The following is a 452428-nucleotide window of genomic DNA, read 5'->3' on the forward strand; positions in this document are numbered from 1 at the left end:
CACCGATGCCGAGCTGCGCAACCGCCTGGCGACGCTCTATTGGCGGGACGGGAAGAGCGCCCGGATGCTGCGCGTGCTGGAGGACGCCGTCAGCGAATTCGGCCCTCAGCCCGCCCTGATGATGAACCGCGCCCTGGCGCTGAACGCCGTCGGCCGGCAGGAGGAGGCGCTGGCCTCCGCCGACGCGGCGGTGCCGGAGGGCGGGGTGCTGGCGCTGGTCAACCGCATCGCCGTGCTGCCCTACCATCCGCGGGAAGGGCATGCCGCGTCGCTGCTGGCGTGTGGCCGGGCGATTGCGGCGAAGCTCGGCGGCCCAGCCCCCTTGGCCGCCCCCAGGGCCGCCCCCTTGGCGACGCCGCGCCCGGCGCGGAACCGCGACCCGGGCCGGCGGCTGCGTGTCGGGCTGCTCTCCGGCGGCTTCGGCCGGCATCCGGTGGGGTGGCTGACCATCGGCGGGGTGGAGAACCTGCCGCCCGAGGAATTCGCCCTTTACGGCTACGCGCTGAAGCCGCGGGAGGACATGCTCTCCGCCCGCTTCCGCGCCTGCTGCGCCGGCTGGCGGGATGTGCAGCATGCCGGCGATGCCGAGATCGCCGCCACCATCGCCGCCGATGCCATCGACATCCTGATCGATCTCGGCGGCTATGGCGAAAGCGGCCGCATCTTCGTGCTGAACCACCGTCCCGCGCCGGTGCAGGTGAAATGGGTGGGGGCGCAATTCTCCACCACCGGCCTGCCCTGCGTCGATTGGATGCTGACCGATCGCTGGGAGACGCCGGAAGGCTTCGAGCGCTTCTACTCCGAACGGTTGCTCCGCCTGCCGGATGGCTATGTCTGCTACGCCCCGCCGCCCTATGCGCCGGCGGTGACGCCCTTGCCGGCAGCCAGCGGGCAGGGGGTGACCTTCGGCTGCTTCAACAACCTGGCCAAGGTGACGCCGGCGGTGCTGCGCTGCTGGGCGCGCATCCTGGCGGCGCTGCCGGAGGCGCGGCTGGAATTGCGCACCCATGTGCTGGGCGATGCCGCGGCGCGGGAGGCGCTGTTCGCCCGCATGGCGGAAGCCGGGCTGCCGCCGGACCGCGTGCGGGCGGCGGGCGGCGTGCCGCATCGCGAGCTGCTCGCCGCCTATGGCGGCATCGACATCGCCCTGGACCCTTTCCCCTATACCGGCGGGCTGACGGCCTGCGAGGCGCTGTGGATGGGCGTGCCGGTGCTGACCCTGGTGGGGGACAGCTTCGCCGGCCGGCATGCCTTCAGCCACCTCTCCAATATCGGCCTGGAAGGCTGGGCGGCCTTTTCCGAGGAGGACTACGTGGCCCTGGCCATCGCCCGGGCGCGGGATGTGGCGGCGCTGGCGGCCCTGCGGGCGGGGCTGCGGGGGAAGGTGGCGGCCTCGCCGCTGGCGGATGCGCCGCGCTTCGGGCGCAGCCTGGGGCAGGGGCTGCGACGGGCCTGGGGAGAGTATTGCGCAAAGGGGTGATCGGGACTCGGCGCCGTTGGCGCAGTACCGCCAACCCCACCAGGGCACTGCCGTCGGACACGCCCCGCCGGGACCCCGCTAAGTCGGCCGGTTCAAAGACTCGGGCCGGGGCCAGGTCCTGGCCCCGGCGAGGTTGGCGGCACCGCCGCCAAGGAGGCAGCGCCCTCTGCCGGGGGCTGGCGGGCGGAGCCCTCCAAAAATGCCCGGCGCAATGCAACACTCTTCCCGCTCCCGGCCTTCCCCATCAAAGGCGTGGGAGGAGAAGCCCGGGTGGCAGGCGGCGCTTGGTCCGGCATGCGGGCCGATGGAGGGGAAGGCCGGGACGCCCTGCCGCGGCCCTTCCCATCCGCCTGCCGCGGCTGCGGTACGCCGATCCGGGCCGGGCTGCTCGATCTCGGCCTTCAGCCCCTTGCCACCGCCCCGCTGCCGGCCGCCGTCGCGGCCGGGCCTGTCGCCACCATCGGCCTGGAACTCCTGCAATGCGAGGCCTGCGGCCTGCTGCAGCCGGCGCATCGCCACGGCCTGCCCGCCGCCCCCGTCCCGGTCACGGAACGCGGCCTCGCCACGCTGATCTCCCGGCTGCAGCTCCATCCCAGCCTGCCGGTGACGGTGCTGGAGGAGGCCGGGCCGGGCTGGCTGCCCATGTTGCGCCGCTTCGGCTTCGACCCCAGCCTCGCCCCTTCCGGCGCCGCCGCGGCCCTGGCCTGGCGGGAGGCGCACCCGCCCCCCGTGCTGCTCCTCGCCGGGGAGGTTTTCGGCCAGCTTGCCTCCCGCCCGGACAGCCTGCGGGCGATCCGTGAGCTGCTGGCCCCCGGCGGCATCGCGGTGCTGGACCTGCCCGACCTGCTCGCCCTGGTGCAGGGGCTGCGCTTCGACCTGATGGAGCCGGAGCCGGAGGCCTGGCCCTCCCTGCTCGTCGCCGAATTGCTGCTCTACCGCCTTGGCCTGACCGTGTTCGGCCTGCAGCGCGGCTCGGGAAGGCTGCGGCTGCTGGCCTGCCACCAGGAGGATCGCGGCAAGCCGGAGGGGCCGGAAGTCGCGGCGCGGCGGGAGGCGGAGCGGGAGGCCGGCTTCGACTCCGGCCAGGCTTTCGCCGGCTTCGCGGCCGCGGCGCGGGAAGCCCGGGCGGCGCTGTTCGAGCTGCTGCTGGGAATGCGGCGGGAAGGACGGCTGGCGCTCGGCCTTGGCGCGGGGCCGGCGGCAGTGCGGCTGCTGGCGGCCGGCGGCATCGGGTCGGATTTGCTGCCGGCCATCCTGCAGCCCGGCCTGGCCGGGCCGGGGCAGGTGCTGCCCGGCAGCCGGGTGCCGCTGCTGCCCCTGGAGATGCTGGCCGAGGCCAGCCCCGACCTGGTGGTGGTGCTGGATGGCCGCCCCGCGGCGGAGGCGCGGGCGGCGCTCTGCGGTGGCGCGGCGCCAGGGGTGCGCCTGGCCCTGCCGCTGCCCCGGCTGCGCATCCTGCCGCTGGGGGGCTGAGCCTGATCGGGCGGACGCAGGTTGGGGGCTTCGTCTCCAAGCCTCGGCCGGCAATCGTCGCGGGCAGTGCCCGCAGCCCTGCATCTCCGCCGGGGCCGGGACCTGGCTCCGACCCCCGTCTGAAGCTTGTGTCTGAAGCTTGTGTCTGAGGCTTGGGCCGATGCTTCGACCGGCCCGGCCCGGCCCTCCATCCCGGGGCTTGGCATTTGCCGCGGCGCGCCGATTTTCCTCTCGACCGGTCGGGCCCGCCGTAACCTCCGCAGGTCGCGCGCCGTAGGCTGCAACCACCGGCACTGACCGGCTTTGCAGGCCAAACAATTCAGAAGGGGACAGGCCAGGCATGCAATGGAACGACCCAGCCGGGGCCGCCCCGGGCCCGGCCCTGGCCGCGCGCTACGCCTCGGTCCGCGACCGCACCGAGGCGCTGGCCGCGCCGCTTTCACCAGAGGATCAATGTATTCAGTCCATGCCGGATGCCAGCCCGGCGAAATGGCACCGGGCCCATACCACCTGGTTCTTCGAGACCTTCCTGCTGCTGCCCTACCTGCCAGGCCACCGGCGGCTGAAGGAGGATTACGCCTTCCTGTTCAACTCCTATTACGAGGCGGCCGGCCCCCGCCACGCCCGGCCGAAGCGGGGCATGCTGACCCGGCCCTCGGCCGCCGAGGTGGGCGAGTACCGCGCCCATGTGGATGCCGCCATGGCGCGGCTGCTGGCCGACCCGCCGGCGGAGGCCGTGCCGCTGGTGGAGCTCGGCCTGCAGCATGAGGAGCAGCACCAGGAGCTGCTGCTGACCGACATCCTGCACGCCCTGGCCCAGAACCCGCTGCGCCCGGCCTATGACCCCGCATGGCGGGAGCCGGCCGCGCCTTCCGGCCCGGCCCGGTTCCTGGTCGGCGCCGAGGGGCTGGTGGAGATCGGCCATGCCGGCCCTGGCTTCGCCTTCGACAGCGAGACCCCGCGGCATCGATGTTGGCTGGAGGGCTACCGCATCGCCGACCGGCTGGTGAGCAATGGCGAATGGCTCGCCTTCATGGAGGATGGCGGCTACCGCACCCCGACCCTCTGGATGAGCGCCGGCTGGGCCACCGCCAGCGCCGAGGGCTGGGAGGCGCCGCTCTATTGGGAGCGGCGCGACGGCGAGTGGCGGCAATTCACCCTGGGCGGGCTGCGCCCCGTCGACCCCGCCGCGCCGGTCCGCCACATCTCCTGGTATGAGGCGGAGGCCTATGCCCGCTGGGCCGGAAGCCGCCTGCCGACCGAGGCGGAATGGGAAGCGGCTGCGGTGCTGCCGGGCTTCGCCGCCGCCACCGGGATCGCCTGGCAATGGACCGGCAGCGCCTATCGCCCCTATCCCGGCTTCCGCCCCTGGGAGGGCGCGGTCGGCGAGTACAACGGCAAATTCATGGCGCAGCAGATGGTGCTGCGCGGCGGCTCCCTGGCGACGCCGCCCGGCCATGCCCGGCTGCCCTACCGCAATTTCTTCCCCCCTGAATCACGCTGGCAATTCAGCACGCTGCGCCTGGCGGAGGATCTGGCATGAGCACCGCCCTGGCCCGTGACGCCGCCGCCGCCCAGCGTGGCGCCCTGCTGGCCGATGCCCTGGCCGGGCTCTCCGCCCCGCGCAAGACCCTGCCCTGCAAATGGCTCTACGACGCCGAGGGGGCGCGGCTCTTCGAGGCCATCACCCGCCTGCCGGAATACTACCCGACCCGGACGGAGATGCAGATCCTGGCGGAGAGCGGCGCCGAGATGTCCCGCGCCATCGGCCCCGATGCGGCGGTGGTGGAATTCGGCCCGGGCGACGGGGTGAAGGCGGTGCAATTGCTGCGCGCCCTGGAACGGCCGGTGGCTTACCTGCCGGTGGACATCGCGCCGGAATGGCTGGAGGCGGCCGCCGCCCGCGTGGCCGCCGCCTTCCCCGGCCTGCCGGTGCGGCCGGTGGTGGCGGATTTCACCCGGGCCTTCGCGCTTGCCGGAAGGGCAGAGGGCAGCGCCACCCATCTCGGCTTCTTCCCCGGTTCCACCATCGGCAATTTCACCCCGGAGGAGGCGGTGACCTTCCTGCGGCGGGCCCGGGCGAGCCTGGGGGAGGGGGCGCTGATGCTGCTCGGCGCCGATCTGGTGAAGGAGAAATCGGTGCTGGAGGCGGCCTATGACGATGCCGCCGGGGTGACCGCCGCCTTCAACCTGAACCTTCTGGCCCGGCTGAACCGGGAGGCGGGGGCGGATTTCGCGCTGGACGGCTTCCGCCACCGCGCGGTGTGGAACCCGGCGGCGGAGCGGGTGGAGATGCACCTGGCTTCCCGGCGGGCGCAGAGCGTGCGGCTGGGCGGGCGGGTGTTCCGCTTCGCCGCGGGCGAGACCATCCATACCGAGAACAGCCACAAATACCGGCCGGAGCGGCTGCGCGAACTGGCGGCCGCCGGCGGCTGGCGGGAGAAGGCGATGTGGACGGATGCGGCGGGGCTGTTCTCCGTCTGGCTGCTGGCGGCGTGACGGGGCCGGCGGGGCGCCCCGGGGGCACGACCGCCTGAGCCGGGCGCGGCCGCGCAGCGGGTGACGCGGCCGGCCGGCGGGCCGGGGCGTGATGCGGGGCCGAAGCGGGGGCATCATGGCCCGGGGCGCCGCCGCGGCGTGCCGCTGCGGTGCGCCCGGGCCGGGGCATCCCGACCCCGCCGCCATCCGTTATAGGGACGCCATGCCCCAGACCCAGATCGCCAGCCATCGCGGCGGCGCCTTCCTCTGGCCGGAAAACAGCCTGCTGGCCTTCCGCCAGGCCCTGGCCCTGCCGGCCGAGCAGCTTGAGCTCGACGTGCATCTTTCGGCCGATGGCGTGCCGATGGTGCACCACGACGCGCTGCTGGACCGCACCACGGACCACCATGGCCGGCTGCATGCGCTGGACCGCGCGGCGCTGCGCCAGGTGCGGGTGAAGGGCACGGGGGGCGAAAGCCTGCCGAGCCTGGAGCAGGTGGTGGCGCTGCTGCGCGCCACCGACCGGGTGCTGCGGCTGGAGATCAAGCCGGATGCCGAGGGCCGGCCCTATCCCGGTGTGGTGCCCGCCTGCCTGCCGGTGCTGGACGCCGCCCTGCTGCGCCCGCGCACCGTGTTGATGAGCTTCCAGCCCCAGACCGTGGCGGAGGCCGCCGACGCCGGCGGCTTCGCCGGTCTGGTGCTGCTGATCGAGGCGCGGCCCTGGCGCGGCATGGGCGCGGCGGGCGCCATCGCCCTGGCGCGGCGCTGCGGCGCCACCGAGATCGGCCTGCCGATCGGCGAACTGGACGGGGTGGCGATGCGGGAATTCCGCGAGGCGGGGCTGGGCGTCGGCGCCTGGGCGGCGAATGACCGGGAGACGATCTGCGCCGGCTTTGCCCTGGGCCTGGACGTCATCGCCACCGATGACCCGGTGCTGGCGCTGCGCCTGCGGGAGGAGGTGGCGGAGGCGACGGGGTAGGGCTGGGGGCGCTGCCCCCGTTGGCGGCAGTGCCGCCAACCCCCGCCGGGGCCAGGATCTGGCGCCGCACCCCGGTGTGAGTTTCGGGCCCGCGCGTTGAGCCGTCAGGCTCGCCCCGGCCGGGATGGGCCAGCCCGTGGGCGCTACGCCTGGCCCAGCGTTGCCGGCAGGACCGTGGTGTCGCACTCGAACGCCGCGGCGGACACCCCGTTCAAGGCCAGCTCCAGATGCTGCGCCACGATCTCCTCAGGGCTCAGCCTGCCGCCGGGCCGGTACCAAGTGCATACGCCCGTCAGCATCGCCAGCAGCGCATAGGCGGCGATGCGCGTATCCGCCACCTGCAGCTTCCCCGCCCGCGCGCCTTCTTCCAGCAGCCCGATCAGCCGGTTCTCATAGGCGCGGCGCATGGCGAGGATGGGCTCGGCATTGGCCTTCTCCAGCGCCCGCAACTCGAAGTTGGCGATATAGACCTCCTGCTTCCGCTCCAGATGGTAGAGCACGTGCTGGGCGAGGAAGGCGCGGAGCTGCGCCATGGGCTCGGCCGGCGCCGCGGCCAGGGCCGCTTCCATGGCCGAGAGCAGGTCCTGCATATGCTCCTGCATCAGCTCGAAGAGCAGGCCCTGCTTGGTCTGGATATGGTTGTAGAGGGAGCCGGGCTGGATGCCGACCTCGGCCGCCAGCTCCCGCAGATTCATGGCGGCGAAGCCCTGGCGGTGGATCAGCCGGATGGCGGCCTGGCGGATGGCCTCCGCCGTGCGCTCGCCATTCGATCCGGTGATCCGTGCCATGGTCGCTCCGCAAAGCGCGATCGCTGGAGGTGGCCTCACCGGAGGCGTGAATCGCGCACCCAAACGAATGCCTGGAGCGCGGCCGGCAGGCCTTGGCGAACCGGCCGCGCTCCAGGCGGGAAACTGGCCGTGCTTGGTGCTTGCGGTCAACCGGAAAACAAACGTATGTTCGTTTAGCCGTGATGGCCGGAAAGGCCGCGCGGAAGGGGAGGGAAGGTGCAGGTCCGAGCGCCGCATGCCGACAATCCACGCCATGGCTGAGACCGCGCCCATCCTGGAAGCGCGGAACGTTTCCTTGCGCTTCGGCGGGGTGCGGGCGCTGACGGAGGTCTCCTTCGCCATCCGCCAGGGCGAGGTCTTCTCCATCATCGGCCCGAACGGCGCCGGCAAGACCTCCATGGTCAATTGCATCTCCGGCCGCTACCGCCCGACCGAGGGCGGCATCTGGTTCGACGGCAGCGAGATCACCCGGGTGCCGGTGCGCAGGCGCGCCGCCCTAGGGATTGGCCGGACGTTTCAGAACCTGGCGCTGTTCGGCCATATGAGCGTGCTCGACAACATCATGGTCGGCCGCCATCACCTGCTGCGGCGCGGCTTCCTGCCCGGCATGGTCTGGTGGCTGGGCGGCGCGCAGCGCGAGGAGATCGCGCATCGGCGCGAGGTCGAGGAGATCATCGACTTCCTCGAAATCCAGCATGTGCGGAAGGCCCCCGCCGGCACGCTGAGCTACGGGCTGCGCAAGCGGGTGGAGCTGGCCCGCGCCGTCGCGCTGCGCCCCAAGCTGATCCTGCTGGACGAGCCGATGGCCGGGATGAACCTCGAGGAAAAGGAGGACATGGCCCGCTTCATCCTCGACCTGAACGAGGAATGGGGCATGACCGTGCTGATGATCGAGCACGACATGGGCGTGGTGATGGACATCTCCCACCGCGTCATGGTGCTGGATTTCGGCCGCAAGATCGCCGAGGGGGCGCCGGATGCCGTCCTGGCGGACCCGCATGTGAAGCGCGCCTATCTGGGCGAGGCCGATGAGGTGGTGCGCGACGTGGATGAGCCGGTGACGGCATGACCCGGTCCGATGGTCGCAGCGCCGAAGGGCGCGGAGAGCTGAATCGGACCGGCAATGCTGCGCCCGACACCCTGCCGAAGTTGCTGCGGCGCAACGCCGCCGAGCATGGCGCGGAGATCGCCTATCGCGAGAAGGAATACGGCATCTGGCGCAGCCTCACCTGGGCCGAGGCGGAGGCGCGGACGCGGGCTATTGCGCTCGGGCTGCGCGGACTTGGCCTCGGCGCCGGCGATGTGGTGGGGCTGATCGGCGACAACCGGCCGGACTGGGTGATGGGCGAGATCGCGGCGCATGCCATCCGCGCCCGCAGCCTCGGCATCTACCGCGACGCGCTGGAGGAGGAGGTAGCCTATCTCCTCAGCTTCAGCGGCACGAAGGCGGTGATCGCCGAGGATGAGGAGCAGGTGGACAAGCTGCTGGCGATGGGCGAGCGCGCCCCGTCCCTGTCCCACATCATCTATTGCGACCCGCGCGGCATGCGCAAGCACGAGGACCCCCGCCTGCTGCCGCTGAGCGAGCTGCTGGCCCGCGGCGAGGCGGCGCAGGCGGCCGAGCCCGGCGCCTGGGCGACGATGGTGGCGGCGACGCGGGGCGAGGAGGTGGCGATCCTCTGCACCACCTCCGGCACCACGGCGCGGCCGAAGCTCGCCATGCTGACCGGCGGCGCGCTGATCCGGCATTGCGAGGCCTATCTGCTTGCCGACCCCAAGAGCGCGGCGGATGAATATGTCTCCGTCCTGCCGCTGCCCTGGATCATGGAGCAGATCTACGTCCTCGGCTGGGGCCTCATCGCCCGGATGAAGGTGAACTTCGTCGAGGAGCCGGAGACGATGATGGCCGATTTCCGCGAGATCGGCCCGAGCTTCGTGCTGTTTGCCCCGCGCGTCTGGGAGGCGATCGCCGCCGAGGTGCGCGCCAGGGTGATGGATGCCAGCCCGCTGAAGCGCCGCCTCTATGACCTCGGCATGCAGTGGGGGCTGGCGGCGCTGGAGAAGGGGCAGCGCTCCGCCCGCGCCGATGCGCTGCTGTTCCGCGCGCTGCGCGACCGGCTCGGCTTCACCAATCTCCGCTCCGCGGCCACTGGTGGCGCGGCGCTGGGGCCGGACACCTTCCGCTTCTTCCAGGCCATGGGCGTGCCGCTGCGGCAGATCTACGGCCAGACCGAGACGCTCGGCGCCTACACCGTGCATCGCGCCGATGACGTGAACCAGGACACGGTCGGCGTCGCCTTCACGGACGAGATCGAGACCCGCATCGACAACCCGGACCAGAACGGCCTCGGAGAGATCGTCACCCGCCACCCCAACATGTTCAGCGGCTATTTCGGCGTGTCGGAGACCGGCGACCTGCGCGATGGCTGGCTGCATACCGGCGATGCCGGCTATTTCGATGCGCGCGGCCATCTGGTGGTGATCGACCGCATCAAGGACATCGCCACCACCAGCGGCGGCGACCGCTTCAGCCCGCAATACATCGAGAACAAGCTGAAATTCAGCCCTTACGTCGCGGAAGCCGTGGTGCTGGGCGATGGCCGCCCGCACCTCGCCGCCATGCTCTGCATCCGCTTCCCCATCGTCAGCAAATGGGCGGAGCGCAACCGCATCGCCTTCACCACCTACACCGATCTTTCGGCGCGGGAGCAGGTGCTGGCCCTGCTGCGGGCGGAGGTGGAGAAGGTGAACGCCTCCCTGCCGCCCCCCCAGCGCATCCGCGACTTCCTGCTGCTGTACAAGGAGCTGGACGCGGATGACGAGGAGCTGACCCGCACCCGCAAGATCCGTCGCGGCGTCATCAACGCCAAGTACGGCGACATCATCGAGGCGATCTATCGCGGCGAGTCCGCCATCCCGGTGGACACCACCATCGCCTTCCAGGACGGCACGAAGCAGCGCATCCGGACCACGCTGCGGGTGGTCTCGCTGCGCGAACCCATGGCGATGGCGGCGGAGTAGATCGGATGGACAGCGCCCTGCTGCTGCAGCTCACCCTCAACGGCCTGATCGTCGGCGCCCTCTACGGCGTGGTCGCGATGAGCTTCGTGCTGATCTACAAGGCCAGCCAGGTGGTAAACTTCGCCCAAGGGGAGTTCCTGCTGGTCGGCGCCTGGGTCTGCTGGTGGCTGCTGACCGACTGGCAGCTTCCCTTCTGGCTCGGCTTCCTCGTCACCCTCGCCTTCATGACCGCCTTCGGCATGATCCTGCAGGTGGTGGTGCTGCGGCCACTGATCGGGGAGCCGGTGATCAGCGTCATCATGGCGACGATCGGCCTCGGCATCTTCTTCCAGGCGCTGATGAAGTGGATTTTTGGAGTTTTCGCCAAGCCCTTTCCGCCGATCTTCCATGCGGAGCAGGTGAGCGTCCTCGGGCTGCAGGTGCAGAGCGTCTATCTGCTCAGCCTCGGCATCTCCCTCCTCATCATGCTGGGCTTCGCCTGGTTCTTCACCCTGTCCAAGCACGGCCTCGCCATGCGGGCCACGGCCTTCGACCAGCAGGTCGCGCAATCGCTCGGCATTTCCGTCCCGCGTGTCTTCGCCATGTCCTGGGCGATTTCCGCCATGGTCTCGGCGCTGGCCGGCGTGGTGGTGGGGGTGGTGAACGGCGTCTCCTCCGCGCTCTCCTTCTACGGCATCAAGGTCTTCCCGGCGGTCATCCTCGGCGGGCTGGACAGCGTGGTGGGGGCGGTGCTGGGCGGCCTCATCGTCGGGCTGCTGGAGAATTGGGCGCAGTATCTCGACGCCAATTGGCTGAACTGGGGCAACATGTATGGCGTCGCGCCCTTCTACGCCCTCATCCTCATCCTGCTGATCAAGCCCTACGGGTTGTTCGGCACAAAAAATATCGAGCGCGTCTGATGGCCACGCTGACGCCCGCGGGGGATTTCCGTACCTCCTACCGTGCCGACATGACCATCTTCCCGACGCGGGGCAGCCGCCTCGCGCTCTGGCTCGGCCTGGCGCTGGTGGCGGCCGCGCCGCTTGCCCTCGGCCGCTATGAGCTCGGCCTGCTGATCAATATCGGCATCATGGGCATCGCCGCCTTGGGGCTGAACATCCTGGTCGGCTTCACCGGACAGATCAGCATCGGCCATGCCGCCTTCTTCGGCTTCGGCGCCTTCGCCAGCGCCTATGCGCATGAGGCCTGGCACATCCCCGTGGCTCTCTGCATTCCGTTGGCGGGCATCGCCACCGCGCTCATCGGCCTGGTCTTCGGCGCCCCGGCGGCACGGCTGAAGGGCCTCTACCTCGCCATCGCGACGCTCGCCGCGCAATTCATCCTGGAGGATTTCTTCGCCCGGGCGCAGTGGTTCACCGGCGGCGTCGCCGGCCGCATCACCGAGCCCTTCGCCCTCTTCGGCTGGGTCGCGGACCGCGAGGAGAGTTTTCTTTATGTCGTCCTCGCCTGGATCATCCTCATGTATCTCGGCGCCGCCAATTTGCTGCGCACGCGGGATGGCCGCGCGCTGATCGCCGTGCGAGACCACTACCTCAGCGCCGAGATGATGGGCATCAACCTCGCCTATTACCGCACCCTCTCCTTCGGCATTGCCAGCTTCTATGCTGGCATCGCCGGCGCCCTCTACGCCCACTACCTGCTCTTCGTCAGCGTCGAGGCGTTCAACATCCTCTTCTCCATCCAATTCCTCGGCATGGTCATCATCGGCGGCCTCGGCAGCGTGATGGGCAGTCTGATGGGTGCCGCCTTCATGGTGCTGCTGCCGGAGGTGGTGCAGGCCGGCGCCGATGCGCTGGCCGGTGGCGCCATCGACCGTGCGCTGAAGCTCGGCGCCTCCATCTCCTTTCTGCGGGAAATGGCGGTCGGCGCCGCCATCATCCTCTTCCTGATCTTCGAGCCGGACGGCCTCGCCCATCGCTGGCGGTTGATCAAGGCGTATTGGAAGCTCTATCCGTTCTCGCACTGAAACACCCCGGAGGAACCTAAGAATGTCGCTGCGTCGCATCCTCTACGGCCTGGCCGCCATGGCGGGCCTCGCGCTGCCGGCGGCGGCGCAGCCCATCCCGATGGGCCATCTCATGGATCTCTCCGGCGCCACCAGCGATGTCGGCACGCCCTTCGCCCAGGGCGTCAACGACACCTTCGCCTGGGTGAACCGCACCCGCAACGGCATCTCCGGCCGGCAGGTGAATGTCCTGGCTTTCGATTACGGCTACCAGGCGCCGCGCTCCGTCAGCCAGTACCAGGCCTGGAGCCGCGACCGCGTCGTCGGCATCATGGGCTGGGGCACGGCGGATACGGAAGCGCTGGTGCGCTTCGTGACGCGCGACCGCATCCCCTATGTGTCCGGCTCCTATTCCGCCGCGCTGACCGATGCCGCCGGCAAGTCCGGCCGCCCGGGCGTCGAGGCCACCGGCTACAATTTCTTCTACGGCCCATCCTATTCGGATGCGCTGCGCGCCATGCTGCAATGGGCCGCCGAGGACTGGAAGGCGAAGGGCCGCCCCGGCCGGCCGAAATACGTCCATATGGGCGGCAACCACCCCTATCCGAACTCGCCCAAGGCGGCCGGCGAGGCGCTGGCCGCCGAGCTGGGCTTCGAGGTGCTGCCGGCCATCGTCTTCGCCCTGACGCCGGGCGACTACACCGCGCAATGCCTGACCTTGAAGAATCAGGGCGCCAATTACGCCTATCTCGGCAACACCGCCGGCTCCAACATCTCCGTTCTGCGCGCCTGCCAGACGGCGGGCGTCGATGTGCAGTTCCTCGGCAATGTCTGGGGCATGGATGAGAATGCCATGAAGGCCGCCGGCGCCGCGGCGAATGGCGTGGTCTTCCCCGTGCGTACCGCCGCCGTCTGGGGCGCGAACGCGCCTGGCATGACGCTGGCGCAGGCGATCAGCCGCATCTCGGACAGCGCCGGCACCGCCTATCGCCCCGTGCACTACCTCGCCGGCATCTGCTCCGCCATGCTGATGGTGGAGGCGATGCAGACCGCCTCCGAAGGCGGGCAGATCACCGGCGAGCGCATCCGCAACGGCTTCTACGCCCGGAAGGACTGGGTGCCGCAGGGCTTCGACGGGCTCTGCTCCCCCTCCAACTTCACCGCGGAGGATCATCGTGGCCAGCTCAGCGTCGCGCTCTACCGCGCCCGCGTCACCGGCGACACCAGCCAGGGCAGCGTCACCGAGCTGATGCAGGCCGGCACGATGAAGCTGGAGCCGGTGACGACCATTACCCTGCCGCGCCGGCCGGACTGGCTCGGCTGGTGAGTGCGACCGAAGGCGCGTCCGATGGCTGGAGGGCCGAAGGGCCCGGAAGCCTGAATCGGCCGCGCCAGACATTGGAAAACGCGTCCGATGACCGGAGGAGCGATAGCCCCGAAGGTCTGCATCGGCCGCACGCGGGCGTCGGCCCGCCACTGCTTGAGGTGAAGAACATCGAGGTCGTCTACAACGACGTCATCCTGGTGCTGCGCGGCCTGTCGCTCGCCGTGCCGCAGGGCAAGATCGTCGCCCTGCTCGGCGCCAATGGCGCCGGCAAGTCCACCACGCTGAAAGCGATCTCCGGCCTCCTCAAGACCGAGGAAGGCGAGGTGACGCGCGGCGAGATCACCTTCGACGGCGAACGCATCGACGGCATCGACCCGCACCTCATCGTCCGCCGCGGCATCTTCCAGGTGATGGAGGGACGGCGGATCATCGCCGACATGACCTGCCTGGAGAATCTCCGCCTCGGCGCCTTCATCCGCCGCGACGCCGAGGTCAGGCGCGACATCGAGATGGTCTATGAGTATTTCCCACGGCTGAAGGAACGCACCGGCCTCGCCGGCTATCTCTCGGGCGGGGAGCAGCAGATGCTGGCGATCGGCCGCGCGCTGATGGCGCGGCCGAAGCTGATCCTGATGGACGAGCCCTCCATGGGCCTTTCGCCGCTGCTGGTGAAGGAGGTGTTCGGCATCATCCGCCGCCTCAACGAGGAACTCGGCATTACCATCCTGCTGGTGGAGCAGAATGCGCGCATGGCGCTCTCCGTGGCCTCCCATGCCTATGTGATGGAGCAGGGGAAGGTGGTGCTGGACGGCAGCGCGGCGGCGCTGGCGGAGAATGAGGATGTGAAGGAATTCTATCTCGGCGGGCACGGGACGGAGCGGAAGAGCTTCCGGAATTTAAAGAGCTATAAGCGGCGAAAGAGGTGGCTGTGATTGGGGAAGGGCTCTGCCCTTCCCCAAACCCCAACCCGCAAAGGGCCGAAAGGCCCTTTGAACCCTTGAGTCTGCTGTTCGAACCGTCGCGCCCAAACTCATGGTTTCCAAAGGCCCTTCGGCCTTTGGCGGGGTGAGCCCGAGAGGGGCAGAGCCCCTCTCGGAGGGAGGCTGTCATGGGTGAGTATTTCGACGCCCTGGAAACCCGTAGCGCCGACGAGCGCGACTCCGCCCTGGCCGCCGCGCTGCCGCGCCAGGTCGCGCATGCCAAGGCCCATGCCCCGCACTATGCACGCCTGCTGGCGGATGCCGATCCGACCACGCCGCTCGCCATGCTGCCGGTCACCCACAAATCCGCCCTCATCGCCCAGCAGGCCGAGCAGCCCCCCTTCGGCGGCGTCGTCGCCGCGCCCTTCGCCTCGCTCGCCCGCGTCTTCGCCTCCCCCGGCCCGCTGCACGAACCGGAAGGCGTCACGCCAGATTACTGGCGCTATGCCCGCGCCCTCTTCGCCACCGGCCTCCGCGCCGGAGAGCTGCTGCACAATTGCTTCGCCTATCACTTCACCCCCGCCGGCAGCATGCTGGAAGGCGGCGCCCGCGCCCTCGGCTGTCCCGTCTTCCCCGCCGGCACCGGCAACACGGAAGCCCAGGCCCGCGCCGCCGCCCAGCTTCGCCCGCGCTGCTACAGCGGCACGCCGGATTTCCTGAAGACCATCCTGGAAAAGGGCGAGGAGCTCGGCCTCGACCTCGCCTCCCTCAAGCTCGGCCATGTCACCGGCGGCGCCTACCTGCCCAGCCTCCGGGAATGGTACGCCGCCCGCGGCCTCACCGTCCTGCAAAGCTACGGCACCGCCGATCTCGGCCTCATCGCCTATGAGAGCGAGGCGCGCGAGGGCCTCATCCTCGACGAAGGAATCATCGTCGAGATCGTCCGTCCTGGCACCGGCGAGCCTTTGCCGGATGGCGAGGTGGGGGAGGTGCTCGTCACCACCCTCAACCCCGTCCATCCGCTGATCCGCTTCGCCACCGGCGACCTCTCCGCCATCCTGCCCGGCGTCTCGCCCTGCGGCCGCACCAACCGCCGCATCCGCGGCTGGATGGGCCGCGCCGACCAGGCGGCCAAGGTCCGCGGCATGTTCGTCCGCCCGGAACAGGTGGCGGAGCTGCTGCGCGCCGTCCCCGGCATCGCCAAGGCCCGCCTCGTCATCGCCCTGGAGGGCGAGCGCGACAGCATGACCCTCCGCGCCGAAACCGCCATGGCGGATGAGGCGCTGGTGGAACGCCTCGGCATCGCCCTGCAATCCGCCACCCGGCTCCGCGGGGTGGTGGAGCTGGTGCCGCCCGGCAGCCTGCCGAATGACGGCAAGGTCATCGACGACACCCGCCCGGTCTCCGCCTGATGCTGCCCCCCGGCGATACCTATGACGCGGTCCGCGCCGCCTTCCGCTGGCAGATCCCGCCGCGCTTCAACATCGGCGTGGCCTGCTGCGACGCCTGGGCGGATGGCAGCAACCGCCTCGCTTTGCTGCATCTCCGCACGGATGGCCGGACCGAGCATCTCAGCTTCGATGCGCTGAAAGCGGCCTCCAACCGCCTGGCCAATGCGCTCCGCGCCCAGGGCATCGCCCGCGGCGACCGCATCGGCGTGCTTCTGCCGCAGGTGCCGGAAGCCGCGATTGCGCATCTCGCCGCCTACAAGCTCGGCGCCATCGCCGTGCCGCTCTTCCAGCTCTTCGGCGAGGATGCGCTGGAATACCGGCTGCGGGATTGCGGCGCCGCGGCGCTCGTCACCGATGCTGTCGGCCTCGCCAAGCTGGCCGCCATCCGCGCCCGCCTGCCGGCGCTGCGCCGCATCCTTTCCGCCGATGGCGCGGCGGAGGGCGCGCTGGACCTGCACGATCAGATGGCCCGCGCCAGCGATGCCTTCACGCCCGTGGACACCACCGCCGACGACCTGGCGCTCATCATCTATACCTCCGGCACCACCGGCGCGCCGAAGGGCGCGCTGCATGCGCATCGCGTGCTGCTCGGCCACCTGCCCGGGGTGGAGATGCCGCAGGAGCTGTTTCCGAAGCCCGGCGACCTCTTCTGGACCCCCGCCGACTGGGCCTGGATCGGCGGGTTGCTGGATGTGCTGCTGCCCAGCCTCTTCCATGGCGTGCCGGTGCTCGCCCATCGCATGGCGAAATTCGACCCCGATTTCGCCTTCCACCTGATGGCGGCGCAGGGCGTGCGCAACGCCTTCCTGCCGCCCACCGCGCTGAAGCTGCTGCGCGGCGCCCGCCCCGCGCCAGGGCTGCGCCTCCGCAGCCTCGGCAGCGGCGGGGAGACGCTGGGGGCGGAGCTGCTGGACTGGGGGCGGGCGACCTTCGGCTGCGCCATCAACGAATTCTACGGCCAGACGGAATGCAACCTGGTCGTCAGCAATTGCTCCTCGCTGATGCCCATCCGTCCCGGCTGCATGGGCCGCCCCGTGCCGGGGCATGCGGTGGCGGTGCTGGACGCCGCCGGCCACCCCCTGCCGCCGGGCGAGGCCGGCACCATCGCCATCCGCCGCCCGGACCCGGTGATGTTCCTCGGCTACTGGAACAACGAGGCAGCCACCGCGGCGAAGTTCATCGGCGACTGGCTCCTCACCGGCGACCAGGCGGTGCAGGAGGAGGACGGGTATCTCCGCTTCCTCGGCCGCGACGATGATGTGATCACCTCTGCCGGCTACCGCATCGGCCCGGGCGAGATCGAGGATTGCCTGGCGGCCCACCCTGCCGTGGCGATGGCGGCCGTGATCGGCCTGCCGGATGCGCTGCGGACCGAGATCGTCACGGCGGTCATCGTGCCGAGGCCCGGCGTCACGGCCGATGCCGGCCTGGCGGCCGAATTGCAGGCGCATGTGCGGCAGCGCGTCGCCGCCCATGCCTATCCGCGACGGGTGGAATTCGTGGAGGCGCTGCCCCTGACCGCCACGGGCAAGATCATGCGGGGGGCGCTGCGGCGGCGCTTTTCAGGGGGCGCTGCCCCCTGAAACCCCCGCCGGGGACCGGACCGGTCCCCGGACCCCGGTCTGAGTCTGGACCCGACGGTTCAACCTGCCGACTCAGGGCGGGGTCCGGGGGGAAGCCTTCCCCCCGGCGGAGGTGCAGGAGGCAGCGCCTCCTGCCGGGGGTCCCCGGGGGCGGAGCCCCCGGATTCGCGCCGCCCGCCAATCGGTGCAGAATGCGGAAAACCACGGGAGGACGCAGCATGGCCGAGACGGAGTCATCTTCCCTGCTGGCCGCTGCCAGGCGCCTTTCCCCCCTGGCCCGCGCCGCCGCGCCCGAGGCCGAGCGCCTCCGCCGCTGCCCGCCCGCCTTGGCCGCGGCCCTGACCGAAGCCGGGCTTTTCCAGCTTTACCTCCCCCGCGCCCTGGGCGGCCCCGAACTCGCCCCGCTCGAGGCCTTCGAGGTGGTGGAGGAGATTTCCCGCGCCGATGGCTCGGTCGGCTGGTGCCTGATGCTCGCCGCGGCCATGTCCATGAATGTCGCCCGCCTGCCGCTGGAGGCCGGGCGCGAACTGGCCGGCACGCCCGCCGATTACCGCGCCGCCGGCTCCGCCCGCTCCGGCGGCCGCGCCGTGCCGGTGCCGGGTGGCTTCCGCGTCACCGGCCGCTGGAATTTCGCCAGCGGCATCGACCATGCGCGCTGGCTCTACGCCACCTGCACGGAGATGGCAGGCGACAAGCCCCGCCTGACCGCCGCCGGCAAGCCGCAGCTTCGCGCCTTCTGGATTCCGAAGGCGCAGGTCACGGTGATCGACACCTGGCAGGTGATGGGCATGCGCGGCACCGGCAGCCAGGATTTCGCGGTGGAGGATGTCTTCGTCCCGGCGCATCTCAGCGCCCCGTCGGATGCGCCGCCGGCGCTGCCGGGGCCGCTCTACCATCCGCGCGCCTGGCAATGCGTCACCTGGACCGTCTCCGCCGCCAATGCCCTCGGCATCGCCCGTGGCGCCATCGAGGCGCTGATGGAGCTGGCCAACAGCGAGGCCTCCACCATGAACACCCAGCTCCTGCGCGACCGACCGGCGGTGCAGGCGCGGCTGGGGGAGGCGGAGGCGATCGTGCAGGCGGCGCGCGCCTATGTCTTTGCCGCCATCGGCCGGCTCTGGGCGGTGGTGAGCGCCGGGCAGGACCCGGGCGATGCCGAGATCGCCCAGGCGCGGCTCGCCATCACCCATGCCATGCATGAGTCGGTGCGGGCGGTGGATAGGCTGTTCCACGCCGCCGGCACCAACGCCATCTATGCCAGCCTGCCGCTGGAGCGCGCCTTCCGCGACCTGCATGTGGTGGTGCAGCACGGCGCCGCGCTGCCGCAGTATTTCGAGAGTGCGGGCAAGGTGCTGCTCGGCCTCCGGCCCAGCGATCCGGGGTGGTAGGGCGTCCGGGCGTGGCGCTGCCTGAACCGGCTCGCCACTGGCGCGATTCAGTCGCGCCATTCGGCGGGGCATGGCGTGGCGCTTCCGCCTGCCGCGCCTGCGCAGCGCGGATGGTGGGCGTGATGCCGGATGCGCCGGCCCGCCGCCCGCCCGCGTCAGTCGCGCTGTTCGGTGGGGCATGGCGTGGCGCTTCCGCCTGCCGCGCCTGCGCAGCGCGGATGGTGGGCGTGATGCCGGATGCGCCGGCCCGCCGCCCGCCCGCGTCAGTCGCGCTGTTCGGTGGGTACGGCGCGGGCGCTCGCGCTTTCTGCCCCCGCCTGCCGTGCCCGCGCAGCGCGGGTGGCGGGCACGGTGCCGGGCGCGCCGGCCGGCCGTCCGGCCGCATCAGCCGCGCCGTTCAACGGGCACTCGCGCCTTACGCCCCCTTCTGCCACTCCAGCACGGCGCGGATCGGCCAGAGCAGCAGCAGCACGTTCAGCGTCAGATTGTCGCGGATCGCCGCCAGGGCCAGCAGCTCCAGCCCCAGGCCCAGCGCCACCGCGGCCCAGACCGGCAGCCGCGCCGCCAGGGCAAAGCCCAGCAGGGTGAAGAGCATGTCGAAGACGGAGTTCAGCACGCTGTCGCCCGTATAGCCCTGGGCCATGGTCGCCGTGCGGTAGCGCTCGATGACCCAGGGGCTGTTCTCCAGCACTTCCCAGGCGATCTCCACGCCGAGGGCGATCAGCGCTCTGGCGCCGAGGGAAAGCCGCGGCGCCAGCCAGGCCAGCGCGGCGTAGAAGAGCAGCCCATGGACGATGTGGGAGGGCGTGTACCAATCCGCGATGTGCTGGGAATTCTCCGGCCCCAGCGCATCGCCTTCCCACAGCTTCACCGTGCCGCAGCGGCAGATGGCCGGCCGCCCCATCGCCCGTTCCAGCCGCGCTGCGGCGCCCAGCAGCAGCAGGCCGAAGAAGAGGTAGCGCAGCCGGTGCCGCAGGACGGCCGCGGGGCCTCGCCAGCGCCTCACGCCGCGCGCAGCACCCGGCCGGCCACCGCATCCAGCTTGTGCAGCAGCGCCGGGTCGCGCTGCGCCGGCGCGGTGATGATGGCGTGGTCCAGCGCCCGGTCGCAGCCGGCGGGGCAGGGGCCGCGCGGCCTGCCGAGCGCCGGCACCACCGCCTTCACCAGCGCCTTCGCCTTGTCGGCATTGCCGAGCAGCACCTTCACCACCTGGTCCACCGTCACATGGTCATGGTCCGGGTGCCAGCAATCGAAATCCGTCACCATGGCGACCGTCGCGTAGCAAAGCTCCGCCTCCCGGGCGAGCTTCGCCTCCGGCATGTTGGTCATGCCGATGACGCTGCAGCCCCATTGCCGGTACAGCTCGCTCTCCGCCTTGGTGGAGAATTGCGGCCCTTCCATCACCAGATAGGTCCCGCCCCGCGTCACCGGCAGGCCGAGCTCCTTCGCCGCCCCCTCCAGCGCATCGCCGAGGCGCGGGCAGACCGGGTGCGCCACCGAGACATGCGCGACGCAGCCGGTGCCGAAGAAGCTCTTCTCCCGGGCGAAGGTGCGGTCGATGAACTGGTCCACGATGACGAAATGCCCCGGCGGCAGGTCCTCCCGCAGCGAGCCGACGGCGGAGAGGGAGAGGATTTCGGTGACGCCGGCGCGCTTCAGCGCGTCGATATTGGCGCGGTAGTTCAGGGCGGAGGGGGGCGTCGGGTGGCCGCGGCCATGGCGCGGCAGGAAGACGCAGCGCACCCCGGCAAGCCGGCCGAACAGCAGCTCGTCCGAGGGCTCGCCCCAGGGGGTGAAGACGCGGCGCCATTCCCGGTCCTCGAGGCCGTCGATGTCGTAGAGGCCGGAGCCGCCGATCAGGCCGATGACGGGTTCGATAAGCTCTGGCATGGCATGCTCCTGCGCAGGGTCGGCGGGCTTCCAGAGCAGCAGCCGGGCGGATGGGCCACGACGTGGTCCGTCTGCTCGGATATAAGCTGCTCTGGACGTTATATTTTCTAGAGCAAGAAAGCCGATCGGGCGATTCCGCGTGATCGGCCATTGCTCTAGAACGAATCCCCGCCGGGCGGAAACCGCCAGGGCCGGAATTCGGGTGACCGGCGCAACCGGAGGGGGTGCGGGTGCCGCCTGTCAGCGTGCTGATGACGAGTTGGAACGGCGCCGCCAGCATCGGCGCCAGCATCGCCAGCATCCTCGGCCAGAGTTTTTCCGGGTTCGAGCTGGTGGTGGTGGATGACGGGTCCACCGATGGCACGGCGGAAATCCTGGCGGGGATCGGCGATCCAAGGCTGCGCGTGCTGCGCCCGGGGTGGAATCTCGGCATCGTCGGGGCGCGGAATTACGGCTTCGCCGCCTGCCGGGGGGAGTACCTGGCGGTGCTGGACCATGACGACCTGGCGCATCCCGAGCGCCTGGCGCAGCAGGTGGCGGCGCTGGCGGCGCGGCCGGAGATGGCGTTCCTCGGCACCGGGGTCGCGATCGAGCAGTCGGGGCGGCGGCGCGGGACGGACCATCCGCCGGGGCTGACGCCCCTGCGGCTGCGCTGGGGGCTGCTGGTGGACAACCCCTTCACCTGGTCCTCGATGATGTTCCGCATGGCGGCGCTGCGGCGCCTGCCGGTCTTCCTGCGGCCGGAGGCGGAATATGCGGATGATTTCGACCTCTATCACCGGCTGCTGGCGGTGGGGGAGCCGGGGCGGCTGGAGGCGGTGCTGACCACCTATCGCTGGCACCAGGCGAACACCACCCATGCCGCTGCGGCCCTGCTGACGGCGCGGGCGGAGGCGGTGCTGGCCACGGCCTATCGGCCCTTCCTGGGGGAGGGGGCGGAGGCCGCGGCGAAGCTGGCGGTACGCCATCTCTCCGACCGGCAGCCAGTGCGGGAGGCGGCGGTGCTGCCGGCGCTGGGGGAGGTGCTGCGGCGGCTGCTCGCCGGCTTCTCCGCCGGGCTGGCGCCGGCCGAACGGGCGGTGGTGGCGGCCGATGCGGGGCGGTTGTGGTGGCGGGTGGCGCGGGCGGCGGCGCGGTCCGGCCAGCCTTGGCTGCTGCGCCACTGGCGGGCGGAGCCGGGGCTGGCGGCGGGGTTTCGGCCGGGGGTGGGGGATGTGGCGGCCTCGGCCGCCATCGGCCTGCTGCGGGCAGCGCGGCGCCTGGCCTGACCAGCCGCGGCCCTGGCGGCGGCCGCGCGAGGCAGGGGATGCCGGGACCTGGGAGGGCCGGGATGGGCCCGTCGAGGCCCCGCCTGACCGCAGCGCGCAGGCGCTGCACAGCGCCTTCGGCACCATCGAAGGCGACCTGCGCGAAGGCCGTGAGACTGTTTTCCGGTCAAGGACGAAGCCGCCCGAGGCGCGGTGCCGCTGCGTGGCGGCCTTCACCTGAAAACGGTCTCGTGGCTCGGGTCTGGGGTGCGCTCGACGGTGTCGAGCGCGCCTTTGCGCGCCCGGGCCGAACAGGTCCCCGGGACCGGTGCAGGGTGGCGGCAGCGGCGGCGGCGAGGCATGCTGGCGGCGAAGACGGAGTCGGGATGCCCCATGCGCCTTGCCCTCTGCCTGGTGCTTCTGGGCATCACCCTGGCCGGCTGCGGAGCCGGCGGCCCGGCCCCGGCCGGGGACCGCATCCAACGCGGCACCGCCCTGCCGCCACCCGGCTTGGACGCGTCGCCCCGCCCCTGAACCCTTCTCCCTCAAAATGAAACGGCCGCCCAAGGGGCGGCCGTTTCCAGGGGGTCCAAGGGGGGGTGATTGCCCCCCTTTCGCGCGGGCGAATAAGGCTGGTGTGGCGGCTATTCGCCCGCGCGACAAGAATCAATGCACATCGGCCCAGACCTTGCGCTTCACGCTGTAGGCGAGGAAGCCGAGGACGACCAGGAAGACGACGATCTTCACGCCCATCGCCTTGCGCTGCTCCATTTCCGGCTCGGCGGCCCAGGCGAGGAACTGCACCACGTCATTCACCATCTGCTCGACGGTGGCCTTGGTGCCGTCATGGAATTCGACCTGACCCTCGCTGTTCAGCGGCGGCGCCATGCCGATCTGATGGCCGGGGAAGTACTTGTTGTAGTTCATCCCCGGCATCAGGGTGACGCCGGCCGGCGGGTCCTCATAGCCGGTCAGCAGGGCGTGGATGTAGTCCGCGCCATTCTCCCGCGCCTTGACGATGACCGAGAGGTCCGGCGGCAGCGCGCCGTTATTCGCCGCCCGCGCTGCCTGCGCATTGGGGAAGGGGCTGCGGAAGCGGTCGGAGGGACGCCCCGCCCGCTCGAACATCTGGCCCTCGTCATTCGGGCCGTCCTGCACCTGCACCGTGGCCGCGATGGCCCGCACCTCGGCCTCGGACAGGCCGAGCTCCCGCAGGTGGCGGTAGGAGAGCAGATGCATGGAATGGCAGTTGGCGCAGACCTCCTTGTAGACCTGGAAGCCGCGCTGCGCCGAGGCACGGTCGAAATGGCCGAAGATCCCGTCGAAGGAGAAGCGGGTATTCGGCAGCTCCACCCCTTCCCCGGCGGCGAGCGCCGGGCCGGCGGCCAGCAGGCCGGCGGCGAGGAGGAGGCCCTTCAGGCTGGTCAGGCGGCGCATCTCAGGCCTTCTCCATCGGCTTGCTCACGGCCCCGGCCGGCAGCGGCCCGCCGCCGCGCAGCACGGGAAGGGCGATGCTCTCCGGCAGCGGCAGCGGCCGCTCCAGCCGCCCGAGCAGCGGCAGGATCACCAGGAAGTAGGCGAAGTAGTAGAGGGTGGCGATCCGGGCGATCGTCACATAGGGCTCGTCCGGCGGCTTGCCGCCGCAGTAGAGCAGCACCAGGAAGGAGACCAGCCAGACCAGCAGCGCGATGCGCGCCAGCGGCCGGAAGCGCATGGACCGCACCGGGGAGGTGTCGAGCCAGGGCAGGATGAACAGCACCGCGATGGAGCCGAACATCATCAGCACGCCGCCGAGCTTGCTCGGGACCGCGCGCAGGATGGCGTAGAAGGGCAGGAAGTACCATTCCGGCACGATGTGCGGCGGCGTCACCAGCGGGTCGGCCGGAATGTAATTGTCCGGGTGGCCCAGCAGGTTCGGGAAGAAGAACACCAGCACCGCGAAGACGATGAAATAGACCACCAGGCCGACGCTGTCCTTCGCCGTGTAGTAGGGGTGGAACGGCAGGGTGTCCTGCGGCCCCTTCGGGTCGATGCCGAGCGGGTTGTTGGAGCCGGTGATGTGCAGCGCGGCCACGTGCAGGAAGACCACGCCGAAGATCACGAAGGGCAGCAGGTAGTGCAGGCTGAAGAAGCGGTTCAGCGTGGGATTGTCGACGCTGAACCCGCCCCAGAGCCAGGTGACGATATGCTCGCCCACCAGCGGGAAGGCGCTGAAGAGGTTGGTGATGACCGTGGCGCCCCAGAAGGACATCTGGCCCCAGGGCAGCACGTAGCCCATGAAGGCGGTGGCCATCATCAGCAGGAAGATCACCACGCCGAGAATCCAGAGCAGCTCCCGCGGCGCCTTGTAGGAGCCGTAGTAGAGGCCGCGCCAGATATGGACATAGACCACGATGAAGAACATCGAGGCGCCGTTGGCGTGGACGTAGCGCAGCAGCCAGCCGAAATTCACGTCCCGCATGATGCGTTCCACGCTGTCGAAGGCGTAGTTCACATGCGGGGTGTAGCTCATGGCGAGGAAGATGCCGGTCGCGATCATGATCAGCAGATTGACCATCGCGAGGGCGCCGAAATTCCAGAAGTAGTTGAAATTCCGGGGAGTCGGGAAGGTCCCGTACTCCTTCTGCAGCATGGTGATGACGGGGAGGCGGGCGTCGATCCAGCGCAGGACCGGATTGGCGACGTCGCTCTTGTGCAGGCCGCTTGCCATGGGGTGCTCCTCAGCCGACCCGGATCTGGGTGTCGGAGGTGAAGGTGTAGTCGGGCACCAGCAGGTTGGCCGGCGCCGGCCCCCTCCGAATGCGGCCGGAGGTGTCGTAATGGCTGCCATGGCACGGGCAGAACCAGCCGCCGTAATCGCCGCGCGGATCGGTCGGCTTCTGGCCCAGCGGCACGCAGCCCAGATGGGTGCAGACGCCGACCAGGATCAGCCAATTGTCCTTCTTCACCCGGGACTGGTCGGTCGCCGGGTCGCGCAGCTCGGCGAGCGGGACCTCGCGGGCCTCCTTGATCTCCTCCGCGGTGCGGTTGCGGACGAAGACCGGCTTGCCGCGCCACATGACGGTGACGGCGGAGCCGGTGGCGATGGGCGTCAGATCGACCTCGGTGGTCGAGAGCGCCAGCACGTCCCGTGCCGGGTTCATCGAGCTGATGAAGGGCCAGACCACCGCGCCGACCCCGACGGCGGCGAAGGCGCCGGTCACCAGCTGCAGGAAATCCCTGCGGGTCTCGCCGTCCTGCGGCGCCGTTTGCGCCATACTTTCGGCCATGCCTCATCGTCCCTGGGTCGCGGCCGGCGCCTGGACCCTTGCGGGGGCCCGGGCAAGGCCGAAGGTGGTGCGGCGGCGGGATGGCAGGGGGCATGCGCTGCCCCGCGCCATCCCGCGGCGCCGCGGCGCATATAAAGCCACGCTCCGCGGGGTGGCAATCCGCCCACCGTGCAATCAGGATCGGCGGAGCAGGAGGATGGCGTGCCGGACACCATTGACGACCCCGCGGGCGCCGCTGGCGGCACCCCGCATGACGCCCCCCAGGGCACCCCCGAGGGCACTTCCCTGGGCACTCCCCTGGGCACTCCCGAGGGCACCTCCCAAGCCGCCCCGTGGGATCACCCCTTCGCCGCCCCCGCCCGGGCCTGGTTCGAGGCGCTGCGCGACCGCATCTGCGCCGCCTTCGAGGCGATCGAGGATGCGCTCGATTCGGGCCCGCATGCGGCGCTGCCGCCCGGGCGGTTCCAGCGCACGCCCTGGAGCCGGCCGCAAGGCGGCGGCGGCGTCATGGGGCTGATGCGCGGCCGGGTGTTCGAGAAGGTGGGGGTGAGCGTCTCCACCGTGCAGGGCGAATTCGCCCCGGATTTCCGCCGCCAGATCCCGGGGGCGGAGGCGGATCCGCGCTTCTTCGCCACCGGCATCTCGCTGGTGGCGCATCTGCGCAGCCCGCGCGTGCCGGCGGCGCATTTCAACACCCGCTTCCTGGCGACGACGCGGCCCTGGTTCGGCGGCGGCGGCGACATCACGCCGATGGCGCTGGAGGCCCCCGAGTCGCTGGAAGATGCCGCCCGCTTCCACGCCGCCTTCCAGGCCGCCTGCGACCGCCATGATCCCGGCTACTACCCGCGCTTCAAGGCCTGGTGCGACGAGTACTTCTTCCTGCCGCACCGGGGCGAGGCGCGCGGCCTTGGCGGCATCTTCTTCGACTGGCTGGGGGATCGCACGCCGGGGCAGGGGATCGCGCGGGATTTCGAGTTTGTAAAGGATGTCGGCCGGGCTTTCCTCGAGGTCTATCCGGCGATCATCCGCGATCGGATGCGGGAGCCCTGGACCGCGGCGGAGCGGGAGCACCAGCTCATCCGCCGCGGCCGCTATGTGGAGTTCAACCTGCTGCATGACCGCGGCACGCTGTTCGGCCTGAAGACCGGCGGCAATGTAGAGGCCATCCTGATGTCCATGCCGCCGGAGGCCAAATGGCCCTGATCTGATCCCCGCGAAGCCGCTGCGCGGCTTCGCGGGGGCCCCGAGGTCGCCGGATTCCGCGGGCTTCGCACAGCCTGCCCCGGCAAAGCCGTGGCAGGGCACCGGGCGGCGCGGGGTGCGGCCGGTGCGCCCGGGCACTGACAGCGCGCCCGCCCGCCGCTGCCGCTGAGGCTTCATTTGACCCGCTTGCCCCGTCCCGCCGAGGCTGCCGCCGCAAGGAGGCGCCCATGCCGGATTACCGCGCCAAGGCGCGCCAGCGCCTGGCCCAGGAGGCCCCGGAGCTCGACCGCGTCCGTCGGCTGATCGAGGCGGGGCGGTGGTGGGAGGCGGATCCGGACCTCGCCCGCCGCGCCGCCTATGCCGGCGCCAAGGTGGCGAAGCTCGGCCTGCGCGGGGCGGAATCCTTCGCCGGCGAGTTCCTCGACGCCATCGGCGCCACCTTCCTGGCGACGGGCGCGGCGCGCCGCCGTGCCGTCGCCATGGTGGAGGTGAGCCTGCCCTTCGGTGCCCGCACCGGCACCGGCTTCCTGGTCGGCGCCGGGCTGTTCCTCACCAACGCCCATGTCATCGGCGACGCGGAGGAAGCGCTCGCCGCCCAGGCCGTCTTCGACCGGGAGGCGGATGAGCGCGGCCGGCCCCGCCCCACCACCATCTTCCGCCTGGCGCCGGAGCGCTTCGCCCTGTTCTCCCCGCCGGAGGCGCTGGACTACGCGCTGGTCGCCCTCGGCGAAAGGCTGAGCGGCAGCGCGACCGAGGCGGAACTGGGTTTCTGCATTCTCTCCAACCGGCCGGACAAGCATCTGCTCGGCATGCCGGTGAACGTCATCCAGCATCCGCGCGGCCTGCCGAAGCTGATCGCGATGCGGAAGAACCATCTGCTCGGCCGCACCGAGACCGCGCTGCTCTATGAGACCGACACGGATGAGGGCTCCTCCGGCGCGCCGGTCTTCAACGACACCTGGGAGGTGGTGGCCCTGCACCATTGGGGCGAGCCGCATCTGGCAACCGCCGCAACGGAGGCGCCGCTGCCGGCGCAGGTGCCGGCGCAGATGAATGAGGGGGTGCGGATCAGCGCGATCTACACCGATCTGCAGCGCCGCCTGGGCGAGCTGGCGGAAGCGCCAGGAGCGCTGCTGGCGGCGGTGCTGGCCCTCGATGCCGGCAGCGCCGGCGCGCCGGGGGAGAAGCTGCTCTCGCCGCCCCGCCAGGTGGCCGCGCCGGCGCCCGGCCGGTCACCGCCTGGCCAGGCCGGGTCCGGCCGGTCGCCCGGCCAGGGCGGGCCCGGCCTGCGCGGCGCCCAGGCGGGGCTGTCTCCGGGGCTATCCCCGGCGCCGTCGCCAGGCGCCCCGACGCCCATCCCCCGAAGCGGAGCCGCCCCGATGCCGCAGGATCCCGACGCGACCCTTCCGAGCCACCCCGCCGCGCCGGCCGCCGCAGCGGCGCCTGCTCCGGCGGCGTCGGGCCTTGCCACGGCCGCGCCCGCCCCGGACCTGGCCGGTGGCGGCGTGGCCGCCAGCCCGCCGACCGCACCGGGCGAAATCCGGTTCAGCATCCCGCTGGAGATCACTCTCCGCCTCGGCGCCGCGCTGCCGGCTGCCGCCGCCCCGGTGCTGCCGGCGGCCCCGGCCTTGCCGCTGGCCGCCCCGCCGGCGCTGAAGACGCTGCGGCGGGGCGCCGAGGCGGCGAAAATCGACCCCGATTACAGTAACCGCAAGGGCTACAGCCCCAAATTCATCCCGGGCTTCAGCCTGCCCCTGCCCGGCCTCTCCGCCAGCCTGGCCGCCGCCGTCGCGCCGCTCCGCCTCGGCGAGAAGCGGCCGGAGGAGGGCGAGCTGCGCTACACCCATTTCAGCATCAAGCTGCACCGCACCCGGCGCCTGGCGATCTTCACCGCCACCAATATCGACGGCCCGACCTATCTGGCGGTCAACCGCGATACCGGCCGCGTCGTCAACACTGAAGAGGGCGACACCTGGTTCAACGACCCGCGCGTCACCGCCAGCCAGGTGCTGGGCCAGGAATTCTACAAGGAATGGTCGCACCTGTTCGACCGCGGCCATCTCACCCGCCGCTCCGATCCCACCTGGGGCGACAAGGCGGAGGCGGAGCGGGCCAATGCCGACACCTTCCACTTCACCAATTGCTCGCCGCAGCATTTCCGCTTCAACCAATCCGCCACCTACTGGCAGGGGGCGGAGCGCTACGTGCTGGAGAACGGGGTGCTGGCGGAGGAGAGCGGCAAGCGCATCTCGGTCTTCCAGGGACCGGTCTTCGACGACGCCCTCGACCTCTGGGCGGAGGACGTCCAGATCCCCTCCGCCTTCTTCAAGGTGGTGGTCTGGCCGGCCGCCCAGGGGCTGAAGGCGGTGGCGCTGGTGGTGGACCAGAAGCCGCTGCTGGGCGAGACCCGCCGCTTCCTCGGCACGCCGCAGGATCTGCCGCAGGTGGATGTGCAGCATTGGCGGGTGGCGGTGACGGCGATCGAGCGCAGCACCGGCCTCGATTTCGGGGACGAGATCCGCGCCGCCGACACCTTCAAGGCGAAGGCCCAGCCGGAGGTCGGCGCCGAGGCCGCCCGCCGCCTGCTGGTGCGGCGGATGGAGGATCTGCTCGCCGAATAGAGCATGACCGCCGGAGGCGTGAATCATGCTCTCAAATCAATGGGCTGGAGCATGACGCGTGAGCGAAGGCGAACGCTTCATGCTCCAGTCGGGCTTTGACAGGGGCCCGCAACCATGGCGCCATGCCGGCAACGGCATTGGGGCAGGCGGCATGGTGGACAGGCGGATCAATTGGCCGAATGGCGCGCGCTGCGCCGTCATGCTGACATTCGATTTCGATGCCGAGACGCTCTGGACCTCGCGCGATCCGGCCAATGCCCGTCGCCCCGGCGTGCTCAGCCAGGGCCGCTACGGCGCCAAGGTGGGCGTGCCGAAGATTCTGGAAACGCTGGAGGAAGCCGGCCTCAAGGCCACCTTCTTCATCCCCGGCTGGACCGCCGAGAACCACCCGGCGCCCTGCGAGGCGATCCTCAAGGCCGGGCATGAGATCGGTCACCACTCCTACTCGCATCGCTGGGTCTCGGACAGCCCGGAGCATGAGATCGAGGAGATGGAGAAGGGGCTGGCGGCGCTGCAGCGCTGCCTCGGCGTGAAGCCGAGGGGCTACCGGTCGCCCGCCGGCGAGGTCAGCGAGAACCTCTTCCGCCTGCTGACGCAGCACGGCTTCCTCTACGACAGCTCCCTGCTGGACGACGTCAACCCCTATCGCCACACCCTGGCGAACGGCGCGCGCGGCCCTATCGAGCTGCCCTGGCACTGGAGCCTGGACGACGCGCCCTACGCCCTTTTCTCCGTCGCCAGCCCGCGGCCGATCTTCCCCAATTCCCACCTGCTGGAGGTCTGGCAGGAGGAGTTCCGCGAGATCTATCGCTGGGGCGGGCTGTTCGACATCGTCTTCCACCCGCAGGTCTCCGGCCGGCCCAGCCGCATCGCCCTGCTGCGCCAATTGATCGCCTGGATCCGGACCTTCCCTGGCGTATGGTTCGCCACCGGGGCGGAGGTGGCCGAGGCCTGGTCCGCAGCGCATGAGGTGACGGCATGAGCGGCAGCTACGATCCCGCGGGCTTCCGCCCGCTGACCTTCCACGATGCGGTCCCCGGCTTCCGCGAGGGCACGGACACGCCGCGCGCCTATCTGGAACGCTGCCTTGGCGTCATCGAGGCACGCGAGCCCGTGGTCCGCGCCTGGGTGACGCTGAACATCGAGGGCGCGCGGCAGGCCGCCGACGCCGCCACCGCCCGTTACAAGGCCGGCCAGCCGCTCTCGCCCATCGACGGCATGCCGATCGGCATCAAGGATCTGATCCTGACGCGCGACATGCCGACGGAGATGGGCAGCCCGCTCTACAAGGGCTTCAACCCGAAGCAGGACAGCGCCGCCGTGCAAGCGCTGCGCGCGGCCGGCGCGATCATCCTGGGCAAGACGGTGACGACCGAATTCGGCATGTCCCACCCCGGCCCGACCACCAACCCCTTCAACCCGGCGCATACGCCGGGCGGCTCCTCCTCCGGCTCCGCCGCCGTCATCGGCGCGGGCATGGTGCCGGCGGCGATCGGCACCCAGGTGGTGGGCTCCGTCATCCGCCCGGCCGGCTTCTGCGCCAACCACGCCATCAAGCCGACCTATGGCGCGCTGAACCGCGGCGAGCGCCAGGGGTTCTCCCAGAGCCATTTCGGCGTCCATGCCGGCAGCCAGCGCGACATGTGGCAGGTGGCCTGGGAGATCGCCCAGCGCGCCGGCGGCGATCCCGGCCATCCCGGCCTCTATGGCGAGCCGGAGCCGCGGCCGGCGGTCAAGCCGCGGCGCCTGGTGGTGATGGAATCCGAAGGTTGGCCGCTGCTCGACGGCGCCACCCTTGACGGCTTCGAGGCGCTGCTGGGCCGGCTGCGCGATGCGGGAATAGACATCCTCCGCCGCAGCGACAGCCCGCTGATCGAGGCTTTCGAGGAGGGCATCGGCGACTCGCTGGAAATCTGCCGCGATGTCTGCGGCTTCGAACAGCGCTGGTCGCTGGAGAACATGGCGGCGCTGCACCGCGAGGGGCTGAGCGACAGCATCTATTCCCGCCTGGTCCTGGCCCGCGAGATGACGCTGGACGATTACCGCGCCGTGCTGCTGCGGCGGGAGGTAGCGCGGCGCAGCTTCGCCGCCATCGGCGGGCTGGCGGATGCGGTCATCAGCCTGTCCTCGGTCGGCCCCGCGCCGCGCGCCGACAACCAGGCGAAGGATAGCGGCATCACCCACACCACCGGCCTGCCGGCCTTCAACGCGCCCAGCTCGGTGCTCGGCGCGCCGGCCATCACCGTGCCGCTGATGGCGGTGGGCGGGCTGCCGGTGGGCGTGCAGGTGATGGGGCAGCAACACATGGACGCGCCCCTGCTCGCCATCGCCGCCTGGCTGGCGGAGAACATCCCCCCGGTGGTGGTGGCGTGAGCCGGCTGCTGGGCGGCGGCAATCGCCTCAAGCTCGGCATCTTCGGCACCAATGGCAAGGGCGGCGCCCAGACGCTGGTGCCGGAAGCCTATCGCCCCAACTGGCCGGCGGCGGTGGCGACGGCGCAGATGGCGGATGCCGCCGGCTTCGAGGCCATCGTCGCCTATGCCCGCTGGAAGGGTTACGGGAACCTGCCGCCGGACCATCCGAGCGGCGTGGTGCTGGACCCCTTCACCTTCGCCGCCGGCATCGCCCAGGCCACCCGCCACGCCGCCATCTTCGCCACCTCCCATGCGCCGACCATCCATCCCATCGTCGCGGCGAAGATGGGGGCGACCATCGACATCATCTCCGGCGGCCGCTTCGGGCTGAACGTCGTCGGCGGCTGGAACCGGCCGGAGCTGGAGATGTTCGGCGCCCCCCTGCGCGAGCATGACGAGCGCTACGACCATCTGGAGGAATGGCTGACCCTGGTGGAGCGGCTGTGGCGGGAGGAAGCCGAGTTCGACTTCGCCGGCCGCTTCTTCCAGGTGATCCGCGGCGCCTCCATGCCGAAGCCGCTGCAGCGGCCGCGCCCACCCATCATGAATGCCGGCGGCTCCGGCCGTGGCATGCGCTTCGCCGCGCAGCACGCCGATATGTGCTTCATCATCCTGAAGTCGGACCGCCCGGAGGAGAGCGCGCCGCAGATCGCCGAATACAAGCGCCTGGCGCGGGAGGAATACGGGCGGGAGGTGCAGGTCTGGACCTACGCCCCCGTGGTGCAGCGGGCGACGCGCGCCGAGGCCGAGGCCTATCTCCACCGCTACGCGGTGGAGTTCGAGGACACCGCCTGCCTCGACCAATGGACGGCGGGCCTGGCGGCCGAGACGCGCATCCTCGACCCCGAAAAGGCCAGGGAATTCCGCATGCGCTTCGCCGCCGGCGCCGGCGGCTCCATCCTGCTCGGCACGGCGGCGGAGATCGCAGCGCAGCTTCAGGGCTATGCCGAGGCGGGGCTGGACGGCGCGCTGCTGACCTGGGTGGATTTCGCGGACGGGCTGCGCCGTTTCACGGCGGAGGTGATGCCGCTGCTGGAAGCGCGCGGGCTGCGGCAGGCGTTCAAGGGGGGTTCATGATGGCGGGACGGGTGGCGATTCTCTCCGGCGCGGCCGGGGAGCTGGGACGGGCGCTGGTGGCGGAGCTGCTGCGCCAGAATTATTCGGTGCTGGCGACCGACACCAACGAGAAGGCGCTGGAGGCGCTGGAAACGGCGCATCCGGAGGCCGGCGCGCGGCTGGTGGTGCGGGTGACGGACGCCACCGACCAGGCGCAGGTGGAAGCGGCGGTGGCGGAGGCGCTCTCGCGCTTCGGCCGTATCGACGCCCTGGCCAATGTCGCCGGCGGCGCCGGCCCGGTGCGGGCACGACACGCGGACGAGATCGACCTGGAAGCCTGGACGCATGTCATCGACCTGAACCTGAAGAGCGCCTTCCTCTTCTCCCGCTCCGTGCTGCCGGCGATGCGGCGGCAGAAGCATGGGCGGATCGTGAACTTCTCCTCCAGCTCGGCGCGCGGCACCAAGGGGCCGCTGACCACGGTGACGGGGCGGCTGCCCTACGCCACCTCCAAGGCGGCGCTGATCGGCATGACGGCGCAGATGGCCAAGGACCTGGCGGAGGAGGGGATCACGGTGAATGCGGTGATGCCGGGCCTCATCCTCGGCGCCCAGGGCACCCGCATCCGCACGCGGTTCGAGGCGATGACCGAGCCGGAACAGCAGCGCATGATCGGCGGCATCCCGATGGGCCGCGCCGGCGTGCCGGAGGAGGTGGCGGCGGTGGTGGCGTTCCTGTTCTCGGAAGCAGCCAGCTATGTGTCGGGGGTGGCGTTGCCGATCGATGGGGCGGCGGCTTGAGAGGGGCTCTGCCCCTCTCAAACTCTCCCCGCCAAAGGCCGAAGGGCCTTTGGAAACCATAAGTCTTAGACGCGACGGTCGAGCCGCAAAACTCAAGGGTTCCAAGGGCCTTTCGGCCCTTGGCAGGGGGAGTTTGAGGAGGACAGCGTCCCCCTCAATTCACCTGACGGCGCCTGCGAACCCCGGCGCCTTCTTCAGCGCATCCGTCGTGTCGAAGTCCCGCAGCACGGCGTCATCGGCCATCTCCACCTCCGCCACCCGGTCGGCATGCTTGCCCACCAGGTGTCTGGCGCCGACATCGCCGGTGATCGTCATCATCTCCGGCAGGAATTCCCGTGCCCAGAGCATCGGGTTGCCCTGCTTGCCGCGGAAGGTCGGCATGACGATGGCGCGGCCTTCCTCCGGGTCGAAGGCGGCCAGCAGCCGGTCGACCATCGGCCCCGCCACCAGCGGCATGTCGCCGAGGCAGATCACCACCCCCTCCGCCTCCTTCGGCAGCGCCGCCAGCCCGGCCTTCAGGCTGGCGGAGAGCCCCTCCGCATAGTCATCCGCATGGGCGAAGATCACGCCGCGCCCGGTGAGCGCCTCCTCCACCCGCTCGCGCTCATAGCCGGTGACGACCACCACCGGCCGGGCGCGGGAGGCCAGCACGTTGTCCACCACCCGCGTCACCATCGGCACCCCGGTATCGTCCGTGACCAGCAGCTTGTTCAGCGGCGCCATGCGCCGGCTGCGCCCGGCCGCCAGCACCAGCGCCGCCACCTGCCGCCCGCGCCGTGGCGCGACGGCCGGTGCGGGCGCATTCGCCGCCTCGGCCCGGGGCAGGGGGCGCAGCTCGATCTCCTTCAGCAGCCCGCCGACGCCCATCCCCATCACATCCTGCGGCGTCACCGCCAGCCCGGCGAAGAGGCGCTGCAGCACCCAGTCGATGCCGTTCATCTTCGGCGATTTGGCGCAGCCCGGCAGCACCAGCGCCGGGATGTCCTCGATATGGCCGAGGCAGATCAGGTTCCCCGGATCCACCGGCATGCCGAAATGGTCGATCGCCCCGCCCGCCCGCACGATGGCGGCCGGCCCGACATCCCGCCGGTCCACCACGGCGGAGGCGCCGGCGACCAGCAGCACCTGCGCCCCCTGGCGGCGCAGCCGGGCCAGCGCATCGGCGATGGCGGGCGTCTCGTGCCGCACCCGCTCGGCGGGCAGCAGCGTGCCGCAGAGGGATTCCACGCGGCCGCGCGTCACCTCCACCGCGCCTTCCATGACGCTTTCCTTCACACCCGGCAGCTCGGTCAGCACCAGCCCGACCTTCAGCGGGCGGAAGGGGCGCACGGCGAGCACCGGCCCGCCGAGCTGCGCCGCCTGGCGCGCCTGGCCCTCCGCCACCTGCAGCACGGCACCGGGCACGGCGAAGGGGATGACCTTGATGGTCGCCACCATCTCCTTCGCCGTCACCGGCACGTAATTCGGCAGGGTGGCGATGGTCAGGCTTTCGTCCAGCGCGTTGATCCGGTCGATGGCCGCCGGGTTCACCACCAGCAGCCCGGCGGCATCCGCCAGCAGATTCACCCGCCCGGTCGAGGCGCGGCTGCGCGCCAGCAGCGGGCCCATCAGCGCATTGGCGAGGCGGTCGGCCGCCTCGTCCTCCGGCACGTCGCCCGGCTCCAGCCGCGCGGCGATGACGCTGCCATGGCCGCCGGCCTGCAGCGCCGCCACCGCGGCCTCGTCCAGCACCGTGCCCTTCTTCAGCACGCGGCCGGTGAGGCGCACGGTATGCGCCAGCACGGCGCCGCGCGCCTCCGCCAGCGGGGTGGGGCCGAAGATCATGCCGCCGCCGCCGCTGCCGGCGCCCGCCGGCCGAGCGCCGCACCGCGCCGCACCGCAACGATCTCCGCCATGATGGAGAGCGCGATCTCGGGGGCCGTCACCGCCTCGATATTCAGCCCGACCGGGGCGTGGATGCGGGCGATGGAATCGGCCGAATGCCCCATCTCCGTCAGCCGCGCCACGCGCTTCGCATGGGTCCGCCGGCTGCCCAGCGCGCCGATATAGAAGCAGTCCGACTTCAGCGCCGCATCCAGCCCGGGATCATCCAGCTTCGGGTCATGCGTCAGCGTCACCACCGCCGTCCGCACATCCGGCGCCAGGGCGGCCACGGCGTCGTCGGTCCATTCATGGATCAGGGTGATGCCCGGGAAGCGCTCGGCCGTCGCCCAGGCGCGGCGCGGATCCACCACCGTCACCGCATAGCCTGTCGCCTGGGCGATCGGCACCAGCGCCTGGGCGATGTGCACCGCGCCGACGATGACGATGCGCAGCGGCGGGTTGTGCGGGTGGATGAACCAGGCCTCGCCCTCCAGCGTCAGGTTCCCGGCTTCGTCCTCCCGCAGCGCCGCCGCTGCAGCCTCGGCCAGCGGTGCCGGCACCGCGCTGTCCGGCCACAGCAATTGATGCCCGTCGGAGAGCCGCGTCAGCAGCGCCACCGGCCGCTTCTCCGCCTGCGCCTCCTGCAGCGCGGCGAGCAGTTCCGGCGTCACGCCAGCTTCTCCACGAAAACCTTCAGCTTACCGCCGCAGGCGAGGCCGACTTCCCAGGCCCGCTCATCGGAAATGCCGAAATCCAGCAGCTGCGGCGTGCCGGAGGCCATCGTCTTCTTCGCGGCGTCGGCCACCGCCCCCTCGATGCAGCCGCCCGAGACGCTGCCGGCCAGCTTGCCGGAAGCGCTGACGGCCAGCCGCGACCCGGCCGGGCGGGGCGAGGAGCCCCAGGTCTCCACCACCGTCGCGAGCGCCACGTTTTCCCCGGCGGCCCGCCAGCCCGCGGCCGTCGCCAGCACGTCTTCGGAATCGCTCATGCGGCCATCCTCCTTGGCAGCGGGGGGGCGCCGCTCAGCGCCGCCACCAATTCCCGCAAGCTTGCCAGATTATGCACCGGGCGGAACTCGTCCACATGGGGCAACATCGCCCGGATGCCCTGGGATCTGGGTTCGAAGCCGGAAAACCGCAACAGCGGGTTCAGCCAGATCAGCCGGCGGCAGGAGCGGCGCAGCCGGTCCGTCGCCTCCGCCAAGCCCTTCGCCCCCTCCCGGTCCAGCCCATCGGTGATCAGCAGCACGACCGCGCCCTGGCCCAGCACCCGGCGGGACCACTGCTTGTTGAACAGCGCCAGGCTTTCCCCGATCCGGGTGCCGCCGGACCAGTCGGGGACGATGTGGCTCACCATCTCGAAGGCCACCTCGGCATCCCGGGCGCGGAGCTGCCGCGTGACGTTCGTCAGCCGCGTGCCGAAGAGGAAGGAATGCACCCGGTCGCGGTCATTGGTGACGGCGTGCAGGAAATGCAGCAGAACCTGGGCATAGCGCGCCATGCTGCCGGAAATGTCGCACAACGCGACCAGCGGCGGCGGCCGCTCCACCCGCCGCCGGCGCTCCAGGGTCAGCAGCTCGCCCCCCTGGTGCAGGCTGGCCCGGATCGTCGCCCGCAGATCAATCGAAGGCCCTTCCGGGTCCGGCCGGAAGCGCCGGGTCGGCCGCGCGTCCAGGGGCAGCACCAGCTTGCGGATCTCGGCCTTGGCGGCGGCGATCTCGGCCGCCGACATCGCCTCGAAATCCATGGTCTGCAGGCGCTCCCGCTCGCTGACCGTCATCGCCACCTCGACCGGCGGCCGCTCCTCCGGCGGCTCCAGGGGCGGGTTCGGCCGCTGCTGCGGCGCCAAAGCCTCCGAGACCCGCCGGCTGGCCGGGGGCGGCTTGGCCTGATCCTTGGCACCCTCCATCAGCGCCATGGCGGCGGCGTTCTTCCCGCCCTCCGGATCGCGCCAGAACAGCAGGAAGGCCTGGTCGAACACCTCGAAATGCTCGCGCCGATGCACCATCACGCCACGCAGCGCCGCATGCACCTGCCGCCGGTCGCCGATATCGACCTGCCCCAGCGCCTCCATGGCGGCCAGCCCCTCCGCCGGCCCCACCGGCACCCCCGCCCGCCGCAACAAGCGCCCGAACGCCAACACATTCGCCGCCAAGGCCCGCCCCGGCTCCGGCACGGAAACGAGCCCGGCCATGGCCGCGAAATCGTTCATGCCGGGCGGTCGCCGCAGGGGGCTCTGCCCCCTGCACCCCCGCCGGGGACCGGACCGGTCCCCGGACCCCGGTGTAAGTTTAATCGCCAGGAGAAGGCCCCCCGCCGGGGGGCCTTCTCCTGGCGATAACTCATGGGTTCCAAGGGCCCTTCGGCCCTTGGCGGGTGGGTGCAGGGAGGGCAGAGCCCTCCCTGCCACGCCGCCGGGCAGGACGACATCACGCCGGGGCCGGCTTGGTTTCGGCGACGAGGCGGGCTGCTTCGGCGCCGCGGAGCTTGGCGATGTCGTCCTGGTATTTCAGCAGCACGCCGAGGGTGTCGTCCACGGCGGTGGGTTCCAGTTCGCGGGCGTCGAGCGCCGTCAGGGCGGCGGCCCAGTCGATGGTTTCGGCGACGCCCGGCAGCTTGAAGTAGTCCCCGCCGCGCAGCTTCTGCACGAAGGCGACCACCTGGGCGGAGAGGGCTTCCGGCACCTGCGGCGCCCGGATCGCCAGGATGGCGCGTTCCCGCGCCGCGTCCGGGTAGTCCACCCAATGGTAGAGGCAGCGGCGGCGGATGGCGTCATGCACCTCGCGGGTGCGGTTGGAGGTGATGATCACCACGGGGGGCGTCGCCGCGCGCAGGGTGCCGAGCTCCGGGACGGTGAGCTGGAAATCTGCCAGCACTTCCAGCAGGAAGGCCTCGAAAGGCTCGTCCGCCCGGTCCAGCTCGTCGATCAGGAGCACCGCCGGGTCGCCGGTCAGCGCCTGCAGCAGCGGCCGCTCCTGCAGGAAGCTCCGGTCGTAGATGCCGCGTTCCAGCGCCGCGCGGTCCTGCGCCTCGCCGCTCGCCTCCGCCAGGCGGATGGCCATGAGCTGCTTGGCGTGGTTCCACTCATAGGCCGCGGCGGAGAGGTCCAGCCCGTCATAGCATTGCAGCCGCACCAGGCGGCGCGGGAGCTGCGCCGCCAGCACCTTGGCGATCTCCGTCTTGCCGGTGCCCGGCTCGCCTTCCAGGAAGAGCGGCCGGCCCATCTTCAGCGCCAGATGCACCGTGGTGGCCAGCGCCCGGTCGGCGACATAGCCGCCGGCCGCCAGCAGGCGCTGGGTCGCTTCGACGCTCTCGGGCAGGCTCACGGGGACAGGCTCACAGGGAGCAGGCTCACAGGAACATCAGCGCCAGGATGATCAGCAGGATGACGCTGCCGCCCCAGAATTGCAGCGGCAGGCCGAAGGGCTCGATCTGCAGCAGCAGCCGCATCGGCGTCAGCGCCTCCGGCGCCACGGGCCGCGGGTTGGGCCGGTAGACCGGCTTGCCGCCGCCGGCGCTCGGGCCTTCCGCGCCATGCTGGGTGAGGGGGCCCGGCCCGCCGGCATCCGCCAGGTATTCCGTATCCGTGCCGGCCGCGATGCCGCCCTGGCGCGCGGTCTCCACCCGGGCGGCGGTCGCCGCCGCATTGGCCGGGCTGCGCGTCGCCGCCATGGCGGCGGCGTTGGCGGCGTCCTCGGGCGCCGAGGCCGGCGTCTCGGTCAGCCCGGCATCGCCCCGCGCCGGCGTCGCGGCGCTCGCCTCGGCGGGGGCGGCCGCCGCCTCGGCCGTGGTCGGCACCGGCGTCAGGTTCGCCGCGAAGCGGTCGAAGAACTGGTCCGCCATCTGCTTCGCCGTGCTGTCGATCAGCCGGGCGCCGAGCTGCGCCATCTTGCCGCCGACCTGCGCCTTCACCTGGTATTTCAGCAGCGTCTCGGCGGCGGAGACCTCTTCCAGCGCCACATCGGCGCCGCCCTTGGCGAAGCCCATCGCGCCGCCATTGCCTTCGCCGGTGATGGTGTAGCTCACCGGGGCGTTGATGTTCTCCAGCTTCACCTTGCCGCCGAACTTGGCCGACATCGGCCCCAGCTTCACCGCCACGCGCGCCTGGAACTGGTCCTCCGCGGTGCGCTCGACGGATTCGCAGCCGGGGATGGCGGCGCGCAGCGCCTCGGGGTCGTTGAGGGCTTCCCAGACTTGCTGGCGCGGCGCGGGGATGCGCCGCTCGCCGGTCATTTCCATGCTCTGCTCCCGCGTTTGGCCCGGACCTTAGGCGCCGGCCCGCGGGAGGAAAACCCCCGGGACCGGCCGCCGGTTTTGCTTGCGCCGGGCCTCCGGCCAGGACATTTGGGGGCATGCTCGGGAATCTCCACCGCCTGGCCCTGCCGGCGGCGCCGCTCCTGCTCGTCCCCATGCCGGCGCTGGCGGCGCCGGAACAACCCATCGGCCTGGCCTGGGGCCTGCCCTTTGCCGGGCTGCTGCTGTCCATCGCGCTGTTCCCGCTGCTGGCGGACCGGCTGTGGCACCGGCGCATGGGGTTGATCGCGGCGCTCTGGGCGCTGGCGCTGCTGCTGCCCTGGGCGGCGCGCTTCGGCCCGGGCGACGCCCTTGGCCTCGCCTGGCACGCCATATTGCTGGAGTACCTGCCTTTCGTGGCGCTGATCTTCGCCCTGTTCACGGTCGGTGGCGGCATCGTGGTGCAGGGCGGGCCCTGGGGCACGCCCGCGGGGAATACCCTGCTGCTGGCGATCGGCACCCTGCTCGCCAGCCTGATGGGCACCACCGGCGCCGCCATGGTGCTGATCCACCCGCTGCTGCGGGCCAATGCGCACCGGGTGCGGAAGGTGCACCTGGCGGTCTTCTTCATCCTGCTGGTCGGCAATGTCGGCGGCAGCCTGACGCCGCTCGGCGATCCGCCGCTCTTCCTCGGCTTCCTGCGTGGCGTGCCCTTCTTCTGGCCGGCCCTGCATCTGCTGCCGCCGATGGCGGTGGTGGCCGGGCTGCTGCTGCTGGCCTTCTTCGTGCTGGACAGCGTTCTGGCGCGGCGGGACCCGCCGCCGCCGGAGACGCGGCCTCTTCGCCTCCGGGGCGCGGCCAACATCGCCCTGCTCGTCCTGGTGATCCTCGCCGTGCTCATGCAGGGCGTCTGGCGGCCCGGGGAGGTGGTGCTGTTCGGCGAGGCGATCGGCGGGGAGCGGCTGGCCGGCATGGTGCTGATGCTCGGCATCGGCCTGCTTTCGCTGCGGCTGACGCCGCTTTCCAGCCATGAGGCCAACATGTTCTCCTGGGCGCCCTTCGCGGAGGTGGCGAAGCTCTTCGCCGCCATCTTCATCTGCATGGCGCCGATGATCGCGATCCTGCATGCCGGCGAATCGGGCCCGCTGGGCGGGCTGCTGGCGCTGACCACGGGGGCGGCGGGGCAGCCCCTGCCGGCCGCCTATTTCTGGCTGACGGGCGGGCTTTCCGCCTTCCTCGACAACGCGCCGACCTATGTCGTCTTCTTCGAGCTGGCGGGCGGCGACCCGGCGCGGATGACCGGGGAGAGGGCGCCGGTGCTGCTGGCCATTTCCTGCGGCGCGGTCTTCATGGGGGCGCTCACCTATATCGGCAATGCGCCGAATTTCATGGTGCGGGCCATCGCCTCCCGCCGCGGGGTGCATATGCCGGGCTTCCTCGGCTTCATGGGCTGGAGCCTGGTGCTGATGCTGCCGCCGCTCGCTCTCGTGACCTGGCTGTTCTTCCTGTAGAGCGGGGGAAACGGCCGGGGGGCGGGGCGTTGCGGGGAATCTTGCCGGGGATTGGGATGCTGGTCCTGCTGCCAGGGCCGGCGGCGGCGGCGGTGGAGGGGGCGGCGATGGGCCTCGGCTGGGGCCTGCCCTTTGCCGGGCTGCTGCTCTCCATCGCCCTGCTGCCGCTGCTGGCCGGGCGGCTCTGGCATCATCACTATGGCAAGATCGCCGCCCTCTGGGTGCTGGCGCTCTTCCTGCCCTTCGCCATCCGCTTCGGGCCGGAGGCGACGCTGGCCACCTTCCGCCATGTGCTGCTGCAGGAGTACCTGCCCTTCATCGCCCTGCTGCTGGCGCTCTACACCACCGGGGGCGGGGTGCTGCTGCGCGGCCGGCTGGTCGGCACACCGGGGACCAACACCGCGCTGCTGGCCACCGGCACCGCCATCGCCTCGCTGATGGGCACCACCGGTGCGGCCATGCTGCTGGTCCGGCCGCTGCTCCGCGCCAATGCCTTCCGCCGGCGCAAGACCCACAGCTTCGTCTTCTTCATCTTCCTGGTCGCCAATATCGGCGGCGGGCTGACCCCGCTGGGCGATCCGCCGCTCTATCTCGGCTTCCTCAAGGGGGTGGGGTTCTTCTGGACGGCGGAGCATCTCTTCGCCGAGGTGCTGTTCTGCGCCCTGCTGCTGCTCGCGCTGTACTGGCTGCTGGACAGTTGGGCCTGGGCGCGGGAGAAGCCGGTGCCGCCCGCGCTGCCGCCCGGGGTGCCGCCCGAGAGGCTGGGGGTGGAGGGGCGGGTGAACCTCGCTTTGATCGGCGGTATCGTCGCCCTGGTGCTGCTGCAGGGCGTCTGGCAGCCGGGGGAGGTGGCGCTGCTCGGCGAGCCTGTCGGCCTCGAGCGGCTGCTGGCCATGGCCGGCTTCCTCGGCATCACCGCCCTTTCCCTGAAGCTGACGCCGGCGGCGCTGCGCGAGGCGAATGGCTTCGCCTGGGGGGCGATGGCGGAGGTGGCGAAGCTCTTCGCCGCCATCTTCCTCTGCATGGCGCCGGTGCTGGAGATCCTGAAGGCCGGGCCGGCGGGGGCGGCTTCCGGGCTGGTGGCGCTCACCTCCGATGCGGGTGGGGAGCCGATCCCCGCCGTCTATTTCTGGCTGACCGGGGGGCTCTCCTCTTTTCTCGATAACGCACCGACTTACCTGGTGTTCTTCAACCTGGCTGGCGGCAATGCGGCAGAGCTGATGGGGGAGGGGGCGCTGATCCTTGCGGCCATTTCCTGCGGCGCGGTCTTCATGGGGGCCAACAGCTATATCGGCAACGCGCCTAATTTCATGGTGAAAGCCATTGCCGAGGAAGGCGGCGTCCGGATGCCGAGCTTCTTCGGCTACTGCGCCTGGGCCGCCGCGGTGCTGCTGCCGCTCTTCCTGCTGGTAACCTGCATTTTCTTCCGCTGAGGCGGGGCGGAGGGGGCCGGGCGGGGCGTGCCCCTCTGGACAGGAAGAAGTTATGTTATAACATAACTAATCGATCTTGTCGGATTGCCTGCCATGTCGGGATTGGTGCTCGAATGCTTCAGCGCGGCCTCCCTCCTGCCGCCGCCCCACCCTGGCGCCCCCACCCGCTACCAGGGCGCCTGCGTCTCCGGCGCGTCGCCGGAGGTGCTGGCCGACATCCTGCGGCCGGAATGCAACCTCGCGATCTGGCACCGTACCCTGCCGCGCCGCCTCCGTACCGGGCTGCGGCCGCTGCTCGCCGCCGCGCCCTTCTCGGTCAGCGCGGAGGGCGAGCTGGAGGCGGCCCTGACCGTCCTGACCGAAGCCCTGCCGGCGCCCCCCGGCTTCGAACTGCTGCAGGACATCGCCCAGCTTGCCCTGTTCTTCGCCGCCCTGGCGGAGACCGGGGAGGCGGTCCGGCTCCGGCTGGAGGGCATCACCGGCCCGGCCTGCCATCGCTGGCATGCCGATGCGGTGGGGCTCCGGCTGCTCTGCACCTATTGCGGCCCGGGGACGGAATTTCTGCCCCTGGCCGGCGGCGCGGAAGCGGCGCGCGCCCTGGACCCCGCGGCGCTGCCCTGCCCGGCGGGCCGGGTCGCCACCGGCGCCGCCGCCCTGCTCAAGGGCGAGGCGTATCCCGGCAATGCCGGCTTCGGCTGCCTGCACCGCTCGCCCCCCGCCGGCGCCGGCCCCCGCGCCCGGCTGCTGCTCTGCCTCGATGAGCCTGGAAGGATCCCGCCCGAATGACGCCAGATCCCCGCCTGCCGGTTACCGTCCTTTCCGGCTTCCTCGGCGCCGGCAAGACGACGCTGCTGAACCACCTCCTCGCCAACCGCGAGGGCCGCCGCGTCGCGGTCATCGTGAACGACATGAGCGAGGTGAACATCGACGCCGCCCTGGTCGGCCATGCCGGCACCCTCTCCCGCACCGAGGAGAAGCTGGTCGAGCTCTCCAATGGCTGCATCTGCTGCACCCTGCGCGACGACCTGCTGCGGGAGGTGGCGCGGCTGGCGCGGGAGGGCCGCTTCGACGCCCTGCTGATCGAGAGCACCGGCATCAGCGAGCCGATGCCGGTCGCCGCCACCTTCGAGTTCCGCGCCGAGGACGGGTTCAGCCTCGCCGACCTGGCCCGGCTGGACACCATGGTGACGGTGGTGGATGCCAGGGCCTGGCTGGAGGATTACGCCTCCGCCGACAGCCTCGCCGCCCGTGGCGAGACGGCGGGGGAGGGGGATGGCCGGCTGCTCGTCGACCTGCTGGTCGAGCAGGTGGAGTTCGCCGACGTCATCCTGCTGAACAAGGCGGATCTGGTGAGCGAGGCGGAGCTCGGCCGCCTCGCCGGGCTGATCGCCACCTTCAACCCGGGGGCGGAAATCATCGCCTGCACGCGGGGCCAGGTGCCGCTGGGGCGGGTCCTCGGCACCGGGCGGTTCGACTTCGCCCGGGCGCAGCAGGCCGCCGGCTGGGCCCAGGCGCTGGCCGGGGGGCACCTGCCGGAGAGCGAGGAATTCGGCATCCGCTCCTTCGTCTGGCGGGCGCGGCGGCCGCTGCACCCGGCCCGGTTCAAGGCGCTGATCGAGGGCGAGCTGCCCGGCGTGGTCCGCGCCAAGGGTTTCTTCTGGCTGGCGACGCGCCTGCCCTGGGCCGGGTCCTGGCAGCTTGCCGGGCGCATCGGCCGGCATGAGGCGGCGGGGTTCTGGTGGGCCGCCCAGCCGGAGGGGCGCTGGCCGGAGGACCCGAAATGGCGCCAGGGGGTGCTGGCGAACTGGCAGGAGCCCTGGGGCGACCGGCGGCAGGAGATCGTCCTCATCGGCATCGGGATGGAGGAGGCGGCGCTGCGCCGGGCGCTCGACGCCTGCCTGCTGACCCCGGCGGAGATGCGCGGCGGCCCCCGCGCCTGGGCCCGGCTGCCCGACCCCTTCCCGGAGTGGCGCGCGGGGTGACGCGGGGCGGGGAGGGGGCTTCGCCCGTTGGCGGCAGCGCCGCCAACCGCCCCCCCCGACCCCGGTCCGAGTTTCAGACCCGACGGTTCAACCTGCCGACTCAGGGCGGGGTCCGGGGCCAAGCCTTGGCCCCGGCGGGGTCCAGGGGCAGAGCCCCTGGTGGAGGCTAGGGGGCGAAGCCCCCGTTCTTCCCGGCGATCCGCCCGGCCTATCGCCGCCTTCGCCTCTCCGGAATTGACAGCGCCCGCGTCCCGCCGCCTTCTGCCGCCACGCCAGAAGGAGATGCACCATGCCCTATGTGATCGGCGCCGACGTGCCGGACGAGCCCGCCGGCCTCCGCTTCCGCCGCCTGCTGGACCGGCCGGAGATCCTGCGCATGCCCGGCGCCCATCTCGGCATCTCCGCCCTGCTCGCCAAGCAGCAGGGGTTCGAGGCGCTCTACCTCTCCGGCGCCGCCATGACCGCCACCATGGGCCTGCCCGATCTCGGCATGATCACGGTGGACGAGGTCTGCTTCTACATCCGCCAGGTGGCCCGCGCCGCCGGCCTGCCCATGCTGGTGGATGGCGATACCGGCTATGGCGAGGCGCTGAACGTCATGCACATGGTCCGCGCCTTCGAGGAGGCGGGGGCCGGGGCGGTGCATCTGGAGGACCAGCTCCTGCCGAAGAAATGCGGCCATCTGAACGACAAGAAGCTGGCCGACGCCCATGACATGGCGGCCAAGATCGCCGCCGCCCGCAAGGCCCGCAAGCACCTCTATATCATCGCCCGCACCGATGCCGCCGCCAGCGAGGGCATGGACGGCGCCGTGGCCCGCGCCAGGCTCTACCTGGAGGCCGGGGCCGACGCGATCTTCCCCGAGGCGCTGAACACCGCCGAGATGTTCACCGAGTTTGCCAAGCGCATGCCTGGGGTGAAGCTGCTGGCCAACATGACCGAATTCGGTCGCACGCCCTTCTTCACCGCCGAGGAATTCCAGGCCATGGGCTATGCCATGGTGATCTGGCCGGTTTCCCATCTGCGGGTCGCGGCCAAGGCGATGGAGGAGCTCTACGTCTCCATCAAGGCCAATGGCGGCACCCATAAGATGGTGGACCGCATGCAGACCCGCGCCGAGCTCTACGCCACCATCGGCTATCACGACTATGAGGCGCTGGACGCGACCCTGGTGAAGACCGTCATCCCGACGGCCATGCCCCAGCGCGGCTGACCCGCGCCACGGCCGGGTCAGGCCCGGCGCCGCGGTTGCCCCCGCGCCGCCTGCCGCCCTGCCGCGGCAAGTCGCGCGCGTGCCGGACGTCGAGCGGTCCGGAGCCCCCAGGAAGGCGCGCCGCAAGGCGCGCAGCGGCTTCCCGGGGAGGAGCTATTGCTGCCCCGGCGAAGGCTGCTGCGACATCATGCCGACCCGGCCGATATTGCCGAACAGCGCCTGCATCAGCGTGCGCTCCGTGCCCGGGGTCGGGGTCTCGCGGGAGACCATGGTGACGTTCTGGCCATCCTCCGCCCCCAGCACCTTCACCTCCCGCACCACGCCGCTGGCGTCGAACAGCACGGCGACGGTGCGCTGGTCGCTCACCGCCAGCTCCCGCCCCGGCCGGGCCCGGGTATTGGAACTGATATAGTACCAGGCGCCGTCATTGAAGGTGCTGGACTGGGTGGGGGAGCCGAGCAGGGATTGCACGTCCCGCCGGGTCGCGACGCCCGGGGTGATCTGGGCAAGCTGCTCATCCGAGACCCGGTTGCCACGCATGATGACCGGCGAATCGAAGAAGCTGCAGCCGGCGAGCAGGAGCAGGGCAGCGGCCGCCATCGGGCGAAGCAGCTTGCCGGCCGGCCGGCGCACAGCCCGGCCCGGGGACTGGCCCCGGCCCCAGGCGGCACGTGCCGCGTTGACCGTTCGGGTGAGGCGATCCATCTCTCGTTCCAACTGGCCGGCCGGACTCCCCGGCTGCCGCCAGATGGCATCACGCCACGCCAGGGTCAACAGCGCCCTGGAACGAGGTGCACCTCCTCCGGTTGCGCATTCCGTTCCGGCGCCTTGCCTGATGGCGTGAGTCACGCTTTCGGTTGCGGCAACCTCAAGCGGTCACGCGCTGTTCGGATCGCGTGCAGCACGCTTTCGGTTGAGGCAATCTCCAGCGATCACGCCCTGCCTGAAGGACCGCCGCCCATGGGCCTCTTCGCCCTGTTCCGCCGCAAGCCGCATGAGCGGGCCGGCTTCGAGCTTTACGGCACCGCCGTCGCGGCCGCGCGCCAGCCCTGGTTCTTTGCCACGCTCGGCGTGCCGGACACGCTGGATGGCCGCTTCGACCTGGTCGGGCTGCATGTCGCCCTGCTCATCCGCCGGCTGCACCGGGACCCGGACCGGCGCGGCCCGGCCTTGGCCCAGGCGGTGTTCGACGCCATGTTCGCCGATATGGACCTGAATTTGCGGGAAATGGGGGTGGGGGACCTGGTCGTCGGCAAGCGGGTGAAGCGGATGTGGGAGGCGTTCCACGGCCGCGCCCAGGCCTATGAGGCGGCGATCGCCGCCGGGGATGCCGCCGCCATGGCCGCCGCGCTGCGCCGCAATGTCTGGCGGGCCGAGGATGCCGGCCCGCCCCCGGCGGCGGCGCTGGCGCTGGCCGGCTACGCCCTTGCCGCCGCCGCGGCGCTGGAAGGGCAGGGGATGCCGGCGCTGCTGGCCGGCGAGGCGCATTTTCCCCCGGCCGGGGCCGTCGCCGATGCCGCCTGAATTCTCCCGCCGCCTGCCGCTTGGTCTGGTGGGGCCGGGCGGCCGCCGCGAATCCCTGGTGGCGACGCCGGAGGAATGCGCCGCGCTGGCGGCCCGCTTCGACCTCCTCGGCATCGACTCGCTCAGTGCCGAGCTGCACCTCCGGCCGGATGCGGATGGCGCGGTGCTGGCGGCGGGGGAGCTGCGGGCCGAGGTGATCCAGGCCTGCGTGGTGACGCTGGAGTCGGTGCCGCAACGCGTTGAGGAGCGCCTGGCCTTTCGCCTGCTGCCGCCGGGGCAGGCGGAGTCGGACGGGCCGGAGGATCTGGACGAGATCGCCTGCCCCGATGGCGTGGCCGATCTGGGGGAGGCGGTGGCGGAGCAGCTTGCCCTGGCGCTGGACCCCTATCCGCGGGCGCCAGGGGCCGAATTGCCGCCGGAAGCGCAGGATGCTTCGGGGGGCGCCTTCGCGGCCCTCGACCGGCTGAAGAGATCGAATTAGGAATTTCGCGTAAATAACAGAAAATAAAAGAAGGACCGCGGCGCTGCCCCTGAGCCTCCGCCGGGGACCGGACCGCTCCCCCGGACCCCGGTCCGAGTTGCGAACCGGACGGTCGGACCTGCCGGCTCACGCCGGGGTCCGGGGCGCGGAGCCCCCGCAGCTTGCACGCCAGGGGCCCGGGTGCTACAGCCCCGCGCTCCCGACGAATCTCATTACGTCTGTATGAAGGAAGGCTCGGCGCCATGGCCGTTCCGAAGAAGAAGGTTTCGCCCTCCCGCCGCGGCATGCGCCGGTCGCACGAGGCCCTGTCCCGCGAGAACCACGCGGAATGCCCGAATTGCGGCGAGCTGAAGCGCCCGCACCATGTCTGCAGCTCCTGCGGCTATTATGATGGGCGTGAAGTCGTCCCGGCCGAATCAGTGAAGGGCGTGGTCCGCAGCTGACGGAACCGGGGCAGCTCGGCGGAGGTCCGGAACCCGTGCCGCACTCCTTCTCCCTGGCCATCGACGCCATGGGGGGCGACCATGCACCCGATATCGTGCTGGACGGGCTGGAGCTGGCGGCCGAACGCCACCCCGAAGCCCGGTTCCTGCTGGTCGGGGATGAGGCGCGGATCGGCGCCATGCTCGCCCGCCGGCCGCGCGCCGCGAAGCTCTGCCGGCTGCGCCACGCGCCGGGCGTGATCTCCGCCGAGATGAAGCCGACGGCGGCGCTGCGCCAGGGGCGGAACAGCTCCATGCGGCTCGCCATCGACGCCGTCGCATCCGGCGAGGCGGAGGGCGTCGTCTCCGCCGGCAATACCGGCGCGCTGATGGCGCTGGCGAAGATCGTGGTGAAGACCCTGCCGGAGATCGACCGGCCGGCGCTCGCCGCCATCGCGCCTTCCGCGCGCGGCGACGTGGTGATGCTCGACCTCGGCGCCAATGTGCAGTGCGACAGCCGCAACCTGGTCGAATTCGCCGTCATGGGCGATGCCTTCGCCCGCGCCGTGCTCGGCCTCACCGCGCCCTCCCTCGGCCTGCTCAATGTCGGCTCGGAGGAGCTGAAGGGCGATGACCGGGTGCGCCAGGCGGCGGAAGTGCTGCGGGAAAGCCATATCGCGCCGCATTTCCATGGCTTCGTCGAAGGCCATGACATCGCCGCCGGGACGGTGGATGTGGTGGTGACGGATGGCTTCACCGGCAATGTCGCGCTGAAGACGGCGGAGGGCACGCTGAAGCTGATGCGCGACCTGCTGCGCCAGGTCTTCACCAGCAGCGTTCCCGCCCGGCTGGGCTATCTGCTCGCCCGCCCGGCGCTCGACCGGTTGCGGGAGTGGATGGACCCGCGCAGCTACAACGGCGCCATCCTGCTCGGCCTCAACGGCGTCGTCGTGAAGTCGCATGGCGGCACGGATGCGACGGGCTTCGCCCATGCCATCGACGTGGCGATGGACATGGTGACGCATCGCTTCAATGATCGAATCCGCGAGGGGTTGACCCGGCTCGCCGCCCCCGCACCGGTGGCGGCGGCGACGCCCCGCTGAGGAATCGGGGAGACGGCATGACCCTGGGTTCGCTGATCGCCGGCTGCGGCGGCTACCTGCCGGAGAAGGTGCTGCGCAACGACGATCTCGCTGCCGAATACGGCATCGAAACCTCCGATGCCTGGATCGTCGAGCGCACTGGCATCCGCCAGCGGCATATCGCGGCGAAGGGGGAGACCGCCTCCTCCATGGGCGCGGCGGCGGCGCGGCGGGCGCTGGAGCGCGCGGGGCTGCCGGCCGAGGCGGTGGATTGCGTCATCGTCGCGACCTCGACGCCGGACAGCGCCTTCCCGGCGACCGCCGTGCGCATCCAGGCCGCGCTCGGCTGCGGCCCGGGCTTCGCCTTCGATCTCTCCGCGGCCTGCACCGGCTTCATCTACGCCCTCGGCATGGCGGATGCGCTGCTGCGCACCGGCCAGGCGCGCTGTGCCCTGGTGATCGGGACGGAGACCTATTCCCGCATCCTGGACTGGACGGATCGCGGCACCTGCGTGCTGTTCGGCGACGGCGCCGGCGCGGTGGTGCTGACGGCCACGGAAGGGCAGGGGCGCGCCGCGGATCGCGGCATCCTCTCCACCCATCTGCATTCCGATGGCCGTTACGCCGACATCCTGCATATCGAGGGCGGCGCCGGCAGCGATGGCGGCACCGGCCTGCTGCGCATGGCGGGGCGGGAGGTGTTCCGCCACGCCGTCGGCAAGCTCGCCGCGGTGGTGGACGAAGCCCTGGCGGCGCATGGGCTCGGCCATGGCGATGTGCGCTGGCTGGTGCCGCACCAGGCGAATCTGCGCATCATCGACGCCATGGGCAGGAAGCTGGGCCTGCCGCGGGAGCGGGTGGTGGTCACGGTGGATCGCCATGCCAACACCTCCGCCGCCTCCATCCCGCTGGCGCTGGCCGATGCCGATGGCCGCGGCGCCATCGAGCGCGGCGACCTGGTGCTGATGGAGGCGATCGGCGGCGGCCTCACCTGGGGCGCGGCGCTGGTCCGGTTCTGAGGGCTCCTCCCGTCAAAGGCCGAAGGGCCTTTGGAAACCATGAATTCGGTAGCGACGGTCGAGGCGCAAAACGCAAGGGTCCAAAGGGCCCTTCGGCCCTTTGCGGGTGGGAGGTCGAGGGAGGGCGACGCCGTAAGGCGCGCCTCATGTCAAGGCGCGACGCCTTCCCTCAACACGGTTGACGCCCGAGGCCGATACCGGTTTTCTAGCCCCCAGAACGGCTTGCAGGACCGGGCTCAGAGCATGAACACCTTGACGCGGGCCAATCTCGCGGAAGCGATCTACACCCAGGTCGGCCTCTCGCGGAACGAATCGGCTGCCCTGCTGGAGACGGTGCTGGAGCGGATCGCCGCGACGCTGGAAGCCGGCGAGGCGGTGAAGATTTCCGCCTTCGGCACTTTCCTCGTCCGCCAGAAGGGCCAGCGCGTCGGCCGCAACCCGAAGACGGGCGTGGAGGTGCCGATCCTGCCCCGCAAGGTTCTCTCCTTCCGTCCCTCCCAGGTGCTGAAGGCGCGCATCAACGGCCAGCCCCTGCCGCGCGGCGGCCAGGAGTGAGCGAGGCTGGCTCCGAGGGCCGCGGCCGCGGCCAGAAGGCGCCGACCGCCTTCCGCACCATTTCCGAAGTCGCCGACGACCTTCGCATTCCACAGCATGTGCTGCGCTTCTGGGAGACCAAATTCCCCCAGCTCAAGCCGCTGAAGCGCGGCGGCGGGCGGCGCTATTACCGGCCGGAGGATATCGCCCTGCTGCGGCGCATCTCCGACCTGCTCTACACCCAGGGCTACACCATCAAGGGCGTGCAGCGCCTGCTGCGGGAGGGTGGGCTGGAAGAGGCCGAACTGCCCTTGCCCGAGCCGCCCGAGACCGCCGCCGGCACCCTGCGCGAGGTGCTGGAGGAGCTGGAGGACATCGCCGGCGAGCTGCACGCTTTGGCAGGCCGCTGACGTTTCCCTCCCCCGCCTTGCGGGGGAGGGCTGGGGTGGGGGTGCCTGCGAGCTGGTGGGGGTGCCTGCGAGGTTGTGGGGGGTGCCCGCGAGCTGGCGGGGGTGCTGCGAGACCTCGCCGCCCACCACCCCCACCCTGACCCTCCCCCGCCAGCGGGGGAGGGAACGACCTATCCCATGCTGATCGGCGTCAGGTCCTGGATCCAATTCTGCGCCTGCACGAAGCCCTTCACCTTGGGCGACATGGCGCGCGGGTTCAGGTCGTGCACCACGAACAGCCAGGTCGCATCCTCGACCATCTTCGCATGCAGCTCGGCGATCAGCGCCGTCTGCTTCTCCGCGTCGAACTCCGCCCGGATCGCGGCGCAGAGCCGGTCGAATTCCGGCAGCTTCACATTGCACCAATTATTCCCCCGCGGCGCGATGCGGTCGCTCGCCAGCGTGCTGGTGAAGCCGAAATCCGGATCCACCCAGGACCAGGAATTGTTCAGCCCGCTGATTCCCGCCTGCTCCGGCGATTGCGCGCCCTGGGCGCGCCGCTGCGTCATGGTGGACCAGTCGATCACCTCGAAGCTGACCTCGACGTTCACCGCCCGCAGCATCTCCTGCATCGCCTCGTTCATGAGCTGCGGCTGCATCTGGCCGGAGCCGCTGGCGCTGATCGTCACCCGCAGCCTCAGCGGGTTGCGCGGCCCGTAGCCGGCCTCCGCCAGCAGCTTCTTCGCCTCCTCCGGATCGTAGCGGATGCGCCAGCTCGGGGTCCCGAACCAGGGATGCCCCGGCGGCACATTGCCCACCGCCGGCGCGCCGAAGCCCTGCAGCAGCCCCGCGATCCCCTCCCGGTCGATCGCCAGGTTCAGCGCCCGCCGCACCCTGAGATCGGTGGTCGGCGCCCCATCCACGCGGGAGAGGAACCAGGGCCAGATATGCTGGTAGGCATTGGTGACGATCTGCATCCCCGCCGCCTTCAGCCGCGCCGTCGCATCCGGCGGCGGCGCCTCGATGAAGTCGCACTGGCCGGAGAGCAGCGCCGCCGTCCGCGTATTCGCATCCGGGATCGGCAGCAACACCAGCCTGTCCGTCTTCGGCACCCGCGCCGGGTTCCAGTATTCCGTGTTCTTCACCAGCTCCAGCCGCTGCCGTGGCACCAGCCGGTCGAATTTCCACGGCCCGATGCCGGCCGGGTTGCGCAGATAGGCGTCCCAGCTCCGCCCCAGCTTCTCCCACTGGCCGGGGGAGGACATCATGATCCGCCCGAAATACCATGGCACCATCGCATCCGGCGCCTTGGTGACGATGCGGACGGCATGCGCCTCCGCCTTCTCCACCCGGTCGATCAGATTCATCCGCCCGTAGGTCTGGGCATTCTGTCGTGCGTCGTATTGCGGCGCCTGCGGGTCCATCAGCTTCCGCATGTTCCAGACGACGGCATCCGCGTCGAAGGGGCTGCCATCGTGGAAGCGCACCCCCTCCCGCAGCCGGAAGGTCCAGATGCGGCGGTCGCCCGGATCGGCCTCCCACCCCGTGGCGAGGCCGGGGATCAGCGTGCTCGGCTTGTCCCGCTGCGTCAGGTCCCAGCCGACCAGGCTGTCGTAGAGCGTCACGCCGACGAAGCGCCACCCCTCGCCGCCCTGGTCCGGCTGGCCGCCGAGATAGGGAATGTCGGAGAGCGTCATCGCGACGCGCAGCACCGTCTCGCCCTGGGCCTGGGCCGGGACGGCCGCAGCGGCGGCCAGCGCGCCGAGCGCACGACGGGTGAGACTCACCGCGCCGGCACCGCAAACGCTGCCGCGGGCTCAAGCCCCGCGGGCAAATCCCTGGGCTGGCGAGCCAGGCTGCCACGCATCGGGCCGGAGGCCGCCACCAGACGCGCCACCAGCGCCGGGTCCGGCATCTCGATGCCGGCGCGCAGGAGATGGCCGATCGCTTCGGCCTCGGTCATCGTGTCCATGTCCCACCTCCTCGCATTGAGGAGGGCTCTGCCCTCCTCGAACTCCTCCCGCCAAAGGCCGAAGGGCCTTTGGAAACCATGAGTCCGCCGCTCAGGCGCAGGGCAGCTTCCGCCAGAAGCCCGTCGCTTCCTCGAAGGCATGGGCGACGCGCAGCAGCGTCGCTTCCTCCAGATGCCGCGAGACCAATTGCAGCGAGAGCGGCAGGCCGGCGCTGTCGAAGCCGGCACAGATGCTGGACGCCGGATGGCCGGAGACATTCAGCACGCAGGTCGCGCTGGCCATCATGAACTCGCGGAAGCGGGCCTCGCCCTCCGCCCAGCGCGGCACCCGCGTCATCACGCAGGGCATCAGCACGGCATCGCAGGGACGCACGACCGCATCCATCGCTTCGGCCATCTGCCGGCGCCAGCGCTGCGCCGTGACGTACTCCGCGCCCGTCACCGCCATGGCGCCGAGGAACTTGCCCTGCAGCGCGCTGCCCATCAGCGCGAAGCGCTCCCGCACATCCGGCCCGTGGATGGACAGCGCCTCGGCCGAGGAGATCGGCCGCATGCAATCCCGCCACTCCTGCACGGCCCAGGGGACATCCACCTCCACCAGCCGGGCGCCGAGGTCGCGCAGCACCATCACCGCATTCTCGAAGGCGCCCACTACCTCCGGATCGGCGGCGTAGTCTCGCTCATGGAAGCGGCGCAGCACGCCGATGGTCAGGCCCACCACGCCGTCCTCGATCCTGGCGGCGAAATCCGGCACCGGCGCATCCAGGCTCGTCGGGTCCAGCGGATCGCGCCCCGCCAGCACATTCATCGCCAGCGCCGCGTCCTTCGCCCGCCGCGTCAGCGGCCCGGCCACGTCCAGCGTATAGGCGTTGGGCAGGATGCCGGCCCGCGAGAGCCTTCCATAGGTCGGCTTCAGCCCATGCAGCCCATGCACCGCCGCCGGCACCCGCACCGAGCCGCCAGTGTCCGAGCCCAGCCCCAGCGCGCAGAACCCCGCCGCCACCGCCACCCCCGTGCCGTTGGAGGAGCCCGCCGTGTAGTAGTCCGGGTTCCAGGCATTGCGCGGCGGCGGCACCGGCAAATCCTCCTGTAACTCGCCCATGCCGGTGCCGTATTCCCAGGTATTGTGCTTGCCGATGAGGATGCCGCCCGCCGCCTGCAGCCGCGCATGCAGGGTCGCATCCGTCGCCGGCACATGCGCCCACCGCGCGCGGGAGGCGGCGGTGGTCCGGATCCCCGCGGTCGCGTAATTATCCTTCAGCCCATAGGGGATGCCGTGCAGCGGGCTGCGCGGCCCCCCCGCCATGATCGCCGCCTCGGCCGCCCGGGCCGCCACCAGCGCCGGCTCTTCCAGCACCGTGATATGGGCGTGCAGCGCCCCGTCCCGCGCCGCGATGCGGGCCAGCACGGCCCGCACCAGCTCCACCGGCGAGAGGGCGCGCCGGGCGATCAGCGCGCTCGCCTCGGCCAGGCTCAGCGCGGCGGGGTCGGTGGCCCGGGTCATGGGCAGGGCCCGGGGCGGCGGGGAAGGGCGGTCGCGGAATCGGGCATGGGCACGGCGTCCAGGAAGGGCCGGCCATGTGCTTCGCGTTGCTCCCGCCGGGATGATCGGCTGGGGCGGGCCGAGGGGCAAGGGGGACGGGGGCTGCCGCTTGCCGCCGCGCCTTCCAGGGTGCAGAGAACCTCGATCCGCCAGCCGAGGGAGCGCCATGACCGCCAGCCGCACCGTGCTCAGCCTGATCGCCGCCGGCGAGCCCTCCCGCCCCGCCATCCGGGCCCCCGAGCGCCCCGCCTTGACCTATGCGGGCCTGCTGGGCCTCGCCGAGCGGACCATGGCGGCGCTGAACGGCATCGGCATCGGCCGCGGCGACCGGGTGGCGATCGTCCTGCCCAACGGGCCGGAGATGGCGGCGAGCTTCCTCGCCATCGCCTGCGCCGCCACCACCGCGCCGCTGAACCCCGCCTACAAGGATGAGGAGTTCGAATTCTACCTGACCGACCTCAAGGCCAGGGCGCTGGTGGTGCTGCAGGGGGCGGAGACCCCCGCCCGCGCCGTCGCCGCCCGCCTGGGCGTGCCGGTGCTGGAACTGATCCCGGGCGAGGCGGCCGGGGATTTCACCCTTTCCGGCGGCACGCCCGGCGCGGCGGCGCGGCCCGGGCCGGCGGAGGCCGAGGACGTTGCCCTGGTGCTGCACACCTCTGGCACCACGGCGCGGCCGAAGATCGTGCCGCTGACCCATACCAACGTCACCGCCTCGGCCGGCAACATCGCGCGCACCCTGCGGCTGACTGCCGAGGATGCCTGCCTCAACGTCATGCCGCTCTTCCACATCCATGGGCTGATCGCGGCGACCCTGGCCTCGCTGGCCGGCGGCGGCGCCGTCATCTGCACCCCGGGCTTCAACGCGCTGCGCTTCTTCGCCCTGCTCGATGCCGAGCGGCCGAGCTGGTACACCGCCGTGCCCACCATGCACCAGGCGATCCTGCAGCGCGCCGAGCGCAACAAGGAGATCATCGCCCGCGCCCCGCTGCGCTTCATCCGCAGCTCCTCGGCCTCCCTGCCGGCCCAGGCGATGAAGGACCTGGCCGCCGCCTTCTCCGCCCCGGTCATCGAGAGCTACGGCATGACCGAGGCCAGCCACCAGATGTGCAGCAACCCGCTGCCCCCCGGCGCGCAGAAGCCCGGCATCGTCGGCCTGCCGGCCGGGCCGGAGGTCGCCATCATGGATGATGACGGCAACCTCCTGCCCCAGGGCGCGATCGGCGAAGTGGTGATCCGCGGCCCCAACGTCACCAAGGGCTACGAAGCCAATCCGGAGGCCAATGCCAAGGCCTTCACCAAGGGCTGGTTCCGCACCGGCGACCAGGGGATGTTCGACAGGGACGGCTATCTGCTGCTGACCGGCCGCCTGAAGGAACTCATCAAGCGCGGCGGCGAGCAGGTCTCCCCGCTGGAGGTCGATGGCGTCCTCTCCGAGCATCCTGCCGTTGCCCAGGCCCTGACCTTCTCCATCCCGCATCCGATGCTGGGCGAGGAGGTGGGCTGCGCCGTGGTGCTGCGCGAGGGCATGGAATGCTCCGAGCGCGAGCTGCGCGACCACGCGGCGAAGCACCTGGCCGACTTCAAGGTGCCGCGGAAGGTGGTGTTCCTGCCGGAGATCCCGAAGGGCGCCACCGGCAAGCTGATGCGCATCGGCCTTGCCGAGAAGCTCGGCATCACGGCGTAACTCCCTCCCCCGCGGCGCGGGGGAGGGTTGGGGTGGGGGTACCCCCGCCAGCACATGATCGTCCCGCCGGGGCGGCGCCAGGGAGCAGGGGGCGCGCAGCCACCCCCACCCCGGCCCTCCCCCGTAAAGCGGGGGAGGGGTGAGATCCATGAAGCTCTGTATCTTCGGCGCCGGCGCGATCGGCGGCCTCATGGCGGCGAAGCTGGTCCAGAAGGGCGAGGTGGACGTCACCGTCATCGCCCGCGGCCCGCATCTCAAGGCGATGCAGGAGAAGGGCCTCGTGCTCCGCTCCGAGGGGCAGGAGACCGTCACCCGCCCCCGTTGCGTCGCCAGCGCCGCCGAGGCCGGGGTGCAGGACTACGTCCTCATCACCCTCAAGGCCCCCGCCCTGCCGGGCGCGGCGCAGCAGATGCAGCCGCTGATCGGCCCCGGCACCACCATCGTCGCCGCGGTGAACGGCATCCCCTGGTGGTACTTCCACAAGCTCGCCGGCCCGCATGAGGGCCGTCGCGTCGAGAGCGTCGATCCGGGCGGCGCCGTCTCCGCCCTGCTGCCACCCGAAAAAGTTCTCGGCTGCATCATCTACCCCGCCGCCGAGGTGCCGGAGCCTGGTGTCATCGAGCACACCTATGGCGACCGCTTCAGCCTGGGCGAGCCGGATGGCAGCCGCTCCGAGCGCGCCGAGGCGCTGTCCAAGGCGCTGGTCGCCGCCGGCTTCAAGGCGCCCGTCCGGCCGCGGATCCGCGACGAGCTCTGGGTGAAGCTCTGGGGTAACATGGCCTTCAACCCGCTCTCGGCGCTGACCACCGCGACGCTCGACGTCATCACCGGGGAGCCGGAGCTGCGCGCCGTCTGCCGCGCCATGATGCTGGAGGGCCAGGCGGTGGCGGAGAAGCTCGGCATCCGCTTCGCCATCGATGTCGACAAGCGCATCGCCGGCGGCGCCGAGGTCGGCGCGCACAAGACCTCCATGCTGCAGGATCTGGAGCGCGGCCGGCCGATGGAGATCGACGCCCTGCTCGGCAGCGTGGTGGAGCTGGCGGAGCTGGTGGAGGTGCCGGCCCCCACCTGCCGCACCGTCCTGGCCCTGCTGCGCGCGCGGGGGCGGCTGGCGGGGTGCTACTGACGCGCCGGCTCCTCGCCCGATGGCTGGCCCCTTGGGCAGCGCTGCTGCCCCTGGCCGCCTGCGACGAGGGCTGGCAGGCGGAGCCCCCGGTGCGCCTGCCCCCCGGCCTGCCGCCCGGCGCCACCGAGCCGCGGCGCTGGGCGCTGGAGGAGGTCGCCGCCCGCCTGCTGGACCGCCCCGCCGCGCTGCGCCAGGCGCCAGAGGAGCTGCCCCGGGTCGCGGCGCTGGTGGAATACCTCGCCACCGCCTTCCAGGACGGCTTCCTGCCGGAGGGTCGTCACCTGACGCGGCTGCTGCGCGAGGGCCGCACGGCCATGCGCCTCTGCCTCGGCATCGCCGCCGATGCGCCGCCCCAGGCGACGGCGGATGCGCTCTTCGCCGGGGCCCGGCCAGTGGCCGGCGTCGATCCCGAGGATGCGCGACTCGCGCCGCTACGGCGGGCGCTGCGGGCGACGCGGGAGGCGCTGGCGGCGCAGCTTCAGCCGCGGTGACCGGGCCTTGCCCGCCTCGCGCCCGACCGGCCCCGAAGGTCCCTGGAACCACGGGGCGCAGCATCGCCTTTCGGCCTCCGGCGGAAAGCCTCTCGCGGCATCACCAGCCAAGGTTACGTAACTCCGCATGACTCAGCGCTCATCCGCCAGGCAATTGCCGAAGCGTGATGCCGAGGTCATGCTGACCTCGACACGCCGCCTCGTCCGGGAGCCAATCATGCCTCGTGCCCTGCTGCCCCTCGCCGCCCTGCTCGCGCTCGGCGCCTGTGGTGCGCTGCCGCCCTCGCCGCCCTCGGCCCAGCTCCCCCATGACGCCACCGTCGGCGCCGGCGACCCGGTCCGCGCCGCCGCCGCCAACGCCTCCTACGCCTTCACCCATCAGGGGGAGCTGGCCGGCCAGCCGGCCAATGCGGCCCGGGCCCTGGCGCAGATGGAATTCCTCGCCGCCGACCTGCCCACCAACCCCCGCTTCACCGCCCTGCCGCCGGAGCTGCCGGCCCAGCTCGCCGGGGCGCGGGAGGAATGGCGTCAGGCCCTCAGCGTGCCGCGCGGCCTGCCGCCCCAGCGGGTGATCGATTCGCTCTACGCCGCGGCGCGCGCCCTGAATGCCGGCCAGACCGCCGCCGCCGCCGCTTCCCTGCCGCCGGACGTCTTCCCCCAGGGCGGGCAGGCGGCGCTGACCCGCCTCGCCGCCCTGCCGCCCCTGCCGCGGACGAGCCTCGCCGCCAACGGCACCGCCACCGTGCTGCAGCGCAGCCTGGATGGCGACCGCCGCGGCCGCTTCTGATGCGCCCGCCGGTGCCGCGCCGCGCGCTGCCGCTTGCCGCGCTGCTGCTCGGCCTCGGCGCCTGCGCGGAGATGCGCCGGCCCGCCACCCTGCCGCCCGCCGCGCCGCTCGGCACGGTGACGGTCGACCCGGTGCGGGTGGCGGTCGCCAATGCCGCCCGGGCCTTTGCCGACCGCGGCAGCGCGCTGGCCGGCCAGCCCGCCGCCGCGGCGGAGGCCCTGGCGCAGCTTGAATTCCTCACCGCCGAGCTCAGCCGCAACCCCCGCTATGCCAGCCTGCCGGAGGAGCTGCGGCGGGAGCTGGGCTTTGCCCGGGTGGAGACGCGCGACGCCGCCGGCATCGCCGAGGGTGCGACGGAGGCGGCGGTGACGCCCGCCTTGCTGGATGCCGCCCGGGCGCTGCGGGCCGGCGACCGGGCCCGTGCCGCCGCCGCCATGCCGGCGCCGCTCTTCCGCCCCGGCGGGGCGCGCTCCGTCGCCCGGCTGGCGGAGCTGGGGCCGTTGCCGCAGACCAATTTGGCGACCGGCCTGCTGGCGCAGGAGATGGCGCAGCGCGATGCCGCCGGCGCCTGGCTGCCCGCCGCGGCGACGGAGGCGCCCCTGGGCGGCGTCACCTTCGGCCAGGGCGGCGGCATCACGGCGGGCTATTGAACTCCCCCACGAAGCCGCTGCGCGGCTCCGCGGGGGCCTCGGATTCGCCGGCTTCCCGCGGCCTCGCACAGCCTGCCGCGGCGAAGCCACGGCAGGGCACCGGGCGGCGCTGGTCCGGCAGCGGGCCGGCGCGGTGGGATGCTTCGGCGCCCCCGGCCGGGGGCGCACCCCGCGCCGCCTGTCTCAATCGAGGCGGATATTGTTCTCCTCGATCACCTTGCGGAATTCCTCGCGATGGCTCGCCATGAAGGCGGCGAAGTCGGCGGCGCCTTTCGGCAGGGGCTGCATGCCGATGCCGGCCAGGCCGCGCTGCGCCTCGGGTGTCCCCAGGGCCTTCGCGGAGTCCGCTGCCAGCTTCTCGACCACCGGGGCCGGCGTGCCGGCCGGCACCATATAGCCGCCGAAGGCGCCGACATCGTAGCCCGCCATGCCGGGCAGCCGGGCCAGCGGCACCAGCTCCGGCGCCAACTCCGTGCCGCCTTCCAGCGTCACCCCCAGCGCCCGCACGCTGCCCTGGCGGAACAGCGGCCCGGTCGCCGCCAGGGTGTCGATGGCGAAATCCACCTGCCCGGCCATCACCGCCGTCAGCGCCGGGCCGCTGCCCTGGAAGGGCACATGCACCGTGTCCAGCTTCGCGCGGCTGAGGAACATGAGGGTGATGAGATGCGCCGCCGCCCCGGTGCCGGAGGTGGCATAGGTGTACTTGCCCGGCTCCGCCCGCACCTTGGCGAGGAACTCCTCCGCGCTCTGCGCCGGGAAGGAGTTGCCCACCACCAGCACATAGGGGGAGATGCCGATCATCGCGACCGGGATGAAGTCCTTCTGCGGGTCGTAGGGCGTGCGCTGCACCAGCGGCGCGGTGGTGATGGGCCCGGTCGAGGCGGCCAGCACCGTGTAGCCGTCGGCCGGCGCCTTGGCGACGAAATCCGTGCCGATCATCCCGCCCGCCCCGGCCCGGTTCTCCGGCACCATGGGCTGGCCCCAAAGCTCGCTGACCTTCTGCGCGACGACGCGGGCCATGAGGTCCGTCGCCTGGCCCGGCGGCCAGGGAATCACCAGCCGCACCGGCCGGTTGGGATAGGCCGGCTGCGCGCGGCCTGAGGACGGGGTGAGGGCAGGGGCGGCGAGCATCGCCGCCGCGGACAACAGCAGGGGCCTGCGGCGCATCAGGGGCTCTTTCTCGGACGGCGGTGGTTCGTGGTTGCCGCCCAGAGGTAGGCGAGGGCGAGACGATTGCCAAGCGCGCGCCGCGCGAGTGACGCGATCTCGACCTCCATCGGCCGGCGGGATCGCCCCTCGCCTCGCCATGCGGTGGCCTGCCCGCCCTGCCAGGCACCGGCCGGGCCCGTGATGGCGAGGGGCGGCACAGCCATCGCCGGTCAGCCCTGGCGCGGGATGTTGAGGCGCTGCAGCAGCGCCGCCTGCTCGTCGCGGAAGCGCCTGGCCCAGGCGGTGGCCTCGGCCGGGCCCAGATAGGCGGGGCGCTGGTTCATCCGGTCGAGCAGCGCCAGATGGTCCGGGTCGTCCATCGCGGCGCGGATGACGGCGGCGATCCGCTCGGTCAGCGCCGGGGCCATGCCGGCGGGGCCGGCGACGCCATAGGGCACCTCGCAGACGGAGGCCGTGCCCTGCTCGATCAGCGTCGGCACCTCGGGGTAGCCGGGCAGGCGGTCGGCGCTCATCAGCCCCAGCAGCCGCACCTCGCCGCGCTTCGCCAGCTCGCCGATCGCGGTGCTGGTCACGGCGAAGTCGAGATCGCCGGAGAGCAGCGTCGTCACCGCCTCCACATCGCCGCGGAAGGGGACGTTCTCCCAGGTCACGCCCTTCTCCTGGCCGACGCGGATCAGCTCCACATGCATCAGGCTGTACTGGCCCGGGGAGCCGAAGCGGATGCGGCCGGGACTGGCCCTGGCCTCCGCCAGCAGCGCCGGCCAGTCCTGCCACCGCGCATCCGGCCGCACCACGATGAAGTGGCGCAGCGCGGAGACCATGGAGATCCAGGTGAAATCCTGGATGCCGTCGAAATTCATCGGCTGCATCAGCGGCAGGCGGATGGCGCCGGTGGTGATGGTGGAGAGGGTATGGCCGTCCGGCGCAGCGAATTTCAGGCGGGTGGACAGCGCCACCGTGCCGTTGCCGCCCGGGCGGTTGTCCACGACGATCGGCTGGTCGATCCGCTTGCCCATGGCGGCGGCGAGGGCGCGGGTGACGATGTCGGTGGCGCCGCCGGCGCCGAAGGGCACCATCAGCGTCACCGGCCGGCCGGGCCAGGTTTCCGCGCGGCCGGCCTTCGCCAGGACCGTGCCCGCCAGCAGCCCCGCGCCGAGGGCCAGAAGCTCTCTCCGCCGCATCCGCCACCCCTGTGGGTTTTCGTGCGGCGCGACGATAGGGCAAAGGGGCCGGCTGTCCAGCATTGCGAAAGCGCGGTTCCCGGGGCAGCTTTCGCAGCGCAGCAAGGGATTTCCGACATGAAGTTGATCGACACCGCCCGCTTCCTGAAGGACCTGAACGAGCTGCGGCAGATCGGCCAGTACAAGACCGGCGTGCACCGCCCGACCTACTCGCCGCAGGACATGGAAAGCCGCCGCTGGCTGGTGGCGCGGCTGGAGGAATGCGGGCTGGAGGCGGAGATCGACGGCATCGGCAATGTCTTCGGCCGGCATAAGGGCAGCGGGCCGCATCTGCTGGCGGGCAGCCATATCGAGAGCCAGAATTACGCAGGCTGGCTGGATGGCGCGCTGGGGGTGATGGCGGGGGTGGCGCTGGCGCGGGCGGGGCTGCCGGTGGATGTCGCCGCCTTCGCCGATGAGGAGGGGCATTTCGAGGGCGGATTCCTCGGCTCGAAGTCGCTCATCGGCATCCTTTCCGAGGAGGAGATCGACCGCAGCCGCAGCCGCAATGACGGCCAGCCCCTGCGCGAGGCGCTGGCGGCGGCGGGGCTGGCGGGGAAGCCCCGGCTGCAGCTCGACCCCTCGCGCTACAAGGGGTTCTTCGAGATGCATATCGAGCAGGGCACGCAGCTTGAGAATGCCGGGCTGCGGGCGGGGGTGGTGACGGGGATCGTGGCGATCTGGCAGTGGCGCATCACCATCGAGGGCATGCAGGACCATGCCGGCGGCACCACCATGGCCGAGCGGCGCGACGCCGGGCTGACGGCGGTAAGGCTGCTGGCGATGATCGACCAGGAGATGCCCAAGGCCTGCGGCCCGCGCAGCGTGTGGACCACCGGGCGTATCGTGCTCGACCCGGGGGCGCCGAGCATCATCCCGGGCGGGGCCGACATCCTCTTCCAGTTCCGCGACATCGACGTGCCAACGCTGGAGCGGATGGAGGACTGCCTGCGCCGCTGCGTGCAGGAGATGAACCGGCGCGAACGCTGCACGGTGACGCTGCATAACGTGAGCAAGTCGCTGCCGGCGCTGTGCGAGCCGAAGATGATGGCGGCGCTGGACGCGGCGGCGGAGAAGCTGGCGCCGGGGAAGTGGCAAAGGATGCCAAGCGGGGCAGGGCACGACGCGCAGTACATCGCCAGGGTGATGCCCGTCGCGATGCTGTTCACGCCGAGCATCAAAGGGATCAGCCACCACTGGGCGGAGGACACCAAGGAAGAGGACCTGGCGCTGTGCTGCGAGATCCTGGGGGAGGCGGCGAAGAGCTACCTGGAAGGTTGAGGAAGGGCTCTGCCTTTCCTCAAACTCCATCCCGCCAAAGGCCGAAGGGCCTTTGGAAACCATGAGTTTCAGAACCGGGGGCGGCATCTTACGCGGGCTCCGCCCAGCGGGGGATGCGGGAACGGCCGCCGGCAATGCTGAGCATCTTGCGCATCAGGCGGAAGATCCAGGCGGGCGGGCGCCAGGGGCGTTCGACGATCGCCAACAAAATCCGCCGAATGACCTCCTGGTAGAGTTCGGACAAATCCACATCGGGGAGCCAGGTGGAGGGGCCAGGGAGCGCCGAGGGCATGCGCAGGCGCTTGGCGAGCATGATGCCGGCGAGGCCCAGCAGGCGAATGGCGCGGCGGAAGGCGCAGCAGATGCGATAGGCGAGGCCGTCCCAGACCGGGGCGCGATCCCGGCGCGCGACGGCAATCAGCAGCATGGCCCAGAGCCCGGCCTTGCCCCAGCGGCGGTGCGAGCGGGAGGCGGTGTCGGGCTTGCCGAATTCCGGCGGCAGGTCGGACCAGGGCGCGCGGAGGCCGCTGCGCTTCAGGGTGCAGGCGCGGAAGATGGCATCCAGCCGGGCACGCGGGCTGTCCCGCATCGGGCGGCCGGGGCCATCGGCCTGGGCGCATTTGGCCGCGGCGAAGATCGGGGCGATGGCGGCCCATTCCTCCTCAGTCAGCGGGGCCCAGGGGGTGGGTGGGGTGAGGCGCAGGATGGGGTCAAGTACCAGGCGGCGAGTGAGGAATTCGCGGGGGAGGAGGCTGGCGGGGAAGAGGTTCGAGGGGATGGGGCGGCGAGGGCGCATGGGATGAGGACCGCTGGGGAATTCTGAAACGTATCAGGAACTATGATCTGCTTTCAAGGAAAATAATCTTATCTACTGTGGTGGCCGCGACGGCGCTGGCGCGTCCGGATGGCGTGCCGGAGTTCGTGCGGTCGGCAGTGGCGAGCGGTGTCGTGGAGCGCGGTTGGTTCAACCCTCGGTCTAAAACTCAGACCGGGGTCCGGGGCCAGGTTCTGGCCCCGGCGGGGGTGCAGGGGGCAGAGCCCCCTGCCGGGGGTTTTCGGGGGCGGAGCCCCCGCCTTTCACTCCGGCATCAGCGAGACATGCGCCGCGACGATCCGCCACCCTTCCTCCGGAAACCGCACCCAGCTCTGGCTTTGCCGCCCGCGCCGTCCGCTGCGGAGGAATTCGGTGTTCGCCGTGGCGAAGTCGCGGCCGTAGGTGGTGATGATGGTGTTCTCCAGCGTCCGCGCCAGGCCGACCGGCGAGCGCCCGGCGCGGAAGGCGGCGATCGCGTCCCAGCCATAGAGGTTCTCGGCCGGGCCGTAGCGCAGGGTGCGGGGGTCCTTGCGGAACAGGCGTTGCAGCGTCTCGACGTCGTTGGCGATGAGGGCGCGTTCGTATTCGGCGAAGGCGGCGCGCATCTCCGTCATGGGTTCGGGGAGGTCGATCTCCATCAGGCCTGGTCCTTCGCTGCGAGATAGGCGCGCCAGCCGCCATGGGCGGAGATGTCCGGCGCATCGGAGAGGGAGGCGCCCTCGGCGAGGAAGCCGAGGGGCGTGCTGCCATCCGCGAGGGTGACGCGGCCGAAGCCGAGGGGTGGCGGGATTTCGGCCAGGAAGGGTCCGATGCTGGCGGCGGGCAGGGCCCAGAGCTCGGCGGCGATGGCGGTGCCGCCGGCGGCCACGCGCGCCATGCCGGGGCGGTTGCCGAGGTCGTGCAGCCGGTAGTGCGGGGCGGTGGTGGCGGCGCGGAGGAAGCGGCCGCCATGGCGGAGCATCTGCGGGTTCAGCGGCAGGCCGGACATGTGGGCGCCGATGGCGAGCAGGGGGAGTTCGTCGGCGGCGAGGTCCGGTGGCGTGGGCGGTGGCGGGGTGGGGGTGCCGAGGGCGCCGAGGGGGAGGCCCGCTGTCGCGTGCAGCGCGGCGCCTAATCCGGCGAGGCGGGGTTCGGAGAAGGCGGGGCCGATGAGGGTGAGGCCGGCGGGGAAGCCCTCGGCGGTGAAGCCCGCGGGGATGGCGAGGGCGGCCAGGTCGCAGATGTTGACGAAGTTGGTGTAGGTGCCGAGGCGGCTGTTGGCGGCGATGGGCTCGGCGGCGAGGGCGGCGAGGCTAGGCAGGCCGGGGGCGGTGGGCAGCAGCAGCGCGTCGGCGGTGGCGAAGAGGGCGCGGGCGAGGCGGCGGGCCTCGGCGGCTTCGTGGAAATCGTCCCAGGCGTCGGTGGTGCGCTTGGCGAGGCCGGCTTCGAGGATGGTGCGGGTGACGGGGTGGACGCTCTCCGGGTGGGTGGCGAGGAATGCGCGGAGGGCGGCGGTGCGCTCGGCGACCCAGGCGCCGTCATAGAGGCGGCGGGCGATGGCGAGGAAGGGGGCGATGTCGACGCGGGTGAGGGCGGCGCCGAGGGATTGGGCGCGGGCGAGGGCGGACTCGTAGAGGGCGGCGTCGGCCTGGGTGTCGAAGGTGAGCTGTTCGGGCAGGGGCGCGGCGAGGCGCCAGGCGGGCTGCGGCGCGGGGGTGGCGCGCCAGAAGGGCGGGGCGGGGCGGGAGTAGGGGTCGGCGGCGTCGGGGCCGGCGGCGACGGAGAGCACGGTGGCGGCGTCGGCGACCGTCAGGGCGAAGAGGGAAATGGTGTCGAGCGAGCGGCAGGCGGGGACCATGCCGCGGCTCGGGATCAGGCCGAGGCTCGGCTTGAGGCCGACGATGTTGTTGGCCATGGCGGGCACGCGGCCGGAGCCGGCGGTGTCCGTGCCGAGGGAAAACGCCGCGATGCCGGCGGCGACGGCGGTGGCGGAGCCGGAGGAGGAGCCGCCGGGGATATGCCCCGGCAGCAGGGCGTTGCGCGGCGTGCCGTAGGGGCTGCGGGTGCCGTTCAGCCCTGTGGCGAATTGGTCGAGATTGACCTTGCCGAGGAGGATGGCGCCGGCGGCGAGGAGGCGGGCGACGGCGGGGGCGTCCTCGGCGGGGGTGTAGGCGTAGTCGGGGCAGCCGGCGGTGGTGGGCAGGCCGGCGCAGTCGATGTTGTCCTTCACCACGAAGGGGACGCCGTAGAGGGGGCGGTTCTGCGGGCCCTCGGCGGCCAGCGTCGCGGCGCGGGCGCGCACGGCATGGGGATCGACGCGGGTGATGAAAAGGGCGGGGTCGGCCCAGGCGGCGATGCGGGCGAGCGCGGCATCGGCGACGGCGACGGGGCTGCCGCCGGCCGCGTGGAAGGCGGCCAGGGCGGGGAGGGTGAAGGTCTCGGGCGGCTGCATCAGGGGTGCAGCAGGTCCAGCGCGGCGCGCATCAGTTCGCCCTCAGGGGCTTCGAGCGATTGCAGGATGCGGAAATGGTCGGCGTTCACCACGGGAATGAGGTGGCCAGGGCAGTGCGCGGCGGCGCGGGCGGCGTGGAAGTCGCGGGAGTGGCGGATCAGCTCGCGGGTTTCCTTCGTGCCGTAGGCGATGGCGAGCGGCTTCGGCACCATGGGCAGGCGCATGGGGGAGAGGGCAGCGAGCTCCGTCTCCGTCAGGTGCAGCTTCTCGTTCAGATAGGTCTCGCGGATCGGGGCGAGCTCGTAGATGCCGGAGAGGGCGAGGCCGGCACTGACCAGCGGGTGGCCGAGCGCCATGGCGGCGAGATGGCCGCCGGCGGACCAGCCGGAGAGAACGACCTTGCCGGCGATGCCGTGATTCGGCCCGTTCTCCTGGAGCCAGTCGAGGGCGGCGGTGATCTCGGCGACGATCTGGGTCAGGGTGGCGTCGGGGGCGAGGGAATAGCCGGGCAGGGCGGTGGACCAGCCATGGGCGCGGGCGCCGGCCATGAAGGCGCAGAAATCCTCGCGCCGGTTGCGCTGCCAGTAGCCGCCATGGATGAAGACGAGGCAGGGGGCGTCGGCGCGCTCGGCGGGGAAGAGGTCCCAGGCGTTGCGTTCGTGCGGGCCGTAGGCGAGGTCGAGATGGTCGGCATGGGCGGCACGGAAGGTGGCGGCGGCGGCGTTGCGGGCCTCGATGAGGGCGGGGCTGTCGGGGACGGCGCGGTTGTTGTCGTAGCAGGCGTCGCGCTCATCCTGGGAGGCGGTGGCCCAGAAGCCGGGCAGGGGGGCGTAGGACATGGCGGTGTTCCGATGCGGTGGCGCGGTGCGTGAGGCTTGGCGGTCTATCTTACATGGCGCTGCCGGATGACCTATCGCGGCTTCGCGGCGGCCGGCCGCGCGGGGCGCCGCCACGCATGCGGCATGCGTCGCAGCGGACGGCCATCGCAACGGCGTTGTCGCCTCGAGGCGCCCTTTCGCGGGCGCTCGACGTCGCGCCGGAGGCGCGCCTCCGGCGCGACCGAGCGCCCCTCAAGCCTCGGCCATGGGGCGGTTTTCCTGTCAAGGACGAAGCCGCGCGAAGCGCGGTGCCGCTTCGCGGCATCCGTGACAGGAAAACCGCCCCATGGCGTTCGCGAAGGATCGCCTTCGACGGTGTCGAAGGCGCATGAAAGCGCCTTCGCTCGACGCTCTGAAGAGCCGCGTGGCAACGGCATCTAGTGATGCCCGCCGAGCATGGCGGCGAAGCGGCGGCGCAGCGCGTTGAACTCGAGCGAGGTCGGGTCGCGCGGGCGGGGCAGCGCCACGCGCTCATCGGCGATGATGCGGCCGGGGCCGGGGGACATCACCACGATGCGGTCGGAGAGGAAGATGGCCTCCTCGATGGCGTGGGTGACGAAGAGGACCGTCAGCTTCGCCCGGGCCCAGACCTCCAGCAGCTCCTCCTGCAAGCGCTCGCGGGTCATCGCATCCAGCGCGCCGAAGGGCTCGTCCATTAGCACCACTTCCGCATCATTCGCCAGCACGCGGGCGATGGCGACGCGCTGCTTCATGCCGCCGGACAATTGGTGCGGATAGGCGTCGGCGAAGCGCGTCAGGCCGACCAGGTCCACGAAGCGCTTCGCCGTCGCCGTGACCTCCGCCTTCGGGCGGCCGCGGGCGGCGGGGCCGAAGCCGACATTCTGCACCACCGTCAGCCAGGGGAAGAGGCCGTAATCCTGGAACACCATGCCGCGGTCCGGGCCAGGACCGGCAATCGGCTTGCCCCACATCAGCAGGCTGCCGGTGCTCGCCGTCTCGAAGCCGGCGACCATGCGGAGCAGGGTGGATTTGCCGCAGCCGGAGGGGCCGATGAGGCAGATGAACTCGCCCTTCGCGATGCGCAGGGAAGCGTCGGAGAGCGCGGTGATCTGCTCCGCGCCGAAGGCGAAGCGTTTGGTCACGCGCTGGATGTCGAGGATGGGGAGGGGCGCCGCGCCACCCCTACCCCTTCCCTCCGCCGCAGGGCGGGGGAGGGAGGTGGCGTCATCCATGCTGGGGGCTCCAGCGCAGCAGGCGGCGGCCAAGCCACTGCACGAGCTGGTCGGAGAGGAAGCCGAGCACGCCGATCGTCACCATGCCGCTGATGACGATCTCGGTGCGGGAAAGCTGCCGTGCCTCCATGATGATGGCGCCGAGGCCGGTCTGCACGCCGGTCATCTCGCCGACCACGATCACCACCCAGGCGAAGCCGAGGCCGAGGCGGAGCCCGGTGAAGATGGAGGGCAGGGAGGCGGGCAGCACCACCTTCCAGAACACCGCCTGCGGGCTGACGCCGAGCATCGCCGCGGCCTCGAACAGCCGGCCTTCCACGTTCTTCACGCCGAAGATGGTGTTCAGCAGGATCGGGTAGAAGGCGCCGAGGAAGACGAGGAAGAAGGCGCTGCGCGGGCCGATGCCGAAGACGATCATGGCGAGCGGCAGCCAGGCGGTGACGGGGATCGGCCGCAGGATCTGCAGCGTCGGGTCCAGCAGGTCGCGCACCACCGCGACGCGGCCGATCAGCATGCCCATCGGCAGCGCCACCAGCGCCGCCAGCGCGAAGCCGCCATAGACGCGGGAGAGGCTGGCGAAGGTGTGGGCCAGCAGCGTCCCGGAATAGAGGTCGTCCCAGATTCCGCCGAAGGCGAGGTCCCACCACTGCACCGCCACGTCGTAAGGCGAGGGGATGAGGCTGTAGGCCTGGCCCTGCGTCGCCAGGTGCCAGGCGAGCACGCCCAGCACCGGCGCCGCCAGGGCCAGCACCACCTGGCGCGTGGAGAGCCCCTGCGGGGTCATGGCTGGCGCGGCCGGATGCCGCCCGCGGGCAGGTGCCCCGCGGCGTGCGGGATGCGCGGCGGCCGCCTCGCCTCTCCGGATGCAGGCCCTCCGGCGATCGGGCGCATGCGCTAGGCCGCCGACTTGGCCAGCTCGTCGGAGAATTTCGTCTCGAAGAAGGTGGCGTAGTCGGGCAGGGCGCGGATCTGGCGCAGCGCCAGCATGTGGTCCGCATAGGTCTTCGACCGGGCCAGCATCTCCGGCGTCATCTGCCAGTTCAGCTCGACATTCGGCAGGCTCAGCTCCAGCGCATCCCGCCGCATGCCGAGGCGGGCGATCGCCGTCTCGATGGTCACGTCGCGGTTGGCCATGCCGAATTCGCTGGCCTGGCGATGCACCTTCAGCATCTGCCGCACCAGGTCCGGGCGCTGCGTCACCGTCTCCGCATGGCAGGCGAAGATCATGTTCAGCGAGCCCATGGGCGTGGAATAGGGGTACTCCACGACCTTGCCGATGCCGGCGGCGAGCGAGACGCCGGGGCCCGGCTCGGCGCCTACATAGGCGTCGATGTCGCCGCGGGCGAGGGCGATGGGCATTTCGCTGAAGGAGACGCGGATGGACTGGATGTCGCGCACCGTCATCCCCTCCATCTTCAGGCGTTCGAGGATGAAGACCTCCTGGGTCGAGCCGGGCCAGATGCCGACCTTGCGGCCACGGAGATCGGCGAGCTTCTCGATGGGCAGGTCCTTCCGCGCCACCACCGCCATGCCGCGGTCGCAGCAGGAGCCGATGACCGTCACCGGCTCCCGCGCCGCCGCGCCAAGGATGCCGGCGGCGATGCCGAAGGCGCCGAAATCGACGGACTTCGTGACCACGGCGTTCTTGCCCTCGGTCGGGCTCTCGAAGGGGATGACCTCGATCTTCAGGCCGGCAGGCTGGAAGCGCTCATAGAGAAAGGGGGCGATGGAGTGGATGAGGCGCAGCGCGCCCATCTTCACCGTCACGTCCTGGGCGCGCAGGGCAGGGGCGGCCAGCGGCAGGGCGGCGGCGGCAAGCAGGGCGCGGCGGGTGAGGGCCATGGCGGCGGAATCTCCCGAGGAATCGTTCGGGAGGGGCGATGCAACGAATGTGCCGGGGAGGGGACCCCTCCCCGGACCCCGGTGCGAGTCGGCAGGCTGAACCGTCGGGTCCGAAACTCGGACCGGGGTCCGGGGCCAGATCCTGGCCCCGGCGGGAGTGCAGAGGGCAGAGCCCTCTGCCGGGGGCATGGAGGCGGAGCCCCCATTCTTCCGCTCACCCCCGCGCCAGCCCTGCCTAGTCGGCGCGCAATTCGCGGATGGGCGCCCCGGCCAGGAAGGCCTCCACCGCCTCCACTGCGCCCTGGAAATAGGCGCGGTAATTCTCCTCCGTCACATAGCCCAGATGCGGCGTCAGCACGGTGTTCGGCGCCGAGAGGATGGGGTGGCCCGCCGGCAGCGGCTCCTGGTCATACACATCCAGCCCGGCGCCGGCGATCCGGCCCTCCTGCAGCGCGGCGATCAGCGCCGCCTGGTCGATCAGCGGCCCGCGGCTGGTGTTCACGATGATGGCGCTGCGCTTCATCAGCGCCAGCTCGGCAGCGCCGATCATGCCGCGGGAGCGGTCGGAGAGCACGACATGCAGCGTCACCACGTCGGACTGCTCCAGCAGCGCATCCTTCGTCGCCAGGCTGGCGCCGGCGGCCGCGGCCTTCTCCGCCGTCAGGTTCTGGCTCCAGCCCAGCACCTTCATGCCGAAGGCCGCCCCCACCTTGGCCACCCGGCTGCCGAGATTGCCGAGGCCGATGACGCCGAGCGTCTTGCCCTCGAGCCCGGTGCCGAGCTTCACCTGCCAGCGTCCGGCGCGCAGCGCGGCCTCCTGCTCCGGGATGTGGCGCAGCACGGAGAGGATCAGCCCCCAGGTGATGTCCACCGTCGAATTGCCCACCCCCGGCGTGCCGCAGACGGTAATGCCGCGCGCCGTGGCCGCCGCCAGATCGACGGAGCGGTTGCGGGCGCCGGTGGTGATCAGCAGCTTGAGGTTGGGCAGCCGGTCGAGCAGCGCCTTCGGGAAGGGCGTGCGTTCCCGCATGATCAGCAGCGCATCGAAGGGGGCGAGGCGGGCGACCAGCGCCTCCAGGTCGGTGATGGTGTCGCGGAACACCTCGATGGCGAGGCCCTTGGGCAGCCTGTCCCAGGGGCCGAGGGTCAGGGCGACGCCCTGGTAGTCGTCGAGGATCGCGAGGCGGCTGAGGCTTGGCATGGGGGTTTCCTCCGGTCGGGGCGCGTAGCGTTGGCGCAACCGCGCAGGCTGCGCAATCGGGGGCTCAGCCTGCCGGGGGCAGAAGCTTCCGCATGGCCGCCTCGCGCAGCTTCGCCGGCAGCGGCACGGTCCGCCCCTGCTCCGCCCTGGCGACATAGACATGGACGAAATGCGCCTCGGCGCTCGCCTGCTCCTCCGCATTGCGGAACAGGCCGATCTCGTAGCGGATGGAGGAGGTGCCGAGCCGGCCGCAGCGCAGCCCGCAGGTGAGGCGGTCCGGGAAGGTGATGGGCGCGAAGTAGCGGCACTGCGTCTCCACCACCAGCCCCACCTCCGTGCTGGTGGCGAGGTCCAGCACCCCGTTCTCCAGCAGGAAGAGCGCCACCGCGGTGTCGATGAAGCTGTAGTACTGCACGTTGTTCACATGGCCGTAGATGTCGTTGTCCATCCAGCGCGTCGGCATCTCGGTGAACCAGAGGAAATCCGCGCGGGTGGCGATGGGGGGGCGGCTCATGCGGACAGCGCCTCCCGGACGATGGCGTTGTCCACGCAGGCCTCGAAGGGCGGGACATGGCGCATGGCGCCGGCGGCGACCATGGCGCGACCGAGCCTTGCCAGCGCCTCCTCCGGGAAGAGCGGGCCGGCGCCCCAGAGGTCGAGGCCCTGGTAGCGGGCGATGCCGCGCCGGAGGTGGTCCGGCGGCATATCGGCGAAGCGGGGGGCGAGGAGGGCGGCCACCTCGGCCGCCGGGGCGGCGCGGAGGAAGCGCAGCGATTCGTCCATGGCGCGGATCATCGCCATGAGCTCGGGGCGGCGGGCGGCGATGCCGGCCTCGGTGGCGTAGAAGGCGGTGTAGGCGGTCAGGCCGCGGCTGGCCTGGGCGTGCAGCACCGCGCCGCCTTCATCCTCCACGCGGCAGGCGAAGGGCTCGAACATCTGGGCGACGTCCAGCCGGCCGGCGGCTAGGGCGGCGGCATTCTCCGCCATGGAAGGGCCGGCGGGCGGGGGCAGGGGGGGCAGCCCGGCCTCGGCCAGGTCGCCGGCCAGGCACCAGACCGGGGTCGGCACCTCGGACACCAGCCCGACCCGCAGGCCGGCGAGATCGGCCAGCGAAAAGCCGGGGCGCGGGGCGGGGCCGAGGAGCAGGAAAGGATCGCGCATCACCACGGCGCAGAAGCTGCGCAGGGTGCAGCCGGGGTCGCGGCTGCGCAGCAGCATGGGGCGCATGGGGCCGGACCAGGCCACATCCGCCTCGCCCGCCAGCAGCTTCGCGCAGGCGGCATCCGTGCCGCCGGCCTCCACCAGCCGCACCTCCACGCCCTGGCGGGCGAAGGCGCCGCGGAGCTCGGCCAGGTAGAAGGGGGCGTAGAACAGGGCCCGGAAGGGCTCCAGCAGGGTCATCGGCCGCATCAAAGGCTCCTCGGCTGTCGCCGCATTAGAGCGCCGATCGGAACCGGGCGCATCCCGGGGGCCTTGCCCTGGACCCCGCCGCGAAGGAGACCCTTCCCGGACCCCGCCTGAGTTTGCCGGCGCAACCGATTCGCCCCGGGGGCCTGGCCCGGGCATCCCTGCCGGCCGAAGCCCCGGCCGTGCCGAATCCCGTGGATAACCGCGCTCCGGGGCTTCGCCCGCGAAGATCGCATGGCTATAGACCGGAGCCTGCCCCGCCCTTCATGCTGCCCCGCACGCTTCCGCCCCAGCCGAGTCCCTGAATTGAGCCAGACGCTGCCCGAAACCTTCCGATTGCGCGCCGGCAATTTCAACCTGCTGGTGCTGCGGCTGCTGGACCCGCGGCCGGAGGCGGTGCTGCCCGCCCTGGGCGACCAATTCCGCCGGGCGCCCGGCTTCCTCCGCTTCGCCCCCATCGTCATCGGCCTCGGCGACCTCGAAGCCTCCCCGGAAGAGGTGGATTTCCGCGCCCTGATCGAAGGGCTGCACGCGCTGGAGATCGTGCCCATCGGCACCAGCGGCGGCCAGCCGGCGATGCGCCAGGCGGCCCAGGCCGCCGGCCTGCCCCCCCTGCGCGCCATGGGCGGGCGGGATGCCGAGGAGCTGCCGGGCCCCGCCGCGGCGCCGGAGCCCGCCGCCGCCCCCTTGCCGCCGCCCGCCGAGTCCGGCCGGCCGAGCCTGGTGGTGACGGAGCCGGTGCGCTCCGGCCAGCGGATCTATGCCGCCGGCGCCGACCTCGTCGTCACCGCCACGGTCAATCCGGGGGCGGAGGTGATCGCCGACGGGCATGTGCATGTCTATGGCGCGCTGCGCGGCCGGGCCGTCGCCGGCGCGCGGGACAATCCGGAAGCGCGGGTCTTCGCGCTGAATTTCGACCCCGAGCTGATCGCCATCGCCGGCTTCTATGCGGTGCGGGAACAGCTCGGGGATGCCGCCTCCGGCCGGCCGACCCAGGTCTGGCTGGAGGGCGAGGAATTGCGTTTCGGGCCGCTGGGCTGAGCGGCGGATGAACGGGGTGGGAGCAGGCGAGGGCGTTTTCCTGCCGGCAAGGCTTGCGGCGCCGCCGCAACCGGCGTGGAAAGGGCCCGCTGGACCCAGGGGATTCGAGAAGGGAATGCGTTCATGGCGCAGGTGATCGTCGTCACTTCGGGCAAGGGCGGTGTGGGCAAGACGACGACGAGCGCGGCCCTCGCGACCGGCCTCGCGCAGCGCGGCAAGAAGACCGTGGTGATCGACTTCGATGTCGGGCTGCGCAACCTGGATTTGATTATGGGTGTCGAACGCCGCGTGGTGTTCGACATCGTCAACGTCATCCAGGGCGAGGCGCGGCTGAGCCAGGCGCTGATCCGCGACAAGCGGGTGGAGAACCTCTCCATCCTCCCCGCCTCCCAGACCCGCGACAAGGACGCGCTGACCAAGGAAGGCGTCGCCGAGATCATCGAGGAGCTGGGCAAGGATTTCGACTACATCCTCTGCGACAGCCCGGCGGGGATCGAGAAGGGGGCGCTGCTGGCGCTCTACTTCGCCGACCAGGCGATCATCGTCACCAACCCGGAAGTCTCCTCGGTCCGCGACTCGGACCGCATCCTCGGCGTGCTGCAGAGCAAGTCGAAGCGGGCGGAGGAGAAAAGGGAGAAAGTGAAGGAACACCTCCTCGTCACCCGCTACGACGCCGGGCGGGTGGAGCGGGGGGAGATGCTGAAGCTCGAGGATGTGCGGGAGATCCTCGCCATCCCGCTGCTCGGCGTGATCCCGGAAAGCGAGAGCGTGCTGAAGGCCTCCAACACCGGCACGCCGGTGATCATGGATGCCGAGAGCGTGGCGGGGCAGGCCTACAAGGATGCGGTGGGGCGCTTCCTCGGGGATGAGCTGCCGCATCGCTTCCTCGACCCGGAGAAGAAGCCGGGCATCCTGAAGCGCCTGTTCGGGGGGAGGGCGGCCTGATGAGCTGGCTTGATTTCTTCCGCAGCACCCGCAAGCCGGAACCGGCCGCCGCCAGCGCCAGCGCGGCGAAGGAGCGGCTGCAGATCGTGCTGGCGCATGAGCGCATCGGCCGGACGCGGGAGGATTTCCTGCCGCGGCTGCAGCAGGAGCTGGTGGCGGTGGTGGCGCGCTACGTGGCGATCGACCCGGGGAAGGTGAACGTCAACCTCGACCGGGGCGGGGATCTGTCCACCCTGGCGATTGAGATCGAGCTGCCGGGGCCGAAGGCGGCGGTGCGGACGCCGGCCGCGGCGCGGTAGGCGCTGCCCGGTATCCTGCAGGGGCGCTGCCCCCATCGAATGCATGCGTTCGATCCCCGCCGGAGGGTGGACCATCCCCCGGACCCCGGTGGGAGTTTGGGATCCGACCGGCCGGAGCAAACTCCGATCAGGTGGAAGCACCTGATCGGAGCAATTTGCTCGCTTGAACAAAGATCTAGAGCATGATCGGTTGAGGTCGAGTCGACTGAAACCGTGAATCACGCGACCGAACAATGAGCTAAAGCGGGGCGGGTGAGCGCAGCTCAACCGATCACGCTCTAGGCCGCCGCGGCCGCCGGCTGCGACAGTTCCGGGGCGATCAGCCCCAGCAGCACCCAGGGCTGGGTTTCCGAATTGGTCTCCCCGGCCGTCGGGCTCGTCAGGTGCTCGATGCCGTCCGGGGTGGGGCGGGCGGTCATCGCCAGGCGCTCCTGGCATAGCCGGGTCAGCATCGCGAGCCGGTCCCATTCCTCGGGCAGCCAGGCCAGCACGCCCTCCGCCCGGCGGGCCCGCACCAGCTTCAGGGCGCGCAGCAGCAGCCCGGCCTTGTAGGTCCAGAAGGCGCCTTCCTCGTACCAGTCGCCATCCGGCTTGCGGCTGCGCAGGGTGATGGTGTCGAAGGGCAGGGTGACGCCGTCGCGCTGCATGGTGACGGTGCCGAGCCGCAGCGCATGCAGGGCGCGGCGCAGCGCCTGGGGCAGGCGGGGGTCGCCATCCCGCCGCGCCAGCCGGGCCAGGGCCAGGATGGCGGCGGCGTGGCAGTCCAGATGCGCGACGATGCCGCCGGAATCCACGAACAGCCCGTCATTCGCGCCGTCCTTCTGCGCCTGCAGCAGCATGTCGAGCGCCGCGTCCCGCGCCAGCCGATAGCGCGCCTCGCCGCTGGCCTGGAGCATGGTGTCGAGGGCGAGGAGGACGAAGGAGATGCCGCGGACGAACACCGCCGGGCCGGCATGCCCGGCCGGGGTGGCGAAGGCGAAGAACCCGTCCAGATGGCGGTCGAACCAGGATTTCAGCATCGCCAGCCGGGCCGGGGCGACCGGGTGCCGGTAGCTGCCGAGCGTCGCATGCGCCCAATAGGTGGCGACCGCGTTCAGCTCCGCGCCGTAATCATAGCTGGCGCTCGGGTCGATGCAGGCATGGCCGGCGGGGTCGCGCAGCGGCGCCTCCACCCCTGGCGTCGGCACCGGCGTGCCGCCGGTCACCAGCAGCCGGTTCTCGCTGATGGCGAATTCGCCGCCCGGCGGCACCGAGTCGGCGGCGTAACGGGTGAGGCACCAATGCAGCTGCCCCTCCCCGGCGACCGTCGCGCTGACGGTCTTCACCGCCTCCGGCTGCTGCGGCTGGATGTGCAGCGCATGGGCGTAATTGCCCAGCCCGGCTTCCTGCAGGACAAGCTGGCGGAAGGGGCCGGTATGGATATAGGCCTGCCCCTCGGCCGGCAGGCCGGGCGTGACATAGCCGGCCGCGGTGCCGATGCGGCAATGCCGGGTGCGTTCCGAGAGGTTGTCGCAGGCCGTGGTGATGCGCACCGCCTTCAGCGTCACCCCGGCTTCCGCCCGCAGCCGGACCTTGAGCTGGATCACCGGGCTGTCCGCCCGGATGATGTATTCGTAGCGCAGCGTGCCGACCCGTTCCGGGCGGTTGTTGAAGCGGCTGTTCGGCGCCATCAGCACGCTTTCATGGAACAGCACCACCGCTTCCGGCGTGCGGAGCATGCCATGCTCGGCGATGCTGTCCTCGACATCGATGCAATGCGTCCGGCCTTGCAGGCGGAACTCGACCAGGTTGCCGGTATGCGCCGCCGCCTCCCGGTCGCGGCCATCGTTGAACCGGCCGCCCTGCAGCACCATGCCGCGGGAGAGGTCGCCCCAGAAGCGGTGGAAGGGGTTGACGACCTCGAACACCTGCGGCGCCGGTTGCGAGGCCTGCAATTGCGGCTCCGCCAGCCGGCGCCAGATCAGGTCGCTGGCGGACATGCCGAGGACGAAGTCGAGGATCTGGTCGGTGAAGCCTGGATCGGCGTCGCGGATCGCCGGCTGGGCCAGCAGCTCCAGCGCCTTGGCGTTGTCGTCCGTCCAGTACCAGCGGCTGTTGTTGAAGGGCTGGGCGGTTTCCGCCAGCGCCAGGGTCCGGCCGCCCTGGAAGCTCACCGGCTTGGCCAATTGCGCCTTGAGGAAGGCGAGGCCGGCGGCGATGGGGTCGGCGGGCGGCGGCGGGGCGGAGATGCTCATTCTGGGCGATGCTTCCGTCTGGCGGGCAGGGTCTTCCGGCCGGGACGCAGCTAAGGCCGGGACGTCTGAAGGGAGTCTTACAGCAGGAGGCGGCCAGTTTGCCACGCGGCCGGGCAGGCCGCATCCTGGGCGGCATGACCTTGCCGCCGATTCCGGAGCCCGTACCGGGCTTCGACCCCGCCGCGCTGCAGGCTGCCGTGGAATTCGCGGCAGCGCATGAGACGCCCTGGCCGCGCGACCTGAAGGCCCATATCGAGGCCGGCTATTTCGAGGGGCCGCCGGACAACGCCATTCTCGGCCGCACCGCGCCACGCGGGGCGCCGAACGGGCTGGTGCTGCGGCATGGCCGGCTGGCGGCGCGCTGGGGCGATACGCGCCAGGTGGACATGACCTTCAGCGTGGCGAAGAGCTACCTGGCGATCCTGGCCGGGCTGGCGGTGGGGGACGGGCTGATCCCGGACCTCGATGCCCCGGTGCGGACGCTGGTGGCGGATGGCGGCTTCGAGGGGGCGCAGAACGGCGCCATCACCTGGCGGCATTTGCTGCAGAACACCTCGGAATGGGAGGGGGAGCTCTTCGGCAAGTCCGACGTGATCGACCGCGGGCGGAGCCTGGCGGTGGAGGGGCGGGGGCGGAAGGGCCTGCCACGGCCCTTGCAGCCGCCCGGAAGCTATTGGGAATACAATGACGTGCGGGTGAACCGGCTGTCCCTGGCGCTGCTCCGGGTATTCGGCCGGGCGCTGCCGGAGGTGTTCGCCGAGCGGATCATGCGGCCGATCGGGGCGTCCGATGACTGGCGGTGGGAGGGGTATGAGACCTCCTGGGTCGAGATCGGCGGGCGGCGCGTGCAGAGCGTGTCCGGCGGCGGGCATTGGGGCGGCGGCGTCTTCATCCATGCCGAGGACCAGGCGCGGATCGGCCAGCTCTGCCTGCAGGACGGGGTGTGGGAGAGGCGACGGCTGCTGCCGGCGGGCTGGGTGGCGCAATGCCGCACCCCGTGCGCCCTGAACCCGCATTACGGGCTGCTGTGGTGGCTGAACACCGGACGGACGCGCTGGCCGGCGGCGAGCGCGGCGAGCTTCTGCTTCTCCGGCGCAGGGGGGAACATCACCTGGGTGGAGCCGGAGGGCGGGGTGGTGGCGGTGCTGCGCTGGGTGGACCCCACGGCGCTGAACGGCTTCATGGAGAGGGTGGGGGCGGCCCTGGCCTGAGACTCAAGGGGTCCAGGGGCCTTTCGGCCCTTGGCGGGGTGGGTCAGGGAGGGGCGGCGCCCCTCGCTGGCTGGGTGGCGTCCAGCGCGGATTGCAGCATCCAGGCCGCCGCCGCCCGGTCCACCACTTCGGCGCGTTTGGCCCGGCTGAGATCGGCCTCCTGCACCAGCATCCGGTTCACCGCGGCGGAGGAGAGCCGTTCGTCCCAGAGGGCGACGGGAAGCTGGGTGGCCGTGGCGATGGCCATCCCCCAATCCTTCGCCGCCTGGGCGGCCGGGCCGAAGCTGCCATCCATGCCGAGCGGCAGGCCGACCACCAGCCCGCCCGCCCCTTCCTTGCGCGCAATGGCCGCCACCTCCGCCGCATTGGCCGCCAGCTTGCCCCGCTTCAGCACCGCATAGGGGCTGGCGAGTAGCAGCGAGACGTCGGACAGCGCCACGCCGATCTGCTTCGCCCCAGGGTCGAGGCCGATCAGCCTTTGTCCGCGCGGCAGGGCGGCCCGGAGGTCCCTCAGGTTGAAGAGCGCCATGCCGGGCCTTATAGCCCCCCTATCGCTTGCAACGGGAACCCCCATGTCGCTCGATACCGCCACCATCCGGCGCATCGCCTCGCTGGCCCGCATCCGGCTGGAAGACGAGGAGGTCGGCCGCATGCAGGCGGAGCTGAACGGCATCCTCGGCTGGATCGAGCAATTGCAGGCGGTGGACACCGAGGGGGTGGAGCCGATGGCGGGCGGCGGCGCCGTCGCCCTGCGCATGCGGGAGGATGTCGTCACCGATGGCGGCATTCCGGACCAGGTGCTGGCCAATGCGCCGGACCGCCAGGGCGAATATTTCGGCGTGCCGAAGGTGGTCGAGTAATGCATCCCACGGATTTCACCCTGCGCGGCGCCATCGAGGCGCTGAACGAGGGCCTCGTCACCAGCGTCGAGCTGACCGAGGCGCATCTGCGCGCCATCGAGGCGCTGAACCCGCGGATCAACGCCTTCACCACAGTGACGGGGGAGCAGGCGCTGGCCCAGGCGCGCGCCAGCGATGCGCGGCGGAAGGAGGGGATCGCCGGGCCGCTGGAAGGCGTGCCGCTGGCGATCAAGGATCTGTTCTGCACCGCCGGCGTGCGGACCACGGCGGGCAGCCGGATCCTGGGCAATTTCATCCCGCCCTATGAGAGCACGGTGAGTGCCAACCTGCTGCGGGACGGCGCGGTGTTCCTCGGCAAGGTGAACATGGACGAGTTCGCCATGGGCTCCTCCAACACCACCTCCGCCTTCGGGCCGGTGGAGAATCCCTGGAGCCGGGCGAACGACCCGGATACGCGGCTGGTGCCGGGCGGCTCCTCCGGCGGCTCGGCGGCGGCGGTCGCGGCGCGGCTGGCGCTGGGGGCGACGGCGACGGATACGGGCGGTTCCATCCGGCAGCCGGCGGCCTTCTGCGGCATCGCCGGCATCAAGCCGACCTACGGGCGGTGCAGCCGCTACGGCATCGTGGCCTTCGCCTCCTCACTGGACCAGGCGGGGCCGGTGGCGCGGACGGTGGAGGATTGCGCCATCCTGCTGCGGAGCATGGCCGGCTTCGACCCGAAGGACAGCACCAGCGCGGATGTGCCGGTGCCCGACTTCGCCGCCGCCTGCGCCCGCGGGGTGAAGGGCTTGCGCATCGGCGTGCCGCAGGAATACCGGCTGGACGGCATGGCGCCGGAGATCGAGGCGCTGTGGCAGCAGGGGCTGGACTGGCTGCGGGCCGAGGGTGCCGAGACGGTCGAGATCAGCCTGCCGCACACCAAATACGCGCTGCCGACCTACTACATCGTGGCGCCGGCCGAGGCGTCCTCGAACCTCGCCCGCTATGACGGCGTGCGCTTCGGGCTGCGGGTGGCGGAGAAGGGCAGCGACCTGAAGGACCTCTACGAACGCACCCGCGCGGCGGGGTTCGGGGCGGAGGTCAGGCGACGCATCATGATCGGCACCTATGTGCTGAGCGCCGGCTATTACGACGCCTACTACCTGAAGGCGCAGAAGGTCCGCACGCTGATCAAGCGGGACTTCGACGCAGCCTTCGCGGGGGTGGACGCCATCGTGACGCCGGCGACCCCGAGCGCTGCCTTCGGCATGGACGAGAAGCAGGACGACCCGGTGACGATGTACCTGAACGACGTCTTCACCGTGCCGGCGAACCTGGCAGGGCTGCCGGGGCTGGCGGTGCCGGCGGGGCTGGACGGGCAGGGGCTGCCGCTGGGGCTGCAGGTGATCGGGCGCGCCTTCGACGAGGAAACGGTGTTCGCGGTGGGTACTGCCATCGAAAAGGCGGCAGGGTTCGACGCGCTGCCCCGGCTGCGGGCGGGGGCGGTGTGAGCATCGCCTCCCCGGCACTGCGAGGATGGCAGGACGGCATCGCCGGCCTCAAGGACGCTGCGCGCCGGCTGCGCCGGTCGCCTGCGGCGATCCTTGACCCCGGCGATGCCGCCCCGCCCTACAAAACTGTGGCCGGGACGGAGGAGCAGGCGCTTCAACCGAACATAGGAACATTGGATCTGGCGCGGAGCTTCGCGGCGATCCGGGCGGCAGCGGAAGCGCGGCGGTTTTTGAGCTATGGCGATGTCGCTGAGGCATCCGGGGTGCCGTGGAACGCGGCGCGGCGGCGGATGGATCCGCATCTCTTCCATCTCTGCCGCCGGGCGACGGAACATGGGTGGCCGCTGCTCTCGGCCATCGTGGTGGACAAGCGCAGCGTGCCGCACGGCGCCATGCGCGGACGGCCGCTGATCGGCTTCGCCCGGGCCGCGGAGCGCTGCGGCCGCATCATCCCGGACGGCGACGCCGTCGCCTTCCTCGCGGCGGAACAGCGCCGCGTCTTCGAATGGGCCGAGAAGGAACGAGGCCATGTCCTACACGCTTGAAGGCCGCACCGGCCCCTGGGAAATCGTCGTGGGCCTGGAAGTCCACGCCCAGGTCACGTCGCTGGCAAAACTGTTCTCCGGCGCCGCCACCGAATTCGGCGCCGCGCCGAACAGCCAGGTGAGCCTGGTCGATGCCGGCTTCCCCGGCATGCTGCCGGTCATCAACCGCGAATGCGTGGCGCAGGCCGTCCGCACCGGCCTCGGGCTGAAGGCGCAGGTGAACCTCTGGTCGCGCTTCGACCGGAAGAACTACTTCTACGCCGACCTGCCGCAGGGCTACCAGATCAGCCAGTACGCCCACCCGATCATCGGCACCGGCGCCATCGAGATCGAACTCGGCGACGGCACGGTGAAGACCATCGGCATCACCCGCCTGCACCTGGAACAGGATGCGGGAAAGAGCCTGCACGACCAGCACCCGACCAAGAGCTTCATCGACCTCAACCGCTCCGGCGTCGCGCTGATGGAGATCGTCTCCGAGCCCGACATGCGCTCGCCGGAGGAGGCCGGGGCCTATCTCTCGAAGCTCAGGCAGATCCTCCGCTACCTCGGCACCTGCGACGGCAACATGGACGAGGGCTCGATGCGGGCCGACGTCAATGTCTCCGTCCGCAAGGCCGGGGAGGGCTACCGCACCCGCTGCGAGGTGAAGAACGTCAACTCCATCCGCTTCGTCATGCAGGCGGTGGAGGCCGAGGCGCGCCGCCAGATCGAGGTGTGGGAGGAGGGCGGCACGGTCGAGCAGGAAACCCGGCTGTTCGACACCGGCCGCGGCGTCACGCGCTCCATGCGCTCCAAGGAGGATGCGCATGACTACCGCTACTTCCCGGACCCTGATCTGCCGCCGCTGGTGATCGAGCAATCCTGGGTGGAGCGGCTCAAGGCCTCCCTGCCGGAGCTGCCGGATGAGCGGCGCGCGCGCTACGTCGCCATGGGGCTGACGCCCTATGACGCGCATGTGCTGACGCTGGAGAAGGAGACCGCTGCCTATTTCGAGACGGTAGCCAAGGGGCGCGATGCCAAGGTTGCGGCGAATTGGGTGACGGGCGACCTCTTCGCCGCCATCAACCGCCTCAAGACCAGCATCGCGGAGCCGCCGGTGCCGGCTGAGCATCTCGGCCAGTTGCTGGATCTGCTGGCGGACAAGACCCTGTCGGGCACCCTGGCCAAGGCGGTGTTCGAGGCGATGATCGAGACCGGCAAGTCGCCCGGCGCCATCGTGCAGGAGCGCGGACTGCGCCAGGTGACGGATACCGGCGCCATCGACCGCATGGTGGCGCAGGTGCTGGAGGCGAATGCCGACAAGGTCGCCGAGTACAAATCCGGCAAGGAGAAGCTGTTCGGCTTCTTCGTCGGCCAGGTGATGAAGGCGATGCAGGGCAAGGGCAACCCGGCCCTGGTGAATGAGGCGGTGAAGCGGGCGCTGGGCTGACCACCCGGCCCCACCCGCCCAGGAATTGCCGACCGCCCGGATAATTTACCGGCCGGAAAATCGCCTCTGCGTGACTATACTGGTGCCATGTCCAGATTGGACCCGATTCCTGCGCTCTCCCGCCTGACCCTCCAGCTCGCCGAGGCCGATCAGGTGGAGGCGGGCTACCTGGCCCTTGGCGCCGCGGCAGAGGAGATGTTCTCGCCCCTGCTCTTCTCCATCATGCTGCATGATGCCGAGGCCGGGTGGAATCTGCGGGTCCATTCCAGCCAGCCGGAGATCTACCCGCCCGGCGGGCGCAAGCCGGTGCAGGACACGCCCTGGACCCGGCGGCTGTTCCAGCAGGGCAAGCCCTGGCTGTCCGTGGATGTGGCGGCCATCCGCGCCACCTTCGCCGACCATGTGCTGATCGAGGCGCTGGGCTGCGGCTGTGCCATGAACCTGCCGGTGCGCTGGCGCGGCCGTACCCTCGGCACGCTGAACGTCCTGGCGGAGGAGGGGCGCTACACCCCGGGTGATCTCGCCCCCGGCCGGGTGCTGGCGGCCCTCGCCCTGCCGGTGCTGCAGGAGGCGCGGCGGCAGCACGGCTGAGCCCGGCCGCCCACCCCAGCCCGCGCGGCGCCCCAGCCCGCGCAGCGCTATGGAATTCCGGCGAGCGGAGCGGCAAGGCAGGCCACTGCCAGGGCTGGCATCACGGGCCGCTGCCCCGCGGAGCCGGGGCGCTGGCGGCCGGGCTTCCCGGCGCCGCACCGCCGTCGCCGGCTCAATCCACCCGGATATTCGCTGTCTGAGCGACGCGGCGCCACACCTCGGATTCCTGCAGGATGCGGGCGCGGAAGGCCTCCGGCGTGGTCCAGCTTGCCTGGGCGCCCTGGGCGGCCAGGCCGTCCTTCACCTCCGGCGCCTCGCTGGCGATCTTGGCCACCTCCGAGAGCTTCGCCAGGATCGGCGCCGGCAGCCGGGCGGGGCCGAGCAGGCTGTACCAATTATCCGCCAGCAGCTCCGGGTAGCCGTATTCGGCGGTGATGGGCAGGTCCGGCAGGCTGGGGCTGCGCTGGCGGCTGGCCAGGGCCAGGGGCAGCAGCGCCCCGCTGCGGAGATGCGGCATCACCACCGGCAGATCGGCGAAGAGGAGCTGGACGGAGCCGCCGAGCAGATCCGTCACGGCCGGCGCGGCGCCGCGATAGGGCACCACGGTGATGTCGGTCTCGGTCTGGATGCGCAGCAGCTCGGCGGCGAATTGGGAAATGCCGGCGGCGCCGGCGGTGCCGATATTGATCTTCCCCGGCTGGCGCTTCGCCAGGGCGATCAGCTCCGGCAGCGTCTTCACCCCCAGCGAGGGCGGCGCCACCAGCGCTTCCGGCACCAGGGTGACGATGCTGATGGGCGTCAGGTCGTCCGGCACCTTGTAGGGCAGGGTGCCGGTATGCGGGTTGATGACGAGGGAGCCGGAGGAGGTGATGACCAGCGTATAGCCATCCGGCGCTGCCTTGGCGGTGGCGTCCACGCCGATGCCGCCGCCGGCGCCGGCGCGGTTCTCGACGACGATGGGCTGCTTCAGCAGCGTCATCATGGGCTGGGCGTAGAGCCGGGCGATGATGTCGTTCGGCCCGCCGGGCGGGAAGGGGACGATGAGGCGGATGGGGCGGTTCGGCCAATCTCCCGTGCCCTGGGCGAGGGCCGGGGCGGGCAGGGCGAGGGCTGCGGCGGCAAGCAGGTGGCGGCGGCGCATGGCGTTTCCCGAAGGCTGGTTGGGCGGGATGATGCCTTCGTTCCGGCGTGGAGGCCAGGGGAGGAAGGGGCAGCATCCGCATGCCGGCCGGCCTGGAAAAGGAAGCCGAAGAATGGGCAAGAGCGGGCTTGCCGCCTGGCACCCGCCGGATGACGGGGCGCTGCCTGCGGAGTTCGATGAGCCGGCGGGTTCGCCCCTCGGCTCCGAAGCTCTCACCGGGGGTCCGGGGAGTGGTCCGCCCTCCGGCGGCGGCATGGGGCGGCGTCCCCATTTCCGCTTTATCCGATACGGCGGCCCTGCCTCAGTAGCCCTGTGCCCCGTATCCCGGGTAGGGCGCGCCGTAGCCATAGCCCTGCGGCGCATAGCCCGGCTGCGGCGGCTGGGTATAGGGCGGGGACGGGGCGTAGCCATAGCCCTGCGGCGGCGGCTCCACATAGGTCGGCGGCGCGGGCGGCGGCCGCTGCTCGGCCTCCGCCGCATGGCCCAGCAGCCCGCCCACCAGCGCCCCGGCCGCGGCGCCGCCGATGATGCCCGCCCCGCGGTCGTGGCGGCTGGAGAGCAGCCCGCCCAGCAGCCCGCCCGCCGCTGCGCCGGTGACGGCGCCCGCCGCGGTGGGGGAGCCGACGGCCGGCGCCGGCGCGGCGTAGTAGGGCGTGGGCTGCACCTGCACGCAGCCGGGCAGCAGCGCCAGCGCCGCGCCGGCGCAAAGCCATCGGGTCCCGATCATCGCCTGCCGGCGCTCCGCAACATGGGCCCGTAACCTGGCGCCAGGCTGTGGCCGCTTCAGGGCAGGCTCGACAGCCTGCCGGCTTTGCCGGACAACAGATGCGTGATCGGCGGGGGCGGCGTGGCGCAACAGGCAAGGCCCAATGAGGCGAGGCCCAATGAGGCAAAGCCCAGGGGGATGGCGGCCGGGGAGGCGGGGCTCGGCGAGATCCTGCGGGTCTTCGTCACCCTGGGCATGCTCAGCTTCGGCGGCGGCCTTTCCGGCTGGATCCATCGGGAAGTGGTGGTGAAGCGCCGCTGGATGGGCGACGAGGCCTTCCTCGCCGGCATCGCCCTCTGCCAGGTGCTGCCCGGGCCGAACGCGGTCAACCTCGCGCTCTATATCGGCCAGCAATTGCGCGGGCTGCCGGGCGCGGCCATGGCCTTTCTCGGCATTCTCGGCCCGCCCTTCCTGTTCATCCTGGGTCTTGCCCTGGCCTATGGCTGGGGCGCCGGCATGGCCGGCTTCGGCGTGGTGCTGGGCGGCCTGGCGGTGGCGGGGCTGGCGAATTCCCTCACCGTCGCGGCCCGGGCAGGGCGGCGGCTGCGCGGTGTGCGCGCCTGGGGCATCGTGGTGCTGGTCTGCGTCGCGGTCGGCGTGCTGCGCTGGCCCATGCTCCCGGTGGTGGCCGTGGCCATCCCGCTCTCCCTCGCTTTGTCCTGGCATGAGCATGTTTGAGCGGCTGCTGGCGCTGATCCTGGTCTTTGCGCCGCTGTCCCTCGTCTCGCTCGGCGGCGGCACCTCGATCTTCGCCGAGATGCAGCGCCAGGCGGTGGAGGTGCATGGCTGGATGACGGCGCGGACCTTCAATGAGCTCTTCGCCATCTCCCGCGCCGCGCCGGGGCCGGGCTCGCTGATCTCCGCCCTGGTGGGGTGGGAGGCGGCAGGGTTCCTCGGCGCCACGGCCGCGGCGCTGTCGCTCTACCTGCCCTCTTCCGCGCTGCTGCTGGCGGTGGGCGGCTGGTGGCGGCGGCGCGGGGACAGCCCGGTGCGGCGCCGGATCGAGCGCGGCCTGGCGCCGGTGGCGGTGGGGCTGATCCTGGCCGGCGTGCTGACATTGATGCGCGCGGATGGGGCAGGATGGCTGGACTATTTGCTGCTGCTTTCCTGCACCGCGGCGCTGCTGGGCGGGGCCAGCCCCTATCTGGTGATGCTGGCGGTGGCGTTGCTTTATATCGGGCTGCTGCGCGGCGGCTGGCCGTAGGGCGGCTTGCCGAAAAGCGTGAATCGCGCCGCAAGCTACGTAGAATGCGCGGCGCTGGCGAAGCTGGCGGCGTCGCGCCCAGGCCCCCGCCGCGGTTGACGCGCCTGTTTCACCGGCCGAAAATAGTTAGCTAGCTTGCTGACAAGAACCCCAAGGGATGGAGAGGACCGGCGCCATGGCCGAGGAGCCCCGATACGTCGAGCACGCCTTCGATGGCGATGTTCACATCCTGCGGATTGCCAATGCCCCGGTGAACACGCTGCGCACGGAAGTGCGGGCGGGGCTGCTGCAGGGGCTGCAGAACGCGGCGAAGCAGGGCGCGCGGGCCATCGTGCTGATCGGCACCGGCCGGGGCTTTTCCGCCGGCGCGGAGATGACGGAATTCGGCAAGCCGCGGAAGCCGCCTTCCCTCAACGAGGTGTTCGACGCCATCGAGAATTCCCGGGCGCCGGTGATCGCCGCCATCCATGGCAATGCGCTGGGCGGCGGGCTGGAGCTCGCCCTGGCCTGCCATGCGCGCGTCGCCGCGCCGGGCGCGCAGCTTGGCCTGCCGGAGGTGAAGCGGGGCTTCGTGCCGGGCGCCGGCGGCACCCAGCGCCTGCCGCGGCTGATCGGGCTGGAGGCGCTGCGGCTGATCGTCACCGGCGATCCGGTGAGCCCGGCGGAGGCGTTGAAGCTCGGCTTCATCGACGCGGTGCTGGAGGGCGAGCTGGAGCACGCGGCGGTGGCCTGGGCGCGGCAGCATGCGGGCGACAAATTCGTGCTGGCGAAGAACCGCACGGACAGGATCGCCGGCTATGACGCGGCGGCGTTCGACGAGGCGGCAAAGAAGCTGACGGCGCGGAGCCGCGGCCAGGAGAGCCCGAAGGGCTGCGTCACCGCCGTGCGGGCCGCCTTCACCATGCCCTTCGAGGACGGGCTGAATGTGGAGCGGGAGCAATTCCAGACGCTGGTCGCCGGCGAGCAGAGCCAGGCGCTGCGCCACATCTTCTTCGGCGAGCGCGAGGCGGTACGCATCCCGGACCTGCCGGCGGATGCGAAGCCGTTGCCGGTGAACAAGCTGGTCGTCATCGGCGGCGGCACCATGGGCGGCGGCATCGCGATGTCGGCGGCGAATTTCGGCCTGCCGGTGACCATCGTGGAGACCAGCGAGGAGGCGCTGCAGAAGGGCCTGAAGCGCTGCGAGGCGAATTGGGAGCGCACGGTGAAGAGCGGCCGGCTCTCCCAGGCGGAGTACGAGAAGCGCCGCGCCCTGCTCTCCGGCACCACCGCGTTCGAGAAGGCGGTGGGCGAGGCGGACCTCGTCATCGAGGCGGTGTTCGAGAACATGGAGGTGAAGAAGGAGGTCTTCGCGCGGCTCGACAAGGCGGCGCGGCCCGGCATCGTGCTGGCCTCCAACACCTCGACGCTCTCCATCGACGAGATCGCCAGCGCGACCAAGCGGCCGGAGCTGGTGATCGGGATGCATTTCTTCAGCCCGGCCAATGTCATGCGCCTGCTGGAGAATGTGAAGGGGACGAAGACCAGCCCGGTCGCGATCGCCACCGCGACCGAGGTGGGCAAGCGGATCGGCAAGCTGCCGGTGCTGGTGGGGAATTGCGACGGCTTCGTCGGCAACCGGATGACCGGCAAGCGCGGCCCGCAGATCGAGAAGCTGCTGCTGGAAGGCTGCCTGCCGCAGGATGTCGACCGGGTGATGGAAGGCTACGGCATGGCCATGGGGCCGCTCGCCACCGGCGACCTGGCGGGGCTCGATATCGGCGCCGCGGTGCGCAAGGCGCGCGGCACGGTGGCGCCGGTTGCCGATGCGGTGGTGGCGGCCGGGCGGCTCGGGCAGAAGACCTCCAAGGGCTATTACGACTACGACGAGAACCGCAAGCGCATGCCCTCCAAGGAGGTCGAGCGGATCATCCTCGACCTGGCGGAAAAGATGCAGGTGCGGCGGCGGAAGATCGAGGACCAGGAGATCCTGGAGCGGGTGCTGCTGCCGATGGTGAATGAGGGCGCGCGTATCCTGGAGGAAGGCATCGCCTACCGGCCGATCGATATCGACGTGATCTTCATCAACGGCTTCGGCTGGCCGGCCTTCCGCGGCGGGCCGATGTTCTTCGCCGACCGGCTGGGGCTGAAGGCGGTGCGGGACAAGCTGGCGCATTACGCCGAGGCGACGGGCGACCCCAATCTCAGGCCCGCCGCGCTGATCGAGAAGCTGGCCGCCGAGGGCGGCAGCTTCGCCACGCTGAAATCCGCCAAGGCCGCCTGAGGGAGAGGAACCATGGATCTCCGCTTCACCGAAGAGGAAATCGCCTTCCGCCGGGAGGTGCGCGATTTCATCGCCAGGGAGCTGCCGGCGGCGACGCGGGAGCGCATGATCGCCGGCAAATCCCCCACCAAGGAGATGGTGGTGGAATGGCAGCGCAAGCTGAACGCCCGCGGCTGGGCCGCGCCGGAATGGCCGAAGGAGGCCGGCGGCCCGGGCTGGAGCCTGGCGCAGCGCTACATCTTCCGCGAGGAGCTGCAGCAGGCGCCGGCGCCCTCGCCGCTCGGCTTCAACATCAACATGTGCGGGCCGGTCATCATCGAATTCGGCACCGAGGCGCAGAAGCAGCGCTTCCTGCCGCGCATGCTGAACCTCGACGATTGGTGGTGCCAGGGCTTCTCCGAGCCCGGGGCCGGCTCCGACCTCGCCAGCCTGAAGACGCGGGCGGTGCGGGAGGGCGACCACTACGTCGTCAACGGCCAGAAGACCTGGACCACCCTGGCGCAGCATGCCGACTGGATCTTCCTGCTGGTCCGCACCGATCCGACTGCGAAGAAGCAGGAGGGGATTTCCTTCCTGCTGGTGGACATGAAGACGCCGGGGATCACGGTGCGCCCGATCATCACCATTGAGGGCGGCCACGAGGTCAACGAGGTGTTCTTCGACGATGTGAAGGTGCCGGTCGAGAACCTGGTCGGCGAGGAGAACCGCGGCTGGGATTGCGCCAAGTTCCTGCTGGGCAATGAGCGCTTCGGCCAGGCCCGGGTCGGCGCCAGCCGGGAGCGGATCCGCCGGCTGAAGGTCATCGCCCAGGAAAGCATGGATGGCGGCCGGCCGCTGATGGAGGACCCGGATTTCCGCCGCAAGGTGACGGAGATCGAGGTCGAGCTGAAGGCCCTCGAGATGACCGTCATGCGCGTCATCGCCACCGAGACCAAGCGGAAGGACAAGAAGCCCGATCCCGCGACCTCCGTCCTCAAGATCAAGGGCACCGAGATCCAGCAGATGTGCGCCGAGCTGCTGATGAAGGCGGCCGGCCCCTATGCCTGGGTGGATGGCGACCCGGAGGGCGAGGATGACGGCAACGAGGTGGATGTGGCGCCGGACTGGGCGCTCGGCCTGGCCGGCATCTACTTCAACTGGCGCAAGCAGAGCATCTATGGCGGGTCCAACGAGATCCAGCGCAACATCATGGCCAAAGCGTTTCTGGGGTTGTAACGCATCATGGATTTCGACCTGAGCGAGGAGCAGCGGCTGCTCCAGGACAGCCTGGCCAAGCTGCTGGCGGACAAGTACGGCTTCGAGCAGCGCAAGGCCTATCTGAAGTCGAAGGCAGGCTGGAGCACGGAGGTCTGGGGGCAGTTCGCCGAGCTCGGCCTGCTCGGCCTGCCCTTTGCCGAGGATGAGGGCGGCTTCGGCGGCGGCGCGGTGGAGACCATGCTGGTGGCCGAGCAGCTCGGCCGCGCCATCGCGCTGGAGCCCTGGCTGACCACGGTGGTGATCGGCGGCAGCTTCCTGCGCAACGGCGCCTCCGCCGAGCTGCGCGGGGAGCTGGTGCCAAAGATCGCCGCCGGCGAGCTCAAGCTCGCCTTCGCCCAGGTGGAGCGGCAGTCGCGCTACGATCTGTTCGACGTGCTGACCAGCGCGCGGAAGGATGGCAGCGGCTACGTGCTGAATGGCCGCAAGGGGTATGTGGTGCATGGCGATTCGGCGGAGAAGCTGATCGTCACCGCCCGCACCGCCGGCGGGCAGCGCGACCTGAAGGGCATCGGCGTCTTCCTGGTGGATGCCAATGCGCCCGGCGTGCAGCGCCGCGGCTACCGCACCGTGGACGGCCAGCGGGCGGCGGAAATCGAGCTCTCCGACGTGCGGGCCGAGGCGGTGCTGGGCAACCCGGAGAACGGCCTGCCCCTGGTGGACCAGGTGGTGGATGAGGCGATCGCCGCCCTGGCGGGGGAGGCGGTGGGTGCCATGCAGGTCGCCCATGACATGACCGTGGACTACATGAAGACCCGCCAGCAATTCGGCCGCCCCATCGGCAGCTTCCAGGCGCTGCAGCACCGCGCCGCGGACATGCTGGTGGCGCTGGAGCAGGCGCGGTCCATGTCGCTCTTCGCCGCCATGGCGGTGGCGGAGCGGGACCCGGCGGAACGGCGCAAATCCATGGCGGCGGTGAAGGTGCAGATCGGCCGCTCCGCCCGCTTCGTCGGGCAGCAGAGCATCCAGCTCCATGGCGGCATCGCCATGACCATCGAGTATGCCTGCGGCCACTACTTCAAGCGGCTGACGGTGAATGACGCGATGTTCGGGGATGCGGACCACTATGTCCGCTACCTGTCGGACACCGGCGGGCTGGTGCAGGCGGCCTAGGGGTTGGCGCTGGGAACCGGCGGGTAAGGTTGGGGGCTCTGCCCATTGGCGGCAGCGCCCCCAAACCCCCCCCCCGGCCCTCGGTGTGAGTCGGCAGGTTCAACCCACGGGTCCGAAACTCGGACCGGGGTCCGGGGAGGAGTATCCTCCCCGGCGGGGGTTTGGGGGCGGAGCCCCCAACCTTGCTCGCCGCAGCATCCACCGTCGAAAACCGTTTGCACAATAACGGATGTTGCGGTTCCATAGCGGCGCTTCGCAGCTGCAGCGAAACCGGGGGCTGACATGGGTGAATGGTCTGTTGCGCGCCGCCTTCTCCTGGGGGGAGCCGCCGCGACCCTGGCGTTGCCGCGCCTCGGCCGCGCCCAGGGGGGGGGCGCCGGGGGGCCGATCCGCATCGGCGAGATCAACTCCTACTCCTCCCAGCCCGCCTTCCTGCAGCCCTACCGCAATGCCTGGACCCTGGCGGCGGAGCAGGTGAATGCCGCGGGCGGCATCAAGGGCCGGCCGCTGGAGACGCTGCACCGCGACGATGCCGGCAAGCCGGAGGACGCCGTGCGCCTGGCGGGCGAGCTGGTGAATGCCGAGCGGGTGGCGCTGCTCTCCGGCGGGTTCCTCTCCAATGTCGGCCTCGCCATCGCGGATTTCGCCAACCAGAACAAGCGGCTCTTCGTGGCGTCGGAGCCGCTGACGGATGCCATCGTCTGGGGTCGCGGCAACGCCTATACCTTCCGGCTGCGCGCCAGCACCTACATGCAATCCGCCATGCTGGTGGAGGAGGCGGCGAAGCTGCCGGCGAAGCGCTGGGCGACGGTCGCGCCGAATTACGAATACGGCCAATCCGCCGTGCGCTGGTTCAAGGAGCTGCTGACGCGGGCGAAGCCGGATGTGCAATTCGTCGCGGAGCAATTCCCGGCGCTCGGCCGCATCGATGCCGGTGCCACAGTGCAGGCGCTGGCGGCGGCGAATCCGGAAGCGATCTTCAACGTCACCTTCGGCGCCGACCTGACCAATTTCGTCCGCCAAGGCGCGACGCGCGGGCTGTTCGAGCGGCGGAGCGTCGTCTCCCTGCTGACCGGCGAGCCGGAATATCTCGACCCGCTGCAGGATGAGGCGCCGGAGGGCTGGATCGTCACCGGCTACCCCTGGGAGCAGATCAACACGCCGGAACACGCCGCCTTCCGCGAGGCCTATCGGCGCCGGTTCAACGACTACCCGCGGCTCGGCAGCGTGGTGGGCTACGACACGGTGATGGCGATCGCCGCCATGCTGAAGAAGGCGAGCGCGGTGGAGACCGAGCCGATGGTGGCGGCGATGAAGGGGCTGCAATTCCAATCGGTGTTCGGCCCGGTGGAATTCCGCGCCGTCGACCACCAATCCACCATGGGCGCCTTCGTCGGCCGCACCGTGCTGCGCAACGGCAAGGGCACCATGGCGGAGTGGCGCTACGCCGACGGCAAGAACTACCTACCGTCGGATGAGGTGGTGCGGACGCTGCGGCCCCAAGGCTGATCGAGGCCACTCTGCTCGAGAATCTGATCCTCCAGGCGCTGAGCGGCCTGGCAAGCGCGTCCTCGCTCTTCCTGGTGGCGTCGGGGCTGACGGTGATCTTCGGCGTCAGCCGGATCGTCAATTTCGCGCATGGCTCCTTCTACATGCTGGGCGCCTACCTGGCCTGGACGCTGGTGACCAGCCTGCCGCGCGGGCATCTCGGCTTCTGGGGCGGGGTGCTGGGTGCCGCGCTGCTGGTGGGCGTCATCGGGCTGGTGGTGGAGATGCTGCTGCTGCGACGCATCTACCGGGCGCCGGAGCTGTTCCAGCTGCTCGCCACCTTCGGGGTGGTGCTGGTGGTGCAGGATGTGGCGCTGCTCACCTGGGGGGCGCAGGATCTGCTGGGGCCGCGGGCACCGGGATTGCGGGGCAGCACGGAGATCCTGGGGCTGCGCTTCCCGCTCTATGAGCTGTTCCTGATCGTGGTCGGGCCGGTGGTGCTGGGGCTGCTGCTGCTGCTGTTCCACCGCACCCGCTGGGGCACGCTGGTGCGGGCGGCGACGCAAGACCGGGAAATGGTGGGGGCGCTGGGGGTGAACCAGCGGATGCTGTTCACCTCGGTGTTCTTCCTCGGCTCCGTGCTGGCGGGGCTGGGCGGGGCGCTGCAGCTGCCGCGGGAGAGCGTGAACCTGCACATGGACCTCGCCATCATCACCGAGGCCTTCGTGGTGGTGGTGGTGGGCGGGCTCGGCAGCCTTTCCGGCGCGGCGCTGGCGGCGCTGCTGATCGGGGAGCTGCATGCCTTCGGCATCCTGGTCTTCCCGAAGATCACCCTGGTGCTGGTCTTCCTGGTGATGGCGGTGGTGCTGGTGGTGCGGCCGCATGGGCTGCGCGGCAAGCCGCAGCCCGCGGCGCACGGGGTGGCGGCGGCGGAACCGATGATCGGCGCGGCGCCGCGCGCGCTGAAGCTGGCGGGGGCGGTGGGGCTGGCGCTGGCGGTGGCGCTGCCGCCCTTCCTCGGCGATTACGCGCTGACGGTGCTGACGGAGATCGCCATCTGCATCCTGTTCGCCGCCTCGCTGCACCTCATCATGGGGCCGGGGGGCATGGCGAGCTTCGGCCATGCCGCCTATTTCGGCCTCGGCGCCTATGGTGCTGCGCTGGCGGCGACCTGGCTGGGCGTGCCGATGCTGGGGGGGATGCTGCTGGCGCCGGTGCTGGCGGGCATCTTCGGCGTGGTGTTCGGCTGGTTCTGCGTGCGGCTCTCCGGCGTCTATTCCGCCATGCTGACCCTGGCCTTCGCGCAGATCGCCTGGTCCGTCGCCTTCCAATGGGTGGAGGTGACGGGGGGCGACAACGGCATTCTTGGAGTTTGGCCGGATGCCTGGGCGGCGGGGAAGCTGACCTATTACTACCTGGCGCTGGCGCTGTGCCTGGGTGGCACCTTGCTGCTGCGGCGGGTGGTACACGCGCCTTTCGGCTATGCGCTGCGGGCGCAAAGGGACAGTGCGCTGCGGGCGGAGGCGATCGGGATCGACGCCTTCCGCATCCGCTGGTGGGGATTCACTTTGGCGGCCGTCGCGGCGGGGGTGGCAGGCGGGCTGTTCGCCTATGGCAAGGGCAGCGTCTTTCCCACCTACCTCGCCATTCCGCGCAGCGTGGATGCCCTGCTGATGGTGCTGCTGGGCGGGGTGCAGACGCTGACGGGGCCGATCATCGGCGCCATCGCCTATACCGGGTTGCAGGAACAGCTCATGCGGCTGCTGGAGTATTGGCGGCTGGTGCTGGGGGCGGTGATCATCCTGCTGGTGCTGTTCTTCCCCCAGGGGCTGGCCGGCGCGGCGCGCGCGATGTGGGAGCGGCGCCATGGCGACGCTTGAGGTGGAGGGCATCCAGAAAAGCTTCGGCGGCGTGCAGGCGGTGCGGGGCGTCTCCTTCGCCGTCGAGCCCGGCGAGATGCTGGCGCTGATCGGGCCGAACGGCGCCGGCAAATCCACCTGCTTCAACATGCTGAACGGGCAACTGCAGCCGGATGCCGGGCGGGTGCGGCTGAAGGGGCGGGACATCACCGGGCTGAAGCCGCGGCAGGTCTGGCGCCTCGGCGTGGGGCGGACCTTCCAGGTCACCGCCACCTTCGGCTCCATGACGGTGCGGGAGAATGTGCAGATGGCGCTGCTCTCCCACCATCATCGCCTCGGCCAGCTCTGGCGGCCGGTGGCGCGGATGGATGCGGCGGAGGCGGAGGCGCTGCTGGCGCGGCTCGGCATGGCGGGGCAGGCGGGGCGGCCCTGCGGGATTCTCGCCTATGGCGATTTGAAGCGGGTGGAGCTGGCGATCGCGCTGGCCAACCAGCCCGCCCTGCTGCTGATGGATGAGCCGACGGCGGGGATGGCGCCGCAGGAGCGGGTCTCGCTGATGGCGCTGACGGCGGAGATCGCGCGGGAGAGGGGGATCGCCGTGCTGTTCACCGAGCACGACATGGATGTGGTGTTCAGCCATGCCGACCGCATCCTGGTGCTGGACCGCGGCGCGCTGATCGCCGAGGGCGCGCCGCAGGCGGTGCGCAACGATCCGCGGGTGCGGGAGGTCTATCTCGGCTCCGGCGCCACCTCGGGGCACTGACGATGCTGCGCGTTTCTGGCCTCTCCGCCCATTACGGCCGCGCCCATATCCTGGAGGATGTGGCGCTGGAAGTGGCGGCGGGAGAGGTGGTGGTGCTGCTCGGCCGCAACGGCGCGGGCAAGAGCACGACGATGAAGGCGATCATGGGTCTGGTGCCGTCCAGCGCCGGGCGGGTGGAATTCGACGGGGCGGAAATCACCGGGCGGGAGCCGTTCGAGATCGCGCGGCGCGGCCTGGGCTATGTGCCAGAGGAACGGCGCATCTTCACCGAGCTGACGGTGCTGGAGAATCTGGAGGTGGGACGACGGCCAGCGATGGCGGGCCAGGCGCCCTGGACGCCGGCGCGGCTGTTCGAGCTGTTCCCGAGCCTTGGCCGGATGCAGGACCGGGCCGGCGGGCGGATGAGCGGCGGCGAGCAGCAGATGCTGACCATCGCCCGCACCCTGATGGGCAACCCCCGCCTGATCCTGCTGGACGAGCCGAGCGAGGGGCTGGCGCCGGTGGTGGTGGAGCGGATGGCGGAGGCGATCGTCACGCTGAAGGCGAGCGGGCTGGGCATCCTGCTCTCGGAGCAGAACCTCCATTTCGCGCGCGGGGTAAGCGACCGGGCGACGATCATCGAAAAGGGACGGATCCGGTGGAGCGGAACGATCCCGGCGCTGCTGGAGGCGGAGGAGGTGCGGGAGCAATACCTTTCGGTGTGAGGGGCTTTGTTCCCCTCAAGCTCCCCCGTCGGGGTTCGCATCGACGATGCACGGCATCGTCGGTGGGTCGTCCGCCGCGTCCCTGGATCAGGCCGGTGCCTGGCAAGGCCCTGGCCGCACAAGGGCCAGGGAGGCCCGGCGCCGGGAGGCGAGTCCCATGCCCCTCGGGCATGCTCGATCTTCGGTCGATTGGCGACAGCGATTCAGCGGGCATCGGTCACCGGAGCATTCCCGGTTCGCCTGCGCTCACCGGAGATGTTCCAGGCTGCCGTTCATGCCGCCCGGGGCGATCCGCCCCAGCGCAGGATCGGTTGAGCTTCGCTCATCCACGCCGCTCCGGCATTGTCCGGTTGCGCGATCACGGTTGCGATCGATTCGCCCGCAACCGACCATGGTTCGGAAAATGTGACGTCTGGAGCAGCTTATCTCCGATAGGAGGCTGCTCTGGCGCGGTCTCGCGCTGGCTGTGCAGCGTGAAACCGCTCCAGCTCATTGGTTGCAGGGCAGATTGAGGCCTCCGGGGGTTCCGCCCTCCGGCGATCTGCTTTAGCGGCGGCGTGCCTTGCGGGCGGCGTAGCGAGCATCGCGGGCGGCCTTCTGCTCGGCCGCCAGGGCAAGGGCGCGTGCCTTCTTTTCGGCGTCCAGGATCTCCGCACGGGTGCGGTGTTCGGCTTCCAGGGCTGCCTGGCGCGCTGCTTCCTCGGCCTCGCGGGCCAGCTTGGCGGCCTGCTCGGCGGCGAGTCGTTCCGCTTCGGCGGCACGGGCGGCCTTGCGCTCGGCGGCGCGGGCCTCGCGGGCGATGGCGACCGCCTTGCGGGCCGCCTGCTGTTCGAGAACCGCAGGGTCATCGGCCGCCGGCCGGGCCCGGAACTTTTCCAATATCGCTTGCTTGGCGGCCGCCGCAGCCTTCAGGCGGGCGTTGAAATGGTCTTTTTCGTAAGAAAGCATGGGCGCTGCTTACCAGCAGATACGCCGGATGTACAGAGGCACAGCCAAACTCAAGGGTTCCAAGGGCCTTTCGGCCCTTGGCGGGGAGAGTTTGAGAGGGGCAGCGCCCCTCTCAAGACCTCGCCGACGACTCGCACCTCCTCCCCGATGGCGAGCATCGCCGCCACGATCAGCCCGCGCTGCACCAGGCGTTCGGCCATCGCCTCGCCGGAGTCCAGCGCCGCGGCCACGACGTCTTCGGGCAGCGCGCCGACCTCCACCGTCACCGGCAGCTCGCCCAAATCGCTGTCCGGGTCCAGGCTCACCGCCGGGGCGCGGCGGATGGCGGGGTGTTCGGCATTCACCGCGTTGGCGATCACCGTCGCCGCCGCATCGGCCTGCGCCGCCTGCGCCGCCAGCACCGCCACCGCATCGGCGATGCCGAGCGAGAAGCTCCGTCCCGGCCAGCCGCTGGTGGCGATGCCGCGCACCGGGTCCGCGGCGGTGAGGCGCACCAAGCCGCCCGGCACCGCCTCCTCCAGCCGGCGCACCAGGCCGACGCGCAGGGTCTCGCCGGGCGCGAGGAAGACCGCGATGTCGCCGCCATTGTTCACATGCGCGGTGGCGAGGCCCGGTACCGTGGTGATGGCGGCCAGCACCTCCTCCGCCACCGCGCCCGCCACCGCCGCCATGGGGGTGATGAAGCCGGTGCGGTAGGGCCAGCAGGCTTCCAGCATCCGTCGTGCCACGCGGCCACGCAGCGGCGGCGGATCGGCGCCGAGCGGTGTGCGGAGCAGGGGCAGCTCCGCCACCAGCCCGGCGAGCAACCCGTCGAAGGCCCGGGCGGCGCGGCGGTGCGCCTCGGCCATGGCGGCGCGGGTGCCTTCCACGCCGATCACCAGGTCGATCGGGCCCTCCTGCAGATGCAGGCGGCCATCGGGGAGGAAGGCGCTTACGGCACCGGCCACTGGTTCTCCGCCTGCCAGGGTTCGTGCCGGGCGGTGGCGCCATAGGCGGCCAGCACCTCGCGCAGCGGCAGCGCATGGGCGACATGGCCGCCGAGCCTGGCGTAGCGCTCGGCATCGAGGGTGAATTCGATGGGCGCGACCAGCGCCGGGGTCGGGACGTAGCCGAAGGCGCCTTCGGGCACCTTCAGGACATCCGCCATGATGGTGATGCCGCCGCCGGGCCAGAGCGTCGCGGGCGCGCCGCCGATGGTGACGCGGACCAGCGATTGCTGCACGGCGCGCGTCAGCAATATGGGGTTCTCGGTGACGCCGGCGCGGAGGCTGCCGCCGGCGCCGGCCATGAAGAGGATGGAGGTCAGCGCCGGCTCGCAATTCTCGCCGATGCGCTCGACGGTTTGCAGCACCTCGGGCGGGGTCGGCGCCGGCACCGGGCGGAGATTCTCGTCGAGTTCCAGGTACAGATGGTCCTCGCCCGTGGTGCTGGTGAGCAGGAGGCGGAGACCGGGCCAGGCAGTCTTCCGGTCGATGCTCTCGATGATGGCGAGCGGGTCGGTGATATCCGTCCCGCCCCAGCCGGTGCCGGGATGCGCCACCTGGAAGTAGCGGCCGGGCGTGGAGCGGCGGCCGCGCACGCGGATGCCGGCGGGCTGGATGTTCAGGCATTTGCCGGCCTGGTGCTCCGACAGCACGCCGGTGATGTGGTCGTCCACCACGATCACCTCATCCACATGGCCGTGCCATTGCTGGGCGAAGATGCCGATGGTGGCGCTGCCGCAGCCGACGCGCATCCGCGCCTCCGGCACGCCGTTCACGATGGGGGCGGCGCCGGCCTGCAGCACGAGTTTCGCGCCGCCGTCGATGGTGACCTCGACGGGCTGCTTCTCGCACAGCGCCAGCATGGCGGCGCAGGTGACGTTGCCTTCCTTCTTGCTGCCGCCGGTGAGGTGGCGGACGCCGCCGAGGGAGAGCATCTGGCTGCCATACTCGGCGGTGGTGACATGGCCGATCTGCTCGCCATCGACGCGCACGGCGGCGGTCTCGGCGCCGAGATGGCGGTCGGTGTCGATCTTCACCTTCAGCCCGCAATAGCTGAAGATGCCCTCGGTCACGACGGTGACGGTATCGACGCCGTCATGCCGGCTGCTGACGATGAAGGGCGCCGGCTTGTAGTCCGGATAGGTGGTGCCGGCGCCGATGGCGGTGACGAAGGTGTCGCGCTCGGCGAGGAAGGGGACGGTCTGGCCGCCTTCCTCCAGCGTGCGTTCCAGCAGCACCAGGGGATCGACGCGGATGAGCGCGCCCTCCTGGTTCGCGTAGCGGCTGCAGGCGCCGCTGCGGCCGGGGCGGATGCGGCAGAGGACGGGGCAGGCATCGCAGCGGACGATGCCCTCATTGCCCTCGCGGGCGCCGAAGATGGTCGTGCGGTCCTGTGCGGCGGAGGTGGCCATGCGGTTGCTGCTGGCGGCATCCGCCATGCGGTCCGGCGTCGTGGCCTCATCCATGGCGCGGGGTACGCCGGCATTCGACTCGCGGTCCATGCTCATCGCCGCGCCTCCCGGATCGCCGCCAGCACGCGGTGGGGCAGGGCAGGCGCCCGGGTGATCCAGGCGCCGGTCGCGTGGTTGATGGCGGAGAAGATGGCCGGCGCGGTCGGCACCAGGGCCGGCTCGCCGATGCCCTTGGCACCGAAGGGGCCGAGCGGCTCGCGGTCCTCGATCAGCAGGCACTCGATCGCCGGCACGTCGCCCACCGTCGGGATCAGGTAGTCGTGCAGATTCTCGGTGCGGCCGGGGAGGTATTCCTCCATCAGGGCAAGGCCGATGCCCTGGGCGATGCCGCCATGGATCTGCCCCTCCACCATGGTGGGGTTGATGGTGCGGCCGACATCATGGGCGGCGACAATGCGTTCCAGATGCACGGTGCCGAGCTCCATATCGACCGAGAGCGCGGCGAGTTGCGCGGCGAAGCCATAGGTGGCGTAGGGCACGCCCTGGCCATCGGCGTCGAGCGGCACGGTCGGCGGGTCGAAGCGGCCGATGCCTTCCAGCGGCGCCTCCAGCGGCAGGGGGCGGCCATCCACATGCAGGATGCCGTCGCGGAGGTCCAGCTTCGCATCCTCGCCGGCATTGGCGCGCAGCAGGATCTGCCGGCGCAGCGCCAGCGCGGCGTCCTGCGCGGCGCGGCCGCTGACGAAGGTCTGGCGGCTGGCGCTGGTCTTGCCGGCGTCGAAGGTCAGGTCGGTGTCGTAGAGGACGAGGTGGATGTCTCTGGGCGGCAGGCCCAGCGCCTCCGCCAAGATCTGCAGCAGGATGGTGGTGCTGCCCTGGCCGATATCGACGGCGCCATTGTGGAAGGTGACGCCCTCCGGACCCAGCGTGACCCGCATGGTGGAGGGGTTGGACATGCCGGTATTGCCGATGCCGTACCACATGCAGGCGATCCCGACGCCATGCCGGCGCGAGCCGCCACCGGCGTTGCGGGAAGCGGCCGCGTCGCGCAGGGCGTGCCAGCGGGGGCGCAGCGCCTCCAGGCAGGCGACCAGCCCGACCGAATGGGTCAGCACCTGGCCGCTCGCCGTGGCATCCCCGGCGCGCAGCGCGTTGCGGAGGCGGAATTCCAGCCGGTCGAGTCCGGCGGCATCGGCGAGGCGGTCCCAGAGCGCTTCCTGGGCGATGGCGGCCTGGGGCACGCCGAAGCCGCGGAAGGCGCCCGAGGGCGGCTGGTGGGTGAGGATGGCGCGCGCCCGGGTGGCGACGGCCGGCACGCGATAGGGGCCCATGGCCTGCACCGGCACGCGGCCGGCGACGGTCGGGCCCCAACTCGCATAGGCGCCGGTGTCGTAGAGCCCCTCGAAGGCGAAACCGGTCAGGCGCCCCTCGGCGTCGCAGCCGGCGCGGGCGGCGATGCGGGCGGGGTGGCGCTTGGTGCTGCTGGCCATGCTTTCCGGGCGCGACCAGACGGCGCGCACCGGCCGGCGCAACAGCCAGGCGGCCACCGCCAGCATGGGCTGCACCGAGACATCCAGCTTGCCGCCGAAGCCGCCGCCACAGGCGGAGGGGATGATGCGCACGCGGTCCTGCGGGATGCCCAGTACCCCGGCGACCTCGTCCAGGTCCATATAGGGGGCCTGGGTGGTGGCGAAGACCTCGATCCTGTCCGATGCCTCGGGCCCGCCGCCCTCCGGGCGGACCATCTGCGCCCAGCCGGCTTCCGGCTCGATATAGGCGTGCTCGACGAAGCTGGTCTCGTACTCGCCCGCGGCGGTGAAGGCGCTGGCGGCCAGCGCCGCCTCGGCATCCCCGGCGCGGAGGCGGCCGGTGGCGAGGACATTCTCCGCCCAGCGGTCATGCAGCAGCGGGCCGGCGAGGGCGGCCGAAGGGTCGGTGAGGGCGGGCAGCACCTCCCAGGTGAGGGGCAGCTCCTCGAACCGCACCGCCTCCACCGCTTCGCGGCTGCCGACCAGGGCGGCGATGCAGTCGCCGCGATAGCGGACCAGGCCGTCGCAGAAGACCGGCTGGTCCTTGATGTCCGGATAGACGCCGAAGCCGTTGCGGCCGGGGATGTCGGCGGCGGTCAGCACCCGCTCCAGCCCGGGGTGGCGGGCGAGCAGGGGGGCGCAATCGCCGAGGGTGAAGCGGGCATGGGCGTGCGGGCTGCGGATCGGCTTCAGCCAGAGCGCATCGGAAGGCGCCGCATCCGCGCCGAAGAGGGCGGTGCCGGTGACGCGGGCGGGGCCGTCCACCCGCGGCAGGCGCTCGCCCACCGCACCGGCGGAGGACGGCGCCTCGGCCTCGCGGAAGAGATGCGCGGCCTGGATCGCCTCCAGGATCTTGCGGTAGCCGGTGCAGCGGCAGAGCACGCCGCCGATGGCGTCCATGGCCGCGCCTTCATCGGGCTGCGGCGAGGCGCGCAGCAGGGGCAGGGCGGCCATCAGCATGCCGGGGGTGCAGATGCCGCATTGCGCCGCGCCATGCGCCAGGAAGGCGCGCTGCAGCGCGGCGCCCCAGGGGTCGGCGGCCAGGCCTTCCACCGTCTCCACCGCCTGGCCGGCGGCCTGGGCCAGCGGGACGAGGCAGGCGCAGGCGGGCGCCCCGGCGAGCAGCACGGTGCAGGCGCCGCAATCGCCGGCATCGCAGCCGACCTTGGTGCCGGTGAGGCCAAGCTCCTCCCGCAGCACGGCGGTGAGGCGCTGGTCCGGCGGCGCCACCACCGCATGGGGGGCGCCGTTGACCGTCAGGGCGAAGGGCGGGGCGCTCATGCCGCTTGGCTCCCCCCTTGGGCCTGCGGGGCGGCGAGGCCGGCCAGCAGCCGGCGCAGCAGCACCAGGGCGGCGTGGCGGCGGTACTCGGCGGTGGCGCGGACGTCGTCGATGGGGGAGAGGGGGGCGAGGTGCTCGGGGGCGGCCAGAGCGGCGGCCTCCTCCGGCCTGGCGCCGATGAGCGCGGCCTCCAGCTCCGGCAGGCGCTGCGCCACGGGCGAGCAGGCGCCGATGGCGAGGCGGGCGGCGGCGATGCGGCCCGAGTCGATCTCCAGCAGCCCGGCGACCATGGCGATGGAAATGACGAGGTAGGACCGCGCGCCAAGCTTGAGGAAGGCGCTGCGCGTCTCGCCTGCAGGTTTCGGCACCAGGATCGCGGTGGCGATCTCATCCGGCGCCAGGGCGGTGCGGCGGTTGCCGAGGATGAACGCCCCGAGCGGCAGGCGCCGCGTGCCGCGCCGGCTGGCCAGCTCCACCTCGGCCTCCAGGGTGAGCAGCGGCGGCACGCCATCCGCGGCCGGGGAGGCGTTGCAGAGATTGCCTAGCACTGTCCCCCGCGCCTGCACCTGCACCCCGCCGACCTGTCGCGCCGCCTGGCGCAGCCCGTCGAACCAGGGGGGCAGGGGGGCGTCGCGCAGCGCCGCCCAGGTCACGCCGGCGCCGATGCGGTGGTGGTCGCCCCGGTCCTCGATGCCGGCGAGGCCGAGGCCGGACAGGTCCAGCACCGGGCGCGGCGCGTAGCGTCCCCAGGCCTCCGCCACGGCGCGGGCGGGATAGACATCCGTTCCCCCGGCCAGCAGCAGCGGCGCTTCCGGCGCGCCGGCCAGCAGGGACAAGGCCTCAGCGAGACTTGCGGGTTTGCGGTCGCCGCTCATGGCTCCTGCCAATCGTTTGCAGGATAACGAGCTTAGCCAGCCCTGGTTTGCGGCTCAACCGAAATCAGGTGAGATCGCGCAACAAGCGTGCCAGCCGCGCCGCATCGGAAGGCGAGAGCGGCGCCAGGGTGGCGGCGGTGATGGCCTTGGCCTTGGCCACCCAGCCGGGCAGCGCCGCCTCCGCCGCCGGCGTCAGCGCCACCAGCAGCAGGCGGGCATCGCCGGGGTCCTTCTGCCGCACCACCAGGCCGCGGGCCATCAGCCGGGTGACCACCCCTTTCACGGTGGGCGGGTCCATGGCCAGCATGCGGCCGAGCAGATTCTGCGAGAGCGGGCCGCGCTGCGACAGGGTGACGAGGGTGGCGAATTGCATGGAGGTCGGCCCATCCTCCCCCATGATGCCCTGGAACAGCGCGAGATGCCGCTGATAGGCGCGGCGGAGCAGATGCCCCACCTGCGCCTCCAACGCGTAATCGCTCGGGTCCCCGTCGCTCATTCGCCATTTCTAGGCTTATGATCCGGGCTGGGCTAGGCTGGTGGTGATACCGGCGCCCGCAGGGCCGGCCGGTATCGCGCGCAGGCGCGCCCTCTGCCGTGGCTTCGCCTTGGATGGGCCGCGGAGTGGCGCGCGCGTGAGACCTGTATGGGGAGAGATGACGCGATGGCGTTGGAGGCGGCGACGGGGCCCGCGAAGGGCCGCACCCTGGTGCGCAATATCGGCCTGCTGCTCTCCGGCGACCTGGCCGCGCCGGTGCTGGCGGCGGAGGCGATCCTGGTCGAGGACGGGAAGATCGCCGCCCTCGGCAGCGTCGCGGAGCTGAAGGACCGCGGCCCCTTCACCGGGGAGATCGACGCGCATGGCTGCGCCGTCTCGCCCGGGCTGGTGGACAGCCATGTGCATCCGGTGGTGGGCGACTGGACGCCGCGGCAGAACCAGATCGGCTGGGTGGAGAGTTTTCTCAATGGCGGCGTGACCACCATGATCTCGGCCGGCGAGGTGCATTCGCCGGGGCGGCCGCGCGACATCACCGGGCTGAAGGCGCATGCCATCTTCGCCCAGCGCAGTTTTTTCAACATGCGCCCCGCGGGGGTGAAGGTGCTGGCGGGGGCGCCGGTGCTGGAGAAGGGCATGGTCGAATCGGACTTTTCCGAATTGGCCGCGGCCGGCGTGACCTTGCTGGGCGAGATCGGGCTCGGCTCGGTCAAGGCGGGCTACGAGGCGCGGGAGATGGTCGCCTGGGCCCGCAAGCATGGCATCCAGAGCACCATCCATACCGGCGGGCCCTCGGTGCCCGGCAGCGGCTATATCGACAAGGACACGGTGCTGGAGGCCGACGCCGACATCATCGGCCATATCAATGGCGGCCATACCAGCCTGCCGGAAGGCCATGTCTGCGAACTCTGCGAGCGGTCGAGCCGCGCCATCGAGATCGTCCATAACGGCAATGAGCGGGTGGCGATCGCGGCGGTGCAGGCGGCGCGGGACCTGGGCCAGCTTCACCGCGTCATCCTGGGCACGGACAGCCCGGCCGGCTCCGGCGTGCAGCCGCTGGGCATATTGCGGCTGATCTCGCTGCTTTCTGCGCTCGGCGGCATTCCGGCGGCGCAGGCCATCGCGCTGGCCACCGGCAACACCGCCCGCATCCGCAAGCTGGAGGCCGGGCTGATCGAGGTGGGACGGTCGGCGGACCTGGTCTTCCTCGACCGGGCGCAGCATACGGCGGGGCGCGACCTGTTGCAGAGCATCGAGCTGGGCGACATCCCGGGCATCGGCGGGGTGATGATCGACGGCGCCATGCGCTGCTTCCGCAGCCGCAACACGCCGCCGGCGGAGCGGGTGCCCGAGGTGCTGGGGCACTGAGTCTTCCCCACGACACCGCTGCGCGGCGTCGCGGGGACCCCGGGGAGATCGCAAGCCTGAAGTGGCGGCGCTGCTTCGGGCCACCAGGAGAGGGCAGGGTTTGACAGGCGCACCGAGCATCCCCGCCCCCATCGCCCGCGCCCCCTGGTGGCGCCGCGGCATCCGCAACGGGCTGCTGCTCGGCGCGCTGGTGCTGCTGGCGGCGCTGGCCCTCAATTACGATGATTTGCCGGCGCTGCGGCGCATGCTGGCGGAGGCGCCCTTCGGCATTGCCATCTCGCTCGCGGTGCATATTCCGCAGATCGGCATCACCGCCCTCGCCTGGCGGTCCCTGCTGCCGCCGGCGGAGCGGCCGCCCATCCTGGTCATGGCCAGGCTGCGCTGGTTCCGCGAATCGGCCAATGCGCTGCTGCCGGCCGGCGCCCTGGTGGGGCAGGCGGCGGCGGCCAGGCTGCTGGCGCGGCGGGGCATCGCCGGCGATAGGGCGGGGGCGACGGCGACGGTGGACCTCACCCTGGAGGCCGTCTCCCAGCTTTTCTTCACCCTGGCCGGGGTCGCCCTGCTGCTGGGGGGCGGGGAGGGGGAGGGGCTGCTGCGCTTCGCCCTGGCCGGCTTCGGCATCGCCCTGGGTGGTGCCGCCGCCATGGTGCTGCTGCAGCGCCGCCTGCCGCTGGCCCTGCTGGAACGCGGGCTGGCGCGCCTCGCCCGGCGCTGGCCGGCGATCCAGCCCGGGGCGATCCGCGACTTCCAGGCGGCGATCCTCGCCCTGCATGCCGATTGGCCGCGGCTGGTGGCCGCCTGCCTCTGGCACAGCCTGGCCTGGCTGCTGGGGGCGGTGGAGGTGGCCGGGCTGCTCTGGCTCATGGGGCAGGACGTCACCCTGGCGGAGGCGCTGGTGATCGAAAGCCTGGCCCAGGCGTTGCGCAATGCCGGCTTCATGCTGCCGGGGGCGCTGGCGGTGCAGGAAGGCGCCATCATCGGCGCCGCCGCCCTGGTGGGGGTGCCGCCGGGCGCCGCCCTGGCCGTAGCCCTCACCCGCCGGGCGCGGGAGGTGGTGCTGAGCCTGCCCGGGCTTCTGGCTTGGCAAAGGGCGGAAATCCGGGCTACAGCGGCGGCCGATCAGCCTGCCGCGCGGACGCCGCTATAGTTTTTCGTTGTGTCGCATTCCCCGCAATCGCCCGGCGCCGCCGGCGGGCCCGGGAATGCTCCGGGCGGTCGGGATTGGCAGGGGGCCGGTGATGGCGAGTTTCTCAGGCGCGATGGATCTGCTGCGGCTGGTGCCGAAGGGGGGACCCGCGATCTGCAACGTTTCCGTGACCAACCTGTGCAACGCGACCTGCGATTTCTGCAATTTCGCGCATGACAAGGGCTTCGTCACCGATCGCCGCAGCCTGGATGCCAGCCGCTTTGCCGCGGGGCTGGCGCGGCTGAAGGAGCAGGCGGGGGTCCGCTTCGTCACCTTCATGGGCGGCGAGCCGCTGCTGCACAAGAACATCGTGGACATGGTCCGCACCGCGACCGAGATGGGCGTGCAGCCCACCCTGGTGACCAATGGCTGGCTGCTGCCGCCCAAGGTGGACGCCCTGGCGGATGCGGGCATCACCACCCTCTTCATCTCCATCGACGCCCCGACCGCCGAGGTGCATGAGAAGAATCGCGGGCTGCGCGGCGTCTGCGAGCGCATCCGCGAGGCCAATGCGAGGCTGACGGCGCGGGGCGTCACCGTCATCGCCTCGGTTGCGATGACGCGCCTCGTCACGGATTACGCGGCGCTGGCGCGCTTCGTGAAGTCGCTCGGCTTCTCCGCCATCACCTTCTCCTATCCGCGCAAGGCGCAGCTCGGCTCCTCCTCCCTGGTCTGGTCGGAAGACAGCGACCTGGTGGACATGTCCCCGGCGGAGATCCTGGCGGCCTTCGACGCGGCGGAGGGCGCGCGAGAGATCATCCCGGTGCACAATCCGCGCGCCGGGCTGGCCGATATGCGCCGCCGGCTGACCGGCCAGGGCGAGCGCTTCGTCTGCCATGCCGGCTACAAGTATTTCTACCTGGACTGGAATTACGACCTGTGGCGTTGCGAGGACTGGGATAAGCCGCTCGCCTCGCTGTGGGATTTCACCGCCCGGGACATGGTGCGGGATGGCTGCCAGGCCTGCACCACGGACTGCTATCGCGATGCCAGCATCATGCTGCATTTCGCCATCGCCATCGGCGACGCCTTCGCCCGGGTGAAGGAAGGCCGGCCGGTGGCCGCCTTCAAGGCCCTGGCGGATCGCCGCAATGCCGGCTCCATCGGCGCCGTCATCGGCCATGGCACGCGGCTGAGCCGGCTGGCCGGCGCCGGCTGAGCGCGCCCAAAGGGGGGGAGAAAGAGAGACGATGCCCGCCGTCATCCGCAAGCTGGTGACCCTTCTGGACGAGACGCGGCGGGAGATGGGCCGCGACATCCCGCCCATCCGCCGCGCCATTGCCTGCGCCGTCATCGCGAACCCCTTCGCCGGCCGCTATGTCGAGGACCTCTCGGAGCTGATCGCCCAGGGCGAGGAGCTGGGGGCGCTACTCGCCGCCCGCGCCATCGCCGCCCTCGGCATCCCCGGCGAGCAGGTGCAGAGCTTCGGCAAGGCCGCGGTGGTGGGGGAGGCGGGGGAGCTGGAACACGCCGCCGCGCTGCTGCACCCGAAGATGGGCGCGCCGGTGCGCGCGGCGCTGGGCAGGGGGCCGGCGCTGATCCCCTCCGCCAAGAAATCCGGCGGGCCGGGCACGCCGGTGGATGTGCCGCTGGGGCACAAGGATGCCGCCTTCGTGCGCAGCCACTTCGACGCGATCGAGGCACGCGTGACGGATGCGCCGCGTGCCGGGGAGATCCTGCTCTGCCTGGCGCTGACCACGGGCGGGCGGCCATTGCCGCGCATCGGCGGCCTCACCGTCGCGGAGATCGAGGGCAAGGACGGGTTGCGCTGACGCGGCGCCACGGGGCAGGGCGCCGGGCAGTCGGCTTCGGCTAGGCCGGGCGCCGCGCCCTCGCGTCGCCGTGTTGGCTGCAGGCCGTCGCGGCGTGTCGCGGTTTCGCAAAGCGGCACCCGCTATCCACCGCGTGAAAAGCGTGGAATTCACCGCCAACACCCTTGCATCCCGTCCCCATCCCCGGCATACCTTGCTGAAATACATGGCCATTCAGGCTAGCTTCAGCGGGGAGTAGCGTCCGGGTGCAAGACACCATTCTGGAAACCGAAGGGCTGACCAAGGAGTTCCGGGGCTTCGTCGCGGTCAGCGACGTGTCCCTGAAGATCCGCCGCGGCAGCATCCATGGGCTGATCGGGCCGAACGGCGCCGGCAAGACCACCTGCTTCAACCTGCTGACGAAATTCCTGCAGCCGACGCGCGGCAGCATTCGCTATGACGGGCGCGACATCACCGGGATGAAGCCGGCGGAAGTCGCCCGGCTCGGCCTGGTGCGCAGCTTCCAGATCTCCGCCGTCTTCCCGCATCTCTCGGTGCTGGAGAATGTGCGCGTCGCGCTGCAGCGGGACCGCGGTGGCAGCTTCGATTTCTGGCGCTCCGATTCCCTGCTGCGGAAATATGACGACCGGGCGATGGCGCTGCTCGAGGATGTCGGCCTCACCGGCTATGCCGGCCTGACGGCGGGCGAGCTGCCCTATGGCCGCAAGCGGGCGCTGGAGATCGCGACGACGCTGGCCCTCGACCCCGTCATGCTGCTGCTGGACGAGCCGACGGCCGGCATGACGCATGAGGATGTGGACCGCATCGTGGCGCTGGTGAAGCGCGTTTCCTCCGGGCGTACCGTGCTGCTGGTGGAGCACAATTTGAAGGTGGTCTCCGGCCTCTGCGACACCATCACCGTGCTGGCGCGCGGCAGCGTGCTCGCGGAAGGCGATTATGCGAGCGTCGCCCGCAACCCGGATGTCATCGCCGCCTATCTCGGCTCCGAAGCCCATACCGCGACCGAGGGAGTGGCCGTCCATGGCTGAGACCACTGTGGCAGACACCCCGGCCATGGCGCGGCCGGCCGTTGCCGGCGAGGCGCTGCTCACCATCAACGGGCTCCAGGCCTGGTATGGCGAGAGCCATATCCTGCACGGCGTCTCGCTGGAGATCCGCGAGGGCGAGGTGGTCACCCTGCTCGGCCGCAACGGCGCGGGCAAGACCACCACGCTGCGCGCCATCATGGGGCTGGTCGGCCGCCGCGCCGGCAGCATCCGCTTCGCCGGGCGGGAGACGATCGGCGAGCGCTCCGACAAGATCGCGCGCGCCGGCATCGCCTATTGCCCGGAGGAGCGCGGCATCTTCGCCAGCCTGAGCGTGACGGAGAATTTGCTGCTGCCGCCGGTGGTGCAGCCGGGCGGGCTGGACATCCCGACCATCTACCAGCTCTTCCCGAACCTCAAGGAACGGGCAAGCAGCCAGGGCACCAAGCTCTCGGGCGGCGAGCAGCAGATGCTGGCCATCGCCCGCATCCTCCGCACCGGCGCCAAGCTGCTGCTGCTGGACGAGCCCTCGGAAGGCCTCGCCCCCGTCATCGTGCAGCAGATTGGCCGCACCATCCGGGAGCTGAAGGCGCGCGGCTTCACCGTGCTGCTGGTGGAGCAGAATTTCCGCTTCGCCCAGACCGTCGCGGACCGGCACTACGTCATGGAGCATGGCCGCGTGGTGGACATGGTGCCGAATGCCGAGCTTGCCGCATCCATGGGCCGGCTGCACGAATATCTGGGCGTCTGAGAAGAACGACCGACCGCGCGAAGACGCGGCGGCGATGGAGGGCTCTGGGATGACGATGATCGAGAGGAGGAGTCTGCTCGCCGGCGCCGCCGCGGCGCCGGTGCTGGCAGGCTGGACCAGGCGAAGGGCGAAGGCGCAGGCGGCGAACACCATCAGGGTGGCGCTGCTCTGCGACTTCTCCGGCACCTACCGCGACGTGACCGGGCCGACCGAGCTCGCCTGCATTCGCCAGGCGGCGGCGGAGTTCAACGCCACTGGCATGAATGTCGAGGTGGTTTTCGCCGACAACCAGAACCGGCCCGATGTCGGTTCCAACGTCACCCGCACCTGGATCGACCGGGACGGCGTGGATGCGGTGGTGGATGGCGGCGCCTCCTCCGTCGCCCTCGCCGTGAACGACATCGTGCGGGAGAAGAACAAGGTCTTCCTCAACACCTCCTCCGCCACCTCCGATCTCACCGGCCGCGCCTGCTCGCCCAACACGGTGCACTGGACCTACGACACCTGGATGCTGGCGCGCAGCACCGGCGGCGCGACGGTGAAGGCGGGCGGCGACGCCTGGTTCTTCATCACCGCCGACTACGCCTTCGGCCATGCGCTGGAACGCGACACCGCGAATTTCGTGAAGGCGCAGGGCGGCCGCGTGCTGGGCCAGGTGCGCACCCCCTTCCCCGGCACCACGGATTTCAGCAGCTTCCTGGTGCAGGCCGTGGCCGCCAGGCCGAAGGTGATCGGCCTGGCCAATGCCGGCTCCGACACCGTGAACTGCATCAAGCAGGCCTCGGAATTCGGCCTCGGGCGGCGCGGCATCCGCCTCGCCTCCCTGCTGATGTTCCTGCCGGACGTGCATGCCATCGGCCTCTCCACCGCGCAGGGGCTGATCTGCACCGAGACCTTCTACTGGGACCTGAATGACCGCACCCGCGCCTTCAAGGCGAAGATGCGGCCGCAGGTCAGCGTGCCGCTCTGCATGAACCATGCCGGCGGCTATGCCGCGGTGCTGCACTACCTGAAGGCCGCCGCCGATATGGGCGTGGCCGCGGCCAAGGCCAGCGGCGCCGAGACGGTGGCGCGGATGAAGGCCATGCCCTGCGACGATGACTGCTTCGGCCCGGGCCGCATCCGCGAGGATGGCCGCAAGCTGCACCCCGCCTATCTTTTCCAGGTGAAGTCGCCGGAGGAAAGCCGGGGCGAGTGGGATTACTACAAGCTGCTGCAGACCACGCCGGGGGAGGACGCCTTCCGGCCGATGAGCGAAGGCGGCTGCGCCTTCGTGCGGAGCTGAGGATGGAAGGGCCGGGCAGCAAGCACCGGCCCCCGATAATTGGGGGACAGTTCGAGATGACACCGACGAGACGCGGCCTGCTGGCCGCAGGGGCCGTGACGACATTGGCGCCTTCCCTGCCGCGCCTTTCGCGCGCGCAGGCGGCCAACACCTATCGCATCGGCGTGCTGACCGACATGTCCGGCACCTACCGCGACAATACCGGCCCCACCTCGGTCATCTGCGTCCGCCAGGCGGTCGCGGAATTCGCCGCCCAGGGCTTCAATGTCGAGGTGATCGAGGCAGACCACCAGAACCGGCCCGATCTCGGCGTCAGCCTGGCGCGGCAATGGTACGACCAGGGCATCGACCTGATCGCCGACGTGCCGACCAGCTCGGTCGGCCTCGCCGTGCAGCAGGTGGCGCGGGAGAAGAACAAGGCGGTGCTGCAGGTCGGCTCCGCCACCGCCGACCTCACCGGGGCGCAATGCAGCCCGAATTCCGTGCACTGGGCCTACGACACCTACATGCTGGCCAAATCCACCGGCGCCGCCATGGTGAAGGCGGGCGGCGACAGCTGGTACTTCATCACCGCGGACTATGCCTTCGGCCATGCGCTGGAGCGCGACACTTCCGCCCTGGTGCGGGCCAGCGGCGGCCGGGTGCTGGGCAGCGTGCGCACGCCCTTCCCGGGCACCACGGATTTCAGCAGCTTCCTGGTGCAGGCGGTGGCGACGCGGCCGAAGGTCATCGGCCTCGCCAATGCCGGCCTCGACACCATCAATTGCGTGAAGCAGGCGGCGGAATTCGGCGTCACGCGGCGGGGCGTGAAGCTGGCCTGCATGCTGCTCTTCATCACCGATGTCCATTCCATCGGGCTGGAGCAGGGCGCCGGGCTGGTGCTGACCGAAAGCTTCTACTGGGACCTGAACGATCGCAGCCGCGCCTTCCTCAACCGGGTGAAGCCGCGGCTGGCCAATGTCTACCCGAACTGCATCCATGCCGGGAATTACTCCGCCGTGCTGCATGCGCTGAAGGCGGTGGCCGATATGGGCGTGCCCGCCGCGCGGGCCAGCGGGACGGAGCTGGTCAACCGCATGAAGGCGATGCCCTGCGACGATGACTGCTTCGGCCCCGGCCAGATCCGCGCCGATGGCCGCAAGATCCACCCCTCCTTCCTGTTCGAGGTGAAGGCGCGGGCGGAGAGCAAAGCCCCCTGGGATTACCTGAAATTGCTGCAGACCACGCCGGCGGAGGAGGCCTTCCGGCCAATCACCGAAGGCGGCTGTCCGTTGGTCCGCAGCTGAGACTGCGAGAGGAAAGCCTCATGACCGCCACTCGACGTAGCCTGCTTGCCGCTTCCGTTGGTGCCACGCTGGTGCCCGCCCTGCCGCGCCTGACCCGCGCCCAGGCGGCCAACACCATCCGCATTGGCGTGCTGAACGACCAGTCCGGCACCTACCGGGATATCTCCGGCCCCTATGGCGTGGAATGCGCCCGCCAGGCGGTGCAGGAATTCGGCAACAAGGGCTTCGCCGTCGAGGTCACCTTCGCCGACCACCAGAACAAGCCCGATGTCGGCGCCAACATCGCCCGGCAATGGTACGACCAGGGCGTCGATCTCATCATCGACGTCCCCACCAGCTCGGTCGGCCTCGCGGTGAACCAGGTGGCGCGGGAAAAGAACAAGGCCTACATCAATTGCGGCGCCGCCACCTCGGACCTCACCGGCAGCCAGTGCAGCCCGAACACCGTGCACTGGATGTACGACACCTACATGCTGGCGAAATCCACCGGCGGCGCCATGGTGAAGGCGGGCGGCGACAGCTGGTACTTCATCACCGCCGACTACGCCTTCGGCCACGCGCTGGAACGCGACACCACCGCCTTCATCAACGCCGCCGGCGGCAAGGTGCTGGGCAGCGTGAAATACCCCTTCCCGGCGACCACCGATTTCTCCTCCTTCCTGTTGCAGGCGCAGTCCTCCCGCGCCAAGGTCATCGGCCTGGCCAATGCCGGCGCGGACACCATCAACAGCATCAAGCAGGCGGCGGAATTCGGGCTGATGCGGCGCGGGGTGAAGCTCGCGGCGCTGCTGATGTTCCTGCCGGACGTCCATGCCCTCGGCCTGCAGACCGCGCAGGGGCTGGTGCTGACCGAGAGCTTCTACTGGGACCTGAACGACCGCACCCGCGCCATCACCCAGCGCTTGCAGCCGCGGCTGAGGGACCAGAAGCCGAACATGTCCTCCATCGCCGATTATTCGGCGACGCTGCATTTCCTCAAGGCGGTGGCGGATATGGGCGTGCCGGCCGCCAAGGCCTCCGGCATCGAGCTGGTGAACCGCATGAAGGCGATGCCCTGCGATGACGACGCCTTCGGCCCCGGCCGCATCCGCGAGGATGGCCGCAAGCTCTGCCCCAGCTACCTGTTCGAGGTGAAGAAGCCGGAAGAAAGCCGTGCGCCCTGGGACTACTACAAGCTCGTCCAGACCACCCCGGCCGAGGAAGCCTACCGCCCGCTGAATGAAGGCGGCTGCCCGCTCGTCCGGAGCTGAGCCGGGAAGGGCCCCGGGGCGCGCCCCGGGGCCTGGCTCCCGGCCCCCAACAAAGAGGAAGGGAGAGAAACGGATGGTCCTGCAGAGAAGAGACTTGCTCGGCACCGCCGTAGCCGCGGCGGCCGGCACGGCCTGGCCCCGGCGGCGCGCCCGGGCTCAGGCGCAGACCATCCGCATCGGCGTGATGAACGACATGTCGGGTCCCTATCGCGACGGCTCCGGCCCGGGCAGCGTGGTGCTGACCCAGCAGGCGGTGCAGGATTTCGGCAGCCGCGGCTTCAACGTGGAAGTGCTGCAGGCCGATCACCAGAACAAGCCGGATGTCGGCGCCAATATCGCACGGCAGTGGCTCGACCAGGGCGTGGATGTGGTGGCGGATCTGCCCACCTCCTCCGTGGCCCTCGCGGTCAATCAGATCGCGCGGGAGAAGAACAAGGTCCATCTGAATTCCGGCGCCGCCACCAGCGACCTGACCGGCGCGATCTGCAGCCCGAACACGGTGCATTGGACCTACGACACCTACATGCTGGCGAAATCCACCGGCGCCGCCATCGTGAAGGCGGGCGGGGATAGCTGGTTCTTCATCACCGCCGACTACGCCTTCGGCCATGCGCTGGAACGCGACACGGGCAATTTCGTGAAGGCCCAGGGCGGCACGGTGCTGGGCAATGTCCGCTTCCCCTTCCCGGCGACGACGGATTTCTCCGCCTTCGTGGTGCAGGCCCGGGCCAGCCGCGCCAAGGTGCTGGGCCTTGCCACCGCCTCCACCGATACGGTGAACGCCATCAAGGGCGCGCGGGAATTCGGCCTGCAGCGCTCGATGAAGATCGCCGCCCTGCTGATCGGCCTGCCGGATGTGAAGGCGCTGGGCCTGGAGAGCGGCCAGGGGCTGCTGCTGACCGAGCCCTTCTACTGGGACATGAACGATCGCACCCGGGCGCTGACCCAGCGGGTGAAGGCGAAGAACCAGGACCGCCCGCCGGCCATGGAGCCGGCCGGCTGCTACGGCATGGTGCTGCATTACCTGAAGGCGGTGGCCGATATGGGCGTGGCCGCCGCCAAGGCCAGCGGCGCGGATGCCGTGGCGCGGATGAAGGCCATGCCCACGGATGACGACGCCTTCGGCCCCGGCCTGATCCGCGCCGATGGCCGCAAGATCCATCCCAGCTACCTGTTCCAGGTCAAGACGCCGGCGGAATCCCGCAACCCCTGGGACCTCTACAAGCTGGTGGCCACCACGCCGGCGGAGGAGGCCTTCCGCCCCCTCTCCGAGGGCAATTGCCCGCTGGTACGGAGCTAGGACCTCATGTTCACCGCGAAGGATCGGGACGACCTGCATGGATGACATCTTCGGCATACCCGCGCCGCTGCTCTTCGGGCAGTTGCTGCTCGGCCTGATCAACGGCGCTTTCTACGCCATGCTCTCGCTCGGCCTCGCGGTGATCTTCGGCCTGCTCAACATCGTCAACATGGCGCATGGCGCGCAGTTCATGATGGGCGCCTTCGCCGCCTGGATGCTGCTCGCCTGGTTCGGCATCGGCTATTGGTGGGCGCTGCTGCTCGCGCCCATCATCATCGCCATCACCGGCATCATCCTGGAGCGATTGCTCATCTCCAGGCTCTACAAGCTGGACCACCTGTATGGCCTGCTGCTGACCTTCGGCCTGGCGCTGATCATCGAGGGCGTGTTCCGCAACGAATTCGGCTCCTCCGGCCTGCCCTACCGGATTCCGGACGCGCTCAGCGGCGCCTGGGATCTCGGCTTCATGTTCATGCCGGTCTATCGCGGCTGGGTGGTGATCGCGGCCCTGGTGCTCTGCCTCGCCACCTGGCTGATCATCGAGAAGACGCGGCTCGGCGCCTATCTCCGCGCCGCGACGGAAAATGCCGCGCTGGTCCAGGCCTTCGGGGTGAACGTGCCGCGCATGGTCACGCTCACCTACGGCTTCGGCGTGGCGCTCGCCGCCGTCGGCGGCGTGCTGGCGGCGCCGATCTATTCGGTGAATCCGCAGATGGGCTCCAACCTCATCATCGTGGTCTTCGCCACCGTCGTCATCGGCGGGATGGGCTCGATCCTCGGCGCCATCCTCACCGGCTTCACCCTGGGCGTGGTGGAGGGGCTGACCAAGGTCTTCTGGCCCGAAGCCTCCGCCACCGTCATCTTCGTCATCATGGCGATCGTGCTGCTGGCACGTCCCGCCGGCCTGTTCGGGAGGGCCTGAGCCATGGCGTCCGATACCACCATCACCGCCGGCGCGCTGGCCGCCTCGGAAAAGCCGGGGGAGGGGGTGTGGGGCTTCTCCCGCGCCCAGATCATCGCGCTCGGGGCGCTGGTCGTCTTCCTCGCGGTGGCGCCCTTCGTGCTCTACCCGGTCTTCCTGATGAAGCTGCTCTGCTTCGCCTTGTTCGCCTGCGCCTTCAACCTGCTGATCGGCTATGTCGGGCTGCTGAGCTTCGGCCACGCCGCCTATTTCGGCATGGGCGGTTACCTGGCGGGCCATGCCGCGAAGGTCTGGGGGCTGACGCCGGAGCTCTCCATCATCGTCGGCGGGGCGACGGCGGCGGCGCTCGGCGCGGTGGCCGGGTGGATCGCCATCCGCCGCCAGGGCATCTACTTCGCCATGATCACCCTGGCGCTGGCGCAGATGGTCTATTTCTTCTGCGTCCAGGCCCCCTTCACCGGCGGCGAGGACGGCATCCAGGCCATCCCGCGCGGCAACCTCCTCGGCGTGCTGCCGCTGGACCGGGACATGAACATGTACTGGGTGGTGGTGGCGGTCTTCCTGGGCGGCTTCCTGCTGATCCACCGCATCATCCACTCGCCCTACGGCCAGGTGCTGAAGAGCATCCGGGAGAATGAGCCGCGCGCCACCTCCCTTGGCTACCGGACGGATGACTACAAGCTGATGGCCTTCATCCTTTCCGCGACGCTGGCCGGCGTGGCGGGGGCGACGAAGTCGCTGGTCTTCGGCATCGCGACGCTGACGGATGTGCACTGGGCGATGTCGGGCGAGGTGGTGCTGATGACGCTGGTCGGCGGGCTCGGCACGGTGTTCGGGCCGCTGGTCGGCGCCGCGGTCATCGTGACGATGCAGAATTACCTGGCGGAGATGGGTGCCTGGGTGACGGTCATCCAGGGCGTGATCTTCGTCGCCTGCGTGATCGCCTTCCGCCGCGGCATCGTAGGGGAGATCGCCAGGCTGCTGAAGGTGAAGCTCTGATGTATTCCTCATGGCGTTGCTGCGCAACGCCAAGGGGGGCCCAGGGCGGCGCCGGGCGATCGGCGCCGCGCACCGCCTGAAGCGGCAGGGCCGCTTCAGGGCAAGGGGCGGGGGCGCAGGGCGAGGAAGCCTGACGTGATCGCAATGCCGGCTTCGCGCCTCCCCGGCCGGTCTCCTACATTTTGATGCAAACCGCGGGGCGGGCCTTCACCTCTCCGTAGCTTCTTCCCGCCTAATCCTGCCTCAGCGCCGGCCGCCAGGATCGCGGGTGGCTTGCCGCCCTGTGCGCGCTGCCACGCCCATCTCCCGGCACCTATCGCCCTTGCCCGGACATTCCGGCGGGGCCGGCCGGGGGCGCAGCGCGCGCATGAGGATCATCCGCCATTTCCGTCCGGCCGGCCTTTGGCTCGGCCTGCTTCTGCTGCTGGGTGCCTGCGGCGGGCTGCCGCCCATGGAACCGCTGCCGCCTGCCGAGGGCGAGATCGGCGTCGAGCGCGACCTGCGCTATGGCGAGGGGGAGCGGCAGGTGCTGGACATCTACCGTCCGCTTGGCGCCGAGGGTCCGGCGCCGGTGGTGATGTATTTCCATCACGGCGCCTTCTACATCGGCGACAAGGCGGAGCTGTCCAACCGCACCCTGGCCCGTGCCCTGGCGCGCCGCGGCTTCCTGGTGGCGGTGCCGAACTACCGGCTGTACCCGGAGGGGCGCTTCCCCGCCTTCCTCGAGGATGCGGCCGCGGCCACCGCCTGGATGCGGCGGGAAGCGGCGCAGTTCGGCGGCGACCCGGAGAGGGTGGTGCTCACCGGGCATTCCGCCGGCGGCTATATGGCGGTGATGCTGACGCTGGACGGGCAATGGCTGCGCCAGGCGGGGGTGCCGGCGCGGGCGGTACGGGCGGGCATCGGCCTGGCCGGGCCCTATGTGGACCATTTCACCGCCAACCCCTTCCTGATGCAGGGCATCTTCGGCCGGGTGACGGACCAGGAGAGGCTGATGCCGGAGAATTTCGCCCGTCCCGGCGCGCCGCCCTTGCTGCTGCTGGCCGGCAGCTTCGACATTGTCGGCGGGCAGTACCACGCCTGGCAGCTCGGCCGGCGGGTGCGGGCGGCGGGGGGCGAGGCGGCGTGGAAGATCTATTTCGGCCTTGGCCATATCGGCCTGCTGATGTCGCTGCCCGGCCTGCCCAGCCTGGCGCCGGTGGCGGATGACATGGCGGGGTTCATCCGCCGGCATGCAGGGGAGGCGCAGCGCGTGGCGCTGCGGTGAGCCGGGGCTTCGGCGGGGCGCGCTGCCTCCTGCACCCCCCGGACCCCGTGTGAGTTTGCGGTTCGACCGTCGGGTCTGAAACTCAGACCGGGGTCCGGGGCTAGAGCGTGATCGGCTGAGGTCGAATCGACCGAAACGGTGAATCACGCGACCGAACAATGAGCTAGAGCGGGGCGGGTGAGCGTAGCTCAACCGATCCCGCTCTAGTGTCCCGATTCCGAAGCCCTGCGGACTTCGTTCTCGGGCCACCAGCTTGTGTTTTCGGTGGCCTGCTTGTCTGCTGCGTTCGCTGGAAGTCCAGCGACCTTCGCGGGCAGGACACCAGGTCCTGGCCCCGGCGGGCGGGGCCCGGGGGCAGAGCCCCTGGTGGGGCATGGGGGCGGAGCCCCCATTTCTTCCCCTTTCGATAGCCTGCTAACCTCCCGCCAAAGGCAGCGAGGACGCCCGCCATGGCGCAGCCAGGCTATGAGGCCATCATCATCGGCGCCGGCATTGCCGGCATGTACCAGCTCCACCGGCTGCGGGAGCTCGGCATGCGCGCGCGGGTCTTCGAGGCCGGCAGCGATGTCGGCGGCACCTGGTACTGGAACCGCTATCCCGGCGCCCGCTTCGATTCCGAAAGCTGGTCCTATGGCTATTCCTTCAGCCAGGAGCTGCTGCAGGAATGGGAATGGCCGGAGCATTTCGCCGCCCAGCCGGACACGCTCCGCTACCTGAACCATGTCGCCGACAAATTCGATTTGCGGCGGGACATGCAATTCCACAGCCGCGTCACCGCCGCCACCTGGGACGAGGCGGCGACGCGCTGGACCATCACGCTGGAAAGTGGCGAGGAGGCGAGCGCGCCCCTGCTCATCACCGCGCTCGGGCCGCTGTCCGCCTATACCCTGCCGAACATCCCGGGGCGCGACGATTTCGCCGGCCCCGCCTTCCACACCGCCCGCTGGCCGCGGGAGGGGGTGGATCTCCGGGGCAAGCGCGTCGGCATCATCGGCACTGGCGCGACGGCGATCCAGACCATCCAGACCATCGCCAAGGAAGTCGGGCACCTCACGGTGTTCCAGCGCACGCCGAATTGGGCAGCGCCGCTGCACAACCGGCGGATCACGCCGGAGGAGCAGGCGCAGATCAAGGCGAGCTATGCCGAGATCTTCGAGCGCTGCCGCCAGACCGATACCTGCTTCATCCATCAGGCCGATCCGCGCCGCGCGCTGGATGTCTCGCCCGAGGAGCGCGAGGCCTTCTGGGAGAAGCTCTATGCCGAGCCGGGCTTCGGCATCTGGGTCGGCAATTTCCGCGACGTGCTGGTGGACCCGGCGGCGAACGCCCTCATGACGGAATGGGCGAAGAAGAAGATCCGGGAACGGGTGAAGGACCCCGTCACGGCGGAGAAGCTGATCCCGAAGAATCACGGCTTCGGCACCCGCCGCCTGCCGCTGGAGAGCGGCTATTACGAGGTGTACAACCAGCCGAACGTCGCGCTGGTTGACATCAACGAGACGCCGATCGAGCGCATCACCCCGCGCGGCATCCTGACCAGCGCGCGGGAGCATGCATTCGACATCCTGATCTACGCCACCGGCTTCGACGGCGTGACCGGCCCCTATGACCGCATGGCCATCACCGGCCCGGGCGGGCGCAGCCTCAGGGAGGATTGGCAGGGCACGCCGCGTACCTTCCTCGGCATGCTGGCGGAGGGGTTCCCGAACATGCTGATGGTCCTCGGGCCCCACACCGCGCGCGGCAATATCCCGCGCAATATCGAGGAGATCGTCGATTGGCTGACCGGCCTCGTCCGCTACATGCGCGAGCATGGCCACCGGCGGGTGGAGGCGCGGGAGGACGCGGTGGAGTACTGGGCGCGGCATGTGGAGGCGGCGGCCTCCGGCCTGCTGTTCAGCCAGGTGGCCTCCTGGCAGACCGGGGTGAACCGCAATGTCGCGGGGCGGGAGGAGGTGCGGCGCACCCTCGGCTACTACGGCGGGGCGGTGAAATACCGGCGCATCGCCGAGCGCGTGGCGGCGGCGGGCTACCGGGAGCTGCGCTTCGCGTGATGGCCAGGGCGCGCGGGGCCGACTAGCCTGGGGGCCAGCGATTGCGGAGCAGAGTCTCGCCTCCGGCCCTGCGGCCCTCCGGCGAACTGCCCCGAGCAAAGGGAGGACAGGCCATGGCCCGCCGCTTCATCGACATCTCCGTGCCCCTGAAGGCCGGGATCAGATCCGACCCGCCGGGGATGGAGCCGAAGATCGAGTATATCGACCACCACCAATCCGCGCCGCGCATGGCGGACTATATGGGCGTGAAGGTCTCCGACCTGCCGGAGGGCGAGTATGCGGCGGTGGAGCGGGCGGATATCTCCACCCATAACGGCACCCATCTGGACGCGCCCTACCACTATTTCTCCCGCATGAACGAGCGTCTCAAGCCGGGGGGCGAGCCCTCCTGGCGGATCGACGAGGTGCCGCTGGAATGGTGCCACCAGCCGGGGGTGAAGCTGGATTTCCGGCATTTCGAGGATGGCTACGTGGTGCAGCCGGCGGATGTGGAGGCGGAGCTGCAGCGCATCGGCCATACGCTGAAGCCGCTGGAGATCGTGGTGGTGAACACCGCCGCCGGCGCGCGCTACGGCGAGGATGACTACATCGACCGCGGCTGCGGCATGGGCAAGGCGGCGACGCTCTGGCTGCTGGAGCGCGGGGTGCGGCTGGTGGGGACGGATGGCTGGTCCTGGGACGCGCCCTTCAGCCATACCCGCCGCCGCATCGCCGAAGGCGGCAGCCCGGACCTGATCTGGGAAGGGCACCGGGCGGGCAGGGATATCGGCTACTCGCATCTGGAGAAGCTGCACAATCTGGAAGTGCTGCCGGCGGATGGCTTTCAGGTGGTGTGCTTCCCGGTGAAGGTGCATCGGGGCTCGGCGGGGTGGACGCGGGCCGTCGCCATTATCGACGATTAGAGCGTGATCGGTTGAGGTCGAATCACCGAAACCGTGAATCACGCGATCGAACAATGAGCTAGAGCGGGGCGGGTGAGCGCAGCTCAACCGATCCCGCTCTAGAGCAGACCGCCGGAGGGCGGCATCGCCCGGAGGCGTGAAGCTGCTCTACCATCCATGAGCTAGAGCGGTTTCGCGCTGCACAGTCAGCGTGAAACCGCTCTAGCAGCGGCTCCGCCCCTCTCGAACTCTTCCCGCAAAGGGCCGGTCGGACGCAGTGCATCCAACCCCGTTCGAACCCTTGAGCTTGGCGTTCGCCAACGGGTCCGAGACTCATGGTTGCCAAAGGCCCTGCGGCCTTTGGCGGGATCGGACGCGCTGCGTCCGATGCCCGGAAGAGAGGGGCAGAGCCCCCTCTCGGCACCGTTGACCCAAGCCCTGCGCTACCGCATCGTCCCGGCAACGACATTCGGGGAAACTCCCATATGCTGCCCACCCGTCGCAGCCTACTGCTTGCTGCCCTCGCCACGCCCGCTTTGGCCCAGGCCCCCTGGCGCCCCAACCGCCCGGTGCGCGTCGTCGTGCCCTTCCCCCCGGGCGGCGCCACGGACATGCTGGCGCGCCTCATCTCCCAGCGCCTCGGCGACCGGCTGGGCCAGCCTTTGGTGGTGGAGAACCGGCCGGGCGGCGTCGGCGTCGTCGCCAGCCAGAACATCCTGGCCTCGCCGGCGGATGGCCATGCGCTGATCCTCGCCACCTGCGACACCCATACGGTGATGCCGGCCGCCAACCCCAGGCTGCCCTTCAGGGCGGCGGACTTCGTCCCCGTCACCGGCATCGCCAATGTGGTGATGGCGCTGATCGCGCGGCCCGGCCTCGGCACCACCAATCTTCAGCAATTCCTGGAAAAGGCGCGTGGCGCGCAGCCGGCGCTCACCTATGGCTCCTACGGCGTCGCGACCGTCTCCCATGCGGCAGGGGAGATGGTGAAGCAGGCGGCCGGGCTGGACCTGACGCACATCCCCTATGGCGGAGCGGGGCCGGCCATGCTCGCCGCCACGGCGGACCAGGTGGATGTCACCGTGGTGCCGGTCGCCGTGGGCCAGCCGCAGCGCGCCCGTTCCACCATGCTGGCCGTGCTCTCGGCCGAGCGCTTCCCGCTGGTGCCGGAAGTGCCGACCATGGCGGAGGCCGGCATGCCCGTGGTCGCCGATGCCTGGATCGGCCTGCTCGCCGCCCCCGGCACCCCGCGCCCGGTGGCGGAAGCGCTGCATGCCGCCGTGGCCGAGGTGCTGGCCACCGCCGATTTCGCCGAGACGCTGAAGACCAACGGCTTCAGCCAGCTCGGCTACGGCCCCGCCCGCTATGCGGACTACCTGAAGGCGGAAGCCGAGCGCTGGGGCAAGGTCGTCCACGACGCCCACATCACCCTGGAGGGTTAACTCAGGGCGGGGTCCGGGGGGCAGGAGCAGAGCCCCGGATCACGCCAAGGCCGGCCGCGCCGCCCTGGTCGCCCGCACCCCCAGCAGCACGAACCCCGCCAGCGCCGCAAGCTGCGCCACCGCGAAGGCCGGCTCGGAACCGGTCGGCGCCAGGGCGTGCAGCGCCGGGATCTTCTGGAAAGCCTGGGCGATCCCGACGAAGACCAGCAGATAGAGGCTCGCCACCATCCCCGCCGCGAAGACCCGCCTGGCCGGCGCGGAAGGCCCTGCGCTGCGCGCCGCGATCAGCGTCGCCGCCAGGATCAGCAGCGCCACCACGCCGGTGATGACCGCCGGCGTCACGCTGAGATCGGGAAACATGAACCCCGTCACGCTGGTCAGCCCGGCGGTCCAGAGGAAGGCGCTGCGCGCCGCCGGCGCCCCGCCCGGGCGGAACAGCCCGGCCACGGCCGGTACCCCGACCAGGATGGCGACCAGGCTCAGCGCCGTATGCACCAGAGTGATGGCAGACAGATAGGTCATGGCGGTGGCTCTCCCTCCGGCCCGGCCCGGGCCCGGGGATGCTACCTTTGCAGTCCCTCACCGTTGCGGTCTTGTAGAAAGTTGCCGCCCGCCCGGGGCGTGGCGATCGCGCCCCGGCCCCGCCGCCGCCCCGGGCCGGCAGCCTAGGGGTCCGCCCCGCGACAGGGCGCCCTTTCGCCGTCGGCACACGGCGATTTGGATAAGGCAGGAAGCTTCAATTCGTGCGAACATCCTGCAAGGCCGGATGCGGCCGAGGCCCGACCTTGCCCGGCGGGACACCAGCCCGCCGGCGGCCGCGCACCGCCGAGCCGGGGGAGCAGGCAGCAAGAACCGACCGGCCGGCGGGCCGCTTCCGGCCCGGCCTGGCACGGCACAGCCGGGGAACAGGGCATGACGACGAGCGTCGACCGCATATCGCCGCCCACCGCGTCGCCCAGGCAGGACAGCCTGGGCTGCACCCTGGCCGGCTTTGCCGAGAACCGGGAATTCGCCGTCCCCGGCCTTACCCTCTACCGCAAGCGGCATAGCGGGACGGAGCTCGGCCGGGTGGCGACGCCGCCCAGCGACCGCGGGCTGCTGATCGGCGTGGCGCTGGAAGGCGGGCACCGCCGGCGGATCTTCCGCGCCAGGGCCTCCACCCTGCACGGCTTCGCCGCGGACAGCATCTACATCCGCAGCTTCGGCGATTCCTATGCGGCCGATATGGAGAACGGCTTCGACTTCCTGCTGCTGGAGATCAGCGAAGCGGCGATGCAGCAGGGCTGTGCCGAGACCGGCCTGGCGCGCAGCGAGGGGCTTGCCTGCACCCCGGGCGAGCGCGACCCGGTGCTGCCGCATCTGGCCCGCGCGCTGCTGCCGGTGCTGGCGGCACCTGCCGAAGGCTGCGCGCTCTTCGTCGACCAGGTGGCGCTGGCGATCCAGAGCCATATCGCCAGGCGCTACCATGGCGGCACGCCGCGGCCCAGCCGGATTCGCGGCCTCTCCCGCGCCCAGGAAGCGCTGGCGAAGGAGCTGCTGGTGGCGCAGCTCGACGGCGGCGTGCTGATCGGCGACGTCGCCGCCGCCTGCCGCCTCTCCCGCAGCCATTTCATCCGCGCCTTCCGCCAGACCACGGGGCAGACGCCCTATCAATGGCTGCTGGCGCAGCGGGTGGAGCGGGCGCGGCAGTTGCTGCGCGACCCGCGCATGCCGTTGGCCGAGGTGGCGGTGGCCTGCGGCTTCGCCGACCAGAGCCACTTCACCCGCATCTTCAGCCGCCAGATGGGCATGGCCCCTGGAAGCTGGCGGCGCCGGCAATAGCGCGGCGCCGCGCGCCGGCGGCGGGGATGGCGCCGCCGGTGCACCACCTCTCCATCCTTCAACCACCGCGCCTTTCGAACAAGACGCGGCAGGGGCGATGCGGGGAAGGTCCCGCCGCCTGAGGCCACACACCGCCGGAGAGACAGCCATGCCGAAAGCATCCGCCAAGCCGGGCGCCAAGCTGCTGAAGCCCGATGACCACATCCTCGTCATGATCGATTTCCAGTCGCAGATGTCCTTCGCGACCAAGTCGATCGACGCCGTCACGCTGCGCAACAACGCCGCGCTGGTGGCGCATGCGGCCGCCGGCTTCGGCGTCTCCACCATCCTGACGACCGTAGCCGAGAAGAGCTTCTCCGGCCCGATGTTCACCGAGATCACGGCGGCCTTCCCGGAGGAGACGTTGCTCGACCGCACCTCCATGAACACCTGGGAGGACGAGGCGGTGATTGCTCGGGTGAACGAGATCGGCAAGGGGCGCATCGTGCTGTCCGGTCTCTGGACCTCGGTCTGCATCGTCGGGCCGGCGCTGTCGGCGCTGGACCAGGGCTTCGAGGTCTATGTCATCGCCGATGCCTGCGGCGATGTCTCGGAGGAAGCGCATGAGCGCGCCATGGAGCGCATGGTGCAGGCGGGGGCGCGGCCGATGACCTCGCTGCAATATCTGCTGGAGCTGCAGCGCGACTGGGCGCGCACCGGCACCTACGAGCTGACGACCGGGATCGCGAAGCTCTATGGCGGCGCCTATGGCCTCGGCATCATCTACGCCAAGACCATGTTCGGCGCTTCGGAAGCACACTAGATCCCCACGAAGTCGCTTCGCGCCTTCGCGGGGGCCCCGGGTTTCGCCCCAGGCGGGCGCTGGCGCGCCGCCATGGGGCCCATGCAAGCCCCGTGGCCCACGCCTCGCACAGCCTTCCGCGGCAAAGCCGCGGAAGGACAACAGGCAGCGCTGATGGCGGCATCCGTCCGGTGCCGGCGTGCAGTGCATGCCCGAGCTTTCAGGACATCCGGAATGCAGACCTATCTGACGGCCATCGGGGCCGGGGTGCTGGTGGGGGTGATCTACAGCCTGCTCGGCGTGCGCTCGCCGGCGCCGCCGGTGGTGGCGCTGCTCGGGCTGCTCGGCATGCTGGCCGGGGAGCAGATCGTGCCCATCGCGAAGCGCATGCTCGGTGGCGAGCAGCTCAGCCTCTCCTGGCTGAAGCGCGAATGCGGCGAGCATGTCTTCGGCGCCCTGCCGGGCCGGCCTGCCCCCGGCGCCGACAAGGACGCCACCTGATGCGCCCGGCGCGCCGCCAGGCCGCGCTCGGCGGCAGCGCCGCCGCCTTCGTCCGCCTCCTCGGCGGCCCCGCCGCCGCCCGGACCTCCGGCCAGGGAAACCGCCCATGCAAGCAGAACTCCTTCTGACCAATGGCCGCTTCACCACGCTGGACCGCGCCAACCCGGCGCCGGAAGCGGTGGCGATCGCCGGCGGCCGCATCCTCGGCGTCGGCACGGCGGCGGAGATGCAGGCGCTCGCCAGCCCGGCGACGCAGATCCTCGACCTCGGCGGGCGGCGGGTGATCCCGGGGCTGATCGACAGCCACATGCACATCATCCGCGGCGGGCTGAACTACAATATGGAGCTGCGCTGGGACGGGGTGCGCAGCCTGGCCCAGGCGATGGAGATGCTGAAGCGCCAGGTGGAAGTCACGCCGCCGCCGCAATGGGTGCGCGTGGTCGGCGGCTTCACCGAATACCAATTCGCGGAACGCCGCCTGCCGACGCTGGACGAGCTGAACGCGGTGGCGCCGGACACCCCGGTCTTCATCCTCCACCTCTATGACCGTGCCTTGCTGAACGCCGCCGCGCTGCGCGCCGTGGGCTACACCAGGGACACGCCGGAATTCCCCGGCGGCGAGATCCAGCGCGACGCCGCCGGCAACCCCACCGGCCTGCTGCTGGCCAAGCCCAACGCCACCATCCTCTATGCGACCCTGGCCAAGGGGCCGAAGCTGCCGCCGGAGTACCAGCTCAACTCCACCCGCCACTTCATGCGGGAGATGAATCGCCTCGGCGTCACCACCATCATCGATGCCGGCGGCGGCTACCAGAACTACCCGGACGACTACGCCATCATCGAGAAGCTGCACGAAGATGGCGAGATGACGCTGCGCATCGCCTACAACCTCTTCACCCAGAAGCCGAAGCAGGAGCTGGCGGACTTCGCCGGCTGGGTGAAGCAGGTGAAGCCGGGCCAGGGCGACGATCTCTACCGCCACAACGGCGCCGGCGAGATGCTGGTCTACACCGCCGCCGATTTCGAGGATTTCCGCGTGGAGCGGCCGGACATGCCGCCGGGCATGGAAGCCGACCTCGAACCCGTCGTGCGGCTGCTGGCGGAGAGTCGCTGGCCCTGGCGGCTGCACGCGACCTACAACGAGACCATCTCCCGCGCCCTCGACGTGTTCGAGAAGGTGCACCGCGACGTGCCGCTGACCGGCCTGCACTGGTTCTTCGACCATTGCGAGACCATCACCGACCGCAATATCGACCGCATCGCCGCGCTCGGCGGCGGCATCGCCGTGCAGCACCGCATGATGTACCAGGGCGAGGATTTCGTCGCCCGCTACGGCGCCCAGGCCGCGGAGCGCACGCCGCCCATCGCCCGGATGCTGTCCGCCGGGGTGCCGGTCGGTGCCGGCACGGATGCGACCCGTGTTGCCAGCTACAACCCCTGGGTCTCGCTCGCCTGGCTGGTGACGGGGCGGACGCTGGGCGGGTTCCGCCTCTATCCGCCGCAGAACCGGCTGGACAGGGAGACGGCGCTGCGGCTCTGGACCGAGGCGAATACCTGGTTCTCCACGGAGCAGGGCAAGAAGGGCCGCATCGCCGCCGGCGAGCTGGCCGATCTGGTGGTGCTGGACCGCGACTATTTCGCGGTGCCGGAGGCGGAGATCCAGGACATCGAAAGCGTGCTGACCCTGCTGGGCGGCAAGCCGGTGCATGGCGCGGGCGATTTCGCCGGGCTGGCGCCGCCTTTGCCGCCGGCCATGCCGGACTGGTCGCCGGTGCGCAGCTTCGGCGGCTACCAGCGGCGCGCGGCGGCGGCCAGCACGCAGCCCTTCAGCGTGGCCTGCGGCTGCGCCAGCCCCTGCGGGGTGCATGGCCATGCCCATGCGCGGGCCCTGGCGGCCGACATACCGGTGCGGGACGAGGCCGGGTTCTGGGGCGCCCTCGGCTGCTCCTGCTGGGCCTTCTGACCCATGGCCAGCCCAGCCGACCGCATCGCCGCCCTGCTGGACCAGCCCTGGTTCGGCTTCCTCGCCAGGCTGGCGGTGGCCTTGCCCTTCCTGCTCAGCGGCCTCGCCAAGCTGGCGGATTTCGCCGGCGCCATGGCGGAGGTGCGCGCCCTGGCGGGGCTGGAGCCGGCCTGGCTCTTCGCCGCCCTCGTCATCCTGACGCAGCTCGGCGGCGCCGCCCTGCTGCTCTTCGGCGGCCGCCGGGCCTGGCTCGGCGCCGCGCTGCTGGCGGGCTTCACCGCCGTCGCCACGCTGCTGGCGCATGCCTTCTGGACGAAGCCCGCGGCGGAGCGATTCCTGCACCAGAACATCTTCTTCGAGCATGTCTCGATCATCGGCGGGCTGCTGGCGGCGGCCATCCTGGCGCAGCGCGCCAGCGCCCGGGCGGCGGCCTGATGGCGGCGGAGCCCCAGGCGCACCGCCCGGCGGAGGGCGGCGGGCGCTCCGCCTTCTCGCCGCTGAAGCGGCCGGCCTTCGCCGTGCTCTGGGTGGCGACCATCCTCGGCAATACCGGCACCTTCATGCGGGACGTCGCCAGCGGCTGGCTGGTGACGGAGCTCTCCGCCGCCCCCTCCGCCGTCGCGATGATCCAGGTGGCGGGCACCCTGCCGGTCTTCCTGCTGGCCATCCCGGCCGGCGTGCTGACGGATATCGTCGATCGCCGCCGCCTGCTGGTCGGGGTGCAGATCCTGCTCGGCGGCGTCAGCGCCGCGCTCATGTTCTGCGCGCTGACCGGGGCGCTGACGGTCGGGCTGCTGATCGGCCTCACCTTCCTCGGCGGCATCGGCGCGGCGCTGATGGGGCCGGCCTGGCAATCCATCGTGCCGGAGCTCGTGCCGAAGCCGGATCTGCGCAATGCGGTGGCGCTGAACTCGCTGGGCTTCAACATCGCCCGCGCCATCGGCCCGGCGGTGGGCGGGGCACTGCTGGTGGCCTTCGGCGCCGCCACCACCTATGGCGCCGATGTGGCGAGCTATGCGGTGGTGATCGCCGCCCTGTTGTGGTGGCGCCGGCCGGCGGCGGCCGAGGACGGGCTGCGCGAGGAATTCGGCGGCGCCTTCCGCGCCGGCCTGCGCTATGCCCGGGCCAGCGCGGAGCTGCGGCTGGTGCTGCTGCGCGCGGCGCTGTTCTTCCTCTGCGCCAGCGTGGTCTGGGCGCTGCTGCCGCTGGTGGCGCGGCAGCTCCTCGGCGGCGATGCCGGCTTCTACGGGCTGCTGCTGGCGGCGGTCGGGGCAGGGGCCATCCTCGGCGCGGTGCTGCTGCCGCGGCTGCGCAAGAAGCTGGATACGGACGGGGTGATGCTCTGCGCCGCGCTCGGCGCCGCAGCCGTCACCGCGCTGCTGGCGGCGGGGCCGCCGCAGGCGCTGGCGGTGGTCCTGCTGCTGGCGCTCGGCGCCGCCTGGATCGCGGCGCTGACCACGCTGAACGGCACCGCCCAGGCCATCCTGCCCAATTGGGTGCGGGGGCGGGGGCTGGCGATCTACCTGATGGTGTTCAACGGCGCCTCCGCCCTGGGCAGCCTGGCCTGGGGGCTGGTGGCGGAGCTGGCAGGGCTGCGCGGCACGCTGCTGATCGGCGCGGCGATGCTGGCGGCGGTGGCGCTGCTGGCGCGGCGCCTGGCGCTGCCGGCAGGGGAGGCGGACCTCACCCCCTCCTCCCACTGGCCGGAGCCGGCGCTGGCGGAGCCGGTGGCGCATGACCGCGGGCCGGTGACCGTCACCATCGAATACCGGGTGCGGGCGGCGGACCGCGCCGCCTTCCTGGCGGCGATCGGCAGGCTGGCGCCGGAGCGGCGGCGGGACGGCGCCTTCTTCTGGGTGGTCAGCGAGGATGCGGCGGACCCGGAGCGGCTGGTGGAGATCTTCATGGTGGAAAGCTGGGCGGAGCATCTGCGCCAGCACCGCCGCGTCTCGCAGGCCGATGCCGATCTGCAGGCGGAGGTGGTGCGGTTCCATGCCGGGCCGGAGAAGCCGGTGGTGACGCATCTGCTGGGGGTGTGAGAAAGGGGGGCGCCGGGCCCAAACCCCCAGGCAGGGGGCGCTGCCCCCTGCACCCTCGCCGGGGAGGGGACCCCTCCCCGGACCCCGGTGGGAGTTTGCGGTTCAACCTGCCGACTTTGCCGGGGGGCGGGGGCGCGAAGCGCCCTACACCGGCAGCCGGAACCTGGCCCGCAGCCCGCCCAGCGGGCTCTCCTCCAGCGCAATCTCCCCCCCATGCGCCCGCACGATGTCCCGCGCGATGGCCAGGCCCAGCCCCGTCCCCCCCGGCGCGCCGGAGGCGAAGGGCCGGAACGCCGCCTCCCGCGCCTCCGCCGGAATGCCCGGCCCATCGTCATCCACCGTCACTTGCGCCCAGAGCGTGCCCTCCCCGCGCGCCGCGGTTTCCACCGTCACCCGGATCCGCGTCGCGTGCCGCCTGGCATTGTCCAGCAGATTGCCGAGGCAGCGCCGCACCGCATCGGCCCGCAGCTTCATCTCCAGCCGCTCCGGCGCCGTCACCTCCACCTCGGCGCCGGAGCGCCGGGCATTCGCCGCCACCTCCTGCACCAGCGCCACCAGATCGGCCGGCGCCGCCTGTTCCGTGCCCTCGCCGCGGGCGAAGGCCAGATAGGCGGCGACCATCCGCTCCATCTCCTCCACATCCGCGGTCAGGGCGGCGAGATCCTCCTCCACCTCGGCCGGCCGCGGCAGCATGGCCAGGGTCAGCCGCATGCGGGTCAGCGGGGTGCGGAGATCGTGGCTGATGCCCGCCAGCATGTCCGTGCGCTGGCCGACGAAGCGGCGGATGCGGTCCTGCATGCGGTTGAAGGCGAGCGCCGCCTGCCGCACCTCGGCCGCGCCCTCCGGCTTGATGCTGCCGATGTCGCGGCCGAGGCCGAAGGCCTCCGCCGCCACCGCCAGGCGGTGGATGGCGCGCACCTGGTTCTTCATGAACACCACCGCCACCGCCGAGAGTAGCAAGGCGGAGCCGACCAGCCAGATGACGAAAAGATAGAGCGTGGCGGTGAAGAGGCGCTTGCGCGGCGCCTCCACATGCAGGACGCCTTCCGGCGTCTGCACCCGGATGATGACGCTGCGCGGATCGCTCTGCCAATCCGTGTCGAAGGGACGCTGCACGCGTTCCATCAGCGCGTGGTTCAGGTCTTCCTCCAGCGGCAGCAGCGGCATGCTGGCGCGGCGCTCCACCGGCGCCAGCCGCGCGCCCGGCTCGAAGGCCAGGGAGAGGTCGAGGCGCCAGGCGGCCTCGCGGAAGATCCAGACGCGGTCCTCCGGCGGCTCGCGCCGCAGCAGCTCCACGATCATCGCCACGTCGCCGGCGACGCCGCCGGCGAGGCGGCGGGAGATGACGTCCAGATGCCCGCCGTAGAAGAGCTGCAGCGCGACGAGCTGCAGCACGATGATGGGGCCGAGAATGATGAGGACGGAGCGGCCGAGCAGGCCGCGCGGCATCAGCTCCCGCAGCCAGCGCGGCGGGCTGGCCCGCTTGGCCGGGGCGGCGGGCGCTTCGGCCGCATCGTCCGCCTGCCGTCCCTGGAGCCGGCCGCCCCACCAGGCCCAGACGCGGCCGCTCATGGTCCTGGCCTTGACATACATGCCGGGCGCGTGCCGGTCCCGTCGCCCGCCAGCGCCGCCGCCCTGGCACTGCGCGCCGTCGCATCCCGGGGCCGCGAAGCAGGGGCGGGGCGCCGGTGCTTGGCCGCGCCGCCGACACTTTGTGCCAGCGCCCTGGCACTGCGCGCCGTCGCATCCCGGGGCCGCGAAGCAGGGGCTGGGCGCCGGTGCCTGGCCGCGCCGCCGGCACCTTGTGCCAGCGCCGTGGCGCTGTGCGTCGTCGCGCCCCTGGGCCGCGAAGCAGGGGCTGGGCGCCGGCGCCTGGCCGCGCCGAAGACACTTTGTGCCAGGACTGTGGCGCTGTGCGTCGTCGCGCCCCTGGGCCGCCAAGCAGGGGCCGGGTGCCGGCGCGTGGCTGCGCCGCCGACACTTTGTGCCAGCACCGTGGCGCTGCGCGCCGTCGTGTCGCCGGGCCACGAAGCAGGGGCTGGGCGCCGGTGCGTGGCTGCGCCGCCGGCCCCGTGCGCCAGCACCGTGGCGATGCGCGCCGTCGCTGCCCATCGGGTCAGGCCTCGGCGCAGGGCCGCTCCGCCACTCCCCTGGGACGGCGCCCCGGCCAGGCGCGGCCTCACGGTCCTGGCCTCAGCACATAGCCGCGGTGGCGGACGGTATGGAGGAAGCGCGGCTCGCGCGGGTCGGGCTCGATCTTGCGGCGCAGCCGCGTCACCTGCACGTCCACCGCGCGTTCGCCGGCTTCCGGCGTGCCGAGGGCGGCGGCGATCTCCTCGCGGCTCAGCACCTCCCCGGCGCGGCGGGCGAGGGCGATGAGCAGCGCCGCCTCGCCGCCGGTCAGCCGCACCGTGCCCTCCGGGCCGCGCAGCTCGCTGCGCTCCGCGTCGAACCAGCGCATACCGAGCTGGACGGGGGCGGTGGGCAGGGCCTGCGGCGCCGGGGCGACGCGGCGCAGGATGGTGCGGATGCGCAGCGCCAGCTCGCGCGGGTCGAAGGGCTTCGGCAGGTAGTCATCGGCGCCGAGCTCGAAGCCGGCGACGCGGTCATCCGGCCCGCCGCGCGCAGTCAGCATCAGCACCGGCACGTCATTGCCCTCCCGCCGCAGGGATTCGACGAGCTGCAGGCCGCTTTCCCCCGGCATCATCACGTCCAGCACCACCAGGTCGAAGGCGACGGCGGCGAGGGCGGCGCGGGCGGCCGCGGCATCGGCGGCGGTGGTGACGCGGAAGCCCTGTTCCGCCAGGAAGCGTTGCAGCAGCGCGCGCAGCCTGGCGTCGTCATCGACGACGAGCAGATGCGCGCTGTCCACCAAGGTTTCGCCGGCCATGGCGCCGATACCCCCCAGAGAATGCGACCATTGCGCCAAGGCCGTACCGACTCGGCGCAGTTGGCGGGCGGCCCTCGGTCGCTCACAGGAAAGCTAGTGATCCTTGCCCGGGGGGCAAAGAGGCGACAGGCGCAACGGCAAACTCAGGGTGGGGTCCGGGGGGTCAAGGCACGGCCTTCGACGACCCCGCCCGGCGGGCTGGCGGCACTGCCGCCAATGGGCAGCGCCCCTGGCGGGGGCGCGGGGACGACGCCCCGCCTTACCCCTTCGGCCTCTCCAGCCATTCCAACTGCGCCCGCGCCTCCGGCCCCATCAGCCCGTGCATCACCCGGCGGAAGCCTTCCACCGCCGTCGGCCCGGCTTCCCGGTAGGCCCGCATCACCCATTCCCTTTGCCGCTCGAACAGCCGGCGCTCCAGCGCCTGGCCCTTCGGCGTCAGGGAGAGCAGGCGCTGGCGGCGGTCGCTGCGGCCTGTCGCCTGGTGGACGTACTCCTCCTCCACCAGCGGGGTCAGCACCCGGGCCAGCGACTGCTTGGTGATGCCGAGGATGCCGAGCAGCGCCCCCACCGTGATGCCCGGCCGCCTGCCGACGAAATGCAGCACCCGGTGATGCGCCCGCCCCATGCCGAGCTCCGCCAGGATCTGGTCCGCCCCGGCGGTGAAGTCGCGATAGCCGAAGAAGAGCAGGTCCTGCGCCAGACGCAGCTCCTCCTCGCGCAGGAAGAGCAGGTTGCGGCCGGCGGCGACGGGGGCGCCGGTGGCGGCGGGTTCGGCGGTGGGGGCGTCGGTGCGTTCAGGCATGGCTGGCATGCTGCCCTTTCAAGCCTGGTTTGGTCAGCGTCATTGACACATTTTTCCGATCCATTCTAGCTTACGGCTCAGGACGAAAGGAAATTGCGAGGAAGCGGATCAAGACGCTGCTTCATTGCATCTTCCCGGCCGGCCCGCTAGGCCAGAGGCGCGCGACCCTGCCGCCCCCGCGCCATGGCGCGGTCCGCCGCCGTCCCGCAGGTGTCCTGCCCCTTCCGGCCCCGGCCCGGCCCCGGCCCGGCTCGGAGCCGGAAGGGGCAGGACACCGAGACCAAAGATTGTTGCCCCGGGCCAGCGTCGGGAGGACGCTGGCACGGGGCACCGGATCACCCGAAGGACACGCCCAGATGGCCAGCTTCCCCACCACCCGCACCACCACGCCGAAACAGAAGCCGGCGGATGACGCCCTGGCCTTCGGCCGGGTGCTGACCGACCACATGTTCCTGATGGACTACACGGACGGGGAGGGCTGGCATTCGCCGCGCATCCTCCCCCATGGCCCGCTCAGCCTGGACCCGGCCACCACCGTGCTGCATTACGGCCAGGCGATCTTCGACGGGCTGAAGGCCTTCCGCGGCGCCGATGGCCAGATCCGGCTGTTCCGCGCCGACCGCCATGCGCAGCGCTTCAACCGCTCGGCAAAGCTGATGTGCATGCCGGAGCTGCCGGTGGACGTCATCCGCCAGAGCTTCGACGCGCTGGTCGGGCTGGATGCGGATTGGGTGCCGCGCAAGCCCGGCACCTCGCTCTATCTGCGGCCGACCATCATCGCCACGGATGTGATGCTCGGCGTGCATCCCTCGCACAGCTATCTCTACTTCCTGATCCTCTCGCCGGTGGGCAGCTACTACAGGGAGGGGGTGAAGCCGGTGCGGATCCTGGCGACCGACAGCCATGTGCGGGCGGTGAAGGGCGGCACGGGCGAGGCGAAGACGGCGGCGAATTACGCGCAATCCCTGGCCGGCCAGCGCGATGCGGAGGCGGCGGGCTACACCCAGGTGCTCTACCTGGACGGCGTGCACCGGAAATACCTGGATGAGGTCGGCACCATGAACATCATGGTGAAGATCGGCGATGAGGTGATCACCCCGCCGCTGGCCGGCACCATCCTGGATGGCGTGACGCGCGCCTCCGCGCTGGAACTGATGCGCGACTGGGGGCTGAAGGTGACGGAGCGGCCGATCACCATCGATGAGGTGATGCAGGCCGGCCGCGACGGCTCGCTGCAGGAGATGTGGGGCACGGGCACTGCGGCCGTGGTCTCCCCGGTGGGGACGCTGGGCTACCAGGGCGAGGACGTCACCATCAATGGCGGGCAGACGGGCGCGCTGACCCAGAAGCTCTACGACGCCATCACGGCCATCCAGTACGGGCGCAGCAACGACCCGCATGGCTGGACCAGCGTCGTGCCGGAGGTGCGCGGGTAGCTGGGTGCCGGTGGCGCGCGGGTGGCCTGGATGCCGGAAGTTCGTGGGTAGCTGGGTGCCGGCGGTGCGTGCGTGGCAGGTGCCGGTGGTGCACGGGTAGCTGGGTGCCGGCGGTGCGTGCGTGGCCAGGTGCCGGTGGTGCACGGGTAGCTGGGTACTGACGGTGCGTGCGTGGCCAGGTGCCGGTGGTGCACGGGTAGCTGGGTACTGGCGGTGCACGGGGAGCTGCGAGCCGACGGCGGGCCACTCGGTGCCAGCGGTGCGTGGTTACCGGTGCCGGCGGCGTGCGGCTGGCTGAACGCCGGCGGTGCGCGCGTCGCCGGGTGCCGGCGGCGCACCGGTAGCCGGGAGCCGCGGCGCATAAGGAGCCATGCCGGCGGCCGGCTGAACTCAAATTCCCCGGCCCGGGCGGCCCGCCCCGGCCGAGACAGATCTCCCTTCCCGCGGACCGGGCGCGCCACCCTCCCCGAGGCGGCGGCGGGCCGCGCCTGCCCTGCAAGGAGAACGCTCATGGACGCCGCCTGGGACGCCGCCTGGCTGGCTGCTGCCGCCGGCTTCGCCATCGCCATGTCGGCGACGCCGGGGCCGAACAACGCCATGGTCGCCGCCTCCGGCGCCCGCTTCGGGCTGCGCCGGACCTTGCCGCATATGCTCGGCGTCTCGCTGGGCTTTCCGGTGATGCTGGTGCTGGTGGCGCTGGGCGCGGCGGAGCTGCTGCAGCGCAGCACCGCGCTGCAGGCGGCGCTGCGCTGGGTGGGCGCGGCCTGGATGCTGTGGCTCGCCTGGGGCCTGTTCACCGCGGCCCCCGCCGCGCCGGAGGCAGCAGCGGCGCCGCCGGGTGGGGCGCGGCCGATGCGGCTGTGGCAGGCGGCGCTGTTCCAATGGGTGAACCCCAAGGCCTGGATCATCGCCGCCGGCGCCATCGCCACCTATACCGGCAGCAGCGCCGGCGTGCTGCCGGATGCGCTGGCCCTGGCGGCGATCTTCATCCCGGCCGCCTTCCTCTCCCTGCTGGTCTGGGCGGCGATGGGGCGCGGGGTGGCCCGGCTGCTCTCCCCTGCCGGGCTCCGCTGGTTCAACCGGGCGATGGCGGTGCTGCTGCTGCTTTCCCTGGTGCCGCTGCTGCGCGGGTGAGGCGAGGCGAGCCTCCGGGGCTTGCGGCCCGGCCCCTGCCATTCCCACCTCCTCCGGCGGACGGCGCGGGAGGTGGCGATGCGGATCCGGTTTTGCCTGGCGATGGGGGCGGCCCTGCCCCTGCTGGTGGCCTGCACGGCCGGCCCCACCACCTCCGCCCCCGTGGCGGCCGCCGCGGCCGGCACGCAATTCGACGGGCGCTATGCCGGCCCTGGCATGCTGACCGCGGCCCGCGGCCAGAGCTGCGGCCCGATGGCCTATAATTACCTCGTCACCGTGCAGAACGGCACGGCGGAGGTGATCTACGACCGGCCGCGGATCTTCGGCGCCAAGGGCCCGGTGCGGGGGGATGGCAGCTTCACCCTGCAGCCGACCATCGGCGACACCGACCTGGTCTTCAGCGGCCGCATCGCCGACGGGAAGATGACCGGCGAGGCGCGCGACCAGAATTGCTCCCGCAGCCTCACCCTGCAGAAGCAGGGCTGAGTTCCGCTATCGCCGCGATCCGCGCTTCGGATTGGACGCGGCGGGCGCCGGCGGGGCAGGGTGGTGGCATGACGACAACGCCAAGCCTTGCGCCGGACCGGATGCTGCTGCGGCAATTCCTCGCCTGGGTGGCGGCGGAGCCGCGGCCCTATGCGGTGGCGATGGAGGCTTGGTGCACCTCCTGCCCCCGGCTCTCGATCTGGGAGGATGCGCTGGCGGAAGGGCTGGTGCGGATCCGGCCGGGCGGGGAAGGCGGGATGGCGGCGGCCAGGATCGTGGTGACGGAGGCGGGGCGGGCGCTGCTTTGAACGTAGTGCCGAGAGGGGCTTTGCCCCCCTCGGGCTCCCCCCACCAAAGGCCGAAGGGCCTTTGGAAACCATGAGTCCTGGACCCGTCGGTCGAAGCGCCAAACTCAAGGGTTCTAAAGGGCCTTTCGGCCCTTTGCGGGTGGGGGTTTGGGGGAGGGCAGAGCCCTCCCTCAACGGTCCCCGTAGCCCTGCGGACGCGCGCTATGCCACGCCCAGGCGGTGCGCACGATGTCGTCCAGCGCCCCGAAGCGCGGCGCCCACCCGGTCTCCGCCTTCAGCCGTTCCGAGGACGCCACCAGCACCGCCGGGTCCCCCGCCCGCCGCGGCCCCAGGCTGTGCGGCACGGGCCGGCCGCCGATGCGCTCCACCGCCTCGATCACCTGCTTCACCGAATAGCCAGTGCCGCTGCCGACATTGTAGCGGACGCTGCCCTGCTCCAGCCGCTCCAGCACCCGCAGATGCGCATCGGCCAGGTCCGTCACATGCACATAGTCGCGGATGCAGGTGCCGTCCGGCGTCGGGTAATCGGTGCCGAACACCGTCAATGGCTGGCGGGTGCCGAGGGCGGCGCCGATGGCCAGCGGCACCAGATGCGTCTCCGGCTCATGGTCCTCGCCGATCCGCCCCTGCGGATCCGCCCCGGCGGCGTTGAAATAGCGCAGGCAGGCGAAGCGCAGCCCATGCACCCGGTCCGCCCAGGCCAGCCCCTTCTCCACCATCAGCTTGCTTTCGCCATAGGCGTTGGTGGGGGCCAGCTTCGCCTCCTCGGGGATCGGCACCGCCTCCGGGTCCCCGAACAGGGCGGCGGTGGAGGACAGGACGAAGCGCATCACCCCCGCCTTCACCGCGGCATCGGCAAGGCCGAGGCTGTTGGAGAGGTTCTCGATGCAGTAGCGCAGCGGGTCCCGCATGCTCTCCCCCACCAGGGAGAGGGCGGCGAAATGAAACACCGCCTCGAATTTCCAGCCGGCGAAGATCTCGGCCAGGCTCCGGCGGTCGGCGAGGTCGAGCTGGATCAGCTCCACCCCCGCCGGCACCGCGGCGCGATGCCCCTGGCGGAGATCATCCACCACCACGACCGTATCGCCGCGGTCGGCCAGCGCCCGGACCAGGTGGCTGCCGACATAGCCGGCGCCGCCAGTGACCAGAAAATTGCCCATGGACTCGAGACTCCTCTCCTCCGTCCCGGCCGGGGGGAAGGGGTCGCCGCCGCAGCGCCCACCCTGCCGCTCCGGCCCCGACCCGGCCTATCGCGGTGCAGCATGGCACGCAAGAACAACAGCGCCTGATGCACGGCTTGGTGCGCCGGCGGGCTCAACGGGCGGGTGAAATCCGCCCCATCCGCAAACAACGGCGTGATGCGCCGCCCGCGCAAGGAAACGCGAATGTGCGTCGGCGGCGCGCTCTGGCAGAGGGTAGGGGCACCGGCGCGGATGCGCCCACGGCCCGGAAAGGAACGCCATACGATGCTTCATCGCCGCCCCTTCTGCCTGCTGGGACTGGCCACGCTCGCCGCCTGCGCGACCCCTGGCAGCGACCTGCCCCCCCTGCCGGAGACGGCGGTCAGCGCCTACCGGCTGGGCCCGGAGGACCAGCTGCGCATCACCGTCTTCAACGACCCGCAGCTCAATGGCGAGTTCCGCGTCTCCGCCGGCGGCAACATCGCCGTGCCGCTGGTCGGCTCGGTGCGCGCCGCCGGGCGCACGACGGAGGAGCTGGAGCGGGCGATCGCCGCCGAGATGCGGCGGCAGAGCCTCTACCGCGACCCGTCCGTCTCTGTGCAGGTGCTGACCTACCGGCCGATCTTCGTCCTCGGCATGGTGGAGCGGGGCGGGCAATTCCCCTACCAGCCGGCGATGACGGCGCTGACCGCGGTGGCGCTGGCCGGCGGGTTCAATTACCGCGCCGTCCGCGACTACGTCTCCGTCACGCGGGTCGGGCCGGAAGGGCGGCCGATCGAGTATCGCGCGCCGCGCGAGGCGCTGCTGCAGCCCGGCGACACCGTCACCGTCTTCGAGCGCCGGTTCTGATTGTTCTCCTAGTGTCCTGCCCGCGAAGTTCGCTGGATTTCCAGCGAACGCAGCGGACAAGCAGGCCGCTGAAAACAAAAGCTGGTGGCCCGAGAACGAAGTCCGCAGGACTTCGGAATCGGGCCACTAGAGCAAACTCCGATCAGGTGGAATCACCTGCCCGGAGCAATTTGCTCGCTTGAACAATAACCTGGAGCATTCTCCATGCACCTTGGTGCATGGAGAATGCTCCAGGGCGTTGCGGCGCAAGGCCGTGGGGCGCCTTTTCTCCCGGGAAGCTGCTGGCGCAGCTTCGCGAAGGAGCCCTGGATGGCGCTGCGCAGGATCCAATGCCCGCGCGCCGGCGTCGCGCAGCGCAGGCTCGGCCGGCGATGGGCGACTCGCGCAGCCGGTCGTGGCAAAGCCGCGGCCGGCAACGGCGTCCGGTTCGCGGCCGGGAGGCAGGGGTCCCGCCGCTACAGCGTGATCGGTTGGGGTCGGGCCGACCGAAGCCGTACATCACGCGACCAGACAACATGCGACCAGACAAAGAGCTGGAGCAGGATCGGGTGAGCAAAGCTCGACCGATCCTGCTCCGGTGCGGCCCAGCGGGCGCCGCGGCTCAGCGGGTATTATGGCCCGGTTGGGCCTGCTAGGCTCGGGGCATGCTCCGTGCCCTGTCCGTCCTGGTCTGGCTGCTGGCGATGCCGGGGCCGGCGGCGGCGCAGCGCAGCGAGGCCGCCGCCTGGGCGGCCGTGCGGACACCCAGCGCCGGGCCGCCGCAGATCATCGGCAGCACCGGGCTGGGTTGCCTCGGCGGCGCAGTGGCCCTGCCGGCGGAGGGGCCGGGCTGGCAGGTGGTGCGGCTCTCCCGCAACCGTTTCTGGGGCCATCCGGCGCTGATCGACTGGGTGCGGGGCTTTGCCGCCGAGGCCCAGGCGCGAGGCTTCCAGCCCCTGTGGATCGGCGACCTCTCCCAGCCGCGGGGCGGGCCGATGCCCTGGGGCCATGCCAGCCACCAGGCGGGGCTGGATGCCGATATCTGGCTGGAACTGTCCCCCAAGCCCGCCACGCAAGCGGCGGCGCGGGAGCATATCGAGGTGCCCTCCCTGGTCCTGCCGGATGAAAGCGGGGTGGACCGGGCGCGCTGGCGCCCGCAGCACGCGGCGCTGATCCGGCTGGCGGCGGAACGCCCGGGGGTGGACCGGGTGCTGGTGAACCATGCCATCAAGCGAGAGCTCTGCCGCACGGATCGCGGCGGCGCCTGGCTGCGGCGCGTCCGGCCCTGGCGCGGGCATGACAGCCATATGCATGTCCGGCTGCGCTGCCCGCCGGACCAGCCGGGCTGCCAGGGCCTGCCGCCACCCCCGCCGGGGGATGGCTGCGACGCCACCCTGGATTGGTGGCTGAGCGAGGAGGCGCGGCACCCGCCACCGCGCCCGCGCGGGCCACCGCCCCGCCTGCCCGCCGCCTGCGCCGGGGTGCTGACGGCGCGTTAGGGCGTTCGCCATGCACCCTGGTGCATGGCGAACGCCCTAGTGTCCTGCCCGCGAAGTTCGCCCGATTCCGAAGTCCGCAGGACTTCGGAATCGGGACACTAGAGCGGTTTCACGCTGACTGTGCAGCGCGAAACCGCTCTAGCTTATGGATGGTAGAGCAGATTCACGCCTCCGGGCGATGCCGCCCTCCGGCGATCTGCTCTAGCTCTTTGTTCATGCGAGCGAATTACGCCGATCAGGTGCTTCCACCCGGTCGGCGTAATTTGTTCTAAGGGGCGCGACCGAGGAAGGGGCGGCGACCCTTCGGGACAGGGCGCGCCAGGCGACGCCCGCGAGCGCATAGGGTGCGCGCCCGGACGGGGCGGTGCCCTTGGCCGGGACAGCCGGAGCGTGATGCCCATGCCCCGCGGCCCATGCCTGCATCCGGCCGCGGGCGCCTACCCTTCCGGCGCTCACGCGCCGGCCCTTGCGGCCTATTTCCGCTCCACCCCCCAGAAGACCGGGAAGGCGAAGGGCACCACCCCCTGGAGATTGGCCCGCCACGCCGCCGGGCCGCCGAATTGCCCGGCAATGGCGAAGGTGACGTGCCGATGCGCCGCCGCCTGCAGCTTGTCCGCCAGCTCCCGCCGCGAATCGGGCGTCGCCGCCTCGGAATACTTCGCCAGCAGGTCGGTGATCTCCGGGTCGCAGTACCAGCCGGGCTGCACCGGCGAGCAATTGTAGGAAATCAGCGGGTTGTTCAGCGGATTCGCCAGGTCGATGCCGTTCAGCACGATGGGCGCCACGCTCCAGCCGCCCTGCGCCACCGGCGCGCGGCTGAGGCGGTGCTGCGCCACCGTCGCGTAATCCGTGCTGCGCAGATCCACGTTGAAGCCGGCGCGCCGCATCTGGTCGGAGACGACCAGGCCGATCGGGTTCAGCAGCGCCGAGGCCTGGGCGTGCAGGAACACCACCGGCTCATTGTTGTAGCCGCTGGCCCGCAGGAGCTGCCGCGCGCGTTCGGTGCCGGCCTGCTGCAGCGGCTCGCTGCCCGCCTCCGTGCTGCCGGGGGCGTTGCACATGTAAATGGAGGCGCAGGTGGAGACGATGAGGTCCTCCGGCAGGCCCATCGCCGCCATCACCTCCGGCTGCAGGATGGCGGCCTGCAGCGCCCGGCGGATCTCCGGCTTGTCGAAGGGCGGGACCGCGTGGTTGATGTTCACCACGGCCAGGAACTGGTCGATGCCGCGCGGCTTGCCGACGACGACGTTGCGGTTGCGGCGGAGCCGCTCGACGAAATCGAGCGGGGCGATCTCCAGGAAATCCAGCTCGCCGGCCATCAGCGCCGCGGCGCGGGTCGCCTGGTCGGTGATGCTGACCAGCTCGATCCGCTCCATCTTCGGCACCTTGCCGCCGGCCAGCGCCGAGGGCGGCTCGCTGCGCGGACGGTAGGCGGGGTTGCGGACGAAGCTGGCGCGCTCGCCCGGGCGCCATTCGGCGTGGCGGAACAGGTAGGGGCCGGAGCCGACGATCTCCGTCACCGCCTTGTGCGGATCGCCGGCGGCGAAGCGGGCCGGCATCATCACCGGGATGGTGTGGCCGGATTTGCCCAGCGCCTCGACGACGAAGGCGAAGGGGCGGTTCAGCACGATCTCGAAGCGCCTGGCGTCGAGCACGCGGATCTCCCGCGTTGCCGCCATGAGCTGGCCGCCCAGCGCCTCGCGCTGCGCCCAGCGGCGGATGGAGGCGACGCAATCCTCGGCGGTGACGGCGTTGCCGTCGCTCCAGGCGAGGCCGTCCCGCAGGGTGAAGGTCCAGGTCAGCCGGTCCTGGCTGACCTGCCAGCCTTCCAGCATCTGCGGCTGGTAATTGCCGTTCTCATCGGCGCCGACCAGCGTGTCGAACACCAGATAGGCGAAGACCCGCGTGGCGTTGATGGTGGTGACCAGCGGGTCGAGGATCTGCAGCTCGGTGTTCAGCGAAACGCGCAGGGTGTTGCGGTCCTGCGCCGCCGCCGGCTGGGCGGCGAGCGCAAGGCCGAGCATCCCGGCGGCGATGGTCTTCTTCATCGGTCCACTCCGTTTGTGGGTGGCCGTGCCCGGCGTTGCGAGGGGGGCGTCGCGCCACAAGGCGCGCCCTCCCGAGTGTCCCCCCTTCGCGCTCCCCCTGCCAAAGGCCGCAGGGCCTTTGGAACCATGAGTTAGAGCGCGTGCCCTTGAGGCGCGTCGCCCCGGACATGATGCCGGGAATGCGGCGCTTCCCGGACGGCCCGCAAAGCCGCGAAGCGGCCCTATGGGAGAGTTCTCACTCAGCGGCCGCTTGCGGCTGCTTGCGGAAGTGATCGTAATTCTGGCCGCGGAACCACGCCATGTACTCGCCCACGGTCTGCGCCGGGAAGCGCGGCGGGTTGTCCGCGCTGGTGCAGGTGGGCAGGCACTCCACCAGGGTCTCCTCCTTCGGATGGAAGAAGAAGGGAATCGCGTAGCGCGCCGTCTTCATGGTGTTGAAGGCGCGGTGCGGGGTGGAGATGAAGCGGCCATTGGTCCAGCGGTTCAGGATGTCGCCGGTGTTGACCACGAAGGCTTCCGGGATCACCGGCGCGTCGATCCACTCGCCCGCCTGGGTGCGGATCTGCAGCCCCGGCACCGGGTTCTGCGCCAGCAGGGTGATGAAGGTGGAATCGGTGTGCGGCGCGATGCCGTATTCGTCCGAGCCGTATTCCACCGGCGGGTAATGCGTCAGCCGCAGGGTGGAGAAGCTGTCCTCGCAGGGCTTGTCGAAATAGTCGGGCGGCAGGTCCAGCGCCACGGCGTAGAGCGGCAGCATGCGGTGGGCGAGGTCGTCCAGCGCGGCGAAGTAGCGCAGCGTCGCCTCGGCGAAGCCCGGCACGCCCTCCGGCCAGCGGTTCACCGGCGTCGGCCCGCGCTCCGGCTTCACGAAGAAGGCCTCGTTCTCGTTCGGCTTGCGCACGGCGACCAGGCCATTGGCGCGGGTGGTGCTGGATTTGTAGGGCAGGTAGCCCTGCATCCCGTCATCCAGCTTCACCTTCATCTTCTCTTCCATGGGCTGGGCGTGGAAGCGGGCGGCGAGGGCGAAGGTCTCCTCCACCATCTTCCAGTCCACGCCATGGTTGGTGATGTAGAGGAAGCCCACCGTCTCGTTGATGCGGCGCAGCTCGGCGGCGGTGCGCTCCAGCGCGCCGGGCTCGCCGGCCAGGAAGGGGCCGAGGTCGAGGAGGGGAAGGGCGGTGGGCTGGTCCATCGGGCGGGTCCCTGGCTGGGGCGTGCTCGCCGGGGGTGACCCCCGTTCAGCGCACGCGAGGAGATGATGGGCCGGGGCATGCGGCCGGCGCAGGCCCTGGCGGCGCGGCGCAGGATCGGCCGGGTCCGCCCTGGGGTCAAACGGGTTTTTGCGATCGGCATCCCGGAAAGACCCGCGGCGCTGGACCGCGCTGCCGGAGCCGCTTATTGCCGAAGGGGCGAGGAGGCTGCCCGGCATGTCCATGCAACCGCGCGAGCGCGTTCCCTATTCCGGCGGGTGAGGGCTGGGGCGGGGGTGGCGCGCCGGGCGTTTCGGGGTTGGGAGACACCCCCACCCCGACCCTCCCCCGCAAGGCGGGGGAGGGAGCGGCCTGTCAGGCCAGGATATCCGCCGGGGCGTCGCGGCGGAGGGCGAGGCCCAATTCGCGGCCCAGCGCCTCGCCATCCGTGGCCAGGCCCTCCGCCGAGCGCTGCAGCAGGAAGCTGCCATCCGGCCGGGCGATCAGCGCTGTCAGGGCCAGCCGTCCGCCCGGAAGCAGCGCCGCATGGGCGCCGATCGGGGTGCGACAGGACCCGTCCAGGGCCCCCAGCACGGCGCGTTCCGCCGTGGCGGTCAGGCGGGATGCGGCGTCCTCGATCGCCGCCAGCACCGCCGCCAGCGCCGTATCCCCGGCCCGGATGGTGATGCCGATGATACCCTGGCCGGCGGCAGGCAGCATCACCTCGGGCGGCAGCACGGCGGCCGCCTCGGCCTCCATCCCCATGCGCTTCAGCCCGGCGATTGCCAGGAAGGAGGCGGCGAAATCCCCCGCCCGCACCCGGCCCAGCCGGGTCTGCACATTGCCGCGGATCACCTCGCAGCGCAGATCCGGCCGCCGGTGCAGCAATTGCGCCTGGCGGCGGACGGAAGCGGTGCCGATGACCGCACCCGGCGGCAGGCAGGCGAGCGGGTCTTCCGGCGCCGGCACGCCGCAGGCGGCGTTCACCACCAGCGCGTCGCGGCAATCCTCGCGCGGCAGCAGGCAGGCCAGGGCGAGGCCGGGGGGCAGCTCCGTCTCGAGATCCTTCAGGCTGTGCACGGCGCAGTCGATCCGGCCGTCCAGCAGTGCCTCGTGGATTTCCTTGGCAAAGAGGCCCTTGCCGCCGATTTCCGCCAGGCGCCGGTCCTGCACCTTGTCCCCGGCAGTGGCGATGACGGTCTCCTCCGCCGCGATCCCCGGCGCCTGGGCCCGGAGGCGGGCGAGGAAATCCCGCGCCTGCCACAGCGCCAGGGGCGAGCCGCGAGTGCCGGCGCGGAGCGGCCGGGGCGGCCCGGCGCCGGGCGAGGGGGGAGCGGGGTCGGCCTGGCTCATCGGCCGGAGGCCGCCGGTGGGGGAGGGGGAGTCTGCTGCATGTCGCTGTCCGGGCCTGGGCATTCGCCGAATCGACGCATAGCAGAAATATGCGGCGGGCGCCGAGGCAGGCCGCAGGCGCCGGTGCGCCAGGGGCGGATGGCGAGGCGGTTCCGCCGCGGTTCTGCTGCGAGGTGCGCCGGGAGGGTACGCCGCGGGACGTGCCCCAGGGGGTGGCCAGGTATCGGCCTGGCCCCGCCGCAAGGTGCGGGGAGCCGCAATCAATTGGGCAGGCCGCGGCACGGCCCGCCGCCCCGCCAAAGGGTCCGGCGGCGCCTGAAGCCGCCGCCTCCCGGACCTACGCCACGCAGCTCCGGTACAGGTGCCAGGTGGCGTGGCCGAGCACCGGCATGACGATCGCCAGGCCGATGAAGGCCGGCAGGGTGCCGAGCAGCAGCAGCACCGCCACTGTCACGCCCCAGACCGCCATCGGGCCGGGGTTGGCGGCGCAGACGCGCAGCGAGGTGGACATCGCCTCGGCCATGGGGACGTTGCGGTCCAGCAGCATCGGCACCGACACCACGGTCAGCGCCAGGACGACAAGCGCGAACAGCGCGCCGACGCCATTGCCGAGCAGGATCAGCCGATGCCCTTCCGGCGTGGTGAAGGCGATGCGCAGCAGATCGCCCAGCCCCGCCGGCGCGGCGCCGATGGTCGAGGCATAGACCGCCCGGGCGGCGAAGAGCCAGGCGACGAAGACGATGGCAAGCAGCAGGCCGAGCCCGGCGATCGAGGGCAGGGCAGGGGAGCGCAGCACGTCGAAGGCGTTCAGCCAGCTTGCCGGCAGCCCCCGCTCCCGGCGGCGGCTGATCTCGTAAAGCCCGACCGCCGCGACCGGCCCGACCAGGGACAGCCCGGCGACCAGCGGCCAGAGCAGCGGCAGCAGCGCCCCGCCCGACATCGCCCGCGCCGCCACCAGGCCGACCAGCGGGTAGAGGATGCAGAGGAAGACGAGCTGGGTGGGGGTCGCCAGGAAATCCTCGATGCCGGCGGCGAGGGCGTCCCGCAATTCGCTCAGGCCGATCCGGCGGATCATGGGCGGTGCCGCCTCCTCGGCAGCGTCAAGGCGCAGGGCGTGGGCCATGGTCGCTTCTCCTCCGTGGCGGCCCTGATGCGGCCGGGCCGCTGGACCTTTCATCTGGGGATGGAGAGAGCCCGGAGCACGCTCACCTTGGCGCGAGGTCCGATGGGTCGGCACGCCCGAGGTTGGGGGACTGTGCCCCCCGGCGGCAACGGGGCCAAGCCAAGATTCCGTGGGCAGTCCCGCAGGCCGGGCGCCGCCCTCGTCCGGTCGGAGCCGGCCGATCGAGCCCGCGGGCCGAAACTCACGCGGGGGGCCGGGGGCCGGTCCGGTCGCCGGCGGCGGGGCACCCCCCGCCGGGGACCGGGGAACCCCGATCTACCGCCGCCGCCAGCGCTGCGTCGCCCGGTCCACCACCCCTGCCGTGGCAAGCTGCAGCAGCTTCGCCACCACCGTCACGCCGAGGATCGCCACCGCCATGGCGGCCGCCGCGCTGGCCTGCCCCGCCTCATCCATATGCACCACGGCGACGGAGGCCGGCCTGGTGTCCGGGCCGTAGAGGAAGATCACCGCGCTCACCGTCGTCATGGCGTTGACGAAGATATAGACGGCGAGGTCGAGGATGGCGGGCAGGCAGATCGGCACCGTCACGCGCCGGAAGGTCACCAGCGCCGGCACGCGCAGCGAGGCGCCGGCCGCCTCGATCTCCGGGTCGAGCTGGCGGATGGCGGTGACGGCGGCGAGGTGCGGCACGGTATAGAAATGCACCAGGCTGTTCAGCACCAGGATCGCCAGGGTGCCGTAGAGGAAACCCAGCGGATTGGCGGGGTGGTTGAAGAACAGGATATAGGCGAGGCCGAGCACCAGCCCCGGCACGGCCAGGGGCAGCGTGGCGAGGAGGCGTACCAGCGGGGCGATCCGCGCCTCCCGCGCGCCGCGTTCCAGCAGCCAGGCGGTGCCGAACACCATCGCCGTGCCGAACAGCGCCGCCAGCGCCGCCATGCGGATGGAATTGCCCAGCGCGGCCCAGCCCGTCGCGTCGAAGCGGGCGAAGGCGTAGTTGTCGAGGGTCAGCGAGAGGTCGTAGGGCCAGAAGCGGACCAGCGAGCTCCAGGCGGCGGTGCCGACCACGCCGAGCAGCGCGCCGGCGACCAGCAGGCAGAGCAGGAAGAGCGGCCAGTCCCGTGCCCGGCGAGGCCTCGGCCGGTAGGGCAGGGCACGGCCGGAGAGCATTCCGGCGCGCCGCCCGTCCAGCTCCCCCCGGGCCCGGCGGTCCAGCAGGAAGGCGCCGACCGCCGGCAGCAGCAGCACCAGCCCCACCACCGCGCCCATGTTGAAATTCTGCAGCCCGACGACCTGCTTGTAGACATCCGTCGCCAGCACCGGGAAGGACCCGCCGATCACTTTGGGAATGCCGAAATCCGTCAGCACCAGGGTGAAGGTGACGACGGCGGCGGAGACCAGCCCGTAGCGCGCCGCGGGCAGGGTGACGGTGGCGAAGATGCGGGCGTGGCCGGCCCGCAGCACCGTCGCGGCCTCGTACAGCCTTGCATCGGCGGTGCCGAGGGCGACGGCAAGGATCAGCGCCGCATGCGGGAAGCAGTAGAAGCTCTGCGCCGCGACGATGCCGGCCGGGCCGTAGATGCTGCCGCCGCCCAGCATGCCGCGCAGCAGGCCCTGATTGCCGAACAGGGTGATCAGCGCCAGGGCCGGCAGCAGGGAGGGGGCCAGCACCGGCAGCAGCATCACGGCGCGGAAGAAGGGCCTGGCCGGGATGCAGGCGCGGGTCAGCGCATAGGCGTAGAAGAAGGCCAGCGGCAGCATCAGCAGGGTGGTGAGGCCCGCCGTCCAGATACTGTTCCAGGCGGCGGCGAGCAGCGACGGCGTCGCCGCATAGGCGGCGAAGTTGGCGAGGCCGGCGAAGCCGCCCGCCGGCGTCTCGAAGGCGCGGAGCAGCAGGAGCAGCAGCGGCAGCGCCAGCAGCAGGGTGAGCAGCAGCAGCGAAAGACCGAGCAGCCCGCGCAGCAGCAGCGCATCGCCCGGTCCGCGCCGCCGTGGCACGGCGCCGAGCGCCGACTCACTCATCGGCGGGGAAGACCATCAGCCGCTCCGCCGGGAGGGCGCAGGGCAGGGCGGCGCCGGGCAGGGCGCCGAGCGCGGCCACGGCATCCGGCGGTGCATCCGCTTCCAGCCGCAGATGCCCGGCCTCGAGGGACAGGCGGCAGATGGGGCCGAGGAATTCCAGATGCGTCACCTCGGCCGGGAAATGCCCGGGCAGCGCTGCGGCGGCCGGGCCCAGCCGCACATCCTCCGGCCGGATGAAGACCGCGAGCCGGGTGCCATACAGCAGCTTCCGCGCCGCGGCGCAGGGCAGGCGGCGGCCATCGGCCAGGATCTCGCCCGGCACCGCCTCCACCAGCGCCGCGAAATGCGCGGAGCGGCCGACGAAGCCGGCGACGAAGGCGGAGGCGGGGCTCCGATAGATCTCCTCCGGCGTGCCGATCTGCTCGATCCGACCACGCGACATGACCACGACGCGGTCGGAGACGCTCATTGCCTCCTCCTGGTCATGAGTCACCATGATGGTGGTGACGCCGAGGCGGCGCTGCAGGTCGCGGATCTCCCCCCGCAGATGCTGGCGGACGATGGCGTCCAGCGCCGAGAGCGGCTCGTCCAGCAGCAGCAGGCCGGGCTCGTTCGCCAGGGCACGAGCCAGGGCGACGCGCTGCTGCTGGCCGCCGGAAAGCTGCGCCGGGTATTTCGCGGCGTGGTCCGTCAGGCCGACCAGCGCCAGCAGCTCCGCCACCCGCTCTACCCGGCGCGGCTTCGGCCAGGCGGGGCCGCGCAACCCGTAGCCGATGTTCTCGGTGACATTCAGATTGGGAAACAGCGCGTAGGATTGGAAGACGATGCCGAAATCCCGCGCCGCCGGCGGCAGATGGGTGATGTCCTGCCCCGCCTGGGTGATGCGGCCGCCGGTCGCGGGATCCAGCCCCGCGATCGCCCGCAGCAGCGTGGTCTTGCCGCAGCCGGAGGGGCCGAGGAAGGAGACGAATTCCCCCGCCGCGACCGCCAGGCTCACCCGTTCCAGCGCCCGGAAGGTGCCGAAGCTCTTCGAGACCTGGTCCACCACCAGATAGGGCGCCGTGTCCGGCTGCCGCTGGCCGGCGCTGGGGCGGGCGAGGGCGGTGCTCATCGCGGCGTCAATTCCGCGGCGCCGATTTGCCGTCGAAGCGGGTTGCCCAGTCGCGCAGGATGGCGTCGCGGCGCGCGGCCACGGCGCGGAAATCCTGCTTCACCAGGCGCTGCTCGAATTCCGGCGGGTAGCCGCGGATGGCGGGCTGCACACCGGGCATCGCGAGCACCGCGTACCAGCGGCCATAGAGTTCGTTGGCGGCGCGGGTCACGGCCCAGTCGGCCAGCTTCTTCGCCGCTTCCAGGTTGCGGGCACCGCGGTGGATGGCGGTGCCTTCCAGGTCGAAGCCGACGCCGTCCGTGGGGACGATGATCTCGATGGGCGCGCCCTGGTTCTTCAGGGTGACGGCGCGCATGTCGAGCGAGATGCCCAAGCCGTACTCGCCGCGCGCCGCGTTGCTGCAGGGGGCGCTGCCGGAATGGGTGTAGAGCTGCATGTTCGCATGCAGCTTCGCCATGTAGTCCCAGGCCGGGCCTTCGCCCATGGCCGCGATCCAGCCGGCGATGGTGAGGAAGCCGGTGCCGGAGGAAGCGGGGTTCGGCATCACCACCTGGCCGCGGAAGGCGGGGTTCAGCAGATCCGCCCAGGTGGCGGGCCGCGGCAGGCCACGCTGCTGGGCGATGATCGTGTTGTAGCAGATGGCGGCGACGAAGGCGTCCATGCCCGCCCAGGTCATGGGCGAGCGGTCGCTGCGGAAATTCGGCCGCAGCGCTTCGGCGCCCCGCGGGGTGTAGGGCTCCAGCATCTCCAGCCCTTCCATCTGCAGCAGGGAGAAGACGGAGACGCCCCAGACGATATCGGCGCGGGGGTTCTGCCGCTCGGCGATCAGCCGGGCGGTGATGATGCCGGTGGAATCGCGGACCCAGGCGATCTCGATGTCGCGGATCGCGGCCTCCGCCGCCTGCTTCAGGGGCTGGAGCTGCTCGTTCTCCAGCGCGGTGTAGACGGTGAGGCGGGTGCGGGGCTGGGCCTCCGCCGCGGGGGCCGCCGCGAGGACGGCAAGGGCACAAAGCGAGGCGAACGCGGCGGCAAGCGCGCGGCGGACCATGGGCGTCTCCTGCGTCCCTGGCGCGTGTGGTAGCCGGCTTCCCTCGGGCTTTATGTTACCATTTCGTGACAGGGCGGAACAAGCATGGCCTGTCTCCCTCCCCCGCTCGGCGGGGAAGGGCCGGGGTAGGGGCGTGGCCGGGCCAGTGTCCTGCCCGCTCCGCTCGCTGGACTTCCAGCGGAACGAAGCGGGCAGGCAGGCCGTTCCGAAGTCCTGCCGACTTCGGAATCAGGATACCGGCTGCGGTCGACGGGAGTGTGCACCCGCATTCTCCAACGCCCTTTGGGCGCGGGCCCTCTTCTCCCCCGCGACGCGGGGAGGGGTCAGCCGGGCTGCTGCCCCGCTGCCAGCCTTGCCTCGATCTCCGCCACCGCCTGCGGCAGTTCCGCAATGCTGTCGATGACGAGATGGGCGCCGGCTTCCTTCAGCTCCGCCGTGGCGCGGGCGCGGGCGGCGGCGCGCTCGGCCTCCGGCACCCGTGCCAGCTCCTCGGCGGACCAGCCGGCGATGTTGCCGGTCAGCGCCACGCCCACCGCCCAGCAGCCGGCGGCGCGGGCCTCGCCGATCCCCGGCGGCGTGTCGTCCAGCTTCGCCACCGCGGCGGCAGGCCAGATGCCCATCATCGCCATGGCGTACCACATCTGCAGCGGGGCGGGGCGGCCGGCGGCGAGATCGCCGGCGCAGACCATCACCTCCGGCGCGAACCCTTGCGCGGCGGCGAGCGGCGCCAGCGCCGCCATGATCGGCCTGGTATAGCCGGTGGTGCTGCCGAGGCGGAGGCCGCGCCCCCTCGCCCAGCCCAGCGCCGGCTTCGCGCCCGGGATCAGCGCCGCGTGGTCGCGGATGGCGGCGATGTTCATCGGCTCGAACACCTGGAAGATCGCCTGGACGTCCTGCTCCTCGAAGTCGCGGCCATGCCTGGCGCGCCAGGCGGCGTTGGCGGCGCGGCCGACCAGGCGGATATGGTCGGCCTTGGCCATGCCCATGGGGCCACGGGCATCGGCGATGGAGATGGCGATGCCGAATTCGGCGAAGGCGCGGACGAAGGCGCCCATGGGGGCGCGGCTGCCATGGTCCACCACCGTGCCGGCCCAATCCAGGATCACCGCCTTCAGGGGGCCGGCATAGGGCGTGCGCCGGTCCTCCTGGCGCGGCGGGCTCAGCTCTCCGCGCCCTTCGGCGCTCCGATCATCCGACGCGCTCATCTCGTGCTCTCCCAGGCGGCGAAGACATCCTCGGCGAGGCCGAAACCGGTGGAGGCGCCGGTGCCGCTGGTGACGGAGACCAGCATCACCCCGGGCAGGGGGCTTTCGAAGAAGGCGGTATCGGGGCCGGAGGGGTAAAGGCCGATCCAGCGCTCCGTGACCTCCGGCCGGGGCAGGTCCAGCACGGCGGAGAATTCGCGGAGGATGAGGTCGTCCACCGCGGCGGGCTGGAAGGGGTCTGGGCTGCCGCCGTAATGGTGGCTGTCCCCCACCACCAGGGAGCCATCCTCGCCCTGCACCACGATGAGGTGGATGCCATGGCCGAGCTCCGCCGCCTGTTCGGCGCGCAGCCGGGCGGCGAGGCGGGGAAGGGAGGGGCAATCCCGGTAGCCCAGATAGCGGACCAGGCCGAGATCGCTCATCACCGCGCCGGGCAGGCACCAGCCGGGGGCGGCGAGGCGTAGCATGTGCAGCTTGCAGAGGGTGACCTGGCGGCGGGCAAACACCGCCGGGAACAGGGTCCTGAGATCGGGGCCGGGGCAGACGAGGATGCGCCCGGCGGCGATCGGGCCGGCGGTGGTGTGCAGGCGGCCGGTCTCCACGCCGGTGACGGCGGTGAGGCGGCGGAATTCCACCCCCTGCGCCTCCAGCCAGGCCGCCAGGCGGGGGATGGCGTCGCGGCTTTCGACGCGCAGCTCATGCGGGCTCCAGAGCGCGCCCCGGAGGTCCGGGCGCAGGGCGCCGAGGGCGGCGGCCTCCGCCGCGCTCAGCATCCGGCAGCCCTCGCCCATGGGGGAGGCGGCGAATTCCTCCAGCACCGCCAGCGCCTCCGGCCGGCGGGCGGCGAAGGCGAGGCCGTGATGGTGGATGGCGATGCCGGCCCGGGGGGCGATCTCGGCCCAGACATCCCGGGACCGGCGGGCGCGGCGCCAGCAATCCCCCGCCTCCTGCCCCGTCACGGTGACGAAGCCGAAATTGCGGATGGAGGCGCCGATGGCCTGGGCTTCCCGTTCCACCACCAGGGTGCGCAGCCCGGCGCGATGGGCGGCCAGGGCGTGGGCCAGGCCAATGATGCCGGCGCCGATGATGGCGATGTCGTAGCTGCTCCCCAAGCCGGCCTCCCTGCCGGGGCCAGCTTAGAGCAGATCGTGGCCCGGCATGCACGCCTCCGCGCGGGCGGGGCGGGCGTGTCATCGAAGCGTCTTGCCGCAGCCCGCCGGCAAGGTATTCAGACGGGGAGGCTGACAGGACAGGGGCTGGGCGATGGGCAGCGAGCGCAAGATGGCGATGGCCGTGCTGGTGAACCCCACCGGCTATCACAGCGCCTCCTGGCTGCACCCCTCCACCGATGCGGACAGCTCCACCAGCATCGAGTGGTACCGTTCCGTGGCGCAGATGGCGGAGCGGGGCTGCTTCGACCTGTTCTTCATCGCCGACACGCCGGCGGCGCGTACCACCAACCTGGAAGCCTATAGCCGCTTCCCGATGTTCATGAACGTGTTCGAGCCGGTGACGCTGCTCTCGGCGCTGGCCGGCGCCACGCGGCATATCGGGTTGGGCGGCACGGTCAGCACCAGCTTCGCCGAGCCCTACAATGTGGCGCGGATGTTCGCCTCGCTGGATCATATCAGCCACGGGCGGGCGGCGTGGAACGTCGTCACCTCCGCCAATGATTTCGCCGCGCGGAATTTCGGGTTGGACAAGCTGCCGCCGCATGGCGAGCGCTACGACCGGGCCCACGAATTCGTACAGGTGGTGAAGCAGCTCTGGGACAGCTGGGAGGACGGCGCCTTCATCCGCGACCGGGAAGCCGGGCTGACCTTCGACCCGACGAAGCAGCACCCGGTGGAGCATGTCGGCAAATACTTCGCCGTGCGCGGCGCGCTGAACATTGAAAGGCCGCCGCAGGGCCATCCGGTGATCATCCAGGCCGGCGCCTCGGACACCGGCAAGGATTTCGCCGCGGAGACGGCGGAGGTGGTGTTCTCCTCCCACTCCTCCCTGGCAAGCTCCCGCGCTTTCACGGTGGAGCTGAAGGAGCGCATGGCGAAATTCGGCCGCCCGCCCGAGGCGCTGAAGGTGTGTGCCGGCAAGCCGGTGCTGATGGCCGGGAGCAAGCAGGAGGCGGAGGACATGTACCGCACCCTGCAGGAGATGATTCACCCGGTGGTCGGCCGCATGCGCCTCGGCATGGACCTGGAGACCGACCTCTCCGACCTGCCGCTGGACGAGCCGGTGCCGGAGGATCGGATCCCGCGGAACTCCAATTTCCACAAGGCCTATTTCGACCACATCATCGAGCTGATCCGGATGGAGAAGCTGACGCTGCGGCAGCTCTACCAACGCTATGAGCGCGGCAACAAGACCTTCTGCGGCACGCCGCTGCAGGTGGCGGACGAACTGGAGGAATGGTTCGCCGCCGGCGCCTGCGACGGCTTCATGATGCTGTTCAGCCTGCTGCCCACCGGCCTCGCCACCTTCGTCGAGAAGGTGGTGCCGGAGCTGCAAAGGCGCGGGCTGATGAAGCATGAATATGCCGGGCGCACGCTGCGGGAGAATCTCGGGCTGCAGCGGCCGGCGTTCCGTCTCTAGAGCGGTTTCAAACCCGGCGGAATCGCCGGACGACTCCGAAAATGCGACCAAACAAAGGGCTGGGGCGGGTTCGCCGAGCGCAGGCGAGGTGAAACCGCTCCAGTGTCCTGCCCGCGAAGTTCGCTGGATATCCAGCGAACTTCGCGGACAAGCAGGCCACCAGCGCGGGCCTCGACGGGCCGGCGCGTCTCCCTTATCGCTTTACCATACCGATGCGGGAGGGAGCGCCATGCGCCTCAAGGACAAGGTCGCGATCGTCACGGGCGCCGCCCATGGCATGGGGGAGGCGGAGGCCCGCCTCTTCGCCCGGGAAGGCGCCATCGTCATCCTGGCGGATGTGCAGGAGGAGATGGGCGAGGCCGTCGCCGCCGACATCGCCGCCGGCCAGGGCCGCGCCAGCTTCCGCCGCCTGGACGTGACGGCGGAGACGGAATGGCGCGCGCTGCTCGACTGGGTGCTGGCCACCCATGGCCGGCTGGACATAGTGGTGAACAATGCCGGCATCAGCGGCAGCAGCGTCGGCCCCGGCATGACGCTGGAGGGCTGGAACAAGCTGATGGCGGTGAACGCCACGGGCGTCTTCCTCGGCACCAGCCTGGGCGCGGAGGCGATGGCGGCGGCCGGGCGCGGCAGTATCGTCAACGTTTCCTCCATCATGGGGCTGGTCGGCAGCGGGGAGGGGCATCTCGGCTATTCCGCCTCCAAGGGCGCGGTGCGGCTGCTGACCAAATCCGCCGCGGTGCGTTGGGGGCCGCACGGGGTGCGGGTGAACTCCATCCACCCCGGCTACCTGCCGCCCATGCTGGGCGGCACCAATGCGGGAACGCGGGATGCGAAGATTCCGCTCACCCCGCTGCGGCGCATCGGCACGCCGATCGAGGTGGCGCATGGCGCGCTGTTCCTCGCCTCGGACGAGGCCTCCTTCATCACCGGGGCGGAACTTGCCATCGATGGCGGCTTCACCGCGCAATAAGCGACCGATGCGGCAGGCGGTCGCGCCCCGCCGCGCCGGCTGCCGCCTGCCATGCGCGGCCAGCAACCCCGCCTGCGATACCGGCGCCCCAGCGGGCCGCCGGTATCAGGCCGCCAGCATCCGCGCGCCGTTCCGCTCCGCCAGGATCGGCCGCACCCATCTGGCGAAGCGCGTCGCCTCCTCATCGTGCAGATAGCCGGAGAGGCAGAAGGAGTGGCAGCCGATATCGATGAAGCGCTGCAGCACCGCGGCGCATTGCGCCGGGTTGCCCACCACGGCGATGCCGGCGCCCTGGCGCGCCCGCGTCAGCCCGGTCCAGAGATTCGGCGCAATCCAGTCGCCATGCTCCCGCGCCAGCGCCTGCACGCGCTGGTTCGCCACGGAATTCGCCACATTCGCCCGCAGCGCCGCGGTGCGCTCCGCCGGCACGTCGCGCACCAGCTCCTGCGCCGCCGCCAAAGCTTCCGCCTCCGTCTCCCGGCAGAGGATCTGCAGCCGCATGCCGAAGCCGAGCTGGTCGGCGCGGCCATGCTTCGCCGCCATGGCGCGGATCTCCGCCATCTGCAGGGCGATCCCCTCCGGCGTATCGCCCCAGAAGAGATGCACATCGGCATGCTCTGCCGAGATCTCCCAGGCCTCGCGCGAGCCGCCGCCGAGATAGAAGCGCGGATGCGGCTGCTGGAAGGGCGGCGGGATGATGCGGGCGCTGCGCAGGGTGTGGAAGCGGCCCGCATGGTCGATCGGGCCGTCGGCGGTCCAGAGCCGCTTCATGATCCCGACCTCCTCCGCCATCAGGGCGTAGCGGTCCTCCTTCGCGTAGCGGATGCCGTCGGCCGCCGCCTCCTGCTCGCTCTGCCCCGCGATGAGGTTCACGCAGACCCGGCCGCCGGTGAGCTGGTCGAAGGTGGTCACCATCTTCGCCAGCATCACCGGGTTGATGTAGCCGGGCCGCGCCGCGACCAGCATGCGGATGCGGGAGGAGCGGCCGGCCATGAAGGCGGTGGTCACCCAGGCTTCCCAGCAGGGCAGGGCGACGGGGACCAGCATGTATTCGAAGCCCGCCGCCTCGGCCGCCTGCACCACCCGGTCGAACATCGCGGTGCCGGCGGGGATGGCGTCATGCCCCGCGGCATAGGAGGTGGTGTCGCCATTGCTCGGCAGGTACCAGCCGAATTCTAAAGGGCGCATCGCCGTCTCCATCCTGAATCGCCGCCATTCTGCGCCCGGGCGGCGGAGGCTGCCAATGCTTGCGCCGCGGGGGCGACGGCCGCCATGGCGACACCGATTTTGCAACGAGGATGCGACGACGCCAGACCAGGCGACGGGGCGGGGAGCGGCCCGGGTTGCGGCCTGTGCGCCGGTCCCCGGCATGATGTTCGCGGCGGCGAGGAGCGGCCGGGGCGGCGCCCGCCCGGCCCTGTCGGGACGCTTCCTCAGGCCAGCCAGTCCGGCGTCGGCAGGCGCAGATAGGCCTCCCGCAGCGCCGCCGACCAATTCTCCTGCACGTAGCGGAAATACCGGTCCTCCTCGGTGATGCGGCGCCGCAGCCCGACCGCCAGCGCATCCGTGCGATAGACCAGCAGGTCGATCGGCATGCCGACGGTGAGGTTGGAACGCAGCGTGCTGTCCATGCTGACCAGCACCAGCTTCACCCCATCCGGGATCGGCGTGTCGTAGCTCAGCACGCGGTCCAGGATGGGCTTGCCGTATTTGTGCTCGCCGATCTGCAGGAAGGGCGTGTCCACCGTCGCCTCGATGAAATTGCCGGCGGCGTAAACCAGGAACAGCCGCGGCGGCCCGCCGGCGATCTGGCCGCCGAGCAGCAGGGAGCAGTCGAAGCCGATGCCCTGGGCGGAGAGGGTAGGGCCGTCGTCGCGGTACACGTCGCGCACCGCCTGGCCCACCAGTTGCGCGGCATGGAACATGTTCGGCACGCTGCGCAGGGTGTGGCGCTCGCCATTCAGCCAGACGCCTTCCTGCAGCCGGTTCCAGACGGCCTGGGTGATGGCCAGGTTGCCGGCGGTGGCCAGCGCCAGCACGCGGTCGCCCGGCACTTCCTCCACCTGCATCTTGGAGAAGATGGAGATGTTGTCCACGCCGGCATTGGTGCGGGTGTCGGCAAGCAGGACGATGCCCTGGCGGAGATAGAGCCCGACGCAATAGGTCATGTGGCCTGCTTCCTCGGCTGTTGAGGAAGGGCTCTGCCCTTCCTCAAACTCCATGCCGCCACGGGCCGAAGGGCCCTTGGAACCCTCGAGTCCTGGACCCGTCGGTCGAGACGCTAAACTCAAGGTTTCCAGGGTCACGCCGCAAGGCGCGCCTTACGGCGCGACGCCCCCCCACCTACCCCCGGATATAGAACTCCTCGATCTCCCCGCCCAGCTCCGCCGCCCGCGCGATCATGCCGGTGAGGAATTCGTGCAGCCCCTGCGCGAAGATCGCCTCGATCCTGCCGTAGCGGAGCTGCGCATGCATCCCCCCTGCCAGCCTATGGCATTCCCCCCGCCGCCCGCCCTGGCCCACCGCGATCGCCTCCAGCGTGTCGGACACCTCGGCGAGGCAGGAGAGGAGGCTGCGCGGCAGTTCCGGCCGCAGGATCAGCAACTCCGCAATGCGCTGCGGCTGCAGCCGGTCCCGATAGATCCACTGATAGGAGCGCAGCGCGGAGACGGCGCGCAGCACCGCCTGCCACTGCACGTAATCCACCGCCCCCTCGGCTTCCGGCGTCAGCAGCTTGTGCCGCACATCCAGCAGCCGGGCGGAATTGTCGGCGCGCTCCAGCATGGTGCCCAGGCGGACGAAGTGCCAGGCCTCGTCGCGCAGCATGGTCTCATGCGCCGCGCCGTTGAACAGCGTCACCCTCTCCCGCACCCAGCCCAGCAGGTCGGGCAGGTTGTCGCCCTCCGCCGCCTCCGGCTGCAGCTTGCGCAGATGGTTCCAGCCATCGTTCAGCGCTTCCCACATATCCACGGTCAGCGCGGTGCGGACGGCCCGGGCATTGCGCCGCGCCGCCTCGAAGCAGGGGATGATGCCGGAGGGGTTGTCGGGGTCGAAGACCAGCCAGTGGATCACCGCCTCGGCGGTCGGCGCCTCGTATTTGCGGCGGAACCCCGCCTCCCCGCCGGAGGCGGTGAGCAGCGCCCGCCATTCCTCCACCTCGTCGCCCAGCCGGGCGGAGACGGCCGCCATGCGGGAGGCGACGGCGAGGCCGCGGGCGACATTGCCGGCCCGTTCGGTATAGCGCGCCAGCCAGAACAAGCTGTCGGCGGTGCGGCTGAGCATCAGCCCTGCGCCTGGGCTTGCGCCTGGCCCAGCAGCGCCGCCGCCGGCCCCTCATCGTCCAGCACCCAGGTATCCTTGGTGCCGCCGCCCTGGGAGGAGTTCACCACCAGCGAGCCTTCCTTCAGCGCCACCCGGGTCAGGCCGCCCGGGACGATGCGGATCTCCTTCCCCGAAAGGATGAAGGGCCGCAGATCGACATGTCGCGGCGCGATGCCCTGCTCCACCACGGTGGGGCAGGTGGAGAGCGCCAGGGTGGGCTGGGCGATGTAATCCCCCGGCCTGGCCAGGATGCGGGCGTGGAATTCCGCCCGCTGGTCGCGCGTGGCATGCGGGCCGATCAGCATGCCGTAGCCGCCGGAGCCCTTGGCCAGCTTCACCACCAGCTTGTCGAGATTGTCGAGGACGTATTTGCGGTCCTCCTCCCGCTCGCAGAGGAAGGTGGGGACATTGGCCAGCAGCGGCTCCTCGCCCAGGTAGAAGCGGACCATCTCCGGCACATAGGGGTAGATCGCCTTGTCGTCGGCGATGCCGGCGCCCGGGGCATTGGCCAGGGCGACATTGCCGGCGCGGTAGGCCGCCATCAGCCCCGGCACGCCCACCAGGCTGTCCGGCCGGAACACCTCCGGGTCGAGGAACTCGTCATCGATCCGGCGGTAGATCACATCCACCCGCTTCGGCCCGGCGGTGGTGCGCATGAACACCACCTTGTCCTGCACGAAGAGATCGGCGCCCTCCACCACCTCCACGCCCATCTCGTCGGCCAGGAAGCAATGCTCGTAATAGGCGCTGTTGTAAGGGCCGGGGGTGAGGATGACGACGGTGGGGCTGGCGCCGGCGCTGGCCGGGGCCACGGCCTTCAGCGTCTCCAGCAGCTCCTCCGGGTAGCGGCCCACCGGGCAGATCCGGTGCCGGGCGCAGAGGCGGGGGAAGAGGCGCAGCATCGCCTCCCGGTTCTCCAGCATGTAGGAGACGCCGGAGGGGGTGCGGCAATTATCCTCCAGCACGTAGAATTCCGCGGGCGCGGTGCGCACCATGTCGATGCCGGCGACATGGGTGTAGACACCGCCCGGCGGCACCATGCCGACCATCTCCTGCCGGTAGCCCTCATTCTCCAGCACCAGGGGCTTTGGGATCCTGCCGGCCCGCAGGATCTCCTGCCGGCCATAGACATCGGCGAGGAAGGCGTTCAGCGCCCGCACCCGCTGGCGCAGCCCGGCCGAAAGCTTTTCCCATTCGGAGCGGGCGATGATGCGGGGGATGATGTCGAAGGGGATGAGGCGCTCCGGGTCGCCGCCCTCGCCATAGACGGCGAAGGTGATGCCGATGCGGCGGAAGAGGAGCTCGGCCTCCTGCTTCTTGCGGTCCAGATGTTCGCGGGGGGTGGCGCGGAGCCAGCGTTCGATTTCGGCATAGGCGGCGCGGACACCATCCTCGCCGCGCATCTCGTCATAGGCGGAGGTCCTTGGCTGCGACACCGTTGCGCCGTCCCCGACAGAAGAGTGGTCCTGCCAGGCAGCGCAGCACGGAGGCAAGGCGCTTCGCAAGCGGTGACGGGATGATAAATCGGGCGAGCCGGGGCTGCTTGCCCAACAGGGCGCCAAAGCCGGGCGGGCCGGGCCAATTCGGCGGCAGCCCGGCGAGGTGCGTGGGCGGGAACTGCGTCGCGGGCCCGGCCGGGCTGTCGCCGCCGCGACGCGCCGGCCGGGCGCGCCGGGGCGGGCCGCCGCCCGTCTTCCGGCCCGCCCCCGTGCCCTCCCGCCCGCGCGCCGGCGCCGCTATCCTCCACCGCCGATGGAGGAGACGGGCGGATGAAGGGTGCGGACGCAGTCGCGGAGGCCTTGCGGGCGGCAGGGGTGGCACGGCTTTACGGGGTGCCGGGCGGCGGCTCCTCGCTGGACCTGGTGGAGGCGGCGGCGGCGCGCGGCATTCCCTTCATCCTGGCGCGGCAGGAGACCGCCGCCATCATCATGGCGGCGACCGAGGCCGAGCTTTCCCACCGCCCCGGCGCGGTGCTGGTCACCCGCGGCCCCGGGGTCGGCAATGCGGCGAACGGCATGGCGCAGGCGAGCCTGGATCGCGCCCCGGTGCTGCTGCTGGCCGATGGCTTCACCGGCGCGGAGCGGGCCTTCGCCAACCACCAGTATTTCGATCATGCGGCGATGCTGCGGCCGGTGACCAAGGCCGCCGCTCAGGCGGTGGAGCCGGGCGGGGCGCCGGGCGCGATCGCCGCGACGCTGCTGGAGACGGCGCTGGCCGCGCCGCGGGGACCGGTGCTGCTGGAGCTGTCCGGCGCGGTGGCGCGGGCGCCGGCGGCGGGGCTGCCGGTGGCAGCGGTGGCGCCGCCGGCCGCCGCGCCCGCGGGGCCGGCCCTGGCGGAAGCGAAGCGCCTGCTGGCCGAGGCGCGCCGCCCGGTGCTGGTGGCCGGGCTGGAGGCAACCTCGCCCGAGGCGACGGCCGCGCTGCGCGCCCTGGCGGCGGCGCTGGGCTGCCCCGCCCTCGTCACCTACAAGGCGAAGGGCGTGGTGCCGGATGCGGACCCGCTCTTCGCCGGCGTCTTCACCGGCGGCGAGGCGGAAGCGCCGCTCCTGCGCGAGGCCGATCTCATCCTGCTGGCCGGCGCCGACCCGGTGGAGTTCATCCCGCAGCCCTGGCGCTATGCGGCGAAGCTGGTGGATCTCGGCACCGCGCCGCGGCCGCTGCACTACCGGGCGCCGGAGGTGGGGCTGTACGGCGCCCTGGCCCCTTCGCTGGCGGCGCTGGCGGCAGGGGCGGCGCGCAGCGCCTGGGGGGCGGCGGAGATCGCGGCGCACCGCACCGCCTGGGCGGCGCGGCTGGCCAATATCCCGGGCGGCAACCAGGGGCTCTCGCCCCAGGCGGTGGTGGAGATCGCCCAGGCCGCCTGCCGCAAGGCGGGGCGGGACCCGCGGATTTCCGTGGATGCCGGGGCGCATATGTTCCCCTGCACCTCCTTCTGGCAGGCCGCGCGGCCGGGCGATCTGCTGATCTCCAACGGGCTGGCGACCATGGGCTTCGCCCTGCCTGCGGGCATCGCCGCCGCGCTGCACGACCCGGCACGGGGCGCGCTGGCCTTCACCGGGGATGGCGGGCTGCTGATGGCGCTGGGCGAGCTGGCGACGGCGGCGGCGCTCGGGGTGAAGCTGACCGTGGTGGTGTTCAACGACGCCGCCCTCTCGCTGATCGACATCAAGAAGGGCGGGCGGGCGCTGCCGGGCGGGGCGCTGGGCTGGCCGCAGGCGGATTTCGCCGGGGCGATGCGGGCGCTGGGCGGCATCGGCCTCTCGGCCCGGGACGAGGCGGGCTATGCCGCGGCGCTGGCCGAGGCGCTGGCGGCGCCCGGCCCGGCGCTGGTGGATGTGCTGGTGGACCCGGGCAGCTACCCGGCGCAGATCAAGGCGCTGCGCGGCTGAAGGACCGTTCCGCGAGGCTGCGGGGGGCTGGGACCTCGCGCGGCTAGGTAGTCGGCGCGGGCACTGACCTCGGCGGGTTATTGCTGCCCCGGCGGCCTCGGCAGGATCTGCCGCTGCATGCAGCGTCGGCGGCAGCGCGGCGGCCCGGCCGGGACGCAAGGGGCCTCGCCGCTCTGCCACGGGGATGGCGCCGAGCGGGCATGGCGCCAACCCTGCCAGACGGCCGGGGCAGGGGCGGGGGGAGCTGCGACAGGCAGCGGCGGGCGAGTGCTCCGCCTCTCCGCTGCCGGTGCGGAGCGCCGCCACCGGGCCTGGCCGGACCCTCGCCGCGCATCCCGAGGATGGGGCAGGGCCCCTGCCGGCACATCATCGCTTGCGGCAGCGCCCATGGCGGGCGTCAATCGTCCCATCCGGCCCCCGGGCCGCAGCGGCGGCCTCCGTTCCGGCACCGCAGCCAAGCGGGGCAGGCAGGGGAGGACACGAAGAATGGCGAACATCATGCTGATCCACGGCGCCTATCAGGGTGGCTGGATCTGGAAGCGGGTGGCGGCACCGCTGCGCGAAAAGGGGCATCTGGTGCTGGCGCCCAGCCTCGATGGCTGCGCCGAGCGCCAGGCGCAGCTCCGCCCCGGCATCACCACGGAAAGCCAGGCGGAGGAGCTGGCCGCCCTGCTGTTCCACGAGGATCTGACCGAGGTGGTGCTGGTCGGCACCAGCGCCGGCGGCATGGTGCTCTGCCGCCTGGCAGAGCTGGCGCGCGAACGGGTCGGGCGGCTGGTCTTCCTCGACGCGCTGGCGCTGCGCGATGGCGAGGCGCTGCCGGACATCGTCCAGCGCCGCAATGTCCGGCGCACCGAGCTGGCGACCGGGCCGACGCCGGAGGATGCGGCCTGGCGGCTCTTCGCCGATCTCGATCCGGCGACAAGGGACTGGGTGCTCGCGCGCTGCACCCTGCACCCGGTGGCGCCGATGGAGGCGCCGGTCCGGCTGGAGCGGTTCTGGGAGCTGCCCTGGGCGGCGAGCGTCATCTGGTGCCGGCAGAGCGCCAACCCGCCGGAGGCGCATCAGCGCCGCACGGCCGAGGCCCTGGGCGCGGCCTGGCATGAGCTGGAGACGGGGCATTACCCGATGCTGACGGAGGCCGAGGCGGTGGCCCGGCTGATCGAGAGCGGCTGAAGGGGGACGAGGGGCCGGGCCGGCGCTGCGCGGTCCCGGGCCGGGCCGGCGGTGCCGTCCGGCCGGGGCGGGCGGCGTTGTCCCGGGGCGGGAGCCATCCGGGCGGGCCGGCGGCGTCATCCGGGCGGGCGCAGGGCCGTGCCTTGGGGCCGTGCCTCGGGGCCGTGCCTCGGGGCCGCGGCGTTGGCGGCGCCAGGGCTGGCGATGGTGGCTGCCGGGGGGCTGTCCGGCGCAGATCAAGGGCCCTCGGGGTGGCCCATCCCCACCCGGGCCCCCTCGAAGGGTGATCCGGCATTGCCGGGCAAGACAACAAGGTGCTATCTGGACAACATGTTGCCCAACGACCCCCATGCCGTGACAACGCCGGAGGCGCTGGCCGCGCTGTACGAGGCGCCGCATCCCCGCTTCCTGGCCAAGGTGGCGGACCGGCTGGAGCCGCGCTCGCTGGAATTCATCGCCGCCTCGCCCTTCTGCATCCTGGCGACCAGCGGCCCGCAGGGCCCGCACGCCACGCCGCGCGGCGACGCGCCGGGCTTCGTCCGGGCGCTGGACGAGCGGACCCTCGCCTTGCCCGACCGCCGCGGCAACAACCGGCTGGACGGGCTGCGGGACATCCTCGCCGATCCGCAGGTGGCGCTGCTCTTCCTCATCCCCGGCGTGGGGGAGACGCTCAGGGTGCACGGCACTGCCCGCATCACCGCCGACCCCGGGCTGCGGGCGCAATTCGCCGAGCAGGGCAAGCTGCCCGCCACCGTGCTGCTGGTGACGGTGCGGGAGGTCTATGCGCATTGCGCCAAGGCGATCATCCGCTCGAAGCTCTGGGGCGAGCGGCGGCGGCCCCAGGGCGTGCCGACCAATGGCGAGCTGATCGCGGCGCATACCGCCGGCGGCGCCATCGACCCGCAGCAGTATGAGGCGGAGTACCAGGAGAGGCTGCGGACGCAGCTCTACTAGAGCAAACTCCGGCCAGGTGGAACCACCTGGTCGGAGTAATTTGCTCGCTTGAACAAAGACCTGGAGCATTCTCCCTGCACCTTGGTGCAAGGAGAATGCTCCAGTGTCCTGCCCGCGAAGTTCGCTGGATTTCCGGCGAGGGCAGCGGACAAGCAGGCCACTGAAAACAAAAGCCAGTGGCCCGAGAACGAAGTCCGCAGGACTTCGGAAGCGGGACACCAGGCAGCCTCCGGCGAGGGGAAGCGTCTTCATCGCTGTACGGCTTCCATGGCATGGGGCGCAGGATGAGCCGCCATGCCGGACCCCGCCATGACGGCGCGCAAGCCCCCGCAGCCGGACCACCGACTCACACCGGGGTCCGGGGAGGGGATTGCCGGCACGGCCGGCGATCCCCGGCGGGGCCCAGCGGCAGCGTCCCCTGTTCAGGGTCCGGGGGCGGAGCCCCTCAGCCCCGCGCCTCCTCCGGCACCGGCACGTCGAACCCGTTCAGCGTGACGGAGACCAGGGCATAGACCCCGACCAGATTCACCAGCTCCGTCGCCCCGTCCTGGCCGAAGCACTGCACCGCCATGCGCCAGTTCAGCTCCGAAAGCACCCCGCCGCGATTCAGCGCCGAGGCGACGTCATAAGCGCAGGCCTCCTCCAGCGTCAGGTCGCTCGGCCGCTGGCCGGCAACTAGCGTCGCCAGGGTCTCGTCCTTCAGCCCGCGCCGCTCCGCCGCGATCACATGCGCATAGATTTCATAGCTCGCCCGGAAATGCGCGCCGGTGACGAGGATCGCTACCTCCCGCACCCGCCGCGGCAGGGTGGGGTTCAGCGAGACCGCCTTCACCAGCTCCCAGATCGGGCCGCCGAAGCGGGGAGCGTGCAGCCAGGGATTCCAGGGGCCAAGCAGCCGGCCCTGCCCATCGACGGTGGCGAAGCCCTTGAAATTCTCCTCGATGCCCTGGCGCATATCGGCATAGAGGGGTTGCTGGCCCGGGGTGAGCTGGGCGGGGTCGAGCAAAGGGAGGCGCATCGCAGGCTCCTTCTCTGGCTGGTGCCGGGCGGCGGTGCCGGCCTCGCCCCCGGCCTGGCCAGGCGGCAGCGGCGCCGCCCGGCCCGGTGGCGGGAAGCTAGTGTCCTGCCCGCTGCGTTCGCTGGATTTCCAGCGAACGCAGCGGGCAAGCAGGCCACTGAAAACACAAGGCGGTGGCCCGAGAACGAAGTCCGCAGGACTGCGGAAGCGGGACACTAGCCCGTCCCACCCCGCCGGCCTTGTCTCGGCGTGTGAAAGTTTTTCCAGCCGGCTGCGCTGGGCCGCACCGCCGCGCGGGCGGATTGCGGCGCCGGGAACTGGCGCGGCCGGCGAAGCTGCCCCATCTCTCGGCCTGAGGAGGCACGCCATGCCCAAGACCCACACCGAGACCGCCCCCGCGTCCGGCACCCGCACGGAAACCGACAGCCTCGGCAGCATCGACATCCCGGCCGGCCGCTACTGGGGCCCGCAGACCGAACGCGCCCGAAGGCTGTTCCGCATCGGCCAGGAGCATTTCCCGCCGGGGCTGATCCGCGCCGTCGGCCTGCACAAATGGGCCTGCGCCGAGGCCAATGAGCGGCTGGGCGAGCTGGCGCCGGAGCTGGCCGCCGCCATCCGCCAGGCCGCCGAGGAGATCATCGCCGGCGACCGCGACGCGGATTTCCCGCTGCCGGTCTGGCAGACCGGCTCCGGCACCCAGACCAACATGAACGCGAACGAGGTGATCTCGAACCGCGCCAATGAGATCCTCGGCCAGCCTCTCGGCACGCGGAAGCCGGTGCATCCGAACGACCATGTCAATCGTGGCCAGTCCTCCAACGACAACTTTCCCACCATGATGCATATCGCCGCGGTGGAGGCGGTGGAGGGCCGGCTGCTGCCGGCGCTCGGCCGGCTGCATGCGGCGCTGTGGCAGCGGGCCGAGGAATGGTCGGGCATCATCAAGCTCGGCCGCACCCATATGATGGATGCGGTGCCGATGACGCTGGGCCAGGAAGCCGCCGCCTGGGCGCGGCAGGTGGAGCTGGGCCAGGAACGCCTGCGGGCGGTGATGCCGCGGCTGCTGAGCCTGCCGCAGGGCGGCACCGCGGTCGGCACCGGCCTCAACCGCCACCGCGATTTCGACCGGGTGTTCTGCGCCATCCTGGCCGAGCGCAGCGGCCTCGCCTTCACCGCCAACCCGAACAAATTCGAGGGCATGGGGGCGCATGACGCCTTCGTGGAATTGCAGGGGGCGATGAATGTCCTCGCCGTCTCGCTGAACAAGGTGGCGAACGATATCCGCCTGCTCGGCAGCGGCCCGCGCTCCGGCATCTCGGAGCTGGTGATCCCGGCGGATGGGCTTTCCAGCAGCATCATGCCGGGCAAGACCAACCCGACGCAGTCGGAGGCGCTGACCATGGTCTGCGCCCAGGTGATGGGGAACACCACCACCGTGAGCGTGGCCGGCGCCCAGGGGCATCTGGAGCTGAACGTCTTCAAGCCGGTCATCATCCAGGCGGTGCTGCAATCCGCGACCCTGCTGGCCGATGCGGCGGAAAGCTTCGCCGAGCACATGGTGCTGAAGCTGGAGCCGAACCGCGAGCGGATCGCCGAGAACCTGGCGCGGTCGCTGATGCTGGTGACGGCGCTGAACCCGCGCATCGGCTACGACAAGGCTGTCCAGATCGGCAAGAAGGCGCTGGCGGAGAATCTGACGCTGAAGGAGGCGGCGGAACGGCTGGGCCATGTGGCGCCGGCGGATTTCGACCGCTGGGTGCGGCCGGAGGAGATGGTGGAGCCGGGCGCGACGCTGGATGGCGGCGGGTGAGCGAGGCCGCTGAGCGGCACCTGCGGAAGCGCAGCTTTCAGCTCGCTGGCCACCGCACCTCGGTGGCGCTGGAGCCGGAATTCTGGGCGGCGCTGGAAGGGCTGGCGGCGGCGCGAGGGCAGAGCCTGGCGGGGCTGGTGACGGCGGTGGACCGGGAGCGGGCACAGCCTTTGGCGAGCGCGCTGCGGGTGTTTGCGCTGAACGGGGGCGCTGCCCGTTCGGCGCCGCGCGTCCAGCCCCCGCCGGGGATGGGCCACCCGCCGGACCCCGGCCTGTATCCTCAGGTCGAACCCACGGGTCCGAAGCCCGGACCGGGATCCGGCGAGAAATAGCCCTCGAAGGGAAAATGCCCCAGCTGACGGGCGCTGCCTCAGCGCGCCACCGTGGTGGCGCCGGCGCCGAGGCCGGCCCCCGCCGGCGTGCCGCCCCCGCTGCCGCCCGGCAGCAGGACGCCCAGCGCCACGGCCGCGACCGCCGGGGCGATGGCCACCAGCCGGTTCGCCCATTCCCCCACGCTGCGTCCTGCCATGGGCACCGGCCCGTCAGGCGCCTGCCGGGCACGGCCAGGCGAGGGCGCGGCCGCGCCCGGCCGGGCCGGCTGCTCCCCGCCGCGCGGCGCGATCACCACCTGATCCTCGGGACCCACCACCACGGCGCGTTGCGCCGCCGCCGGAAAGGCGAGGCCGCAGGCAAGGAGCAGGATGGGCGCCATGTGGAACATTCCGCCACGGTGCAGGCCCGCAGCCCCGAGTGGCAAGGCTCAACTTTTGGACTCGGTTGAGGGAGTTCGCCCGGACGCCCGACCCCGGTGGCCGCTCAGCCCCGCCGGCCCAGCATCTGCCGCGCGACGATCAGCCGCATCACCTCATTGGTGCCTTCCAGGATGCGGTGCACGCGCAGGTCGCGCACCAGCTTCTCGATCCCGTACTCCGCCAGATAGCCATAGCCGCCGAGCAATTGCAGCGCCTCATCCGCCACGCGGTGGCTGGTATCCGTGACGAAGCGCTTGGCCATGGCGCAGAAGGCGGTGGCGTCCGGCGCCTTGGCATCCAGCTTGGCGCAGGCGCGCCAGAGCAGGCTGCGCGAGGCCTCCAGCTCCGTCCGCATATCGGCGAGGCGGAATTGGGTGTTCTGGAAATCGGCGATCGCGCGGCCGAAGGCCTGCCGCTCCTGGACATAGGCCAGCGCCGTGTCCAGCGCCGCCTGCGCCCCGCCCAGCGCGCAGGCGGCGATGTTCAGCCGCCCGCCATCCAGCCCGGCCATGGCGAAGCGGAAGCCCTCGCCCTCCTCCCCCAGCCGGGCCGAGACGGGCACCCGGGCGCCCTCGAAGATCACCTGCCGGGTGGGCTGGGCGTTCCAGCCCATCTTCCGCTCATTCGGGCCGAAGGAGAGGCCGGGCGTCTCCTTCGGGATCAGCAGGGCCGAGACGCCGGACGGCCCCTCGCCACCGGTGCGCACCATGGTCAGATAGAGATCCGAGGCGCCGGCGCCGGAGATGAATTGCTTGGTCCCGTCCAGCACGTAGTGCTCGCCCTCCCGCCGCGCCCGCGTCCGCAGCGCGGCGGCGTCGGAGCCGGAGCCGGGCTCGGTGAGGGCGTAGCTGGCGATCTTCGCCATGGGGATCAGCGAGGGCAGCCACTCGGCGCGCTGCGCCGCGCTGCCGAAGCGGTCGATCATCCAGGCGACCATGTTGTGGATGGAGAGATAGGCGGCGATGGTCGGGCAGCCGGTGGACAGCGCCTCGAACACCACCGCGGCGTCGAGGCGGGTGAGGCCGGCGCCGCCGCTTTCCTCCCGCACATAGAGCCCGGCCATGCCGAGGGCGGCTGCCTCCCGCATGGCGTCCACCGGGAAATACCGTTCCGCGTCCCAGGCCAGGGCGTGCGGCGCCAGGTGTTCGGCGGCGAAGGCCAGCGCCGTCTCGCGCAGCGCCTCGGTGGCTTCGGGCAGGGCGAAGGCGGGATCGGCGGTCATGGGGTTCCTCCTGCCCGCAGCATATCAGGGGGGCAGGGGCTTGCCACCGGCTGCGCTCGGATGGCGGCGCTGCCGCCCGCCGGGTGGCGTGCCCTGCCCGCCGGCGCTGCGCCGGTGGGCAGGGCGGCTCGGGATGCCGGCCCTGGCCGGGCATCCCGGGCCATCCGATGGCGGCCTGCCGCCGCCGCGCCTGCGGCCCTGGCGGCGATCCGCGATGCCCTTGCCGCCGCGCCTTGCAGCCCGGCAGCGATCCGGCCCGCACCTCCGCGGCCACGGCCTTGGGCCGGCGCAGGGCCGCCCTTGGAGCGTGACCGGTCGAGGTCGAATCGACCGAAACCATGAGCCACGCCACCCAACGACGAGCTGGAGGGGGATGGCTGAGCGAAGCCCGACCGATCCCGCTCCGGCGGCCGGCGTCAGGCCACGTTCGGCGTGCTGCCGGTGGGGTCGTTGGCCGGGGTGCCGGTGAGCTGTTCCTGCTGCGCCCCGCCATCCGGGCGCGGCGGCGCCAGCATCGGCTCGCCGCCCAGCGGCTCGCTCAGCATCGGTTGGAACTGGCCCTTGCCGTCCAGCGAGGCCCCCTCCGTCCAGCGGCCCGCCGGGATCTGCTGGTCCGTCCGGTGGCCGAAATAGGCGTAGGAGAAGCGGGTCGCCTCCATCTCCTGCGGGAAGCTGTTGGGGATGGGCAGCACCTTCTCCATGCCGCCCAGCTCCTCGATCACCGCCAGCCATTGCTGCTGGTGCATGGTGTCCCGCGCGATGAGGAAGGAGAGCATGTCCTTCATGCCCGGGTCGTCCGTCATCCCGTGCAGCCGCACCGCCAGCGCCCGTCCGGTGGCTTCCGCCGTGACATTCGCCAGCATGTCGGCGGCGAGGTTGCCGCTGGCATAGACATGGCTGGCATTGAAGGGCACGCCGTTGCAGTCATCCGCCGTCGCGCCGAGGCCGGTGGAGAGGATGTGCCGCAGATTCATCCCGCCCAGCACGGCGCCGGCGATGCCGTCCTGCGCCATCTCCTCCTGCAGGGAGAGCGGCGCGCCTTCCAGGTTCAGCGCGATGGCGGTCGAGAGCATCTCGATATGGCCGATCTCCTCCGTGCCGGTGTTGATCAGCATGTCGCGGTATTTCTTCGGCCCCCGGCTGCCCCAGCCCTGGAAGAGGTATTGCAGCATGACGCGGATCTCGCCCTCCACGCCGCCCACCGCCTGTTGCAGGGCGCGGGCGAAGAGCGGGTTCGGCGTCTCGACGCGGACGGGGTATTGCAGCTTGCCGTCGGTGTAGAACATCAGAGCCTCCCGGTTGGCGGTGCAGCAGGCAGTTGGCGGTGCAGCAGGCAGTTGGCGGTGCAGCAGGAACCCGTCCGCCCGGGCCGGGTTCGGGTGCGAGGCGGCAACGAGGCGGCAGGCTCGCCGCCCCGTGACGCCGCTGCCGCTCAGGCCGCCGCGCCGCGCTTGCCGCCGCGGCGCTCGGGCGTCGGGTCGTTGGCCGGCTCCCCGCCGCGGCCTTCCTGGATCGCCGCCGGGTTCACCTCGCTCTCGGCGAGCTGGCTCAGCTTCTCATCCGTCTCCTTCTCCTCCGCCAGCGTCTCCGCCAGCAGATCCGCCAGCTCCTGCTGGCCGCAGGCCTTGGCCAAAGCGGTCATGGTGCCGTAGGCGGCGATCTCGTAATGCTCCACGCGCTGCAGCCCGGCGATGATGACCGTATCCATCAGCGGGCCCTTGTCGTGGTCCTCCAGCTCGCCCTGGGCTTCCTCGATGATGCCGCGCATGCCCTCGCAGACCTTGCGGCCCGGGCGGGCGCCGGTCATCTCCAGCGCCTTCTCCAGCCGCTCCACCTGGGTCTCGGTCTGGTCGATATGCATCTGCACGGCGTCGCGCAGGGATTGGCTGCTGGCCTTCTTCTGCAGCCGCGCCATGGCGCGCAGCGCCTGCTTCTCCGCGCTGTAGGCGTCGCGGAGCTGTTCGGTCATGAGCTTGGTGATCTCGTCCATGGGGGGCGTTCCTCGCCGGCGCGGCCGGGATGGCCGCGCGCTGCGCCCCTAAGCAACGGAACCGCCGCGGGTTGCTCGTTCCTGTCGCGGTTACGCGCTGGCGGCGTCCAGCGCCGCCACCTCGGCCGGCGCCAGCTTCAGCGTCACGGCCCTGACCAGCTCGTCGAGCTGGGCGTCGCTGGTGGCGCTGGCGATCGGCGCCGTCACCGCCGGCTTGGCGAGCAGCCAGGCGACGGCGACCTGGGCGGAGGTGGCGCCATGCGCCGCCGCCACCGCGGCCAGCGCGTCCAGCACCTTGTGGCCGCGCGGCGTCAGGTACTTGCCCATGTTGCCGCCGCGCTTGCTCTTGCCGAAATCCGCCTCGGACCGGTATTTGCCCGAAAGGAATCCCGCCGCCAGCGCGTAGTAGTTGATGACGCCGATCTGCTCCTGCTCGCAGAGCGGGCCGAGCCCGGCCTCGAATTCCGCGCGGTCCATCAGGTTATACAGGGGCTGCAGCGTCTCGTAGCGGGGCAGGCCGAGCCTCGCGCTGACCGCCAGGGCCTCGGCAAGGCGGGGGGCGGTGTAGTTGGAGGCGCCGATGGCGCGCACCTTGCCGGCCTTGATGAGCCGGGCGAAGGCGTCCAGCGTCTCCTCCAGCGGCGTGTCCGGGTCGTCCTTATGCGCCTGGTAGAGGTCGACGTAATCGGTCCTGAGGCGCTTCAGGGAGGCGTCGATCTCCTCCTCGATCCAGGCGCGGGAGAGGCCCATGCGGCCATTGCCCATCTTCATCCCGACCTTGGTGAGGATCTTCACCTTGTCGCGGTTGCCGCGGCTGGCGAGCCAGGAGCCGATGATGGTCTCGCTCTCGCCGCCCTGGTGGCCGGGCACCCAGTAGGAATAGACATCGGCCGTGTCGATGGCGTTGAAGCCGATCTCCACCAGCCGGTCGAGCAGGCGGTGGGAGGCGGCTTCGTCCACCGTCCAGCCGAAGATGTTGCCGCCGAAGATGATGGGCGGCACGGCGATGCCGGACCGGCCGAGCTGACGCTGTTCCATCTTGGCTCTCCCGTTCTGATCCGGGAAGCATGGCCGGTTGCGTCGGGGGCGTCGAGGGGCCGGTGTCCTGATTCCGCAGGCCGCAGGATGTCGGACGCAGCCATTGGAGCGTGATCGGTTGAGGTCGAATCGACCGAAACCGTGAATCACACGACCGAACAATGGGCTAGAGCGGGGGTGAGCGTAGCTCAACCGATCCCGCTCTAGAGCAGATCGCCGGAGGGCGGCATCGCCCGGAGGCGTGAATCTGCTCTACCATCCATAAGCTAGAGCGGTTTCGCGCTGCACAGTCAGCGTGAAGCCGCTCTAGCGTTTGAACGACTGCAGCACCTGCCGCAACAGCCCCGGCTCCGGCGCCGGCCGCGCCACCCCCGCCCGGTCCACCTGGAACACCGCCGGCCGCGCCGGCGCCGCCAGGCCGAAGAATTCCGCAATGCCCTGCGTCGCCGGCACGCCGGCATCGAGGATGAAGGGCCCTGCCGCGCCGATGCCGCTGGCGGCGTCGATGGGCGCGCCATGCGCCAGCCCGGCCAGCTCATGCACCTCCACCGCCACCTGGCCGCTGGCGTTCCGCCAGCGCCGCAGGCTGTGCCCCGGCGCCGGCTCCAGCGTCTCCGGCGCTCCGTCCAGCCCGTGCAGCGCCCGCCATTGCGCGGCGATCGCCTCGGCATTGGCCGGGCGCACGGTGGCATCCGCCATGCCCTGCCACACCGCCACCCGCGGCCAGGGCCCGCGATGCGGCGAGGCCGCGCGCACCAGCGCCGCCCATTCCCCGGCCGGGCGGGGCCGGCCGGTCTGCATTGCCTCCAGCGCCTCCGGCAGGGAGGCCGCCGCGCCGTAAGGCAGGCCGGCGAGGATGGCGCCGGCGGCGAAGAGCTCCGGCGCCGTCGCCAGCATCGCGCTCGCCATGGCGCCGCCGGCGGAAAGCCCGGTGACGAAGACGCGGGCGGGGTCCAGCTTCTGTCGCGCGACCAGATGGGCGACCGCCGCGCGGATGCTCTCCGCCTCGCCGCCGCCGCGGCTGGTATCTTCCGGCTCGAACCAGTTGAAGCAGCGATTGGCGTTGTTCGCCGGCCGCTGCTCCGGCAGCAGCAGGGCAAAGCCCAGCCGGGCGGCGAGCAGCGCCCAGCCGGTGCCGGCGGCGAAGCCCGCGGCGTCCTGCAGGCAGCCATGCAGCGCCACCACCAGCGGGGCGCCGGGGGGCAGGTCGTCGGGCAGCGCCAGCCACATCTCCAGCGCCCCGGGATTGGGGCCGAAATTCTGCAGCCGGCGGAGCGGCGCAGCGGCGGGGTGGGCAACCGGCGCCGGCCGCGCCCGGGCGGTGCGCTCCCGGACGAGGTCGGCGAGGCGGCGATGCAGCTTGGCCAAGGGAGGTCCTCTTCCTGCGGGATGGTCGGTGGACGTTCCCGGCGCGGCGCGCTGGCTGGATCCGGCTTCGCTGCACTGCAACATAAGGGTGTTCCCCGGCCCCGGCGCAACGGCAAGCGGTGATGAACGTTTGGCGAACTCACCTCAGGGAGCAGCCAGGCATGGCCAAGCGGCAGGACCACCACCCGGCGGAGAACCCGAAGCTCAACCCGGAGCCGGGCTCCAACACGATCAAGGACCCGGAGGATTGGACGACGGGGGAGGAGGCGATGACCGGCGCCCAGGCCAGCTATCTGAAGACCTTGTCGGAGGAGGCGGGGGAGGAATTCGACCCCGGGCTGACCAAGGCCGAGGCGTCCCGCCGGATCGACGAATTGCAGGCCAGGACGGGGCGGGGGCGTTAGTGTCCTGCCCGCTGCATTCGCCGGATTTCCAGCGAACGCAGCGGGCAAGCGGGCCACTGAAAACGCAAGCTGGTGGCCCGAGGACGAAGTCCGCAAGATTTCGGAATCGGGCCACTGGTGTCCTGCCTGCGAAGTTCGCCGGATTTCCAGCGAACGCAGCGGGCAAGCAGGCCACTGAAAACACGAGCTGGTGGCCCGAGGACGAATTCCGCAGGACTTCGGAAGCGGAACACTGGAGCGGCTTCGCCTCGCCTGCGCTCGGCGAACCCGCTCTGGCCCTTTGTCCGGTCGCATTTTCCGAGGCGTCCGGCGATTCCACGGACCGGAAAATGCTCTGGCTTCCACGAAGCCGCTGCGCGGCTCCGCCGGGCCCGCCGGGCTTTCACACAGCCCGAAGCGGCGAAGACGCTTTAGGGCAGAGGCAGGTCTTGTCGCCCGTCGCCGTCAGCGGGGGCGGCGATTTCGTTACGGTGGGGTGGAATCCGGCGCCAAGCCATGCGTAAGCCGCATGCCGTATCGTGCTTCACCTGCGGAGAATTCTCTTTGCCCGATTGCAAATGAGTGTTTGCATCCCCTCCTGACCGGGATGGAGGAGCCAACGCCATGAGCATCACCCTCGACCGCCCCATCGCTGACCGCACCGTGACCGCCGTGCTGAACTACCTGGCGCCCGTCCAGGGCCGCCCGCGCACCTACACCTTCCCGCCCCCCAACGGCGAGCCCCGCAGCAACGTGCTGCCGGAGCCGCATGAGGTGGTGATCCACGACGCCCGCCGCGCCGGCGAGGAATTCAGCCTGGACCGCCAGGGCTTCGCCTGGATCAACGCCCCCACGGCGGTGGTGGATTTCGGCAACGAGGCGGAGATCCGCGAGACCTACTACCCGGAAAGCGAGGAGATCATCCGCCGCGCCACCGGCGCCGACCGGGTGTTCATCTTCGACCACACGGTCCGCCGTCGCGTCCCGGGCCAGGAAGACTACCGCGATGGCGGGCCGCGCCAGCCGGCGACCCGCGTGCATGTGGACCACACCGCCCGCTCCGGCCCGCAGCGCGTCCGCGACCTGCTGCCGGAGGAGGCGGAGGAGCTGCTCAAGGGCCGCGTGCAGGTGGTCAATCTGTGGCGGCCGATCCGCGGCCCGGTGCTGGACAGCCCGCTGGCCTTCGCCGATGCCCGCAGCTTCCCCTTCGAGGATTACGTGCCGACCGACCTCGTCTACCCGCACCGGGTCGGCGAGACCTACAGCGTCCGCTACAACCCGGCGCATCGCTGGTTCTACGTGCCGGCGCTGCAGCGGGACGAGGCGCTGCTGATCAAATGCTATGACAGCGAGACGGATGGCCGCGCCCGCTTCGTCGCCCATACCGCCTTCGTGGACCCGACCACGCCCGCCGATGCCCCGCCGCGCGAGAGCATCGAGCTGCGCACCCTGGTCTTCCACAAGCCCCGGGCGTGAGGCCAGCCTCCGGCCTGGCGGAGCTGCTGCTCCGCCTGGCGCTGGCCGGCCTGGCGCTGGTCGCGCTGCTGCGGCTGAGCGGCCTGGCCATGCCGTGACTGCCTGGGTGAGTCGCGCGTGACCGCGATTGCGGTGGCGGAGGCAACCGGCTACCCAGCCGCGCCCTTACGCCCCGAGACCATGCCTGATCCCGCCGCCCCCCCGGCCGTCGCCCCTGCGGTCGCGCTGACCGGCCTCCGCAAGCGCTTCGCCGCGGGCGGGGCGGTGGCGCTGGACGAGGTCTCGCTGCGGGTCGAGACGGGGGAGATCTTCGGCATCGTCGGCCGTTCCGGCGCCGGCAAATCCACCCTGATCCGCTGCGTGAACCTGCTGGAACGGCCGGATGCCGGCCAGGTGCAGGTGCTGGGCCAGGATCTGCTGGCGCTGGGGGAGGCCGGGCTGCGCCAGGCGCGGCGCGGCATCGGCATGGTGTTCCAGCATTTCAACCTGCATCACCGCCGGACGGTGGCGGAGAACATCGCCTTCTCGCTGGAGATCGCCGGCGCCACCCGCGCCGAGCGGCGCGCCCGGGTCGCGGAATTGCTGCCCCTGGTCGGGCTGGAGGCGAAGCGGGATGCCTATCCGGCGCAGCTTTCCGGCGGGCAGAAGCAGCGGGTCGGCATTGCCCGGGCGCTGGCTTCCGCCCCGCGCCTGCTGCTCTGCGACGAGGCGACCAGCGCCCTCGATCCCGAGACCACCGCCGAGATCCTGGCGCTGATCCGCGACCTGCGCGACCGGCTGGCGCTGACCGTGCTGCTCATCACCCATGAGATGGGGGTGGTGCAGGCCATCTGCGACCGGGTCGCCGTGATGGAGGCGGGGCGGATCATCGAGCAGGGCCGGGTCTTCGACCTCTTCACCGCGCCGCGGGAGAAGGTGACGCGCCGCTTCGTCTCCGAGGTGATCGGCGATGCGGTGCCGCTGGCGGCGCTGGCCCGGCTGCCCGCGCCCCCGCCCGGACAGCGGCGCGTGCTGCTGCGCGTGCTGTTCCGCGGCCCGCATGCGACGCGGCCGGTGATCGGCGAGGCGGCGGCGCGCTACGGCATTGCGCTGAACATCCTCTCCGGCCGGATCGACGCCATCGCCGGCGAGCCCTTCGGCATCATGGTGCTGGCCGCCGAGGCGCCGCCCGAGGCGCTCGCCGCCTGCCTCGCCTGGATGCGCGGCCTCGGCCTTGCCGTGGAGGAGCTGGCGGCATGAGCTGGCTGACGCCCACCCTGCAGGATCTCCTGCTGGAAGCCTTCTGGGAGACGCTGGCGATGGTCGGCGTCAGCGCGGCGATCGCCGTCGCCATCGGGCTGCCCATCGCCCTGCTGCTGCATGTCACCGGCCGGGGCGGGCTCAGCCCGCTTCCCTGGCTGCACCGGCCGCTCGGCATCCTGGTGAATGCGGTGCGCTCCACCCCCTTCATCATCCTGATGGTGGCGATCATCCCCTTCACCCGGCTGGTCGCCGGCACCTCCATCGGCACGGCGGCGGCCATCGTGCCGCTGGCGCTGGCCGCCACTGCCTTCCTCGCCCGGCTCTTCGAGAATGCGCTGCGCGAGGTGGATGGCGGGGTGGTGGAAGCCGCCCGCGCCATGGGCGCCAGCCGCATGCAGATCGTGTGGAAGGTGCTGGTGCCGGAGGCGCTGCCGGGGCTGATCGCCGCCGTCACCGTCGCGCTGGTGTCGCTCGTCGGCTTCTCCGCCATGGCCGGCGCGGTGGGGGGCGGCGGGCTTGGCGATCTCGGGATCCGCTTCGGCTATCAGCGCTTCATGCCGGAGGTGATGGCGACCGTCGTCCTGCTGCTGATCCTGTTCGTGCAGGGGCTGCAATCCCTGGGGGACTGGCTGGTGCGCCGCCTGTCCCGCCGCTGACCCTCTGGAGACTGCCCATGATCACCCGCCGCCCCCTGCTTCTCCTGCCGGCCCTGCTGCCTGGCCTCGCCGCGGCCCAGGGCGCCGAGCTGGGCACTGCCGCCCGGCCGGTCCGCGTCGGCGTCACCCAGGGCGTGCATGCCGAGACCTTCGAGAAGGTGCGGGAGAGGCTGGGCGCCCAGGGCTTCGCCACCCGTGCCGTGGAATTCGGCGATTTCATCCAGCCCAATGCGGCGCTGCAGGCGGGCGACCTGGACGCCAACGCCTATCAGCATTTGCCCTTCCTGGAGGCGCAGATCGCCCAGCGCCGCTACGATTTCGTCGCGGTGGGCAAGACGGTGCTGACGCTGATGGGCGTCTTCTCCCGCAAGCATGCCAGCATCGCCGCGCTGCCGCAGAATGGCCGCATCGCCATCCCCAACGACCCGACCAATGGCGGCCGCGCCCTGCTGCTGCTGGCCGAGGCCGGCGCCTTCAGGCTGCGCCCCGGCGTCGATCACCGCGCGACCATCGCCGACATCACGGAGAACCCGAAGCGGCTGCGCATCGTGGAGCTGGAGGCGGCCTCCATCGTCCGCGCGCTGGAGGATGTGGACGCCGCCGCCATCACCGGCAATTTCGCCGTGCCGGCCGGGCTGAACCCGCTGCAGGACGCGCTGGCGCGGGAGAATGAGCAGAGCGTCTATACCTGCCTCGTCGTGGTGCGCCGGGCGGATGCGGAAACGCCCTGGGCGAAGCGGCTGGCGGCGGGGTATCGCGACCCGGCGGTGAAGGAATTCGTCATCGCCCGCTTCGGCGGCGCGGTGATTGCGGGGGGGTGAAGGGGCCCTGCCGATGGGGGCTCCGCCCCCAAACCCCCGGCAGAGGGCGCTGCCCTCCGCACGCCCGCCGGGGCCAGGACCTGGCCCCGGACCCCGGTCCGAGTCCTGCACCCGTGGGTCGAGCCTGCCGACCCTGGAGCGGGATCGCTCGCCGCCCTGGCTCATTGTCTGGTCGCGCGATCGACGGGTTCCGTCGCCTCGACCTCGACCGATCCCGCGTCAGGCCGGGCCTGCGGCGAGCTGTTCCGCATATTCGATCGCCTCGATCAGGCTCGTCTCGCTGGCGATGCCCTTGCCGGCGATGTCGAAGGCCGTGCCGTGATCGACCGAGGTGCGGATCACCGGCAGCCCCAGCGTGATGTTCACGCCGGACAGCGCATCCCACTTGCCCGTCTCGGGATTCACCTGGAAGCCGAGCAGCTTCACCGGGATATGCCCCTGGTCGTGATACATCGCCACCACCGCGTCGAACTGGCCGGCGCGCAGCTTGACGAAGACGGTGTCGCCCGGGACCGGACCCGTCACATGCAGGCCGTCCGCCACCGCCCGGGCGATGGTCGGCGCCACCACCTCGCTATCCTGCCGGCCGAACAGCCCGCCCTCGCCGGCATGCGGGTTCAGCGCCGCGACGGCGATATGCGGGCGGGCGATGCCGAGGCGCTTCAGCGCCTCCTGCGTCAAATCCAGCACCAGGCGGATACGCTCCGGCGTCACCCGCTTCGGCACATCCTCCAGCGCCACATGCGTCGTCACATGGCTGACGCGCATATTGCCATGCGCCAGCATCATCACGCTGCCGCGGCGGCCGGTCAGCTCGGCCAGCATCTCGGTATGGCCGGCGTAATGGTAGCCGGCATCGTTCAGCGCCTCCTTGTTCAGCGGCGCCGTCACCAGCGCGGCGACACGGCCGGCCTCGGCCAGGCGCACCCCGCGCTCGATGGCCAGGTAGGCGAAGCGGCCGGCCTCGGGCGAGAGCCGGCCGATGGCGATGGGGGCGCGCTCCTCCCCGGCGGGCAGGAAGGCGAGGCCGGGCCAGTCGCCCTCCGCCGTCACCGCGGGCAGCGCGACCTCGGGCGCGAAACCGGCGCGGGCCGCTTCCAGCGCGCTGCCATGGCCGATGACCAGCAGCTTCAGCGCGCCGCTTTCCAGCCGCGGCGCCAGGGCGCGGCAGGCCTTGACGATGATCTCGGGGCCGATCCCGGCGGGGTCGCCCATGGTGATGGCCAGGTGGCGGGTCATGCCTCGATGCTCCCGGGGAGGTTGGTGGCCAGCAGGTCGCGCCACAGCGCCGCCTCCCCGAAAGCGCCGGATTTGGCGACGACGTCAAGCCCGTCCCAGCGCCCGCCCTGCAGGCGGGAGCGGGGGACGCCCGGCTGCACCAGCCCATGCGCCAGCAGCCCGGCGGCGCCGAGGGCGGCGCAGACGGCCATGAGGGTTTCGCCGCCCGCCACCAGCAGCGTGCCGGGGCGGGGCAGGGCGGGCAGCAGGGCGGCGAAGTCTGTGGCGATGCGGGCGGCGGCGGCGGCCCGGCTTGTGCCGGCGGGCAGTTCCAGGCTGACCAGCGCGGCGCCGCGTCCGGCCAATTGCGCGGCGATGCGCGGGGCGTCTGCGGCGGCGCGGATCGGCGCCCAGGCCGGGCCGCAGGCGGCAAGCTGCCGGGCGGTGGCGGGCTGGTCGGAGCCGAAAAGGCCGAGCACGGGGGCCTGAAGCCGGGTGCAGGGGGCGACCCGCGCCGCCCCCGCCAGGGCCCGGGCCAGCCCGCCGCTGCCGCACCACAGCACCGGGCCGGGGGCGGCGCGGCCCAGCGCCACGATGCGGTCCAGCTCCGCCTCGCTCTCGGCATCGAACCAGAGGAGGCCGGGGGGCAGCGGGGCGTCCAGCCGGCCGGGGAGGAGATCCAGCCCCTCCGCCGCCCAGCCCGGCATGGGGATCGGCGCCCAGCCGCCGTCCGGCGTGCCGGCGAAGACCTGGCCGCTCCGGGCGATGCGGCGCTGCGCCGGGAAGGCGGGGGCGACGATGGCATGGCGCCAGGCGCCGATCGCCCAGCAGGCAGCCAGCTCCGCCGCCACCTGGCCGCGCAGCAGGCTGTCCAGCTTGCGATAGGCGATATCGGCGCCGGCGAGGGACGGGGCCAGGGCGCGCATGGCGGCGATCGCCGCCTCGCGGGAGGCTTCCCTGGTGGCGGAGGAAAGGGCGAGGCTGCCCGCCGGCGCCGCCCCGTCCCAGCGCACCGGCACCGGGCCGCACAGGGCGGAAAGCTCCGCCGCGGTGTCCAGCGCGCCGGTCAGGTCGTCGGCCAGCAGGCGCAGGACGGGGCGGGGAAGGCCGATGGCCGGGGCCGCGCCCTCGATCCCCGGCCCGGCCGGGGCGGATGGCCCGGCCGGCTGCCCGTTCCGCGGCGGCGCTGCGTTGGCCAAAGGCTGCCCCTGGCTCGGCGTGCATCCTCGGATGGCAGCCGGCGCCGCCCGGCCTGCGAGGGTTGCCAGTTGGCGGCCCGCAGCTTGGACCCGCTGGTCCGGAACTTCCATCCGGGGTCCGGGGACCGCGCCAATCCCCATCCTACCGCGCCGTCACCAGCAGCCCCAGCCGCTGCTGCACCGCCGCCGGCCCCTGGGCCGTGATCGCCTGCATCTCCGTCAGCGGCACCGGGCCCGGCGGCCGCAGCACCAGCTCCACCTCCTGCGCCTGGCCGCGCAGGAAGCGCTGCGCCGCCTCGAGCGACGGGGCCAGGGCGCCGCGCCCCTCCGGCCCCAGCGCCTGCGCCGCCATATTGGCGTATTGCTCCCGCAGCCTGGCCTCGGGCACGCGCTGGCGCCGCGCCTGGTCGGCCAGCAGCCTGGCGTAGAGGGACTGGTCCAGATAGCTCAGCCGCGCCCCGAGCAGGCGCAGGCGCTCGGCATTCTCCGCCATCCGCGCCGGATCCGGGTTCACCCCGTCCATCTGCACGGAAAGCCCGAGCCCGCCGATTCCCCGCGCCGCGATGGTGAAGGAGGTGAGGTCCAGCCGCTCCGCCGCCGGCTCCAGCCGCGCCTCCAGGACGATCTCGCCCTGGATCTCGGTGGCGCCGAAGCGGCGCATCCAGGGGGTCATGGCGGGGATCTCGCCCAGGGTGATGTCCCGCAGCGCCAGCCGCCCCGCCTGCACCCCGGCATCCGGCGCATCGGCCGAAAGCCGGAAGCTGCCGAGGCCGCCCAGGCGCTGCCCGCCAAGGGAGACGGCGAGGTCGTCCAGCTCCATCGCCACCGCATTGGCCGGCGTCGGCGGCGGGCGGCGGTCGATCGCCGCCTGCAGGATGGCCGGCAGGTCATAGCCGTCCAGCGCCAGCCGGCCGAGCCGCACCCGGTCCACCACCCCGGCGGTGGGGGTCAGCACGTCGAGGCCGGCAAGGCTGAACCGGCCGGGCCGGCCTTCTGCCCAGCCCTCCAGCCGCAGCTCCTCCAGCGAGACCGGGATTTCCCCCTGCACCGCCAGCGCTTCGAGCACCAGCCGGTCGAGGCCGAGATCGCCCGGGGCGAGGCTGACGCCCGGGGCCGGGCGGCGCAGCCGGAAGCCTTCCAGGGTCAGCCGGCCGAGCATGGCCGGCGGGCTGCCGGCCAGGGTGAGGCCGGTGGCGACCAGCCGGCCGACCCGGTCCTCTGCCACCCCTTCCAGCAGCATCTCCTCCACCTCGACGCGGGCATCGCCGCGGCTGAGGGTGACGCCGGCGAGGCGGGTGGGGCCGCCGGCCTCGGCCGGGGGGATGGCCTCGCGGTAGGTCAGGCTGACCTCCGCCCCGAGCATGGCGTGCAGCCGGCGCACGGCATCCGGCGCATCCGCCGGCAGGGGGGCGGCCGCCCGGGGCGCGGGGGGCTGGGACGCGTCGGGCTGGCGCTTGCCCGTCTGCGGGCCGCCCGGTGCGGTGCCGCCCGCCTGGGGGGCAGGGGGCTGGGACGCGTCGGGCCGAGGCTTGCCTGTCTGCGGCCCGCCCGGTGCGGCGCCGCCGGCCTGGGGGACAGGGGGCTGGGACGCGTCGGGCTGGGGCTTGCCCGTCTGCGGGCCGCCCGGTGTGGCGCCGCCGGCCTGGGGGGCAGGGGGCTGGGACGGGTCGGGCTGGGGCTTGCCCGTCTGCGGCACGCCCGGTGCGGCGCCGCCGGCCTGGGGCGCAGGGGGCTGGGACGCGTCGGGCTGGAGCTTGCCTGCCTCTGGCCCGCCCGGTGCGGTGCCGCCCGCCTGGGGCGCCGGGGCGCTGCCCGGCGGCGGAGCGGCGAATTTATCCGGAACGATGGCCGGCGGCGCCGGGGTAGCCGGCGGCGCGCCGGAGAATTTGTCGGGAAGCGGCGCCGGGGCCGGCGCGCTCGGGGCGGGCTTGCCGCTGCCCGGCGGGGCGGCGGGCGGCCCGACGAGCGGCGATTTGCCCTGCGCCAAAGCGAGGCCGGCGCCCAGGCCGGCCGCGACCAGCCCCGCCGCGGCCACGCCCATCGCCCTACGGGTTACGTCCCGGGTCACGCCTCGCCGCATGCCATCCTCCATGAGCCGGGCATCCTATCAACGAAAGGCGGCGGCCGCAGGCCCTCGATCCGCCCCGCGGCCGATCGCCGCGACGCCGGCCACGATCCGGCCGTGCCGGGCCACGCCGCGCGGTCGGCCGCGCCGAGGCCGCGCCGAGTTTGCTCTGGCGTGGCGGCGGGCGCTTGCCCATCTTGCGGCCATGAGCAACCTGCCCGACCGGCCCGGCCGCTCCGCCGCCGTCGCCGCCTTCCTGCAGCAGGTGGAACGGCTGCCGCAGGTCAAGCCTGCCAGCGGCCGGCGGGGGCGGCTGATCTTCGCCATCGACGCCACCGCCTCCCGCCAACCGAGCTGGGACCGCGCCTGCCAGCTCCAGGGGGAGATGTTCCAGGCGACGCGGGAGCTGGGCGGGCTGGAGGTGCAGCTCGCCTATTACCGCGGCTACCAGGAATTCGCCGCGACCCCCTTCCTCACCGATGCCGCGGAGCTGACGCGGCGGATGGCCGGGGTGCAATGCCTGGGCGGGCAGACCCAGATCCAGCGCGTGCTGGCGCATGCGCTGGCGGAGACGGGCAAGGCGCGGGTGAACGCCCTGGTTTTCGTCGGCGATGCGGTGGAGGAGCCGGTGGACCCGCTCTGCCACGCCGCCGGCCGGCTGGGGCTGAGCGGCACGCCGGTATTCTGCTTCCATGAGGGCGGGGATGCCCGGGCGGGGCAGGCGCTGCGGCAGATCGCCAAGGTCTCGGGCGGCGCCTATGCGGTGTTCGATGCCGGCAGCGCGGAGGCGCTGCGGGCGCTGCTCAGGGCCGTCGCGGTCTATGCCGCGGGCGGGCGGGCAGCGCTGGCGCGGCTGCCGGGGGGCGCGGCCTCCGGCATCGCGGGGCAGTTGCCGGCGCCGAAGGGCCAGGGGTAGGGCGGATGCTCTGGCTGGCCCTCGGGGCGGCGACGCTGCTGGTGCTGCTGCTGCTGGCGCAGGGCCTTGCCCGGGCGCGGGTGGAGACCATCCGGAACGTCGCGCTCGGGGCGGCGGCAGCGCTGGCGCTTGGCCTGGTGGTGCTGGTGCTGCTCAGCGGGCGGGCGACGAGCGTGCTCTGGAGCCTGCTGATGTTCGCCCCGGTGCTGTGGCCGCGGCTGCGCGGCTGGTGGGCGAATTGGCGCTTCCGCCAGCGCCCCGGCGCGGGGGAGGGCGAAAGCCGGGTGGAGACCGCGACGCTGGTGATGCGGGTGATGCTGGCGAGCGGGGAGATGAGCGGCCGGGTGGTCCGCGGGCCGCAGAAGGGGCGGGAGCTGGCGGAGCTGGGCCTGGCGGAGCTGCTGGCGCTGCTGGCCGATTGCCGTGCGGCGGATCCGGAAAGCGTGCCGCTGCTGGAGGCCTGGCTGGACCGGGTGGCGCCGGCGTGGCGGGAGGCGGAGGCCGGCGCGCCGCCGCCCCTGGGCGGGAAGATGACGCGGGCGGAGGCGCTGGAGGTGCTGGGGCTGGCGGAGGGCGCGGGCGAGGCGGAGATCCGCGCGGCGCACCGGCGGCTGATGCGCGGGGCGCATCCGGACCAGGGCGGCAGCGACTGGCTGGCCGCGCGAATCAACCAGGCGCGGGACGTGCTGCTGGGGTAGGGGAAGATCGGCGGCTTTGCCCGTTGCACGCAATGCCTCCAACCGCCGGGAAGATACTCCCCCCGACCCTGGTCTGAGTTCCGACACGATGGTTGAACCTGCCGACTCACACCGGGGTCCGGGGGGTGGTCCACCCCCCGGCGGGGGTGCAGGGGGCAGCGCCCCCTGCCGGGGGCTTACGGGGGGCGAAACCCCCGATCGCTTTCAGCCCAGCAACGCCATCAGCGTCCCGACCCCCGGCGCCGCTTCCAGCGCGCGGATCGCCGCGATCTGCGCCGGCGCCCGCTCGGCGAAGCCGCCGAGGGCGGCGTTGTCCAGGTATTTCGCGTCCAGCGCCGCCTCGCTCAGCGGGTTGGCCTCGCTGCCGCGCGGGTCGGTCACCAGCGTCTCCGCCAGGGTGCCGTCGGCGTAGCGCACCGTCACCCGCGCGGCGCCGCGGGGCAGCTCGGCATCCAGCTTCGCCGTCACCTTGCCGCGGAATTCGGCCAGCACCGGGTCGTCCACCGCCGGCTGCTCGAATTCCGGCACGCCGGCGCGGCCCCGCACCAGGCCGAGCGCCGCGGCGTGGTGGATGCTGACCCGGGCATCGCGGTTGTTGCGCACCACCCGGTCGCCACGCGCCAGCAGCAGCGCATCGCCCGCCACTTCCACCGCCTCGATCGCCTCGGGCGGCGCCGGGCGCGCCTCGCGCAGCGCCAGGCAGGCATCGACCACCGCGTGGAAGACGATGCCGGCGGGGTAGGGCTTGTAGGTGGTGCGGGCGATCTCCCAGCTTTCGCCGAGGCCCTCGGTGATGGAGGCCATGTCCGGCGCGTCGCCCATGGCGCGGGCCCAGCCGAGCGGGCCCTCGATGGCGGCCGGCGCCGCCTCGTACCCCGCCTCCGCCAGCAGGGCGGCGAAGAGGCCGAGCCGCGCCGCATTGCCCACCGAGACGTTCTTCGCCGCGCTCGGCAGGTTCTCCACATTGCCGGCCGATTGGCTGGAGGCGATGCCGAGGGCGTGCCAGCACTGGGTGGCGGAAAGCCCCAGCAGCTTCGCCGCTGCCGCCGCCGCGCCGAAGGCGCCGCAGGTGGAGGTGATGTGCCAGCCCCGCGCGTAATGCCCGGGCGAGACGGCGTTGCCGATGCGGCATTCCACCTCGCCGCCCAGCAGGAAGGCGTGCAGTACCTGGGCGCCGGAAAGGCCGCGCTGCTCGGCCAGCGCCAGGCAGACCGGGGCGACCGGCGCGGCGGGGTGGATGACGGTGTTCAGATGGGTGTCGTCATAGTCCAGCAGATTGCCGGCGATGGCGTTGACGAAGGCGGCGCCCATCGCATCCAGCTTCACTCCCTGGCCATAGACCGTGGCGGCCGGCCGGGCGGAGAGGCCGCGCATGACGCCGAGGGCGGTGAGCACCGCCGGGTCCTTGGCCACGCCCAGGGCGCAGCCGACATGGTTGAGGATGGAGCGCACCCCCTCCTGCCGCAGGGCGGGGGGGATGGCGGCCCAGTCCGAGCCGGCGATGAAGCGGCCGAGCAATTCCCCGGCATAAGGCTGAGCCATGCGAATCCTTCCCCTTGTCCCGGGGCCGCTGATGCCCCGCGCCATTGCTGTTCGGCCGGTTGCGTCCCGGCCGCCTGTCCGGCCGGCCGTGTCCCGCCGCCTGCGGGCCCGGGGGGCGGGCGGTCCCGCCGGTCCCGCCGCGGGAGACTACTGCGCCTTGACGATCAGGCCATCCTTTGCCGCCTGGGCCCAGCGGGCATCCTCGGCGCGCAGCAGGGCGGCGAAGTCGGCGGCGCCGAGCGGGGCGAGATCGGCGCCGGTGGCGGCGAGCTTCGCGCGGATGGCCGGGTCCCGCAGCACGGCGGCCACCGCGTCCTGCATGCGGGTGACGATGGCGGGGGCGATGCCGGCCGGCGCCAGCATGCCGTACCAGCCGGCGAATTCGTAGCCGGCGATGCCGGCCTCGGCCAGGGTCGGCACTTCCGGCAGCATGGCGCTGCGCGTCGCGGTGGTGACGCCGAGCGCCCGGATGCGCCCGGCCTGGAGATGCGGCAGGGCGGCGACGGTGCTGTTCCAGCTCGTCGGCAGATGGCCGGCGATCAGGTCGTTCATCATCGGCCCGGCGCCGCGATAGGCGATTTCCACCATCTCGATGGCCGCCAGCCGGCAGAACAAATTGCCGGCATAGGAGATGGCGGCGTCGGTGGTGCCGAAGCCGATGCTGCGCGGCTGCGCCCTGGCGGCCGCCACCAGCTCCCCGGCGGTCTTCCAGGGCGTGCCGCCATGCACCGCCAGCAGCATGGGGAAGCGGGAGAGGAGGGTGACGGGGGTGAAGTCGCGGTCCGTCCGGTAGGGCAGGGAGGGCATCACATAGGGGTTCAGGCTGTGGCTGCCGGTATCGACCAGGAAGACCTGGCCGTCCGGCTCCGACCGCGCCACGGCTTCCGAGCCGATGGAGCCATTGGCGCCGGCGCGGTTCTCCACCAGCACGGGCTGGCCGAGGAGGGGGCGGAGGCCCTCGGCCAGGGCGCGGGTGAAGACATCCGTGCCGCCGCCGGCGGCGTAGGGGACGAGGAGGCGGACCGGGCGCTGCGGCCAGGAGGGCTGCGCCTGGGATTGCGCGAGCGCCGGGGTCGCAAGGCTGGCGAGCAGCAGGGTACGGCGGGCGAGGGGCATGGGGCGTTTCCGGTTGGGCTTGGCGCGATCATCCGGGATCGGCGCCCCGTGTAAAGGCGGCCGCGGCGAACTCAGGGCGGGGTCCGGGGGAAGCCTTCCCCCCCGGCGGGGTGCAGGGGGCAGAGCCCCCTGCCGGGGGTTCCGGGGGGAAAGCCCCCGTTTGCGGCCCGGGTGGTCCAGGCTAGCCTGCGCGCCATGGATTCCTCCCAGGGCTTGCGCGGCCGCCTCGCGCTCATCACCGGCGCCACGGGCGGCATCGGCCTGGCCTGCGCCGAGGCGCTGGCCGCCGAAGGCTGCGGCATCGAGCTGCACGGGCTGGAGGAGAACGGCCCCGCCCTGGCCGCCGATCTCGCCGCGCGCTTCGGCGTGGCCTGCCGCTACCATCTGCTGGACCTCGCCACCCCGGCGGGGGTGGCGGCGCTGGCCGCGGCGGCGGGCGAGCCCGACATCCTGGTCAACAACGCCGTCACCCGCAGCTTCGGCCCGGTGGAGCGGACCAGCCGGGCTGAATGGGACCGCGACCTGGCGGTGAACCTTTCCGCCGGGTTCCAGCTCATCTCCCTCGCCTTGCCGGCGATGCGGCGGCGGGATTGGGGGCGGATCGTCAACATGTCCTCGATCTATGGCCGCATCGGCACGCCCAACCGGCTCAGCTACGTCACCAGCAAGACCGCGCTGCTCGGCCTGACCCGCGGCGTGGCGCTGGAGACGGCGGGCACCGGCATCACCTGCAACGCGATCATCCCGGGCACCACCCTGACGCCGAACATCGCCGGGCGGCTGCGCGCCGCCGCCGCGGCCTCCGGCCGGGACGAGGCGGAAGAGGCGCGGCATTTCCTCGGCACGCGGCAGCCGACGGGGCGGTTCATCGAGGCTTCGGCCATCGGCGCCATGGTCGCCTTCCTGTGCGGCCCGGCCGGCCGCGACATCACCGGGGCCGAGCTGCCGATGGATGGCGGCTGGTCCATCGCCTGAGGATTGCCTGAAGATGCGCCGCCGTCGCCTGCTTGCCGCCCTGCCCCTGCTGCCGCTGCCGGCCCTGGCGCAGGGATTCCCGTCGCGGCCGCTGCGGCTGATCGTCACCTGGCCGCCGGGCGGCACGGCGGACATCCTGGCGCGGCAGCTCCAGCCGCAGCTCATGGCGAGGCTGGGCCAGCCGGTGGTGGTGGAGAATCGCGGCGGGGCTTCCGGCGCCATCGGCGCGGTGGAGATGGCGCGCGCGCCGGCGGACGGCCACACCTTCGGCATGGTGACGAGCACCGTCATCTCGGCGGCGCTGCTGGGCCGCCAGGCCTATGACCCGGTGCGGGACCTGACGCCCATCCTGAACCTGGCGCGCGTCGCCAACATCCTGGCGGTGAACAAGTCGCTGCCGGTGCGCACGGTGCCGGAGCTGATCGCCTATGCCAGGGCGCGGCCGGGGCAGCTCAGCTTCGGTTCGCCGGGGATCGGCTCGGCGGTGCATATCTCGGGCGAGATGTTCAAGCTGGCCGCCGGGGTGGACATGGTGCACGTGCCCTATCGCGGCGGCGGGCCGGCGCTGGCGGATCTGGTCAGCGGGCATGTGCAGCTCATGTTCGGCAATGCCAGCTCCACCTTGCCGTTCGTGCGGGATGGCTCGCTGCGGGCGGTGGCGGTCACCTCCGCCAATCGCGCGCCCTATCTGCCGGAGCTGCCGACGATCGCGGAGGCGGCGCTGCCGGGCTTCGCGATCGACGAATGGTATGCGGTGCTGGGGCCGGCGGGGATGGCGGAAGGGCCGGTGAGCCGGCTGAACCAGGTGTTCCAGGAGATCATCACGGAGCCCGCCGAGCGTGCGCGGCTGCTGGAGATGGGGGCCGAGGTGGCGGGCGGCAGCGCGGCGGAATTCCGCGCCTTCTACCTGGCGGAGATGGAGAAGATCGGGGCGGTGGTGAAGGCGGCGAAGATCACGATGGAGTAGTTGGGGGAGGGCTCTGCCCTCCCCCAAGCCCCCACCCGCCAAGGGTCGAAAGGCCCTTGGAACCCTTGAGTCCGGCGCCTCGACCGTCGGGTCCAAATTCATGGTTTCCAAAGGCCCTTCGGCCTTTGGCGGAGGGAGTTTGAGGGAGGCAGAGCCTCCCTCAACACCTTCTTCACATTCTGCCCCCAAGCTCCGCCCTGGCTTGCCAGAACGGAGCCCGCCGTGACCTATCTCTCCGCCATCGCGCTGGACCCCGCCGACCGCACCGTCCGCACCGTGAAGCAGGTGCTGGCCGAGGCGATGCGGGCGGAGATCGACCGCAGCCAGGGCATCTACGCCGTGGAGGGCATGTCCGGCGGCCGCTACCGGCATTTCATCAACCACCTCATCCGCGCCCTGCCGCAGCCGCGCTACCTGGAAGTCGGCTCCTGGATGGGCTCCACCCTCTGCGCCGCCATCCACGGCAACAGCGTGCAGGCGCTGGCCATCGACAATTGGAGCCAGTTCGGCGGGCCGAAACAGGCCTTCCTGGCCAATGTCCAGGCCCACCTGACGCCCGAGGCCCAGGTGGGCTTCCTGGAAGGCGATTTCCGCCAGGTGCCCTTCGCCGCCCTGACCTCGCCCTACAATGTCTACCTGTTCGACGGCCCGCATGCGGAAGCCGACCAGTATGACGGGCTGGTCCGCGCCCTGCCGGCGCTGGCCGAGCTCTTCGTCTTCATCTGCGACGACTGGAATTGGGACCAGGTGCGCCGCGGCACCCATCGCGCCATCGTCGATTCCGGGCTGGAGATGCTCTTCGCCGCGGAGATCCGCACCTCGCTGGACAATTCCCATGGCGAGCCGCGCTTCAAGGAAAGCGACTGGCATAACGGCTACTTCATCTCCGTCCTGCGCAAGCCGCCCGCCTTCGCCCTGCCGGGCTGATCGTCACGCCCGCCTTCCAGGCCCGCTGGGGGAGAAGCCGCCGAAGGACTGATGCCGCCTGACCTCGCCCGGCCGGCGGATGCGGCGGCCCGGCCACGGAGGGGAGCCCCGGCCTGGCCGATGGTGGTGCCGGGGTCCGGCCGCTCGGCCTGGCCGGGATCGGGCCTGGGCAATGGTGTCTCGCCTTCGCCCTGCTGGTGGTCGGCGGCGGGGCGCTGTTCGGCAATGCCGGCGGCAGCGGCAGCGGCCTGGACCCGGATTGACATGCGCCAGAGGTGAAGCGGCAGGCGGCGCGCGGCCCCTTGCCGCCGGGCCGGGGGGCGTATAAGCGCGGGGCCTGGGGCGGCCGGCCGGCAGCCCCGGGGCCGGCCGCGCGCGGCTTGCGCCCCATCCCGATCCCCCGGCCCGCACCAGGCGCCGGGCCAGCCATGCCGGAGGCCGCATGTCCGCCATCGTCGACATCATCGCCCGCGAAGTCCTGGACAGCCGCGGCAACCCGACGGTGGAGGCGGAGGTGGTGCTGGAGAGCGGCGCCGTGGGCCATGCCATCGTCCCCTCCGGCGCCTCCACCGGCGCGCATGAGGCGGTGGAGCTGCGCGACGGCAACAAATCCCGCTACGGCGGCAAGGGCGTGCTGAAGGCGGTCGCCAATATCGAGGGCGAGATCTTCGACGCCCTCTCCGGCATGGACGCCACCGAGCAGCTCCGCATCGACGAGACGATGATCGCGCTGGACGGCACGCCGAACAAGGCGCGGCTCGGCGCCAATGCGCTGCTGGCGGTCTCGCTGGCGGTCGCCAAGGCGGCGGCCGCGCATCAGGACCTGCCGCTGTTCCGCTATGTCGGCGGCGCCTTCGCCCGCACCCTGCCGGTGCCTATGATGAACATCATCAATGGCGGCAAGCATGCGGACAACCCGATCGACATCCAGGAATTCATGATCATGCCGGTCGGCGCCGGCACCATGGCGGATGCGGTGCGGATCGGCTCCGAATGCTTCCAGGCCCTGAAGAAGGGGCTGCACGATGCCGGCCACAACACCAATGTCGGCGATGAGGGCGGCTTCGCCCCGAATATCGGCTCGGCCGACGAGGCGCTGGGCTTCATCGCCAAGGCCTGCGAGACGGCCGGGCACCGCGTCGGCGAGGATGTCCTCCTCGCCCTCGACTGCGCCTCCACCGAGTTCTTCCACGATGGCGTCTACAAGCTGGAAGGCGAGGGCAAGACGCTCGACCAGGCCGGGATGGTCGACTACCTCGCCGCGCTCTGCGCCAAATGGCCGATCATCTCCATCGAGGACGGCATGGCCGAGGATGACTGGGCCGGCTGGAAGCTGCTGACGGAGAAGCTCGGGGGGAAGATCCAGCTCGTCGGCGACGACCTCTTCGTGACCAACACGGCAAGGCTGCGGGAGGGGATCGAGAAGGCGACGGCCAATTCCATCCTGGTGAAGGTGAACCAGATCGGCACCCTGTCCGAGACGCTGGAGGCGGTGGAGACCGCGCATCGCGCCAGCTACACGGCGGTGATGAGCCATCGCTCCGGCGAGACGGAGGACGCGACCATCGCCGATCTCGCCGTCGCGACCAATTGCGGGCAGATCAAGACCGGCTCGCTCAGCCGCTCCGACCGGCTGGCGAAGTACAACCAGCTCATCCGCATCGAGCAGAAGCTGGGCACCGCGGCGCGCTATGCCGGGCGGACCATCCTGAAGCGGTAACCGGGCACGGTCGCCATATTATCCGCAGGAAGCATACGATCCCGCTTGCCAAAAACTGCCGCGCCTGATTCTCTGCGGATCAGGTTGGGGTTGGGGATTCAGGGGTTATGTCCTTCGGCCAGGCGCTGAAGCGGAAGGCGCGGGAAGCGCTGCTGCCGCTCGGCTTCGCGGCGCTTTGCGGCTATTTCGCCTGGCACTCCATCCATGGCGAATTCGGCACGCTGGCGCGGGAGCAGCGGCAGAAGGATGTCGCGGCGGCGCGCGAGGTGCTGGCCCGCGCCATGGAGGAGCGGGACCGGATCGAGCGCCGGGTGAACGGGTTGCGCGGGCCGGAGATCGACCGCGACCAGCTCGACGAGCGCGCCCGCACCCTGCTGAACCTGGTCGGCAAGGACGAGCTCGTCATCCCCTACGAGCCGGGGCGGCGGTTGTATTAGTTCCTCACGACGTCGCTGTGCGACGCCGCGGGGACGCCTTCTCCCCACGACGCCGCTGCGCGGCGCCGCGGGGGGGCCGGCTTGGCTGCAAGGCCGAACGCCTCGCACAGCCTGAAGCGGCGAAGCCGCTTCAGGGCAACGGGCGGCGTGGTCGCGCGAGGCCGGCCCGGCGCGCAGGCCGGGCCCGGCCAAGGGCACCTTACTTGCCGTCGCTGAGATGCGCTTCCAGCATCCACAGCTTCTTGTCGATGTCGCGGGACTGGCCGGTCAGCAGGTCGGCGGTATCGGCATCGCCGGCCTCGTCCGTGGTGTCGATGCCGGCGCGCAGCGTCTTCGCCACCGCCGCGTAGCGGTCGGCCAGCGCCGCCACATGGTCCAGCCCGGCATAGAGGTCGGTCGGGTAGGGGGGCAGGCGGGTGCCGCCGGCGATGGTCTGGCTGGTGCCGTTCGCGGTGCCGCCGAGCTGGACGATGCGCTCGGCAATCTCATCCGCCGCCTCGGCCAGGTCGCCGTAGAATTCCTCGAACAGCTTGTGGAGCTGGCCGAAATGCGAGCCCTTCACATTCCAATGCGCCTGCCGCGTGCCGTTGTAGAGGTCCACGGTGTCGTAGAGGCAGCCCTGCAGCACCTCGATCGAGACCTGCTTGGCGTTGCCCGGCACGTCGTTGCGCGTCGGCAGCAGCTCGGCCTTCTTGTCTCCGGATTTCGCCATGGTGTTCTCCTCTTGCTGTCGCCCCAGGATGTAGGGCGATCTCGTTCCAGGGCCAGGGGCCCTTGGTGTTCCGCCGATGCTTGCCATGCGCCAGCGTGGCAGGGCCGCCGCCGCCGCATGACAAAGCCGTGAGAGGCGTCGGCACCTGGCGGGATGCCGGCTGTCCGGCGCATCGCGGGGCCGTTTTCGCGCGCCCGGCTCATCCGGCCCGCAGCGCTTCCATCGCCGCCCCCTTGCCGAACAGGTTCAGCAGAAGCCGTGCCGCCTGGCCCCTCGGCCCGGTCAGGTCGGGGTCTTTCTCCAGCAGCAGGGCGGCGTCGCGATGGGCCATCTGGATCAGCCCGGCCTGCTTCTCCCCCTCCGCCAGGCCAAGGCGGAACGCCTCCGCCCCGCTCTGCCGCGTCCCCAGCGCCTCCCCGCCGCCGCGCAGGCGGAAATCCGCATCGGCGATGGCGAAGCCGTCCTCCGTATCGCGCAGGATCAGCAGCCGTTCCCGGGAGGCAAGGCCCAGCCCCTCATCATACAGAAGCATGCAGTAGCTCTGGCTCGCACCCCGCCCCACCCTGCCGCGCAGCTGGTGGAGCTGGGCGAGGCCGAAGCGGTCGGCATGCTCGACCACCATCACCGTGGCCTCCGGGACATCCACCCCCACCTCGATGACGGTGGTCGCCACCAGCAGCGCCGTGCGGCCGGCGGCGAAGTCGCGCAGCGCCGCCTCCCGGACCTCCGTCTCCTGCCGGCCATGCGCCAGCCCGACCCGGCCGGGGAAATGCGCCTCCAGCTCGGCGAAGCGGGTCTCCACGGCGGCGAGATCGACCAGCTCGCTCTCCGCCACATGCGGGCAGACCCAATAGACGCGGGCGCCGCGCTGCATCGCCCGGGCGATCGCCGCCACCACCTGGTCGAGCTGCCGCAGCCCATGCAGGGTGGTGGTGATCGGCTGCCGCCCGGCCGGCTTCCCGGTCAGCCGGCTGACCGCCATCTCGCCCCATTGGGTCAGCAGCAACGTTCGGGGGATGGGCGTCGCGGTCATCACCAGCATGTCGGCCGGCACATCCTCCCTGGCGCCCTTGTCCGCCAGCAGCAGCCGCTGGGCGACGCCGAAGCGGTGCTGCTCATCCACCACGGCGAGGCCGAGGTCGCGGAAGGCCACGCCTTCCTGGAACAGCGCATGGGTGCCGACGACGATCTGCACCGCGCCGCTGGCGAGGCCCGCCAGCACGCGCTTGCGCTGCGCCCCCTTCACGCTGCCCGCCAGCAGCTCGACGCGCACCCCGGCGGCGGTGCAGAGCCGGTCCAGCGTGCGGATATGCTGCCGCGCCAGGATTTCTGTGGGCGCCATCAGCGCCGCCTGGGCGCCGGATTCCACTGCCCGCAGCATGGCGAGCACCGCGACCAGCGTCTTGCCGGCGCCGACATCGCCCTGCAGCAGCCGCAGCATGCGGTGCGGCGCGGCAAGGTCGGCATCGATCTCCGCCAGGGCCTCGGCCTGGGAGGGGGTGAGGGGATGGCCGAAGGCGGCCAGCGCCTTGTCCCGCAACTCCCCCGTGCCGGCCATGGCCCGGCCTGGCAGCACCCGCGCCCGGCGGCGGACCAGGGCCAGGGCGAGCTGCCCGGCCAGCACCTCGTCATAGGCCAGGCGGGCGCGGCCGCCAGGGGGCGGGGCCTCGCCAGCGGGGGCCTGCACCTCGCGCAGCGCGGCGGCGAAGCCCGGCCAGGACTCCCGCCGCAGCAGCGCGGCATCCAGCCATTCGGCAAAATCCGGCAGCAGCGCCAGCGCCTCCCGCATCGCCCGGGCGACATGGCGGAGGGTCAGCCCCTTCACCAGCGGCCAGACCGGCTCCAGCTCCGGCAGGCCTTCCGGCCCGGTGGCGGAAAGCGGGTTCACCATGGAAAACGCATTGCCCTCCGCGCTGACCTTGCCGGCCAGCAGCCGTTCGGTGCCTTCGGGCAGAAGCTGCCGCAGCCACTCGGCGCGGCCATTGATGTAGCGCAGAAACAGGCGCTTCCCCTCCGACTCGCAGCGGAATTCCACATAGGGCCGGCCGGCGCGGGACCGGGCGAGGCGCATCGGCCCGATCAGGGCGGGCAGGATCACTTCCTGGTCCGGCGGCGCCGCGTCCGGGCCGCGGATGCGCAGCCGCCGTGCATAGCGTTCCGGCAGGTGGAAGAGCAGATCCAGCACGGTCCTGCCGCCCACCGCCTCCGCCAGCCGCTTCGCCGTCACCGGGCCAAGGCCGGGCAGGCTGGCCAGGGGCTCGGCCAGGCGGGCGAGGCCGGGATGGGGCGCCGGGGCAGGGCCCGGGGCGGCCGCCGGGCCGGGCGGGAAGGGCAGCCCCTCCTCCGCCGGGCTCATGGCCACCCCTTGGGCCGCCCCCCGCGCTGCCTCATCGGCGCGAACTTCGGAAGGACGCAGGAACGGCAAAGAGGAAGATCGGGGGCTCTGCCCCCGAACCCCCGCCGGGGACCGGACCGGTCCCCGGACCCCGGTCCGAGTCTTGGACCCGACGTTTGAACCTGCCGACTCACACCGGGGTCCCGGCGGGAGTGCAGAGGGCAGCGCCCCCGATGCCCCCCTCGGGGCCATCCGGGACGGCAACCCGGCGGGGGGCTGCCGCGTCGGGCTGACAGGATTCCCATGGGGGCCTATATGCCATCCCGAACGATGCCCGACACCCCCGACCCCCTCGATCCCCGCCGCCGCCGCCTGCTGTTCCGCGCCCGTCATCGCGGCACCAGGGAGGCCGATCTGATGATCGGCGCCTTCACCGAGCGCCATATCGCCGGCTTCACCGCGGCGGAGCTGGAGGAGCTGGAGGCGGTGCTGGAATTCCCCGATGTGGATCTGGCCGATTGGCTCTCCGGCCGCCGGCCGATCCCGGCCGAATGCCGCACGCCAATGCTGGACCGGATGGCGGTGGAATGCGCCGCGCCGGGGGCGGGGTTGCCAGAGAGCCTGCGCCGCGGATGAGCGAGGTGCTGACCGCGCCGGGCCTGGTCGTCCACGGCGCGCCGGAGGGGTTCGACGCGCTGCTGCTGACGCGGCGCCGGGCGGAGACCGAGGCGCCCGTCCTGCATGTCTGCCGCGACGATGCCCGCACCGCCCGGCTGGCGGAGGCGCTGGGCTTCTTCGCGCCCGGGGTGGAGGTGCTGCGCTTCCCCGCCTGGGACTGCCTGCCCTATGACCGCGTCTCGCCCAACCCGGAGATCGTCGCCGAGCGCGTCGCCACCCTGACCCGGCTGCTGGAGCCGGGCGCGCGGCCGCGCATCCTGCTGACCACGGTGAACGCCCTGGTGCAGAAGGTGCCGCCGCGGGCAGCCTTCGCCGGCGCCACCATGGTGCTGAAGAAGGGCGGGCGGGTCAGGCCGGAGGCGCTGACCGCCTTCCTCGAGACCAATGGCTATGGCCGCACCGGCACGGTGATGGAGCCTGGCGAGTACGCCGTGCGCGGCGGCATCATCGATCTGTTCCCGGCGGGGGAGCACGACCCGATCCGCCTCGACCTGTTCGGCGACGAGATCGAGAGCCTGCGCCGCTTCGACACCGGCACCCAGCGCAGCGGCGAGGCGCTGGAGGAGCTGTGGCTGCGGCCGGTGGGGGAGGTGTTCCTCGACGCCGAGTCGATCGGCCGCTTCCGCAGCGCCTATGTCGATCTGTTCGGCGCGGCGGCGACGGAGGACCCGCTTTACGTCTCGGTCAGCGCCGGGCGGAAGCATCCCGGCATGGAGCACTGGGCCGGGCTGTTCCATGCGGCGATGGAGACGCTGCTGGACTACGTCCCCGGCGCCTCCGTCAGCCTGGACCACCAGGCGGAGGATGTGCTCACCGCGCGGCTGGAGATGATCGCCGACCATTACGAGGCGCGGCGGCATCCGGTGCGGGCGGAGGGGGAGGTGCCCTACCGGCCGGCGCCGCCGGGGCGGCTGTACCTGACCCGGGCGGGCTGGGACCGGATGCTCGCGGGCGGGCCGCTCTTCCGCTTCTCGCCCTTCGCCCAGCCGGAGGGGGCGGAGGGGATCGATGCCGGCGGGCGGCCGGGGCGGCTGTTCACCGAGGCGCGGGCGGCGGGGCAGAACGTCTTCACCGCCTATGCCGAGCATGCCGCGGCGATGGTGGAAAGCGGCCGCCGGCCGGTTCTGGCGGCCTGGACCCGCGGCTCCCGCGAGCGGCTGGCGAACCTGCTGCGAGAGAACCGCGTCGCCGCCCAGCCGGTCGAGAGCTTTTCCGAATTGGCGAAGCTGCCCTCCGGCGTCGTCGGGCTGGCGGTGGTGGGGCTGGAACGCGGCTTTCTGGCGCCGAAGGAAGCCACCGGGGCCGGGTTCGGGCTGTCCGTCGTCGGCGAGCAGGATCTGCTAGGCGAGCGCATCGCCCGGCCGCCGCGGCGGCGCAAGCGCGCCGACCAGTTCATCGCCGATGCCACGGGCATCGAGCAGGGCGACCTGGTGGTGCATGCCGATCACGGCATCGGCCGCTATGACGGGCTCGAGACCATCGAGGTGAATGGCGCGCCGCATGACTGCCTGCGGCTGATCTACGACGGCGGCGACAAGCTGTTCCTGCCGGTCGAGAATATCGAGGTGCTGTCGCGCTTCGGCACCGAGACGGCCGGTGTCGCGCTGGACAAGCTCGGCGGGACGAGCTGGCAGAACCGCAAGGCCAAGGCCAAGCAGCGCATCCAGGACATGGCCGGCCAGCTCATCCGCATCGCTGCCGAGCGGCAATTGCGGGAGGGGCAGACGGCGACGCCGCCGGAAGGCGCCTGGGACGAATTCTGCGCCCGCTTCCCCTTCGCCGAGACCGAGGACCAGCAGCGCGCCATCAGCGACGTGCTGGAAGACCTGGCGAGCGGGCGGCCGATGGACCGCCTGATCTGCGGCGATGTCGGCTTCGGCAAGACGGAGATCGCGCTGCGTGCCGCCTTCGTCGTCGCCATGGCGGGGCTGCAGGTGGCGGTGGTGGTGCCGACGACGCTGCTGGCGCGGCAGCATTTCCGCACCTTCCAGACGCGCTTCGCAGGGCTGCCGGTGAAGATCGGCCAGCTCTCCCGGCTGGTGACGGCGAAGGAGGCGGCGCAGGTCAAGGCCGGGCTCGCCGATGGCTCCATCAACATCGTCGTCGGCACCCATGCGCTGCTGGGCAAGGGGGTGGAGTTCGCCGGGCTCGGCCTCGTCATCGTCGATGAGGAGCAGCATTTCGGCGTGGCGCACAAGGAGAAGCTGAAGGCGCTGAAGACCGATGTGCATGTCCTGACCCTGACCGCGACGCCGATTCCGCGCACCTTGCAACTCGCGCTGACCGGGGTGCGGGAGATGAGCGTGATTGCGACGCCGCCGGTGGACCGGCTGGCGGTGCGCACCTTCATCATGCCCTGGGATGGCGTGGTGCTGCGCGAGGCGATCCAGCGCGAGCGCTTCCGCGGCGGGCAGATCTTCTGCGTGGTGCCGCGGCTGGAAGACATGCCGAAGGTAGCGGAAAGGCTGCGGGAGATCGTGCCGGAGGCGCGGATCGTCGAGGCGCATGGGCAGATGGCGCCGACGCATCTGGAAAAGGTGATGACGGAGTTCGGCGACGGCAAGCATGACGTCCTGCTGGCGACCAACATCGTCGAGAGCGGCCTCGACATGCCGGCGGTGAACACGCTGATCATCCACCGGGCCGACATGTTCGGCCTGGCGCAGCTCTACCAGCTTCGCGGGCGCGTTGGACGGGGCAAGCAGCGGGGCTATGCCTACCTGACCTGGCCGGCGGCGCACCGGCTGAGCGCGGCGGCGCAGAAGCGGCTGGAGGTGATGCAGACGCTGGACAATCTCGGCGCCGGCTTCACCCTCGCCTCGCACGACCTCGATATCCGCGGCGCCGGCAATCTGCTGGGCGACGAGCAGAGCGGGCATATCCGCGAGGTGGGCATCGAGCTGTATCAGCAGATGCTGGAAGACGCGGTGGCCGATCTGCGGGCGGGGCAGGGGCGGAAGAAGAAGAGCGAGGCGGATTACGCCCGCGACTTCACGCCGAACATCAATCTCGGCCTGCCGGTGCTGATCCCGGAGGAGTATGTGCGCGACCTGCCGGTGCGGCTGGGGCTGTACCGGCGGATCGGCGCCCTGGCCAGCGAGGCGGAGATCGAGGCGATGGCGGCAGAACTCGCCGACCGCTTCGGGCCGGTGCCGGAGGAGGTGGAGAACCTGCTGCAGGTGGTGGCTATCAAGGCGCTGTGCCGGGCGGCGGCGGTGGAGAAGCTGGATGCCGGGCCGAAGGGCATCGTGCTGGGCTTCTTCCGCAACCAGCCGCGCAACCCGGGCGCGCTGGTGCAGTGGGTGGCGGCGCAGAAGGGGCTGGTGAAGCTGCGGCCGGACCACAAGCTGGCGCTGCTGAAGGAGATGGAGCTGCCGCAGCGCATCCGCGTGGCGAAGGAGCTGGTGGGGGCGATCGCGAAGCTTTCCGGGGTGGCGAAGGCGGCGTGAACCGACCGTGCCGAGAGGGGCTTTGCCCCTCCGGGTTGGACGCAGGTGCGTCCAACCCCCACCAAAGGCCGAAGGGTCTTTGGAAACCATAGGTTTGGACGCGGGAATTGCCGGCGCAAGGAGCTGGCCGACGCCGCCCGGCGATCGCCGCCAGCCGCCGGCTTCCCGACAGGAAGGACGGTCAGAAACGCCGCCATGTGAAGGTCCGCCGAGACTGCGGTGCCCACGCGCGCGTCTCGGATGGACGGGTGACTTGGCACTCAGGTGCGGCCGGGACATGCAGAAGAGAAAACGGCTGCCGGAGAGTGGCTTGCCGCCATCTCCGGCTTTGCTACCGCGTGCCGAACATCCGGTCGCCGGCATCGCCCAGGCCGGGGACGATGTAGCCGTGCTCGTTCAGCCGCTCATCCACCGCGGCGGTCCAGATCGGCACGTCCGGGTGTACGCCGTGGAAGCGCTCCACGCCTTCCGGCGCGGCCAGCAGGCAGACCAGGCGCAGCTCATGGCAGCCGCGCTCCTTCAGCCGGTCCACCGCGGCGACGGCGCTGTTGGCGGTGGCCAGCATCGGGTCCAGCACGATCACCAGCCGCTCCGCCACATCCGGCGGCGCCTTGAAGTAGTACTCCACCGCCTGCAGCGTTTCCGGGTCCCGGTACAGCCCGATATGCGCGACGCGCGCGCTCGGCACCAGATCCAGCATGCCGTCCAGGAAGCCGACGCCGGCCCGCAGGATGGGCGCGAAAACCAATTTCTTTCCCGCCAGCCGCGGTGCCTTCATCGGCGCCAGCGGCGTTTCGATCTCCACCTCCTCCAGCGGCAGGTCGCGCGTCACCTCATAGGCCAGCAGCATGCCGATCTCGTTCAGCAGCCGGCGGAAGCCCTGGGTCGAGCGTTCCTCCTGCCGCATCAGGGTCAGCTTGTGCTGCACCAACGGGTGCTTCACGACGTGCAATTGCCGCATCTCAGACTCCTGGTTTCCAAAGGCCTTCGGCCTTTGGCGGATAGGGTTTGGGGAAGGCAGAGCCTTCCCCAAAGGGTCTCAGAACAGCGTGCCGTCAGAAATGACCTTCAGCGGCGGCCCGCCATCCTCGCGCTTCCCGGCCGCCAGTTTGCGCCCTGCCCACCAGGTGCCGCCTTCCAGCACCCGCGCCAGCGGGAAGTCCCGCAGCCCGAGGCGTTCGCGGACGAGGGGGGCGATGGCGTCCAGCAGCGCCACGGTCAGCGCCCGCCAGCCGACGATCAACAGATCGCCCGGCTGGTGGTCGCGCATATTGGCTTCCGGGTCTTCCGGCGAGATCACGCCGGCATCCAGGAACAGCCCGCCATTGCGGTACTCGGCCAGCCCCGTCAGCGCGTCCAGCCCCACCACCGCGTGGCCGGCGGCGGCGAGCGGCTCCACCAGGGAATAGGCCAGCCATTGGGAGAGCTTGTGGAAGGGGATCAGCCCCGCCGTCTCGTCGGCGCGATGGATGCCCGGATGGCGCCAGCAATCGCCCAAAGGCACGCCTTCCAACCATTCCCGTCCCGGCCAGATCGGCCCCAGATGCCGCAGCAGCGCGATGAGGATGGCGCGCGCCGGCACCTCGCCGCCGGCGGCCAGCAGGTCGAACAGCCCGCCAGGCCGGGCGCTGTCCGCCCGGGCGAACACCTCCGGCGCGGCCAGCGCCACCTCGCCCAGCCGGCGCAGCAGGGCGGCGCGGCCTTCCAGGCCGATCAGCGGATTGGCCTCGTTCACCTGGAAGCCGAGGGCCAGCTCCGCCTCGGTGATCCGCGCCAGCCGGGCGGCATCGGCGCGGGGCGAGACGCCGTCCTCGGCGAAGAGGCCGGCGGCGAACATGGCGAGGCTCGCCACCGCCAGCCCCTCGGAGCGCGCCAGCACCTGGCCGGTGCCGGTTTCCGTGTAGCGCCAGGCCGCGCCCGCGCCCGCATCCAGCAGCACGGAGATGATCGCCAGATCGAACGCCGACCGCGCCTCGGCGGCAGGGGAGGGGAATTCCGCCAGCGCCCGCAGCGCCGCCCAGCGATCCACGCCCCCCACGGCGAAATGCCGCCAGCGGGCATGGAAGGGCACCTCCAGCGTCGGGTAGCGGCTGCGGATCTCGGCCGCCACCAGCTCGGCGCAGGCCGGCAGCGCCTCCGGATGCACCCGCCAGCCGGGCAGGCGGCCATCCAGCGCCGCGGCGTAGAGCTCCGTGCTCCGTTCCCGCACCGCCTCCGGCGTCAGCAGGCGCCAGGCCAGGGGGCCTTCGAGGGCGCTCACATCTCCCCCAGCGGCCGGCCGGTGGTGGAGAGGTCCACGCTGCCCTCCGGCGCGTAGTAGCCCGCGGCCTTCTTCGCCTCGATCTCTACGCTGGCATCGGGCGGGATGCGGTCCGCGGGGATGGGCACGCGCTCGCCGATCTCGATGCCCTGCTCCACCATCGCGTCATGCTTCATGTTGGACATCGAGACCAGCCGGTGGATCTTGGTGATCCCGAGCCAGTGCAGCACATCCGGCATGAGCTGCTGGAAGCGCGCATCCTGCACGCCGGCGACGCATTCCGTCCGCTCGAAATAGGTGGCGGCCTGGTCGCCGCCCTCCTGCCGCTTGCGGGCGTTGTAGACGAGGAACTTGGTCACCTCGCCCAAAGCGCGGCCTTCCTTGCGGTTATAGACCACGAGGCCGACGCCGCCCTGCTGCGCGGTGCGCACGCATTCCTCGATGCCGTGGATCAGATAGGGCCGGCAGGTGCAGATGTCGGAGCCGAAGACGTCCGAGCCGTTGCACTCGTCATGCACCCGGCAGGTGAGGGGCACGCGGCGGTCGGCCAGGGCCCGCGGCTCGCCGAAGATGTAGACGGAAATGCCGCCGATGGGCGGCAGGAACACTTCAAGGTCAGGCCGCGTCACGAGTTCGGGATACATGCCGCCGGTCTGCTCGAAGAGGGTGCGGCGCAGCTCATGCTCCTTCACCTTGAAGCGCTCCGCGATGCCGGGCAGCCACCAGACGGGGTCCACCGCCGCCTTGGTCACGGAAACGTCGCCGCCGGGGTGCAGCACGCGGCCGTCCGGCGTGAGGCGGCCGGCGGCCATCTCGGCATTCAGCTCGGCCAGGTTCAGCCGCGCCTTGGTGATGGCGATGGAGGGGCGGATATCGATCCCCTCGGCGATCGCCTCGGCGAAGAGCTCCGCCGCCAGATGCCCCCAGGGGTCCAGGGAGACGATCTTCCCCGGCTGCTTCCATTGCGGATAGGGACCGATCTCCGCCACCGGATGGGTATTCGCCAGATCCGGCCGCTGCAGCGGCGAGAGCGTGCCGGAAGACACAGCCAGCGCCCGGTACAGGGAGTAGGACCCGCCATGGGTGCCGATGACGTTGCGGTCGGCCGGCCGGGTGACGGAGCCGATGATCGGCCCGCGCAGCCCGGGCTCGGCCGCGCCCCAGCGGAGCCGCCAGCGCTGGGCCTGGGGCTCGGGGTGGGAGGTGAGGCGGATGTGCCGTGGCGAATTGAGGCTCATGCGTTCCCGCTCGGGTTCCGGCCGCGAAACTCGGCGGAACGGAGCCGGAGATCAAGAGGTTGCCCGCAGGTTGACAGCAGGGGCCGGCAAATGGCCCATGGCGGGGAGAAGGATGGAGGAAGCGGATGTTCTCTCGGCGGGGGATGCTGGGCGTGGGGCTGGGCCTGGCCACCGCGGTGCGGGCCCAGAGGGCGGAGGGGCAAAGGGCGGAGGGGCAGGGGGCGGAGGAATGGCCCGCGCGCAACGTGACCATCATCGTGCCCTTCGCCCCCGGCAGCAGCAGCGACATCATCGCCCGCGCCATGGCGCAGCAGATGCAGACCGCCCTGGGCAGATCCGTGACGGTGGACAACCGCCCGGGCGCCACCGGGGAGATCGGCGCCCGTCAGGTGATCCGCAGCGCGCCGGATGGCTACACGCTGATGCATGCGCCGCTCAGCACCTGGGCCATCAATGTCGCGCTGCGGCCGAACCTGGCCTACGACCCGGTCACCCAGCTCACCCGCATCACCCAGACGGTGCGGACGCCGAACGTGCTGGTGGTGCATCCCGGCGCCATTCCGGCGAGCGACCTGCCGGGGGTGATCGCCTGGCTGAAGGCGAATGCGGGCAAGGCTTCCTACTCCACCAGCGGCGCCGGCTCCTCGGATCATCTCACCATGGAGATGTTCAAGCAGGCGACGGGCACGGAACAGGCGCATGTGCCCTTCACCGGCGGCGGGCCGGCCACCACCGCGCTGCTGGCCGGCACGGTGCAGCTCTCCTTCCAGAATCTCGGCTCCATCGCGCCGCAGATCCGCGATGGCCGGGTGCGGCCCATCCTCGTCACCTCGGAAGCGCGCAACCCGGTGCTGCCGGAGGTGCCGACGGCCGTGGAACTCGGCCTGCAGGATTTCGTCGTCTATTCCTGGCAGGGCTTCGGCGGGCCGCCCGGCATGCCGCCCGCGCTGCTGGCGCGGGTGCATGGCGCGGCGGTGGCGGCGCTGCGCCAGCCGGAGAGCAAGTCGCGGCTGGAGGAATTGGGTTTCGAGGTCGTCGCCAACAGCCCGGAGGATTTCGCCGCCTTCCAGCAGCGGGAGATCGCCCGCTGGAAACGGGTGGTGCAGGCGGGGGGCATCACCGCCGATTGAATCGGCGCGATTGAATCCGCGCGGGCGAGGAGTCATAAGCCCGCGTGATCGGGGGTTGCATACCCCGCCTGCCGTTCCGGCCTTCCCGGGGGCGGCAAGGTCGGCGGGCCGGCGGACACCAGGCCGGTTGTCCCCTGTTTTCAATGGCCTGCCTGTCCGCTGCCTTCGCCGCAATTCCGGCGAACTTCGCAGGCAGGACATTGGGGGCCGAAAAGGCTTAAGGAACGGGACATCAGGGGATGGGACGATCCGGCAGAATCGACAGGGCGCTTGCGGCTTGCCGCCGGCGCGCAGAAGGGGCTGCGTGATTCGTGGACATGATTCCGAAACCCGAAGCGATGCTGCCGCAGGACGCCGCGGCGCTGAGCCAGGCTATCCTGCGCAAGCTGACCTACGATCTGGGCAAGAGCCGGACCGGGGCGCGCGATCGCGACTGGTTCATGGCCACCGCGCTGGCGGTGCGGGACCGCGTCGTCGATCGCTGGCTGGAGCAGCTCCGCGCCGCCTACGACAATGGAGCGAAGCAGGTCTATTACCTCAGCCTGGAATTCCTGGTCGGGCGGCTGCTGCGCGACTGCATCAGCAATATCGGGCTGAATGAGGAGGTCTCCGCCGCCCTCGCCTCGCTCGGCATGGAATTCGAGAAGGTGCGGCTGGCGGAGCCCGACGCGGCGCTCGGCAATGGCGGGCTCGGGCGGCTCGCCGCCTGCTTCATGGAAAGCATGGCGAGCCTCGAAATCCCCGCCTTCGGCTACGGCATCCGCTACGAGCACGGGCTGTTCCGCCAGCTCGTCCGGGATGGCTGGCAGCGGGAATATCCGGAGGATTGGCTGACCTTCGGCAACCCCTGGGAGTATGCCCGGCCGGAGGTAGCGCATGACATCGGCTTCGGCGGCTCGGTGGAGGCCGTGGCGGTCTCCGAGCTGCGGGTGCGGCATGTCTGGCACCCGGCCGAGACGGTGCAGGCCGTGGCCTATGACACGCCGGTGGTGGGCTGGCGCGGCCGGCATGTGAACACGCTGCGGCTGTGGTCGGCGCGTGCCATCGACCCGCTGAAGCTGGACGCCTTCAATTTCGGCGACCATGTCGGCGCGCTGGCCGACCGCATGCGGCAGGAGAGCATCTGCAAGGTGCTCTACCCCTCCGACGAGACGCCGGCAGGGCAGGAGCTGCGGCTGCGGCAGGAGTATTTCTTCGCCTCCGCCGCGCTGCAGGACCTCGTCCGCCGGCATCTCCGGGTCTATGGCGATCTGCGCTCGCTGCCGGAAAAGGTGGCGATCCAGCTCAACGACACGCATCCGGCGATCGCCATCGCCGAGCTGATGCGCATCTGCGTGGACCAGCACGACATCGCCTGGGACGAGGCCTGGGAGATCACCCGAGGCTGCATCAGCTACACCAACCACACCCTGCTGCCGGAGGCGCTGGAGAGCTGGCCGGTGCCGCTGATGGAGCGGCTGCTGCCGCGCCACATGCAGATCATCTACCTGATCAACGCGCATCACCTGGACAGCGTCCGCCAGGCGCATCCGGAGGATGGCCGGCTGCTCTCCTCCGTCTCGCTCATCGAGGAAGGGCATGGCCGGCGGGTGCGCATGGGGCATCTCGCCTTCATCGGCTCGCACAAGGTGAACGGCGTCTCGGCGCTGCATTCGGAGCTGCTGAAGCAGACCGTCTTCGCCGATTTCAACGCCCTGGCGCCGGGGCGGATCGTCAACAAGACCAACGGCATCACCTTCCGCCGCTGGCTGCACCAGTCCAACCCCGGGCTGACCCGGCTGCTGGTGGATGCGGTGGGGCCGGAGGTGCTGGACCGGCCTTCCGTGCTGCCGGCGCTGGTGCCGCAGGCGGAGGATGCCGGCTTCCGCAGCCGCTTCGCCGCGGTGAAGCGGGCGAACAAGGAGGCGCTGGCGACGCTGATCCGCCACAACCTCGACCTGAAGGTGGACCCGGGCGCGCTGTTCGACGTGCAGATCAAGCGCATCCATGAGTACAAGCGGCAGCTTCTGAACATCCTGGAGACGGTGGCGCTGTACGACGCCATCCGCGCCCAGCCGATGCAGGATTGGGTGCCGCGGGTGAAGATCTTCGCGGGCAAGGCGGCGGCGAGCTATCACCGGGCGAAGCTCATCATCAAGCTGGCGCATGACGTGGCGCGGGTGGTGAACAGCGACCCGACGCTGCGCGGCGCGCTGAAGCTGGCCTTCCTGCCGAATTACAACGTCTCCCTGGCGGAGCTGATCGTGCCGGCGGCCGATCTCTCCGAGCAGATCTCGACGGCGGGCATGGAGGCGTCCGGCACCGGCAATATGAAGCTGGCGCTGAACGGGGCGCTGACCATCGGCACGCTGGACGGCGCGAATGTGGAGATCCTCGAGCATGTCGGTGCCGAGAACATCCACATCTTCGGCCTGACGACAGCGGAGGTGGCGGAGCGCCGCGCCGCCGGCACGCGCGGCGAGGCGGCGGTGGCAGCATCCCAGCGGCTGGGCGAGGTACTGGAGGCGATCGAGTCCGGCGTCTTCTCCCCGGATGAGCCGGGGCGGTACCGGGAGCTGGTGGCCGGCCTGCGGGGCGATGACTACTTCATGGTGGCGGCGGATTTCGACCGCTACTGGGCGGCGCAGCGGGAGGTGGATGCGCGCTGGCGCGACCCCGCCGCCTGGCAGCGCGCGGCGGTGCTGAACACGGCGCATATGGGCTGGTTCTCCTCCGACCGCACCATCGCCGAATATGCCGAGGATATCTGGCGCGTGCCCGTGGCGTATCAGGGCTGACGTGCGGCCGGGAGTCGGCTGGTTCAGCCTGTCGGGTGCAAGACTCACACCGGGGTCCGGGGCCAGGTCCTGGCCCCGGCGGGGGTCCGGGGGCAGAGCCCCCGTTCTTCGTCTTTTTCTGTGACTTCCCTCTGGCGCGCCGCCGAAGCTGCGGTGGCGGCGCTGGTGGCGGGCCGCCATGGCGATCCCTTTGCGCTGCTCGGCCCGCATGAACTCGCCGGCCAGCGCGTGCTGCGCGCCTTCCTGCCCGGGGCGGAGGCGCTGGAGGCGCTGACCGCAGCCGGCTCCGTGCCGGTGGCCTTGCGCGACCCCGCCGGCTTCTTCGAGGGGCCCGTTCCTCCCGGCCCCTACCGCCTCCGCGCCCGCCGCGGCGCCGAGAGCTGGGAGCTGGACGACCCCTACGCCTTCGGCCCGACCCTGGGTCCGCTGGATGACCATCTGCTGGTCGAGGGCACGCACACGGAGCTGCCGGACCGCCTCGGCGCCCATCCCTGCCTGCATGAAGGCATTGCCGGCACCCGCTTCGCCGTCTGGGCGCCGCATGCGCGGCGGGTTTCCGTGGTGGGCGACTTCAACGCCTGGGATGGCCGCCGCCACCCCATGCGCAAGCGGATCGACAGCGGGTTGTGGGAGATCTTCCTGCCCGGCATCGGCCCGGGGACGCGCTATAAATACGAGCTGCTTGGCCCGGACGGCGCCCTGCTGCCGCTGAAGGCCGACCCCCATGGCTTCGCCGCCGAATTGCGCCCCGCCACCGCCAGCATCGTCGCCACGCTGGACTTCGCCTGGACCGATGCCGCCTGGATGGCGGCCCGCGCCGAACGCCTTGCCCGGCGCGAGCCGCTCTCGATCTACGAAATCCACGCCGCGTCCTGGCGCCGCCACCCGGATGGCCGCTTCTACGACTGGGACGAGCTGGCGGCCGCCCTCATCCCCTATGTGGCGGAACTCGGCTTCACCCATATGGAGCTGATGCCGGTGATGGAGCATCCGCTGGATGCCTCCTGGGGCTACCAGATCGTCGGGCTGCATGCCGTCACCGCCCGGCTCGGTGGCCCGGCCGGCCTCGCCCGCTTCATCGACGCGGCGCATGCGGCCGGCATCGGCGTGATCCTGGATTGGGTCCCGGCGCATTTCCCGCGCGACGCGCATGGCCTGGCCCGATTCGACGGCACCCCGCTCTATGAGCATCCGGACCCGAAGCGCGGCAGCCATCCCGGCTGGGGCACGCTGGTCTTCGACTATGGCCGGCCGGAGGTCGCCGCTTTCCTCACCGCCAATGCCCTGTTCTGGCTGGAACTCTTCCATGCCGACGGGCTGCGCGTCGATGCCGTCTCCGCCATGATCCATCTGGACCATGCGCGCGCCCCCGGCGAATGGGCGCCCAACCCGGACGGCTCGACCGAGAATCGGGAGGCCACCACCTTCCTCCGCCGCCTCAACGCCCTGGTGCGGGAACGCTGCCCCGGCGCCCTGATGATAGCGGAAGAGGCGACCGCCGCCCCCGACATCACCCGGCCCGAAGGCCTCGGCTTCGCCTTCAAATGGAATATGGGCTGGATGAATGACAGCTTGCGCTACCTGGCCCAGGACCCCATCCATCGGCGCTGGCATCATGGTTTGATGAATTTCGCCCTGATGTATGCCTGGGCGGAAGACTTCATCCTGCCCCTCAGCCATGACGAGGTGGTGCATGGCAAGGGGACGCTGCTGGGGCGGCTGCCCAAGGGGGACAGCCATGATGATTGGCAGCGCTTCGCAACCCTCCGGGCCTATTACGCCTATATGTGGGGTCACCCGGGAAAGAAGCTGCTGTTCATGGGCCAGGAATTCGCCCCTTGGCGGGAATGGTCGGAAGCGCAGGAGCTGGATTGGTGGCTGCTGCAGCACGCCCCGCATCAGGGCATGCGGCGCCTCGTCGCCGACCTCAACCGGCTGCACCGGCAGCTTCCCCCGCTGCACGCAAGGGATGCCGAGCCGGAGGGGTTCCGCTGGATCGAGGCGGATGATGCCGCGCATTCCGTCTTCGCCTGGCTGCGCTTCGACGGGGCAGGGGGGAAGCCCATCGCCGTGATCAGCAATTTCACCCCGGTCCCTCGGCAGGGGATGCGCTTCGGCCTGCCCCTGGCCGGGCGGTGGCGGGAGATTCTTAACACCGATGCCGGCTGCTATGGCGGAACGAATGCGGGTAACCTCGGCGCGGTCATCGCCGAGGCGCAGCCCAGCCACGGCCTGCCCTGCTCCGCCGGGCTGCTGCTGCCGCCGCTCGCGACGCTGTACCTGATGCCGGAGGAGGAGGCGGGGCCGCATGGCTGAGAGACAGGAACGGTCCCTGGCGCCGCTGGCCCGCACCGCCATGGCCTTCGTGCTGGCCGGCGGCCGCGGCAGCCGGCTGATGGAGCTCACCGACCGCCGCGCCAAGCCGGCCGTCTTCTTCGGCGGCAAGTCGCGGATCATCGACTTCGCGCTGTCCAACGCCATCAATTCCGGCATCCGCCGCGTCGCCGTCGCCACCCAGTACAAGGCGCACAGCCTGATCCGGCATCTGCAGCGCGGCTGGAATTTCCTCCGCCCCGAACGCAATGAGAGCTTCGACATCCTGCCGGCCAGCCAGCGCGTCTCGGAACACGCCTGGTACCAGGGCACGGCGGATGCGGTGTTCCAGAACATCGACATCATCGAGGATCTGGCGCCGCGCCACATCGTGCTGCTGGCGGGCGACCACATCTACAAGATGGATTACGAGACGATGCTGCAGCAGCACCTCGCCGCCGGCGCCGAGGTGACGGTGAGCTGCATGACCGTGCCGCGCCTGGAAGCCAGGGGCTTCGGCGTGATGGCGGTGGACGAGGCCGGCCGCATCGTCGATTTCGTCGAGAAGCCGGCCGACCCGCCCTGCATCCCGGGCCATCCCGACCTCGCTTTGGCCAGCATGGGCATCTATGTCTTCGAGACGCGCTTCCTGATCGAGCAGTTGAAGCGCGACGCGGCCGACCCTGCTTCCTCCCGCGATTTCGGCAAGGACATCATCCCCCATCTGGTCACGCGCGGCAGGGCGCTGGCGCATCGCTTCGAGACCTCCTGCGTCCGTTCCTCCATGGAGGCCAGCCCTTATTGGCGGGATGTCGGCACCGTGGACGCCTATTGGGAGGCGAATGTCGACCTGACCGACGTCATCCCCGGCCTCGACCTGTTCGACCGGGACTGGCCGATCTGGACCTATGCCGAGATCACCCCGCCGGCGAAATTCGTGCATGACCTGGAGGGGCGGCGGGGCGAGGCCATCGCCTCCCTGGTCTCCGGCGGTTGCATCGTCTCCGGCGCCACGGCGCGGCGCTCGCTGCTCTTCACCAATGTCCACCTGCATTCCTACGTGGCGCTGGAGGGCGCGGTGCTGCTGCCGGAGGTGGATGTCGGCCGCCGCGCCAGGCTGCGCAACGTGGTGGTGGATCGCGGCGTGCGGATTCCGGAAGGGCTGGTGGTGGGGGAGGATCCGGTGGCGGATGCCGCCAGGTTCCGCCGGACGGAGAAGGGCATCTGCCTCATCACCCAGCCCATGCTGGACCGCCTGGCGTGAGCCGCCCGCAGCTTCGCCTGCTGGCCATCGCCTCGGAATGCTTCCCGCTGGTGAAGACCGGCGGGCTGGCCGATGTGGTCGGCGCGCTGCCCGGGGCGCTGGCGGCGGAGGGCATCGCCACCACCACCCTGCTGCCGGGCTACCCCGCCGTGCTTGCCGCGCTGGCGGGTGCCGCCCCGCGCCGGGTTCTACCGGAGTTGTTCGGCGGCCCGGCCCGGGTGTTGGCGGCGCAGGCGCATGGGCTGGAATTGCTGGTGCTGGAGGCGCCGCATCTCTTCGACCGGCCGGGCAACCCCTATCTGGCGCCGGGGGGTGGCGAGTGGGAGGACAACCCGCTGCGCTTCGCCGCCCTCGGCGCCGCCGGCGCGCTGCTGGCGCGGGAGGCAGGCTTCGACGCCGTCCATGCGCATGACTGGCAGGCGGGGCTGGCGCTGGCCTATCTGAAGCACGGCGCGGGGCGGTCCATGCCCGCGCTCTTCACCATCCACAACCTCGCCTTCCAGGGGCAGTACCCGGTTTCGCTCTTTCCCCGTCTCGGCCTGCCGCCGGAAGCCTTCGCAGTGACGGGGCTGGAGCATTACGGCCGCATCGGCTTCCTCAAATCCGGGCTGTGGTATGCCGACCGCATCACCACCGTCTCCCCCACCTATGCCGCGGAAATCCTGACGCCCGAGGGCGGGATGGGGCTGGACGGGCTGCTGCGCGGCCGGGGCGGGGTGGTGGAGGGCATATTGAACGGCCTCGACACCGCGGAATGGGACCCGGAGAAGGATGCGCGGCTGGCCGCCCGCTTCTCCACCGCCGACCCGGCGCCGCGGGCGGCGAACAAGGCGGCGCTGCAGCGGCGGCTGGGGCTGGCGGAGGATGCTGCCGTGCCGCTCTTCGCCTTCATCGGCCGGCTGGCCTGGCAGAAGGGGGTGGACCTGGTGCTGGAGGCGCTGCCCCGGCTGCTGGGCGGCGGGGCGCAGCTCGCTATCCTGGGCAGCGGGGATTCAGGGCTGGAGGCGCGCTGCCGCGGCGCCGCCGGCGCCCATCCCGGGCGGATCGGCGCCTTCATCGGCTTCGAGGAAGGGTTGGCCCGGCTGCTCTATGGCGGCGTGGATGCGGTGCTGGTGCCGAGCCGCTTCGAGCCCTGCGGCCTGACCCAGCTCTGCGCCCTGCGCTATGGCGCGCCGCCGATCGTGGCGCGGGTGGGCGGGCTGGCGGATACGGTGATCGACGCCAATGAGATGGCGCTGGCGGCGGGCACGGGCACGGGGCTGCAATTCGCCCCGGGCTCGGTGGAGATGCTGGGGGCGGCGATCCAAAGGGCGATCGGGCTGTGGCGGCAGGGGCCGGCCTGGCGGCGGATCCAGGCGAATGCCATGGCCAGCGATGTGTCCTGGCGCCGCTCGGCCGGGCGCTACGCGGCGCTGTTCCGGGAGATGGTGCGGGCGGAGGTGATTGACGCCTGAGGTCGGGGGCTTCGCCCCCGAAGCCCCCAGCAGAGGGCTCTGCCCTCTGCACTCCCGCCGGGGGGAAGAGCTTCCCCCCAGACCCCGCCCTGAGTCTGCTGGTTCAACCTGCCGACTCACAGCAGGGTCCAGGGGCAGCGCTCCTGGCGGGGGTTGGGGGCGAAGCCCCCATCACTCCGCCGGCGCCGCCACCAGCCCGTGCCGCCGCCGCGGCGCCCGGTCCAGCGCCAGGTAGACGACCGGCGTGGTGTAGAGTGTCAGGAGCTGCGAGAGCAGCAGCCCGCCGATGATGGCGATGCCGAGCGGATGCCGCAGCTCCGACCCCGCGCCATGCTCCAGCACCAGCGGCACCGCGCCGAAGATCGCCGCCAGGGTCGTCATCAGGATGGGCCGGAAGCGTTCCCGGCAGGCGGCGAGGATGGCCTCGACGCCGCCGATCCCCTCCGACCGCTCATGCTCCAGCGCGAAATCCACCAGCATGATGGCGTTCTTCTTCACGATGCCCATCAGCAGGATGACGCCGATCAGCGAGATCACGCCGAAGGGCGTGTTGGTCCAGAGCAGCGCCAGCAGCGCGCCGATGCCGGCCGTCGGCAGGGTGGAGATGATGGTGACCGGGTGCAGCAGGTGCTCGTACAGCACGCCGAGCACGATGTAGATCGCGAGCACCGCGGCCAGGATCAGCAGCGGCATGCCGGTGGTGAAGGATTGGAAGGCGCGGGCGTTGCCGGCGAATTCCGTGCGCAGCCCGTCCGGCAGGCCGATCTCCGCCGCGGCGCGTTCCACCAGTGCCGTCGCCTGGCCGATGGCGACGCCTTCCATCAGGTTGAAGGTGATGGTCGCGGCCGGGTAGAGGCCCTGATGCGTCACCGAAAGCGGCGCATGCGTCCGCTCCACCTTCACCAGGGAGGACAGCGGCACCATCGTCCCGTCCGCGGCGGTGAGGTAGATATTGTCCACCTGCTCCGGGTGCTGCGCCTCGCGCGGGTCCACTTCCAGCACCACCCGGTACTGGTTGCGGCTGCGGTAGAGGATGGAGACCTGGCGCTGGGAGAAGGCGCCGTTCAGCGCCGCCGTCACGCCGGAGACGGAAATGCCTAGCCGCGACGCGGCGTCGCGGTCGATGACGACCCGCGTCACCAGCCCGGCGCGCTGCTGGTCCGAATTCACATCCGCGATGCCCTCCACGGTGCGCAGCTTGTCCACCAGCTTTTCCGACCAGGTGGCGAGGTCCTCGAGGTTCGGCGCCAGCAGCACGAATTGGAAGGAGGCATTGCCGGCGCGGCCGCCGATCTGCACGTCCTGCACCGAGCGTAGGAAGGCCTGGACGCCGGGGATGGCGTTCAGCGGCCGGCGCAGCCGATCGATCACCTGCTGGGCGGAGACGCCGCGCTCCGCCAGCGGCTTCAGGCTGATGAACATCCGCCCGGTGGAGGAGGAGCCGCCGAAGCCGCTGGACCCGACGGAGGAGGCGATCGAGGCGATGGCAGGGTCGCGCCGCAGCACCTCCACCACCTTCTCCTGCAATTGCAGCATGGCTTGGAAGGAGGTGTCGGGCGAGGCCCGGGTGGAGCCCATGATGAGGCCGGTATCCTGGTCCGGCACGAAGCCCTTCGGCACCACGGTATAGAGCCAGGCGGTGACGCCGACGAGCGCGACGGTGAAGACCAGCATCAGCCGCCGCACCCGCAGCACATAGCCGAGGCTCCAGAGATAGCCGGCGGTGAGCTTTTCCATGCCCCGGTCCACGGCGCGGCTGAAGCGGCCGGGCGGCGGCGGCGCCTCCCGCGCCAGATGCGCCGCCAGCATGGGCGTGAGGGTGAGGGAGATGACGCCGGAAATGGCGACGGCAATGGCGAGGGTCGCGGAGAATTCCCGGAACATCCGCCCGACCACGCCGCCCATGAAGAGCAGCGGAATGAAGACGGCGATGAGCGAGACGGTGATGGAGACGACGGTGAAGCCGATCTGCCGCGCCCCTTCCAGCGCCGCCTGCATGGGCTTCATGCCGCGCTCCGTCAGCCGCGCCATGTTCTCGATCATCACGATGGCGTCGTCCACGACGAAGCCGACCGAGATGGTCAGCGCCATCAGGGAGAGGTTGTCCAGCGAATAGCCCATCAGCCACATCGCCGCGAAGGTGCCGAGGAGGGAGAGCGGCACCGCCGCGCCTGCCGCCACCACCGCCGAGATGCGCTTCAGGAAGATCGCCACCACCAGGATGACCAGGGCGATGGAGATCAGCAGGGTGAGCTGCACCTCGTCGACGCTCGCCCGGATGGTCTCGGAGCGGTCGCGGATGGTCATGATCTCCACGCCGCCGGGCAGCCAGCGGCGCAGCTCCGGCATCATCGCCTGGATGCCCTCCACCACCTCCAGCACATTGGCGTCGGCCTGCTTGAAGATGGTCATCTGCACGGCGGGGCGGCCATCGACGGAGCCGCCCTGGCGGCGGTCCCGCACATCCAGCGCGACGCGGGCGATGGCGCCGAGCCGCGTCACCGCGCCATCCGCGGTGCGGCGGATGATGAGCTGGGCGTATTCCTCCGGCGTGTTCAGCCGGTCATTCACCGCGATGGCGGCGGCCTGGTCCCGCCCGTCGATCAGCCCGGTGGGCATGGTGACATTGGCGCCGGTGATCGCCTGGCGGATCGCCTCCAGCCCGATATTGGCCGAGGCCGCCGCCGCGGGATTCACCGTGACGCGGATGGCCGGCTGCTCGGCGCCCTGGATGTTCACGGTGGCGACGCCCCGCACCTGGGCGAGGCGCGGCGCGATCAGGCTGTCCGCGACGTCGTAGATGTCGCCGGGCGTCGCGGTCTCCGAGGTCAAAGCGAGGATCAGCACCGGCGCGTCGGCCGGGTTGGCCTTGCGGAAGAAAGGCGGGTTGGGCAGCGGCGGCAGGTCGCTGCCGGCGGCGTTCAGCGCCGCCTGCACGTCGCGCGCGGCGCCCTCCACATCCCGGGAAAGGTCGAATTGCACGATCAGGACGGTGCTGCCGAGGGAGGAGGAGGAGGTCAGCTCCGTCACCCCGGGGATGGCGCCGATGCGCCGTTCCAGCGGCGCCGCGACGGCGGAGGCCATGGTGGAGGGATCCGCCCCCGGCAGGCTGGCGGTGATGAAGATGGTGGGCAAATCCACCCGCGGCAGCGGCGCGATGGGCAGGTGGAAATAAGCGGCGAGGCCTGTGAGGGCGAGGCCGATCGCCAGCAGCGCGGTGGCGATGGGCCGGCGGATGAAGGGCTCGCTGATGGACATGCTATTCTGCCGGCGCCCCGCCCTGGGCTCCCCCTTGGGGCGCCGCCGCCCGCCGCCGCACCAGCCGGCGGGCGGCGCGGCGGAGATCCTCCATCGCCAGGTAGATCACCGGCGTGGTGTAGAGGGTGATCACCTGGCTCAGCAGCAGCCCGCCCACCACGGAGACGCCGAGCGGCCGGCGCAGCTCGGAGCCCGTCCCGGTCTCCAGCATCAGCGGCAGGGCGCCGAGCAGCGCCGCCATCGTCGTCATCATGATCGGGCGGAAGCGCAGCAGCGAGGCCTCAATGATCGCCTCGCGCGGGGCGCGGCCATGGTCGCGCTGCGCTTCCAGCGCGAAGTCGATCATCATGATGGCGTTCTTCTTCACGATGCCCATCAGCAGCACGATGCCGATCAGCCCGACCACGGACAGGTCGAGGCCGAAGGCCAGCAGCGCCAGCAGCGCGCCGATGCCGGCGGAGGGTAGGGTGGAGAGGATGGTGACCGGGTGGATCACGCTCTCATAGAGCACGCCGAGCGTGATGTAGATGACGATGATGGCGGCGAGGATCAGCCAGGGCTCGCCCTGCAGCGAACGCTGGAACTCCGCCGCATCGCCGGCGAAGCTGCCGATGATGGTGTTCGGCATCTCCAGCTCCTGCTCCGCCTGCCTTATGGCCTCCACCGCGGCGCCGAGGGAGGCGCCGGGGGCGAGGTCGAAGCTCAGGGTGATGGCCGGGAATTGCGCCTGCTTCGTCACCGTCAGCGGCCCGGCGGCACGGCCGATGCGGGCGATCTCGGCCAGCGGCACCTGCGCGTTGCCGGAGGCCTGGGTGGTGGCGGTCGTCGTCGTCGTTGCACTGCTCGCCGCGCTGGTCGCCGGCACGCGGAGCTGGCCGATCACGCTCGGGTCGTCGCGGATCTCGGGCGTCGCCTCCAGCACCACGCGGTACTGGTTGTTCTGGGCGTAGATGGTGCTGATCTGGCGCTGGCCGAAGGCGTCGTACAGCGTGTCGTCGATCGCCTGCATGGTCACGCCGAGCCGCCCCGCCGCATCGCGGTCCACCTCCACCGTGACGCGCTGGCCGCCGTCGCGCTGGTCGGAAGCGAGGTCGCGGAACAGCGGCAGGCGCCGCAGATGCGCTTCCAGCTCGCCGGCGAAGCGCGCCAGCTCGGTGCCGTCCGGCGCCATCAGCGTGTACTGGTAGGCGCTGGCGCCGGGGCGGGCGCCGATCTGGATATCCTGCACCGGCGACAGGTGCACCGAAATGCCGGGCAGCGCGTCCAGCGCGGGCTGCATGCGCAGCGCGATCTCCTGCGCCGTCAGCGCCCGCTCCTCCCGCGGCCGCAGCACGGCGGTGATGCGGCCGGTATTGGAGGCCGGGTTGACGATGCCGGCGCCGACCACGGAGGTGACGGCGACCACATCCGGGTCGGCGCCGATCGCCTCCGCCGCCGCGTGCTGCAGGGCGGAGATGCGGGCGAAGGAGGCATCCTCCGGCCCCTCCACCGTGGCGATGATGAGGCCGGTATCCTGCTGCGGCAGGAAGCCCTTCGGCATGAAGACGTAGAGCGCGACGGTCCCGGCGACGGTCGCCGTGGCCAGCAGCAGCATCGCCCCCTCGTGGCGCAGGGTCCAGTGCAGGCTGCGCCCATAGGCCTGGCGCACCGCCTCGAAGCCGCGCTCGAAGACCCTGCCGACCCAGCCGCCGCCCGCCGCCTCATGCCGCAGCAGCTGGCCGCACATCATCGGCGTCAGCGTCAGGGAGACGAACATGGAGACGGTGACGGAGATGGTCAGCACCAGGGCGAATTCCTGGAACAGCCGCCCCACCACCCCCGGCATGAAGAGCAGCGGGATGAACACCGCGACCAGCGAGACGGTGAGCGAGACCACGGTGAAGCCGATCTGCCGCGCGCCCTCATAGGCGGCGTCCAGCGGCTTCTTCCCTTCCTCGATCAGCCGGACGATGTTCTCGATCATCACGATGGCGTCGTCCACGACGAAGCCGGTCGCGATGGTCAGCGCCATCAGCGAGAGGTTGTCCAGCGAATAGCCGCAGAAGGCCATGATCGCGAAGGTGCCGAGCAGCGAAAGTGGCAGGGCGACGCCCGGGATGATGGTGGCGCGCAGGCTGCGCAGGAACAGCCAGATGACGGCGACGACGAGGAACACCGCCAGCACCAGGGTGAATTGCACGTCATGGACCGAGGCGCGGATGGTCTCCGTGCGGTCCGCCACCACATGCAGGCTGGCGCCGGTCGGCAGCGCCCTTTGCAGCATGGCGAGCTGGCCGCGCACCTGCTCCACCGTGCGGACGATATTGGCGCCGGGCTGGCGCTGCACATCGATCAGCACGGCGGGGTGGCCGTCGTACCAGGCGCCGTTCAGCGTGTTCTCCAGGTCCCGCACCGCGCTGCCGACATCGCGCAGCCGCACCGGCGCGTCATTGCGGTAGGCGATGATGAGGTTGGCGAAATCCTCCGGCGCCTGGATCTGGTCATTGGCCATCACCGCGCTGGCCTGGCGCGGCCCGTCCACGCTGCCCTTCGGCGTGTTGACGTTGCCCGCGGTCACCGCGCTGCGGACATCCTCCAGCGAAAGCCCATAGGCCGCCAGCCGCCTGGGATCCGCCTGCAGCCTTATGGCCGGCCGCATGCTGCCCTGCACGACGACGCGGCCGACGCCGCTCACCTGCGCCAGGCGCTGCGCCAGCAGCGTATCCGCGGCGTCGGAAAGCTGGTGGATCGGCAGGGTCTCGCTGGTCAGGGCCAGGGTGATGATGGCCGGGTCCGCCGGGTTCACCTTCGCATAGGTGGGCGGGTAGGGCAGGGTGCTCGGCAGGGTGCCGCGCGCCGCGTTGATCGCCGCCTGTACGTCCTGCGCCGCATCGTCGATGTCGCGGTCGAGCGCGAATTGCAGGGTGATGCGGCTGGTGCCGGGGCCGGAGACGGAGACGATGTCCGTCAGCCCCGAGATCGGCGCGAGCTGGCGTTCCAGCGAGGCGGTGACCAGCAGCGCCACCGTCTCCGGCGAGGCGCCGGGCAGGTTGGTCGTCACCTCGATGGTGGGGAAATCCACCTCCGGCAGGGCGGAGACCGGCAGGCGCTGATAGCCGAGCCCGCCGAGCAGCAGCAGGGCGAGCGCCAGCAGCCAGGTCGCGATGGGCCGGGCGATGAAGGGGGCGGAGATGTTCATGGCCCGGCCGTGCCGCCGCTACCGCGCGTCCGCCGCCTGGCGCGGCCGCATGCGGCGCTGGCCGGGCGCAGGCGGCGCCGCCGGCTGCCCGCCATCCTCGCTGATCGCCACCGTCGTACCCGGGTTGAGCCGCAGCCCGCCGGAGGTCACCACCCGCTCCCCGGCCGCCATGCCGCCCAGCACCACGGCGTCATTCGCCGTGAGCACGCCGAGGCGGAGGCTGCGCTGCTCCACCGTGTTGTCCGGCTTCACCACGAAGGCGAAGCTGCCTTCCGGCCCGCGCTGCACCGCGACCAGCGGAATGGTGGTGACGCGCGGCAGGGTTTCGATCTGTAGCCGCACATTGACGAAGGCGCCGGGCCAGAGCTTGCCATCCTCATTCGGGAAGACCGCCTTCAGCTTGATGGTGCCGGTCTGCGGATCCACCGCATTGTCCAGTGTCAGCAGCCTGCCTTCCGCCGTGCCGCCGGGGCGCAGCGCCGTCACCGGCACCGGGCCCCTGGCCAGCGCATCCAGCACCCGCGCCACCTCCTGCTGCGGCAGGGTGAAGGTGACGGCGATGGGCTGGAGCTGCGAGACGGTGACGATGCCGGTCGCGTCGCCGGAGCGCACGAGGTTGCCCGGGTCCACCAGCCGGAGGCCGACGCGGCCATCGATGGGCGCGCGGATGGTGGTGAAGGAAAGCTGCGTCCGCGCCGCGTCGATCGCCGCCTGATCGGAGGCGACCACCGCCTCATACTGCGCGACGGTCGCCCGCTGCGTGTCCTGCTGCTGGCGGGAAACGCCGGCATTGGCGGCGAGCTGGGCGTAGCGCTGCAGATCCAGCCGGGCATTGGCCAGCAGCGCCTCATCCTGCGCCTTCTTGGCGATGGCCTGGTCCAGCGCCGCCTGGTAGCTGCGCGGGTCGATCCGCGCCAGCACATCGCCCTGCTTCACCGACTGGCCCTCGGTGAAGGCGATCTCGAGGAGCTGGCCGTCCACCTGGGCGCGGACGGTGATGGTGTTGAAGGCCTGCACCGTGCCGATGGCCTCCAGCATGATGGGCAGGTCCTGCACCCGCGCCGCCGCCGCCGTCACCGGCACGGGGATGTTGCCGGGGCCGCCGGGGCGCCGCAGCACGGAGCCGGCGGCGGCGGTCTGCCCCTGGCCCTGCTGGCGCTGCTGCCACCAGTACCAGCCGCCCGCCCCCGCGCCGGCCAGGACGGCCAGGATCAGCAGGGCGAGGAGGGCGCGGCGCAGCGGCCGGCGCCTGGCCTTGCCGCCGGGGGGCGGCGGTCCCTCCCCGAGCGGGGAGGTGGTGGCGGGCGGCACGGGTTGGGTGGATGTCGGGTGATGCGTCATAGGGTCCCCCAGCCCCCGCCCAGGGCGCGGAACAGCCCCACCGCGGCCTGCAGCCTGGCGAGGCGTGCCGCGGTCAAGGTGTTGCGGGCGGAAAACAGCGTCTGTTGCGTGTTCAGCAGCGTGACGAGGTCGATGGTGCCGGCGCGGAGCTGCGCCTCGGAAATGGCGTAGGCGCGTTCGGCCATGCGCACCGCCTCGGCCTGCAGCGTCTCCTGCTCCGTGCTCTGGCGCAGCCCGACCAGGGCGTTCTCGGTATCCACCAGCGCCGCCAGGATGGCGCCGCGATAGGTCGCCAGCAGCTCCGCCGCCCGTGCCTCGTTGTACTGCACCTGGCCGCGCAGCCGCCCGCCCTCGAAGATCGGCTGGGCGATGCCGGCGGTGAGGGTGAAGATGATCGAGGTCGGGCGTAGCAGCGTCTCCAGCGCGAGCGAGGTGTAGCCGCCCGAGCCGGTGAGGGTGACCGAGGGCAGCAGCGCCGCCCGCGCCGCCACCACATTGGCCTGGGCGGCGGCGAGGTCGGATTCGGCGCTCAGCACGTCCGGCCGCCGCGCCAGCACCTCCGTCGGCAGGCCGGGCTGCACGCGCGGCACGGCGATGCGGGTGAAGACATCGGCGGCCAGGGTGATCCCTTCCGGCGCCCGGCCGATCAACGTGGCCAGCGCATTGCGGTTCTGCGCCACCTGCTGCGCCAAAGGCGGGATCGCCGCCTTCTGCTGCGCCACCACGGTTTCCTGCTGCGCGAGGTCGAGCCCGCCGGCGGTGCCGACCGAGAGGCGGTCGGCGATCACCTGCCGCACCCGCTCGGCGATCTCGAGATTCTGCTGCTGCAGCTTGAGCTGCTCGGTATAGGCCAGCAGGGCGAAATAGGTGTTGGCGACCGAGGCCTGGGTGGTGAGCATCACCGTCGCCCAGGCGAAGCGGGCGGATTGCGCCGCCTGTTCCGCGGCTTCCGTCGCCGCCCGGTTCTTGCCCCAGAAATCCACCTCGTAGCTGGCGGACAGCGCGATGCGGTCGGAGGAGGTGACCCGCACCCTGGCGGTACGGGCGCCGGTGACGCTGGCGGTATTGACGCTGCCGCTCTGGCTGCGGCTGGCCTGGCCGGCGAAATCCACCGTCGGCAGCAGCGCCGCGCCGGCGATGCGGAGCTGCGCATCGGCCTGGCGGATCCGCGCCGCGGCGGCGGCCATGTCGTTGTTGGCCTGCATGGCTTCGGCCATCAGCCCGTCCAGCTCCGTCGCACCGAAGCCGCGCCACCAGGCGGGGTCGGGCCAGGCGGCGTCGCCGGCGGCATCGCTGAGCCGCGCCGGCAGGTCGAGGCCGGAGGTGGTGGGGCCGGGGGTCAGCCAGTCGCAGCCGCCGAGCAGCGGCAGGGCGAGCAGCAGCGCCGCCCCGCGAAGAATAGCCAAGCCGCTCACTCCCCGGGCGAGCCCGCCGCCGCCACCCGGGCGCGGCCTTCCGGCGAGATGGCGGCCAGGGCCTGGGACAGGGCCTCGCCGAATTGCATGCTGAACGCCACCCAGCGCTCCGAGGAGCGGGCCATGGCCTGCTGCAGGGCGGCGGGGTCGAAGGGCTGGCGCAGCATCGCCGCATCCACCTCGGCGCGGGAGGCGCGGAGCGCCTGCAGCGCCTCCGCATAGCGCGGCCGTTCCGCCTGCAGCACCTCGCGGAAGCGGGGCCGGTCGGTCTCCGGCAGGGTGGCTTCCAGCCGGCCGATCATCCGCTCGAAGCCGCGGCTGGGGCCGCCATGGCCGCGCCCGGGCTGGGCCAGCAGCACCCCGCCCAGCACCAGGTTCACCACCACGGAGGCGCCGAGCAGCGCCGCCAATATGGTCTGCCGTCCCAGCCTCATAGGAACTCCCCGGCCACGGGCAGGGACAGCAGCGGCCCCAGCGGGTCGATCGGCGCCGTGCTGACGGGGTGCAGGCCGAGCCAGAGGGCGCAGCCCAGCCCGGCCGCCAGTGCCCCCCAGCCGGCAGGCGCCAGCGAGGGCAGCAGGCGCTGCAATTGGCCCATCGGCCCCAGCGGGGCCGGCAGCGGGGCGCGGGCGATGCGCCGCGCCACCGCCGCTTCCAGCCGCGCCACCGCGGCGGCGTCCGGCCGCGGCAGGGCGCGGCGCAGCGCCGCCTCCAGCGCGCCATCCTCCCAGTTTTCGCGGGTCATGACCCTTCCTCCAGATGCCGGCGCAGCGCCAGGCGGGCGCGGTACAGCACCCCTTCCAGCGCGCGTTCCGAAAGCCCGAGCGCCGCCGCCGCCTCGGCGCCGCTCAACCCCTCCTCATAGGCCAGGGCGATCGCCGCCCGGTATTTCGGCGGCAGTTTTCCGAGGGCGGCGCGCAGCCCCGCCTCCTCCTGCGCCGCCACCGCCCGTTCCTCCGGGCCGGGCGCCGGATCGGCCCATTCGGCCAGGGCCTCGGGGCCGGCCCGGAGGCCGGCAGTGGCCTGGCGCCGGGCGCGGTCGATGGCGAGGTTCACCACGATGCGGTGCAGCCAGGTGGTGAAACGTGCCCGCTCCGGGTCGAAGCCGGCTGCCCCCTGCCAGGCGCGCAGCAGGGCTTCCTGCGCCACCTCCTCCGCCTCCGCCTTCTGCCCCAGCACGCGCAGCGCGATGCGCAGGGTGCGTTCGCCATGCCGATGGACCAGATGGCCGAAGGCGGAACGGTCACCCGCCGCCGCCGCCCGCATGAGCGCGGCATCGTCGGCCGAGGGCGGGATCATGCGCCGCGGCGGTGCGGGCGCGTCGCGGCGCCAGGGAGCGGGCGCGTCGGCGAGCGTGCGGGGGAGGGCGAGGGCGTGCGGCATGGCGTGTCGATGGCTGATACGCGCCGCCGGCACGCAACCCACACGGTATTCATGGCGCGGGAAACAACGCCTCCGTCCGGCCCATGAGCCTGTAGGCGAGCAGCCCGACCCACTCCTTCAGCCCCCATTCGAATTCGCCGAGCCGCACCGGGAAGCTGGCATCGTACCAGACGGCCAGGGTGCGGCCGGTGCGGTAGTTGACCGGCCAGGCAGCGATCCCCCGCCACCCGGCGGCGCGGAAGACTCCCATGGAACGCGGCATATGGCTGGCCGAGGTGACCAGCAGCCAGGTTTCTCCAGGCTTTGGCGCCGCCAGGGAGAGGGTGTTGACGGCGTTCTCATGGGTGTTGCGGGCGGCCGTCTCGAAAGCCATGCGGTCGGGCGGCACGCCGAGGGAGAGCCAGAGGCGGCGTGCCACCTCGGCTTCCGTGACGCCGCCGTGCAGGGGGGAGCCCTGGCCGCCGGTGAAGATCAGCCGCGCCTCCGGATGGCGGCGCAGCAGGGCGACGGGCTCGGTCATGCGCTCGGCGGCGCCGTTCAGGGCGGGGAGGCCGCGGGCCTCGGTGAGGTTCTGCTCCACGGCGCCGCCCAGCACCACGATGCCGTCGATATGGGCGGGCTCCTCGGCCGGGCGGGGGAAGCGGTCCTCGAGCGGGAGCTGGACCCATTGGTGCAGGGGCAGGACCAGCAGCGAGAGGTAGAAGCCGAGACCCGCCAGCAAGGGCCAGCGGCCCCAGCGGCGGCCGCGCCACAGGGCGGCCAGACCGATCAGGCCCAGCAGCAGGGCGAAGGTGCCGGGGCGGGCCGGCAGCCAGAACAGCTTGGACAGGACATAGAGCACGTCCTGCATCAGCGCCCCACGAGGGGGCTTTGCCCCCTCGCGCTCCCCCGAGGAGGGCTCCCCTCGACGCTGCGGAGCATCGCCGATGTGGTCCTCATAAGGCGGCAGGGCCTTTGGAAGCCATGCTTAAAGCTCATTGATGCGTCCCGGGGACATGCGGCCGCGCGCGAGATCGGCAAAAGCAAGCATGTTGCCCTTGAAACGGCCCCACCGGTCGGCCCAGGGCTCCGGACACCAGCTCCGCGCCAGATTGAGCGCGCAATGGCGGCCGATGCTGCGCAAGGCATGATCCCAGGGATAGGTGCCCTTGCGCGCCAGATAGATGGAATTGGCCACCTGGGAATAACCCAGGCGCAAACCCGGCGTGCGGCCGACCTTGACGCCGAGATGCACGCCGCGCGCGGCGGCCAGGCGAAGGATGCGGCCATGCCGGCCGAGCGCCCGGGTGAAGTCGATATCCTCGTACCAGGCATAGGCGGGCAGGGCCTCGTCCACATGGACGCCATGCGCCCGCACCGTCGCCAGGCGCACCGCCATGTTGCAGCCATAGCCGTTGAAATGCGGCGCCGCATCCAGCCAGGCGCCGGCATAGGTGTCGCGCGCCAGGACGGCGCGGCCTTCCGCCAGGCTCAGCCCGGGGCCACGGGCGCCATCCGCCAGCACGGTGCCGGTGGTCACCACCACATCCGGCCAGGCCTCGAAGGCGGCCTCCGTCGCGGCGAGGTAGGCGGGGGCGGCGAGGAAATCGTCGTCCAGGAACAGCAGCAGGTCGCAATCCCTGCAGGCGGCCATGATGGCGTTGCGCTGCTTCGGCAGGCCGGCGGGGGCGATGAGGTAGTCCACGCCCGGGCGCTTCTCCCCCACATCCTCCGGCGCCACGTGGCAGACCAGGATGCGGTCCGGCTTGCGGGTCTGGTGCTCCAGCTCCTGCAGCACCTCCGCCAATATGGCGGGGCGGCCGCGGGTGGCGATGCCGATGGCGAGCCTCATCGCGGCGCCTCCTGCAGCGGGGCCAGCACGGCCTGGCTGCGCGGGGCGAGGAAGCCCTGCACCCGCCCGGCCAGGCTCGCCAGGAAATACCGCGCGGCGAGGAAACGCCCGCGCAGTGCGTTCAGCAGCGCCCCGCCGATGGGGCGGATGACGAAAGGCAGCCAGATGCCGGGCGCCAGCCGGTGCCGCCGCATCACATGGCCCAGCCCGCGGCCATAGGCGGCGGCGCGGGCCACCGCCACCGGCGTCAGCCGCTTGTCCGGGTGGATGATGCGTTGGTGTGGCGCGTAGACCGGCTTGTAGCCGGCGGCCAGGGCCCGCAGCACGAGATCATTGCCCTCGGCCGAGCCGAACCAGGTGCCGGGGCCGAGCTTCTCGTCGAAGCCGCCGAGGGCGAGGGCGGCGGGACGGCGGAGGAAGAGGTTGAACTCGATGACGCTGGTCCAGACGGTGCGCGGCGTGATGGGGCCGGCGGCGTCGTGCCAGCGGCCGGAACCGAGCCCGCCCTCCGGCGAGGCGGCCGGGCCGGTGAGGAGGTGCAGGGCAGGGTCGGCGGCGAAGGCCGCGTCCACCTGGTTGAGGAGGCCGTCCGGGTAGAGGCAGTCATCGTCCGGGAAGCCGACGATCTCGCCCCGCGCCAGTTGCAGCCCGAGGTTCCGCGCGTTGTTGGCGTTGTTGATGGTGCTGCGGCGGCGGAGGAGGGGCAGCTTGTCCGCGTAGCCGTTGATGACCGGCGTCAGGCGTTCGTCCCGGTTCTGGTCCACCACGATCACTTCGAGGTCGGTGCGCTGTTGCCGGAGGATGCTGTCGAACAGCTCCGCCAGTTCCTGCGTCCGTCCGAGCGTGGCGACGATGAGGGAGAAGCGCGGGGCGGTCATGCCGGCAAACTCAAGGGTTCCAAGGGGTTGGACATGTATGTCCAACCGGCCCTTGGTGGGGGGAGTTTGAGGGGGGCGAAGCCCCTCTCAAGAGGGTGGCGACGTGGGATTGGATGGCGTTCCGGAAACTCTCCGCGGAGAAGCGCAGGGCGTTTTCCCGGCAGGCTTCGGCGGAGATGGGCGGCGCCGCTTCGAAGGCCTCGACCGCCTGGATGATCGAGTCCGGCGTCTGTTCGGGAAAGAGGATGCCGGTGCCCGGCATGACGATGTCCTTCGCCCCGCCGCGCCCGAAGGCGATGAGCGGTGCGCCGGCCGCCTGGGCTTCCACCATGCCGATGCCGAAATCCTCCTCCGCCGCGAAGACGAAGGCTTTTGCCGTTTGGATGAGCGAGACGAGTTCGCTCTGCGGCACATGCCCACGCCATTCGATGTTGGGCGCACCGGCGGCGGCGGCCTGCACCAGCCCCAGATTCGGCCCGTCCCCGGTGATGACGAGCTTCCGCTGCGGCATGCGGCGGAAGGCCTCCGCGACCAATTCGACGCGCTTATAGGGCACCATGCGGGCGGCGATCAGGTAATGGTCGCCGCGCGGCGCGGTGCCGATGCTGAAGCGCTCCACATCCACCGGCGGGTGGATCACCGCCGCTTCCCGCCGCCACACCTTCAGGATGCGGTCGGCGATGTAGCGGCTGTTGCCGATCAGGCTGTCCACGCCCGCGGCCGAGCTGCGGTCCCAGAGCCGCAGCCGGTGGAACAGCCAACGCGTGGTGAGGCTCTGCAGCCCCCGCTCCATCCCGGCCTGGCGGAGATATTGCGCCTGCATGTCCCAGGCATAGCGCATGGGCGAGTGGATATAGCTGACATGCAGCGTATCCGGCCCGGTCAGCACCCCCTTGGCGACCGCGTGGGAGGAGGAGACGACGAGGTCATAGCCGGAGAGGTCGAATTGCTCGACCGCATAGGGCATCAGGCCGAGATATTTGCGGAAATGCTGCCGCGCCCCGGGCAGGCGCTGGATGAAGCTGGTGCGCACCGGCTTGCCGTTCAGGAAGTGCCGTTCCTTCTCCGGCAGGAAGTCGCAGACGGCGTAAAGATCCGCCTCCGGCCAGAGCTTGATGAATTGCTCGAAGACCCGTTCGGAGCCGGCATAGCTCTCGAGCCATTCATGGACCAGGGCGACCTTCATTCAGGCGGGGCTCCCGGGCAGGAGGGAGAGGAGGGTCCCGGCGGCGCCGCGCCAGGTGAAGCCGGCGGCGCGGCTGCGGCCGGACTCGGCCAGGCGGGCGGCGAGGCCAGGTTCGGTGACGAGCCGTTCCAGCGCATCCACCAGGCGGCGCGGGCCGTCGGGGTCGAAGTACAGCGCCGCCTCGCCGCAGACCTCGGGCAGGGAGGCGGTGGCGGAGGCGATGACCGGGCAGCCGCAACTCATCGCCTCGATGGGCGGCAGGCCGAAGCCTTCGTAGCGGGAGGGGAAGAGCAGGCAGAGGGCGTGGTCGTAGAGCGCCCGCAATTCGGCGTCCGAGACGCGACCGAGGGGGGCGACATGCGCGCCGGCCGGGCCGGCCTCGGCGCGGAACACGGCGGGGTCCACGGCGCCGGCGACGGCCAGCTTCATGCCGTGGCGGCCGAGCAGCCCGGCCACCTCCGCGAGCCCGCCGAGATTCTTGTGCGCCGCGCGGGTGCCGACGACCAGGGCGAAGCGGCCGCGCTCCAGCCCGTGCGTCGCCAGCAGGGCGGGGTCCGGCGTCTCGCGCAGGATGTGCTCGCCGCTTTCGCCGACCAGAGCGAGGCGGGACGGGGCAATGCCCAGGTGATGCGCCAGCCGGCCCCGGGAGAATTCCGAGACGGTGGCGAGGCGGGCGCCGAGCCGCGGCAGGGCGCGGTGCAGAAATTGGTACCAGCCGCGGAAGGCGCGGGAATAGCTCTCCGGCGTGTCGAAGGCGCCGGCATCGTGCAGCACCACGAGCTGGCGCCCGCCCATGCCGAGCGGCGCGGTGTTGCCGAGGCTGAGCAGCACCCGGCCACGCGCCAGCAGGGGCAGTTCGAGCTGCTCGAAGGCCTGGCCGCGCAACCGGCCCTGGATCGGGGCCAGATGCGGGAAGGGCGAGGCGATACCGGCGGGCAGCAGCAGCGCGGCGCCGGGCAGCGCGCCTTCCGCCGCCATGGCATCCAGCGCCGCCGTCACCTCATGGGCGAAGCGCTGCACCCCGGTCATGCGCTGGCTGAGGAAGCGGCCATTGATTGCCAGCATCAGGCGGACCCCAGGCGCAGCAGGCTGCGGGGATGGCGGAGGGCAAGGCGGTCCTCCTCCGGCAGGGCGCGGAAGGCGACGAGGAGGAAGGCCGCCAGCACCGCCGCACCGCCGGCGACCAGCCAGGGCAGGGCGGGCAGCGCCAGCAGCGCGGCGAGGCCGAGCCCTGCCACAGCCAGGGGCGGCGCCAGGGCGCGCGCGGCCTCGGCGGCCGGCGGGTAGAGGCGGGCGGCGAGGAGCAGCTTGGCCAGCGCATCCGTCGCCGCCCGCAGCGCCCAGGCCATGGCCGCGCCCTCGATGCCCAGCAGCGGCAGCAGCAGGGCGGCAAGGGGGAGGAAGATGGCGGCCTCCGCCAGCACCAGCCCCGCCACCGCATCCGGCCGGCCGATCGCCTCCAGCAGCGCGTTGGGGGCGAAGGCGAGGCAGGAGAAAAAGATGCCGACGCCGAGGATCTGCAGCACCCGCGCCCCGCCGGCGGCGAATTCGGCGCCGAGCCAGAGCGTCAGCAGCGGCCCGGCAGCCGCCACCAGCAGCAGCGACGCCGGCAGCACCAGCGCCATGATGGCCAGCGCCCCCCGCCGCAGCAGCGCCGCCGTCACCGGCGGGTCCCGCAGGAAGGTGCCGGCGAAGGCGGGCAGCAGGGTCTGGGCGACGGCCACAGGCAGGATCCAGACGCGCAGGACGAGGTCGAGCGGCGTCGCATAGAAGGCGACGGCGGAGAGCGAGAGCATGGCGCCGATGAGGAAACGGTCGGCATAGAGCAGCGCCTGGGTGGCGAGGCCGGTGAAGGTCATGAAGCCGCCCAGCTTCAGCAGCGGCAGCACCAGCCGCAGCCGGATGCCGCGCCAGGAAAAGCCTGGCAGCAGCGGCCGCACCAGCCAGGTGTAGGAAAGCGTATTGGCCAGCCGGCAGGCGATCAGCGCCAGCATCACCCCCACCAGGCTGTCCCAGACCAGCAGCACCAGCACCGGGCCGAGATAGTAGAAGACGTTCACCGGGATGGTGACGAGGTTGGCGGCGCGGAAGCGCTGCCAGGCCGCCAGCACGCCCCAGAGCGCGGCATTCAGCACCACCAGCGGCGCCGCCAGCGCCATCACCCGGAAGGCGGCGATGGCCTGGGGCTGCAGCGCCTCCGGCACGCTCAGCAGGCGCTGCACCAGCGCCGGCACGGCGAGCCAGAGCCCGGCCGCGGCGAGCAGGGAGATGCCGGCCAGCGTCGCCAGGGCGGCGGCGACCAGGCCGGTGGCTTCCTCCGCCCGGCCGGCGCCGATGCGTTCCGCCACCGCCCGCGTCAGCGCCTGGCCGACGCCGAAATCGAACACGCCGAAGACGCCCACCAGGGCGAGGGCGAGGGTGAACAGCCCCCAGCGCTCCAGCCCGAGCTGATGCACCAGCACCGGCGTCAGCGCCAGCGCCAGCAGCAGCGGCAGGCCGCGGCCGAGCGCATTCCAGAACACGCCGGAAACCATGGCGCGGGCGCCGGCACGGGCGATGGGGTCTGACATAGGGGTCTGGGATTCCGCAGGTCGCGCCGGGCGTCGCACCCCCGGCCATGCCCGGTCAAGCGAAGGGAAGGTTGCGTCGGGCGAAAGACCGGCCGGTGGTCGCTGGCCGGTGGTCCCGGCCTTCGCACCGGACCGCCCGGTGGCCAGCGCGGCTTCGCCGCGATGGCCTGTGCGCGGCGCTGCCCGGAAGATCCTTCCGGGGTCCCCATGAAGCTGCGCCGCAGCTTCATGGGGATTAAGGGGCCCCCGCGGCGCCGCGCAGCAGCTTCGTGGGGAGTAGCCTAGTAGGCGCCGCGGCGGGCGATGACCGCCATCGGGGTGCGCAGCAGGATCTTCACATCCGCCAGCAGGGACGGGTTGACCGCGTAGCGCACATCGAGGGCCACCCGCTCCGCATAGGTGGTGTCGTTGCGGCCGCTGATCTGCCACAGGCCGGTAATGCCCGGGCGGACCGAGAGGTAATGCTCGGCGGCGGCGCCGTAATGGGCATTCAGCTCCGCCTGGATCACCGGGCGGGGGCCCACCAGGCTCATCTCGCCGCGCAGCACGTTGATGAGCTGCGGCAGCTCATCCAGGCTGCTGGCCCGCAGCAGCCGGCCGATCCAGGTGACGCGCGGATCGCGCTTCAGCTTCCGCGTCGCCTCCCACTCGGCCCGGGCCGCCGGGTCGGAGTCCAGCAGCCGCGCCAGGCGCTCGGCCGAATCCACCACCATGGAGCGGAATTTCAGGCAGCCGAAGCGCCTTCCGCCACGGCCGATCCGCTCATGCGCGTAGAAGGCCGGCCCGCCATCCGCCCGCACCGCCAGGGCGATCAGGCCAAACAGCGGCAGGGCCGCCAGCAGCAGCGCCGTGGCACCGGCGATATCCAGGCCCCGCTTCACGGCAGGCTGCACCGCCTGCCAGCGGGAAAGGCCGCGCCGCGCGCCATAGCTGGCGATCGCCTGGCGGGTGGCCTGTTTGGCCAAGGCCGGGGAGAGGCCACGGCCCATGGTCTCAATCGCGTCGACGCCCCACATGGATGCGTTACCTTCCTTCCTTGCTCGCCTGCCCGGAGTGCGGGGTGGCGACCGGCCTGGTGTCCTTGCGGCCTTGGCTTGCGGCCCGGGAGGGCCTCGCCGTCGTCACCTCGCCCGGCATTCGGGCAGGCTCTTTCTCCCCCAATACCCGCGCCGGAATGCGACGGGTCTGCGGCCGGATTGTGGCGGTGCGGCAAAGCGCGGCGGGGTGAGGCGGGATTTTTTGCTGCGCTGCGTGCGGGGGCGTGCCAGTATGCACCTATTACGCGAAAGCTCTTTCTTGGTGACAACTAGCGGGGGAGGGCATGGGCTATTTCCGGTCGCTGACGCGCAAGCCCTTCATATTGCTGCTGGAAGCGCAGGGGGACGCGCTGCGCCCGGCGCGTGGCCTGGTGCTGGCCGTACTGCTTTCCGCGGGATTTTGGCTGCTGGTCGCCCTACTGCTGCGCGTAATCTAGCCCCGGCCCCCTGGCCCCTTGGGCGGCGCGCCTGACAAGGGCGTGAGGGTAGGGGCCGCGCCGGCGCCATGACCCCGGGCTGCGGGCCGCGCCGGCCGCCGCCACCTTGGCGAGAGGCACGGAAAGCGCCGCCCGACCCCGCCTGCTGCCCTCTTCGCCGATCGGCGCCGCTTCCGGCCCGCGTCAGTGCGCCCCGATCCGCACATGGATGCGCGCGCCGCCCTGGCGCGGCCGCGGCACCAGCGCGGTGATACGGCCCTGGCGCCAGGCCGGGTCCTCCGTCAGCAGGTCGGAGAGCAGGGCGGTTTCCGCCGGCGGCAGCCGGCCCAGCCGCGCCCCGCCCGGGCGCCATGCCTCGATTTCCCGCCCGCCATGGGTGATGCGGAACTCCACCGTGTCCCCCACCCGCGGCGCCGGCAGATCCGGCCGTGCATCGGTGCCTTCCAGAAGATAGGTCAGCCACTCAATGTCCTGCACGCCAAGCCCCCATCAGACGTGGCGGCCCAATGCCGCCGTGGGCCGCCGGTCATCCACCATGATTCCGTGACAGGCCGAGCATGGCGATCATGAGGATGAGAGCTTTCGCGTAAGTGAGTGAATTCCACGTAAATTACGCGTGCCGATTGCAGGCGGCGCTATGCCGCCAGCAGCTCCACCGCTTCCTCGGCGAGGGAGAGGGAGGCGGTCAGCCCCGGGCTCTCGATGCCGAACAGGTGCAGCAGGCCGGGAATGCCATGGTCCCGCGGCCCGCTCGGGGTGAAATCCTGCCCCGGCGCGCCGGGCGGGACGATCTTCGGCCTTATGCCCGAATAGCCGGGCGCCAGCGCGCCGTCCTGCAGCCCGGGCCAGTAGCGGCGGATGGCGGCGTAGAAGCTTTCGCCGCGGCGGTGATCCACCTCGTAATCCAGCGTCTCCACCCATTCCACATCGGGGCCGAACCGCGCCTGGCCGCCCAGGTCGATGGTCAGATGGGTGCCGAGGCCGCCCGGCACCGGCACCGGGTAGATGAGGCGGGAGAAGGGGTTCTTCCCCGTCAGGGTGAAGTAATTCCCCTTGGCGAAATAGGCCTCCGGGATCAGTTGGCGCGGCATGCCGGCGATCGCCCGCGCCAGCCGCGGCGCATGCAGCCCGGCGGAGTTCACGAAGATCCGGCAGCGCAGCGCCAGGGGTTCCTCCCCGCCCACCTGGATCTCGATGCCCGAATCGCTCGCCCGCCCCGCCGTCACCGGCGCGTGGAAGACGAAGGTGGCGCCGGCATTCTCCGCATCGCCCTGCAGGGACAGCATGTAGGCGTGGCTGTCGATGATGCCGGTGCTGGGGGAGAGCAGGGCGGCGGTGCAGTGCAAGGCGGGCTCCAGCGCCAGCGCTTCCGTGCGCGAGAGCAGCGCCAGGTCCGGCACGCCATTCGCCGCGGCGCGGGCCTGGATGGAGACCAGCTTGCCGGCCTCCTCCTCATCGGTCGCGACGATCAGCTTGCCGCAATTGGCGTGCGGCAGGCCGCGCTCCGCGCAATAGGCGTAGAGCATCCGCTTGCCAGCCACACAGTGCCGGGCCATGCGGCTGCCGGCGGGGTAGTAGATGCCGGCGTGGATCACTTCGGAATTGCGCGAGGAGGTCTCGGTGCCGATGCCCTCGGCGGCATCGAGGACCAGCACCTCGCGGCCGCGCAGGGCCAGGGCACGGGCGACGGCCAGACCCACCACGCCGGCGCCGGCGACAACGCAATCCACCTCTTCCAATGTCGTCTCCCTGAACTGCGCCGCTCAGGCGCGGCGGCGGCCGAGCAGCCCGGCCAGGTCGGTTGTCACATGCGCCAGCATGAGGGCCGGCAGATCGCCCGACCAGGCGAAGGCGGCGGTCAGCAGCGCGCCCGAAAGCGCCGTCGCCAGCGCCGGCCCGGTGCCCCAGAGCGGCAGATGCGCCAGCGCGAACGCCGCGACCACCGCCAGGCCGGCGAGCCAGGCCGGCAGCGCCTCGGCCAGCCGCGTATAGGCGAAGCCGCGATAGAGCAACTCCTCCACCGCCCCGCCGAGGCAGGCGGCGAGGGCGAGATACCAGCGCGGGTAGCGGTGCAGCCGGGCGATCCCGGCCTCGAAGCCGCCAAACCCGAGCCAGGCCGGCAGGCGCAGCAGCAGCGGGCCGACCACCAGGATGAAGAGGGCGGCGAGGCCGAGGCCGAGGGGCAGGGAATGCGTCAGGAAGGGCGCGCCGAAGCCGAGGGAGTCGAGCCCCCGCCCTTCCCAGACCAGGACCAGGAGGAGGAGGAACAGCGCCAGCAGGAGAAGCGCCGCCTGGCCGAGCAGCGCCGGCCCCAGCCCCGGCGGTCCGGCCCGCCCCAGGGCAGCGATCGCCGGCGGGCCGAGCAGCGCCGCGCCCAGCCCCGTCACGGTCGCGGCCGAGAGCGGCATGGCGGCGTCAATGCCCGCGGAAGACCGGCTTCCGCTTCTCCTGGAAGGCGCGCAGCCCCTCCTTGATGTCCTCGCTGGCCTTGGCCTGGGCGATCCGTTCCTTCAGCGCCGGCACGTCCAGCGCCTGGTGGCCGATCTCGTTGATGGCGCGCTTGGCGCCCTGCACCGCCAGCGGCGCCAGCTCGCCCAGCCGATCGGCGATGGCGTCGATGCGGGCGTCCAGCGCCTCCGGCGCCACCAGATCGGTCAGGTAGCCGATGCGCAGCAGCTCCTCGCTGCTCTGCTCCTCCGCCAGCATGAACAGCCGCTTGGCGTTGTTGAAGCCGAGGCGGGAGACGTAGCGCCTGAGCCCGCTCTCGTAATAATGCACCCCGATCCGCGCGGCGGGCATGAACATCACCGTGCGCGGGGTGACGCCGACGCGGAAATCGCAGGCCAGCGCCAGATCCGTGCTGCCGCCATAGACCCCGCCATGCAGCCGGGCGATGGTCGGAATCCGCAGCATTTCCAGCCGGTTGATCATGTCCTCGAAGGTGGCGCCCGGGGTGTCCCTGATGCCGCCGGCCGCCGCCTGCTGCGCCATGGAGCCGAGATGGGCGCCGGCAGAGAAGGACTTCCCGGTGGAGGCGATGACCAGCGCCCGGATTTCCGGGTTTGCCTCTACCTCTCCCAGCAGGCGGAGGATTTCGACGATGTCCTCCGGCTGGATGCGGTTCATCACTTCCGGCCGGTTCAGCTGCAGGGTGGCGCGGCTGCCCGAAAGGGTCAGGCTAGGCAGGCTGCCTTCGTCGCGGGGCTTCAGGGCGGCGCTCATGACGGGTCCTCCGGATCTTCCCCTGCTTGTGCCGCCCCGGGGCGGCTTCGGCAACTCCCTGGCGCAGCCGGGGCGCCTCGGGGGGCGCCGCCGGATGGCCATCCCGCCGTCATCCACACTGCCATCCCCTGGCGCATGCCGCCCGCCGGGCGCAACATGCCCCGCCTGCAAGAGAAGGGGAGGGGCCCATGGCCGACCTGCCGAACCGCGTCGACATCCATGAGGAAGGCCCGCGCGAGGGCTTCCAGATCGAGCCCGGGCCGATCCCGACCGCGGACAAGATCGCCCTGATCGAGGCCCTGGCCGAAACCGGGCTGCGCCACATCCAGATCTGTTCCTTCGTGAACCCCCGACTGGTCCCCGGCTGGGCCGATGCGGAAGCGGTCGCCGGCGGCTTCCGCCCGAAGCCGGGCGTCGAGTACACCGCCCTCTGGTTCAACGAGAACGGGCTGAACCGGGCGCTGGGTTTCGCCGACCGGCTCACCCTCGGCGGCTCCATTTCGCTGGCCGCCTCCAACGCCTTCTCCATCAAGAACCTGAACCGGCCGCATGCCGAGAACCTGGCGGCGATGCGGAAGCAGACCGCGGTCCACCAGAAGCACGGCATCAAGGTGACGCGGGTCGGAATCATGGCCGCCTTCGGCTGCAACTACCAGGGCGACATCTCGCCGGAGCTGGTGGTGCAGACCGTCGCCGACGGCCTCGCCATCGCCGCCGAGGCGGGCGAGACCATCACCGATATCTCACTCGCCGACACCATGGGCTGGGCCACCCCCATCCGCATCGAGCGCGGCGTGTCCGCCGTGCGGGAGCGCTGGCCCGATCTCCGCATCGGCCTGCATCTGCATGACACGCGCGGGCTGGCGGTGGCCAACGCCCATGCCGGCCTCCGCCTCGGCGTCACGAAATTCGACAGCACCGCGGGCGGCCTCGGCGGCTGCCCCTTCGCCGGCCAGAAGGGCGCCGCCGGCAACATCGCGACGGAGGAGCTGGCGCTGCTCTGCGAGGAGATGGGCATCGACACCGGCATCGACCTCGACGCGCTGATCGAGGTCGGCCGCATGGCGGAGCGCATCGTCGGCCACGCCCTGCCGAGCGAGCTGCTGCGCGCCGGCAGCCTCGACGCCTTCCGCCGGAAGGCGGCATGAGCGCTCCGCTGCCCCTCCAGGGGGTCAAGGTGCTGGAGTTCAGCCACACCATCATGGGCCCCTGCGCGGGGCTGGTGCTGGCCGATCTCGGCGCCGATGTGGTGAAGATCGAGCCTGCCCCCACCGGCGACCACACCCGCCGCCTCCCGGGCTTCGCCGCCGGCTTCTTCGCCACCTTCAACCGCAACAAGCGCTCCCTGGCGCTGGATTTGAAGCAGCCGGAGGGCCGCGCCGCCTGCCACCGGCTGGTGGCCGAGGCCGACGTGCTGCTGGAGAATTACGGCCCCGGCACCATGGAACGGCTCGGCTGCGGCTGGGAGCAGCTTCGCGCGGTCAATCCGCGGCTGGTCTACCTGGCGCTGAAGGGCTTCCTCGCCGGCCCCTACGAGCATCGCCCGGCGCTGGACGAGGTGGTGCAGTTCCAGGCCGGCCTCGCCTACATGACCGGCCCGCCCGGCCGCCCCCTGCGCGCCGGCGCCTCCATCATCGACATCCTCGGCGCCGTCTTCGGCGTGGTCGCCGTGCTCTCCGCGCTGCGGCAGCGGGATGCGACGGGGCCAGGGGGAGGAGAAGGGCAGCGCGTCTGCTCCTCGCTCTTCGAAAGCGCCGTCTTCCTGGTCGGCAGCCACATGGCCGGCGCCGCCGCCACGGGCGAGCCACCGCCGCCCATGCCGGCCCGCCGTGGCGCCTGGGGCATCTACGACGTGTTCGACACGGCGGGGGCCGAGGGGGAGAGCCATCAGCTCTTCATCGGCGTCACCTCCGACCAGCAATGGGTCCGCTTCACCGAGGCGTTCGGCCTGACGGAGATGGCCGCCGACCCGCGCATCGCCACCAACGCCCAGCGCGCCGGTGCCCGTTCCTGGCTGATCCCGGCGCTGCAGGAGGTGTTCCTGCGCTTCGACCAGGCGGAGGTGGCGCGGCGCTGCGAGGCCGCCGGCATTTCCTGGGCGCCGGTCGGCAAGCCGGTGGATCTGTTCGAGGACCCGCATCTCGCCGCCGGGGGCGGGCTGCTGCAGACCGCCATCTCCGCGCTGGGCGGCGGCGCGCTGTTCGGCCTGCCGGCGCTGCCGCTGGAATTCGGCGAGGACCGCGCCCGCGTCACCCTGCGCCGCCAGCCACCGCGCATGGGCGAGCACAATGCGGAAGTGCTGGCCGAGGGCGGCTTCACCGCAGCGGAGATTGCGGCGCTGGAGGCGAAGCGCGTCATCGTCGCCGCATGAGGGCGTAGATCGCGCGGGCCGTACGGCCGAGGCGGAGTGCGTGAGCGGAACGCTCGCGCTCCAGGCACAGGAGGAGGACGAAAGTCGAGGCGCTATCCAGCGCCTTCGACTGCGTCGAAGGCGACTATTCGCGAGGGCGACGGTCCCGTTCCACGTCAAGGGTTTCGCCGCGCGAAGCGCGGTGCGCCTTCGGCACGCCCTTGACGCGGAAACGGGACCGTGGCTGGGGCTTGGGGTGCGCTCGGTCGTGCCGGAGGCGCGCCTCCGGCACGACATCGAGCGCGCAGAGGGCGCGCCCGGACGCGACGGCGTCCTTGTCGCTGCAACGAGGATGGGAAGGACCACACGCATGCCCGGCAGGCTTCAAGGCAAGATCGCCCTCGTCAGCGGCGCCGGCTCGGTCGGCCCCGGCTGGGGCAATGGCCGCGCCACCTCCGTGCTTTTCGCCGAGGAAGGCGCCCAGGTCTTCGGCCTGGACCGCAACCCGGACTCCATGGCGGAAACCGCCGAGCGCATCGCCGCCCTCGGCGGCACCTTCGTCCCCATGCCCTGCGACGCGACCGACAGCGCCGCCGTCGCCGAGGCTGTCGCCGCCTGCAAGGACCGCTTCGGTCGCATCGACATCCTGGTGAACAATGTCGGCGGCTCGGCGGCCGGCGGTCCGGTGGAAATGGCGGAAGAGGTCTGGGACAGCCAGATCGACACCAACCTGAAGAGCGTCTTCCTCTTCTGCAAGCACGTCATCCCGATCATGGAAGCGCAGGGCGGCGGGGCGATCGTCAACCTCGCCTCCACCTCCGGCATCCGCTGGACCGGGGCGGCGCAGGTGGCCTATGCGGCCTCGAAGGCCGGCGTCATCCAGCTCTCCCGCGTCGTCGCCGTGCAGTACGCGGCGAAGGGGATCCGGGTGAACACGGTGATTCCCGGCCAGATGCACACGCCGATGGTGGAAGTCCGCCTCGCCCGCCAGCGCGCCGGCGGCGATGTGGAGAAGCTGCTGGCCCAGCGCCTGGCCCGCATCCCGCTGGGCTTCGCCGGCGACGGGCGGGACACGGCGCGGGCCATCCTCTTCCTCGCCTCGGACGAGGCCCGCTTCGTCACCGGCACGGAGCTGGTGGTGGATGGCGGGATGAGCGTCCGCTGCGGCTGACCTCGCCAGCGGCCAGGGATGGCGGGATGGCTCCTGCCGCGGCCGGCCGCCCCGCTCCCTCCCCGCTCCGCGGAGGAGGATTGGGTGGGGTGCCCGCCCCGGCCGCGGCGCCTGCTGCCACCCCCTACCGCGTCACGACTGCCCCCGGCCGCGCCGGCGCCCGCAGCAGATCGCCCTCGAAGGCCCGCGGCCCCACGGTGAACTCGCCGAGCGGCGTCCGCACCTCCGACCCTACCGGCATGGGCCGCGTCGGCCGCGGCCGACGCCGCGCCACGGAGCATTGCTCGGTGGCGGAGGGGCAATAGACGCAGCCGCTCTTGTTGCAGATGTCGATCTCGCCCTTGTCGTTGACCGACCAGGCGCAGCGGGAGCCGTTCGCCGTGCTGTCGATGCACATGCCGACCGCCGTGCGGCCGTCGACGGCCAGGGCCGGCGTGGCGAAGAACAGGCCGAGGCCGCAGGCCAGCAGCGCCGGCCGGATGAATTTGCTGAAGGACATGCTTCGCTCCCGATTGCTTGCGGCGCCGGGCCTGCCGTGCGGCAGGCCGGCCCGGGCCGCAGCCTGCGCCGGGGCCGCCGGCGCCGGATGTGCGCGGGATCACGTTGCGGAGCCCTGCTGCGGCCGGCCTGAAGGCGTGCCCGCCCGGCCGCCTGAACCGCGTCCCCCCTCGGCAGCGTCGGCTACCTGAGCACACCCCTCCTTCGGCAGCGCTGCCCGGCCTGCGCCGCCCTCACCGCCGCGCCAGCCGCCAGGCCACCAGCATCCCCGCCGCCGGCAGCAGGGCCAGCAGGCCGAAGGACAGCGCATAGGACCCGACGGCGCTGACCAGCGCGCCGATCAGGGACGGCCCCACCACCACGCCGGCGAAGGCCACCGCCAGCACCGCCCCCGTCGCCTCGCCCGCCCGGCCCGGGGCAGCCAGCCGCGCCGCCTCCGCCATCGCCACGCCGTTCCAGGCCGCCGCGGTCCCGCCCAGCAGCAGGAACAGCGCCACCACCGCCGCCCCGGGCCAGGCGGTGGCCAGCGGCAGGGGCAGCGCGCCGCAGAGCGTCAGCACCCCGATCAGCGCCAGCACCGCCATGCCGCCGCGCCAGCGATCCGCCACCCAGCCCCAGAAGACCCGGCCCACCGTGCCCAGCGCCTGGGTGATGGAGGCGACCAGCCCGGCCGCCACCGGGCTCCAGCCGAATTCCTCCACCAGCATGGCCACAGTGTAGGCGCCCAGGGCGAGCTGGAAGCCGGAATAGCAGCCGGAGATCACCGCCAGCCCGCCCAGCCCCTTCTGCTGCCGCAGCACCGCGAAGCCGCCCCCGCCCCGGGCCGTTGCCCCCGCCGCCTGCTCGAAGGCCCAGGGGCGGCGGAACCAGCCGAAGCCCAGCGCCGCCGTCAGCAGCAGCGCCGCCAGGGCCAGCATCACCTGCCGCCAGCCGAAGCCCTGCGCCAGGGAGGGCAGCAGCGCCCCGGCCAGCGCCCCGCCCAGCGGCACCCCGGTCTGCTTCACCGCGAAGACCATGTTGCGCCGGTTGGGGGGCGAGAGCCGGGCCAGTACCTCCGTCGCCGCCGGGTTGGTCAGCCCGTAGCCGAAGCCGATCAGCAGCGAGCCCAGCACCGCCCCCGCCAGCCCCAGCAGCGGCACCGCCAGGCAGGCGAGGCCGGAGGCCGCCAGCGCCAACTGCGTGCAGCGCGCCGAGCCGAAGCGCCGTAGCACCCCGGCCGAGTAGAGCGAGACGCTGCTCGCCACCAGATAGACCAGGGCCACCTGCCAGCCGAGCCAATGCGGCTCCGCGCCGATCTCCCGCGCCATGATCGGTGCCAGCACCGGCAGCAGGAACACCGAGAAGGTGGCGAGCGCCTGGGCGAGGGTGGTGGCGATCAGCGCAGCGGCAAGGCTGGCCGGGGGCGACGCGCCCGGGCCGCGCCCCCCGCTCACGCGCCCCGGCCCGCGGAGCGGCCGGGAATGCCGGGCATCGTCACCACAACACCCAAGGCCGAAGCGGCTGGAACCATGAACCAAAATCCCACAATTCCGATCGACCGCCGCCTGTTGCCCCGCCACGGCCTTGCCGCGGCGGGGGGCTGTGCGAGGCCAGGGGAGCCGAGCGACTCCCGAGGCCCCCGCGGCACCGCGCAGCGGTGTCGTGGGGAAAGCTCAAGGGGTTCCCATGGCACCACGCGGCGATGTCGTGGGGAAAGCTCAAGGGGTCCCCATGGCACCGCGCAGCGGTGTCGTGGGGAAGCTCAAGGGGCTCCCACCACGGCGCCGCGCGACGATGTCGTGGGGAAATCAAGCCGGCGGCAGCCGCAGCGCGCCGTCCAGCCGGATGGTCTCGCCATTCAGCATCGGATTGCCGCAGATCGCCAGCACCAGCCGGGCGTAATCCTCGGCCAGCCCCAGCCGGTGCGGGAACAGCGTCAGCTTCACCAGCGCCTCCCGCGCCGGCTCCGGCAGGCCCGCCAGCATCGGCGTCTCCATCAGCCCGGGCGCGATGGTCACCACGCGGATCCCGGTCTTCGCCAGCTCCCGCGCCGCCGGCAGCGTCAGGCCGATGACCCCCGCCTTGCTGGCGGCATAGGCGCATTGCCCCACCTGCCCCTCATAGCCGGCGATGGAGGCGGTGTTGACGATGACGCCCCGCTCCCCGTCCGGCGCCGTCGCCTCATTCGCCTGCATCCGTTCGGCGGCCAGGCGCATGACGTTGAAGCTGCCGGTCAGGTTGACCCGCAGCACCTTCTCGAACAGCGCCAGATCATGCGGCCCCTGCCGCCCGACCACCCGCGCCGGCGGGGCGATGCCGGCGCAGCTCACCGCCAGCCGCAGCGGGCCAAGCGCGCAGGCCGCATCCAGCGCCGCCGCCACCGCCGCCGCATCGGCCACGTCGCCCGCCGCGGCCACGCCGCCGATGCGCGCCGCCACCGCCTGCGCCGCCGCTTCGTTCAGGTCGAAGACGCAGACCTTGGCCCCCGCCGCCGCCAGCGCCGCCGCCGTCGCCGCGCCGAGGCCGCTGCCGCCCCCCGTGACCAGCGCCGCCGCGCCCGCCATCTCCATCGCTCAGCCCCCCCGCACGCGGCGCAGGAATTCCGGGCCCAATTCGTCCAGCGCATTGATGCCGAGCATCGCCATGTCGCGGTGGATCTCCTCCCAGAGCAAAGTGATGGCGTGGCGCAGCCCCGCCTCGCCCCCCACCGCCGTGGCGAACAGGAAGGGCCGGCCGAGGAAGACGAAATCGGCGCCCAAGGCCAGCGCCTTCAGCACATCCGTCCCGCGCCTTATGCCGCCATCCAGCAGCACCGCCATACCGCCCGCCTCCGCCACGATCTCCGGCAGTACCTCGAGCGGCGCGACGGCGCCGTCGAGCTGCCGCCCGCCATGGTTGGAGACGATGACGCCATCCACCCCATGCTCCCGCGCCAGCGCCGCATCCGCCGCCGAGAGCACGCCCTTGACCAGCAGCCTGCCCTTCCAGCGCTGCCGGATCAGCGCCAGATGCTCCCAGGCGAGCCCGTCCCGCCGTCCCACCTGGCGGATGAGGTTCGGCGAGAGCACCGGCGGGCCGCGATCCGCATCCATGTTCTCGAAATGCGGCATGCCATGATGCCAGAGCGTCCTGAGCGCGGTGTTGAGCAGCCAGCGCGGATGGGAGACCCCTTCCCAGAACAGCCGCGGATTGGGCCGGAGCGGCAGGGAATAGCCGTTGCGGACATTGTTCTCCCGGTTGGAGGAGACCGGTACGTCCACCGTCAGGACGAAGACCTCGTAGCCGGCGGCGGCGACGCGATCGACCAGCGGAATGATCCGCCCCGGCTCGCCCGGCAGATAGGCCTGGTACCAGGCGCCTGGCCCCGCCTCCTGCACCTCCTCCAGCCGGATCAGCGAGGAGGCGGAGAGGATCATTGGAATCCCTGCGGCATGCGCCGTGCGGGCGAAGACGAGGTCGCCGCGATAGGCGGAGAGCGCCGAGGCGCCCATCGGCGCGATGCCGAAGGGCGCGGCATAGCGCCGGCCGAACAGCTCCACCTCGGTGTGCCGCGGCTGTACGTCCACCAGCACGCGCGGCAGGAAGGCCCAGTCCTGGAAGGCGGCGCGGTTGGCGCGCAGCGAGGCATCGGTCTCGACGGCGCCGGAGACGAAGCCGTAGAGCATGCGCGGCAAATGCCGCTTCGCCGCGCGCTCGAAATCCTCGAGGCTGAGGAAACCGGCGAGGTGGCGCGGCACGGCCCGCGCCGGCCGGGCCTCGGCGCGCACCGTGCCCGCCGGCGGCGCCACGCCGCCGATCGGCTGGTGCAATTCCTCGTCGCGCGCGGTGCCGCGCGTATCGCCCTCGGGCGCCATGGTTGCCTCCACGGACTCTGCTGTGCCGCGCCAGGGTCGGGCGAAAGCCCGGCCGGGTCAACGCGCGGCCCGGGGAGGCAACCCTTCGCCCCGGCCGCCGGCGCCTATTCCTCGTAGAGGCCTATTCCTCGTAGAGGAAGGTGACGCGGGACACCGCGATGGAGAGCACCCGCGCATCCTGGCTCAGCCCGTCCCGCGCCGGGCTGCCGCTGCTGCGGCTTTCCAGCCGCAGCATGCTGAAGGCGCGGGGCGGCGTCTCCGGGGTGACGCGCAGCACATAGCCATGGCTGCCATCTGGCATGGCGAGGGAGTGTGCCGGCTGCGTATCCAGCCAGATGTCAAGCTGCGGCTCCGGCGTCTGGTAGAGATGCGGGATATGCAGCAGCACCGCCGTCACCGGGCGTTCGGGGAAGGGGTTCATCACCACCCCGCCCTCGGCCATCCAGCGGAAGCTGCCGCTTTCGGTATCCTCCGGCGCATGCCAGCCGGCGCCGAATTGCGCGGCGTGCGGCCCGACATCCTGGCGCCGCCCGGTCGGCGCCGCTTCCGTCACCACCGGCGCCAGCGTGCCGATCAGGCCGAGGAGGGCGGCGCGCCGGTCCCCCGCGGCGCCGTCCGGCCCGGCGAGGCGGTCCAGCAGCAGGGTCGCCGTCGCCTCGATGAAGGCGTCGATCCGCTCCTGCTGCAGCCCGATACGGCTGCGCAGCGAGGCTTCCAGCGCCGCATGCCCGGCGGTGAGGCTCTGCTCCAGCCGCTCCAGCCGGGCTTCCAGCCGCGCCAGCTCGGCCTCGGTCGTCCCGGCCCCGGCACGGGACCAGGCGTAATGCGCGACCGGCTCCTCCCGCCCCACCAGGTGCAGGTCGATGCGCAGCCCGGCCTCGGTAAGGTCGGTGGGGGCCAGGGCGAGGCCGAAGCGGATGGCGCAGCCGCCTTCCGGCCGCGGCATGGGCGGCTCCGCCGCCACCGCCCGCGCCACGGCCCCATTCACCCGGGCATAGAGCACCGGGTGGAGCAGCCCGTTGGCGCGTTCGATCAGGGTGCCCCGCAGCACGCCATGGTCCAGCCGCAGATCGGCGACGGCCGGCTGCGGCGCGCCGAGCATGGCCACCGCCGCCGCGCTGCTCTCCAGCGTCCAGGGCGCCGCCAGCTCCGGCCCCTCCGCCGAGGCGGCGATGCGGATCTCCGCCGGCAGCGGCACCAGCGGCAGGCGATGCACCGGGATGTCGATCTCGGCATCCGCTTCCAGCACCGGCGGCAGCGCCGTGCCGCCGATCTCCACCCCGGCCAGCAGCAGCCGGACCTCGCCGCCCTCGCAGCGCTGCAGGCAGCGCAGGCTGAGGCCCCGTGGGCCACTGCCCAGCACCAGCAGCTTGTGGGAGGGAAGCGTACCGTGCATGCAGGCTCGCGGCTACCACGTGCCGGAACAAGGTTGCAAGGGGGCCAAAACGCAACCACAACAGGCGCGGAGCGGAGCGCCCTCGCGCCGGCCGGGCAGGCCGGCCGAAGGTGCTCTGGAGCGCATTTCCGCGACCGGGTGAACGCAACGCATGGCCGGCCTGCCTCGCCTCACCAGCTTCACGCCCCTGCCGCCGGAGCGGAACGGCATCGCGGATTACGCCTGGCACCTGCTCGCCGGCCTTGCCCGCCATTACGACTGCGTCACGGCCTGCGAGGACTGGCTGGCCGAGGCGCCCGAGAAGGTGGCGGTGACGGATGCGGCGCTGGCGCATCGCGGCCTCGGGCCCGGGGACCGGGTGCTGCACCAGCTCGGCAACAATGCCGGGCATGGCTTCGTGTTGCGGGCGCTGCGGCGCCTGCCGGGCGTCGTCACCCTGCATGATCTCGGCCTGCTGCACCTGCATGAGGTGACGGGGGAGGGGGAGGCGGCGATCCTCGCCGGCATGGCGCAGGGCGGGCTGCCGGGCCTCGCCGCCAGCTTCGGCCGGCAGTGGCGCGACCATGGCCTTGCGCCCCGCGCCACCCACCTGCTCTTCGATCTGGCGGGGGAGGTGCTGGCCGCCTCGCGCGCCGTCATCGTGCATTCGCAATTCGCCCGGCAAAAGCTGCGGCTGTTCCATGGCGAGGCGGCGACCGCGCATGTCGCCGTGGTGCCCCACCTGCTGCCGCCCGTCGCCATGCCGGACCGCGCGGCGGCGCGCGCCCGGCTGCACCTGGCGCCGGAGGAGGTGGTGGTGCTGACCGCCGGCTTCGCCACGGCGGCGAAGCGCTTCGACTGGCTGATCGTGGCGCTGGACGAGGCGCTGCGGCGCGGCGCGGCGCTGCGCTGGATCCATGCCGGGGCGGAGCGGCCGGAGGAATACGCGCTGTCCCGCCGCATCGCCGCCGCGCCGGAAGTGGCGCCGCGGGCGCGCATCACCGGCTACCTGCCGGAAGCGGCGCTGAACGACCACATCGCCGCCGCCGATGTGCTGGTGAACCTCCGCTTTCCCTCGAATGGCGAGAGTTCCGGCTCCATCGCCCGGGGGCTGGCCGCCGGCACCTGCTGCATGGTCTCCGACAGCGGCGCCTATGCGGAGCTGCCGGGCGACGCGGTGCTGCACATCCCGCTGGCCGAGGCGGTGCCCCGGCTGGCGGAGGCGCTGCTGGCGATCGCCGCTGCGCCGGAGAAGGCCTGGGCGATCGGCGCCGCCGGCCGCCGCCATGCCGAGGCGGAGCTGGCCCTGCCGCGCATCGCCCGCGCCTATGAGGCGGTGATCGAGGCCAGCCGCGAGCACGAGGTGCGGCGGCCGCCGCCGCGGCCGGCGGAGGCGCCGCTGGTCGTCCTGCCGGCCTGGCCGCTGCCGCAGCGCCGCGCGGTGGCGGAGGCGCTGGGCCGGCAGCGCGGGCCCTGCCGGCTGCTGCTCGCCGTGCCGCGGCTGGACGCGCTGGCGGAGCTGACCCTGGAACTGCCCGGCCTGCTCTCCGAATTGCTGCCGCCGGAGGCGCGGCTGCGCGCGCTCCGGGTGCAGGCGGGCGCGGCGCCCGGCCTGCTGCTGGAGCTGGGATGAGCGCCGCGCCGCTGCTCGCCGAGCTGTTCCACCGGCTGGATCCGCCGCCGCGCCTGCTGGATCTCGGCCTGCCGGAAGCGCGGCTGTTCCCCTGGGTGGCGGGGGCGGTGTGCGGCGTGGCCGGGGAGGAGGCCTTGCCGCCGGCCGAGCGCGCCCTGCTCGCCGGCTTCCGCGACGCTGCCCGCCGCCGCCCGCCCTTCGGCTTCGATGCCGCCGCGGATGCGGCGATGTTGGCCCAGGCCCCGGCCGCCTGGGGCGGGGGCGGGGAATGGCTGGTCTGCCTGCCGGGGGCGCCGCCGCTCTCGCTGGCGCCGCTCTGGCGCGGCGGCGCCTGGGCGCTGCTGCGCGCCGCCGGCCAGGCGGGCTGGGTGGGCAGCGACCGGGGGCGGATCATGCTGCTGGCCGGGACCCCGGCGGCGGTGGAGCATTACGACCTGGTGGTGCCGGTGGAGCGGCTGGAGGAGGTGCTGGAACGGCTGCACGAGGCGGCGGCCGCCCTGGCGGCGGAGGGCGCGGGCTGGCGCACCGGCCGCCGGCGCATCTCCGCCCGGCTGGCCAGCCTGACCTTGCTGCGGGAGGCGCCGCAGCGGCCGGGCCTGGCCCTCGCCGCCCCTGCCTTGTGGCATGATGCGGCGGTGGAGCTGGCGGGGGGTGCCCTGCCGCTCACCGGGCTGAAGCGGCTGCGGCTGCTGCTGGGCAGCCTGCCGGCAGGGCCGGCGCGGCTGGTGGTGCTGCTGCGCGGCGGGGTGCCGCCGGTGCTCTTCCTCGGCGGCCGGCGCCTGGCGGCGACGCCCCTGCCGGGCCCTGCCGGCACCACGCGGCTGGAAGCCGCCACCCGGCTGGCCGGCGGCCCGGCGGAGGTGCTGGGCCTCGCCGCCCTGCCGGGCCCGGCGCCTGCGCTGCTGGGGCTGGAGGTGGCGTGGTGAGCGGCGCGGCCGGGCCCGGGCGGCGGGCGCCGCGGCTGCTGGTGGTCTCGCCCATCCCCTCCCACCCCGCGGATCAGGGCAATTCTGCCCGCATCCAGGCGCTGGGCGCGGCGCTGATGCAGCGCGGCGTGGTCTGCGAATTCCTGTACTACGCGACGGAGGGGCTGGTGCCGCCGCAGCGCGCGGCGATGGCGGGCTTCTGGCACGCATTGCATGTGGAGCCGCCGGTGCCGACCGGGCGGATGTCGCATCCCGGGCTCTGGGGCCTTGACGATTGGTGCGCGCCGGCGCTGCTGCGCCGGGTGGCGGAGCTGCAGCGCGCCTGGCGCTACGATGCGGTGCTGGTGAATTACGTCTGGATGTCGGCGGTGCTGGAGGCGGTGCCGGGCTGCTTCCGCATCCTCGACACGCATGACCTGTTCGGCGACCGGCATCTGGCGGCGCGGGCGCTGGGCATCGATCCCTCCTGGTTCTTCACCTCGGCGGCGGAGGAGGGCAGGGGGCTGGACCGCGCCGACCTGGTGCTCGGCATCCAGGCGGAGGAGGCGGAGGTGCTGCGCACCCGCACTGCCCGCCCGGTGGCGGTGGTCGGCCATATGCCGCCGCTGCGCTTCCTGACGGTGCCGGAGAGGGCGGCGCCGCGCCACCGCTTCGGCTATCTGGGCAGCGCCAATCCCTGGAATGCCGCCTCCGTCGCGGCGCTGGAGGCGGGGTTCGGCGGCCGTCCGCTGCCCTGGCTGATCGCCGGGCGCATCCTGCGCCGGCCGGAATTGCTGCTGCCCAGCAACCCGGCGCGGCTGCCGGAGGTGGCGGATGTGGCCGAGTTCTACGATGCGGTGGAATGCGTGCTGAACCCGATGACCGGCGGCACCGGGCTGAAGATCAAGACGGTGGAGGCCCTGGCCCATGGCAGGCCGGTGCTCGGCACGCGGGATGCGTTTGCCGGGCTGCCGGCCGAGCATCCCGGCCATGCCGCGCCGGATGTGGCGGCGATGGTCGGGCTAATGCGGGAGTATCTGGCGAGCCTGGAATTCCGCCATGGGCTGCGCCGCGCCTCCCGCCTGCTGGCGCTGCGCTATGCCGCCGAGGTTGCCGAGGCGCAGGACGCGCTGGCGGCGCGGCTGCAGGAGCTGGTCTAGCCCCCAGACGTCGCTCCGCGACGCTGTGGGGCCCCGGGGGCGCCGGGCGAGCGGCACCTCGCACAGCCTGCCGCGGCAAAGCCGCGCCAGGGCAACGGGGGCCGCGTCTCGCGGCGCGAAGGCAGGGATTGTGCCTTCGACACCGTCCGCACGCTACCATCGCCGAGAGCCGTGCGGCGGCAAGCGTGGCAGGGACTTCGCCGCGCGAAGCGCGGTGCCGCTTCGCCGTATCCATGACACGCTTGCCGCCGCATGGCATTGCTTGCGGTGCGTTCGACGGGCTCGAACGCGGCAGGGGCGCGCCCGTGGGAGAGAGCGATGGAATTCGAATTGCAGGACAGGCTGCCCTTCGCCGGTGGCCAGGAATTCGGCGCCGCCGGCGCCTATGAGCTGCTCCTCGGCCGCCTCCGCTACGCCGTCGATCCGCGCGACAAGCGCAACGCCCCGATCGCCGATCTTCACCTGGCGCCCGCCGGCGCCGATGGCCTGGTGCGTTTCGCCGGGGATCTGCAGATCCTGAAGCCCGTCGACCTCGCCCGCGGCAATCGCCGCCTCTTCTTCGACTGGGGCAATCGCGGCAACAAGCGCTGCCTGCAGTATTTCAACGATGCCGTCGCGTCCAACGCCCCGCTCGCACCGGAGCATGCCGGCAACGGCTTCCTGCTGCGCCGCGGCTACAGCCTGGCCTGGGGCGCCTGGCAGGGCGATCTGCTCGCCGGCAATGGCCGCGTGCTGCTGGAGGTGCCGAAGCTGCCCGCGGTGCGCGGCCTGGCGCGGGCCGAGTTCATCGGCCAGGCGGGCGTCAACACCTTCCCGCTCGGCGTCTATACTTCCACCTACTCCCCGCCCGCGGTCGAAGGCGGCCGCGCCACCCTGACCCGCCGCCGCTACCCCTGGGAGCCCCGCGAGGAAGTGCCGCAAGGCGAATGGTGCTTCGGCCGGTTCGAGGCGGGCATGGGCCTGGAAGTCTTCGGCCGCGATTCCATCATCGCCCCCTCCCGCACCCATCTCCACATGCACGCCGGCTTCCAACCTGGCTGGATCTACGAGCTGGTCTGGGAGGCGGAGGCGCCGCTGGTCCTCGGCCTCGGCCATGCCGCGGTGCGCGATGCGGTGAGCTGGCTGCGTCATGCCGCGACGCCCGCCAACCCGCTGCACGGCGCGGTGGAGAAGGCCTATGGCTTCGGCCGCAGCCAGACCGGCCGGGCGATCCGGGATTTCCTCTACCATGGCTTCAACGAGGACACCGCAGGCCGCCGCGTCTTCGACGGGCTGATGCCGCATGTCGCCGGCGCCGGCCGCCTCTTCGCCGGCCGCTTCGGCAACCTCACCGTCCCCGCCGGCCAGCAGTATGAGGATCACGACAACTCCGCCGATGCCTTCCCCTTCAGCTATGCCGAGACCACCGACCACCTGACCGGCCGCACAGACGCCATCCTGAAGCGCCCGGCGACGGACCCGCTGGTGCTGCACAGCCAATCCGCGACGGAATACTGGCAGCGCCGCGGCAGCCTGGTGCACACCACCACGGACGGGCAGGACCTGCCGCAGCCGGACAACGTCCGCATCTATCACTGGTGCAGCAGCCAGCACGCGGCGAACCCGCGCCTCGGCAGGCCGGCGCGTGGCCCCTTCGCCAATCCGGAGAATGTCGTCGCCACCAGCATGCTCTTCCGCGCGCTGCTGGATGCGCTGGATGCGTGGGCGACGCATGGCACGCCCCCGCCCGAAAGCCGCATGCCCCGCCGCGGCGACGGCACGGCGGTGAGCTTCGAGGCATGGCGCGCCCGCTTCCCTGCCATTCCCGGCGTGGCCCTGCCGCAATCGCCGAGCCGCTTCGAGCTCTTCGACTACGGCATGGACAACGGGGTGATGACGGTACTGCCGCCGCGTCTGGCGGATGCGCAAGGCTACGCCGTGCTGCTGCCCGCCACCGACGCGGACGGCAATGACCTCGGCGGCGTGCGCGCGCCGATGGTGCAAGCGCCGCTCGCCACCTACACCGCCTGGAACCCGCGGTCGCGCGGCCATGGCGCCGGCGCGCTGCATGAATACACTGGCAGCACCATCGCCTTCCCGGATACGGAAGCCGAGCGGCTGGCCACCGGCGACCCACGCCCCTCCGTGCAGTCACGCTATGGCAGCGCGGAAGGCTATGTCGCCGCCATCACCGAGGCTGCGAAGGCGCTGGTGGCGGCGCGGCTGATGCTGGAGGAGGACGTGCCGCGCTGCGCGGCCGCCGCGGCGCAATGGGGCGCACCGCGGCATGAGGTGGGGGTGTAGGGGCCAGGATGGGGGCTTCGCCCCCAAACCCCCAACAGGGGCTCTGCCCGTTGGCGGCAGTGCCGCCAACCCCCCCGGACCCCGGTGTGAGTCTGCGGTTGCAGCGTCCGATCTGAAACTCCGACCGAAGTCCGGGACCCGTGCGGGCCTGGGTGGGGGCCTATTCCGGCTTCAGCCCCGCCCGGTCGGCGCGTTCCCGCCACTGCGCCGTCTCCTGCCGGATGCGCGCCGCGTAGCTCGGCCCGTCGCCGGCGACGACGGTATAGCCCAGCCCCTCCAGCCGGGCGCGCACCGCCGGCTCCTTCGCCGGCTCCAGCAGCAGGGCGCGCAGCCGGGCCTGGAGCGGCGCCGGCACGCCGGCGGGCAGGATGAAGCCCCACCAGCCCACCGTCGCCACCTCCGGCAGCCCCGCCTCCGCCATGGTCGGCACCTCCGGCAGGGCCGGGCTTCGCGCGGTGCCGGTCAGCGCCACCGGGCGCAGCCGGCCGCCCTGGATATGCGTCATCGCCGAGGAGATCGCGACGAAGCCATAGGGCACATCCCCCGCCACCAGCCCGGCAAGCTGCGGCCCGCCGCCGCGATAGCCGACCACGGTCGGCTCCAGCCCGGTCGAGAGCTGGAATTCCACCACGGTCAGATGCGTCGGCGTGCCGATGCCGCCATGCGAAAGCCCGGTCGGGCGGGCCCGCATCTCGTCCAGCACCCCCTTCAGGTCCCGCGCCGGCGCACCGGGATTGGCCAGCAGCACCAGCGGCGCCGTCACGGCGAGGCCGAGCGGCGTCAGATCCTTCTCCACGTCGAAGGGCATGCGTTCCCGGAACAGGCCGGGGTTCACCACCAGCGCATTGTCCGCGGTGCCGAGCGTATAGCCATCCGGCGGCGCCGCGATCACCGCCTGGGTGCCGGGGATGGAGGCGCCGCCGCCGCGATTCTCGACGACGAAGGTCTGGCCGGAGATCTCGGTCGCCCGCTGCGCCAGGATGCGCGCGACGATGTCGCTGGCGCCGCCCGGGCCATAGGGCACGACGATGCGGACATTCCGCGCCGGGAAATCCTGCGCCCGCGCCAGGGCCGGCAGCAGGAGAGGGGCCGCGAGCAGCGCGCGGCGCGGGGCGCTCGAGCCTGCCCCGAAAGGCTCCCGGCGGTGGATGGGCGAGGGATTTTGCGTCCCGGCCGGGACGTGGACGCCGCCGAGGCGGAAAAGACCGGCCAAGGCACGCCGCAGACCGTTCCGGGACAGGCGCTCAACCATCGAGACGGACATTCGCGAGCCTCACCACCTCGCGCCATTGCGCGATCTCCGCCTTCACGAAGGCGGCGAAATTCTCGGGGCTGGTCGGATCGGCGATGGTGCCGAGTTCGACGAAGCGGGCGGCGACGGCCGGGTCGCGCAATATGGCGACGGTATCGGCATTCACCTTGCGCACGATCTCCGGCGCCAGCCCGGCAGGGCCGGCGAGGCCCGACCAGCCGAAGGCGCCATAGCCGGAGGCGACGGTCTCCGCGATGGTCGGCACGTCGGGCAATTGCGGGATGCGCTGCGGCGTGGTCACCGCGATCGGGATCAGCCGCCCGGCCTGGATGTTGTTCAGCGAGCTGGCGACGCTGTCGGTCATCAGCGTGACGTTGCCGGCGACCAGATCCGCCATGCCCGGCCCGCTGCCGCGGTAATGCACCATGTTGAGCTGGATGCCGCAGCGATGCGCGAAGAGCTCCGCCGCCAGGTGCTGGCTGGTGGCGGGGCCGGCCGTCGCCATGTCCACCGCGCCGGGCCGCGCCTTGGCCAGCGCCACCACCTCCTGCGCCGAGCGGCCGGGGAAATTCGGATGCGCCACGATCAGCAGCGGCACCATCGCCACATTGCTGATGGGGGTGAAGTCGCGCTCCGCATCATAGGGCAGGCGCGGCACGACGGAGGGGTTGACGCCGAGCGTGCCCGACGTGCCGGCGACGAGCGTATAGCCGTCCGGCGCCGACCGCGCCGCCATCTCCAGCGCCGGCACGCCGGCGGCACCGCCGCGATTCTCGACGAAGCAGCGCTGCGGCCAGCGTTTCGAAAGCTCGTCGGCCAGCAGCCGGGTGAGGATGTCCGAGGCCTGGCCCGGCGGGAAGGGCACGATGATGCGCACCGGCTTGTCCGGCCAGGGCGCCTGCGCCCGAGCCCGGCCCGGCCCGGCCAGCATCGGCGCCAGGGCCGGTGCGGCCAACAGGCCGTGCCCCACCAGGCTGCGCCGCGAAATCCTCGGCATCGTTTCCTCCTTCCTGCCTTGGCCCGTGTATAGAACGGATCATGCCGAAGCGTGAACGCCCCGGCCGCGGGCGCCTATATCCGGGATGACGGCATCGCCGAGCGCTGCGCCGCCTGCACGCCGGAGCAGCGCGCCATGGCGGCGGCGGCGGATGTGCGGGTGCTGCATCCGGGCGCCGAACTGGGCAAGGCGGCCTCCGTCGCCTGGGGCCGGATGCCCTGGGCCCACGGCGCCTGGGCGGGGTGGAGGCGCGAGCAGCGGGAGCGGGAGTACCGGCTGCTGCGCGCGCCGGAGGGGCCCTACCATTTCCCCGGCGAATGCCTCTCCTGGCTGCCCGGCTGGCAGGAGGGGGCGGTGTTGAGCGCCTGGGAAGCGCTGGCGGGGGTGGCGACGTAGCAGCGGGCCAGGCCCAATCCTGCCCGGCGACCCGCCGGAGCCTCGCCCTGCCGGCTGCTGCCCTCAGCTCCGCCAGCGGCTGATCAGCCGCGCCAGCACCATCAGCGCCACGCCGAGCGCGACCACGCCATAGGTGCCGGGATCGGCGCGGATGGCCTCGACCGCCTGCGCCGGCAGCCAGAGCAGCGTGTCCCAGCCGAAGAGATGCGCCGCGAGGCCAAGTGCGACCAACAGGGTCCCCAGCGACCACAGCCAACCTGCCATGCCATCTCCCCTGAGGGGCGCCACCGCATCCGGCGCCCGATACATGCCGTCACCGCCTGCCCCGATCTGGCTGCAAACCAGCCCCGATTCCGCCGGGCGGCGAGGCCAGCATAACGCTGTCGACCCCTCGGAAGGAGGACACCATGCGTAGCCTTCTCGTTGCCGCCGCCCTCGGCCTGGGTCTGGTTGCGGCGGCCGCGGCGCCCGCCAGCGCCCACCCGCCGGTCACCGGCCCCGGCTGGCACGGCCCGCACCGCCACTACGTGCCGCCGCCGCGGCCGCATTGGCACCGGCCGCTGCCGCCGCGGCACCACTACCTGCCGGGACAGTCCTGGCACCAGCCGCGGTACTGGCGGCCGGGCCCGGGCTGAGGTGCCGCGCTGGGGGCTCCGCCCCCGGGCCGTGCCGCGCTGGGGGCTCTGCCCCCAGGCCCCTGCCGGGGGGGTGGACCACCCCCCCGGACCCCGGTGTGAGTCGGCGGTTGAACCGCCGGGTCTGCAACTCGGACCGGGTCCGGGGAGGAGTATCCTCCCCGGCGGAGGTGCAGGGTCGCGGGCAATGCCCGCGACGTGCCTCCTGCCGGGGTTCGGGGCGGCGCCCCCGATCTTCTCGCTCAGACCCGCCTGATGCCGTAGAACAGCGCCACGCCCTTCAGCATCCCCTCCAGGTCGCCGCGCAGCGCGGTGGGGGAGAAGAACTGCCCCAGCGGCACATAGGGCACTTCCGCGAAGCAGACCCGCTGCATCTCCCGCCCGATCGCCGCCTGCGCCGCCTCGTCCGGCGCGTCGAACCAGGCGTTCCGCAGCTCCTCCAGCTTCGGGACGGTGGGCCAGCCGAAGATGGCGCTGCGGCCATGGCCACGGATCAGGTTGTTCGCCGCCGGGTTCACCTGGGCGCTGCCGGCGGTGTAGCTGACCATCATGTTCCAGCCGCCCTGCGCCACCGGGTCCTGCTTCAGGATGCGCTGCGTCACCGTGCCCCAATCGGTGGAGACGTAGTCCAGGTTGACGCCTGACTTGCGCAGCATGTCGCCACAGACTTCCGCCATGGCGTTGATGACCGGGAAATCGGTCGCCGCCAGCAGGTTCACCCGCTCGTCCTTGTAGCCGGCCTCGGCCAAGGCGCGCTTCGTCGCCGGGCCGTCCAGCGGCGTGCGGAAGGCGTCCAGTCCTTCCTCGCTCGCCATGACGGAGCCGGGGGCGAAGAAGCCATAGGGCACGCGCCAGAAGGTCTTGTCGTCTCCCGCCGCCGCGGTCATCGCATCCGCCTGGTTGGTCCCGCGCAGGATGGCACGGCGGATGGCGGGATTGTCGAAGGGCGGGTTCAGGCAGTTGAAGCGCAGGAAGCCGACCGAGCCGTTCGGATCGAGGATCTCGATCTTCACGCCGCGGGCGCGCTTCAGCGGGGTGACGAGGTCGATCGCCGGCTGCTCCCACCAGTCGATCTCGCCGCGCTGCAGGGCGGCGCTGGCCGTCGCGCCGTCCGGGATGGTCAGCCACTCCACCCGGTCGAAATGCACCACCTTGCCGCCGGAAAGATAGCTCGGCGGCTCCTGCCGCGGCGCGTAGTCCGGGTTGCGCTCATAGACGTTGCGGCTGCCGGGGACCCGCTCGCCCGCCACGTAGCGGAAGGGGCCGCTGCCGATCAGCTCCGGCACCGCCTGGGAGGAGGGGAGGCTCGCATGCCGCTCCGGCATGATGGCGCAGAGATGCGTCCCCACCTTGGCCAGCGCATCCGGCAGCAGCGGGAAAGGCTTTTTCAGCGTGAAGCGGATGGAGCGGTCATCCGGGGCGGAAAGATCCTCGGTGATGGCGATGAGCGCCTGGCCGAAGGCGTCCCGCGTCGCCCAACGCTTGATGGAGGCGACGCAGTCGCGGCCGCGGACCGGCTCGCCATCGTGGAATTTCAGCCCCTCCCGCAGGCGGATGGTGACCGTCCTGCCGTCATTCTCCACCGTATGGCCCTCGGCCATCTGCGGCCGGGCCTTGAGTTCCGCATCCCAGCCATAGAGCGTGTCATAGACCAGCAGCGCATGGTTGCGGGTGACGAAGGCGACGGAATGGATCGGGTCCAGCAGCGCCAGGTCGGCCTGAGGGACGAAGCGCAGCACCCTTCGCCCCGGGGCGTTCTGGGCGGCGGCCAGCCGCGGCGCGGCAAGGAGCGCTGCCCCCGTAGCGAGGAAGGATCGACGCTGCATCCCTGGACCTCCGTTTTGTTCTGCCGGGGGATGCTGCGTTGCAGCAGGTCGGGCGTCAACGCCGGGCTGACCCTCCCGTCCGCCGGAATTTAGGCCGGCGCAAGGGCGGGCGGCCCGGCCGCAGGCTGTGGACAACTTCCCGCTGCAATTTTCCGCCACGGTTACAACCCGCAGCTTCACGGTGGCGCTGCAACCATGCCGCTTCCGCGTTCATGCCTTGACCCCTGGGGCTCGTCCGCGCCGCAACGCCGTGGCGGCGCGGCCCGCCGGGCGGGAAAAACTTCTCCACATATCTGTGGAAAAGCCTGTGGGGAAACCGCTGGACAGAAGCGGCAAGCCCTTGCCCGGTCACGGGACCGTCAGATCGTTGCGCGCGCGGGAGTGTGACCGCCGCCGGGGCTTGACGCCGGCCGCGCATGCCGCTCGTCCGGCGGTGACAGGCCGGTGGCGGCGCCGCCGGCCGCTGGGCGCAGCCCCCCCGGCCGGGCGTGGCGGGCACCCCGGGGGAGGATCGGCGAGGGAAGAAGGCCGGCGGTGCGCCGGCCCCTCTCAGTCGCGGTAGTCAGGCTCCCGCCGGTCGAGAAGCCGCTTCAGCGCCGCGAAATGCCATTCGGCATTGGATTCGTCGCCATAGCGCGGCGCCTTGCCGGCGAATTGCGCCACCGTCTCCTGCACCACATCCTCCGGCAGGAATTTCAGCGGGCGCTGCGTCCACATGGCGTAGAGCTGCACCTGGGCCACCCGCTCCACATAGTAGAGCCGGTCATAGGCCTCGGCGACGGTGCGGCCGATGGTGGCGACGCCATGGCTCGCCATCATCAGCACCGTCTTGTCGCCGAGGATCTCCGCCAGCCGCTCTCCCTCCGCCGGGTCGAAGGCGGGGCCGTGGTAGTCCATGTCATAGGCGGTGTGGATCATGGTGCCGATCTCGGTCTGGCCGATCGGCAGGATGCGCGGATCCTCGAGGCGCGAGAGCGCGCTGGCGAAGGGCATATGGGTGTGGAAGACCGCCGCCGCGCGGGGATTGAGCCGATGGATCGGGGCGTGGATGGCGTAGCAGCTCTGCTCGATATGCCCCTCGCCGGCGAGCAGCGCGCCGTCATAGCCCACCTCCATGAAGGTGGAGGCGCGGACTTCCGACCAATGGGTGCCGAAGGGGATCTGGTAGTAGCGGTCCTCGGTGCCGGGGACGCGCAGCGTCAGGTGGTTGAAGATCCCCTCATGGAAGCCGTGCATCACCGCCAGGCGATGCGCGGCCGCCAGGTCGATGCGGGCCTGCCAGCGCTGGTCGGCGAGGCTGAGATCGGCGGCGGCATGGGTTTCGAGCGGCATGGCACTCCTCCCTTCGGATGGCGCGCCATGCTGGGCCGCTTATCCGACCGGAGCAAGCAGCGGGCCGGACGGACGCCCGACCTTCAGCCTTCGGCGGCGGCCAGGATGCGGTCCACCGCCTCCGTCCGCCCCAGCGCCGCCAGCACCGCATCGATCGGCGGGCTCTGCAGGCTGCCGGTCAGCGCCGCCCGCAGCGGCTGGGCGACGGCGCCGAGCTTGAGGCCCTTCACCTCGGCATAGTCGCGCAGCCAATGCTCCAGCTCCGCCCGCTCCCAGGGCGCGTCGGTGAGGAATTGCGCCAGGTCGCGCAGCCTTTCCTTCGCCTCCGGCGTCAGCGCCGCGGCGGCCTTCTGGTCCATCACCGGCGGGCCTTCCTGGGCGGCGAAGATGGCGGCGCCGGCCAGCTCCTCCAGATCCCTGGCGCGGGCCTTCAGCTCCGGCATCAGCGCCTCCACCCGCTCCGCGCCCCTGGTGCCGAAGCTGATGCCGCGCTTCGCCAGCCGCTCCAGCACCTCCCGCGCCAGGCGCTCATCCGGCGTCGCGCGGAGATAGACGCCGTTGAAATGGGAGAGCTTGGCGTAGTCCATGCGGGAGGCGGCACGGCCGATATCGGCGATGTCGAAGATGCGGATCGCCGCCTCGCGGGAGATGATCTCGGTATCGCCATGCCCCCAGCCGAGGCGCAGCAGGTAATTGCACACCGCCTCCGGCAGGAAGCCCTGCTCGCGGAAATCCAGCGCCCCGACCGCGCCGTGGCGCTTGGAGAGCTTGGCGCCGTCGGCGCCATGGATCAGCGGGATATGGGCGAAATGCGGCCGGTGCCAGCCCATGGCGTCATAGACCATGCATTGGCGGAAGGTGTTGGTCAGGTGGTCGTCGCCGCGGATGACATGGGTGATGGCCATGTCGTGGTCGTCCACCACCACCGCATGCAGATAGGTCGGCGTGCCGTCGGACCGCAGGATGATCATGTCGTCCAGCTCGGCGTTGCCGACGCGCACCTCGCCCTGGACCAGATCCTTCACCACCGTCTCGCCGCCGCGCTCGTCCAGGCGGGGGGCCTTGATGCGGATGGCGGGCGGCGTGCTCGGCGCCTGGGCCGGGTCCAGGCCGATCCAGCGCGAGCCGTCATATTTGAAGGGGCGCTTCGCCGCCTCCGCCGCGGCGCGCATCGCCGCCAGCTCCTCCGGCGTGTCATAGGCGAGGTAGGCGCTGCCCTTGGCCAGCAGCTCCCGCGCCACCTCGGCATGGCGCGGCTCGCGCTGGCTCTGGAAGACCGGCGGCTCGTCGGGCGAGAGGCCGAGCCAGTCCAGGCTTTCGATGATCTGGCGGACCGCTTCCGGGGTGCTGCGCTGCCTGTCCGTATCCTCGATGCGCAGCAGGTACTGGCCGCCATGGCGGCGGGCGAAGAGGAAATTGAACAGGGCGGTGCGCGCCCCGCCGATATGCAGGTAGCCGGTGGGGGAGGGGGCGAAGCGGGTACGGACGGACATGGCAGGCGATCCCCGGGGCGAAGAGCGGGTTCCTAGAGCATCGGCCTGCCCTTGGGGAGGGCGCGGGCGGGCCTCGCAGCACGCCGCGCCGCCGGCGCTTGGGGGCGGGTTCCGTGCTCTGGATATGCGCCGGACGCGGCGGGCGGGCCAGCGGGGCGGCGATGCATCACCGGCGGCGGTGCAGCGCCGGGGCGGCGGGCGGGCTGGCCGGGCGATGGGCCGGCGGGGGCGAGATCCGCGCCTTGGGGTGCCCGGAGGTGGCGGGCGAGGGGGTCCTTACGCCCCGGGTGCGCGCCAGGGAGGAAGTTGCCGCCCCCGATACAGCCATTACGAGAAAATGAGATCGGGTCTCATCCCAGGATTGATCGCCTTAGATCAATGACTTGGCAGAAGGAGTTAATTCTTCGCCACAACGCCGATTCGCAGACCGAGTCAAGCTTGACTCGTTCCGTATTGATTTCGCCGAATCGGGCCGGCAAGCTCGACTCCGATGTCAATCACGCTTGCCCGGCCAGCCCCCCGATGGTTCGGCAAGCCTGTCCCTCAGGCCGCCGCATGGCTCTCCGCCGCCTGGGCGGCCCATTGGGCGGGTGAGCAGGCGCGGCTCGCGCCCTGGCTCGCCGTGGCCCTGGGCGCAGGTGTGCTGACCTATTTCGCCCTTCCGGCGGAACCGCCCGCCCTGGCGGCGTGGCTCGGTGCGCCGCTGCTGCTCGCGGCCTGCCCTGCCCGGCGCCAGGGCGCGCTGCTGGGCTGGGCGCTGGGGCTGCTGGCGGCGGCCGCCCTCGGCTTCGGGCTGGCGGCCGGCCATACCTCGCTGCAGCCGCCCATGCCGGAGCTGCCGCGCAACGCCACCATCCTCTCCGGCCGCATCGCCCAGGTGGAATTGCTGCCGGAAGGCCGGCGCCTGACCATCGAGGCGCCCCGCCTGGATGGCGGCGCTCCGCTGGCGCGGCAGGTGCGGGTGCGGCTGAAGGCGGACGACCCGGCCCGGCCCTCGCCGGGCGACACCATCCGCCTGCGCGCCCTGCTGCGGGCGCCGAGTGCGCCGGCGCATCCCGGCGCCTGGGATTTCCAGCGCGCCGCCTATTTCGCCGGCCTCGCCGGCAGCGGCTTCGCCCTCGGCCGGGCGGAGGTGACCCCCGGCGAGACCGCCCCCGCCTTCGCCGCCCTCCGCGCCGGCATCGAGGCGCGCGTCACTGCCGCCATCCCCGGCCCTGCCGGCGCCGTCGCCGCCGCGCTGCTGACCGGCGGGCAAAGCGCCATCCCGGCCGCCGAGCTGGCGGCCATGCGGGAGTCCGGCCTGGCGCATCTGCTCTCCGTCTCCGGCCTGCATATCGCCATCGTCATGGGCCTCGGCTTCTGGCTGCTGCGGGCGGGGCTGGCGCTGGTGCCGGCCATTGCCCTGCGCCTGCCGGTGAAGCCGGTGGCGGCGCTGGGCGCCCTGGCGCTGGGCGGGGCCTATCTGGCGCTGACCGGCCTGCAGATCCCCATGCTGCGCAGCTTCGCCATGGCGGCGCTGGTGACGCTGGCGCTGCTCGCCGGCCGCCGCGCCCTCAGCCTGCGCGGCTGGGCGCTGGCGGCGGCGCTGGTGCTGGCGGTGAACCCGGCCGCCCTGCTCGGCGCCAGCTTCCAGATGAGCTTCGCCGCGGTGCTTGCCCTGATCGCCGGCTGGGAATGGCTGCGGCCGCGCCTGCCGACGGGGCAGGGGGATGGCTGGCGGCGGCGCCTGCTGCTGGCCGGGTTCGGGCTGGTCGCCACCTCGCTGCTGGCCGGCGCCGCCACCACCCCCTTCGGCCTGCACCATTTCGGCCGGCTGCAGCTCTATGGCGTGGCGGCGAATGCGCTGGCGGTGCCGCTCACCTCCCTGCTGGTCATGCCGGCCGGCCTGGCGGCGGCGGCGCTGATGCCCTTCGGGCTGGACTCCTGGGCCCTGGCGCCGATGGGCTGGGGGGTGGAGGGGATCCTCGCCATCGCCCGCCACGTCGCTGCCTGGCCGGGGGCGAGCCTTGCCGTCCCGCCCATCTCCGCCTGGGGGCTCGGGCTGACCGCCTTCGGCATGCTCTGGCTCTGCCTCTGGCGCAGCGCCTGGCGGGGCTTCGGCCTGCCGCTCATCCTGCTCGGCCTGCTGAGCGGGGGGTGGCAGCGGCCGCCGGACATCCTGGTCTCCGGCGATGGCCGGCTGATCGCCTTCCGGGCGAATGAGGGGATGTTCCTGCAGCGCCTCTCCGGCGCCTCCGCCTTCACAAGGGATGCCTGGCAGCGCCTGTTCGGCGTGGCGGAGGCCCGGGCCCTGCCGCGCGAGGGGGCGGCGGGCAGCGCGGCCTGCGCCCCCGGCGCCTGCACCCTGCGCGCGGCGCCCGGGGCCCCGGCGGTGGTGCTGCTGCGCGGCGCCGCCCCGGCGGAGGGCCAAAGGACAGCCTGCACCCATGCGGCGCTGGTGATCTCGGCCGAGCCGGTGCGGGGGCATTGCGCCGCCCAGGTGATCGACCGCTTCACCGTCTGGCGGCATGGGCCGCATGCGGTGTGGCTGGAACCGGAGGGGGTGCGGGTGGTCAGCGACAGGGGCTGGCGTGGCGACCGGCCCTGGGTGCCGCCCATGCCGGTGCCGCGCGGCACCGCCTCCGCCGATCCGCCGGCGGCGATCGAATAAAGCCAGCGGGCGCCCGATCGAGAATCTGCTCAAGGCGCCTCTGGAGCGGTTTCACGCTGACTGTGCAGCGCGAAACCGCTCTAGCTTATGGACTGTAGAGCAGATCCACGCCTCCGGGCGATGCCGCCCTCCGGCGATCTGCTCTAGCGCGGGATCGGTTGAGCTGCGCTCACCCGCCCCGCTCTAGCTCATTGTTCGGTCGTGTGATTCACGGTTTCGGTCGATTCGACCTCAACCGATCACGCTCTAGCGCTGCCGGCGCGGGCTCGGGCCGGCCGGCGAACCGATTCACCGGTATAATCTCCACGAAACCGCTGCGCGCTTTCATGGGAGCGCCGGATTTGCTCCATTCCCGGGGCCGCGCACGGCCTGCCATGGCAAGGCCGCGACAGGCATCGGGGAGCGTCAGCGGCCAGGGCATCCGAGGGGTATTGCATGCAGGGCTATGCGCTGCGGCCGGTGGCGGCCGGGCTGCGGCTGGAGCTGTTGCCGGGCGAGCGTGCCGTGCCGCCGGCCCTGGAACCGGCGGTGGCGGCTGCCTGGGCAGCGGCCCAGGCGCGCGCCGGCGGGCGGCTGTTCAACGGCCGGGTGTTCTCCGTGGAAAGCGCCTCGGCGGAGCGGCTGACCGGACGGCTGGTGGAATATCGGCAGGTGGTGGCGGGGTTCAGCGACCCGGCCCTGGCGGCGGCGCTGGAGGTCCGGCCGCTTTCCGTCTGCGGCGTGCTGCGGACGGCCGAGGGGGTGGTGTTCGGTCGCCGGAGCAAGGAGGCGACCTATGAGGCCGGCCTCTGGCAAATGCCCCCGGCCGGCAGCGTGGATGCCGGCGCGGTGCGGGACGGCGCCGTGGATGCCGAGGCGGCGCTGCGCGCGGAGCTGGCCGAGGAGCTGGGGCTGGGCTGGGAGGCGGTGACGGCCTGCCGGCCCTTCGCCCTGGTGGAGCATCTCGGCTCCGGGGTGCGCGATCTCGGCTTCCTGCTGGACACGGCGCTGGGCTTCGCCGCGGTGGCGGCCGCCGCCGCCGCGCGCGGCAATGGCGAGTACCAGGAGCTGGTGGCGGTGCCGGAAGCCGAGCTGGCGGGGTGGCTGGCGGCAAGGCCAGGGCGGGTGGTGCCGGCGGCCGGGATGTTCCTCGGCGCGTTGGGGCTGGTCTAGCTGCCCGCTTCCCTCCCCGCTGGCGGGGAGGGTCAGGGTGGGGGCGGTCCGGGCGGGTGGCGGCAGGGTCCGGTCAGTTCGCGGTCGGGGCCGGCACCCCCGCCCCGGTCCCCCGCCGGGTGGGGGAAGACCCGTTCAGCCCTGCGGCCCCTCCACCACCTTGGTCTCGAACTCGCCGGGCGAGGTGATCTCCAGCAATTCCATGTCGTCCGAATGCTCCAGCTCCCGGTGCGCGATGCCCGGGGCCTGCAGCACGCTGTCCCCCGCCTCCAGCCGCACCTCGCCGATATCGGCGTATTCGAAGCGCACCCAGCCGCGCAGGACGAAGACCAATTGGAAGTCCAGCGTGTGCGTGTGCCAGACCGGGTTCGCATGCTTGCCCGGAATGGCGCGGACCACATTGGCCCCGTAGGCCCCGGCGGTGGCGCCGGCGATGCCGAGGTCGCGGTAGCCGAAGAAGGGGCGCAATCCGGTATCGAAATTGGCGCTGGCGGCGTGGGTGACCGTGGTCCGCACCCGGAGGGTCGGGGCTGGGGCATCATCTGGCATGGCGTCCTCCTTCGCATCTTCTGGTTGGGCATGCAGGCACAAGTTTCTATGGCGGGGCGTGTCCTCGCGCGTTTGTGACGTCACCGCCATTCCTGGCTGGCAAGGCCGGATCGGCGGCCCGGACCCTGCCGCAGCCTAGGCGAAAGCCCCGGCGCCAGCACCCCCCGAAGGCCACTTTCCTGCCAAAATTCGGCCACCCGGCCGCCGCCTGCGCGGCCGCCACGGGTCGCCGCACCGCCCCGCGCGGGGCCCGGCGAACCGGCGCGGAGGCGGAAAATTCCGCGCCTTCGCGAGAAACCGAAACGCCCGCCACGGCTTTGAACCTGGCAATGTCCTGGCAGTTCAAGCTCCCTCCGCCGCCCCGCGCCCCGGCACAGGGTCCATTCCCCTTGGGCCCCTTCCACCGGCCGGCCCTCTTCCTCGATTTCGATGGCACCCTGGTCGAAATCGCCGAACGCCCGGATGCGATCCGGGTGCCCGAGGATTTACCGAAGCTGCTGCACCGCCTGGCGGCCGCCCTGGACGGGGCCCTGGCCATCGTCAGCGGCCGGCCGCTCGGCGACCTCATCCATTACCTGCCGGTGCCGCTCCCCCTGGCCGGGGAGCATGGCGCGGCGCTGCGCCCGGTGCCGGAGGAACCACCGCTCCGCCCCGACCTGCCCCAGCCCCCCGCCGCCTGGCGCGCCCGGGCGGATGCGCTGGTCGCCGAATACCCCGGCACCCTGCTGGAGCCGAAGGCGCATGGCTTCGTCCTGCATTACCGCCAGGCGCCGGAGGCCGGCGCCCCGGCCCATGCCCTGATGGCCAGCCTGGTCGCCGAGGATCCGGCGGCCTTCACCCTGCTCGAGGCCCATATGGCCTGGGAGATCCGCCCGCGCGGCCCCTCCAAGGCCTCCGCCGTGCGGGCGCTGATGGCCGCGCCGCCCTTCGCCGGCCGCACGCCGCTCTTCATCGGTGACGACGTCACGGATGAGGAGGGGATGCGCGCCTGCCGCGAGCTGGGCGGCCAGGGCTGGCGGCTGCAGGAGGCCTTCGGCACCCCCGCCGAGCTGCGGCGCTGGCTGGCCCGCGCCCTGAACCCGCATGAGGTCCCGCCATCGCTGGAGGTTACGCCATGAGTCGCCTGGTCCTGGTTGCCAACCGGGTGCCCAACCCCAATGATCGGGGGGCCACCGCCGGCGGCCTGGCCGTGGCGCTGCGCGACGCCGTCAGCCGGCGCGACGCCATGTGGTTCGGCTGGAGCGGCAGCACCGCCGAGGCCACCGCCACCACGCCCCAGATCGAAACCCGCGGCCGCCTGACCTATGCGACGCTGGATCTGGGGAAGGAGGATTACCGCCGCTACTACCAGGGCTTCGCCAATGGCTCGCTCTGGCCCACGCTGCATTACCGGCTCGGCCTCTCGCATTTCGACCGGGCGGATTACGCCGGATACCGCAAGGTGAACAACGCCTTCGCCGTGGCCCTGGCGCCACTGCTGCGGCGGGACGACCTGGTCTGGGTGCATGATTTCCACCTCTTCCCGCTGGGGGCGGAGCTGCGACGGCTGGGTGCCCGCCAGCGCCTGGGCTTCTTCCTGCACGTGCCCTTCCCGCCGCCCGGCCTGTTCTTCGCCATGCCGCGCGGGGCGGAGCTGGTGGCGGACCTGGCCGCCTATGACGTGATCGGGGTGCAGACCGAGGAGGATGCCGGCAATCTCCGCGCCGCGCTGGCCAATATCGGGCAGAAGGCCGCCGCCGCCCGGGTCGCCGCCTTCCCGATCGGCATCGAGGCGGACAGCTTCGCCCGCGCCGCGGCCAAATCCGCCTCCGGCATCGAGACGGCGCGGTTCCGCCAGAGCCTGGTCGGCCGCACCCTGGTGCTGGGGGTGGACCGGCTGGACTACACCAAGGGCCTGCCGCAGCGCTTCGCCGGCTTCGCCCAGCTGCTCAATCAGTTCGAGCAGCACCGCCAGCGCGTGACCTATCTGCAGGTGGCCCCGGTCTCCCGCGGCGATGTGGCGCAGTACCGCAGCCTGCGGCGGGAGCTGGACGAATGGGCCGGCCGGATCAACGGGCAGTACGCCGATCCAGACTGGATGCCGCTGCGCTACATGACGCGGGCGGTGGCGCGGCCGACGCTGGCCGGCTTCATGCGGCTGGCACGGGTCGGGCTGGTGACGCCGCTCAGGGACGGGATGAACCTGGTCGCCAAGGAATATGTGGCGGCGCAGGACCCGGCCGATCCGGGCGTGCTGGTGCTCTCCCGCTTCGCCGGGGCGGTGGCGCAGTTGCCGGGCGCGCTGCTGGTGAACCCGCTGGATCCGGACGAGATCGCCGAGGCGCTGGACACCGCGCTGGAGATGGGGCGGGAGGAGCGGCTGGCGCGCTGGCGGAGCATGGAGGCGGGGGTGCGGGAGCAGGGCGCCCAGGCCTGGTGCCAGGATTTCATGGCGGCGCTGGAGGGCGGCGGGCCGACGGCGATCGCCGCCTGAGGCACATGCCGGCGGCGGCATGATGCGCCACGGGTGCGGACCGCAGGCGTGGCCCCGCGCTGACGGGCCGGCCGGAAGACCGGCTCGCCAGCACGGGACCGCGCTCATGGTTTTTCCACCAAACCGTAGCGATGCTGGCCTGATCGGCGGCATCGGGTCCGGCGGGCAGGCCTTGGGCAAGCGGGCGATCGTGGCGCGCGCCGCGGATATGGGGCGGGCCCGTTACTTCTTCCTCGGCTACCGGGACGATCTGGACCGCTCCTTCCCGCGCTGGACGCAGGACCGCTGCCGCGCCCGCTGGCTGGATGCGGATGAGGCGGAGGTGGAGGCGAAGCTGCTTGCCGCCCGGTGCCGCAGCCATGTGATCTGCGCCGAGCCGCTGGGCGCGCCGAGCCTGGATCAGCTCCCCCGAGACACCGCTGCGCGGCGTCGTGGGGGCCCGGGAGCCGCTGTCCTTCCCGCGCCTCGCACAACTCGCCATGGCAAAGCCGCGGCAGGGCACCAGGGCGGCGCCTTGCCGGGCGGGCGCTCGGGCGAGGGGCGGGTGCGTGCCGGCCATCCGCTGCATCTTGACGCTTTGGTCATCCCCATGGCGGCAGGATGCGGCGGGATGGGGCTGGCCGCAGCCCCGCAGCTTTGCCCGTGAGGACCGCCAGGATGGCAGGACGACCGCATGTGGTGATCGCGACCCCCTGCTATGGCGCGATGGTGCACCAGGGCTACATGCTCTCCGTGCTGCGCCTGCTGCAGGACGGGCTGACGCGCGAGGCGGACTTCACCCTCCAAATGCTCGGGCATGACTCGCTCATCACCCGCAGCCGCAACACGCTGCTGGCGCGCTTCCTGCGGCAGCGGGAGGCCACCCATATCCTGTTCATCGATGCCGATATCAGCTTCGAGCCAGGGCAGATCCGGCGGATGCTGCTGGCGAGGAAGGAGCTGGTCGCCGGGCTCTACCCGCTGAAGCTGCAGCGCTGGGACGCGGCGGCGCGGCGCCAGGCGATGCAGGGGGAAAGCCTGGCGACGGCGCCGCTGCTCTATGTCGGCCAGCCCTGCACGGGGGCGGAGGCGGAGCGGGACGGGGATTTCGTCACCGGCACCTATGCCGGCTCCGGCTTCATGCTGGCGCGGCGGGACATGGTGGAGCGGATGGCGGCGAGCTACCCGGAGACCCGCTACCGCCATATCGACGCCGCCAACCCGGCGGTGCCGGACGGCGCCATCTGCCACGCGCTGTTCGATTGTGCGATCGACCCCGAGAGCGGCACCTATCTCAGCGAGGATTTCACCTTCTGCCGCCGCTGGCGGGCCATCGGCGGCAAAGTGTGGCTGGATACGCGCGGCCGGCTGACCCATACCGGGGCGCATGATTTCGTCGGCGACCCAACGCTGCGGTTCCTGGACGTGCCGGCGCATCCGCTGCGGGAGGCGGTGGGGGCTTAGGGCATTTTGAAGTCCGGCGGAATCGACCGCTCTAGCTTATGGATTGTAGAGCAGATTCACGCCTCCGGGCGATGCCGCCCTCCGGCGATCTGCTCTAGAGCGGTTTCACGCTGACTGTGCAGCGCGAAATCGCTCTAGCTTATGGATTGTAGAGCAGATTCACGCCTTCGGGCGATGCCGCCTTCCGGCGATCTGCTCTAGAGCGGTTTCACGCTGACTGTGCAGCGCGAAATCGCTCTAGCTTATGGATTGTAGAGCAGATTCACGCCTTCGGGCGATGCCGCCCTCCGGCGATCTGCTCTAGCCCTTCCGCCCCAGCACCTCCGCCGTGTGCTCGCCGAGCGTCGGCGCGGGGCGCTCCGACCAGGGGCGCCGGCGGTCGAAGCTGATCGGCAGGCCGAGCACCTTCACGCCGGTCTCCGGCAGGCTCTGCACCATCTCCACCGCGGCGAATTGCTCGGTCGCCGCCACCTCGCCGATATCGTTCACCGGGGCGCAGGGCACGCCCACCGCTTCCAGCGCCGCGATCCAATGGGCGCGGGGCCTGGTCCGCAGGATCTCGGCGATCAGCGGCACCAGCACGGCGCGGTGCTGCACCCGGTGGCGGCCGCGGGCGAAGCGTGGGTCCTCCGCCCATTCCGGATGGCCGAGCACCGCGGCGCAGCGCGCCCAGAGCCGGTCATTGCCGGCGGCGAGGCAGAGCGGGCGGTCCGAGGTCTCGAAGACCTGGTAAGGGACGATGACGGCGGCGCCGGTGCCGTGGCGCTTCGGCACCTCACCGGTCGCCAGGTGCTGGTTGATCTGCCCCTCCACCCAGAAGGTCGCCGTCTCGAACAGCGAGGTGTCGACGAGACAGCCCCGCCCGGTGCGGTCCCGCTGCCGCAACGCCGCCAGCGCACCGATGGTGCAGAACAGCCCCGTCGCCTTGTCGTTGATCGAGGCGCCGCAGAAGGTCGGCGGGTCCTCCGGCCTTCCGGTCATGCTCATCATGCCGCCATAGGCCTGCAGCAGCGGGTCGAAGCCGGGCTTCAGGCGCATCGGCCCCTGGTAGCCGAAGGCCCAGATGGAGCAGTAGACGAGGCGCGGATGCCGCTCCAGCATCGCCTCCGGCCCGATGCCGATCTCATCGACCACGCCGGGGCGGAGGTTCTGGATCAGCACATCGGCCGTCTCGCACAGCCGGTGCAGCCTCTCGACATCGGCCGGGCTCTTCAGGTCCAGCACCACGCTCTTCTTGTTGCGGTTCTGGCTGTGGAAATAGAGGCTGGTCTCGCCATCCGGCCCGAAGGGCGGGCCCCAGAGGCGGGCATCGTCGCCGCCATCCGGCTTTTCGATCTTGATGACCTCGGCGCCCATGTCGGCCAGGATCACGCCCGCCAGCGGCCCGGCCAGGGCCTGCCCAACCTCGATCACAACCAGCCCGTCCAGCGGCCCCGACATGCGCATCCTCCTTCTTCGGCGCGGGCAGCATAGAGCGGATTGCGGGAGAGCGGGAACGCCCTGCCACGCATGACCGTCCGGAGCCGCCCCGGCCATGGCGGGAGCGGCTGGCGCTGCCGGGCGAGACGAGTATCCTGCGCCCCGGGATTGAGGGGAGAGAGACGATGAGCGGCAACAACGCCCATGTCCATTACGTGCCGGTGCGGGAGGAGTGGCTGTCCCGCCGCAAGGAAGAGGCGCTGGAGCCGGCGCTGCCGATCATCGACCCGCACCACCATCTGTGGGACCGGCCGGGCTGGCGCTACCAGCTGGATGAGCTGCTGGCGGATACCAACCAGGGCCACAACATCGTCGCCACGGTCTTCGTGCAGTGCCGCGCCATGCATCGCGCCACGGGGCCGGAGGCCTACAAGCCGGTGGGCGAGACGGAATACGTCACCGGCATCGCGGCGATGAGCGCCTCCGGCGGCTATGGGCCGACGCGGGTGGCGGAGGGCATCGTCGGGCATGTGGACCTGCAGATCGGCGCCGAGGCGCGGGATGTGCTGCAGGCGCATATCGCCGCGGCCGGTGGGCGCTTCCGCGGCATCCGCCACATCACCGCCTGGGATCCGGACCCGGTGATCATGAACCCGGCCTACCAGCCGCCGCAGGACATCCTGTTCCGCGAGGATTTCCGCGCCGGCTTCAAGCAGTTGGCGCCGCTGGGGCTGAGCTTCGATGCCTGGCTGTACCACCCGCAGATCCCCGACCTGACGGCGCTGGCGCGGGCCTTCCCGGAGACGCCGATCGTGCTGGACCATGTCGGCGGGCCGCTCGGCATCCGCGGCTATGCCGGGCAGAAGGAGGAGGTGTTCCGGAGCTGGCGCGCGGCGATGGCGGAGCTGGCGACCTGTCCGAATGTGCATATCAAGCTCGGCGGGCTCGGCATGCGGATCAACGGCATGGGGTTCGAGGAGCAGGCGGAGCCGCCGTCTTCGGATGAACTGGCGGCGGCGTGGAAGCCCTGGATGGAAACCACCATCGAGCTGTTCGGCGCGACGCGCTGCATGTTCGAGAGCAATTTCCCGGTGGACAAGGGCAGCTACAGCTACGGCGTGTTCTGGAATGCCTGCAAGAAGCTGGCGAAGGGCGCCAGCGCGGCGGAAAAGGCGGCGCTGTTCGCGGGGACGGCGCGAAGCTTCTACAAGCTGTCTTGAGAGGGGCTCTGACCCTCTCAAACTCTCCCCGCCAATGGGGTTGGACGCAGTGCGTCCAACCCCATTGGAACCCTTGAGTTTTGCGGTTGGACCGTCGGGTCCGAAATTCATGGTTTCCAAAGGCCCTTTGGCCTTTGGTGGGGTGGGTTCGGGAGGGGCAAAGCCCCTCCTGACCTAGCCTTTCAGCAAGCCGAAGATCTTCCCTTCATCCACCCATGGCGCCCCCGAGATGCCCAGCGCATCCAGGCACCCCCACAGCCCGATCGAGCAGGAATCGACCACCGCGATCCCCAGCTCCGCTTCCAGCTTCGCCACCACCGGCAGCCCCGGCATGTTGGTGCCCCAGATCAGCACCGCTTCCACCTGCGCGTCGCGCGCGCAGCCCCGCACCGCGTCGCTCAGCGTCGCCGGCGAGACCTCCGCTGCCTCGAGGTTCGAGGCCAGCCCCAGCGAGCGCTGCGCCGCCGCCGGGAAGCCCTGCGCCGCGAAGCGCTCGCCGATGAAGGCGGTGCGGTCCGGCTGCCCCTGGGTGATCAGCCCAATGCGCTTCGCACCCAGCCGCCGCAGGATCTCCAGCACGTCCAGCGCCACGGACCGCACCGGGCAGCCCGCGATCGGCGCCAGCTCCGCCGCCAAATCCCGGTCCACCTGGAACCCGTCCAGCGCCCCCTTGGTGCCGTTCCAGGAGAGCGCGCCGATTCCCGCATCCTGCAGCAGGTCCGCCGCCACGCGGCAGGCCGCCACGTCATAGCCGCCCTCCGGCTGCCCGCTGCCATCCGGCCGGTAGGGGATGCGCGCATAGCAGGCGCCGAGTTCCGGCATCCGCCGCAGCAGGTATTCCGTCGTCCGCTCCACCGTGCGGTTGGAGGAGGGGACGAGCTGCCCGATCACCCGGGTCGGCATGGGGGGCATGGTCATCTCGGTCGGGCCTCGCGCCGCACTCTCCCGCCACGCGGGGCAGCGTGGCGCGATACGTCCTCAAGGCCCGGCATCCGGCCCCGGCCCCGCCGCAGGACGCAGCAAGAACCGGGCCGCCGCGCCTCAGGGCAGCTTCTTCAGCGGCTCCTCCACCCCTGGCGGCAGCGGCACCTGCGCCACGTTCAGCGTCATCCCCACCGCCACGTAGTAGCCGCTGACGGCGATGAGATCGATGATGCCCTTCTCCCCGAACCGCGCCTTGGTCTGGGCATAGGTGGCGTCGGAAACGGTGCGCGTCCGGTACAGCTCCGTGCAGAATTCCCAGATGATCCGCTGATCCTCCGTCATCCCGTCCGGCTTCCTGCCCTCGGCGATCGCCGCCGCGATGGCCGGCGGCAGCCCCGCCTTCATCGCCAGGATGTGGTGGGCATACCATTCATACTGCGCCGACCATTCTCGCGCCGTGATCAGAATGGCCATTTCGTTCAGGTCGGGCGGAATGGAGGAATTGAAGCGCAGATATTCGCCGAGAAGTTGAAAGCGCTCCGCCACCACCGGGCTGCGCAGCATGGCGTTGAAGGGGCCGCGGATGCCGCCGCGCGGCCCGCCGGCGATGCCGGCGGCGACCCGCTTCTGCTCCTCCGTCATCTGCTCCGGCGGTAGAGGCGGCAGGCGGCCGCCGCCCTTGCCGGTATCGGCGGGCAGCGCGGTGTCGCTCGGCATGGTATCCTCCCTTTTCGGTGCGTGGGCCGGATCATCGCCGCGGTTCCGCCGCGCGGCAAGCTGCCCAGGCGCGCGGCGTTCTGCCCCCGGGCGAGGCGCCGGCCCGCCCGCCACGGCATTTTCGCCGCGCTTTCGCCCCTGGCAGGCCGTTTACGCCCCGGCGGGATGTGCTCTAGCCTTCGCCGGACAGGGAATGGCTGTCGGGAGAACCGCTTGGCCTATGCGCTGCAGCAGCTGATCAACGGGATCAGCCTGGGGATGATCTACGGCCTGATCGCCGTGGGTTACACCATGGTCTACGGCATCATCGGCATGATCAATTTCGCCCATGGCGACGTGTTCATGGTGGGGGCCTTCATCGCGCTGATCACCGCGCTGCTGCTGACCGCCGGCGGCGTGCTGGCCGGGCCGGCGGGCATATTGGTGATGCTGCTGGCGGCCATGGCCGTCACCGCGCTCTACGGCTGGACGGCGGAGCGGGTGGCCTACCGGCCGCTGCGCGGCAGCTTCCGCCTGGCGCCGCTCATCACCGCCATCGGCCTCTCCATCGTGCTGCAGAATTTCGTCCAGGTCAGCCAGGGCGCCCGGCCGAAGCCGACGGGAACCCTGCTGCCCGGCGGCTGGGAGGTGATGCGGCAGGACGGCTTCGTCGTGCAATTCGCCTACACCCAGATGCTCATCATCGGCATCACCCTGGCGGTGCTGGCGGTGTTCACCGTCCTGGTCACCCGTACCCCGCTCGGCCGCGCCATGCGGGCCTGCGAGCAGGACCGGAAGATGGCGGCGCTGCTCGGCATCGACACGGACCGCACCATCAGCCTCACCTTCGTCATCGGCGCGGCGCTGGCGGCCGTCGCCGGCACCATGTACCTGCTGCGCTACGGCGTGATCGATTTCTACATCGGCTTCCTGGCCGGGGTGAAAGCCTTCACCGCCGCGGTGCTGGGCGGTATCGGCAGCCTGCCGGGCGCGGTGCTGGGCGGCCTGCTCATCGGGCTGATCGAGACCTTCTGGTCGGCCTATTTCAGCGTCCAGTACAAGGACGTCGCCGCCTTCTCCATCCTGGTGCTGACCCTGATCTTCCTCCCCACCGGCCTGCTCGGCCGGCAGGAGGTGGAGAAGGTATGAGCCCCATCCGATCGCCGGAGGGCACGCCTGCGAGCCCCGGAGGCGTGAATCGGACGGGCAAGGCAAGCCCCGCCGCCGCGGTGAAGGACGCAGCGCTGGCCGCGCTTGTCGCCTTCGGCCTCTTCGCCATGATGGTGGGGCTGCGCACCGAGATCGGCCCCGAAGGCGCGCTGGTGCTGCGCCAGCGCTGGGGGGATGTGGCGATCCTCTGCTTGCTGGTGTTCCTCGGCAGGCTGGTGCTGTCGCTCTGGCTGGGCCGCCGGCGCATCGCCGCCTCCACCGCGCCGGGGCGCTGGACGGCGCGGCTGCAGCAGGCAGGGCGGCTCTTCGCCCCGGCCATGCTGGCGGTGGCGCTGACCCTGCCGGCCATCACCCAGGGCGACCGGTATCTGCTCGATCTCGGCATCCTCGTGCTGACCTATGTGATGCTCGGCTGGGGGCTGAACATCGTGGTCGGCCTCGCCGGCCTGCTGGACCTCGGCTATGTCGCCTTCTACGGCATCGGCGCCTATGCCTATGCGCTGCTCGCCACCGAATTCGGCTTCTCCTTCTGGCTCGGCCTGCCGGTGGCCGGCATTCTCGCCGCCTTCTGGGGCGTGCTGCTGGGCTTTCCCGTGCTGCGGCTGCGCGGCGACTACCTGGCCATCGTGACGCTGGCCTTCGGCGAGATCATCCGCGTGGTGCTGCTGAACTGGGTCAGCCTGACCGGCGGGCCGGACGGCATTTCCGGCATCCCGCGCCCCAGCTTCTTCGGCCTGCCCTTCACCATGTCGGGCGGGGAGGGCAGCTTCGCCGGCACCTTCGGGCTGGAGCCCTCGCCAAGCCACCGCGTCATCTTCCTCTACTACCTCATTCTCGGCCTGGCCCTGCTGACCAATTGGGTCACCATACGCCTGCGCCGCCAGCCCCTCGGCCGCGCCTGGGAAGCGCTGCGGGAGGACGAGATCGCCTGCCGGGCGCTGGGCATCAACGTCACGATCACCAAACTGTCCGCCTTCGCCATCGGCGCCATGTTCGGCGGCTTCGCCGGCGCCTTCTTCGCCACGCGGCAGGCCTTCATCAGCCCGGAAAGCTTCACCTTCATCGAGAGCGCCATCATCCTGGCGATCGTCGTGCTCGGCGGCCTCGGCAGCCAGGTGGGCGTCGCCATCGCCGCCCTGGTGATGATCGGCGGCTTCGAGATCTTCCGCGACCTGGGCGAGTACCGGATGCTGGTCTTCGGCGGCGCCATGGTCGTCATCATGGTGCTCAGGCCGCGCGGGCTGGTCGGCACCCGCACCCCCTCCATCGCCCTCGGCCAGAAGCGCGCCATCAGCGGGGAGCTGGTGGGGGAGGGGCATGGCTGATGCCGCTGCAGGTGCTGTTGCAAGTGCAGGACGTGACGATGCGCTTCGGCGGCCTCACCGCCGTCGACCGCGTCTCCTTCGCCGCGGCGCAGGGGCAGATCACCGCGCTGATCGGCCCGAACGGCGCGGGCAAGACCACCCTCTTCAACTGCATCACCGGCTTCTACCGGCCGAGCGAGGGCGCCATCCTGTTGCATCCGCCGCAGCGCGGGCCGGGGGCGGCGCCGGTGGCGCTGCACCGGCTGGCGGGGCATCGCATCGCCCGCGCCGGCGTGGCGCGCACCTTCCAGAATATCCGCCTCTTCCCCGGCATGACGGCGCTGGAGAACCTGCTCGTCGCCCAGCACAACGCGCTGATGGCGACCACCGGCTGGGGCATCGGCGCGGTGCTCGGCCTCTCCCGCTACCCGGCGGCGGAGCGCGCGGCGGTGGAGAAGGCGAAGCAATGGCTGCACGCCACGCAGTTGCTGGAACGCGCCGATGACCCGGCCGGCGCGCTGCCCTATGGCGCGCAAAGGCGGCTGGAGATCGCCCGGGCCATGTGCACCTCTCCGGACGGGCCGGCGCTGCTCTGCCTGGATGAGCCGGCGGCGGGGCTGAACCCGCGGGAATCCGAGGAGCTGGCGCGGCTGCTGCTGGCGATCCGCGAGGCCGGCACCTCCATCCTGCTGATCGAGCACGATATGGGCGTGGTGATGCGCATCAGCGACCGGGTGGTGGTGCTGGACCATGGCCAGCGCATCGCCGATGCCGCGCCGGCCGAGGTGCGCGCCGACCCCAAGGTGATCGCCGCCTATCTGGGCGAGGAGGAGGTGGCGTGAGCGCGCCCGGCGACCGGCGCGGCGCGGGCCATGCAGCTCCGCAGGCGGCCGCGCCGCTCCTCGAAGTGGACGGGCTTTCCGCCGCCTACGGCGCGGTGCAGGCGCTGACCGAGGTTTCCCTGCAGGTCATGCCGGGGGAGATCGTCACGCTGATCGGCGCCAATGGCGCCGGCAAATCGACGCTGCTGATGACCCTCTGCGGCGAGCCCAAGCCGCGCGCCGGCCGGGTGGTGCTGGCGGGCGAGGACATCACCGGCGCCCCGACCCATGCGATCATGCGCCGCGGCGTGGCGCAATCGCCGGAAGGCCGCCGCGTCTTCCCCCGCATGACGGTGCGGGAGAATCTGCTGATGGGCGCCGAGGCGCTGACGCGCGAGGACCCGACGCCGCAGCTCGAACGCGTCTTCGCCCTTTTCCCGCGGTTGAAGGAGCGCCTGGCCCAGCGCGGCGGCACGCTTTCGGGCGGGGAGCAGCAGATGCTGGCCATCGGCCGCGCCCTGATGTCGAAGCCAAGGCTGCTGCTGCTGGACGAGCCCTCGCTCGGCCTCGCCCCGCTGGTGGTGAAGCAGATCTTCGAGGCGATCCGCGCCCTGAATGCCGAGACCGGCCTGACGGTGCTGCTGGTGGAGCAGAACGCCTTCCAGGCGCTGCGGCTGGCGCATCGGGGCTATGTGCTGGTGAACGGCCGCATCACCATGGCCGGCACCAGCCAGGATCTGCTGGCGCGGCCGGAAATCCGGGCGGCGTATCTGGGGGGACATTAGGCGGGTTGGCCGACCGCCACCCCCACCCTCCCACGCCGCTGCGCGGCGCGGGCCCCGTTGGCGGCAGTGCCGCCAACCCCCCGCTGGCGGGGGAGGGTTGGGGTGGGGGTGGGTCGGCGAGAGCTCTCCACGCAACCCGTTGGAACCGCGCAACCCTCTGACGTAAGCTTCGCACCACGCCGCCCGCCGGGCGGAAACCCAGGGAGAGCAAGGATATGCTGACACGCCGTGGCCTCGTCGCCGCCACTGCCGGCCTCGCCATCGCCACCGAGTCCTTCGCCCAAGGCTCCGGCCCCATCCGCATCGCCGTGGCTGGTCCGCTCACCGGCTCCAACGCCGCGGCGGGCGACCAGATGAAGATCGGCGGCCAGCAGGTGGTGGAGGACCTCAACGCCGCCGGCGGCGTCCTCGGCCGCCAGCTCGCGCTGGAACTCGGCGACGACGCCTGCGACCCGCGCCAGGCCGTCTCCGTCGCCAACCAGATGGCCGGGCGGCGGGTCGCCATGGTCGCCGGCCATTACTGTTCCGGCAGCTCCATCCCCGCCAGCAAGGTCTATGCGGAGGAGGGCGTGCTGCAGATCAGCCCGGCCAGCACCAACCCCCGCTACACGGATGAGGGCGCCTGGAACACCTTCCGCACCTGCGGCCGGGACGACCAGCAGGGCCAGATCGCCGGCAAGTACATCGCCGATAATTTCAAGGGCAAGCGCGTCGCCATCCTCCATGACAACCAGGCCTATGGCAAAGGCCTGGCGGAGGAGACGAAGAAGGCGATGAACGCCGCCGGCATGCAGGAGACGCTGTTCGCCGCTTATACGCCCGGGGAGCGCGACTACAACGCCCTCGTCTCCCGCCTCAAGGGCGCGAATGTCGAGGTGATGTATATCGGCGGCTACTACACCGAAGCCGGGCTGATCCTGCGCCAGGCGAAGGAGCAGGGCATGCCGGTGACGCTGATCGGCGGCGACGCGCTGGTGACGCGCGATTTCTGGCAGATCACCGGCGCGGCGGGGGAGGGGGCGCTGATGACCTTCAGCTCCGACCCCCGCACAAGGCCGAGCGCCGCCGAGGTGGTGGCGCGCTTCAAGGCGAAGAACATCGATCCGGAGGGCTACGTCCTCTACACCTATGCCGCGGTGCAGATCTGGGCGGCGGCGGCGGCGAAGATCAACAGCATCGACCCGCGCAAGGTGGCGGACGCCATGAAGGCGCAGGGCCCGTGGCAGACGGTGCTGGGGCCGATCAGCTTCGACCGCAAGGGCGATGTGACGGTGCCGGACTACGTCTTCTACATCTGGCGCAACGGGAGCTACGCGCAGATCTGAGGCGGAAAGGACCAGTGGCTCTGCCCCATAGAAGGGGGCGCCGCCCTCTGCACTCCCGCCGGGGACTGGACCGGACCCCCGGTGTGAGTTGTTCGCCGACCGGCCGGCCGTCTCTGGTCGGCAGGTCGAAACGTCGGATCCAAAACTCGGACCGGGGTCCGGGGAGGAGTATCCTCCCCGGCGGGGGCATGGGGGCAGAGCCCCCATTCTTGCTGCCCATGGGCCGCCCGGCGGCCAGCACCGCCAACGCGGTTCCCGTCCCCCCCGAATCCGGTACTCTTCCCCCAGGCACCGGCCGCGACGCCGGGCCAAGGGAGAGAGACGATGCCGGAATTCGCCCCTTCGCGGCGCCAGGCGCTGCACCTAGCCGCGCTCGCCGCGCCCTTCCTTGCCGCAAGCCCCGGCCGCGCCGCCGGCTTTCCGGACCGGCCCGTCCGGCTCATCATCCCCTGGGCCGCCGGCGGCTCCACCGACGCGCAGATGCGCACCATGTGCGAGATCGCCGCCCGCCATCTCGGCCAGCCCATCGTCATCGAGAACCGCCCCGGCGCGCGGGGCACCTTCGCCGCCAGCATCCTCCACACCCAGGCGAAGCCGGATGGCTACACCATCGGCCAGATCCACCAGGGCGTGCTCAGCCACCCTTTCATGACCCGCTCCGCCACCTGGGATTCGCTGAACGACTTCACCTATATCCTGGCCATCACCGGCTATCTCTCCGGCATCGTGGTGCGGGCGGAGTCGCCGGTGCGCGACTGGCCCGGGCTGATGGCGCATATGCGCGCCAACCCCGGCCAGGTCTCGGTCGGCACCTCGGGCGTCGGCGGCGCCAGCCATCTCGTTATTTCCCAGCTCTTCGAGAAGGAGCAGGTCACCTATCTGCACGTGCCCTATCGCGGTGTCGCCGAGACCACGACCGCGCTGCTCTCCGGCCAGGTGGAGGCGATCGCGGACAGCAGCGGCTGGGCCCCGCATGTCGAGGCGGGGCGGATGCGGCTGTTGGCGGTCTGGGCCAATGAGCGCCCGAAGCGCTTCCCGGACGCACCCTCCATCCGCGAATTCGGCCATGATGTCGGCGGCATCGCGCCCTACGGCCTGGCCGGCCCGAAGGGCATGGACCCGGAGGTGACGGCGCGGCTGCACGACGCCTTCAAGGCCGCGCTGTTCGACCCGCAGCATCTGGCGGTGCTGGAGCGCTACGACATGCCCGTGCTGTACATGACCGGCGAGGAGTACCGCGCCTGGAACGCCACCCGCCTGCCGGTGGAGCGCGAATTGATTCGCCGCCTCGGCATCAGCTTCGAGGGCGGGTGAAGCGCGCTTCGCCGGCGCCATGCCTCGGTGAAGCCCTGCCGGCTCGTGCGGCCGCCCTGTTTTCCGGGCTGCCGGGCATCGTCGCCTCGACCGGCCGGGGGCGCGCCGCTCTCCAGGATCGGCGCCTCGGCGCGCGACAGCCAGGGCCTGCGCAACAGGCGTCGGCGAGGCGCCCTGGCCGCTGCCGCGACGGCGCCGATGATACCGGCAATGCCGTGGTCCTCATGGGACGGCATGCCCGCGCATGACACCAGACCGGAGATGATCTGCCGGGAGGCGCCGCAGAGCCTTTTGCGACTGGCTCCCGGCCAGGCGGGACGGCCGGCCCTGATCGCCGCTGCCGGCCGGCGCACCGCCGCGCCATGCCGGCCAGGCTGCCGGGTCCGGCCGACCGAAGATCGCCGCCCCCGGCTCGGCCCGAGGATCCGCCGGGCCGGCCCGCGGCCCATGCGCCTCAGGCTTCCGCCTGCACCAACCTGTCGCGGAAGGCCGCGACCTTCTCGCGCAGCTCGCGCATCGCCGCGCAGTCCTCGCCGAAGACCTTGCCGACCCATTCATGCTTCAGGCCGCGGGCCGTCTCGCCCAGGGCGCGGCCCCGCTCGGTCAGGCGGATACGCACCTGGCGCTCATCCGCCGTGTCGCGCACCCGCCGCAGGAGGCCCGCTGCCTCCAGCCGCTTCAGCAGCGGGGTTAGCGTATTGCTCTCGAGGAACAGCTTGTCGCCGATCTGGCCGACGGTCAGGTCGTCCTCCGTCCAGAGCACCAGCATCGCCAGGAATTGCGGGTAGGTGAGGCCCAGCTTGTCCAGCACCTTCTTGTTCGCCCGCCCGACCGCCTGGGCGGCGGAATGCAGGGCGAAGCAGAGATAGTCGTCGAGGCGGGGAGGGGCCTGGCTTTGGGACATGGGTCTGGCTCCTTGATGGGGGCGCCCGAAGGGGCTGCCTGCTGTTTGGGCATATAAATCGTGCACGATAAAGACGTGAAGGACATAAACGCATGGCAGCCATGCGGGTTTGTCTATCGTGCACGATCTAATCGCCGAGTATCTAGAGCCCAGCCAACGCGGCGCCCCGGCAAGCCGGCCAGCGCCGAACCGCACGGAGACAACCCGATGATCCGCACCGTTTTTCTTGCTTCCGCCCTGGCCCTGGCCACCCTCGCCGGCGCCCAGGCCGCCGGCCCCCGCCTCGTCGGCGGTGGCGACAATGCCGAGGTGGTCTATGACGCGCCCAGCCGGAACGTGACCGGCGGCGGCGCCGCCACGCTGCTCGGCGGCGGCGACAACAGCCAGGTCGTCTATGGCGGCCCGGTGACGGCCGCGCCCCGCACCGGCCTGGTGGCCCGGCTGCTCGGCGGCGGCGCCGATCGCCAACTCATCTATGAGGCCCCGGCCGGCGATACCCGCTTCATCGCCAACGCCCCGACGGGCGACCGCGGCTGACCCTTCCTTCCAGCCGGCAAGCCAGCCGCGCGAGGGCAGCAGCCCCCGCGCGGTTGGCGTTTGGCGCGCCGTCGCTTTCGGTGGCATCGCCGACAGCGGGAATCGCGCGATCGGGGACCCTGCCCGGCAGCCGCCAGACCGCGGCGGGCAGCGGCCCCGCCCGCCGCAAGCGACAGCGCGCAAGCCCCGGCGCGGCCGGGTTTTTCACCTCGTTCCGCCGGCTTCCGCTTGCGGCGGCCGCCCCGGCTCCCCATTCTCCTCCGCAGTCGTCAACAACCGAAAGGAGGTGATCCAGTGTCTCATTGCCATACGCCGCGTGCCCTGCCTGCGGCCTGGATCATCGTCTCCGCCACTGTGGGGATGGCTTCCTGAGCCGAGCCGGCCGGCAACGGCTGACGCAATGGGAAGGCCCGGGGCGCAAGCCTCGGGCCTTCCGCATGTTCGGGCCTGGAAGAGCCGGTCCGGAAAGATCCTGGCCCCGGGGTGGCCGCCGGGCCGGTGCGCGCCGCTATTCCGCCGCGGCGGCCTTGCCTACCGGGTGGTAGTCCCGCCCGAAATAGATCAGCCCGTGATCGTGCACGCTGCCGGTACGGATGCCCTGCACCTCGCCGAACACCACGAGATGCGTGCCCTTTTCGATGATGTCCACCACCTTGCAGTCGAAGCTGACCACCGCGCCCTGCAGCACCGGCGCGCCGGTGGCGAGCGTCGCCCAGGTGCCGGAATCGAAGCGTTCCAGCATGCTGCACTTGGTGACGCCGGCGAAGACCATGGCGGTGTCCTTCTGCCCCGCCGCCACCACGTTCACGCAGACGGTGCCGTTGGCCTTCAGCGCCGGCGCCGCGGTGGCATTGCGGTTCATGCAGACCAGCAGGGTCGGCGGCTCATCCGTCACGCTGCACACCGCGCTGGCGGTGAAGCCGCCGCGGCCGCCCGGGCCGTCCGTGGTGATGACGTTCACCGCCGCGCCCAACCGCGCCATGGCGTCCCGGAAATCCTGCTTGCTCACCGTCATCTCGGCCTGCCCCCTGCATCGCGCCAAGGTTAAGCGCGGCCCGGGCGCCAGGAAACCCCGGGCGCAGGGACCGGCGCCCCAGGTGTAGAACCCCGGGCTGGGCCCACCCGCCCGGCCTCACACCAGGCGGGAGAGCGGCGGCGCCACCTCCTCCAGCGGCTTGCCTTCCGCCGCGAAGCCCAGCCGCCATTCCGTCGCCGCCGCCAGCAGCATCAGCGCCGCCGCCAGCAGATAGCCCCAGAGAATGTCGCCCCGCGCCCCGCCCTCGATCAGCCAGCCGAACAGCGCCGGCCCCACCACCCCGCCCATGGCGGTGCCGAGGGCGTAGAACAGCGCGATCGCCATGGCCCGCATCTCCAGCGGGAAGCTCTCCCCCACCGTCAGATAGGCCGCCGAGGCCGCGGCCGAGGCGAAGAAGAAGATCACCGTCCAGGCCAGGGTCTGCTCCCAGGCGGAAAGCCAGCCCGCGGCGAAGGCCAGGCCGGTTCCCGCCATCAGCAGCCCGGCCAGCGCATAGGTGGCGGTGATCATCGGCCGGCGCCCGACCGTGTCGAACAGCCGGCCCAGCAGCAGCGGCCCGGCCAGGTTGCCCAGGGCGAAGGGCAGCATGAACCACCCCACCTCATGCGCCGGGATGCCGTAGAATTGGGTCAGCACCAGCGCATAGGTGAAGAAGACGGCATTATAGCAGAAGGCCTGGCAGGACATCAGCACCAGCCCCAGCACCGTCCGCGCCCGGTGCAGCCGCAGCATGGTGTGCCAGACATCGCCGAGGCTGGCATGGCCACGCCGGTGGAAGGTCACCGGCCCATAGCCGGGGGCGGGGAGGGGGCCGTGCCGCGCCGCCACCTCCCGCTCGATCCGCGCCACCACCGCCTCCGCCTCCCCGGCGCGGCCATGCAGCATCAGCCAGCGCGGGCTTTCCGGCAAATGGCGGCGCAGCAGCAGCACCACCAGCGCCAGCGCGCCGCCCACCACGAAGGCGGCGCGCCAGCCGATCTCGGGGTTCACCACCGCCGGGTCCAGCACCACCAGCGCGGCGGCGGCGCCGATCGCCGCGCCGCCCCAGAAGGTGCCGTTCACGCAGAGATCCGTGGTGCCGCGCAGCCGGGCCGGGATCAGCTCCTGGATCGCCGAATTCACCGCCGCGTATTCGCCGCCGATGCCCGCCCCGGTCAGCGCCCGGCAGAGCGCGAAGCTCCAGAAATCCCAGGTGAAGCCGGTGGCGATGCTGGCCGCCATGTAGATCATCAGGGTGATGAAGAAGAGCCGCCGCCGCCCGATCCGGTCCGCCAGCCAGCCGAAATAGAGCGCCCCGCTGACCGCGCCGACGAGATAGGCGGAGGCGCTGAGCCCGATCTGCGTCTCGCTCAGCCCCAGGGACGGGCTCTCATGGATGGCGCCGGCGAGGCTGCCCACCAGCGTCACCTCCAGCCCGTCCAGGATCCAGGTGATGCCGAGGGCGATGACGACCCGCCAATGAAAGCCGCTGAAGGGCAGGCGGTCCAGCCGCCCCGGGATGTCGGTCTCGAACCGTTCCGCTGTGTCCTGCCCTGGCGTGTCCCGCATGCGCCCCTCCCGCCCGGTCAGAACGCCGGGGAATGTGATGGTTGCGGATGGATGGACAGGCCTCGCCGCTTCGCCTAACCGTTGCGCTTCCCGAACCCGCTTTTCCCGTCCTGCGCGAGGAGGCCCCGCCGCGTGACCGGCCCGATTTCCGCCCGCGCGGCCGCGCCGCCGCGCGCCGCCGGGCGATGAGCGCCAGCCCCGCCCAGGCCGCCTGGGTGGCGCGGGTGCTGGGCCTTGGCGGCGCGCCCGGCCCGGCTGAGGGCAAGGCCGCCCCCGGCTGGTCGGCCGCCTTCGCCGGCTGGCGCGCGGCGACGGCGGCGGTGGATGCCCAGATCGCCTCCCTGCAGGCGGCGCTGCGCGCGGCGGGCAGCCCGGTGCTGCAGGAGATCGCGGAATACGGGCTGAACGGCCTGACCGGCAATCACCGTGTCCGGCTGACGGCCGCCTTGCAGGAGCTGGGCGCCGCGCCCGGCCCGAAGCTGGCCCAGGCGGCGCCGAAGCTCGGGACCCTGCTGCAGGAATTCGAGGCCTTCCTCGCCGGGCCGAACCCGAAGCTCGACGTGGTGGAGGACAACCCCTTCGGCGTCCCGGTCGGTATCCGCGCCACGCTGGTGCCGGCGCTGCGCGCCCTGGCCGCCGCCACCGCGGCGGACCCGGGCTGAGCCGGGAGCAGGAGCGGCCATGCCCGTCTCGGTGGATGAATTCGTCGCGGTGCTGACCAACGGGAAGGTCGTGGGGAAGGAGGCGGTGGTCAAGCGCGACGCCGCCATCGCGCGGTCCCTCGCCACCCTTGCCGCCGAGGCCGCCCGGTTGCAGGCGGCCGGGCTGGAGAGCCCGGCGCTGGCGGGGCTGCAGGCGAAGCTGGCGGCGCAGCGCCAGGCGGCGCTGCAGGCGAAGGACAATGCCGCGCGCTACGCCGCGCTGGAGCCGGTGCTGGGCGCGGCGCTGGCCGCCGCCGCCCAGGCCAGGGCGCATGCCGACAAGGCCCTGGCGCAGCAGGCGGCGCGCGACCGGGCGGCGGCGGCGGCGCTCGCCGCCTGCAACGGGCTGGCCGGGACCATCGACGCCATCCGCCCGGCGGCGCTCGCCGCCCCGCTGGGGGCGAAGCTGGCCGATCTGCAGAATGAGCGCGTCACCCATGCGACCGTCACCGCCGTCGGCCGATTGCCGGCAGCCACGTCCGGGCTGGCGGCGCTGCTGGACGCCGCCGCCGCGCTGGCCGCGGAGGTAAAGGCGGTGGCGGAGCTGGCGCGGCAGCGCCAGGCGCTGCTGGACAGGCTGGACCCGCTGCTGGCGGCGGCGCGGGAGGCGGTGGCGAAGGGGCTGGGCAGCGCCGCGCTGCAGCAGGCGCTGGCGGTGCTGGAGGCGCGGCGGCAGGCGCTGGCCGATGCCCCCATGCCGAAGCTGCAATGGCTGCTGGCCGGCGCCGCCGGCCTGCTGCCGGAGCTGAAGGCGCTGACCGAGGCGCTGACCAGGCCCCCGCCGGCAAGGCCGGTGCCGATGCCGCCCGCCGTCGCCGCCACCCCGCCAAGTGGTGCGTCCCCGCCCGGCGCCATGTCGCCCGGTGCCGCCCCGCCCGGTGCCGCCCCGCCCGGTGCCGTCCCAACCGGTGCCGTCCCAACCGGTGCCACCCGACCGGGCGCCACGCAGCCGGTGCCGAAGCCGCCGCCCGCCCCGCTGAAATCGGATGCCCCGCTCCTCGCCCCCACGGCGAAGGAGGAGGCGAAGCTGCTGAAGACGGCGCGCAAGGCCGGCGCGCTGCAGGCCAGGCTGCAGGAGAAGGTGGCGGCCTGCCTCGCCGCCGCCCCGGACGGGCCGGAAGCGCAGATGATCGGGGCGCTGGACCGCAGCGTCTTCGATGCCAGGCTGGAAGACGTCTACACCCAGATGCTGGACAACGGCATCCCGATGGACCTGCTGCGGCCGGGGGAGGCGGTGGCGGTCTTCACCTACACCACCGACGACTATACCAACATGAACAGGCTGAAGCTCGGGATCCCGCTGGCGGACAAGTCGCCGGAAGGCAGGCCGGTGGTGCAGGATGCGGCGAAGCTGCAGCAGATCAACGCGGCCTGCGAGGCGGCGCTGCGCAAGCTGCCGGCCATCCCCGGGATCACCCGGCGCGGCGAGCGCAGCCTCTTCCCCGGCTGGGACACGCAATATGCCTTCCCAGGCGAGTTCACCATGCCGGCCTTCTGGAGCACCTCCACGGCGCAGCCCTTCGACGGGCCGATCACCGTGACGGTGAAGGGCGAGAGCGGCCGCAACATCGCCGATTTCTCGCAATATGCCGATGAGGCGGAGGTGCTCTACCCGCCCGGCACCTGCTTCAAGGTGACCAACCGGGAGGACACGCTGGACGCAACGGGGAAGATCGTGAAGGTGGCGGTGTGGGTGGAGGAGATCTGAGATGAGCGACGCGCCCGAGGACGATTTCCGGCTCGTCGCCGCCAAGCTCGCAGCCTATGCGCATCTGCTGCCGCGGGTCTCGCCCCGGCTGCAGGCGAAGATGGACAGCGCCAATCCCGGCCCGGTGCTGCCGCCGCCGGAGGCAGCGGTGGCGCCGGCGCTGCCCGGGCCGGACTGGCCCGCGCCGGACGAGGACGCCGCGCGCGACCGGGCGCTGGGCTGCCTGCTGGGGCTGGCGGTGGGCGATGCGGTGGGCACCACGCTGGAATTCACCGCCCGCGACAGCCAGCCGCCGCTGACGGACATGGTCGGCGGCGGCCCCTTCGCCCTCGCACCGGGCGAGTGGACGGACGACACCACCATGGCGCTCTGCCTGGCGGAATCGCTGCTGGCCGAGGGCGAGCTGGACCAGGAAGACCTGATGGCCCGCTTCCGCCGCTGGCTGGAGCGGGGCGAGAACACGGTGAAGGGGCATTGCTTCGACATCGGCATCACCACCCGCGCGGCGATCGAGCGCTACATCGCCGGCAGCGACCCGGCGGCGGGCAGCTACGCGCCCGAGGCGGCGGGGAATGGCTCCCTGGTGCGGCTGGCGCCGCTGGCGATCTTCCGCCGTGGCGACCGCCGGCTGGCGGAGCAGGAGGCGGTGAAGCAATCCCGCACCACCCATGCGGCGCCGGAGGTGCTGGATGCCTGCAAGCTCTTCACCTCCATGCTGATCGACGCGCTGACCGGCGCCGACAGATACGGCGCCACGCGGCAGCGGGTGATGGCGCTTTCGCCCAAGGTGCTGTTCATCTCGGCCGGCGAGTACAAGGCGAAGCCGCGGGCGGCGATCCGCGCCACCGGCTATGTGGTGCACACGCTGGAAGCGGCGCTGTGGGCGGTATGGGAGACGGAGAATTTCCGCGACGCGGTGCTGCTGGCGGCGAATCTCGGCGAGGATGCGGACAGCGTGGCGGCGGTGGCGGGGCAATTGGCCGGGGCGCTGTACGGCGCCTCGGGCATTCCGGCGACGTGGCGCGCCAAGCTGGCCCAGGGCGAGCGCATCGCCGCCCTGGCCGAGGCGCTGTTCGAGAAGGGGTAACCCCCTCTTTCCCTCCCGCCAGCGGGGGAGGGAGGCCACCATCTTCCCGTTCTCTCCGCCCGCGCCCTGGAGCGTGATCGGTTGAGGTCGAATCGACCGAAACCGTGAATCACACGACCGAACAATGGGCTAGAGCGGGGGTGAGCGCAGCTCAACCGATCCCGCGCTAGAGCAGATCGCCGGAGGGCGGCATCGCCCGGAGGCGTGAATCTGCTCTACAATCCATAAGCTAGAGCGGTTTCGCGCTGCATAGTCAGCGTGAAGCCGCTCTAACGGCACGGCCCGAAACGGATCGCCTCGACGCGCGCCTCCACCCGGCTTCCCGTATCATCCGCATCCGTGCCGATGACGAGTTCCTGCAGCATCGGCGGCTCGCCGCCGAAGCTCGCGCGCCACAGCGCCGCCAGATCCACCCTTTCCTCGAACCAGCGGCCGCGCGGCGTATCGGCGGGACGCAGCACCCGCACCTGGCCAAGCCCCGCCATATAGGGGCTGGGGAAGGGCGAGGGCTCCCGTCCCGTGCCGCCCCAGACGAAGATCAGCACGCTGCGCGGCAAGGGGTGGCCGCCCGCCGCCGCCTGGGCGAGGGCGTGCTGGCTGCGCTGCCACAAGGTGGCATGCGGCGGCCAGCCGGCGAAGCCGACGCCGACGGACAGCGCCCGGTCATCCCCGCCGCGCCGGGTGAGGTCGGTCGGCGGCGGGCCGTGCTCCACCCGCCAGCGCCAGCTCAGGCATTCCGCCCGCCCCGGCACCCGGCGCCAGATGAAGCTGCCCTGGCCGAGCGCTTCCACCAGCACTCCGCCTTCCGGCAGCGGGCGGAATTGCGCCGATGCCATGCCGTGCCATGCCGCATGGTGCCAGCCCGCGGCTTCCAGCGGCGTCGGCGGCTGCGCGGTGCCGGCGCCTGCAACCAGGCCAGCGGCGATTGTCACGGCGAGGGGCGTGGCAAGCTGGCGCATGGGTGGTTAGATGCGAACGCAGACGCCCAAGGCAAGGAGGGGAATCGCCATGGCCGAGATCATGATCAGCGCGAGTGACGGCAGCGGCAGCTTCGCGGCCTATCTGGCGACGCCGAAGACGAAGCCCGCCGGGGCGGTCGCGCCAGGGGCGCGCGGGGCGGTCGCGCCGGAGGCGCGCGGGGCTGTCGTGATGATCCAGGAAATCTTCGGCGTGAACGCCAATATGCGCGCGCTGAGCGAGTGGGTGGCCGATATGGGCTTCATCGCTCTGAGCCCGGATCTGTTCTGGCGGCAGGAAGCCGGCGTGCAGCTCGACCCCGATGCCGGGCAGGACCAGTGGGACAAGGCCTTCGCGCTGATGAACGGCATGAACCAGGACAAGGCCATCGAGGACATCGCGGCCACCATCGCCACGGCGCGCGGGCTGGAAGGGGCGAATGGCAAGGTGGCGACGATGGGCTTCTGCCTGGGTGGGCGGCTGGTGTTCATGGCCGCGGCGCGCACGGATGCGGATGCGCATGTCAGCTATTACGGCGTCGGGCTGGAAGGGCTGCTGGGCGAGGCGGGCAGCATCAAGGCGCCGACCATCCTGCACATCGCGGAGAAGGACAAATTCGTCCCGCCCGAGGCGCAGGCGAAGATCCTGGAGGGGCTGAAGGGGCACAAGCAGGTGACGGCCTATGTCTATCCGGGCGTGGACCACGCCTTCGCGCGGCTGGGCGGGCATGCCTGGGATGCGCGGGCGGCGACGATCGCCAATGGGCGGACGGCGGAGCTGCTGGCCAAGGTGCTGGGCTGACATCGAGGGGAGCTCCGCTCCCCTCGAGCTCCCCTCGCCGAAGGCCGAAGGGCCTTTGGAAACCATGAGTTTTGCATCTCGAAGGGCCTTTTGGCCCTTTGCGGGGTTGGACGCACTGCGTCCAACGTTTGGGGAAGGGCAGAGCCCTTCCTCAAGCCTATGGAGGAAGAGCGAATGGCCGATCACGACCCGCTGCTGGTCACGCGCGAAGGCCCGGTGGTGCGCGCCACCATGAACCGCCCGGAGCGGCGCAACGCGCTGAGCACGGCGATGGGCGCGGCCTGGGATGCGTTGCTGACGGAGCTGGCGGCCGACACCACCGCCCGCGTGCTGGTCATCGGCGGTGCCGGCGGGCATTTCTGCGCCGGCCTGGACCTGACGGAGGTGGCGAGCGACGAGACACCGGAGCAGAAGCTGGCGCGGCAGACCGTGCGCAACCGCCGCACCGGCCAGCGCTTCCTGGACATCTCCATGCTGCCCCAGGTGGTGATCGCGGCGGTGGAGGGGAGCTGCCATGCCGGGGGCTTAGGCTTCTGCTGCTCCGCCGATATCGCCTTCGCCACCGCCACGGCGCGCTTCGCGGCGCCGGAGGTGCGGCGTGGCCTGGTGCCGGCGCAGATCCTGCCCTGGCTGGCCCGCCGCGCCGGCCGCGCGGCGGTGACGCGGCTGGTGCTGGAAGCGGCGGTGATCGACGCGGCGGAGGCCGGGCGGATCGGGCTGGTGCACCAGGTGGTGCCGGACGCGGCGGCGCTGGAGGCGCAGGTGCAGGCCAGCATCGCCGCGGTGCTGGAAGGCGCGCCGATGGCGCTGGCCGAGACCAAGGGGCTGCTCGCCGCGCTCGGCCCGGTCTCGCCGGAGGGCTATGCCGAGGCGGGCGCCGCCAGCTTTGCCCGCACCGCCTCCAGCCCCGAGGCGGCGGAGGGCATCGCCGCCTTCAAGGCGAAGCGCAAGCCGAGCTGGTCGCCGGGCGCGCGGTAGCCGCCCGCGCCGCCTGCTGCCCTGCCGCGGCCTCGCCGTGGCAGGCTGTGCGATGCCCGGGGAAAAGAGCGACTCCCCGGGGCCCCGGCGGGGCTGCGCAGCAGCTTCGTGGGGATCTACTGGATCTCCGCCGCCCGCCGCAGGCTGCCGAGCATCGAGATCTGCGTCAGATAGGCATGCGCCTTGGCCTTGTCTGCCGCCGCCTCCGCCATGCGGCGGCGGAAATCGGCCTGGGCCTCCGGCGTCGCCGCTTCCAGATTCTGCTTGTTGGCGATGGTCTGGCGCTGGACGTGCTCCACCGTCACGCCACGGCGCTGGCGGTCGTAGCGGTCCAGCAGCGCCGCATCGGCGCCGTGCAGCATCACCTGGCCGAGCTTCTCCGCCAGGTTCACCGCATCATGCACGCCCCCGTTCAGCCCCATGCCGCCGAGCGGGTTGTTGATATGCGCAGCATCGCCGGCCAGCAGGATGCGGCCTTTGCGGAAACTCTCCGCCACGCGCTGGTGCACGCGATACAGCGTCCGGTGGCGGATCTCGAAGCGGTCCGGCCCCACGCCGATGCGGGCCATGCGGGCGGCGGCGAAAGCGTCGGAGGCGATCTCTTCCTCGCTGACCTCCGGCTTCACCGGGAACATGGCGCGCCACAGGCCGGGAACGCGCAGCAGGAAGAACCACTCCTCCGGATCGGCATAGTAAGAGACATCGGCGAGGCCGGGGATGGCGTCGGCGAATTCGTAGGGCGTGGAGAGCACCAGAAAGCGCTCCGGCCAGGTGAAGCCCTGGAAATCGATGCCGGCGGCGCGACGCACCGCGCTATGCGCGCCATCGGCGCCGATCAGCCAGCTCCCCTCCACCGCCTCGCCATTCGAAAGCGTCACACGCACACGGTCGCCGAGATCCTCCGCCCCTTCCACCGCGGCGCCGAGGCGGAGCGTGAAGCCCGGCTGGCCCGCCAGCAGCCGGGCCAGGATGCGCACCAGCTTGTACTGCTCCACCTGCACCCGGAAGGGGTGGCGGGTGAGGTCGGCGATGTCGGTGAAGTCGAACGCCGCGATCAGGGAGTGGTCGCGGTTGCGGTACTGCACATGCGGCGCGACCAGCCCCTCGGCGATCATCGGCTGCGCCGCGCCTAGCTCGTCGAGCATGTCGAGCGTCGGGGCGTGGAAGGTGGAGGCGCGCAGCTCGTCCGGCAGCGCGCCCTCCGCTTCCAGCACCACGACGGGAATGCCCTGGCGGTGCAGCGCGGCGGCGGCAACCAGGCCCACCGGCCCGGCGCCGGCAATGAGGACGGGGAGCGAAGCGGGCATGGGACACGGGTCCGGCATTGTGGCGGCGCAGCATAGGGCGGCGGCGCGTCGCGCGGCCATAGGCGGTTCCCTGCCGGGGAGCAGTAGGCGGGGGTGCACCATGCCGGCCGTCCCCGCCCAGCCTCCCCGCCAGCGGGGGAGGGAGCGCGGCACGCCGTCGCATCCGGGCGTGGCTTGCGCGCTCGCCAGCGTCGGGCGCACCGCAAGCCAGGGCCCTGGTGCCGATCGCACCTCAAGGGCGAAGCCGCGCATCGTGCGGCGGCACCGAGCGCCACATCGCATTCCGCCCCCTGTCGTCTCGACGAAGCCGCGCATCGTGCGATAGCACCCTTCGGCGTCACACGCGGTGCCGTCGCGCGGCATCCCTGGCCTGCACCGGCACCGTGGCTTGCGGGAGGAGCGTCTGCGACGCCGTGGAAGATGCCTGGACGCGCCTCCGCCGGCGCGGTCGGTCGGGCTAGCGCCGCTGCGGCCCGGCCTCGTTCAGCGCCAGGTTCTGCAGGGCCAGATCGGCCGTCGCGCTGTCCGGGGCCAGGCTCACCGCCTTCTCCCAATCCTCCCGCGCCCCGGCCACATCGCCCTTGAGCTGGCGGATGATGCCGCGTTCCAGCAGCGCCTCGGCATTGGCCGGGGCCAGGGTCAGAGCGCGGTCCACATCGCTGGCCGCCTGGTCCACCCGGTCCAGCCGCCGCTGCGCCGCGGCGCGGAACACCCAGGCCTCGGCCCTTCCCGGCGCCAGGGCGATCACCCGGTCCACATCCTCCAGCGCCTCGGCGTAGCGGCCGAGCGTGCCCAGCGCCACGGCGCGGTCCAGCAGCAGGTCCACGTCGCTCGGCGCCAGGGTCAGCCCCATGGTGGCGGCGGCGAAGGCGCGGCCGGCCTCGCCCGCCAGCATCCAGGCCTGCACCGCCTGGGCGAACACCGCGGCCCGCGCGCCGCTGCCGGCCCGGGCGGTACGGGCCAGCCCCTCCAGCCGCTCCGCCGCCCGCGGCGCCTCGCCCATGCCCAGCAGGGCCAGCGCGGCGCAATGCCGGGCGCCATCGCCGCCGCCATTGGCCTCCCAGGCCTCGGCATTGCTCAGGGCTTCTTCGGGGTCGGTGCGCAGCAGGCCGAGGCAGCGCTCATATTCCGGCCCCTGGGCCAGGCGCGGCAGTTCCGGCGGCACGGGGGAGGCCTCATCCGCCGCCTCGGCCGTCGGCCCGCGCCCCAGCAGGAAGGTGGCGCCGGAGGCAAGGGCCAGCAAGGCTGCCAAGGCAGCGCCCAGTAGGACAGGACGAGGTGGAGTCACGCCGGCACTCTAGCCTTCGGTCCAGAGGGATGCCAGATCGGGCAGATGACGAAAAAGTTTGCAGCGGAAACAGGCAGGTTGCTGATCGCCGGGCTGGGCTATAGCGGCCTCGCCGTGGCGCGGCAGGCCGTGGCGGCGGGCTGGCAGGTGGCCGGCACGGTGCGGCAGCCCGGCGTGGCGCCGCCACCCGAGGGCGTCACCCTGCTGCCCTTCGCCGCGGCTGGCCCGGCGATTCGCGCCGCCACCCATCTGCTGGTCACCGCCGCGCCGGGGGAGGCGGGCGACCCGGTCCTCGCCGCCCATGCGGCGGCGATCCGCGCCGCGCCCAGGCTGCGCTGGATTGGCTATCTCTCCACCACCGGCGTCTATGGCGACCGCGGCGGCGCCGTGGTGGACGAGGCGACGCCGCCCGCCCCGGGCCAGGCGCGCAGCCAGCGCCGCCTGGCGGCGGAGGAGGCCTGGCGGGCGGCGGCCGCGGGCAGGGCGCTGGATCTCTTCCGCACCGGCGGCATCTACGGCCCCGGCCGCAGCGTGCTGGACGATCTCCGCGCCGGCACCGTCCGGCAGATCGTGAAGCCCGGCCATGCATTCGGCCGCATCCATCGGGACGATATCGCGCTGGCCGTGCTGGCCGCGCTGCGCCAGGCGGTGCCGCCCGGCGTGCGGGTGCTGCACCTGGTGGATGACGCGCCGGCGGAAAGCGCCGAGGTGATGGCAGGCGCCGCCGCGCTGCTCGGCCTGGCGCCACCGCCGGCTATCCGCTTCGCGGATGCGCTCGCCACCATGTCTCCCATGGCGCGCAGCTTCTGGGCGGAGAATCGGCGGGTGACCAATGGCGCCACCAAGGCGGCGCTTGGCATCGCCTGGCGCTACCCGAGCTGGCGGGAGGGGCTGCGGGCCGTCCTCGCCGAGGAAGGCGGCGGGGCGCCGGCGTAGCAGCGCCACGTGAGCAATGCCGCCGCCGGAGCGACGCCCGCCTTGCTCGTTGCCATCCGAGCCGGCGGGAGGGGCCAAGCGTCGTCCCTGCCGAAGCTCCGGCGCAGCAGCGCCGCGGGAGCAATGCCGCCGCCGGAGCGGCGCCCGCCTTGCCCGATGCCCTCCGAGCCGGCGGGAGGGGCCAAGCGCCGTCCCTGCTGAAGCTCCGGCGCAGCGCCGCGCGAGCAATGCCGCCGCCGGAGGGGCGCCCGCCTTGCCCGGTGCCCTCCGAGCCGGCGGGGAGCGGCTAAGCGTCCTCCCCGCCGAGGAGCGCGGCAAGGGTCCGCCGCAGCAGCGCCAGGTCTTGCGGGCGGGAGAGGCGGTGGTCGCCATCCTTCACCAGCGTCACCTGCGCATCGGCGGTGGTCACCCGGGCAGCGATTTCCAGCGCGAGCTGCCAGGGCACATCCGGATCCTGCTGGCCATGCAGCAGCCGGACCGGCGCCGCGATGGGGATGGGCCCGCCGAGCAGCAGGTGGCTCCGTCCTTCCTCCAGCAGCCGCCGCGTGATGGGGTAGGGGTCGCCATAGGCGCTGGGCCGCCGCCACATCCCCGTGGCGGCCATCTCCGCCCGCGCCGCCTCGGACAGCCCCGCCTCGATGCGGGTGACGAAATCCGGCGCGGCAGCGATGCCGATGAGGCCGGCCACCGGCACCAGCCCGCGCGAGGCCAGCAGCAACGCCATCCAGCCGCCCATGGAGGAGCCGACGAGGATCTGCGGGCCTTCGCTTTGCGCCGCGATCACCGCCGCCGCATCGGCCAGCCAGGTGCCGATGGTGCCGTCCTCGAAGCGTCCGCCGCTCGCCCCATGGCCGGAGTAGTCGAAGCGGAGGAAGGCGCGGCCCCGGGCGGCGCACCAATCCGCCAGCTCGGTGGCCTTGCTGCCCTGCATGTCGCTGTTGAAGCCGGGCAGGAATACCACCCCCGGCGCCTGCCCGGGCAGCCGGCGCCAGGCCAGGTCCACGCCCTCCCGCCGGACAACGCCGCTCTCCTCCCTCCCGCGCTCCGCAGGGAAGGGCTGGGCCGGGGGTGCGCCCGCGCTCATCTCCGCGGCAGCTCCGGCGAGGCCCATGGACCGCGCGGGGCCTGGGATGCGCCCAGGCTCATGTCCGCGGCAGCCCCCGCCGCGCCAGGCTGGCGAACAGCGCGCCGGTGCCGAAATCCCAGGGCGGGCAGGCATCCGTCCGGTCCACCTCATTCGCCAGCGCGCCCAGCCGCGCGGCGGCGATGCGCACCACATCCCCCGGCTTGTGGGTGAAGCCCATGCCCGGCGCGCCGCGATCCTTGCTGGGCGAGAAGGGCGTGCCGAGGAACAGCACCGCGCCATCCGGATAATGATGGTGCGGCCCGATCATCTGCGCCACCACCTCGGTCGGATCGCGGCTGATGTCGCCGATGGCGCCGGTTTCCGCCAGGGTGAAGCCATCCGTGCCGGTGATCGAAAGTGCGATCTCCGCCCGGCGCACATCGTCCAGCGAGAATCCGGAATCGAACAGCCGCAGCACCGGGCCAAGGGCGCAGGAGGCGTTGTTGTCCTTCGCCCGGCCGAGCAGCAGGGCGCTCCGCCCCTCGACATCGCGCAGGTTCACGTCATTGCCCAGCATGGCGCCGAGGATGTCTCCGCGCGCATTCACCGCCAGCACGGCTTCGGGCTCCGGGTTGCTCCATTGGCTGTCCGGATGCACGCCGATTTTCGCCCCCGGCCCGACCGAGGCCATGGGCGGGCATTTGGAAAAGATCTCGGCATCCGGGCCGATGCCGACTTCCAGGTACTGGCTCCACCAGCCCTTCGCCACCAGCGCGGATTTCAGCCGCATCGCCTCGGCGCTGCCCGGCTTCACCGCGGAGAGGTCCTCGCCCCCGGCAGCGCTGCCGCCACCAGCCCCGGCGGCGTTGCCGCCACCAGAAAGAATGCCGCGCACCTCCGCCCGCACCTGCTCGGCTCGCGCCGCATCGCCGCGGCAGCGCTCCTCGATGACGCGCTCCAGCATGGAGCGGACATAGGTGACGCCGCAGGCCTTCACCGCCTGCAGATCGATCGGCGCCAGCAGCCAGGGTTTCGCGGGGTTGCAGGCGCCATGCGCGCTGTTGGCGAGCGCGGCCGGCAGGTCGAAGGCGAGCGGCACGCCCTTGGCGCGGATGGCGGCCACCGGGTCCGGTGCGTTGAACCAAGCGGAAACGGTGCCGAAGGCCGGCGTCATGTCGAAGGCGGCGCCCTGCAGGAAGGCGAGGGCGATCGGTCCCTCCGGCGTCATCGCCCGGGCGGCGAAACTTCCCTGGCGCCAATCCTTGGGCAGCGCATTCGCATCCGGCCGCAGCATTGCCTCTTCCCCCCAATTCGGGCGGGAAGAGTAGCGGGGGGCAGGGGTTTCGCAAACCGCCCCACCGCCTGGCGTGGCCGTGGCGACGGCGCCGCGGGCGAGATAGGCGCGCCGCGGCCGGGCCGGGGTGCCGGCTCCCTGAACTCCGCCGCCGCGCCGGTGTTGCTGCCGCCATGGAGAGGGACAGCATGCGCATGGGCTGGGCCGGGGCGCTGATGGGCTTCGCCTTCGGCGGCTTCCTGGACGGCATCCTGCTGCACCAGATCCTGCAATGGCATCATCTGCTCAGCGGCTGGCGTCCGGGGGGGACCGTGGGGCTGCTGCGCTGGCATGTGCAATGGGATGGCGCCTTCCACGCGGCGCATTACCTAGTGCTGGCCCTTGGCCTTGCCCTGCTCTGGCCGCGGCCAGAGCAGGGCAAGGGGCAGGGAAGGGCGTTCGGCGCCGGTTTCGCCATGGGCTTCGGCGCCTGGCATGTGCTGGATGCGGTGGTGAATCACTGGGCGCTCGGCCTGCATCGCATCCGGCAGGAGGCCGAGCAGCCGATCTGGTGGGATCTGGCCTTTTTCTTCCTCGGCCTTGCCGCCCTGGCGATCGGCCTGCTCTGGCGGCGGCGCGGCCCGGCGCCGCGGCCGGAGGGGCTGGCCATGCTGGTCCTGGCGGCGGGGCTGGGCGCCGCCTGGCCCGCCCCCGGGCCGGCCCTGCTGGCGTTCCAGCTCTCGGATGAGGCGGCGCTTCGCCTGGTCGCCAGTGCCGATGCGACGCCGGTGGCGGTAGAGGGCGGGCTTTGGGTCTTCGCCACGCGGGACCCTGCCGGCCTCGCCCGCCTCGCCGGTGCCAGGCCGCTGTCCGGCGGGCCCGGCGGCTGCCTTTCCCGCATCTGAGCAGCGGCGCGGCCATGTCCCAGCCCTCCCGTCTCCGCCACCCGCCCCCGGCTCTGCCGACGCACTTCTCTTCTTTCCCTCCTGTTTCTCGGTTCGGTTGAAAGGGCCGTTTCTCCGTCCCGGCCGAATTCTTCGGGCGGGTCGCGCACAGCTTCGGTCAGGGCTGGCCGCTTGCGGCCACCGCCGGAGGCGGCGCGGCGGGCGCAGCCCGGAGCGGCCTTGACCGAAGCGAGCACGGCCCGAGGATGGGCTGCCGGGACCGTCTCGCCGCCCATCCCGAGATTGACGCCGCCCCCGCCCCGGGCAAGGAACGCCGCATGCCAGAGCGCTACGCCCCTGCCGCCCTCATCGCCCTTGCCGCCGCGCTGTTCGAGCGTGGGGGGCTGGCCCCGGACCGTGCCGCCGTCGTGGCGGAGACGCTGGTGGAGGGCGATCTCCTGGGCCATGACACCCATGGCCTGGCCTTGCTGGGCCCTTATCTGGACAGCCTGGCCAGCGGCGACATGCGGGCCGCCGGTGAGCCCGAGATTCTCTCCGCCACCCCGGTGGTCGAGACCTGGGATGGCGGCAAGCTGCCCGGCCCCTGGCTGGTGCGCCGCGCCGCCGACCTCGCCAGCGAGCGCGCGGCGGCCTACGGGCTGGCGGCGGTCGCGATCCGCCGCAGCCACCATATCGCCTGCCTGGCCGCCTACCTGCCGCGCGTGGTGGAACGCGGGCAGGTCCTGCTGATCTGGTCCTCCGATCCTGCCACCGCTTCCGTCGCGCCCTGGGGTGGGACGCGGCGGATCATCACCCCCAACCCGGTCGCGGCCGGCTGGCCCGGCGCGGCGGGGCCGGTGATGATCGACGTGTCCATGTCCATCACCACCAATGGCATGACGGCGCGCCGCCGGGCGGAGGGCACAACCTTCCCTTTCGACGCGTTGCTGACCGCAGAGGGCCAGCCCACCGCCGACCCCAACGCCTTCTTCACCGAGCCGGGCGGCACCTTGCTGCCGCTGGGCGGCATGGCGGCGGGGCATAAGGGGTTCGGCCTCGGCCTGCTGGTGGAGGCGCTGACCTCCGGGCTGGCGGGCGGCGGGCGGGTGACGGAACCCACCGGCTGGGGCGCCGCCCTGCTGATCCTGGTGCTGGACCCGGCGCGCTTCGCCGGCGCCGAGGCTTTCCTCGCCGAGTCCGGCTGGATGGCCGAGGTGGTGCGCGGCAACCCGCCCATCCCCGGCGGCCCGGCACCGCGTCTGCCCGGCGCCCGGGCCTGGGCGCGGCGGGCGGAGGCAATGGCCCGGGGCGTGGAACTGCATCCCTCCATCCCGCCGGCGCTCGCTGCCCGCGCCGCTGCCGCCGGCCTGGCCGCCCCGGCGCCGCTTTGAGCCTGACGGTGCTGCAGGTGCTGCCCGCGCTGGTCTCGGGCGGGGTGGAGCGCGGCACGCTGGAGATCGCCGAGGCGGTGGTCGCCGCCGGCGGCCGGGCGCTGGTCGCTTCCGCCGGCGGGCCGCTGGTGGCGGGGCTGGAGGCGCTGGGGGCGCGGCATATGACACTGCCTCTGGCGACGAAGAACCCGGTGCGGATCCTGGCCAATGCCGGGGCGCTGGCGCAGCTGGTGCGGGCGGAGGGGGTGGCGGTCATCCATGCCCGGTCCCGCGCCCCGGCCTGGTCCGCGCTGCTGGCGGCGCGGCGGACGGGGGCGGCGTTCGTCACCACCTATCACGGCACCTACAACGAGGGCTTTCCGGGCAAGCGGCTGTACAATTCCGTCATGGCGCGGGGGGACCGGGTCATCGCCATCAGCCAATTCATCGCGGACCACATCCGCGCCCGGCATGGCGTGGCGGCGGACCGGCTGCGGCTGATCCCCCGCGGGGTCGATCCGCGCGCCTTCAGCCCGGCGGCGGTGACGCCCGAACGCCTCGCCGCGCTGCGCGCCGCCTGGGGCGTGCCGGCGGGGCGCCAGGTGGTGATGCTCCCCGGCCGGCTGACCCGCTGGAAAGGGCAGGGGGTGCTGCTGGAGGCCATGGCGAGGCTGCCGGGCGAGTCCGTGGCGCTGCTGGTGGGGGAGGGGGGGTATCGCGCCGAGCTCGAAGCCCGGATCGCCGCGCTGGGCCTCGGCGAGCGGGTGAAGCTGGTGGGCCATGCCACGGACATGCCCGCGGCGCTGCTGCTGGCCGATGTGGTGGTGCATGCCTCGACCGATGCCGAGGCTTTCGGCCGGACGGTCATCGAGGCCCAGGCCATGGAACGCCCGGTGATCGCCGCCGATCTCGGCGCGCCGCGGGAGACGGTGACGGAAGGCGAGACCGGCTGGCGCGTGCCGGCGGGGGACCCGGCGGCGCTGGCGGCGAGGCTGGCCGCGGTGCTGGCCATGCCGGCGGCGGCGCGCGCCGCGATCGGCGCCCGGGCGCGCGCCGCGGTGCTGGCGCACTACACGACCGCGGCCATGCAGCAGGCGACGCTGGCCGTGTACCGGGAGCTGCTGTGAGCACCGCACCAGGAGCCTGTGCCGCAGGGGTCCCGGCAGCGGATCGGCGGCGGATTTTGCCTCCGGGCCGGGATGCGGGGGCCGCCAGGGCGGAAAAGTTTCGCCGGGACGCGCCGCAGGCCCTTGCGCAACAGGCTCCGACCCTCTCCCCCGCCCCGGGGGGCGGGGCCGGGCTGCGCCGGGTCGCGCATCCCCCCAGCCGGGGCCAGGCGCGCCGGCCACCCCAGGCCGGCATCCCCCCGCAGCCCAACCCTCCGCCGCCGGCGGCGGGGGGAGCAGCCGGATGACCCGCATCCTCGTCATCAAGCTCGCCGCGCTGGGCGATGTGGTGCAGGCCTTCGGGCCCTTCGCCGCCATCCGCGCCCACCACCCGGGCGCCGAGATCACCCTGCTCACCACCCCGCCCTATGCCGCGCTGCTGCGGGGCAGCCCCTGGTTCGACCGCATCTGGGCGGATGGCCGCCCGGCCTGGAGCAACCTGCCCGCCGTGCTCCGCCTGGCCCGCAGGCTGCGCGGCGCCGGCTTCGCCCGGGTCTATGACCTGCAGACCTCCTCCCGCTCCTCCCGCTATCGCTGGTTCGTCGGGCGGCAGGCGGAGTGGTCCGGCATCGCCGGCGGCGCCAGCCACCCGCACGCCAACCCGGCGCGGGACGCGATGCACACCGTGGAACGCCAGCGGGAGCAGTTGGAAATGGCCGGCATCCGGGACTTCCCGGCGCCCGATCTGGAGTGGCTGCAGGCCGACCTCAGCGGCTTTGCCCTGCCGGCGCGGTTCTGCCTGCTGGTCCCCGGCGCCTCGCCCCTCCGCCCCGGCAAGCGCTGGCCGGCGGCGCAATTCGGCGCGCTGGCAGCCGGGCTCGAGCTACCCGCGGTCATCATCGGCGCGGCAGCGGAGGCGCCGCTGGCGGCGACGATCCGGCAAGCGGCGCCCGGTGCCATCGACCTGACGGGCCGCACCAGCTTCGCCGCCATCGGGGCGCTGGCCCGGCGGGCGGAATTCGCGGTGGGGAACGATACCGGACCCAGCCACCTGATCGCCGCCGCCGGCTGCCCGACGCTGACGCTGTTCGGGCCGGACAGCGACCCGGCGCTCTGCGCGCCGCGGGGGCGGGCGGTGGCGGTGCTGCGGCATGCGCCGCTGGCGGGGCTGGACGTGGTGGCGGTGCGGCAGGCGCTGGCGGCGTTGCGGGTGGGGTAGCCGAGGGCTTTGCCCCTTGCTGCCCCGTGGGCACTACCCGGGGAAAAGATCGGGGGCTCTGCCCCCGAACCCCCGCCGGGGCCAGGACCTGGCCCCGGACCCCGGTGCGAGTTTTCAGACCCGAGAGTTCAACCTGCCGACTCAGACCGGAGTGTCCGGGGGGATGGTCACCCCCCGGCGGGAGTGCAGAGGGCGGCGCCCTCTGCTGCAAAGCCCCATCGGTTCGCGCCTATGGGGGCACAGCCCTGACGGAGGGTTAGAGCAGATCGCCGGAGGGCGGCATCGCCCGGAGGCGTGAATCTGCTCTACAATCATAAGCTAGAGCGGTTTCGCGCGCTGCGCAGTCAGCGTGAAACCGCTCTAAGGAGCTCCCTTCCTCATCAGCGCCCCGGCCGCCGCCAGCGCCAGCAATTCCGCCCCCACCCACCATTCCTGCCAGGTGCCGAAGCTCAGCATCCCGGTGACGCTGCCCGCCGCCAGCATCGCCGCCGCCACCGGCGGGGCAGCCGAGCGCGCCGCCGCAACCCCCAGCCACCAGGCCAGCAGCGCCGCCAGCAGCACGCCGGGAATCCCCAGCTCCAGCCGCAATTGCAGCGCGCCGTTATGCGGGTGCAGCGGCAGCAGCTCGGCCCGGTGGATCCAGGTGGCGGCGTGCGACGTAGTCAGGCCGAAGCGTTCCAGCACCTCCGGCGGGGCGCTGTCCCGATGGCCGGGGATGTTGCGGCTCGCCTCCATCCCCCAGCCCAGCAGCGGCTTCTCGGCAATGCGCGTCCCGACAAAATCCCAGATCAGCAGCCGATGCGCCGCGGAGGGCGGCCAGCCCGCCGCCGGGATGCCGTGCGCCAGCACCGGCCCCAGCACATAGGGCGTCAGCAGCAGCACGCCGGCCAGCCCGGCCCCGACCAGCCGCGGCCCCATCCGCGGCGCCACCCAGGCCAAGACGCCTGCCACCGCACCGACCGCCACCGCGATCTTCGCCGATTCCCCCGGCAGCCAGGCCAGCACCGCGCCGCCCGCCAGCAGCCCCACCGCCCGCAGCCAGCGCGGCAGCGGCGCCACCGCCAGCAGCGGCAGCCAGAGGCCCATGGCCGAGGCCGCCGGCTTCAGCCCGAACACCAGCGTCGCCGGCGGCGCCTTCAGCCCGCGGACGAAGCCGCGAATGGCGTGCCCGGTGGCGTAATCCACCCCCGCCGCGGCGATGCCGAGCGCCAGCCCGATACTGGCCGAGAGCAGCAGCCGCTGTCGCGCCGCTTCCTCCTCCGCCGCCAGCGCCCGCGCCGCCGCCGCGCCCAGCGCGACGAAAGCCCCGATCTGCACCGCAGTGAAGGCCGCCAGCCCCGCCACCGGCGCCCAGAGCGCCGTCACCAGCGCCCAGAAGAACAGCCCGAGCGCCGCCGCGGCAGCCACCCCGCCTGGCCAGGGCCAGGCGCCCCGCCGCAGGCGATGCAGCCCCACCGCGCCCAGCAGCCCGAGGAGCGCGATCGGCGCCAACGCCTTGGATTGCAGCACGCCGGCGAGCGGCGCGACGAGCAGCGCCACCCCCAGCGCATCGGCCGGCGCGGCGGGCCGCCACCGCGACCCGCGCCGCGCCGCACCGGGCCGGGCGGCGTTCCCGCCCCCCGCCCCGATATCCTGTCCGGTCACCTGACCCACGCTCTCCGGTGATCCCACCTCAAGCGCTCACGCCCTGGCGCCGCTCAAACCGCCGAAATGCTCTCGCGCCGGACGGTGACGGCGATCTCGTCGATCGACTTCGCCACCCGGTCGAACATCTCGTCCACCTCCGCCTCGGTGATGATGAGGGGCGGGGAGAAGCCGAGCACGTCATTGGTCATGGCGCGCAGGATGACGCCATTCGCCTCGCCGATCTTGGTCAGGCGCGGGCCGACCTTCTTCGCGGGATCGAAATTCTTCTTCGCCGCCTTGTCCTCGACCAGCTCGACGGCGCCGATCAGGCCGGTGCCGCGCACCTCGCCCACCATCGGGTGGTCGGCGAAGCGGGCGCGGAGCTGCGCCTGCATATAGGCGCCCACCTTCTTCACATGCGCGCCGATATCCATCTCGTCATAGATCTTCAGCGTCTCGATCGCGACGGCGGCCGGCACCGGATGGCCGGAATAGGTGAAGCCATGGCCCCAGGTGCCGATGGAGGAGGAGCCCTCCGCTATGCCCTGGAACACCTTCTCGTTCACCATCACGGCGGAGATCGGCAAATAGGAGGCGGAAAGCGCCTTGGCGCAGACCAGGATGTCCGGCTCGATCCCGAAGGTCTGGGTCCCCCAGTAATTGCCGGTGCGCCAGAAGCCGCAGATCACCTCATCCACCACGAAGAGCACGTCGTACTTCTTCAGGACGGCCTGGATCTTCGGGAAGTAGGTCTCGGGCGGCAGGATCACGCCGCCCGCGCCCATGATCGGCTCCGCCCAGAAGGCGGCGACGGTCTCCGGGCCTTCCGCCAGGATCTTCTGCTCCAGCTCCTCGGCGAGGCGGGTGGCGAATTGCTCCTCCGTCTCGCCGGGCTGCGCGTTGTGGTAGTGATGCGGCGTGCCGACATGGTGGAAGCCGGGCAGCGGCAGGTCGAACAGCTTGTGGTTGGCCGGCAGGCCGGTCAGCGAGGCGGCGGCGATGGTGATGCCGTGATAGCCCTTCAGCCGGGCGATGATCTTCTTCTTCTCCGGCCGGCCGATGGCGTTGTTCATGTACCAGATCATCTTGATGGCGCTGTCATTCGCCTCCGATCCGGAATTGGCGAAGAACACCTTGCTCATCGGCACCGGCGCGCGCTCGATCAGCATCTCGGAAAGATCGATCAGCGGCTCATGCGACTTGGCGGTGAAGGAATGGTAGAAGGGCAGCTTGCGCATCTGCGCCGCCGCCGCCTCCACCAGCCGCTCATTGTCGAAGCCGAGGCTGGCGCACCACAGGCCGGCGACGCTTTCGATGTATTCCTTGCCCTGCTCGTCGAAGACGCGCACGCCCTTGCCGCGGCCGATGACCAGCGGGCCGTCCTTCAGATGCGCCTTGTGGTCGGTATAGGGGTGCAGCGCATAGGCGATGTCGCGGGCGACGTTGGAATTGCGGGGCGGGGTCATGGAAGGGCCTTCTTTCCAGTGGGCGTCGCCGGGGAAGGCGCCGCTGCCCCCGTCGCCGGAGCGGCAGGGGGCGGGTCGCCCGGTCAGCGATGGTCGGCGGCCGAAGTGTAAAGCATTTTTTACGCCGGGCGGAAACCATCGCGCCGCGGCCTTTCGCACCGGCAGGAGGGCGCCGTCCCGTGTCCCGCTTGCAGCAGCCATGCCGTTGGGCGGTCCAGGCGGCAGCAGGTGCCGCAGGGCCGGGCCGCGGCCGGCCCCGCCGCATTCCCGGCCGCGCGCAATGGACGCCCCCCGGGCCGCGATGGCAAAAGACCCGATCCGGCGGATGCCATTGCTCAGGGGCTGTTCCGATGACCGAAATCAAGCCGCATGCCGCCCATTGGGGCTATTTCGACGCCGTGGTCGAGGATGGCCGCGTCACCGGCGTGCGTCCCTTCGGCCGCGATCCCTTCCCCGGCTCGCTGATCCAGGCGGTGCCGGATGCGGTGCATTCCGCCGCCCGGATCGACCGGCCGCATGTCCGGAAGGGCTGGCTGGAGGGTAGGCGGCGCGGCCATCCGCGCGGCGGCGACGCCTTCGTGCCGGTCTCCTGGGACCGGGCGACGCGGCTGCTGGCGGAGGAGACGGCGCGGATCCGCGCGGAGCACGGCCCGACCGCCATCTATGGCGGCTCCTATGGCTGGTCCTCGGCCGGGCGCTACCACCACGCGAAGTCGCAACTGCAGCGCTTCCTCGGCCTCGGCGGCGGCTACACCACCTCGGTCAACGCCTATTCCTACGCCACCGGCCAGGCGCTGCTGCCGCATCTGCTTGGCACCAACGAGGTGCTGCTGGGCCGCATCACGGATTGGGCGGCGATCGCGCGGCATGCGCGGCTCATGCTCTGCTTCGGCGGGTTGGCGGCGAAGAACGGCATGGTCACCTCGGGCGGCGCCGGGCAGCACGCCTATCTGCCGCTGATGCGCCAGGCCGCCGCCGCCGGCGTCCGCTTCGTCAATATCAGCCCCTACAAGGGCGATGTGGAGGATGAGCTCGGCGCCGAATGGGTGCCGATCCGCCCGGGCACGGATGCCGCGATGATGCTGGCGATGGCGCATGCCATCCTGGCGGCGGGGCAGGAGGATCGCTTCTACCTGGCGACGCATTGCGTCGGCTGGGAGAAGCTGCGGCCCTACATCACCGGCGAGAGCGACGGCACGCCGAAGACGCCCGAATGGGCGGCCGCCATCACCGGCGTGCCGGCCGCGACCATCACCCGCCTCGCTCTGGAGTGCGCGGCGAAGCCCTGCATGCTGACCGCCGCCTGGTCCCTGCAGCGCGCCGATTACGGCGAGCAGCCCTATTGGATGCTGGTGGCGCTGGCCGCCATGCTGGGGCGCATCGGCAAGCCGGGGCAGGGCGTCGCCTTCGGCTATGGCAGCATCAACGGCATGGGCACGCCGCGGCGGGAGGTGCCGACCGTCGCCACCCCCACCATCCGCAACCCGGTCGGCCTCTACATCCCCGTCGCCCGCGTGACGGAGATGCTGGAACGCCCCGGCGAGGTGCTGCATTTCAACGGCAACGCCATCACCCTGCCGGATATCCGCCTCATCTGGTGGGCCGGTGGCAACCCCTTCCACCACCACCAGGACCTCCCGCGCTTCCTGCGCGCCTGGTCCCGCGCCGAGACCATCGTGGTGCAGGAGCCCTGGTGGACCGCGCTCGCCCGCCATGCCGACATCGTCCTGCCGGCGACCACCACGCTGGAACGCAACGACATCGCCTGCGCCAACCGCGACCGCTTCCTCCGCGCCATGCACCAGGCCATCCCGCCCGTGGCGCAGGCGCGCAACGACGTGGACATGCTGGCCGACATCGCCGAGGCGCTGGGCTACCGCGACCGCTTCACCGAGCAGCGGGACGAGGCCGCCTGGCTGCGCTACCTCTACGAACGCTTCCGCCAGGCCGCCGCCAGGACCGGCTTCGCCGCGCCCGGTTTCGAGGAATTCTGGGCCACCGGCCATGTCGAGGTGCCCGACATCGCGCCCGGCGAGGACTACACCCAATTCGCGGAGTTCGCCGCGGACCCGGAGGCCAACCCGCTCAACACCCCCTCCGGCAAGGTGGAGCTGTTCTCGGAGACCATCGCCGGCTTCAACTATGCCGACTGCCCCGGCCACCCGGTCTGGATCCCGCCGCGGGAATGGCTGGGCGCGGCGGCGGCGAAGACCTACCCGCTGCACCTCCTCTCGTTCCAGCCCGCGACGCGCCTGCACGGCCAGCTCGACACCGGCCGCGTCGCGGCGGCGGACAAGATCCAGGGGCGGGAGCCGATCCTGATGCACCCGCAGGACGCCGCCACGCGCGGCCTCGCCGAGGGCGACATCGTCCGCATCTTCAACGCCCGCGGCGCCTGCCTCGGCGGGGTGCGGCTGAAGCCGGACATCCTGCCCGGCGTCGTCGCCATGGCGACCGGCGCCTGGTACGACCCGCTGGTGCCGGGCGACCCGGACAGTATTTGCGTCCACGGCAACCCCAACGTGCTGACGGCGGATGTGGGGACCTCCACCCTCGGCCAGGGGCCCTCGGCGCAATCCTGCCTGGTGCAGGTGGAGAAATGGCAGGGCGCGCTGCCGCCCGTCACCGTCCACCGGCCGCCGCGCATCGAGGAGCACCCCGCATGATTCCTCGCCGCGCCGCCCTTGCAGCCCCCTTGGCCGCGGCGCTGGCGGCGCCCGCCCCGGCCCGGGCCCAGCCTCGCCAGGCCCCGCGGCAAGGCCCGCGGCAGGCGCCGCTGGGGCCGCTGCCCCTGCCGGTGAAGCAGGACGACAGCATCGCCCCGGGCTGGCAGCGCGACCTGCTGATCCGCTGGGGGGACCGCGTGGCCTTCGATTCCGCCGCCTGGAACCCGGCCGCCGAGGATGCGGAGGGCGCCGCCGGCCAGTTCGGCTGGGATGCCCGCATCCTCGCTTTGGCCACGCCGCGCCTGCCGGCGACGGATGGCGCCCCGCGCGCCGTGCTCGCCGTGGGCCACCCGCATGTGGACCCTGCCATGGCCTTCCCCTCCGGCCGGGACCGGCCGGCCTTGGCGGCGGCGCTGCAAGGCGCCTCCCTGCTGAATCTGGAGCGCCAGGGCGGCCGCTGGGTGCTGGTGGATGGCGGTTTCCAGAGCCGCCGCCTCGGCCTCGCCACCCTCTGCCGGCTGGGCCAGGGCAGCGTGCGCGGGCTGCTGGGCGTCGGCGGCGGCTGCGTCACCCCCTGGGGCACGCTGCTGCTGGCGGAGGGCGATCCCGGCCTCTGGACCCGCCGCATCCCCGGGCTGGATGCCGCCGGCTATGGCTTCGTCGCGGAGATGGACCCCTTCGACCCGCAATCCCTGCCGGCCAAGCGGGCCGCGCTCGGCCGCTTCCCACATGGCGATGTGGCGGCGACCCTGGCGCAGGACGGCCGCGCGGTGGTCTATCAGACGGATCGGCGGGAGGGCGGCTACCTGTTCCGCTTCGTCTCCGCCGGGCCGGCCACCACGGAGGGCGCGCTGGAAAGCGGCACCCTCTTCGTCTGCCGGATGCAGGGGGAGAGCGTGAGCTGGATACCCCTGCCGCCCGGGGCGGAGCCCCTGGGCGCCGCCGCCGCGGCAGGCGGGACCGGCTTCGACACCCCCTGCGGCCTTGGCCTGGACCCCGGCAAGCCGCGGCTGCTGCTGGCCTGCCAGGGCAGCCCGGCCCGGCCCTTCGGCCACGTCATCGAGCTGACGGCGGCAGGGGGCGACGATGCGGCGCCGGGCGCGACGGCCGCCCTGCTCTTCGCCGCCGGGCCGCCGGGCAGCTCGGCCGCCCGCTATGGCGGGCCGGGGCTGCCGCCGGGCAGCGCCTGGCCGGTCAACCCGGATACGGTGACGGTGGACAGCCATGGCCGGGCCTGGGTGGGCACGGATCGCGGCGGGCGGGACACGGAACAGGCGGATGCGCTGTTCGGCGTGGCGCTGGACGGGCCCGGGCGCGGCGTGCCCCTGCCGCTCTACGGCGCGCCACGGGGCGCGGGCGTGGGTGGGGCAGCGGTCTCGCCGGAAGGTGGGACGATCTTCATCGGGGTGCGGCATCCAGGGGCAGGGCCAGGGGCGCGGTTTGCCCGGCCGGGAACGCGCTGGCCGGATTTCCAGCCGGACGTGCCGCCGCGGAGCGCGGTGGTGGGGGTGCGGGGATAGAGAAGGGGCTCCGCCCCCTTGCCCCGACAAGGGCTCTGCCCCCGTACCGCGCCGGGGCCAGGACCTGGACCCTGGTGTAAGTTTTGGACCCGACGGTTGAACCTGCCGACTCACACCGGGATCCGGGGAGGGGGTTGCCGGCGCTGCCGGCAACCTCCGGCGGGGGTGCAGGGGGCGGAGCCCCTGCCCGGGGACAAGGGGGCGAAGTCCCCATCACACCTCCCCGATCTGTCGCCGCAGCGCCTCCACATCCTCCTTCCGCGGCCGCGCCGTGCCTGCCTGCATCACCGCCGCGGCGCCGGTGGCCATGGCCCAGGCGAAGGCCTCCTTCGGGCTCTCGCCACGGGCCAGCGCCACCACCATGCCGGCGAGGAAACTATCCCCCGCGCCCACCGCGCCCTTCACCGGCACCTCCAGGGCGGGCAGGCGGATGATGCCCTCCTGCGTCGCCAGCAGGGCGCCCTGATGGCCCAGCGAGACCGCCACCATCCCCACCTGGCCGCTGCGCACCACCTGCAGCGCCGCCTCGTTCAGCGCCCGCGGCGTGCCGAGGGGGCGGCCGACCAGGGTCTCGAACTCGCCCCGGCTAGGTTTGATGAGGAAGATGCCCTGGCCCATGGCGGCCTTCAGCGGCGCGCCGGAGGTGTCCAGCACCAGCTTCCGCCCCTGGCGCCGGGTGATCTCGGCGCAGCGGACATAGAACTCGTCCGGCACGCCACGGGGCAGGCTGCCGCTGCCGATGACCCAATCGCCCGCCTCCTCCGCCAGCAAATCCAGCATGGCCTGCCATTCCACCGCGCTCAGCACCGGCCCTTCCGGCACGAAGCGGAATTCCTTGCGGGTGGAGAGGTCGTTCACCGTCTGCGCCATGCGGGTCCAGCCGGCGATCGGGACCTTGCGGAAGGGCAGGCCGTCCCGCGTCAGCAGCTCCTCCAGCACCGCGCCGGGCAGGCCGCCGCTGGCGATCAACGCCAGCGTCTCCCCGCCCAGGATGCGCACGACGCGGGAGACATTGATGCCGCCGCCGCCGGGGTCGAAGCGTTCATTCCTGGTGCGCACCTTGCGCACCGCCACCACCGCCTCGGCGTCCGCGGCAATGTCGAGGCTGGGGTTCAGGGTCAGGGTCAGGATGCGGCGGGACAGGATCACCTCCAGTGCTGCAGTGCGCCGAGGCTAGAGCAGATCGCCGGAGGGCGGCATCGCCCGGAGGCGTGAATCTGCTCTACAAGCCATAAGCTAGAGCGGTTTCGCGCTGCACAGTCAGCGTGAAACCGCTCTAGCAGAGCGGCGCTCTCCCTCACATGGATGCGCGAAGCCGCGGCCGGTTTCCGCATCTGGCGAGTACGGCGCTCGGTCCCACCCGGGTACCGGTTCGGACCGGGTCCGGCGCCAGGTCCTGGCCCCGGCGGGGTCGGCGGCACTGCCGCCAACGAGGCAGCGCCCTCTGCCGGGGTGCGGGGCGGCGCCCCGCCTAGTGTCCCGATTCCGAAGTCCGCAGGACTTCGGAATCGGGACACTAGACCATTGTCTGATGGCGTGATTCACGGTTTCCGTCGAGTCGACCTCAACCGATCGCGCCCTACTGCCGCAACACCCCCTCGATCTCCCCCAGGATGGCCGGGTCGTCGATCGTCGGCGGCACGGTGTAGCTCTCCGCATCGGCGATCTTCCGGATCGTCGCCCGCAGGATCTTGCCGCTGCGCGTCTTCGGCAGCCGCGCCACCACCCGCGCATCCTTGAAGGCGGCGACGGGCCCGATCCGCTCCCGCACCAGCGCCACCAGCTCCTTCGCCAGCACCTCTTCCGGCTTCGAGACGCCGGATTTCAGCACCACCAGCCCCAGCGGCACCTGGCCTTTCAGGCTGTCCTTCGCCCCCACCACGGCGCATTCCGCGACATCGGGGTGGGCGGCCAGCACCTCCTCCATGGCCCCCGTGCTCAGCCGGTGGCCGGCGACGTTGATGATGTCGTCGGTGCGGGACATGACGGAGACATAGCCCTCCGCATCCACCACGCCGGCGTCGGAGGTGTTGTACCAGCCGGGGAAGGCGGCGAGGTAGGCGTCGCGGAACCGCTCCTCCGCCTGCCAGAGGGTGGGCAGGCAGGCGGGCGGCAGGGGCAGTTTGATGGCGAGCGTCCCGGTCTCGCCGGGCGGCAGCGGGTGCCCTGCCTCGTCCAGCGCCTTCACCACATAGCCGGGGGAGGGCTTGCCGCCGCTGCCGAAGCGCGGCGGGAACAGGCCGAGGCCGCGGAAATTGCCAGTAATGGCCCAGCCCGTCTCGGTCTGCCACCAATGGTCGATCACCGGCTTCCGCAGCAGCGCGGCCGACCATTCGGCGGTGGGCGGGTCGCAGCGCTCGCCGGCGAGGAAGAGGGCTTCCAGCTTCGAGAGGTCGTAGGCCGCCAGCAGCTTGCCGTCCGGGTCGTCGCGCTTGATGGCGCGGATGGCGGTGGGGGCGGTGAACATCGCCTTCACCCCGTACTCCGCGCAGACCCGCCAGAAGGTGCCGGCATCCGGCGTGCCCACCGGCTTGCCCTCGAACAGCACCGTGGTCGCGCCGGCCAGCAGCGGCGCATAGACGATGTAGCTGTGCCCCACCACCCAGCCGACATCGGAGGCGGTGAACATGACGTCGCCGGCGCCGATCCCGTAGAGCAGCCCCATGGAATGGTGCAGCGCCACGGCATGGCCGCCATTGTCCCGCACGATGCCCTTGGGCTTCCCCGTCGTGCCGCTGGTGTAGAGGATATAGAGCGGATCCGTCGCCGCCACCGGCACGCAGGGATGCGGCGCGGCGGCGGCCTCGGCCTCCAGCAGATCCTGGTCGCGGCCGGGGGTCAGCTCGCAGGCCAGTTCCGGGCGCTGCAGGATGAGGCAGGCGCGGGGCTTGTGCGGCGAAAGCGCGATGGCCGCATCCAGCAGCGGCTTGTACGCCACGACGCGTCCCGGCTCGATGCCGCAGGAGGCGCTGACGATGACCTTCGGCTCGGCATCGGCGATGCGGGCAGCGAGTTCCGCCGCGGCGAAGCCGCCGAAGACGACGGAATGGATGGCGCCGAGCCGGGCGCAGGCGAGCATCGCCACCGGCGCTTCCGGCACCATGGGCAGATAGATCACCACCCGGTCCCCGGCGCCGACGCCGAGCGCGGCCAGCGCACCGGCGAGCTTCGCCACGCGCTGCTGGAGCTGCGCGTAGGTGAGGGTGGCGCGCCGCCCGGTGACGGGGCTGTCATAGAGGATGGCGGGCTGGGCGCCACGGCCGGCGGCCACATGGCGGTCCACGGCGTTGTGGCAGGTGTTCAGGCGGCCATCCGGGAACCAGCGTCCATAGGCGCCGAGGTCGGGGGCGAAGATCGTGCGCGGCGCCACCTCCCAGGCGATGCCCTCGGCAGCCTTGGCCCAGTAGGCGAGGGGGTCCGCCATCGCTGCGGCATAGGCTTCGTCGTAGCGGCTCGGCATGCGGGTCCTCCCTGTATCTGGCCGGCGGGGCAGGCCTTGGCCTGCAGCATGCCACGGCGCGGCCGGATTGGCGCCGGGGTCAACGCCATCCGTGATGTGGCGGGGTCGGAGATGTGCCCGTCCGGCTTTTGCACGGGTCAATGCCATCCGTGATGTGGTGGGGCCGGATGGTGTAGCCCATCCGGCCTGCCGCGGGTCAGGGCCGCCCGGGGCGTGACGGGACCGGAGGGCATGGCCAGCCCGGCTTCGCGCGGGTCATGACGTGACAGGCTGCGGGCAGGGGCGCGCGGCCCCGCCCATCCGCGCCGCCCGTTGTCCCGCCATGGCTTTGCCATGGCGGGCTGTGCGAGGCCCCGATCCCGGAGTGTGAATGGGCCCCATGGCGGCGCGCAGCGCCCCGCCTGGGGCGAACATCGGGGCCCCGCGACGGCGCTGCGCGCCGTCGCGGGGGAGTGCCTAGAGGCTGGCGCTGGCCGGCCGGTCGTGCGGCTTCTCCGCCACGTCCTGGGCGTAGATGTCCACATCCTTGGTCTCGGGCACGAAAAACAGGCCGATCACCACCGTCGCCCCGGCAATGACGATCGGGTACCAGAGGCCGTAATAGACATCGCCCGTCTGGGCGATCATCGCGAAGCTCGTCGCCGGCAGCAGCCCGCCGAACCAGCCATTGCCGATATGGTAGGGCAGGGACATGGAGGTGTAGCGGATGCGGGTCGGGAACAGCTCGACCAGCGCCGCGGCGATCGGGCCGTAGACCATGGTCACGTAGATGACGAGCAGCGTCAGGATGCCGATCAGCACTGCCGGCTGCTCGCGGAAGATGTCGAAGGGGTTCGCCATCTTCACCACGGTCGGGTTGCTGGCGGCCGGATAGCCGGCGGTGGTCAGCGCCGTGGCCAGGTCGGCGGCGAAGCTGGGGCTGTCGGCCGGGATGGGCGTGCCGCCCTGGATGCGCACCGCGGCGATGCTGCCGGGGGGCGCGTCCTCCACCGTGTAGTTCACCGACAGCCGGGCGAGCGCCGCCTTCGCCACGTCGCAGGGCTGGGTGAAGCGGGCGGTGCCGGTTGGGTTGAACTGGAAGGAGCAGCCGCTGCGGTCCGCCAGCACCTGCACCGAGATCTCGCTATGCGCCTTGTGCAGCGCCGGATTGGCCTCCGCGCTCATCAGCTTGAAGAGCGGGATGTAGGTGATGGCGGCGAGCAGGCAGCCGCCGAGGATGATCGGCTTGCGGCCGATCTTGTCCGAGAGCCAGCCGAACAGCACGAAGCCGCCGGAGCCGAGCAGCAGCGCCCAGGCGATCAGCAGGTTGGTGGTGTAGGCATCCACCTTCAGCACGCTGCCCATGAAGAACAGGGCGTAGAACTGGCCAGTGTACCAGACCACCGCCTGCCCCATGACCAGGCCGAGCAGGGCGAGAAGGGCGATCTTCGCATTCTTCCATTGGCCGAAGGCCTCGGTCAGCGGCGCCTTGGAATGGGTGCCTTCCGCCTTCATGCGCTGGAAGGCCGGGCTTTCCTCCATCTGCAGCCGAATCCAGACGGAAATGCCGAGCAGCAGGATGGAGACGAGGAAGGGGATGCGCCAGCCCCAGGCGCGGAAGGCCGCATCGCCCACCGCGAGCTGGGTGAAGAGGATCACCAGCAGGGAGAGGAAGAGGCCGGCCGTCGCGGTGATCTGGATGAAGCTGGTGTAGAAGCCGCGCCGGCCATGCGGCGCATGTTCCGCCACATAGGTCGCGGCGCCGCCATATTCGCCGCCGAGGGCAAGGCCCTGCAGCAGGCGCAGCACGATGAGGATGACCGGCGCGAGGATGCCGATGCTCTCCGAGGTGGGCAGGATGCCGACGATGAAGGTCGAGCTGCCCATGATGAGGATGGTGACGAGGAAGGTGTATTTGCGCCCGACCAGATCGCCCAGCCGGCCGAAGACCAGCGCGCCGAAGGGCCGCACCAGGAAGCCCGCGGCGAAGGCCAGCAGCGCGAAGATGTTGCGCGTGCCTTCCGGATACTGGCTGAAGAAATTCGCGCCGATGACCGCTGCGAGCGAGCCGTACAAATAGAAGTCGTACCATTCGAAGACGGTGCCGAGCGAGGAGGCGACGATGACTTTCCGCTCCTCGCGGGTCATCGGCTTCACCTCGTAGTCGCTGCGCAAGACTGCGGTATGTTCGGACATTCCTCGCCCCTGTCGTTTCCCTTGCCGCCCGCGCCTTCGGACGGCGTGGCAGGTTACCCGGACGGCCCGCATGGGCTGCGCGGCCGGCCTTGCTCGAGGCATAGCAGGCTCCGCCGCGCGCCGCCGCACCGAAGGCGTGGTGCGGCGCGTCAGGGCAAGCCGTTGCCTTCGGGAATAGATGACATATCGGTCATGCAAGTGCGAGGTATACAAATCTTGTGCAGCCGCCCGGCGCGGCAATGCCTGCCGGGCCAGGGGTGGAAAGGGCGAAAAGCCCGCGGTCCCGCCGGCGGGCTTGGCGGGACCGTCGCGGCCGGGGCAAGGCGCCCTTCAGGTCACGAGGCTGCGAGATGAAGAAGTATTCATCTACCCGTTAGCCAGGCGCCGGCTCAGGCCAGCGCGCGGGCGGGCGCGCGAATCGCCCAATTCGCCGCCACCGCCACCGCTCCGACCAGAATCATCACCGGCCAGAAGGCGGTATAGTCGCCGGCGAATTCCAGCAGCAGCGCGCCCGCGGCGGCGCCGAGGAAGCCGCCGATCTGGTGGCTGAAGAAGCACACGCCGTAGAGCGCGCCCAGGTCGGCGACGCCGAATCGCCGGGCGATGGCGGCATTGGTCAGCGGGATGGAGCCGAGCCAGACGAAGCCCATCACCGCGGCGAAGACCACGGTGCCGACCGGCGTCGGCACGGTATAGGCGAAGACCGCGATGGCGACGCTGCGCACCAGGTAGATCCAGCCCAGCGCCAGCTCCGGCCGCATGACATTGCTGACGCGGCCGCACAGCCAGCTTCCGGGGATGTTGAACAGGCCGACCGTCATCAGCGCAGTGGCGCCGAGGCTCGCCGGCAGGCCACAGAGCTGCAGGTGGCTGGGCAGGTGCATCGTCAGGAAGGCGAGCTGGAAGCCGCAGGCGAAGAAGCCGAGGGTGAGCAGGAAATAGCCGCGGTCGGACAGCGCCTGGCGAGCCAGGGCGGGCAGGCCGGCCAGGCCGGTGGCGGCGGCGCCGGGGCGGGCGGGCGGCGGGCGCCACTCGATGGTGCGGGCGATGGGCAGGATGACCAGCATGGTCAGGCCCAGCACGCCGAGGCTGGCGGCGGCACCGACCCAGCCGATGAGGGATTGCGCCAGCGGCACCATGGCCGCCTGGCCGAGCGAGCCGCCGGCGGAGGCGAGGCCGATCAGCTCGCCGCGCCGCTCCGGCGGGGCGGCACGGCCGATGGCGGCGAGCGCCGCGCCGGTGCCGCAGCAGGAGACGCCGATGCCGGTGAAGAGGCCGATGCCGAGCAGCACCGCCCAGGGCACCGGCAGCAGGGCGGGCAGGGCGAGGCCGGCCAGGTAGAAGACCGCGCCGCCGGCGATGACGCGGCCGGCGCCGTAGCGGTCCGCCAGGGCGCCGGTGACGGGCTGGGCCAGGCCCCAGACCAGGTTGTGCAGCGCGACGGCGAGGCCGAGCACGGTGGGGGGCAGCGCGGCTTCCTGCGCCAGGGGCAGCAGGAAGAGACCGAAAGTCTGCCGCACCCCGAGCGCGAGGCTGATGGAGGCAGCAGCGGCGGCGAGGAGGGCGACTGGCATACTGGCATCCGACCAGCGGGAAGGGCCGCGCGGCAAACGCGATCCGCGCCGAGGCTGCCATGCGCAGGGCGCCGGGCTTTCCGAGAGGGGCTTCGCCCCCCTCGGGCTCCCCCTACCAAAGGCCGAAGGGCCTTTGGAAACCATGAGTCCTGGGCCCGAGGGCTTAACCTGCCCTCGAACCGGCCTCTTGGTGGGGAAGAGTCGAGAGGGTCGCGCCGCAAGGCGCGCCCGCGAAGCTTCAGCGCGGCAGCAGCCGCTTCACCTCCTGCGCCATGTCGGCCAGCGCCGCCTCGGGCGTCGCCCGCTGCTCCACCACCCGGGCGAGGTTGTTCACGATGGTGTCCGTGATGCGCACGCCATTGGTGCCGGGGAAGGCATACCAGGGCTGGGAAATGGGAAGCTGCTCCATGGCCGGGCGGAACAGCGGATTCTCCCGGTAGAAGGCGCCGAGATAGCGTTCATCGGTGGGCGCCAGGGTGTTGGAAGGGACATAGCCCGTGCCCTGCGTCATGATGCTCTGGCCGCGCGGGCCGGCGGCGAAAGCGATGAATTTCCACGCCGCCTCCTGGCGCGCCGGATCCTTCGTCAGCATCACCGCGGCATTGCCCCCGGTCGGCAGCCGGCCCTTCTCGGCATCGATGACCGGCATCTTCGTCGTGCGCAGCTCCACCCCCGGGCCGATGCTGCGCAGCATGCTGCCGATATAGGCGGTGGTGCCGGAGAAGATGCCGAGCTTGCCGGCATAGAAGGCCTGCAGCGCGGCATCCACCGTCAGCGGCTGCATCTTGCCTTCCTTCACCATGCGGTCGAGCAGACGCATCGCCGCCTGGCCCTCCGGCCCGTTGAAGGCGATGTCCTTCTCATCCTCCGTCAGCATCCGGCCGCCATAGCCATAGAGCAAAGCGGAGAACATCCAGTCGTCGCCGGCCCAGCGGAAATGCATGCCGCTGATGCCCTCGCCCAGCGCGGCGATGCGGCCGGAGAGCGCCAGCAGATCGTCCCATTTCGTCGGCAGGTTGTCCGGGTCGCCGCCGGCGCGGCGCACCAGGTTCAGATTGTAATAGACCACCGGGTTGGAAGCGGCGAAGGCCAGCCCCGCCTGGATGCCGCCGAAGCGCGCCAGCCCGCGCACCGGCGCCGACCAGCCGCGCGCATCCGGGCCGCCATCCTTCTCCAGCCAGGGGGTGAGATCGACCGGCAGGCGCCGCTCCGTCAGCACGCGCAGCCGGTTGAGGCCCTGGAAGCTGACATCCGGCAGCCCGCCCGCGACGGCCTGACGCAGCACGGTCTGCACGCCTTCCTCGTAATTGGGGGAGGGGGCGGGGTAGCGGATGCGGATGCCGGGATTGGCCTCCTGGAACTCGGTGGCGACCTTCTCCATCACATCCTTGAAGAAGGCGGGCATGGGGTAGTGCACCACCAGCTCCACGCCGGATTGGGCGAGGGCGGGGCGGGCCAGGGCCGCGAGGCCCAGCCCGAGTGTCGTGCGGCGCGTGGTGGACAGCATGGGTGAAATCTCCCCGTGGTGTTGGGTTCAGCCCTTGAGGCCGGCGGTCGCGACGCCCTGAATGAAGCGGCGCTGCGCGGCGAGGAAAAAGGCGACCATCGGCGCGGTGACGACGACGCTGGCGGCCATCAGCGCGCCGACATCGTTGCCCGCCTCCTCGGCGCGGAAGAACAGGACGCCGAGCGCCGGCGTCGCCAGCGCTTCGTGCTGCACCACCACCAGCGGCCAGAACAGGTCGTTCCAATGGGCGACGATGGAGAAGGTGGCGAAGGCCGTGGCGGTGGGCCAGGCATTGGGCAGCACCACGCGCCAGACGATGCTCATCTCCCCCATGCCGTCGATGCGGGCGGCGTGGATCAGCTCCTCCGGCAGGCTGCGGAAGGCCTGGCGGAACATGAAGATGCCGAAGACGGAAATGACGAAGGGCGCGACGAGCGCGGTGTAGCTGTCCAGCAGGCCGGTGGCGGCGAGGCCGGCATAGATCGGCAGGGCTGGCACATGCGCCGGGATCAGCAGCCCCGCCAGCACCAGGGCGAAGATCGTCTCCCGCCCGCGGAAGCGGAGCTTGGCCAGGGCATAGGCGCAGGGCACGGCGAAGAGGAGCTGGAAGAACAGGATCACCGCGCAGACCAGCACGCCGTTCAGCAGGAAGCGCAGCAGCGGCACCTCGCGGAAGGCCTTGGAGAAATTTTCCCAGGCATAGAGGCGCTGCGGCAGCAGGGAGAGGCTATCGCTGAAGATCTCGCTGCCCGGCTTCAACGAGGCGGAGAGCATCCAGAGATAGGGCGCGAGGATGATGACGGCGCCGAGGCCCAGCACCGCCAGGCGCGGCAGATCGGCCAGCAGGCCGGGGTCGCGGCCCGGCCTCATGCGTAGTGGATCCGGCGGTCGAGAATGCGGGTCTGGATCAGCATTAGCGCCAGCACCACGGCCAGGAAGACGGCGGTGATGGCGGCGGAATAGCCGATGCGGAAATAGGTGAAGCCCTCCTTGTACATCACATGCAGCAGCACTTCGGAGGCGTTGTTCGGCCCGCCATCGGTCAGCGCCGCCACCGTGTCGAAGACGCGGAGGCAGCGTATGGCGGTGATGGTGACGACGAAGAGGGTGGTGGGGCCGAGCAAGGGCCAGGTGACGAGGCGGAACCGTGCCCAGGGCGAGCGGGCGCCATCCATCTCCGCCGCGGCGTAGAGCTCGGACGGGATGGCGGTGAGGCCGGCCATGAAGAGCACGACGACATAGCCGAGATTCTCCCAAAGACCGATGGCGCAAAGGGAGAGCAGCACCCAGTCCGAGGAACCGAGCCAGTTGATCGGCGCCACGCCGAACAGCGCGAGCAGCCGGTTCACCGGGCCGATGGTGGGGTGCAGCAGGTATTGCCAGGCGGTCGCCATGGCGACGAGCAGCGAGACCACCGGCAGGAAGTAGATGGCGCGGAAGGTGGCGCGCAGCCGCTTGCCGCCCTCCACCAGCAGGGCGATGAGCAGGCCGAGTCCGATGGAGCTCGGCATCACCAGGGCGACGTAAAGCAGGGTGTTGCGCAGGGCGGCGAGAAAGGTGCGGTCCTCCAGCAGCTCCGCGTAATTGCCGAGGCCGATCCAGGTGAGGCCACCCGCCCCCAGCTCCCAGTCGGTGAAGGAGAGGGCGATGAGGGCCAGGCTCGGCCCGAGCAGCAGCAGGAAGAGCGAGAGCATCGCGGGCGCGGAGAGCAGCCAGGCCGCCGCCGCCTCGGACAGCGCGAAGCGGGCCGGCGGCGGGGCGGCAAAGCGGGGGAGGGGTGCTTCAGGCATGCGCCGCCTCGCGCTGCGGGGCAAGGCGGAGGCGCTTGCCCTCGGCGTCGAACAGGAGGGCGGCGCGCCACTCCACCGCCAGCGCTACCTGGGCGCCGATGGCCAGCCCCGCCGTCTCCGCCTGCGGCAGCCGGGCGATGATCGGCGACTCATCCGCCGCCAGCCTGCCATGCAGCAGCAGCTCGGCGCCGAGGAATTCCAGGTGCTCGACCCGCGCCGCCAGCCCCTCGCCGGCCAGGGCGAAGGCTTCCGGCCGCAGCCCCAGGGTCAGCCGCGTGCCGGGCGCCGCCGCGGCCTGCAAGGGCAGCGTCACCGGACCCAACCGCAACCCATCCGGCGCCGCCGCCACCTTCAGCGTGTTGATGCGCGGGCTGCCGAGGAAAGCGGCGACGCGCAGCTCCGCCGGCTCCTCATACACCTCCCGTGGGGTGCCGAGCTGCAGCACCTCGCCCCCCATCATCACCGCGACCCGGTCGGACATGGTCATCGCCTCGACCTGGTCATGCGTGACATAGACGGTGGTCACCCCCGCGGCGCGATGCAGCTCGACAATCTCCCGCCGGGTGCTGGCGCGCAGCTCGGCATCGAGGTTCGAGAGCGGCTCATCCATCAGGAAGGCGCTGGGCTGGCGCACCAGGGCACGGCCCAGCGCCACGCGCTGCCGCTGACCGCCGGAAAGCTGCACCGGGCGGCGATCCAGCAGATGCCCGATGCGCAGCATCTCCGCCGCCGCCTGCACCCGCGCCGCGATCTCCCGCCGCCGCGCCGCCGTGCCCGGGGCGAGGCGGCCGAGCAAGGGCAGGCGCTGCCAGGGCGTCAGCGCCCGCATCACCAGCGGCACGGCGAGATTCTCGGCGACCGTCAGATGCGGATAGAGCGCGTAATTCTGGAACACCATGGCGATGTCGCGATCCGCCGCCCGCAGCCGCGTCACCTCCCGCCCGGCGATGTGGATGGCGCCGGAATCCGCCGTCTTCAGCCCGGCGATGATGCGCAGCAGCGTGGTCTTGCCGCAGCCGGAGGGGCCGACCAGCGAGAGGAATTCCCCCTGCCGCAATTGCAGCGAGACCGCCTTCAGCACCTGGGTGGCGCCGAAACTCTTGCGGATGCCCTCGATCGCGATGCCGGCCATGCCCGCCTCAGCCGGCCTTGGCCAGCAGCGGGGAGCTGGGATAGGCCTCCTCCCGCACCTCATGGATATGCGGGCGCTCCATGCCTGCCGGCGCCACCAGCTCCGTCTCCACCGCATCCGGGCCGAAGCGGTGCAGCAGCCAGCCGCAGGGGCGCTCGCCGGGCAGGTCCGGCTGCTCCTCCGGCGCCACGATGAAGGCGACGGAGGGGGCCCAGGCCAGCGTCGCGGCGCCCCGCCGCTGCGCATGGTGCAGGTGCAGATGGCCGGAGCCGATCAGGCGCAGCGCCTTATGCTCATAGAGCGGCGCCAGCGCGGCCCGGGCGAAGGGCGGCACCGACCAGTAGTCGAAGATCGGGTCGGCGGGGTCGGCGATGAAGAAGGGCTTGTGCAGGAAAACCGCCAGAAGCCGGTCGCCGAGCGAGTCGAGCTGCGCCGCGATGAAATCGAGCTGTGCCGCTTCCTCCGGCAAGCCGCTGCCCATCACCTGGCTGTTCAGGCCGAGCAGGCGCCAGCCCTCGCGGTCCATCGCCCAGACATCCTCGCCCATGTAATGGCGGAACCGCGCCAGGCGTTCGGCATTCACCGGCTGGCGCGGCGCGCGGTCCGGGTGGTCGCCCACGTCATGGTTGCCGGGCACGCAGAGCACCTTGCCGGGCAGGCGGCGATAGCAGTCCGCGGTGAGGGCGAAATCCGCCTCGCGGTCCGCGCCGTCCAGGGAGACATCGCCGCTCGCCACCAGCACGTCCGGCGGGCTGGTGGCCAGCGCCGCTGCCAGGCGCTCGAAATTCCCGCGGAAGAGCGGGGTCGGGGCGCCGAGATGCGTGTCCGAGAATTGGGCGAGAGTGAACATGCGGGCCCCTGCTATGCGCGATCGGAGCTGGGGATAGGGAAGTTGCATTGCGGTCCGATGACGGATGCGTGGCGCTTGCATGGCAATGCGCCGAGCAGAGTGTCACGCAATGGACGCGATTCCGTCACATAATCTTCGGCAAAAGGCGGCTATCGCGGCCCCGTCCATCAGGGGCGGCATGGCGCATGGGGCAGCGGCGGAATGTTCTGCTGATCGTGGTCGATCAGTGGCGGGCGGATTTCCTGCCCTGGCTGGGCGCGGAATTCCTCCGCCTGCCGAATCTGGCGCGGCTGGCGCGGGAGGGCGTGACCTTCGCCAACCACGTCACCACCACCGTGCCCTGCGGCCCGGCGCGCGCCTCGCTGCTGACGGGGCTTTACCTGATGAACCACCGGGCGGTGCAGAACACCGTGCCGCTGGATGCGCGCCACATGAATCTGGGCAAGGCGCTGCGCCGCATCGGCTATGACCCGGCGCTGATCGGCTACACCACCACCACGCCCGACCCGCGCAGCACCTTCCCGCGCGATCCGCGCTTCACCTCGCTGGGCGATCTGATGGAGGGATTCCGCAGCGTCGGCGCCTTCGAGCCGACGATGGACGGGTATTTCGGCTGGCTGGCGCATTCCGGCTACCCGCTGCCGGCGCGGCGCGAGGATATCTGGCTGCCGGAAGGCGAGGATACGGTGCCGGGCGTGACCAACCGGCCCTGCCGGATTCCGGCCGCGCTGTCCGACACCGCCTACTTCACCGAACGGGCGCTGACCTACCTCAAGGGCGTCGGCGACAAGCCCTGGTTCCTGCATCTCGGCTATTACCGGCCGCACCCGCCCTTCATCGCGCCGGCGCCCTACCACGCCGCCTACAGCCCGGCGGAGATGCCGGCGCCGGTGCGGCAGCCGAGCTGGCAGGCGGAGGCGAAGCAGCATCCGCTGCTGGAGTTCTACCTGCACGGTATCGGCCAGGGCAGTTTCTTCCATGGCGCGGACGGCGCGGCGACGGCGCTGGACGAGGCCTCCATCCGCCAGATGCGCGCCACCTATTGCGGGCTGATGCAGGAGATCGACGACAATCTCGGCCGGGTCTTCGCCTGGCTGGATGAGACAGGGCAGTGGCAGGACACCATGGTGGTGTTCACCTCCGATCATGGCGAACAGCTCGGCGACCATTGGCTGCTCGGCAAGATCGGCTATTTCGACGAAAGCTTCCGCATTCCGCTGGTGGTGAAGGAGGCAGGGGCGCCGGCGCGGGCGGGCGCGGTGGAACGGGCCTTCACCGAGAGCATCGACATCATGCCGACCATCCTGGACTGGCTAGGCGGCGAGATTCCGCGCGCGGTGGATGGGCATTCCCTGCTGCCGCTGGTCCGCGGCGGCGCGCCGCAAGGCTGGCGCGACGCGCTGCATTACGAATACGACTTCCGCGACGTCTTCTACTCGCAGCCCGAGAGCGCGCTGCGGCTGCCGATGGATGCCTGCAGCCTCTGCGTGATCCAGGATGCGCGATACAAATACGTGCATTTCGCCGCGCTGCCGCCGCTGTTCTTCGATCTCGAACGCGACCCCCACCAATTCGAGAACCTGGCCGAAAGCCCGGCCCATGCCGGGCTGGTGAAGGAGTATGCGCAGCGCGCCCTCTCCTGGCGGCTGCGGCATGCCGAACGCACCCTGACCGGCTTCCGCGCGACGCCGGAGGGCCTCGAGGACCGCACCGCCCCCCGGGAAGGAGCCACCGCATGATCAACCGCCGCACCCTGCTGGCCGGCGCCGGCCTCGCCGCCGGCGCCCTGCCACGCTTCGCCATCGGCCAGGCCGACAACCGGCCCTCCATCACCGTCGCGGTGCAGAAGATCAGCAACACCAACACGCTGGAGCCGCTGCGCGAGCAGTCCAATGTGGGGGAGCGGGTGCTGCTGACCTCCATCTGGGAAGGGCTGCTGGGGCGGGACTATTCCCGCCAGCTCCAGACGATTCCGGTGCTCGCCACCGAGGTGAGGCGGATCAGCGACAGCATCGTGGAGGTGAAGCTCCGCGAGGGCGTGCGCTTCCACAATGGCGACGAGCTGACCGCCGAGGATGTCGCCGCCTCCTTCGGCAATGACCGCATGTTCGGCCCGCAGGGCCCGAACAGCAGCGGCACGATCCGCGTCGGCGAGGTGAACCCCGCCCGCGCCGGCCGCGAACTGCCGATCGAGGTGCCGGCCGTCGCCAATCGCAGCTTCCCGGGCTTCGAGCGCATCGAGGTGGTGGACAAGTACACGCTGCGCTGGGTGAACCGCACGCCGGACGTGACGCTGGAAGGCCGCATGGCCCGCTACGGCGCGGAAATCCACAGCCGCCGCGGCTTCGCCGAGGCCGCCACCTGGCTGGATTGGGGGCGCAAGCCCGTCACCACCGGCCCCTACATGGTCGCGGAATTCCGCCCCGACACCTCGCTGACCCTGGTGGCGCATGATTCCTATTGGGCCGGCCGCCCGCCGCTGAAGCAGCTCCGCTTCGTGGAAGTCCCGGAAGTGGCCTCCCGCATCAACGGGCTGCTCTCCGGCGAATACCACTTCGCCTGCGACATCCCGCCCGACCAGATCACCGGCATCGAGCGCAACCGTGCCTTCGAGGTGCAGGGCGGGACGATCCCCAATCACCGGCTGACGGTGTTCGACAAGACCCATGCGGTGCTGCGCAACCCGCTGGTGCGCCGCGCCTTCACCCATGCCATCGACCGCCAGGCGATCGTCGAGAGCCTCTGGGCCGGCCGCACCACCATCCCGCGCGGCCTGCAATGGGAGTTCTACGGCGAGATGTTCCAGGCCGATTGGGAAGTGCCGAAATACGATGTCGCCGAGGCGCGTCGCCTGCTGCGCGAGGCGGGCTACAAGGGCGAACCCATCCCCTACCGCCTGCTGAACAACTACTACACGAATCAGACGCCCACCGCGCAGGTACTTGTAGAAATGTGGCGCGCCGCCGGGCTGAACGTGCAGATCGAGATGAAGGAGAATTGGTCGCAGATCCTGGAGCGCAGCCCGACCCGCGCGGTGCGCGACTGGTCGAACAGCGGCCTCTACAGCGACCCGGTCTCGTCGCTGGTGAATCAGCACGGGCCGAATGGCCAGCAGCAGCAGGTGGGCGAGTACGAGAACGCCGAGTTCAACCAGCTTTCCGTGGAGCTGGAAACCAGCACGGACCGCGCCCGCCGCCGCGCCGTCTTCCGCCGCATGCTGGAAATCGCCGAACGCGAGGACCCCGCCTATACCGTGCTGCACCAGAACGCGACCTTCACGGCGAAGCGCAAGGAGATCCGCTGGAAGGCGGCACCGGCCTTCGCCATGGATTTCCGTGCCAATAACTGGGGCGCCTGAGGTGGCGTTCCGCCGTCGCTCGCTGCTGGGGGCGGCGCTCGCCGCCCCGGCGCTACCGCGCTTCGCCATCGCTCAGGCGGATTCGCGCCCGGTCGTCACCATCGCGGTGCAGAAGATCAGCAACACCAACACGCTGGAGACGCTGCGCGAGCAGTCCAATGTCGGCAGCCGCACCTGGTTCAGCATCGCCGAGACGCTGATCGAGCAGGATTGGTGGGACGACCTGACGCTGCGCCCGGCGCTCGCCACCGCATGGCGCCGCATCGACGAACGCACCCTGGAGCTGACGCTGCGGGAGGGCGTGCGCTTTCACGACGGCCACGTGATGACGGCCGAGGATGTCGCCTTCTCCTTCGGGCCCGAGCGCATGGGCTGGGGGCTGACGCTCGATCAGGCGCGCAACCTCTTCGGCAGCGTGCCCGGCCAGTCCCGCGGCCGCACCCCGCCGCCCGAGGCCCTGGCCGTCGCCCGCCGCACCTATCCGGCGCTGGAGCGGGTCGAGGTCATCGACTCGCGCACCGTGCGCTTCGTCAACCGCACGCCGGACCTCGCCATGGAGGGCCGCATCAGCCGCAACACCGGCATGATCCTCTCCCGCGCCGCGTTCGAGGCCGCGCCGAGCTGGCTCGACTGGTCGCGCCGCCCGATCGGCACCGGCCCCTTCCGCGTCGCCGAATTCCGCCCCGACCAGTCGCTGGTGCTGGAAGCCTTCGACGACTACTGGGGCGGCGCCCCGCCGGTGAAGCGGCTGCGTTTCCTGGAAGTGCCGGAGGTGGCGAGCCGGATCAACGCGCTGCTCTCCGGCGAGGCGGATTTCGCCTGCGACATGCCGCCGGACCAGATCGACGGCATCGCCCGCAGCGCCCGCCATGAGGTAGTCGGCGGCCCGATCATGAACCACCGGCTGACGGTGTTCGACAAGACGCATCCGCAGCTTGCCAACCCGCTGGTGCGCCGCGCCTTCACCCATGCGATCGACCGCGAAGCGATCGTGGCGGCACTCTGGGGCGGCCGCGCGCCGGTGCCGCGCGGGCTGCAATTCGACTTCTACGGCTCGATGCTGCACGCCGACTGGGCGGTGCCGCGCTTCGACCCGAATGAGGCGAAGCGGCTGCTGCGCCAGGCGGGCTACAAGGGCGACCCGATCCCCTACCGGCTGCTCGCCGGCTACTACACCAACCAGCTTCCCACCGCCCAGGTGCTGGTGGAGGGCTGGCGCGCCGTCGGGCTGAACGTCGTGATCGAGATGCGGGAGAATTTCCCGCAGGTGCTCTCGCGGGAGGGGCAGCGCGGCGTCAGGGATTGGTCCAACAGCGCCTCCTTCAACGATCCCGTCTCCTCGCTGACCGCGCAGCACGGGCCGGATGGCCAGCAATGGCAGATCGGCGAGTGGCGCAACGAGGAATTCGGCCGCCTCTCCCAGGTGCTGGAACAGGGCACCGACCCGGCGCAGCGCCGTACCACCTTCCGCCGCATGCTGGAGATCGCGGAGCGGGAGGACCCCGCCTATACCGTGCTGCACCAATCGGTGAATCTCACCGCCAAGCGGCGGGATTTGCGCTGGCGGGCGGGGCAGAGCTTCGTCATGGATTTCCGCCGGCGGAATTGGGCGGGCTGAGGCATGGGGGCGCCGCTCGTCGCCATTCGTGGCCTGACCGTCGCCTTCGCTGGGGCGCCGGCGCTGCGCGGCATCGATCTGGATGTCGCGCCGGGCGAATCCCTCGGCCTGGTGGGGGAGAGCGGCTGCGGCAAATCCGTCACCTGGCTGGCCGCGCTCGGCCTGCTGCCTGGGCAGGCCATGCTGGGCGGCAGCGTGCGGCTGGAGGGGCAGGATATTCTCGGCGCGCCGCCCGCCACGCTGGAAAAAATCCGCGGCCGGCGCATCGCGATGATCTTCCAGGACCCCGCCAGCAGCCTGAACCCGGTGCACCGCATCGGCGCCCAGATCATGGAAGGGCTGGCGCTGCATCAGGGCTTGCGCGGCACCGCAGCGCGGGCGGAGGCCAAGCGGCTGCTGGACCAGGTCGGCATCCCGGATGCGGCGCGGCGGCTGGACGCCTATCCGCATGAGCTTTCCGGCGGGCAGAACCAGCGCGTGATGATCGCCATGGCCCTGGCCGGGCGCCCCGAATTGCTGGTGGCCGACGAGCCCACCACTGCCCTCGACGTGACCATCCAGGCGCAGATCCTCGAATTGCTCGGCCGGCTGCGGCGGGAGATTGGGATGGCCCTGGTGCTGATCTCGCATGATCTCGGCGTGGTGGCGGAGACCTGCGCCCGGGTCGCGGTGATGTATGCCGGGCGCATCGTGGAGACGGCCGCCACCGAGCGCCTCTTCGCCGCGCCCTCCCACCCCTATACGCAGGGCCTGCTCGGCGCCCTGCCGCCCTTCGAGGGCGAGCGCCGCCCGCTGCTCGCCATCCCCGGCGCGGTGCCCGAGCCCTGGGCTATGCCGCAAGGCTGCGCCTTCGCCCCGCGCTGCGCCCAGGCCGGCCCGGATTGCGGCGCCACAACCCCGGCGCCTGTCCCGCTCGCCGAGGGCCATAGCGCCGCCTGCCTGCGCGCCGCCCCCGCCATGGTGCCGGCATGAGGTCCGCCCCCCTGCTGCAGGCGGAGAACCTGGTCCGCCGCTACTGGATGCGCCGCGGGGTGTTCGGCCGCCCGGCCGAGGTGCGGGCTGTCGATGGCGTCTCCCTCACCCTGGAGCGCGGCCGCACCCTCGGCCTGGTCGGCGAAAGCGGCTGCGGCAAATCCACCACCGGCCGGCTGGTGCTGGGGCTGGAGACGCCGGATGCCGGCCAGGTCAGCGTGGATGGCCAGCCCATGCCGCCCCCCGGCAGCCCCGCCTGGCGCGCCATGCGGGCGCGCATGCAGCTGGTCTTCCAGGACCCGCTGGGCGCGCTGGACCGCCGCATGCCGGTCGGCGCCCAGATCACCGAGCCGCTGGAGATCCACCACATCGGCGACCGCCCGGCGAAGCTGGCCTCGCTGCTGCAGGATGTCGGCCTCCGCCCCGACCAGGCGGCGCGCTACCCGCATGAGCTCTCCGGCGGCCAGCGCCAGCGCGCCGTGCTGGCCCGCGCCTTGGCCACCGACCCGGCGCTGCTGGTCTGCGACGAGCCGATCAGCGCCCTCGACGTCTCCATCCAGGCCCAGGTGATGAACCTGCTGGTGGAATTGCAGGCGCGCCACGGCATGGCGGTGCTGTTCATCAGCCACGACCTGCGGGCGGTGCGGCAGGTCAGCCACCGCGTGGCGGTGATGTATCTCGGCCGCATCGTGGAGGAGGGGGAGCCGGATGCGGTGCTGCACGCGCCGGCCCACCCCTATGCGCAGGCGCTGGTCTCCGCCATTCCGCATCCGGGGCGCCGGCAGCAGCGCATCCTGCTGCAGGGCGACCCGCCCAACCCGGCGGACAGGCCCAGCGGCTGCGCCTTCCACCCGCGCTGCGCCCTGGCCATCGCCCGCTGCCAGACGGATGATCCGGTGCTGAAGCCGCGCCTCGCCGATGGCCGCCGCGTCGCCTGCCATGTGGCGCATGGCGAGACGCCCGCCGGCGGTCGGAACCATAATTGGGGGGAGAGCTCCCTCGCCCCGGTCAGGGCGGCCTGAGATGCTGCGCTTCCTCGCCACCCGCCTGCTGCGCGCCGCCGTCACCGTGGTGCTGGTCGTCACCTTCGCCTTCGTGGTGCTGCGCCTCTCCGGCGATCCCGCGCAGATCATCATGGGCGCCGATGCGCCGCCCGAGGCGGTGGAGGCCTTCCGCCGCGCCTGGGGCCTCGATGATCCGATCTGGATGCAGTATCTGCGCTATTTCGGCGCCATCATCGGCGGCGACCTTGGCCGTTCGATGCGGGATGGCCGCGATGCCATCGCACTCGTCGCGGAACGCATCCCGGCAACGCTGGCACTGACCATCCCGGCGCTGCTCATAAAGCTCTGCATCGGCATCCCGGCTGGCATCACCGCGGCCTTGCACCGCAATTCCCCGATCGATCGGGCGGTGATGGTGCTGGCCGTCGCCGGCTTCACCGTGCCCTCTTTCGTGCTCGGCCTGCTGCTGGTGCTGGTCTTCGCCGTGCAGCTCGGCTGGCTGCCCTCGGGCGGGCAGGAGAGTTGGCGGCATGCGGTGCTGCCCATCCTCACCCTCGGCATCGGCGGGGCGGCGGTGCTGGCACGCTTCACCCGCAGCGCGATGCTGGAGGTGCTGGGCCAGCCCTATATCCGGACCGCCTCCGCCAAGGGCGTGCCCTGGCGGGCGGTGGTCTGGGGCCATGCGCTGCCCAACGCCGCCATCCCGACCGTCACCATCATCGGCTTCATGGTCGGCAGCCTGATCGCGGGCGCGGTGGTGGTGGAGAGCGTCTTCTCCTGGCCCGGCGTCGGCCGGCTGCTGGTGGTGGCGGTGGCGAACCGCGACCTCGCCGTGGTGCAATGCGTGCTGCTGCTGGTCGCCGGCACCATGGTGACGGCCAACCTGGTGGTGGATCTGCTGTACGGCGCGCTGGACCCCCGGCTGCGCAGCCAGGCGAGGGGGGCCTGAGCATGTCCGACGCCGCGCTCCCCGCCAGCCTCGCCGGCGCGCCTTCCGCGCCGCGCCGCCGCCTGCCGCTGCTGATCCGCTTCGCCCTGCTCTGGCTGGCGCTGATGCTCGGCACCGCGCTGCTGGCGGATGTCATCGCGCCCTACGCCTATACGGCGCTCGATCTGCGCAACCGCCTGTCGCCACCCATCGGGCTGGGCGGCTCTTTCCTGCACGCGCTGGGCACGGATGAGCTGGGCCGGGACGTGCTTTCCCGCCTGATCTATTCCATCCGGATGAGCCTGCTGATCGCCTTCGGCGCCACCATCATCGGCGCCGTGCTCGGCACCAGCCTCGGCTTCCTCGCGGCGCATTTCCGCGGGCTGGTGGAGCAGGTGGTGCTGGCGCTGGTGGATTTCTCGGCAAGCCTGCCCTTCCTGATCCTGGCGCTCGCCGTGCTGGCCTTCTTCGGCAATTCCCTGCCGCTCTTCGTCGCGCTGCTGGGGCTGCATGCCTGGGAACGCTATGCCCGGATCGCGCGCGGGCTGGCGATCTCGGCCGGGGCGCAGGGCTATGCGGCGGCGGTCAGGCAGCTCGGCGCCTCGCCCTGGCGGATCTACGGGCGGCACGTGCTGCCGAACATTGCCTCGACCCTGATCGTCTCGATGACGCTCGCCTTTCCGGAGATCATCCTGCTGGAAAGCGGGCTGTCCTTCCTCGGGCTGGGGGTGCAGCCGCCGGAGACCTCGCTGGGCTCCATGGTGGGATATGGGCGGGAATACCTGACGCGGGCGCCCTGGATCCTGCTCTCCCCGGCGGCGGTCATCGTGCTGACGACCTTCTCCGTCTCGGCGCTGGGGGACTGGCTGCGGGACCGGCTGGACCCGACATTGAGTCGCTGAGCAGCCAGGGGCGAAGCCCGTTGGCGGCCGTGCCGCCAACCCCTGCCGGGGCCAGGACCTGGCCCCGGACCGCGGTCCGTGCCCGGGACCCGTGGGATGAACCAGCCGCCTCATGCCAGCAGGGGGCGGGGTAGAGCCCCCGACCGGCCTAGAGCGGGATCGGTTGAACTGCGCTCACCCGCCCCGCTCTAGCTCATTGTTCGGTCGCGTGATTCACGGTTTCGGTCGATTCGACCTCAACCGATCACGCTCTAGGACGCCTCCGGCTCGTCCAGCGGCCAGGGGTCCAGCCGCCGGTCCACATGCAGCCTTGCCTCCTCCAATAGCTGCTCCAGGCCGCTCGGCACATGGTTGCGCAGCACCGTCCGCTCGCCGCCGCGCGGCGCGTGGATGGCGACCATCCAGCCATGATGGCCGTCATCCAGCACCTCCAGCCGGTGATGGCGATAGGTCTTCAGGCTGACCCGACGCGGCCTCTCCATGCCTTTCTCCTCGGCGCGCGGCACGAGGCCGGCGCGGTTGCGCCCCACCGGACCTGGCCGGGCGGGGATAGACAAGACGGCACCTTGTCCGTGTCCCAGCGGGCCGTCAATGCCGCCCGCCGCCAGCATTCTGCCTGCCAATCTCGCTCGGGCGCCAGCGCAAGGCGCGGACAGCCAGGCCATTGAAGACCAAGGCTGACGGCCGGCAGAGACGGCCACGGGATTTCGCAATCCGGGATCAGCGCCGCGGGCCCGGCGCCGCCCGAAGCCGCGCCGCCGCGGCGCTCGCCAGCACGATGCCGAGAGCGGTGACGGCCAGCCCCGCCAGCACCATCGGGCCGGTCCCGTCCCCGGACCCGTTCAGCACCGGCGCGCCGGTGTCCGGCAGGCCGAACGGCACTTCCATGGTCAGGCTCCGCCCAGCAGCCCGGCCGCCAAGTGCAGCATCGCCGTCATGGCGTCCGGCGTCTCGACGCGCTCGATGAGCGTCATGGCACCGGCCGGCCGAGGGCGAGGCGGCGCGGGACCGTCATGCGGGGGGCTCCTGCGAGGGCCGGGATTGCAGGGGAGCGCCATCCATCGGCGCACCGGCATCGCCATGGCCGAGGAAGGCGAGGATGGTGGGCGCCAGGTCGATCGGCCGGGCGATGGCGGCATCCCGGCTGCCGGGGGCGAAGCCCGGCCCGTCCGCGACCATCACCGGCGCCTGCTCGGCGGCGCCGAGGCCGCCATGCTGGCCGCAGCCCAGCCGGTCCGGCTTGCCGGCGACCGGCTTCGCCGCCAGGGCCATGCCGGGGATGCCGTACTGGTTCGCCCCGTCATGCCGGCGCATGGCGATGGCGGCGATCAGCCCCTCGGCACCCGGGCGCTGGCCGGCGGCGGCGAGCGCCTCGCCTTCCAGCAGCGTGCCGACCCAGGGGCGGGCACGAAGGAAATCCAGCACCGGCGCCGGATCGCGCGCGGGCGCCAGATGCACCAGCACGGAGGTGCCGTTGGAGGCGGCGACCAGGGTCTCGCCCGGCGCCAGCCCGGCCGCCTCCAGCTCCGCCTCCACGTCGATGACGGCTTCCACCGTCTCATGCCCGTGGTCGGAGCCGGCCAGCAGCAGCACCTCCTGCCCCCGGGCGCGGCGGCGATCGACCTCCGCCATCACCTCGCCAAGCCGGGCATCGGCAGCTTCGATGGCCGCCCAGGCTGCCGGCGAGCCGAGCGGATGGGCGTGCTGCGAGGCATCCGGCTCGCCCAGCCAGAGCAGGCCGAAGGCACCCTCCAGCGCCTCCGCCAGGAAGCGGGCGGTGAGCTTCGCATCGCCCTCGGCATCCAGGGTGATGTCGGTGGCGGCCGGCGCCTCCCGCCCCGGCTCATGGGCGATGACGCGCTGCACCAGCCTGCCGCTGCGGTTCGGGTCATGCGCCAGGGCGGCGCCGGGGGAGACATTGCTGAAGATGGAGACCCCGCCATGCGGCGCCAGCCGGTCCGCCAGGGTCGGCCGATCCAGCGCCGTGCCGCGCAGGGCGCGGCGGGTGGGGAGGAAGGCGGGGTCGCCGGCATCCTGGCGCAGCAACCCGCCATCGGCCCGCAGCAGCGCCAGGGAATTGCCCGCGAGCCCGTGCGAGGCCGGCCAGCACCCCGTCGCGGTGCTGGCGGAGACGATGCGCGTCGCGCTGGGGAACATGGAGCGGTAGCCGGCGAAGCCGGTGCCGCGCGCCAGCAGCCGCCAGAGATTGGGCGTGCGCTCCGGCGAGAGCGCGTCGCGGCGGAGGCCGTCGAGGATGACGAGCAAGGCGAGGCGGTCGGTCATGGCGGGGTTCGCGCTCCGGCGGTGCGGGGTGGGGAGGCGACCATGCCCGAAGGGCGCGGCCCATGGCAGCGCGGCGGCCCGGAGGGGCGGCGGGCAACCCCGCCCGGCACCGCCGCCGCGTGATCCGGAGGCGAGGCGGCCGGCCGCCCTGCCTGGTTCGGCATGGTCTCCACCCCTTGCTGTCCTCGATGCGCGCAGGCTTACCGGCGGGCGCTTGCAGCGCTGCGACAGAAGCGTGACGGCGGGATGACAGGGCGGCGGTCGCGCCTGAGCGTGGCGGATCGGCATCGGACAAGTGCCGGGCTGGTCCGGATGGCGGGGAGGCTGGCCGGTCGAGGCGCGGTCATCTGGCGTGGCATCCCCGAAAGCGTGACCCGCGCGGCCGGATGCAGAGCCGGAGCGCGGGGATGGGCGAGGGCGGAGAGGCTGCGCTCCGACGCGCCGCAAGCCTCGATCCCGCGGCGTGGAATCTGCCGTCGCGCCGCCCGGTCTTTCCCGCCTCCGCGCGTGAATTGCCCAAGCCAGGGGCAGCACTTGCCCAAAGGCCCGGCAGGGTTACTCTCGCCCCCATGAACGGAAACGCCGAAACCCCGCAACGCCTGACCGGGCGGATGCGGCGGAATCTCCTGCTGCTTGCCTGCTGCCAGGCGATCGGCCAGGCGGGGAATACGATGATGGCCTCGGCCACCGCCCTCTCCGTCATCAGCTTCTACGCGAACCGGGACTTGGCGACGCTGCCGGTGACGCTGCAGCATCTGGGCGTCATGCTCTCCGCCTTCCCGGCCGGGCTGCTGATGCAGCGCTTCGGCCGGCGGGCCGGGTTCCGGCTCGGCTCCATCTGCGGGATGGTGGGGGCGGTCACCATCAGCCTCGGCCTCTACCACGCGATGTTCCCGCTGATGTGCCTCGGCGGTCTCATCCTGGGCTATGCGGTGGCCAGCCTGCAGATGTACCGCTTCGCCGCGGTGGAATTGGCGCCGCCGGCCTATCGGGCGAAGACCATCTCCTGGGTCACGGCGGGGGGCGTGGCGGCCGGCATCCTCGGCCCCAGCATCGCGCGGCTGACGCATGACCAGATGGTGCCGCTCTACCTGGCCACCTATGCGTCGATGTTCGTGCTGCACCTGGTCGTCTTCGTGCTGATCTCCTTCATCGAATTCCCCGCGCCGCCGAAGCCGGCCGCCGCCGGCCTCGGGCGGGCGGAGGCGCCGCCGCGGCCGTTGCGGGAAATCGCCGCGCAGCCGCGCTTCATCGTCGCCGTCACCGCGGCGATGATGGCCTATGGCGTGATGTCCTTCCTGATGAGCGCCTCCCCGCTCGCCATCGTCGCCTGCGGCATGCCGCATGCAGAGGCGCATTGGGTGATCTTCCTGCATGTGATGGGGATGTTCATCCCCTCCTTCTTCACCGGCGCGCTCATCACCCGCTATGGCGAGACGCGCATCATGGCGGCGGGCCTCGCCATCCTGCTGGCCGGCGTCGGCCTCGGCCTGGCGGGGCTTTCCGCCTGGCATTTCCGGCTGGGGCTGACGCTGAACGGGGTGGGGTGGAATTTCCTCTTCGTCGGGGCGACGGCGCTGGTGACCACCTGCTACCGGCCGAATGAGCGGGGCAAGACCCAGTCGCTGAACGATTTCCTGATCTTCGGCACCACGGCGACGGCCAGCTTCCTGGCCGGGCTGCTGCAGGAGCATCTCGGCTGGTTCGTGCTGAACTGGTTCTCGCTGGGGCTGCTGGCGGTGGTGGGGGCGGCGATCTTCTGGCTGGCCTTCCGCCAGCCGCGGCGGGTGGCGGCGTGATGCCGGCCGCGCATGATCATGGCCCTTGGGGCTGCGCCTGCTGGGGCCCGCAGGACGAGCTGGGCGCGGCGAACCTGCTGACGCCGGAGAAGCGGCTCGCCGCGCTGAAGGGCATCGAGACGGGGCAGGTCTTCGACCTCTCTCACGCCTTCGGCGCCGATGCGCCCTACATGGCGCCGAACCAGCCGCCCTTCCTGATGATGCTGTGGGCCACCTGGCGGGACTCGATCCGCCGCCGCCGCAAGCTGGGCATGACCAACGACGCCGGCAGCAATGTCGAGCGGATCGAGATGACGGCGCATGTCGGCACGCATATCGACGCGCTCGGCCATGTCTCGAAGGGCGACAGGCTCTACAACGGCTTCGACGCGGCGGAGACGCTGGGGGACTGGGGGCTGGCGCGGCTCGGGGTGGAGAAGATCCCGCCGCTCATCACGCGCGGCCTGCTCTTCGACGTGGCGGGGCTGGATGGCGGGGCGCATCTGGCGCCCGGAAGGGTGGTGACGCCGGCGGAGCTAGAAGCGGCGGCGGAGCAGGCCGGCTTCGCGGTGGAGCCGGGCGATATCGCGCTGATCCGCACCGGCTGGGAGCGCTATTTCGCGGCGGACAATGCGCGGTATCTCGCCGGGGCGCCGGGGATCGACGTGCCGGCGGCGGAGTGGCTGACCCGGCAGGGGGTGGTGGCGATCGGCGCCGACAACATGGCGCTGGAAGTGCTGCCCAACCCGGACCACCACAAGGCCCTGCCGGTGCACCAGCACTGCCTGGCGGAGGCCGGGGTGCATATCATCGAGAACCTGGCACTGGACGAGATCGCCGCGGCCGGGGTGTCGCGCTTCTGCCTCATCATCCTGCCGCCGAAGATGCGCGGGGCGACCGGGGCGCCGGTGCGGCCGGTGGCGCTGGTGTGAATGCGCCGCGTCCGTGCGAATTTCGGAAAACAACGGTAAGATCGAGGGCTTCGCTCCCCAACGCCCGGCGGCAGGTCGTCGCGGGCAGCGCCCGCTGCCCTGCACTCCGCCGGCGCCAGGACCTGGCCCCGGACCCCGGCGGGAGTCTTGGCCTGAGGGTTCAACCCGCAGACTCACGGCGGGGTCCGGGGGGGAAGCCTTCCCCCCGGCGGGGGTTGGCGGCACTGCCGCCAACGGGGGCAGCGCCCCCTGCTAGAGCGGGATCGGTTGAGCTGCGCTCACCCGCCCCGCTCTAGCTCATTGTTCGGTCGCGTGATTCACGGTTTCGGTCGATTCGACCTCAACCGATCACGCTCTAGAGGCATGGGGGCGAAGCCCCCGTCATCCCCGGCGTCAGCCCATGGCCAGCATTGCCGTCACCTCGGCGATGACGGCGCGGATCTCCGGCTCCTGCCGCCCGGCGAGGCGGGCGAGCATGGAGCGACGAAAGGCGGGATTGGCGAGGCGCGCCGCTTCCCGGAACCACTGCGCCGCCTCCTCGATCCGGCCGGCATCCGTCAGCAGGACGCCGAGGTTGAACTGGCCGCGGAAATCGCCGCCCTCGGCGGCGAGGCGGTAGAGCCGCGCCGCGCCGTCCGGGTCGCGCGGCATGTCCCAGCCTTCCTCCATGTAGCGCGCGACCATGTTGATGGATTTCGCATGCCCCTGCGCCGCGGCGGCGCGGTACCAGCGCAGCGCCGCGGCGCGGTCCGGCGCCACGCCGTCGCCGCGCAGCAGCATATTGGCGTAATTGTACTGGCCCCAGTCGAACCCGGCTTCTGCCGAGCGGCGGAAGCACGCGACCGCCGCCGCGTGGTCGACGGGCGTCGCCCGGCCCAGCTCATAGCAGCGGCCGAGCATGTTCATGCCTTCCGGCTCCCCGGCCGCGGCCGCGGATTTGAACCAGAACAGGGCGGCGGCCTCGTCCTGCGGCACGCCGAGCCCGTCCAGCAGCATCTGGCCCCAGCGCGTCTGCGCCCTGGCGATGCCGTAGCGGGCCGCGGCCTCCACCCAGGGGGCGGCTTCCTCCGGCGGGGCGCTGAAGGCGGCCGCCAGGGCCTCTGGCCCCGCGGCGGTGAGTTCGGTGAAGGAGACCTGGCGCCGGGCGGGCGCGCGGCGGGTAGGGCGGGCCATGCGGTGCCCGATAGAGGATTTGCGAATCGCTCGCAAATCTCCTTGCCCAGCGGCGCCGGCGTACGGTCGGACGGGGAGGGAGGCAGAGGCGGTCGCGTCCTGCCCCGCCTGGAGCACCTTCACGCTCGCCGGAAACGGTCGGCAGCTTCCGATCTGCCGGACCGCGCCGTGATCCGGCAGATCGGAGATAAGCTGCTCTAAATACTATATTTTCTAGAGAAATATCCGTCGGATAATTCCATTCTGAACGGCTATTTTTCTGGTGTCCCGCTTCCGAAGCCCTGCGGACTTCGTTCTCGGGCCCTGCTTGTCCGCTGCGTTCGCTGGCAATCCAGCGACTTCGCGGGCAGGACACTAGCAGGGGAACCGCAGCAAGGCCCGCGTCCCCCCCGGGGATTCCAGCCTCAGGCTCGCCCGGGCCTGCCGCGCCAGCAGCGGCACCAGATGCAGCCCCAGGCAGCCGGAAGGCGTGTTCCGCGGCGTCGATTCCGGCAGGCCGATGCCGTCATCCTCCACCAGCAGCTCCGCATGGCCCGGCCCCGCCTGGCGCAGCGCCAGCCGGATGGTGCCGCCCGGCCGGCCAGGGAAGGCATGGCGGGCGGCATTCACCACCAGCTCATTCACGATCAGCGCCAGGGGCTGCACCTGGGCGACGGGCAGGGGCAGGCGCGCTTCCAGCGCCAGCTCCAGCGTCAGCCCCGGCCGGCCGGCCACGTCCAGCGCGGCGCGGGCGGCCGTCGCCAGCTCCTCGCCCAGTTCCAGCCCTGCCGACTCCACCACCCGGAACATCCGGTCCTGCACCAGTGTCGCCAGCATCACCCGCATGGCGGCGCCCCGCAGCGCCTGGGCCACCAGCTTGTCGCTGGCCCGCGCCGCCTGCAGGCTGAGGAAGGAGGTGGTGGCCTGGGCGTTGTTCTTCACCCGGTGATGCAGCTCCGAGAGCAGGGATTCCCGCTCCGCCGCCGCTGCTTCCTGGCCGGCCTGGGCCTCGCGCAGCTCGGTGACGTCGGCGCAGCTCGCGATGTAGCCGCCGAACTCCTCGTCCCGCATCAGGGGCTGGCCATGTTCCCGCAGCCAGCGCCAGGCGCCGTCATGCCGGCGCAGCCGGTATTCCAGGGTGAAGGGCTCGCGCGTCTCGAAGGCCGCGGTGAAGATCGCGAGGCAGGCGGCCGCATCTTCCGGATGCACCAGCTCCAGCCTTCCCTGGCCCCGCTCGCTTTCCATCGGCCGGCCGGTGAATTCCAGCCAGGCGCGGTTGACATAGTCGCATTGCCGGGCTGCGTCGCAGCGCCAGATCATCAGCGGCGCCTGGTCGGCCAGGGCACGGAAGCGAAGCTCGGCTTCGGTCAGGTCGGCTGCGGAGGATGGCTGCAATCCCGCCTCCACCTGTCCCATGCCGCTCTGTCCTCATCCCATCTACCTGTCCGGGTCGGTGGACGCGCCACAAACGGCCAAGTTCCCCCGGCCATGGGTAACCCTTGGCCGAAGCTGACCGGGAGACTCGTCCTGGTTGCGACATACGGGGAGACGCCACGCCTGGGAAGCGCAAGAGGCCGTGGCTGGCGCGGCTTTGATGCAGCGCTGCCGGAGAGCTGGCGGAGAATGCCGGCTTTTCCCTTTTTCCTGCCGCCGCGGCGCCCCAGTTTTCGCAATAGGGCAGGAGGAGCAGGGCATGCACGGATTGTCGGCGCGGTGACGCATCCGGAGAATTGGCTGCGGGTGACGCCGCAGGGGTTGTGCTGCACTCCGGCGGGGATCTTCATCGATCCCACCCGCGCGGTGGAGCGGGCGGTCATCACCCATGGCCATGGCGACCATGCCCGTCCCGGCCACGACGCGGTGCTGGCGACGGCGGAGACTCTGGCCGTCATGCGGGCGCGGCTGGGGGAGGGGGCCGGCCGCCGCCAGCAGGCCCTGGCCTATGGGGAAGAGCTGCGCCTGGGCGAGGTGACGCTGCGCCTGGTGCCGGCCGGGCATGTGCTGGGCTCGGCCCAGGTGGTGCTGGAGTATCAGGGGGCGCGGGCGGTGGTCTCCGGCGATTACAAGCGCCAGCCGGACCCGACCTGCGCGCCTTTCGAGCCGGTGCCTTGCGATTTGTTTGTCACTGAGGCGACATTTGCCCTGCCGGTCTTCCGCCATCCGCCGCCGGCGCAGGAGATCGGCCGGCTGCTGAAGAGCGTGGCGCTGTTCCCGGAGCGGACGCATGTCATCGGCTGCTATGCGCTGGGCAAGGCGCAGCGGCTGATCGCGCTGCTGCGGCAGGCGGGGTGGGCGGCGCCGATCTGGCTGCATGGCGCGCTGATCCCGCTCTGCCGGCTGTATCAGGAGCTGGGGGTGGAGCTGGGCGAGTTGCGGCCGGCCACGGCGGCGACGAAGGCGGCGCTGCGCGGGGCCATCGTGCTGGCGCCGCCCTCGGCCATCGCCGATCGGTGGGCGCGGCGGCTGGAGGATCCGGTGGTGTGCATGGCCTCCGGCTGGATGCGGGTGCGGCAGCGGGCGAAGCAGGGCGGGGTAGAGCTGCCTTTGGTGATCTCGGACCATGCCGATTGGGATGATCTGCTGCGCACGGTGGCGGAGGTGGGGGCGCCGGACGTGTGGGTGACGCATGGGCGCGACGATGCGCTGGTGCATGCGCTGGGGCAGCGCGGGGTGCGGGCCCGGGCGCTGCATCTGGTGGGGCTGGGGGACGAGGAGGAGGCGGATGCGGCGTGAGGGCGCGTCGAGGCGCCCTCGACGGTGTCGAGCGCACACAGGATGCGCCCGGGCGCGACGGCACCCTTTCGGTGGCTCAGCCGAGCCCGCGCTTCCGCCGCCACAGCCAGCGGCCAAGCCGCGACCGCCGCAGATCCAGCTGCGTGCAGGTGGTGCGCATGCCGCGCAACCCCGCCAGCAGCGCCGCGTATTTCGCCTCGAAGGCGGTTTGCGCCGCGTGGAAGCTGGCGTCCTTCCGCCCCGGGCTCAGATGCCGCAGATGGAAGTCGATGACCCAGGCGCTGCGCCCCGCCAGCCGCGCCTGCAGGCAGAGATCGGCCCCGTAGAGATGAAACCCCGCCAGATCCGCCGAAAGCCCGACCGGCGCCGCCCGCCGCAGCACCAGGAAATTCTCGTCCAGGCTCACCGCCCGGGCGGGCAGGCGGCCGCGGCGCTGATCCTCGCCATAGGGGTCGGAAATGCGGATCGCCAGCTCCCCCTCCGGCGTGGCGCCGGCATTGCCGGCCAGGGCCCAGCCGGGATCCAGCCGGTCCAGCTCCGCCAGCCGCGCCAGCAGCACGGCGGCGCCGTCCGAAAGCAGCCGCACATCCTGGTGGCACAGCACCACATAGCGGCCGCGCGCCGCCGCCAGCAGCCGCGGAATGCCCTGGAAGGCGTCGCAGCCCTGCCCCTCCGTGGTGTCCAGGGCGAGGAATTCCGCCAGCTTCGGCCCGAAGCCGCCGGCCTGGAAGCTTGCCACCATGGCGGCGTGCTGCGCCCGGTCATTCACCAGGGTACAGATCGAGAAGGCCAGGGCCGGCTCCACCCCCGTGGCGGGCAGGAAGCGGGCAGCGGGGGCGCGGGCGAGAAGGGCTTCAGGCACGGGACGGGGTTCTGCCCCAAAACCCCCCGTCCGGGCCAAGGAAAAGTGATGCGCGCATGAGCCTGCCCGCCTTCGCCGCCCTGCTGGAGCGGCTGGTCTTCACCCCCGGGCGCCTCGCCAAGCTGGCCCTGTTGCGCGACTGGTACGCCACCCAGCCGGACCCCGACCGTGGGGTGGGGCTGGCGGCGCTGACGGGGGAGCTGGTCTTCACCGCCGCCAAGCCCTCCCTGATCCGGGACATGGTGGCGGCGCGGACCGACCCGGTGCTGCTGGCCCTCAGCCACGACTATGTCGGCGACTTCGCCGAGACGGTGGCGCTGATCTGGCCGGGGCGGGCCAGAGGGGCGGAGGGAATCAACACGCCGGCGCCCGGCCTCGCCGAGGTGGTGGAGGCGCTGGAGCTGACGCCGAAGCCGGCGCTGCCGGAGCTGATCGCGGGCTGGCTGGACGCGGTGGACGCCACCAGCCGGCTGGCGCTGATCAAGCTCATCACCGGGGGCCTGCGTGTCGGCATCTCCGGCCGGCTGGCGCGGGTGGCGCTGGCGGAATGGGCGGGCAAGCCGGTGGAGGAGATCGAGGAGGTCTGGCACGGCGTCGCCCCACCCTACCTGGCGCTGTTCCGCTGGCTGGAAGGCCAGGCCGGGCGTCCCGACCCGCGGGAGGCGCCGGTCTTCCGCCCGCTGATGCTGGCGCATCCGCTGGAGGATGCCGACCTGGCGGCGCTGGACCCGGCGCAGTGGCGGGCGGAGTGGAAATGGGACGGCATCAGGGTGCAGCTCACTGCCGGGCCGGGCGGGCGGCGGCTGTGGAGCCGCGGCGGGGAGGATGTCTCCGGCGCCTTCCCCGAGATCGTCGAGGCGATGGATTTCCACGCCGTGCTGGATGGCGAGCTGCTGGTGATCCGCGACGGTGTGGTCGCGCCCTTCGCCGATCTGCAGCAGCGGCTGAACCGCAAGGTGGTGACGCCGAAGATGCAGCGGGATTTCCCCGTCGGCGTCCGGCTCTACGACCTGCTGTTCGAGACCACCGAGGATCTGCGCCCGCTGCCCTTCGATGCCAGGCGGGCCAGGCTGGAGGAGTGGGCGGCGCGGCACGCCCCGGCGCGGATGGATCTCTCGCCGCAGATCGCCTTCGCCTCCGTCGCCCAGCTCGGCGAGATCCGCGAGGGCGCGCGCGCCGCCTCCATCGAGGGGCTGATGCTGAAGCGCGGCGACAGCGCCTATGTCGCCGGGCGCGTGAAGGGGCTGTGGTGGAAGTGGAAGCGGGCGCCGCTCTCGATCGACGCGGTGCTGATGTACGCCCAGCGCGGCCATGGCAAGCGCAGCAGCTTCTATTCCGACTACACCTTCGGCCTGTGGCGGCCGGACGGGCAGGGGGGCGAGGAGCTGGTGCCGGTGGGCAAGGCCTATTCCGGCTACACGGATGCGGAGCTGGGCTGGCTGGATCGCTGGATCCGCAACCACACCACCGGCCGCTTCGGCCCGGTGCGGGAGGTGGAGAAGGAATTGGTCCTGGAGGTGATCTTCGACGCCGCGCAGCTTTCCACGCGGCACAAATCCGGCGTGGCGCTGCGCTTCCCGCGCATCGCCCGCATCCGCACGGACAAGCCGGCCAGCGAGGCGGACCGGCTGGAAAACCTGATGAGCTACGTGGCGGCGGCGAGGCCGGCGGAGGGCTGATCCTCGGGCAGGCGACCGGCTTGGGTCGAGAGAGGGCGTCGCGCCGCAAGGCGCGCCTTACGGCGCGACCCTCTCTCTCACATCGGACGCAGTGCGTCCGATCCCGCCAAAGGCCGAAGGGCCTTTGGGAACCATGAGTTTTGCGTCTCGACCGTCGGCTCTGCAATTCAAGGGTTCAAAGGGCCCTTCGGCCCTTTGCGGGTGGGGTTGGACGCACTGCGTCCAACGAGGAGGGCAGAGCCCTCCCTCAACATCTCGGCAGGACCTTCCCCGGATTCATCACCCCGCGCGGATCCAGCGCCCGCTTGATCGCCCCCATCACCTCCAGGGCCAGCGGATCCTTCAGCGCCTGCATCGCATGCAGCTTGGAGACGCCGATGCCATGCTCCGCGCTGAAGCTGCCGCCCAGCGCCACGGCGATCTCATTCACCGCCATCTCCGCCGCGCCGGCGCGGCGCACCCACTCCTCCCGCGTCACGCCCGGCGGCGCCTTCAGCCCGACATGGATATTCCCGTCCCCGGCATGGCCAAGCGCCACCATCCGCCCCTCCGGCCAGCGCGCCGCCAGCGCCGCCTCGACCCGCGCCAGGAATGCCGGCACGGCGGAGACGGGCACCGCGGTATCCGTGGCGATCGAAGGGCCGGAGATGCGGGAGAATTCCGGGAAATCCTCGCGGATGCGCCAGAAATCCCGCCGCTGCGCCTCGTTCTCCGCCAGCACCGCGTCGCTGCATTCGCCGGCTTCCAGCGCCTCCTCCAGCGCCGCTTCCAGCATGCGCCGCACCGGCACGTCGCGATGCGTCGCCGCCAGTTCCACCAGGACGAACCAGGGGCTTGCCACCGGCAGGGGCAGGCGCAGATGCGGCCCGTATTCCGCCACCATCTCCAGGCAGACGCGCTGGATCAGCTCGAAGCCGATCACCTCCGCCCCGCTGCCCAGCATGCGGCCCAGCAGGTTCAGCGCCGCCTCCGGCGAGGGCACTGCCAGGAACGCCGTCTCCACCAGCGGCAGGGCCGGCACCAGGCGCAGCGCCGCCGCGGTGATGACGCCGAGCGTCCCCTCAGCGCCGAGGAAGAGGTGCCGCAGCGCATAGCCGCTATTGTCCTTGCGCACGCGGCGGAGGTCGTTCAGCACGCGGCCATCCGGCAGCACCACCTCCAGCCCCAGCACCAGCTCCCGCGCATTGCCCCAGCGCAGCGTGCGGACGCCGCCCGCATTGGTGCTGAGCATGCCGCCGATCTGCGCGCTGCCCTGGGCGCCCCAGGCAATGGGGAAGAGCCGGCCGGCTTCCGCCGCCGCCTCCTGCACGCGCTGCACGACGCAGCCGGCCTCCGCCACCAGGGAGAAGTCGCGCGCATCCACCTCCCGGATGCGGTTCAGCCTTTCCAGGCTGAGCACCACCGCCGGCGGCCCGTTGGACGAGACCACGGCGGCGCCAGCAAGCCCGGTGCGCCCGCCTGCCGGCACCACCGCCAGCCCTGCTGCGGCGCAGCGCGCCACCGCGGCGGCGACCTCCGCCACGCTGCCCGGCTTCAGCACCGCCTGCGGCTGGCCGCGCCAGGCGCCGCGCCAATCCACCGCATAGGGCGCCATCTCCTCCGCCGTGCGCAGGCAATGGGAGGGGCCGAGCAATTCGGCCAGCGCGTCGACGTCGCTCATGCGATGACTCTCCGCTTCGGCGCGACGGGCTGCAAGTCCCAAGCGCCTGCTCCCCATGCGCCGCCCCATGCTCGCCCCCTGGTCCCTGCCGCCGCGATGCGCTTTGCTGCGCGGCCGGTGCCCGGGACTCCCGGATCACCGGTCTTCGTTTCCGGTGGCCCGCGCGGGACGCCGGCCAGGATGGGGGAGAGAATGGCCGAGGTACTGCCGCAAAGCGCGGATTACGTGGTGGTGGGCGCCGGTTCGGCCGGCTGCGCGGTGGCGGCCCGGCTGTCGGAGGACCCTTCGGTGACCGTGGTGCTGCTGGAGGCCGGGGGCCGCGACCGGAACCCTTGGCTGCATGTGCCGATCGGCTACGCCAAGACCATGTACCACCCGACGCTCTCCTGGAATTTGATGACGGAGCCCGAGCCCAATCTCGGCGGCCGCCGGGTGCCCTGGCCGCGCGGGCGGACGCTGGGCGGGTCCTCGGCGATCAACGGGCTGCTCTATGTCCGCGGCCAGCATGCGGATTACGACCATTGGCGCCAGCTCGGCTGCACCGGCTGGGGCTTCGAGGATGTGCTGCCCTATTTCAAACGCAGCGAGGACCAGGAGCGCGGACCGAGCGAGCTGCATGGCGTGGGCGGGCCGCTCGCCGTCTCCGATCTGCGCGACCGCAACAAGCTGGCGGAGAGTTTTATTCAGGCGGCGGTGGAGCTGGGGCTGCCGCGCAACGAGGATTTCAACGGCGCGGAACAGGAAGGGGCGGGGTTCTACCAAACCACCTCCCGCAATGGCTGGCGCTGCAGCGCGGCGACGGCCTATCTGAAGCCGGCGCGCGGGCGGCCCAATCTCACGATCGTCACCGACGCGCACAGCACCGGTCTGCTGCTGGAAGGCCGCCGCGCCGCGGGGGTGAAGCTGGAACGCCACGGCGCGAAGCTGACCGTCAAGGCGGCGCGGGAGGTGATCCTCTGCGGCGGCGCCATCGCCTCGCCGCATCTGCTCATGCTCTCCGGCATCGGGCCGGCCGCGCATCTGCAGGAGATGGGGATCGCGGTGGTGCACGACCTGCCGGCGGTGGGACGGAATCTGCAGGACCATTTCCAGGCGCGGCTGGCCTATCGGGTGAACCAGAAGGCCAGCATCAACACCCGCACCGCGACCTGGTGGGGCAAGGCGCTGATGGGCGCGGAATTCGCCCTGAAGCGCACCGGGCCGCTGACCGTCAGCGCCGGCACGGCGGGGCTGTTCGCGCGCGTGCTGCCGGGCAGCGCGACGCCCGATGTGCAATTCCACTTCCTGCCCTTCAGCACCAGCGCGACCATGCTGGAGCTGCACCCCTTCCCGGGCATGACCATCAGCGCCTGCCAGTTGCGGCCGGAGAGCCGCGGCACCATCACCCTGGCGAGCCCGGACCCGCGCGCGAAGGCGCTGATCCACGCCAACTACCTGGCCACCGAGACGGATCGCCGCTGCATGATCGAAGGGGCGAAGCTCGGCCGCCGGCTGGCGCAGACCGCGGCGATGGCGCGCTGGGTGGAGGAGGAGATCTCGCCCGGCCCCGGCGCCGCGAGCGACGAGGAGTGGCTGGACTGGATCCGCCGCACCGGCGGCACGATCTATCACCCGAGCGGCACCTGCCGCATGGGCGGCGACCCGGAGAGCGTGGTGGACCCCGAGCTGCGGGTGCGCGGGATCGAGGGGCTGCGGGTTGCGGATGCGTCGGTGATGCCGACCGTGGTGTCGGGCAACACCAATGCGCCGGCCATCATGATCGGGGAGAAATGCGCCGACATGGTGAAGGCGGCGGCAAAGCTGCGGCTGGCGGCCTGAAGAGGGGGCTCCGCCCCCACACCCCCGCCAGGGCTCTGCCCCTGGATCCCCGGACCCCCGGTCAGAGTCGGCAGGTTGAGCTGGCAGACTCACACCGGGGTCCGGGGGGTGGTCCACCCCCCGGCGGGGACATGGGGGCAGAGCCCCCATTCTTCCCCTTTGATTTCGTTCTTCTTTTTCAAGGTCGGCGCGTTCCGGGCCGAACGCCCCTGGCCGGTTCTCCCTTCTTCCCCTGCATTTAGCGCCCTCTCTTCAGCCGAATCTTGAGCAACCCGGGCCGCTGGGCGTATCCCTGCGCCAGCGCCCCAGGAGCCCAAGCCGCATGCCCCGCCCGACCCTTCCTTCCCCGGTCGAATCCGAAGCCGCCCCCGCCGGGGCCGGCCGCCGGGCCGTGGTCGTCGCGGCCGCTGCCGCTGCCCTGCCGCTGCCCGCCTTGGCCCAGCCCCGCGGCTCCCGCGCCTCTGCCCCGGCCCAGCGCCCGGCCCCGCCGCCCACCTCGCCCGCCACCACCCCGCTCGGCCCGCTGGACACCCAGGCGAAGCAGGCCCTGCTGATCGATTTCGACACCGATGCGGTGCTGCTGGAGAAGAATGCGGACGAACGCATGCCGCCTTCCTCCATGTCCAAGCTGATGACCATGTACCTGGTCTTCGACCGGCTGAAGCAGGGCCGGCTGACCATGTCCCAGGAACTTCCGGTCAGCGAGCGCGCCTGGCGCATGGGCGGCAGCAAGATGTTCGTCCAGGTGGGCACCTCCGTGCCGGTGGAGGCGCTGATCCGCGGCGTCATCGTGCAATCCGGCAACGACGCCTGCGTGGTGCTGGCCGAGGCCATCAGCGGCAGCGAGCAACAATTCGCCGAGGAGATGAACCGCAAGGCGCGGGAGCTCGGCCTGACCGACAGCACCTTCCGCAACTCGACCGGCTGGCCGGACCCGGAGCAGCGGGTGACCTGCCGCGACCTGGCGCGGCTGGCCAAGCGGCTGATCCTCGACTTCCCCGACTACTACCGCATCTACAACGAACGCAGCTTCCGCTGGAACGACATCACCCAGGAGAACCGCAACCCCACCTTGGCCCGGGTGCCGGGGGCGGACGGGCTGAAGACCGGCCATACCGAGGAAGCCGGCTACGGCCTGACCGCCAGCGTGAAGCGCGGCGAGCGGCGGCTGATCCTGGTGTTCAACGGCCTCGCCTCCATGCGCGCCCGGGCGGAGGAGAGCGAGCGGCTGCTGGAATGGGGCTACCGCGAATTCGAGAATGTCGTGCTGTTCCGTGCCCAGGACGTCATCGAGGAGGTGCCGGTGCATCTGGGCGAGCGCGCCACCGTGCCGCTGGTGGGCGGCCGTGACGTGGTGGTGACCCTGCCGCGGCAATGGCGCCAGCGCCTGCAGGCGCGGCTGCGCTACGACGCGCCGGTGGAGGCGCCGGTGCTGAAGGGGGCGGAGCTGGGACGGCTGGAGGTGACGGGGCAGGGCGTGCCGCCCATGTCCCTGCCGCTGATGGCGGGGGCGGATGTGGACCGGTTGGGGCTGGTGGCCCGCATCCCCGCGGTGATCGGCCGCTGGGTGAGCGGGGGGTAGGCCGCCGCAGCCGCTGGCGCAGCCTCGCAGGCCCCGGAAGCGCTGCGTGCCTGTTGGTCCCGCACAGCCTGAAGCGGCAAGGCCGCTTCGGGGCGTCAGGCGGGGCGGATTGCAGTAAGATGGCCCGATGAACCAGGTGGTGATGGGCGGGACAGTGGATCGCCGAGGCTGCATCGGGTCGGCCGGCGGGAGCGGCGCCGGTGCGACTGCCGTGGCGGCGCCGGCGGGGGCCTTTGGCCTCGCAGTGGCCGCCGGGGTGGCGCATCGCACGCCCGCACCGGCGATGCCTGCCAGGCCGCCATGCCCGGCCGCCGGGGAAACTGCGGCACATCACGCGCCCGCGCCGGTGATGCGATGACCCGCGCCTCCCGCCGCGGCCGCTTCATCACGCTGGAAGGCGGGGAGGGGGCGGGGAAATCCACCCAGGCCCGCCGCCTCGCCGCCGCCCTGGCAGCAGCCGGCCTGCCCGTGCTGCTGACGCGCGAACCGGGCGGGGCGCCGGGGGCGGAGGCGGTGCGGGGGCTGATCCTCTCCCGCGGCTTCGACCCCGTCGCCGAATGCCTGCTGCATTTCGCCGCGCGGCGGGAGCATGTGGCGCGGCTGATCGAGCCCGCCTTGGCCGCCGGCATCTGGGTGGTGTGCGACCGCTTCGCCGATTCCACCCTGGCCTATCAGGTGCACGGCCAGGGCGTGCCGCGGGCGGTGTTCGAGGCCATTGCCGGCGCGGCGCTGGGCGGCTTGCGGCCCGACCTGACGCTGGTGATGGAGATCGAGCCAAGGCTGGGCCTGGAACGGGTGTGGTCCCGCGCCCGCCAGGCCGGTGCGGCGGTGGACGGCCAGCAGCAGCCGGATCGCTACGACCTCATGGGGCTGGAATTCCACCAGCGGATCCACGATGCCTTCCGCCGCATCGCGGCCGAGGAGCCGGCGCGCTGCCAGCGCATCGACGCCAGCGCCGCGCCCGATGCGGTGGCGGCCGCCATCCTCGCCGCGGTCGAGGCCCGGCTGCGGCTGCCCGGGCCGCCGCGATGACGCCGCCGGAACCCCGCGCCAACCCCGATCTGGCCGGCCATGACCTGCCGGCGGCGCTGCTGGAGGAAGCCGCCCGCGCCGGCCGCCTGCACCATGCCTGGCTGATCGCCGGCCCACCCGGGGTGGGCAAGGCGACGCTCGCCTACCGCTTCGCCCGCTGGCTGCTCGCCGGGCTGCCGGAGGCCGTGCCCGGCCAGGCCCCGCTTTACGTGCCGGAGACCCATCCCGCTTTCCGCCGGGTTGCCGCCGGCGCCCATGCGGATCTCTTCGCCATGGCGCCGAATACCGGCGACAAGGGGAAGAAGGAGGTGCTGCGGGCGGAGGATGCCCGCGCCGCCCTCCGCTTCATGGCCCATACCGCGGCGGAGGGCGGCTGGCGCGTGCTGGTGGTGGAGGAGCTGGAGCGCACCGAGCGCGAGGTGGTGCCGAACATCCTCCTGAAGACGCTGGAGGAGCCGCCGCCGCGGACCATCCAGCTTCTCGTCACCAACCAGCCCGGGGCGCTGCTGCCGACCATCCGCAGCCGCTGCCGCCGGCTGGACCTCTACCCGCTGCCGGCCGACGCCATGGCGGGGCTGCTGGGGCGCTGGCTGCCGGAACTCTCGGCGGCCGAGCGCGCCGGGCTGGCGGCGATCGCCGATGGCAGCCCGGGCCGGGCGCTGAGCCTGGCGGAAGGCGAGGGGCTCGCCCTGCAGGCGCTGGTGGAGGAGGTGCTGCGCGGCCTGCCCGCGCTCGACCCGCGCCTCGCCTTCGACGTCGCCGAGAAGGTGGCGGGGCGACGGGATCCGGCGGCGCTCGGCACCTTCTTCGCCCTGCTGCGGCGGGCGCTGGCCGCCGGGCTGCGCGCGGCCGGGCGGGGGGGCGGGGAGGGCGGGGCAACGCCCTGGCTCGCGGGCCGTTCGCTTGCCGACTGGGCGGGGCTGTGGGACAAGCTCGGCCTCCTCGCGGAGGAGACGGAGCGGTTGAACCTCGACCGCAAGCAGGCGGTGCTGACCGGGCTCGGCCAGCTCGCCCTTCGCTGAAAGATGGCGGCGATGGCCAAACCCTATTATGTCACCACCCCGATCTATTACGTGAACGACAAGCCGCATATCGGCCACGCCTATACCTCGCTCGCCACCGACGTTCTGGCGCGGTGGAAGCGGCTGGAAGGGCAGGAGGTGTTCTTCCTGACCGGCACCGACGAGCATGGCCAGAAGGTGGAGAAGGCGGCGCAGGATGCGGGCATGGACCCGCAGGAATTCACCGACCGGGTGAGCCAGAGCTTCCGCGTGCTGGCCGACCGCATGGGCTTCTCCCACGACGATTTCATCCGCACCACGGAGCCGCGCCACAAGGCGGCCTGTCAGGAGCTGTGGCGGCGGCTGGCGGCGCGGGACGAGATCTATCTCGGCGCCTATGAGGGCTGGTACGCGGTGCGCGACGAGGCCTTCTACGGCCCGGACGAGCTGACCGAGCGCGACGGGGTGAAATACGCCCCGAGCGGCGCCCCCGTCGCCTGGGTGAAGGAGCCGAGCTACTTCTTCCGCCTGTCGAAGTGGCAGGACTGGCTGCTGCAATACTACGAGGACAACCGCCGCTTCATCGCGCCGGAAAGCCGGCGGAACGAGGTCATCAGCTTCATCAAGGGCGGGCTGTCGGACCTTTCCATCAGCCGGACCAGCTTCCGCTGGGGCATCCCCGTGCCCGGCGACGCGGCGCATGTGATGTATGTCTGGCTGGATGCGCTGACCAATTACATCACCGCCGCCGGCTTCCCGGATGAGGGGCATCCGCGCTGGAAATTCTGGCCGGCCGATGTGCATTTCGTCGGCAAGGACATCATCCGCTTCCACACCATCTACTGGCCGGCCTTCCTGGAAGCCGCCGGGCTGGCGCCGCCGCGGCGGGTCTTCGCCCATGGCTGGTGGACGAATGAGGGGCAGAAGATTTCCAAGTCGCTGGGCAATGTCATCGACCCGCTGGCGCTGATCGAGGAATACGGGCTGGACCCGGTGCGGTACTTCCTGCTGCGCGAAGTGCCCTTCGGCAATGACGGGGATTTTTCCCGCGCCGCGCTGGCCGGCCGGACGAATGGCGAGCTGGCGGATGCGCTGGGGAATCTGGCGAACCGGACGCTGTCGCTGATCCAGCGGAATTGCGAAGGGAAGCTGCCAGCCCCTCTAGAGAATCCGCACTTGATGCACGACACCACGCTACACAGCGGCATCAGCGATCTCAGAGAAAAAGTTGGCAAAGCGCTAGAGGACCAACAGTTTCACTCCGCCCTTGAGCACATTATGTTCGAGGTGCGCTATGCCAACAGCTACATCACCCAAATGGCGCCCTGGGCGCTAAAGAAGACCGATCCTGTGCTGATGTCGCAGGTTCTGCGTCTGCTTCATGACGCGCTGCGGGTCTTCGGCACCGTCCTCCAGCCCTTCATGCCCACCACCATGGACGCGTTGCTGGACCAGCTCGGCGTGCCGAAGAACCAGCGCCAGTTGGCCGATCTGGCGACGCCGCTGCCGGGCGGCATTCCGCTGCCGCCGCCCAGCCCGCTCTTCCGCAAGATCGAACTCGCCGCCTGATGCCATGCTGATCGACAGCCATTGCCACCTCGACTACTTCGTCGAGGCCGAAATCGACGCGATCCTCGCCCGGGCCAAGGAGGCCGGCGTCGCGCACATGGTCACCATCGGCACGCGCGTCGCGCAGGCCGCTTCGGTGAAGGCGCTGGCCGAGCGTTTCCCCGATACGGTCTGGGGCACGGTCGGCGTGCATCCGCACAATGCCGGGGAGGCGGACGGGCTGCCGACAGTGGAGCAGCTCATCGCGCTCGCCGACCATCCGCGCATCATCGGCCTCGGCGAAAGCGGCCTCGACTATTTCTACGACAAGGCGCCGCGCGACCTGCAACAGGAAGGCTTCCGCCGGCATATCCGCGCCGCGCGCGCCACCGGCCTGCCGCTGGCCATCCATGCCCGCCAGGCGGATGACGACATCATCGGCATCCTCCGCGAGGAGCACGAGGCGGGCGGGGCCTTTCCCTTCCTGCTGCATTGCTTCTCCTCCGGCCCGGACCTGGCGCGGCAGGCGGTGGCGCTGGGCGGCTACATCTCCTTCTCCGGCATCCTGACCTTCCCGAAATCGCCGGAACTCCGGGCGCTCGCGGCCGAGCTGCCGGCGGAGCGGCTGCTGGTGGAGACGGACAGCCCCTACCTCGCCCCCGTGCCCTTGCGGGGCAAGCGCTGCGAGCCGGCCTTCGTCACCCATACCGCGAAGGTGCTGGCGGAAGCCCGCGGCCTGCCGATGGCGGCGCTGGAGGAACTGACCACCGGGAATTTCCTCCGCCTCTATCCGAAGGCGGCCTGAGGGCGATGCTTCGGATCACCCTCCTCGGCTGCGGCGGCTCCGGCGGGGTGCCGCTGCTGGGTGGGGTGGGCGAGGGGGGTGAGTGGGGCGAGTGCGACCCCGCCGAGCCGCGCAACCGCCGCACCCGCACCTCCGCCCTGGTGGAGGGGCCGGAGGGAAAGCGGCTGCTGATCGATGCCGGGCCCGATCTCCGCCAGCAGCTCCTGGCCAACCAGGTGGCGCGGTTCGAGGCGGTGGTCTTCACCCATGCCCATGCCGACCACATCCTCGGCATCGACGACATCCGCCAGATCAACCGCAACACCGGCCGGGTGGTGGATGCCTATGGCACCCGCACCACCTTGCAGAAGCTGGATGATCGTTTCGACTACGCCTTCATCGGCCCGACGCCGCCTTTCTTCTACCGGCCGGCGCTGGAGCCGATCCGGGTGGAATATGGCGAGACCCGCGAGATCGCCGGCCTCCCGGTGCAGGTCTTCCGCCAGGACCATGGGGTGATGGACACGCTCGGCCTCCGGATCGGGCGCTTTGCCTATTCCACCGACGTGGTGGCGCTGCCGGAGGAAAGCCTGGCGGCGCTGGAGGGGCTGGATACCTGGGTGGTGGGCTGCTTCCAGAAGCGGCCGCACAAGGTGCATGCGCATCTGGACCAGGTGTTCGAATGGGTGGCGCGGCTGCGGCCGCGCCGGGTGGTGCTGACCCATATGGGCACCGCCATGGACTACCAGGCGCTGCGGCGGGAGTTGCCGCCGGGCATCGAGCCTGGCTTCGACGGCATGCGGCTGGAGGTGGCGCTGCCCGGCTGAGGCGGGCCGCCCGATGGACGGGGTCAGCCGGCGGCGCGTGCGGGGCTCAGCCGGGCGGAGCGGGCCATTGACCCGTAAGGCGTCACTGGCGAGCTGAAGCCGGCGCCGCAGGCAGGTCCAGCTATGGCGGCGGCGGCCCAGGGCCGTGGTGCCGTCGCCGGGTCCGATCGCCGCGGCGGTCATGTTGGCACTGGCAGGCTGCCGCCAGCCATCCGCCGAGGCGATCTGCGCCGGGTGCGGTGCGGCGACCGGAGCGCCTCGATTCCACGAATGTCGTCCGAAGAGCCGCAGCCGGCTGCCTAGGCCGCGCCAGCCGAGGCGCGACGGCCAAGGCGATTGGTCGGAGACCCCCAGGGGCGAGCTGAACGAAGCGGGATCAAAAGCGGCCCGGCCAGCGCGCAGCCGCGTTTTCCCAGCCTTATCCACCACCAGATATTTTTCCATAATATACCTTATGCGGCAAATACGGGCAGAGGATGGTGCCGGGCCGTATCGGCCGGCGGCGTCGCGGCCCCTTCCCATATTCGCGTCATGTTCCCCTTCCACCCCGCCGGGCTTGGCGGCCCGGCTGCTCTCCCCTAGAGCGTGATCGGTTGAGGTCGAATCGACCGAAACCGTGAATCACGCGACCGAGCAATGAGCTAGAGCGGGGCGGGTGAGCGCAGCTCAACCGATCCCGCTCTAGGGACAGCGCGCGCCCGAAGGAGCCGATGCCCATGCCAGAGACCGCCGAAACCGCGCTGCGCCGGCTGCTCGAGATCATGGCGCGGCTCAGGGCACCGGTCGGCGGCTGCCCTTGGGACCAGGAGCAGAGCTTCGCCACCATCGCCCCCTATACGGTCGAGGAAGGCTATGAGGTGGCCGCCGCCATCGCCGCCGGACCCGATATGCCGGCGCTGCTGGATGAGCTGGGCGATCTGCTCTTCCAGGTCGTCTATCACGCCCGGATGGCGGAGGAGCTCGGCGCGTTCGACTTCGCCGCGGTGGCGGCGGCGATCGCCGACAAGATGATCCGCCGCCACCCGCATGTCTTCGGCGAGGGCGCGACGCCGGGCTGGGAGGCGCTGAAGGCGGAGGAGCGCGCGGCGCGCGCCGAAAGCGGCACCCTGGCCGGGGTGCCGACCGCCCTCCCCGCTTTGACCCGGGCGCTGAAGATCAGCCGGCGCGTCGCCCGGGTGGGCTTCGACTGGCCGGACCCGGAGGCGGTGCTGGAGAAGCTGGCGGAGGAGGTGGCGGAGCTGCAGGCCGAAATCCCCGCCGGCGCACCGGAGCGCCTGACGGATGAGGTGGGCGATCTGCTCTTCGTCGTGGTGAATCTGGCGCGCAAGCTGGGGGTCGATCCGGAGCAGGCGCTGCACGGCGCGAATGCGAAATTCACCCGCCGGTTCAATGCCGTGGAGGCGCGCCTGGCGGCGGAAGGTCTGGCGCCGGCAGATGCCGGCCTCCCGCGCATGGAGGCCGAGTGGCAGGCGGTGAAGCGGGGGGAGAAGGGTTAAGGGGTGTAGACCGCCCCCCGCCCCGGCCCTCTCCCGCGGCGCGGGGGAGGGAGACGGGTGGCTCCACCCCCGCCCGAAACGCGGACCGGGGTCCAGGGTCAGATCCTGGCCCCGGCGGGAGCGCAGCGGGCAGAGCCTTCTGCCGGGGTCCAGGGCGGAGCCCGCTACACCGCGATCAGCGTCGCGTGCAATTCTTCCCAGCCCTCCCGGTTCGGCGCCACGATCAGCCCGCCGGTATGCTCCACCGGGCGGTAGGGCGTTCCGTCGAACCGCGCGGCGTACCCGCCGGCCTCGCGGTGCAGCAGCCAGCCCGGCCCGTGGTCCCAGGGGTAGAGCCGATTATAGACCAGCGCATGGGCGTGGCCCTCGGCCGCCAGCCGGTATTCGTGCGCCGCGCAGCGCAGCCCGACCACCGCCCCCAACCGCGGCAGCCTTGCCGTCACCTGCGCCTTCAGCGCCGGCGCCATATAGCCCCAGGAGACGGCGGCGATCATCCGCCCCACCGGCACCGGCGCCGCCACCTGCAAATCCCGCCGCTTCCCCTCGGCGGTTTCGATCCAGGCCCCCTCCCCGCGCAGCGCCATGGCGGTGTCGTCGCCCACCGGGTCGTGGATCCAGCCGGCGATCACCTCGCCGCGGTGGATGGCGGCGGCCATGCAGCCGAAGAGCGGCAGGCCGGCGGCGAAATTGGCGGTGCCGTCCACCGGGTCGACCACGAAGGCCAGCTCCGCCCCGGCCAGCTTGCCGAGCAGCGCCGGGTCCGCCGCGCACCCCTCCTCTCCCACCACCAGGCAACCGGGGAAGAGGCGCTGCAGCCCGGCCTCGATCACCCGCTCCGCCGCCTCATCGGCATCTGTCACCAGATCCAGCGGGCCGGTCTTGGTCCGCACCGCGGCAGCGTCCAGCCGGCGCCAGCGCGGCAGGATTTCGCCCTGTGCCGCCTGGCGGAGGAGCCCGGCGACCTCACCGGCCCGGGCGGCGGTGATCATGCCGGCTCCTGCTCGAAGCGGGCGCGATCGGCCGGGCTGAGGCGGACGCGGATATGGATGTCGCCCTCCGCCTCGCGCCGCTCCATCACCTCGCCATGGCGGTAGAGCCAGGCGAGGCGGGCGCCGTCGCCGGCGGGGATGGCGTAATCCACCAGCTCCATGCCGGCGGCGAGGCGCGCATCCAGCACCTCCCGCAGATGGTCCAGCCCCTCACCCGTCAGGGCGGAGACGGGGACGCCCTGGGCGGCGTCGCCGCCCGGCAGCGCCGCGGTGCCGCCCAGCAGATCGGCCTTGTTCAGTACCTCGATGACCCGGGACTCCCAGCAAGGGTCGAGGGTCGGGTGCGGTCCCTCCGCCATCTCCCGCAGCACGCGCAGCACATCGGCGCGCTGGGCGGCGCTGTCCGGGTGGGCGACGTCCCGCACATGCAGGATGATGTCGGCTGCCGCCACCTCCTCCAGCGTCGCGCGGAAGGCCTCGACGAGCTGCGTCGGCAGTTCGGAGATGAAGCCGACCGTGTCGGAGAGGATGCCGCGCCGGCCGGACGGCAGGCGGATGCCGCGCATGGTGGGATCGAGCGTCGCGAAGAGCTGGTCCTGGGCATAGACGCCGGCGCCGGTCAGCGCATTGAACAGCGTGGACTTGCCGGCATTGGTGTAGCCGACGAGCGCGATGACCGGATAGGGCACCTTCTCCCGCTGCTTGCGGTGCAGGCCGCGGGTGCGGCGGACCTGGTCCAGCTCCTTCCTGAGCTTCACCATCCGCTCGCCGATCAGGCGGCGGTCGATCTCGATCTGGGATTCGCCCGGGCCGCCGAGGAAGCCGAAGCCGCCGCGCTGCCGTTCGAGGTGGGTCCAGGACCGCACCAGGCGGGTGCGCTGGTAGTCCAGATGGGCGAGCTCCACCTGCAGCGCGCCCTCCCTGGTCCGGGCGCGCTCGCCGAAGATCTCGAGGATCAGCCCGGTGCGGTCGATCACCTTGCAGCGCCATTCGCGCTCCAGGTTGCGCTGCTGCACGGGCGTCAGGGCGGCGTCCACCACCACCAGCGCCACGCGCTGGTCGCTGATCTCCTGCCGCGCCGCCGCCACCTGTCCTTCCCCCAGCAAGGTGCTGGGCCGCTTCTCCCGCAGCGGGAAGATGGCGGTGTGGACGATGGTGACGCCGATGCTGGCCGCCAGCCCCACAGCCTCGGCCAGCCGCGCCTCGGCGGCGCGGGGCGTGCCATCGGCCACCGGGGCCAGCGCCCGCAGCGGACGCTCGAAGGGCAGGATCACCGCGGCGCGGGTCGGTCCGGTGTCGGTGCCGTCCCCGCGGTCATTGGCTGGCGGCGGTAGACCGTGCTCAATCGGTCCCGACAGGATTGACCTCGCGGCTCATGGTGAGGGTGGTCCCCTCGCGCGTCACGGTCGCGGCGCCGCCCTCGCGGGCCGCCGTGGCGTCGAAGAGCTGGATCGGCGCACCCGGCATCACCGTGCTGATCGCGTGCTTGTAGACGAGCTGGGTATGCCCGTCCCGGCGCAGCAGCACCGAGAAATTGTCGAACCAGGTAATGATGCCCTGAAGTTTGACGCCATTGACGAGGAAGATCGTCACCGGCGTCTTGCTCTTGCGAACGTGGTTCAGGAACACGTCCTGCACGTTCTGGGACTTCTCGGCTGCCACGGCTCTGTCCTTCTTTTTCTTGGCGGGCGGCCTGCGGGCGTCCCGCCGCGGCGGGGGCCAACCCGCCAAGGGGTGCCACATTCCCAGAGGGGCGAGGGCAATGCAAGACGTTGCACTGCACCATTTCGCGGCTGGGCGAACACGGATCGTATCAAATGAACGGTTTCGCCGGCTCAGCCGCGCCGGCGTGCGAGAACCAGGTCGTGGTAGCCGCCCATGCCGCCCTCCTGCACCTCCAGGATCTCCAGATGCTGGCCCCAGGCGCGGTGGATCTGCTCCGGCAATTGGCTGGCGAGGAAGGGCCGGCCGGGGGCGGCGGGGCGCAGCACGCGCCAGCCCTCCCGCCGCCAGGCGAGGAATTCCGCGGGGCGGCGGGAGGCGGCGACGAAGCCCATCTTGCCGAGGCTGGTGAGCAGGGCGATGCCGCCGGGCCGCAGCACGCGGGCCAGCTCCGCCAGCCAGGCGGCCTGGGCCGGCTGGTCGAGATGCGGCATGACGCCCAGGGCCAGGACCGCATCCATGGTGGCATCGCGCAGCTCGAGCGGCGGTGCCGGCGGCGAGACGGCGAAGCGCGCCCCGGGCAAGGCGGCGCGGCACCAGGTGATGGCGGCGGAATCGGAATCCAGGCCGAGATAGCGCGGGCCGAGCAGCGGCAGCAGATAGCGCCCCACCCGGGCACAGCCGCAGCCCCAATCCAGCACCCCCTTCGCCCGGGCGAGGCCGCCGGGCAGCACCCGGCCGAGGGCGCGGGCGACCAGCTCCGCGGCGCTGGCGCCGGAGCGGTCGAAGCCGGCGGCATCGCCGATGGGATGGGCGCGCTGGCGCAGCACCTCCGGCGGCTGCGGCACCGCGGCGGCGGGGACCCAGACATCCTGGCCGGGGGCGAGGCTGCGGCCGGCGGCATCGGCGAGGGTGACATGCCAGGGCGGCGCCAGGGGGGCAGCCCTCTTCCCTTTCCCTTGGCCCTCCCCTTGGCCTTCCCCGCCCAGCGCCAGGGAGAAGCGGAAGCGAGGGGAATCGAAGCGGCCGGCAAGGCCCAGCGCATCGACCACCTCCGGCGCCGGGCGGCGCAGCCAGGTCATGCGCGCGGGCCGGCCATTGACCAGCAATTGCAGCTTCTGCGGCTGGGCGCGGGGCGGGATGGCCCAGCCGGCGCCGCTGAGCTGGCCCTTCGCTTCCGCCACGCTCTCCAGCACCCAGAGACCCTGGGACAGCGCCTCCTGCTTCCAGGCGCGCAGCAGCTCCTCCGCCGGCTGCGCCAGGCGGGCCTTCGGGTGGTCGAAGATGAGGCTGCGATCCTCCGCCGCCAGCAGGCGCAGATGGCAGGGGGCGGGGTCGCACAGGGCGGCGGGGATGGCCCAGGCGAAGCCGCCCTTGCCGTCGCCGAGCCCGGCCTTGACCAAGCCGGGCAGCACCAGCTCCGGCACCAGCTCCGCCACCACGGCGCCGTTCACCTCGATGGCGAGGCGGGGCGCGCGGCGCTCCTGCCGGTCCCAGGCCCAGCCCATCAGCCGGCCGCGCGCCACCGCCTCCACCTTGCCGATGAAGCGGCGTTCGGTCACCGGACGGGCGGGTCCCTGAGCCAGGCGGCCAGGGCGGCGGCATCCGGGAAGGCGAGGTCGGGGGCGACATTGGCGACGCCGCCATCATGCGCGGCATCGCCCAGCAGCACGGCGGTGCAGCCGGCGGCGCGGGCGGCCTGCATGTCGAGGGCGGTGTCGCCGATATACCAGGTGGCGGGGCCGGAGGCGGCGCCGAGGGCCGGGAAAGCGAGGCGGAAGGGCGCCGGGTCCGGCTTGTCCGCCGCGGCGTCGCCAGCGCCGAGCAGGATGCGGAAATGCCCCGCCCAGCCGAGATGCGCCGCCTCCGCCCGCAGCAGCGGGCCCTGCTTGTTGCTGATGACGCCCTGGGGCAGGCCGATGGTGGCGACGGCGAGGATCGCGGCCTCGGCCGCGGGCATGGGGGAGAGCACCTGGAGGTGGCAGGCGCGGACGCCGGCATAGAAGATGTCGCGCGCCCGCTCCCACTCCGCGCCGAAGATCTCGGGGAAGCTTTCGCGCAGGCTGCGGCGGACATTGCGCAGCACCGTCCCGCGGTCCCATTCCGGCAAGGCGAATTCGCGGAAGGCGGCGTTCAGCCCGTGCTGGATGGCGGCCCAGCCATCCACCAGGGTGTTGTCCCAATCCCAGAGGATGGCGCTGGGGCGCATGGGGTCAGGCCGCATTCCTGAGATCGCCCTTCACATGCCGGGCGAAGATCTCGAAGAGCCTGCGGACCACCGGGCCGACCTGGCCATCGCCCACCGGGGCGCCGTCGATCTGCGTGATGGGCTTCACGAAGGAGGTGGCGGAGGTGAGGAAGGCCTCGCGGGCCCGGCGCATCTCCGCGAGGGAGAATTCGCGTTCCTGATAGGGGATGCCGGCGGCGGCCAGCTCCGCCAGCAGCGCGGCGCGGGTGCAGCCGGGCAGGATGGCCTGGCTGAGCGGCCGGGCGCGGATGCTGCCCGCCTCGTCCACGATCCAGAAGCTGGTGGCGGCCCCTTCGGTGACCATGTCGGTGGCCGGGTCGTAGAGGATGGCCTCGATGGCGCCGGCCTCGCGAGCCGCCTGGCGGGCGAGGCAATTGGGCAGCAGGTTCACCGTCTTGATGTCGCAGCGGGCCCAGCGGAGGTCGGGCTGGGTGATGGCGGCGGCGCCCCAGCGATCGACATCCGTCGGGTAGGGCGGGATGCGCTTCACCGTGACGACCAGGGCGGGCGGCACCGGGCGCTTCGGGAAGGCATGCTCCCGCGGGGCGACGCCGCGCGTCACCTGCATGTAGAGCAGCCCCTCCGTCACCCGGTTGCGGCGGGCGATTTCGGCCAGCACATGCAGCAGGGCGGCGCGGGACATGGGGCTGGGCAGGCGGATCTCGCGCAGGGAGCGGTCGAGGCGGTCCAGGTGCAGGTCCGCGTCGATGAAGCGGCCCTGGTAGAGATGCACCACCTCATAGATGCCGTCGCCGAATTGATAGCCGCGATCCTCGATATTCACCTCGGCCAGGCGCTGGTCGAGGTAGCGGCCATTCACATAGGCGATGCGCGACATGGAAACCCCGGATTGCGGCGGCCGCGAGGATAGACCGGAACGGGCGGGCATCCGAGAGGGGCTCTGCCCCTCTCGTGCTCGCCCCGCCAAGGGCCGAAGGGCCTTTGGAAACCATGAGTCCGCGGCGAGCAGGTTCGACCGGCAGACTGAAGGCACCTTTCGGGTTTTGGGCGCAGCGCGTCCAAGGAGGAGGGTCGCACCGTCAGAGGCGCCTCACGGTGCGACGCCCTCCCTCAGGCCAGCCCCGCCGCCGGCGGCGCCCGGTCCTCCGCATGCACGCCGAGGAATTTCAGCTTCCGGTGCAGCGCGCTGCGCTCCATGCCGACGAAATTCGCCGTGCGGCTGATATTCCCGCCGAAGCGCAAAAGCTGCGCCTCCAGATACTGCTTCTCGAACAGCTCCCGCGCCTCGCGCAGCGGCAGGGTCATGATCTCGGAGGAGCGGTCCAGCTTCAGCATCGCCGGCGCCGCCGAGCCCACCTCCGGCGGCAGCATCTCCGCCCGGATCGGCTCCCTGGGCTCGCCCGGCGCCATGATCAGCAGCCAGTCGATCAGGTTGCGCAGCTGCCGCACATTGCCCGGCCAGTCATAGGCCTGCAGCGCCGCCAGCGCGTCCTCGGCGATCTCCCGCGGCGCCATGCCGGAGGTCTCGCCGGAGCGGGCCATGAAATGCCGCGCCAGGGAGGGCACATCCTCCCGCCGCTCCCGCAGCGCCGGGATCTTCAGCGGCACCACGGCCAGGCGGTAATAGAGGTCCTCGCGGAACCGCCCCGCCGCGATCTCCGCCTGCAGGTCGCGGTTGGTGGTGGCCAGCACGCGCACATCCACCTTCACCCGCGTGGCGCCGCCGATGCGCTCGAAGCCCTGCTCCTGCAACGCACGCACGATCTTGCCCTGGGTCTCGAGCGGCATGTCCGCCACCTCGTCCAGCAGCAAGGTGCCGCCATGGGCACGTTCCAGCACGCCGGCGCGGCGCGGCTGGGCCAGCGGGTCGGGCCCGGCCTCGACGCCGAACAGCTCCTCCTCGAAGCGCGCCGGGTTCAGCGTGGCGCAGTTCAGCGCGACGAAGGGCCCGTCGGCGCGGCGGGAGCGGGCATGGATCATCCGCGCCGCCACCTCCTTCCCCGAGCCGGCCGGGCCGGTGATCAGCACCCGGCTGCCGGTCGGCGCCACCCGCTCGATGGCGGTGCGGAGCTGGGCGATGGAAGGCGACAACCCCACCAGCTCCGTCTCCGCCCCCGCGCGCAGCCTGAGCTCGGAATTCTCCCGCTTCAGCCGCGCCGCCTCCAGCGCGCGCGCCACGATCAGCAGCAGCCGGTCGGTCTTGAAGGGCTTCTCGATGAAGTCGTAGGCGCCCTGCTGGATGGCCTGCACGGCGGTCTCGATGGTGCCATGGCCGGAGATCATGACGACCGGGACCTGCGGCTCCTCCCGATGCAGCGCCTGCAATATGCCAAGCCCGTCCAGCTTCGACCCCTGCAGCCAGATATCCAGCACCACCATGGAAGGCCGGCGCTGCTTGAAGGCCGCCAGCGCCTGGTCGGAATTGCCCGCCTGCCGCGTCTCGTAGCCCTCGTCGGACAGGATACCCTCGATCTGGGCGCGGATGTCCGGCTCGTCATCGACGATCAGAATCTCATGCGCCATGCGCGCGCCTCATGCTGCCATCGGGACGATCCGCCTCCTGCGCGGCCGGCCTTTCCTGGGCCGGTCTTTCCTGGACCGGGCGCCAGGGCAGGGTGAGCACCGCGCGGGCCCCGCCGGGAGAGTTCGCGTTCCCCCCTGGCCCGCCCGGCCGGTCCTCCAGCCCCAGCCTGCCGCCATGGTCCTCCATGATCTTCTTCACGATGGCAAGACCGAGGCCGGTTCCTTTCGCTTTGTGAGTCACATAGGGCTCAGTCAGACTGTCGCGCTCATCGCCCTGGGGCAGGCCGATCCCGTCATCCTCCACCGCGATCGTCACCCCCTCCTCCTCCGGCTCGATGCGCACGGTGATGTGTCCGCGCAACTCGCCGGGGCGCGGCGGCCCGGACTCCGACTCGGGCGCGGCGCGCATGGCGATGGCGTCCGCTGCATTCTGCAACAGGTTCACCAGCGCCTGGTTCATCAGGCGGCGATCGCAGGGCACCACGGGGGCGGCCTCGGGCTGCTCCAGCCGGTACTCGATCTCGGGATGCGCGTCGCGCTGCAGCACCAGCGCATCGCGCGCCACCTGGGACAGGTCCTCCGGCTTGATCACCGGCTGGGGCATGCGGGCGAAGGCGGAGAACTCATCCACCATGCGGCCGATATCGCCCACCTGGCGCACGATGGTCTCGGTGCAGGCGACGAAGGTCTCGGGATCGGTGGTGATCTGCTTCAGGTAGCGGCGCTTCAGCCGCTCCGCGGAAAGCTGGATGGGGGTCAGCGGATTCTTGATCTCATGCGCGATGCGCCGCGCCACATCCGCCCAGGCGGCCTTGCGCTGGGCGGAGAGCAGCTCGGTGATGTCGTCGAAGGTCAGCACATAGCCGGTGATTTCCTCGCCGCTCGCCGGGCGTTCCACGGCCAGCCGCGCCAGCAGGGTGCGGCGGTGGGAGGAGGGGCCGATGCGGATCTCCGCATCGCGCGGCTTCTCCGGGCCCACCCCCGGCCCGGTGCCCGCCCCCTCCCCCGGCCCTTCCGCCGCCAGCGTCGCCAGCAGCGGGGCGAATTCCGGCACCACCTCGGCAAGCTTCAGCCCGATGGCGGCATCGAGATCACGGCCCAGCAATTCGCTCGCGCGGCGATTCGGCAGGTTGATCCGGCCATCCCGCTCCAGCCCCACCACCCCGGCGGAAACGCCCGCCAGCACCGTTTCGGTGAAGCGGCGGCGATCGTCGATCTGGCGATAGGCCTGCAGCAGTTCCGAACGCTGCGCCGCGAGCTGGTTGGTCATGCGGTTGAAGGCGCGGGCGAGGCTGGCGACCTCCTCATCCGCCGCCCCCTCCTCCACCCGCGTCGCCAGGTCGCCGGCGCGCACCCGCTCCGCCGCCACGATCAGCCGCCCGATGGGGCGGGCCAATTGATTGGCCAGCACGAGGCCGATCAGCACCGCCGCCAGCAGCACCAGCAGGGCGGCGATGGCGAAGATCATGACGAAGGTGATCTGCAACCCGGAGCGGTTGCGGTCCAGCTCGTTATATTCGAAGACCGCCGCCTCCACCGAGCGCTGGTGCAGCAGCACGGTGGTGTCCAGCGGCCTGCCGATCAGCAGCATCCAGCCGCCGGAGCCGATGGGACCGATATCGAGGTTGATCACCGCCCGCACCCGGTCCTCCGCCGGGATCACCGCGACATCGCCGAGGCGGGCGGTGGCGATGGCGTCCTCCGGCGGCGGGTCCAGGGTGAAGCTGGTGGTGTAGCCGGCATGGGCGATGACCTGCAGCGTGGCGGGGTCGAAGACCACCGCCTCGGTCAGGTTGCGCAGCGCGGTATGCGTCGCCATCAGCCGGGCGAAGGCGAGGCCGTTATCCGGCAGCAGGACCCGGGCGCGGGAGAGGTCGGCGGCCATGGCCAGGGCATCGCCGCGGATGGTGTTGCGGTGCTCCTCCAGATAGCCGCGGCTGGCCTGCAGGCTGGCTTCGAGGGCGGTGCGCACCCGGTCGCTGAACCAGGTCTCGATGCCGAGGTTGAAGAACAGGGCGGCGAAGACCGCCACCAGCATGGCCGGCACCACCGAGACCACGCCGAAGAGCAGCACCAGCCGCACATGCAGGCGGGAGCCGGCGGAGCCCCGGCGGCGATCCGCCCAGACCCGCACCAGCCGCCCGGCCAGGGAGCCGAGCAGCAGCAGGATGACGGCGAGGTTGACCAGCACCAGCCCGACCACGGTGCCGGGCTTGGTCGGGCCGAAGGGGCTGCCCTCCGACAGGACGGAGAAGGTGGCGATGCCGAGCAGCAGCGCCCCGACCGCGAGGCCCAGCGTCATGCCGCGGCCGAGCAGCAGATCGGCCATCCGCCGCACCGGGCGGCGGCGTTCCGGGCGCGGCGGCGCCGGCTCGCCCGGCTGCGCCTCCGCCGGCACCTCCGCCGGCGGGCCCGCCTGCCTACCCGGCTGCACGCCCGCCTGCACGCCCTGGGGGGGCGCCCCGCCTTGGCGCTCGGCCGAAGCCGCGGCGCGGGCGGGGAAAAGGCGCATCAGCCCAGCCCGCGCACCACGGGCAGGTCGAGCTCCCGGATCTTCTTCCGCAGGGTGTTGCGGTTGAGGCCGAGCATCGCCGCCGCCTTGATCTGGTTGCCGCGCGTCGCGCCGAGGACGAGGCGCAGCAGCGGCCGCTCCACCTCCGCCAGCACCCGGTCATAGAGGTCGCGCACCGGCAGCCCGTCCTTGTGCGCCGCGACGAAGGCCTTCAGGTGGCGCTCCACCGCCTGTTCCAGCGTCTCCGGCCCACGGGCGCCGGAGTCCGCCGGCGGCTCGGCCTCGGAGAGCTCGGTGCTGACGGCGTCGGCGTCGATCGTCTCCTGCGCGTAGAGGGCGGCGAGCCGGCGCATGAGGTTTTCCAGCTCCCGCGCATTGCCCGGCCAGGCATGCTGCTTGAGGCGCTCCAGCGCCTCCGGGCTGAGCTGCTTGGCAGGCAGGCCGGCATTCCGGGCACGGTCGAGGAAATGGCGGGCGAGCAGCGGAATATCCTCCAGCCTTTCGCGCAGCGGCGGCAGGCGAAGGGGGACGACGTTCAGGCGGTAGAACAGATCCTCCCGGAACAACCCCTGCCGGATGGATTGCCGCAGGTCGCGATGGGTGGCGGCGACGATCCGGACATTGGCCTTGATGGGGGTGCGGCCGCCGACGGTGGTGAACTCGCCCTCCTGCAGCACGCGCAGCAGCCGGGTCTGCGCCTCGGGCGGCATGTCGCCGATCTCGTCGAGGAAGAGGGTGCCGCCCGCCGCCTGCTCGAACCGGCCGACGCCGCGGTTCAGCGCGCCGGTGAAGGCGCCGCGCTCATGGCCGAACAGCTCGCTCTCGATCAGCTCGCGCGGGATGGCGGCCATGTTGATGGCGATGAAGGGGCCGCCGCGGCGGCGGCCGTAATCGTGCAGGGCGCGGGCGACCAGCTCCTTCCCGGTGCCCGACTCGCCGGTGATCATCACCGTCAGGTCGGTGGTCGTGAGCCGGGCGACGGTGCGGTAGATCTCCTGCATCGCCGGGCTGCGGCCGACCAGCGGCAGCCGTTCGCCCGCCTCCTCCTCCTCCGCCTCGGCCGGCGCCTGGGGGGTGGCGAGCGCCCGCTCCACCACCGCCATCAGCTCCTTCAGGTCGAAGGGTTTTGGGAGATATTCGAAGGCGCCCCGCTGCGCCGCCTTCAGCGCCGTCATGAAGGTGGACTGCGCGGACATCACCACCACGCGAAGATCGGGCCGCACCCGCTTGATTCGCGGGACAAGATCGAGCCCGTTCTCATCCGGCATCACCACATCGGTGATGACGAGGTCCCCTTCCCCATCCTCCACCCAGCGCCAGAGGGTGGAGGCGGAGGAGGTGGCGCGCACCTGGTAGCCATTGCGGCCCAGCGCCTGGCTGAGCACGGTGCGGATCGCCCGGTCGTCATCGGCGATCAGGATGGTACGGTTGTCGGTCATCAGCGGTCCCTGAGGCGCGGCAGCCCCGAATTGCCCGTGGTGGCGGATGCGTCGCGCATCCCGGGCGGCGGCATGGCCAAGGAAAGGCGGAACACCGTCCGGCCGGGACGGCTGTCGCATTCGATCAACCCGCCCTGGTCGGCGACGAGCTTCGCCACCAGGGCGAGGCCGAGCCCCTGCCCGCCGCGCTTCGTGGTGACGAAGGGCTCGAACAGCGTGGCGCGGACGGCTTCCGGGATGCCCGGGCCATTGTCCCGCACGCTGACCTGCAGCGGCAGGTGGACGCGGTCCCGGCTGCCCGGCACGGCGATGCGGACGCCATGGTGATAAGCGGTGGAGAGCACGATCTCGCCGCCAACCGGATCAACGGCTTCGGCGGCGTTCTTCACCAGATTTAGCAGGATCTGCACGAGCTGGTCGCGGTTGCCCCAGACCAAAGGCAAGGAGGGGTCGTACTCCTCCACCATCCGCAGATGCGCGGCGAAGCCGGTCTGGGCCACGCGCTTCACATGGTCCAGCACCTGGTGGATGTTCACCGGCGCCAGATCCACCGGCCGGTCGGAGAACATGTCCATCCGGTCCACCAGATGGCGGATGCGGTCGGCCTCATCCTGGATGAGCTGGCACAGCTCGCGATCCGCCGCCTCCGCCCCCTGTTCCAGCAATTGCGCTGCGCCGCGAATGCCGGAGAGCGGGTTCTTCACCTCATGCGCCAGCATTTCCGCCATGGCGGAGGCGCCGCGCGCCGCGCCCATGAAGTTGAGCTGGCGGTTCATCATCTGCGCCGTCGAGCCGTCCTGCAGCGTCAATACCACCCCGCCCGGCATTTCCGGCAGCGGCCCGCCATGGGCGGCGACGCCGCGGCGGTGCAGGCGGGGGCTGTCCAGCGTCAAATCATGGTCGGAGACCGGCGCCTCATGCTGCCGCACCTGGGCGAGCAGGGCGAAGAGCCGGCTATCCTCCGGCAGCAGGTCCGAGAGCCGCATGGCGGCGAGGGTGGCGAAGGAGAGCTGGAAGAACAGCTCCGCCGCCGGGTTGACGTAGCGGAAGCGGTTCTCCGCATCCAGCACCACCGCCGGCATGGGCAGGGCGGCCAGCAGGGTGGCGGCGTCCGGCAGGGGGATTTGCGGCGGGGCGGCGCTGCGGGTGGCGAGTGGCGGGGTCCGCGGCATGGCGGCCGTCCTCACGCCGCCATCCGCTCCGCGGCCTCCCCGGCGGCCTGGGCTTTCGTCTGGAAAGCGGCACGGGCGGCTTCCAGCCCCTGGTCCAGCAGCGGCTGGTAATAGGCGTGGATCAGCGATTCCACTTCAGCTTCGGCATCCACCTGGTTGATCCGGCTGCGGAACTCGGCAGAGCCGGGCAGCCCCTTCGAGTACCAGGCGAGGTGCTTGCGGGCGAGGCGCACGCCGGTCTGGCTGCCATGATGGCTGAGCATGTCCCGGTAATGCTCGAGAAGAATGGCCAATTGTTCGGCCAGGCTCGGCTCCGCTTGCATCTCGCCCGTGGCCAGGTATTCGGCGACCATGCGGGGGAACCAGGGGCGGCCATAGCAGCCACGGCCGATCATCACCCCATCCGCGCCGGACTGCCGCAGCGCCTCCGCCGCATGCTCGGGCGAGAGGATGTCGCCATTCACCAGAACAGGGAGTTGTACCGCTTCCTTTACTTGTCGCACGAAGGCCCAATCCGCCGTGCCGGTATAGAGCTGCTGGCGCGTGCGACCATGGATGGTGACGAGGCGGATGCCGCATTCCTGCGCGATGCGGGCGAGGCGCGGGGCGTTCAGCGAGTTGTGGTCCCAGCCCATGCGCATCTTCAGCGTCACCGGGACGGCGACCGCCTTCACCGTCGCCTCCAGGATGGCGGCAGCCTTCACCTCATCCCGCATCAGCGCGCTGCCGGCCTGCTGGCCGACCGCCACCTTCTTCACCGGGCAGCCGAAATTGATGTCGATGATGGCGGCGCCGCGATCGGCGGCGAGCTTCGCCGCCTCGGCCATCACGGCCGGCTCGCAGCCGGCAAGCTGCACGGCGGAGGGGGCGCCGAACCCGTCCACCTCGGCCATCTTCAGGGTCTGCCGATTCTCCCGCACCATGGCCTGGCTGGCGATCATCTCGCTGACGACCATGCCGGTGCCCTGGGCGCGGGCCAGGCGGCGGAAGGGCAGATCCGTCACGCCCGACATCGGTGCCAGGTAGACCGGCGTTTCGATGCGCACCGCGCCGAGCTGGATCGGCTGCAATCCGGGCTTCGGCGTAAGCGTCGCCTGCGGGGATGTGGCCGGCGGGGCTGTGGCATGAGGGGCGGGCAGGGTCATGCTCATGATTTGGGCAAAATAGGCGAGATCGCGTCCTTCGGCAACGCACCATGGCCCGGCGCCGCCCGGGCTGGTGAAATTTTTGTCGTCGCGTCGCGGAAAGGGGACGGTTCAGGCCCTTGGCAGCTTCGGCGGACTGGTCCCGGCCGGCGCGGCGGCGCCGGGCTGCCTGCGGTGCCGGCAGGGGAATGGCCGCCGGTCGGGTGCCTTCGCGCCCTGGCCGGGGCGCTCTATACCGCCGGCATGACCGTCATCGCCCTTCTCATGGCCGCCGGCAGCGGCCAGCGCTTCGGCGCGGCGCAGCCGAAGCAATACCTGCCCCTGCTGGGCCGCGCCGTGCTGCGGCATGCGGCGGAGGCGCTGCTGGCCGGGGGCGGCGTGGCGGCGATCCAGCCGGTCTGCGCCGCGGGCGAGGAAGCCCGGGTGGCAGCGCTGCTGGAAGGGCTGCCGGCGCTGCCGCCCGTGGTCGGCGGCGCGACGCGGCAAGCGAGCGTCCGGGCGGGGCTGGAAGCCCTGGCGCGGCGCGACGAGCCGCCCGCGGCGGTGCTGGTGCATGACGCCGCGCGGCCGGTGGTGCCGGCCGGCACCATCCCTGCCCTGCTGGCGGCGCTGGCAACCCACCCCGGCGCCATCCCCGCCCAGCCGGTGGCGGATACGCTGAAGCGGGCCGAGGGTGGCGTCATCGGCGGCACCGTGCCGCGCGCCGGGCTGTACCGGGCGCAGACGCCGCAGGCCTTCCGCTTCCCCGCGCTGCTGGCGGCGCATCGCAGCACCACCGCGGAGGCAACGGACGACGCCCAGCTTCTGGAACTGGCCGGCGCCGAGGTGGCGCTGGTGCCGGGCGCCGAGACCAATGTGAAGATCACCTTCCCGGAGGACCTCGCCCGGGTGGAGGCCCTGCTGATGACCCGCCTGATCCCTCGAATCGGCACCGGCTTCGACGTCCACCGCACCGAGCCGGGCCGCCGCATGGTGCTGTGCGGGGTGGAAGTGCCCTGCGAATTCGGCCTGGAGGGGCATTCCGACGCCGATGTCGGCATCCACGCGCTGTGCGACGCCATCTACGGCGCGCTGGCGGAGGGGGATATCGGCCGCTGGTTCCCGCCCTCCGAGATGCGGTGGAAGGATGCGGACAGCGCGCTCTTCCTCCGCCACGCCGCCGGGCGCATCGCGGCGCGCGGGGGGGTGCTGGCGAATGCCGATGTAACGCTGCTCTGCGAGCGGCCGCGCATCGGCCCGCACCGGGAGGCGATGCAGGCGCGGCTGGCGGAGCTGCTGGGGGTGGCGCCCGGCCTCATCGGGGTGAAGGCGACAACCACCGAACGCCTGGGCTTCACCGGGCGCGGCGAGGGCATCGCAGCGCAGGCGGCGGCCATGGTGCTGCTGCCGATGGGCTGAACAGGAGAGAGCGGGGACTCCGCCCGATACGCGCGAAGGTGGGAATGGGGGCTCCGCCCCCATGCCCCCGGCAGAGGGCGCCGCCCTCTGCACTCCCGCCGGGGGGAAGAGCTTCCCCCCGGACCCCGCCATAAGTTTGCCGGTTGAACCCACGGGGGCAAAACTCCCGCCGGGGCCCGTTCCCCGGCCCCCGGTCCGGGGCTTGGACTTGGCGGTTCAGCCGCCCCCGCCCCGCGCCGCCGCCAGCACCGCCTGGCGCACCGCCTCCGGCTGCCGGTCCAGGGCGGCGAGCAGCGCCTTCACCGTGCGGCGGGCGTCGTAAAGCTGGTCGAGCAGGGAGAGGACCAGCGGCATCACCTCCTCCTCCAGCTCCAGGGTGATGCGCAGCTCGGCCAGCAGGCGGCAGCGGGCGACATCCATCTCGGTGAAGGCCCAGCCGCCGCCGGGCGCCGCCTCCGCCAGCAGCCAGCGCCGCTCGACCCACAGCGTGACCTCGGCCGGCGGCACCCCCGGCACCTGGCGGAGCAGGTCGTCCAGCGTGATCATGGCGCGCGCATCCCGGCCCGGGGGTCGCCCCGGTCTTCCGGCGTCCAGTTGCGGAGGAATTCCTCCAGCGCCGGCTCCGGCCCGGCCGGCAGCACGACGTGCAGCACCGCGATCTGGTGGCCGCCGCCGATGCCGCGGCCGCGCAGGCGAAGGCGGGTGCCCTCGCCGGAATGCGGCGGGATGGTCATGGTCACCGGCCCCTCGATCGTCGGCACCTCCACCCGGGCGCCCAGCACCGCCTCCTTCAGCGTCACCGGCAGGTCGAGCAGGATGTCCTGGCCCTCGCGGCGGAAGAAGGGGTGCGGCTCGATTTCGAGGATGGCCAGGGCGTCGCCCGGGGGTGCGCCCTCGCCGCGGCCGGGCATGCCCTGGCCGGGCAGGCGCAGCACCGTGCCCTCCTCCGCCCCCTTCGGGATGGTGACGGAAAGCCGCCGGCCATCCGGCAGGGTCACCTGGCGCACCGCGCCGCGCACCGCATCCAGGAAGGACACGCGGAGGGAAAGCTGCAGATCGGCGCCGCGCCGCGGGCCGCCGCGGCGGGCGGCACCGCCGAAGGCGCGGGCCAGCAGCTCCTCAAAATCCTCCGGGTCCAGCTCGGCGGGATCCGCATCCTCCATGCCGAAGCCGCGGGAGCGGTAGCGGGCGCCCTGCGGCCGCTCCGCCCAATCCCGCCAGCCGCCGGCGCCCGCGCCGCCGGGCGGGGCGTGCTCGGCGCCGGAGGCGTCGATCTCGCCGCGATCGTAGCGGGCGCGCTGCTCCTCGTCGGAGAGCAGGGCATAGGCGGCGCTGACGGATTTGAAGCGGGCTTCCGCCTCCGGCTTGTCCGGGTTGGCGTCCGGGTGCCATTGCTTGGCCAGGCGGCGATAGGCCTTGCGGATCTCCGCCGCGGTGGCGGTTTTCGGCACGCCGAGGACGGCATAGGGATCCTCCATGCCGGCGATCTCTCCCCTCGATCCGGCGGCAGGCTATCGCCCCGGCCCGGCGGCAACAAGCGGCACGGCCAGGGCAGCCCCCCAGGGGGCAGGATGCCTCAGCCGGTCTGCGCGGCGACCCAATCCAGGAATTCGGCATCGCCCATGGCGGCCGGCAGCGCCAGGATGGCGGGCAGGTTGTAGCTGTGCAGGTCGCGGATGCGGGCGCGCAGCGCCTCGAAGCGCGCGCGGGTGGTCTTAGCGAGGAAGGCGGCTTCCGGGCTTTCCTCGATTTCGCCGTCCCAGCGGTAGATGGCCATGTGCCCCGGCAGGATGTTCACGCAGGCCGCGAGCCGCTCCTCCACGAGGACGCGGCCGATCCGCTTGGCTTCGTCCTGGTTGGCGGCGGTCACGTAGACCAGGACGACGTCCGTTGCCATTGGCAGACTCCTGGTTTCCAAAGGCCTTTCGGCCTTTGGCGGGAGGGTCCAGGGAGGGCAGAGCCCTCCCTGGTTACGCGCGTTCGAGGATGGACACGTAATTCGCGACCGCCGCGCCACCCATGTTGAAGATCCCCCCGATCTCGGCTTTCGGCAGTTGCATGGCGCCGGCGGTGCCGGTGAGTTGCATCGCCGTCAGCACATGCATCGAGACGCCGGTGGCCCCGATCGGGTGGCCCTTGGCCTTCAGCCCGCCGGAGCGGTTCACCGGCAGCTTCCCATCCGGCGCCGTCCAGCCTTCCAGCACGGCCTTGGCCCCCTGCCCTTCCGGCACCAGCCCCATCGCCTCGTATTCGATGAGTTCGGCGATGGTGAAGCAGTCATGCGTCTCGACGAAGGAGAGGTCGGTGACGGCGCCGAGCCCCGCCTGGTCGAGCGCCCGGGACCAGGCCTCGCGCGGCCCTTCGAAGCGGGTGATGTCCCGCGCCGCGATGGGCAGCAGGTCGTTCACCTGCACCGCGGCGCGGAAGCGCACGGCCTTGCCGAGGGATTTCGCCGTCTCCGCATCGGTGATGACCAGCGCCGCGGCGCCATCGGAGACGAGCGAGCAATCGGTGCGCTTCAGCGGCGGGGCGACGAAGGGGTTCTTCTCGCTCTCGGCGCGGCAGAAGGCGTAGCCGAGATCCTTCCGCATCTGCGCCCAGGGATTGTCCACGCCGTTCTTGTGGTTCTTGGCGGCGATGGCCGCCAGCGCGTCGGACTGGTCGCCATGGCGCTGGAAATAGGCCTCGGCGATGCGGGCGAAGACGCCGGCGAAGCCGCCGCGGATATCCTGCTCGGTCTTGCGGTAGCTGGCGTTCAGCAGGATCTCGCCGACCTGGGCGCCCGGCGTCGCCGTCATCTTCTCCGCCCCCAGCACCAGGGCGAAGCGGCCGCGCTTCGCCGCCAGGAAGTCCAGCGCGCCAAGGATGGCGGCGCTGCCGGTGGCGCAGGCATTCTCGTAGCGGGTGACGGGCTTGAAGCGCAGCTCCGGCACGGATTGCAGGATCAGCGAGCTCGGAAAGCCCTGGTTGGTGAAGCCTTCGCCGAAGACGCCGAGGAAGCCGGCATCGATCTCGGCCGGGGAGATGCCGGCATCCTCGATGGCGGCGCGGCCGACCCGGGCGAGAAGGGATTCCAGGTCCGGCTCCTCCAGCTTGCCGAAGGGGGTATGGGCCCAGCCCACAATGCAGGCATCCATGACGTTCTCCCGTGTTCCGTGCGGCTGGGGCATGGTCCGCGCAATTCGCCGCGCGGACCATGCCCCGGCCTGTTGCCCGAGCGCGCGATTCACGCCTCCGGGCGTTCCGCCCTGCGGCGATCACGCGCCAGGATAGGCCCGTCCCCCCTGCCCGGCTACCACCCCCGCTACCCCCTTGCGGCCTATCGTGCTTCCCTCGGCCACCTTCGCGCCGGCCGGAAGCGGTCAGCGGGAAGGTGGCCGAGAAAGGTGATCCGGAGCAGCTTATCTCAGCCTGGCTGGAACGATGCCCGTTCCAGCCAGGCTAAGGCTGCCCTGGCCCAAAGCCCGGAGGGAAACGGATGAGCTGGCAGCCCGAACTCGATGAATTGCGCGCGCGCGAGGCCATGGCGAAGGCCATGGGCGGGCCGGACAAGGTGGCGCGGCAGCACCAGGGCGGCAGGCTGACGGTACGGGAGCGGATCGACGCCATGCTCGACCCGCATTCCTTCCATGAGATCGGCGCCATCGCCGGCCGCGCCAGCTATGGGCCGGACGGGGAGCTGAAGGAATTCACCCCGTCGAATTGCGTCATGGGGCGCGGGAGCGTGGCGGGGCGGCCGGTGGTGATCGTCGGCGACGATTTCACCGTGCGCGGCGGTAGCGCCGACGCCACCATCCGGGACAAGCCGATCATGGCGGAACGGATGGCGGCGGAGCTGCGCCTGCCCATCATCCGGATCATCGAGGGTTCGGGCGGCGGCGGCTCGGTGAAGACCATCGAGACCACCGGGCGGGCCAACCTGCCGGGCGGGGTGGGCGGCACCTGGCTGTACCACCATACGGGGGACAACCTCTCCCGCGTGCCGGTGGTGGCGCTGGGGCTTGGCTCCGTCGCGGGGCTGGGGGCGGCGCGGCTGGCGGCCTCGCATTTCTCGGTGATGACGAAGGAGACCGGCGCGATGTTCGTCGCCGGGCCGCCGGTGGTGAATGCGCTGGGGCACAACCTCTCCAAGGCGGAACTCGGGGGGTGGGAGATCCAGTGCAAGGCGGGCGCGGTGGACCATGCGGTGGACACGGAGGAAGAGGCCTTCGCGGCGGCCCGGCGCTTCCTCTCCTACCTCCCCGCCTCGGTCTTCGAGCTGCCGCGGCGCGAGCCCTGCGAGGACGACGCGACGCGGCGGGAGGAAAGCTGGCTGAGCGTCATCCCGCGCGACATCCGGAAGCCCTACCGGGCGCGGACGATCCTGGAAGGGCTGATGGATCGCGGCTCGGTCTTCGAGATGGGGCGGTATTTCGGGCGCTCCATCATCACCGCCTTCGCCCGGCTGGGGGGCATGCCGGTGGCGGTGATCGCCGGCGACCCGATGTTCTATGCCGGCTCCTGGACCGCGGATGCCTGCGCCAAGGTGATCCGCTTCGTGGATCTGGCGGATACCTTCCACCTGCCGGTGGTGCATCTGATGGACTGCCCGGGCTTCATGATCGGGCTGGAGGCGGAGAAGGCGGCCACCATCCGCTGGGGGGTGCGGGCCATGGCGGCGATCAACCAGTGCAGCGTGCCCTGGTGCACGGTGGTGCTGCGCAACGCCTTCGGCGTGGCGGGGGCGATCCACCAGCCGGCGGGGCGCTACACCATACGCTATGCTTGGCCCTCCGGCCGCTGGGGCAGCCTGCCGCTGGAAGGCGGGATCGAGGCGGCCTACCGGGCGGAGATCGACGCGGCGGAGGACAAGGGGGCGAAGCTGGCGGAGATCGAGGCGCGCCTGCAGAAATTGCGCTCGCCGCTGCGGACGGCGGAGGCGTTCTGGGCGGAGGAGATCATCGATCCCAGGGAGACGCGGCGGCTGCTGTGCGAATTCGCCACGCTGGCGCAGCGGGTGCTGGAGCCAGGGCAAAGGGCGCGAGGGGTGCGGCCTTAGAGCGGGATCGGCTGAGCTGCGCCCACCCGCCCCGCTCTAGCTCATTGTTCGGTCGCGTGATTCACGGTTTCGGTCGATTCGACCTCAACCGATCACGCTCTAGGTTCGATCGGGAGCCGCCCCGGACCCCGGTGCGGGTTCCGCCCCGTTGGAGCCGACGGCGCTGCCTGCTGCCCTGCCGCGGCCTCGCCGCGGCAGGCTGCGCGCGGCGCTGGATATGGGCAGCCTTCGGGGACCCCACGAAGCCGCGCAGCAGCTTTGTGGGGAAAGAATCATCGCCGCAGCGCGGGCGCCAGCTCGCGCTCGAAAAGGGCGATGAACCGCTCCTGCTCCGGCCCGATCTGCGTCAGGATGATGTGGTCGAAGCCCGCCTCGACATAGCGGTGGATCGCCTGCAGATGCGCCTCCGCCCGCGGCCCGCAGCTCACCTGCTTGCCGACCATCTCCGGCGTCACCTGCTCGCTCGCGGCGTCGAAGCTGCCGGTATGCGGCAGCTCCGCCATCACCGGCCAGCCGGAGAGCGACCAGCGGAAATAGCGATGCGCCATCTCCTGCCCCGCCGCCTCGCTTTCCGCCACGCAGAGCCCCACCTCCGCATAGCAGGGGCCGCGGCCGCCGGCCTGGCGATAGGCCTCCACCAGCTCCTTCTTCGGCTCGGTGGCGATCATGCCGTGGCTCTTCTTCGCCGCCAGCCGCGCCGCCTCCGGCCCGCCGGCGGCCAGCACCAGCGGCACCGGATGCGCCGGGCGGTCATAGAGCTTCGCATGGTCCAGCCGGTAGTACCGGCCCTCATACTGCGTCATCCCGCCGCCGAGCAGCCCGCCAAGGATATCCAGCGCCTCGGAAAGCCGCGCATGCCGTTCCACCACCCCCGGCCAGCCGGTGCCGATGACATGCTCGTTCAGCCGCTCCCCGGCGCCGAGGCCGAGGGTGAAGCGGTCGCCGCTCAGCAGCGCCACGGTGGCGGCGGCCTGGGCGATGATCGCCGGGTGGTAGCGGAAGAGCGGGCAGGTGACGGCGGTCATCAGCCCGATGCGCGTCGTCGCCTGGGCCATGGCCCCCAGCACGGACCAGGCGAAGGAGGAATGCCCCTGCTCCTCCAGCCAGGGCGAGTAGTGGTCGGAAATGGCGGCGAGGTCGAAGCCCGCCGCTTCCGCCCGCTGCAGGTTGCGGACCAGATCGGCGGGGCCGTGCTCCTCCGCCATCAGCTTGTAGCCGAGCTTCACCATCGCACCCTCGCCTTGCTGCCGGAGCCTGGCTAGAGCGGGATCGGTTGAGCTGCGCTCACCCGCCCCGCTCTAGCTCATTGTTCGGTCGCGTGATTCACGGTTTCGGTCGATTCGACCTCAACCGATCACGCTCTAACGCGGGGCGGCGGCCGGTGTTCGTTCCGGGTGGCGGGGAGGGGTCGACCGCGCCGGCCGGCCAAAGGCGCTTTCAGCCGCCTTGGACACCGCCGAAGGCGACCCCTCGCGGGAGCCATGGTGCCGCTTGCGAGGCAAGGCCGGCGCCGCGCTTCGGGCGGACAGCACGCCTTCGGCGTGACGCGCGATGCGCCTTCGGCGCAGCCTCGGCTCGCAAACGGCACCATGGCGGTGGCCCGAGGTGCGCTGGACGGCGCCGAGCGCAGGCTGGAGCGCGCCTCGCCCGAACAGGGCCAGCGGCAGCGACGCCGCCGGGCGGAGCGCCTTGGCCCGCCCCCTACTCCGCCCGCACGCCGACCGTCTGGATCACGCCGCGCCAGGTGCGGCGGTCATTGGCGATGCGCGTGGCGAGCGCCGCGGCATCCTCGAAGCGGGGCGTCAGCCCGTTCTCCGTCAGGCGCTTGCGCAGCGCCTCCCCCTGCATCGCCTGGCGCAGCGCCGCTTCCCACTGCGCCACCACCGGCTGCGGCATGCCGCGCGGGCCGCAAATGCCGAACCAGCCCGTCACCTCGAAGCCCGGGACGAAGCGCGACAGCGGCGGCACATCGGGGAACAGCGTGGAGCCGCCGTCATCGCCGATCGCCAGCAGCCGCAGCGCGCCGTCCTGCACCTGCCGCGTCATGTCGGCGAGGTTGGTGATCATGAAATCCGTCCGCCCGGCGAGGATGTCCACGATGGCGGGCGTCGCGCCGCGATAGGGCACATGCGTCATCTGCAGCCCGGTCTTCTGCTGCAGCAGCTCGCCCGAGAGGTGCTGCGCGCTGCCGACGCCGGCGCTGCCGAAGGTGACCTGGCCGGGCTTCTTCCGCGCCGCCGCCAGCACCTCCGCCACGCTGCGATAGGGGCCGTTGGCGGCCACGGCGAAGCCGTAGGAGGAAAGGGCGAGGGTGCCGAGCGGCACCAGCGCCTCGCCAGGGTCCAGCGGCAGGGAGATGCCGATGAGGAAGGGCACGATGCCCATGGTGCTCATCGGGCATTGGAAGACGGTGTTGCCGTCCGGCGCGCTGCGCGCCGCCTCCGCCGCGCCGACCACGCCATTGGCGCCGGTGCGGTTCTCCACCACGATGCGCGCCTGCAGCAGCGGCCCGGCGGCCTCGGCGGCGAGGCGGGCGACGAGGTCCGAGGCGCCGCCGGCGGCATAGCCGCTGATCAGGCGGATGGTGCGGTCCTGCGCCGCGGCGGGGGTGGCGAGGAGCAGCGTGGCGAGCGCAAGGCGCAGCACGAGAGGCATGGGCTGGACGTTCCCTGTTGGCCTGGTTGCCGCGAGTGTCCGGTGGGCCTGCGCCGGGCGTCAAGCCGGGGTGGAGCCGCCTTCGGCAGGGGGCTCTGCCCCCTGCACCCCCGCCGGGGACCGGACCGGTCCCCGGACCCCGGTGTGAGTCGGCAGGTTGAACCAGCAAACTCGGACCGGGGTCCGGGGAGGAGTATCCTCCCCGGCGGGGTGCAGGGGCAGCGCCCCTGCCGGGGGTTCGGGGGCAGCGCCCCCGATCCGGGATGGACCCCGCCCCCCACCTGGTCGAGGATGCCCCCGCCAGCACCGACCCATGAAGGGCGCGTCCCGCGAGGAACGGGCCGCCCGCAGCCCGATGAGGCGTCATGCGCCGTCGCCTTCTGCTTGCCTTGCCGTCCCTGCTGGCTGCCCCTGCCCTCGCCCAGCCACGGCCGCCCATCCGCATCCTGGTCGGCTTCGCCCCGGGCGGCACCGCCGACCAGGTGGCCCGGATCGCCGGCGAGGCCATCCAGCGCCGCGGCGGCCCCAACATCGTCGTCGAAATCCGCTCCGGCGCGCTCGGCTTCATCGCCTTGCAGGCGGTGGCGCGCAGCGCGCCGGACGGCACGACCCTCGGCATCGGCATCATGGGTCAGCTCGCCGTTGCGCCGGTGGTGCCGGGCAGCCAGATCCCGCTGGACCTGGACCGCGAGCTGGCGCCGATCGCGGCGCTGGCCACCACCCCCATGGCACTGGTGGTGCGGCCGGATGCGCCCTTCCGCAGCGTCGCGGAGCTGGTGGCCCATGCCAAGGCGCGGCCGGCGGGGGCGCTGACCTATGGCTCCACCGGCAATGGCAGCACCAACCAGTTGGGGGCGGAGGGGTTCGCCGCAGCGGCCGACCTCAAGCTGACCCATGTCGCCTATCGCGGCGGGACGCTGGCGCTGCTGGACCTCGCCGCCGGACGCATCGACCTGTTCTTCGCCAATATCGCGGAGGTGGCGGAGATGGTGCGCGGCGGGCAGGTCCGCGCCCTGGCGCTGGCGGCCGACGCGCCGATCGCCATGTTCCCCGACTTGCCGCTGCTGACCGCGGACTATCCCTCCCTCGCCATGGGCAATTGGCTCGGCCTGGTCGGGCCTGCGGGCCTTCCGGAGGCGCAGCAGGCGGAGCTCGCCGGCCTGTTCCTCGCGGCCCTGGCTGACCCTGTCACCACGCCGGTGCTGGCCTCCCGCGGCCTCTCCGCCCTGGGCGAGGCCGGCCCCGCCTTCGCCGCCCGCATCCGCCGCGACCGCGACCGCTGGGCGCAGGTGGCAAAAGCCGGCAACATCCGCGCCGACTAAGGCGGCGTCACGCCGACTGCGCCGCGTGAAACCGCCCTGGCTTGCTGATTGAAGAGCAGAGTCACGCCTCCGGGCGATTCCGCCCTCCGGCAATCTGCTCCAACGAAGGACCCATGATGGCAGCGCCCTACTCCCTCGGCATCGATATCGGGGGCACCTTCACCGACCTGGTGGTGCTGGACCCGCGCGACGGCAGCGCGGTGATCTGGAAGGAAAGCACCACGCCGGACGACCCGGCCCGCGGCGCCATGGACGGTACGCGCCGTGTGCTGGAGAAGGCCGGCATCGCGCCCGGCGAGATCGGCCGGGTGGTGCATGCGACGACGCTCTTCACCAATGCGCTGATCGAGCGGAGGGGGGCGAAGACCGGGCTGCTGACCACCGCCGGCTTCCGCGACACGCTGGAGATCGGGCGGGAGCGGAAATACGAGCTCTACGACCTGTTCATCGAGATGCCGAAGCCCCTGGTCCCCCGCCCCTGGCGGCGGGAGGCGGTGGAGCGGTTGGCGCCCGATGGCCGCGTGGAGCGGCCGCTCGACCTCGACGGGGCGCTGCGCGAGGTGGAGGCACTGGTGGCGGCGGGGGTGGAGAGCCTCGCCGTGGTCTTCCTGCACTCCTATGCCAACCCGGCGCATGAGCGGGCGGTGGCGGAGGCGGTGGCGCGGCGCTTTCCGGGATTGTCGCTCTCCCTCTCCTCCGACTTCGCGCCGGAGATCCGGGAATACCCGCGCGCCAGCACCACCGTCGCGAACGCCTATGTCCGGCCGCTGGCGGAGACCTATCTGGCGCGACTGGAGGGGGCGCTGCGCGGCGCGGGCATTCCGGGGCGGCTCTTCCTCATGCTCTCCAATGGCGGGCTGACGCATGTGGAGGAGGCGAAGCGCGCCCCGGTGCATCTGCTGGAAAGCGGGCCGGCGGCGGGCGCGCTGGCCGGCGCCTGGTTCGGCCGGCATGCCGGGCTGGACCGGGTGCTGGCCTTCGACATGGGCGGCACCACGGCGAAGCTCGCTTTGGTGGATGATGGCGAGCCGCTGGTCGCCTGGGGCTTCGAGGCGGCGCGGGAGAAGCGGTTCCTGCGCGGCTCCGGCCTGCCCATCCAGATCGCCACGGTGGAGCTGATCGAGATCGGCGCCGGCGGCGGCTCCATCGCCCGGCGCAGCGGGCTCGGCACCTTGCAGGTGGGGCCGGAGAGCAGCGGAGCGCAGCCCGGCCCCGCCTGCTATGGCCGCGGCGGGGTGGAGCCGACGGTGACCGATGCCGATCTCTCGCTGGGCTATCTGAACGCCGAATTCTTCCTCGGCGGCGCTATGAAGATCGACGCGGCGGGTGCCGACGCGGCGCTGGGCCGGCTCGCCGGGGCGCTCGGCGTGCCGGGCGAGCGGGCCGCCTTCGGCGTGCATGACGTGGTGAACGAGAACATGGCGGGCGCGGCGCGCGTCGCCATCGCCGAACGCGGCCGCATCCCGGCGGAATACGCCCTGCTGGCGACCGGCGGCGCGGCGCCGGTGCATGCCTGGCATGTGGCGCGGAAGCTCGGCGTCTCCCGCATCGCCTGCCCGCCGGGGGCGGGCGCGGGCAGCACCATCGGCATGCTGATGGCGCCGGCCCGGGTGGACCGCGTGGCCAGCTTCAACGCGCCGCTGGCGGGCGCCGATTACGCCGTGGCCGAGCGCATCTTCGCCGCGCTGGAGGCGGAGGCGCTGGCGGTGCTGCAGGAGACCGGCGCGGCCGAGGATGGGCGCGTGGCGCGGCGCCTCGCCGACATGCGCTATATCGGCCAGGGCAGCGAAATCACCGTGGCGCTGCCGGAGGCGCTGGCGGAAGCCCCGGTGCGCGCCGCCTTCGAGGCGGCCTACCGGCAGCTCTTCGCCCGCACCCCGCCGGGCGCGGCGGCGCAATTCGTGGCGCTGCGGCTGTCGCTGACCGCGCCCATGCCCGGCGCCGGCGGCACGCTGCGCCTGCCGCAGCGCGCCGGCAGCGCGGCGCGGAAGGGCGAGCGCCCGGTCTTCTTCCCGGATGCCGGCCGGACGCTGCCGACCGCGGTCTATGATCGCTACGCCCTGCCCCTCGGCACGGAGGTGGCGGGGCCGGCGGTGTTCGAGGAGGATGAAAGCACCTTCATCATCGGCCCCGGCGCCCGCGCGCGGGTGCTGGCGGACGGCACCATCCTGGCGGAGATCGCGCCCTCCGCGGGTGGCGGGTCAGCGCAAGAGGAGAAGCGGTAATGCCCCGGACCTTCGACGCGGTCGAACTCGAGCTGCTCTGGCGCCGCCTGATCTCCCTGGTGGATGAGGCGGCGGCGGCGCTGGTGCGCACCAGCTTCTCCACCCTGGTGCGGGAGAGCTATGACTTCTCCTGCATCGTCACCGATGCCGCCGGCCAGTCCCTGGTGCAGGCGACCGAGAGCATCCCGAGCTTCATCGGCACCCTGCCGGAGACGGTGAAGCACTTCCTGAAGGCGTATCCGCCGGAGATGCTCTCGCCGGGCGATGTGCTGATCACCAACGACCTTTGGCTCGGCACCGGCCATCTGCCGGACATCACCGTGGCGAAGCCGATCTTCCTCGACGGCCGCTTGGTGGCGTTCAGCGCCTCCACCGCCCATGCGCCGGATATCGGCGGCAAGATCCGCAGCCCGGAACCGCGCGAGGTGTTTGAGGAAGGCTTGCAGATCCCGCCCCTCAAGCTCATGCGCGGCGGCGCCACGGACGAGACGCTGGTGGCGATGATCCGGAAGAATGTCCGCACGCCCGACCAGACCATGGGCGATCTCTGGGCCCAGGTGGTGGCGCTGGACCTGATGGAGGACCGGCTGCTGGGGCTGATGCGGCAATACGCCCTGCCCGACCTCACCGACCTCGCCGCCGAGATCCAGGGCCGCTGCGAGGCGGCAATGCGCGAGGCGATCCGCGCTTTGCCCGACGGCACCTATCACAGCGCCCTCCAGACGGATGGGCTGCTGGACAAGCCGGTGACCATCCGCATGGCGCTGACCATCGCCGGCGATACCATCAGCATGGATTTCGCCGGCACCGACGCGCAGGTGGATCGCGCCATCAACTGCGCCTATTGCTACACCTACGCCATGTGCATGTATGGGGTGAAGGTCTGCACCAACCCCACCCTGCCGAACAATGAAGGCGCCTGGCGGCCGATCCGCGTCGCCGCGCCGGCGGGCAGCATCGTCAACCCGGTCTTCCCGGCCTCGGGCGGGTCCCGCATGCTCATCGGGCACTACCTGCCGATGCTGGTCTTCGGCTGCCTCGGCCAGGTGGTGCCGGAGCGGGTGATGGCCGCCTGCGGCTCCCCGATGTGGGGCATGAACCAGTCCGGCCTGCGCGACGGCAGGCCCTTCGCCAACATGTTCTTCTTCAATGGCGGCATGGGCGGGAATGTGCGCGGGGATGGGGTGACGACGCTCTCCTGGCCCTCCAACATCTCCTCGACCAGCATCGAGATCAGCGAGCACATCGCGCCGCTGCGCTTCCACCACAAGAAGCTGCGGCCGGACAGTGGCGGGCCGGGGCGGCATCGCGGCGGGCTGGGGCAGGAGATCCATGTGGAGAGCCTGAGCGAGACGCCGATCGCCGTCTCCTTCCTCGCCGAGCGCACCATCTTCCCCGCCTTCGGCATCGAGGGCGGCAAGCCCGGCGCGCCGGGCGAGCTGCTGATCAATGGCGAGCGCACCGACCCGAAGCGGCAATATGTACTGGCGAAGGGCGATACGGTCACGCTGCGCACCCCGGGCGGTGGCGGCCATGGCACGCCGGCCGAGCGGGATCCGGCGGCGCTCGCCCATGACCTGGCGCAGGGCTATGTGACCGATGCCGGGAGCTATCGCTGAACCCTGGCGCTGCGGCCGGCAAGCCGAGGAAAAAACGATGGATGCTGCAAGCCTCCTTCTCTTCGCCGCCGCCTATCTGGCGGTGGTGATCCTGCCCGGGCCGGCGGTGACGGCGCTGGTAGCGCGGGTGCTGGCCCGCGGCCTGGGCGGCGCACCCGCCTTCATCGCCGGCTGCGCGACCGGCTCGCTGCTGTGGTTCGCGGTGGCGGCGGCGGGGCTGGCGGCGCTGGCCGCCAGCTTCGCGCCGCTGTTCCAGGCGGTGCGCTATGCCGGCGCGGCCTATCTGCTGTATCTCGCCTGGAAGCTCTGGCGCTCCGCCGCACAGCCGATGGCAGGGGAGGCGCCGCCGGATGGCGCGGCGCGGCTGTTCCTGACGGGGCTGTCGATCAATCTCGGCAATCCCAAGGCGGTGGTGTTCTTCCTGGCGCTGCTGCCTTCCGTGGTGGACATGGCAGGGCTGACGCTGCTGAGCGCGCTGGAACTGGCCCTGGTGATCGCCGCCACCGTCCTGGCGGTATTTGCCGGCTACGCTCTGGCCGCCTCGCGCACGCGGCGCTTCTTCACCTCGCCCCGCGCCGTGCGGCTGGTGAAGCGCGGCAGCGCCGCCGCCATGGCCGGCGCCGCCACCGCTATCGCCACGCGCTGAGGATCAGGCCCGCCTCTCCCCTCTGGAGCGGCTTTGCGCCGGCCGTGCCGGCGCCGACCGTTTCAGCGCTTTGCCGCGCCGCATTGCCCGGCCCGCCAAGCAAGGTCGCCCGGTCGGGGAGTGCCCTACCCGCCCCTGGCCTGTGCCCGCATCCAGGCATCCTGCGCCGGCGTCGCCGCAGGGTGACGCCAGCGCTGCTCGTAATAGGGCGCCATGCGCTGCCATTCCGCCCAGAGGCGGCGGAGATCGGTGATGGCATCAGCGGAGAGATCGACGCGCAGATCGACCAGCGGATGCGCCTCTGCCTGGTGGACCTTCACCGCAGCAGAGCGCTCCGGCAGCGGCCCCTCCGCCCCCTGCTGGCCGCCGGCACCGCGCGCGCCTTCCAGGGCGCGCAGCAGCCGCTCCGCCAGGGGCTGCCCGGCGGCCGCCAGGAAGCCGGCAACCATGGCCTGCACCACCCTCTCCCCGGCCAGGACATTGCCGCAGGCGACGCAGCCCGGCCCCTCCGCCTGGCCGGCCCAGCCGCGGCAATGCGGGCCGGTATGCCCCATGGCGCGGCCCTTCCCATCCACCAGGCTGATCTGCCGCCAGGCGAAGTCCGGGTCGCTGGCGGCGAGCCGCGCCATCACCTCCGGCGCCGGCAAGCCTTCCTCCAGCAGCCGGATGCCCAGCAGGCTCAGCGGCGGGCTGGCGAAGCCCTGGCTCATGATGGCGCCCCGCCCGGTGGCGGCCCGGGCCCGGGCGCCGCAGGCCAGGGAATAGGTGGCCACGGCGACGCCGACCGCGCCGGTCTCCGGGCAATGTGCGGCGATGCTGAAGGTCATGGCACGGCTCCCCCTTGTCCCCGCATCATCGCCCGGACCGAGAGGGCGGTCAGCCCGCCCCTTCCTCCCGCAGCGCATTCGCCTGGTGCACCGCCACCGCGGTCAGGTTGACGATGCCGCGCGCCGTCACGCTCGGCACCAGCACATGGATCGGCTTGCGCATCCCGAGCAGGATCGGCCCCACCTGCAACCCGTCCGCCGCCGCCTTCAGCAGGTTGAAGCTGATATTGGCGCTGTCCAGGTTGGGGAAGACCAGCAGGTTGGCGGTGTCGTTCAGCATGCTTTCCGGCACCGCCCGGGCCCGGATCGCCGGCACCAGCGCGGCATCCGCATGCATTTCGCCATCCACCTCCAGCCCCGGCGCCCGCTCGCGGATCAGCCCCAGCGCCGCCCGCATGGTGCGCGCCGTCGGCGCATGGGAGGCGCCAAAGGAGGAATGGCTGAGCAGCGCCACCTTGGGCGTGATGCCGAAGGCATGCACCTGCTCGGCCGCCAGCAGCGTCATCTCGGCAATCTGCGCCGCATTCGGCTCCACCAGCAGATGGGTGTCCACGAAGAACAGCGTCCCGGTGGGGATGATGACGGCCGACATGGCATAGACCCGGCCGGCATCCTCGCGCTTGCCGATGACGTCGAAGGCGTAGTGCCACTGCCGCATCCAATTGCCGCTGCCACCGACCAGCGCGGCATCGACCAGCCCGGCCTCCAGCAGGATGGCGGCGGTGACGGCCGCGCGGGTGCCGATGCGCCGCGCCGCGGCTTCCGGCGGCACGCCGCGGCGGGCGACCTTCCGCTGGTACAGGGCAACCAGCGGCTCGAACACCGCGCGATCGAGATTGGGGTCGAGGATCTCGACCGACTGGGAGAAATCCATCCGCAGCCCCATGGCGCGGGCGCGGGATTCGATCACCTCCCGCCGGCCGATCAGCACCGGCTCGGCGATCCCCTCATCCAGCACGGTCTGCACCGCGCGCAGCGTCCGCTCATCCTCGCCCTCGGCATAGGCGACGCGGCGGGGCTGCTGGCGCCCGGCCTCGAACATCGGCCGCATCAGGTAGCCGGAGCGGAAGACGAAGCGCTCCAGCTCCCGCCGGTAGGCGGGGAAATCGGCAATGGGGCGGCGGGCCACGCCGGTTTCCATGGCGGCGCGGGCAACGGCGGGCGCGATTTCCAGGATCAGCCGCGGGTCGAAGGCGCGCGGGATGATGTAGTCCGGGCCGAAGACCGGGGCATGGCCGCCATAGGCAGCGGCTACCACCTCGCTGGCCTCGACGCGGGCCAGCGCCGCGATGGCGTCGGCGGCCGCCACCTTCATCGCCTCGTTGATCGCCGTCGCGCCCACATCCAGGGCGCCGCGGAAGATGAAGGGGAAGCAGAGGACGTTGTTGACCTGGTTCGGGTAGTCGCTGCGGCCGGTGGCGACGATCGCATCCGGCCGCGCCGCGCGCACCGCTTCCGGCAGGATCTCCGGCTCCGGGTTCGCCAGCGCCAGCACCAGCGGCTTCGGCGCCAGCTTGCCCAGCCATTCGGCCTTCAGCACGCGTGGGGCGGAGAGGCCGAGGAAGACATCGGCGCCATCCAGCACCTCCTCCAGCGTCCGCGCCGCCGTTTCCCTGGCGTATTTCGCCTTGTAGGGATCGAGATCGTTGCGTCCGGTATGGACGACGCCGCCGATGTCGCAGACCGTGACGTTCTCCCGCCGCAGCCCCATCTCGCAGAGCAGGTCGAGGCAGGCGAGCGCCGCGGCGCCGCCGCCGGTGTTCACCAGCTTCACCTCCTCGATCCGCTTGCCCTGGAGGACGAGGCCGTTGCGGACGGCGGCGGCGACGATGATGGCGGTGCCGTGCTGGTCGTCATGGAAGACCGGGATCCGCATCCGCTCCCGCAGCACCCGCTCCACCTCGAAGCATTCGGGGGCCTTGATGTCCTCGAGGTTGATGGCGCCAAAGGAGGGTTCGAGGGCGGCGATGACCTCGATGAGCTTCTGGGGGTCGCGCTCCTCCACCTCGATGTCGATGGAATCGATGCCGGCGAATTTCTTGAAGAGGACGGCCTTGCCCTCCATCACCGGCTTGCCGGCCAGCGCGCCGATGGCGCCGAGGCCGAGGACGGCGGTGCCGTTGGAGATGACGGCGACGACATTGCCGCGGGTGGTGTAGTCCCAGGCGGCATCCGGGTTGGCGGCGATCTCCTGGCAGGCGGCGGCCACGCCGGGGGAATAGGCCAGCGCCAGGTCGCGCTGGGTGGCCATGCGCTTGGTCGGCTCGATGGCGAGCTTTCCCGGCCGCGGGAAGCGATGATAGTCGAGCGCGGCGCGGCGGAAATCCTTGTCCATTCAGTCGTCTCCGGCCGGGACCCGGGGCCCTGCCGGCCGGCCGCCGGGCCGGAGCGGCGCGGGCGGCGGGCGGGCGGGGTGCCAGGCGGCAAGGCGTGCGAGGGGTGCGAAGGCCGAAGCGGGCTCGGCCCGCCGAGAGTAGAGCAGGCGCCGCCCGACTGGAACGGGACCTGCCCGTCACCCCGCCCGGCCAGGCGGCCGCGGACGTTATCGAATTTCGAGAAACATGCGTAGCAGAAATCTGCGCCGGCCGAGCCTGAAGCCCTGGCGCACGGCCTTTGCCGCCCCCTACACTCGCCGCGGGAGACGCGGGGACGCATGGCGGTTCGCAGCCGAGGGACGATCCGCGCCCATGCATCGCCGCACCCTGCTCACCGCCTCCGCCGCTGGCCTCGCCGGCCTCGCCGCGCCGCGCACCGGCCGGTCCCAGGCGCAGGAGACGCTGATCTTCAACCCGGGCTCCGATGTGACGATCCTCGACCCGGTCTGGACCACCGCCTTCGGCGCCCGCTACCTGGCGATGCTGAGCTACGACACGCTCTACGGCGTGGACAATGCGCTGAACCCGCAGCCGCAGATGGTCGATGGCCATGTGGTGGAGGATGACGGCAGGCGGTGGCGGCTGACGCTGCGCGAGGGGCTGCGCTTCCACAACAATGAACCGGTGCTGGCGCGGGATGCGGTGGCGAGCATCCGGCGCTGGGGCAGCCGGGACGCCTTCGGTCAGGTGCTGATGGAAGCCGTGACGGAGCTCACCGCGCCTTCCGACAGGGAGATCGTCTTCCGGCTGCGCCAGCCCTTCCCGCTGCTGCCCAACGCCCTGGCGAAGAGCACCAGCTATGTTCCCGTCATCATGCCGGCCTGGCTGATCGCCGCGCCGGAGAAGCAGGTGACGGAGGTGATGGGCAGCGGCCCCTACCGCTACCTCGCCGGGGAGCGGGTGAGCGGCGTCCGCTCCGCCTGGGAGCGCTTCGAGGGCTACGTGCCGCGGCCGGGAGGCGAGGCGGAATTCACCTCCGGCCCCAAGATCCCCCGCCTGAAGCGCGTCGAATTCACCATCATCCCGGATGCGCAGACCGGCATCGGCGCGCTGATGAATGGCGAGATCGACTGGCAGGCGGAGGTGCTGCTGGACCATGTGCCGCAGCTTCGCCGCGCGCCGCAGATCGCCCTCGCCGCGGTGAACCGCACCGGGAATATGGGCATCATGCGGTTCAATCACCTGCATCCGCCCTTCGACAACCCCGCCATCCGCCGCGCCCTGCTGGGCGCCATCGACCAGGCGGAGATGGCGCAGGCGGTGGCGGGCAACGACCCCAGCCTGTGGAACGGCAAGGTGGGCATGTTCTGCCCGCAATCCCCCAACGCCTCCGATGCCGGGATGGAGGTGCTGACCGGCCCGCGCGACTACGCCAGGGTGAAGCGGGACCTGGCGGCCGCCGGCTACCGGGGGGAGAAGGTCATCTACCTCTCCGCCAGCGACAATTACGGCATGTCGCAGCAGGATCTGGTCGGGGCCGACCAGATGCGGCGGGCGGGGATGACCGTCGAGATCGCCGCGGTCGATTTCGGCACCTGGCTGCAACGCCGCGCCAACCGCAACCCGCCGGAGCGCGGCGGCTGGAACGTGACGGACACCTACCTGCCGGGGCTCGAGCTGTGGGACCCGGCGACGCATCTGGCGCTGCGCGGCAATGGCCTCGCCGCCTGGCCCGGCTGGCCGGACAGCCCGGCGCTGGAGAGGCTGCGCGCCGAGTGGTTCACCGCGCCGGATGCCGCCGCGCGGCAGGCGGTGTGCCGGCGCATGCAGCTCCAGGCCTGGCAGGACGTGCCCTACATCCCGACCTGCCAGTGGCAGGCGATCTCCGCCTATCGGCGGAATCTCACCGGCATGCTGCAGGGCATGCCGCTCTTCTACAACCTGGCCAAGGGCTGAGCGGCGCGCCCCTCCCCTGCCCCCTTCCCGAAAGGTCCGCATGCCATGCCGAAGATGCTGCATTTCGCCTGGTTCGGCGCGCCGGGCGCGCATTACTGGAACCTGCCCTCCTCCCGCCTCTACGACTGGAAGCGGGGCGAGCTGTACATGGACATCGCGCGGCTGGCGGAGCGCGCCTTCCTCGACATGGTGCTGTTCGCGGACATCCCGGCCATTCCGGCCACTTATGGCAACAGCAACGACCACTATGTGAAGCACGGGCTGGAGGTGCATCTGGACCCGGCGCCGATCCTCGCCATGATGGGCGGGGCGACGCGGCATATCGGCCTCGGGGCGACGCTCTCCACCAGCCTCTACCCGCCCTTCCTGCTGGCGCGGATGATGGGAACGCTGGACCACCTGACCGGCGGGCGCAGCGCCTGGAACGTCGTCACCTCCGCCAGCCCGACGGCGGCGCAGAATTACGGGCAGGACGATCTGCCGGAGCACGACACGCGCTACGACATCGCCGACGAATATCTCGACCTGGTGCGGAAGCTGTGGAATTCCTGGGCGCCGGATGCGGTGCTGGAAGACCAGGAGAGGAACGTCTTCGCCGATCCGGCCAAGGTCCGGCCGGTGCATTTCGAGGGGAAGTATTTCCGCTCCCGCGGGCCGCTGACCGTGCCGAGCCTGCCGCAGCGGGAGCCGGTGATCATCATGGCCGGCACCTCCCCGCGCGGGCAGCGCTTTGCGGTGACCAATGCGGACATGGTCATCGCACACAAGAACAGCGTCGCCGACATGAAGACCTATTCGACGAAGCTGCGGGCGCAATTGGCGGCGGCGGGGCGGGATCCGCGCAGCGTGAAGATCTTCTTCTCCATCAAGCCGGTGATGGGGGATACCGAGGCGATGGCGAAGGAGCGCTGGGCACTGAACCATGACCAGGCGGATGCGGAATCCGGACTCTCCTACATCTCCGCCATGATCGGCATCGACCTGGCCAAGCTGGACCAGGACAAGCCGCTGCCGCCCGACCTGAAGGTGCAGGGGATGATCGGCAAGCTGCTGCAATATACCGAGGCGAAGAAGGACATGACGCTGCGCGAGATCGCCAAGAACGAGGGCATGCACGAGACCTTCCCGATCTGCGGCACGCCGGAGCAGGTGGCGGACATCATCGAGCAGACGGCGGAGGAAGGCGGGGCGGACGGGTTCCATTTCCGCACCAAGGTGGGGGATATCGCCTATCTGACGGAGATCGCCACCAAGCTGATGCCGGTGCTGCGCAAGCGCGGCCTGGCGCGGGACAGCTATGCCGGGCCGACGCTCAGGGAGAATCTGTTCGCCTTCTGACTATTCCCCACGAAGCCGCTGCGCGCCTCCGCGAGGACACCTTCATGCCCCATGACGTCGCTGCGCGACGCCACGGCGCCTCGAAGTGCCGGGCGATCAGCGCCTCGCACGGCCCGCCGCGGCGAAACCGCGGCAGGGCAGCGGGCGGCGCGGGCTGGAAAGCGGCGCTCGGCGCCAGCCCTGGCGCCGGACCTGGCGGCCACCCATCTCTGGGCCGGCGAATTGCGGGAACCCCGAGGATGGTGCGGTTGAGTGGAGCGAAATCCCACCAGCGCGATGGGTTGGCGGGCGGCATCGCGCCAAATGGAATGGTGCGGTTGAGCGGAGCGGAATCGCCCCGGCGCGACGGCTTGGCAGGCGGCGTCATGCCAAATGAAATGGTGCGGTCGAGAAGAGTCGAACTTCCACGGGGTTTCCCCCACCAGCACCTCAAGCTGGCGCGTCTACCATTCCGCCACGACCGCAGACCGGGTAGGAGGCGGGCGTATAGACGATGACCCTGCTCCGATCAACTGCCCCGACCCCCCTCTGGCGCATCGCCGAGGGGCTGACCCCCTACCCCGAGGCCCTGGCCGCCATGGAAGCGCAGGTGACGGGTATCCGCGCCGGCACGGCGGAGGAGGTGGTCTGGCTGGTGGAACACCCGCCGACCTACACCGCCGGCACCTCCGCCGCGGCGGAGGGGCTGCTGGATCCGCGCTTCCCGGTCTTCCAGGCCGGGCGGGGCGGGCAATGGACCTATCACGGGCCCGGGCAGCGGACGGCCTATGTGATGCTGGACCTGGCCCGGCGCGGGCGGGATGTGCGGGCCTATGTCCATGGGCTGGAGGAATGGGTGATCCGCGCGCTCGACCGCTTCAACGTGAAGGGGGAGCGGCGGGAAGGGCGCGTCGGCATCTGGGTGGCGGATCGCGCCCGGGGGACGGAGGACAAGATCGGCGCCATCGGCGTGCGGGTGACGCGTTGGGTGACCTGGCATGGCATTGCGCTGAATGTGGACCCGGACCTCTCGCATTTCGGCGGCATCGTGCCCTGCGGCATCAGCCAGCATGGGGTGACGTCCCTGCACCGCCTGGGCATTCCGGCGACGATGGAGGAGGCGGATGCGGCGCTGATGGCGGCCTGGAGCGAGGTGTTTGGTTGAGGAAGGGCCGAGCCGCTGGAGCGGGATGGGTTGAGCTTCGTTCACCCACCCCGCTCCAGCCACTCGTTTTGTCGCGTGATTCACGCTTTTCGGTGAGTCCACCTCAGGCGATCGCGCTCTAGTCTCCCGCTTCCGAAGTCCTGCGGACTGCGAAATCGGGACACTAGCCGCGGATGACGCTGCGGATCGCGAAGCTGGACTGGATGCGCGCCACCCCCGGCATGCGGGAGAGCGCCTCCTTGTGGATGCGCTCGTAATCCGCGGCGTCGCGCGCCTCGACCCGCAGCAGGTAATCGGCGATGCCGGTCATCAGGTAGCATTCCCGTACCTCCGGACACCGGCGCACCGCCAGCTCGAAGCGCTTCAGATGCTCATCCGTCTGGCGTTCCAGGGTGATCTGCACGATCACCACCACGCCCTCCCGCGCCGGCGCCTCCTCCAGCACCACGGTATAGCCGCGGATCACCCCCCGGTGCTCCAGCAACCGCAGCCGGCGCAGGCAGGCGGAGGCGGAGAGGCCGACCGCCTCGGCCAGCTTCGCATTGCTCATCCGCGCATCCGCCCGCAGCAGGCGGATCAGGGCGCGGTCGGTGTCGTCCAGGGCGTGCACGCAAGGTCCTGCGAAATCCTCGCATAATATGCGACGAAATCGCGGCTTATGGCAGGGGCTGCGACGCATCGGCGGGAAATTCGCGCCGGGCGTTTGATAGGCTTGTCACCGTTCTAGTGGCCCGATTCCGCAGTCCTGCGGCCTTCGTTCCCGGGCCACCAGCTTTTGGTTTCAATGGCCTGCCTGTCCGCTGCGTTCGCTGGAAATCCAGCGAATTTCGCGGGCAGGACACCAGGGTGGGAAGCGATCCGGCGCGCCCTCCCCCGGCGACCCCGGATCATGGAGGCGGCAATGCGGGTGCTGGTGCTCGGCAGCGGCGTGGTCGGGGTGACCAGCGCCTGGTTCCTGGCCAAGGCGGGGCATGAGGTGACGGTGCTGGACCGCCAGCCGGCCGCCGGCATGGAAACCAGCTTCGCCAATGCCGGCCAGGTCTCGCCCGGCTATTCCGCCCCCTGGGCCGGTCCCGGCATCCCGGTCAAGGCGCTGAAATGGCTGATGATGCGCTACCGGCCGCTGGTCATCTGGCCGCAGCTCGAGCAGGGCCTCTATCGCTGGCTCGGCCAGATGCTGGCGAATTGCACCGCCGCCGCCTATGGGCTGAACAAGGGCCGCATGGTGCGCCTGGCGGAATACAGCCGCGACGTGCTGAAGGATCTGCGGGCCGAGACCGGCATCGCCTATGACCAGCGCATGCAGGGCACGCTGCAGCTCTTCCGCACCCAGAAGCAGCTCGACGCGGTGGGCGAGGACACCGCGGTGCTCGACCAGTTCCAGGTGCCCTATGCGCTGCTGGACCCCGCGGGCTGCATCGGCGCCGAGCCGGCGCTGGCGCGCGTCCCCGGCAAATTCGTCGGCGGGCTGCGCCTGCCGGGGGACGAGACGGGCGATGCGCATGTCTTCACCCAGCGCCTCGCCGCGCTGGCGGCGGCCGCTGGTGTGCAGTTCCATTACGGCGTGACGGTCAGCGGGCTGGAAACCGAGGCGGGCGAGGTGGTGGGCGTCTCCACCGACCAGGGCCGCTTCGCCGCGGACCGCTATGTGGTGGCGATGGGCAGCTACTCGCCGGCGCTGCTGCGGCCGCTGGGCGTGCAGGTGCCGGTCTATCCGGTGAAGGGCTATTCCCTGACGCTGCCCATCACCAATGCCGAGGCGGCGCCGGTCTCCACCGTGATGGACGAAACCTACAAGGTGGCCATCACCCGGCTGGGCGACCGCATCCGCGTCGGCGGCACGGCGGAGCTGGCCGGCTTCTCCCTGAAGCTGCGGCCGCCGCGGCGGGAAACCTTGGCGCATTCCGTCGGCGACCTCTTCCCCGAGGGCGGCGATCTGGCGAAGGCGAGCTTCTGGACCGGCCTCAGGCCGATGACGCCGGATGGCACGCCCGTGGTGGGGCAGACGCGGTACCGCAACCTGTACCTGAACACCGGTCATGGCACGCTGGGCTGGACCATGGCCTGCGGCAGCGGGCGGCTGCTGGCGGATCTGCTGACCGGTAGGGCGCCGGAGATCGCGCATGAGGATCTGGCGCTGACCCGCTACGCCGCCGCCTGAGCGGCAACCGGCGGGCCTCGCGGCGGGCCTCGCGGCGGCCCGCGGCACAGGTTGGCCCGGCAGGGGACGCCGCCCGGGTCGCGCGACCAGATCGGCCGCCCGCAGGAGCGGATCGGGGCAGGGTGGGGCTGCATGGGGCGGGGCGGCAGGCTCCGCCGGTGCAGGCCCCGGGGTGAGGGCGACTGCACCCGCCATGCCGTCATCCCCTTCCGGGCGATGGGAGAACAAGGAGATGCGCCACAGCCGCTTCCTCCGCTGGAGCCGGACGGGCGTGTTCGACTGCATCGCCGCCGCCGCCGCCGCCGTTGCCACCTGCTTCGCATGACGGGTCGCCTGCCCAGGTCGCTTGCCAGTCGCCTGGGGCAGCGCTGAGTATATTTCGTGGCCGGGGCCTATTTCATATCGCCATAGCTACTACATTCGGGCGATTTTAACTAAAACTCGTTGAACCCGATGCCGGCCCGAATATAAGCGCTGCCGATAATATTGACATTATGCACTGTATATTTTTAACGTATACTTAAGACGGCAGTCCTGGCGAATTCATGAACGGACGGTAACCAAGGCTCCAGGTTGGCACGCCGCCTACCGGTTACGGGAGCTTTTGCTGAATGTCCGACACCGCCCCCACCGCGAAGAACGTCATCCTGCTGATCTCTGATGGCGCCGGACAGGGAACCTGGGACGCCGCCAGCTACTACCAGCACGGCAAGCTGGGCGAGCAGGCTTATGACGGCTTCTCCATGAAGGGGTATATGAGCACCTACCCGCTCACCACCTCTTCCACCCCGACGAACACCTCGGAAAGCGAGCTCGGCTACGACTTCACCAAGGTCTGGAACGCCGCCCCCGCGGAAGGCATGTATGGCGACTATCCCGCCGCCTTCGAGGGCTACGAATATCTGCGCAGCGAGGTGACGGACAGCGCCGCCGCCGGCACGGCCTTGTCCACCGGCGTCAAGACCTACAACAACGCAATCAGCTACGACAATTTCGGCAACCCGCTGACGAATATCGGCGACTATGCCGTGGAGAGCGGCCGCGCGCTCGGCGTCGTCACCAGCGTGCAGTGGTCGCACGCGACTCCGGCCGCCTTCGCCGCGCACAACCCCAGCCGCAATGACTACGAAGGCATTTCCAAGGAGATGATCGAGAGCGGCAAGGCCTCGGTCATCATGGGCGCCGGCCACCCCTTCTATGACGAGAATGGCGAGTTCCGCATTCCGACCAGCCCGGACGATTACGACTATGTCGGCGGCGCCGAGACCTTCATGAACCTGCTCTCCGGCAACACCGACTACCGCTTCATCGACAGCGAGGCGCAATTCGAGGCGCTGGCCGATGGCAGCTTCGACCTCGAGGCCGGCGACAAGATCCTCGGCACCTTCCGCAACGGCTCCACGCTGCAGCAGGCACGCGACGGCGAGGGCATGACGCCGCAGCTCGACAACGTGCCGGAGCTGTCGACCATGGCCGAGGGCGCCCTGAACGTCCTCAGCCAGGATGAGGACGGCTTCTTCCTGATGGTCGAGGGCGGGGCGATCGACTGGGCCGCGCATGCGAACGACACCGGCCGTCTCATCGAGGAGCAGATCAGCTTCAACGAGACCGTCGACACGGTGGTGAATTGGGTCGAGACCAACAGCAGCTGGGAGGAGACCCTGGTCGTCGTCACCACCGATCACGGCAATGGCCTGCTGCTCGGCCCGGACGCGGATGTGGTGCCCTTCCAGCCGGTGCAGAACAATGGCGCGGGCGAGCTGCCCGGCGTCAGCTGGCACACCGACAACCACACGAATGAATTGGTGCCGATCTGGGCGCAGGGCGCCGGCGCCGAGCTGCTGGCCGAGGCGGCGAACAAGGTGGATCCGGGCCTGGCGAACTACGCCTATGCCGGCCTCGGCCAGAACTACCTCGACAACACCGCTGTGTTCGACGCGATGTTCGGGGCGATGGGCCTTGGCAGCGAGGGCGGCGAAGCCACCCCGGCCCCGGAGAGCTGCACCTCGTCCTGCTCGGACCTGCTCTGGGCGGCCTGACAGGCAGGGGCGGGGCATCCTGACGGGCGCCTCGCCCCTCCCCCCTTTCGGCCGCATCCGCAAGGCGGGAGCAGGAACGGGATGGCACTCTTCCGTTCCTCGCGGCATTGCGCCCGCAGGCGGCCTCACGGGCAGTTCGCGGCCGCCACCGGGCAGCCGCATGCAGGCCCGATGTCGCAATCGCGGCGCGGCGAATTCGGCCGCGCCCGCACCAGGCAGCCTGCCGCCGCATCGCCGGCACCGCTTGACGCCCACCCCCGCCCGCACCCACCCTTCGCATCCGCAGCATGAAGAGGCTGGCAATGCGGCGAAGGATCGGGGCCGCCGGGCTGGCGCTCGGCGCCATGCTCTCCCGGGCGGCGGGCGCCGCGGCGCAGACCCTGACGATGGGCATGCAGACCGGTTTCGGCATCGACCCGCATGTGCTCTTCCTCGGCCCCAACATGGCCGCCGCCCGGCATGTGTTCGACACGCTGGTGAACCGCGACGCGGACAGCCGCTGGACCCCGGGCCTGACCGAAAGCTGGACCGCCATTGCGGACCGGGTCTGGGAGCTGAAGCTCCGCCAGGGGGTCACCTTCCAGGATGGCAGCCCCTTCACCGCGGAGGATGTCGCCTTCTCCCTGCAGCGCATTCCGAACATCCCGAACAATACCGGCTCCTACGCCACCAATCTCCGCGGCATCACGCGGGTGGAGGTGGTGGACCCGCACGGCATCCGGCTGCACACCGCCGCGCCCAACCCGGTGCTGCCCGGCCAGCTCACCAATGTCTTCATCGTCTCGGCCAAGGCTGCCGCCGGCGCCGGCACCGCGGATTTCTCCCGCGGCCGCGCCGCCGCTCTACACCCAGGTGATCATCACGGCGGCGCGACGCGGCATCCACTACGTGCCGCGGCTTGACGAGCAGCTCGTGGCGATCCACGCCACGCCCGCACCACTATAGGCGCCGGAACGGCCTTCGCTTCGCGCGCTCGCTACAGCCGCTCCAGCTCTTCGCTTGTCGCCGGTTCCGCACCGTCAGGCGCTTCCGCCTGACCTGAAAATGCCTGAGGGAGAACGCCATGGAATACCGCATGCTCGGCCGCAGCGGCGTCAAGGTCAGCCGCTACTGCCTCGGCACCATGATGTTCGGTGGCCCGACCGACGCCGCGGACAGCGCCCGGCTGATCGCCCGCGCGGCGGAGGCCGGGATCAACTTCCTCGACACCGCCGATGGCTACAATGGCGGGAGATCCGAGGAGGTGGTCGGCGCCGCCATCGCCGGCAACCGCCAGGCCTGGGTGCTGGCGACCAAGATCGCCAACCGCGTCGGCAAGGGGCCGAATGAGGGTGGCCTCTCCCGCAAATGGGTGATCCAGGGGGCGGAGGCCTGCCTGAAGCGCCTCGGCACCGATTTCGTCGACGTGCTCTACCTGCACAAGGAAGACCCTGCGACGCCGCTGGAGACCACGGTGCGGGCGCTGGGCGATCTGGTCAGGGCGGGGAAGATCCGGCATTTCGGCGTTTCCAACTACCGGTCCTGGCGCATCGCGGAGATCTGCCGGCTCTGCGACGAGATGGGCATCGACCGGCCGGTGGTCTCCCAGCCCTATTACAACCTGATGAACCGGCAGCCGGAGGTGGAGCAGCTCCCCGCCGCCGCCTATTACGGGCTGGCGGTGTTCCCCTACTCGCCGCTGGCGCGCGGCGTGCTGACGGCGAAATACCGGCCGGGCGAGACGCCTGAGGCCGGCAGCCGCGCGGCGCGGCAGGACAGGCGCATGCTGGAGACGGAGCTGCGGGCGGAATCGCTGGAAATCGCCCAGAAGCTGCGGGCGCATGCGGAGGTGCGGGGGACCAGCGCGGCGCATTTCGCCATCCAATGGGTGCTGGCCAACCGCCACGTCACCGGCGCGGTGCTGGGGCCGCGGACCATGGCGCATCTGGAGGATTATCTGGCGGCGCTGAGCTTCCGCCTCTCGGCGGAAGACGAGGCGCTGGTGGATGGGCTGGTGGCGCCGGGGCACCCGAGCACGCCGGGGTACAATGATCCGCAATACCCGATCGAGGGGCGGTGATCGGGGGCTTCGCCCCCAAACCCCGGGGCTCTGCCCCCGTACCCCCGCCGGGGACCGGACCGGTCCCCGGACCCCGGCGAGAGTTTCGGCCTCGACAGGTTCAACCTGCCGACTCACACCGGGGTCCGGGGAGGAGTATCCTCCCCGGCGGAGGTGCAGGAGGCAGAGCCTCCTGCCGGGGTTCGGGGGCGGAGCCCCCGATCTTCACCCCAGCCTCCACCGCCCCTTCTCCACCGTGGCGAAGAACGAAGCCACCTCCCGGTTGAAGGCCGCCGGCTCCTCCAGGTTGATCGCATGGCCGGTGCGCGGCTGCATCCACAGCCCGGCATTGGGCAGCACCGTCTTGAGCCAGACATTGGTCTCGATGCAGGGCCAGTCCTCGTCGCCCACCACCAGCAGGGTCGGCACCTGCATCTTCCGCAGCTCCGCCTCCCAGTCGAAGATCGAGTCGCGCTCGCCCTGGTAGTGCTTCATCGTCAGCCCGGTGCCGAGGCCGGAATGCTGCGCCAGCCGCTCCATATAGGCGGCCCAGCCGCGCGGGTCCTTCTTCTTGAGCTGAATGCGGGTGGGGGCGTGGCCGGTCTCCTCCGCCAGCTCGCCCGGCCAGCCCTGGGCGATCAGCTTCTCCCCCCGCTCCTGGCAGGCGGCGCGGAAGGCTGCCTGCTCCTGCTTCGGGGAGCCGCTGCCGGCGCCGGCCGGCACCAGCGAAGTCGCCATCCCGGGGTGGCGGATGCCGAAGAGCAGCGTGGCGAAGCCGCCCATGGAAAGGCCGACGATATGCGCCTTGGCGATGCCGAGATGCTGCAGCACCGCCACCGCATCCGCCACCGCGAATTCCTGGCCGTAGAGCTTCGGGTCGGACGGCACCTCGGAAGGCGGATAGCCGCGGGCCGAGTAGGCGATGCAGCGGTATTCGCGGGAGAAGAACCGCATCTGGTCCTCCCATTCCCGGTGATCGGCGCCGAATTCGTGGATGAACAGGATGGGATGGCCGGTGCCGGCCTCCTCGTAATACAGGCGCGCGCCTTCTGCGGGGGCGTAGGGCATGGCGATCCTCCTCCGTTCCGGTGGCCGTCTCCGAAGCGTGGGCCACCAGCCTTCGATGCCGGCGACCCGTCTCCGGCCGCCCTCGGGCCAGGCCGGGGCTCTGCGGCGGCGGGCACCGTTGCCCGATCCTGCCCCGTTTTGCGCTGCGGGACAGCCCCCTCCCATTGCCCCTCGACAGCCGGCCCTGCGCGGGCGAGGCTGCGCCCCAAGCCAGCCATGCCACGCGACGCGGCCGAAGCGCACCGCCACCCCCTTCTTCGCCTCATCGGCAACCCGGATGTCCGCCGCCTCTGGGCGGTGGGGGCGCTGGCGAATGCCATGCGCTGGGTGGAGATCCTGGTCGCCTCCGTCTTCACCTTCGAGGTCACGGGCTCCGCCTTCGCCACCTCGCTGGTGGTCATGGCGCGGTCCCTGCCCATGCTGCTGGCCGGCGCCTTCACCGGCGCCATCGCCGAGGTGCTGGACCGCCGCCGCCTGCTGATGTGCGGCCAGGCGGCGACCGCGTTCAGCACCGCGGCGATCGCCGCCCTGGCCTTCGCCGGCGCGCTGGAGGTGTGGCACCTGGCGCTGGCGGCGCTGCTGGCCGGGCTGGTCTGGACCGGCGAGATGGCCTCCCGCCGCCGCATGCTGACCGAGGCGGCGGGAGAGGCGGATCTGGTCCAGGCCATGGCGCTGGACACCACCACGGCGCACACCACCCGCATGGCGGGGCCGCTGCTGGGCGGCGTGCTGTATCAATGGCTCGGCATCGGGCCGGCCTTTGCCCTGGCGTCCGGCTGCTACGTGCTGACCTTCCTGATGCTGTCCGGCGTGCGTCTGCCCCAGGCGCGGCGGGTGCTGCGGCCGCGCCAGGTGCTGCTGGACGTGGCGGAGGGGGTGGCGCTGGTCCGCCGCCTGCCGGTGCTGCGGGCGGTGGTGGTGGCGACGGTGGCGATGAACGTCTTCGCCTTCAGCTTCGCCAGCGTGCTGCCGGCGCTGGGCACGCTGGCCTATGCGGCGACGCCGGCGCAGATCGGGCTGCTGAGCGCTGGGGAGCCGGCGGGCGCGCTGCTGGGCGGGCTGTTCCTGGCGACGCGGCGCGGAGCCTGGCTTTCGCCGCTGGTGCTGCTGGGGGGCTGCGGCTTCTTCCTGGCGGTGCTGCTGGCGCTGCCGCTGATGCCGGTGCTGGGGCTGGCGGTGGGGCTGCTGATGCTGGGGGGCCTCGGCACGGCGGTGTTCGGCGCATTGCAGACGGCGCTGGCGGTGACGGCGGCGCCGCCCGAGGCGCGATCCCGGGTGCTGGGGCTGGTAACGACCTGCATCGGCACCGGGCCCTTCGGCGTGCTGCTGACGGGGGCGCTGGCGGATGCGCTGGGGCCGCAGGCGGGGATCCCCATCATGGCGGCGCTGGGCCTGGCGCTGGTGCTGGGGGGTGGCGCGGTGGCGCTACGCCGGGGTTGAGAGGGGCGTCGCAGCAGCGCCACGCCCCCCCCCCGCTCACGCTCTCCGCGCCGGGGCCGGGATCTGGCCCGGGCCCCGGTCTGAGTTTCAGACCCGAGGTTTGAACCTGCCGACTCACACTGGGGTCCGGGGAGGGGTTGCCGGCACTGCCGGCAACCACCGGCGGGGGTGCAGGGGGCGGCGCCCTCTGCCGGGTTCGGGGCGGAGCCCCGACGCCATCAGAAGGGAATATCGTCGTCCAGATCGCTGCCGCCGCCTTTCGGCTTGCTGTCCCAGCCACCGCCGCCGCCGGAGCGACCGCCGCCGCCATAGCCGCCGCCGGAGGACCGCCCCCCGCCGCCATAGCCGCCACCGCCCTCGCCCATGTCGCCGCCGCCACCGCCGCGGCCATCCAGCAGGGTCAGCTCCCCGCGGAAGCGGCCGAGCACCACCTCCGTGGTCTCCCGCTCATTGCCGTCCTTGTCGGTGTATTTCCGGCTTTCGAGCTGGCCTTCCAGATACACCTTGCTGCCCTTGCGCAGGTATTTCTCGGCGATCTCCCCGAGCTTCTGGTTGAAGATCGCCACCCGGTGCCACTGGGTCTTCTCCTTGCGCTCGCCGCTGGCGCGATCGTTCCAGCTTTCGCTGGTGGCGACGGAAAAGGTGACGACCCGGTCGCCGGACTGCATGTTGCGGGCCTCGGGGTCACGCCCCAGATTGCCCACCAGGATCACCTTGTTCACGCTGCCGGCCATGCCGTAGATCTCCGAATTGCCGTCCGCCAGGCGGGCGGGTGTGCCGCCTCCCTGCCGGGTGGGCCGCCTTTACGGCGAGTCTGCCTGCCAGCCTAGCGGTGCGGCCCCTGCCCCGCCACAGCATTGCGGCGCGCGCCCGGCCCGGCGCATGACGACCCTTCCCTCGCCGCTGATATAGTGGCATCAACCCAAGAACACAATGCGAACACGGGCGCCGCCCGTTGGAGCCACAGATCGATGGCCAGCCCCCTCCCCTTGCCGGCTTCCGGCTTGATCCGCATCCGCGGCGCCCGCACGCACAACCTGAAGAACCTGGATCTGGACCTGCCGCGCGGCACGCTGACGGTCATCACCGGGCTGTCCGGCAGCGGCAAGTCATCCCTCGCCTTCGACACCATCTATGCCGAGGGCCAGCGGCGCTATGTGGAATCGCTCTCCGCCTATGCCCGGCAATTCCTCCAGCTCATGCAGAAGCCGGATGTGGATTCCATCGAGGGGCTCTCGCCGGCCATCTCCATCGAGCAGAAGACCACCAGCCACAACCCGCGCTCCACCGTCGGCACGGTGACCGAGATCCACGATTATATGCGCCTGCTCTGGGCGCGGGTCGGCGTGCCCTATTCGCCGGCCACCGGATTGCCGATCGAGGCGCAGACCGTCTCCCAGATGGTGGACCGCGTGCTGGCCATGCCGGAGAACACGCGCCTGCTGCTGCTGGCCCCCGTGGTGCGCGGCAAGAAGGGCGAATACCGGAAGGAGCTGGCCGAATGGCAGCGCCGCGGCTTCGAGCGGGTGAAGGTGAACGGCACGCTGCACCTCATCACCGAGGTGCCGGCGCTGAACAAGAAGCTGAAGCACGACATCGAGATCGTGGTGGACCGCATCGTGGTGCGGGACGGCATCGCGCCCCGCCTGGCGGACAGCTTCGAGACCGCCCTCGCCCTCTCCGAGGGCATCGCCTATGCGGAGAACGCGGATACGCAGGAGCGCACCGTCTTCAGCGCCAAATTCGCCTGCCCCGTCTCCGGCTTCACCATCGAGGAGATCGAACCGCGGCTCTTCTCCTTCAACTCCCCGCAGGGCGCCTGCCCGAGCTGCGACGGGCTCGGCACGGAGAGCTTCTTCGACCCGGAGCTGGTGGTGCCGGATGAGCGGCGCAGCCTGGCGGAAGGCGCCGTCGTCCCTTGGTCCGGCAACCAGTCGCCCTATTACGACCAGACGCTGGAAAGCCTCGCCCGCCACTTCAAGGTGAAGACGACGGAGCCCTGGGGCGAGCTGCCGAAGAAGGTGCGGGACGCCATCCTGCACGGCACCGGCGCCGAGGTGGTGACGCTGAAATACAAGGACGGCCTTCGCGCCTATGACGTGAAGAAGCCCTTCGAGGGCGTGCTGCCCAATCTCGAGCGCCGCTACCGCGAGACGGACAATCCCTGGGTGCGGGAGGACCTCACCCGCTACCAGGCGGAACGCCCCTGCCCCGCCTGCAATGGCCACCGGCTGAAGCCCGAGGCGCTGTCCGTGAAGGTCGCCGGCAAGCATATCGGCGAGGCCTCGGAGCTGTCCATCCGCAAGTCGCGCGAATGGTTCTCCACGGTGATGGCGACGCTGACGCCGCAGCGCCAGGAGATCGCCCGCCGCATCCTGCGGGAGATCGAGGAGCGGCTGCAATTCCTGGTGGATGTCGGGCTGGACTACCTCTCCCTCGGCCGCTCCTCCGCCACGCTCTCGGGCGGCGAGAGCCAGCGCATCCGGCTGGCCTCCCAGATCGGCAGCGGCCTCACCGGCGTGCTCTATGTGCTGGACGAGCCGAGCATCGGGCTGCACCAGCGGGACAATGAACGCCTGCTGGCAACGCTGCGCCGGCTGCGCGACATCGGCAATACCGTGCTGGTGGTGGAGCACGATGAGGACGCCATCCGCGCCGCCGACCATCTGGTGGATATCGGCCCGGCGGCCGGCGCCGGCGGCGGGCGGGTGGTGGCGCAGGGCACGCCGGCGGAGGTCGCCGCCAACCCCGTCAGCCTCACCGGCGACTACCTCTCCGGCCGCCGCCGCATCGAGGTGCCGGCCACGCGCCGCAAGATCGACCCGAAGCGCGCGCTGAAGGTGGTGGGCGCGATGGGCAACAACCTCAAACACGTCACCGCCAGCTTTCCCCTCGGCACTTTTACCTGTGTCACCGGCGTGAGCGGCGGCGGCAAGAGCACGCTGGTGATCGAGACACTGTACAAGGCCGCGGCACGCCGCCTGATGGGCGCCGGCACCGTGCCGACGCCGCATGAGCGGATCGAGGGGCTGGAGCTGCTGGACAAGATCATCGATATCGACCAGTCGCCGATCGGCCGCACGCCGCGCAGCAACCCGGCCACCTATACCGGCCTCTTCGCCCCCATCCGCGACTGGTTCAGCGAACTGCCCGAAAGCCGCGCCCGTGGCTACAAGCCCGGGCGCTTCAGCTTCAACGTGAAGGGCGGCCGCTGCGAGGCCTGCCAGGGCGACGGCGTCATCAAGATCGAGATGCACTTCCTGCCCGACGTCTACGTCACCTGCGACGCCTGCAAGGGCAAGCGCTACAACCGCGAGACGCTGGAGGTGAAATTCCGCGGCAAGAGCATCGCCGACGTGCTGGAGATGACGGTGGATGAGGGCGTGGAGTTCTTCTCCGCCGTGCCCGCCATCCACGACAAGCTGAAAGTGCTGCGGGAAGTCGGCCTCGGCTACATTCATCTCGGCCAGCAGGCGACGACGCTCTCGGGCGGCGAGGCGCAGCGCATCAAGCTCTCCAAGGAGCTCTCTCGCCGCGCCACCGGCCGCACCCTCTACATCCTGGACGAGCCCACCACCGGCCTGCATTTCGAGGATGTGCGCAAGCTGCTGGAGGTGCTGCACGCGCTGGTGGAGGCGGGGAATACGGTGGTGGTGATCGAGCACAATCTGGAGGTGATCAAGACCGCAGACTGGATCCTCGATCTCGGCCCCGAAGGCGGCGATGGCGGCGGCCGCATCGTGGCCAGCGGCACGCCGGAGGAGGTGGCGGCGTCGCCGGGAAGCCATACCGGCCGATTCCTCGCCCCGCTGCTGCCCGCCCCGGGAGAGGAAGAAGGGATGGAGCAGGCGGCGCCGGCGAAGAAGCGCAAGCGCGCCTGAAGCGCCGTGCCTGAACCGGCAGGCGAGAGCGGGCCGGCGCCCTTCGCGCGGCGCGGCAGGAAACGCGCCGCCGGCGCCGGCCTCAGCGATTCGTGATCCACCGCTTCATTCGTCGCAGGTCCGGCCACGCGCATCCGCGTTACCTCGCCGCAGCGGCGCGCGGCGCCGATGCGATGGCAGCGGAGGTGATGCTTCATGGCCCAGATCGAATCCGGCAGGCTCGGCGCCGACAGGCTGAGCGCCGGTGCCGAGGCCGCAATCCTGTTCGGCTTCAACGGTGACGACACGCTGAGCGGCGGCGAGTCCAACGACCTGCTGGTGGGCGATGCGGGGGATGACAGCCTCTCCGGCGGCGGCGGCGATGATCTGCTGTATGGCGGCACCGGCAATGACACCATCGAGGCCGGCGCCGGCCAGGACCTGGTGCGCGGCGCCGCAGGGGATGACGTCATCCTCGGCCTCGAGGATGCCGACACGGTCGATGCCGGCGCGGGCGACGACTTCATCACCTGGAACGACAGCGTGGGCGACCTCGTCGCCGGCGGCGCAGGGAATGACACGGTGCTCGGCGGCGACCTGGCGGCGGACACCATCCTCGGCGGGGCGGGCGACGATTTCCTCGCCGCCTTCGCGACGGCGCCGGAAGCGGCGCTGGCGGGGGACAGCATCTCCGGCGGGGCGGGGAACGACCTGATCCTCGGCGGCGCCGGCGCGGACAGCATCGGCGGCGGCATCGGCGACGACACGCTGGGGGGCGGGCTGGGCGCGGATCTCTTCCTCTTCGACCTCAGCGTGCCGAGCGGGGCGGATCTGGTACTCGATTTCGACGCGACGGAGGATGTGCTGCAGCTTCTGGGCGCGGCGCCGGATTTCGACCCGCTGCTGGCGCTGACGGACACCGCCGGCGGGGTGGTGCTGGAGCTGGGGCCGGACAGCAGCATCACCTTCTTCGGCATCACCGCGGCGGAATTCCGCGAGGAGAATTTTCTGCTGCTGTGATGGGGGCTCCGCCCCCAACCCCCGGCAGGGGGCGCTGTCCCCGTTGGCGGCAATGCTGCCAACCCCCGCCGGGGCCAGGATCTGGCCCTGGACCCCGGTGCGAGGTTGCAGGTTGAACCTGCCAGGTCAGGGCCGGGCCCGAGGGAAAGCCTTCCCCAGCGGGTGCAGCGGCAGCGCTCCGGCTGGGGGCATACGGAGCCCCCGTTCACACCGCGCCGCGCATCCCCGCCCAGGCCACCGCCACCCGGTCCCCGAACCCCCGCCCCGCCAGCCCCGGCCGCCCCGCCGCCAGCCGCCGCAGATCCCGCCTGGCCAGCACCAGCGGCAGCGCCGCCGCCACCGCGCCCTGCGGCAGCGCCCGCAGCTCTGCCGCCACCGCCGGCAGCCTGGCCAGCCCGGCCGCCGCCAGCCGTGCCACTGCCCCCCGCACCGCCGCCGAGTCGGGGGCCGCCCGCACCGCCGCCGCATCCAGCCCGGCTTCCGCCAGCGCTTCCTGCGGCAGCAGGCAGCGCCCCTGCCCGGCCAGCAGCGCCGTGCTGCGCAGCACCCCGGCCAGCCCATAGGCCGCACCGGCCGTCTGCAGCGCCGGCAGCAGCGCCGCCGGCGTGCCCAGGCACCGCCCCGCCGCCACCGCCACGCCCCCCGCCGTGCCGCGCAGATAGGCGGCGAAGCCGGCCTCGTCCGGCGGCGCCTCCTCCGCTTCCACCTCGCGTGCCTCCACCATCGCCAGCAATTCCTCGGCGGCGAAGGCGCCCTCGGCGATGGCGGCGTGCAGCGGCCCCGCCACCTCGTGCCGGCGGGGCGGGCGGCCTTCCGCCGCCTGCTCCACCGCCTCCCGCCACCATTGCAGCCGCATCAGCGCGATCAGCGGCGTCCGCGCCGCCTCCCGCGCCCGCGCCAGCTCATGGTTGAAGGCGATCAGCGCGAACAGCGCCTCCCGCCGTGCCGGCGGGGCGAAGAGGGTGCAGAGGAAACGATCGGGATCGTGCCGCCGGGCGAATTCGGCGATCGGCGAAAGCGCGGCCATGGCGCCTTACAGCACCGATCGCCCCTGCCCGCCACGGGGCGGGAACTCCGCCGCCCGTGCCTTGCTTGACGTGCCGCGGCACCCCGCCTAGCTCTTGAACCGGCTCCCGGGCCCTGCGGTGCCGGGCATGTCCGCATCCAACCGACGCGTTCCAAATCGAGGAGAGACAGCCCATGGCCTTCAGCCTGCCGCCGCTGCCCTATTCCACCAATGCCCTGGCCGGCCAGGGCATGTGCCAGGAAACGCTCGAGCTGCACCATGGCAAGCACCACAACGCCTATGTCGTGGCGCTGAACGGGCTGATCGAGAGCAAGGGGCTCCAGGGCAAGAGCCTCGAGACCATCGTCGCCGAAGCCGGCAAGGCCGGCGCGGACGGGTTGCCGGTGCTGAACCAGGCCGGCCAGCACTGGAACCACATCCTGTTCTGGCAGGTGATGTCGCCGAAGGGCGGCGGGGACAAGCTGCCGGGCGGCCTCGCCGCGAAGATCGACCAGGATCTCGGCGGCCTGGCGCAGTTCAAGGAGGCCTTCAAGCAGGCCGGCGTGACGCAGTTTGGCTCCGGCTGGGCCTGGTTGATCATCGCCCCGGACGGCAAGCTGAAGGTGACCAAGACGCCGAACGGCGCCAACCCGATCTCCACCGGCGAGGGCACCCCGATCCTCGGCGTGGATGTGTGGGAGCACGCCTATTATCTGGACTTCCGCAATGTGCGGCCGAACTACCTCGACAACTTCCTGAACAAGCTGGTGGATTGGGAAGTGGTCGAGACCCTGCTGAAGCAGGGCGGGCTGAAGTCCGAGCAGAGCGCCTAAGCCATTTCCCCATGACGCCGCTGCGCGGCGCCACGGGGGCCCCGGTTTCATTCCCCATGAAGCTGCTGGCGCAGCTTCATGGGGGCCCCAGGGTCGCTCCGGGAAGAGCACCCGGCACAGCCTGAAGCGGCAAAGCCGCGCCAGGGCAACGGGCGGCGCAGGCGGCGAGGGACCGCGATGTGACTCACCGAATGGGCGCCCGACCGGGCGCCTTTTTTCATGCCCGCAGGCTGGCGGCGACGATGGCGCCGACCGGCGCGACGATGGCGAAGCGGTCCGCCAGCGCCGCCAGGGCGGCGCGGTGCAGGGCGGCGCCGGTGAAGGGCTCGCCGCCCAGCGGGTCCGGCAGGGCGCGGGTGGCGGCCGCATCCGCCGCCACCGTCACCCGCCAGCCCAGGTCGAGCGCCGCGCGGGCGGTGCTGCTGACGCACATATGGGTCTGGAAGCCGGCGAGGATCAGCTCGCGCCGGCCGGTCGCCGCCAGCGCCTCCTGCAGCCCGGTCTGGGCGAAGGCGTTGGGCAGGGGCTTTTCGATCACCGCCTCCCCGCCCAGCGGCGCGGCTTCGGGCAGGATGGCGCCGCCCGCGGCGTCGCGGTCGAACAGCCCGCCGGCGCGGCCCTTATGGGCGATGTGGATCACCGGGGTACCGGCGGCCCTTGCGGCGTCCAGCAGAGCGGCCAGGCGCGCCAGGGCGGGGCCGATGCCCTCCAGGGGCAGCCTGCCGTCCCGGTACTCGCCCTGGGCGTCGACGACGACCAGGGCCGCCGCTTCCAGCCGGGACGGCGCCAAGGGCGCCCCGGCCAGTTCCAGCAGGGTTTTGGGGGTGGTCATGCCGGCGTCTCCTTCGGGGCGAGGCCGCATCATGCCAGCAATGCCCGCCGCCGCCTCGCGGTCGTTGCGCATGACGCGCCATGCGCCTGGCGCGGAACCGGCACCGTGCGGCGGTGCATGCCCTTGCCGGGATCGCCTTGGCGCTGACCCTACCAGAGCTAGAACGGATTCGCCGGCCGGCTTCAGCTACAGCCCACCGACCTCCAGACCCGACGGCCGCACCGGACGCGAAACCCGGACCGCCACGAGAGGCGGCGCCAACCGGCCCGCCACGCAAAAAAAGAGGGGCATCGCTGCCCCTCCTGCCCTTACCGCGAGTAGAACTCGACGACCAGGTTCGGCTCCATCTGCACCGGGTAGGGCACGTCGGAGAGCTTCGGCACCCGGACCATCCGGCCGCGCATGGCGCGGTGGTCGATCTCGATATATTCCGGCACGTCCCGCTCGCCGCTCTGCGCGGCATCGAGCACGGAGGTGAGCTGCTTCGACTTCTCCTTCACCTCGATCAGGTCGCCGTCCTTGACCTGGTAGGAGGGGATGTTGAGCCGCTTGCCGTTCACCAGCACATGGCCGTGATTGACGAATTGCCGCGCCGCGAAGGGGGTGACCGCCAGCTTCATCCGGTACACCACGGTGTCCAGCCGCCGCTCCAGCAGGCCGATCAGGTTCTCCGAGGTGTCGCCCTTCCGGCGGACCGCTTCCTCGTAGTACTTGCGGAACTGCTTCTCGCCGATATTGCCGTAATAGCCCTTCAGCTTCTGCTTCGCCATGAGCTGCACGCCGAAGTCGGTAGGCTTCTGCTTGCGGCGGGCGCCGTGCTGGCCGGGGATGGTTTCGCGCTTGTTGATCGGGCTCTTGGCCCGGCCCCAGAGATTCACCCCGAGGCGGCGATTGATCTTGTACTTGCTTTCAACGCGCTTGGTCATAGGCCCAGTCTTGCCGCCCGTCGCGCGGGCAGCCCTTCCTTCGCTGTTGTCCCGGTAGTCCCAGGCCCGGAACGGGCAAGGGCGGGCGCATGGCCCGAAGCCATGTCCGCATTCCCAGGAGGAGGCGCGGCCTATAGGGGTGCCCTCCCCCGCTTGTCAAACCCCGGCCCGCCCCCGTAAGCCCCCGCCATGGTGACGCGCGAAGAGATCCTGATCCTCGGCCTGACCGCGGGCGTGGTCGGCAGCCTGGTGGGCGGGCTGATGCTCGGGGTCGGGCTCGGCCTCGCGGTGAATGGCGCGCATATCGGCTGGCTGCTGGTGCTGCCGGCGGCGCCGGTGGCGGGGCTGCTGGGCTATGTGCTGGCGCGGAAGCTGGCGCGGAAGCTGGACGACGGCCGCGCCTGACCTCCCGCCGTCCCGACGCCGCCCTCCAATGTCCCGCCCGCAAAGTGCGCCGGATGTCCGGCGAAGGGGCGGACAAGCAGGCCACCGGCAGTAAGGGCTCGGCCGCCTGGTGCCCGGCTCCGCGGAATCGGGCCAGCAGAGCATTTCGGCGCACATGCCGCCCTCGCCGAAACTGCTCCGGGCCATGGTGCATGGAGCGGATGCGCGCCTTCGGCGATGTCGCCCCACGGCGATCTGCGCTGGCCGATCCGATGCCAGAGCGTGATCGGCTGAGGTCGAATCGACCGCAACCGGGAACACGCGAGCGGACAATGAGCTGGAGCGGGGCGCGTGAGCGAAAGCGGACGCGTCATGCTCTGGCAGGCTGCTGAAAAAGTCCCTCGGCGTCGCAACGGAAGTCCGAAAAGAATCGAGGGAGGGTGCGTCCCGAATCAACCATGCGCATCGGCGGCGTGGCGCGCAGCAAGGTTGCGTCCGTGCCCTCCGATTTTCCCTTTTCGGCAGCCTGCTCGCCGAAGCACGGTGCCAGGCAGCCGCACCTTGGCAGATGCCGGATTCGAAACGCATCATGCGCGCCAAACAAGATGCGGAGGAAATGCCATGCGCGCATTCTGGCTCGCCTTCCTGCTGATGCTGGCCTGCGGCACCCAGGCGCAGGCGCAAGGGGTCCGGCTGGTCGTGCCCTTCGCCGCCGGCGGCGCCGCCGACAACGTCGTCCGGATGGCAGCGCCCGGCATCGCGGTGGAGCTGGGCCAGCCGGTCGTCGTGGATAATCGCGGCGGCGCCGGCGGGGTGATCGGCAGCGAGATCGTGGCGAAGGCGGCACCGGACGGGCAGACCCTGCTGGTGAGCAGCCTCGGCGTGCAGGTGCTGGGGGCCACCCTGCAGCCCCGGCTGCCTTACGACCCGGTCCGCGACTTCGTGCCGGTGGCGATGTTCGGCCGCATGCCCTCGCTGCTGGTGGTCCGGCCGGGCTTGGCGGAGACGCTGGCCGACCTACCGGCGGCGGCCAGGCGGCTTGGCCGGGCGCTGACCTATGGCTCGGCCGGGCCCGGGACCACCATGCACATCGCCGGCGAGATGCTGCGGCTGGCGACGGGGCTGGAGCTCACCCACATCCCCTATCGCGGCGCCGGGCCGGCGGTGGCGGATCTGCTGGCCGGCAATATCGACCTGCTCATCGCCGACACGCCGGTGCTGGTGCCGCAGGTGCAGGCCGGGCGGATGACGGCGGTCGCCGTCCTCGGCACGGCGCGAACGCCGCTGCTGCCGGGGGTTCCGACCTCGGCCGAGCAGGGGCAGCCGGGCCTGGTCATGGAGAATTGGTATGGCGTGCTGGCCCCGTCCGGCCTGCCGCCGGACCGCCTGCAGGCGCTGGAGCGGGCGATCGTCGCCGCCATGGCCAAGCCCGATCTGGCGGAGCGTTTCGTCGCGGCGGGGCTGCAGGGCGGGACCGGCGCCGAGGGATTCCGCGCCCAGCTCGCCAGCGATATCGCGCAGTGGCCGCCGCTGCTGCGCCGGCTGAACATCACGCTGGAATAGGGCGCCAGCGGTAGGAATGGGGCTTCGCCCCCAAACCTCCGGCAGAGGGCGCCGCCCTCCGCACTCCCGCCGGGGAGTCGGCAGGTTCAGCCCTCGAGTCTGAACCTCCTACCGGAGTCCGGGCCTGGTCCGGTCTCCGGCGGGGTTTAGAGCGTGATCGGTTGAGGTCGAATCGACCGAAACCGTCAATCACGCGACCGAACAATGAGCTAGAGCGGGGCGGGTGAGCGGAGCTCAGCCGATCCCGCTCTAGGGGCAGCGCCCATAGGCGCGAATCAAATGCCGTAGATTGGGGGCTCTGCCCCCCGCCGGGGCCGAGGCTTGGCCCCGGGCACCTCTCCTGTGTCGGCTGGTTCAACCTGTCGGGTCCAAAACCTACACCGGGGTCCGGGGAGGGGTCCCCTCCCCGGTGGGGGTTCGGGGGCAAAGCCCCCGATCTATTTCTTGGCTTTATTTGCCATGCCTGAGCTCGCGTCCATGGGGCAGCGCTCCTGCCCAGGGCGGCCTACTCCGGGTCCGGCCGGCCGCGCCGCATCCGGCCGCGGGACAGCTCCGTCACCACCCCGTGCAGGGTGCGCAGCTCCTGTTCCGTCACCTCGCCCCGCTCGAACCAGTGGCGCAGGTTCCGTACCATGCCGGGGCGCTTGTGCTCGGGTTCCAGGAAGCCGCTGGCATCCAGCTCGCTCATCAGCCTTTCGAGGAAGCCCTCGAGCTGGCCCTTGGTCGCCACCTTCGTCGCATGGGTCTGGAGCTGGCGCGGCGGGGTGGGCTCGGCGGCGGTCCACCACTCATAGGCCAGGATCATCACCGCCTGGGCCAGGTTCAGCGACATATGCGCCGGGTTCAGCGGGTAGCGCACCAGCGTGTCGGCGCAGGCGACATCGTCATTCTCCAGCCCCGCCCGCTCCGGCCCGAACAGCACGGCGGCGCGCAGCGCGCGGCCGTTGATCTCCCGCAGATCCTCCGCCGCGGCGCGGGCGGTGCGCAGCGGCACGACGATGTGGCGCGGCCGCGGGCAGGTGGCGAAGACGCGGTGGCAATCGGCGACGGCGCTCGGCACGTCCGGAAACACCTGCGCCGCCTCCAGGATGGCATCGGCGCCGGAGGCGGTGCGCCACGCCCGGTCCTGCGGCCAGCCATCGCGCGGCGCCACCAGCCGCAGATGGAACAGCCCGCCATTCGCCATGGCCCTGGCGACCGTGCCGATATTCTCCGCGAGTTGCGGCCGGACGAGCACGATGATCGGGCTTTCCCCCGGTGGCGGCGCAAGGTCGGCGGCGGGCTTGCCGCCGCGGGTCCAGGCCTCGGGCAGGATGCGGTGGGCGCCGAGGGCGAAGGCCAGCGCCGGGCGCAGCTTCCAGCCGCCTTCCACGGGCTCGGCCAGCAGCGCGAGCGGGTCTGTGGGCGCGTCGCGATCCAGCGCCGCCGCCAGCTCCACTGCCAGCGCCCGGTAGGCGGCGATCCCCTGCCCCGCCGCTGCCGCCAGCGCCGCCTCCCCGGCCACGCAGCCCGGCGCGGCGAGATGCGCCTGGAACCAGGCCCGCTTGGCATCGGTCAGGGCGATGCGCTTGAGGGCATCGATCCAATCCTCGTTGGAGGGTAGCGGCGCACCGCTCATGCCGCGCCGCCCGACGCCCCGGACGAGGCGTCTCGTCCCGCCCCGTCTTGGCCGGGCTTCACCCGGCCATCGAACGCGGCGCGGCAGCGGCCCGCGGATGCAGGGCCCAAGCCCGAACATGCCGCAGGAGAGGCGAAAGCAGGCAGCAAGCACCCCGGCCCGCACGAGGCCATGGCTAGGCCCGCCGCCAGGTCGTGCCCTGCGGCCCATCCTCCAGCAGGATGCCCTTGGCCTTCAGCTCGTCGCGAATGCGGTCGGCTTCAGCGAAGTTCCGCGCCTTGCGGGCGGCCAGCCGGTCGGCGATGGCCTGGTCCACCCAGGCGGTGTCCTCGCCACCCTTCAGCCAGGCCACCGGATCGGCGGCGCAGAGGCCGAGCACCCCCGCCGCCTCGCGGAACGCCGCAGCCGCCAGCCCCGGCACCACCGGCCAGCCCCGCCCGATCCGCCCCAGCACCGCCGTCGCGCTGCCGCCGACGCTCGCCACGTTTTCCAGCGTGCGCAGGTCGCGCAGCCGCGTCAGCGCGAGCGGCGTGTTGATGTCGTCCAGCAGTGGCGCCAGTGCCCAGTCGGCCATCTCCGCCTGCAGCGCCGGCTGCTCCGGCGGCGGCACGGCGCGGGACAACATGCTGTAATGGTCGTCCAGCTCGGCCTTCGCCTCCTCCAGCCCGGCCCAGGTGAAGTCGAGATCGGCGCGGTAATGGGTGCGCAGCATGGCGACGCGCAGCGCCTCCCCGGCCCAGGCGCCGCGCGAGAGCAGCTCCCGCAGCACGATGAAATTGCCGAGCGACTTCGACATCTTCTCGCCCTCGACCCGCAGCATGCCGTTATGCAGCCAGATGCTGGCCATGCGCGGGGTGCCGAAGGCGCAGCGGCTTTGCGCCAGCTCATTCTCGTGGTGCGGGAACATCAGGTCGTGCCCGCCGCCATGGATGTCGAAGACTTCCCCCAGCGCCTGCCAGGACATGGCGGAGCACTCGATATGCCAGCCGGGCCGGCCCTTGCCCCAGGGGCTGTCCCAGGCGGGCACGCCGGGGGGCGAGGGCTTCCACAGCACGAAATCCCCGGCATCCCGCTTGTAGGGCGCGACATCGATGCGGGCGCCGGCCAGCATCTCCTCCGGGCTGCGGCCGGACAGCGCGCCGTACTCGCCGAAGGAGGGGACGGAGAACAGCACATGCCCCTCCGCCACATAGGCATGGCCGCGGGCGATCAGCTTCTCGATAAGGGCGATCATCGGCGCGATGGATTGCGTCGCGCGCGGCTCCGCATCCGGCGGCAGGGCGTTCAGCGCCGCCATGTCGCGGTGGAAATCCGCCGTGGTGCGGGCGGTGATGGCGGCAATGGGCTCGCCGCTCTCGGCCGCCCGCGCATTGATCTTGTCATCCACATCCGTGATGTTCCGGACATAGGTGAGGCGCGGGTAGAGCCGCCGCAGCAGCCGGGCGAGCACGTCGAAGACGATGACCGGGCGGGCATTGCCGATATGCGCCAGGTCATAGACGGTGGGGCCGCAGACATACATCCGCACATGGGCAGGGTCGATCGGCACGAAGCGTTCCTTCGTGCGGGTGAGGCTGTTGTGCAGGTGCAGGTCGGGCGTCATGCGGGGATGCATGGGGCCAAGGCCGGCCGGAAAGCAAGGGCACAGGCACGGCCCGCCCGGGCCGCAGCCGCCCGGGCCACCCTCCGCGTGCTCCGGCGTTGGGCGGTGACGGGCCAGCAGGAGCAACCGGCATGGGAAAATCCATCCTCATCATCGGCGAAGATCCAGCCGAGATCGACTTCGACGCACCGGACGCGCCGAAGAACATGTCCGCGGCCAGGATCATGGACGGGTTGAACGGGTCCCTGGCGCGCCTCGAGGCCGCGGGCCATGCCGCAGCCCTGCTGCTGACCAAGGATGCCGAGACGGTCGAGGCGCAGGTTTCGGCAGCGCTCGCCGGGGCGAGCTACGACGTCATCGTGGTCGGGGCCGGCCTGCGCACCCTCCCGCCCATGGCCCTGCAGTTCGAGCGGCTGATGAATGTCCTGCATGAGCGGGCCCCCCGAGCCAGGTTGGCCTTCAACAGCCAGCCCGGGGATTCCGACGTGGCGGCGATGCGCTGGCTTTGAGCCATCCTGGCTCCTGGCGGGCCTGGCCCTTGCCGCAGCCTTGCGCCTGGGCAAATGTTCCTATATGGTTCTCATTGTCGCCTGCGCTCGGACCGCCTGCCCGGCCCGCACCATTCCCCGCCGGGACGTCCAGGCCGGACGGAAGGCGTCACCCGCCCGAAGCCGGCAGGCCGGCCGCGGGCAGCGCAGCGGGGCTTTTGTCTGAAAGCCGCGGCGCCTTCCCTTCCCCCACCCGCCCCTTCGGCGCAGTCTGGCCGTCTGATCGCAAGGCGCCCTGATGACCATTCCGACCGACCCCGCCCTGATGTCCGCCGAGACCCTGCTCGGCCTCTATGCCCGCCGCGCCCTGTCCCCGGTGGAGGTGCTGCAGGCCGTGCTGCAGCGCGTCGCCCTCTACAACCCCTGGGTCAACGCCTTCGCCGCCATGAACCCGCACGCCCTGCGGGAGGCCGGGGAGAGCGAGGCGCGCTGGATGGCCGGCCGCCCCATGGGGCTGCTGGACGGCGTGCCGAGCACGGTGAAGGACCTGCTGAACCTGGCCGGCTTCCCGACGCGCCGCGGCAGCAAGACCACCCCCACCACCCCGGCCACCGAGGACGCGCCGGCGGTGATGGGGCTGAAACAGGCCGGCGCCGTCATCCTGGGCAAGACCACCACCACGGAATTCGGCTGGAAATCGCCGGGCGACTGCCCGCTGCACGGCATCACCCGCAACCCCTGGAACCGGCAGCGGACGGTGGGCGGCTCCTCCTCCGGCGCCGGCGCCGCGGGGGCGGCCTGCTTCGGGCCGCTGCATATCGGCACGGATGCCGGCGGCTCCGTCCGCATCCCGGCGGCCTTCTGCGGGCTGGTGGGGCTGAAGCCGAGCTTCGGCCGGATTCCGCAGTGGCCGCTCGGCGCCTTCGCCAATGTCGCCTGCGCCGGGCCGATGACGCGCACGGTGCGGGACGCGGCGCTGATGTTCTCCGCCATGGCCAGGCACGACCTCCGCGACCCCTTCTGCCTGCCGGACGAGCCGCGGGACTGGCGCGCCGGCATCGAGGATGGCGTCGCCGGCATGCGGGTGGCGCTGGTCCGCCGCCTGGGCTTCGACCCACCACTGGACGCGGAGGGCGAGGCGGTGCTGCTGGGCGCCGCCAAGCTGCTGGAGGAACAGGGCGCCATCGTGGAGGAGGCGGATCCGGCGCTGCCGGATACCCGCGCCATTTTCGGCCGCGTCTGGGGCGTCGCCCTGGCCCGGCTGGTGGCGACCACGCCCGAGGACAAGCGCCCGCTGCTGGATGCCGGCCTCGCCGAGGTGGCAGCGCAGGAGGGCGGGATGAGCGCCATCGATTTCCTCGGCGCCGAGGCGCTGCGCATCGAGGCGGCGCACGCCATGGCCCGCTTCCACCAGCGCTACGATCTGGTGCTGACCGCCTGCACCCCGACGGCCGCCTTCGCCGCCGACCAGCCGACGATCCGCCCCACCGAGGCGCTGTGGCGCGACTGGGCGCCCTGGACCTTCGCCTTCAACCTCACCCGCCAGCCTGCCATCAGCGTCCCCGTGGCACTGGACGAGCACGGCATGCCCCGCGCCGTGCAGGTCGCGGCGGCGCTGTATCGGGATGATCTGGTCTTCCGTGGCGCGCGAGCGCTGGAACGGGCGGCTGAAGTGCCTTTGGCGACCCCCGGCTAAATTCAAGGTTTCCAAAGGCCTATCGGCCCTTGGCGTGGGGGGTTGGACGCACGGCGTCCAAGGAGGGGAGCAGAGCTTCCCCTCAACGCGGCCGGGCGTGCCCGATCGTCTCCGGCAGCCCCGTCGCGTCGAACCGCATCTCGGATTTGGCCCAGCAGCTATCCAGCGTCTCGACCACCAGGCTGGCCCTTGCCGCCAGCACCGCCGCTTCCGCCCGCCGGTCCAATTGGAGGCTGCGCCCGCCCGGCAGCACCGCCGCCGCGCTCACGGTCAGCAGCGGCCCGTCATCCGCCTGCAGCTTCACCTGCACCGGCCGCTTGGGGTCGGCGCAGATATGCCCGTCGCCATTGGCCAGCACCACCATGTCGGCCAGCACGCGGAGCTGCGCCCGCGCCTGGATCGTGTTGCCCTGTTCGGTGACGAAGGCCGTGGCGGCGGTGGCGATGAAACGCTGCGGCCGGCCGGCGGCATCCGGCTGCTCGCCGCGCTGCCACTGGGCGTGGGCGGCGAGTGCCGGCAGGCAAAGCGCGGCGGCGAGGATCGGCAGGCGCATGGCGAGAGTCCCTTTGCGACTCCGTTACGCCGGCGGGTCCGGTTCCGCAACGCCGCGCCGCATGGCAGGCTGACGCGGCGCAGGCAGGGGGAGGCCGGGATGCCGGATGTGCTGGGCTGGCGGGCGGTGTTCGGCGTGATGGGCCCTTCCACCAACACGGTGGTGCAGCCGGATTTCGAGATTCTGCGGCCGCCCGGAATCACCGCGCAGTACAGCCGGATCTTCACGCCCAACGCCAAGGCGATCAGCAATGAGAGCTTCCGCAGCGGCGTCGCGCTGATCGGCGACAACACGCTGGAGGCGGTGCGCAGCGTGATGACCTGCGAGCCGGACCACCTGATCATGGGCATGAGCGCCGTCACCTTCTTCGACGGCGCCGCCGGGGCGGACCGTTTCATCCGCCAGGTGGAGGAGGCGAGCGGCATCGGCGTCACCATCGGCTCCCATGCCTGCACCGCGGCGCTGCGCGCCTATGGCGGGGTGAAGCGGATCGCGTTCCTGTCGCCCTACTGGCCGGTGATGAATGCGGAGGTGGCGCGCTACTTCACCGATATGGGCTTCAGCGTGGTGCGGGAACGGGCGCTGCAATGCCGCTCCTGGACCGCTATCGCGCGGGTGACGCCGGCGGCGCTGGTGCCGGTGCTCAAGGCGCTGGACGGGGACGATGTGGATGCCATCGTCCAGGTGGGGACGAACCTTTCCATGGTCCGGCTGGCGGCGGCGGCGGAGCTCTTCCTGGGCAAGCCGGTCATCGCCATCAACGCCGCCACCTGGTGGCACGCGCTGCGCGGCCGGGGGATCGCGGACCGCATCTCCGGATTCGGGAAGCTGCTGGAAGAGCATTGAGGGAGGGCTCTGGTTGCGGCAGTGCCGCGTCCCCAAACCTCACCCGCCAGGGCCGAAAGGCCCTTGGAGAGCCCTTGGGGCTGGCGGCCGACCGTCCGACCCCAGTTCACTCCGACTTCAGCGCCCCGAGGAATTCGCGGAAATCCCTCGCCTCGGCGAAATTGCGGTAGACGCTGGCGAAGCGGACATAGGCCACCTCATCCACCCCCTTCAGCGTGTCCATGACGATCTCGCCGATCTGGCGGGAGGTGACCTCGCTCTCCGCCTCGGTCTCCAGCTTGCGCTGGATGCCGTTGACGATGCGCTCGATGCGGTCCTCCTCCACCGGGCGCTTGCGCAGCGCCACGCGGATGGAACGGGCGAGCTTCTCCCGGTCGAAGGGCACCCGGCGGCCATCGGTCTTGACCACGGTGATCTCGCGAAGCTGCACCCGCTCGAAGGTGGTGAAGCGCGCGCCGCAGCCGGGGCAGGAACGGCGGCGGCGGATGGCCGCGCCTTCCTCGGCCGGGCGGCTGTCCTTCACCTGGGTATCGTCGCGGCCGCAGAACGGGCAACGCATGGGGTCGGGTCTCCGTCTCTGCCACAATCTATGGCGGGACGGAGATTGGGGAAATACCAAGCCTTGAGGGGCCGACGGGCGAAATGCCCCCGCCGGCGAACGCACCCCTGTCGCAGCCCTCCCCCGCCAGGGGGAAGGCAGCGATCAGTAGACCGGGAAGCGCTGGCAGAGGGCGAGGACCTTGGCCTTCACCTTCGCCTCCACCGCGGTATTGCCCTCCGGCGCATTGGCCGCGGCCAGGCCGTCCAGCACCTCGCCGATCAGCTTGCCGACCTCGCGGAACTCAGCCTCGCCGAAGCCGCGGGTGGTGGCGGCCGGGCTGCCCAGCCGGACGCCGGAGGTGACCATCGGCTTCTCCGGATCGAAGGGGATGGCGTTCTTGTTGCAGGTCAGGTGGGCGCGGTTCAGCGCGCCCTCCGCCGCCTTGCCGGTGAGCTTCTTCGGGCGGAGGTCCACCAGCAGCAGGTGGTTGTCCGTGCCGCCGGTGACGAGGTCGAGCCCTTGCGCCTTCAGCTCCGCCGCCAGCGCCGCGGCATTGGCGACGACGGCGCGGGAATAGGCGCGGAATTCCGGCTTCAGCGCCTCCCCGAAGGCGACCGCCTTGGCGGCAATCACATGCATCAGCGGCCCGCCCTGCAGGCCGGGGAAGACGGCGCTGTTGAGCTTTTTTGCGAGTGCCTCGTCATTGGTGAGGATCATGCCCCCGCGCGGGCCGCGCAGCGTCTTGTGCGTGGTGGTGGTGGCGATGTGCGCATGCGGGAAGGGGGACGGATGTGCCCCGCCGGCGACGAGGCCGGCGAAATGCGCCATGTCCACCATGAAGTAGGCGCCCACCTCGTCGGCGATGGCGCGAAACTCGGAAAAGTCCCAGTGGCGGGCATAGGCGCTGCCGCCGGCGATGATGAGCTTCGGCTTCGCTTCCAGCGCGATGCGGCGGACCTCCGCCATGTCGATGCGCTGGTCCTCCCGCCGCACGGTATAGGGCACCGGCCTGAACCATTTGCCGGAGAGGTTGGCGAGCGAGCCATGGGTCAGGTGGCCGCCGGCGGCGAGGTCGAGGCCCATGAAGGCATCGCCCGGCTGGAGCAGCGCCAGGAACACCGCCTGGTTGGCCTGGGCGCCGCTATGCGGCTGGACATTGGCGAAGCCGCAGCCGAACAGCTTGCAGGCGCGCTGGATGGCGAGCGTCTCCGCCACGTCCACGAATTCGCAGCCGCCATAGTAGCGGCGGCCGGGATAGCCCTCGGCGTATTTGTTGGTCAGGACCGAGCCCTGGGCCTCCAGCACGGCGCGGGAGACGATGTTCTCGCTGGCGATCAGCTCGATGCCGTCCTGCTGCCGGCCGAGTTCCTGGCCGATGGCGGCGGCGAGCTCCGGATCGGCCTCGGCGACGCCGGCCGTGAAGAAGCGCTCGGGGATGCGGTAGGCGGCGGTTTCGTTCATCTCGGGCGGTCCTGGCGGTCCCTGGGGCGTGTCAGGCGGGCGGCGTCAGCTTGGCGAGGCGGCGGGCATGGCGGCCGCCCTCGAATTCCGTGGCGAGGAAGGCGCGCAGCGCGTCCAGCGCCGGCTCCGTCCCCACCAGCCTTGCGCCGAAGCAGGCGATGTTGGCGTCGTTATGGGCGCGGGTCAGCCGGGCTTCCGTGGTGTTGTGCAGCACGGCGGCGCGGATGCCGGGATGGCGGTTGGCGGCGATGGAGATGCCGATGCCGGTGCCGCAGACCAGCACCCCGAAGCGGGCCGAGCCGGCCGCCACCGCTTCCGCGACCTTGTGCGCGAAATCCGGGTAGTCCACGGAGTCCGGGCTGTTGGTGCCGAAATCCAGCAGGCTGTGCCCGGCCTCGGCCAGGGCGGCCTGGAGGATGGTCTTCAGCGGCAGGCCGGCATGGTCGCCACCGATGGCTATGGTGAGGGCGCTCATGCCCGGGGCCTTAGCACTTCCGGGTGGGGGGCGCGATAGAGGGGGCCGACAGGCGGGGACGGCTCCGGATCAGGCCTCGGCGTCAGCCTCGTCGGGCGAGGCCTCGAAGGGGACGTCCTCGTACAATTCGTCCAGCGGCAGGGAGAGGCCGAGCTCCGGCAGCTCCAGAGTCTCCCCGGCGACCAGGATGCTCACCACCCAGCGGTCGCCCTCCCTGGCATGGATGGTGGCGGCGGGCCGGTCCTGTTCCAGCATGACATAGCGCATGGCGGAGGGGGTATCGCGGTACTCCCGGGCCTTGACGATGCGGTCCATGGCCTGGGTGCTGGGGGAGAGGATCTCGAACAGCACCACCGGGTCATGGATCACCCGGTCATTGGCCGCGGCGGGGGAGCAGGCGACGAAGCCGTCCGGGTAGCGGATCGACCCCGCCACCTGCACCTTCAGCTCCGGCCCGTAGAAGCGGCAGGGCGTGCCTCGCAGCCTGGTGTGCAGCGCCGTCGTCAGGTTCCGCCGGATGACGGCCTGCGCCACCGTCACCCCGACCGTCGCCACCGGGGCGAAGCCGTCATATTCCCATTTCTGCTCCTGCCGTTCCTCCCAGGCGAGGAACTCGGCGAGCCCCATGGGCCGGCGCGGCGCTATGTTCATGGTCACATCCTGCCACGCGCTGCCCGACCCATCCCAGTACCATCGCGCTTCCGTCACAGCCCTGGACATGGCAGGGATAGCGCCGCAAAGGGAGGACCCCATGGTCACCAGCTCCAACCCCGAGACCCTGGCGCTGCATGGCGGCAGCCACCGTGCGGACCCCAGCACCGGCTCCGTCGCCGTGCCGATCCACCAGACCACCAGCTACCAGTTCCAGGATACCGGCCATGCCGCGCGGCTGTTCGGGCTGCAGGAGCTGGGGAACATCTACACCCGCATCATGAACCCGACGCAGGATGCGCTGGAGACGCGCCTCGCCGCGCTGGAGGGCGGGGTGGCGGCGCTGGCGGTGGCCTCCGGCCAGGCGGCGACCAGCTTCTGCGTCCTCAACCTGACCCAGCCCGGGGACAACATCGTCTCCTCCACGGACCTTTACGGCGGCACCTGGAACCTCTTCGCCAACACGCTGAAGGGGATGGGGGTGGAGGTCCGCTTCGTCGATCCGGCCGATCCGGAAGGCTTCGCCCGCGCCACGGATGCTCGGACCCGGGCCTATTACGCCGAAACCCTGCCGAACCCGAAGCTGCAAGTCTTCCCGATCGGCGAGGTGGCGGCGATCGGCCGGCGCCTGGGCGTGCCGCTCATCATGGACAACACGGCGGCGCCCATCCTCTGCAAGCCGTTGCAGCACGGCGCGGCGGTGGTGATGCATTCCACCACCAAATTCATCGGCGGCCATGGCACCAGCATCGGCGGCGTCGTGGTGGATGGCGGCAATTTCGACTGGGAAGCCGGCGGCGACCGCTTCCCCACCCTGAACACACCGGACCCTAGCTACCATGGCGCGGTCTGGACCCAGGCGGTGAAGCCGCTCGGCCCCATCGCCTATATCCTGCGGATGCGCACCTGCCTGCTGCGCGACCTCGGCGCGGCGACGACGCCGATGAACGCCTTCTTCCACCTCCAGGGGCTGGAAACGCTGCCGCTGCGGATGGAACGGCATTGCAGCAACGCGCTGCGCGTCGCCGCCTGGCTGGCGGCGCAGCCGGGCGTGACCCAGGTGATCCATCCCAGCCTGCAGCAGGGGGAGGCAAAGCGGCGGGCAGATACCTATCTGAAGGGTGGCTACGGGTCGCTGATGGGGTTCGAGCTGGCCGGCGGCGCCGCGGCCGGGGCGCGCTTCATCAACGCGCTGAAGATGTTCTACCACGTGGCCAATATCGGCGATGCGCGGTCCCTGGCGATCCACCCCGCCACCACCACGCACAGCCAGCTTTCGGTGGAGGAACAGGCCGCCACCGGCGTGACGCCCGGCTATGTGCGGCTTTCCATCGGCATCGAGCATATCGATGATATCATCGCCGACCTGGACCAGGCGCTGAAGGCAGCACGGACATGAATGCGGATCGCAGGATGGGCATGGGGCGGGCGGAGCCCGCCGCGGAGGCGCCGGCACAGGGCGCCTATCCCGCGGTGCGCCTGCGCCGCAACCGGCGGGATGCCTGGACGCGGCGGCTGGTGGCGGAGAACACCCTCTCGGTCGATGACCTGATCTGGCCGATCTTCGTCATCGAGGGCAGGAACGAGGAGCGGCCCGTCGCCGCCATGCCCGGCCAGGTGCGCGTCACCGTGGACCGGGTGGCGAAGCACGTGGAGCAGGCGGCGACGCTCGGCATCCCGGCCATCGCGATCTTCCCGGCGACGCCCGCCGAGGCTAAGGATGCCGAGGGCAGCGAGGCGCTGAACCCGAACAACCTCATCTGCCGCGCAGCGCGCGAATTGAAGCGCGCCTTCCCGGAAGTCGGACTGATCGGCGACGTGGCGCTCGACCCCTATACCGACCACGGCCATGACGGCGTCTTCCGCGAGACCCGCACCGGCGAGTACATCCACAATGACGACACGGTGGCGGTGCTGGTGCGCCAGGCGCTGAACCAGGCGGAAGCCGGCATCGACGTCATCGCGCCCTCCGACATGATGGATGGCCGCATCGGCGCCATCCGCCAGGCGCTGGATGCGCAGGGGTTCATCGACACCCGCATCATGTCCTATGCCGCCAAATACGCCTCCGCCTTCTACGGCCCGTTCCGCGATGCGCTGGGCAACAGCCGCGCGCTGCGCGGCGACAAGAAGACCTACCAGATGGACCCGGCCAATTCGGACGAGGCGCTGCGCGAGGTGGCGATGGACCTCGCCGAGGGCGCCGACACCGTGATGGTGAAGCCGGGCATGCCCTACCTGGACATCATCCGCCGGGTGAAGGACCGCTTCGGCGTGCCCACCTTCGCCTACCAGGTCAGCGGCGAATACGCGATGATCATGGCCGCGGTGCAGAATGGCTGGCTGGACCATGACCGGACGATGCTGGAGAGCCTGATGGGCTTCAAGCGCGCCGGGGCGAGCGGGGTGCTCAGCTACTTCTCGGTGGCGGCGGCGAAGCTGCTGAAGGGTTGACCCTCCCTCCCCTCCGGGCCTCTCATCGGGGCCCCTGATGGGAGGAAGCACAATGAACACCGATTGGCTCGGCCTCGGCGGCAAGGTGGCCGTGGTGACGGGCGCGGGCGGCGGCATCGGCCGCGCCTGCGCCAAATCCTTTGTCGAGGCGGGCGCCTCGGTGATGCTGCTGGACCTGGATGGGGAAAGGCTGGCGGCGGTCGAGCGCGAATTGCGCGGGGCCGGCGGGCAGGTGGCGGCGCAGGCGTGCGACACCACCTCCGAGGCGGCCGTCAAGGCCGCGGCGGAGGCGGCGCAGACGGCGCTGGGGCCAGCGGATATCCTGGTGAACAATGCCGGCATCCTGCGCCCCGGGCCGCTGGCGTCGCTGACGCTGGCCGAATGGAATGCGCTGCTGGCGGTGAACCTCACCGGCTACCTGCTCTGCGCCCAGGCCTTCCGGCCGCAGCTGCTGGCGCGGCAGGGGGGCGCCATCGTCTCCGTCGCCTCCATCGCCGGCCGCAACCCGCAGCCGCGCTCCGGCGCCTATTCGCCGAGCAAGGCCGGCGTGCTCATGCTGTCCAAGCAGCTTGCCCTGGAATGGGGGCCGGACGGCATCCGCAGCAATGTCGTCTCGCCCGGGCTGGTGCGCACGCCGCTGTCGGAGGCCTTCTACCAGGCCCCCGGCGTGGCGGAGAAGCGTGCCGCCATGGTGCCGCTGCGGCGGGTGGCGGGGCCGCAGGACATGGCGGATGCGGTGCTGTTCCTGGCCAGCCCGCGCGCCAGCTACGTGACCGGCGCCGAGATCCTGGTGGATGGCGGCCTCGACCAGATGGTGATGGAGCTGACGCCGCGGCCCGGCTTCTAGCATTTCCCACGACGTCGCTGCGCGACGCCGCGGGAGCGCTGAGCGACCGGCGCCTCCCAGACCCGTCGCGGCAAAGCCGCGCCGGGGCAACGGGCGGCGCATGCGGCTGCGCTGCGCGCAAGCGAAGGCACGTTCAGTGCCTTCGACGGCGTCGAAGGCAACCATTGCCCTGGGCCATGGGGCCGGAACGCTGTCAAGGACTTCGCCGCGCGGAGCGCAGTGCCGCTGCGCGGCATCCTTGACAGCGTTCCGGCCCCATGGCTGTCGCGAGAGGTCGCCCGATGGTGTCGAGCGCCCCATAAGGGACCTCGCTTAAGGAGAGCAGCGTCGGGCCGCATGAACACCGCCACGCCACCACGCCGCCGGCTGCGGCGCGCGCGCCGGAACGCCGGGTTGTCGATGCGGGTCGCGGCGCTGTCGGTGCGATGGTTGCTGCGGGAGGTGGCGCCGCTGGCGCGGGGCGACACCGGGGCGTGGCTTTTGCGGCGGCCTCCCCGCAGGGCGCGGCGGTGCTGAAGCTGGCGCGCCATCGACCCGCGCGGCGCGATCGGCCACCCTGTCCTCGCCCGCACCGCTCGGCGCCTCGATATCCTGGCGGAGGTCGCCGCTGGGCTGGCCGGGGCTAGGCCGCGTCGCTGCTGGTCGCCGCCTGGGTGGTGGAGGGTGCGGCGGCCCCCTCGCTCGCCGCCGCCAGCGCGCTCTCGCCCGAGGCGCCCTGCGCCAGCCCCTCACAGAAGGCCCCGAGGGCGCGGACGGACAGGCTTTCCCGGTGCCGGTCGTAGAAGCCGCAATGGCCGCCGCCCCGCACCACCAGCTTCAGCACCGCGGGACAGGCGCGCCAATCCACCCCGGCCAGGCTGTCCACCGGCACCAGCGGATCATCCGCCGCCATCAGCAGCAGGGCCGGGCGGCGCAGCCGGGGCAGGGCTGAGGCGGGGCGATTCAGCTCGCAGAACACGGCATAGGAGGGGTAGCCGAAGCGCGGCGCCGTCACCTCCGCCTCGAACTCCGTCAGGCTGCGCGCGGCACGGGCGGCGTGGCGCAATTCCTCCGGCAGGTCCTTCGCCGGCACCGCCAGCACCTCCCGCCGGTACATGGCGAGCAAGGCGCGGCCCAGCAGCCAATTCGCATCGATGCCGGCATGCGCCAGGGCAGGCTCCAGCGGCGGGCAGATGGCGGCGACGCCCAGCAGCGCCGGCATGCCCGGCTCCGCCAGGTGGCGGTCCAGCAGCAGCAGGCTCAGCGCGCCACCCAGCGACCAGCCGGCGACGATCACGCCATGCCGCACCATGGCCGGTGGCAGGGCGCGGAGCGCGGCGGCCAGATCCTCGCTGCGGCCGAGATGGTAATGGCTGGTGCTGCGCGGCTGGGAGAAGGCGCTGCCGCGCAGGTTCAGCCGCAGCACGGGGAAGCCGCGGCGCAGCAGGCCCTGGGCGGCCTCGCGCAGATAGGGGTCGTCCTCCGTGCCGGTCAGGCCGTGCACCAGCACCGCGAGCGGCCGGTGGGCCGCGGCCTCCGGCGCGTGCAGCATGGCGGCCAGCGCGTCGCCGTCGCCGAGGGGCAGCCACAGGCGATGCCCTTCCGGGAGGGCGGCGGCGGTGAGGGTCCGCAGCGCGCGCAGCGTCTGCAGCGTGCCGCCGAGCCAGGGGGGACGGGCGCGAAAGGGGATCATGCCGGGCCGAACGCCGCGCGGCCCGTCAGCGTTGCCCCGACTCATGGTTTCCAAAGGCCTTTCGGCCTTTGGCGGGTGGGGGTTCGGGGGAGGGTCGCGCCGTAAGGCGCGCGTTACGGCGCGACGCCCTTCCCCGATGCCGGCTCAAAGGATGCCTTTTTCCTTCAGCCCGGCGATCTCCGCCTCGCTCATCCCCAGCACCTCGCCCAGCACCTCCTGCGTATGCTGCCCCAGCACCGGCGCGGCGCTGCGGTAGGAGGGCGGGGTGCGGGAGAGCTTCACCGGGTTGGCGATGACCTGCACCGTCTCGCCCGAGGCGTGCGGCATGTCCACCACCATGTTCCGCGCCTGCACATGCGGGTCGGCGAACACGTCCTTCAGCGTGTTGATCGGGCCGCAGCCGATCTTCTGCGCCTCCAGCGCGGTGATCCATTCGGCGGTGGTCTTGGACTTCATGACGGGCGTCAGCGTCTCGGTGACCAGGTCCCGGTTCTGCACCCGCACCGGGTTGGACGCGAAGCGCGGATCGCTCAGCAGGTGTTCCTGGCCGAAGGCCTTGCAGAAGCGCTCGAAGGTCGGGTCGTTGCCGACCGCCAGGATGATGTAGCCGTCTTTGGTCGGGAATTCCTGGTAGGGTGCGATGTTCGGGTGCTGGTTGCCGAGGCGGGGCGGGTTCTCGCCCGTGGCGAGGTAATTCATCCCCTGGTTGGCCAGCCAGGCGACATGGGTGTCCAGCATGCCGATATCGATCTGCTGCCCCTCCCCGGTCGCGTGGCGGTGATTCACCGCGGCGAGGATGCCGATGCAGCCATAAAGGCCGGCGAAGAGGTCCGCCACCGGCACGCCCACCTTCTGCGGGGAGCCCTTGGGCTCGCCGGTCAGGGACATGACACCGCCCATGGCCTGGATCAGCGCATCGTAGCCCGGGCGCGGGGCGTAGGGGCCGGTCTGGCCGAAGCCGGTGATGGAGCAGTAGATCAGGCGGGGAAACTTCGCGGCGAGCTGCTCATACCCGAGGCCGTACTTGGCCAGCGCGCCGACCTTGAAGTTCTCCACCAGGATGTCGCAGCTCTCGAGCAGCTTCAGGATGACCGCCTGGCCCTCGGGCTTGGCGATGTCCAGCGTCACCGATTTCTTGTTGCGGTTCACGCCGACGAAATAGGCGCTTTCCTTGGTCTTCGGCACGAAGGGCGGGGCGAAGCCGCGAGTGTCGTCGCCGGCTTCCGGCCGCTCGATCTTGATCACCTCGGCGCCCAGGTCGCCCAGCATCTGGGTGCAGGTGGGGCCGGCGAGGACCCGGGTGAGGTCGAGGACGCGAAGGCCCGCGAGGGGGCCGGTGGGGTTGGGCATGCTCTTCTCCATCCCGGGGGCGCGAGATGTGTGTCATGCCCCAGATGGGGCGCGGGGGGAAGGTTGGGGGGCGCTGCCCCCAAGCCTCCGCCGGGGCCAGGACCTGGCCCCGGACCCCGGTCTGAGTTTTGGGCCTCGCTGATTCAACCAGCCGACTCACGGCAGGGTCCGGGGCCAAGCCTTGGCCCCGGCGGGGGGTTGGCGGCACTGCCGCCAACGGGCAGAGTCCCCTGCCCGGGGTTTGGGGGCGGAGCCCCCAACCTACCCCGCCCGCGCCGCCGCCTTTTCCTCGCCCCCCAGCAACCGTCCCAGCGCGAAGCGGCTGCTACCCGGCGCCCCGGCCGGCTTGGGCGGCGCCAGCAGCGCCTCCACCGCGGCGGAGCGCACCACCTGGCCGGAATGGATGAAGGCCTCGTGGTTCGCCTCGATCGCCTCGGGGTCATAGAGGTAGTTCACCATTACCCCGTGGCTCTCGCGCAGCCCCCGCTCCGCCCTGTTGCCCAGCCAGTTCACCCGTTCCAGCCGCGCGCCATTGCCCAGATGGAAGCGCGCCACCGGGTCCATCCCGCCCATGCCGGAATTCGGCCGCGTCAGGTAGCTGGCGGCCAGGCGCAGCAGCGCCGGGCGCAGCGCCGCCTCCCGCGCCGCGTCCTCCGGCCAGCCCGGCGCCACCAGGGATTTGAAGGCGGCGACCACATCCTCCTCCCCGGCGGCGGCGACCAGGGCGGCGGCCTCCTCCGGCAGGAAGGGGCTCGCCTCCCCGCCCAGCCTGCGGTCCAGCCAGCGGCGGAAGCCGGGCACGGGGGAGAGCGTCGCGAAGCGGGAAAGCTGCGGCAGCTCCGCCTTCAGCTCCTCCACCACCTGCTTGATGAGGAAATTGCCGAAGGAGATGCCGCGCAGCCCCTCCTGGCAGTTGGAGATGGAATAGAAGATGGCGGTATCCGCCTCCGCCGCCCGGCCGATCTCGCCATCGCGGGACAGCAGCGGCTGCACCGCCGCCGCCATGCCGCGCACCAGCGCGACCTCGACGAAGATCAGCGGCTCCCCGGGCAGCGCCGGGTGGAAGAAGGCGAAGCAGCGGCGATCCGCCTCCAGGCGCCGGCGGAGATCCTCCCAGCCCTGGATCTCATGCACCGCCTCATAGGCGATCAGCTTCTCCAGCACCGCCGCGGGCGTCTGCCAGTCGATCCGGCGCAGCTCCAGGAAGCCGCGGTTGAACCAGGAGGCGAAGAGGTGCCGCAGGTCGGAATCCAGCGGCCGCAGCGTGGGATGCGCCTTCAGCAGGCCGAGCAGCTCCTCCCGCATGCGCACCAGGGTCGCGGTGCCGCCGGGGCTGTGGTTCATGCGGCGGATCAGCTCCTGCCGCGGCGGCTCGGCGGCATCGGCCAGGCGGGCGGCGGCCTCGGCGCCGGGGGCGGCGAGCCAGGCCTCGGCGGCGGCGCGCAGCCTGGCCTCGTCCGGGGCGAAGCCTTCGGCAAGGAAGCGATAGAAGCCGAGGCGGTCTTCCGCCGAGAGGGTGGCGAAGGCATCGCAGAGCGCCCGGGCGACGGCGGCGCCGGAGGCCTCGCCGCGCTCGGACAGCAGGGTCTCGGCCAGGGAGCGGGCACGTTCCAGCGGCGGCAGGGAGGTACTGGGCACGTCGGCGAAGGCCCGGCCCCGCTCGGCGACGGTGGCCCAGAGCCGTTCCAGCCAGCCGCGCGATTCGGGAAGGATGGAGATAGTGGAGGCCATGCCGGCGGATGCTCCTGCGGGGTCGGGGGGAGCCTAGGATAGATGGTGGGGGGCCGGGAACCGGGCTTGGCCGCCGGCGCCGCCGTGGCGGCGCCCCTCACCCACGCTGCGGCGCGGGGCTGGGGGCGGCGTTGGCTGACGATATCTTTTCGATGCCCTGATCGCCCTCGCGGCGAGGCGTGTCGGGTGCGCCTATAACCCTCCCCGTGCCGCCCGAGGCGCGAGCCCTCCCCTAGAGCGTGATCGGTTGAGGTCGAATCGACCGAAACCGTGAATCACGCGACCGAACAATGAGCTAGAGCGGGGCGGGTGAGCGCAGCTCAATCGATCCCGCTCTAGCTCCGCGAGGGAGGATTGGATGGGGCCTCGCGGCTCCGCTCCCACTGCGGGATGCAGCGGCACACCCGGACACCCGCCCCGCTTGCCCTCCGCCCCCTGCCGGCCCATGGTCGCCACCCCCAGAGATCCCCCGGGAGGACCCTCATGCTCGACCGGCCCATGCCGACCCCCGCCGCCCCGCTGCTGGACCCCTTCGCGCTGGCCAAGGCGATGTCCGGCTATCACTTCATCGGGGGCGGCTATGTGCCGGGGCGGAACGGCAAGAATTTCGCCGTGGTGAATCCGGCGACCGGCCAGCAGGTGGCCGAGGCGGCCGAGGGCGACGCGGCGGATGTCGAGGCCGCCGTCCAGAACGCCGCCCGCGCGCAGAAGGAATGGGCGAAGCTGCCGGCGCGGAAGCGCGGCGCGCTGGTCTATCAATGCGCCGCGCTGCTGAAGGAGCACCAGGAGGAACTCGCAAAGCTCATCGCGCTCGAGACCGGCAAGGCGCTGCGCACCGAAAGCCGGGTCGAGGCCGGCGTTGTCGCCGACATCTTCGAGTTCTTCGGCGGCCTCGGCTCCGAGCTGAAGGGCGAATCCGTGCCCTTCGCGCCCAATGTCCTGTCCGTGACGGTGCGGGAGCCGCTCGGCGTGGTCGGCGCCATCATCCCCTGGAACGTGCCGATGCTACTGATGGCGCTGAAGGTGGCGCCGGCGCTGGTGGCGGGCAATGCCGTGGTGGTGAAGAGCGCGGAGGAAGCGCCGCTCGCCGTGCTGCGCATCTGCGAGCTGATGAACCGCATCCTGCCGCCCGGCGTGTTCAACATGCTCTCGGGCTACGGGCCGGAATGCGGCGCGCCGCTGGTGGCGCATCCGCTGGTGAAGAAGCTGACCTTCACCGGCTCGGTGGAGACCGGCAAGATCGTCGCCCGCGCGGCGGCGGAGAAGCTGATCCCGGTGACGCTGGAGCTGGGCGGCAAGTCGCCGATGATCGTCTTCGCCGATTGCGACTTCGAGAAGACGGTCTCCGGCGCGCTGACCTCCATGCGTTTCACCCGGCAGGGGCAGAGCTGCACCGCGGCCAGCCGCATCTATGTCGAGCGCCCGATCTTCGACCGCTTCGTCGCCGCCATGAAGGAGGCGGTGAACAAGATGGTCATGGGCGACCCGCTGGACGAGAAGACCGATATCGGCACCATCGTCTCCGAGGGCCAGCTCCAGAAGGTGAAGGGCTTCATCGAGGAGGGGACGCGGACGCCGGGCGCCACCGCCCATGTCTGCTCCGCCATGCCGAAGGACCCGGCGCTGAAGAAGGGGCTGTTTATCCAGCCGGTGATCTTCACCGGCCTGACGAAGGAAAGCCGGCTGGTGCGGGAGGAAATCTTCGGCCCGGTGACGGTGATCGCGCCCTTCGACGATCCGGAAAGCGTGCTGGCCGAGGCGAATGACAGCGAATACGGGCTGGCCGCCTCGCTCTGGACCAACAACCTCAAGGTCGGGCTGGATCTGGCGCACCGGCTGGAAGCGGGGCTGGTACAGATCAACCAGAACCTCGTCGTGCAGGCCAATCTTTCCTATGGCGGGGTGAAGAGCAGCGGCCTCGGCAAGGAGGCCTCGCTGGAGGCGATGCTGGAACACTTCACCCATAAGAAGACCATCATGGTGAATATGGACTGAGGCAGGCGGGGTAGGTTGGGGGCTTCGCCCCCCCCACGCGCCACCAGGGGCTCCGCCCGTTGGCGGCAGTGCCGCCAACCCCCGCCGGGGGGTGGACCACCCCCCGGACCCCGGTCCTGGTTTGCAGGTTCAATCCTCGGGTCTGGAACTCGGACCAGGGTCCGGGGCCATGCCGGCAACGGGCAAGGCCCCGATCAAGCCCGCCGCTTGCCCCCGGCCGCCCGCCGCGCCGGCTTGGCCGCCGGCGCCTTCTTCGCGGCCGGCTTCGCCCGCCTCTCCTCCTGCCCCAGGCTGCGCTTCAGCGCCGTCATCAGGTCGATGACATTGTCCTCCGGCGCCTCTTCCGCGGGCTCGCTGATCTCCTCGCCTTCCAGCTTCGCCCGGATCACCTCGCGCAGCCGCGCCTCATAGCGGTCCTCCATGTCCTCCAGCATGAATTCGCCGGTCTGGCGGTCGATCAGCTCACGCGCCAGCTTCACCATGGCCGCATCGGGCTTCGCCTTGGGCAGATCGGCGAAGCTCTTCGCCGGGTCGTGCAGCTCCTTCGGGTCGTTCAGCGTGTGCAGCACCAGCCCGCGCCCCAGCGGCATGACCGCCACCGACCGCTCCCGCCGCGACAGCACCAGCCGCGCCAGCCCGATGCGCTTCGCCTCGGCGATCGCCGCCTGCAGCACGGTATAGACGTCCTGCCCCGCCTCCCCATCCGGCAGCAGGTAGTAGCTGGCATCCAGATGAATCGGGTCGATGGCGTCGGCGGTGACGAATTTGTCCAGCGTCAGCAGGGAGGAGCTTTCGATCCGCGCCCGCGCGAAATCCTCCTCGTCCAGCAGGACGAAGCGGTCCTTCTCGAATTCATAGCCCTTGGCCAGCTCGCTCCGCCGCAGCTCCTCGCCGGTCCCGGCATCGAGGGTCAGCATGCGGATGCGGTTGCCGGTGTCCGGGTTGATCATGTGGAAATGCAGCGCCGCCGCCGCATGCCGGGCGCTGTAGAGCGCGACCGGGCAGGAAACCAAGGCGAGGCGCAGATGGCCGCGCCAGATCGGGTGTCCCTCGGGCATCAGGGCAGCTCCTCCGGCAGGGTCTGATCCAGCTTCGCCATGCCCGCCCAGGGATCGGCCTTCTGCCGCGCGAGCCGCGCCGGGATGGTGGCGATGGTGAAGGCAGCGGGGTCGAGCTTCGTCGTCACCTCCCGCCAGGCGAGCGGCGTCGCCACGGTGGCGCCCGGCCGCGCCCGCGGGCAGTAGGAGCAGATGGCGGTCGCCCCCGCCCCGTTGCGCAGCCAGTCCACCAGGATGCGGCCGCGCCGCTTCGCCTTGGGCACGGTGGAGATGAAGCGGTCCGGCGCCTCCTTCTCCAGCGCCCGGGCGAGGCCGCGGGCGAAGCCGCGCACCGTTTCCCACCCCGCCTCCGGCCGCAGCGGCACCACCAGATGCAGCCCCTTGCCGCCGGTGGTGCGGCAGAAGCTTTCCAACCCCATCCCCTGCAGCCGCTGCCGCAGATCGAGCGCCGCCTGCACCACCTCGGCGAAATCCACCCCCTCGCCGGGGTCGAGGTCGAACACCACCCGGTCGGGATGCGCCGGGTCGGCCAGGGTGGCGCCCCAGCCATGCAGCTCGATCGCGCCCATCTGGGCGCAGGCCAGCAGCCCCTCCCGGTCGCGGATCGCGAGGTAGGGCTGGCCCTCCGCCTCGCCCTCCGCGATCTCGCGCGGCATGCCGCGGCCGCCATGCTTCTGGAAGAAATGCTCGCCGGCGATCCCTTCCGGGCAGCGCACCAGGGCCAGCGGCCTGCCGGCGATCTCCGGCAGGGCGCGCGCCGCCACCGCCTCCCAATAGGCGGCAAGGTCCTGCTTGGTGATGCCGGGCCAGAGCTCGCGCTCCGGATGGGTGATCCGCATGCCGCCGACCTCCGCCGTGCCGCGCGCCGGCTTCGGCGCATGGACGATGACCCCGGCGCGCGGCCGCTTCGGCCGCAGCGCGGCCCGGGGCACCTCCGGGTTGGGTACCGGCCGGACCACCTCGGCGGGCTGCTTGTCCTCCCGCAGCCCGAGATAGGTGGAGTGGCGCAGCCGCCCCGCCCCGGTCCAGCCGATATACTGCACCTCCGCGACCAGCTCCGGCCGCACCCAGGCGATGGTGGCGTCGGGCGGGTCGCCGGCCAGCAGCATCCCGGCGGGCGGCGGGGCGGCGAGCTGGCCGAGCCGGCGGCGCAGCGCCACCAGCTCCTCCCCGGTGAAGCCGCTGCCGACGCCGCCGGCGTAATGCAGCCGCCCCGCCTCGTCATGATAGCCGAGATGCAGCGCGCCCAGCCCCTGGCGGCTGCCGGCGGGGGGCGTCCAGCCGAGGACGATGAATTCCTCCCGCCCCTGGCACTTCACCTTCACCCAGTCGCGCCCGCGGATGCCGCGATAGGGCGACTCCGCCCGCTTGCAGATGATGCCCTCCAGCCCCAGGGCACAGGCCTGCCGCCGCACCCGTGGCGTCTGGCCTTCCAGATGCTCGCTGTAGCGCAGCCCGCCGCGCCAGGGGCCGAGCCCTTCCAGCGCCGTCTTGCGGTCGATCAGGCGGCAGGGGCGGAGGTCCCAGCCATCCAGGTAGAGCAGGTCGAAGAGATAGAGGTAGAGCCCCTTGCGCCGCCCGCCCCGGCTGAGCGCCGCCTGCAATTCGGCGAAGGAGGAGAGGCCGTCGGGGCGGAGCGCCACCAGCTCCCCATCCAGCAGGGCGGTTTCGGCCGGCAGGGTGGCGGCGGCGCGGGCGAGGTCCGGCAGGCGGTCGGTCCAGTCCTGGCCGTTGCGGGTGATGAGGCGGATGGTCTTGCCGCGCTTCTCCACCAGCAGGCGGTAGCCGTCGAATTTCACCTCGCTGAGCCAGTCGGCGCCTTCGGGCGGTTCTTCCACGAGGGTGGCCAGGGCAGGCTTCTGATCCTCGGGCAGCTCGCCCGGGATAGCGCCGGGCAGAGGTGGCTCGGCCTTGGCCTGGCGCCTGCGCGGCGTGGTGCGGGCAGCCGGGGCGGGCGCAGGTTCTTCGGTCTCCGGCACCGGAGGGGTCGCCTCGCGGCGGGATGCCAGCCTTGCCACCTCCGAGGCCGGTTCCGGGCGCCCCGCCCGGGGCGCCGGCTGCGCCTCCTCCGCCGCTGCCGACCGGCGGGCTGCGCGCTTTGTCCGGGATGTAGCTTCCGTCTTCTCTGCCGCCGGCGAGGAAACAGCGCGCTTCGTCCGGGATGCAGCTTCCGTCTTCTCTGCCGCTGGCGAGGAAGCAGCGCGCTTCGTCCGGGACGCAGGTTCCGCCTTCCCTGCCGCCGGCGAGGGAGCAGCGCGCTTCGTCCGGGACGCAGGTTCCGCCTTCCCTGCCGCCGGCGAGGGAGCAGCGCGCTTCGTCCGGGATGCAGGTTCCGTCTTCCCTGCCGCCGGCGAGGAAGCAGCGCGCTTCGTCCAGGACGCAGGTTCCGCCCTCGCCGCCGCCGGCAAGGGAGCAGCGCGCTTCGTCCGCGATGCGGGTTCCTCCTTCCCCGCCCCCGGCGGAGGAGCGGCGCGTCCCGTCCGCGATGCGGGCTCCGCCCGCTCCACCGCCGGCGGCGGAGCGAGGCGCGCCGTCCGGGCCGCGGTCCCTGCCCTCCCCGGCGCCAGTCGCGGCGCGGCCGGCTCCGCCTGGCGAAGGGGCACGGGCTTCGCCCGCTGCGGCGCCGGGGGCGCAGCGGCGCGCTCCGCCTCGCGGACGGAGCCGGGCTTCGCCTTCTCCGGCACCGGGCGCGGGGCGGGGCCGGGTGCCGCCTCCAGCGCCGTGGCATCGGCGCCCTGCCGCTCTGCCCCGTCATGCTCCTTGATGAGCAGCCAATTCTCCGCCTTCTCCCGCCCGCGCGGCTTCATCCGCACCAGCGCGAAGCCGCCCGAGAGGCGCTGGCCGGAGAGGCGGAATTTCAGCTCCCCCGCCGCCAGCCCGGCCGCCGGGTCGCCCACCGGCTCCCAGCTTCCCTCATCCCAGATCTCCACCTCCCCGGCGCCGTAATGGCCTTCCGGGATGCGGCCATGGAAATCGGCATAGGCCAGGGGATGGTCCTCCACCCGCACCGCCAGGCGCTTGTCGGCCGGGTCCAGGGAAGGCCCCTTCGGCACCGCCCAGCTCCACAGCACGCCGCCATGCTCCAGCCGGAAATCCCAGTGCAGCCGGCGGGCGGCATGTTTCTGCACGACGAAGCGGCGGCGCTTGCCGGTGGCGCGGCCGCCGGGGGGCGGCTCCGGCGTCGCGGCGAAGTCGCGCTTCGCCCGGTAGGTGGCGATGGAGGTGTCGCGGGGGGTGGCGGCGCGGGAGGCCATGATGTCCCGGCAACGTCACGCCGATGCCGTGGTTGCCGCGCGCCGGCCCGCGGGGTGGCGCGACGCATCGCCAGCCGGCGGTGGGCGGCATGAGCGCCGCCGGAACGAGACGCCGCCGAGGATCGCGACGCCCCTCCCCCGTCCGGCGGCGGCCCTCCCCGGCGAGGAGACCGGTGCGGCCGAAGCCGCCCGGCTCCGGCCGGCCTTTCGGTTAGCGCCCCGCCACCCGGCACGGCCGGGTCAGGGGAGCTGCTCCTTCTCGAACACCTCCAGCTCCGCCCCCAGGACCTTGCCCCTGGTCTCGGGGCCCAGATAGACGCCGATGATGAGGACGATGAGCGAGCCGATGGTCGCGTACATCATCGGCAGGGCGAAGCCCATATTCTGGTTCACCGCGTAGTAGGTGAGGATCGGCGCGACGAAGCCGCCCCAGATCGCCCCCTGGTGATAGACGAAGCCGGCGGCGGAGGCGCGGATCTCGGTCGGGAACCGCTCCGAGAGCCAGCACGGGTTCAGCGTGTCCTTGCCGCCGACGATCAGCGCCTGCAGCAGGAAGCCCAGGGTGAAGATCAGCGGGTCGATCGTCGTCAGGTAGATCGGCGTGATGAAGATCGCGATGGTGCAGGGGATGATGAGCGCCCAGCGCCGCCCGATCCGGTCCGACATGGCGCCCCAGAAGGCCGAGGAGACGAAGACCAGGATGTTGCCCCAGAACAGCGGCACCGCCACCATCGCCGGCGTCCAGCCCAGCTCCTTCTGCAGATAGGTGCCGGGCAGCGCCCAGATGGCGTAGTAGACGCAGAAATTGGCGGCCATCCAGAGGCAGCCGGTCAGGGTGTTCCAGAGGTATTTCCGCTTGAAGATGGCGAAGAGCGGCAGCGTCACCGCCTGCCTCGTGGTCGCCTGGATCTTCTGGTTCTCGGCCCAGACCTCCGGCTCCTTCACATAGGCGCGGATCCAGAGGCAGACGAGGGCCGGCAGCACGCCGAGGATGAGCATGCCGCGCCAGCCATAGCCCTGCCCAAGCGATTCCATCGGCTCGTAGAGCAGGCCGTAGGCGGCCGCCGAGAGGGCGTAGCCGAGGCCCCAGGAGCCCTGCAGCACGCCTGACATCAGGCCGCGGGACCGCGCCGGCCAGGATTCCATGGCCAGCGCCGCGCCCGCCGGCCATTCGGCCCCCATGCCGATGCCGAGCAGCGCCCGGAAGAAGAACAGGAAGGCGAAGTCGGGCGAGAAGCCGGCGAAGAGGTTGCACAGCGAATACCACAGGATGGAGATCATCAGCGGCGCCTTGCGGCCCATCCGGTCGGCCAGCCAGCCCGCCGCCGTGGCGCCGACCAGGCGCAGCCACAGCGTGACGGCGAACACCGCCGTCACGGCGGTGAGCGGCACGTCGAATTCCTGCGCGATCGGCAGCATGATGAGCAGGAAGATGGTGAAGTCGAACGCATCCAGCGTCCAACCGAGCCAGGCTGCCAGATAGGCGTACCACTGGTCCTTGGTGGGTTCCTTCCACCAGGGCACGGCTTTCCCCGCCTTCGGCGCTGCGGACATGTTTGACCTCCCTGTTCTGCCGTTATCGTTTGCTGCGCTTTGCACGCATGCCGCCATGCCTGGCGTTCGGGCGGCACTCATGGGCCGGGCCTGATGATCGGTCCGCCGATGCTGTTCCTGGCCTCAGGGGATGGCCGCGACTCCCGGCGGCCCGCCAGGCCGCAGCCGGCCGGCCATGCCCACCGGCGGGTCTCGGATGGCAGGCCGGTCATTCCGCGGCTGGCCCTGGCCCTGGCAGCAGGGCACCCTGTCCCGGCCCGCCGCGAGGGGCGGCGCCGGCAGGCCGATCCCGGCCCGGCGCGGGTCGCGGCTCAGCGGACGGGACCTTCGCCGGAATGCTCCCGGGAACGCCAACATGGCGGCGGCGCAGGCCATGCGCGGCAGGCCGGCCGTTTCCCGGCACGCCTTGCGATGCGTCTCGGCATCCGGTCCCCTCCCTGACAGGGCAGAGGCGAAGGCGGCATGGCGTCGGGGTATCGGTGGTTGTAGCAATCAGGCGGCCATGAGGACCCCGATCTGTCGCAACGGCTCTAACCCTGGCGCGAGGCTAGTGTCCTGATTCCGAAGTCCTGCGGACTTCGGTCTCGGGCCACCAGCTTTTGGTTTCAGTGGCCTGCTTGTCCGCTGCGTTCGCTGGAAATCCAACGAACTTCGCAGGCAGGACACTAGAGCCCGGCGCGGCGACGGGGCAACAGGCTTCTGCCGCCCTCGCCGGCGGTTGCCGTTCCAGGCTTGTGCGCGGCGGGCGGCATGGGCTGCGGGGGGTGGAGCTGCGGCGCCCTCCTCCGCTCCGGCCGCGCTGCGGATCGCACGCCCGGGCTGGTGCCCCTCGGCTGGTGCCCCATGGCTGGTGCCCCATGGCTGGTGACCGGGCGCACAGCCGGGAAAGGGCGATCAGCGGCATTCGCCGCGGCAAGCCTGCCGCGGAGGAGTCATGGCCCCTTATCGTCCCGCCATCTGCCAGGCCGCCGGATGCACCGGCGCCGCAGGACCGCTTCGCCTCGCGCCGATGGCGACGGGCGCCGACGGGCTCTGGCTTGCCCTCGCCAGCACCTGGCTGCAATCCGCCCCCGCCATGGGCGAGGACCGCACGGCGCCCGGCGCGGCAGCCGCGGCGTCCCGTCCCGAGCCCGGGATGCCGCCGGGCGGCTGACCCTCGATCCGCCGCACGCCCGGAGGGGCCAGGCCAAGGGCGACGACCGCTACATCAGGAACACGCCCTTCCCGGTATTCTGCTGGTCGAACAGCTTGTAGGCCTCCTCCGCCTGGTCGAGCTTCCACTGATCGGTGAAGAGGCTGTCCACGCTCAGCTTCCGGTCGATGATGAAGCGCGCGCATTCCGCCTGGCCGACATTGGAGAAGGTCCAGGAGGCGATGACCGTCGCCTGCCGCCGCAGCATGTCCGGCGAGACGTCGATGGTCACCTCGCCGCCCTCGCCGACGAAGCAGCAGGTGCCCCAGACCTTCAGCGCGCGGATCGCCTGGATGCGCGCCTGCGGCGAGGAGGAGGTGTCGAGCGTCAGATCGGCGCCGAGGCCGTGGGTGAGGTCGCGGATCGCCTCCACCGGGTCGGCGTTGGAGGGGTTGATCGTCTCCGCCGCGCCGAATTCCCGCGCCCGCTCCAGCCGCTGCGGCGAGATGTCGAGGGCGATCACCCGCGCGCCCATGGCGGTGGCGAGCTGCGTCGCGGAGAGCCCCACCGGCCCCTGGCCGAAGATGGCGATGGTGTCGTTGCCGGAGATGTTCATCCGGCGCAGCGCGCCATAGGCGGTGCCGGTGCCGCAGGAGATGGCGGCGCCGGCGGTGAAGCTCAGCGCCTCCGGCAGCGGCACCAGGGTATTGGCCGGCACGCACATGTAGTTGGCATGGCCGCCATGGGAGTTGTTGCCATAGACCTTCACGCTGGTCTGCTGGCAGAGCTGCTGCCAGCCGGTGCGGCAATGGTTGCAGGTGGTGCAGCCCTGGTAGTGATGCACCATCACCCGCTGCCCCACCTGCGCCTGGCGCGGATCGACGCCCGGGCCGATGGCGGCGACGACGCCGCAGGGCTCATGTCCGGCGATGGTCGGGCCCACCGGCGTGGCGAGGCCGTTGTTCTGCCGCACGCCCTTCGGCCGGCGATACTGCTTCAGGTCGCTGCCGCACATGCCGGAGGCCTTCATCTCCAGCACCACCTCGCCGAAGCCCGGGGTGGGGTCGGGGAAGGACATGATCTCGAGCTGCCGGTCGCCGGTGAACACCACGCCACGCATCGCGCTTCCTCCTCGCTTGCTTGGGCGGGATGCTAGAGCAGCTTTGCGCCGAGTGGAAACCGCCGGCGTGATGCGGCGGCAGCGGCCGTCGCCGAGGGCCCGCCCAGGGCGGGAACGTGCTGGCCAAGGCCGCCAAGGGGGGGTGCGCCGCCGCCGGCGGGCCCGACCAGGGCGAGAGCATACCGCCCGAGGCCGCCACCGGCCGGAAGCGCGGCGGCGACGGCGGACCCGACCAGGGCGGAGCATGCCGCCCCGGGGGCCGCCACAGGGCCGGAAGTGCGCCGCCGCCGGCGGACCCGACCAGGGCGGAACGGGCCGGCCGGGACCGCCACAGGGCCGGATGCCCGCCCGCGCGACGCGCCCCGGGCGCGGTGGACGAGCGCCCGGCGCTTCGCGCATGGTGCGCCGCATGGACTCCCGCCTGTCGAGCCCCGGTTCCGCCTCGCGCCGGCGGCGATCGCGGCATTACCGCCGGCCGCCCTCCGCCTGGCGCTGGGCATGGCGTGGCCTGGCCCTGGTGCTGCTGCTGCCCTTGCTGGCGCTGGCGGCCGGGGCCGGCGCGCTGTGGTGGAGCCTGCCGGCGCGGCAGGAGAGCCTCTCCCTCCCCGGCCTCTCCGCCCCGGTGGAGGTGCTGCTGGACAGCCATGGCATCCCCCGCCTGCGCGCGGCGAACGAGCTGGACGCCGCCATGGCGCTCGGCCTGCTGCATGCCCGGGACCGGATGTTCCAGATGGAGCTGATGCGCCGCGGCGCCGCCGGCCGGCTGGCGGAGATCGCCGGCAGCGCCGTGCTGCGCAGCGACCGGCTGGTCCGCACCCTGGGCCTCGCCCGCCGCGCCCGGGAGGATCTCGCCACCCTGCCGGCCGAGACGCGGGCGGTGCTCGAAGCCTATGCCGCCGGGGTGAATGCCTGGATCGCCGCCCGCGGCCGCTTCGCCGCGCCGGAATTCCTGCTGCTCGGCGCACCGGAGCCCTGGGTGCCGGAGCATTCCCTGCTCTGGGGCAAGGTCATGGGCCTCTGGCTCTCCGGCAATTACCGGGAGGAGCTGGACCGCGCCCGGCTGGCCACCATCCTGCCCGCCGCCCGGCTGGCCGAGCTCTGGCCGGAGGATACCAGCCCCGGCCGGCCGGACCGCGTCGTGCCGGACCGCGCCGCCGCCCTGGATGGCGGCCATCTCGCCCGCCTCGCCGCCGCCCTGCCCCGCTTCCCGGAGCCCTTCACCCTGCCCGGCTCGGCCAGCAATGCCTGGGCGGTGACCGGGGCGCACAGCGCCTCCGGCGCGCCGCTGCTGGCCAATGACCCGCATCTCGGCTTCCAGGCGCCCATCCTCTGGTACCTGGCGCGGGTGGAGCTGCCGGGGGGACGGTTCCTGGCGGGCGCCACCGCGCCCGGGGTGCCCTTCATGGTCATCGGCCGCAATGAGAGCCTGGCCTGGGGCTTCACCACCACCACCTCGGACACCCAGGACGTCTTCGTCGAGCGGCTGGCCGGGGAGGACCGCTACGAGGCCCCCGGCGGCCCGCTGCCCTTCGCCGAGCGGATGGAGACGATCCGGCTGCGCGGCGCCGCCCCGGTGCGGCTGCGGGTGCGGGAGACGCGGCACGGCCCGGTCATCTCCGACCTCGATGCCGAGCCGCCGCGCGACACGGTGCTGGCGGTCGCCATGGCCAACCTCGCCCCGGGCGACACCGCCGCCGCCGGCCTGCTGGCGCTGAACCGGGCGCGGACGCTGGAGGAGGCGCAGGCGGCGGCTTCGCTCATCACCAGCCCCCCGCAGAACCTGACCGTCGCCGAGGCGCCCCGGGCCGGCGGCGCGGCGGGCGGGAGGGTCGGGATGTTCCTCACCGGCCGCACCCCGCTGCGCCGGGCGGGGGACGGCACCCTGCCTGCCCCGGGCTGGGATGGCAGCCATGACTGGCTGGGCTGGGTGCCCTTCGCCGAGCTGCCGCATGTGCCGGCGCCGGAAAGCGGGGTGGTGGCCAATGCCAATAACCGCGTGGCGCCGCCGGACCACCCGGTCTTCCTCGGCCAGCACTGGCCGGCGGATTGGCGCTTCCGCCGCATCGGGGAGTTGCTGGCGGCGGTGCCGAAGCAGGATGCGGCAGGCTTTGCCGCCATGCAGCTGGACACCGTCTCGCTCTTCGCCCGGGCGGTGCTGGCGGAAGACGGGAAGCTGCACCGCCTGCCGCGGCCGGAGGGGCTGGCCGGGCGGGCGCTGGACCTGCTGCTCGCCTGGGATGGCGACATCGGCGCCGACCGGCCGGAGCCGCTGATCTTCAACGCCTTCACCCGCCAGCTCGGCCGGCTGGCGCTGGCGGCGGGCGGGGTGCCGCCCGGGCTGGCGGAGGCGCGGAGCGGCTTCCTCCGCCGCCTGCTCGGCCCGGGGGAAGAGGGGGCGGCCTGGTGCCTCGGGGATTGCACCGTGCTGGCCGGGCGGGCGCTGACCGAGGCGGTGGCGGGGCTGGCGGCCCAGCTCGGGCCCAACCCCGGCGCCTGGCGCTGGGGCGCGCTGCACCAGGCGCGCTTCGAGCACCCGCTGCTGCGCGCCATCCCCTGGCTGCGCGACCGGGCGCGGCTGGAGGTGCCGACCGGCGGCGACGAGGCCACCCTCTCCCGCGGCGGGATGGGGCCGGCGAGCTTCGCCCATGTCCATGGGGCGGGGCTGCGGCTGGTGGCGGACCTCGCCTCCTCCGCCGGGGTGCAGGCGATCATCGCCACCGGGCAGTCGGGCCATCCGCTTTCGCCGCATTGGGCGGACCTGCTGCCGCTGTGGCAGGCGGGGGAGACGCTGAGCCTGGGCCCGGCGGCGGTGGCGGAGGGCGGGCGGCTGAGCCTGCGGCCCTAGTGTCCTGCCCGCGAAGTTCGCTGGATTTCCAGCGAACGCAGCGGACAAGCAGGCCACTGAAAACCAAGGCTAGTGGCCCGAGAACGAAGTCCGCAGGACTTCGGAATCGGGACACCGGAGTCCGGGCCGGCCGGCGCAGGCCCCCCCGCCGAGCGCCGGAGGGCAAGCGTGAGGCCGGGCCTCGCCGGCCGGGCGCAGCGTCTCAACGGCGCAACACGCAAGCGAATGGTTGATTTCCTGACCCGCCGCCCCGAGACTGTCCGGGAAATGCTGCAACGCCCACCCCGCCGGCCGCAATTCTTCTACACCACCGCGCCGTTGCCCTGCCCCTACCTGGCCGGACGCACGGAACGGAAAGTCGTCACCGAGCTGACCGGGCCGGAGGCGGAGATGCTGCATGACCGGCTCTCCCGCGCCGGCTTCCGCCGCAGCCACAACATCGCCTATTCGCCGGTCTGCCCCGGCTGCAATGCCTGCATCCCCATCCGCATCCTGGCCCCGGAATTCGAGCCCAACCGGGCGCAGCGGAAGCTGGCGAAGATCAACGCCGATGTCGCCGGCTTCGAGATGCCGGCCCGCGCCACCGCCGAGCAATTCGCGCTCTTCCAGCGCTACCAGCGGGCCCGCCATGGCGAGGGCGACATGGCGGCCATGGGCTTCTACGACTACCGCGCCATGGTCGAGGACACGCCGATCACCACCGGCATGATCGAGTTCCGCGACGGCCATGACGCGCTGCTCGGCGCTTGCCTGACGGATTGGCTGAGCGACGGGCTTTCCGCCGTCTATTCCTTCTACGCGCCAGAGGCGGAGCGGCGCTCGCTCGGCACCTGGGCGATTCTCTGGCTGGTGAAGCGGGCGCAGCAGCTTGGCCTGCCCTTCGTCTATCTGGGCTACTGGGTCCCGGAGAGCCGCAAGATGTCCTACAAGAGCCGCTTCCGCCCGAGCGAAGTGCTGATCGGCGGGAGCTGGCGGATGCTGCAGGAGGCCGAGGCGGCGCCGGAGCCGATCGACTGCCAGGTGAAGGAATCGATCGGCTAGTGTCCTGTCCGCGAAACTCGCTGGATTTCCGGCGAAGGCAGCGGACAAGCAGGCCACTGAAAACACAAGCCACTGGCCCGAGAACGAGGTCCGCAGGACTTCGGATAGGGACACTGGATCGGTTCACCTCGCCTGCGCTCGGCGAACTCGCCTCCAGCCCTTTGTTTGGTCGCATTTTCCGTCCGGCGATTCCGCCGGACTTGAAAGTGCTCCAGGCGGCTACCCCTCCCCCGCTGGCGGATCGGCGGCACTGCCGCCAACGGGTGGGATGCTCCGGCCCCGAGGCAGTACGGCGCTTACCCCCGCCTTGGCGACATCCCCCACCGCATTGCCGCCTCACCCGCGGCGGCGCTCCTCACCGGCCCCGTCACCCCAATCCGCGGCGGCGCCCCGCCACACCCCCACCCTGACCCTCCCCCGCCGAGCGGGGGAAGGGGCAGGCCCGGCGTCGCGCCTGGAAAACAATCCCGCCTTGCCAGTAGCCGGGGCCGGTGGGCGGCGCCACATTGGGGCGATGGCCCCGCAGATCCACCTGGCCGAGGCGCCCGACGGCGCGCTGACCTATGACATCCCCCTGCCGCCCGAAGCCCTGCCCCCCGTCCGGCCGGAGGAGCTGCTGGAGGCCTGGCACCTTGCCCGCCGCGCCGCCGCCCTGCGCCAATGGGGCCCGCGCCGCGTGCTGCTCTTTCCCCGCCCTGGCGGCGAGACCACGGAATTCGCCATCACCGACCGCGATGCCGGCTGCTGGGCGGAGGCGATCGACCGGGCCGCCGGCCTCGAGACCATCGGCGGCCTCGCCCTCTGCCTCCGCCTGCTGGCCTTGGTGGAGCTGCTGACCCGGGCGCCGAGCCTCGCCGCCCTGTTCGAGGTGACGGCCGAGGGAATCGAGCTGCACCCGTCCCTGCTGGCCGCCGCCGCCGCCCTGCCGCTGGACGCCGCGGCCCGGTTCGACGAATCCAGGCTGCGGGGGCTATTGTCCCGTGCGCTGCCGGAGCGCGGCGCGCGGCGCCGCCTGGAGCGGCCTCACGCCGGCCGTGCCGGGGCGAGGCCGCTCTAGTGTCCTGCCCAGGCCGCGGGCCTGCGGAATCAGGACACTGGGCTATTATTCTCTCGCATCTTCCGAGTCGTCAGGCGATTCCGCCCGGCTTGGACATGCACCAGCCTGAAAGTTCCCCCGATGATCCGCGACCGTTTCCTGCTCCCCTGCCTGCTGGCCACCGGGCTGCTCGCCGGCTGCGCCAGCGGCCCCGATCCGGCCGTGTCGCCCGTCGCCACCCCGCGCACCCCGCAGGGCAGCCAGGCCGAGCAGACCGCCATCGCCACCGCCTGCCGGCAGGAGGCGGACCGTATCGTCGCCACCCGCGACCGCGGCCAGTTGATGCGGGAGGATGAGCGGGACAGCCGGGTCGGCAGCCAGTCCTCCATCTTCTCCCAGCGCGCCGAGACCGACCGGCTGGGCCGGATCTTCGAGCGGGACCGCATCGCCAATGACTGCATCGCGCAGAACGCCCGCAGCGCCCCGCAGCGGTGAAGCCCGGCGGATTCGGCGCCAGCCTCGGCCCGCTGGGCCGGGCGCTGGCGCAGCGTGACGCAAGGCTGTTCTTCACCGCCTCGGTGGTGTCCTGGACCGGGCTCTGGGTGCATCGCATCGCCGTTGCCTGGCTGGCCTGGGAGCTGACGCGGAGCGCCTTCTGGGTCGGCCTGGTCGCCTTCTGCGACCTGGCGCCGGCGGTGGTGTTCAGCCCCATCGCCGGGGCGATCGCCGACCGGGTGGACCGGGTGAAGCTGACCATGCTGTCCCAGGCCGTCATCGCGGTGGAGGCGGCGACGGTGGCCGCCACCCTCGCCACCGGCTCGCTCACCATCGGCCTGTTGCTGCTGCTGGAGATGACCTCCGGCACCGCCGCCTCCTTCGCCCAGCCGGCGCGGCAGAGCCTGATGCCGGCGCTGGTGCCGCGGGCCGAGCTGCCGGCGGCGGTCGCCTGCAATTCCCTGTGCTTCAGCGTGGCGCGGCTGGTCGGGCCGGCCATTGCCGGGCCGCTGATCGCCTGGGGCGGGGTGGCGCCGGCGGTGGCGCTGAATGCCTGCGCCTATGTCTTCGCCAGCGTGACCATGCTGGGGCTGCGGGTGGACCCCGCCGAGCGCCGCGGCCATGCGCCGGAGGGCAGCATGCTGAACGAGGTGCTGGCCGGCTTCCGCTATGTGGCTCGCCACCCCGGCATCCGCCCGCTGCTGATCTTTGCCGCCACGGCCAGCGTGCTGATGCGCGGGGTGCAGGAGATCCTGCCGCCCTATGTGGAAAGGCTGTTCCATCGCGGGCCGGACGGGCTGGCGATGCTGACGGCGGCGATCGGCGTCGGCGCCCTGTTCGCCGGGCTGTGGGTGGCCAATCGCGGGCGGCTGGGCGGGGCGACGGCGCTTTCCGTGGGCGCGGTGGCGGTGCAGGCGGTGGCGACCATCGGCTTCGTCGCGACCGGCTTCTTCCCCTTCGCCCTGCTCTGCGCCGCGGTGCTGGGGGCGGCGGCCTCGGTGCATGGCATCTCCACCCAGACGCTGATGCAGAGCGCGGCGGACCACGCCATGCGCGGGCGGGTGCTGAGTCTCTGGGGGATGATCACAAGGGCCTGCCCGGCCAGCGGGGCGCTGGCGCTGGGCGCGGCGGGGGAGGTGTTCGGGCTGCGGGCGCCGACGATCGTCGCCATGCTGCTGGCGCTGGGGGTGGCCGCCTGGGGGGCGGGGCGGATGCCGGTGATGGTGCGGGAGCTGGAAAGCGCGGGCTGAAGATGGCGGCCTTGCCCTGACCGACCGGCACATGGTCCGCCGGGCACTCGTAGGGCGCGATCCGCTCCGGCCAGCGCCGTGCCGAGGGGGAGGCGACAGCCCCGCCGGCCCGCTCTAAGCTCCCCCTCGCCCGAGGAGGACGTCCGATGCCTGAAAGCCCGATCGACCCGAAGCTGATGACGGAAACCCGGCTCCCGCTCGCCGGGCTGCGCGTGCTGGATCTCACTTTGGCCCGCGCCGGCCCCACCTGCGTCCGTCATCTGGCCGATTGGGGCGCCGACATCATCCGGGTGGAGCCGCCGGCGGCGGGCGATGGCCTTGGCGGCGCGCGCGACGGCTTCGATCAGGTGAACCTCCACCGCAACAAGCGCGGCCTCTCCCTCGACCTCAAGAACCCGGCCGGCCACGCCGCCTTTCTCCGCCTCGCCGCGACGGCCGACATCCTGGTCGAGAACATGCGGATGCAGGTGAAGCACCGGCTGAAGATCGCCTATGACGACCTGAAGGCGCTGAATCCCCGGCTGATCTACGCCTCCATCTCCGGCTTCGGCCAGACCGGCCCCTATTCCACCCGCGGCGGCGTGGACCAGATCGCCCAGGGCATGGGCGGCCTCATGACCATCACCGGCGAGCCCGGCCGCGGGCCGATGCGGGTCGGCATCCCGATCAACGACCTCACCGCCGGCAATCTCCTGGCGATGGGCATCATGATGAAGCTCTATGACCGAGAGCGCACGGGCAAGGGCGGCTATGTCCATACCTCGCTGCTCGAAGCCCAGGTCTTCATGCTGGATTTCCAGGCCAGCCGCTTCCTGATGGATGGCGAGGTGGCCGGGCAGGCGGGCAATGACCACCCTGTGAACATCCCGATGGGCGTCTTCCCCACCACCGACAAGCCGATCAACATCGCCGCCTCCTCCCCCAAGCTCTGGACCAGTTTCTGCAAGGCCGCCGGGCATGAGGAATGGCTGGAGGTGGCGGAATGGAAGACCAATGCCGGCCGCAGCAAGGACCGGCAGCGGATCAACGCCGTCATCGCCGAGGTGACGCAGCAGCATTCCTCCGACTACTGGATCGAGAAGCTGGAGGAGGCCGGCATCCCCTGCGGCCCGGTGAACAACATCCGCGAGGTGTTCGAGGACCCGCAGGTGCAGCACCTGGAGATGGCGATGCCGATGAAGCACCGCACCCGCGGCGACGTCCATGTCGTGGCGCAGCCGGTGAACATCGAGGGCGTGGAGACCGGCTTCTACCGGGACATCCCCAACCTCGGCGAGCACAATGAGGAGATCCTGCGCGAGGCCGGCCTGACCGCCGCCGAGATCCAGGACCTCAAGGACAAGGGCGCCCTGGGCGGCGGCTGACCCTCGGGTCAGCCTGGCGATTCAGGGGGTCCGGGGCCCTGCGGCCGCTGGCGGATCCCCTGGCGAATGGAGGTTCGAGGGAGGGGTCGCGCCGCAGGGCGCGCCTCGCGGCGCGATGCCCTCCCTTGCTGTTGGCGCGGCATCGGCGCCGGTGACGAGGAGAGGCGAGGCATGAGCAATTTCGAATTCGCAGACGGAAAAATCCTCGCCAGCATCGAGGGCGGCGTCGGCAAGGTGGTCTTCAACCAGCCGGAAAAGCGCAACGCCATGTCGGTGAACATGTGGGAGGGGATGGGCGCCGCCCTCGACCTCTTCGCCGAGGACCCGAATGTCCGCTGCGTGGTCCTCACCGGCGCCGGCGACAAGGCTTTCGTGAGCGGCGCCGACATCTCCCAATTCGAGAAGGTGCGCAACAACGCCGACGCGCAGAAGGAATATGACAGGCTGACCAGCGCCGGCCGCCTGAAGCTCGCGACTTACGAAAAGCCGGTCATCGCGCAGATCCGCGGCTTCTGCATGGGCGGCGGGCTCGGCATCGCGATGTCCACGGATATCCGCATCGCCTCCGATGACAGCCAGTTCGGCATCCCGGCGGCGAAGCTCTCCATCGCCTATGGCTTCGACATGGTCCGCGCCCTGGTGGACCTCGTCGGCCCCGCCCACGCGCATATGATCCTGATGACCGGCGAGCGCTTCGACGCGAAGGAAGCCGAGCGCATCGGCCTGGTGAACAAGGTGGTGCCGGTCGGGGAGCTGGAGGCGACGGTGGCGAAGCTCACCGCGACGCTCGCCAACAACGCCCCGCTCTCGCTGAAGACCAACAAGCAGACGGTGAAGGCGGTCTGCATGGACCGCGCCGACCGCGACATGGAGAAGATCAAGGCAGCCATGGCCGCCTGCTTCGACAGCGAGGACTACAAGGAAGGCCGCCGCGCCTTCATGGAAAAGCGCAAGCCGGTCTTCACCGGTCGCTGATCCCCTATCGGTACGCAATTTTCCGGATGCGCCGGGCCCGGCCGCCCTTTAGGATGGCCGCGCCATGACGCGACCGGAAAGATCGCGCAGGCAGGCTTGGTTCGTCGCCGGTCAGCGCCATCTGGATACCCTCATCCGGTGGCCGCATCGCCGGGACGCCGGGCCGCAACAGGGGCGCGCGTACCATGGGCCGGGGGCAACCGGCCGCCAGGGATCGGGACGAAGGGCTAGGAGCAGGAATGGACGGTAATATCGAGGCGCCCATCGCCATGGCGCGGCCGCAGGGCTGCGACATGGCCACGTCCCCCCACCCTTCGGCGGAGGAGCATGCCGGCGCCCCGATCTCCCGCATCGTCGCGGAAGTGGTGGGACGCTTTCCCGGGGAACGCATCAGCCTCGGTGAGATGGCGGAGGCCTTCGGCGACCGCGCCTTCGGCCTGTTGATCCTGCTGCTGTTGCTGCCCTCGCTGCTGCCCGGCATGGCCTCGGTCTTCGGCACGCCGGTGCTGCTGCTCGGCATCCAGATGGGGCTCGGGCGGCAGGTGCCGAAGCTGCCGCGGATCCTCGCACGCCAGAGCGTGCGGCGGGAGGATCTGCTCCGCCTCACCACTTCTTCCTCCAAATGGCTGGCGCGGGTCGAGCGCTATGTGAAGCCGCGGCCGGGCTTCTTCACCACGCCGCTCTCGGACCGCATCTTCGGCTGGCTGACCGCCTATGCGGCGCTGATGCTCATCCTGCCCGGCCCCGGCACCAATGGCCCGCCCGCCTTCGGCAACATCGTCATGGCGCTCGGCCTGGTCGAGCACGACAGCCGCGTCACCGGCTGGGGCATGGCGCTGACGGTCGCCGGCTGCGCCTTCGCCACCTTCGTCCTCGGCGCCATCTGCTGGATGGGCGTCGCCGCCCTGGGCTTCATCGTCTGATCCCCGGGAAGCCGCTGCGCGGCTTCCCGGGGCCCCGATGTCGCTGCCTCCGATGTCGCTGCCTTCGCCGGGGCCGCGCACAGGCTGCCGCAGCGAAGCGGCGGCAGCGGAACGGGCGGCGGGGTTTGTAACGCGCGTCCGGCGCCCGGCCGGCGGGCCTTGCAAAGCCCTCGCACGCGAGTAAACCCGGGCTGCATCAGAGCGGGTCCGGCTCGCTTTCGCTCACCGGCCCCGCTCTGGTTTCTGCTGGGTTGCGTGATTCACGCTTCCGGTCGTACCGACCTCGAGTGATCACGCTCAGTCTGTTGGGTCGCGTGATTCACGCTTTCGGTCGTACCGACCTCAAGCGATCACGCTCAGTCTGTTGGGTCGCGTGATTCACGCTTTCGGTCGTACCGACCTCAAGCGATCACGCTCAGGGCAGCCAGGGGGGCAGTCTTGTCCGAGCTGATCGAGATCGAGCGCCTGACCAAGCGCTTCGGCGGCTTCACGGCCGTGGACGACATTTCCTTCACCGTGGCGCGGGGCGAGGTGCTGGGCTTCCTCGGCCCCAACGGCGCCGGCAAATCCACCACCATGCGCATGCTGGCCGGCTTCATGCCGCCCAGCTCCGGCACTGCCCGCATCTGCGGCGCGGATATCGTGGACCAGCCGGTGGCCGCCAAGCGCCATCTCGGCTTCCTGCCGGAAGGCGCGCCGACCTATCCGGAAATGACCGTCACCGGCTTCCTGGAATTCGCCGGCCGCATCCGCGGCTTCGCCGGCAGCGCGCTGGATGACCGGGTGGCGCATGCCATGCTGCTCACCCAGTTGGAAGGCGTTCGCCTGCAGCCGATCGAGACCCTCTCCAAGGGCTTCAAGCGCCGCGTCGGCCTGGCCCAGGCGCTGCTGCACGACCCGCCGGTGCTGGTGCTGGACGAGCCCACGGACGGCCTCGACCCCAACCAGAAGCACGAGGTGCGGGAGCTGATCCGCCGCATGGCGCCGGAGAAGGCGATCGTCATCTCCACCCATATCCTGGAGGAGGTGGGTGCCGTCTGCACCCGCGCCATCATCATCGCCCGCGGCCGGGTGGTGGTGGATGCGCCGCCGGCGGTGCTGGAGGAGGAAGGCAGCACGCTGGACGACGTCTTCCGCCGCCTGACCCTCAGCGAAGCCGCGACCGTCACCGAGGACGCCTCCTGATGGCCCCGGCCCTCATCGTCGCGCGGCGGGAGCTGGCCGGCTACTTCGCCACCCCCGTCGCCTATGTGTTCATCGTCATCTTCCTGGTGCTGGCCGGCGCCCTGACCTTCACGCTGGGGAATTTCTTCGAGCGCGGCCAGGCGGATTTGCAGCCCTTCTTCGCCTTCGTCCCCTGGCTCTTCCTCTTCCTCGTCCCGGCGCTGACCATGCGGCTCTGGGCGGAGGAGCGCCGGCTCGGCACCATCGAGCTGCTGCTGACCCTGCCCTTGCCGCAATGGCAGGCGGTGCTGGGGAAATTCCTCGCCGCCTGGGCCTTCTGCGCCATCGCCCTGCTGCTGACCTTCCCGCTGGTGGTCACGGTCAACCTGCTGGGCCAGCCGGATAATGGCGTGATCCTCTCCGGCTATCTCGGCTGCCTGCTGGTGGCCGGCGCCTATCTGGCGGTCGGCGCCGCGGTTTCCGCCATGACGAAGAACCAGGTCATCGCCTTCGTCCTCGCCGTCGCGCTCTGCTTCGTCTTCGGCGCCGCGGGCAGCCCGGTGGTGACGGAATTCCTCTCCACCCGCCTGCCCGTCCTGGCCGACATCGCCCGCGGCATCTCCGTCGCGGAACGCTTCGGCGGCTTCACCCGCGGGCTGGTGGCGGCACGCGACCTGGTCTTCTTCGCCAGCTTCATCGGCTTCTTCCTGTTCCTGAACGCGGTGGTGCTGGACCACCGGAAGGCGGATTGAGGGCATGAGCACGACCCTTCCGGCCTCCGCTTCCGGCACCCCGCAGAAGCCGCCGCGCACCGGCGCACCGGATAAGCCCGCGCGCGCCGGGACGCGGCGGCTCTGGTCCTCCGCCCTCGGCCTGCTCGCCGCCGCGGTGCTGGCGGTCGGCCTCAACATGCTGGCGGAGCGGCTGCTGCCGCGCGCCCGGCTCGACCTGACGCAGCAGCGCCTCTACACCCTGGCGGATGGCACGCGGCAGATCCTCTCGGGGCTGCGCGACCCGATCACGCTGCGCCTCTTCTACTCCCGCCGGCTGGGCGCGGAGATCCCGGTCTATGGCGCCTATGCCGACCGGGTGCGGGCGATGCTGGACGAGTACGTCGCCCTCTCCAACGGCCGCCTGAAGCTGGAGGTCTACGACCCCGAGCCCTTCAGCGAGACCGAGGATCGTGCCATGGCGCTCGGCCTGCAGGGCGTGCCGGTCGATCAATCGGGGGAGCAGGTGTATTTCGGCCTCTCCGGCAGCAATCTGGTGGATGAGGAGCGCAGCATCGCCTTCTTCCAGCCGGACCGGGAGCGCTTCCTGGAATACGATCTGACGCGGCTGGTCTATGAGCTCTCCAACCCGACGCGGCCGGTCATCGGCGTGATGTCGCCGCTGCCGCTGAACGGCGATCCGCGGGCGATGATGATGCGCAACCCGGCGCTGGCCCAGCCCGCCGTCGTCATGCAGCAGCTCCGGCAATTCTTCACCGTCCGCGACGTGCCGCTGGATGCGCAGGCGATCGAGCCTGACGTGCAGGTGCTGATGGTGGCGCATCCGCAGCACCTCTCGGATGCCGCGCAATACGCCGTCGACCAATTCGTGCTGCGCGGCGGCAAGCTGATCCTGCTGCTGGACCCGCACAGCGAGAGCCAGGCGACCCGCCCCGGCCCCACCGGCCAGCCGCCGAGCGACACCGCCTCCTCCCTCCCCCGCCTGCTGAACGCCTGGGGGCTGGAAGCGCCGTCCGACCAGGTGGTGTTGGACCTCCGCGGCGCCTGGCGGGTGCGGGCCAATCCGCAGGACCGGGTGCAGGCGGTGGATTACGTCGCCTGGTACAACCTGACCGGCGACAGCCTGAACCGCGCCGAGGTCTCGCTGGCGCAGCTCGAGCAGATCACCCTCGCCTCGGCCGGCCAGGTGCGGAAAAAGGAGGGCGCGGCGATCGAGTTCACCCCGCTCCTCACCTCCTCGCCGCAATCCATGCTGGCGGATGCGCAGCGCGTGCGGCAGGACCCGAACCCGGTGCGGCTGCTGGGCGATTTCCGCCCCTCCGGCGACCGCTACGTGCTGGCTGCCCGCATCCGCGGCGAGCTGGCGACCGCCTTCCCGGACGGCCCGCCCCCGCCGCCCGAGGGCGCGGCGCGGCCGGAGAATTTCCCCGCCCATCGCGCCCGCAGCGAGGGGCCGGCGAACATCGTCCTGATCAATGACAGCGACGTGCTGGAGGACCGCTTCTGGGTCCGGGTGCAGGAATTCTTCGGCCAGTCCGTCGCCACCCCCTTCAGCGGCAATGGCAGCTTCATCGGCAACCTCGCCGATGCCCTCTCCGGCTCGGACGCGCTGATCTCGCTGCGCAGCCGCGGCGAGAGCCTGCGCCCCTTCGAGATGGTGGAGAACATTCGCCGCGAAGCGGATGCGCAGTACCGCCAGACCGAGCGCCAGCTCACCGAGAAGCTGGAGCAGACGGAACGGCGGCTGCGCGAGCTGCGCCAGGGGAGCGGTGGCGGCCAGGGCAGCCAGGCCCAGGCCGTCATCACCCCGGAGCAGCGGGCGGAGATCGACGCGGCGCGGGCCGAGATCGTCGCCACCCGCCGCCAGCTCCGCGCCGTGCAGCTCGATCTGCGCCGCGACATCGAGGGGCTGGAGACAGTGCTGCGGCTGATCAACGTGGCGCTGGTGCCGGCGCTGCTGACGATCTTGGCCATCGCGCTGGCGGTGCTGCGGGCCCGCCGGCGCGCGGCGGCGAGGGGCTGAGACCATGCAGCGACGCCATCTCCTCCTGCTCGGCGGCGCGGCCGCCGCCAGCGTCGCCGCCGCCCTGCTGCTGACGCCGCAGAAGGTGGAGCACGCCACCCTGCCGAATGGCGGCCTCGCCTTCCCCGGCCTGGCCGACCGGCTGCAGGGCGCGGCGCGGATCGAGGTGCGGAAGCCCGACGCCACGCTGGTGCTGCAGCGCCAGGGGGAGGCCTGGGTGCTGCCGGAGAAATCCGGCTACCCGGCGCGGCCGGAGAAGGTGCGCGAGGCGCTGATGGGGCTGACCGAGCTGCGGCTGGTGGAGCCGCGCACCAGCGACCCGGCGCAGCTTGAGCGGCTGGGGCTGGACGATCCCGCGAAGCCCGGCAGCACCGCCCTGCTGCTGCGCGTGCTGGACGGCGCCGGGGCGCCGCTGGTGGAGCTGGTGGTCGGCCGCCGCCGCGTCCGCACCCAGGGCAATCTGCCGGAAAGCGTCTATGTCCGCCGGCCGAACGAGACCCAGTCCTGGCTGGCCGAGGGGCGGCTGGCGCTGGACGCCGATCCGCAGCTCTGGATCGACCGCGACATCGCCAATTTCCCCGCCGAGCGGGTGCGCAGCCTGGCCGTGACCCGCCCGGGCGAGGCGCCGCTGCGCCTGGCGCGGGAGGATGCGCCGGACGCCAAGCTCAGATTGGCGGAACCGGCCGGCCAGGCCACGGACGAGGTGGCGGTGGAGGAGGTGGCGCGGGCCTTCGAATACCTCACCTTCCTCGATGTGATGAAGGCGGCGGAGATGCCCGGGGAGGCGCTGGGCGAAGGCCGCTTCGGGCTGAGCGAGGGGCTGGCCGTCACCGTCACCGCGGCGAAGCGGGGGGAGGATGTCTGGGTGCGGCTGGTGGCCGAGGGCGGCGAGGCGGCCGCCGGGCTGAATGCCCGCTGGCAGGGCTGGGCCTATCAGGTGGGAAGCTGGAAGGAGAAGGCCTTCGTCCCGCGCCTGGCCGATCTGCTGCCCCGCCCGGCCGAGCCGGCTGCCGGGGCCGCACCCGCTGCCGCCCCGCCGGCCGCCGGCGGCCCCACCGCGCCCGCGCCCGCCCCTGCGGCCCCCGGCGCCACGCCGCCTGCCGTCACGCCGCCCGCCACCCCAGCGGCGCCGCCGCAATGAGCGGGGGGCCGGAGCGGCGGGACTACCCCACCCGGCCCTGGGTCGGCATCGGCGCCATCATCTTCGAGGAGGGCCCCCCGGGGGAGGAACGCGTGCTGCTGGTCCGCCGCGGCAAGCCGCCGCGGGAGGGGAGCTGGTCCCTGCCCGGCGGCGCCCAGCACATCGGCGAACGCGCCGAGGCCTGCGCCCGGCGCGAGCTGTTCGAGGAAACCGGCATCGAGGCCGGCCCGTTGGAGTTGGCGGCGGTGGTGGACGGCATCAGCCGGGACCCGGACGGGGCGGTGCGCTACCACTACACCATCATCGATTTCTGCGGCCGCCGCAGTGGCGGGGAGGCCAGGCCGGGCGATGACGTTGCCGCCATTGCCTGGGCCCTGCCGGAGGAGCTGCCGGCCTATGACCTCACCCCCGAAGTGCTGCGGGTGATCGCCGAGGCCCGCGAGCGGCTGCGCCAGGGCTGAATGGCGGCCGGGTAGTTTGCAGCCCGACCCAGGGCCTGATGCCAACGGACCGGTTCGCCGACCGCCCGGGCCGTGCAGGCGGCATCGGAAGGCGCCCTGCCCGGATCACTGATCGGACCCCCCTGGTGTGCAACCCGGGCCGGGGTTGGGGGGGGGGCGGCCGGCGGCCCAAGGGCAAGAAGGCGGGGCTCTGCCGGGCAGTGGCCGCCGCCAGCGGGCCAAGCCCGATCCTTCTTTTCACTTTCCTTAAACCTGGCGCCGCCTGCGCCAGGCTCTCCACTCGCGGCGTGACCTTTGTCACAGCGCCAGGCGCCAAAGCGCTTATTGCAACCCGGGCCGTTTCATGTCTGAGGCCCTTCCATGCCGCATGCCCCCTGCCCCCTCCGCGCCCCGAATTTGCCGCCAGAGGCCAGGGCCGTGCTGCGATGCTGGAAGGCGGCACGCCTCACCCCGGACCACCCGCCCCGCCCGGACCTGGCCACCCGCCTCGCCGCCCGCTTCCTCATCGTGCATGAGGCGGCGGCGTCCGGCGCCCGGGCCGGCTGGCAGGCGCTCGCCGCGGGCAGCCTCGCCCTGATCCTGCTGCTCGACCAATTCCCCCGCCTGGTCTTCGCCGGCGGGCCGCGCTGCTTCGCCACGGATGCGGCGGCCAGGCGCGTCGCGCGCGCCGCCCTTGCCCAAGGCCAGGACCTGGAGCTGCCGCGCGCCTGGCGGCCCTTCGCCTATCTGCCCCTTGGGCATTCCGAGGCGCTGGAGGACCAGGAGCTGAGCGTCGCCCTGTGCGGGCTGCTGCCCCATCCTGTTCCGGAGGAGACAAGGCGGCGGCGGGACATCATCCGCCGCTTCGGGCGCTTTCCGGGGCGGAATGCGGTGCTGGGCCGGGAAAGCACGGCGGAGGAGCGGCGCTTTCTGGCGGGCGTGCCGCATTGAGGGGAGCTCTGCTCCCCTCAAACTCCCCTCGCCAAGGGCCGAAAGGCCCTTGGAACCCTTGAGTTTTGCAGCCGACGGTCGAGACGCCAAACGCATGGTTTCCAAGGGCCCTTCGGCCTTTGGTGGGGGATTTGAGGGGGGCAAAGCCCCCCTCAAATCCCCAGCAGCTTCAACCGGAACGCCGCCTCGGCATTCACCGCATGCTCCGGCAGCCTGCCCTCCGCCAGCGCCGTCACCTGCTTCACCGTGTCGAAGGCCTGATGCTCGATCGCCTCCGGGGTCAGCCCGCCGATATGCGGCGTGGCGATCACCTTCGGGTGTCGCGCCAAGGCAGGGCTCGGCATCTGGTCCGGCGCCCGGCCGACATCCAGCGCCGCCCCGGCCAGGCGCCCGCTTTCCAGCGCCGCCAGCAGCGCCACCTCCTCCACCAGATTGCCGCGCGAGGGATTGATGAAGAAGGCCCCCGGCGACATGCGGGCGAAGGCCCTCGCATCCATCAGGTTCTCCGTCGCCTCGTTCGCCACCGCCAGACACACCACGATGTCGCATTCCGGCAGCAGGTCCTCGAGGGCCAGATGCTCGATCCGCGCATCCTCCGGCGTCGCATGGGGGTCCGCCACCTTCACCCGCATCCCCAAGGCCAGGGCGAGCGGCGCCAGATACCGCCCGATGGCGCCATAGCCGATGATGCCCAGCGTGCTGCCGGCCAATTGCCGCCCCATCGCCGCCGCCGGCACCTGCCCGGCATGGTAGCTCTCCGCCGCCGCGGTGATGCCGCGGCAGAGGTCGACCATCATGCCGACCACCAGCTCCGCCACCGCCGGCACGAAGCCGGCCGTCGCCTGGGTGACCAGCACGCCGGCGCGGCTCGCCGCCGCGACGTCCACATTGCGGATGTCGATGGCGCAGCGATGGAAGGCGATGAGGTCCGGGGCATGCTCGAAGGTCGCGGCCTCGCCCGGGGATTGCCGGTAGCTGATGATGCACTGGCAGCCCGCCGCCGCCTCCGCCAGCTCCTGCCCCGCCAGGTGGCGGCCGGTCTCGTTCAGCTTCACCTCGGCCACCTGGCGCAGCGCCTCCAGGGCGCGGTCGCCGTAGTAATTGGCCAGCGCCTCCTCGGTATGCGTCAGAAAGACCTTCAGGCGGTTGCGCATGGCGTGTCTCCCGCGGGCCTGGAATCCCGTCAGGCCAGGATCGGCGGCCTGCTTCAGGAGCCTAGCAGACTGCCATAGGGCGGCGTCGCCCGGAGGCCGGAACCCGGCCTGGCTGCCGGCGCGCGCGGCCCCTCCGCCGGCCGCAACGGGACCAGCAGGTCATGGACGCCGCGCGTGCTCCAATGCCGGTCGGCGAAGAGCAGGCTGGCCCAGAGCAGAACGCTGCCCCCTGCCATTTCGAGGAATTCCTCCAGGCTGATCACAGCCAGGTCGATGCCGCGCAGCCGGCCTGCTTCCAGCGCGCCCTCGGGGAAGACGAAATTGCCGGCCGCCTCCACCCCCAGCGCTCCGGCCATGAGCAGGCAGATGCCGGCGAGCAGCCGCCGCGGCGAGCCGGGGACCTGGCCGAGGAAGCGCGCCAGCCGGCGCAGGCCCCAGGCCATCGCCAGCGCCGCCGGCAGCCCGATGGCGAAGACCCACAGCCCCGTCCGGTGGAAGGCCGTGCCGGCCCTGTTCCCGATCAGCCGGTCCAGCATGAGCCCGGCCCGCTCATGCCGGCCGCTGGCCTCGTCGATCGACATGGCGATGAAGGCGGCCGCCACCAGGCCGAGCATCCAGGCGGCGCGGTCCACCCGCCGGCTGCGCAGCGCAACCAGCGCGAGCAGAAGGCCGGCGAGCAGGAGCTTCGTCGAGGACCACCAGGATGGCAGGTTCCCCTCCTCATCGAGGTAGAGCAGGACCGGGATGCGGCCAGAGAGAGCGAAGGCCAGCGAGTTGGCGCCGATGAGGGCGAAATCCACAGCCAGGAGCGCCCCCAGCAACGCACCGCTGAAGCGGGGCAGCAGCCCCCCTGCCGTGCCGTCATCGCTGCGCGACAGGGCGGTATCCGGTGGGCGGGCCGCCATCGCTGCGTCGGTATGGGGTAGCTGCATCCGCTCGGGCTTCCTTCCAGCCTGCGCGCCTGCCATGGAGGGCGTCCCGCAGCGGTGAAGAGCGGCGCGGGCGTCAGCCCGGCGTCGGGCAGAACAACATGACGTTTTTCTTACGATAGAATGTAAGTTTGGTTATATTCTGACTCGGTTCCATCGGAAGACAACCCACATTCCGCAACCGCATGAATGCCAACCGCCGCGTGCAGGGTGGATCATGGGATCAGTATTGCGGGGCGATGCGGCGGCAGCGCCGGGTCCGGGACCATCCGTCGGCAAGGGCTCCGGCGCGTCGCAACCACCCTGCTGCGCACGGCGCCGAGGGATGGTGTAGCCTCCGCCCATGAGCACTTCCCTCGACAGCATCCTCGCCGAGATCGATGCCGGCGCCGCCGCCGCCCGGGACCGCCTGGTGGATTGGCTGCGCATCCCGAGCATCAGCGCCCAGCCCGCCCATGCGGCGGATTGCCTGCGCGCCGCCGAATGGGCGCGGGACCGCCTCGCCGCCATCGGCTTCCGCGCCGAGATCCGCCCGACCGCCGGCCATCCCTGCGTCGTCGCGCACCATCCCGGCACGGGCAGCGGCAAGGCGCCGCATCTGCTGTTCTACGGCCATTACGACGTGCAGCCGGCGGACCCGCTCAACCTCTGGACCTCGCCGCCCTTCGAGCCGGCGATCGTGGACGGGCCGCACGGCCCCCGCGTGGTCGCCCGTGGCGCGGTGGACGACAAGGGCCAGGTCGCCATGTGGCTGGAAGCGCTGCGCGCCTGGCACGCGGTGGCGGGCGGCCCGCCCTGCCCCATCACCGTGCTGCTGGAGGGCGAGGAGGAGGTGGGCAGCCCGAGCCTCGACGCCTTCCTCGCCGCCAACAAGGCGGAGCTGGCGGCGGATGTCGCCGTCATCAGCGACACCGGCATGTGGGACATCGCGACGCCCGCCATCACCACGCGGCTGCGCGGCATGGTCTATGCGCAGATCGACCTCTTCGCCGCCGCGCGCGACCTGCATTCCGGGCTGTATGGCGGCGCGGCGCTGAACCCGATCAACGCGCTGGCGCGCATCCTGGGCGAGTTGCAGGACGCCAACGGGCACATCCAGATCCCCGGCTTCTATGACGGCATCCGGGAGGTCTCCAACGCCCAGGCGGCGGAATGGGCGGCGCTGGGCTTCGACGAGGCGGCCTTCCTCGGCGAGATCGGGCTGAAGACGCCCGCCGGCGAGCGCGGCCGCGGCGCGCTGGAACGGCTCTGGGCCCGGCCGACCGCCGACCTGAACGGCATCTGGGGCGGCTATACCGGGGAGGGCGGCAAGACCGTCATCGCGGCGGAGGCGCATGCCAAGCTCTCCTGCCGCCTCGTGCCGGGCCAGGACCCGCAGAAGGTGGCGGCGGGCATCAGGCAATTCGTCACCGATCGCCTGCCGCCGGATGCGCGGGCGGAAATCGCCATCCTCAACACCACGCCGGGCATCGAGGTGCTGGCGGACAGCCCCTGGGTGAAGGCGGCGCGCGGCGCCCTGGCGGCGGAATACGGCAAGCCGGCGGTGCTGGTCGGCAGCGGCGGCTCCATCCCGGTGGTGGAGAGCCTGAAGCGGCTGCTGGGGCTGGACAGCCTGCTGGTCGGCTTCGGGCTGAACGACGACCAGGTGCACAGCCCGAACGAGAAATTCGAGCTGACCTGCCTGCACAAGGGCGCGCGGAGCCATGCGCGGATGCTGGCGGCGTTTGCCGGGGGCTTCGCCCCCTGAACCCCGCCGGGGGGAAGAGCTTCCCCCCGGACCCCGCCCTGAGTCCGCAGGTTCAACCGCCGGGCCTGAAAACTCAGACCGGGGTCCGGGGCCAGGTCCTGGCCCCGGCGGGAGTGCAGAGGGCGGCGCCCTCTGCTGGGGGTTTGGGGGCAAAGCCCCCAACACCCCCTCAATCGGCTTTGAGCCCAGCCTGCGCCACCACCTGCCGCCACAGCGGCAGTTCCGTGTTCAGCCGCGCCGCCAGCGCCTCCGGCGGCGTCAGCAGCAGGGCGCCGCCATTCTGCGCCATCAGCCCGGCCAGCGCGCTGGTGCGGAAGCCGGCCAGCGCCCCGGCCAGCTTCTGCACCACCTCCGGCGGCGTGCCCTTCGGCCCCAGCAGCGCGAACCAGATGGAGAGCGCGGCGCCCGGCACCACCTCCTGCAGGCAGGGCACGTCCGGGATCACCGGGCTGCGCGCCGTGCCGCTCTGGCCGATGAAGACCGCGCGGCCTTCCTTCGCATGCGGCATGCCGGTGGCCAGATCGACCGACATCAGGTCGATATCCCCGCCGAGGAACGCCCCCACCATCTGCCCGCCGCCGCGATAGGGCACATGCGTCCATTCGATGCCGGCGCGCAGCGCGAAGAGCGCGCTGACCATATGCGTGGTGGTGCCGTTGCCGGAGGAGCCGATGGTGACCGCGCCCGGATCCGCCTTCGCCAGGGCGATCAGCCCGGGCAGGTCCTTCACCCTGCCGTTCGGCCGGGCAGCGAAGCCCATGGGCGCCTCGGAGATCAGCGAGACCGGCACCAGATCCTTCTGCGGGTCGTAGCCGATCTCCGGCTGCAGCGCCGGCTGGATGGCGATGGCGCCGGTGGTGAAGAGGAAGGTGTGGCCGTCCTGCGAGGCGATGACGGCCTGGGCGCCCACCGCCCCGCCGGCGCCGCCGCGCGTCTCCACCACCACGGGCTGGCCGAGCACCGGCGCCAGCGCCTCCGCCAGGAAGCGGGCGGGGATTTCCACCGGGCCGCCGGCGGCGAAGGGCACGACGAAGCGCAAGGGGCGGTTGGGCCAGCGCGGCTGGGCCAGAGCCGGCTGGGCCAGAGCCGGCTGGGCCAGAGCCGGCAGGGCAAGACCCGGCAAGGCAAGGGAGGAGATGAGCAGATCCCGGCGACGCATGGTCGAACTCCTGAAGCGGTGGCGACGTCCCTCCCTGGCTTCTGCGCTTGCTCTTGGCCCCGCCCGGCTTAACCGACCGTTATGGCGGCGCGGCCGGCACGGGGTCGTGGCACGGGGCTGCCCGGCTTCCCGAGCATGGCTGCCCGGCTGGCCCTGTCCAGTGGGCGCGGCGGCGTCGGCGCCACGCGGCCTGACCGGCGCCCCGCCGGCCGGGTGGCGCCATGCCTGCCGCCGCCGCGGCTGGAGGGTCGTCCGCACGCGGACGGAAGCGCGTGACCCTCGGTGCCGCTGGCCGCCGATGATGGCGGGTCGTCCGCGCGCGGACGGCAGCGCGGGTCATGGCCCGGCTTTGGCTCGCAATTCACGTAGGCCAGGCCCGCGCGACGACGCGCTATTCCGCCCGCAGATTCGCCGCCGCGGCAACCCGCTTCCATTGCGGCACCTCGCGCGCCAGGCGCTCGGCCAGCGGCGCCGGCGGCGTCAGCAGCAGCTCCACCCCGGTGTCGCGGAAGCGCTCCGCCAGGGCGCTGCCTTCCCGCAGCGGGGCGATCTCCGC

The 452428-nt window shown here is 71.6% G+C and carries 385 protein-coding genes and 1 tRNA gene (2 of these 386 only partly in view); 209 read left to right on the forward strand and 177 right to left on the reverse strand.

The window, feature by feature from the left end:
* From E5N76_RS00500 to E5N76_RS00515, 5 genes are all read left to right on the forward strand, one after another.
* On the forward strand, positions 1-1480 hold the 3' portion of the coding sequence (locus E5N76_RS00500) for an O-linked N-acetylglucosamine transferase, SPINDLY family protein (protein ID WP_187829883.1). 863 nt of this gene lie to the left of the window's left edge; 1480 of the gene's 2343 nt are visible here — the last part of the coding sequence; the start codon falls outside the window, past its left edge; it ends in the stop codon at positions 1478-1480.
* A gap of 270 nt (positions 1481-1750) precedes the next feature.
* Positions 1751-2953 carry a hypothetical protein gene (locus E5N76_RS00505; protein ID WP_149535340.1) on the forward strand — a complete coding sequence of 401 codons (1203 nt, stop codon included), beginning with the start codon at positions 1751-1753 and terminating at the stop codon, positions 2951-2953.
* Positions 2954-3293: 340 nt separating this feature from the next.
* Positions 3294-4496: an ergothioneine biosynthesis protein EgtB gene (gene egtB / locus E5N76_RS29270; RefSeq protein ID WP_187829884.1), complete on the forward strand. Its 1203-nt coding sequence runs from the start codon at positions 3294-3296 to the stop codon at positions 4494-4496.
* The gene (gene egtD, locus E5N76_RS29275) at positions 4493-5452 is read left to right on the forward strand and encodes an L-histidine N(alpha)-methyltransferase (protein ID WP_187829885.1); all 960 of its coding nucleotides are present in this window, start codon (positions 4493-4495) and stop codon (positions 5450-5452) included. Before egtB ends, egtD begins: the two co-directional genes overlap by 4 nt.
* A 202-nt stretch (positions 5453-5654) precedes the next feature.
* The gene (locus tag E5N76_RS00515; protein WP_187829886.1) at positions 5655-6410 is read left to right on the forward strand and encodes a glycerophosphodiester phosphodiesterase; all 756 of its coding nucleotides are present in this window, start codon (positions 5655-5657) and stop codon (positions 6408-6410) included.
* A 143-nt stretch (positions 6411-6553) separates the two neighbouring features.
* On the opposite strand, the gene E5N76_RS00520 is transcribed toward E5N76_RS00515, so the two are convergent.
* Positions 6554-7198 (reverse strand): TetR/AcrR family transcriptional regulator, encoded by a 645-nt coding sequence (locus E5N76_RS00520; RefSeq protein ID WP_149535342.1) that lies wholly within the window; start codon positions 7196-7198, stop codon positions 6554-6556.
* A 253-nt stretch (positions 7199-7451) separates the two neighbouring features.
* Here E5N76_RS00520 and E5N76_RS00525 point away from each other — a divergent pair, with 253 nt between their 5' ends.
* The 9 genes from E5N76_RS00525 to E5N76_RS00565 all read left to right on the forward strand — a co-directional run bounded on the left by E5N76_RS00525 (position 7452) and on the right by E5N76_RS00565 (position 18833).
* The gene (locus E5N76_RS00525; protein WP_149535343.1) at positions 7452-8267 is read left to right on the forward strand and encodes an ABC transporter ATP-binding protein; all 816 of its coding nucleotides are present in this window, start codon (positions 7452-7454) and stop codon (positions 8265-8267) included.
* Entirely contained in the window at positions 8264-10219 is a 1956-nt protein-coding gene (locus tag E5N76_RS00530) for an AMP-binding protein (protein ID WP_149535344.1), read from the forward strand. Before E5N76_RS00525 ends, E5N76_RS00530 begins: the two co-directional genes overlap by 4 nt.
* A 5-nt stretch (positions 10220-10224) precedes the next feature.
* Complete coding sequence (locus E5N76_RS00535; RefSeq protein ID WP_149535345.1) at positions 10225-11118, forward strand: branched-chain amino acid ABC transporter permease; 894 nt, start codon at positions 10225-10227, stop codon at positions 11116-11118.
* On the forward strand, positions 11118-12185 hold the full coding sequence (locus tag E5N76_RS00540) for a branched-chain amino acid ABC transporter permease (protein ID WP_149535346.1): 1068 nt from the start codon (positions 11118-11120) through the stop codon (positions 12183-12185). The genes E5N76_RS00535 and E5N76_RS00540 overlap by 1 nt, the downstream gene beginning before the upstream one ends.
* A 22-nt stretch (positions 12186-12207) precedes the next feature.
* Complete coding sequence (locus tag E5N76_RS00545; protein ID WP_149535347.1) at positions 12208-13491, forward strand: ABC transporter substrate-binding protein; 1284 nt, start codon at positions 12208-12210, stop codon at positions 13489-13491.
* A 149-nt stretch (positions 13492-13640) separates the two neighbouring features.
* Positions 13641-14423 (forward strand): ABC transporter ATP-binding protein, encoded by a 783-nt coding sequence (locus E5N76_RS00550; RefSeq protein ID WP_207791829.1) that lies wholly within the window; start codon positions 13641-13643, stop codon positions 14421-14423.
* 176 nt (positions 14424-14599) lie between these two features.
* Positions 14600-15823: a phenylacetate--CoA ligase family protein gene (locus E5N76_RS00555; RefSeq protein ID WP_149535349.1), complete on the forward strand. Its 1224-nt coding sequence runs from the start codon at positions 14600-14602 to the stop codon at positions 15821-15823.
* The gene (locus E5N76_RS00560; RefSeq protein WP_149535350.1) at positions 15823-17445 is read left to right on the forward strand and encodes an acyl-CoA synthetase; all 1623 of its coding nucleotides are present in this window, start codon (positions 15823-15825) and stop codon (positions 17443-17445) included. Before E5N76_RS00555 ends, E5N76_RS00560 begins: the two co-directional genes overlap by 1 nt.
* A 218-nt stretch (positions 17446-17663) precedes the next feature.
* The gene (locus tag E5N76_RS00565) at positions 17664-18833 is read left to right on the forward strand and encodes an acyl-CoA dehydrogenase family protein (RefSeq protein WP_187829887.1); all 1170 of its coding nucleotides are present in this window, start codon (positions 17664-17666) and stop codon (positions 18831-18833) included.
* A 415-nt stretch (positions 18834-19248) separates the two neighbouring features.
* On the opposite strand, the gene E5N76_RS00570 is transcribed toward E5N76_RS00565, so the two are convergent.
* Positions 19249-19839, reverse strand: coding sequence for a DUF2585 family protein (locus E5N76_RS00570; RefSeq protein WP_235907520.1), 591 nt, complete (start codon positions 19837-19839; stop codon positions 19249-19251).
* Positions 19836-20723 (reverse strand): S-methyl-5'-thioadenosine phosphorylase, encoded by an 888-nt coding sequence (locus E5N76_RS00575; protein WP_149535352.1) that lies wholly within the window; start codon positions 20721-20723, stop codon positions 19836-19838. Before E5N76_RS00575 ends, E5N76_RS00570 begins: the two co-directional genes overlap by 4 nt.
* 230 nt (positions 20724-20953) lie before the next feature.
* Here E5N76_RS00575 and E5N76_RS00580 point away from each other — a divergent pair, with 230 nt between their 5' ends.
* Positions 20954-21991, forward strand: a complete 1038-nt coding sequence (locus E5N76_RS00580; protein ID WP_149535353.1) for a glycosyltransferase family 2 protein — start codon at positions 20954-20956, stop codon at positions 21989-21991.
* 645 nt (positions 21992-22636) lie between these two features.
* Here E5N76_RS00580 and E5N76_RS00585 read toward each other — a convergent pair.
* The 3 genes from E5N76_RS00585 to petA are packed head-to-tail and all read right to left on the reverse strand — an operon-like array spanning position 22637 to position 25239.
* Positions 22637-23407 carry a cytochrome c1 gene (locus E5N76_RS00585; protein WP_149535354.1) on the reverse strand — a complete coding sequence of 257 codons (771 nt, stop codon included), beginning with the start codon at positions 23405-23407 and terminating at the stop codon, positions 22637-22639.
* 1 nt (position 23408) lies between these two features.
* The gene (locus E5N76_RS00590) at positions 23409-24680 is read right to left on the reverse strand and encodes a cytochrome b (protein WP_149535355.1); all 1272 of its coding nucleotides are present in this window, start codon (positions 24678-24680) and stop codon (positions 23409-23411) included.
* A 10-nt stretch (positions 24681-24690) separates the two neighbouring features.
* Positions 24691-25239 (reverse strand): ubiquinol-cytochrome c reductase iron-sulfur subunit, encoded by a 549-nt coding sequence (gene petA / locus E5N76_RS00595; protein WP_149535356.1) that lies wholly within the window; start codon positions 25237-25239, stop codon positions 24691-24693.
* A 297-nt stretch (positions 25240-25536) separates the two neighbouring features.
* On the opposite strand from petA, the gene hemF reads away from it, so the two are divergent.
* The 6 genes from hemF (at position 25537) to E5N76_RS00625 (ending at position 33333) form a co-directional block, all read left to right on the forward strand.
* The gene (gene hemF, locus E5N76_RS00600; protein ID WP_149535716.1) at positions 25537-26442 is read left to right on the forward strand and encodes an oxygen-dependent coproporphyrinogen oxidase; all 906 of its coding nucleotides are present in this window, start codon (positions 25537-25539) and stop codon (positions 26440-26442) included.
* Between the two features lie 227 nt (positions 26443-26669).
* On the forward strand, positions 26670-29063 hold the full coding sequence (locus E5N76_RS00605; protein ID WP_149535357.1) for a DNA/RNA non-specific endonuclease: 2394 nt from the start codon (positions 26670-26672) through the stop codon (positions 29061-29063).
* A 151-nt stretch (positions 29064-29214) separates the two neighbouring features.
* Positions 29215-30045, forward strand: coding sequence for a polysaccharide deacetylase family protein (locus tag E5N76_RS00610; RefSeq protein WP_149535358.1), 831 nt, complete (start codon positions 29215-29217; stop codon positions 30043-30045).
* On the forward strand, positions 30042-31436 hold the full coding sequence (locus E5N76_RS00615; protein WP_149535359.1) for an amidase: 1395 nt from the start codon (positions 30042-30044) through the stop codon (positions 31434-31436). Before E5N76_RS00610 ends, E5N76_RS00615 begins: the two co-directional genes overlap by 4 nt.
* Complete coding sequence (locus E5N76_RS00620) at positions 31433-32554, forward strand: LLM class flavin-dependent oxidoreductase (protein WP_149535360.1); 1122 nt, start codon at positions 31433-31435, stop codon at positions 32552-32554. The genes E5N76_RS00615 and E5N76_RS00620 overlap by 4 nt, the downstream gene beginning before the upstream one ends.
* Positions 32554-33333, forward strand: coding sequence for an SDR family NAD(P)-dependent oxidoreductase (locus tag E5N76_RS00625; RefSeq protein ID WP_187829888.1), 780 nt, complete (start codon positions 32554-32556; stop codon positions 33331-33333). Before E5N76_RS00620 ends, E5N76_RS00625 begins: the two co-directional genes overlap by 1 nt.
* A 159-nt stretch (positions 33334-33492) precedes the next feature.
* On the opposite strand, the gene E5N76_RS00630 is transcribed toward E5N76_RS00625, so the two are convergent.
* From E5N76_RS00630 to E5N76_RS00655, 6 genes are all read right to left on the reverse strand, one after another.
* Positions 33493-35157: an NTP transferase domain-containing protein gene (locus E5N76_RS00630; RefSeq protein ID WP_149535362.1), complete on the reverse strand. Its 1665-nt coding sequence runs from the start codon at positions 35155-35157 to the stop codon at positions 33493-33495.
* Positions 35154-35867, reverse strand: coding sequence for an XdhC family protein (locus E5N76_RS00635; RefSeq protein WP_149535363.1), 714 nt, complete (start codon positions 35865-35867; stop codon positions 35154-35156). Before E5N76_RS00635 ends, E5N76_RS00630 begins: the two co-directional genes overlap by 4 nt.
* Positions 35864-36184, reverse strand: a complete 321-nt coding sequence (locus E5N76_RS00640; protein ID WP_149535364.1) for an XdhC family protein — start codon at positions 36182-36184, stop codon at positions 35864-35866. Before E5N76_RS00640 ends, E5N76_RS00635 begins: the two co-directional genes overlap by 4 nt.
* A complete protein-coding gene (locus E5N76_RS00645) occupies positions 36181-37407 on the reverse strand; it encodes a vWA domain-containing protein (protein WP_235907521.1) in 1227 nt (408 codons plus the stop codon). The genes E5N76_RS00640 and E5N76_RS00645 overlap by 4 nt, the downstream gene beginning before the upstream one ends.
* A gap of 217 nt (positions 37408-37624) precedes the next feature.
* Entirely contained in the window at positions 37625-38521 is an 897-nt protein-coding gene (locus E5N76_RS00650; RefSeq protein ID WP_149535365.1) for an AAA family ATPase, read from the reverse strand.
* A 25-nt stretch (positions 38522-38546) separates the two neighbouring features.
* Complete coding sequence (locus E5N76_RS00655; RefSeq protein ID WP_149535366.1) at positions 38547-39434, reverse strand: SRPBCC family protein; 888 nt, start codon at positions 39432-39434, stop codon at positions 38547-38549.
* Positions 39435-39547: 113 nt separating this feature from the next.
* On the opposite strand from E5N76_RS00655, the gene E5N76_RS00660 reads away from it, so the two are divergent.
* From E5N76_RS00660 to prpB, 5 genes are all read left to right on the forward strand, one after another.
* Positions 39548-40939 carry a sodium:proton antiporter gene (locus E5N76_RS00660; protein WP_149535367.1) on the forward strand — a complete coding sequence of 464 codons (1392 nt, stop codon included), beginning with the start codon at positions 39548-39550 and terminating at the stop codon, positions 40937-40939.
* Positions 40940-40995: 56 nt separating this feature from the next.
* On the forward strand, positions 40996-42372 hold the full coding sequence (locus E5N76_RS00665) for a sodium:proton antiporter (protein ID WP_149535368.1): 1377 nt from the start codon (positions 40996-40998) through the stop codon (positions 42370-42372).
* A gap of 93 nt (positions 42373-42465) precedes the next feature.
* Positions 42466-43158, forward strand: coding sequence for a DUF1826 domain-containing protein (locus tag E5N76_RS00670; protein WP_149535369.1), 693 nt, complete (start codon positions 42466-42468; stop codon positions 43156-43158).
* Positions 43155-44354 carry a zinc metallochaperone GTPase ZigA gene (gene zigA, locus E5N76_RS00675; RefSeq protein WP_149535370.1) on the forward strand — a complete coding sequence of 400 codons (1200 nt, stop codon included), beginning with the start codon at positions 43155-43157 and terminating at the stop codon, positions 44352-44354. The genes E5N76_RS00670 and zigA overlap by 4 nt, the downstream gene beginning before the upstream one ends.
* A 289-nt stretch (positions 44355-44643) precedes the next feature.
* The gene (gene prpB, locus E5N76_RS00680; protein WP_149535371.1) at positions 44644-45567 is read left to right on the forward strand and encodes a methylisocitrate lyase; all 924 of its coding nucleotides are present in this window, start codon (positions 44644-44646) and stop codon (positions 45565-45567) included.
* A 153-nt stretch (positions 45568-45720) separates the two neighbouring features.
* On the opposite strand, the gene E5N76_RS00685 is transcribed toward prpB, so the two are convergent.
* A complete protein-coding gene (locus E5N76_RS00685) occupies positions 45721-46167 on the reverse strand; it encodes an outer membrane protein assembly factor BamE (protein ID WP_187829889.1) in 447 nt (148 codons plus the stop codon).
* Between the two features lie 360 nt (positions 46168-46527).
* Here E5N76_RS00685 and E5N76_RS00690 point away from each other — a divergent pair, with 360 nt between their 5' ends.
* The 7 genes from E5N76_RS00690 to E5N76_RS00720 all read left to right on the forward strand — a co-directional run bounded on the left by E5N76_RS00690 (position 46528) and on the right by E5N76_RS00720 (position 51039).
* On the forward strand, positions 46528-47091 hold the full coding sequence (locus tag E5N76_RS00690; RefSeq protein ID WP_149535373.1) for a ubiquinol-cytochrome C chaperone family protein: 564 nt from the start codon (positions 46528-46530) through the stop codon (positions 47089-47091).
* Positions 47081-47572, forward strand: coding sequence for a YceD family protein (locus tag E5N76_RS00695; protein WP_149535374.1), 492 nt, complete (start codon positions 47081-47083; stop codon positions 47570-47572). Before E5N76_RS00690 ends, E5N76_RS00695 begins: the two co-directional genes overlap by 11 nt.
* Positions 47573-47814: 242 nt before the next feature.
* Positions 47815-48015 carry a 50S ribosomal protein L32 gene (gene rpmF / locus E5N76_RS00700; protein ID WP_149535375.1) on the forward strand — a complete coding sequence of 67 codons (201 nt, stop codon included), beginning with the start codon at positions 47815-47817 and terminating at the stop codon, positions 48013-48015.
* Between the two features lie 35 nt (positions 48016-48050).
* Positions 48051-49097 (forward strand): phosphate acyltransferase PlsX, encoded by a 1047-nt coding sequence (plsX, locus tag E5N76_RS00705; RefSeq protein WP_268921275.1) that lies wholly within the window; start codon positions 48051-48053, stop codon positions 49095-49097.
* Between the two features lie 17 nt (positions 49098-49114).
* Positions 49115-50095, forward strand: coding sequence for a beta-ketoacyl-ACP synthase III (locus E5N76_RS00710; RefSeq protein ID WP_149535376.1), 981 nt, complete (start codon positions 49115-49117; stop codon positions 50093-50095).
* A gap of 39 nt (positions 50096-50134) precedes the next feature.
* Positions 50135-50650, forward strand: coding sequence for an integration host factor subunit alpha (locus E5N76_RS30890; RefSeq protein WP_268921280.1), 516 nt, complete (start codon positions 50135-50137; stop codon positions 50648-50650).
* On the forward strand, positions 50647-51039 hold the full coding sequence (locus tag E5N76_RS00720) for a MerR family transcriptional regulator (protein WP_149535378.1): 393 nt from the start codon (positions 50647-50649) through the stop codon (positions 51037-51039). The genes E5N76_RS30890 and E5N76_RS00720 overlap by 4 nt, the downstream gene beginning before the upstream one ends.
* Before the next feature lie 170 nt (positions 51040-51209).
* Here E5N76_RS00720 and E5N76_RS00725 read toward each other — a convergent pair whose 3' ends face one another.
* The 3 genes from E5N76_RS00725 to E5N76_RS00735 all read right to left on the reverse strand — a co-directional run bounded on the left by E5N76_RS00725 (position 51210) and on the right by E5N76_RS00735 (position 54494).
* Positions 51210-52805: an ABC transporter substrate-binding protein gene (locus E5N76_RS00725; RefSeq protein WP_207791824.1), complete on the reverse strand. Its 1596-nt coding sequence runs from the start codon at positions 52803-52805 to the stop codon at positions 51210-51212.
* A complete protein-coding gene (locus tag E5N76_RS00730; RefSeq protein ID WP_149535379.1) occupies positions 52802-52990 on the reverse strand; it encodes a hypothetical protein in 189 nt (62 codons plus the stop codon). Before E5N76_RS00730 ends, E5N76_RS00725 begins: the two co-directional genes overlap by 4 nt.
* Before the next feature lie 91 nt (positions 52991-53081).
* A complete protein-coding gene (locus E5N76_RS00735; protein ID WP_187829890.1) occupies positions 53082-54494 on the reverse strand; it encodes an amidase in 1413 nt (470 codons plus the stop codon).
* A gap of 205 nt (positions 54495-54699) precedes the next feature.
* Here E5N76_RS00735 and E5N76_RS00740 point away from each other — a divergent pair, with 205 nt between their 5' ends.
* The 5 genes from E5N76_RS00740 to E5N76_RS00760 all read left to right on the forward strand — a co-directional run bounded on the left by E5N76_RS00740 (position 54700) and on the right by E5N76_RS00760 (position 59271).
* Positions 54700-56217: an acyl--CoA ligase gene (locus tag E5N76_RS00740; RefSeq protein ID WP_149535381.1), complete on the forward strand. Its 1518-nt coding sequence runs from the start codon at positions 54700-54702 to the stop codon at positions 56215-56217.
* A 148-nt stretch (positions 56218-56365) separates the two neighbouring features.
* Positions 56366-57343, forward strand: a complete 978-nt coding sequence (locus E5N76_RS00745) for a 2-dehydropantoate 2-reductase (RefSeq protein WP_149535382.1) — start codon at positions 56366-56368, stop codon at positions 57341-57343.
* Positions 57334-57834, forward strand: a complete 501-nt coding sequence (locus E5N76_RS00750) for a hypothetical protein (protein WP_149535383.1) — start codon at positions 57334-57336, stop codon at positions 57832-57834. Before E5N76_RS00745 ends, E5N76_RS00750 begins: the two co-directional genes overlap by 10 nt.
* Positions 57835-58051: 217 nt before the next feature.
* The gene (locus tag E5N76_RS00755) at positions 58052-58621 is read left to right on the forward strand and encodes a hypothetical protein (RefSeq protein WP_149535384.1); all 570 of its coding nucleotides are present in this window, start codon (positions 58052-58054) and stop codon (positions 58619-58621) included.
* Entirely contained in the window at positions 58621-59271 is a 651-nt protein-coding gene (locus E5N76_RS00760) for a hypothetical protein (RefSeq protein ID WP_149535385.1), read from the forward strand. Before E5N76_RS00755 ends, E5N76_RS00760 begins: the two co-directional genes overlap by 1 nt.
* 183 nt (positions 59272-59454) lie before the next feature.
* On the opposite strand, the gene E5N76_RS00765 is transcribed toward E5N76_RS00760, so the two are convergent.
* Complete coding sequence (locus E5N76_RS00765) at positions 59455-60438, reverse strand: Bug family tripartite tricarboxylate transporter substrate binding protein (protein WP_187829891.1); 984 nt, start codon at positions 60436-60438, stop codon at positions 59455-59457.
* Between the two features lie 212 nt (positions 60439-60650).
* Positions 60651-61622 carry a tripartite tricarboxylate transporter substrate binding protein gene (locus E5N76_RS00770; RefSeq protein WP_187829892.1) on the reverse strand — a complete coding sequence of 324 codons (972 nt, stop codon included), beginning with the start codon at positions 61620-61622 and terminating at the stop codon, positions 60651-60653.
* Positions 61623-61739: 117 nt separating this feature from the next.
* Between E5N76_RS00770 and E5N76_RS00775 the strand changes: the two genes are divergently transcribed.
* A complete protein-coding gene (locus tag E5N76_RS00775; RefSeq protein ID WP_149535388.1) occupies positions 61740-62942 on the forward strand; it encodes a Zn-dependent hydrolase in 1203 nt (400 codons plus the stop codon).
* 88 nt (positions 62943-63030) lie between these two features.
* On the opposite strand, the gene E5N76_RS00780 is transcribed toward E5N76_RS00775, so the two are convergent.
* The 10 genes from E5N76_RS00780 to E5N76_RS00825 form a co-directional block, all read right to left on the reverse strand.
* Positions 63031-63738, reverse strand: coding sequence for a transposase (locus E5N76_RS00780; protein ID WP_149535389.1), 708 nt, complete (start codon positions 63736-63738; stop codon positions 63031-63033).
* Between the two features lie 281 nt (positions 63739-64019).
* Positions 64020-64394, reverse strand: coding sequence for an oxalurate catabolism protein HpxZ (gene hpxZ, locus E5N76_RS00785; protein ID WP_149535390.1), 375 nt, complete (start codon positions 64392-64394; stop codon positions 64020-64022).
* Positions 64394-66187, reverse strand: a complete 1794-nt coding sequence (atzF, locus tag E5N76_RS00790) for an allophanate hydrolase (protein WP_149535391.1) — start codon at positions 66185-66187, stop codon at positions 64394-64396. Before atzF ends, hpxZ begins: the two co-directional genes overlap by 1 nt.
* Positions 66187-67026 (reverse strand): alpha/beta hydrolase, encoded by an 840-nt coding sequence (locus E5N76_RS00795; protein WP_149535392.1) that lies wholly within the window; start codon positions 67024-67026, stop codon positions 66187-66189. The genes atzF and E5N76_RS00795 overlap by 1 nt, the downstream gene beginning before the upstream one ends.
* A 416-nt stretch (positions 67027-67442) precedes the next feature.
* Positions 67443-68258 carry an ABC transporter ATP-binding protein gene (locus E5N76_RS00800; protein ID WP_149535393.1) on the reverse strand — a complete coding sequence of 272 codons (816 nt, stop codon included), beginning with the start codon at positions 68256-68258 and terminating at the stop codon, positions 67443-67445.
* The gene (locus E5N76_RS00805) at positions 68251-69042 is read right to left on the reverse strand and encodes an ABC transporter permease (protein ID WP_149535394.1); all 792 of its coding nucleotides are present in this window, start codon (positions 69040-69042) and stop codon (positions 68251-68253) included. The genes E5N76_RS00800 and E5N76_RS00805 overlap by 8 nt, the downstream gene beginning before the upstream one ends.
* A gap of 110 nt (positions 69043-69152) precedes the next feature.
* On the reverse strand, positions 69153-70100 hold the full coding sequence (locus tag E5N76_RS00810; protein WP_149535395.1) for an ABC transporter substrate-binding protein: 948 nt from the start codon (positions 70098-70100) through the stop codon (positions 69153-69155).
* Between the two features lie 235 nt (positions 70101-70335).
* Entirely contained in the window at positions 70336-71301 is a 966-nt protein-coding gene (locus E5N76_RS00815; RefSeq protein WP_149535396.1) for a D-2-hydroxyacid dehydrogenase family protein, read from the reverse strand.
* A gap of 64 nt (positions 71302-71365) precedes the next feature.
* Positions 71366-71815: an acyl-CoA thioesterase gene (locus E5N76_RS00820; RefSeq protein ID WP_149535397.1), complete on the reverse strand. Its 450-nt coding sequence runs from the start codon at positions 71813-71815 to the stop codon at positions 71366-71368.
* Positions 71812-72711 carry an ABC transporter substrate-binding protein gene (locus E5N76_RS00825; protein ID WP_187829893.1) on the reverse strand — a complete coding sequence of 300 codons (900 nt, stop codon included), beginning with the start codon at positions 72709-72711 and terminating at the stop codon, positions 71812-71814. The genes E5N76_RS00820 and E5N76_RS00825 overlap by 4 nt, the downstream gene beginning before the upstream one ends.
* A 303-nt stretch (positions 72712-73014) precedes the next feature.
* On the opposite strand from E5N76_RS00825, the gene minC reads away from it, so the two are divergent.
* The 3 genes from minC to minE all read left to right on the forward strand — a co-directional run bounded on the left by minC (position 73015) and on the right by minE (position 74993).
* Positions 73015-73749: a septum site-determining protein MinC gene (minC, locus tag E5N76_RS00830; RefSeq protein WP_235907522.1), complete on the forward strand. Its 735-nt coding sequence runs from the start codon at positions 73015-73017 to the stop codon at positions 73747-73749.
* A gap of 123 nt (positions 73750-73872) precedes the next feature.
* Positions 73873-74694 carry a septum site-determining protein MinD gene (minD, locus tag E5N76_RS00835; RefSeq protein WP_149535400.1) on the forward strand — a complete coding sequence of 274 codons (822 nt, stop codon included), beginning with the start codon at positions 73873-73875 and terminating at the stop codon, positions 74692-74694.
* Positions 74694-74993 carry a cell division topological specificity factor MinE gene (gene minE, locus E5N76_RS00840; RefSeq protein WP_149535401.1) on the forward strand — a complete coding sequence of 100 codons (300 nt, stop codon included), beginning with the start codon at positions 74694-74696 and terminating at the stop codon, positions 74991-74993. The genes minD and minE overlap by 1 nt, the downstream gene beginning before the upstream one ends.
* Before the next feature lie 278 nt (positions 74994-75271).
* Here minE and E5N76_RS00845 read toward each other — a convergent pair whose 3' ends face one another.
* The gene (locus tag E5N76_RS00845; protein WP_149535402.1) at positions 75272-77227 is read right to left on the reverse strand and encodes a hypothetical protein; all 1956 of its coding nucleotides are present in this window, start codon (positions 77225-77227) and stop codon (positions 75272-75274) included.
* Between the two features lie 134 nt (positions 77228-77361).
* Between E5N76_RS00845 and E5N76_RS00850 the strand changes: the two genes are divergently transcribed.
* Positions 77362-78438 carry a serine hydrolase domain-containing protein gene (locus E5N76_RS00850; protein ID WP_149535403.1) on the forward strand — a complete coding sequence of 359 codons (1077 nt, stop codon included), beginning with the start codon at positions 77362-77364 and terminating at the stop codon, positions 78436-78438.
* Positions 78439-78481: 43 nt separating this feature from the next.
* Here the strand turns inward: E5N76_RS00850 and ruvX are convergent, their stop codons facing one another.
* Positions 78482-78967 (reverse strand): Holliday junction resolvase RuvX, encoded by a 486-nt coding sequence (ruvX, locus tag E5N76_RS00855; protein WP_149535404.1) that lies wholly within the window; start codon positions 78965-78967, stop codon positions 78482-78484.
* 43 nt (positions 78968-79010) lie between these two features.
* On the opposite strand from ruvX, the gene gatC reads away from it, so the two are divergent.
* The 5 genes from gatC (at position 79011) to E5N76_RS00880 (ending at position 83356) form a co-directional block, all read left to right on the forward strand.
* Positions 79011-79298, forward strand: a complete 288-nt coding sequence (gatC, locus tag E5N76_RS00860) for an Asp-tRNA(Asn)/Glu-tRNA(Gln) amidotransferase subunit GatC (protein WP_149535405.1) — start codon at positions 79011-79013, stop codon at positions 79296-79298.
* Complete coding sequence (gene gatA, locus E5N76_RS00865) at positions 79298-80788, forward strand: Asp-tRNA(Asn)/Glu-tRNA(Gln) amidotransferase subunit GatA (RefSeq protein WP_149535406.1); 1491 nt, start codon at positions 79298-79300, stop codon at positions 80786-80788. The genes gatC and gatA overlap by 1 nt, the downstream gene beginning before the upstream one ends.
* 263 nt (positions 80789-81051) lie before the next feature.
* On the forward strand, positions 81052-81333 hold the full coding sequence (locus E5N76_RS00870) for a hypothetical protein (protein ID WP_149535407.1): 282 nt from the start codon (positions 81052-81054) through the stop codon (positions 81331-81333).
* Positions 81317-82765: an Asp-tRNA(Asn)/Glu-tRNA(Gln) amidotransferase subunit GatB gene (gatB, locus tag E5N76_RS00875; protein WP_149535408.1), complete on the forward strand. Its 1449-nt coding sequence runs from the start codon at positions 81317-81319 to the stop codon at positions 82763-82765. Before E5N76_RS00870 ends, gatB begins: the two co-directional genes overlap by 17 nt.
* An 87-nt stretch (positions 82766-82852) precedes the next feature.
* Positions 82853-83356, forward strand: a complete 504-nt coding sequence (locus E5N76_RS00880; protein ID WP_149535409.1) for a GAF domain-containing protein — start codon at positions 82853-82855, stop codon at positions 83354-83356.
* Between the two features lie 172 nt (positions 83357-83528).
* On the opposite strand, the gene E5N76_RS00885 is transcribed toward E5N76_RS00880, so the two are convergent.
* Both E5N76_RS00885 and E5N76_RS29280 read right to left on the reverse strand, forming a co-directional pair.
* Positions 83529-84497, reverse strand: a complete 969-nt coding sequence (locus tag E5N76_RS00885; RefSeq protein WP_187829894.1) for a Bug family tripartite tricarboxylate transporter substrate binding protein — start codon at positions 84495-84497, stop codon at positions 83529-83531.
* Between the two features lie 301 nt (positions 84498-84798).
* On the reverse strand, positions 84799-85224 hold the full coding sequence (locus E5N76_RS29280) for a glycine zipper 2TM domain-containing protein (protein ID WP_187829895.1): 426 nt from the start codon (positions 85222-85224) through the stop codon (positions 84799-84801).
* Between the two features lie 177 nt (positions 85225-85401).
* Here E5N76_RS29280 and E5N76_RS00895 point away from each other — a divergent pair, with 177 nt between their 5' ends.
* The 9 genes from E5N76_RS00895 (at position 85402) to E5N76_RS00935 (ending at position 95911) form a co-directional block, all read left to right on the forward strand.
* Complete coding sequence (locus E5N76_RS00895; RefSeq protein ID WP_149535412.1) at positions 85402-85941, forward strand: chromate transporter; 540 nt, start codon at positions 85402-85404, stop codon at positions 85939-85941.
* Positions 85928-86467, forward strand: coding sequence for a chromate transporter (locus tag E5N76_RS00900; RefSeq protein WP_149535413.1), 540 nt, complete (start codon positions 85928-85930; stop codon positions 86465-86467). Before E5N76_RS00895 ends, E5N76_RS00900 begins: the two co-directional genes overlap by 14 nt.
* Before the next feature lie 175 nt (positions 86468-86642).
* Complete coding sequence (locus E5N76_RS00905; protein WP_149535414.1) at positions 86643-88730, forward strand: 3-hydroxyacyl-CoA dehydrogenase NAD-binding domain-containing protein; 2088 nt, start codon at positions 86643-86645, stop codon at positions 88728-88730.
* Positions 88731-88742: 12 nt separating this feature from the next.
* Positions 88743-89945: an acyl-CoA dehydrogenase family protein gene (locus E5N76_RS00910; RefSeq protein WP_149535415.1), complete on the forward strand. Its 1203-nt coding sequence runs from the start codon at positions 88743-88745 to the stop codon at positions 89943-89945.
* A gap of 6 nt (positions 89946-89951) precedes the next feature.
* On the forward strand, positions 89952-91097 hold the full coding sequence (locus E5N76_RS00915) for an acyl-CoA dehydrogenase family protein (RefSeq protein WP_149535416.1): 1146 nt from the start codon (positions 89952-89954) through the stop codon (positions 91095-91097).
* Between the two features lie 282 nt (positions 91098-91379).
* Entirely contained in the window at positions 91380-92606 is a 1227-nt protein-coding gene (locus tag E5N76_RS00920; RefSeq protein WP_149535417.1) for an ABC transporter substrate-binding protein, read from the forward strand.
* A 74-nt stretch (positions 92607-92680) separates the two neighbouring features.
* Positions 92681-94465 carry an ABC transporter permease gene (locus tag E5N76_RS00925; RefSeq protein WP_235907523.1) on the forward strand — a complete coding sequence of 595 codons (1785 nt, stop codon included), beginning with the start codon at positions 92681-92683 and terminating at the stop codon, positions 94463-94465.
* Positions 94452-95207, forward strand: a complete 756-nt coding sequence (locus E5N76_RS00930; protein WP_149535419.1) for an ABC transporter ATP-binding protein — start codon at positions 94452-94454, stop codon at positions 95205-95207. The genes E5N76_RS00925 and E5N76_RS00930 overlap by 14 nt, the downstream gene beginning before the upstream one ends.
* Positions 95208-95209: 2 nt before the next feature.
* Positions 95210-95911: an ABC transporter ATP-binding protein gene (locus tag E5N76_RS00935; RefSeq protein WP_149535420.1), complete on the forward strand. Its 702-nt coding sequence runs from the start codon at positions 95210-95212 to the stop codon at positions 95909-95911.
* 546 nt (positions 95912-96457) lie between these two features.
* Here E5N76_RS00935 and E5N76_RS00940 read toward each other — a convergent pair.
* From E5N76_RS00940 to E5N76_RS00960, 6 genes are all read right to left on the reverse strand, one after another.
* The gene (locus tag E5N76_RS00940; RefSeq protein WP_149535421.1) at positions 96458-96859 is read right to left on the reverse strand and encodes a DUF6481 family protein; all 402 of its coding nucleotides are present in this window, start codon (positions 96857-96859) and stop codon (positions 96458-96460) included.
* 50 nt (positions 96860-96909) lie between these two features.
* On the reverse strand, positions 96910-97806 hold the full coding sequence (locus E5N76_RS29990) for a UPF0280 family protein (RefSeq protein WP_207791825.1): 897 nt from the start codon (positions 97804-97806) through the stop codon (positions 96910-96912).
* Complete coding sequence (locus E5N76_RS29995; RefSeq protein WP_235907524.1) at positions 97791-99350, reverse strand: 6-hydroxynicotinate reductase; 1560 nt, start codon at positions 99348-99350, stop codon at positions 97791-97793. The genes E5N76_RS29990 and E5N76_RS29995 overlap by 16 nt, the downstream gene beginning before the upstream one ends.
* Entirely contained in the window at positions 99347-102064 is a 2718-nt protein-coding gene (locus E5N76_RS00950; protein ID WP_149535423.1) for a molybdopterin-dependent oxidoreductase, read from the reverse strand. The genes E5N76_RS29995 and E5N76_RS00950 overlap by 4 nt, the downstream gene beginning before the upstream one ends.
* Complete coding sequence (locus E5N76_RS00955) at positions 102061-102939, reverse strand: FAD binding domain-containing protein (protein WP_149535424.1); 879 nt, start codon at positions 102937-102939, stop codon at positions 102061-102063. The genes E5N76_RS00950 and E5N76_RS00955 overlap by 4 nt, the downstream gene beginning before the upstream one ends.
* A gap of 64 nt (positions 102940-103003) precedes the next feature.
* The gene (locus tag E5N76_RS00960; protein WP_149535425.1) at positions 103004-103435 is read right to left on the reverse strand and encodes a MarR family winged helix-turn-helix transcriptional regulator; all 432 of its coding nucleotides are present in this window, start codon (positions 103433-103435) and stop codon (positions 103004-103006) included.
* Between the two features lie 147 nt (positions 103436-103582).
* On the opposite strand from E5N76_RS00960, the gene E5N76_RS00965 reads away from it, so the two are divergent.
* The 16 genes from E5N76_RS00965 (at position 103583) to E5N76_RS01040 (ending at position 122220) form a co-directional block, all read left to right on the forward strand.
* Positions 103583-104800, forward strand: a complete 1218-nt coding sequence (locus E5N76_RS00965; protein ID WP_235907526.1) for an amidohydrolase family protein — start codon at positions 103583-103585, stop codon at positions 104798-104800.
* Between the two features lie 100 nt (positions 104801-104900).
* Positions 104901-105947, forward strand: a complete 1047-nt coding sequence (locus E5N76_RS00970; protein WP_187829896.1) for a lysylphosphatidylglycerol synthase domain-containing protein — start codon at positions 104901-104903, stop codon at positions 105945-105947.
* Between the two features lie 91 nt (positions 105948-106038).
* Complete coding sequence (locus E5N76_RS00975) at positions 106039-107145, forward strand: radical SAM protein (RefSeq protein WP_187829897.1); 1107 nt, start codon at positions 106039-106041, stop codon at positions 107143-107145.
* A gap of 31 nt (positions 107146-107176) precedes the next feature.
* Entirely contained in the window at positions 107177-107758 is a 582-nt protein-coding gene (locus E5N76_RS00980; RefSeq protein WP_149535428.1) for an amino acid synthesis family protein, read from the forward strand.
* Positions 107759-108003: 245 nt separating this feature from the next.
* Entirely contained in the window at positions 108004-108786 is a 783-nt protein-coding gene (locus tag E5N76_RS00985; protein ID WP_149535429.1) for an ABC transporter ATP-binding protein, read from the forward strand.
* A 25-nt stretch (positions 108787-108811) separates the two neighbouring features.
* Positions 108812-109534, forward strand: a complete 723-nt coding sequence (locus E5N76_RS00990; RefSeq protein ID WP_207791831.1) for an ABC transporter ATP-binding protein — start codon at positions 108812-108814, stop codon at positions 109532-109534.
* Between the two features lie 49 nt (positions 109535-109583).
* A complete protein-coding gene (locus E5N76_RS00995; RefSeq protein ID WP_149535431.1) occupies positions 109584-110819 on the forward strand; it encodes an ABC transporter substrate-binding protein in 1236 nt (411 codons plus the stop codon).
* 56 nt (positions 110820-110875) lie between these two features.
* Complete coding sequence (locus tag E5N76_RS01000; RefSeq protein ID WP_149535432.1) at positions 110876-112105, forward strand: ABC transporter substrate-binding protein; 1230 nt, start codon at positions 110876-110878, stop codon at positions 112103-112105.
* A gap of 20 nt (positions 112106-112125) precedes the next feature.
* Positions 112126-113355 carry an ABC transporter substrate-binding protein gene (locus E5N76_RS01005; RefSeq protein WP_149535433.1) on the forward strand — a complete coding sequence of 410 codons (1230 nt, stop codon included), beginning with the start codon at positions 112126-112128 and terminating at the stop codon, positions 113353-113355.
* A 73-nt stretch (positions 113356-113428) separates the two neighbouring features.
* Positions 113429-114655: an ABC transporter substrate-binding protein gene (locus E5N76_RS01010; protein WP_149535434.1), complete on the forward strand. Its 1227-nt coding sequence runs from the start codon at positions 113429-113431 to the stop codon at positions 114653-114655.
* Between the two features lie 37 nt (positions 114656-114692).
* Entirely contained in the window at positions 114693-115577 is an 885-nt protein-coding gene (locus E5N76_RS01015) for a branched-chain amino acid ABC transporter permease (protein WP_149535435.1), read from the forward strand.
* Between the two features lie 3 nt (positions 115578-115580).
* Positions 115581-116576, forward strand: coding sequence for a branched-chain amino acid ABC transporter permease (locus E5N76_RS01020; RefSeq protein WP_149535436.1), 996 nt, complete (start codon positions 115581-115583; stop codon positions 116574-116576).
* 367 nt (positions 116577-116943) lie between these two features.
* A complete protein-coding gene (locus E5N76_RS01025) occupies positions 116944-117843 on the forward strand; it encodes an alpha/beta hydrolase (protein WP_149535437.1) in 900 nt (299 codons plus the stop codon).
* 449 nt (positions 117844-118292) lie between these two features.
* Positions 118293-119897, forward strand: coding sequence for a flavin-containing monooxygenase (locus tag E5N76_RS01030; RefSeq protein ID WP_149535438.1), 1605 nt, complete (start codon positions 118293-118295; stop codon positions 119895-119897).
* A 113-nt stretch (positions 119898-120010) separates the two neighbouring features.
* Positions 120011-120799, forward strand: a complete 789-nt coding sequence (locus E5N76_RS01035; RefSeq protein WP_149535439.1) for a cyclase family protein — start codon at positions 120011-120013, stop codon at positions 120797-120799.
* 464 nt (positions 120800-121263) lie between these two features.
* Complete coding sequence (locus tag E5N76_RS01040) at positions 121264-122220, forward strand: Bug family tripartite tricarboxylate transporter substrate binding protein (protein WP_187829898.1); 957 nt, start codon at positions 121264-121266, stop codon at positions 122218-122220.
* 39 nt (positions 122221-122259) lie between these two features.
* On the opposite strand, the gene E5N76_RS01045 is transcribed toward E5N76_RS01040, so the two are convergent.
* Entirely contained in the window at positions 122260-122742 is a 483-nt protein-coding gene (locus E5N76_RS01045) for a hypothetical protein (protein WP_149535441.1), read from the reverse strand.
* Between the two features lie 390 nt (positions 122743-123132).
* Here E5N76_RS01045 and E5N76_RS01050 point away from each other — a divergent pair, with 390 nt between their 5' ends.
* From E5N76_RS01050 to E5N76_RS01075, 7 genes are all read left to right on the forward strand, one after another.
* Positions 123133-124041, forward strand: a complete 909-nt coding sequence (locus E5N76_RS01050; protein WP_149535442.1) for a helix-turn-helix transcriptional regulator — start codon at positions 123133-123135, stop codon at positions 124039-124041.
* A 148-nt stretch (positions 124042-124189) separates the two neighbouring features.
* The gene (locus tag E5N76_RS01055) at positions 124190-124843 is read left to right on the forward strand and encodes a hydrolase (RefSeq protein ID WP_149535443.1); all 654 of its coding nucleotides are present in this window, start codon (positions 124190-124192) and stop codon (positions 124841-124843) included.
* A gap of 213 nt (positions 124844-125056) precedes the next feature.
* Positions 125057-125323, forward strand: a complete 267-nt coding sequence (locus E5N76_RS01060) for a DUF1427 family protein (protein ID WP_149535444.1) — start codon at positions 125057-125059, stop codon at positions 125321-125323.
* A complete protein-coding gene (locus E5N76_RS30895) occupies positions 125323-125451 on the forward strand; it encodes a hypothetical protein (protein ID WP_268921276.1) in 129 nt (42 codons plus the stop codon). The genes E5N76_RS01060 and E5N76_RS30895 overlap by 1 nt, the downstream gene beginning before the upstream one ends.
* Positions 125430-127286, forward strand: coding sequence for an amidohydrolase (locus E5N76_RS01065; protein ID WP_149535445.1), 1857 nt, complete (start codon positions 125430-125432; stop codon positions 127284-127286). The genes E5N76_RS30895 and E5N76_RS01065 overlap by 22 nt, the downstream gene beginning before the upstream one ends.
* Positions 127287-127289: 3 nt before the next feature.
* Positions 127290-127721, forward strand: a complete 432-nt coding sequence (locus E5N76_RS01070) for a DoxX family protein (protein ID WP_149535446.1) — start codon at positions 127290-127292, stop codon at positions 127719-127721.
* Complete coding sequence (locus tag E5N76_RS01075) at positions 127721-129325, forward strand: MFS transporter (RefSeq protein WP_149535447.1); 1605 nt, start codon at positions 127721-127723, stop codon at positions 129323-129325. Before E5N76_RS01070 ends, E5N76_RS01075 begins: the two co-directional genes overlap by 1 nt.
* Positions 129326-129469: 144 nt before the next feature.
* Here E5N76_RS01075 and E5N76_RS01080 read toward each other — a convergent pair whose 3' ends face one another.
* The 3 genes from E5N76_RS01080 to E5N76_RS01090 form a co-directional block, all read right to left on the reverse strand.
* Entirely contained in the window at positions 129470-130774 is a 1305-nt protein-coding gene (locus E5N76_RS01080; RefSeq protein WP_235907543.1) for an ATP-binding protein, read from the reverse strand.
* A 730-nt stretch (positions 130775-131504) separates the two neighbouring features.
* Positions 131505-132215, reverse strand: a complete 711-nt coding sequence (locus E5N76_RS01085; protein WP_187829899.1) for a response regulator — start codon at positions 132213-132215, stop codon at positions 131505-131507.
* A gap of 259 nt (positions 132216-132474) precedes the next feature.
* The gene (locus tag E5N76_RS01090; protein ID WP_149535449.1) at positions 132475-133017 is read right to left on the reverse strand and encodes a MarR family winged helix-turn-helix transcriptional regulator; all 543 of its coding nucleotides are present in this window, start codon (positions 133015-133017) and stop codon (positions 132475-132477) included.
* A 356-nt stretch (positions 133018-133373) separates the two neighbouring features.
* On the opposite strand from E5N76_RS01090, the gene E5N76_RS01095 reads away from it, so the two are divergent.
* From E5N76_RS01095 to E5N76_RS01110, 4 genes are all read left to right on the forward strand, one after another.
* A complete protein-coding gene (locus E5N76_RS01095) occupies positions 133374-134453 on the forward strand; it encodes a branched-chain amino acid aminotransferase (protein WP_149535450.1) in 1080 nt (359 codons plus the stop codon).
* Positions 134454-134963: 510 nt separating this feature from the next.
* The gene (locus E5N76_RS01100; protein ID WP_149535451.1) at positions 134964-135587 is read left to right on the forward strand and encodes a LysE family translocator; all 624 of its coding nucleotides are present in this window, start codon (positions 134964-134966) and stop codon (positions 135585-135587) included.
* Positions 135588-135665: 78 nt separating this feature from the next.
* Positions 135666-136073, forward strand: coding sequence for a hypothetical protein (locus E5N76_RS01105; protein ID WP_149535452.1), 408 nt, complete (start codon positions 135666-135668; stop codon positions 136071-136073).
* Between the two features lie 68 nt (positions 136074-136141).
* On the forward strand, positions 136142-136381 hold the full coding sequence (locus E5N76_RS01110; protein ID WP_149535453.1) for a hypothetical protein: 240 nt from the start codon (positions 136142-136144) through the stop codon (positions 136379-136381).
* A gap of 170 nt (positions 136382-136551) precedes the next feature.
* Here the strand turns inward: E5N76_RS01110 and galE are convergent, their stop codons facing one another.
* Positions 136552-137541, reverse strand: coding sequence for a UDP-glucose 4-epimerase GalE (galE, locus tag E5N76_RS01115; protein ID WP_149535454.1), 990 nt, complete (start codon positions 137539-137541; stop codon positions 136552-136554).
* A gap of 306 nt (positions 137542-137847) precedes the next feature.
* Here galE and E5N76_RS01120 point away from each other — a divergent pair, with 306 nt between their 5' ends.
* A complete protein-coding gene (locus E5N76_RS01120) occupies positions 137848-138411 on the forward strand; it encodes a polysaccharide biosynthesis/export family protein (RefSeq protein WP_235907527.1) in 564 nt (187 codons plus the stop codon).
* A gap of 644 nt (positions 138412-139055) precedes the next feature.
* On the forward strand, positions 139056-139889 hold the full coding sequence (gene mepA / locus E5N76_RS01125) for a penicillin-insensitive murein endopeptidase (protein ID WP_149535456.1): 834 nt from the start codon (positions 139056-139058) through the stop codon (positions 139887-139889).
* A 473-nt stretch (positions 139890-140362) separates the two neighbouring features.
* Here mepA and E5N76_RS01130 read toward each other — a convergent pair whose 3' ends face one another.
* The 9 genes from E5N76_RS01130 to E5N76_RS01170 form a co-directional block, all read right to left on the reverse strand.
* Positions 140363-141937 carry an ABC transporter substrate-binding protein gene (locus tag E5N76_RS01130; RefSeq protein ID WP_149535457.1) on the reverse strand — a complete coding sequence of 525 codons (1575 nt, stop codon included), beginning with the start codon at positions 141935-141937 and terminating at the stop codon, positions 140363-140365.
* 235 nt (positions 141938-142172) lie between these two features.
* The gene (locus E5N76_RS01135; protein WP_187829900.1) at positions 142173-143129 is read right to left on the reverse strand and encodes an isopenicillin N synthase family dioxygenase; all 957 of its coding nucleotides are present in this window, start codon (positions 143127-143129) and stop codon (positions 142173-142175) included.
* A gap of 373 nt (positions 143130-143502) precedes the next feature.
* Positions 143503-144480, reverse strand: coding sequence for a hydroxymethylbilane synthase (hemC, locus tag E5N76_RS01140; RefSeq protein ID WP_235907528.1), 978 nt, complete (start codon positions 144478-144480; stop codon positions 143503-143505).
* Positions 144481-144817: 337 nt separating this feature from the next.
* Positions 144818-145603, reverse strand: coding sequence for a DUF2189 domain-containing protein (locus E5N76_RS01145; RefSeq protein ID WP_149535460.1), 786 nt, complete (start codon positions 145601-145603; stop codon positions 144818-144820).
* 315 nt (positions 145604-145918) lie between these two features.
* Positions 145919-147625, reverse strand: a complete 1707-nt coding sequence (locus E5N76_RS01150; protein ID WP_149535461.1) for a putative 2-aminoethylphosphonate ABC transporter permease subunit — start codon at positions 147623-147625, stop codon at positions 145919-145921.
* Complete coding sequence (locus E5N76_RS01155; RefSeq protein WP_149535462.1) at positions 147618-148736, reverse strand: ABC transporter ATP-binding protein; 1119 nt, start codon at positions 148734-148736, stop codon at positions 147618-147620. The genes E5N76_RS01150 and E5N76_RS01155 overlap by 8 nt, the downstream gene beginning before the upstream one ends.
* 7 nt (positions 148737-148743) lie before the next feature.
* Positions 148744-149784 (reverse strand): putative 2-aminoethylphosphonate ABC transporter substrate-binding protein, encoded by a 1041-nt coding sequence (locus E5N76_RS01160; protein WP_149535463.1) that lies wholly within the window; start codon positions 149782-149784, stop codon positions 148744-148746.
* 323 nt (positions 149785-150107) lie between these two features.
* Positions 150108-150989, reverse strand: coding sequence for a phosphonoacetaldehyde hydrolase (phnX, locus tag E5N76_RS01165; RefSeq protein ID WP_149535464.1), 882 nt, complete (start codon positions 150987-150989; stop codon positions 150108-150110).
* Positions 150986-152101 (reverse strand): TIGR03364 family FAD-dependent oxidoreductase, encoded by a 1116-nt coding sequence (locus E5N76_RS01170; RefSeq protein ID WP_149535465.1) that lies wholly within the window; start codon positions 152099-152101, stop codon positions 150986-150988. The genes phnX and E5N76_RS01170 overlap by 4 nt, the downstream gene beginning before the upstream one ends.
* A 151-nt stretch (positions 152102-152252) precedes the next feature.
* Here E5N76_RS01170 and E5N76_RS01175 point away from each other — a divergent pair, with 151 nt between their 5' ends.
* A complete protein-coding gene (locus tag E5N76_RS01175; RefSeq protein ID WP_149535466.1) occupies positions 152253-153581 on the forward strand; it encodes an LLM class flavin-dependent oxidoreductase in 1329 nt (442 codons plus the stop codon).
* A gap of 229 nt (positions 153582-153810) precedes the next feature.
* A complete protein-coding gene (locus E5N76_RS01180) occupies positions 153811-154554 on the forward strand; it encodes a glucose 1-dehydrogenase (protein WP_149535467.1) in 744 nt (247 codons plus the stop codon).
* Between the two features lie 105 nt (positions 154555-154659).
* Here the strand turns inward: E5N76_RS01180 and E5N76_RS01185 are convergent, their stop codons facing one another.
* The 4 genes from E5N76_RS01185 to E5N76_RS01200 form a co-directional block, all read right to left on the reverse strand.
* The gene (locus E5N76_RS01185; protein ID WP_149535468.1) at positions 154660-155742 is read right to left on the reverse strand and encodes an LLM class flavin-dependent oxidoreductase; all 1083 of its coding nucleotides are present in this window, start codon (positions 155740-155742) and stop codon (positions 154660-154662) included.
* Between the two features lie 245 nt (positions 155743-155987).
* Positions 155988-156722 (reverse strand): proteasome-type protease, encoded by a 735-nt coding sequence (locus E5N76_RS01190; protein ID WP_149535469.1) that lies wholly within the window; start codon positions 156720-156722, stop codon positions 155988-155990.
* A gap of 175 nt (positions 156723-156897) precedes the next feature.
* A complete protein-coding gene (locus tag E5N76_RS01195) occupies positions 156898-157836 on the reverse strand; it encodes an alpha-E domain-containing protein (RefSeq protein WP_149535470.1) in 939 nt (312 codons plus the stop codon).
* Positions 157836-159311 carry a circularly permuted type 2 ATP-grasp protein gene (locus E5N76_RS01200; protein WP_457852669.1) on the reverse strand — a complete coding sequence of 492 codons (1476 nt, stop codon included), beginning with the start codon at positions 159309-159311 and terminating at the stop codon, positions 157836-157838. The genes E5N76_RS01195 and E5N76_RS01200 overlap by 1 nt, the downstream gene beginning before the upstream one ends.
* Before the next feature lie 333 nt (positions 159312-159644).
* On the opposite strand from E5N76_RS01200, the gene E5N76_RS30900 reads away from it, so the two are divergent.
* From E5N76_RS30900 to E5N76_RS01215, 3 genes are all read left to right on the forward strand, one after another.
* Entirely contained in the window at positions 159645-161264 is a 1620-nt protein-coding gene (locus E5N76_RS30900; protein ID WP_149535471.1) for a thiamine pyrophosphate-binding protein, read from the forward strand.
* Positions 161265-161750: 486 nt separating this feature from the next.
* Positions 161751-162440, forward strand: coding sequence for an alpha/beta fold hydrolase (locus E5N76_RS01210; protein WP_187829901.1), 690 nt, complete (start codon positions 161751-161753; stop codon positions 162438-162440).
* 330 nt (positions 162441-162770) lie between these two features.
* Complete coding sequence (locus tag E5N76_RS01215) at positions 162771-163394, forward strand: pyridoxamine 5'-phosphate oxidase family protein (protein WP_149535473.1); 624 nt, start codon at positions 162771-162773, stop codon at positions 163392-163394.
* A gap of 445 nt (positions 163395-163839) precedes the next feature.
* Here E5N76_RS01215 and E5N76_RS01220 read toward each other — a convergent pair whose 3' ends face one another.
* Positions 163840-164412, reverse strand: coding sequence for a carboxymuconolactone decarboxylase family protein (locus E5N76_RS01220; RefSeq protein WP_149535474.1), 573 nt, complete (start codon positions 164410-164412; stop codon positions 163840-163842).
* A gap of 367 nt (positions 164413-164779) precedes the next feature.
* Between E5N76_RS01220 and E5N76_RS01225 the strand changes: the two genes are divergently transcribed.
* Both E5N76_RS01225 and E5N76_RS31310 read left to right on the forward strand, forming a co-directional pair.
* The gene (locus tag E5N76_RS01225) at positions 164780-166222 is read left to right on the forward strand and encodes a class II fumarate hydratase (protein WP_149535475.1); all 1443 of its coding nucleotides are present in this window, start codon (positions 164780-164782) and stop codon (positions 166220-166222) included.
* Complete coding sequence (locus E5N76_RS31310) at positions 166219-166554, forward strand: ribbon-helix-helix domain-containing protein (RefSeq protein WP_149535476.1); 336 nt, start codon at positions 166219-166221, stop codon at positions 166552-166554. The genes E5N76_RS01225 and E5N76_RS31310 overlap by 4 nt, the downstream gene beginning before the upstream one ends.
* 38 nt (positions 166555-166592) lie before the next feature.
* Here E5N76_RS31310 and E5N76_RS01235 read toward each other — a convergent pair whose 3' ends face one another.
* The 6 genes from E5N76_RS01235 to E5N76_RS01260 all read right to left on the reverse strand — a co-directional run bounded on the left by E5N76_RS01235 (position 166593) and on the right by E5N76_RS01260 (position 172592).
* Positions 166593-166934 (reverse strand): hypothetical protein, encoded by a 342-nt coding sequence (locus tag E5N76_RS01235; RefSeq protein ID WP_149535477.1) that lies wholly within the window; start codon positions 166932-166934, stop codon positions 166593-166595.
* Positions 166935-167038: 104 nt separating this feature from the next.
* Complete coding sequence (locus E5N76_RS01240) at positions 167039-168196, reverse strand: acyl-CoA dehydrogenase family protein (RefSeq protein ID WP_149535478.1); 1158 nt, start codon at positions 168194-168196, stop codon at positions 167039-167041.
* Between the two features lie 416 nt (positions 168197-168612).
* On the reverse strand, positions 168613-169482 hold the full coding sequence (locus E5N76_RS01245; protein ID WP_149535479.1) for a manganese catalase family protein: 870 nt from the start codon (positions 169480-169482) through the stop codon (positions 168613-168615).
* Between the two features lie 146 nt (positions 169483-169628).
* On the reverse strand, positions 169629-170186 hold the full coding sequence (locus E5N76_RS01250; protein ID WP_149535480.1) for a YciE/YciF ferroxidase family protein: 558 nt from the start codon (positions 170184-170186) through the stop codon (positions 169629-169631).
* Between the two features lie 90 nt (positions 170187-170276).
* On the reverse strand, positions 170277-171224 hold the full coding sequence (locus E5N76_RS01255; RefSeq protein WP_149535481.1) for an aldo/keto reductase: 948 nt from the start codon (positions 171222-171224) through the stop codon (positions 170277-170279).
* Positions 171225-171530: 306 nt separating this feature from the next.
* Positions 171531-172592 (reverse strand): extracellular catalytic domain type 1 short-chain-length polyhydroxyalkanoate depolymerase, encoded by a 1062-nt coding sequence (locus E5N76_RS01260; RefSeq protein WP_187829902.1) that lies wholly within the window; start codon positions 172590-172592, stop codon positions 171531-171533.
* Positions 172593-172753: 161 nt separating this feature from the next.
* On the opposite strand from E5N76_RS01260, the gene E5N76_RS01265 reads away from it, so the two are divergent.
* The 5 genes from E5N76_RS01265 (at position 172754) to E5N76_RS01285 (ending at position 177170) form a co-directional block, all read left to right on the forward strand.
* Complete coding sequence (locus tag E5N76_RS01265; RefSeq protein WP_235907529.1) at positions 172754-172996, forward strand: DUF3072 domain-containing protein; 243 nt, start codon at positions 172754-172756, stop codon at positions 172994-172996.
* Between the two features lie 603 nt (positions 172997-173599).
* On the forward strand, positions 173600-174451 hold the full coding sequence (locus E5N76_RS01270) for a CmcJ/NvfI family oxidoreductase (protein ID WP_149535484.1): 852 nt from the start codon (positions 173600-173602) through the stop codon (positions 174449-174451).
* 117 nt (positions 174452-174568) lie between these two features.
* A complete protein-coding gene (locus tag E5N76_RS01275; RefSeq protein ID WP_235907530.1) occupies positions 174569-175690 on the forward strand; it encodes a methionine ABC transporter ATP-binding protein in 1122 nt (373 codons plus the stop codon).
* Positions 175687-176349: a methionine ABC transporter permease gene (locus E5N76_RS01280; RefSeq protein ID WP_207791826.1), complete on the forward strand. Its 663-nt coding sequence runs from the start codon at positions 175687-175689 to the stop codon at positions 176347-176349. Before E5N76_RS01275 ends, E5N76_RS01280 begins: the two co-directional genes overlap by 4 nt.
* Positions 176350-176366: 17 nt before the next feature.
* A complete protein-coding gene (locus tag E5N76_RS01285; protein ID WP_149535485.1) occupies positions 176367-177170 on the forward strand; it encodes a MetQ/NlpA family ABC transporter substrate-binding protein in 804 nt (267 codons plus the stop codon).
* A gap of 219 nt (positions 177171-177389) precedes the next feature.
* On the opposite strand, the gene pdxA is transcribed toward E5N76_RS01285, so the two are convergent.
* From pdxA to E5N76_RS01300, 3 genes are all read right to left on the reverse strand, one after another.
* Complete coding sequence (gene pdxA / locus E5N76_RS01290) at positions 177390-178409, reverse strand: 4-hydroxythreonine-4-phosphate dehydrogenase PdxA (RefSeq protein WP_149535486.1); 1020 nt, start codon at positions 178407-178409, stop codon at positions 177390-177392.
* Positions 178406-179587, reverse strand: coding sequence for a four-carbon acid sugar kinase family protein (locus E5N76_RS01295; protein WP_207791827.1), 1182 nt, complete (start codon positions 179585-179587; stop codon positions 178406-178408). The genes pdxA and E5N76_RS01295 overlap by 4 nt, the downstream gene beginning before the upstream one ends.
* A 142-nt stretch (positions 179588-179729) precedes the next feature.
* A complete protein-coding gene (locus E5N76_RS01300; RefSeq protein ID WP_149535488.1) occupies positions 179730-181655 on the reverse strand; it encodes a proline-rich domain-containing protein in 1926 nt (641 codons plus the stop codon).
* A gap of 202 nt (positions 181656-181857) precedes the next feature.
* Here E5N76_RS01300 and E5N76_RS01305 point away from each other — a divergent pair, with 202 nt between their 5' ends.
* Together E5N76_RS01305 and E5N76_RS01310 are read left to right on the forward strand one after the other, a co-directional pair.
* Positions 181858-182568 (forward strand): vWA domain-containing protein, encoded by a 711-nt coding sequence (locus E5N76_RS01305; RefSeq protein ID WP_149535489.1) that lies wholly within the window; start codon positions 181858-181860, stop codon positions 182566-182568.
* A gap of 5 nt (positions 182569-182573) precedes the next feature.
* Positions 182574-183266 (forward strand): J domain-containing protein, encoded by a 693-nt coding sequence (locus E5N76_RS01310; protein WP_149535490.1) that lies wholly within the window; start codon positions 182574-182576, stop codon positions 183264-183266.
* A 204-nt stretch (positions 183267-183470) separates the two neighbouring features.
* Here E5N76_RS01310 and E5N76_RS01315 read toward each other — a convergent pair whose 3' ends face one another.
* Both E5N76_RS01315 and E5N76_RS01320 read right to left on the reverse strand, forming a co-directional pair.
* Positions 183471-184808 (reverse strand): MmgE/PrpD family protein, encoded by a 1338-nt coding sequence (locus E5N76_RS01315; protein WP_149535491.1) that lies wholly within the window; start codon positions 184806-184808, stop codon positions 183471-183473.
* Between the two features lie 147 nt (positions 184809-184955).
* The gene (locus tag E5N76_RS01320; protein WP_149535492.1) at positions 184956-185924 is read right to left on the reverse strand and encodes a Bug family tripartite tricarboxylate transporter substrate binding protein; all 969 of its coding nucleotides are present in this window, start codon (positions 185922-185924) and stop codon (positions 184956-184958) included.
* A gap of 195 nt (positions 185925-186119) precedes the next feature.
* Between E5N76_RS01320 and E5N76_RS01325 the strand changes: the two genes are divergently transcribed.
* The 5 genes from E5N76_RS01325 to E5N76_RS01345 all read left to right on the forward strand — a co-directional run bounded on the left by E5N76_RS01325 (position 186120) and on the right by E5N76_RS01345 (position 190950).
* The gene (locus E5N76_RS01325; RefSeq protein WP_149535493.1) at positions 186120-186899 is read left to right on the forward strand and encodes an SDR family oxidoreductase; all 780 of its coding nucleotides are present in this window, start codon (positions 186120-186122) and stop codon (positions 186897-186899) included.
* A gap of 13 nt (positions 186900-186912) precedes the next feature.
* Positions 186913-187866: a tripartite tricarboxylate transporter substrate binding protein gene (locus E5N76_RS01330; RefSeq protein ID WP_187829903.1), complete on the forward strand. Its 954-nt coding sequence runs from the start codon at positions 186913-186915 to the stop codon at positions 187864-187866.
* 222 nt (positions 187867-188088) lie between these two features.
* Positions 188089-188793: a class I SAM-dependent methyltransferase gene (locus E5N76_RS01335; RefSeq protein WP_149535495.1), complete on the forward strand. Its 705-nt coding sequence runs from the start codon at positions 188089-188091 to the stop codon at positions 188791-188793.
* A gap of 442 nt (positions 188794-189235) precedes the next feature.
* The gene (gene eno, locus E5N76_RS01340; protein WP_149535496.1) at positions 189236-190513 is read left to right on the forward strand and encodes a phosphopyruvate hydratase; all 1278 of its coding nucleotides are present in this window, start codon (positions 189236-189238) and stop codon (positions 190511-190513) included.
* Positions 190514-190620: 107 nt separating this feature from the next.
* Positions 190621-190950, forward strand: coding sequence for an FtsB family cell division protein (locus E5N76_RS01345; RefSeq protein ID WP_149535497.1), 330 nt, complete (start codon positions 190621-190623; stop codon positions 190948-190950).
* A 199-nt stretch (positions 190951-191149) separates the two neighbouring features.
* Here the strand turns inward: E5N76_RS01345 and dps are convergent, their stop codons facing one another.
* Together dps and recG are read right to left on the reverse strand one after the other, a co-directional pair.
* Positions 191150-191662: a DNA starvation/stationary phase protection protein Dps gene (gene dps, locus E5N76_RS01350; protein ID WP_149535498.1), complete on the reverse strand. Its 513-nt coding sequence runs from the start codon at positions 191660-191662 to the stop codon at positions 191150-191152.
* A gap of 199 nt (positions 191663-191861) precedes the next feature.
* Positions 191862-194018 carry an ATP-dependent DNA helicase RecG gene (gene recG / locus E5N76_RS01355; protein ID WP_149535499.1) on the reverse strand — a complete coding sequence of 719 codons (2157 nt, stop codon included), beginning with the start codon at positions 194016-194018 and terminating at the stop codon, positions 191862-191864.
* 309 nt (positions 194019-194327) lie between these two features.
* On the opposite strand from recG, the gene E5N76_RS01360 reads away from it, so the two are divergent.
* Positions 194328-194633: an FAD assembly factor SdhE gene (locus tag E5N76_RS01360; RefSeq protein ID WP_149535500.1), complete on the forward strand. Its 306-nt coding sequence runs from the start codon at positions 194328-194330 to the stop codon at positions 194631-194633.
* A complete protein-coding gene (mfd, locus tag E5N76_RS01365) occupies positions 194630-198124 on the forward strand; it encodes a transcription-repair coupling factor (RefSeq protein ID WP_149535501.1) in 3495 nt (1164 codons plus the stop codon). The genes E5N76_RS01360 and mfd overlap by 4 nt, the downstream gene beginning before the upstream one ends.
* 331 nt (positions 198125-198455) lie before the next feature.
* On the opposite strand, the gene upp is transcribed toward mfd, so the two are convergent.
* The 3 genes from upp to E5N76_RS01380 form a co-directional block, all read right to left on the reverse strand.
* Entirely contained in the window at positions 198456-199085 is a 630-nt protein-coding gene (gene upp / locus E5N76_RS01370; RefSeq protein WP_149535502.1) for a uracil phosphoribosyltransferase, read from the reverse strand.
* A 78-nt stretch (positions 199086-199163) separates the two neighbouring features.
* Positions 199164-200384, reverse strand: coding sequence for a URC4/urg3 family protein (locus E5N76_RS01375; protein WP_149535503.1), 1221 nt, complete (start codon positions 200382-200384; stop codon positions 199164-199166).
* Positions 200381-201622 (reverse strand): GTP cyclohydrolase II, encoded by a 1242-nt coding sequence (locus tag E5N76_RS01380; RefSeq protein WP_149535504.1) that lies wholly within the window; start codon positions 201620-201622, stop codon positions 200381-200383. The genes E5N76_RS01375 and E5N76_RS01380 overlap by 4 nt, the downstream gene beginning before the upstream one ends.
* Positions 201623-201747: 125 nt before the next feature.
* Here E5N76_RS01380 and E5N76_RS01385 point away from each other — a divergent pair, with 125 nt between their 5' ends.
* The 5 genes from E5N76_RS01385 to glgA all read left to right on the forward strand — a co-directional run bounded on the left by E5N76_RS01385 (position 201748) and on the right by glgA (position 210560).
* Positions 201748-202752: a Bug family tripartite tricarboxylate transporter substrate binding protein gene (locus E5N76_RS01385; protein WP_149535505.1), complete on the forward strand. Its 1005-nt coding sequence runs from the start codon at positions 201748-201750 to the stop codon at positions 202750-202752.
* A gap of 317 nt (positions 202753-203069) precedes the next feature.
* Entirely contained in the window at positions 203070-205529 is a 2460-nt protein-coding gene (locus E5N76_RS01390) for a glycogen/starch/alpha-glucan phosphorylase (RefSeq protein ID WP_149535506.1), read from the forward strand.
* A gap of 120 nt (positions 205530-205649) precedes the next feature.
* A complete protein-coding gene (gene glgB, locus E5N76_RS01395; protein WP_149535507.1) occupies positions 205650-207845 on the forward strand; it encodes a 1,4-alpha-glucan branching protein GlgB in 2196 nt (731 codons plus the stop codon).
* On the forward strand, positions 207838-209106 hold the full coding sequence (gene glgC, locus E5N76_RS01400) for a glucose-1-phosphate adenylyltransferase (RefSeq protein ID WP_149535508.1): 1269 nt from the start codon (positions 207838-207840) through the stop codon (positions 209104-209106). Before glgB ends, glgC begins: the two co-directional genes overlap by 8 nt.
* The gene (glgA, locus tag E5N76_RS01405) at positions 209103-210560 is read left to right on the forward strand and encodes a glycogen synthase GlgA (protein ID WP_149535509.1); all 1458 of its coding nucleotides are present in this window, start codon (positions 209103-209105) and stop codon (positions 210558-210560) included. Before glgC ends, glgA begins: the two co-directional genes overlap by 4 nt.
* Positions 210561-210731: 171 nt before the next feature.
* On the opposite strand, the gene E5N76_RS01410 is transcribed toward glgA, so the two are convergent.
* The 14 genes from E5N76_RS01410 to E5N76_RS01475 form a co-directional block, all read right to left on the reverse strand.
* Entirely contained in the window at positions 210732-213818 is a 3087-nt protein-coding gene (locus tag E5N76_RS01410; RefSeq protein ID WP_149535510.1) for an efflux RND transporter permease subunit, read from the reverse strand.
* A 1-nt stretch (position 213819) separates the two neighbouring features.
* Positions 213820-216996 carry an efflux RND transporter permease subunit gene (locus E5N76_RS01415; RefSeq protein WP_149535511.1) on the reverse strand — a complete coding sequence of 1059 codons (3177 nt, stop codon included), beginning with the start codon at positions 216994-216996 and terminating at the stop codon, positions 213820-213822.
* Between the two features lie 18 nt (positions 216997-217014).
* A complete protein-coding gene (locus E5N76_RS01420) occupies positions 217015-218307 on the reverse strand; it encodes an efflux RND transporter periplasmic adaptor subunit (RefSeq protein ID WP_187829904.1) in 1293 nt (430 codons plus the stop codon).
* A gap of 26 nt (positions 218308-218333) precedes the next feature.
* On the reverse strand, positions 218334-219743 hold the full coding sequence (locus tag E5N76_RS01425) for an efflux transporter outer membrane subunit (RefSeq protein WP_149535513.1): 1410 nt from the start codon (positions 219741-219743) through the stop codon (positions 218334-218336).
* A 5-nt stretch (positions 219744-219748) separates the two neighbouring features.
* Positions 219749-220186, reverse strand: coding sequence for a periplasmic heavy metal sensor (locus E5N76_RS01430; protein WP_149535514.1), 438 nt, complete (start codon positions 220184-220186; stop codon positions 219749-219751).
* Positions 220183-220497 (reverse strand): hypothetical protein, encoded by a 315-nt coding sequence (locus tag E5N76_RS01435; RefSeq protein ID WP_149535515.1) that lies wholly within the window; start codon positions 220495-220497, stop codon positions 220183-220185. Before E5N76_RS01435 ends, E5N76_RS01430 begins: the two co-directional genes overlap by 4 nt.
* On the reverse strand, positions 220494-221135 hold the full coding sequence (locus E5N76_RS01440) for a sigma-70 family RNA polymerase sigma factor (RefSeq protein ID WP_207791828.1): 642 nt from the start codon (positions 221133-221135) through the stop codon (positions 220494-220496). The genes E5N76_RS01435 and E5N76_RS01440 overlap by 4 nt, the downstream gene beginning before the upstream one ends.
* A gap of 49 nt (positions 221136-221184) precedes the next feature.
* Complete coding sequence (locus tag E5N76_RS01445; RefSeq protein ID WP_149535516.1) at positions 221185-221985, reverse strand: YdcF family protein; 801 nt, start codon at positions 221983-221985, stop codon at positions 221185-221187.
* Positions 221986-222102: 117 nt separating this feature from the next.
* Entirely contained in the window at positions 222103-222966 is an 864-nt protein-coding gene (locus E5N76_RS01450) for a glycosyltransferase family 2 protein (RefSeq protein ID WP_149535517.1), read from the reverse strand.
* On the reverse strand, positions 222963-223844 hold the full coding sequence (locus E5N76_RS01455) for a glycosyltransferase family 2 protein (RefSeq protein WP_149535518.1): 882 nt from the start codon (positions 223842-223844) through the stop codon (positions 222963-222965). Before E5N76_RS01455 ends, E5N76_RS01450 begins: the two co-directional genes overlap by 4 nt.
* A gap of 10 nt (positions 223845-223854) precedes the next feature.
* A complete protein-coding gene (locus tag E5N76_RS01460) occupies positions 223855-225030 on the reverse strand; it encodes a glycosyltransferase (RefSeq protein ID WP_149535519.1) in 1176 nt (391 codons plus the stop codon).
* Positions 225031-226095, reverse strand: coding sequence for a glycosyltransferase family 4 protein (locus tag E5N76_RS01465; RefSeq protein WP_149535520.1), 1065 nt, complete (start codon positions 226093-226095; stop codon positions 225031-225033).
* Positions 226095-227600, reverse strand: a complete 1506-nt coding sequence (locus E5N76_RS01470; RefSeq protein WP_149535521.1) for an oligosaccharide flippase family protein — start codon at positions 227598-227600, stop codon at positions 226095-226097. The genes E5N76_RS01465 and E5N76_RS01470 overlap by 1 nt, the downstream gene beginning before the upstream one ends.
* A gap of 281 nt (positions 227601-227881) precedes the next feature.
* Positions 227882-228616 (reverse strand): sugar transferase, encoded by a 735-nt coding sequence (locus tag E5N76_RS01475; RefSeq protein WP_149535522.1) that lies wholly within the window; start codon positions 228614-228616, stop codon positions 227882-227884.
* A 305-nt stretch (positions 228617-228921) separates the two neighbouring features.
* Between E5N76_RS01475 and E5N76_RS29285 the strand changes: the two genes are divergently transcribed.
* Positions 228922-229074 (forward strand): hypothetical protein, encoded by a 153-nt coding sequence (locus E5N76_RS29285; protein ID WP_187829905.1) that lies wholly within the window; start codon positions 228922-228924, stop codon positions 229072-229074.
* 183 nt (positions 229075-229257) lie between these two features.
* Here the strand turns inward: E5N76_RS29285 and E5N76_RS01480 are convergent, their stop codons facing one another.
* The 4 genes from E5N76_RS01480 to E5N76_RS01495 all read right to left on the reverse strand — a co-directional run bounded on the left by E5N76_RS01480 (position 229258) and on the right by E5N76_RS01495 (position 232296).
* A complete protein-coding gene (locus tag E5N76_RS01480; RefSeq protein WP_149535523.1) occupies positions 229258-229551 on the reverse strand; it encodes a hypothetical protein in 294 nt (97 codons plus the stop codon).
* 158 nt (positions 229552-229709) lie between these two features.
* Complete coding sequence (locus tag E5N76_RS01485) at positions 229710-230804, reverse strand: NAD(P)/FAD-dependent oxidoreductase (protein ID WP_457852670.1); 1095 nt, start codon at positions 230802-230804, stop codon at positions 229710-229712.
* Between the two features lie 33 nt (positions 230805-230837).
* On the reverse strand, positions 230838-231482 hold the full coding sequence (locus E5N76_RS01490; protein ID WP_149535525.1) for a CPBP family intramembrane glutamic endopeptidase: 645 nt from the start codon (positions 231480-231482) through the stop codon (positions 230838-230840).
* A gap of 7 nt (positions 231483-231489) precedes the next feature.
* Entirely contained in the window at positions 231490-232296 is an 807-nt protein-coding gene (locus tag E5N76_RS01495; protein ID WP_149535526.1) for an enoyl-CoA hydratase/isomerase family protein, read from the reverse strand.
* A 188-nt stretch (positions 232297-232484) separates the two neighbouring features.
* On the opposite strand from E5N76_RS01495, the gene E5N76_RS01500 reads away from it, so the two are divergent.
* From E5N76_RS01500 to E5N76_RS01510, 3 genes are all read left to right on the forward strand, one after another.
* Positions 232485-233444 carry a hydroxymethylglutaryl-CoA lyase gene (locus E5N76_RS01500; RefSeq protein WP_149535527.1) on the forward strand — a complete coding sequence of 320 codons (960 nt, stop codon included), beginning with the start codon at positions 232485-232487 and terminating at the stop codon, positions 233442-233444.
* The gene (locus E5N76_RS01505; protein ID WP_149535528.1) at positions 233441-234667 is read left to right on the forward strand and encodes a CaiB/BaiF CoA transferase family protein; all 1227 of its coding nucleotides are present in this window, start codon (positions 233441-233443) and stop codon (positions 234665-234667) included. Before E5N76_RS01500 ends, E5N76_RS01505 begins: the two co-directional genes overlap by 4 nt.
* Before the next feature lie 349 nt (positions 234668-235016).
* Positions 235017-235817, forward strand: coding sequence for an SDR family NAD(P)-dependent oxidoreductase (locus E5N76_RS01510; protein ID WP_149535529.1), 801 nt, complete (start codon positions 235017-235019; stop codon positions 235815-235817).
* 124 nt (positions 235818-235941) lie between these two features.
* Here E5N76_RS01510 and E5N76_RS01515 read toward each other — a convergent pair whose 3' ends face one another.
* From E5N76_RS01515 to E5N76_RS01535, 5 genes are all read right to left on the reverse strand, one after another.
* Positions 235942-236316, reverse strand: a complete 375-nt coding sequence (locus E5N76_RS01515; RefSeq protein ID WP_149535530.1) for a hypothetical protein — start codon at positions 236314-236316, stop codon at positions 235942-235944.
* A 232-nt stretch (positions 236317-236548) separates the two neighbouring features.
* Complete coding sequence (locus E5N76_RS01520; protein ID WP_187829906.1) at positions 236549-237748, reverse strand: MFS transporter; 1200 nt, start codon at positions 237746-237748, stop codon at positions 236549-236551.
* Between the two features lie 354 nt (positions 237749-238102).
* On the reverse strand, positions 238103-238864 hold the full coding sequence (locus E5N76_RS01525; RefSeq protein WP_149535532.1) for an SDR family NAD(P)-dependent oxidoreductase: 762 nt from the start codon (positions 238862-238864) through the stop codon (positions 238103-238105).
* A gap of 3 nt (positions 238865-238867) precedes the next feature.
* Positions 238868-240148: an alpha-hydroxy acid oxidase gene (locus E5N76_RS01530; RefSeq protein WP_149535533.1), complete on the reverse strand. Its 1281-nt coding sequence runs from the start codon at positions 240146-240148 to the stop codon at positions 238868-238870.
* A gap of 121 nt (positions 240149-240269) precedes the next feature.
* Positions 240270-241544, reverse strand: a complete 1275-nt coding sequence (locus E5N76_RS01535) for a hypothetical protein (protein ID WP_149535534.1) — start codon at positions 241542-241544, stop codon at positions 240270-240272.
* Between the two features lie 151 nt (positions 241545-241695).
* Between E5N76_RS01535 and E5N76_RS01540 the strand changes: the two genes are divergently transcribed.
* The 4 genes from E5N76_RS01540 to E5N76_RS01555 all read left to right on the forward strand — a co-directional run bounded on the left by E5N76_RS01540 (position 241696) and on the right by E5N76_RS01555 (position 247504).
* A complete protein-coding gene (locus E5N76_RS01540; RefSeq protein ID WP_149535535.1) occupies positions 241696-243156 on the forward strand; it encodes a glycosyltransferase in 1461 nt (486 codons plus the stop codon).
* Complete coding sequence (locus E5N76_RS29290; protein ID WP_187829907.1) at positions 243153-244082, forward strand: hypothetical protein; 930 nt, start codon at positions 243153-243155, stop codon at positions 244080-244082. The genes E5N76_RS01540 and E5N76_RS29290 overlap by 4 nt, the downstream gene beginning before the upstream one ends.
* Positions 244079-245221, forward strand: coding sequence for a glycosyltransferase (locus E5N76_RS01550; RefSeq protein ID WP_149535536.1), 1143 nt, complete (start codon positions 244079-244081; stop codon positions 245219-245221). The genes E5N76_RS29290 and E5N76_RS01550 overlap by 4 nt, the downstream gene beginning before the upstream one ends.
* A gap of 318 nt (positions 245222-245539) precedes the next feature.
* Positions 245540-247504 carry an alpha/beta hydrolase domain-containing protein gene (locus E5N76_RS01555; protein WP_149535537.1) on the forward strand — a complete coding sequence of 655 codons (1965 nt, stop codon included), beginning with the start codon at positions 245540-245542 and terminating at the stop codon, positions 247502-247504.
* A gap of 160 nt (positions 247505-247664) precedes the next feature.
* Here E5N76_RS01555 and E5N76_RS01560 read toward each other — a convergent pair whose 3' ends face one another.
* Together E5N76_RS01560 and E5N76_RS01565 are read right to left on the reverse strand one after the other, a co-directional pair.
* On the reverse strand, positions 247665-248717 hold the full coding sequence (locus E5N76_RS01560) for a Bug family tripartite tricarboxylate transporter substrate binding protein (RefSeq protein ID WP_187829908.1): 1053 nt from the start codon (positions 248715-248717) through the stop codon (positions 247665-247667).
* Between the two features lie 31 nt (positions 248718-248748).
* Positions 248749-249753, reverse strand: a complete 1005-nt coding sequence (locus E5N76_RS01565; RefSeq protein WP_149535539.1) for a Bug family tripartite tricarboxylate transporter substrate binding protein — start codon at positions 249751-249753, stop codon at positions 248749-248751.
* Between the two features lie 51 nt (positions 249754-249804).
* Between E5N76_RS01565 and E5N76_RS01570 the strand changes: the two genes are divergently transcribed.
* A complete protein-coding gene (locus E5N76_RS01570; protein WP_149535540.1) occupies positions 249805-250149 on the forward strand; it encodes an FAD-dependent oxidoreductase in 345 nt (114 codons plus the stop codon).
* Between the two features lie 63 nt (positions 250150-250212).
* On the opposite strand, the gene E5N76_RS01575 is transcribed toward E5N76_RS01570, so the two are convergent.
* Positions 250213-250413 carry a hypothetical protein gene (locus E5N76_RS01575; RefSeq protein ID WP_149535541.1) on the reverse strand — a complete coding sequence of 67 codons (201 nt, stop codon included), beginning with the start codon at positions 250411-250413 and terminating at the stop codon, positions 250213-250215.
* A gap of 143 nt (positions 250414-250556) precedes the next feature.
* Here E5N76_RS01575 and E5N76_RS01580 point away from each other — a divergent pair, with 143 nt between their 5' ends.
* Complete coding sequence (locus E5N76_RS01580; RefSeq protein ID WP_149535542.1) at positions 250557-250784, forward strand: hypothetical protein; 228 nt, start codon at positions 250557-250559, stop codon at positions 250782-250784.
* A gap of 242 nt (positions 250785-251026) precedes the next feature.
* Here the strand turns inward: E5N76_RS01580 and E5N76_RS01585 are convergent, their stop codons facing one another.
* From E5N76_RS01585 to gltX, 3 genes are all read right to left on the reverse strand, one after another.
* Positions 251027-252610, reverse strand: coding sequence for an ABC transporter substrate-binding protein (locus E5N76_RS01585; RefSeq protein ID WP_149535543.1), 1584 nt, complete (start codon positions 252608-252610; stop codon positions 251027-251029).
* Positions 252611-253159: 549 nt separating this feature from the next.
* On the reverse strand, positions 253160-253942 hold the full coding sequence (locus E5N76_RS01590) for a class II aldolase/adducin family protein (RefSeq protein ID WP_149535544.1): 783 nt from the start codon (positions 253940-253942) through the stop codon (positions 253160-253162).
* 83 nt (positions 253943-254025) lie between these two features.
* Complete coding sequence (gltX, locus tag E5N76_RS01595; protein WP_149535545.1) at positions 254026-255435, reverse strand: glutamate--tRNA ligase; 1410 nt, start codon at positions 255433-255435, stop codon at positions 254026-254028.
* A 490-nt stretch (positions 255436-255925) separates the two neighbouring features.
* Here gltX and E5N76_RS01600 point away from each other — a divergent pair, with 490 nt between their 5' ends.
* A complete protein-coding gene (locus E5N76_RS01600) occupies positions 255926-258085 on the forward strand; it encodes a ComEC/Rec2 family competence protein (protein ID WP_149535546.1) in 2160 nt (719 codons plus the stop codon).
* 435 nt (positions 258086-258520) lie between these two features.
* Positions 258521-259237: an NUDIX domain-containing protein gene (locus E5N76_RS01605; protein WP_149535547.1), complete on the forward strand. Its 717-nt coding sequence runs from the start codon at positions 258521-258523 to the stop codon at positions 259235-259237.
* A 135-nt stretch (positions 259238-259372) separates the two neighbouring features.
* Here E5N76_RS01605 and E5N76_RS01610 read toward each other — a convergent pair whose 3' ends face one another.
* Positions 259373-259786 carry a cupin domain-containing protein gene (locus E5N76_RS01610; protein WP_149535548.1) on the reverse strand — a complete coding sequence of 138 codons (414 nt, stop codon included), beginning with the start codon at positions 259784-259786 and terminating at the stop codon, positions 259373-259375.
* Between the two features lie 389 nt (positions 259787-260175).
* Between E5N76_RS01610 and otsB the strand changes: the two genes are divergently transcribed.
* The 4 genes from otsB to E5N76_RS01630 all read left to right on the forward strand — a co-directional run bounded on the left by otsB (position 260176) and on the right by E5N76_RS01630 (position 263702).
* A complete protein-coding gene (otsB, locus tag E5N76_RS01615) occupies positions 260176-260904 on the forward strand; it encodes a trehalose-phosphatase (protein ID WP_235907531.1) in 729 nt (242 codons plus the stop codon).
* Positions 260901-262259 carry an alpha,alpha-trehalose-phosphate synthase (UDP-forming) gene (locus E5N76_RS01620; RefSeq protein WP_149535550.1) on the forward strand — a complete coding sequence of 453 codons (1359 nt, stop codon included), beginning with the start codon at positions 260901-260903 and terminating at the stop codon, positions 262257-262259. The genes otsB and E5N76_RS01620 overlap by 4 nt, the downstream gene beginning before the upstream one ends.
* Positions 262260-262365: 106 nt before the next feature.
* Positions 262366-262905 carry a hypothetical protein gene (locus E5N76_RS01625; RefSeq protein ID WP_149535551.1) on the forward strand — a complete coding sequence of 180 codons (540 nt, stop codon included), beginning with the start codon at positions 262366-262368 and terminating at the stop codon, positions 262903-262905.
* An 11-nt stretch (positions 262906-262916) separates the two neighbouring features.
* The gene (locus E5N76_RS01630; protein ID WP_149535552.1) at positions 262917-263702 is read left to right on the forward strand and encodes a hypothetical protein; all 786 of its coding nucleotides are present in this window, start codon (positions 262917-262919) and stop codon (positions 263700-263702) included.
* A gap of 300 nt (positions 263703-264002) precedes the next feature.
* Here E5N76_RS01630 and E5N76_RS01635 read toward each other — a convergent pair whose 3' ends face one another.
* Positions 264003-265142, reverse strand: a complete 1140-nt coding sequence (locus E5N76_RS01635; protein WP_149535553.1) for a CaiB/BaiF CoA transferase family protein — start codon at positions 265140-265142, stop codon at positions 264003-264005.
* Positions 265143-265306: 164 nt separating this feature from the next.
* Between E5N76_RS01635 and E5N76_RS01640 the strand changes: the two genes are divergently transcribed.
* Positions 265307-266341, forward strand: coding sequence for an amidohydrolase family protein (locus tag E5N76_RS01640; RefSeq protein WP_149535554.1), 1035 nt, complete (start codon positions 265307-265309; stop codon positions 266339-266341).
* A gap of 174 nt (positions 266342-266515) precedes the next feature.
* Here E5N76_RS01640 and E5N76_RS01645 read toward each other — a convergent pair whose 3' ends face one another.
* Entirely contained in the window at positions 266516-267259 is a 744-nt protein-coding gene (locus E5N76_RS01645) for a maleate cis-trans isomerase family protein (protein WP_149535555.1), read from the reverse strand.
* 123 nt (positions 267260-267382) lie between these two features.
* Positions 267383-267982, reverse strand: a complete 600-nt coding sequence (locus E5N76_RS01650) for a carboxymuconolactone decarboxylase family protein (RefSeq protein WP_149535556.1) — start codon at positions 267980-267982, stop codon at positions 267383-267385.
* Between the two features lie 213 nt (positions 267983-268195).
* On the opposite strand from E5N76_RS01650, the gene E5N76_RS01655 reads away from it, so the two are divergent.
* The 6 genes from E5N76_RS01655 (at position 268196) to E5N76_RS01680 (ending at position 274680) form a co-directional block, all read left to right on the forward strand.
* Positions 268196-269110, forward strand: a complete 915-nt coding sequence (locus tag E5N76_RS01655; RefSeq protein WP_149535557.1) for an ABC transporter permease subunit — start codon at positions 268196-268198, stop codon at positions 269108-269110.
* 44 nt (positions 269111-269154) lie between these two features.
* A complete protein-coding gene (gene livM, locus E5N76_RS01660; RefSeq protein WP_268921277.1) occupies positions 269155-270456 on the forward strand; it encodes a high-affinity branched-chain amino acid ABC transporter permease LivM in 1302 nt (433 codons plus the stop codon).
* Positions 270456-271277, forward strand: coding sequence for an ABC transporter ATP-binding protein (locus E5N76_RS01665; protein ID WP_149535559.1), 822 nt, complete (start codon positions 270456-270458; stop codon positions 271275-271277). The genes livM and E5N76_RS01665 overlap by 1 nt, the downstream gene beginning before the upstream one ends.
* On the forward strand, positions 271274-272041 hold the full coding sequence (locus tag E5N76_RS01670; RefSeq protein ID WP_149535560.1) for an ABC transporter ATP-binding protein: 768 nt from the start codon (positions 271274-271276) through the stop codon (positions 272039-272041). The genes E5N76_RS01665 and E5N76_RS01670 overlap by 4 nt, the downstream gene beginning before the upstream one ends.
* 215 nt (positions 272042-272256) lie before the next feature.
* A complete protein-coding gene (locus tag E5N76_RS01675; protein ID WP_149535561.1) occupies positions 272257-273366 on the forward strand; it encodes a branched-chain amino acid ABC transporter substrate-binding protein in 1110 nt (369 codons plus the stop codon).
* A 324-nt stretch (positions 273367-273690) separates the two neighbouring features.
* On the forward strand, positions 273691-274680 hold the full coding sequence (locus E5N76_RS01680) for a tripartite tricarboxylate transporter substrate binding protein (protein ID WP_149535562.1): 990 nt from the start codon (positions 273691-273693) through the stop codon (positions 274678-274680).
* A 454-nt stretch (positions 274681-275134) separates the two neighbouring features.
* Here the strand turns inward: E5N76_RS01680 and E5N76_RS01685 are convergent, their stop codons facing one another.
* On the reverse strand, positions 275135-275584 hold the full coding sequence (locus tag E5N76_RS01685; RefSeq protein WP_149535563.1) for a MarR family winged helix-turn-helix transcriptional regulator: 450 nt from the start codon (positions 275582-275584) through the stop codon (positions 275135-275137).
* Between the two features lie 207 nt (positions 275585-275791).
* On the opposite strand from E5N76_RS01685, the gene E5N76_RS01690 reads away from it, so the two are divergent.
* Positions 275792-276121, forward strand: coding sequence for a hypothetical protein (locus E5N76_RS01690; RefSeq protein WP_149535564.1), 330 nt, complete (start codon positions 275792-275794; stop codon positions 276119-276121).
* A 508-nt stretch (positions 276122-276629) separates the two neighbouring features.
* On the opposite strand, the gene E5N76_RS01695 is transcribed toward E5N76_RS01690, so the two are convergent.
* Together E5N76_RS01695 and E5N76_RS01700 are read right to left on the reverse strand one after the other, a co-directional pair.
* Positions 276630-277136, reverse strand: a complete 507-nt coding sequence (locus tag E5N76_RS01695) for a flavin reductase (protein ID WP_149535565.1) — start codon at positions 277134-277136, stop codon at positions 276630-276632.
* Positions 277137-277253: 117 nt separating this feature from the next.
* Complete coding sequence (locus E5N76_RS01700; protein WP_149535566.1) at positions 277254-278705, reverse strand: MFS transporter; 1452 nt, start codon at positions 278703-278705, stop codon at positions 277254-277256.
* Between the two features lie 185 nt (positions 278706-278890).
* Between E5N76_RS01700 and E5N76_RS01705 the strand changes: the two genes are divergently transcribed.
* The 3 genes from E5N76_RS01705 to E5N76_RS01715 are packed head-to-tail and all read left to right on the forward strand — an operon-like array spanning position 278891 to position 282201.
* Positions 278891-279367 carry a hypothetical protein gene (locus tag E5N76_RS01705; protein WP_149535567.1) on the forward strand — a complete coding sequence of 159 codons (477 nt, stop codon included), beginning with the start codon at positions 278891-278893 and terminating at the stop codon, positions 279365-279367.
* Between the two features lie 19 nt (positions 279368-279386).
* Positions 279387-281114, forward strand: coding sequence for an ADP-ribosyltransferase domain-containing protein (locus E5N76_RS30905; RefSeq protein ID WP_149535568.1), 1728 nt, complete (start codon positions 279387-279389; stop codon positions 281112-281114).
* 1 nt (position 281115) lies between these two features.
* Positions 281116-282201 (forward strand): ADP-ribosylglycohydrolase family protein, encoded by a 1086-nt coding sequence (locus tag E5N76_RS01715; RefSeq protein WP_149535569.1) that lies wholly within the window; start codon positions 281116-281118, stop codon positions 282199-282201.
* Between the two features lie 269 nt (positions 282202-282470).
* Here the strand turns inward: E5N76_RS01715 and E5N76_RS01720 are convergent, their stop codons facing one another.
* Positions 282471-283160 (reverse strand): DUF3047 domain-containing protein, encoded by a 690-nt coding sequence (locus E5N76_RS01720; protein ID WP_149535570.1) that lies wholly within the window; start codon positions 283158-283160, stop codon positions 282471-282473.
* Between the two features lie 49 nt (positions 283161-283209).
* On the opposite strand from E5N76_RS01720, the gene E5N76_RS01725 reads away from it, so the two are divergent.
* Both E5N76_RS01725 and E5N76_RS01730 read left to right on the forward strand, forming a co-directional pair.
* On the forward strand, positions 283210-283959 hold the full coding sequence (locus tag E5N76_RS01725) for a dienelactone hydrolase family protein (RefSeq protein ID WP_149535571.1): 750 nt from the start codon (positions 283210-283212) through the stop codon (positions 283957-283959).
* A 174-nt stretch (positions 283960-284133) separates the two neighbouring features.
* Positions 284134-284937 carry an enoyl-CoA hydratase/isomerase family protein gene (locus E5N76_RS01730; RefSeq protein WP_187829909.1) on the forward strand — a complete coding sequence of 268 codons (804 nt, stop codon included), beginning with the start codon at positions 284134-284136 and terminating at the stop codon, positions 284935-284937.
* A 116-nt stretch (positions 284938-285053) separates the two neighbouring features.
* Here the strand turns inward: E5N76_RS01730 and E5N76_RS01735 are convergent, their stop codons facing one another.
* Positions 285054-286244 carry an FAD-dependent oxidoreductase gene (locus E5N76_RS01735; protein ID WP_187829910.1) on the reverse strand — a complete coding sequence of 397 codons (1191 nt, stop codon included), beginning with the start codon at positions 286242-286244 and terminating at the stop codon, positions 285054-285056.
* A gap of 457 nt (positions 286245-286701) precedes the next feature.
* The gene (locus E5N76_RS01740) at positions 286702-287487 is read right to left on the reverse strand and encodes a tetratricopeptide repeat protein (protein WP_235907533.1); all 786 of its coding nucleotides are present in this window, start codon (positions 287485-287487) and stop codon (positions 286702-286704) included.
* A gap of 90 nt (positions 287488-287577) precedes the next feature.
* On the opposite strand from E5N76_RS01740, the gene E5N76_RS01745 reads away from it, so the two are divergent.
* Positions 287578-288468 carry a Rossmann-fold NAD(P)-binding domain-containing protein gene (locus E5N76_RS01745; protein ID WP_149535575.1) on the forward strand — a complete coding sequence of 297 codons (891 nt, stop codon included), beginning with the start codon at positions 287578-287580 and terminating at the stop codon, positions 288466-288468.
* Positions 288469-288754: 286 nt separating this feature from the next.
* Here E5N76_RS01745 and E5N76_RS01750 read toward each other — a convergent pair whose 3' ends face one another.
* A complete protein-coding gene (locus E5N76_RS01750; protein ID WP_149535576.1) occupies positions 288755-289552 on the reverse strand; it encodes an alpha/beta hydrolase in 798 nt (265 codons plus the stop codon).
* Between the two features lie 58 nt (positions 289553-289610).
* Positions 289611-290828, reverse strand: a complete 1218-nt coding sequence (locus E5N76_RS01755) for a fumarylacetoacetate hydrolase family protein (protein WP_149535577.1) — start codon at positions 290826-290828, stop codon at positions 289611-289613.
* Positions 290829-291001: 173 nt separating this feature from the next.
* Here E5N76_RS01755 and E5N76_RS01760 point away from each other — a divergent pair, with 173 nt between their 5' ends.
* From E5N76_RS01760 to E5N76_RS01775, 4 genes are all read left to right on the forward strand, one after another.
* Positions 291002-291712, forward strand: coding sequence for a DUF2243 domain-containing protein (locus E5N76_RS01760; protein WP_149535578.1), 711 nt, complete (start codon positions 291002-291004; stop codon positions 291710-291712).
* A 317-nt stretch (positions 291713-292029) separates the two neighbouring features.
* Positions 292030-293082, forward strand: coding sequence for an Ldh family oxidoreductase (locus E5N76_RS01765; RefSeq protein WP_149535579.1), 1053 nt, complete (start codon positions 292030-292032; stop codon positions 293080-293082).
* Positions 293079-294188: a glycosyltransferase family 4 protein gene (locus E5N76_RS01770; protein WP_149535580.1), complete on the forward strand. Its 1110-nt coding sequence runs from the start codon at positions 293079-293081 to the stop codon at positions 294186-294188. The genes E5N76_RS01765 and E5N76_RS01770 overlap by 4 nt, the downstream gene beginning before the upstream one ends.
* Positions 294189-294471: 283 nt before the next feature.
* Positions 294472-295386 (forward strand): glycosyltransferase family 9 protein, encoded by a 915-nt coding sequence (locus E5N76_RS01775; RefSeq protein ID WP_149535581.1) that lies wholly within the window; start codon positions 294472-294474, stop codon positions 295384-295386.
* A gap of 360 nt (positions 295387-295746) precedes the next feature.
* Here the strand turns inward: E5N76_RS01775 and E5N76_RS01780 are convergent, their stop codons facing one another.
* The gene (locus E5N76_RS01780) at positions 295747-297030 is read right to left on the reverse strand and encodes an O-antigen ligase family protein (RefSeq protein WP_149535582.1); all 1284 of its coding nucleotides are present in this window, start codon (positions 297028-297030) and stop codon (positions 295747-295749) included.
* Positions 297031-297083: 53 nt separating this feature from the next.
* Positions 297084-298478, reverse strand: a complete 1395-nt coding sequence (locus E5N76_RS01785; protein ID WP_149535583.1) for an aspartate aminotransferase family protein — start codon at positions 298476-298478, stop codon at positions 297084-297086.
* 350 nt (positions 298479-298828) lie between these two features.
* On the opposite strand from E5N76_RS01785, the gene E5N76_RS01790 reads away from it, so the two are divergent.
* Together E5N76_RS01790 and E5N76_RS01795 are read left to right on the forward strand one after the other, a co-directional pair.
* On the forward strand, positions 298829-301144 hold the full coding sequence (locus E5N76_RS01790; protein WP_149535584.1) for a molybdopterin-dependent oxidoreductase: 2316 nt from the start codon (positions 298829-298831) through the stop codon (positions 301142-301144).
* A complete protein-coding gene (locus tag E5N76_RS01795; protein ID WP_187829912.1) occupies positions 301141-302664 on the forward strand; it encodes a PhoX family protein in 1524 nt (507 codons plus the stop codon). The genes E5N76_RS01790 and E5N76_RS01795 overlap by 4 nt, the downstream gene beginning before the upstream one ends.
* Positions 302665-302877: 213 nt before the next feature.
* On the opposite strand, the gene E5N76_RS01800 is transcribed toward E5N76_RS01795, so the two are convergent.
* From E5N76_RS01800 to E5N76_RS01840, 9 genes are all read right to left on the reverse strand, one after another.
* Positions 302878-303813 (reverse strand): 1-phosphofructokinase family hexose kinase, encoded by a 936-nt coding sequence (locus tag E5N76_RS01800; protein ID WP_235907534.1) that lies wholly within the window; start codon positions 303811-303813, stop codon positions 302878-302880.
* A 430-nt stretch (positions 303814-304243) separates the two neighbouring features.
* A complete protein-coding gene (locus E5N76_RS01805) occupies positions 304244-306124 on the reverse strand; it encodes an AMP-binding protein (protein ID WP_149535586.1) in 1881 nt (626 codons plus the stop codon).
* A 456-nt stretch (positions 306125-306580) separates the two neighbouring features.
* Entirely contained in the window at positions 306581-308299 is a 1719-nt protein-coding gene (locus tag E5N76_RS01810; RefSeq protein WP_235907535.1) for an MFS transporter, read from the reverse strand.
* 389 nt (positions 308300-308688) lie between these two features.
* A complete protein-coding gene (locus E5N76_RS01815) occupies positions 308689-309873 on the reverse strand; it encodes an MFS transporter (protein WP_187829913.1) in 1185 nt (394 codons plus the stop codon).
* A gap of 238 nt (positions 309874-310111) precedes the next feature.
* Positions 310112-311380: an ABC transporter substrate-binding protein gene (locus tag E5N76_RS01820; protein ID WP_149535588.1), complete on the reverse strand. Its 1269-nt coding sequence runs from the start codon at positions 311378-311380 to the stop codon at positions 310112-310114.
* Between the two features lie 27 nt (positions 311381-311407).
* A complete protein-coding gene (locus E5N76_RS01825) occupies positions 311408-312250 on the reverse strand; it encodes a carbohydrate ABC transporter permease (protein WP_149535589.1) in 843 nt (280 codons plus the stop codon).
* Complete coding sequence (locus E5N76_RS01830; protein WP_149535590.1) at positions 312247-313170, reverse strand: carbohydrate ABC transporter permease; 924 nt, start codon at positions 313168-313170, stop codon at positions 312247-312249. Before E5N76_RS01830 ends, E5N76_RS01825 begins: the two co-directional genes overlap by 4 nt.
* Entirely contained in the window at positions 313163-314302 is a 1140-nt protein-coding gene (locus tag E5N76_RS01835; protein WP_149535591.1) for an ABC transporter ATP-binding protein, read from the reverse strand. Before E5N76_RS01835 ends, E5N76_RS01830 begins: the two co-directional genes overlap by 8 nt.
* Positions 314303-314309: 7 nt before the next feature.
* Positions 314310-315152: a metallophosphoesterase family protein gene (locus E5N76_RS01840; protein WP_187829914.1), complete on the reverse strand. Its 843-nt coding sequence runs from the start codon at positions 315150-315152 to the stop codon at positions 314310-314312.
* A 185-nt stretch (positions 315153-315337) separates the two neighbouring features.
* Here E5N76_RS01840 and pehA point away from each other — a divergent pair, with 185 nt between their 5' ends.
* Genes pehA through E5N76_RS01875 form a run of 7 tightly spaced genes read left to right on the forward strand, consistent with a single transcriptional unit; the run spans position 315338 to position 323934 of the window.
* A complete protein-coding gene (gene pehA, locus E5N76_RS01845; protein ID WP_149535593.1) occupies positions 315338-316891 on the forward strand; it encodes a phosphoric/sulfuric ester hydrolase PehA in 1554 nt (517 codons plus the stop codon).
* Positions 316888-318510: an ABC transporter substrate-binding protein gene (locus tag E5N76_RS01850; protein ID WP_149535594.1), complete on the forward strand. Its 1623-nt coding sequence runs from the start codon at positions 316888-316890 to the stop codon at positions 318508-318510. The genes pehA and E5N76_RS01850 overlap by 4 nt, the downstream gene beginning before the upstream one ends.
* A 1-nt stretch (position 318511) precedes the next feature.
* Positions 318512-320128, forward strand: a complete 1617-nt coding sequence (locus E5N76_RS01855) for an ABC transporter substrate-binding protein (RefSeq protein ID WP_149535595.1) — start codon at positions 318512-318514, stop codon at positions 320126-320128.
* Positions 320129-320131: 3 nt separating this feature from the next.
* Positions 320132-321100, forward strand: a complete 969-nt coding sequence (locus tag E5N76_RS01860; RefSeq protein ID WP_149535596.1) for an ABC transporter ATP-binding protein — start codon at positions 320132-320134, stop codon at positions 321098-321100.
* Positions 321097-322122 (forward strand): ABC transporter ATP-binding protein, encoded by a 1026-nt coding sequence (locus E5N76_RS01865; protein ID WP_149535597.1) that lies wholly within the window; start codon positions 321097-321099, stop codon positions 322120-322122. The genes E5N76_RS01860 and E5N76_RS01865 overlap by 4 nt, the downstream gene beginning before the upstream one ends.
* Before the next feature lies 1 nt (position 322123).
* The gene (locus E5N76_RS01870; protein ID WP_149535598.1) at positions 322124-323053 is read left to right on the forward strand and encodes an ABC transporter permease; all 930 of its coding nucleotides are present in this window, start codon (positions 322124-322126) and stop codon (positions 323051-323053) included.
* A 2-nt stretch (positions 323054-323055) separates the two neighbouring features.
* Complete coding sequence (locus tag E5N76_RS01875; RefSeq protein WP_149535599.1) at positions 323056-323934, forward strand: ABC transporter permease; 879 nt, start codon at positions 323056-323058, stop codon at positions 323932-323934.
* 251 nt (positions 323935-324185) lie between these two features.
* Here the strand turns inward: E5N76_RS01875 and E5N76_RS01880 are convergent, their stop codons facing one another.
* The 3 genes from E5N76_RS01880 to E5N76_RS01885 all read right to left on the reverse strand — a co-directional run bounded on the left by E5N76_RS01880 (position 324186) and on the right by E5N76_RS01885 (position 326217).
* On the reverse strand, positions 324186-324416 hold the full coding sequence (locus tag E5N76_RS01880) for a hypothetical protein (RefSeq protein WP_149535600.1): 231 nt from the start codon (positions 324414-324416) through the stop codon (positions 324186-324188).
* A 238-nt stretch (positions 324417-324654) separates the two neighbouring features.
* The gene (locus E5N76_RS29295; RefSeq protein WP_187829915.1) at positions 324655-324822 is read right to left on the reverse strand and encodes a hypothetical protein; all 168 of its coding nucleotides are present in this window, start codon (positions 324820-324822) and stop codon (positions 324655-324657) included.
* 123 nt (positions 324823-324945) lie between these two features.
* Positions 324946-326217, reverse strand: coding sequence for an alkaline phosphatase family protein (locus tag E5N76_RS01885; RefSeq protein WP_149535601.1), 1272 nt, complete (start codon positions 326215-326217; stop codon positions 324946-324948).
* 569 nt (positions 326218-326786) lie between these two features.
* On the opposite strand from E5N76_RS01885, the gene E5N76_RS01890 reads away from it, so the two are divergent.
* Together E5N76_RS01890 and E5N76_RS01895 are read left to right on the forward strand one after the other, a co-directional pair.
* On the forward strand, positions 326787-328016 hold the full coding sequence (locus E5N76_RS01890) for an MFS transporter (RefSeq protein WP_187829916.1): 1230 nt from the start codon (positions 326787-326789) through the stop codon (positions 328014-328016).
* Entirely contained in the window at positions 328016-328927 is a 912-nt protein-coding gene (locus tag E5N76_RS01895) for a cyclase family protein (protein ID WP_149535603.1), read from the forward strand. The genes E5N76_RS01890 and E5N76_RS01895 overlap by 1 nt, the downstream gene beginning before the upstream one ends.
* A gap of 393 nt (positions 328928-329320) precedes the next feature.
* Here the strand turns inward: E5N76_RS01895 and E5N76_RS01900 are convergent, their stop codons facing one another.
* Both E5N76_RS01900 and E5N76_RS01910 read right to left on the reverse strand, forming a co-directional pair.
* Positions 329321-330100, reverse strand: a complete 780-nt coding sequence (locus E5N76_RS01900) for a tetratricopeptide repeat protein (protein ID WP_187829917.1) — start codon at positions 330098-330100, stop codon at positions 329321-329323.
* A 354-nt stretch (positions 330101-330454) separates the two neighbouring features.
* Positions 330455-331495, reverse strand: coding sequence for a sensor histidine kinase (locus E5N76_RS01910; RefSeq protein ID WP_149535606.1), 1041 nt, complete (start codon positions 331493-331495; stop codon positions 330455-330457).
* 297 nt (positions 331496-331792) lie between these two features.
* Between E5N76_RS01910 and E5N76_RS01915 the strand changes: the two genes are divergently transcribed.
* The gene (locus E5N76_RS01915) at positions 331793-332812 is read left to right on the forward strand and encodes a ligase-associated DNA damage response exonuclease (RefSeq protein WP_235907536.1); all 1020 of its coding nucleotides are present in this window, start codon (positions 331793-331795) and stop codon (positions 332810-332812) included.
* A gap of 76 nt (positions 332813-332888) precedes the next feature.
* Here E5N76_RS01915 and E5N76_RS01920 read toward each other — a convergent pair whose 3' ends face one another.
* The gene (locus tag E5N76_RS01920; RefSeq protein WP_149535608.1) at positions 332889-333674 is read right to left on the reverse strand and encodes an acyl esterase; all 786 of its coding nucleotides are present in this window, start codon (positions 333672-333674) and stop codon (positions 332889-332891) included.
* Between the two features lie 56 nt (positions 333675-333730).
* Between E5N76_RS01920 and E5N76_RS01925 the strand changes: the two genes are divergently transcribed.
* A complete protein-coding gene (locus E5N76_RS01925; protein ID WP_187829918.1) occupies positions 333731-335353 on the forward strand; it encodes a cisplatin damage response ATP-dependent DNA ligase in 1623 nt (540 codons plus the stop codon).
* Between the two features lie 247 nt (positions 335354-335600).
* On the opposite strand, the gene E5N76_RS01930 is transcribed toward E5N76_RS01925, so the two are convergent.
* Positions 335601-337013 carry an FAD-binding oxidoreductase gene (locus E5N76_RS01930; RefSeq protein WP_149535609.1) on the reverse strand — a complete coding sequence of 471 codons (1413 nt, stop codon included), beginning with the start codon at positions 337011-337013 and terminating at the stop codon, positions 335601-335603.
* 192 nt (positions 337014-337205) lie between these two features.
* Here E5N76_RS01930 and E5N76_RS01935 point away from each other — a divergent pair, with 192 nt between their 5' ends.
* The 8 genes from E5N76_RS01935 (at position 337206) to mazG (ending at position 347101) form a co-directional block, all read left to right on the forward strand.
* Complete coding sequence (locus tag E5N76_RS01935; RefSeq protein WP_149535610.1) at positions 337206-338831, forward strand: GMC family oxidoreductase; 1626 nt, start codon at positions 337206-337208, stop codon at positions 338829-338831.
* A 322-nt stretch (positions 338832-339153) separates the two neighbouring features.
* Complete coding sequence (locus E5N76_RS01940) at positions 339154-340413, forward strand: D-alanyl-D-alanine carboxypeptidase family protein (protein ID WP_149535611.1); 1260 nt, start codon at positions 339154-339156, stop codon at positions 340411-340413.
* Positions 340414-340767: 354 nt separating this feature from the next.
* Positions 340768-341445 carry a dTMP kinase gene (gene tmk, locus E5N76_RS01945; protein WP_149535612.1) on the forward strand — a complete coding sequence of 226 codons (678 nt, stop codon included), beginning with the start codon at positions 340768-340770 and terminating at the stop codon, positions 341443-341445.
* A complete protein-coding gene (locus E5N76_RS01950; protein WP_149535613.1) occupies positions 341442-342467 on the forward strand; it encodes a DNA polymerase III subunit delta' in 1026 nt (341 codons plus the stop codon). The genes tmk and E5N76_RS01950 overlap by 4 nt, the downstream gene beginning before the upstream one ends.
* A gap of 12 nt (positions 342468-342479) precedes the next feature.
* Positions 342480-344015 (forward strand): methionine--tRNA ligase, encoded by a 1536-nt coding sequence (metG, locus tag E5N76_RS01955; RefSeq protein WP_149535614.1) that lies wholly within the window; start codon positions 342480-342482, stop codon positions 344013-344015.
* Positions 344016-344019: 4 nt separating this feature from the next.
* Entirely contained in the window at positions 344020-344799 is a 780-nt protein-coding gene (locus E5N76_RS01960; RefSeq protein ID WP_149535615.1) for a TatD family hydrolase, read from the forward strand.
* A 5-nt stretch (positions 344800-344804) separates the two neighbouring features.
* Positions 344805-345605 carry an MBL fold metallo-hydrolase gene (locus tag E5N76_RS01965; RefSeq protein WP_149535616.1) on the forward strand — a complete coding sequence of 267 codons (801 nt, stop codon included), beginning with the start codon at positions 344805-344807 and terminating at the stop codon, positions 345603-345605.
* Between the two features lie 716 nt (positions 345606-346321).
* On the forward strand, positions 346322-347101 hold the full coding sequence (gene mazG, locus E5N76_RS01970) for a nucleoside triphosphate pyrophosphohydrolase (RefSeq protein ID WP_149535617.1): 780 nt from the start codon (positions 346322-346324) through the stop codon (positions 347099-347101).
* Positions 347102-347265: 164 nt separating this feature from the next.
* Here mazG and E5N76_RS01975 read toward each other — a convergent pair whose 3' ends face one another.
* From E5N76_RS01975 to dusB, 11 genes are all read right to left on the reverse strand, one after another.
* Positions 347266-348090 (reverse strand): inositol monophosphatase family protein, encoded by an 825-nt coding sequence (locus E5N76_RS01975; RefSeq protein ID WP_149535618.1) that lies wholly within the window; start codon positions 348088-348090, stop codon positions 347266-347268.
* Positions 348087-349364: a GTPase HflX gene (gene hflX / locus E5N76_RS01980; RefSeq protein WP_235907537.1), complete on the reverse strand. Its 1278-nt coding sequence runs from the start codon at positions 349362-349364 to the stop codon at positions 348087-348089. The genes E5N76_RS01975 and hflX overlap by 4 nt, the downstream gene beginning before the upstream one ends.
* A 67-nt stretch (positions 349365-349431) precedes the next feature.
* The gene (hfq, locus tag E5N76_RS01985) at positions 349432-349752 is read right to left on the reverse strand and encodes an RNA chaperone Hfq (protein WP_149535620.1); all 321 of its coding nucleotides are present in this window, start codon (positions 349750-349752) and stop codon (positions 349432-349434) included.
* A 173-nt stretch (positions 349753-349925) separates the two neighbouring features.
* Positions 349926-351314: a class I SAM-dependent methyltransferase gene (locus tag E5N76_RS01990; protein ID WP_149535621.1), complete on the reverse strand. Its 1389-nt coding sequence runs from the start codon at positions 351312-351314 to the stop codon at positions 349926-349928.
* Positions 351311-351961 carry an HAD family hydrolase gene (locus tag E5N76_RS01995; protein ID WP_235907538.1) on the reverse strand — a complete coding sequence of 217 codons (651 nt, stop codon included), beginning with the start codon at positions 351959-351961 and terminating at the stop codon, positions 351311-351313. Before E5N76_RS01995 ends, E5N76_RS01990 begins: the two co-directional genes overlap by 4 nt.
* A gap of 4 nt (positions 351962-351965) precedes the next feature.
* Positions 351966-352838 (reverse strand): D-amino-acid transaminase, encoded by an 873-nt coding sequence (locus E5N76_RS02000; RefSeq protein WP_149535623.1) that lies wholly within the window; start codon positions 352836-352838, stop codon positions 351966-351968.
* Positions 352839-353071: 233 nt separating this feature from the next.
* Complete coding sequence (gene ntrX / locus E5N76_RS02005) at positions 353072-354484, reverse strand: nitrogen assimilation response regulator NtrX (RefSeq protein ID WP_149535624.1); 1413 nt, start codon at positions 354482-354484, stop codon at positions 353072-353074.
* On the reverse strand, positions 354474-356813 hold the full coding sequence (locus E5N76_RS02010) for a sensor histidine kinase NtrY-like (protein WP_149535729.1): 2340 nt from the start codon (positions 356811-356813) through the stop codon (positions 354474-354476). The genes ntrX and E5N76_RS02010 overlap by 11 nt, the downstream gene beginning before the upstream one ends.
* A gap of 182 nt (positions 356814-356995) precedes the next feature.
* Positions 356996-358435, reverse strand: a complete 1440-nt coding sequence (ntrC, locus tag E5N76_RS02015; protein WP_149535625.1) for a nitrogen regulation protein NR(I) — start codon at positions 358433-358435, stop codon at positions 356996-356998.
* A complete protein-coding gene (locus E5N76_RS02020; protein ID WP_149535626.1) occupies positions 358435-359607 on the reverse strand; it encodes a two-component system sensor histidine kinase NtrB in 1173 nt (390 codons plus the stop codon). The genes ntrC and E5N76_RS02020 overlap by 1 nt, the downstream gene beginning before the upstream one ends.
* 11 nt (positions 359608-359618) lie before the next feature.
* Positions 359619-360752, reverse strand: coding sequence for a tRNA dihydrouridine synthase DusB (gene dusB, locus E5N76_RS02025; protein ID WP_149535730.1), 1134 nt, complete (start codon positions 360750-360752; stop codon positions 359619-359621).
* A gap of 243 nt (positions 360753-360995) precedes the next feature.
* On the opposite strand from dusB, the gene E5N76_RS02030 reads away from it, so the two are divergent.
* Positions 360996-362150, forward strand: a complete 1155-nt coding sequence (locus tag E5N76_RS02030) for a bifunctional 2-C-methyl-D-erythritol 4-phosphate cytidylyltransferase/2-C-methyl-D-erythritol 2,4-cyclodiphosphate synthase (RefSeq protein WP_149535627.1) — start codon at positions 360996-360998, stop codon at positions 362148-362150.
* A 216-nt stretch (positions 362151-362366) separates the two neighbouring features.
* Here E5N76_RS02030 and E5N76_RS02035 read toward each other — a convergent pair whose 3' ends face one another.
* From E5N76_RS02035 to E5N76_RS02050, 4 genes are all read right to left on the reverse strand, one after another.
* Positions 362367-362696 carry a hypothetical protein gene (locus E5N76_RS02035; RefSeq protein WP_149535628.1) on the reverse strand — a complete coding sequence of 110 codons (330 nt, stop codon included), beginning with the start codon at positions 362694-362696 and terminating at the stop codon, positions 362367-362369.
* Complete coding sequence (locus E5N76_RS02040) at positions 362693-363628, reverse strand: DnaJ C-terminal domain-containing protein (RefSeq protein ID WP_149535629.1); 936 nt, start codon at positions 363626-363628, stop codon at positions 362693-362695. The genes E5N76_RS02035 and E5N76_RS02040 overlap by 4 nt, the downstream gene beginning before the upstream one ends.
* A gap of 98 nt (positions 363629-363726) precedes the next feature.
* A complete protein-coding gene (gene cutA / locus E5N76_RS02045; RefSeq protein ID WP_149535630.1) occupies positions 363727-364047 on the reverse strand; it encodes a divalent-cation tolerance protein CutA in 321 nt (106 codons plus the stop codon).
* 73 nt (positions 364048-364120) lie between these two features.
* Positions 364121-365287: an acetyl-CoA acetyltransferase gene (locus tag E5N76_RS02050; RefSeq protein WP_149535631.1), complete on the reverse strand. Its 1167-nt coding sequence runs from the start codon at positions 365285-365287 to the stop codon at positions 364121-364123.
* 341 nt (positions 365288-365628) lie between these two features.
* Between E5N76_RS02050 and E5N76_RS02055 the strand changes: the two genes are divergently transcribed.
* Positions 365629-367188, forward strand: a complete 1560-nt coding sequence (locus tag E5N76_RS02055) for an acyl-CoA carboxylase subunit beta (RefSeq protein WP_149535632.1) — start codon at positions 365629-365631, stop codon at positions 367186-367188.
* A 272-nt stretch (positions 367189-367460) separates the two neighbouring features.
* Here the strand turns inward: E5N76_RS02055 and E5N76_RS02060 are convergent, their stop codons facing one another.
* Positions 367461-368417, reverse strand: a complete 957-nt coding sequence (locus E5N76_RS02060; RefSeq protein ID WP_149535633.1) for a TIGR03557 family F420-dependent LLM class oxidoreductase — start codon at positions 368415-368417, stop codon at positions 367461-367463.
* A 472-nt stretch (positions 368418-368889) separates the two neighbouring features.
* Positions 368890-369843, reverse strand: coding sequence for a Bug family tripartite tricarboxylate transporter substrate binding protein (locus E5N76_RS02065; protein WP_149535634.1), 954 nt, complete (start codon positions 369841-369843; stop codon positions 368890-368892).
* Between the two features lie 365 nt (positions 369844-370208).
* Between E5N76_RS02065 and E5N76_RS02070 the strand changes: the two genes are divergently transcribed.
* The 4 genes from E5N76_RS02070 to E5N76_RS02085 all read left to right on the forward strand — a co-directional run bounded on the left by E5N76_RS02070 (position 370209) and on the right by E5N76_RS02085 (position 375655).
* Positions 370209-371165, forward strand: a complete 957-nt coding sequence (locus E5N76_RS02070) for a Bug family tripartite tricarboxylate transporter substrate binding protein (RefSeq protein ID WP_149535635.1) — start codon at positions 370209-370211, stop codon at positions 371163-371165.
* A gap of 116 nt (positions 371166-371281) precedes the next feature.
* A complete protein-coding gene (locus tag E5N76_RS02075; RefSeq protein ID WP_149535636.1) occupies positions 371282-373390 on the forward strand; it encodes a hydantoinase/oxoprolinase family protein in 2109 nt (702 codons plus the stop codon).
* A complete protein-coding gene (locus E5N76_RS02080; RefSeq protein WP_149535637.1) occupies positions 373390-375009 on the forward strand; it encodes a hydantoinase B/oxoprolinase family protein in 1620 nt (539 codons plus the stop codon). The genes E5N76_RS02075 and E5N76_RS02080 overlap by 1 nt, the downstream gene beginning before the upstream one ends.
* Positions 375010-375046: 37 nt before the next feature.
* Positions 375047-375655 carry a LysE family translocator gene (locus E5N76_RS02085; RefSeq protein ID WP_149535638.1) on the forward strand — a complete coding sequence of 203 codons (609 nt, stop codon included), beginning with the start codon at positions 375047-375049 and terminating at the stop codon, positions 375653-375655.
* Between the two features lie 125 nt (positions 375656-375780).
* On the opposite strand, the gene E5N76_RS02090 is transcribed toward E5N76_RS02085, so the two are convergent.
* Positions 375781-376482 carry a DUF1028 domain-containing protein gene (locus E5N76_RS02090; protein WP_187829920.1) on the reverse strand — a complete coding sequence of 234 codons (702 nt, stop codon included), beginning with the start codon at positions 376480-376482 and terminating at the stop codon, positions 375781-375783.
* Between the two features lie 49 nt (positions 376483-376531).
* Positions 376532-378817 (reverse strand): NADP-dependent malic enzyme, encoded by a 2286-nt coding sequence (locus E5N76_RS02095; RefSeq protein WP_149535640.1) that lies wholly within the window; start codon positions 378815-378817, stop codon positions 376532-376534.
* Between the two features lie 352 nt (positions 378818-379169).
* Between E5N76_RS02095 and E5N76_RS02100 the strand changes: the two genes are divergently transcribed.
* Together E5N76_RS02100 and E5N76_RS02105 are read left to right on the forward strand one after the other, a co-directional pair.
* Entirely contained in the window at positions 379170-380753 is a 1584-nt protein-coding gene (locus tag E5N76_RS02100; RefSeq protein ID WP_149535641.1) for an ABC transporter substrate-binding protein, read from the forward strand.
* A gap of 45 nt (positions 380754-380798) precedes the next feature.
* Positions 380799-382091: an NtaA/DmoA family FMN-dependent monooxygenase gene (locus E5N76_RS02105; protein WP_149535642.1), complete on the forward strand. Its 1293-nt coding sequence runs from the start codon at positions 380799-380801 to the stop codon at positions 382089-382091.
* Between the two features lie 378 nt (positions 382092-382469).
* Here E5N76_RS02105 and E5N76_RS02110 read toward each other — a convergent pair.
* A tRNA-Leu gene (locus E5N76_RS02110) sits at positions 382470-382555 on the reverse strand.
* Between the two features lie 29 nt (positions 382556-382584).
* Between E5N76_RS02110 and lipB the strand changes: the two genes are divergently transcribed.
* Entirely contained in the window at positions 382585-383235 is a 651-nt protein-coding gene (gene lipB / locus E5N76_RS02115) for a lipoyl(octanoyl) transferase LipB (RefSeq protein ID WP_149535643.1), read from the forward strand.
* A gap of 163 nt (positions 383236-383398) precedes the next feature.
* Here lipB and E5N76_RS02120 read toward each other — a convergent pair whose 3' ends face one another.
* Positions 383399-383836, reverse strand: coding sequence for an Lrp/AsnC family transcriptional regulator (locus E5N76_RS02120; protein WP_457852671.1), 438 nt, complete (start codon positions 383834-383836; stop codon positions 383399-383401).
* A 300-nt stretch (positions 383837-384136) separates the two neighbouring features.
* Between E5N76_RS02120 and E5N76_RS02125 the strand changes: the two genes are divergently transcribed.
* The 4 genes from E5N76_RS02125 to E5N76_RS02140 all read left to right on the forward strand — a co-directional run bounded on the left by E5N76_RS02125 (position 384137) and on the right by E5N76_RS02140 (position 389494).
* Positions 384137-385396: a D-amino acid dehydrogenase gene (locus E5N76_RS02125; protein ID WP_149535645.1), complete on the forward strand. Its 1260-nt coding sequence runs from the start codon at positions 384137-384139 to the stop codon at positions 385394-385396.
* 611 nt (positions 385397-386007) lie between these two features.
* A complete protein-coding gene (locus E5N76_RS02130; RefSeq protein WP_149535646.1) occupies positions 386008-387435 on the forward strand; it encodes an alkaline phosphatase in 1428 nt (475 codons plus the stop codon).
* 287 nt (positions 387436-387722) lie between these two features.
* Complete coding sequence (locus E5N76_RS02135; protein WP_149535647.1) at positions 387723-388337, forward strand: ABC transporter substrate-binding protein; 615 nt, start codon at positions 387723-387725, stop codon at positions 388335-388337.
* A 161-nt stretch (positions 388338-388498) separates the two neighbouring features.
* Complete coding sequence (locus E5N76_RS02140; RefSeq protein WP_149535648.1) at positions 388499-389494, forward strand: aldo/keto reductase; 996 nt, start codon at positions 388499-388501, stop codon at positions 389492-389494.
* 204 nt (positions 389495-389698) lie between these two features.
* Here the strand turns inward: E5N76_RS02140 and E5N76_RS02145 are convergent, their stop codons facing one another.
* A complete protein-coding gene (locus tag E5N76_RS02145; RefSeq protein WP_149535649.1) occupies positions 389699-390541 on the reverse strand; it encodes an alpha/beta fold hydrolase in 843 nt (280 codons plus the stop codon).
* A gap of 216 nt (positions 390542-390757) precedes the next feature.
* Here E5N76_RS02145 and E5N76_RS02150 point away from each other — a divergent pair, with 216 nt between their 5' ends.
* Positions 390758-391981: an MFS transporter gene (locus E5N76_RS02150; protein WP_187829922.1), complete on the forward strand. Its 1224-nt coding sequence runs from the start codon at positions 390758-390760 to the stop codon at positions 391979-391981.
* 218 nt (positions 391982-392199) lie between these two features.
* On the opposite strand, the gene ssb is transcribed toward E5N76_RS02150, so the two are convergent.
* Positions 392200-392715 carry a single-stranded DNA-binding protein gene (gene ssb, locus E5N76_RS02155; protein ID WP_149535651.1) on the reverse strand — a complete coding sequence of 172 codons (516 nt, stop codon included), beginning with the start codon at positions 392713-392715 and terminating at the stop codon, positions 392200-392202.
* Positions 392716-392952: 237 nt separating this feature from the next.
* Between ssb and uvrA the strand changes: the two genes are divergently transcribed.
* Both uvrA and E5N76_RS02165 read left to right on the forward strand, forming a co-directional pair.
* Positions 392953-395862 carry an excinuclease ABC subunit UvrA gene (gene uvrA / locus E5N76_RS02160; RefSeq protein WP_187829923.1) on the forward strand — a complete coding sequence of 970 codons (2910 nt, stop codon included), beginning with the start codon at positions 392953-392955 and terminating at the stop codon, positions 395860-395862.
* A 195-nt stretch (positions 395863-396057) separates the two neighbouring features.
* A complete protein-coding gene (locus tag E5N76_RS02165; protein WP_149535652.1) occupies positions 396058-396861 on the forward strand; it encodes a calcium-binding protein in 804 nt (267 codons plus the stop codon).
* 205 nt (positions 396862-397066) lie between these two features.
* Here the strand turns inward: E5N76_RS02165 and E5N76_RS02170 are convergent, their stop codons facing one another.
* Positions 397067-397888 carry a squalene/phytoene synthase family protein gene (locus E5N76_RS02170; RefSeq protein WP_149535653.1) on the reverse strand — a complete coding sequence of 274 codons (822 nt, stop codon included), beginning with the start codon at positions 397886-397888 and terminating at the stop codon, positions 397067-397069.
* A gap of 173 nt (positions 397889-398061) precedes the next feature.
* Here E5N76_RS02170 and E5N76_RS02175 point away from each other — a divergent pair, with 173 nt between their 5' ends.
* Positions 398062-398700 (forward strand): superoxide dismutase, encoded by a 639-nt coding sequence (locus E5N76_RS02175; protein WP_149535654.1) that lies wholly within the window; start codon positions 398062-398064, stop codon positions 398698-398700.
* A gap of 217 nt (positions 398701-398917) precedes the next feature.
* Here E5N76_RS02175 and E5N76_RS02180 read toward each other — a convergent pair whose 3' ends face one another.
* Positions 398918-399532 carry an isochorismatase family protein gene (locus E5N76_RS02180; RefSeq protein ID WP_149535655.1) on the reverse strand — a complete coding sequence of 205 codons (615 nt, stop codon included), beginning with the start codon at positions 399530-399532 and terminating at the stop codon, positions 398918-398920.
* 308 nt (positions 399533-399840) lie between these two features.
* Positions 399841-400458 carry a 30S ribosomal protein S4 gene (gene rpsD / locus E5N76_RS02185; RefSeq protein ID WP_149535656.1) on the reverse strand — a complete coding sequence of 206 codons (618 nt, stop codon included), beginning with the start codon at positions 400456-400458 and terminating at the stop codon, positions 399841-399843.
* Between the two features lie 189 nt (positions 400459-400647).
* Here rpsD and E5N76_RS02190 point away from each other — a divergent pair, with 189 nt between their 5' ends.
* A complete protein-coding gene (locus E5N76_RS02190) occupies positions 400648-400863 on the forward strand; it encodes a hypothetical protein (protein WP_149535657.1) in 216 nt (71 codons plus the stop codon).
* Positions 400864-401212: 349 nt separating this feature from the next.
* Here E5N76_RS02190 and E5N76_RS29300 read toward each other — a convergent pair whose 3' ends face one another.
* Positions 401213-401473 carry a hypothetical protein gene (locus E5N76_RS29300; RefSeq protein WP_187829924.1) on the reverse strand — a complete coding sequence of 87 codons (261 nt, stop codon included), beginning with the start codon at positions 401471-401473 and terminating at the stop codon, positions 401213-401215.
* Between E5N76_RS29300 and E5N76_RS02195 the strand changes: the two genes are divergently transcribed.
* A complete protein-coding gene (locus E5N76_RS02195; RefSeq protein WP_187829925.1) occupies positions 401464-402405 on the forward strand; it encodes a Bug family tripartite tricarboxylate transporter substrate binding protein in 942 nt (313 codons plus the stop codon). The two genes, E5N76_RS29300 and E5N76_RS02195, sit on opposite strands and share 10 nt — an antisense overlap.
* A 505-nt stretch (positions 402406-402910) precedes the next feature.
* Here E5N76_RS02195 and E5N76_RS02200 read toward each other — a convergent pair.
* Together E5N76_RS02200 and cysS are read right to left on the reverse strand one after the other, a co-directional pair.
* Positions 402911-403717 carry an RNA methyltransferase gene (locus E5N76_RS02200; RefSeq protein WP_149535732.1) on the reverse strand — a complete coding sequence of 269 codons (807 nt, stop codon included), beginning with the start codon at positions 403715-403717 and terminating at the stop codon, positions 402911-402913.
* 481 nt (positions 403718-404198) lie between these two features.
* A complete protein-coding gene (cysS, locus tag E5N76_RS02205) occupies positions 404199-405626 on the reverse strand; it encodes a cysteine--tRNA ligase (RefSeq protein ID WP_149535733.1) in 1428 nt (475 codons plus the stop codon).
* Between the two features lie 131 nt (positions 405627-405757).
* Between cysS and E5N76_RS02210 the strand changes: the two genes are divergently transcribed.
* Positions 405758-406135, forward strand: coding sequence for a hypothetical protein (locus E5N76_RS02210; RefSeq protein ID WP_149535659.1), 378 nt, complete (start codon positions 405758-405760; stop codon positions 406133-406135).
* 277 nt (positions 406136-406412) lie between these two features.
* Positions 406413-407810: an amidase gene (locus E5N76_RS02215; protein WP_149535660.1), complete on the forward strand. Its 1398-nt coding sequence runs from the start codon at positions 406413-406415 to the stop codon at positions 407808-407810.
* An 82-nt stretch (positions 407811-407892) separates the two neighbouring features.
* Here E5N76_RS02215 and E5N76_RS02220 read toward each other — a convergent pair whose 3' ends face one another.
* Positions 407893-408363, reverse strand: a complete 471-nt coding sequence (locus E5N76_RS02220) for a hypothetical protein (RefSeq protein WP_149535661.1) — start codon at positions 408361-408363, stop codon at positions 407893-407895.
* A gap of 99 nt (positions 408364-408462) precedes the next feature.
* On the opposite strand from E5N76_RS02220, the gene E5N76_RS02225 reads away from it, so the two are divergent.
* Complete coding sequence (locus E5N76_RS02225) at positions 408463-409209, forward strand: maleate cis-trans isomerase family protein (RefSeq protein WP_149535662.1); 747 nt, start codon at positions 408463-408465, stop codon at positions 409207-409209.
* A 106-nt stretch (positions 409210-409315) separates the two neighbouring features.
* Here the strand turns inward: E5N76_RS02225 and nrdR are convergent, their stop codons facing one another.
* The 4 genes from nrdR to E5N76_RS02245 form a co-directional block, all read right to left on the reverse strand.
* Entirely contained in the window at positions 409316-409768 is a 453-nt protein-coding gene (nrdR, locus tag E5N76_RS02230) for a transcriptional regulator NrdR (RefSeq protein ID WP_149535663.1), read from the reverse strand.
* Between the two features lie 144 nt (positions 409769-409912).
* Complete coding sequence (gene glyA / locus E5N76_RS02235; protein ID WP_149535664.1) at positions 409913-411211, reverse strand: serine hydroxymethyltransferase; 1299 nt, start codon at positions 411209-411211, stop codon at positions 409913-409915.
* 31 nt (positions 411212-411242) lie between these two features.
* Positions 411243-411686 (reverse strand): ribose 5-phosphate isomerase B, encoded by a 444-nt coding sequence (rpiB, locus tag E5N76_RS02240; RefSeq protein WP_149535665.1) that lies wholly within the window; start codon positions 411684-411686, stop codon positions 411243-411245.
* A 69-nt stretch (positions 411687-411755) separates the two neighbouring features.
* Positions 411756-412337, reverse strand: a complete 582-nt coding sequence (locus tag E5N76_RS02245) for a Uma2 family endonuclease (RefSeq protein ID WP_149535666.1) — start codon at positions 412335-412337, stop codon at positions 411756-411758.
* A 100-nt stretch (positions 412338-412437) separates the two neighbouring features.
* Here E5N76_RS02245 and E5N76_RS02250 point away from each other — a divergent pair, with 100 nt between their 5' ends.
* Genes E5N76_RS02250 through E5N76_RS02260 form a run of 3 tightly spaced genes read left to right on the forward strand, consistent with a single transcriptional unit; the run spans position 412438 to position 415638 of the window.
* Positions 412438-413736 carry an O-acetylhomoserine aminocarboxypropyltransferase/cysteine synthase family protein gene (locus E5N76_RS02250; protein WP_149535667.1) on the forward strand — a complete coding sequence of 433 codons (1299 nt, stop codon included), beginning with the start codon at positions 412438-412440 and terminating at the stop codon, positions 413734-413736.
* Positions 413737-413756: 20 nt separating this feature from the next.
* Positions 413757-414791, forward strand: a complete 1035-nt coding sequence (hemB, locus tag E5N76_RS02255) for a porphobilinogen synthase (RefSeq protein ID WP_149535734.1) — start codon at positions 413757-413759, stop codon at positions 414789-414791.
* 52 nt (positions 414792-414843) lie between these two features.
* A complete protein-coding gene (locus tag E5N76_RS02260) occupies positions 414844-415638 on the forward strand; it encodes an SDR family NAD(P)-dependent oxidoreductase (RefSeq protein ID WP_149535668.1) in 795 nt (264 codons plus the stop codon).
* Between the two features lie 622 nt (positions 415639-416260).
* On the opposite strand, the gene E5N76_RS02265 is transcribed toward E5N76_RS02260, so the two are convergent.
* The 3 genes from E5N76_RS02265 to E5N76_RS02275 all read right to left on the reverse strand — a co-directional run bounded on the left by E5N76_RS02265 (position 416261) and on the right by E5N76_RS02275 (position 420391).
* Complete coding sequence (locus tag E5N76_RS02265; protein ID WP_187829926.1) at positions 416261-417310, reverse strand: alpha/beta fold hydrolase; 1050 nt, start codon at positions 417308-417310, stop codon at positions 416261-416263.
* A 144-nt stretch (positions 417311-417454) separates the two neighbouring features.
* Positions 417455-418660, reverse strand: a complete 1206-nt coding sequence (locus tag E5N76_RS02270; RefSeq protein ID WP_149535670.1) for a CaiB/BaiF CoA transferase family protein — start codon at positions 418658-418660, stop codon at positions 417455-417457.
* Between the two features lie 261 nt (positions 418661-418921).
* Positions 418922-420391: a malonyl-CoA decarboxylase gene (locus tag E5N76_RS02275; protein WP_149535671.1), complete on the reverse strand. Its 1470-nt coding sequence runs from the start codon at positions 420389-420391 to the stop codon at positions 418922-418924.
* Between the two features lie 483 nt (positions 420392-420874).
* Here E5N76_RS02275 and E5N76_RS02280 point away from each other — a divergent pair, with 483 nt between their 5' ends.
* Positions 420875-422386, forward strand: coding sequence for an aldehyde dehydrogenase family protein (locus tag E5N76_RS02280; RefSeq protein ID WP_149535672.1), 1512 nt, complete (start codon positions 420875-420877; stop codon positions 422384-422386).
* A 194-nt stretch (positions 422387-422580) separates the two neighbouring features.
* Here the strand turns inward: E5N76_RS02280 and ku are convergent, their stop codons facing one another.
* The 3 genes from ku to E5N76_RS02295 all read right to left on the reverse strand — a co-directional run bounded on the left by ku (position 422581) and on the right by E5N76_RS02295 (position 428252).
* The gene (gene ku / locus E5N76_RS02285) at positions 422581-423444 is read right to left on the reverse strand and encodes a non-homologous end joining protein Ku (protein WP_149535673.1); all 864 of its coding nucleotides are present in this window, start codon (positions 423442-423444) and stop codon (positions 422581-422583) included.
* The gene (gene ligD, locus E5N76_RS02290) at positions 423444-426698 is read right to left on the reverse strand and encodes a DNA ligase D (protein WP_149535674.1); all 3255 of its coding nucleotides are present in this window, start codon (positions 426696-426698) and stop codon (positions 423444-423446) included. The genes ku and ligD overlap by 1 nt, the downstream gene beginning before the upstream one ends.
* A 240-nt stretch (positions 426699-426938) precedes the next feature.
* Complete coding sequence (locus E5N76_RS02295) at positions 426939-428252, reverse strand: MFS transporter (protein ID WP_187829927.1); 1314 nt, start codon at positions 428250-428252, stop codon at positions 426939-426941.
* A gap of 1009 nt (positions 428253-429261) precedes the next feature.
* Here E5N76_RS02295 and E5N76_RS29305 point away from each other — a divergent pair.
* On the forward strand, positions 429262-429405 hold the full coding sequence (locus tag E5N76_RS29305; RefSeq protein WP_187829928.1) for a hypothetical protein: 144 nt from the start codon (positions 429262-429264) through the stop codon (positions 429403-429405).
* 49 nt (positions 429406-429454) lie between these two features.
* Here E5N76_RS29305 and E5N76_RS02300 read toward each other — a convergent pair whose 3' ends face one another.
* Complete coding sequence (locus E5N76_RS02300) at positions 429455-430504, reverse strand: zinc-dependent alcohol dehydrogenase family protein (protein WP_149535676.1); 1050 nt, start codon at positions 430502-430504, stop codon at positions 429455-429457.
* A 409-nt stretch (positions 430505-430913) separates the two neighbouring features.
* Here E5N76_RS02300 and E5N76_RS02305 point away from each other — a divergent pair, with 409 nt between their 5' ends.
* The 14 genes from E5N76_RS02305 (at position 430914) to E5N76_RS02370 (ending at position 446883) form a co-directional block, all read left to right on the forward strand.
* On the forward strand, positions 430914-433349 hold the full coding sequence (locus E5N76_RS02305; RefSeq protein WP_149535677.1) for a penicillin acylase family protein: 2436 nt from the start codon (positions 430914-430916) through the stop codon (positions 433347-433349).
* 267 nt (positions 433350-433616) lie between these two features.
* Positions 433617-434390, forward strand: a complete 774-nt coding sequence (locus E5N76_RS02310) for an arginyltransferase (RefSeq protein ID WP_149535735.1) — start codon at positions 433617-433619, stop codon at positions 434388-434390.
* A 514-nt stretch (positions 434391-434904) separates the two neighbouring features.
* Positions 434905-435447 (forward strand): hypothetical protein, encoded by a 543-nt coding sequence (locus tag E5N76_RS02315; protein ID WP_187829929.1) that lies wholly within the window; start codon positions 434905-434907, stop codon positions 435445-435447.
* Between the two features lie 120 nt (positions 435448-435567).
* Complete coding sequence (locus E5N76_RS02320) at positions 435568-435921, forward strand: hypothetical protein (protein WP_149535678.1); 354 nt, start codon at positions 435568-435570, stop codon at positions 435919-435921.
* Positions 435918-437171, forward strand: coding sequence for an MFS transporter (locus tag E5N76_RS02325; RefSeq protein WP_149535679.1), 1254 nt, complete (start codon positions 435918-435920; stop codon positions 437169-437171). Before E5N76_RS02320 ends, E5N76_RS02325 begins: the two co-directional genes overlap by 4 nt.
* Positions 437172-437317: 146 nt before the next feature.
* Positions 437318-438535 (forward strand): CaiB/BaiF CoA transferase family protein, encoded by a 1218-nt coding sequence (locus E5N76_RS02330; protein ID WP_235907539.1) that lies wholly within the window; start codon positions 437318-437320, stop codon positions 438533-438535.
* 171 nt (positions 438536-438706) lie between these two features.
* On the forward strand, positions 438707-439510 hold the full coding sequence (locus E5N76_RS02335; protein WP_149535680.1) for an enoyl-CoA hydratase: 804 nt from the start codon (positions 438707-438709) through the stop codon (positions 439508-439510).
* A gap of 239 nt (positions 439511-439749) precedes the next feature.
* Positions 439750-440433: an exopolysaccharide biosynthesis protein gene (locus tag E5N76_RS02340; protein ID WP_235907540.1), complete on the forward strand. Its 684-nt coding sequence runs from the start codon at positions 439750-439752 to the stop codon at positions 440431-440433.
* A 438-nt stretch (positions 440434-440871) separates the two neighbouring features.
* On the forward strand, positions 440872-441618 hold the full coding sequence (locus E5N76_RS02345; protein WP_149535681.1) for an ABC transporter ATP-binding protein: 747 nt from the start codon (positions 440872-440874) through the stop codon (positions 441616-441618).
* Positions 441618-442349 carry an ABC transporter permease gene (locus tag E5N76_RS02350; RefSeq protein WP_149535682.1) on the forward strand — a complete coding sequence of 244 codons (732 nt, stop codon included), beginning with the start codon at positions 441618-441620 and terminating at the stop codon, positions 442347-442349. The genes E5N76_RS02345 and E5N76_RS02350 overlap by 1 nt, the downstream gene beginning before the upstream one ends.
* 4 nt (positions 442350-442353) lie before the next feature.
* Entirely contained in the window at positions 442354-444351 is a 1998-nt protein-coding gene (locus E5N76_RS02355) for a GldG family protein (protein ID WP_149535683.1), read from the forward strand.
* A 4-nt stretch (positions 444352-444355) separates the two neighbouring features.
* Complete coding sequence (locus E5N76_RS02360; protein ID WP_149535684.1) at positions 444356-445492, forward strand: DUF4340 domain-containing protein; 1137 nt, start codon at positions 444356-444358, stop codon at positions 445490-445492.
* Positions 445489-445953 (forward strand): NUDIX hydrolase, encoded by a 465-nt coding sequence (locus E5N76_RS02365; RefSeq protein ID WP_149535685.1) that lies wholly within the window; start codon positions 445489-445491, stop codon positions 445951-445953. The genes E5N76_RS02360 and E5N76_RS02365 overlap by 4 nt, the downstream gene beginning before the upstream one ends.
* A gap of 417 nt (positions 445954-446370) precedes the next feature.
* A complete protein-coding gene (locus E5N76_RS02370; protein ID WP_187829930.1) occupies positions 446371-446883 on the forward strand; it encodes a DUF924 family protein in 513 nt (170 codons plus the stop codon).
* A gap of 152 nt (positions 446884-447035) precedes the next feature.
* Here E5N76_RS02370 and E5N76_RS02375 read toward each other — a convergent pair whose 3' ends face one another.
* Positions 447036-448037 carry an NAD(P)-dependent oxidoreductase gene (locus E5N76_RS02375; RefSeq protein ID WP_149535687.1) on the reverse strand — a complete coding sequence of 334 codons (1002 nt, stop codon included), beginning with the start codon at positions 448035-448037 and terminating at the stop codon, positions 447036-447038.
* 53 nt (positions 448038-448090) lie between these two features.
* Positions 448091-448969 (reverse strand): hypothetical protein, encoded by an 879-nt coding sequence (locus tag E5N76_RS02380; RefSeq protein ID WP_149535688.1) that lies wholly within the window; start codon positions 448967-448969, stop codon positions 448091-448093.
* A 340-nt stretch (positions 448970-449309) separates the two neighbouring features.
* Between E5N76_RS02380 and E5N76_RS02385 the strand changes: the two genes are divergently transcribed.
* Entirely contained in the window at positions 449310-450713 is a 1404-nt protein-coding gene (locus E5N76_RS02385) for a dipeptidase (protein ID WP_149535689.1), read from the forward strand.
* Positions 450714-450882: 169 nt separating this feature from the next.
* On the opposite strand, the gene E5N76_RS02390 is transcribed toward E5N76_RS02385, so the two are convergent.
* Entirely contained in the window at positions 450883-451872 is a 990-nt protein-coding gene (locus E5N76_RS02390; protein WP_149535690.1) for a Bug family tripartite tricarboxylate transporter substrate binding protein, read from the reverse strand.
* 391 nt (positions 451873-452263) lie between these two features.
* Positions 452264-452428: the 3' portion of a Bug family tripartite tricarboxylate transporter substrate binding protein gene (locus E5N76_RS02395; protein WP_149535691.1), read on the reverse strand. 801 nt of this gene lie beyond the right edge of the window; only the last 165 of its 966 coding nucleotides appear in the window; the start codon falls outside the window, past its right edge; the stop codon is at positions 452264-452266.

Source organism: Siccirubricoccus phaeus (assembly GCF_008360935.1).
Taxonomy (GTDB): Bacteria; Pseudomonadota; Alphaproteobacteria; order Acetobacterales; family Acetobacteraceae; genus Siccirubricoccus; species Siccirubricoccus phaeus.

Excerpts from the sequence above, each read along its gene's own strand:
- egtB (WP_187829884.1), top strand. The coding sequence starts at position 3,294 with ATGCAATGGAACGACCCAGCCGGGGCCGCCCCGGGCCCGGCCCTGGCC.
- egtD (WP_187829885.1), top strand. The coding sequence starts at position 4,493 with ATGAGCACCGCCCTGGCCCGTGACGCCGCCGCCGCCCAGCGTGGCGCC.
- E5N76_RS00515 (WP_187829886.1), top strand. The coding sequence starts at position 5,655 with ATGCCCCAGACCCAGATCGCCAGCCATCGCGGCGGCGCCTTCCTCTGG.
- E5N76_RS00520 (WP_149535342.1), bottom strand. The coding sequence starts at position 7,198 with ATGGCACGGATCACCGGATCGAATGGCGAGCGCACGGCGGAGGCCATC.
- E5N76_RS00525 (WP_149535343.1), top strand. The coding sequence starts at position 7,452 with ATGGCTGAGACCGCGCCCATCCTGGAAGCGCGGAACGTTTCCTTGCGC.
- E5N76_RS00530 (WP_149535344.1), top strand. The coding sequence starts at position 8,264 with ATGACCCGGTCCGATGGTCGCAGCGCCGAAGGGCGCGGAGAGCTGAAT.
- E5N76_RS00535 (WP_149535345.1), top strand. The coding sequence starts at position 10,225 with ATGGACAGCGCCCTGCTGCTGCAGCTCACCCTCAACGGCCTGATCGTC.
- E5N76_RS00540 (WP_149535346.1), top strand. The coding sequence starts at position 11,118 with ATGGCCACGCTGACGCCCGCGGGGGATTTCCGTACCTCCTACCGTGCC.
- E5N76_RS00545 (WP_149535347.1), top strand. The coding sequence starts at position 12,208 with ATGTCGCTGCGTCGCATCCTCTACGGCCTGGCCGCCATGGCGGGCCTC.
- E5N76_RS00555 (WP_149535349.1), top strand. The coding sequence starts at position 14,600 with ATGGGTGAGTATTTCGACGCCCTGGAAACCCGTAGCGCCGACGAGCGC.
- E5N76_RS00560 (WP_149535350.1), top strand. The coding sequence starts at position 15,823 with ATGCTGCCCCCCGGCGATACCTATGACGCGGTCCGCGCCGCCTTCCGC.
- E5N76_RS00565 (WP_187829887.1), top strand. The coding sequence starts at position 17,664 with ATGGCCGAGACGGAGTCATCTTCCCTGCTGGCCGCTGCCAGGCGCCTT.
- E5N76_RS00575 (WP_149535352.1), bottom strand. The coding sequence starts at position 20,723 with ATGCCAGAGCTTATCGAACCCGTCATCGGCCTGATCGGCGGCTCCGGC.
- E5N76_RS00585 (WP_149535354.1), bottom strand. The coding sequence starts at position 23,407 with ATGCGCCGCCTGACCAGCCTGAAGGGCCTCCTCCTCGCCGCCGGCCTG.
- E5N76_RS00590 (WP_149535355.1), bottom strand. The coding sequence starts at position 24,680 with ATGGCAAGCGGCCTGCACAAGAGCGACGTCGCCAATCCGGTCCTGCGC.
- petA (WP_149535356.1), bottom strand. The coding sequence starts at position 25,239 with ATGGCCGAAAGTATGGCGCAAACGGCGCCGCAGGACGGCGAGACCCGC.
- E5N76_RS00605 (WP_149535357.1), top strand. The coding sequence starts at position 26,670 with ATGCCGGATTACCGCGCCAAGGCGCGCCAGCGCCTGGCCCAGGAGGCC.
- E5N76_RS00610 (WP_149535358.1), top strand. The coding sequence starts at position 29,215 with ATGGTGGACAGGCGGATCAATTGGCCGAATGGCGCGCGCTGCGCCGTC.
- E5N76_RS00615 (WP_149535359.1), top strand. The coding sequence starts at position 30,042 with ATGAGCGGCAGCTACGATCCCGCGGGCTTCCGCCCGCTGACCTTCCAC.
- E5N76_RS00625 (WP_187829888.1), top strand. The coding sequence starts at position 32,554 with ATGGCGGGACGGGTGGCGATTCTCTCCGGCGCGGCCGGGGAGCTGGGA.
- E5N76_RS00630 (WP_149535362.1), bottom strand. The coding sequence starts at position 35,157 with ATGATCTTCGGCCCCACCCCGCTGGCGGAGGCGCGCGGCGCCGTGCTG.
- E5N76_RS00640 (WP_149535364.1), bottom strand. The coding sequence starts at position 36,184 with ATGAGCGATTCCGAAGACGTGCTGGCGACGGCCGCGGGCTGGCGGGCC.
- E5N76_RS00645 (WP_235907521.1), bottom strand. The coding sequence starts at position 37,407 with ATGAACGATTTCGCGGCCATGGCCGGGCTCGTTTCCGTGCCGGAGCCG.
- E5N76_RS00655 (WP_149535366.1), bottom strand. The coding sequence starts at position 39,434 with ATGGAAATGACCGGCGAGCGGCGCATCCCCGCGCCGCGCCAGCAAGTC.
- E5N76_RS00660 (WP_149535367.1), top strand. The coding sequence starts at position 39,548 with ATGCTCGGGAATCTCCACCGCCTGGCCCTGCCGGCGGCGCCGCTCCTG.
- E5N76_RS00665 (WP_149535368.1), top strand. The coding sequence starts at position 40,996 with ATGCTGGTCCTGCTGCCAGGGCCGGCGGCGGCGGCGGTGGAGGGGGCG.
- E5N76_RS00670 (WP_149535369.1), top strand. The coding sequence starts at position 42,466 with ATGTCGGGATTGGTGCTCGAATGCTTCAGCGCGGCCTCCCTCCTGCCG.
- zigA (WP_149535370.1), top strand. The coding sequence starts at position 43,155 with ATGACGCCAGATCCCCGCCTGCCGGTTACCGTCCTTTCCGGCTTCCTC.
- prpB (WP_149535371.1), top strand. The coding sequence starts at position 44,644 with ATGCCCTATGTGATCGGCGCCGACGTGCCGGACGAGCCCGCCGGCCTC.
- E5N76_RS00685 (WP_187829889.1), bottom strand. The coding sequence starts at position 46,167 with ATGGCGGCCGCTGCCCTGCTCCTGCTCGCCGGCTGCAGCTTCTTCGAT.
- E5N76_RS00690 (WP_149535373.1), top strand. The coding sequence starts at position 46,528 with ATGGGCCTCTTCGCCCTGTTCCGCCGCAAGCCGCATGAGCGGGCCGGC.
- E5N76_RS00695 (WP_149535374.1), top strand. The coding sequence starts at position 47,081 with ATGCCGCCTGAATTCTCCCGCCGCCTGCCGCTTGGTCTGGTGGGGCCG.
- rpmF (WP_149535375.1), top strand. The coding sequence starts at position 47,815 with ATGGCCGTTCCGAAGAAGAAGGTTTCGCCCTCCCGCCGCGGCATGCGC.
- E5N76_RS00710 (WP_149535376.1), top strand. The coding sequence starts at position 49,115 with ATGACCCTGGGTTCGCTGATCGCCGGCTGCGGCGGCTACCTGCCGGAG.
- E5N76_RS30890 (WP_268921280.1), top strand. The coding sequence starts at position 50,135 with ATGAATTCGGTAGCGACGGTCGAGGCGCAAAACGCAAGGGTCCAAAGG.
- E5N76_RS00730 (WP_149535379.1), bottom strand. The coding sequence starts at position 52,990 with ATGGACACGATGACCGAGGCCGAAGCGATCGGCCATCTCCTGCGCGCC.
- E5N76_RS00735 (WP_187829890.1), bottom strand. The coding sequence starts at position 54,494 with ATGACCCGGGCCACCGACCCCGCCGCGCTGAGCCTGGCCGAGGCGAGC.
- E5N76_RS00740 (WP_149535381.1), top strand. The coding sequence starts at position 54,700 with ATGACCGCCAGCCGCACCGTGCTCAGCCTGATCGCCGCCGGCGAGCCC.
- E5N76_RS00745 (WP_149535382.1), top strand. The coding sequence starts at position 56,366 with ATGAAGCTCTGTATCTTCGGCGCCGGCGCGATCGGCGGCCTCATGGCG.
- E5N76_RS00755 (WP_149535384.1), top strand. The coding sequence starts at position 58,052 with ATGCCTCGTGCCCTGCTGCCCCTCGCCGCCCTGCTCGCGCTCGGCGCC.
- E5N76_RS00760 (WP_149535385.1), top strand. The coding sequence starts at position 58,621 with ATGCGCCCGCCGGTGCCGCGCCGCGCGCTGCCGCTTGCCGCGCTGCTG.
- E5N76_RS00765 (WP_187829891.1), bottom strand. The coding sequence starts at position 60,438 with ATGCGCCGCAGGCCCCTGCTGTTGTCCGCGGCGGCGATGCTCGCCGCC.
- E5N76_RS00770 (WP_187829892.1), bottom strand. The coding sequence starts at position 61,622 with ATGCGGCGGAGAGAGCTTCTGGCCCTCGGCGCGGGGCTGCTGGCGGGC.
- E5N76_RS00775 (WP_149535388.1), top strand. The coding sequence starts at position 61,740 with ATGAAGTTGATCGACACCGCCCGCTTCCTGAAGGACCTGAACGAGCTG.
- E5N76_RS00780 (WP_149535389.1), bottom strand. The coding sequence starts at position 63,738 with ATGCGCCCTCGCCGCCCCATCCCCTCGAACCTCTTCCCCGCCAGCCTC.
- hpxZ (WP_149535390.1), bottom strand. The coding sequence starts at position 64,394 with ATGGAGATCGACCTCCCCGAACCCATGACGGAGATGCGCGCCGCCTTC.
- atzF (WP_149535391.1), bottom strand. The coding sequence starts at position 66,187 with ATGCAGCCGCCCGAGACCTTCACCCTCCCCGCCCTGGCCGCCTTCCAC.
- E5N76_RS00795 (WP_149535392.1), bottom strand. The coding sequence starts at position 67,026 with ATGTCCTACGCCCCCCTGCCCGGCTTCTGGGCCACCGCCTCCCAGGAT.
- E5N76_RS00800 (WP_149535393.1), bottom strand. The coding sequence starts at position 68,258 with ATGGATGACGCCACCTCCCTCCCCCGCCCTGCGGCGGAGGGAAGGGGT.
- E5N76_RS00805 (WP_149535394.1), bottom strand. The coding sequence starts at position 69,042 with ATGACCCCGCAGGGGCTCTCCACGCGCCAGGTGGTGCTGGCCCTGGCG.
- E5N76_RS00810 (WP_149535395.1), bottom strand. The coding sequence starts at position 70,100 with ATGGCCCTCACCCGCCGCGCCCTGCTTGCCGCCGCCGCCCTGCCGCTG.
- E5N76_RS00815 (WP_149535396.1), bottom strand. The coding sequence starts at position 71,301 with ATGCCAAGCCTCAGCCGCCTCGCGATCCTCGACGACTACCAGGGCGTC.
- E5N76_RS00820 (WP_149535397.1), bottom strand. The coding sequence starts at position 71,815 with ATGAGCCGCCCCCCCATCGCCACCCGCGCGGATTTCCTCTGGTTCACC.
- E5N76_RS00825 (WP_187829893.1), bottom strand. The coding sequence starts at position 72,711 with ATGCGGCCGATGACCCTGCTGGAGCCCTTCCGGGCCCTGTTCTACGCC.
- minD (WP_149535400.1), top strand. The coding sequence starts at position 73,873 with ATGGCGCAGGTGATCGTCGTCACTTCGGGCAAGGGCGGTGTGGGCAAG.
- minE (WP_149535401.1), top strand. The coding sequence starts at position 74,694 with ATGAGCTGGCTTGATTTCTTCCGCAGCACCCGCAAGCCGGAACCGGCC.
- E5N76_RS00845 (WP_149535402.1), bottom strand. The coding sequence starts at position 77,227 with ATGAGCATCTCCGCCCCGCCGCCGCCCGCCGACCCCATCGCCGCCGGC.
- E5N76_RS00850 (WP_149535403.1), top strand. The coding sequence starts at position 77,362 with ATGACCTTGCCGCCGATTCCGGAGCCCGTACCGGGCTTCGACCCCGCC.
- ruvX (WP_149535404.1), bottom strand. The coding sequence starts at position 78,967 with ATGGCGCTCTTCAACCTGAGGGACCTCCGGGCCGCCCTGCCGCGCGGA.
- gatC (WP_149535405.1), top strand. The coding sequence starts at position 79,011 with ATGTCGCTCGATACCGCCACCATCCGGCGCATCGCCTCGCTGGCCCGC.
- gatA (WP_149535406.1), top strand. The coding sequence starts at position 79,298 with ATGCATCCCACGGATTTCACCCTGCGCGGCGCCATCGAGGCGCTGAAC.
- gatB (WP_149535408.1), top strand. The coding sequence starts at position 81,317 with ATGTCCTACACGCTTGAAGGCCGCACCGGCCCCTGGGAAATCGTCGTG.
- E5N76_RS00880 (WP_149535409.1), top strand. The coding sequence starts at position 82,853 with ATGTCCAGATTGGACCCGATTCCTGCGCTCTCCCGCCTGACCCTCCAG.
- E5N76_RS00885 (WP_187829894.1), bottom strand. The coding sequence starts at position 84,497 with ATGCGCCGCCGCCACCTGCTTGCCGCCGCAGCCCTCGCCCTGCCCGCC.
- E5N76_RS29280 (WP_187829895.1), bottom strand. The coding sequence starts at position 85,224 with ATGATCGGGACCCGATGGCTTTGCGCCGGCGCGGCGCTGGCGCTGCTG.
- E5N76_RS00895 (WP_149535412.1), top strand. The coding sequence starts at position 85,402 with ATGGCGGCCGGGGAGGCGGGGCTCGGCGAGATCCTGCGGGTCTTCGTC.
- E5N76_RS00900 (WP_149535413.1), top strand. The coding sequence starts at position 85,928 with ATGAGCATGTTTGAGCGGCTGCTGGCGCTGATCCTGGTCTTTGCGCCG.
- E5N76_RS00905 (WP_149535414.1), top strand. The coding sequence starts at position 86,643 with ATGGCCGAGGAGCCCCGATACGTCGAGCACGCCTTCGATGGCGATGTT.
- E5N76_RS00910 (WP_149535415.1), top strand. The coding sequence starts at position 88,743 with ATGGATCTCCGCTTCACCGAAGAGGAAATCGCCTTCCGCCGGGAGGTG.
- E5N76_RS00915 (WP_149535416.1), top strand. The coding sequence starts at position 89,952 with ATGGATTTCGACCTGAGCGAGGAGCAGCGGCTGCTCCAGGACAGCCTG.
- E5N76_RS00920 (WP_149535417.1), top strand. The coding sequence starts at position 91,380 with ATGGGTGAATGGTCTGTTGCGCGCCGCCTTCTCCTGGGGGGAGCCGCC.
- E5N76_RS00930 (WP_149535419.1), top strand. The coding sequence starts at position 94,452 with ATGGCGACGCTTGAGGTGGAGGGCATCCAGAAAAGCTTCGGCGGCGTG.
- E5N76_RS00935 (WP_149535420.1), top strand. The coding sequence starts at position 95,210 with ATGCTGCGCGTTTCTGGCCTCTCCGCCCATTACGGCCGCGCCCATATC.
- E5N76_RS00940 (WP_149535421.1), bottom strand. The coding sequence starts at position 96,859 with ATGCTTTCTTACGAAAAAGACCATTTCAACGCCCGCCTGAAGGCTGCG.
- E5N76_RS29995 (WP_235907524.1), bottom strand. The coding sequence starts at position 99,350 with ATGAGCATGGACCGCGAGTCGAATGCCGGCGTACCCCGCGCCATGGAT.
- E5N76_RS00950 (WP_149535423.1), bottom strand. The coding sequence starts at position 102,064 with ATGAGCGCCCCGCCCTTCGCCCTGACGGTCAACGGCGCCCCCCATGCG.
- E5N76_RS00955 (WP_149535424.1), bottom strand. The coding sequence starts at position 102,939 with ATGAGCGGCGACCGCAAACCCGCAAGTCTCGCTGAGGCCTTGTCCCTG.
- E5N76_RS00960 (WP_149535425.1), bottom strand. The coding sequence starts at position 103,435 with ATGAGCGACGGGGACCCGAGCGATTACGCGTTGGAGGCGCAGGTGGGG.
- E5N76_RS00965 (WP_235907526.1), top strand. The coding sequence starts at position 103,583 with ATGGGGAGAGATGACGCGATGGCGTTGGAGGCGGCGACGGGGCCCGCG.
- E5N76_RS00975 (WP_187829897.1), top strand. The coding sequence starts at position 106,039 with ATGGCGAGTTTCTCAGGCGCGATGGATCTGCTGCGGCTGGTGCCGAAG.
- E5N76_RS00980 (WP_149535428.1), top strand. The coding sequence starts at position 107,177 with ATGCCCGCCGTCATCCGCAAGCTGGTGACCCTTCTGGACGAGACGCGG.
- E5N76_RS00990 (WP_207791831.1), top strand. The coding sequence starts at position 108,812 with ATGGCGCGGCCGGCCGTTGCCGGCGAGGCGCTGCTCACCATCAACGGG.
- E5N76_RS00995 (WP_149535431.1), top strand. The coding sequence starts at position 109,584 with ATGACGATGATCGAGAGGAGGAGTCTGCTCGCCGGCGCCGCCGCGGCG.
- E5N76_RS01000 (WP_149535432.1), top strand. The coding sequence starts at position 110,876 with ATGACACCGACGAGACGCGGCCTGCTGGCCGCAGGGGCCGTGACGACA.
- E5N76_RS01005 (WP_149535433.1), top strand. The coding sequence starts at position 112,126 with ATGACCGCCACTCGACGTAGCCTGCTTGCCGCTTCCGTTGGTGCCACG.
- E5N76_RS01010 (WP_149535434.1), top strand. The coding sequence starts at position 113,429 with ATGGTCCTGCAGAGAAGAGACTTGCTCGGCACCGCCGTAGCCGCGGCG.
- E5N76_RS01015 (WP_149535435.1), top strand. The coding sequence starts at position 114,693 with ATGGATGACATCTTCGGCATACCCGCGCCGCTGCTCTTCGGGCAGTTG.
- E5N76_RS01020 (WP_149535436.1), top strand. The coding sequence starts at position 115,581 with ATGGCGTCCGATACCACCATCACCGCCGGCGCGCTGGCCGCCTCGGAA.
- E5N76_RS01025 (WP_149535437.1), top strand. The coding sequence starts at position 116,944 with ATGAGGATCATCCGCCATTTCCGTCCGGCCGGCCTTTGGCTCGGCCTG.
- E5N76_RS01030 (WP_149535438.1), top strand. The coding sequence starts at position 118,293 with ATGGCGCAGCCAGGCTATGAGGCCATCATCATCGGCGCCGGCATTGCC.
- E5N76_RS01035 (WP_149535439.1), top strand. The coding sequence starts at position 120,011 with ATGGCCCGCCGCTTCATCGACATCTCCGTGCCCCTGAAGGCCGGGATC.
- E5N76_RS01040 (WP_187829898.1), top strand. The coding sequence starts at position 121,264 with ATGCTGCCCACCCGTCGCAGCCTACTGCTTGCTGCCCTCGCCACGCCC.
- E5N76_RS01045 (WP_149535441.1), bottom strand. The coding sequence starts at position 122,742 with ATGACCTATCTGTCTGCCATCACTCTGGTGCATACGGCGCTGAGCCTG.
- E5N76_RS01050 (WP_149535442.1), top strand. The coding sequence starts at position 123,133 with ATGACGACGAGCGTCGACCGCATATCGCCGCCCACCGCGTCGCCCAGG.
- E5N76_RS01055 (WP_149535443.1), top strand. The coding sequence starts at position 124,190 with ATGCCGAAAGCATCCGCCAAGCCGGGCGCCAAGCTGCTGAAGCCCGAT.
- E5N76_RS01060 (WP_149535444.1), top strand. The coding sequence starts at position 125,057 with ATGCAGACCTATCTGACGGCCATCGGGGCCGGGGTGCTGGTGGGGGTG.
- E5N76_RS30895 (WP_268921276.1), top strand. The coding sequence starts at position 125,323 with ATGCGCCCGGCGCGCCGCCAGGCCGCGCTCGGCGGCAGCGCCGCCGCC.
- E5N76_RS01065 (WP_149535445.1), top strand. The coding sequence starts at position 125,430 with ATGCAAGCAGAACTCCTTCTGACCAATGGCCGCTTCACCACGCTGGAC.
- E5N76_RS01070 (WP_149535446.1), top strand. The coding sequence starts at position 127,290 with ATGGCCAGCCCAGCCGACCGCATCGCCGCCCTGCTGGACCAGCCCTGG.
- E5N76_RS01075 (WP_149535447.1), top strand. The coding sequence starts at position 127,721 with ATGGCGGCGGAGCCCCAGGCGCACCGCCCGGCGGAGGGCGGCGGGCGC.
- E5N76_RS01080 (WP_235907543.1), bottom strand. The coding sequence starts at position 130,774 with ATGCCGCGCGGCCTGCTCGGCCGCTCCGTCCTCATCATTCTCGGCCCC.
- E5N76_RS01085 (WP_187829899.1), bottom strand. The coding sequence starts at position 132,215 with ATGGCCGGCGAAACCTTGGTGGACAGCGCGCATCTGCTCGTCGTCGAT.
- E5N76_RS01090 (WP_149535449.1), bottom strand. The coding sequence starts at position 133,017 with ATGCCTGAACGCACCGACGCCCCCACCGCCGAACCCGCCGCCACCGGC.
- E5N76_RS01095 (WP_149535450.1), top strand. The coding sequence starts at position 133,374 with ATGGCCAGCTTCCCCACCACCCGCACCACCACGCCGAAACAGAAGCCG.
- E5N76_RS01100 (WP_149535451.1), top strand. The coding sequence starts at position 134,964 with ATGGACGCCGCCTGGGACGCCGCCTGGCTGGCTGCTGCCGCCGGCTTC.
- E5N76_RS01105 (WP_149535452.1), top strand. The coding sequence starts at position 135,666 with ATGCGGATCCGGTTTTGCCTGGCGATGGGGGCGGCCCTGCCCCTGCTG.
- E5N76_RS01110 (WP_149535453.1), top strand. The coding sequence starts at position 136,142 with ATGACGACAACGCCAAGCCTTGCGCCGGACCGGATGCTGCTGCGGCAA.
- galE (WP_149535454.1), bottom strand. The coding sequence starts at position 137,541 with ATGGGCAATTTTCTGGTCACTGGCGGCGCCGGCTATGTCGGCAGCCAC.
- E5N76_RS01120 (WP_235907527.1), top strand. The coding sequence starts at position 137,848 with ATGCTTCATCGCCGCCCCTTCTGCCTGCTGGGACTGGCCACGCTCGCC.
- mepA (WP_149535456.1), top strand. The coding sequence starts at position 139,056 with ATGCTCCGTGCCCTGTCCGTCCTGGTCTGGCTGCTGGCGATGCCGGGG.
- E5N76_RS01130 (WP_149535457.1), bottom strand. The coding sequence starts at position 141,937 with ATGAAGAAGACCATCGCCGCCGGGATGCTCGGCCTTGCGCTCGCCGCC.
- E5N76_RS01135 (WP_187829900.1), bottom strand. The coding sequence starts at position 143,129 with ATGGACCAGCCCACCGCCCTTCCCCTCCTCGACCTCGGCCCCTTCCTG.
- hemC (WP_235907528.1), bottom strand. The coding sequence starts at position 144,480 with ATGAGCCAGGCCGACCCCGCTCCCCCCTCGCCCGGCGCCGGGCCGCCC.
- E5N76_RS01145 (WP_149535460.1), bottom strand. The coding sequence starts at position 145,603 with ATGGCCCACGCCCTGCGCCTTGACGCTGCCGAGGAGGCGGCACCGCCC.
- E5N76_RS01150 (WP_149535461.1), bottom strand. The coding sequence starts at position 147,625 with ATGAGTGAGTCGGCGCTCGGCGCCGTGCCACGGCGGCGCGGACCGGGC.
- E5N76_RS01155 (WP_149535462.1), bottom strand. The coding sequence starts at position 148,736 with ATGAGCACCGCCCTCGCCCGCCCCAGCGCCGGCCAGCGGCAGCCGGAC.
- E5N76_RS01160 (WP_149535463.1), bottom strand. The coding sequence starts at position 149,784 with ATGGTCCGCCGCGCGCTTGCCGCCGCGTTCGCCTCGCTTTGTGCCCTT.
- phnX (WP_149535464.1), bottom strand. The coding sequence starts at position 150,989 with ATGAGCGCGTCGGATGATCGGAGCGCCGAAGGGCGCGGAGAGCTGAGC.
- E5N76_RS01175 (WP_149535466.1), top strand. The coding sequence starts at position 152,253 with ATGGGCAGCGAGCGCAAGATGGCGATGGCCGTGCTGGTGAACCCCACC.
- E5N76_RS01180 (WP_149535467.1), top strand. The coding sequence starts at position 153,811 with ATGCGCCTCAAGGACAAGGTCGCGATCGTCACGGGCGCCGCCCATGGC.
- E5N76_RS01185 (WP_149535468.1), bottom strand. The coding sequence starts at position 155,742 with ATGCGCCCTTTAGAATTCGGCTGGTACCTGCCGAGCAATGGCGACACC.
- E5N76_RS01190 (WP_149535469.1), bottom strand. The coding sequence starts at position 156,722 with ATGACCTATTGCGTCGGGCTCTATCTCCGCCAGGGCATCGTCCTGCTT.
- E5N76_RS01195 (WP_149535470.1), bottom strand. The coding sequence starts at position 157,836 with ATGCTCAGCCGCACCGCCGACAGCTTGTTCTGGCTGGCGCGCTATACC.
- E5N76_RS30900 (WP_149535471.1), top strand. The coding sequence starts at position 159,645 with ATGAAGGGTGCGGACGCAGTCGCGGAGGCCTTGCGGGCGGCAGGGGTG.
- E5N76_RS01210 (WP_187829901.1), top strand. The coding sequence starts at position 161,751 with ATGGCGAACATCATGCTGATCCACGGCGCCTATCAGGGTGGCTGGATC.
- E5N76_RS01215 (WP_149535473.1), top strand. The coding sequence starts at position 162,771 with ATGTTGCCCAACGACCCCCATGCCGTGACAACGCCGGAGGCGCTGGCC.
- E5N76_RS01220 (WP_149535474.1), bottom strand. The coding sequence starts at position 164,412 with ATGCGCCTCCCTTTGCTCGACCCCGCCCAGCTCACCCCGGGCCAGCAA.
- E5N76_RS01225 (WP_149535475.1), top strand. The coding sequence starts at position 164,780 with ATGCCCAAGACCCACACCGAGACCGCCCCCGCGTCCGGCACCCGCACG.
- E5N76_RS01235 (WP_149535477.1), bottom strand. The coding sequence starts at position 166,934 with ATGGCGCCCATCCTGCTCCTTGCCTGCGGCCTCGCCTTTCCGGCGGCG.
- E5N76_RS01240 (WP_149535478.1), bottom strand. The coding sequence starts at position 168,196 with ATGACCGCCGATCCCGCCTTCGCCCTGCCCGAAGCCACCGAGGCGCTG.
- E5N76_RS01245 (WP_149535479.1), bottom strand. The coding sequence starts at position 169,482 with ATGTTCTACACCGACGGCAAGCTGCAATACCCCGTCCGCGTCGAGACG.
- E5N76_RS01250 (WP_149535480.1), bottom strand. The coding sequence starts at position 170,186 with ATGGACGAGATCACCAAGCTCATGACCGAACAGCTCCGCGACGCCTAC.
- E5N76_RS01255 (WP_149535481.1), bottom strand. The coding sequence starts at position 171,224 with ATGGAACAGCGTCAGCTCGGCCGGTCCGGCATCGCCGTGCCGCCCATC.
- E5N76_RS01265 (WP_235907529.1), top strand. The coding sequence starts at position 172,754 with ATGGCCAAGCGGCAGGACCACCACCCGGCGGAGAACCCGAAGCTCAAC.
- E5N76_RS01270 (WP_149535484.1), top strand. The coding sequence starts at position 173,600 with ATGAGCATCACCCTCGACCGCCCCATCGCTGACCGCACCGTGACCGCC.
- E5N76_RS01280 (WP_207791826.1), top strand. The coding sequence starts at position 175,687 with ATGAGCTGGCTGACGCCCACCCTGCAGGATCTCCTGCTGGAAGCCTTC.
- E5N76_RS01285 (WP_149535485.1), top strand. The coding sequence starts at position 176,367 with ATGATCACCCGCCGCCCCCTGCTTCTCCTGCCGGCCCTGCTGCCTGGC.
- pdxA (WP_149535486.1), bottom strand. The coding sequence starts at position 178,409 with ATGACCCGCCACCTGGCCATCACCATGGGCGACCCCGCCGGGATCGGC.
- E5N76_RS01305 (WP_149535489.1), top strand. The coding sequence starts at position 181,858 with ATGAGCAACCTGCCCGACCGGCCCGGCCGCTCCGCCGCCGTCGCCGCC.
- E5N76_RS01310 (WP_149535490.1), top strand. The coding sequence starts at position 182,574 with ATGCTCTGGCTGGCCCTCGGGGCGGCGACGCTGCTGGTGCTGCTGCTG.
- E5N76_RS01315 (WP_149535491.1), bottom strand. The coding sequence starts at position 184,808 with ATGGCTCAGCCTTATGCCGGGGAATTGCTCGGCCGCTTCATCGCCGGC.
- E5N76_RS01320 (WP_149535492.1), bottom strand. The coding sequence starts at position 185,924 with ATGCCCCTCGCCCGCCGTACCCTGCTGCTCGCCAGCCTTGCGACCCCG.
- E5N76_RS01325 (WP_149535493.1), top strand. The coding sequence starts at position 186,120 with ATGGATTCCTCCCAGGGCTTGCGCGGCCGCCTCGCGCTCATCACCGGC.
- E5N76_RS01330 (WP_187829903.1), top strand. The coding sequence starts at position 186,913 with ATGCGCCGCCGTCGCCTGCTTGCCGCCCTGCCCCTGCTGCCGCTGCCG.
- eno (WP_149535496.1), top strand. The coding sequence starts at position 189,236 with ATGTCCGCCATCGTCGACATCATCGCCCGCGAAGTCCTGGACAGCCGC.
- E5N76_RS01345 (WP_149535497.1), top strand. The coding sequence starts at position 190,621 with ATGTCCTTCGGCCAGGCGCTGAAGCGGAAGGCGCGGGAAGCGCTGCTG.
- dps (WP_149535498.1), bottom strand. The coding sequence starts at position 191,662 with ATGGCGAAATCCGGAGACAAGAAGGCCGAGCTGCTGCCGACGCGCAAC.
- recG (WP_149535499.1), bottom strand. The coding sequence starts at position 194,018 with ATGAGCCCGGCGGAGGAGGGGCTGCCCTTCCCGCCCGGCCCGGCGGCC.
- E5N76_RS01360 (WP_149535500.1), top strand. The coding sequence starts at position 194,328 with ATGCCCGACACCCCCGACCCCCTCGATCCCCGCCGCCGCCGCCTGCTG.
- mfd (WP_149535501.1), top strand. The coding sequence starts at position 194,630 with ATGAGCGAGGTGCTGACCGCGCCGGGCCTGGTCGTCCACGGCGCGCCG.
- upp (WP_149535502.1), bottom strand. The coding sequence starts at position 199,085 with ATGCGGCAATTGCACGTCGTGAAGCACCCGTTGGTGCAGCACAAGCTG.
- E5N76_RS01380 (WP_149535504.1), bottom strand. The coding sequence starts at position 201,622 with ATGAGCCTCAATTCGCCACGGCACATCCGCCTCACCTCCCACCCCGAG.
- E5N76_RS01385 (WP_149535505.1), top strand. The coding sequence starts at position 201,748 with ATGTTCTCTCGGCGGGGGATGCTGGGCGTGGGGCTGGGCCTGGCCACC.
- E5N76_RS01390 (WP_149535506.1), top strand. The coding sequence starts at position 203,070 with ATGATTCCGAAACCCGAAGCGATGCTGCCGCAGGACGCCGCGGCGCTG.
- glgC (WP_149535508.1), top strand. The coding sequence starts at position 207,838 with ATGGCTGAGAGACAGGAACGGTCCCTGGCGCCGCTGGCCCGCACCGCC.
- E5N76_RS01410 (WP_149535510.1), bottom strand. The coding sequence starts at position 213,818 with ATGTCCATCAGCGAGCCCTTCATCCGCCGGCCCATCGCCACCGCGCTG.
- E5N76_RS01415 (WP_149535511.1), bottom strand. The coding sequence starts at position 216,996 with ATGAACATCTCCGCCCCCTTCATCGCCCGGCCCATCGCGACCTGGCTG.
- E5N76_RS01430 (WP_149535514.1), bottom strand. The coding sequence starts at position 220,186 with ATGAGGCTGGGACGGCAGACCATATTGGCGGCGCTGCTCGGCGCCTCC.
- E5N76_RS01435 (WP_149535515.1), bottom strand. The coding sequence starts at position 220,497 with ATGACCCGCGAAAACTGGGAGGATGGCGCGCTGGAGGCGGCGCTGCGC.
- E5N76_RS01440 (WP_207791828.1), bottom strand. The coding sequence starts at position 221,135 with ATGCCGCACGCCCTCGCCCTCCCCCGCACGCTCGCCGACGCGCCCGCT.
- E5N76_RS01445 (WP_149535516.1), bottom strand. The coding sequence starts at position 221,985 with ATGCAGGACGTGCTCTATGTCCTGTCCAAGCTGTTCTGGCTGCCGGCC.
- E5N76_RS01450 (WP_149535517.1), bottom strand. The coding sequence starts at position 222,966 with ATGAGGCTCGCCATCGGCATCGCCACCCGCGGCCGCCCCGCCATATTG.
- E5N76_RS01455 (WP_149535518.1), bottom strand. The coding sequence starts at position 223,844 with ATGACCGCCCCGCGCTTCTCCCTCATCGTCGCCACGCTCGGACGGACG.
- E5N76_RS01460 (WP_149535519.1), bottom strand. The coding sequence starts at position 225,030 with ATGAAGGTCGCCCTGGTCCATGAATGGCTCGAGAGCTATGCCGGCTCC.
- E5N76_RS01465 (WP_149535520.1), bottom strand. The coding sequence starts at position 226,095 with ATGCTGGCAATCAATGGCCGCTTCCTCAGCCAGCGCATGACCGGGGTG.
- E5N76_RS01470 (WP_149535521.1), bottom strand. The coding sequence starts at position 227,600 with ATGTCAGACCCCATCGCCCGTGCCGGCGCCCGCGCCATGGTTTCCGGC.
- E5N76_RS01475 (WP_149535522.1), bottom strand. The coding sequence starts at position 228,616 with ATGTGGGGCGTCGACGCGATTGAGACCATGGGCCGTGGCCTCTCCCCG.
- E5N76_RS29285 (WP_187829905.1), top strand. The coding sequence starts at position 228,922 with ATGGGCTATTTCCGGTCGCTGACGCGCAAGCCCTTCATATTGCTGCTG.
- E5N76_RS01490 (WP_149535525.1), bottom strand. The coding sequence starts at position 231,482 with ATGCCGCTCTCGGCCGCGACCGTGACGGGGCTGGGCGCGGCGCTGCTC.
- E5N76_RS01495 (WP_149535526.1), bottom strand. The coding sequence starts at position 232,296 with ATGAGCGCCGCCCTGAAGCCCCGCGACGAAGGCAGCCTGCCTAGCCTG.
- E5N76_RS01500 (WP_149535527.1), top strand. The coding sequence starts at position 232,485 with ATGGCCGACCTGCCGAACCGCGTCGACATCCATGAGGAAGGCCCGCGC.
- E5N76_RS01505 (WP_149535528.1), top strand. The coding sequence starts at position 233,441 with ATGAGCGCTCCGCTGCCCCTCCAGGGGGTCAAGGTGCTGGAGTTCAGC.
- E5N76_RS01510 (WP_149535529.1), top strand. The coding sequence starts at position 235,017 with ATGCCCGGCAGGCTTCAAGGCAAGATCGCCCTCGTCAGCGGCGCCGGC.
- E5N76_RS01515 (WP_149535530.1), bottom strand. The coding sequence starts at position 236,316 with ATGTCCTTCAGCAAATTCATCCGGCCGGCGCTGCTGGCCTGCGGCCTC.
- E5N76_RS01525 (WP_149535532.1), bottom strand. The coding sequence starts at position 238,864 with ATGGAGATGGCGGGCGCGGCGGCGCTGGTCACGGGGGGCGGCAGCGGC.
- E5N76_RS01530 (WP_149535533.1), bottom strand. The coding sequence starts at position 240,148 with ATGGCGCCCGAGGGCGATACGCGCGGCACCGCGCGCGACGAGGAATTG.
- E5N76_RS01535 (WP_149535534.1), bottom strand. The coding sequence starts at position 241,544 with ATGCACGGTACGCTTCCCTCCCACAAGCTGCTGGTGCTGGGCAGTGGC.
- E5N76_RS01540 (WP_149535535.1), top strand. The coding sequence starts at position 241,696 with ATGGCCGGCCTGCCTCGCCTCACCAGCTTCACGCCCCTGCCGCCGGAG.
- E5N76_RS29290 (WP_187829907.1), top strand. The coding sequence starts at position 243,153 with ATGAGCGCCGCGCCGCTGCTCGCCGAGCTGTTCCACCGGCTGGATCCG.
- E5N76_RS01555 (WP_149535537.1), top strand. The coding sequence starts at position 245,540 with ATGGAATTCGAATTGCAGGACAGGCTGCCCTTCGCCGGTGGCCAGGAA.
- E5N76_RS01565 (WP_149535539.1), bottom strand. The coding sequence starts at position 249,753 with ATGCCGAGGATTTCGCGGCGCAGCCTGGTGGGGCACGGCCTGTTGGCC.
- E5N76_RS01575 (WP_149535541.1), bottom strand. The coding sequence starts at position 250,413 with ATGGCAGGTTGGCTGTGGTCGCTGGGGACCCTGTTGGTCGCACTTGGC.
- E5N76_RS01580 (WP_149535542.1), top strand. The coding sequence starts at position 250,557 with ATGCGTAGCCTTCTCGTTGCCGCCGCCCTCGGCCTGGGTCTGGTTGCG.
- E5N76_RS01585 (WP_149535543.1), bottom strand. The coding sequence starts at position 252,610 with ATGCAGCGTCGATCCTTCCTCGCTACGGGGGCAGCGCTCCTTGCCGCG.
- E5N76_RS01590 (WP_149535544.1), bottom strand. The coding sequence starts at position 253,942 with ATGCCGCTCGAAACCCATGCCGCCGCCGATCTCAGCCTCGCCGACCAG.
- gltX (WP_149535545.1), bottom strand. The coding sequence starts at position 255,435 with ATGTCCGTCCGTACCCGCTTCGCCCCCTCCCCCACCGGCTACCTGCAT.
- E5N76_RS01600 (WP_149535546.1), top strand. The coding sequence starts at position 255,926 with ATGTCAATCACGCTTGCCCGGCCAGCCCCCCGATGGTTCGGCAAGCCT.
- E5N76_RS01605 (WP_149535547.1), top strand. The coding sequence starts at position 258,521 with ATGCAGGGCTATGCGCTGCGGCCGGTGGCGGCCGGGCTGCGGCTGGAG.
- E5N76_RS01610 (WP_149535548.1), bottom strand. The coding sequence starts at position 259,786 with ATGCCAGATGATGCCCCAGCCCCGACCCTCCGGGTGCGGACCACGGTC.
- E5N76_RS01620 (WP_149535550.1), top strand. The coding sequence starts at position 260,901 with ATGAGTCGCCTGGTCCTGGTTGCCAACCGGGTGCCCAACCCCAATGAT.
- E5N76_RS01625 (WP_149535551.1), top strand. The coding sequence starts at position 262,366 with ATGGTTTTTCCACCAAACCGTAGCGATGCTGGCCTGATCGGCGGCATC.
- E5N76_RS01630 (WP_149535552.1), top strand. The coding sequence starts at position 262,917 with ATGGCAGGACGACCGCATGTGGTGATCGCGACCCCCTGCTATGGCGCG.
- E5N76_RS01635 (WP_149535553.1), bottom strand. The coding sequence starts at position 265,142 with ATGTCGGGGCCGCTGGACGGGCTGGTTGTGATCGAGGTTGGGCAGGCC.
- E5N76_RS01640 (WP_149535554.1), top strand. The coding sequence starts at position 265,307 with ATGAGCGGCAACAACGCCCATGTCCATTACGTGCCGGTGCGGGAGGAG.
- E5N76_RS01645 (WP_149535555.1), bottom strand. The coding sequence starts at position 267,259 with ATGACCATGCCCCCCATGCCGACCCGGGTGATCGGGCAGCTCGTCCCC.
- E5N76_RS01650 (WP_149535556.1), bottom strand. The coding sequence starts at position 267,982 with ATGCCGAGCGACACCGCGCTGCCCGCCGATACCGGCAAGGGCGGCGGC.
- E5N76_RS01665 (WP_149535559.1), top strand. The coding sequence starts at position 270,456 with ATGCCGCTGCAGGTGCTGTTGCAAGTGCAGGACGTGACGATGCGCTTC.
- E5N76_RS01675 (WP_149535561.1), top strand. The coding sequence starts at position 272,257 with ATGCTGACACGCCGTGGCCTCGTCGCCGCCACTGCCGGCCTCGCCATC.
- E5N76_RS01680 (WP_149535562.1), top strand. The coding sequence starts at position 273,691 with ATGCCGGAATTCGCCCCTTCGCGGCGCCAGGCGCTGCACCTAGCCGCG.
- E5N76_RS01685 (WP_149535563.1), bottom strand. The coding sequence starts at position 275,584 with ATGTCCCAAAGCCAGGCCCCTCCCCGCCTCGACGACTATCTCTGCTTC.
- E5N76_RS01690 (WP_149535564.1), top strand. The coding sequence starts at position 275,792 with ATGATCCGCACCGTTTTTCTTGCTTCCGCCCTGGCCCTGGCCACCCTC.
- E5N76_RS01695 (WP_149535565.1), bottom strand. The coding sequence starts at position 277,136 with ATGACGGTGAGCAAGCAGGATTTCCGGGACGCCATGGCGCGGTTGGGC.
- E5N76_RS01700 (WP_149535566.1), bottom strand. The coding sequence starts at position 278,705 with ATGCGGGACACGCCAGGGCAGGACACAGCGGAACGGTTCGAGACCGAC.
- E5N76_RS01705 (WP_149535567.1), top strand. The coding sequence starts at position 278,891 with ATGAGCGCCAGCCCCGCCCAGGCCGCCTGGGTGGCGCGGGTGCTGGGC.
- E5N76_RS30905 (WP_149535568.1), top strand. The coding sequence starts at position 279,387 with ATGCCCGTCTCGGTGGATGAATTCGTCGCGGTGCTGACCAACGGGAAG.
- E5N76_RS01715 (WP_149535569.1), top strand. The coding sequence starts at position 281,116 with ATGAGCGACGCGCCCGAGGACGATTTCCGGCTCGTCGCCGCCAAGCTC.
- E5N76_RS01720 (WP_149535570.1), bottom strand. The coding sequence starts at position 283,160 with ATGCGCCAGCTTGCCACGCCCCTCGCCGTGACAATCGCCGCTGGCCTG.
- E5N76_RS01725 (WP_149535571.1), top strand. The coding sequence starts at position 283,210 with ATGGCCGAGATCATGATCAGCGCGAGTGACGGCAGCGGCAGCTTCGCG.
- E5N76_RS01730 (WP_187829909.1), top strand. The coding sequence starts at position 284,134 with ATGGCCGATCACGACCCGCTGCTGGTCACGCGCGAAGGCCCGGTGGTG.
- E5N76_RS01735 (WP_187829910.1), bottom strand. The coding sequence starts at position 286,244 with ATGCCCGCTTCGCTCCCCGTCCTCATTGCCGGCGCCGGGCCGGTGGGC.
- E5N76_RS01745 (WP_149535575.1), top strand. The coding sequence starts at position 287,578 with ATGACGAAAAAGTTTGCAGCGGAAACAGGCAGGTTGCTGATCGCCGGG.
- E5N76_RS01750 (WP_149535576.1), bottom strand. The coding sequence starts at position 289,552 with ATGAGCGCGGGCGCACCCCCGGCCCAGCCCTTCCCTGCGGAGCGCGGG.
- E5N76_RS01755 (WP_149535577.1), bottom strand. The coding sequence starts at position 290,828 with ATGCTGCGGCCGGATGCGAATGCGCTGCCCAAGGATTGGCGCCAGGGA.
- E5N76_RS01760 (WP_149535578.1), top strand. The coding sequence starts at position 291,002 with ATGGAGAGGGACAGCATGCGCATGGGCTGGGCCGGGGCGCTGATGGGC.
- E5N76_RS01765 (WP_149535579.1), top strand. The coding sequence starts at position 292,030 with ATGCCAGAGCGCTACGCCCCTGCCGCCCTCATCGCCCTTGCCGCCGCG.
- E5N76_RS01775 (WP_149535581.1), top strand. The coding sequence starts at position 294,472 with ATGACCCGCATCCTCGTCATCAAGCTCGCCGCGCTGGGCGATGTGGTG.
- E5N76_RS01785 (WP_149535583.1), bottom strand. The coding sequence starts at position 298,478 with ATGACCCCGCCCCGCAATTCCAACGTCGCCCGCGACATCGCCTATGCG.
- E5N76_RS01790 (WP_149535584.1), top strand. The coding sequence starts at position 298,829 with ATGACCGAAATCAAGCCGCATGCCGCCCATTGGGGCTATTTCGACGCC.
- E5N76_RS01795 (WP_187829912.1), top strand. The coding sequence starts at position 301,141 with ATGATTCCTCGCCGCGCCGCCCTTGCAGCCCCCTTGGCCGCGGCGCTG.
- E5N76_RS01805 (WP_149535586.1), bottom strand. The coding sequence starts at position 306,124 with ATGCCGAGCCGCTACGACGAAGCCTATGCCGCAGCGATGGCGGACCCC.
- E5N76_RS01810 (WP_235907535.1), bottom strand. The coding sequence starts at position 308,299 with ATGTCCGAACATACCGCAGTCTTGCGCAGCGACTACGAGGTGAAGCCG.
- E5N76_RS01815 (WP_187829913.1), bottom strand. The coding sequence starts at position 309,873 with ATGCCAGTCGCCCTCCTCGCCGCCGCTGCTGCCTCCATCAGCCTCGCG.
- E5N76_RS01820 (WP_149535588.1), bottom strand. The coding sequence starts at position 311,380 with ATGCTGTCCACCACGCGCCGCACGACACTCGGGCTGGGCCTCGCGGCC.
- E5N76_RS01825 (WP_149535589.1), bottom strand. The coding sequence starts at position 312,250 with ATGAGGCCGGGCCGCGACCCCGGCCTGCTGGCCGATCTGCCGCGCCTG.
- E5N76_RS01830 (WP_149535590.1), bottom strand. The coding sequence starts at position 313,170 with ATGCCTGAAGCACCCCTCCCCCGCTTTGCCGCCCCGCCGCCGGCCCGC.
- E5N76_RS01835 (WP_149535591.1), bottom strand. The coding sequence starts at position 314,302 with ATGGCCGGCATCGCGATCGAGGGCATCCGCAAGAGTTTCGGCGCCACC.
- E5N76_RS01840 (WP_187829914.1), bottom strand. The coding sequence starts at position 315,152 with ATGTTCACTCTCGCCCAATTCTCGGACACGCATCTCGGCGCCCCGACC.
- pehA (WP_149535593.1), top strand. The coding sequence starts at position 315,338 with ATGGGGCAGCGGCGGAATGTTCTGCTGATCGTGGTCGATCAGTGGCGG.
- E5N76_RS01850 (WP_149535594.1), top strand. The coding sequence starts at position 316,888 with ATGATCAACCGCCGCACCCTGCTGGCCGGCGCCGGCCTCGCCGCCGGC.
- E5N76_RS01860 (WP_149535596.1), top strand. The coding sequence starts at position 320,132 with ATGGGGGCGCCGCTCGTCGCCATTCGTGGCCTGACCGTCGCCTTCGCT.
- E5N76_RS01865 (WP_149535597.1), top strand. The coding sequence starts at position 321,097 with ATGAGGTCCGCCCCCCTGCTGCAGGCGGAGAACCTGGTCCGCCGCTAC.
- E5N76_RS01870 (WP_149535598.1), top strand. The coding sequence starts at position 322,124 with ATGCTGCGCTTCCTCGCCACCCGCCTGCTGCGCGCCGCCGTCACCGTG.
- E5N76_RS01875 (WP_149535599.1), top strand. The coding sequence starts at position 323,056 with ATGTCCGACGCCGCGCTCCCCGCCAGCCTCGCCGGCGCGCCTTCCGCG.
- E5N76_RS01880 (WP_149535600.1), bottom strand. The coding sequence starts at position 324,416 with ATGGAGAGGCCGCGTCGGGTCAGCCTGAAGACCTATCGCCATCACCGG.
- E5N76_RS29295 (WP_187829915.1), bottom strand. The coding sequence starts at position 324,822 with ATGGAAGTGCCGTTCGGCCTGCCGGACACCGGCGCGCCGGTGCTGAAC.
- E5N76_RS01885 (WP_149535601.1), bottom strand. The coding sequence starts at position 326,217 with ATGACCGACCGCCTCGCCTTGCTCGTCATCCTCGACGGCCTCCGCCGC.
- E5N76_RS01890 (WP_187829916.1), top strand. The coding sequence starts at position 326,787 with ATGAACGGAAACGCCGAAACCCCGCAACGCCTGACCGGGCGGATGCGG.
- E5N76_RS01895 (WP_149535603.1), top strand. The coding sequence starts at position 328,016 with ATGCCGGCCGCGCATGATCATGGCCCTTGGGGCTGCGCCTGCTGGGGC.
- E5N76_RS01900 (WP_187829917.1), bottom strand. The coding sequence starts at position 330,100 with ATGGCCCGCCCTACCCGCCGCGCGCCCGCCCGGCGCCAGGTCTCCTTC.
- E5N76_RS01910 (WP_149535606.1), bottom strand. The coding sequence starts at position 331,495 with ATGGGACAGGTGGAGGCGGGATTGCAGCCATCCTCCGCAGCCGACCTG.
- E5N76_RS01925 (WP_187829918.1), top strand. The coding sequence starts at position 333,731 with ATGAGCCTGCCCGCCTTCGCCGCCCTGCTGGAGCGGCTGGTCTTCACC.
- E5N76_RS01930 (WP_149535609.1), bottom strand. The coding sequence starts at position 337,013 with ATGAGCGACGTCGACGCGCTGGCCGAATTGCTCGGCCCCTCCCATTGC.
- E5N76_RS01935 (WP_149535610.1), top strand. The coding sequence starts at position 337,206 with ATGGCCGAGGTACTGCCGCAAAGCGCGGATTACGTGGTGGTGGGCGCC.
- E5N76_RS01940 (WP_149535611.1), top strand. The coding sequence starts at position 339,154 with ATGCCCCGCCCGACCCTTCCTTCCCCGGTCGAATCCGAAGCCGCCCCC.
- tmk (WP_149535612.1), top strand. The coding sequence starts at position 340,768 with ATGACCCGCGCCTCCCGCCGCGGCCGCTTCATCACGCTGGAAGGCGGG.
- E5N76_RS01950 (WP_149535613.1), top strand. The coding sequence starts at position 341,442 with ATGACGCCGCCGGAACCCCGCGCCAACCCCGATCTGGCCGGCCATGAC.
- metG (WP_149535614.1), top strand. The coding sequence starts at position 342,480 with ATGGCCAAACCCTATTATGTCACCACCCCGATCTATTACGTGAACGAC.
- E5N76_RS01960 (WP_149535615.1), top strand. The coding sequence starts at position 344,020 with ATGCTGATCGACAGCCATTGCCACCTCGACTACTTCGTCGAGGCCGAA.
- E5N76_RS01965 (WP_149535616.1), top strand. The coding sequence starts at position 344,805 with ATGCTTCGGATCACCCTCCTCGGCTGCGGCGGCTCCGGCGGGGTGCCG.
- mazG (WP_149535617.1), top strand. The coding sequence starts at position 346,322 with ATGCCAGAGACCGCCGAAACCGCGCTGCGCCGGCTGCTCGAGATCATG.
- E5N76_RS01975 (WP_149535618.1), bottom strand. The coding sequence starts at position 348,090 with ATGATCACCGCCGCCCGGGCCGGTGAGGTCGCCGGGCTCCTCCGCCAG.
- E5N76_RS01995 (WP_235907538.1), bottom strand. The coding sequence starts at position 351,961 with ATGCGCCCCAGCGCCATCCTCTGGGATTGGGACAACACCCTGGTGGAT.
- E5N76_RS02000 (WP_149535623.1), bottom strand. The coding sequence starts at position 352,838 with ATGTCGCGCATCGCCTATGTGAATGGCCGCTACCTCGACCAGCGCCTG.
- ntrX (WP_149535624.1), bottom strand. The coding sequence starts at position 354,484 with ATGGCGCATGAGATTCTGATCGTCGATGACGAGCCGGACATCCGCGCC.
- E5N76_RS02010 (WP_149535729.1), bottom strand. The coding sequence starts at position 356,813 with ATGGCCGATCTGCTGCTCGGCCGCGGCATGACGCTGGGCCTCGCGGTC.
- ntrC (WP_149535625.1), bottom strand. The coding sequence starts at position 358,435 with ATGACCGACAACCGTACCATCCTGATCGCCGATGACGACCGGGCGATC.
- E5N76_RS02020 (WP_149535626.1), bottom strand. The coding sequence starts at position 359,607 with ATGCCGCGGACCCCGCCACTCGCCACCCGCAGCGCCGCCCCGCCGCAA.
- dusB (WP_149535730.1), bottom strand. The coding sequence starts at position 360,752 with ATGACCCTGCCCGCCCCTCATGCCACAGCCCCGCCGGCCACATCCCCG.
- E5N76_RS02030 (WP_149535627.1), top strand. The coding sequence starts at position 360,996 with ATGACCGTCATCGCCCTTCTCATGGCCGCCGGCAGCGGCCAGCGCTTC.
- E5N76_RS02035 (WP_149535628.1), bottom strand. The coding sequence starts at position 362,696 with ATGATCACGCTGGACGACCTGCTCCGCCAGGTGCCGGGGGTGCCGCCG.
- E5N76_RS02040 (WP_149535629.1), bottom strand. The coding sequence starts at position 363,628 with ATGGAGGATCCCTATGCCGTCCTCGGCGTGCCGAAAACCGCCACCGCG.
- cutA (WP_149535630.1), bottom strand. The coding sequence starts at position 364,047 with ATGGCAACGGACGTCGTCCTGGTCTACGTGACCGCCGCCAACCAGGAC.
- E5N76_RS02050 (WP_149535631.1), bottom strand. The coding sequence starts at position 365,287 with ATGGATGCCTGCATTGTGGGCTGGGCCCATACCCCCTTCGGCAAGCTG.
- E5N76_RS02055 (WP_149535632.1), top strand. The coding sequence starts at position 365,629 with ATGAGCTGGCAGCCCGAACTCGATGAATTGCGCGCGCGCGAGGCCATG.
- E5N76_RS02060 (WP_149535633.1), bottom strand. The coding sequence starts at position 368,417 with ATGGTGAAGCTCGGCTACAAGCTGATGGCGGAGGAGCACGGCCCCGCC.
- E5N76_RS02065 (WP_149535634.1), bottom strand. The coding sequence starts at position 369,843 with ATGCCTCTCGTGCTGCGCCTTGCGCTCGCCACGCTGCTCCTCGCCACC.
- E5N76_RS02070 (WP_149535635.1), top strand. The coding sequence starts at position 370,209 with ATGCGCCGTCGCCTTCTGCTTGCCTTGCCGTCCCTGCTGGCTGCCCCT.
- E5N76_RS02075 (WP_149535636.1), top strand. The coding sequence starts at position 371,282 with ATGGCAGCGCCCTACTCCCTCGGCATCGATATCGGGGGCACCTTCACC.
- E5N76_RS02080 (WP_149535637.1), top strand. The coding sequence starts at position 373,390 with ATGCCCCGGACCTTCGACGCGGTCGAACTCGAGCTGCTCTGGCGCCGC.
- E5N76_RS02085 (WP_149535638.1), top strand. The coding sequence starts at position 375,047 with ATGGATGCTGCAAGCCTCCTTCTCTTCGCCGCCGCCTATCTGGCGGTG.
- E5N76_RS02090 (WP_187829920.1), bottom strand. The coding sequence starts at position 376,482 with ATGACCTTCAGCATCGCCGCACATTGCCCGGAGACCGGCGCGGTCGGC.
- E5N76_RS02095 (WP_149535640.1), bottom strand. The coding sequence starts at position 378,817 with ATGGACAAGGATTTCCGCCGCGCCGCGCTCGACTATCATCGCTTCCCG.
- E5N76_RS02100 (WP_149535641.1), top strand. The coding sequence starts at position 379,170 with ATGCATCGCCGCACCCTGCTCACCGCCTCCGCCGCTGGCCTCGCCGGC.
- E5N76_RS02105 (WP_149535642.1), top strand. The coding sequence starts at position 380,799 with ATGCCGAAGATGCTGCATTTCGCCTGGTTCGGCGCGCCGGGCGCGCAT.
- lipB (WP_149535643.1), top strand. The coding sequence starts at position 382,585 with ATGACCCTGCTCCGATCAACTGCCCCGACCCCCCTCTGGCGCATCGCC.
- E5N76_RS02125 (WP_149535645.1), top strand. The coding sequence starts at position 384,137 with ATGCGGGTGCTGGTGCTCGGCAGCGGCGTGGTCGGGGTGACCAGCGCC.
- E5N76_RS02130 (WP_149535646.1), top strand. The coding sequence starts at position 386,008 with ATGTCCGACACCGCCCCCACCGCGAAGAACGTCATCCTGCTGATCTCT.
- E5N76_RS02135 (WP_149535647.1), top strand. The coding sequence starts at position 387,723 with ATGAAGAGGCTGGCAATGCGGCGAAGGATCGGGGCCGCCGGGCTGGCG.
- E5N76_RS02140 (WP_149535648.1), top strand. The coding sequence starts at position 388,499 with ATGGAATACCGCATGCTCGGCCGCAGCGGCGTCAAGGTCAGCCGCTAC.
- E5N76_RS02145 (WP_149535649.1), bottom strand. The coding sequence starts at position 390,541 with ATGCCCTACGCCCCCGCAGAAGGCGCGCGCCTGTATTACGAGGAGGCC.
- E5N76_RS02150 (WP_187829922.1), top strand. The coding sequence starts at position 390,758 with ATGCCACGCGACGCGGCCGAAGCGCACCGCCACCCCCTTCTTCGCCTC.
- ssb (WP_149535651.1), bottom strand. The coding sequence starts at position 392,715 with ATGGCCGGCAGCGTGAACAAGGTGATCCTGGTGGGCAATCTGGGGCGT.
- uvrA (WP_187829923.1), top strand. The coding sequence starts at position 392,953 with ATGGCCAGCCCCCTCCCCTTGCCGGCTTCCGGCTTGATCCGCATCCGC.
- E5N76_RS02165 (WP_149535652.1), top strand. The coding sequence starts at position 396,058 with ATGGCCCAGATCGAATCCGGCAGGCTCGGCGCCGACAGGCTGAGCGCC.
- E5N76_RS02170 (WP_149535653.1), bottom strand. The coding sequence starts at position 397,888 with ATGGCCGCGCTTTCGCCGATCGCCGAATTCGCCCGGCGGCACGATCCC.
- E5N76_RS02175 (WP_149535654.1), top strand. The coding sequence starts at position 398,062 with ATGGCCTTCAGCCTGCCGCCGCTGCCCTATTCCACCAATGCCCTGGCC.
- E5N76_RS02180 (WP_149535655.1), bottom strand. The coding sequence starts at position 399,532 with ATGACCACCCCCAAAACCCTGCTGGAACTGGCCGGGGCGCCCTTGGCG.
- rpsD (WP_149535656.1), bottom strand. The coding sequence starts at position 400,458 with ATGACCAAGCGCGTTGAAAGCAAGTACAAGATCAATCGCCGCCTCGGG.
- E5N76_RS02190 (WP_149535657.1), top strand. The coding sequence starts at position 400,648 with ATGGTGACGCGCGAAGAGATCCTGATCCTCGGCCTGACCGCGGGCGTG.
- E5N76_RS02195 (WP_187829925.1), top strand. The coding sequence starts at position 401,464 with ATGCGCGCATTCTGGCTCGCCTTCCTGCTGATGCTGGCCTGCGGCACC.
- E5N76_RS29300 (WP_187829924.1), bottom strand. The coding sequence starts at position 401,473 with ATGCGCGCATGGCATTTCCTCCGCATCTTGTTTGGCGCGCATGATGCG.
- cysS (WP_149535733.1), bottom strand. The coding sequence starts at position 405,626 with ATGACGCCCGACCTGCACCTGCACAACAGCCTCACCCGCACGAAGGAA.
- E5N76_RS02210 (WP_149535659.1), top strand. The coding sequence starts at position 405,758 with ATGGGAAAATCCATCCTCATCATCGGCGAAGATCCAGCCGAGATCGAC.
- E5N76_RS02215 (WP_149535660.1), top strand. The coding sequence starts at position 406,413 with ATGACCATTCCGACCGACCCCGCCCTGATGTCCGCCGAGACCCTGCTC.
- E5N76_RS02220 (WP_149535661.1), bottom strand. The coding sequence starts at position 408,363 with ATGCGCCTGCCGATCCTCGCCGCCGCGCTTTGCCTGCCGGCACTCGCC.
- E5N76_RS02225 (WP_149535662.1), top strand. The coding sequence starts at position 408,463 with ATGCCGGATGTGCTGGGCTGGCGGGCGGTGTTCGGCGTGATGGGCCCT.
- nrdR (WP_149535663.1), bottom strand. The coding sequence starts at position 409,768 with ATGCGTTGCCCGTTCTGCGGCCGCGACGATACCCAGGTGAAGGACAGC.
- glyA (WP_149535664.1), bottom strand. The coding sequence starts at position 411,211 with ATGAACGAAACCGCCGCCTACCGCATCCCCGAGCGCTTCTTCACGGCC.
- rpiB (WP_149535665.1), bottom strand. The coding sequence starts at position 411,686 with ATGAGCGCCCTCACCATAGCCATCGGTGGCGACCATGCCGGCCTGCCG.
- E5N76_RS02245 (WP_149535666.1), bottom strand. The coding sequence starts at position 412,337 with ATGAACATAGCGCCGCGCCGGCCCATGGGGCTCGCCGAGTTCCTCGCC.
- E5N76_RS02250 (WP_149535667.1), top strand. The coding sequence starts at position 412,438 with ATGGTCACCAGCTCCAACCCCGAGACCCTGGCGCTGCATGGCGGCAGC.
- hemB (WP_149535734.1), top strand. The coding sequence starts at position 413,757 with ATGGGGCGGGCGGAGCCCGCCGCGGAGGCGCCGGCACAGGGCGCCTAT.
- E5N76_RS02260 (WP_149535668.1), top strand. The coding sequence starts at position 414,844 with ATGAACACCGATTGGCTCGGCCTCGGCGGCAAGGTGGCCGTGGTGACG.
- E5N76_RS02265 (WP_187829926.1), bottom strand. The coding sequence starts at position 417,310 with ATGATCCCCTTTCGCGCCCGTCCCCCCTGGCTCGGCGGCACGCTGCAG.
- E5N76_RS02270 (WP_149535670.1), bottom strand. The coding sequence starts at position 418,660 with ATGCCCAACCCCACCGGCCCCCTCGCGGGCCTTCGCGTCCTCGACCTC.
- E5N76_RS02275 (WP_149535671.1), bottom strand. The coding sequence starts at position 420,391 with ATGGCCTCCACTATCTCCATCCTTCCCGAATCGCGCGGCTGGCTGGAA.
- E5N76_RS02280 (WP_149535672.1), top strand. The coding sequence starts at position 420,875 with ATGCTCGACCGGCCCATGCCGACCCCCGCCGCCCCGCTGCTGGACCCC.
- ku (WP_149535673.1), bottom strand. The coding sequence starts at position 423,444 with ATGCCCGAGGGACACCCGATCTGGCGCGGCCATCTGCGCCTCGCCTTG.
- ligD (WP_149535674.1), bottom strand. The coding sequence starts at position 426,698 with ATGGCCTCCCGCGCCGCCACCCCCCGCGACACCTCCATCGCCACCTAC.
- E5N76_RS02295 (WP_187829927.1), bottom strand. The coding sequence starts at position 428,252 with ATGTCCGCAGCGCCGAAGGCGGGGAAAGCCGTGCCCTGGTGGAAGGAA.
- E5N76_RS29305 (WP_187829928.1), top strand. The coding sequence starts at position 429,262 with ATGGCGACGGGCGCCGACGGGCTCTGGCTTGCCCTCGCCAGCACCTGG.
- E5N76_RS02300 (WP_149535676.1), bottom strand. The coding sequence starts at position 430,504 with ATGCGTGGCGTGGTGTTCACCGGCGACCGGCAGCTCGAGATCATGTCC.
- E5N76_RS02305 (WP_149535677.1), top strand. The coding sequence starts at position 430,914 with ATGGACTCCCGCCTGTCGAGCCCCGGTTCCGCCTCGCGCCGGCGGCGA.
- E5N76_RS02310 (WP_149535735.1), top strand. The coding sequence starts at position 433,617 with ATGCTGCAACGCCCACCCCGCCGGCCGCAATTCTTCTACACCACCGCG.
- E5N76_RS02315 (WP_187829929.1), top strand. The coding sequence starts at position 434,905 with ATGGCCCCGCAGATCCACCTGGCCGAGGCGCCCGACGGCGCGCTGACC.
- E5N76_RS02320 (WP_149535678.1), top strand. The coding sequence starts at position 435,568 with ATGATCCGCGACCGTTTCCTGCTCCCCTGCCTGCTGGCCACCGGGCTG.
- E5N76_RS02330 (WP_235907539.1), top strand. The coding sequence starts at position 437,318 with ATGCCTGAAAGCCCGATCGACCCGAAGCTGATGACGGAAACCCGGCTC.
- E5N76_RS02335 (WP_149535680.1), top strand. The coding sequence starts at position 438,707 with ATGAGCAATTTCGAATTCGCAGACGGAAAAATCCTCGCCAGCATCGAG.
- E5N76_RS02340 (WP_235907540.1), top strand. The coding sequence starts at position 439,750 with ATGGACGGTAATATCGAGGCGCCCATCGCCATGGCGCGGCCGCAGGGC.
- E5N76_RS02350 (WP_149535682.1), top strand. The coding sequence starts at position 441,618 with ATGGCCCCGGCCCTCATCGTCGCGCGGCGGGAGCTGGCCGGCTACTTC.
- E5N76_RS02355 (WP_149535683.1), top strand. The coding sequence starts at position 442,354 with ATGAGCACGACCCTTCCGGCCTCCGCTTCCGGCACCCCGCAGAAGCCG.
- E5N76_RS02360 (WP_149535684.1), top strand. The coding sequence starts at position 444,356 with ATGCAGCGACGCCATCTCCTCCTGCTCGGCGGCGCGGCCGCCGCCAGC.
- E5N76_RS02365 (WP_149535685.1), top strand. The coding sequence starts at position 445,489 with ATGAGCGGGGGGCCGGAGCGGCGGGACTACCCCACCCGGCCCTGGGTC.
- E5N76_RS02375 (WP_149535687.1), bottom strand. The coding sequence starts at position 448,037 with ATGCGCAACCGCCTGAAGGTCTTTCTGACGCATACCGAGGAGGCGCTG.
- E5N76_RS02380 (WP_149535688.1), bottom strand. The coding sequence starts at position 448,969 with ATGCAGCTACCCCATACCGACGCAGCGATGGCGGCCCGCCCACCGGAT.
- E5N76_RS02385 (WP_149535689.1), top strand. The coding sequence starts at position 449,310 with ATGAGCACTTCCCTCGACAGCATCCTCGCCGAGATCGATGCCGGCGCC.
- E5N76_RS02390 (WP_149535690.1), bottom strand. The coding sequence starts at position 451,872 with ATGCGTCGCCGGGATCTGCTCATCTCCTCCCTTGCCTTGCCGGGTCTT.